The sequence below is a fragment of the Rhizobium sp. BK196 genome (assembly GCF_014193255.1).
Lineage (GTDB): Bacteria > Pseudomonadota > Alphaproteobacteria > Rhizobiales > Rhizobiaceae > Rhizobium.
The window spans coordinates 1-461,373 of the sequence record NZ_JACHZB010000002.1 but is presented as its reverse complement, the minus strand read 5'-3'; the positions used below and the strand labels follow the sequence as shown (position 1 = coordinate 461,373).

410 protein-coding genes, 11 pseudogenes and 2 riboswitches (1 of these 423 only partly in view) are annotated in these 461,373 nt (G+C 60.2%); of the genes and pseudogenes, 207 read left to right on the top strand and 214 right to left on the bottom strand.

The annotated features are described in order from the left end of the window. The 4 genes in view from cyoB to FHT78_RS08690 are tightly spaced (at most 46 nt apart) and all read left to right on the top strand, a layout consistent with a single transcriptional unit that may run on beyond the window. Positions 1–1,896: the 3' portion of a cytochrome o ubiquinol oxidase subunit I gene (cyoB, locus tag FHT78_RS08705; protein ID WP_183742594.1), read on the top strand. It extends 108 nt beyond the left edge of the window; only the last 1,896 of its 2,004 coding nucleotides appear in the window; the start codon falls outside the window, past its left edge; the stop codon is at positions 1,894–1,896. 6 nt (positions 1,897–1,902) lie between these two features. Beyond that, on the top strand, positions 1,903–2,523 hold the full coding sequence (cyoC, locus tag FHT78_RS08700) for a cytochrome o ubiquinol oxidase subunit III (protein ID WP_183742592.1): 621 nt from the start codon (positions 1,903–1,905) through the stop codon (positions 2,521–2,523). Then, the gene (gene cyoD / locus FHT78_RS08695; RefSeq protein ID WP_183742590.1) at positions 2,520–2,921 is read left to right on the top strand and encodes a cytochrome o ubiquinol oxidase subunit IV; all 402 of its coding nucleotides are present in this window, start codon (positions 2,520–2,522) and stop codon (positions 2,919–2,921) included. The genes cyoC and cyoD overlap by 4 nt, the downstream gene beginning before the upstream one ends. Positions 2,922–2,967: 46 nt before the next feature. Beyond that, entirely contained in the window at positions 2,968–3,729 is a 762-nt protein-coding gene (locus FHT78_RS08690; RefSeq protein WP_183742588.1) for an SURF1 family protein, read from the top strand. A gap of 5 nt (positions 3,730–3,734) precedes the next feature. On the opposite strand, the gene FHT78_RS08685 is transcribed toward FHT78_RS08690, so the two are convergent. The 3 genes from FHT78_RS08685 to FHT78_RS08675 form a co-directional block, all read right to left on the bottom strand. Beyond that, positions 3,735–5,660, bottom strand: a complete 1,926-nt coding sequence (locus tag FHT78_RS08685; protein ID WP_183742586.1) for a PAS domain-containing sensor histidine kinase — start codon at positions 5,658–5,660, stop codon at positions 3,735–3,737. A 78-nt stretch (positions 5,661–5,738) separates the two neighbouring features. Then, entirely contained in the window at positions 5,739–7,142 is a 1,404-nt protein-coding gene (locus FHT78_RS08680) for an FAD/NAD(P)-binding protein (RefSeq protein ID WP_183742584.1), read from the bottom strand. Between the two features lie 253 nt (positions 7,143–7,395). Then, positions 7,396–8,265, bottom strand: coding sequence for an aldose 1-epimerase family protein (locus FHT78_RS08675; protein ID WP_183742582.1), 870 nt, complete (start codon positions 8,263–8,265; stop codon positions 7,396–7,398). Positions 8,266–8,575: 310 nt separating this feature from the next. Between FHT78_RS08675 and FHT78_RS08670 the strand changes: the two genes are divergently transcribed. The 3 genes from FHT78_RS08670 (at position 8,576) to FHT78_RS08660 (ending at position 12,846) form a co-directional block, all read left to right on the top strand. After that, positions 8,576–10,429 (top strand): ABC transporter ATP-binding protein, encoded by a 1,854-nt coding sequence (locus FHT78_RS08670; RefSeq protein ID WP_183742580.1) that lies wholly within the window; start codon positions 8,576–8,578, stop codon positions 10,427–10,429. Positions 10,430–10,453: 24 nt separating this feature from the next. Next, on the top strand, positions 10,454–12,349 hold the full coding sequence (locus FHT78_RS08665; RefSeq protein WP_183742579.1) for an ABC transporter ATP-binding protein: 1,896 nt from the start codon (positions 10,454–10,456) through the stop codon (positions 12,347–12,349). A 191-nt stretch (positions 12,350–12,540) separates the two neighbouring features. Continuing rightward, complete coding sequence (locus FHT78_RS08660; RefSeq protein ID WP_183742577.1) at positions 12,541–12,846, top strand: hypothetical protein; 306 nt, start codon at positions 12,541–12,543, stop codon at positions 12,844–12,846. A 202-nt stretch (positions 12,847–13,048) separates the two neighbouring features. On the opposite strand, the gene FHT78_RS08655 is transcribed toward FHT78_RS08660, so the two are convergent. Continuing rightward, positions 13,049–14,341, bottom strand: a complete 1,293-nt coding sequence (locus FHT78_RS08655; RefSeq protein WP_183742576.1) for an MFS transporter — start codon at positions 14,339–14,341, stop codon at positions 13,049–13,051. Between the two features lie 173 nt (positions 14,342–14,514). Between FHT78_RS08655 and FHT78_RS08650 the strand changes: the two genes are divergently transcribed. Further along, the gene (locus FHT78_RS08650; RefSeq protein ID WP_183742574.1) at positions 14,515–15,780 is read left to right on the top strand and encodes a glycerate kinase; all 1,266 of its coding nucleotides are present in this window, start codon (positions 14,515–14,517) and stop codon (positions 15,778–15,780) included. A 36-nt stretch (positions 15,781–15,816) separates the two neighbouring features. On the opposite strand, the gene FHT78_RS08645 is transcribed toward FHT78_RS08650, so the two are convergent. Further along, positions 15,817–16,674, bottom strand: coding sequence for a DUF1989 domain-containing protein (locus tag FHT78_RS08645; RefSeq protein ID WP_183742572.1), 858 nt, complete (start codon positions 16,672–16,674; stop codon positions 15,817–15,819). Between the two features lie 145 nt (positions 16,675–16,819). Here FHT78_RS08645 and FHT78_RS08640 point away from each other — a divergent pair, with 145 nt between their 5' ends. After that, positions 16,820–17,689, top strand: coding sequence for a LysR substrate-binding domain-containing protein (locus FHT78_RS08640; protein ID WP_183742570.1), 870 nt, complete (start codon positions 16,820–16,822; stop codon positions 17,687–17,689). A 7-nt stretch (positions 17,690–17,696) separates the two neighbouring features. Here FHT78_RS08640 and FHT78_RS08635 read toward each other — a convergent pair whose 3' ends face one another. Continuing rightward, positions 17,697–19,265: a diguanylate cyclase gene (locus FHT78_RS08635; protein WP_246715198.1), complete on the bottom strand. Its 1,569-nt coding sequence runs from the start codon at positions 19,263–19,265 to the stop codon at positions 17,697–17,699. A 423-nt stretch (positions 19,266–19,688) separates the two neighbouring features. Here FHT78_RS08635 and FHT78_RS08630 point away from each other — a divergent pair, with 423 nt between their 5' ends. The 5 genes and pseudogenes from FHT78_RS08630 to FHT78_RS08610 all read left to right on the top strand — a co-directional run. After that, positions 19,689–20,714 carry an ABC transporter substrate-binding protein gene (locus FHT78_RS08630; RefSeq protein ID WP_183742568.1) on the top strand — a complete coding sequence of 342 codons (1,026 nt, stop codon included), beginning with the start codon at positions 19,689–19,691 and terminating at the stop codon, positions 20,712–20,714. A 39-nt stretch (positions 20,715–20,753) separates the two neighbouring features. Beyond that, a complete protein-coding gene (locus FHT78_RS08625) occupies positions 20,754–21,632 on the top strand; it encodes an ABC transporter permease (protein ID WP_183742566.1) in 879 nt (292 codons plus the stop codon). Next, a complete protein-coding gene (locus FHT78_RS08620; RefSeq protein ID WP_183742565.1) occupies positions 21,608–22,348 on the top strand; it encodes an ABC transporter ATP-binding protein in 741 nt (246 codons plus the stop codon). Before FHT78_RS08625 ends, FHT78_RS08620 begins: the two co-directional genes overlap by 25 nt. A 20-nt stretch (positions 22,349–22,368) precedes the next feature. Beyond that, entirely contained in the window at positions 22,369–23,745 is a 1,377-nt protein-coding gene (locus tag FHT78_RS08615) for an LLM class flavin-dependent oxidoreductase (RefSeq protein WP_183742563.1), read from the top strand. Between the two features lie 98 nt (positions 23,746–23,843). Beyond that, a pseudogene (locus FHT78_RS08610) lies at positions 23,844–24,908 on the top strand (LLM class flavin-dependent oxidoreductase); the annotation flags it as partial. Between the two features lie 136 nt (positions 24,909–25,044). Here FHT78_RS08610 and FHT78_RS08605 read toward each other — a convergent pair. Then, entirely contained in the window at positions 25,045–26,640 is a 1,596-nt protein-coding gene (locus FHT78_RS08605) for a DHA2 family efflux MFS transporter permease subunit (RefSeq protein WP_183742560.1), read from the bottom strand. A 23-nt stretch (positions 26,641–26,663) separates the two neighbouring features. Then, positions 26,664–27,875, bottom strand: coding sequence for an HlyD family secretion protein (locus FHT78_RS08600; protein WP_183742558.1), 1,212 nt, complete (start codon positions 27,873–27,875; stop codon positions 26,664–26,666). 137 nt (positions 27,876–28,012) lie between these two features. On the opposite strand from FHT78_RS08600, the gene FHT78_RS08595 reads away from it, so the two are divergent. Continuing rightward, positions 28,013–28,660, top strand: a complete 648-nt coding sequence (locus tag FHT78_RS08595) for a TetR/AcrR family transcriptional regulator (protein ID WP_183742556.1) — start codon at positions 28,013–28,015, stop codon at positions 28,658–28,660. Positions 28,661–28,829: 169 nt separating this feature from the next. On the opposite strand, the gene gfa is transcribed toward FHT78_RS08595, so the two are convergent. After that, entirely contained in the window at positions 28,830–29,402 is a 573-nt protein-coding gene (gene gfa / locus FHT78_RS08590; protein WP_183742554.1) for an S-(hydroxymethyl)glutathione synthase, read from the bottom strand. Positions 29,403–29,734: 332 nt separating this feature from the next. Between gfa and FHT78_RS08585 the strand changes: the two genes are divergently transcribed. Next, positions 29,735–32,755 (top strand): CHAT domain-containing protein, encoded by a 3,021-nt coding sequence (locus FHT78_RS08585; RefSeq protein WP_183742551.1) that lies wholly within the window; start codon positions 29,735–29,737, stop codon positions 32,753–32,755. 78 nt (positions 32,756–32,833) lie between these two features. Here the strand turns inward: FHT78_RS08585 and maiA are convergent, their stop codons facing one another. The 4 genes from maiA to hppD all read right to left on the bottom strand — a co-directional run bounded on the left by maiA (position 32,834) and on the right by hppD (position 37,081). Further along, positions 32,834–33,466: a maleylacetoacetate isomerase gene (gene maiA, locus FHT78_RS08580; protein WP_183742549.1), complete on the bottom strand. Its 633-nt coding sequence runs from the start codon at positions 33,464–33,466 to the stop codon at positions 32,834–32,836. Beyond that, positions 33,463–34,488, bottom strand: coding sequence for a fumarylacetoacetate hydrolase family protein (locus FHT78_RS08575; RefSeq protein ID WP_183742547.1), 1,026 nt, complete (start codon positions 34,486–34,488; stop codon positions 33,463–33,465). The genes maiA and FHT78_RS08575 overlap by 4 nt, the downstream gene beginning before the upstream one ends. Positions 34,489–34,537: 49 nt before the next feature. Continuing rightward, the gene (hmgA, locus tag FHT78_RS08570; RefSeq protein ID WP_183742545.1) at positions 34,538–35,899 is read right to left on the bottom strand and encodes a homogentisate 1,2-dioxygenase; all 1,362 of its coding nucleotides are present in this window, start codon (positions 35,897–35,899) and stop codon (positions 34,538–34,540) included. A 72-nt stretch (positions 35,900–35,971) separates the two neighbouring features. Continuing rightward, on the bottom strand, positions 35,972–37,081 hold the full coding sequence (hppD, locus tag FHT78_RS08565; protein WP_183742543.1) for a 4-hydroxyphenylpyruvate dioxygenase: 1,110 nt from the start codon (positions 37,079–37,081) through the stop codon (positions 35,972–35,974). 127 nt (positions 37,082–37,208) lie between these two features. Here hppD and FHT78_RS08560 point away from each other — a divergent pair, with 127 nt between their 5' ends. Further along, positions 37,209–37,709: an Lrp/AsnC family transcriptional regulator gene (locus tag FHT78_RS08560; RefSeq protein ID WP_183733751.1), complete on the top strand. Its 501-nt coding sequence runs from the start codon at positions 37,209–37,211 to the stop codon at positions 37,707–37,709. Positions 37,710–37,723: 14 nt separating this feature from the next. On the opposite strand, the gene FHT78_RS08555 is transcribed toward FHT78_RS08560, so the two are convergent. Further along, the gene (locus FHT78_RS08555) at positions 37,724–38,185 is read right to left on the bottom strand and encodes an Lrp/AsnC family transcriptional regulator (RefSeq protein WP_183742541.1); all 462 of its coding nucleotides are present in this window, start codon (positions 38,183–38,185) and stop codon (positions 37,724–37,726) included. A 119-nt stretch (positions 38,186–38,304) separates the two neighbouring features. Here FHT78_RS08555 and FHT78_RS08550 point away from each other — a divergent pair, with 119 nt between their 5' ends. Further along, positions 38,305–39,096, top strand: coding sequence for a phenylalanine 4-monooxygenase (locus tag FHT78_RS08550; RefSeq protein WP_183742539.1), 792 nt, complete (start codon positions 38,305–38,307; stop codon positions 39,094–39,096). A 104-nt stretch (positions 39,097–39,200) separates the two neighbouring features. Here the strand turns inward: FHT78_RS08550 and FHT78_RS08545 are convergent, their stop codons facing one another. Then, the gene (locus tag FHT78_RS08545; protein ID WP_183742536.1) at positions 39,201–40,226 is read right to left on the bottom strand and encodes a substrate-binding domain-containing protein; all 1,026 of its coding nucleotides are present in this window, start codon (positions 40,224–40,226) and stop codon (positions 39,201–39,203) included. 300 nt (positions 40,227–40,526) lie between these two features. Here FHT78_RS08545 and FHT78_RS08540 point away from each other — a divergent pair, with 300 nt between their 5' ends. From FHT78_RS08540 to FHT78_RS08515, 6 genes are all read left to right on the top strand, one after another. Beyond that, on the top strand, positions 40,527–41,792 hold the full coding sequence (locus FHT78_RS08540) for an ABC transporter substrate-binding protein (RefSeq protein ID WP_183742534.1): 1,266 nt from the start codon (positions 40,527–40,529) through the stop codon (positions 41,790–41,792). An 84-nt stretch (positions 41,793–41,876) separates the two neighbouring features. Then, a complete protein-coding gene (locus FHT78_RS08535) occupies positions 41,877–42,863 on the top strand; it encodes a sugar ABC transporter permease (RefSeq protein WP_183742533.1) in 987 nt (328 codons plus the stop codon). Continuing rightward, positions 42,863–43,693 carry a carbohydrate ABC transporter permease gene (locus tag FHT78_RS08530; protein ID WP_183742531.1) on the top strand — a complete coding sequence of 277 codons (831 nt, stop codon included), beginning with the start codon at positions 42,863–42,865 and terminating at the stop codon, positions 43,691–43,693. Before FHT78_RS08535 ends, FHT78_RS08530 begins: the two co-directional genes overlap by 1 nt. Before the next feature lie 12 nt (positions 43,694–43,705). Continuing rightward, positions 43,706–44,734: an ABC transporter ATP-binding protein gene (locus tag FHT78_RS08525; protein ID WP_183742530.1), complete on the top strand. Its 1,029-nt coding sequence runs from the start codon at positions 43,706–43,708 to the stop codon at positions 44,732–44,734. Positions 44,735–44,809: 75 nt separating this feature from the next. Next, positions 44,810–45,595: a ThuA domain-containing protein gene (locus tag FHT78_RS08520; RefSeq protein ID WP_183742528.1), complete on the top strand. Its 786-nt coding sequence runs from the start codon at positions 44,810–44,812 to the stop codon at positions 45,593–45,595. Between the two features lie 11 nt (positions 45,596–45,606). Further along, complete coding sequence (locus FHT78_RS08515; RefSeq protein ID WP_183742526.1) at positions 45,607–46,737, top strand: Gfo/Idh/MocA family oxidoreductase; 1,131 nt, start codon at positions 45,607–45,609, stop codon at positions 46,735–46,737. A 117-nt stretch (positions 46,738–46,854) separates the two neighbouring features. On the opposite strand, the gene ribB is transcribed toward FHT78_RS08515, so the two are convergent. The 7 genes from ribB to FHT78_RS08480 all read right to left on the bottom strand — a co-directional run bounded on the left by ribB (position 46,855) and on the right by FHT78_RS08480 (position 53,794). Next, on the bottom strand, positions 46,855–47,481 hold the full coding sequence (gene ribB, locus FHT78_RS08510; protein WP_183742524.1) for a 3,4-dihydroxy-2-butanone-4-phosphate synthase: 627 nt from the start codon (positions 47,479–47,481) through the stop codon (positions 46,855–46,857). Between the two features lie 117 nt (positions 47,482–47,598). Further along, positions 47,599–47,743, bottom strand: a riboswitch (FMN riboswitch). 106 nt (positions 47,744–47,849) lie between these two features. After that, positions 47,850–48,632, bottom strand: coding sequence for a glucose 1-dehydrogenase (locus FHT78_RS08505; protein WP_183742523.1), 783 nt, complete (start codon positions 48,630–48,632; stop codon positions 47,850–47,852). 75 nt (positions 48,633–48,707) lie between these two features. Then, the gene (gene tpiA / locus FHT78_RS08500) at positions 48,708–49,445 is read right to left on the bottom strand and encodes a triose-phosphate isomerase (protein WP_183742521.1); all 738 of its coding nucleotides are present in this window, start codon (positions 49,443–49,445) and stop codon (positions 48,708–48,710) included. Between the two features lie 4 nt (positions 49,446–49,449). Then, positions 49,450–50,238, bottom strand: a complete 789-nt coding sequence (locus FHT78_RS08495) for an SDR family oxidoreductase (protein ID WP_183742519.1) — start codon at positions 50,236–50,238, stop codon at positions 49,450–49,452. A gap of 22 nt (positions 50,239–50,260) precedes the next feature. Then, entirely contained in the window at positions 50,261–51,739 is a 1,479-nt protein-coding gene (locus FHT78_RS08490) for a sugar ABC transporter ATP-binding protein (RefSeq protein WP_183742517.1), read from the bottom strand. A gap of 27 nt (positions 51,740–51,766) precedes the next feature. Continuing rightward, the gene (locus tag FHT78_RS08485; protein WP_183742515.1) at positions 51,767–52,696 is read right to left on the bottom strand and encodes a sugar ABC transporter substrate-binding protein; all 930 of its coding nucleotides are present in this window, start codon (positions 52,694–52,696) and stop codon (positions 51,767–51,769) included. A 114-nt stretch (positions 52,697–52,810) separates the two neighbouring features. Then, positions 52,811–53,794 (bottom strand): ABC transporter permease, encoded by a 984-nt coding sequence (locus FHT78_RS08480; protein ID WP_183742513.1) that lies wholly within the window; start codon positions 53,792–53,794, stop codon positions 52,811–52,813. Between the two features lie 212 nt (positions 53,795–54,006). Here FHT78_RS08480 and FHT78_RS08475 point away from each other — a divergent pair, with 212 nt between their 5' ends. The 4 genes from FHT78_RS08475 (at position 54,007) to FHT78_RS08460 (ending at position 58,284) form a co-directional block, all read left to right on the top strand. Then, positions 54,007–54,816, top strand: a complete 810-nt coding sequence (locus FHT78_RS08475; protein WP_183742511.1) for a transketolase — start codon at positions 54,007–54,009, stop codon at positions 54,814–54,816. Continuing rightward, on the top strand, positions 54,816–55,772 hold the full coding sequence (locus FHT78_RS08470; protein ID WP_183742509.1) for a transketolase family protein: 957 nt from the start codon (positions 54,816–54,818) through the stop codon (positions 55,770–55,772). Before FHT78_RS08475 ends, FHT78_RS08470 begins: the two co-directional genes overlap by 1 nt. Positions 55,773–55,836: 64 nt before the next feature. Further along, positions 55,837–57,303, top strand: coding sequence for an FGGY-family carbohydrate kinase (locus FHT78_RS08465; protein ID WP_183743454.1), 1,467 nt, complete (start codon positions 55,837–55,839; stop codon positions 57,301–57,303). A gap of 21 nt (positions 57,304–57,324) precedes the next feature. After that, on the top strand, positions 57,325–58,284 hold the full coding sequence (locus FHT78_RS08460; RefSeq protein ID WP_183742507.1) for a sugar-binding transcriptional regulator: 960 nt from the start codon (positions 57,325–57,327) through the stop codon (positions 58,282–58,284). Positions 58,285–58,433: 149 nt separating this feature from the next. Here the strand turns inward: FHT78_RS08460 and FHT78_RS08455 are convergent, their stop codons facing one another. From FHT78_RS08455 to FHT78_RS29125, 7 genes are all read right to left on the bottom strand, one after another. Then, positions 58,434–59,315, bottom strand: a complete 882-nt coding sequence (locus FHT78_RS08455) for a DUF3313 domain-containing protein (RefSeq protein ID WP_183742505.1) — start codon at positions 59,313–59,315, stop codon at positions 58,434–58,436. Between the two features lie 42 nt (positions 59,316–59,357). Next, positions 59,358–60,518, bottom strand: a complete 1,161-nt coding sequence (locus FHT78_RS08450; protein ID WP_348644725.1) for a patatin-like phospholipase family protein — start codon at positions 60,516–60,518, stop codon at positions 59,358–59,360. Next, a complete protein-coding gene (locus tag FHT78_RS08445) occupies positions 60,515–60,769 on the bottom strand; it encodes a hypothetical protein (RefSeq protein ID WP_183742503.1) in 255 nt (84 codons plus the stop codon). Before FHT78_RS08445 ends, FHT78_RS08450 begins: the two co-directional genes overlap by 4 nt. Before the next feature lie 197 nt (positions 60,770–60,966). Continuing rightward, complete coding sequence (locus tag FHT78_RS08440; protein ID WP_183742501.1) at positions 60,967–63,186, bottom strand: EAL domain-containing protein; 2,220 nt, start codon at positions 63,184–63,186, stop codon at positions 60,967–60,969. A 175-nt stretch (positions 63,187–63,361) separates the two neighbouring features. Beyond that, a complete protein-coding gene (locus tag FHT78_RS08435; protein WP_183742499.1) occupies positions 63,362–65,149 on the bottom strand; it encodes a PAS domain-containing methyl-accepting chemotaxis protein in 1,788 nt (595 codons plus the stop codon). A 472-nt stretch (positions 65,150–65,621) separates the two neighbouring features. After that, the gene (locus tag FHT78_RS08430; RefSeq protein WP_183742497.1) at positions 65,622–66,368 is read right to left on the bottom strand and encodes a response regulator; all 747 of its coding nucleotides are present in this window, start codon (positions 66,366–66,368) and stop codon (positions 65,622–65,624) included. A 283-nt stretch (positions 66,369–66,651) separates the two neighbouring features. Beyond that, the gene (locus tag FHT78_RS29125; RefSeq protein ID WP_210289798.1) at positions 66,652–66,798 is read right to left on the bottom strand and encodes a hypothetical protein; all 147 of its coding nucleotides are present in this window, start codon (positions 66,796–66,798) and stop codon (positions 66,652–66,654) included. A gap of 450 nt (positions 66,799–67,248) precedes the next feature. Here FHT78_RS29125 and FHT78_RS08425 point away from each other — a divergent pair, with 450 nt between their 5' ends. The 4 genes from FHT78_RS08425 (at position 67,249) to FHT78_RS08410 (ending at position 71,802) form a co-directional block, all read left to right on the top strand. Then, positions 67,249–67,632, top strand: a complete 384-nt coding sequence (locus FHT78_RS08425; protein ID WP_183742495.1) for a hypothetical protein — start codon at positions 67,249–67,251, stop codon at positions 67,630–67,632. A 217-nt stretch (positions 67,633–67,849) separates the two neighbouring features. Next, positions 67,850–69,235, top strand: a complete 1,386-nt coding sequence (locus FHT78_RS08420) for an ATP-binding protein (protein WP_183742493.1) — start codon at positions 67,850–67,852, stop codon at positions 69,233–69,235. A gap of 742 nt (positions 69,236–69,977) precedes the next feature. Continuing rightward, complete coding sequence (locus FHT78_RS08415; RefSeq protein ID WP_246715195.1) at positions 69,978–71,117, top strand: glycosyltransferase; 1,140 nt, start codon at positions 69,978–69,980, stop codon at positions 71,115–71,117. A 226-nt stretch (positions 71,118–71,343) separates the two neighbouring features. Beyond that, a complete protein-coding gene (locus FHT78_RS08410; RefSeq protein ID WP_183742491.1) occupies positions 71,344–71,802 on the top strand; it encodes a helix-turn-helix domain-containing protein in 459 nt (152 codons plus the stop codon). Between the two features lie 26 nt (positions 71,803–71,828). Here the strand turns inward: FHT78_RS08410 and lpdA are convergent, their stop codons facing one another. From lpdA to FHT78_RS08375, 7 genes are read right to left on the bottom strand one after another with little or no spacing between them, the layout of a single operon-like run. Further along, positions 71,829–73,226: a dihydrolipoyl dehydrogenase gene (gene lpdA, locus FHT78_RS08405; RefSeq protein WP_183742489.1), complete on the bottom strand. Its 1,398-nt coding sequence runs from the start codon at positions 73,224–73,226 to the stop codon at positions 71,829–71,831. Between the two features lie 3 nt (positions 73,227–73,229). Then, the gene (locus FHT78_RS08400) at positions 73,230–74,459 is read right to left on the bottom strand and encodes a dihydrolipoamide acetyltransferase family protein (RefSeq protein WP_183742487.1); all 1,230 of its coding nucleotides are present in this window, start codon (positions 74,457–74,459) and stop codon (positions 73,230–73,232) included. 3 nt (positions 74,460–74,462) lie between these two features. After that, positions 74,463–75,476 (bottom strand): alpha-ketoacid dehydrogenase subunit beta, encoded by a 1,014-nt coding sequence (locus tag FHT78_RS08395; protein ID WP_183742485.1) that lies wholly within the window; start codon positions 75,474–75,476, stop codon positions 74,463–74,465. A 1-nt stretch (position 75,477) separates the two neighbouring features. Continuing rightward, entirely contained in the window at positions 75,478–76,710 is a 1,233-nt protein-coding gene (locus tag FHT78_RS08390) for a thiamine pyrophosphate-dependent enzyme (protein ID WP_183742483.1), read from the bottom strand. Positions 76,711–76,770: 60 nt separating this feature from the next. After that, entirely contained in the window at positions 76,771–77,898 is a 1,128-nt protein-coding gene (locus FHT78_RS08385; protein ID WP_183742481.1) for an acyl-CoA dehydrogenase family protein, read from the bottom strand. A gap of 13 nt (positions 77,899–77,911) precedes the next feature. Then, positions 77,912–79,099, bottom strand: coding sequence for an acetyl-CoA C-acyltransferase (locus FHT78_RS08380; protein WP_183742479.1), 1,188 nt, complete (start codon positions 79,097–79,099; stop codon positions 77,912–77,914). 23 nt (positions 79,100–79,122) lie between these two features. Further along, positions 79,123–79,890 (bottom strand): 3-hydroxyacyl-CoA dehydrogenase, encoded by a 768-nt coding sequence (locus tag FHT78_RS08375; protein ID WP_183742477.1) that lies wholly within the window; start codon positions 79,888–79,890, stop codon positions 79,123–79,125. An 82-nt stretch (positions 79,891–79,972) separates the two neighbouring features. Between FHT78_RS08375 and FHT78_RS08370 the strand changes: the two genes are divergently transcribed. The 13 genes from FHT78_RS08370 to FHT78_RS08310 all read left to right on the top strand — a co-directional run bounded on the left by FHT78_RS08370 (position 79,973) and on the right by FHT78_RS08310 (position 94,626). Then, the gene (locus FHT78_RS08370; protein WP_183742475.1) at positions 79,973–81,049 is read left to right on the top strand and encodes an AraC family transcriptional regulator; all 1,077 of its coding nucleotides are present in this window, start codon (positions 79,973–79,975) and stop codon (positions 81,047–81,049) included. Positions 81,050–81,115: 66 nt separating this feature from the next. After that, positions 81,116–82,261 carry an isovaleryl-CoA dehydrogenase gene (locus FHT78_RS08365; RefSeq protein WP_183742473.1) on the top strand — a complete coding sequence of 382 codons (1,146 nt, stop codon included), beginning with the start codon at positions 81,116–81,118 and terminating at the stop codon, positions 82,259–82,261. After that, positions 82,258–83,868, top strand: a complete 1,611-nt coding sequence (locus FHT78_RS08360; RefSeq protein WP_183742471.1) for a carboxyl transferase domain-containing protein — start codon at positions 82,258–82,260, stop codon at positions 83,866–83,868. The genes FHT78_RS08365 and FHT78_RS08360 overlap by 4 nt, the downstream gene beginning before the upstream one ends. 9 nt (positions 83,869–83,877) lie before the next feature. Then, a complete protein-coding gene (locus FHT78_RS08355; protein WP_183742470.1) occupies positions 83,878–85,743 on the top strand; it encodes an acetyl/propionyl/methylcrotonyl-CoA carboxylase subunit alpha in 1,866 nt (621 codons plus the stop codon). After that, on the top strand, positions 85,743–86,195 hold the full coding sequence (locus tag FHT78_RS08350; protein ID WP_183742468.1) for a MaoC family dehydratase: 453 nt from the start codon (positions 85,743–85,745) through the stop codon (positions 86,193–86,195). Before FHT78_RS08355 ends, FHT78_RS08350 begins: the two co-directional genes overlap by 1 nt. Next, positions 86,192–87,040: a CoA ester lyase gene (locus FHT78_RS08345; protein WP_183742467.1), complete on the top strand. Its 849-nt coding sequence runs from the start codon at positions 86,192–86,194 to the stop codon at positions 87,038–87,040. Before FHT78_RS08350 ends, FHT78_RS08345 begins: the two co-directional genes overlap by 4 nt. Before the next feature lie 523 nt (positions 87,041–87,563). Continuing rightward, entirely contained in the window at positions 87,564–88,922 is a 1,359-nt protein-coding gene (locus FHT78_RS08340) for an extracellular solute-binding protein (RefSeq protein WP_183742465.1), read from the top strand. Between the two features lie 127 nt (positions 88,923–89,049). Beyond that, complete coding sequence (locus tag FHT78_RS08335) at positions 89,050–89,934, top strand: sugar ABC transporter permease (RefSeq protein WP_183742462.1); 885 nt, start codon at positions 89,050–89,052, stop codon at positions 89,932–89,934. A gap of 10 nt (positions 89,935–89,944) precedes the next feature. Beyond that, positions 89,945–90,859 carry an ABC transporter permease subunit gene (locus tag FHT78_RS08330; protein WP_183742460.1) on the top strand — a complete coding sequence of 305 codons (915 nt, stop codon included), beginning with the start codon at positions 89,945–89,947 and terminating at the stop codon, positions 90,857–90,859. Between the two features lie 13 nt (positions 90,860–90,872). Further along, complete coding sequence (ugpC, locus tag FHT78_RS08325; RefSeq protein ID WP_183742458.1) at positions 90,873–91,982, top strand: sn-glycerol-3-phosphate ABC transporter ATP-binding protein UgpC; 1,110 nt, start codon at positions 90,873–90,875, stop codon at positions 91,980–91,982. A gap of 11 nt (positions 91,983–91,993) precedes the next feature. After that, a complete protein-coding gene (locus FHT78_RS08320) occupies positions 91,994–93,031 on the top strand; it encodes an endonuclease/exonuclease/phosphatase family protein (protein ID WP_183742457.1) in 1,038 nt (345 codons plus the stop codon). Positions 93,032–93,481: 450 nt separating this feature from the next. After that, a complete protein-coding gene (locus FHT78_RS08315) occupies positions 93,482–93,934 on the top strand; it encodes a hypothetical protein (RefSeq protein WP_246715193.1) in 453 nt (150 codons plus the stop codon). A gap of 257 nt (positions 93,935–94,191) precedes the next feature. After that, positions 94,192–94,626, top strand: a complete 435-nt coding sequence (locus FHT78_RS08310) for a pyridoxamine 5'-phosphate oxidase family protein (RefSeq protein ID WP_183743448.1) — start codon at positions 94,192–94,194, stop codon at positions 94,624–94,626. A gap of 81 nt (positions 94,627–94,707) precedes the next feature. Here the strand turns inward: FHT78_RS08310 and FHT78_RS08305 are convergent, their stop codons facing one another. Beyond that, positions 94,708–96,585 carry a DUF4139 domain-containing protein gene (locus FHT78_RS08305; RefSeq protein WP_183742453.1) on the bottom strand — a complete coding sequence of 626 codons (1,878 nt, stop codon included), beginning with the start codon at positions 96,583–96,585 and terminating at the stop codon, positions 94,708–94,710. A 225-nt stretch (positions 96,586–96,810) separates the two neighbouring features. On the opposite strand from FHT78_RS08305, the gene FHT78_RS08300 reads away from it, so the two are divergent. The 8 genes from FHT78_RS08300 to FHT78_RS08265 all read left to right on the top strand — a co-directional run bounded on the left by FHT78_RS08300 (position 96,811) and on the right by FHT78_RS08265 (position 104,188). Continuing rightward, positions 96,811–98,334: an aldehyde dehydrogenase (NADP(+)) gene (locus FHT78_RS08300; RefSeq protein WP_183742450.1), complete on the top strand. Its 1,524-nt coding sequence runs from the start codon at positions 96,811–96,813 to the stop codon at positions 98,332–98,334. Between the two features lie 155 nt (positions 98,335–98,489). Next, positions 98,490–98,588: riboswitch (TPP riboswitch) on the top strand. 51 nt (positions 98,589–98,639) lie between these two features. After that, complete coding sequence (thiM, locus tag FHT78_RS08295; protein WP_183742448.1) at positions 98,640–99,440, top strand: hydroxyethylthiazole kinase; 801 nt, start codon at positions 98,640–98,642, stop codon at positions 99,438–99,440. Continuing rightward, positions 99,437–100,072, top strand: coding sequence for a thiamine phosphate synthase (thiE, locus tag FHT78_RS08290; protein ID WP_183742446.1), 636 nt, complete (start codon positions 99,437–99,439; stop codon positions 100,070–100,072). The genes thiM and thiE overlap by 4 nt, the downstream gene beginning before the upstream one ends. Next, positions 100,069–100,881: a bifunctional hydroxymethylpyrimidine kinase/phosphomethylpyrimidine kinase gene (gene thiD, locus FHT78_RS08285; protein ID WP_183742444.1), complete on the top strand. Its 813-nt coding sequence runs from the start codon at positions 100,069–100,071 to the stop codon at positions 100,879–100,881. The genes thiE and thiD overlap by 4 nt, the downstream gene beginning before the upstream one ends. Positions 100,882–101,135: 254 nt before the next feature. Next, positions 101,136–101,816, top strand: a complete 681-nt coding sequence (locus tag FHT78_RS08280; protein ID WP_183742442.1) for a hypothetical protein — start codon at positions 101,136–101,138, stop codon at positions 101,814–101,816. 210 nt (positions 101,817–102,026) lie between these two features. Then, positions 102,027–103,178, top strand: a complete 1,152-nt coding sequence (locus tag FHT78_RS08275; RefSeq protein WP_183742440.1) for an alpha-hydroxy acid oxidase — start codon at positions 102,027–102,029, stop codon at positions 103,176–103,178. Between the two features lie 156 nt (positions 103,179–103,334). Beyond that, positions 103,335–103,685: an MbcA/ParS/Xre antitoxin family protein gene (locus tag FHT78_RS08270; protein ID WP_183742438.1), complete on the top strand. Its 351-nt coding sequence runs from the start codon at positions 103,335–103,337 to the stop codon at positions 103,683–103,685. 8 nt (positions 103,686–103,693) lie between these two features. After that, entirely contained in the window at positions 103,694–104,188 is a 495-nt protein-coding gene (locus FHT78_RS08265; protein ID WP_183742436.1) for an RES domain-containing protein, read from the top strand. 54 nt (positions 104,189–104,242) lie between these two features. Here the strand turns inward: FHT78_RS08265 and FHT78_RS08260 are convergent, their stop codons facing one another. From FHT78_RS08260 to FHT78_RS08235, 6 genes are all read right to left on the bottom strand, one after another. After that, entirely contained in the window at positions 104,243–105,607 is a 1,365-nt protein-coding gene (locus FHT78_RS08260) for an alpha-glucosidase/alpha-galactosidase (RefSeq protein ID WP_183742434.1), read from the bottom strand. A gap of 22 nt (positions 105,608–105,629) precedes the next feature. Continuing rightward, positions 105,630–107,297 (bottom strand): ABC transporter ATP-binding protein, encoded by a 1,668-nt coding sequence (locus FHT78_RS08255; RefSeq protein WP_183742432.1) that lies wholly within the window; start codon positions 107,295–107,297, stop codon positions 105,630–105,632. A 10-nt stretch (positions 107,298–107,307) separates the two neighbouring features. Continuing rightward, positions 107,308–108,441: an ABC transporter permease gene (locus FHT78_RS08250; RefSeq protein WP_183742430.1), complete on the bottom strand. Its 1,134-nt coding sequence runs from the start codon at positions 108,439–108,441 to the stop codon at positions 107,308–107,310. A gap of 1 nt (position 108,442) precedes the next feature. Then, the gene (locus tag FHT78_RS08245) at positions 108,443–109,450 is read right to left on the bottom strand and encodes an ABC transporter permease (protein WP_183742428.1); all 1,008 of its coding nucleotides are present in this window, start codon (positions 109,448–109,450) and stop codon (positions 108,443–108,445) included. Between the two features lie 118 nt (positions 109,451–109,568). Continuing rightward, positions 109,569–111,656 (bottom strand): ABC transporter substrate-binding protein, encoded by a 2,088-nt coding sequence (locus FHT78_RS08240; protein ID WP_183742426.1) that lies wholly within the window; start codon positions 111,654–111,656, stop codon positions 109,569–109,571. A gap of 125 nt (positions 111,657–111,781) precedes the next feature. Next, on the bottom strand, positions 111,782–113,248 hold the full coding sequence (locus tag FHT78_RS08235) for an alpha-glucosidase/alpha-galactosidase (RefSeq protein ID WP_183742424.1): 1,467 nt from the start codon (positions 113,246–113,248) through the stop codon (positions 111,782–111,784). A gap of 214 nt (positions 113,249–113,462) precedes the next feature. Here FHT78_RS08235 and FHT78_RS08230 point away from each other — a divergent pair, with 214 nt between their 5' ends. The 9 genes from FHT78_RS08230 (at position 113,463) to FHT78_RS08185 (ending at position 124,029) form a co-directional block, all read left to right on the top strand. Beyond that, positions 113,463–114,338, top strand: coding sequence for an AraC family transcriptional regulator (locus FHT78_RS08230; protein WP_183742422.1), 876 nt, complete (start codon positions 113,463–113,465; stop codon positions 114,336–114,338). A gap of 162 nt (positions 114,339–114,500) precedes the next feature. After that, positions 114,501–116,153 carry a bifunctional diguanylate cyclase/phosphodiesterase gene (locus FHT78_RS08225; protein ID WP_183743446.1) on the top strand — a complete coding sequence of 551 codons (1,653 nt, stop codon included), beginning with the start codon at positions 114,501–114,503 and terminating at the stop codon, positions 116,151–116,153. Between the two features lie 79 nt (positions 116,154–116,232). Continuing rightward, a complete protein-coding gene (locus FHT78_RS08220) occupies positions 116,233–116,733 on the top strand; it encodes a hypothetical protein (protein WP_183743444.1) in 501 nt (166 codons plus the stop codon). Further along, positions 116,730–117,902: a class I SAM-dependent methyltransferase gene (locus tag FHT78_RS08215; RefSeq protein ID WP_183742420.1), complete on the top strand. Its 1,173-nt coding sequence runs from the start codon at positions 116,730–116,732 to the stop codon at positions 117,900–117,902. The genes FHT78_RS08220 and FHT78_RS08215 overlap by 4 nt, the downstream gene beginning before the upstream one ends. Beyond that, positions 117,902–120,259, top strand: coding sequence for a SpoIIE family protein phosphatase (locus FHT78_RS08210; RefSeq protein WP_183742419.1), 2,358 nt, complete (start codon positions 117,902–117,904; stop codon positions 120,257–120,259). The genes FHT78_RS08215 and FHT78_RS08210 overlap by 1 nt, the downstream gene beginning before the upstream one ends. A 3-nt stretch (positions 120,260–120,262) precedes the next feature. Then, a complete protein-coding gene (locus FHT78_RS08205; protein ID WP_183742416.1) occupies positions 120,263–120,823 on the top strand; it encodes a hypothetical protein in 561 nt (186 codons plus the stop codon). 7 nt (positions 120,824–120,830) lie between these two features. Beyond that, a complete protein-coding gene (locus FHT78_RS08200) occupies positions 120,831–121,169 on the top strand; it encodes a hypothetical protein (protein ID WP_183742414.1) in 339 nt (112 codons plus the stop codon). 1,040 nt (positions 121,170–122,209) lie between these two features. Then, positions 122,210–122,557 (top strand): YciI family protein, encoded by a 348-nt coding sequence (locus tag FHT78_RS08190; protein ID WP_183743442.1) that lies wholly within the window; start codon positions 122,210–122,212, stop codon positions 122,555–122,557. A 578-nt stretch (positions 122,558–123,135) separates the two neighbouring features. Further along, a complete protein-coding gene (locus FHT78_RS08185; protein WP_183742410.1) occupies positions 123,136–124,029 on the top strand; it encodes a Hint domain-containing protein in 894 nt (297 codons plus the stop codon). Between the two features lie 94 nt (positions 124,030–124,123). Here FHT78_RS08185 and FHT78_RS08180 read toward each other — a convergent pair whose 3' ends face one another. From FHT78_RS08180 to FHT78_RS08140, 9 genes are all read right to left on the bottom strand, one after another. Beyond that, positions 124,124–125,038, bottom strand: a complete 915-nt coding sequence (locus FHT78_RS08180) for an esterase (RefSeq protein WP_183742408.1) — start codon at positions 125,036–125,038, stop codon at positions 124,124–124,126. Between the two features lie 79 nt (positions 125,039–125,117). Beyond that, on the bottom strand, positions 125,118–125,585 hold the full coding sequence (locus FHT78_RS08175) for an MEKHLA domain-containing protein (RefSeq protein ID WP_183742406.1): 468 nt from the start codon (positions 125,583–125,585) through the stop codon (positions 125,118–125,120). Positions 125,586–125,679: 94 nt separating this feature from the next. Continuing rightward, positions 125,680–126,444 carry a GNAT family N-acetyltransferase gene (locus FHT78_RS08170; RefSeq protein ID WP_348644724.1) on the bottom strand — a complete coding sequence of 255 codons (765 nt, stop codon included), beginning with the start codon at positions 126,442–126,444 and terminating at the stop codon, positions 125,680–125,682. Between the two features lie 263 nt (positions 126,445–126,707). Beyond that, on the bottom strand, positions 126,708–127,631 hold the full coding sequence (locus FHT78_RS08165; protein WP_183742402.1) for an ArsR family transcriptional regulator: 924 nt from the start codon (positions 127,629–127,631) through the stop codon (positions 126,708–126,710). Positions 127,632–127,796: 165 nt separating this feature from the next. Continuing rightward, positions 127,797–128,621, bottom strand: coding sequence for a carbohydrate ABC transporter permease (locus tag FHT78_RS08160; protein ID WP_183742400.1), 825 nt, complete (start codon positions 128,619–128,621; stop codon positions 127,797–127,799). A gap of 1 nt (position 128,622) precedes the next feature. Further along, positions 128,623–129,456 (bottom strand): sugar ABC transporter permease, encoded by an 834-nt coding sequence (locus tag FHT78_RS08155; protein WP_183743440.1) that lies wholly within the window; start codon positions 129,454–129,456, stop codon positions 128,623–128,625. Between the two features lie 100 nt (positions 129,457–129,556). After that, on the bottom strand, positions 129,557–130,825 hold the full coding sequence (locus tag FHT78_RS08150) for an ABC transporter substrate-binding protein (RefSeq protein WP_183742398.1): 1,269 nt from the start codon (positions 130,823–130,825) through the stop codon (positions 129,557–129,559). 131 nt (positions 130,826–130,956) lie between these two features. After that, positions 130,957–132,042 carry a sn-glycerol-3-phosphate ABC transporter ATP-binding protein UgpC gene (gene ugpC / locus FHT78_RS08145; RefSeq protein ID WP_183742396.1) on the bottom strand — a complete coding sequence of 362 codons (1,086 nt, stop codon included), beginning with the start codon at positions 132,040–132,042 and terminating at the stop codon, positions 130,957–130,959. Positions 132,043–132,104: 62 nt separating this feature from the next. After that, on the bottom strand, positions 132,105–133,625 hold the full coding sequence (locus FHT78_RS08140; protein ID WP_183742394.1) for an alpha-N-arabinofuranosidase: 1,521 nt from the start codon (positions 133,623–133,625) through the stop codon (positions 132,105–132,107). A 257-nt stretch (positions 133,626–133,882) separates the two neighbouring features. Here FHT78_RS08140 and FHT78_RS08135 point away from each other — a divergent pair, with 257 nt between their 5' ends. The 3 genes and pseudogenes from FHT78_RS08135 to FHT78_RS08125 all read left to right on the top strand — a co-directional run. Then, on the top strand, positions 133,883–134,125 hold the full coding sequence (locus FHT78_RS08135; RefSeq protein WP_183742392.1) for a DUF982 domain-containing protein: 243 nt from the start codon (positions 133,883–133,885) through the stop codon (positions 134,123–134,125). Positions 134,126–134,189: 64 nt separating this feature from the next. Further along, positions 134,190–134,426: a hypothetical protein gene (locus tag FHT78_RS08130; protein WP_183742390.1), complete on the top strand. Its 237-nt coding sequence runs from the start codon at positions 134,190–134,192 to the stop codon at positions 134,424–134,426. Between the two features lie 94 nt (positions 134,427–134,520). Next, positions 134,521–134,721, top strand: a pseudogene (locus FHT78_RS08125) (helix-turn-helix domain-containing protein); the annotation flags it as partial. Between the two features lie 90 nt (positions 134,722–134,811). Here FHT78_RS08125 and FHT78_RS08120 read toward each other — a convergent pair. The 5 genes from FHT78_RS08120 to FHT78_RS08100 form a co-directional block, all read right to left on the bottom strand. Continuing rightward, complete coding sequence (locus FHT78_RS08120; RefSeq protein ID WP_183742389.1) at positions 134,812–136,446, bottom strand: FGGY-family carbohydrate kinase; 1,635 nt, start codon at positions 136,444–136,446, stop codon at positions 134,812–134,814. Between the two features lie 63 nt (positions 136,447–136,509). Beyond that, positions 136,510–137,238, bottom strand: a complete 729-nt coding sequence (locus FHT78_RS08115) for an SDR family oxidoreductase (RefSeq protein WP_183742387.1) — start codon at positions 137,236–137,238, stop codon at positions 136,510–136,512. Positions 137,239–137,262: 24 nt separating this feature from the next. Beyond that, positions 137,263–138,522: a sugar ABC transporter permease gene (locus FHT78_RS08110; RefSeq protein WP_183742385.1), complete on the bottom strand. Its 1,260-nt coding sequence runs from the start codon at positions 138,520–138,522 to the stop codon at positions 137,263–137,265. After that, on the bottom strand, positions 138,519–139,340 hold the full coding sequence (locus tag FHT78_RS08105; protein ID WP_210278494.1) for an ATP-binding cassette domain-containing protein: 822 nt from the start codon (positions 139,338–139,340) through the stop codon (positions 138,519–138,521). Before FHT78_RS08105 ends, FHT78_RS08110 begins: the two co-directional genes overlap by 4 nt. Before the next feature lie 68 nt (positions 139,341–139,408). Further along, the gene (locus FHT78_RS08100) at positions 139,409–140,455 is read right to left on the bottom strand and encodes a sugar ABC transporter substrate-binding protein (RefSeq protein WP_183742383.1); all 1,047 of its coding nucleotides are present in this window, start codon (positions 140,453–140,455) and stop codon (positions 139,409–139,411) included. A gap of 269 nt (positions 140,456–140,724) precedes the next feature. Between FHT78_RS08100 and FHT78_RS08095 the strand changes: the two genes are divergently transcribed. Beyond that, positions 140,725–141,750: a LacI family DNA-binding transcriptional regulator gene (locus tag FHT78_RS08095; RefSeq protein WP_183742381.1), complete on the top strand. Its 1,026-nt coding sequence runs from the start codon at positions 140,725–140,727 to the stop codon at positions 141,748–141,750. A gap of 288 nt (positions 141,751–142,038) precedes the next feature. Here the strand turns inward: FHT78_RS08095 and hutC (FHT78_RS08090) are convergent, their stop codons facing one another. Beyond that, positions 142,039–142,764, bottom strand: coding sequence for a histidine utilization repressor (gene hutC, locus FHT78_RS08090; protein WP_183743436.1), 726 nt, complete (start codon positions 142,762–142,764; stop codon positions 142,039–142,041). A 57-nt stretch (positions 142,765–142,821) separates the two neighbouring features. After that, positions 142,822–144,168 carry a formimidoylglutamate deiminase gene (locus FHT78_RS08085; RefSeq protein ID WP_183742379.1) on the bottom strand — a complete coding sequence of 449 codons (1,347 nt, stop codon included), beginning with the start codon at positions 144,166–144,168 and terminating at the stop codon, positions 142,822–142,824. Positions 144,169–144,292: 124 nt separating this feature from the next. Here FHT78_RS08085 and hutI point away from each other — a divergent pair, with 124 nt between their 5' ends. From hutI to FHT78_RS08045, 8 genes are all read left to right on the top strand, one after another. Beyond that, positions 144,293–145,552, top strand: coding sequence for an imidazolonepropionase (gene hutI / locus FHT78_RS08080; protein ID WP_183742377.1), 1,260 nt, complete (start codon positions 144,293–144,295; stop codon positions 145,550–145,552). Then, a complete protein-coding gene (hutH, locus tag FHT78_RS08075) occupies positions 145,549–147,084 on the top strand; it encodes a histidine ammonia-lyase (protein ID WP_183742375.1) in 1,536 nt (511 codons plus the stop codon). The genes hutI and hutH (FHT78_RS08075) overlap by 4 nt, the downstream gene beginning before the upstream one ends. Position 147,085: 1 nt before the next feature. Continuing rightward, complete coding sequence (hutG, locus tag FHT78_RS08070) at positions 147,086–147,886, top strand: N-formylglutamate deformylase (protein ID WP_183742373.1); 801 nt, start codon at positions 147,086–147,088, stop codon at positions 147,884–147,886. A 15-nt stretch (positions 147,887–147,901) separates the two neighbouring features. After that, positions 147,902–149,590, top strand: a complete 1,689-nt coding sequence (hutU, locus tag FHT78_RS08065) for a urocanate hydratase (RefSeq protein ID WP_183742371.1) — start codon at positions 147,902–147,904, stop codon at positions 149,588–149,590. A gap of 3 nt (positions 149,591–149,593) precedes the next feature. After that, complete coding sequence (locus tag FHT78_RS08060; RefSeq protein ID WP_183742368.1) at positions 149,594–150,169, top strand: HutD family protein; 576 nt, start codon at positions 149,594–149,596, stop codon at positions 150,167–150,169. 122 nt (positions 150,170–150,291) lie between these two features. Further along, a complete protein-coding gene (locus FHT78_RS08055) occupies positions 150,292–151,239 on the top strand; it encodes an ABC transporter substrate-binding protein (RefSeq protein WP_183742366.1) in 948 nt (315 codons plus the stop codon). A 60-nt stretch (positions 151,240–151,299) separates the two neighbouring features. Then, positions 151,300–152,073 (top strand): ABC transporter permease, encoded by a 774-nt coding sequence (locus FHT78_RS08050; protein ID WP_183742364.1) that lies wholly within the window; start codon positions 151,300–151,302, stop codon positions 152,071–152,073. Then, a complete protein-coding gene (locus FHT78_RS08045) occupies positions 152,070–152,855 on the top strand; it encodes an ABC transporter ATP-binding protein (protein WP_183742362.1) in 786 nt (261 codons plus the stop codon). The genes FHT78_RS08050 and FHT78_RS08045 overlap by 4 nt, the downstream gene beginning before the upstream one ends. Positions 152,856–152,881: 26 nt before the next feature. On the opposite strand, the gene hutC (FHT78_RS08040) is transcribed toward FHT78_RS08045, so the two are convergent. Next, complete coding sequence (gene hutC, locus FHT78_RS08040) at positions 152,882–153,637, bottom strand: histidine utilization repressor (protein WP_183742361.1); 756 nt, start codon at positions 153,635–153,637, stop codon at positions 152,882–152,884. A 190-nt stretch (positions 153,638–153,827) separates the two neighbouring features. Between hutC (FHT78_RS08040) and FHT78_RS08035 the strand changes: the two genes are divergently transcribed. The 6 genes from FHT78_RS08035 (at position 153,828) to solA (ending at position 159,648) form a co-directional block, all read left to right on the top strand. Then, complete coding sequence (locus FHT78_RS08035) at positions 153,828–154,670, top strand: transporter substrate-binding domain-containing protein (protein WP_183742359.1); 843 nt, start codon at positions 153,828–153,830, stop codon at positions 154,668–154,670. A 103-nt stretch (positions 154,671–154,773) separates the two neighbouring features. Then, positions 154,774–155,499: an ABC transporter permease subunit gene (locus tag FHT78_RS08030; RefSeq protein WP_183742357.1), complete on the top strand. Its 726-nt coding sequence runs from the start codon at positions 154,774–154,776 to the stop codon at positions 155,497–155,499. Positions 155,500–155,508: 9 nt separating this feature from the next. After that, positions 155,509–156,213 (top strand): ABC transporter permease subunit, encoded by a 705-nt coding sequence (locus tag FHT78_RS08025; protein WP_183742355.1) that lies wholly within the window; start codon positions 155,509–155,511, stop codon positions 156,211–156,213. A 27-nt stretch (positions 156,214–156,240) separates the two neighbouring features. Next, positions 156,241–157,017: an ATP-binding cassette domain-containing protein gene (locus FHT78_RS08020; protein WP_183742353.1), complete on the top strand. Its 777-nt coding sequence runs from the start codon at positions 156,241–156,243 to the stop codon at positions 157,015–157,017. Then, complete coding sequence (hutH, locus tag FHT78_RS08015) at positions 157,014–158,507, top strand: histidine ammonia-lyase (RefSeq protein ID WP_183742351.1); 1,494 nt, start codon at positions 157,014–157,016, stop codon at positions 158,505–158,507. The genes FHT78_RS08020 and hutH (FHT78_RS08015) overlap by 4 nt, the downstream gene beginning before the upstream one ends. A gap of 10 nt (positions 158,508–158,517) precedes the next feature. Beyond that, positions 158,518–159,648 carry an N-methyl-L-tryptophan oxidase gene (gene solA / locus FHT78_RS08010; RefSeq protein WP_183742349.1) on the top strand — a complete coding sequence of 377 codons (1,131 nt, stop codon included), beginning with the start codon at positions 158,518–158,520 and terminating at the stop codon, positions 159,646–159,648. A gap of 34 nt (positions 159,649–159,682) precedes the next feature. Here the strand turns inward: solA and FHT78_RS08005 are convergent, their stop codons facing one another. Next, positions 159,683–159,934: a hypothetical protein gene (locus FHT78_RS08005; protein WP_183742347.1), complete on the bottom strand. Its 252-nt coding sequence runs from the start codon at positions 159,932–159,934 to the stop codon at positions 159,683–159,685. A gap of 374 nt (positions 159,935–160,308) precedes the next feature. On the opposite strand from FHT78_RS08005, the gene FHT78_RS08000 reads away from it, so the two are divergent. Continuing rightward, positions 160,309–161,364, top strand: coding sequence for a LysR family transcriptional regulator (locus FHT78_RS08000; RefSeq protein WP_183742345.1), 1,056 nt, complete (start codon positions 160,309–160,311; stop codon positions 161,362–161,364). Here the strand turns inward: FHT78_RS08000 and FHT78_RS07995 are convergent. Continuing rightward, positions 161,333–161,524 (bottom strand): hypothetical protein, encoded by a 192-nt coding sequence (locus FHT78_RS07995; RefSeq protein ID WP_246715191.1) that lies wholly within the window; start codon positions 161,522–161,524, stop codon positions 161,333–161,335. The two genes, FHT78_RS08000 and FHT78_RS07995, sit on opposite strands and share 32 nt — an antisense overlap. A 29-nt stretch (positions 161,525–161,553) precedes the next feature. Further along, positions 161,554–162,105, bottom strand: coding sequence for a hypothetical protein (locus FHT78_RS07990; protein ID WP_183742341.1), 552 nt, complete (start codon positions 162,103–162,105; stop codon positions 161,554–161,556). Positions 162,106–162,212: 107 nt separating this feature from the next. Here FHT78_RS07990 and FHT78_RS07985 point away from each other — a divergent pair, with 107 nt between their 5' ends. Together FHT78_RS07985 and FHT78_RS07980 are read left to right on the top strand one after the other, a co-directional pair. Beyond that, positions 162,213–162,392, top strand: coding sequence for a hypothetical protein (locus FHT78_RS07985; protein WP_246715189.1), 180 nt, complete (start codon positions 162,213–162,215; stop codon positions 162,390–162,392). A 47-nt stretch (positions 162,393–162,439) separates the two neighbouring features. Further along, complete coding sequence (locus tag FHT78_RS07980; protein WP_183742337.1) at positions 162,440–162,802, top strand: helix-turn-helix transcriptional regulator; 363 nt, start codon at positions 162,440–162,442, stop codon at positions 162,800–162,802. Between the two features lie 309 nt (positions 162,803–163,111). Here the strand turns inward: FHT78_RS07980 and FHT78_RS07975 are convergent, their stop codons facing one another. The 16 genes from FHT78_RS07975 to FHT78_RS07900 all read right to left on the bottom strand — a co-directional run bounded on the left by FHT78_RS07975 (position 163,112) and on the right by FHT78_RS07900 (position 180,222). Beyond that, positions 163,112–163,852, bottom strand: coding sequence for an MOSC N-terminal beta barrel domain-containing protein (locus FHT78_RS07975; protein WP_183742335.1), 741 nt, complete (start codon positions 163,850–163,852; stop codon positions 163,112–163,114). Positions 163,853–163,854: 2 nt separating this feature from the next. Next, positions 163,855–164,865, bottom strand: coding sequence for a GlxA family transcriptional regulator (locus tag FHT78_RS07970; RefSeq protein ID WP_183742333.1), 1,011 nt, complete (start codon positions 164,863–164,865; stop codon positions 163,855–163,857). Positions 164,866–164,973: 108 nt separating this feature from the next. Next, on the bottom strand, positions 164,974–165,825 hold the full coding sequence (locus tag FHT78_RS07965; RefSeq protein WP_183742331.1) for an ABC transporter permease subunit: 852 nt from the start codon (positions 165,823–165,825) through the stop codon (positions 164,974–164,976). Continuing rightward, complete coding sequence (locus tag FHT78_RS07960) at positions 165,822–166,670, bottom strand: ABC transporter permease subunit (protein WP_183742329.1); 849 nt, start codon at positions 166,668–166,670, stop codon at positions 165,822–165,824. Before FHT78_RS07960 ends, FHT78_RS07965 begins: the two co-directional genes overlap by 4 nt. Before the next feature lie 22 nt (positions 166,671–166,692). Continuing rightward, on the bottom strand, positions 166,693–167,784 hold the full coding sequence (locus tag FHT78_RS07955; RefSeq protein ID WP_183742327.1) for a glycine betaine/L-proline ABC transporter ATP-binding protein: 1,092 nt from the start codon (positions 167,782–167,784) through the stop codon (positions 166,693–166,695). An 85-nt stretch (positions 167,785–167,869) separates the two neighbouring features. Beyond that, a complete protein-coding gene (locus FHT78_RS07950) occupies positions 167,870–168,721 on the bottom strand; it encodes a glycine betaine ABC transporter substrate-binding protein (RefSeq protein WP_183742325.1) in 852 nt (283 codons plus the stop codon). Positions 168,722–168,799: 78 nt separating this feature from the next. Continuing rightward, positions 168,800–170,146, bottom strand: coding sequence for an FAD-binding oxidoreductase (locus FHT78_RS07945; RefSeq protein WP_183742323.1), 1,347 nt, complete (start codon positions 170,144–170,146; stop codon positions 168,800–168,802). Beyond that, positions 170,143–171,660, bottom strand: coding sequence for an aldehyde dehydrogenase (locus tag FHT78_RS07940; RefSeq protein WP_183742321.1), 1,518 nt, complete (start codon positions 171,658–171,660; stop codon positions 170,143–170,145). The genes FHT78_RS07945 and FHT78_RS07940 overlap by 4 nt, the downstream gene beginning before the upstream one ends. Further along, the gene (locus tag FHT78_RS07935) at positions 171,653–172,567 is read right to left on the bottom strand and encodes a dihydrodipicolinate synthase family protein (protein ID WP_183742319.1); all 915 of its coding nucleotides are present in this window, start codon (positions 172,565–172,567) and stop codon (positions 171,653–171,655) included. Before FHT78_RS07935 ends, FHT78_RS07940 begins: the two co-directional genes overlap by 8 nt. Continuing rightward, positions 172,564–173,280, bottom strand: coding sequence for a GntR family transcriptional regulator (locus tag FHT78_RS07930; protein ID WP_183742317.1), 717 nt, complete (start codon positions 173,278–173,280; stop codon positions 172,564–172,566). The genes FHT78_RS07935 and FHT78_RS07930 overlap by 4 nt, the downstream gene beginning before the upstream one ends. Positions 173,281–173,877: 597 nt before the next feature. Further along, complete coding sequence (locus FHT78_RS07925; RefSeq protein ID WP_183742315.1) at positions 173,878–174,819, bottom strand: dihydrodipicolinate synthase family protein; 942 nt, start codon at positions 174,817–174,819, stop codon at positions 173,878–173,880. Positions 174,820–174,974: 155 nt separating this feature from the next. Then, a complete protein-coding gene (locus FHT78_RS07920; protein WP_246715187.1) occupies positions 174,975–175,712 on the bottom strand; it encodes a GntR family transcriptional regulator in 738 nt (245 codons plus the stop codon). A 99-nt stretch (positions 175,713–175,811) separates the two neighbouring features. After that, complete coding sequence (locus tag FHT78_RS07915) at positions 175,812–176,585, bottom strand: FadR/GntR family transcriptional regulator (protein WP_183742313.1); 774 nt, start codon at positions 176,583–176,585, stop codon at positions 175,812–175,814. A gap of 105 nt (positions 176,586–176,690) precedes the next feature. Then, a complete protein-coding gene (gene araH, locus FHT78_RS07910) occupies positions 176,691–177,647 on the bottom strand; it encodes an L-arabinose ABC transporter permease AraH (RefSeq protein ID WP_183742311.1) in 957 nt (318 codons plus the stop codon). Positions 177,648–177,664: 17 nt separating this feature from the next. Beyond that, positions 177,665–179,170, bottom strand: coding sequence for an L-arabinose ABC transporter ATP-binding protein AraG (gene araG / locus FHT78_RS07905; RefSeq protein WP_183742309.1), 1,506 nt, complete (start codon positions 179,168–179,170; stop codon positions 177,665–177,667). Positions 179,171–179,238: 68 nt separating this feature from the next. Continuing rightward, the gene (locus FHT78_RS07900) at positions 179,239–180,222 is read right to left on the bottom strand and encodes an arabinose ABC transporter substrate-binding protein (RefSeq protein WP_183742307.1); all 984 of its coding nucleotides are present in this window, start codon (positions 180,220–180,222) and stop codon (positions 179,239–179,241) included. A 292-nt stretch (positions 180,223–180,514) separates the two neighbouring features. Between FHT78_RS07900 and FHT78_RS07895 the strand changes: the two genes are divergently transcribed. The 9 genes from FHT78_RS07895 to FHT78_RS07855 all read left to right on the top strand — a co-directional run bounded on the left by FHT78_RS07895 (position 180,515) and on the right by FHT78_RS07855 (position 191,668). Continuing rightward, a complete protein-coding gene (locus FHT78_RS07895) occupies positions 180,515–181,405 on the top strand; it encodes an aldose 1-epimerase (protein ID WP_183742305.1) in 891 nt (296 codons plus the stop codon). A 29-nt stretch (positions 181,406–181,434) separates the two neighbouring features. Beyond that, on the top strand, positions 181,435–182,211 hold the full coding sequence (locus FHT78_RS07890) for an SDR family oxidoreductase (protein ID WP_183742303.1): 777 nt from the start codon (positions 181,435–181,437) through the stop codon (positions 182,209–182,211). 140 nt (positions 182,212–182,351) lie between these two features. Then, a complete protein-coding gene (locus FHT78_RS07885) occupies positions 182,352–183,338 on the top strand; it encodes a BMP family protein (protein ID WP_183742301.1) in 987 nt (328 codons plus the stop codon). Positions 183,339–183,350: 12 nt separating this feature from the next. After that, positions 183,351–184,799 (top strand): amidase, encoded by a 1,449-nt coding sequence (locus FHT78_RS07880; RefSeq protein WP_183742299.1) that lies wholly within the window; start codon positions 183,351–183,353, stop codon positions 184,797–184,799. Continuing rightward, positions 184,799–186,325: an ABC transporter ATP-binding protein gene (locus FHT78_RS07875; protein ID WP_183743432.1), complete on the top strand. Its 1,527-nt coding sequence runs from the start codon at positions 184,799–184,801 to the stop codon at positions 186,323–186,325. The genes FHT78_RS07880 and FHT78_RS07875 overlap by 1 nt, the downstream gene beginning before the upstream one ends. Continuing rightward, positions 186,315–187,364, top strand: coding sequence for an ABC transporter permease (locus FHT78_RS07870; protein ID WP_183742297.1), 1,050 nt, complete (start codon positions 186,315–186,317; stop codon positions 187,362–187,364). The genes FHT78_RS07875 and FHT78_RS07870 overlap by 11 nt, the downstream gene beginning before the upstream one ends. After that, positions 187,361–188,305 carry an ABC transporter permease gene (locus FHT78_RS07865; protein WP_183742295.1) on the top strand — a complete coding sequence of 315 codons (945 nt, stop codon included), beginning with the start codon at positions 187,361–187,363 and terminating at the stop codon, positions 188,303–188,305. The genes FHT78_RS07870 and FHT78_RS07865 overlap by 4 nt, the downstream gene beginning before the upstream one ends. 36 nt (positions 188,306–188,341) lie before the next feature. Further along, positions 188,342–189,637, top strand: coding sequence for an amidohydrolase family protein (locus tag FHT78_RS07860; protein ID WP_183742293.1), 1,296 nt, complete (start codon positions 188,342–188,344; stop codon positions 189,635–189,637). Between the two features lie 258 nt (positions 189,638–189,895). Then, on the top strand, positions 189,896–191,668 hold the full coding sequence (locus FHT78_RS07855; RefSeq protein WP_183742291.1) for an SLC13 family permease: 1,773 nt from the start codon (positions 189,896–189,898) through the stop codon (positions 191,666–191,668). Between the two features lie 421 nt (positions 191,669–192,089). Here the strand turns inward: FHT78_RS07855 and FHT78_RS07850 are convergent, their stop codons facing one another. Continuing rightward, positions 192,090–193,007 carry a LysR family transcriptional regulator gene (locus tag FHT78_RS07850; RefSeq protein WP_183742289.1) on the bottom strand — a complete coding sequence of 306 codons (918 nt, stop codon included), beginning with the start codon at positions 193,005–193,007 and terminating at the stop codon, positions 192,090–192,092. A 123-nt stretch (positions 193,008–193,130) separates the two neighbouring features. Between FHT78_RS07850 and FHT78_RS07845 the strand changes: the two genes are divergently transcribed. Together FHT78_RS07845 and FHT78_RS07840 are read left to right on the top strand one after the other, a co-directional pair. After that, positions 193,131–193,676, top strand: a complete 546-nt coding sequence (locus tag FHT78_RS07845) for a peroxidase-related enzyme (RefSeq protein ID WP_183742287.1) — start codon at positions 193,131–193,133, stop codon at positions 193,674–193,676. 58 nt (positions 193,677–193,734) lie between these two features. Beyond that, a complete protein-coding gene (locus FHT78_RS07840; RefSeq protein ID WP_183742285.1) occupies positions 193,735–194,370 on the top strand; it encodes a pyridoxamine 5'-phosphate oxidase family protein in 636 nt (211 codons plus the stop codon). A gap of 67 nt (positions 194,371–194,437) precedes the next feature. Here FHT78_RS07840 and FHT78_RS07835 read toward each other — a convergent pair whose 3' ends face one another. Further along, positions 194,438–194,848 (bottom strand): hypothetical protein, encoded by a 411-nt coding sequence (locus FHT78_RS07835; RefSeq protein WP_183742283.1) that lies wholly within the window; start codon positions 194,846–194,848, stop codon positions 194,438–194,440. 542 nt (positions 194,849–195,390) lie between these two features. On the opposite strand from FHT78_RS07835, the gene FHT78_RS07830 reads away from it, so the two are divergent. Continuing rightward, positions 195,391–195,849 carry a DUF305 domain-containing protein gene (locus FHT78_RS07830; RefSeq protein ID WP_183742281.1) on the top strand — a complete coding sequence of 153 codons (459 nt, stop codon included), beginning with the start codon at positions 195,391–195,393 and terminating at the stop codon, positions 195,847–195,849. 168 nt (positions 195,850–196,017) lie between these two features. Here the strand turns inward: FHT78_RS07830 and FHT78_RS07825 are convergent, their stop codons facing one another. The 4 genes from FHT78_RS07825 to FHT78_RS07810 are packed head-to-tail and all read right to left on the bottom strand — an operon-like array spanning position 196,018 to position 200,581. Beyond that, on the bottom strand, positions 196,018–197,217 hold the full coding sequence (locus FHT78_RS07825) for a mandelate racemase/muconate lactonizing enzyme family protein (RefSeq protein WP_183742279.1): 1,200 nt from the start codon (positions 197,215–197,217) through the stop codon (positions 196,018–196,020). Between the two features lie 17 nt (positions 197,218–197,234). Next, positions 197,235–198,596, bottom strand: a complete 1,362-nt coding sequence (locus FHT78_RS07820; protein WP_183742277.1) for a mandelate racemase/muconate lactonizing enzyme family protein — start codon at positions 198,594–198,596, stop codon at positions 197,235–197,237. Between the two features lie 53 nt (positions 198,597–198,649). Further along, a complete protein-coding gene (locus FHT78_RS07815) occupies positions 198,650–199,816 on the bottom strand; it encodes a mandelate racemase/muconate lactonizing enzyme family protein (RefSeq protein ID WP_183742275.1) in 1,167 nt (388 codons plus the stop codon). 54 nt (positions 199,817–199,870) lie between these two features. Next, entirely contained in the window at positions 199,871–200,581 is a 711-nt protein-coding gene (locus tag FHT78_RS07810; protein ID WP_183742273.1) for a GntR family transcriptional regulator, read from the bottom strand. Between the two features lie 201 nt (positions 200,582–200,782). Here FHT78_RS07810 and FHT78_RS07805 point away from each other — a divergent pair, with 201 nt between their 5' ends. The 9 genes from FHT78_RS07805 to FHT78_RS07765 all read left to right on the top strand — a co-directional run bounded on the left by FHT78_RS07805 (position 200,783) and on the right by FHT78_RS07765 (position 209,207). Next, a complete protein-coding gene (locus tag FHT78_RS07805) occupies positions 200,783–202,261 on the top strand; it encodes a sugar ABC transporter substrate-binding protein (RefSeq protein ID WP_183742271.1) in 1,479 nt (492 codons plus the stop codon). A 75-nt stretch (positions 202,262–202,336) separates the two neighbouring features. Further along, positions 202,337–203,296 carry a sugar ABC transporter permease gene (locus FHT78_RS07800; protein ID WP_183742269.1) on the top strand — a complete coding sequence of 320 codons (960 nt, stop codon included), beginning with the start codon at positions 202,337–202,339 and terminating at the stop codon, positions 203,294–203,296. After that, the gene (locus tag FHT78_RS07795; protein WP_183742266.1) at positions 203,293–204,183 is read left to right on the top strand and encodes a carbohydrate ABC transporter permease; all 891 of its coding nucleotides are present in this window, start codon (positions 203,293–203,295) and stop codon (positions 204,181–204,183) included. Before FHT78_RS07800 ends, FHT78_RS07795 begins: the two co-directional genes overlap by 4 nt. Positions 204,184–204,193: 10 nt before the next feature. Further along, positions 204,194–205,291 carry an ABC transporter ATP-binding protein gene (locus FHT78_RS07790; protein WP_183742264.1) on the top strand — a complete coding sequence of 366 codons (1,098 nt, stop codon included), beginning with the start codon at positions 204,194–204,196 and terminating at the stop codon, positions 205,289–205,291. Positions 205,292–205,324: 33 nt separating this feature from the next. Next, positions 205,325–206,488 carry a mandelate racemase/muconate lactonizing enzyme family protein gene (locus tag FHT78_RS07785; protein WP_183742262.1) on the top strand — a complete coding sequence of 388 codons (1,164 nt, stop codon included), beginning with the start codon at positions 205,325–205,327 and terminating at the stop codon, positions 206,486–206,488. 21 nt (positions 206,489–206,509) lie between these two features. Further along, positions 206,510–207,256: a ribonuclease activity regulator RraA gene (locus tag FHT78_RS07780; RefSeq protein WP_183742260.1), complete on the top strand. Its 747-nt coding sequence runs from the start codon at positions 206,510–206,512 to the stop codon at positions 207,254–207,256. 470 nt (positions 207,257–207,726) lie between these two features. Next, on the top strand, positions 207,727–208,164 hold the full coding sequence (locus tag FHT78_RS07775; RefSeq protein ID WP_183742258.1) for a curlin: 438 nt from the start codon (positions 207,727–207,729) through the stop codon (positions 208,162–208,164). A gap of 63 nt (positions 208,165–208,227) precedes the next feature. Further along, positions 208,228–208,626: a curli-like amyloid fiber formation chaperone CsgH gene (csgH, locus tag FHT78_RS07770; RefSeq protein ID WP_183742256.1), complete on the top strand. Its 399-nt coding sequence runs from the start codon at positions 208,228–208,230 to the stop codon at positions 208,624–208,626. Between the two features lie 167 nt (positions 208,627–208,793). Next, positions 208,794–209,207, top strand: coding sequence for a curlin (locus FHT78_RS07765; protein WP_183742254.1), 414 nt, complete (start codon positions 208,794–208,796; stop codon positions 209,205–209,207). A 298-nt stretch (positions 209,208–209,505) separates the two neighbouring features. Here FHT78_RS07765 and FHT78_RS29300 read toward each other — a convergent pair whose 3' ends face one another. Further along, positions 209,506–209,853, bottom strand: a complete 348-nt coding sequence (locus tag FHT78_RS29300; RefSeq protein WP_348644723.1) for a hypothetical protein — start codon at positions 209,851–209,853, stop codon at positions 209,506–209,508. A gap of 414 nt (positions 209,854–210,267) precedes the next feature. Then, on the bottom strand, positions 210,268–210,690 hold the full coding sequence (locus FHT78_RS07755; RefSeq protein WP_183742250.1) for a metal-dependent phosphohydrolase: 423 nt from the start codon (positions 210,688–210,690) through the stop codon (positions 210,268–210,270). A 563-nt stretch (positions 210,691–211,253) separates the two neighbouring features. Here FHT78_RS07755 and FHT78_RS07750 point away from each other — a divergent pair. The 7 genes from FHT78_RS07750 to FHT78_RS07720 all read left to right on the top strand — a co-directional run bounded on the left by FHT78_RS07750 (position 211,254) and on the right by FHT78_RS07720 (position 220,076). After that, a complete protein-coding gene (locus tag FHT78_RS07750) occupies positions 211,254–212,264 on the top strand; it encodes a substrate-binding domain-containing protein (RefSeq protein ID WP_183742248.1) in 1,011 nt (336 codons plus the stop codon). Positions 212,265–212,306: 42 nt separating this feature from the next. Then, on the top strand, positions 212,307–213,581 hold the full coding sequence (locus FHT78_RS07745; RefSeq protein WP_183742246.1) for an ABC transporter substrate-binding protein: 1,275 nt from the start codon (positions 212,307–212,309) through the stop codon (positions 213,579–213,581). A gap of 68 nt (positions 213,582–213,649) precedes the next feature. Then, positions 213,650–214,501, top strand: a complete 852-nt coding sequence (locus FHT78_RS07740) for a sugar ABC transporter permease (protein WP_183742244.1) — start codon at positions 213,650–213,652, stop codon at positions 214,499–214,501. Continuing rightward, the gene (locus tag FHT78_RS07735) at positions 214,498–215,355 is read left to right on the top strand and encodes a carbohydrate ABC transporter permease (protein WP_183742242.1); all 858 of its coding nucleotides are present in this window, start codon (positions 214,498–214,500) and stop codon (positions 215,353–215,355) included. The genes FHT78_RS07740 and FHT78_RS07735 overlap by 4 nt, the downstream gene beginning before the upstream one ends. A 13-nt stretch (positions 215,356–215,368) precedes the next feature. Continuing rightward, positions 215,369–216,427, top strand: coding sequence for an ABC transporter ATP-binding protein (locus FHT78_RS07730; RefSeq protein ID WP_183742240.1), 1,059 nt, complete (start codon positions 215,369–215,371; stop codon positions 216,425–216,427). Between the two features lie 19 nt (positions 216,428–216,446). Continuing rightward, positions 216,447–217,727, top strand: coding sequence for a trehalase family glycosidase (locus tag FHT78_RS07725; RefSeq protein WP_183742238.1), 1,281 nt, complete (start codon positions 216,447–216,449; stop codon positions 217,725–217,727). A 204-nt stretch (positions 217,728–217,931) separates the two neighbouring features. Beyond that, on the top strand, positions 217,932–220,076 hold the full coding sequence (locus FHT78_RS07720; protein WP_183742236.1) for a TonB-dependent siderophore receptor: 2,145 nt from the start codon (positions 217,932–217,934) through the stop codon (positions 220,074–220,076). 27 nt (positions 220,077–220,103) lie between these two features. Here FHT78_RS07720 and FHT78_RS07715 read toward each other — a convergent pair whose 3' ends face one another. From FHT78_RS07715 to FHT78_RS07640, 16 genes are all read right to left on the bottom strand, one after another. Continuing rightward, positions 220,104–220,856 (bottom strand): ABC transporter ATP-binding protein, encoded by a 753-nt coding sequence (locus FHT78_RS07715; protein ID WP_183742235.1) that lies wholly within the window; start codon positions 220,854–220,856, stop codon positions 220,104–220,106. Continuing rightward, positions 220,850–221,905 (bottom strand): iron ABC transporter permease, encoded by a 1,056-nt coding sequence (locus FHT78_RS07710; protein ID WP_183742233.1) that lies wholly within the window; start codon positions 221,903–221,905, stop codon positions 220,850–220,852. The genes FHT78_RS07715 and FHT78_RS07710 overlap by 7 nt, the downstream gene beginning before the upstream one ends. An 8-nt stretch (positions 221,906–221,913) precedes the next feature. Then, complete coding sequence (locus FHT78_RS07705) at positions 221,914–223,032, bottom strand: ABC transporter substrate-binding protein (RefSeq protein ID WP_246715233.1); 1,119 nt, start codon at positions 223,030–223,032, stop codon at positions 221,914–221,916. A gap of 38 nt (positions 223,033–223,070) precedes the next feature. After that, positions 223,071–224,303: an MFS transporter gene (locus FHT78_RS07700; RefSeq protein ID WP_183742229.1), complete on the bottom strand. Its 1,233-nt coding sequence runs from the start codon at positions 224,301–224,303 to the stop codon at positions 223,071–223,073. After that, entirely contained in the window at positions 224,300–226,180 is a 1,881-nt protein-coding gene (locus FHT78_RS07695; protein ID WP_183742227.1) for an IucA/IucC family protein, read from the bottom strand. The genes FHT78_RS07700 and FHT78_RS07695 overlap by 4 nt, the downstream gene beginning before the upstream one ends. Continuing rightward, positions 226,177–227,319 (bottom strand): NAD/NADP octopine/nopaline dehydrogenase family protein, encoded by a 1,143-nt coding sequence (locus tag FHT78_RS07690; RefSeq protein WP_183743430.1) that lies wholly within the window; start codon positions 227,317–227,319, stop codon positions 226,177–226,179. Before FHT78_RS07690 ends, FHT78_RS07695 begins: the two co-directional genes overlap by 4 nt. After that, on the bottom strand, positions 227,316–228,326 hold the full coding sequence (locus FHT78_RS07685) for a cysteine synthase family protein (RefSeq protein WP_183742225.1): 1,011 nt from the start codon (positions 228,324–228,326) through the stop codon (positions 227,316–227,318). Before FHT78_RS07685 ends, FHT78_RS07690 begins: the two co-directional genes overlap by 4 nt. A gap of 11 nt (positions 228,327–228,337) precedes the next feature. After that, entirely contained in the window at positions 228,338–229,699 is a 1,362-nt protein-coding gene (locus FHT78_RS07680) for a Y4yA family PLP-dependent enzyme (RefSeq protein WP_183742223.1), read from the bottom strand. Then, a complete protein-coding gene (locus FHT78_RS07675; RefSeq protein ID WP_183742221.1) occupies positions 229,696–230,118 on the bottom strand; it encodes a ParB N-terminal domain-containing protein in 423 nt (140 codons plus the stop codon). Before FHT78_RS07675 ends, FHT78_RS07680 begins: the two co-directional genes overlap by 4 nt. Positions 230,119–230,723: 605 nt before the next feature. Then, complete coding sequence (locus tag FHT78_RS07670; protein ID WP_183742220.1) at positions 230,724–231,467, bottom strand: glycerophosphodiester phosphodiesterase family protein; 744 nt, start codon at positions 231,465–231,467, stop codon at positions 230,724–230,726. A 30-nt stretch (positions 231,468–231,497) separates the two neighbouring features. Next, positions 231,498–232,376 (bottom strand): ABC transporter permease, encoded by an 879-nt coding sequence (locus FHT78_RS07665; protein ID WP_183742217.1) that lies wholly within the window; start codon positions 232,374–232,376, stop codon positions 231,498–231,500. A gap of 11 nt (positions 232,377–232,387) precedes the next feature. Continuing rightward, positions 232,388–233,317: an ABC transporter permease gene (locus tag FHT78_RS07660; protein WP_183742214.1), complete on the bottom strand. Its 930-nt coding sequence runs from the start codon at positions 233,315–233,317 to the stop codon at positions 232,388–232,390. A 9-nt stretch (positions 233,318–233,326) separates the two neighbouring features. Next, a complete protein-coding gene (locus FHT78_RS07655; protein WP_183742212.1) occupies positions 233,327–234,310 on the bottom strand; it encodes an oligopeptide/dipeptide ABC transporter ATP-binding protein in 984 nt (327 codons plus the stop codon). Continuing rightward, the gene (locus FHT78_RS07650; RefSeq protein WP_183742210.1) at positions 234,307–235,323 is read right to left on the bottom strand and encodes an ABC transporter ATP-binding protein; all 1,017 of its coding nucleotides are present in this window, start codon (positions 235,321–235,323) and stop codon (positions 234,307–234,309) included. The genes FHT78_RS07655 and FHT78_RS07650 overlap by 4 nt, the downstream gene beginning before the upstream one ends. An 80-nt stretch (positions 235,324–235,403) precedes the next feature. Next, the gene (locus FHT78_RS07645) at positions 235,404–237,038 is read right to left on the bottom strand and encodes an ABC transporter substrate-binding protein (RefSeq protein ID WP_183742209.1); all 1,635 of its coding nucleotides are present in this window, start codon (positions 237,036–237,038) and stop codon (positions 235,404–235,406) included. A 169-nt stretch (positions 237,039–237,207) separates the two neighbouring features. After that, positions 237,208–237,906 carry an HAD-IA family hydrolase gene (locus FHT78_RS07640; RefSeq protein WP_183742207.1) on the bottom strand — a complete coding sequence of 233 codons (699 nt, stop codon included), beginning with the start codon at positions 237,904–237,906 and terminating at the stop codon, positions 237,208–237,210. A 72-nt stretch (positions 237,907–237,978) separates the two neighbouring features. Between FHT78_RS07640 and FHT78_RS07635 the strand changes: the two genes are divergently transcribed. Next, on the top strand, positions 237,979–238,917 hold the full coding sequence (locus tag FHT78_RS07635; protein WP_183742205.1) for a sugar-binding transcriptional regulator: 939 nt from the start codon (positions 237,979–237,981) through the stop codon (positions 238,915–238,917). Positions 238,918–239,156: 239 nt separating this feature from the next. On the opposite strand, the gene FHT78_RS07630 is transcribed toward FHT78_RS07635, so the two are convergent. Next, entirely contained in the window at positions 239,157–241,118 is a 1,962-nt protein-coding gene (locus FHT78_RS07630) for an elongation factor G (RefSeq protein ID WP_183742203.1), read from the bottom strand. A gap of 501 nt (positions 241,119–241,619) precedes the next feature. Between FHT78_RS07630 and FHT78_RS07625 the strand changes: the two genes are divergently transcribed. Beyond that, positions 241,620–242,189: a nucleoside 2-deoxyribosyltransferase gene (locus FHT78_RS07625; protein WP_183742202.1), complete on the top strand. Its 570-nt coding sequence runs from the start codon at positions 241,620–241,622 to the stop codon at positions 242,187–242,189. Here the strand turns inward: FHT78_RS07625 and FHT78_RS29295 are convergent. Next, a pseudogene (locus tag FHT78_RS29295) lies at positions 242,186–242,384 on the bottom strand (transcriptional regulator); the annotation flags it as partial. The gene FHT78_RS07625 and the pseudogene FHT78_RS29295 sit on opposite strands and share 4 nt — an antisense overlap. Before the next feature lie 98 nt (positions 242,385–242,482). Between FHT78_RS29295 and FHT78_RS07620 the strand changes: the two are divergent. The 4 genes and pseudogenes from FHT78_RS07620 to FHT78_RS29290 all read left to right on the top strand — a co-directional run. Next, on the top strand, positions 242,483–243,550 hold the full coding sequence (locus tag FHT78_RS07620; RefSeq protein WP_183743428.1) for a cyclic nucleotide-binding domain-containing protein: 1,068 nt from the start codon (positions 242,483–242,485) through the stop codon (positions 243,548–243,550). 400 nt (positions 243,551–243,950) lie between these two features. After that, entirely contained in the window at positions 243,951–244,709 is a 759-nt protein-coding gene (locus FHT78_RS07615; RefSeq protein WP_210289794.1) for an SUMF1/EgtB/PvdO family nonheme iron enzyme, read from the top strand. Next, a complete protein-coding gene (locus FHT78_RS07610; protein ID WP_183742198.1) occupies positions 244,706–245,965 on the top strand; it encodes a hypothetical protein in 1,260 nt (419 codons plus the stop codon). Before FHT78_RS07615 ends, FHT78_RS07610 begins: the two co-directional genes overlap by 4 nt. 204 nt (positions 245,966–246,169) lie before the next feature. Next, positions 246,170–246,341 (top strand): annotated as a pseudogene (locus FHT78_RS29290) (IS256 family transposase); the annotation flags it as partial. 100 nt (positions 246,342–246,441) lie between these two features. On the opposite strand, the gene FHT78_RS07605 reads toward FHT78_RS29290, so the two are convergent. After that, positions 246,442–248,586, bottom strand: coding sequence for a right-handed parallel beta-helix repeat-containing protein (locus tag FHT78_RS07605; RefSeq protein ID WP_183742196.1), 2,145 nt, complete (start codon positions 248,584–248,586; stop codon positions 246,442–246,444). Between the two features lie 435 nt (positions 248,587–249,021). Here FHT78_RS07605 and FHT78_RS07600 point away from each other — a divergent pair, with 435 nt between their 5' ends. The 4 genes from FHT78_RS07600 to FHT78_RS07585 all read left to right on the top strand — a co-directional run bounded on the left by FHT78_RS07600 (position 249,022) and on the right by FHT78_RS07585 (position 253,130). Beyond that, a complete protein-coding gene (locus FHT78_RS07600; RefSeq protein ID WP_183742194.1) occupies positions 249,022–250,446 on the top strand; it encodes a UbiA family prenyltransferase in 1,425 nt (474 codons plus the stop codon). A gap of 192 nt (positions 250,447–250,638) precedes the next feature. After that, entirely contained in the window at positions 250,639–251,049 is a 411-nt protein-coding gene (locus tag FHT78_RS07595) for a GtrA family protein (RefSeq protein WP_183742192.1), read from the top strand. A gap of 3 nt (positions 251,050–251,052) precedes the next feature. Further along, on the top strand, positions 251,053–252,375 hold the full coding sequence (locus FHT78_RS07590; protein WP_183742190.1) for an FAD-binding oxidoreductase: 1,323 nt from the start codon (positions 251,053–251,055) through the stop codon (positions 252,373–252,375). Continuing rightward, positions 252,372–253,130, top strand: coding sequence for an SDR family oxidoreductase (locus FHT78_RS07585; RefSeq protein WP_246715185.1), 759 nt, complete (start codon positions 252,372–252,374; stop codon positions 253,128–253,130). The genes FHT78_RS07590 and FHT78_RS07585 overlap by 4 nt, the downstream gene beginning before the upstream one ends. 140 nt (positions 253,131–253,270) lie before the next feature. Here FHT78_RS07585 and FHT78_RS07580 read toward each other — a convergent pair whose 3' ends face one another. From FHT78_RS07580 to FHT78_RS07560, 5 genes are all read right to left on the bottom strand, one after another. Beyond that, on the bottom strand, positions 253,271–254,293 hold the full coding sequence (locus tag FHT78_RS07580; protein WP_183742188.1) for a class I SAM-dependent methyltransferase: 1,023 nt from the start codon (positions 254,291–254,293) through the stop codon (positions 253,271–253,273). A gap of 631 nt (positions 254,294–254,924) precedes the next feature. Beyond that, the gene (locus tag FHT78_RS07575; RefSeq protein ID WP_183742187.1) at positions 254,925–256,055 is read right to left on the bottom strand and encodes an FAD-binding oxidoreductase; all 1,131 of its coding nucleotides are present in this window, start codon (positions 256,053–256,055) and stop codon (positions 254,925–254,927) included. A 44-nt stretch (positions 256,056–256,099) separates the two neighbouring features. Continuing rightward, positions 256,100–257,107, bottom strand: coding sequence for a Gfo/Idh/MocA family oxidoreductase (locus tag FHT78_RS07570; RefSeq protein ID WP_183742185.1), 1,008 nt, complete (start codon positions 257,105–257,107; stop codon positions 256,100–256,102). Between the two features lie 21 nt (positions 257,108–257,128). Then, the gene (locus tag FHT78_RS29615) at positions 257,129–258,637 is read right to left on the bottom strand and encodes an amino acid ABC transporter permease/ATP-binding protein (protein ID WP_183742183.1); all 1,509 of its coding nucleotides are present in this window, start codon (positions 258,635–258,637) and stop codon (positions 257,129–257,131) included. 57 nt (positions 258,638–258,694) lie between these two features. Next, positions 258,695–259,531: an ABC transporter substrate-binding protein gene (locus FHT78_RS07560; protein ID WP_183742181.1), complete on the bottom strand. Its 837-nt coding sequence runs from the start codon at positions 259,529–259,531 to the stop codon at positions 258,695–258,697. A 228-nt stretch (positions 259,532–259,759) separates the two neighbouring features. On the opposite strand from FHT78_RS07560, the gene FHT78_RS07555 reads away from it, so the two are divergent. Then, positions 259,760–260,827, top strand: a complete 1,068-nt coding sequence (locus FHT78_RS07555; protein WP_183742180.1) for a LacI family DNA-binding transcriptional regulator — start codon at positions 259,760–259,762, stop codon at positions 260,825–260,827. A 629-nt stretch (positions 260,828–261,456) separates the two neighbouring features. Here the strand turns inward: FHT78_RS07555 and FHT78_RS07550 are convergent. Beyond that, the gene (locus FHT78_RS07550) at positions 261,457–261,861 is read right to left on the bottom strand and encodes a hypothetical protein (protein ID WP_183742178.1); all 405 of its coding nucleotides are present in this window, start codon (positions 261,859–261,861) and stop codon (positions 261,457–261,459) included. Between the two features lie 251 nt (positions 261,862–262,112). On the opposite strand from FHT78_RS07550, the pseudogene FHT78_RS07545 reads away from it, so the two are divergent. Continuing rightward, positions 262,113–263,020 (top strand): annotated as a pseudogene (locus FHT78_RS07545) (alpha/beta hydrolase). Positions 263,021–263,171: 151 nt separating this feature from the next. Here the strand turns inward: FHT78_RS07545 and FHT78_RS07540 are convergent. From FHT78_RS07540 to FHT78_RS07515, 6 genes are all read right to left on the bottom strand, one after another. Further along, entirely contained in the window at positions 263,172–264,098 is a 927-nt protein-coding gene (locus tag FHT78_RS07540; protein ID WP_183742176.1) for a ribokinase, read from the bottom strand. Beyond that, positions 264,095–264,556, bottom strand: a complete 462-nt coding sequence (locus tag FHT78_RS07535; RefSeq protein ID WP_183742174.1) for an RbsD/FucU domain-containing protein — start codon at positions 264,554–264,556, stop codon at positions 264,095–264,097. The genes FHT78_RS07540 and FHT78_RS07535 overlap by 4 nt, the downstream gene beginning before the upstream one ends. A gap of 122 nt (positions 264,557–264,678) precedes the next feature. Then, positions 264,679–265,728 carry a LacI family DNA-binding transcriptional regulator gene (locus FHT78_RS07530; protein ID WP_183742172.1) on the bottom strand — a complete coding sequence of 350 codons (1,050 nt, stop codon included), beginning with the start codon at positions 265,726–265,728 and terminating at the stop codon, positions 264,679–264,681. 17 nt (positions 265,729–265,745) lie between these two features. Beyond that, positions 265,746–266,657 carry a carbohydrate ABC transporter permease gene (locus FHT78_RS07525; protein ID WP_183742170.1) on the bottom strand — a complete coding sequence of 304 codons (912 nt, stop codon included), beginning with the start codon at positions 266,655–266,657 and terminating at the stop codon, positions 265,746–265,748. Further along, positions 266,657–267,775, bottom strand: coding sequence for a sugar ABC transporter permease (locus tag FHT78_RS07520; RefSeq protein WP_183742168.1), 1,119 nt, complete (start codon positions 267,773–267,775; stop codon positions 266,657–266,659). The genes FHT78_RS07525 and FHT78_RS07520 overlap by 1 nt, the downstream gene beginning before the upstream one ends. A gap of 71 nt (positions 267,776–267,846) precedes the next feature. Continuing rightward, complete coding sequence (locus FHT78_RS07515) at positions 267,847–269,487, bottom strand: extracellular solute-binding protein (protein WP_183742166.1); 1,641 nt, start codon at positions 269,485–269,487, stop codon at positions 267,847–267,849. A 335-nt stretch (positions 269,488–269,822) separates the two neighbouring features. On the opposite strand from FHT78_RS07515, the gene ugpC (FHT78_RS07510) reads away from it, so the two are divergent. Then, positions 269,823–270,890, top strand: a complete 1,068-nt coding sequence (gene ugpC, locus FHT78_RS07510; RefSeq protein WP_183742164.1) for a sn-glycerol-3-phosphate ABC transporter ATP-binding protein UgpC — start codon at positions 269,823–269,825, stop codon at positions 270,888–270,890. Between the two features lie 260 nt (positions 270,891–271,150). Here ugpC (FHT78_RS07510) and FHT78_RS07505 read toward each other — a convergent pair whose 3' ends face one another. The 7 genes from FHT78_RS07505 to FHT78_RS07475 form a co-directional block, all read right to left on the bottom strand. Beyond that, the gene (locus tag FHT78_RS07505) at positions 271,151–272,905 is read right to left on the bottom strand and encodes a ShlB/FhaC/HecB family hemolysin secretion/activation protein (RefSeq protein ID WP_210289793.1); all 1,755 of its coding nucleotides are present in this window, start codon (positions 272,903–272,905) and stop codon (positions 271,151–271,153) included. Continuing rightward, on the bottom strand, positions 272,902–277,500 hold the full coding sequence (locus tag FHT78_RS07500) for an MBG domain-containing protein (RefSeq protein ID WP_183742162.1): 4,599 nt from the start codon (positions 277,498–277,500) through the stop codon (positions 272,902–272,904). The genes FHT78_RS07505 and FHT78_RS07500 overlap by 4 nt, the downstream gene beginning before the upstream one ends. Positions 277,501–277,706: 206 nt before the next feature. Then, positions 277,707–278,639 (bottom strand): MarR family transcriptional regulator, encoded by a 933-nt coding sequence (locus tag FHT78_RS07495; protein ID WP_183742160.1) that lies wholly within the window; start codon positions 278,637–278,639, stop codon positions 277,707–277,709. Between the two features lie 640 nt (positions 278,640–279,279). Continuing rightward, entirely contained in the window at positions 279,280–279,543 is a 264-nt protein-coding gene (locus tag FHT78_RS07490) for a DUF982 domain-containing protein (protein WP_183742159.1), read from the bottom strand. A gap of 429 nt (positions 279,544–279,972) precedes the next feature. Continuing rightward, entirely contained in the window at positions 279,973–280,197 is a 225-nt protein-coding gene (locus FHT78_RS07485; RefSeq protein ID WP_183742157.1) for a hypothetical protein, read from the bottom strand. 67 nt (positions 280,198–280,264) lie between these two features. Continuing rightward, a complete protein-coding gene (locus tag FHT78_RS07480) occupies positions 280,265–280,672 on the bottom strand; it encodes a hypothetical protein (RefSeq protein ID WP_348644722.1) in 408 nt (135 codons plus the stop codon). A gap of 187 nt (positions 280,673–280,859) precedes the next feature. Further along, entirely contained in the window at positions 280,860–281,720 is an 861-nt protein-coding gene (locus FHT78_RS07475) for a helix-turn-helix domain-containing protein (protein ID WP_246715183.1), read from the bottom strand. 136 nt (positions 281,721–281,856) lie between these two features. Between FHT78_RS07475 and FHT78_RS07470 the strand changes: the two genes are divergently transcribed. The 6 genes from FHT78_RS07470 to ugpC (FHT78_RS07445) all read left to right on the top strand — a co-directional run bounded on the left by FHT78_RS07470 (position 281,857) and on the right by ugpC (FHT78_RS07445) (position 288,716). Then, complete coding sequence (locus tag FHT78_RS07470; RefSeq protein WP_183742153.1) at positions 281,857–282,705, top strand: N-acyl homoserine lactonase family protein; 849 nt, start codon at positions 281,857–281,859, stop codon at positions 282,703–282,705. Positions 282,706–283,305: 600 nt separating this feature from the next. Beyond that, the gene (locus FHT78_RS07465) at positions 283,306–284,463 is read left to right on the top strand and encodes a Gfo/Idh/MocA family oxidoreductase (RefSeq protein WP_183742151.1); all 1,158 of its coding nucleotides are present in this window, start codon (positions 283,306–283,308) and stop codon (positions 284,461–284,463) included. A gap of 13 nt (positions 284,464–284,476) precedes the next feature. After that, positions 284,477–285,361, top strand: a complete 885-nt coding sequence (locus FHT78_RS07460) for a sugar ABC transporter permease (protein WP_183742150.1) — start codon at positions 284,477–284,479, stop codon at positions 285,359–285,361. After that, the gene (locus tag FHT78_RS07455) at positions 285,358–286,215 is read left to right on the top strand and encodes a carbohydrate ABC transporter permease (protein WP_132654659.1); all 858 of its coding nucleotides are present in this window, start codon (positions 285,358–285,360) and stop codon (positions 286,213–286,215) included. The genes FHT78_RS07460 and FHT78_RS07455 overlap by 4 nt, the downstream gene beginning before the upstream one ends. A gap of 76 nt (positions 286,216–286,291) precedes the next feature. Further along, complete coding sequence (locus tag FHT78_RS07450; RefSeq protein WP_183743420.1) at positions 286,292–287,497, top strand: extracellular solute-binding protein; 1,206 nt, start codon at positions 286,292–286,294, stop codon at positions 287,495–287,497. An 85-nt stretch (positions 287,498–287,582) separates the two neighbouring features. Further along, a complete protein-coding gene (ugpC, locus tag FHT78_RS07445) occupies positions 287,583–288,716 on the top strand; it encodes a sn-glycerol-3-phosphate ABC transporter ATP-binding protein UgpC (RefSeq protein ID WP_183742148.1) in 1,134 nt (377 codons plus the stop codon). 21 nt (positions 288,717–288,737) lie between these two features. Here the strand turns inward: ugpC (FHT78_RS07445) and FHT78_RS07440 are convergent, their stop codons facing one another. From FHT78_RS07440 to FHT78_RS07430, 3 genes are read right to left on the bottom strand one after another with little or no spacing between them, the layout of a single operon-like run. Next, positions 288,738–289,838 carry a D-TA family PLP-dependent enzyme gene (locus FHT78_RS07440; RefSeq protein WP_183743418.1) on the bottom strand — a complete coding sequence of 367 codons (1,101 nt, stop codon included), beginning with the start codon at positions 289,836–289,838 and terminating at the stop codon, positions 288,738–288,740. Between the two features lies 1 nt (position 289,839). Then, positions 289,840–291,315 (bottom strand): M81 family metallopeptidase, encoded by a 1,476-nt coding sequence (locus FHT78_RS07435; RefSeq protein ID WP_183742146.1) that lies wholly within the window; start codon positions 291,313–291,315, stop codon positions 289,840–289,842. A gap of 29 nt (positions 291,316–291,344) precedes the next feature. Beyond that, complete coding sequence (locus FHT78_RS07430; RefSeq protein WP_183742144.1) at positions 291,345–291,830, bottom strand: hypothetical protein; 486 nt, start codon at positions 291,828–291,830, stop codon at positions 291,345–291,347. 112 nt (positions 291,831–291,942) lie between these two features. Between FHT78_RS07430 and FHT78_RS07425 the strand changes: the two genes are divergently transcribed. The 5 genes from FHT78_RS07425 (at position 291,943) to FHT78_RS07405 (ending at position 297,390) form a co-directional block, all read left to right on the top strand. Beyond that, complete coding sequence (locus FHT78_RS07425) at positions 291,943–292,329, top strand: RidA family protein (protein ID WP_183742142.1); 387 nt, start codon at positions 291,943–291,945, stop codon at positions 292,327–292,329. 24 nt (positions 292,330–292,353) lie between these two features. Continuing rightward, positions 292,354–293,220 carry a MurR/RpiR family transcriptional regulator gene (locus tag FHT78_RS07420; protein WP_183742139.1) on the top strand — a complete coding sequence of 289 codons (867 nt, stop codon included), beginning with the start codon at positions 292,354–292,356 and terminating at the stop codon, positions 293,218–293,220. A gap of 19 nt (positions 293,221–293,239) precedes the next feature. Beyond that, a complete protein-coding gene (locus FHT78_RS07415; RefSeq protein ID WP_183742138.1) occupies positions 293,240–294,016 on the top strand; it encodes an SDR family oxidoreductase in 777 nt (258 codons plus the stop codon). Between the two features lie 31 nt (positions 294,017–294,047). Continuing rightward, positions 294,048–295,964: a beta-N-acetylhexosaminidase gene (locus tag FHT78_RS07410; protein ID WP_183742136.1), complete on the top strand. Its 1,917-nt coding sequence runs from the start codon at positions 294,048–294,050 to the stop codon at positions 295,962–295,964. 229 nt (positions 295,965–296,193) lie between these two features. Then, positions 296,194–297,390, top strand: coding sequence for an MFS transporter (locus FHT78_RS07405; RefSeq protein WP_183742134.1), 1,197 nt, complete (start codon positions 296,194–296,196; stop codon positions 297,388–297,390). A 115-nt stretch (positions 297,391–297,505) separates the two neighbouring features. Here FHT78_RS07405 and FHT78_RS29275 read toward each other — a convergent pair. The 7 genes and pseudogenes from FHT78_RS29275 to FHT78_RS07375 all read right to left on the bottom strand — a co-directional run. Beyond that, a pseudogene (locus FHT78_RS29275) lies at positions 297,506–297,652 on the bottom strand (VapC toxin family PIN domain ribonuclease); the annotation flags it as partial. Positions 297,653–297,902: 250 nt separating this feature from the next. Continuing rightward, positions 297,903–298,214 carry a MurR/RpiR family transcriptional regulator gene (locus FHT78_RS07400; protein WP_183742132.1) on the bottom strand — a complete coding sequence of 104 codons (312 nt, stop codon included), beginning with the start codon at positions 298,212–298,214 and terminating at the stop codon, positions 297,903–297,905. Between the two features lie 121 nt (positions 298,215–298,335). Further along, complete coding sequence (gene iolG / locus FHT78_RS07395; RefSeq protein WP_183742130.1) at positions 298,336–299,328, bottom strand: inositol 2-dehydrogenase; 993 nt, start codon at positions 299,326–299,328, stop codon at positions 298,336–298,338. 38 nt (positions 299,329–299,366) lie between these two features. Next, positions 299,367–300,170 carry a TIM barrel protein gene (locus FHT78_RS07390; RefSeq protein ID WP_183742128.1) on the bottom strand — a complete coding sequence of 268 codons (804 nt, stop codon included), beginning with the start codon at positions 300,168–300,170 and terminating at the stop codon, positions 299,367–299,369. A gap of 75 nt (positions 300,171–300,245) precedes the next feature. Beyond that, a complete protein-coding gene (locus FHT78_RS07385) occupies positions 300,246–301,040 on the bottom strand; it encodes an ATP-binding cassette domain-containing protein (RefSeq protein ID WP_183742126.1) in 795 nt (264 codons plus the stop codon). Between the two features lie 2 nt (positions 301,041–301,042). Continuing rightward, positions 301,043–302,164, bottom strand: a complete 1,122-nt coding sequence (locus FHT78_RS07380; protein WP_183742125.1) for an ABC transporter permease — start codon at positions 302,162–302,164, stop codon at positions 301,043–301,045. Positions 302,165–302,289: 125 nt separating this feature from the next. After that, positions 302,290–303,237, bottom strand: coding sequence for a sugar ABC transporter substrate-binding protein (locus FHT78_RS07375; RefSeq protein WP_183742124.1), 948 nt, complete (start codon positions 303,235–303,237; stop codon positions 302,290–302,292). A 172-nt stretch (positions 303,238–303,409) separates the two neighbouring features. Here FHT78_RS07375 and FHT78_RS07370 point away from each other — a divergent pair, with 172 nt between their 5' ends. Continuing rightward, complete coding sequence (locus FHT78_RS07370; protein WP_183743416.1) at positions 303,410–304,405, top strand: LacI family DNA-binding transcriptional regulator; 996 nt, start codon at positions 303,410–303,412, stop codon at positions 304,403–304,405. A gap of 280 nt (positions 304,406–304,685) precedes the next feature. Here the strand turns inward: FHT78_RS07370 and FHT78_RS07365 are convergent, their stop codons facing one another. Next, entirely contained in the window at positions 304,686–305,417 is a 732-nt protein-coding gene (locus tag FHT78_RS07365) for a GntR family transcriptional regulator (RefSeq protein WP_183742123.1), read from the bottom strand. Between the two features lie 132 nt (positions 305,418–305,549). Between FHT78_RS07365 and FHT78_RS07360 the strand changes: the two are divergent. The 5 genes and pseudogenes from FHT78_RS07360 (at position 305,550) to FHT78_RS07340 (ending at position 310,870) form a co-directional block, all read left to right on the top strand. Further along, positions 305,550–306,552, top strand: a pseudogene (locus tag FHT78_RS07360) (ABC transporter substrate-binding protein). A 63-nt stretch (positions 306,553–306,615) separates the two neighbouring features. Next, positions 306,616–307,431 carry an ABC transporter ATP-binding protein gene (locus FHT78_RS07355; protein ID WP_183743414.1) on the top strand — a complete coding sequence of 272 codons (816 nt, stop codon included), beginning with the start codon at positions 306,616–306,618 and terminating at the stop codon, positions 307,429–307,431. A 4-nt stretch (positions 307,432–307,435) separates the two neighbouring features. Continuing rightward, positions 307,436–308,308 (top strand): ABC transporter permease, encoded by an 873-nt coding sequence (locus FHT78_RS07350; protein ID WP_183742122.1) that lies wholly within the window; start codon positions 307,436–307,438, stop codon positions 308,306–308,308. A gap of 95 nt (positions 308,309–308,403) precedes the next feature. Further along, on the top strand, positions 308,404–310,137 hold the full coding sequence (araD, locus tag FHT78_RS07345; RefSeq protein WP_183742120.1) for an L-arabinonate dehydratase: 1,734 nt from the start codon (positions 308,404–308,406) through the stop codon (positions 310,135–310,137). Positions 310,138–310,144: 7 nt separating this feature from the next. Beyond that, a complete protein-coding gene (locus FHT78_RS07340; protein WP_183742118.1) occupies positions 310,145–310,870 on the top strand; it encodes a ribonuclease activity regulator RraA in 726 nt (241 codons plus the stop codon). A gap of 1,049 nt (positions 310,871–311,919) precedes the next feature. Here the strand turns inward: FHT78_RS07340 and FHT78_RS07335 are convergent. Then, complete coding sequence (locus FHT78_RS07335) at positions 311,920–312,624, bottom strand: transcriptional regulator NanR (RefSeq protein ID WP_183742116.1); 705 nt, start codon at positions 312,622–312,624, stop codon at positions 311,920–311,922. Between the two features lie 177 nt (positions 312,625–312,801). Between FHT78_RS07335 and oiaX the strand changes: the two genes are divergently transcribed. From oiaX to ugpC (FHT78_RS07245), 18 genes are all read left to right on the top strand, one after another. Beyond that, a complete protein-coding gene (gene oiaX / locus FHT78_RS07330) occupies positions 312,802–314,058 on the top strand; it encodes a 3-oxo-isoapionate-4-phosphate decarboxylase OiaX (RefSeq protein WP_183742114.1) in 1,257 nt (418 codons plus the stop codon). 5 nt (positions 314,059–314,063) lie between these two features. Continuing rightward, on the top strand, positions 314,064–315,398 hold the full coding sequence (locus tag FHT78_RS07325; RefSeq protein WP_183742112.1) for a four-carbon acid sugar kinase family protein: 1,335 nt from the start codon (positions 314,064–314,066) through the stop codon (positions 315,396–315,398). Position 315,399: 1 nt separating this feature from the next. Further along, complete coding sequence (locus FHT78_RS07320; RefSeq protein ID WP_183742110.1) at positions 315,400–316,203, top strand: triose-phosphate isomerase; 804 nt, start codon at positions 315,400–315,402, stop codon at positions 316,201–316,203. Further along, on the top strand, positions 316,200–316,646 hold the full coding sequence (locus FHT78_RS07315; protein WP_009997599.1) for an RpiB/LacA/LacB family sugar-phosphate isomerase: 447 nt from the start codon (positions 316,200–316,202) through the stop codon (positions 316,644–316,646). Before FHT78_RS07320 ends, FHT78_RS07315 begins: the two co-directional genes overlap by 4 nt. Before the next feature lie 78 nt (positions 316,647–316,724). Then, positions 316,725–317,552, top strand: coding sequence for a phosphogluconate dehydrogenase C-terminal domain-containing protein (locus FHT78_RS07310; protein ID WP_183742108.1), 828 nt, complete (start codon positions 316,725–316,727; stop codon positions 317,550–317,552). A 97-nt stretch (positions 317,553–317,649) separates the two neighbouring features. Then, complete coding sequence (locus tag FHT78_RS07305) at positions 317,650–318,591, top strand: D-ribose ABC transporter substrate-binding protein (protein ID WP_004678737.1); 942 nt, start codon at positions 317,650–317,652, stop codon at positions 318,589–318,591. Positions 318,592–318,663: 72 nt separating this feature from the next. After that, the gene (locus tag FHT78_RS07300) at positions 318,664–319,308 is read left to right on the top strand and encodes a DUF2291 domain-containing protein (RefSeq protein WP_183742106.1); all 645 of its coding nucleotides are present in this window, start codon (positions 318,664–318,666) and stop codon (positions 319,306–319,308) included. After that, positions 319,305–320,855 carry a sugar ABC transporter ATP-binding protein gene (locus tag FHT78_RS07295; RefSeq protein ID WP_183742104.1) on the top strand — a complete coding sequence of 517 codons (1,551 nt, stop codon included), beginning with the start codon at positions 319,305–319,307 and terminating at the stop codon, positions 320,853–320,855. Before FHT78_RS07300 ends, FHT78_RS07295 begins: the two co-directional genes overlap by 4 nt. Then, positions 320,852–321,913, top strand: a complete 1,062-nt coding sequence (locus tag FHT78_RS07290) for an ABC transporter permease (RefSeq protein ID WP_085861797.1) — start codon at positions 320,852–320,854, stop codon at positions 321,911–321,913. Before FHT78_RS07295 ends, FHT78_RS07290 begins: the two co-directional genes overlap by 4 nt. 1 nt (position 321,914) lies before the next feature. Continuing rightward, positions 321,915–322,949 carry a Gfo/Idh/MocA family oxidoreductase gene (locus FHT78_RS07285; RefSeq protein ID WP_183742102.1) on the top strand — a complete coding sequence of 345 codons (1,035 nt, stop codon included), beginning with the start codon at positions 321,915–321,917 and terminating at the stop codon, positions 322,947–322,949. After that, positions 322,946–324,820: a hypothetical protein gene (locus tag FHT78_RS07280; protein WP_183742100.1), complete on the top strand. Its 1,875-nt coding sequence runs from the start codon at positions 322,946–322,948 to the stop codon at positions 324,818–324,820. Before FHT78_RS07285 ends, FHT78_RS07280 begins: the two co-directional genes overlap by 4 nt. A gap of 138 nt (positions 324,821–324,958) precedes the next feature. After that, complete coding sequence (locus tag FHT78_RS07275) at positions 324,959–325,963, top strand: dihydroxyacetone kinase subunit DhaK (protein WP_183742098.1); 1,005 nt, start codon at positions 324,959–324,961, stop codon at positions 325,961–325,963. Positions 325,964–325,966: 3 nt separating this feature from the next. Further along, a complete protein-coding gene (gene dhaL, locus FHT78_RS07270) occupies positions 325,967–326,614 on the top strand; it encodes a dihydroxyacetone kinase subunit DhaL (protein WP_183742096.1) in 648 nt (215 codons plus the stop codon). Positions 326,615–326,683: 69 nt separating this feature from the next. Beyond that, positions 326,684–327,937 (top strand): extracellular solute-binding protein, encoded by a 1,254-nt coding sequence (locus tag FHT78_RS07265; protein ID WP_183742094.1) that lies wholly within the window; start codon positions 326,684–326,686, stop codon positions 327,935–327,937. Between the two features lie 92 nt (positions 327,938–328,029). Next, positions 328,030–328,929 carry a sugar ABC transporter permease gene (locus tag FHT78_RS07260; RefSeq protein WP_183742092.1) on the top strand — a complete coding sequence of 300 codons (900 nt, stop codon included), beginning with the start codon at positions 328,030–328,032 and terminating at the stop codon, positions 328,927–328,929. Beyond that, positions 328,926–329,810, top strand: a complete 885-nt coding sequence (locus FHT78_RS07255; RefSeq protein WP_183742091.1) for a carbohydrate ABC transporter permease — start codon at positions 328,926–328,928, stop codon at positions 329,808–329,810. The genes FHT78_RS07260 and FHT78_RS07255 overlap by 4 nt, the downstream gene beginning before the upstream one ends. Before the next feature lie 30 nt (positions 329,811–329,840). Further along, positions 329,841–331,361: a DUF5060 domain-containing protein gene (locus tag FHT78_RS07250; protein WP_183742090.1), complete on the top strand. Its 1,521-nt coding sequence runs from the start codon at positions 329,841–329,843 to the stop codon at positions 331,359–331,361. Between the two features lie 20 nt (positions 331,362–331,381). After that, a complete protein-coding gene (gene ugpC / locus FHT78_RS07245) occupies positions 331,382–332,452 on the top strand; it encodes a sn-glycerol-3-phosphate ABC transporter ATP-binding protein UgpC (RefSeq protein ID WP_183742089.1) in 1,071 nt (356 codons plus the stop codon). Positions 332,453–333,096: 644 nt separating this feature from the next. Here ugpC (FHT78_RS07245) and FHT78_RS07240 read toward each other — a convergent pair. From FHT78_RS07240 to FHT78_RS07220, 5 genes are read right to left on the bottom strand one after another with little or no spacing between them, the layout of a single operon-like run. Beyond that, on the bottom strand, positions 333,097–333,867 hold the full coding sequence (locus tag FHT78_RS07240) for an ABC transporter ATP-binding protein (protein ID WP_183742088.1): 771 nt from the start codon (positions 333,865–333,867) through the stop codon (positions 333,097–333,099). A 1-nt stretch (position 333,868) separates the two neighbouring features. Then, complete coding sequence (locus FHT78_RS07235) at positions 333,869–334,717, bottom strand: ABC transporter ATP-binding protein (RefSeq protein ID WP_183742087.1); 849 nt, start codon at positions 334,715–334,717, stop codon at positions 333,869–333,871. Next, the gene (locus FHT78_RS07230) at positions 334,710–335,621 is read right to left on the bottom strand and encodes an ABC transporter permease (RefSeq protein ID WP_183742086.1); all 912 of its coding nucleotides are present in this window, start codon (positions 335,619–335,621) and stop codon (positions 334,710–334,712) included. Before FHT78_RS07230 ends, FHT78_RS07235 begins: the two co-directional genes overlap by 8 nt. Before the next feature lie 4 nt (positions 335,622–335,625). Further along, complete coding sequence (locus FHT78_RS07225) at positions 335,626–336,687, bottom strand: ABC transporter permease (RefSeq protein WP_183742085.1); 1,062 nt, start codon at positions 336,685–336,687, stop codon at positions 335,626–335,628. 24 nt (positions 336,688–336,711) lie between these two features. Continuing rightward, positions 336,712–338,307, bottom strand: a complete 1,596-nt coding sequence (locus FHT78_RS07220; RefSeq protein WP_183742083.1) for an ABC transporter substrate-binding protein — start codon at positions 338,305–338,307, stop codon at positions 336,712–336,714. Between the two features lie 129 nt (positions 338,308–338,436). Here FHT78_RS07220 and FHT78_RS07215 point away from each other — a divergent pair, with 129 nt between their 5' ends. From FHT78_RS07215 to FHT78_RS07200, 4 genes and pseudogenes are all read left to right on the top strand, one after another. Further along, entirely contained in the window at positions 338,437–339,147 is a 711-nt protein-coding gene (locus FHT78_RS07215; protein ID WP_183742081.1) for a GntR family transcriptional regulator, read from the top strand. A gap of 13 nt (positions 339,148–339,160) precedes the next feature. Further along, positions 339,161–340,069: a dihydrodipicolinate synthase family protein gene (locus tag FHT78_RS07210; protein ID WP_183743412.1), complete on the top strand. Its 909-nt coding sequence runs from the start codon at positions 339,161–339,163 to the stop codon at positions 340,067–340,069. Between the two features lie 10 nt (positions 340,070–340,079). Next, on the top strand, positions 340,080–341,219 hold the full coding sequence (locus FHT78_RS07205; protein ID WP_183742080.1) for a mandelate racemase/muconate lactonizing enzyme family protein: 1,140 nt from the start codon (positions 340,080–340,082) through the stop codon (positions 341,217–341,219). Between the two features lie 583 nt (positions 341,220–341,802). Continuing rightward, positions 341,803–341,943 (top strand): annotated as a pseudogene (locus tag FHT78_RS07200) (IS110 family transposase); the annotation flags it as partial. A 227-nt stretch (positions 341,944–342,170) separates the two neighbouring features. Here FHT78_RS07200 and FHT78_RS07195 read toward each other — a convergent pair. From FHT78_RS07195 to FHT78_RS07170, 6 genes are all read right to left on the bottom strand, one after another. Next, positions 342,171–343,769: an MFS transporter gene (locus FHT78_RS07195; protein ID WP_183742078.1), complete on the bottom strand. Its 1,599-nt coding sequence runs from the start codon at positions 343,767–343,769 to the stop codon at positions 342,171–342,173. Next, a complete protein-coding gene (locus tag FHT78_RS07190) occupies positions 343,766–344,203 on the bottom strand; it encodes a DoxX family protein (RefSeq protein ID WP_183742076.1) in 438 nt (145 codons plus the stop codon). The genes FHT78_RS07195 and FHT78_RS07190 overlap by 4 nt, the downstream gene beginning before the upstream one ends. A gap of 204 nt (positions 344,204–344,407) precedes the next feature. Beyond that, positions 344,408–346,390, bottom strand: a complete 1,983-nt coding sequence (locus tag FHT78_RS07185) for an amidohydrolase (protein ID WP_183742074.1) — start codon at positions 346,388–346,390, stop codon at positions 344,408–344,410. Further along, the gene (locus tag FHT78_RS07180) at positions 346,390–346,677 is read right to left on the bottom strand and encodes a XapX domain-containing protein (protein ID WP_183742072.1); all 288 of its coding nucleotides are present in this window, start codon (positions 346,675–346,677) and stop codon (positions 346,390–346,392) included. The genes FHT78_RS07185 and FHT78_RS07180 overlap by 1 nt, the downstream gene beginning before the upstream one ends. Before the next feature lie 56 nt (positions 346,678–346,733). Continuing rightward, positions 346,734–347,423 (bottom strand): hydrolase, encoded by a 690-nt coding sequence (locus FHT78_RS07175; RefSeq protein WP_183742070.1) that lies wholly within the window; start codon positions 347,421–347,423, stop codon positions 346,734–346,736. 276 nt (positions 347,424–347,699) lie between these two features. Next, positions 347,700–348,635 (bottom strand): VOC family protein, encoded by a 936-nt coding sequence (locus FHT78_RS07170; protein ID WP_183742068.1) that lies wholly within the window; start codon positions 348,633–348,635, stop codon positions 347,700–347,702. A gap of 117 nt (positions 348,636–348,752) precedes the next feature. Here FHT78_RS07170 and FHT78_RS07165 point away from each other — a divergent pair, with 117 nt between their 5' ends. Next, on the top strand, positions 348,753–349,652 hold the full coding sequence (locus FHT78_RS07165) for a LysR family transcriptional regulator (RefSeq protein ID WP_183742066.1): 900 nt from the start codon (positions 348,753–348,755) through the stop codon (positions 349,650–349,652). On the opposite strand, the gene FHT78_RS07160 is transcribed toward FHT78_RS07165, so the two are convergent. The 12 genes from FHT78_RS07160 to FHT78_RS07105 all read right to left on the bottom strand — a co-directional run bounded on the left by FHT78_RS07160 (position 349,639) and on the right by FHT78_RS07105 (position 362,744). Continuing rightward, positions 349,639–350,370, bottom strand: coding sequence for a gamma-glutamylcyclotransferase (locus tag FHT78_RS07160; protein ID WP_183742064.1), 732 nt, complete (start codon positions 350,368–350,370; stop codon positions 349,639–349,641). The genes FHT78_RS07165 and FHT78_RS07160 overlap by 14 nt on opposite strands. Positions 350,371–350,441: 71 nt before the next feature. Beyond that, positions 350,442–350,900 (bottom strand): Rid family hydrolase, encoded by a 459-nt coding sequence (locus FHT78_RS07155; RefSeq protein WP_183742062.1) that lies wholly within the window; start codon positions 350,898–350,900, stop codon positions 350,442–350,444. Between the two features lie 97 nt (positions 350,901–350,997). Beyond that, positions 350,998–351,834 carry an alpha/beta hydrolase gene (locus FHT78_RS07150; RefSeq protein WP_183742059.1) on the bottom strand — a complete coding sequence of 279 codons (837 nt, stop codon included), beginning with the start codon at positions 351,832–351,834 and terminating at the stop codon, positions 350,998–351,000. 861 nt (positions 351,835–352,695) lie between these two features. Further along, on the bottom strand, positions 352,696–354,192 hold the full coding sequence (glpK, locus tag FHT78_RS07145) for a glycerol kinase GlpK (RefSeq protein WP_183742057.1): 1,497 nt from the start codon (positions 354,190–354,192) through the stop codon (positions 352,696–352,698). Positions 354,193–354,306: 114 nt separating this feature from the next. Further along, positions 354,307–356,037, bottom strand: coding sequence for an ABC transporter substrate-binding protein (locus FHT78_RS07140; protein ID WP_183742054.1), 1,731 nt, complete (start codon positions 356,035–356,037; stop codon positions 354,307–354,309). Positions 356,038–356,117: 80 nt separating this feature from the next. Continuing rightward, the gene (locus FHT78_RS07135) at positions 356,118–356,399 is read right to left on the bottom strand and encodes a DUF2160 domain-containing protein (protein WP_183742052.1); all 282 of its coding nucleotides are present in this window, start codon (positions 356,397–356,399) and stop codon (positions 356,118–356,120) included. A gap of 12 nt (positions 356,400–356,411) precedes the next feature. After that, a complete protein-coding gene (locus FHT78_RS07130) occupies positions 356,412–357,239 on the bottom strand; it encodes a carbohydrate ABC transporter permease (protein WP_183742050.1) in 828 nt (275 codons plus the stop codon). Positions 357,240–357,253: 14 nt separating this feature from the next. Beyond that, entirely contained in the window at positions 357,254–358,120 is an 867-nt protein-coding gene (locus FHT78_RS07125; protein WP_183742048.1) for a sugar ABC transporter permease, read from the bottom strand. A 5-nt stretch (positions 358,121–358,125) separates the two neighbouring features. After that, positions 358,126–359,196 carry an ABC transporter ATP-binding protein gene (locus FHT78_RS07120; RefSeq protein WP_183742046.1) on the bottom strand — a complete coding sequence of 357 codons (1,071 nt, stop codon included), beginning with the start codon at positions 359,194–359,196 and terminating at the stop codon, positions 358,126–358,128. A gap of 9 nt (positions 359,197–359,205) precedes the next feature. After that, positions 359,206–360,285, bottom strand: a complete 1,080-nt coding sequence (locus tag FHT78_RS07115) for an ABC transporter ATP-binding protein (protein WP_183742044.1) — start codon at positions 360,283–360,285, stop codon at positions 359,206–359,208. 41 nt (positions 360,286–360,326) lie between these two features. Further along, positions 360,327–361,856 carry a glycerol-3-phosphate dehydrogenase gene (gene glpD, locus FHT78_RS07110; RefSeq protein ID WP_183742042.1) on the bottom strand — a complete coding sequence of 510 codons (1,530 nt, stop codon included), beginning with the start codon at positions 361,854–361,856 and terminating at the stop codon, positions 360,327–360,329. Between the two features lie 114 nt (positions 361,857–361,970). Next, the gene (locus tag FHT78_RS07105; RefSeq protein ID WP_183742040.1) at positions 361,971–362,744 is read right to left on the bottom strand and encodes a DeoR/GlpR family DNA-binding transcription regulator; all 774 of its coding nucleotides are present in this window, start codon (positions 362,742–362,744) and stop codon (positions 361,971–361,973) included. Positions 362,745–362,957: 213 nt separating this feature from the next. On the opposite strand from FHT78_RS07105, the gene ftsZ reads away from it, so the two are divergent. Further along, a complete protein-coding gene (gene ftsZ, locus FHT78_RS07100; protein ID WP_183742038.1) occupies positions 362,958–363,983 on the top strand; it encodes a cell division protein FtsZ in 1,026 nt (341 codons plus the stop codon). Positions 363,984–364,033: 50 nt separating this feature from the next. Here ftsZ and FHT78_RS07095 read toward each other — a convergent pair whose 3' ends face one another. Continuing rightward, a complete protein-coding gene (locus FHT78_RS07095) occupies positions 364,034–365,257 on the bottom strand; it encodes an NAD(P)/FAD-dependent oxidoreductase (RefSeq protein WP_183743410.1) in 1,224 nt (407 codons plus the stop codon). Between the two features lie 104 nt (positions 365,258–365,361). On the opposite strand from FHT78_RS07095, the gene FHT78_RS07090 reads away from it, so the two are divergent. Then, positions 365,362–366,903: a cation:proton antiporter gene (locus FHT78_RS07090; protein ID WP_183743408.1), complete on the top strand. Its 1,542-nt coding sequence runs from the start codon at positions 365,362–365,364 to the stop codon at positions 366,901–366,903. Positions 366,904–367,314: 411 nt separating this feature from the next. On the opposite strand, the gene FHT78_RS07085 is transcribed toward FHT78_RS07090, so the two are convergent. Then, on the bottom strand, positions 367,315–368,121 hold the full coding sequence (locus FHT78_RS07085) for a transporter substrate-binding domain-containing protein (RefSeq protein WP_183742036.1): 807 nt from the start codon (positions 368,119–368,121) through the stop codon (positions 367,315–367,317). A gap of 249 nt (positions 368,122–368,370) precedes the next feature. Between FHT78_RS07085 and FHT78_RS07080 the strand changes: the two genes are divergently transcribed. Then, the gene (locus FHT78_RS07080) at positions 368,371–370,608 is read left to right on the top strand and encodes an EAL domain-containing protein (RefSeq protein ID WP_348644721.1); all 2,238 of its coding nucleotides are present in this window, start codon (positions 368,371–368,373) and stop codon (positions 370,606–370,608) included. 10 nt (positions 370,609–370,618) lie between these two features. On the opposite strand, the gene fhuB is transcribed toward FHT78_RS07080, so the two are convergent. From fhuB to FHT78_RS07065, 3 genes are read right to left on the bottom strand one after another with little or no spacing between them, the layout of a single operon-like run. Continuing rightward, a complete protein-coding gene (fhuB, locus tag FHT78_RS07075; RefSeq protein WP_183743406.1) occupies positions 370,619–372,580 on the bottom strand; it encodes a Fe(3+)-hydroxamate ABC transporter permease FhuB in 1,962 nt (653 codons plus the stop codon). Beyond that, a complete protein-coding gene (locus FHT78_RS07070; RefSeq protein WP_183742029.1) occupies positions 372,580–373,506 on the bottom strand; it encodes an iron-siderophore ABC transporter substrate-binding protein in 927 nt (308 codons plus the stop codon). The genes fhuB and FHT78_RS07070 overlap by 1 nt, the downstream gene beginning before the upstream one ends. Continuing rightward, positions 373,500–375,629: a TonB-dependent siderophore receptor gene (locus FHT78_RS07065; protein ID WP_183742027.1), complete on the bottom strand. Its 2,130-nt coding sequence runs from the start codon at positions 375,627–375,629 to the stop codon at positions 373,500–373,502. Before FHT78_RS07065 ends, FHT78_RS07070 begins: the two co-directional genes overlap by 7 nt. 145 nt (positions 375,630–375,774) lie before the next feature. Here FHT78_RS07065 and FHT78_RS07060 point away from each other — a divergent pair, with 145 nt between their 5' ends. The 9 genes and pseudogenes from FHT78_RS07060 to FHT78_RS07020 all read left to right on the top strand — a co-directional run bounded on the left by FHT78_RS07060 (position 375,775) and on the right by FHT78_RS07020 (position 383,400). Further along, the gene (locus tag FHT78_RS07060) at positions 375,775–376,704 is read left to right on the top strand and encodes a LysR family transcriptional regulator (RefSeq protein WP_183742025.1); all 930 of its coding nucleotides are present in this window, start codon (positions 375,775–375,777) and stop codon (positions 376,702–376,704) included. Between the two features lie 74 nt (positions 376,705–376,778). Further along, the gene (locus FHT78_RS07055; protein WP_183742024.1) at positions 376,779–377,081 is read left to right on the top strand and encodes a hypothetical protein; all 303 of its coding nucleotides are present in this window, start codon (positions 376,779–376,781) and stop codon (positions 377,079–377,081) included. Continuing rightward, a complete protein-coding gene (locus tag FHT78_RS07050) occupies positions 377,078–377,506 on the top strand; it encodes a PIN domain-containing protein (protein ID WP_183742023.1) in 429 nt (142 codons plus the stop codon). Before FHT78_RS07055 ends, FHT78_RS07050 begins: the two co-directional genes overlap by 4 nt. Next, complete coding sequence (locus FHT78_RS07045) at positions 377,466–377,837, top strand: type II toxin-antitoxin system VapB family antitoxin (protein ID WP_246715179.1); 372 nt, start codon at positions 377,466–377,468, stop codon at positions 377,835–377,837. Before FHT78_RS07050 ends, FHT78_RS07045 begins: the two co-directional genes overlap by 41 nt. Before the next feature lie 521 nt (positions 377,838–378,358). Then, on the top strand, positions 378,359–379,195 hold the full coding sequence (locus FHT78_RS07040; RefSeq protein WP_183742021.1) for a metallophosphoesterase: 837 nt from the start codon (positions 378,359–378,361) through the stop codon (positions 379,193–379,195). Beyond that, a pseudogene (locus tag FHT78_RS07035) lies at positions 379,192–380,354 on the top strand (ABC transporter ATP-binding protein). Before FHT78_RS07040 ends, FHT78_RS07035 begins: the two are co-directional and overlap by 4 nt. After that, positions 380,347–381,273 carry a sugar ABC transporter permease gene (locus FHT78_RS07030; RefSeq protein ID WP_183742020.1) on the top strand — a complete coding sequence of 309 codons (927 nt, stop codon included), beginning with the start codon at positions 380,347–380,349 and terminating at the stop codon, positions 381,271–381,273. Before FHT78_RS07035 ends, FHT78_RS07030 begins: the two are co-directional and overlap by 8 nt. Then, on the top strand, positions 381,270–382,109 hold the full coding sequence (locus FHT78_RS07025; protein WP_183742019.1) for a carbohydrate ABC transporter permease: 840 nt from the start codon (positions 381,270–381,272) through the stop codon (positions 382,107–382,109). The genes FHT78_RS07030 and FHT78_RS07025 overlap by 4 nt, the downstream gene beginning before the upstream one ends. 25 nt (positions 382,110–382,134) lie before the next feature. Then, positions 382,135–383,400: an ABC transporter substrate-binding protein gene (locus FHT78_RS07020; protein ID WP_183742018.1), complete on the top strand. Its 1,266-nt coding sequence runs from the start codon at positions 382,135–382,137 to the stop codon at positions 383,398–383,400. On the opposite strand, the gene FHT78_RS07015 is transcribed toward FHT78_RS07020, so the two are convergent. Further along, on the bottom strand, positions 383,397–384,461 hold the full coding sequence (locus tag FHT78_RS07015) for a substrate-binding domain-containing protein (RefSeq protein ID WP_183742016.1): 1,065 nt from the start codon (positions 384,459–384,461) through the stop codon (positions 383,397–383,399). The two genes, FHT78_RS07020 and FHT78_RS07015, sit on opposite strands and share 4 nt — an antisense overlap. Positions 384,462–384,537: 76 nt before the next feature. Beyond that, on the bottom strand, positions 384,538–385,455 hold the full coding sequence (locus FHT78_RS07010) for a sterol desaturase family protein (RefSeq protein ID WP_183743404.1): 918 nt from the start codon (positions 385,453–385,455) through the stop codon (positions 384,538–384,540). Positions 385,456–385,800: 345 nt separating this feature from the next. Here FHT78_RS07010 and FHT78_RS07005 point away from each other — a divergent pair, with 345 nt between their 5' ends. Next, the gene (locus tag FHT78_RS07005) at positions 385,801–386,106 is read left to right on the top strand and encodes a hypothetical protein (RefSeq protein WP_183742015.1); all 306 of its coding nucleotides are present in this window, start codon (positions 385,801–385,803) and stop codon (positions 386,104–386,106) included. Between the two features lie 144 nt (positions 386,107–386,250). Here FHT78_RS07005 and FHT78_RS07000 read toward each other — a convergent pair whose 3' ends face one another. The 9 genes from FHT78_RS07000 to ehuB form a co-directional block, all read right to left on the bottom strand. Continuing rightward, positions 386,251–387,621 (bottom strand): aspartate aminotransferase family protein, encoded by a 1,371-nt coding sequence (locus FHT78_RS07000; RefSeq protein ID WP_183742013.1) that lies wholly within the window; start codon positions 387,619–387,621, stop codon positions 386,251–386,253. Positions 387,622–387,639: 18 nt separating this feature from the next. Next, positions 387,640–389,124, bottom strand: coding sequence for an NAD-dependent succinate-semialdehyde dehydrogenase (locus FHT78_RS06995; RefSeq protein ID WP_183742011.1), 1,485 nt, complete (start codon positions 389,122–389,124; stop codon positions 387,640–387,642). A 95-nt stretch (positions 389,125–389,219) separates the two neighbouring features. Then, positions 389,220–389,732 carry an Lrp/AsnC family transcriptional regulator gene (locus FHT78_RS06990; RefSeq protein WP_183742010.1) on the bottom strand — a complete coding sequence of 171 codons (513 nt, stop codon included), beginning with the start codon at positions 389,730–389,732 and terminating at the stop codon, positions 389,220–389,222. A gap of 39 nt (positions 389,733–389,771) precedes the next feature. Continuing rightward, entirely contained in the window at positions 389,772–390,764 is a 993-nt protein-coding gene (locus FHT78_RS06985) for a cyclodeaminase (RefSeq protein WP_183742008.1), read from the bottom strand. Next, positions 390,754–391,773, bottom strand: coding sequence for a hydroxyectoine utilization dehydratase EutB (gene eutB / locus FHT78_RS06980; protein WP_183742006.1), 1,020 nt, complete (start codon positions 391,771–391,773; stop codon positions 390,754–390,756). Before eutB ends, FHT78_RS06985 begins: the two co-directional genes overlap by 11 nt. Continuing rightward, positions 391,770–392,546, bottom strand: coding sequence for an ectoine/hydroxyectoine ABC transporter ATP-binding protein EhuA (gene ehuA, locus FHT78_RS06975; protein ID WP_183742004.1), 777 nt, complete (start codon positions 392,544–392,546; stop codon positions 391,770–391,772). Before ehuA ends, eutB begins: the two co-directional genes overlap by 4 nt. Then, complete coding sequence (gene ehuD / locus FHT78_RS06970; RefSeq protein ID WP_183742003.1) at positions 392,543–393,238, bottom strand: ectoine/hydroxyectoine ABC transporter permease subunit EhuD; 696 nt, start codon at positions 393,236–393,238, stop codon at positions 392,543–392,545. Before ehuD ends, ehuA begins: the two co-directional genes overlap by 4 nt. Positions 393,239–393,242: 4 nt before the next feature. Further along, entirely contained in the window at positions 393,243–393,914 is a 672-nt protein-coding gene (gene ehuC / locus FHT78_RS06965; RefSeq protein ID WP_183742001.1) for an ectoine/hydroxyectoine ABC transporter permease subunit EhuC, read from the bottom strand. 109 nt (positions 393,915–394,023) lie between these two features. Beyond that, entirely contained in the window at positions 394,024–394,884 is an 861-nt protein-coding gene (ehuB, locus tag FHT78_RS06960; protein WP_183741999.1) for an ectoine/hydroxyectoine ABC transporter substrate-binding protein EhuB, read from the bottom strand. Positions 394,885–395,066: 182 nt separating this feature from the next. Between ehuB and FHT78_RS06955 the strand changes: the two genes are divergently transcribed. The 4 genes from FHT78_RS06955 to FHT78_RS06940 all read left to right on the top strand — a co-directional run bounded on the left by FHT78_RS06955 (position 395,067) and on the right by FHT78_RS06940 (position 399,307). After that, positions 395,067–396,251, top strand: a complete 1,185-nt coding sequence (locus FHT78_RS06955) for a M24 family metallopeptidase (protein WP_183741997.1) — start codon at positions 395,067–395,069, stop codon at positions 396,249–396,251. 3 nt (positions 396,252–396,254) lie between these two features. Continuing rightward, on the top strand, positions 396,255–397,409 hold the full coding sequence (gene argE / locus FHT78_RS06950; RefSeq protein WP_183741995.1) for an acetylornithine deacetylase: 1,155 nt from the start codon (positions 396,255–396,257) through the stop codon (positions 397,407–397,409). A 39-nt stretch (positions 397,410–397,448) separates the two neighbouring features. Continuing rightward, a complete protein-coding gene (locus FHT78_RS06945; RefSeq protein ID WP_246715176.1) occupies positions 397,449–398,180 on the top strand; it encodes a GntR family transcriptional regulator in 732 nt (243 codons plus the stop codon). Positions 398,181–398,329: 149 nt separating this feature from the next. Further along, positions 398,330–399,307 (top strand): L,D-transpeptidase, encoded by a 978-nt coding sequence (locus tag FHT78_RS06940; protein WP_183741993.1) that lies wholly within the window; start codon positions 398,330–398,332, stop codon positions 399,305–399,307. A gap of 68 nt (positions 399,308–399,375) precedes the next feature. Here the strand turns inward: FHT78_RS06940 and FHT78_RS06935 are convergent, their stop codons facing one another. The 7 genes from FHT78_RS06935 to FHT78_RS06905 form a co-directional block, all read right to left on the bottom strand. Continuing rightward, complete coding sequence (locus FHT78_RS06935; protein WP_183743399.1) at positions 399,376–401,322, bottom strand: nucleoside-diphosphate sugar epimerase/dehydratase; 1,947 nt, start codon at positions 401,320–401,322, stop codon at positions 399,376–399,378. A 166-nt stretch (positions 401,323–401,488) separates the two neighbouring features. Beyond that, entirely contained in the window at positions 401,489–402,049 is a 561-nt protein-coding gene (locus tag FHT78_RS06930) for a sugar transferase (RefSeq protein ID WP_183741992.1), read from the bottom strand. Positions 402,050–402,406: 357 nt separating this feature from the next. Continuing rightward, positions 402,407–403,618 (bottom strand): plasmid replication protein RepC, encoded by a 1,212-nt coding sequence (gene repC / locus FHT78_RS06925; protein WP_183741990.1) that lies wholly within the window; start codon positions 403,616–403,618, stop codon positions 402,407–402,409. Positions 403,619–403,827: 209 nt separating this feature from the next. Beyond that, positions 403,828–404,820: a plasmid partitioning protein RepB gene (repB, locus tag FHT78_RS06920; RefSeq protein ID WP_183741988.1), complete on the bottom strand. Its 993-nt coding sequence runs from the start codon at positions 404,818–404,820 to the stop codon at positions 403,828–403,830. 193 nt (positions 404,821–405,013) lie between these two features. Beyond that, positions 405,014–406,234 (bottom strand): plasmid partitioning protein RepA, encoded by a 1,221-nt coding sequence (repA, locus tag FHT78_RS06915; protein WP_183741986.1) that lies wholly within the window; start codon positions 406,232–406,234, stop codon positions 405,014–405,016. 729 nt (positions 406,235–406,963) lie between these two features. Continuing rightward, entirely contained in the window at positions 406,964–408,241 is a 1,278-nt protein-coding gene (locus tag FHT78_RS06910) for an L-fuconate dehydratase (protein ID WP_183741984.1), read from the bottom strand. Positions 408,242–408,301: 60 nt separating this feature from the next. After that, positions 408,302–409,036: an SDR family oxidoreductase gene (locus tag FHT78_RS06905; RefSeq protein ID WP_183741982.1), complete on the bottom strand. Its 735-nt coding sequence runs from the start codon at positions 409,034–409,036 to the stop codon at positions 408,302–408,304. A gap of 371 nt (positions 409,037–409,407) precedes the next feature. Between FHT78_RS06905 and FHT78_RS06900 the strand changes: the two genes are divergently transcribed. The 3 genes from FHT78_RS06900 (at position 409,408) to FHT78_RS06890 (ending at position 411,720) form a co-directional block, all read left to right on the top strand. Continuing rightward, positions 409,408–410,193: an IclR family transcriptional regulator gene (locus tag FHT78_RS06900; protein WP_183741980.1), complete on the top strand. Its 786-nt coding sequence runs from the start codon at positions 409,408–409,410 to the stop codon at positions 410,191–410,193. Between the two features lie 77 nt (positions 410,194–410,270). Continuing rightward, entirely contained in the window at positions 410,271–411,095 is an 825-nt protein-coding gene (locus FHT78_RS06895) for an amidohydrolase (protein ID WP_183741978.1), read from the top strand. Between the two features lie 217 nt (positions 411,096–411,312). After that, positions 411,313–411,720, top strand: coding sequence for a helix-turn-helix transcriptional regulator (locus FHT78_RS06890; protein ID WP_183741976.1), 408 nt, complete (start codon positions 411,313–411,315; stop codon positions 411,718–411,720). Positions 411,721–411,766: 46 nt separating this feature from the next. On the opposite strand, the gene FHT78_RS06885 is transcribed toward FHT78_RS06890, so the two are convergent. From FHT78_RS06885 to FHT78_RS06845, 9 genes are all read right to left on the bottom strand, one after another. Then, positions 411,767–412,033 carry a hypothetical protein gene (locus FHT78_RS06885; protein ID WP_183741974.1) on the bottom strand — a complete coding sequence of 89 codons (267 nt, stop codon included), beginning with the start codon at positions 412,031–412,033 and terminating at the stop codon, positions 411,767–411,769. A gap of 58 nt (positions 412,034–412,091) precedes the next feature. Further along, on the bottom strand, positions 412,092–412,838 hold the full coding sequence (locus FHT78_RS06880; RefSeq protein ID WP_183741972.1) for a TfuA-like protein: 747 nt from the start codon (positions 412,836–412,838) through the stop codon (positions 412,092–412,094). Next, a complete protein-coding gene (locus FHT78_RS06875; RefSeq protein ID WP_183741970.1) occupies positions 412,835–414,097 on the bottom strand; it encodes a YcaO-like family protein in 1,263 nt (420 codons plus the stop codon). The genes FHT78_RS06880 and FHT78_RS06875 overlap by 4 nt, the downstream gene beginning before the upstream one ends. Positions 414,098–414,110: 13 nt before the next feature. After that, a complete protein-coding gene (locus FHT78_RS06870; RefSeq protein ID WP_183741968.1) occupies positions 414,111–414,254 on the bottom strand; it encodes a hypothetical protein in 144 nt (47 codons plus the stop codon). 102 nt (positions 414,255–414,356) lie between these two features. Beyond that, positions 414,357–416,312, bottom strand: coding sequence for a tetratricopeptide repeat protein (locus FHT78_RS06865; RefSeq protein ID WP_183741966.1), 1,956 nt, complete (start codon positions 416,310–416,312; stop codon positions 414,357–414,359). A 342-nt stretch (positions 416,313–416,654) separates the two neighbouring features. Next, a complete protein-coding gene (locus FHT78_RS06860) occupies positions 416,655–417,413 on the bottom strand; it encodes a sugar phosphate isomerase/epimerase (protein ID WP_183741964.1) in 759 nt (252 codons plus the stop codon). 40 nt (positions 417,414–417,453) lie between these two features. Beyond that, the gene (locus tag FHT78_RS06855; protein WP_183741962.1) at positions 417,454–418,473 is read right to left on the bottom strand and encodes a LacI family DNA-binding transcriptional regulator; all 1,020 of its coding nucleotides are present in this window, start codon (positions 418,471–418,473) and stop codon (positions 417,454–417,456) included. A gap of 101 nt (positions 418,474–418,574) precedes the next feature. Next, the gene (locus FHT78_RS06850) at positions 418,575–419,015 is read right to left on the bottom strand and encodes a VOC family protein (protein WP_183741960.1); all 441 of its coding nucleotides are present in this window, start codon (positions 419,013–419,015) and stop codon (positions 418,575–418,577) included. Between the two features lie 130 nt (positions 419,016–419,145). Then, a complete protein-coding gene (locus tag FHT78_RS06845; RefSeq protein WP_183741958.1) occupies positions 419,146–419,958 on the bottom strand; it encodes an aldo/keto reductase in 813 nt (270 codons plus the stop codon). A 181-nt stretch (positions 419,959–420,139) separates the two neighbouring features. On the opposite strand from FHT78_RS06845, the gene FHT78_RS06840 reads away from it, so the two are divergent. The 5 genes from FHT78_RS06840 to FHT78_RS06820 all read left to right on the top strand — a co-directional run bounded on the left by FHT78_RS06840 (position 420,140) and on the right by FHT78_RS06820 (position 424,928). Next, positions 420,140–421,036 (top strand): ABC transporter permease subunit, encoded by an 897-nt coding sequence (locus tag FHT78_RS06840; RefSeq protein ID WP_183741956.1) that lies wholly within the window; start codon positions 420,140–420,142, stop codon positions 421,034–421,036. Further along, positions 421,033–421,971 carry a carbohydrate ABC transporter permease gene (locus FHT78_RS06835; RefSeq protein ID WP_183741954.1) on the top strand — a complete coding sequence of 313 codons (939 nt, stop codon included), beginning with the start codon at positions 421,033–421,035 and terminating at the stop codon, positions 421,969–421,971. The genes FHT78_RS06840 and FHT78_RS06835 overlap by 4 nt, the downstream gene beginning before the upstream one ends. Positions 421,972–421,974: 3 nt before the next feature. Further along, positions 421,975–423,075, top strand: a complete 1,101-nt coding sequence (locus FHT78_RS06830; RefSeq protein ID WP_183741952.1) for an ABC transporter ATP-binding protein — start codon at positions 421,975–421,977, stop codon at positions 423,073–423,075. A gap of 26 nt (positions 423,076–423,101) precedes the next feature. Continuing rightward, positions 423,102–424,361 carry an ABC transporter substrate-binding protein gene (locus tag FHT78_RS06825; RefSeq protein WP_183741950.1) on the top strand — a complete coding sequence of 420 codons (1,260 nt, stop codon included), beginning with the start codon at positions 423,102–423,104 and terminating at the stop codon, positions 424,359–424,361. Between the two features lie 72 nt (positions 424,362–424,433). After that, the gene (locus FHT78_RS06820) at positions 424,434–424,928 is read left to right on the top strand and encodes a VOC family protein (protein ID WP_183741948.1); all 495 of its coding nucleotides are present in this window, start codon (positions 424,434–424,436) and stop codon (positions 424,926–424,928) included. Positions 424,929–424,947: 19 nt separating this feature from the next. Here the strand turns inward: FHT78_RS06820 and nadC are convergent, their stop codons facing one another. The 8 genes from nadC to FHT78_RS06780 all read right to left on the bottom strand — a co-directional run bounded on the left by nadC (position 424,948) and on the right by FHT78_RS06780 (position 432,935). After that, positions 424,948–425,847: a carboxylating nicotinate-nucleotide diphosphorylase gene (nadC, locus tag FHT78_RS06815; protein WP_183741945.1), complete on the bottom strand. Its 900-nt coding sequence runs from the start codon at positions 425,845–425,847 to the stop codon at positions 424,948–424,950. A 1-nt stretch (position 425,848) separates the two neighbouring features. Beyond that, positions 425,849–427,393, bottom strand: coding sequence for an L-aspartate oxidase (locus tag FHT78_RS06810; RefSeq protein ID WP_183741943.1), 1,545 nt, complete (start codon positions 427,391–427,393; stop codon positions 425,849–425,851). Beyond that, positions 427,390–428,361 carry a quinolinate synthase NadA gene (gene nadA / locus FHT78_RS06805; RefSeq protein ID WP_183741941.1) on the bottom strand — a complete coding sequence of 324 codons (972 nt, stop codon included), beginning with the start codon at positions 428,359–428,361 and terminating at the stop codon, positions 427,390–427,392. Before nadA ends, FHT78_RS06810 begins: the two co-directional genes overlap by 4 nt. 71 nt (positions 428,362–428,432) lie before the next feature. Then, positions 428,433–429,329 (bottom strand): hypothetical protein, encoded by an 897-nt coding sequence (locus FHT78_RS06800; protein WP_183741939.1) that lies wholly within the window; start codon positions 429,327–429,329, stop codon positions 428,433–428,435. Between the two features lie 109 nt (positions 429,330–429,438). Continuing rightward, positions 429,439–430,242, bottom strand: coding sequence for a 3-methyl-2-oxobutanoate hydroxymethyltransferase (locus tag FHT78_RS06795; protein ID WP_183741937.1), 804 nt, complete (start codon positions 430,240–430,242; stop codon positions 429,439–429,441). A 21-nt stretch (positions 430,243–430,263) separates the two neighbouring features. After that, positions 430,264–431,490, bottom strand: a complete 1,227-nt coding sequence (locus FHT78_RS06790; RefSeq protein ID WP_183741935.1) for an FAD-dependent oxidoreductase — start codon at positions 431,488–431,490, stop codon at positions 430,264–430,266. Between the two features lie 8 nt (positions 431,491–431,498). Then, complete coding sequence (locus FHT78_RS06785; protein WP_183741933.1) at positions 431,499–431,813, bottom strand: MocE family 2Fe-2S type ferredoxin; 315 nt, start codon at positions 431,811–431,813, stop codon at positions 431,499–431,501. A 33-nt stretch (positions 431,814–431,846) separates the two neighbouring features. Then, positions 431,847–432,935, bottom strand: a complete 1,089-nt coding sequence (locus FHT78_RS06780; protein WP_183741931.1) for a fatty acid desaturase family protein — start codon at positions 432,933–432,935, stop codon at positions 431,847–431,849. A 133-nt stretch (positions 432,936–433,068) separates the two neighbouring features. On the opposite strand from FHT78_RS06780, the gene FHT78_RS06775 reads away from it, so the two are divergent. Further along, positions 433,069–434,097, top strand: coding sequence for a LacI family DNA-binding transcriptional regulator (locus FHT78_RS06775; RefSeq protein WP_183741929.1), 1,029 nt, complete (start codon positions 433,069–433,071; stop codon positions 434,095–434,097). A 152-nt stretch (positions 434,098–434,249) separates the two neighbouring features. Beyond that, complete coding sequence (locus tag FHT78_RS06770) at positions 434,250–435,062, top strand: TIM barrel protein (RefSeq protein WP_183741927.1); 813 nt, start codon at positions 434,250–434,252, stop codon at positions 435,060–435,062. A 1-nt stretch (position 435,063) separates the two neighbouring features. Here the strand turns inward: FHT78_RS06770 and cobM are convergent, their stop codons facing one another. Together cobM and cbiE are read right to left on the bottom strand one after the other, a co-directional pair. After that, complete coding sequence (gene cobM, locus FHT78_RS06765; RefSeq protein WP_183741925.1) at positions 435,064–435,822, bottom strand: precorrin-4 C(11)-methyltransferase; 759 nt, start codon at positions 435,820–435,822, stop codon at positions 435,064–435,066. A 4-nt stretch (positions 435,823–435,826) separates the two neighbouring features. Continuing rightward, positions 435,827–437,056 carry a precorrin-6y C5,15-methyltransferase (decarboxylating) subunit CbiE gene (cbiE, locus tag FHT78_RS06760; protein WP_183741923.1) on the bottom strand — a complete coding sequence of 410 codons (1,230 nt, stop codon included), beginning with the start codon at positions 437,054–437,056 and terminating at the stop codon, positions 435,827–435,829. Here cbiE and FHT78_RS06755 point away from each other — a divergent pair. Next, positions 437,055–437,825, top strand: a complete 771-nt coding sequence (locus tag FHT78_RS06755; protein WP_183743397.1) for a cobalt-precorrin-6A reductase — start codon at positions 437,055–437,057, stop codon at positions 437,823–437,825. The genes cbiE and FHT78_RS06755 overlap by 2 nt on opposite strands. On the opposite strand, the gene FHT78_RS06750 is transcribed toward FHT78_RS06755, so the two are convergent. The 5 genes from FHT78_RS06750 to cobF form a co-directional block, all read right to left on the bottom strand. Beyond that, on the bottom strand, positions 437,789–438,553 hold the full coding sequence (locus tag FHT78_RS06750) for a precorrin-3B C(17)-methyltransferase (protein WP_183741921.1): 765 nt from the start codon (positions 438,551–438,553) through the stop codon (positions 437,789–437,791). The genes FHT78_RS06755 and FHT78_RS06750 overlap by 37 nt on opposite strands. Further along, positions 438,550–439,275 (bottom strand): precorrin-2 C(20)-methyltransferase, encoded by a 726-nt coding sequence (locus FHT78_RS06745; protein ID WP_183741919.1) that lies wholly within the window; start codon positions 439,273–439,275, stop codon positions 438,550–438,552. The genes FHT78_RS06750 and FHT78_RS06745 overlap by 4 nt, the downstream gene beginning before the upstream one ends. Then, positions 439,272–439,904 carry a precorrin-8X methylmutase gene (locus FHT78_RS06740; RefSeq protein ID WP_183741917.1) on the bottom strand — a complete coding sequence of 211 codons (633 nt, stop codon included), beginning with the start codon at positions 439,902–439,904 and terminating at the stop codon, positions 439,272–439,274. The genes FHT78_RS06745 and FHT78_RS06740 overlap by 4 nt, the downstream gene beginning before the upstream one ends. Before the next feature lie 2 nt (positions 439,905–439,906). Continuing rightward, positions 439,907–441,268 (bottom strand): precorrin-3B synthase, encoded by a 1,362-nt coding sequence (gene cobG / locus FHT78_RS06735; RefSeq protein WP_183741916.1) that lies wholly within the window; start codon positions 441,266–441,268, stop codon positions 439,907–439,909. Positions 441,269–441,346: 78 nt separating this feature from the next. Further along, entirely contained in the window at positions 441,347–442,111 is a 765-nt protein-coding gene (gene cobF / locus FHT78_RS06730; RefSeq protein ID WP_183741915.1) for a precorrin-6A synthase (deacetylating), read from the bottom strand. A gap of 200 nt (positions 442,112–442,311) precedes the next feature. Between cobF and repA (FHT78_RS06725) the strand changes: the two genes are divergently transcribed. The 4 genes from repA (FHT78_RS06725) (at position 442,312) to FHT78_RS06710 (ending at position 446,661) form a co-directional block, all read left to right on the top strand. Next, positions 442,312–443,508 (top strand): plasmid partitioning protein RepA, encoded by a 1,197-nt coding sequence (gene repA / locus FHT78_RS06725; protein WP_183741914.1) that lies wholly within the window; start codon positions 442,312–442,314, stop codon positions 443,506–443,508. Continuing rightward, entirely contained in the window at positions 443,505–444,509 is a 1,005-nt protein-coding gene (repB, locus tag FHT78_RS06720) for a plasmid partitioning protein RepB (protein WP_183741913.1), read from the top strand. Before repA (FHT78_RS06725) ends, repB (FHT78_RS06720) begins: the two co-directional genes overlap by 4 nt. A 243-nt stretch (positions 444,510–444,752) precedes the next feature. Then, complete coding sequence (locus tag FHT78_RS06715) at positions 444,753–445,880, top strand: RHE_PE00001 family protein (RefSeq protein WP_183741912.1); 1,128 nt, start codon at positions 444,753–444,755, stop codon at positions 445,878–445,880. 283 nt (positions 445,881–446,163) lie between these two features. Next, entirely contained in the window at positions 446,164–446,661 is a 498-nt protein-coding gene (locus tag FHT78_RS06710; protein WP_183741911.1) for a GrpB family protein, read from the top strand. A 131-nt stretch (positions 446,662–446,792) separates the two neighbouring features. Here the strand turns inward: FHT78_RS06710 and FHT78_RS29270 are convergent. Beyond that, positions 446,793–446,942, bottom strand: a pseudogene (locus FHT78_RS29270) (acyl-CoA thioesterase); the annotation flags it as partial. Positions 446,943–447,634: 692 nt separating this feature from the next. Next, positions 447,635–447,838, bottom strand: a complete 204-nt coding sequence (locus tag FHT78_RS06705; protein WP_183741909.1) for a cold-shock protein — start codon at positions 447,836–447,838, stop codon at positions 447,635–447,637. Positions 447,839–448,153: 315 nt separating this feature from the next. Between FHT78_RS06705 and FHT78_RS06700 the strand changes: the two genes are divergently transcribed. From FHT78_RS06700 to FHT78_RS06675, 6 genes and pseudogenes are all read left to right on the top strand, one after another. Then, positions 448,154–449,206, top strand: a complete 1,053-nt coding sequence (locus FHT78_RS06700; RefSeq protein WP_183741907.1) for a LacI family DNA-binding transcriptional regulator — start codon at positions 448,154–448,156, stop codon at positions 449,204–449,206. Positions 449,207–449,210: 4 nt separating this feature from the next. After that, positions 449,211–450,161: a substrate-binding domain-containing protein gene (locus FHT78_RS06695; protein WP_183741905.1), complete on the top strand. Its 951-nt coding sequence runs from the start codon at positions 449,211–449,213 to the stop codon at positions 450,159–450,161. Next, positions 450,161–450,967, top strand: a complete 807-nt coding sequence (locus tag FHT78_RS06690; protein WP_246715230.1) for an ATP-binding cassette domain-containing protein — start codon at positions 450,161–450,163, stop codon at positions 450,965–450,967. Before FHT78_RS06695 ends, FHT78_RS06690 begins: the two co-directional genes overlap by 1 nt. Continuing rightward, a complete protein-coding gene (locus tag FHT78_RS06685) occupies positions 450,964–451,968 on the top strand; it encodes an ABC transporter permease (RefSeq protein WP_183741901.1) in 1,005 nt (334 codons plus the stop codon). The genes FHT78_RS06690 and FHT78_RS06685 overlap by 4 nt, the downstream gene beginning before the upstream one ends. Positions 451,969–451,973: 5 nt before the next feature. Beyond that, positions 451,974–453,029: pseudogene (locus FHT78_RS06680) on the top strand (phosphotriesterase-related protein); the annotation flags it as partial. A gap of 39 nt (positions 453,030–453,068) precedes the next feature. Continuing rightward, positions 453,069–453,839, top strand: coding sequence for a glutamine amidotransferase (locus FHT78_RS06675; RefSeq protein ID WP_183743395.1), 771 nt, complete (start codon positions 453,069–453,071; stop codon positions 453,837–453,839). 3 nt (positions 453,840–453,842) lie between these two features. Here the strand turns inward: FHT78_RS06675 and FHT78_RS06670 are convergent, their stop codons facing one another. Then, the gene (locus FHT78_RS06670; RefSeq protein ID WP_183741899.1) at positions 453,843–454,745 is read right to left on the bottom strand and encodes a PfkB family carbohydrate kinase; all 903 of its coding nucleotides are present in this window, start codon (positions 454,743–454,745) and stop codon (positions 453,843–453,845) included. A gap of 26 nt (positions 454,746–454,771) precedes the next feature. On the opposite strand from FHT78_RS06670, the gene FHT78_RS06665 reads away from it, so the two are divergent. From FHT78_RS06665 to FHT78_RS06655, 3 genes are read left to right on the top strand one after another with little or no spacing between them, the layout of a single operon-like run. After that, positions 454,772–455,614, top strand: coding sequence for a BtpA/SgcQ family protein (locus tag FHT78_RS06665; RefSeq protein WP_183741897.1), 843 nt, complete (start codon positions 454,772–454,774; stop codon positions 455,612–455,614). A 2-nt stretch (positions 455,615–455,616) separates the two neighbouring features. Continuing rightward, entirely contained in the window at positions 455,617–456,264 is a 648-nt protein-coding gene (locus FHT78_RS06660) for a TenA family protein (RefSeq protein ID WP_183743393.1), read from the top strand. Between the two features lie 11 nt (positions 456,265–456,275). Continuing rightward, positions 456,276–457,520, top strand: a complete 1,245-nt coding sequence (locus FHT78_RS06655) for a Zn-dependent hydrolase (RefSeq protein ID WP_183741895.1) — start codon at positions 456,276–456,278, stop codon at positions 457,518–457,520. A gap of 134 nt (positions 457,521–457,654) precedes the next feature. Here FHT78_RS06655 and FHT78_RS06650 read toward each other — a convergent pair whose 3' ends face one another. From FHT78_RS06650 to FHT78_RS06635, 4 genes are read right to left on the bottom strand one after another with little or no spacing between them, the layout of a single operon-like run. Beyond that, positions 457,655–458,296 carry a CDP-alcohol phosphatidyltransferase family protein gene (locus tag FHT78_RS06650; RefSeq protein ID WP_183741893.1) on the bottom strand — a complete coding sequence of 214 codons (642 nt, stop codon included), beginning with the start codon at positions 458,294–458,296 and terminating at the stop codon, positions 457,655–457,657. Beyond that, the gene (locus tag FHT78_RS06645) at positions 458,293–458,688 is read right to left on the bottom strand and encodes a hypothetical protein (protein ID WP_183741890.1); all 396 of its coding nucleotides are present in this window, start codon (positions 458,686–458,688) and stop codon (positions 458,293–458,295) included. Before FHT78_RS06645 ends, FHT78_RS06650 begins: the two co-directional genes overlap by 4 nt. Continuing rightward, positions 458,688–459,635, bottom strand: a complete 948-nt coding sequence (locus tag FHT78_RS06640; RefSeq protein WP_183741888.1) for a phosphatidate cytidylyltransferase — start codon at positions 459,633–459,635, stop codon at positions 458,688–458,690. Before FHT78_RS06640 ends, FHT78_RS06645 begins: the two co-directional genes overlap by 1 nt. After that, positions 459,632–460,276: a lysophospholipid acyltransferase family protein gene (locus FHT78_RS06635; protein ID WP_183741886.1), complete on the bottom strand. Its 645-nt coding sequence runs from the start codon at positions 460,274–460,276 to the stop codon at positions 459,632–459,634. The genes FHT78_RS06640 and FHT78_RS06635 overlap by 4 nt, the downstream gene beginning before the upstream one ends. 408 nt (positions 460,277–460,684) lie before the next feature. On the opposite strand from FHT78_RS06635, the gene FHT78_RS06630 reads away from it, so the two are divergent. Together FHT78_RS06630 and FHT78_RS06625 are read left to right on the top strand one after the other, a co-directional pair. Then, a complete protein-coding gene (locus tag FHT78_RS06630) occupies positions 460,685–460,915 on the top strand; it encodes a hypothetical protein (RefSeq protein WP_183741885.1) in 231 nt (76 codons plus the stop codon). Positions 460,916–461,017: 102 nt separating this feature from the next. After that, positions 461,018–461,179, top strand: coding sequence for a hypothetical protein (locus FHT78_RS06625; protein ID WP_183741883.1), 162 nt, complete (start codon positions 461,018–461,020; stop codon positions 461,177–461,179). The last annotated feature ends 194 nt before the right edge of the window (positions 461,180–461,373 follow it).

Genomic DNA, 461,373 nt, shown 5'->3' with positions numbered 1-461,373 from the left:
GGCGCCATCGCAGTGCTTGGCATCATCACCTATTTCAAGTTCTGGGATCCGCTCTGGCGCGACTGGATCTGCAGCGTCGATCACAAGAAGATCGGCATAATGTATGTGATCCTGGCCGTCATCATGCTTTTGCGCGGCTTCTCCGACGCGCTTCTGATGCGTGGCCAGCAGGCAATCGCCTTCAACGGCAATGAAGGCTACCTGCCGCCGCACCATTACGACCAGATCTTCACCGCCCACGGCGTCATCATGATCTTCTTCGTGGCGATGCCCTTCGTCACCGGTCTCATGAACTTCGTCGTGCCGCTGCAGATCGGCGCGCGCGACGTCTCATTCCCCTTCCTCAACAACTTCTCGTTCTGGATGACAACGGCGGGCGCAATCATCATCATGCTCTCGCTCTTCATTGGCGAGTTCGCCCAGACCGGCTGGCTCGCTTATCCGCCGCTGTCGGGTGCCGCCTATAGTCCAGGTGTCGGCGTCGATTATTATATCTGGGGCCTGCAGGTCGCCGGTGTCGGCACGACGCTATCAGGCATCAATCTGATCGCGACCATCGTGAAGATGCGCGCGCCGGGCATGACCTTCATGAAGATGCCGGTCTTTACCTGGACCGCGCTCTGCACCAACATCCTGATCGTCGCTTCCTTCCCGATCCTGACTGCAACGCTCGCTCTCCTGTCGCTCGACCGCTATGCCGGCACGAACTTCTTCACGAACGATCTCGGCGGCAATCCGATGATGTACATCAACCTCATCTGGATCTGGGGCCATCCCGAAGTCTACATCCTCGTGCTGCCGGCATTCGGCATCTTCTCGGAAGTGGTCGCGACCTTCTCCGGCAAACGCCTCTTCGGCTACGCCTCGATGGTCTACGCCACCTGCGTGATTATGATCCTCTCCTACCTCGTCTGGCTGCATCACTTCTTCACGATGGGTTCGGGTGCTTCCGTCAACTCCTTCTTCGGGATCACCACAATGATCATCTCGATCCCGACGGGGGCGAAGATGTTCAACTGGCTCTTCACCATGTACCGCGGCCGTATCCGCTACGAGGTGCCGATGCTGTGGACGGTCGGCTTCATGGTGACCTTCGTTATCGGCGGCATGACGGGCGTCATGCTTGCCGTACCGCCGGCCGACTTCGTGCTGCACAACTCACTCTTCCTGATCGCCCACTTTCATAACGTGATCATTGGCGGCGTTCTCTTCGGCATGTTCGCCGGTGTGAACTACTGGTTCCCGAAAGCCTTCGGCTTCAAGCTCGATCCTTTCTGGGGCAAGATGAGCTTCTGGTTCTGGCAGATAGGCTTCTGGTTCGCCTTCATGCCGCTCTACGTGCTCGGCCTGATGGGCATCACCCGGCGGATGAGCCAGTTCGAAGATCCGTCGCTGCAGATCTGGTTCATCATTGCCGCCTTCGGCGTCGGTCTGATCGCGCTTGGCATCGCGTCTTTCCTGATCCAGATCGTCGTATCCTTCATGAAGCGTGAGGAACTGCGTGACGATAGCGGCGATCCGTGGGATGGCCGCACGCTGGAATGGTCGACCTCATCGCCGCCGCCGGAGTACAATTTCGCCTTCACACCGGTCGTACACGATCACGACAGCTGGTACGACATGAAGAACCGCGGCTACGAGCGTCCGCTCGGCGGCTTCAAGCCGATCCACATGCCGAAGAATACCGGTACCGGCGCGATTCTGTCCGCCATCAGCGTCGCGCTTGCCTTCGGCCTGATCTGGTACATGTGGTGGCTCGTCGTCGTCTCCGCCGTCGCCCTGCTCGTCGTCGCGATCGGCCATACGTTCAACTACAAGCGTGACTTCTACATTCCTGCGGACGAAGTCACCGAAACGGAAGGCAAGCGCACAAAGTTGCTTGCCGAACAGGTGTAAGAGACCATGAGCGATCAAACTGTCGACACGGCCCAAAAGCCTGAATTCTACCTTACGGAAGACCATCATCCGGAGAACAGCACCAATCTCGGCTTCTGGCTCTATCTGATGAGCGACAGCCTGATTTTCTCGGTGCTGTTTGCCACCCATGCCGTGCTCGGCCGCAGTTATGCCGCCGGCCCGTCGCCGGCCGATCTCTTCGATCTGCCCCTGGTCGCCATCAACACCTCGATGCTGTTGCTCTCCTCCATCACTTATGGGTTTGCGATGCTGCAGATGGAGCGAAACGCAAAGGCGGAAACGCTGTTCTGGCTGGCAGTGACCGGCCTTTTCGGCGCGGCGTTCGTCGGCCTTGAGCTTTACGAGTTCGTACACCTCATCCACGAGGGCGCCGGTCCACAGCGCAGCGCTTTCCTGTCGTCTTTCTTTACGCTGGTCGGTACGCACGGTCTGCACGTTACCTCCGGCATCATCTGGCTGATCACGCTGATGGTGCAGGTCTCCATGCATGGCCTGCATGAAGCCAATCGTCGCCGCCTGATGTGCCTTTCCATGTTCTGGCACTTCCTCGACGTCGTCTGGATCGGCGTCTTTTCCTTCGTTTACCTGATGGGAGTTCTCGGATGAGTTCGCAAGCACCCGCACATGAGGATGCCCACGAGGCTCACCACGGCCACAGCCATGGACACCAAGCCGGCCACGGCAGTTTCAAGAGCTACGTGACGGGCTTCATTCTATCCGTCATCCTGACTGCCATCCCTTTCTGGCTCGTCATGGGAGAGGTCTTCGAAAATCATATCGTAACCGCCATCTTGGTGATGGCGCTCGGCGCCGTGCAGATCGTCGTTCACATGATCTTCTTCCTGCACATGAATACGAAATCGGAAGGCGGCTGGACGATCATGGCACTGATCTTCACGATCATCATCATCGCGATTGCTCTCTCGGGCTCTCTCTGGGTCATGTATCACCTGAACACGAACATGATGCCGATGAGCCCTGAAATGATGAAGAACATGCCATAAAGGCAAAGGAACGGGCGGCGACAACGCCGCCCGTTGCGGTTTATCTATGACCGATATCTCTTCCGACCGACAGGACAGGCCACGTTCGGCCGTCACACTTGCGATCCTTGGCATCGGCCTTCTTGCCCTCGTCGCCACCCTGATCGCGCTCGGCACCTGGCAGGTCTATCGACTCGCCTGGAAGCTCGATCTAATCGCCCGCGTCGATGCGCGCGTTCATGCCGAGCCCGTCGCCCCGCCGACTCGCGCCGACTGGGCCAAGGTTAATGCCGCCGATGACGAATACCGGCGGGTAACGGCAACAGGCACCTTCGAAAACGGCAAGGAAACGCTGGTCGCAGCATCAACAGCGCTCGGCGCCGGCTATTGGGTGCTGACGCCACTAAGGCTTGCGGACGGCAGCGCGATATTGATTAATCGCGGCTTTGTGCCGACAGACCGCCGCGACCCCGCCTCGCGACCGGAAAGCGAGATCGATGGGCCGGCCGGTATCACCGGGCTGATGCGCATGACGGAGCCAAGGGGCATGGTGCTGCGCTCCAACGATCCGGCTGCCGACCGCTGGTATTCGCGCGATGTCTCAGCCATCGCCGAAAAGCGTGGTATTGCGGACATTGGCCCCTTTTTCATCGACGCGGAGGCGACATCCAATGCCGGCGGCTTGCCCGTCGGAGGGCTGACGGTCCTCGATTTCCCGAACAACCACCTTGTCTATGCGGTCACCTGGTATGTGCTGGCGCTCATGGTGGCGGGGCTGCTGGTCTATATCGCACAGAGCGAGTTCAGGGTCCGCAGAGCTTTTCCTTGAGTGATCTATTGCGCAATGCGGCTGATCGCCTCGGCAAGCTGCGCCTGTGAAAAGGGTTTACCGAGGCGCGGTATATCGGTGATGCCTGCACCCTCGGGAATCTCGGCAAAACCGGTCGCGAGAATGATTGGCATGTCCGGCCACTCGCTTCGTATTGCGAGCGCAAGCTGCGAGCCTGTCATCCGCGGCATGGCGTGATCAGAGATAACGAGATCGACGCTTTCGTGGCGAAGAATGTCGAGCGCGTCGGCGCCGGCCGTCGCCTCGATCACGGTGTGGCCGAGATCCTCCAGCATCAGCGCCGTGTTCATCAGAACCAGCCCGTCATCGTCGACTGCAAGGATGCGCAACGGTCGTGAGCTATTTGCTGCTTCGGGCACGGATTGTTCGGGCTCTTCAACGGCGCTTTTGGCTTCCGTGACCGGAAACCATAGCTCGGCGGCGGTGCCTTCACCCAGCCGGCTGTTCAGTATGAGCCTGCCGCCGGACTGACCGGCGAGTCCTTGCACCATGGAGAGGCCGAGGCCCGTTCCCTTGCCGACGCCCTTGGTCGTGAAGAACGGAGTTACCGCCCGTTTCAGCGTCTCCTCGTCCATGCCTTCGCCCTCATCGGTAACGGCGACGCGTACATAATGACCGGCCGCCATAGTACCACCGTCAGGCACGATCTCTTCAGTGGCTTTGATCCTGATAATTCCGCCGCCGGGCATGGCGTCACGGGCATTGACGACGAGATTGAGCACCGCCGTCTCCAGTTGAGTCGGATCGGTAGCGATCGTCGGGAGGCTTTCGGGGAATTCGGTTTCAAGCGAGGCGATCGGGCCGATGGAGCGAGAGACCATGTCCATCATGCCACGCAGGAGCTCAGACACATCGATCCTCTCCACTTGCAGCTCCTGGCGGCGGGAAAAGGCGAGCATCCGTTGGGTCAGCGCCGCGCCGCGCTGTGCGCCTTGTATGGCATTGTCGACAAGGGGCGACAAAACAGGATCCTGCGGCATGCGCTTCTTGAGGATTTCGAGGCTGCCCAGCACCGCCATCAGCAGGTTGTTGAAGTCGTGAGCGATCCCGCCGGTCAATTGGCCGATCGCCTCCATCTTCTGCGCCTGGAAAAGTTCTTCACGGGTCCGCTCCAGCGCATGCTGCGTCTCCAGCTTCTCGGTAATGTCGCGGGTGATCTTGGCAAAGCCGATCAGCCCGCCGTAATCGTCCCTAATCGCATCGATCACGACACTTGCCCAAAAGCGTGACCCGTCCTTGCGTACGCGCCAGCCTTCTCGTTCGAACCGTCCGTCGCGGCTAGCGGTGGCCAATGCCAGCTGAGGCAATCCGTTGAGGCGATCCTCATCCGTGTAGAATGTGGAAAAGTGCCGGCCGATGATCTCTTCCGAGCGATAACCCTTGATGCGTTCGGCCCCGGAATTCCAGCTCGTCACGTTGCCCTCCGGGTCGAGCATGTAGATCGCGTAATCAGACACACCTTGAACAAGAAGTCGAAACTGCTCTTCGCTGCGCTTTAACGCGTTCTCGGCCGCCCTGCGCTCCGTCAGGTCGCGGATGATCTTGGCAAAACCAATCAGCTCGCCGGAGGCATGACGGATCGGATCGATGATGACGTGCGCCCAAAAACGCGTGCCATCCTTGCGTTGGCACCAGCCCTCTCCCTCGAAGCGTCCTTCCGTCGCCGCGATTTTGAGCGCCCGGGCGGGCAGACCAGCCTCCCTGTCGGCATCGAGATAGAATCGGGAGAAATGCTGGCCGAGGATTTCGGAAGCGCGATAACCCTTGAAGCGCTGAGCGCCGGAATTCCAGCTCGCCACGTAACCTTCAGGGCTCAACATATAGATTGCATAGTCGGTGATCGCATCGACGAGCACCCGGAAACGCCCCTCATCCTCAAGAGAGGTATCATATCTATCCACAGCTTCCATCTGCCCCTCTAAACGAATTACCAGCGCATTATAACGCTAGTTCGTGGGGATGGTTCCAGAGAAGCGCTGCGAATTACCTCAGACGGCTTGGCTCTGCGGATAGAAGCGTTCCGCAATGCGTTCTGACGCCGAATAAGCCTGAGTGACGATCTCAGGCACGAGATCGATGTCCGGCAGGCTGCCGAGGCCGAGAGGACCGACCGCAAAAACCCCGTCGACCGACGAGCCGTCGTCCAGGAACGTTTCGCCGCATGCATTGACCGCCAGGCCAAGCGCGAGCTCGTCAGGCATGGCGAGCCGCGCCGCGAACAAGCTTTGAATCAGAGGAGCAGAAAGATCCGGCGCATGGCAGCGGCAATCGATGATGCGTTCGGCATGGATGACTTCTTCGCTCGATGAACCGGACGGCGTGAAGAACAGGCCGCTGAGACCTCGACGCCCGGCGCGGCCGCGCCTGAGCACCGTACTGCCCTCGGCAAGCTCCTGCTTGAGGCGCAGATGCATCGCCTCCGGCAGGCGGTTGCGGTGACTGTCATAGATTGCCCGCAGATGCCGGTTGAACTGACGCTTCTGACGCGCTGGCAGCGATCGCCAGAGCGAACGGGCGTGCCTGCGAAGGCCGTTCATGATCGACTGCCAGCTTCGCCCCTCCTCTTCCGCTTCGCGGCAGGCGTGGCGGATGAAACTGACGATATCGGGCAGGCTATGCGGTAGCGCCTCGGCCGGGAAGACTGGATCGGCGGAGTTCGGCGTATGGCTCTGCGGCAGGAAACCGTGCCGTGAAATGATCGTTATCTGGCCGGTGTAACCGCCATCGCGAAGCTGCAGCAGTTGGTCCACGACGCGAATGCCGCTGCCGAGCAGAACCGTATGCGGCCGGGCGACAAGGCGCTGCGCCCTGACCGGTGAAACCTCCGGCTCTTCGTGAGGTCGAGGCAGGCCGTAACCTGTCGCGAGAATCACGATATCGAAAAGCGGATTGGACGGATTGGCACTTTCAAGCAGGAACCGGCTGCCATGGCTCCTGCGGATTGCCACAACCGGATCATGGCAGACCTGGACGGTGATGTCCCGACGGGCGGCGAGCGCTTCGGAAAAGCGCTGGTAGACGTAGTCGCTGAAGATTTCCCTGGGTACGAAGATTTGCCGGAAGCCGGGGATGGCGGCTGGTACGGCGGCGCGGAATTCAGCGTTGCTACAGAGCCAGTCATTGAAATCATCAGGATCGCCGAGCGAAACGGAGAGATCACGCACACGCGTATTGAGGATGGTCGAGGATCTTGTCGACGCCAATGCCTGGCCGCCATTGACCGTGGAGTTCGGATCGAAGAGCTGGAGGTGGAAAGGCGTGCGCACGGTGCGCATCAGTGCCACTGCCATCATCATACCGGAAAAACCGCGGCCGACGATCGCAATGCGCGGTACGGCTGAAATCTGGGCGGCCGCATTCGCCTTGCCGGAAAAAAGTCCCTGAACCGTCATCTCAACTCCCTTGCGGCTCATCCGCACGTGTCTCGATCGAGGTTTCAACGCAGGATATCTGAAGTCATGCGTTGGGCAGGTTCATGCGGCCATTCAAAACGTTCGCCGCCAAATCTGGGTCGGAAAAGGCATCCTCGCCCGACCTATAGTCTATCAAACTAGTCGTGTATGAAAGCGCGAAAAGCACAAGGTGGCAAGAAGTTTATTTTACCACCTGCCTAACACCTTGATCCAAAAAGGAAACGCGACCGGCCTATGCGAGGATTTCGACAGTGAAGGAAAAGCGTGCGGTTTCGCCCGATGCAAGCACGTTAGTGTAGGGACGGCCCTCCAGATCGTCGGGACCGCCGTTTTCGGCGGCTGTCCCGTGCCAGGGCTCGACGCAGAGGAAGGGAGCGCCGGGCTTGGTCCAGAGCGCCAGATTGGGAAGTTTCTCAAAGCTGAAATGTATGGACGGACCGCCTTCAGCCTCATAACGCAGCCCGGGGCCAGCGCCTTCCGGGAAGATCATCGCGTCCTCCTCGAACATAGAATGGTCGAGCACGAGGCTGCCGGACTTGAAGGGTGAAGCAAGTTTCTTCGGCGATATCAGACCGCCTTCGAGCCGGACGAGTGCCGGCTCGGCGCCATTGTCCAGAGAGACTTTATGCGGCTTGTTCGCAGCATCCGGCAGCGGCCAGACGAAAGCCGTATGAAAGCCGAGACCGAAAGGCATCGGCCTAATGTCGCGGTTGGTGACTTCGGCGGCAACGGTCAGCGCCTGACCTTCGACGCTATGGATAACGGCCAGCCGGAAATCGAAGGGATAAACCGCCTTCGTGGCCTCTGAAGCGACGAGCTCGTAACGGCAGCTCGTTTCGGACGAGGATGCCAGCGCAAATTCGCTGCGGCGGGCAAAGCCGTGCTGGGCCATCGACGCCCTGTGACCGCCAACCTTCAGGATGTCATTCGGCGCCTTGCCCACCATCGGGAACAGGATCGGCGAACGGCCGCTCCAGAAGGCGGCGTCACCGTTCCAGATCCAGGAGCGGCCGTCGCTCGATGTCAGCGCCTGCATTTCGGCGCCCAGCGAGGAAACGTCGACGGTGAGAAACTGATTAGCAATCCGGACCGTGGATGACATCGAACGCCTCTTCGTGCTGGTTGGCGAGCGGACCATACATGCCTGGCACGCGGATTTCCACCGGCGTTGCGCCGCTTCCAAATTTTCGTCTTCCGGCGGAAAACTACGCCCGCTGCGTGTATGCGAGGCGCGTCAACGCAGCGTCATCGGCCAATGCGAAGGAGGCTCACGTAAAAATAACCAACTGGTGAATTCTTTACTTGAACCCCCTGTTGGAATCGGCAAAAGTGGATGCGCTATCAATCCCTTCATGGATTTGCCGTCTTTCCGGGCCACCTGTGTCCGAGCACACATCTATTGGAAAAATACCGTGAGCAGCGATGCGTCCATACGCGCGATGAAGCCTTCGGCTTCGATGGCGCTTGCAACCGCGGCAGGGTGGGGCAAAGGCCTCTACACGCTGTTCCGCATCACCGTAATGGCCTTCCGTCATCCCTGGCAAGCAGGCCTCGCCATCTGCGCGACCCTGATCGCCTCCACCTTCCAGCTTCTGATCCCTCGCCTGCTCGGCCAAGCGGTCGACCATACGCAGGTGGCGCTCCATGGCGGCACAATCGGGCAGCAGGCGCAGGATGCGCTTCTGACGACGGCGCTGCTGCTGCTCGGCGCCAGCGTCCTGCGCGGCATCTTCACGATGATCCAGAACTACTACAGCGAAGCGGTCGGCCACCACATGGGCTACGAACTGCGCCTCGCCTGCTACGAAAAGATCCAACGTCTCTCCTTCTCTTTTCATGACAGCGTGCATTCGGGCGACCTGATAACGGTCGGCCTGCTCGATCTGGAAGGCGTGCGCATGTATTTCTCGACGGCGCTTGTGCGCGTCTTCCTGCTGACCATGCTGATCGGCATCGGCGCATACATGCTGCTCTCGACCGACGTCCTGCTCGGCCTGCTGGCGCTCTCGTTCGTGCCGTTCGTCGGTTGGCGCTCTTCTGTGACCCAGCTTCGCTTGCGCGCCACCTGGCTTGACCTGCAGCAGCGGTTGTCGGTGCTGACGCGCATCATGGAAGAAAATCTCGGCGGCATCCGCGTCGTGCGCGCTTTTGCGGCCCAGGACCACGAACTATCGAAGTTCGACGAGGCATCGAAGAACGCGTTGGAGCTTGCACATCAGCGTGTCGGCATCCGCGTCGTCAACACCAGCGCCATGACTTTTTCCTTCTTCGTGGCCATGGGACTGGTGCTGTGGGTCGGCGGCAGCAAAGTGCATTCCGGCCAGATCACCGTCGGTACGCTGGCCTCCTTCCTGACCTTCATGACCATTCTGCAAATGCCGGTGCGGCAGCTCGGCCTGATGGTCAACGCCTTCGCCCGTGCTTCGACCTGCGGCACGCGCCTCTTTGACCTTCTGGATCTCGAAATTGCCGTGCGCGACGCCCCCGATGCTAGGGAGTTAAAGGAGACGGAGGGCACGCTGCGCTTCGAGAATGTCAGCTTCGCCTATCCAAGTTCGCCGATGCACGAGGTTCTGCATGACGTGAGCTTCGAGGCGAAGCGCGGCGAAACGGTCGGCATCGTCGGGCCGCCCGGCAGCGGTAAGTCGACACTCGCGCACCTGATCCCACGCTTCTACGATGCGACCGGCGGTAGGATAACCATCGACGGGCAGGATATCCGTAAGGCGACGCTGCAGTCGCTGCGCCGCTCCGTCGCCGTCGTGCAGCAGGATTCCTTCCTGTTCACCACGACGATCGAAAACAATATCGCCTATGGCGACCCTTGGGCCAAGGAAGGCCGCATCGAGCGGGCCAGCGAAAGCGCGCAGCTGCACAACTACGTGCTCGGCCTGCCGACCGGCTACGGCACGGTTGTCGGCGAACGCGGCGTATCGCTCTCCGGCGGCCAGCGTCAAAGGCTTTCCATCGCCCGCGCGCTGATGCTCAAACCTGCCGTGATGGTGTTCGACGATTCGACCGCAGCAATCGATGCGGCAACCGAGCAGCGCATCCGCAGCGCCATGCGCCGCTACGCCGCCGATCGCGTGACGATCATCGTCGCCCATCGCCTGAGCTCGCTGATGCATGCCAACAAGATCTTCTTCATCGAGGACGGACGTATCGTCGAGCAGGGCACGCATGACGAGCTCCTGGCGCTCGGCGGCCGCTACAAGGCACTTTACGATTTGCAGGTGCGACCGGGCGACGACGCTTTGAGCGCGTAAGAAACCGGCGCAGGAGGAAACAAGATGGCCGAGGAACTGGAAACCGAACGCTCCGACGTTCGCGAGGATGGCAGACGCCCGCCAAGAGCAGTCGTCGGCTCGCAGCGTGTAGAAGAGGAAATCTTCGGCAAGGTCTTCGATTCCAACATCGTCAAGCGCATCTGGGCCTTCGTCCATCCCTACCGGCGCGATGTCATCCTGTCGGTGATTTCCGTGCTGGTCTTTACCGGCATGCAGCTTCTCATTCCGCTGATTATCCGCTACGCCATCGACCATGGCATGCAGCCGGACGACAATGGCTCAGCACTGACCTTAGCGATCGTCGCCTTCCTGATCGCCATCCTCATCAACTACGGGGCCAGCTATTTTCAGGAAACGTTAGTCGGCGGCGTAGCGGAAAACGTGCTCTTCGATATCCGCAAGGCGATGTTCTCCCATCTTCAGCGCGTGTCGCTCTCCTTCATGGATAAGACTGAGATCGGCCGGCTGATGTCGCGCCTGCAGGGCGACGTCAATTCGATGCAGGAATTTCTGGAAACCTGCGTGCTGTCCGTCGGTGATATCTTCCTGCTCTTCGGCATCGTCTTCGTGATGCTCTATCTCGACTTCAAGCTCGGCCTCCTGACGCTGTCCGTGCTGCCGGTACTCTTTGTCGTGCGCCTGTTCTGGCTGCCGCTCGCCCGCAAGTCTTTCATGGCAGCGCATGAGACGAATTCGGTCGCGAATGGCGCGCTTGCCGAAGCGATCCATGGCGTGCGTGCCGTCCAGAGCATGGATCGGCAGGAGGTCAACTTCACGCTTTACGACGACAAGGCGCATGCCAACCTGCTGACACATCTGACGGCGGCCCGATACGCGCAGATCATGGTGCCGATCGTCGATACGCTGACAGGTATCGCCATGGCGCTCGTCATCGTCGTCGGCGGTGCGCGCGTATTGAACCAGGCGCTCGACGTCGGTGTACTCGTCGCCTTCCTCTTCTACATCCAGCGCTTCTTCGACCCTATCCGCTCGCTGACGTTGCAATATTCGGTCATGCAGCGCGCCATGGCCTCGGGGCAGCGGCTGACCGACGTGCTCGACGTGCCGATCGAAATCAAGGATGCTCCGGATGCCAAGGTGCTCTCGCCCGACATGGACGGCTCCGTCGAATTCCGCGATGTCGTGTTCGGGTACAACCCCAAGCAGCCGGTGCTCAAGCATGTGAGCTTCAGGGTCAATCCCGGAGAGACGGTCGCCCTTGTCGGCCCGACGGGTTCGGGCAAATCGAGTTGCATGTCGCTGATCCACCGTTTCTACGAGGTGCAGCAGGGACAGGTGATGGTCGGCGGCCATGACGTGCGCGAACTCACTCAGGATTCGCTCGGCCAGCAGATAGCCATGGTGTTGCAGGAACCCTTCCTCTTCACCGGCACCGTTTTCGAAAATATCCGGTATCATAAGACGGAAGCCACACGTGAGCAGGTGATCGAGGCCGCCAAGGCCGTTGGTGCACATGACTTCATCATGCGTCTGCCCCAGGGCTATGACAGTATGCTCGGCGAGCGCGGCGGCAATCTTTCGCTCGGCCAGCGCCAGCTTCTTTCCTTTGCCCGCGCACTAGTGGCCGACGCCAAGATCCTCGTGCTCGACGAGGCGACGGCCAATATCGACAGCTATACCGAAATGCTGATCCAGAAGGCGCTTGTGAAGCTGCTCGAAAACCGCACCGGTCTCGTCATCGCCCACCGTCTGGCAACGATCCGCGAAGCGGACCGCATCATCGTGCTGCAGAACGGCGAGATCGTCGAAAGCGGTAATCACCACCAGCTCATGAAAAACGGCAAGCTTTACTCAAAGCTCTATAACCTCAACTACGCATCCTTCGACGATATTCCCGAGGACGTGCTGGAAGAAACGGTGACAGAATCGGCGACCTGATGCCGGCAGTTGCGATTGTGCGTTTGATCCACCGAATTCGCGCTGAGGATTTCAGTGCAAAATATAAATTGAGGGCCTACCTACCGTTTTCTTGGCCTGCTTGCCTCAAAAGGTGCAAGATTTGAACGAACAAACGCCGCCGTGGAGCATTTTATGTTCGATAGGGGCGATCTGCGACTAAGGAGAATGTCATGAAGAGAATTGTTAGCAGTCTGTTGATCGCGACGGCCCTTGTGGGCTCGGCTATTCAGCCTGCTGCCGCACGCGATCATCACCATCACAACAATACCGGCCGCATCATTGCCGGCGGCGTTGCTGCCGGTGTCGTTGGCGGCTTGATCGGTGGTGCGCTTGCCAATAGCGGCCCTCGTTATGTCGAGGGTCCTCGCTATTACGATGCAGGCCCGCCGCCGCCGAGATGCTGGTATGAAGATCGTGATGTTCGCAACCGTTACGACGGCGGCTATCATACCGAAACCGTTCGGGTCTGCGACTAACGCCCGAGATACCCGCTAGCGCAAATCATTGATGCGGCGTTGATGTGTTCAACGCCGCTGCTTTTTCGCTTTCTCGGCCGAGGCTACATCACTGTTCCGGCTATGCTCCTCAAATATCGGCGAAAACTGCCGATAATTTTGCTCGTGGCTCATTCGGCCATGAGAAAAATCCTGCACCTGTCATTCGCCTGCACAGAGTCCCTCAGGCGCCGCGCGGCACGGTATCGTGCTGCTTGCGCGTCATCACCGTGGCGACGACGAAGACGAGCAACGCACCGGCAGCGAGACAGGCAGCCAGGAAGAACATCGGCGCAATCGTGCTTCCTGTCTCGTCCCTGATCCAGGGCACGACGTTCTGGGCGACGAAGCCGCCGAGATTGCCGACGGAATTGATGGCGGCAAGGCCGGCGGCAGCACCTGCGCCCTTCAGGAAGCGGGACGGCAGGCTCCAGAAGACCGGCTGCGGCGCGAAGATGCCGGCCGCGGCAATGCAGAGGAAGATGAACTGCAGCGTGTTGTTGGGAACGAGCGCCGAGAGCAGCAGGCAGGCCGCGCCGATGAAGGCGGGAATGACGATATAGGGCGTCTTCGCCTTCACCTTGTCGGCGGCAGCCGGGACCGCCCATAGCGCGATCGCCACCAGCATCCACGGGATTATGTTGAGGAAACCGTTCACGGTATTGCTGACGCCGAAAGCCTTTACGATAGTCGGCAACCAATAGCTAAGACCATAGGCGGCCAGTGGAAAGGCGATGTAGCAAAGCGCCATCAACAGGACGCGCGGATCGGTCAGCGCCTTGAAGCCGTTTTCCGCATTGTGATCCATGCCGGAATTTTCGGATGCTAGCCGATTTGCGAGCCAGCTCTTCTCCTCGTCGCTGAGGAAATCTGCGTCTTCAGGCCGGCCATTGAGATAGAAGAAGGTGACGATCCCGGCGACGACGGCCGGAATACCGGTTGCCAGGAAAACCCATTGCCAGCCGGCATGGCCGAGAAAACCGTCGAGATCAAGCAACATGCCGCCAACCGGCGCGCCAACGGCATTGGCAAGCGCACTGAAGATCATGAACAGCCCCACCATGCGGCCGCGATAATCCGCCGGGAACCAGAGCGTCAAAAGATAAAGGACGCCTGGAAAAAAGCCTGCTTCGCAGACGCCGAGGAGGAAGCGCAGGATGTAGAACATCGTCGCGTTCTGAGTATAGGAGAGCAGGATCGTGACAATGCCCCAGGAAACCAGGATGCGCGCGAACCAGACACGCGCACCGAATTTGTCGAGGAACAGGTTGCTCGGCACTTCAAAGAGGAAATAGCCGATAAAGAAGAGCGAGGCGCCAAGCCCATAGGCATATTCGCTCATGCCGAGCGCGTCGACCATTTGCAGCTTGGCATAACTGACGTTTTGACGATCAATATAGGCAATAAGATAAAGGATTCCGAGGAATGGCATGAGCCGCCAGGTGATCTTCGAGATCAACTGCTGTTCGTTGACCATTGCAATTTCTCCAAATGATTGTTGCTTTTCTCTTTGATAGATAGCCGCGTCGGGGCAATTATCAATCATAGCGAACGGATAGGGACCGCTATTAGATTGACAAGCGATAGCTCGCCAGTCATGCCTAAAAGAGCGGAAGTCATCCTTCCTGCCGTATCTCCAGAGAGATCATAATGACCCTGCTCTCCCCCCGCGATTTCTTGGCCAGCCTGTTTTCCGCAGCCGTGCGCGCCGCCGATCCGCTGACCGGCATCACCGCGCATCTGCCGAAAAAACCAAAGGGCAAGACAGTCGTGGTTGGCGCCGGCAAGGGTGCAGCGCAGATGGCACGCGCCCTGGAAAGCGTATGGAAGGGGCCGCTCGAAGGCGTGGTCGTCACCCGCTACGGCTATGGCTGCGAAACGCGGCACGTCGAGATCATCGAAGCCGCCCACCCGGTTCCGGATGCAGCCGGCCTTATCGGCTCCAGGCGGCTGATGGAAGCAGTCGCAGGATTGGGCGAGGACGATCTCGTCATAGCCCTGATCTGCGGCGGCGGCTCGGCACTGCTGCCTTCCCCGCCCGAAGGCCTGACACTGCAGGATGAGATCCTGCTCAACGAACTGCTGCTCGCCTCGGGCGCGCCGATCTCGGACATGAACGTCGTACGCAAGCATCTCTCCACCATCAAGGGCGGGCGATTGGCCGCCGCGACCAAAGCCCGTGTCGTCAGCCTGATCGTCTCCGATATTCCCGGCGACAACCCCGCCCATGTCGCCTCGGGTCCGACCGTTCCCGACAACTCAACCCGGCATGACGCGATCCAGATCATCCAGCAATACAGCCTCAAGCTGCCGCAGGCGGCCATGGATCATTTGAGCTCTCCAAAGGCCGATGCACCGCGGCCGGACGACCCGGTCTTTGCCCGTCACGAACATCACATCATCGCCTCGGCCAGCGTGTCGCTCGAAGCCGCTGCCGAGTCCGCCCGCGCGCAAGGCATTGCGCCGGCGATCCTCTCGGATTCCATCGAGGGGGAATCGCGCGATGTGGCACTGATGCATGCGGCAATCGCCCGGGAAGTCGCTGGACGCGACCGGCCGTTCAAAAGGCCGGTCGTCATCCTCTCCGGCGGCGAAACGACAGTGACGTTGCGCACCAGGGGGGGCAAAGGCGGGCGCAACAGCGAATTCGCATTGGCCATGGCGCTGGCGATCGACGGTTATGACAGCGTTCACGTGCTTGCCGCCGACACCGATGGTATCGACGGCTCGGAAAGCAATGCCGGCGCCTTTGCCGACGGCAGCACGGTCAAGCGGCTGCGCGCCGCAGGCTTTGGCCCGCGCCATGTGCTGGATACCAATGACAGCTATTCCGGCTTCAAGGCCATCGGCGACCTCTTCGAAACCGGCCCGACGGGCACCAATGTCAACGATTTCAGAGCCATCCTGATCGTCTGACCGCTCCTCCATAGGAGAATTGTGCTGCCCGCCGATTTACCGATGCGTTCTCGGATAGGGATTCGGTTCCGGTGGCGTCCAGCTGGCGAGTGCAGCAGGATCGGGCTTCCATATTTCGACCTTCAAAGGATAGCAGGCGGCCTCGTCGCTTGAATGGCCTGTGCCGCAATCGCCGCCCGGGCAGGCCGACAGGGCACCAAGAAGATCGATCTCAGCAAAGAACTCGATGAAATCTCCCGGCCTGACGGGACTCGCCTTCATGAAATATTGGTGCGTGTCCCTGGTGAAGCCGGTGCACATGAAGACGTTGAGGACGTCATGCACATGTATCTCGGCTTGCTCGACCGACATGCCGCTCTCGGCGGCTAGCGCCCGCGTCAGGTTCGAATGGCAGCAATGATGATAGTCGCTATCCTTCAGCAATCGGTTGGTATAGGGATCGCAACGCGTGCCGATGACATCGTGAATGCCGGCGCCATCGTCGTCCCATCCGTACCAGCCAAGGCTGTCATAGGTGATGGTCGCCATAGGGCGCAGGTGCGGCAGCGTGCTCCAGAGACGATCGCCGACCCCGACATGGGTTGCGTGTAGAGCCCGTGTCTTGCCGCTGAAAAACCGTTCGGTGAGATCGGCAGCGTTCCAAAGATTGAGGTCACCAACCTGCGGACCGTCGATACTGACGATGCGAAAGAAATGCCCCTGCGGAACGTGGAAGCTGCCCGCCTTGCGCGGTGGCACAATCACCTCGCTGATCTTCGTCAGCGTTTGGCGGGCGGCCTCGAGCAGACGGAGATCGGCGGAAGGCAACGTTTCGACGGGATAGACGACGACGGGCGGTGCTGACCGCCGCTCGGCCGCGTCAGATGGAATTGGCACTATCGACTGCTCCGACATCCGGTTGGTTCCGCTCCGCTTGCGGTCGTCGGGTGCTGCGCCCGGTGACACGCGATAAGTCGCCGAGCACTCTTAGCAGGGCTGCGCCATTGGGCAACCGAGATGTTTCTTGCCCTATGGGAAAGTTTTGCTTAGTCATCCTGAAATGAGAAACCTTCCCCTCGCATCACTGCGGGCATTCGAAGCTGCCGCACGCCACGAAAGCTTCGTCAGGGCGGCTGCCGAACTGAACCTGAAACCGGCCGGCATCAGCCAGCACGTTAGGGCGATGGAGAATTGGCTCCGCATGCCCTTATTTTTGCGTCATAGCCGGGGCGTGACGCTGACGGCCGCAGGCAGGGAATTCGGCGCAGCCGTTACACATGCGTTGGCGCATATCGAAGTCGCCGCCCGGCAGTTGAGGCTGGAAGCAAACAGCCGGCCGGTCAGCGTTGCATGCATTCCCTCCATGGCGGTGCGATGGCTCATTCCGCAGCTGCCTAGGCTGAGAATTACTTTCCCTCATATCAGGATCAACATCGTCTATGCGCTGGATGCCAGGACGCCCGAAGCGGCAGGTGCCGATCTCCTCGTCTGCCACGGCGTGCGGCCGGAATCCGGTGCCATCAAGCTCCTGGATGCCGAAACCAGACCAACCTGTTCGGCAGAATTCCTCGCCCGGCATGGCCCCTTTCACACGCCAGCTGACCTGCTTGGCTGCGAAATTCTGCACGACGAGACGACCGATGCCTGGGCGCGCTGGATGTCGGGCGCCGGCATCCATTCCGCGCCGAAGGCCGGACCTGTTTTTGCCGACTTCAATCTCATGATCGGCTCGTTGATCAGCGGCCAGGGTATCGGCCTTTGCCCGACAGCGCTGATTGCAGAAGAGATCGCGGCGGGTTCGCTCGTCTCCCTCTTCGAGAGGGCTTCCGATTTGGACAAGGCCTACTGGCTCATCGAAGCAAGAGGCCTCTCGCGCGAGGCGAGAATGCTTCGCGATTGGCTGCTTGCAGCAAGGCAGGACGAGAGCTGACGGCCGATCAGGCCTTGGCGCGCTTCCGAACAGGCAAATCCGGAGGTGTCACTCGCCAGATGTTGCGACCGTCCGCCTTGGCGCGATAGAGCGCCCGGTCCGCCTCCTGCATGAGCGTTTCGCGGTCCACTCCCGCAGCAATGCCGATGCTGATGCCGAGCCGTATGGCAAGACCATTGATAATAAAAGGCTGCTCGAAGGCGCCGATGCAGCGCTCGGCGAGATCAATCGCTTCGCCTCTTTCTCCCGTCATCAGGATTGCAAATTCATCACCCCCGAGGCGGGCGAGCAGATGACCTCGCGCATGCATCTGCAGCCGATGGGCGACATCTTTCAGCACGTCATCTCCGGCAGCATGGCCAAACGTGTCATTGACGGGCTTGAATCCATCCAGATCCAGACAGCAGATGATGACCTTTTCCCGGTCCTCCGATGCAAGGGCTTTTTCGAGCGCCTTGTAGAATTGCATCCTATTTGGCAGGCCAGTGAGAATGTCGTGATGGGCCAAACGATTGGCTTCGGTCTCGGCAAGAACTCTGTCGCTGACATCGGCCACGGTGAGCAGCAGCCGATGCTCGGCTCCCTCCTGGAGCTGACGGATATAGATCAGCACGTGGCGCTCCGATCCGTCCCGCGTCGTCTGTCGCCAGATCGTGCGGGCATCACAGACACGGTCGAGATGGAGAAGGATTTTCTCGAATGCTTCGAGGTCGCCGTCGACATGCATGTCGCAAGCTCGCTTCGACAGTAGCGTTGCTGGTAGGAAACCATAAAAATCAACGGCTGCCTGGTTGGCCTGAAGAATGGCGAGACTATCGCCATCGCACAAAAGCATGGGCATGGGATTGGCGTTGAACAATTGGCGAAGCCAGTCTTCCCGCTGCTTGAGGCCGGTAATATCGATGCGCATGCCGATCGCGCCGCCGTCGGGCGTGCGCCGGTCATCGTGGCGCAGCCACCGGCCATCCCGCAACTGCTGCTCTTCTTGCGAAACCGGCTGACGAAATTTCTGCATGCGGGCGCTGAACCATGCCTCCTTGTCCTCGACGAGCTCGCGCATCCCGTCGCCGGCGAGGCTGGTCCTCAATATATCCTCAAAGGCGACCCCGGGCCTAAGATGTTCGGCTATATCAGCGTAAAGCTCAGCATATTTCTGGTTCCAGAGAACATAGCGGTCGTTGGCATCGAACACGCAGACCGCCTCCGGCAGCATCTCGATGACATAGCGCAAACGCAGATTGGCCTCCCGCGCCGCGTAACCTGCAGCGCGCTCGTCATCCACCGGCTCGAAGAAAGCAACCGTGACCGTCTCCATACCTGTCGGCCAGTTCATGACCTGTACGCTGTATAGTCGACGCTGACCGGAATGATCGCTGATGAAGACAGTGGAGACACCTGAGAGCAACGGCCATTCCGGAATGAGGTCGGCAATATCGACGGCGGCGAGCCTGTCTTCGAGATGGAGGAGATGCCCGGCTCCGGTATTGGCAAAGATAACGCGACCGGTGGTGTCGAGCACAAGCACCGCCATCGGACAGGCTTCCAGGAATGCGAGGATTTCAGCGCCAAGCACCATTGGTCCAACCGTAAAGTCGCATCAGCAGATCTTTCGGATGTGACTTTAACAGCGGAACGTAAAGGAATGTAACCAAGTCTCACAGCGCAATAATTCCACACATACTCTGAAGCAAGACAAGGTTTATGCAAAGTTAACAGAAGATCCTGATGTCATTTTCCACGACGAAATGGCTTGGACATTTCATTGGCTTCACTGCTCTGACCTCGATCTCATCACATCGCAGGGCTGTGTCTTCTCGCATAAGCAGGAAATCGCTGGCGCTCGCCGGCAACGCGCGCATCTGTCACGCCTGCATAATTGGTAGGATTTTTCATGAACCGGTGAACGAACGAAATAAATAGTCTATAGATTTTATAGACAATTCGACACCCTGTCCGTCATCGCTCCTGATATTGCAACCTCGAACGGGAAACATCGACGATGACATTGGCAAAAACATTGGGAACGGCTGTCGTGGGCCTCATCTTCCTCGGCATCTTCGGCAGCGCGGCATTGGCCGAGACGAGCGCGCCGCTCCTCGACAAGGTGCCACAAGGAACGGTTCTGACGATCGGCGATCCCGTGACACAGAAGGCTCTCGAGGTTTCCGGCCTCGTCAAGGAACTTACCTTCGAGGTCAAATGGGCAAATCTCAGCGGTGGCCCCCAGACATCCGAAGCCTTCCGCGCGCATGCACTTGATGTCGGCTCCGTAGCCGAAATCCCGTCGATCTTTGCAACCTGGAACAATCTGCCGGTCCGCAACATCGCCTATCGCGAACGGAAGGATCCGATTGTCAATCCAATCTACCGTTTCGGCATCGCGCCTGGCGTCGACGTCAAGTCGCTCGCGGATTTCCGCGGCAAGCGCATCGCCTTCAGCCCGGGCCAAGCCCAGGGTACACTCGTGCTTCGCGCGCTACACGCCGCAGGCCTGACGAAGAAAGACGCGACACTGGTCGAGCTGCCGAGCACCGGCGACGTCTATCCGAAGGCGCTCGCCAGCAAACAGGTCGATATTGCGCCGCTCGGCGGCGTCAATATCCGCCGCTACGTCAGCCAGTATGGCTCCGATGGTGCGAGCCTGATCGAGCACGGACTTCGTGACGACCCCGCCCATCTCTATGCACCGCAATGGGTGCTGGACGATCCCGCAAAGGCAGCCGCCCTTGCCGAATATGTCCGTCTCTGGGCACGGGCAACCGAATGGGTCGATCAGAATCCCGAAATCTGGATCAAGGAATATTACATCGGCCAACAGGGTCTCAGCCGCGAGGACGCCGAGTTTCTCGTCAAGCTCTCGGGCACCCAGGTCATCCCGGATAGCTGGGCAGACGTGAAGAAGCGCCATCAGGAAACCATCAACCTCCTGGCTGACGAACTTGGCTACAAGCCCTTCGACGTCGAACAGATCTTCGACAACCGCTTCGAAAAAATCGCTGCTGACGCCCTGCCAAGAAGCCAGTGACCGCGTGCCGTTTCATAGCGAAGAGAGGAGATCGCAAGCATGGCAACCACCTGGGATGCAGATAACATCAAGACATCACGGAGATCGCCGCGCGAAAGCGCCGGCATAACAGCTACAGCAAAACACGCAGCTCCCCGCACCCGCCGCAGGCTCGGTCCCGGACGCGAGATACCGTTCGGACTTCAGATCGGCCCGGCATTGCTGGTGCTTGCCTGGATTACCGGATCGACATTCGGATGGATTGATCCGCGCATTCTCTCTGCCCCCTGGACGGTCATCGAGGCCTTTGGACGGTTGATCGCCGAGGGTCGCCTGCAGGATAATTTCGTGACGTCTGCGACGCGCGCACTGCTAGGCCTCAGCATCGGCCTCGTCATCGGCACGGCTCTCGCGGTCATCGCCGGCCTATCCCGCATCGGCGAGGCGCTGATTGACGGGCCAATCCAGATCAAGCGCGCGATCCCGACGCTGGCGCTGATCCCGCTTTTCATTCTGTGGTTCGGGATTGGCGAAAGCATGAAGGTCACGACCATCGTGCTTGCCGTCATCATCCCCATCTACATCCACACCCATAACGCACTGCGCAGCATCGACAGCCGCTATGTCGAGCTCGCCGAAACGCTGCGCATGAGCCAGACGGACTTCATCTTCCAGGTCGTGCTGCCCGGCGCCCTGCCCGGCTTCCTCCTCGGCCTGCGCTTTGCCGTCACGCTCTGCTGGGTGTCGCTCGTGGTGGTCGAACAGATCAACTCCACCAGCGGCCTCGGATACATGATCGATCTTGCCCGCACTTATGGGCAGACCGACGTTATTCTCGTCGGCCTCGTGGTCTATGTGCTGCTCGGCCTCGTCTCGGACGGTCTCGTCCGCCTGCTCGAACGGAGGGTCCTGTCATGGCGCCGTACTCTGGCCAACTGAAGGCAGCCGTCCGCGTTGAAAATCTCGTCCGACGTTTTGCGGCGAAGACGATCCTCGACGGTGTGGATCTCGATATTGGTGAGGGCGAGTTCGTGGCCCTGCTCGGGAAAAGCGGATCAGGCAAGAGCACTTTTCTCAGAGCTCTTGCCGGCCTCGATCATGAGGTCAAGGGAACGGGTACGCTTGAGACCCCGGAAAGGCTTTCCGTGATCTTTCAGGACGCCCGCCTGCTGCCCTGGCGCACGGTCATTCAGAACGTCACCCTCGGCCTGCCCGGTGAAACAGGACAGGAGGCCGGACGCAAGGCGCTCGCCGAAGTCGATCTCGAAGGACGCGAAACTGCCTGGCCGAACCAGCTGTCGGGCGGCGAACAGCAGAGGGTGGCACTTGCCCGCTCGCTGGTGCGCGAGCCGGCACTGCTGCTGGCTGACGAACCCTTCGGCGCGCTCGATGCGCTGACCCGGCTGAAGATGCATGACCTCCTGCGGGAGCTTTGTGCAAAACACCGCCCTGCCGTCCTGCTCGTCACCCATGATGTCGATGAGGCGATCTCGCTCGCCGACCGGATCCTGGTGCTCGACGAGGGCCGTTTCGTGGAGGATCTGCGTATCGACCTGGCCATGCCGCGCGACCACGGCGATCCGCGCTTCGCACAGATCCGAACCCGGCTTCTGAGCCGGCTCGGGGTCGATGCCCCCGGCCGCCGCGCCGCCTGAAACCAACGGAGATCCTCATCATGGCTAGTCAGAAAAGACAGATACGGCTTGGCGCATTCATCATGGCAACGGGCCATCATGTCGCCGCCTGGCGCCACCCGGACGCGCAGGCCGACGCTGGCTTGAATATCGATCACTATCGCGATCTGGTTCAGACGGCGGAACGCGGCAAGTTCGATCTCGTTTTCGTTGCCGACAGCCCCGCCGGCTGGGAGCGCGCCAAGGATCCGGAAGCGCTGCGCCGTACAGCGCAAGGCGCCCATTTCGAGCCGGTCACCCTGTGGGCGGCGCTCTCGCAGGCCACAAGCCATATCGGTTTCGTCGCCACGGCCTCCACCACCTATGAAGACCCCTATCTGCTCGCCCGCAAATTCGCCTCGCTCGACTATATTTCCAAAGGGCGGGCAGCCTGGAACGTCGTGACCACAGGCGCCGATGTCTCCAGGAATTTCTCCATTCCCGGCCACCCTGCTCATGCCGACAGATATGCCCGGGCCGAAGAATTCATCGATCTGGTGAAGGGCCTATGGGATTCCTATGAGGACGATGCCTTCATCCGCGACAAGGAAAGCGGCGTCTACCTTGATCCGGACAAGGTGCATCAGCTTGATCATCAGGGCCAGTTCTTTAGTGTCAGCGGACCATTGAATGTCGGCCGCCCCGTCCAGGGCTATCCCGTGATCGTGCAAGCCGGCGCATCCGAGCCCGGACGCGAACTCGCCGCGCGAACCGCGGAGATGATCTTTACCGCCAACCAGACGCTGGAAGATGCTCAGGAATTCTACTCGGACGTCAAAGGACGTCTTGCCCGCTATGGGCGCAGCCCCGACGAATTGCTTATCAGCCCCGGCATCTTCCCGGTCCTCGGCGGTACGGAGGCTGAGGCAAAGGCGAATTACGACTATATCCAGTCGCTCGTCCACCCCTCGGTCGCCTGGAATATCCTGTCACGCCACTACAAGGGCGTCGATCTCTCGGGTTATTCGCTAGACGATCCCGCTCCGCCGCTTCCCGACAGCACCGAGCTCAATAAGAGCCGCCTCAAGCTGGTCACCGATCTGGTTTCCCGCAACAATATGACACTCCGCGAGTTCTATCTGGCGGTCGCCACTGCTCGCGGTCACCGCACGGTGGTCGGCACGCCGGAACAGGTTGCAGATGCGATGCAGGAATGGTTCGACAATGCTGCGGCCGACGCCTTCAACATCATGCCGCCTATCCTGCCAACGGGACTGACTGACTTTGTCGATCAGGTTGTGCCGATCCTGCGCAAGCGCGGTCTTTTCCGGGAAGAGTACGAGGGCACGACACTGCGCGAGAACCTCGGCCTTCGCCGCCCGCCGAATGGCCTGGCTCTCAGGGTAAAGCAGGGCGAAGAAAGCCGGGCGGCGGGGTAGTTCATCACCGCAGAGACACGGGATGGCCGGGCTCGGAGAGGATCCGGCTATCTATCCTATCCTTGATAATCCATCATAGAAAACGGCAGGCGTATCGTATGAGTAACAATCCGGAATTCCTCTGGTATATCCCCAATGCCGTCAAACCTGGCCACCGTGGCGATTTGGCAGCCGAAAACCACAACAGCCTCGAAACGCTGACGAGCCATGCCAAGGCACTTGAAGAGCATGGCTGGAAGGGCGCGCTCATCGGCACCGGCTGGGGCCGGCCGGACACCTTCACCGTTGCAACTGCGCTTGCGGCGCGGACGACGACCTTCGAGCCGCTGATCGCGATCCGTCCTGGCTACTGGAGGCCGGCGAATTTCGCTTCGGCCGCCGCCTCGCTCGATCATCTCACCGGCGGGCGCGTGCGTGTCAACGTCGTCTCCGGCAAGGACGATCTTGCCGCCTATGGCGATAGTGAGGGCGACCAGGCGCACCGCTACGCGCGCACCAAGGAATTCATGCGGCTGGTGCGAAAACTTTGGACGGAGGAAAACGTCACCTTTGCCGGCGAACACTTCGGGGTCGCCGAATCCACTGTGGTGCCGCGCATCCAGGCGAAAGGCGAGCGTCGCCATCCGAAGCTTTATTTCGGCGGCGCATCGGAAGCTGCCGAGCGCGTCTCGGCCACCGAAGCCGACGTCCAGCTCTTCTGGGGCGAACCGCTCGATGGCGTGCGCGAACGGATCGACCGTTTAACGCGGCTGAGCCGCGATCTCGACCGCGACCTGCCGCCGCTTCAATTCGGTCTCAGGATTACGACGCTGGTACGCGACACGACGGAAGAAGCCTGGGCCGACGCAGAAGCGAAGGTCGCCGAAATGGCGGAGAATAGCGGTGCCGGCTGGCACGACCATCAGCGGGTCGTCGCCGTCGGCCAGCAGCGCCTGCTCGACCTTTATCAGCGCTGTGAAGTGCTCGACGACAATCTTTACACTGCCCCCGGCAAATTCGGCGGCGGCGGCGCGGGCACGACCTGGCTGGTGGGTTCCGCCGAGGATGTGGCACGCTCGCTGCGAAAGTACCAGGCACTCGGCATCAGTCATTTCGTGCTCTCCGACACGCCTTATCTCTCGGAGATCAAGCGACAAGGGAACCAATTGCTGCCTTTGCTAAAAGGCTCCGTGCCGTCTGCTGCTGATATGGGGGAAAGGCGCCAAGCTGATGCCGAGGCGCTCAGCTGAAAGCACCCGGTCGTCGCCGACCCGGTGCAGATGCGGCAGTGGCTAGGCTGGCAGGCTTGAGACCGGCGCCTCAATGGGCGCCCGCGCCTCCGCCGGCCTGCGGCTTTTTCGTGAGAAGCAGAGCAACTGCTGCCAGCGCGAGCACCACACCGATGACGGCGAATGTATCGCTGAAACCCATGATCAGTGCCTGACGTTTGACGATCTGGCCAAGGGCGACGATCGCCTTCTGCGATGCGACGGCCGGATCGGTGACACCGTGCTGGGTGAAGTAACCTGACAGCTGGGTCAGGCGGTCGCGCACCTCGTCACGGGTCAAGGTGATCGACTGACCGATGATGTTCGAGTGGAACTGCTCGCGCTTCGTCAGGATGGTGCCGAGCGAAGCCGTGCCGACGGCACCGCCGAGATTGCGCAGCATATTGGTCAGCCCCGAAGCGGCGGCGGCATCGGCGGGTGCGATGCCGGCGGTGGTGATTGCCGTGATCGGCGTCAGCACCAGGGCCTGGCCGATGGCGCGCACGATATTCGGAATCCAGAACTGGTCGCCGCCATTGTTGGCCGAGAGCGTGATGTTCATGAAGCAGCTGATCGCGAAGATCGAGATTCCGAGAAAGCCGATATAGCGGGCATCGAACCGCTTCATCAGCACAGGCACCAGCGGGATGAGCAGCAGCTGAGGCAGGCCGGTCCAGGCGAGCACATTGCCGATCTGTTCGGCATTGTAGCGCTGAACCTGGCCAAGATATTGCGGCAGGATGTAGACGGTGCCGAAGAGTGCGACGCCAACCAGCACATTGACCAGCACACCGATGCCGAAATTGCGCTGAGTGAGTAGGCGCAGCTTCACCAGCGGCTTCTTGACGGTGAGCTCGATCCAGATGAAGGCGGCCAGGAAGACGAAGGCCACGATGCCGAGCTTGACGATGAAGGGCGAGGAGAACCAGTCGTCCTTGTTGCCTTCTTCGAGCACGGTCTGCAGAGCCGAAAGGCCGATTGCCATGGTGATGATGCCGGCCCAATCGCCCTCCTTCAGGAGATGAAGCTGCATCGGCTGCTTCTCCAGCGTCAGAGCGAGAGCGGCCGCCATGATGAGGCTCGGGATGGTGTTGATGAAGAAGATCGTCTGCCAGCCGTAATTCTCCGTCAGGTAACCACCGATCGTCGGACCGATGGCTGGGGCAAACGTGACCGACAGGGCAAAGACGGCAAGGCCGAGCGGCTGCTGGCTCTTCGGCAGCTTGGTCAGCACCATGGTGAAGGCCATGGGGATCAACACGCCTCCGGCAAAGCCCTGCAGGCCGCGCAGCAGGATCATCGTGCCGAGGTCATGCGCGAAGGCACAGGCCATAGAGAAGAGCGGAAAGAGGATGGAATTGACGAGGATATAGCGGCGAAACGAGAAAACGTTGCTGAAGTAGGCCGTCAGCGGAATGACGACGATCTCGCCGATCAGGTAGGAGGTAGAGATCCAGGCGCCGTTGTCGACACCCGTACCGATGCCGCCCTCGATATCAAGAAGCGAGGCATTGGTGATCTGAATATTGAGGATCGCCATGAAGGCGCCGATCATGCCGGCGAGAACGGCGATCCACTCCCTTGCGCTGGCCTTTGTGCTGGCGCGCGGCTGCGGGATAGCGCCTGATGTTGTTGCGATACTGGACATGACACGATCTCCTGTCCCTTCGCTTAGTTGCCGGCAGCATCGACCTTGGTGTCGATGCTTGGCTGGACGGACATGCCGGGGCGGAGATCGCCCTTTTCTGCGGCATCGCCATCAAGCACGATCTTGACCGGAATGCGCTGGACAACCTTGGTGAAGTTGCCGGTGGCGTTATCGGGCGGCAGCAGGGCAAACTCCTGGCCGCTTGCCGGCGACAGGCTGTCCACATGGCCGTGATAGGTGCGGCCGGGGAACATATCGACCTCGATATCGACCGGCTGACCGGCATGGACATCGGTCAGCTGCGTCTCCTTGTAGTTGGCGACGATATAGGCAGCCGTCGTCGGCACCACAGCCATCAGCTGAGTGCCGGCCTGGACATATTGGCCGACACGCAGGGTGCGGTTGCCGACCGCGCCGTCTACCGGCGCGACGATCGTTGCGTAGGAGAGATTGAGCTCAGCCTGGTGCGCGACTGCCTGATCACGGGCAAGCGTCGCCTTGGCCTGGGCAAGTTCGGCATTCAGAAGATCGACCTGCTTGGTTGCGGCGTCGAGAGCCGCCGTGTCCCGAACGATCGTTGCCTGGGCGGCCGCAATTGCGGAAGCTGCCTGCTGGGCCGTCTGGACCGGCGCATAACCGCTGGTGGCAAGGTTGGTATAGCGTTTATTGTTCTGCTCGGCGAAGGTCTCATTGGCCTTGTCGACATCGAGTGTGGCCCGGGCGGCGGCAATCGTCGACTGCTGGATATCGAGCGAAGCCTGCTTGGCATTGACGGTCGCTTCGGCGGCTGCGACATCGGCTTTCGCCTGATCGAGCGCCGTGCGGAAATCGCGGTCATCGATGCGGGCTAGCGGCTGGCCGGCCTTTACCGTTTCATTGTCGCTGACAAGAACCTCGGCAAGATAGCCGGAAACCTTCGGCGCGACCGCCGTGCTATCTGCTTTGACATAGGCATCGTCGGTCGCGACCTCGAAACGGCCGACCGTCCAGTAATTGTGGCCGTAATAGGTGGCAGCGGCGATGATGGCGATGGTTGCCACACCAATTAGCAGCGAGCGGCGGCCGCGTCTGCGGGCCGGTGCTTCCGAAGCCGGAGCGGAGGCGGCGGGATTGTTGACAAGCGGCGTCTTGCCTGCGTCAAGCGTTGCAGGCGTGGCGGCGGCTGCCGCTTCTGTTACCGATATATCGGCCGGGGCGGCATTATTATTCAGGGCATGCAGCGTCTTGGCGGACATCGTTTCTCTCCTTGGGGGAAGGTCGCTGTCGTCTCGGCCGCGGCCTTGAAATTTGGCTCAAGCTTCATTTAGGAAACTTGATGTTTTCCAAAATATGAGTTAGAAAAGAGAAGTCAACGGGAATTTGGAAAATAACAATGGTCCAAAATCACAATATCGAGAAGAAGCCGCGTGGCCGGCCGCAGGTGCGTTGTGACGAGGATACGCGTAGCGTGCTCATCGAGGCCGCCAATAAACAGTTTCACGAGAACGGTTATGCCGCGGCCTGCATCGCCGCGATCGCCCAGGAAGCCGGCGTTTCGACCAAGACGCTCTATCGCCTGTTTCCAACGAAGGCGGATCTGTTTTCCGAAATGGTCTCGGATCGCACCGGACGCTTCCTGCTGGCGCTCGACCCCGGCACACTGGGGACGGCCGGGCTTCACCAGGGTCTGGAGCGCATGCTGATGGCCTATGGTATGCTGACGCTTTCGCAGGACACGATCACGATTACCCGACTCGTCATCGGCGAATCCGATCGCTTTCCCGAACTCGCCACCTCCTTTTACGAAAAGGCAATCAATCGCACCAACGCGTCGATGGAAAACTGGCTGCGCCGCCAGGTGGAGCACGGGTTGATCAAGCTCGAAGACCCGCACGCTGCCTGCGGCATGCTGCGCGGTATGATGATCATGGAACCCCAGCGCGCCGCCATGCTACGCCAGCTTCCGCCGCCGAATATCGAAGAGATCGCTGCGAGGGCGAAAATGTGTGCGGATATTTTCCTCAAGGGATGCACAGCCTAGGGCAATAGGGAGCATCCACGCGAAAGACGTGGCCGCTGAAATGCCGAGGAACTTCAGCTAGTGGTAGAGATACCAATCGCCGGATTGTCCGGCGCAATATCATGAAATCTATGTCGCGCCGGAACACCGTCGCGGGGATCGCGACGGCATCCGGCGAATCTGCGCTACATCAGGCCGCGAGAACTCCCATCTTTTTCGCCGTCCAGGTGGCGATCAAGTCCATCAGCCCGGGCGACAGGCAATCGTAAGGCTCAAGCCCAACTTCCTTGAGACGCGAGCGTACGGCGCCCATTTTGCCAGGGTCATATCCGCTTTCGATAATCGACGATACGAAAGCGGCAAAGCCGGGTGCCGCCCAGCCCTTCTCCTCGAACCGTTCGGGATGAACAAAGGAAAGGCCCTGAAAGGCATGGTCGCGCTCGACAGGTCCGTACATGTGGACCCCGCAATCCTTGCAGGCATGGCGCTGGATCAGCGCAGACGGATCGACGACCGCCAGCTTGTTTCCGTTCTCCAGAACCTCGACATTAGCGGTCGGCGCCACGGCAACCACGGAAAAGACTGCACCCTTCGGCTTCCAGCATTTCGTGCAGCCACAGGCATGGTTATGGGCAATATCGCCCGTGACGCGGACTTTCACCGGATTGCTCGCGCAATTGCACACGAGCGTGCCGCCGACAAAGGACGCATCGGTCGCCCGGTATCCTGAATCCACGATTGGGTGGATCGCTACATTGTTCATGCGTTGTCTCCTTCCCTTCCTGGGCCGAGGCGGAATGCCATGGCCAAGCCCTGTGTCACCGCGCAAACCCCTCGACTGCCGGCGCGAGACCTCCTCCTAGACCGAGTATATCACCACGCGGTCGATATCGTCCGCCCTTCTTCTGTTCATGCCACGGGATCAGGCACGGTATCCGTCCCCGACTTTAGGGACGCTCAGCCAGCGGTGACCTCGACGACCGCAAGGACAGAGGTCGCGAGCCATCCGAGCATCACGATCCTCCTGCCTCTCGACGAATGGTCGCCCCGCTCTAGCTCTTTTAGCGTTTCTCGTAATTTATGTTGATCCGGATAATGGTAGTAAAAACACATCCCCTGCCGGTTGCCGGCGCCGCGCTGCTTGCGCTTCTCCTCACCGCCCCTCCAGCTGCCACCGGCCAACATCGGTCCGCCGAAGCGCGCGCAGCAGAAATTGGGCAGCAGGTCAACCAACTATCCGATCGCGACCCGAACGCCGGCCGTGCGCTTGCATGGTCGGCAAGTCAGGACTTCCGCAAGGAGGGAGAGCGCATTTTGGCGGGGCGTTTCGGCCTCCAGGCGTTGAAGCTGGATGCAGAGGTGAATGCTTGGCAGCGTCTGGCACGAGACGCACTCGCGGTCCGTGGCGAGCTGACGAACGAGCTGGACAGCGATGGAATCGCCCTGTTCTACAACCTGCTCCTGCACGCTCAGGGCATGCTTGGCGATCGTGATAGCCAGCAGAAATCAGTCAAGGCCTATATCGAAAAAGCCGTCGCCATGTCGGGAGAGGACAGCAAATCCGAGATCATGGCTCGCATCATCGGCGCCTATAGTTTTCTGGAAACCGGGGACACGCAGGAAGGTTTCATCCGCTTGCAGTCGGCCTTGCGCCATGCCGCCGCCGGCATAAACTACGGCCTCACGCTTTCGGAATACACGACGGCTGCACAGTCCTTTGCGGATAGCGGGCAAATAGCGGCAGCCGAGGCCTTTTATACGGAAGGTCTCGGCACCAATGCAGCCAAAATCGAAAGCCGCGAACTCGCCACGCTGTGGTTTGAATATTCGCGATTTCTGCAGAGGTCCGGCGACGACATCGATGCGACACTCCGGACGGCCCAAACAGCTCGCGAGATGCTGCAACGGCAATACGGCGAAACATCCGAAGAAGCGATCTCGGGCGGCGACAATCTGGCTTCGTTCCTCGTCAACAACGGCGCCGTCGCATCCGGCCTCAACATCCAGGAAGAAGTCTATCAGACGGCCCTTTCGTCGCTTGGAGATCAGGTGCCGCTGACCTGGCGGACCGCCAACAATTATGCCGAAGCATTACGCATGGTCGACCATCCTGAAGTCGCCCGTGGTATTGACGAAGACCTCCTCAAACTGCGTATCGCCCATTACGGACATGCAAGTATCCAGGCGCTGGTCAGTGCCTCCAATCTTGGCCTCGATCTGCTCGCCCTCGGGGACAGAGATGGAGCGCTAAAGGCCTTCGAAGAGCAGCGCAAGATCGGTGCGGAAATCGCCGACCCACACTCGGAACATGCCGCGCAGGGCGAAAAGTGGAAGGAATATACAAAGGCTTATTTCCTTCGCCACGCGCGGATGGACGACAAGTCGCTGGAGGAGATGGCGGCAATAAAGGACTGGCGCAGCGCGCCCGACCTGATGCGGATCAAAACAGCGCAGCTCGCAGCCGAGCAGTTCGAAATGCGGGACGACACCGGGCGTGCCCTTACTCTACGCCAGGAAGCCTACGAGATCTCGAAAGGAGCCTTTGGCGAGCTCCATCCCCTGACCTTCGACGCATTGCTCGAGGTCGCGACAACCCACATGCGTCGCAAGGATGCCGAGACGTTGCAAAGTTTCCAACAGCTTGACGAGAAGATGTTCGATTGGATGCTGCGCGAGGTCGGGTCGTCAGGCAACCGCTATGTCGCGGAAACGACGCGTCGCCTTGCCGATGATATGCTGCGCGCATTCGGCGATTTCGCGCAATCCAGTCCGGAAGCCGCAACGCCCTATGCCGGCGCGGTGGCGCGCTGGAAAACCATGGAGAGCGGCGAGCGCACCCGCCTGCGCATGGTGGCAGAAACAACCGATCCCGATGTGCATAGGCTCGTTGAAACCGTTGTAAGGCTTTTGGGTCAACAGCAGGAATTGCTTTCTTCGGGCGATGTGGACACCGAAGTCCGTCAGATTCTGAGCGAACTGAAAGCGGCCCGCGATCGGTTGCCGAAATCACTCGGCCAAAACATCGCCACGCAATCCGTGGAAGACGTCCTCGGTACAAAAGCGGCGATGGTGGACTTCTTCGTCAGTTCACGGCGCGCGCGCAATGGCGATGCCGACAGCGCGGATTCAAAGCTTCAAGCGATCGTGCGTCGCAAGGGTGAGGTACCCGTCATCTTCGATCTCGGCGCCCTTGGCGCGATCATCAAGCAGGCAGCAGCAGAAGAGGATCCGGACAGGCGCTTCGGCAAGCTCTATCAGTCGCTTTTCGGCCCGCTGAAGGATGTGCTCGAAGACAAGACGCAGCTTTATATCGTTCCCGACGGAGCCCTCTACAGCATCCCATTCGCGATGATGAAGACGGACGATGGCAGACATCTCGACGAGGCATTCGAGGTGCACATACTGACGCGGGAGGATGCGATCCTCTTCGCGCCCAGGCGCGACGGGCCGATACCAGGCGAAAAGGCGCTCGTCGTCGGCGATTTGAAATACCAGCATCAACGCGCTCTGCCCTTTACGCGCCGTGAGATCCATGAGGTGGGAAATAAGCTGAAAGCTGCCGGCCTCGACGTGGTTTCGTTGAGTGGAACCACCGGTATGGAAACACCGATCCGCAAGGCTTCAGCCGACGCTTCCATCATCCATCTTGCGACCCACGGCTTCTTTGCAGCTGATGCCGATGAGGAAACCACCGACGCATTATGGCGCAGCGGCCTCATCGTTGCCGGCAAAGTCGGAGCGCAAGAGCCGGATGTCAATGATGATGACGGCATTCTTTATGCACGCGAACTGATGAACTGGGATCTTTCCTCAACCGATCTCGTCGTGTTATCGGCCTGCCAGACGGCACTTGGCGATCCAAGCCGCATAGGCAATGTTCGCGGTCTGCCGACGGCGCTTGCCATTGCAGGGGTCAGGCGCTCACTGCTCACTCTGTGGTCGGTCGATGACGAAGGCACCGCCAATTTCATGGCGCGCTACTATCAGATGTTGACGGAAGACAAGCTCGATTATGCCGCAGCACTCCGAAGGACCCGCATCGAGGCCATAGGCGGCAAAATCGAAAAGGCCAGCGATCCATCGCTCTGGGCAGCGTTTGTTCTCTTTGAGGGATGATCAGCTCAGGCAGTATCTCGGTGGCTCGATCAAACAACCGGCAAGACTCGGGATCATTCCGCCGGAGCTGGTTTTGGGTCAAGGTTTCGCGCGGTCAGGATGGGCCGCCTGGAAGGCCGGCAGTCTGGCGCATCTGCCATCGATATCGACGATGCGCTTGAAATCGGTCATGTCCACTCCCCAGCGGCGGGCATTGTAGACCTGGGGAACAAGACAGAGGTCCGCCATCGTCGGTGTATCTCCGAAGCTGAACTCTCCATCGGCTCCGTTAATCATGGCTTCCAGTTTGCGAAGTCCGTCGGTGATGAAATGCTTCATCCATTCCTCGCGAGCGTCGGCCTTGTCCGTTACGGTCATGAGATGCGCCACGACGTGGGTGTTGCATATGGGATGGATGTCCATGGCGACCGCGTATGCGAAGGCGCGCACTTTCTGGCGATCGGCAATATCCGGCGGCAGTAATCCGCATTCCGGCCGAAGCTCGGCCAGATACTCGATGATTGCCAGCGACTGGATCAGCGTTTTCCCGTCGATTACCAATGTCGGCACAAACCCCTGCGGGTTGAGCGCCAGATATTCCGGCTTCCTGTGCGTTCCCTCCAACAGGTTGATGGGTACCGTTTTGTAGTCGATCGCCAGGAGATTGAGCGCAATACGGACGCGATAGCTCGCCGATGACCTCCAGTAATCGTAAAGAATGACGTTATTCACTGCAGGCCAGCCCCCTGATACTTCTCAACCGTCTGCTCAATCGCTCCGAAGATCGAGTGGCCGGCATGATCCTTCATCTCGATGCGAACATGGTCCCCAAACTTCATGTATGGAGTTTTCGGCGACCCGGACTCGATCGTCTCAATCATCCGTACTTCAGCGATGCATGAGTAACCGTCCCCTCCGTCTTCGACCGCCCTGCCCGCTCCGCCATCCAGCTTGTTGGAAACCGTGCCCGAGCCGATGATCGTTCCGGCCACCAGATTGCGGGTTTTGGCTGCATGGGCGACGAGCTGGCCAAAATCAAACGTCATGTCGATGCCGGCATTCGCCTTGCCGAATGGCTTGCCGTTCAGGCTCACAAGCAGCGGCAGACACACCTTGCCGCCATCCCACGCCTCTCCGAGCTCGTCCGGCGTCACCGCGACCGGGGAAAATGCTGATGCCGGCTTGGACTGGAAGAAACCAAATCCCTTTGCCAGCTCGTCGGGTATGAGACCGCGCAGCGACACGTCGTTGACGAGCATCACCAGAAGGATGGCATCGCGCGCAGTTTCCGGACTGGAGCCCATGGCAACGTCGCCGGTAATGACGGCAACCTCCCCCTCCATATCGATCCCATAAGCTTCGTCAGCCACCACGATCGGATCGCGCGGCCCGAGGAACCCGTCCGAACCACCTTGATACATCAGCGGATCGGTCCAAAAACTCGCCGGCATTTCGGCGCCCCTCGCCTTGCGTACCAATTCGACATGGTTGACGTAGGCCGAACCGTCGGCCCATTGGTAGGCCCGCGGCAAGGGCGATGCGGCGTCATGTTCGTGAAACCGGGTCGTCGGCTGGCCTCCGGTCTCGATGCCTTCGGCAATCAGTTCGAGTCTTGGGGCAACGTGCTCCCAGTCATCGAGAGCCGCCTGCAAAGTGCGGGCAATGTGACCGACTTCGGAATAGCAGGTAAGGTCGCGGGAGACGACAACGAGCCGGCCATCTCTCGTGGAGTCTTTCAACGTCGCAAGCTTCATGTCCCATTCCCGTGCCAGAGGATGCCTGGCCGATCTTCACTTGATGTCATCACTTGATACCGGGGGTCCCGTCGAACTTGCGTTTCAGGCCGTTCCAGCATTCCAGGTAATCATCCTGCAGCGTTTCAAGCTCGGCTGCGTATTTCGTCAATTGCTGCGGATAGCGGGTCTCGAACATGAAGGCCATGGTGTCATCCAGCTTCACAGGCTTGAGCTCGGCATTGGATGCCTTTTCGAAAGCGAGCGCATCCGGCCCGTGGGCAAGCATCATGTTGTGTAGGCTCATGCCGCCGGGGACGAAACCCTCCTCCTTCGCGTCATATTGGCCATGGATCAGGCCCATGAACTCGCTCATGATATTGCGGTGATACCAGGGCGGACGGAAAGTGTGCTCGGCTACCAGCCAGCGCGGTGGAAAGATCACAAAATCCACATTGGCCGTGCCGGCATCTTCGGTCGGGGCGGTCAACACCGAAAAAATCGACGGATCAGGGTGATCAAAGCTGATCGCGCCAACAGGCGAAAATGTCCGCAGATCGTATTTGAAGGGGGCATAATTGCCGTGCCAGGCCACCACGTCGAGCGGTGAATGACCAATATCGGTGACATAGAATTTTCCGCACCACTTCACATGGACGCGGCAAGCCTTTTCCTTGTCTTCGAACGCGGCGACGGGTGTCTTGAAGTCGCGCGGATTCGCCAGGCAGTTGGCGCCGATGGGACCGCGGTCCGGCAGGGTGAATTTCGCGCCGTAATTCTCGCAGATATATCCACGCCAGACGGTCTGCTCACCGCTGCACAGGACCTTGAACATCATGCCGCGAGGGATAAGGCATATTTCCAGGGGCTCTACATCCATGATGCCCATTTCGGTGAACACCCTGATGGCGCCGAGCTGCGGCACGATCAGCAGCTCACCATCGGCGTTGAAGAAGTAATCGTCCACCATGTCCTTATTGAAGACATAGACGTGGGCCGACATGCCAACCTGGGTCGTGACATCGCCCGCCGTCGTCATTGTCCGCACCCCCTGAAGAAACGTCAGTTTCTCGGTTGGCTCGGGAATGGGATTCCAGCGAAGCTGCCCGAGGGGGAGCGAATGCTCGTCCAGGCAAGGCGCGGTTTTCCAGAGCGGGTAGGAAGCGTTCGAGAAGCGGCCTGTGTGACGCACACTCGGGCGAATGCGATAAAGCCAGGACCTTTCGTTCGTCCCGCGCGGCGCAGTAAACGGCGAGCCGGAAAGCTGCTCGGCATAAAGACCGTAATTGCATTTCTGAGGGCTGTTCTGGCCCTGCGGCAAGGCGCCGGGAAGCGACTCCGTTTCGAAGTCGTTGCCGAACCCCGGCATATATTTCAGCTTGTTCGCAATAGCTGCTTCACCCTCGGAAGCCTGGATCGATGTCTGGTCCATTGCTCAACTCCTCCCCCGGAAACTCTTGCAACGCCGCGCGCCCTTTCAGACGCGCGACGTGACCCCGAGAGTTTACTCCGCCGCGGTCCCGATGACACCACGCTTGATCTGATCGGCCTCGATCGACTCGAAGAGAGCGCGGAAATTCCCCTCGCCGAAGCCCTCGTCGCCCTTACGTTGGATGAATTCGAAGAAGATCGGGCCGATGACAGTCTTGGAGAAGATCTGCAGCAGGATTTTCGTCATGCCGCCATTCACCACGCCTTCGCCGTCGATGAGGATGCCATGCTTCTTCATGCGCTCGACAGGTTCACTATGGCCGTTCACACGTTCATAGGACATGTCATAGTAGGTTTCCGGGGGCCCCGGCATGAAGCGCAGACCATTGTCGGCAAGCCTGTCGGTGGCCTCGTAGATATCTTCCGTTCCAACGGCGATATGCTGGATGCCCTCACCTCTGTATTTCTTTAGATATTCCTCGATCTGGCTCGTATCGTCCTTCGATTCATTCAGCGGAATACGGATCTTGCCGCAAGGCGAGGTGATGGCGCGGCTCACCAGACCGGTGATGCGCCCATCGATGTCGAAGAAGTGGATCTGCTTGAAATTGAACAGGTTTCGATAAAAATCCCACCACTTGTCCATGTTGCCGCGGAAGACGTTGTGAGTCAGGTGGTCGAGATAATAAAAACCGATCCCTTCGGGATGCGGGTTAGGCTCGCCAAGCCAGTCGAACTCGGCATCGTATGCCGATCCCTTCGCGCCGTAGGTCTCGACGAAATAGAGCAGCGAGCCGCCAATACCGACGATCGCCGGGACGTCGAGCGCCTTGTCGTCGCCGTCATAGGGCACGGCGCCTTTTGAAACGGCGTGATCGAATGCGTGTCTGGCGTCGACCACGCGCCATGCCATCGACGGAGCGCAGGGACCGTGCTCTGCGACGAAACGCGCAGCATGGCTGCCGACTTCCGCATTCAGGACATAGTTGATGTCACCCTGGCGCCAGACGGTAATGTCCTTCGTCTTGTGCTTTGCGACTGGGATGTAGCCCATGCGCGTGAAGAGTTCGCGCAGCTTCTCGGGTTCGGGATGGGCGAATTCGACGAATTCGAATCCGTCGGTGCCGGCCGGGTTCTCGGCGGTGATTTCGGAGGGCGGCGCATCATGCGGAAAAGGACCCATTTTCTCCTCCTGAGGACTGGATTTGACTATGCAAAGTGTGGCCCAAAACGCATGCAAAGTTCTTGCATTCTTCATGCCTGAGGAAGAGACTATGCACGGTTCGTGAGGATTTTGGAGATTTTACGCAATGGATGAACAGCTCGACAAATTGGATTTACGCCTGCTCCAGGAGCTTCAAAAAGACGGCCGCCTGACGAACAACGAGCTGGGGGAGCGGATCGCGCTTTCCCCCTCGCAATGCTCGCGCCGGCGCACCAGACTGGAGTCTGAGGGATATATTCGCAGCTACCGGGCCTATCTGGATCAACAGAAGCTGGGTCTGGATATGCTGGTGGTCATTTCCGTGACGCTTGCCACCCACAACAGAGACAATGCCCGCAGGTTTTCGCAGCTGATCAACGGATTGCCGGAAGTTCTCGAAGCCTATGCGCTGACCGGCGAAATGGACTATCACCTGAAGGTAGCGACCCGCGGGCTCGCCGACCTTTCCAAATTCGTCAACGACGTTCTGTTACCCCACGAGTCTGTGCAGCATGTGAAGACCTCGATCGTGCTCGACACGCTGAAAACATTCGAGGGCTTTCCGATACATATGCCGGGCAGTTGGCATGGCGACAGCACACGATGATCCGGCAGCGAGCCTCAGAGTGGCAGTTCGGTCGAGAATTTCAGCTCACGCAACACGAAGCTCGATACGACCGTGCGCACATGCGGGTTGCGCATGAGGTAGCGCGTCATGAAGGCTTCGTAGCTTTCCACGTCCCTCGCCCTTATCTTCAGCATGTAGTCGAAGGCGCCTGACAAGGCGTAGCACTCCATGATTTCTGGCCGCTCCAGCACCACCGAAGCGAAGGATGCTACCGCCTCTTCGTGATGATCCTCCAGTGTCACATGCGCGATGACGCAGAGCTTGAGATCGAGCTTTCCGGGATCGAGCAGCGTCACACGCTTGCGGATGACACCATCGGCCTCCAGTTCCTGGATCTTCCGCCAGGCCGAACTCTGAGACATGCCGGCCTTTTCGGCCAGGTCTGCCAGCGAAAGGCTACCGTCGGCTTGGATGAGCTGAAGAAGCTTGCGACGAAAATTCCCAGATTCTTTCATTTTTCACATCCCGCTCGGGAATATTTGCCACCACTATGGCGATAGGCACCAGGAAAGAAAAGAAAATCCTCTAAATCCGGGTGATAATGGCAGAAACGCTATCTTGGGAGGATCAGAATATGACCAAGGAAAGCAGCTACACCGCCAAATTGCCCGGCCCTGATGGTTTATATGCCTATACCCCTGAGGAAGATGCGATCTGGGGTGAGCTCTACCGGCGTCAGATGAAGCTGCTCGCCGATACGGCCTGCCGCGAATATCTTGCTGGCGTCCAAATGCTGGGGCTGAAGCCCGACAAGGTGCCTCAGCTTCTCGATGTGAATAGACGCCTGAACGAGACCACCGGCTTCGGCGTGGAAGGCGTACCCGCGCTCATTCCGCCCTCGCGCTTTTATGAACTTCTGTCACAAGGCAAATTCCCGCTCGCAACGTTCCTACGCCGTCGCGAGCATATCGACTATATCGAGGAGCCGGACCTGTTCCACGAGGTTTTCGGCCACTGCCCAATGCTCACCAATCGGAGTTATGCCAATTTCGTACGGCATTTCGGCGAAACTGCCGTCCGCCTCGGCAAGGGTTATTCATGGCATCTATTCCGTATCTTCTGGTTCACTGTCGAATTCGGCCTGATCAATACACCGGAGGGCCGTCGCTGCTTCGGCGCAGGAATCGTTTCGTCGCCAAGCGAAGCGAAAGCAGCAATGGAAGGCAAGGCTTGCGAATTTCGACCGTTCGATCTCATGAGCGTGCTGAGAACGCCCTATCGGATCGATATCCTCCAGCCGATCTACTACGTCATCGACAGCTTCGCCGATCTGGAAGCGATCGTGGAGGAGGATATCGAAGGCACGATCCTCAAGGCAAAATCGCTGGGTGATTTCGCCCCGACTTTCGAGGCCAAAGCCTCCTGAATCGCCAGGGTCAGGCGGCTGCGAGGACCGAGCGCCAATCTTCCCCGCGCCGATTGTCCGATCTGCCCGTCCGGCTCTCCGCAGGCCTGACAAACAGTAATCGCTCACGTCTGGAGCTCCCGCACCGGGCCGGTGGACTCGCGCAGGATCAGCTCAACCGGCCACAATTCGTGAATCTCCGTGGGCGAACGCCCGGCCAGAAGTTGCAGGACAAGATCGGCGCATCGCGTACCGGCGGCGCGCATCGACGACCGGGTTGCCGACAGCGACGGGACCATATTGTCGGCCGTCAAATAGGGAAAGACGTCATCGTGAGCGATAACCGAGACATCGCTGCCGATCTGGAGCCCCAGCGAACGCGCGGCGCGGTAAATGCCGAGCGCCGTCATCATGGATCCCGCGACAAAAGCGGTCGGCCGCTTCGGCTGTTCGAGAAACGATCGTGCAAAGCGGAAGCCGATTTCGTCGGTGAAATTGCCGTTGGCGATCAGTTGCGGATCGACTTCGATCCCATGGCTCTGCAGGGCACTGCGATAACCGATGTCGCGATGCAGCGCATACGTTGCGCCCTGACGGCCATTGATCATGGCGATCCTCGTATGACCGAGAGCAATCAGATGCGAGGTCGCACGGCGCACCGCTCCCTCATTGTCGATATCGAGCCAGGGATGGGGCACGTCTATGTCTGAACGGCCATGAACGAGAAACGGCATTCCTAACTCGTGCAGCAACGCGATACGCTGATCATTGGGTCGAGGCGAATGTACGATGATCGCGTCCACCCGCTGACTTTCCGCCAGCCGCCTGTAGAGTTGCATCTCGGCATCATATTCGGGATCAGCCATCGGAATGACCAGAATATCGGTGTCTTCGGTGATAAGACGCTCCGCCATGCCGGCCATGAATTCTGCGAAATGAAACTCGCCGGCGCGCCCCATGACAACGCCGATGGCGCCAACCCGACCGGTTTTCAGCCTGACCGCGTTGACGTTCGGTCGGTAGCCCAGCCGCACCGCCTCCTGAACGACGCGGGCACGCGTCACCTCGCTTACCTCGGGATAGCCACTGAGCGCACGACTGACGGTCGTGGGAGACAATCCAAGTTGTTTTGCGAACTCTTTGAGCTTCATTGACCGAAATGACTTTCATCGCTTTGCGCTGCCGGGCATCTATACCATTCGGCCTCGCAAATTCCACATTCTAAGCCGTCGATTATATTTTCTCAAACCGATTTCAATTTACCTATCGCTGGGGTGAATATCGACAGATTTTAAGAAAGCCACCATTCGGAATCCCTGTTGATTTTAAACGATATTTTTCAGTTATAAACAAGCACCAGCCGCAACGAAGAACCTCCCTTGACATGACACTGGCCTTCTGCCAGTTTTTCCCAACCAAATCGATTTCAATTTGGTCTTTGGGAGGAGAAAATGAAGTTTCGTTTCACCGCGGCTGCCATCGCGGCTGCGCTTATTGGCGCGTCAGTTCCGTCCTTTGCCGCCGAGATCAGCATCTCAGCGAGCTCTACCGGCAAGAATCTCGATCTGTTCCGCAAGCAGCTCGATGCCTTCGAGAAGGCCACCGGCAATACGGTCAAGATCGTCACCATGCCGCCTTCGTCCACGGAACAGTTTTCGCAATATCGCCTTTGGCTTGCAGCCGGTAACACGGATGTCGATGTCTACCAGACGGATGTTATCTGGGCTCCGCAGTTGGCAGACCAGTTTGTCGACTTGAAGGATGCCACCAAGGATGTTGTCGGCGACTTTTTCCCGGCGATCGTTGCCTCCCAAACCGTGAACGGCCGCCTGGTCGCAATGCCGCTTTATACGGATGCGCCGGCCCTCTTCTACCGCAAGGATCTGCTTGAGAAATACGGCAAGCAACCGCCGAAGACCTGGGACGAGATGGAGGCAACCGCGAAGGAAATCCAGGAGAAGGAACGCGCCGCCGGTCAGAAGGATCTCTGGGGTTACGTCTTCCAGGGCAATGCCTATGAAGGCCTGACCTGCGATGCCCTGGAATGGGTCAAGTCCTCAGGTGGCGGCCAGATCATCGAGACCGACGGCACGATTTCCATCAACAACGAGAAAGCTGCGGCAGCACTCAATCGCGCCAAGGGCTGGATCGGCACGATTTCGCCGAGCGGCGTACTCGCCTATCAGGAAGAAGAATCCCGCGGCGTCTGGCAGACGGGCAATGCCGTCTTCATGCGTAACTGGCCTTACGCCTATGCGCTGGGCAACGGCGCCGACAGCCCTGTCAAAGGCAAGTTCGACGTGACGACGCTTCCCGTTGCAGCAGAAGGCGACAAGCCCTCCTCGACGCTTGGCGGTTGGAATCTCGCCGTCTCGAAATATTCGAAGAACCCAGATGCGGCGATCGAGCTCGTCAAGTTCCTGACGTCGAAGGAAAGCCAGAAGCAGCGCGCCATCGAGCTCTCCAACCTGCCGACCTTGTCGGCGCTTTATGACGACAAGGACATTGCCGCCGCGCAACCGTTCATGCCGAACTGGAAGCCGATCTTCGAAAACGCTGTGCCGCGTCCGTCGGCTGTTGCCAAGGTCAAGTATAACGAGGTTTCCGCCAAGTTCTGGACCGCCGTGCACAACACGCTCTCCGGCAGTGGGACGGCCGAAGAAAACCTAGAGCTTCTCGAAGCCGATCTGACGACGCTGCAAGGCAGCGGCTGGTAACAAATCGAGGCGGCAGCGTCGGATCTCCCGCCGCTGCCGCTTCCGATAACGCCGTCGTCGATTGTCTCGTGAAGCGGATATTCCATGAGTGAAGTTGCAGTCTCCCAAAATTTGAGCACAGGCGCGCACACGAAGGCAATCTCTTCGGATCTGCGCTCGGAACGTGTGCGATCCGCCTGGATCTTCCTAGCTCCGACCCTGCTGATCCTGGCGATCGTTGCCGGCTGGCCGCTGTTTCGTACCATATATTTCAGCTTCACCAACGCGTCGCTGACGAATCTCGGCGATGCCCGGTTCGTCGGCTTCGACAACTATCTTTCCTGGGTCACCCTGAAGAGCGGCCGCACGATCTATAGAGGACTGCTGGCCGATCCCGCCTGGTGGGGCGCGGTCTGGAACACGGCAAAATTCACGCTGCTGTCGGTAACGATCGAAACCGCGCTCGGCCTCATCGTCGCCCTAGTGTTGAACGCGCAATTCGTTGGCCGCGGCATCGTGCGCGCCGCCATCCTCATTCCCTGGGCGATCCCGACCATCGTCTCCGCCAAGATGTGGGCCTGGATGCTCAACGATCAGTTCGGCATTCTGAACGACATGCTTCTCGGCCTCGGACTGATCAGCCAGAAGATCGCCTGGACCGCTGATCCTCAGACAGCGATGATTGCCGTGTTGATCGTCGACGTCTGGAAGACGACGCCCTTCATGGCCTTGCTGATCCTCGCCGCCCTGCAGATGGTTCCGGCCGACATCTACGAAGCCGCCAAGATCGACGGCATCAATCCCATCAAAGTATTCTGGCGGCTGACCCTGCCACTGATACGCCCGGCGATCATGGTCGCGGTAATCTTCCGCATGCTCGATGCCATGCGCATCTTCGATCTGATCTACGTGCTGACGCCGAACAACGCCCAGACCAAAACCATGTCGGTGATGGCGCGCGAAAACCTTTTCGATTTCGACAAGTTCGCCTATGGCGCGACCGCCTCCACCGTTCTGTTTCTCATCATCGCGTCGGTCACGGTGCTCTACATATGGCTCGGCCGCGTCAGGCTCGGGGGGAGCGAACGCTGATGCTGCTCACAGCCACCAAGAATACCCTGTTCTATCTGCTGGTCGCCGTCATCGTCGTCATCGCGGTCTTCCCGTTCTACTATGCGATCCTGACGAGCTTCAAAGCCGGGACCGCCCTCTTCGAAGTCACCTACTGGCCGACCTCGATCTCACTGGAAAACTATACCGGCGTGTTGACCACAGGCAGCTTTATCCGCAGCCTCGGCAATTCGCTGCTCATTGCCTGCCTCGTGGTCGCCGCCTCGCTGCTGCTCGCCGTGACCGCATCCTACGCGCTTGCCCGCGTGCATTTCCGGGGCCGGGCACTTTTGATGCTCACCATCCTGTCCGTATCGATGTTTCCGCAGATCGCAGTCCTGGCAGGGCTTTTCGAGCTCATCCGCTGGATCGGCATCTTCAATACGCCTTTCGCGCTGATTTTCTCCTATATGATCTTCACCCTGCCTTTCACGGTCTGGGTGCTGACGACCTTCATGCGGGATCTGCCGATCGAGATCGAGGAAGCGGCCATCGTCGACGGCGCCTCCTCCTGGGTTATCATCACGCAGGTGTTCATGCCGCTGATGTGGCCGGCCCTTGTCACCACAGGCCTGCTTGCCTTCATCACCGCCTGGAATGAATTTCTGTTCGCCCTGACTTTCACCTCGTCGGATGCGCAACGGACGGTGCCGGTGGCAATCGCTCTGCTTTCGGGCGGCAGTCAGTTCGAAATCCCCTGGGGCAATATCATGGCGGCATCGGTCATCGTCACCGTGCCCGTCGTCATCCTTGTTCTTATTTTTCAACGCCGGATCATTTCCGGGCTGACGGCCGGCGGCGTCAAAGGCTGAGGAAAGCGAGACATGGCACAAATTAGATTAGACAATATCCGCAAGAGCTTCGGCGCATTCGAAGTCATCAAGGGCGTCAGCATGGACATCCGCAAGGGCGAGTTCATGGTCTTCGTCGGTCCCTCCGGCTGCGGCAAGTCCACCTTGCTGCGCCTGATCTCGGGACTGGAGGACATAACATCAGGCACGCTTTCCTTCGATGGTCAGCCGGTCAATCGTCTTTCGCCGTCGAAGCGCGGCATCGCGATGGTCTTCCAGTCCTACGCGCTCTATCCACATATGACCGTCTACGAAAATATGGCCTTCGGCATGAAACTCTCCGGCCGAACCAGGGAAGAATGCAAGGCGCGCGTCGAACAGGCAGCCGGCATGTTGCAGCTCTCGCCCTATCTGGAGCGCCTGCCTCGCCAGCTTTCGGGCGGTCAGCGCCAGCGCGTCGCCATCGGCCGCGCCATCGTTCGTGACCCCAAGGTCTTCCTGTTCGATGAACCGCTGTCGAACCTTGATGCTGCGTTGCGTGTCGCCACAAGGTTGGAGATCGCCAAGCTTCACCGTGGCATGCATGACACGACCATGATCTATGTCACCCACGATCAGGTTGAGGCCATGACGCTTGCCGATCGTATCTGCGTTCTTCGCGATGGCGTCGTCGAACAGGTGGGAACGCCGATCGAACTCTACGAGACCCCGAATTCGATCTTCGTTGCCGGTTTCATCGGCTCGCCCAAGATGAACTTTCTCTCCGGTCCGTTTGCAGCACCCCATAATGCCCACACGATCGGCGTCAGGGCCGAACATATCGAATTCGCCGATCAGGCCCCAGCTTGGACCGGTACCGTCATCCATTCCGAAATCCTTGGCTCGGACAGTTTCGTCTATCTCGACATCGGCTCCGCAGAGCCGCTCATCGTTCGAGAGACCGGCGTGTCCAGCCATCAGCCCGGCCAACAATTGGGCGTATCGCCGATCAACGGCCGCATTCACCGCTTCGATCAATCCGGACGCGCGCTCGAAAGGGTTCCTTTCAAGGGCGCTGCCTGAACAACCCATCAAATAAACAGGATCTGACCGCTTCCCATCGGTTCCGGTCCGCTACTTGCTGCAAAGGAGCATATCATGGCCATTCGCACCGTCGTATGGGGAGAGAACATCCACGAGACCACCAATGAGATCGTCCGGGGCATCTATCCTGAAGGCATGCACACCACGATCGCCAAAGCGCTGAACACCGATCCGGCGATTTCGGCGACCACCGCGACGCTGCAGGAACCTGAACATGGCCTCACCGAAGCTCGGCTTGCCGAGACCGACGTCCTGACCTGGTGGGGCCACAAGGATCATGGTGCCGTCTCCGATGTTGTCGTCGAGCGCGTCGCCAGGCGGGTCTGGGAAGGCATGGGCCTCTTGGTGCTGCATTCCGGCCATTTCTCCAAGATCTTCAAGCGGCTGATGGGCACGCCCTGCGCGCTGAAATGGCGTGAGGCGGGCGAGCGCGAGCGTCTGTGGACGATCAACCAGCGCCATTCCATCGCCGCCGGCATCGGTGAGCATTTCGAGCTGGAAAACGAGGAAATGTACGGCGAGCAGTTCTCGGTGCCGGAGCCGTTGGAAACGGTGTTCATCTCCTGGTTCCAGGGCGGTGAAGTATTCCGCTCGGGTCTGACCTGGCGTCGTGGTGCGGGCAATATCTTCTATTTCCGTCCCGGCCATGAGACCTATCCGACCTATCATGACGCCAATGTGCAGAAGGTGCTGATCAACGGCGTGAAGTGGGCCTATAACCCCGAGGGTGCATTGAAGAGCATCAGCGATGCTCCAAATGTGCCGGTAGAAAAAGCACTGGAGCCGATCGTCGAACGCGGCCCGAGACTGCATCAGGCCGGCGAAGCCGGTTACCGCTGAGGAGGATAGCAATGCGTCTACTCGTTCTTGGCACAGGCATGATGGCCAAAAGCCAGGCCGCCGGCTTCCTCGCTATCGATGGTGTTGAAGTGGTCGGCGCCGTCGATACGGATCGCACCCGGCTCCATGAATTCGCCGATCATTTCAACATCGAAAAACGCTTCAGCACGCTCGACGAGGCGATCGCCTGGGGTGAATTCGATGCCGCCACAAACGTCACGCCCGACCGTATTCATCACGCAACCAGCCTGGCTCTGATCGCGGCCGGCAAGCATGTCTTCTGCGAAAAGCCGCTGGCGGAAAACTATGCTCACGCGCTCGAGATGACGGAAGCAGCTGAAGCCGCCGGCGTCATCAACATGGTCAACCTCACCTATCGCAACGTCGCACCGCTGCAGCGCGCCCGCGAGATGGTGCTTGCCGGCGAACTCGGGACGATCCGCCATGTCGAGGCCTCTTATCTGCAGAGCTGGCTGGTGTCGCGCGCCTGGGGCGACTGGCGCACGGAATCGCGCTGGTTATGGCGTCTTTCCACTGGTCACGGTTCGAATGGCGTGCTCGGCGATGTCGGTATCCATATCCTCGATTTCGCCGCCTATGGCGCTGCGACCGATATCAATCACGTCTTCGCCCGGCTGAAGACCTTCAACAAGGCACCGGGCGGGCAGATCGGCGAGTACATGCTCGATGCCAATGACAGCTTCACCATGTCGGTCGATTTCGCCAATGGCGCGCTCGGAGTTATCCATGCCAGCCGCTGGGCGACCGGGCATCTCAACGAGCTGAAGCTGCGCATCTATGGCGAGAAGGGCAGTCTCGAGGTCATCCATCGTCCTGATGGCTCGGATCTTCGCGGCTGCCTCGGCGACGACATTGAAAGCGCCACCTGGCGTGATATCGAGGTGCCGGCAGTACCGACCAACTATCAGCGCTTTGCCGAAGCGGTCAGGAGCGGCAAGCAGGACGATCCCACCTTCCGCCATGCCGCCAACCTGCAGAAGGTCATCGACCTCGCGATCGTATCGGAGAAGGAACGTCGGGAGTTCAATCTGCTGGCCGCTGACACCCCGGAGAGCACGGTCGGCCAGGAGCCGGAAAGCAAGGGCGACGATCAGGGACCGGCATTGGCACTTGTCGTCTGACGGCTTGGTGAAACATCGAAGGCCCGAATGATCGGGCCTTCTTTGAATCGACAGAGCTCGCTCTGCTTATTTCATGACAAAGCGCGGACGCCTCGCCGCCGATCACACAATCGGAAGCTAGGCGGCCTTACCAGTCGCACTCACACCCCGATAGGCGATGAGATCCTCGATGGTGATCAGGTGGAAGCCATGCCGCTCGGCAAACCGCTCAAGCTCGGGCAGGCGCGCCATCGTGCCATCATCATTGGCCACTTCGCAGATGACACCCGAAGGCGAAAGACCGGCAAGTCTTGCGAGATCAACAGCAGCCTCCGTATGGCCGGGGCGAGAAAGCACGCCGTTCGGATGCGCACGCAGCGGGAAGATATGACCGGGCCGCGCAAAATCCTCAGGGCGGGAATCCTCGCCGATGAGCGCGCGAACGGTTGCGGCGCGGTCAGCAGCTGAAATACCGGTTGTCGTTTCCGGGATATAGTCAACCGAGACGGTGAACGCCGTCTTCAGGAGTTCGGTATTGTTGGGGACCATCTGCGGGATCTGCAGTTCGTCCAACCGCTCACCTTCCATTGCCACACAGATGAGGCCGCGCGCATAATTCATCATGAAGGCGATCGCCTGGGGAGTGATCGCTTCGGATGCGATGATGAGGTCGCCCTCGTTTTCCCGATCGCGGTCGTCGACGACCACCACGATCTCGCCACGCGCAATCGCGGCGATTGCATCTTCGATTTTGGAAATTGCCATCTTCTCTGCCTTTCAAGGGTTAGCCGCAGTGCGCGGCATTCATGGCCTGTCAAAAGCCACCATTTTCCCTTGGGCGAACAAGCATATGAAACGCCGCGTGCCGAGCGGCGTCCTCTGCGTTGCTCTCTTCCATCCGGACTGTGACCGTCGGCTCCGGCATCTCACCGGATCTGCTGACCCTTCGCTTTCACGAAGGCGCTCGCGGGCTCCGAGTTGCCTCGATACCGCCGGTGGGGAATTGCACCCCGCCCCGAGAACATTGCTTATGTAAATGACGAATGGCTTGTTCTGCAAGAGGCTGGGTGCAGATCGCCGCGCGAGAATTGCCTCCCGGTGATGAAAGCACCGTTTCCTATTGTCGAACAGCGCTAGGACATGATCAGCCCGCCATCGACATTGATGGTCTGGCCGGTGATATAGGCCGCGTCATCGCTTGCAAGAAAAGTGACAAGGCCCGCGACGTCTTCGCCCGATCCGGCGCGCTTCATCGGGATGCCTTCGACCCACTCTTTCATGAGTTCGCCGGGCGCGTAGTTGCCGAGCAGCTTGCCCCATGCCTGGTCATTATAGGCCCACATGTCGGTTTCGATTATGCCCGGGCAGAAGGCGTTGACGGTGATATCATCGGTCGCGACTTCCTTGGCGAGGCTTTGGGTGATGCCGACGACGCCCATCTTCGAGGCGGCATAATGCGGCGTATAGATGAAGCCGTCGCGCGCCTGTCCGGAAGCCGTGTTGATGATACGTCCGCCGCGACCATGTTTGCGCATGCGGGCGATCGCTTCCTGGGCACAGAGGAACACGCCCTTGGTATTGACCGTCATGACCTTGTCCCACTCGCCCTCGGTCATATCCTCGATGCGAGCAATGGTGATGACACCGGCATTCTGGATTGAGACGTCGACGGCGCCGAACGCCTCCTCAGCGGCGTCATAGAGAGCTTTGACGCTTGCCTTGTCGGTGACGTCGCCAACAAAGGAGATCGCTTTGCCGCCATCGGTCTTGATCTGTTCGGCAACGGTATGCACGCTCTCCTCATTGGCGGAGACCACGAGATTGGCGCCCTCGCGTGCAAAGCGTTTGGCAATCGCCGCACCGATACCGCGGCTTGCACCCGTAATGACCACGGTCTTGTTTTCGAAGCGTTGCATTCCATTTATCCTTTCACTGGAGCCCGCGTGAGAGCCGTTTTGCAAACCGGCGACACTTGGCTCCTCACTCAGACTTCAAACGGCTGCAGAAATGATCCCGGCAAATTCAGATGCCTTCAGCGAAGCACCGCCGACCAGCGCTCCATCCACATTGCGAAGCCCGAATATAGCCGCGGCATTGGATGCCTTGACTGAACCGCCATAGAGGATCCTGACCGAATGGCCGTCATCGCCCAGCCGTTCTTCGAGCATCTGCCGGATCGCGGCATGGACCTCCTCAATCTGTTCGTCGGTCGGCACCAGCCCGGTTCCTATCGCCCATACGGGTTCGTAGGCGATGACGAGATTGGCGCTCGTTGCTCCCTCGGGAACAGATTCTCTCAGCTGTCCGCCAACAACTCCGATCGCCCGCCCTTCATCACGCTCGTGCCGCGTTTCACCGACGCAGACGATCGCGATCAAGCCCGCACGATGCGCGGCGACCGCCTTTGCACGGACGATTTCATCATCTTCGCCGTGAGACACACGGCGCTCCGAATGGCCGAGAATGACATAGCGCGCGCCGATATCGGCGAGCATTTCAGCAGAGACATCGCCCGTATGGGCGCCTGACTGCTGCGCATGGCAATCCTGTGCGCCGATGGCCAGGTTCGACCCCTTGACCCGCTCCACTGCGCGATCAATCAGCGTGAGGGGCGGGCAGACAACGATATCGCACGTCGCACTGCCCGTTAGTCCCTTCAGCGCCTCGATCTCAGCTTGGGAGGAGATGAGACCGTTCATTTTCCAGTTGCCTGCGATCAGTTTGCGCATCGTATCACCAGCAGCAGAAGCCGCCGTCGACGAGCAGATCGACGCCCGTCACGAAACTTGCGGCATTCGACAGCAGGAAGACCGCCGGACCGACCATCTCATCGACACCGGCCATGCGCTGCATCGGCGTCTGCTCTTCGAAGAGCTTGGTCTGATGTACCATCTCCGGCCGGGTGTTCATCGGCGTTGCGGTATAGCCCGGCGAAATCGTGTTGACGCGGATGCCGCGCCCGACCCACTCCATGGCGAACGACTTCGACATATGGATCACGCCCGCTTTCGAGGCATTGTAATGGGCCTGGCTCAAACCGCGATTGACGATTACGCCCGACATGGAGGCGATGTTGACGATAGACCCGCGGCCATTCTTCAACATCGCCCGCGCTTCGGCCTGGCAAGACAGGAAGACACCCTTCAGGTTGATGTCCATCAGCGTCTGATACTGGTCCTCTTCCATCTCCTCGGCGGGATTGGCGTTGGCGATTCCGGCCGCATTGACGGCAAGCGAGAGAGCACCGAGATCGGCTTCCGTCCGGGCGACGGCATCCGCCAGAGACCCCTTGCTGGTGACATCAGCAGCAATTTCGACCGAACGGCGGCCGGCGGCCCGGATATGGCTGGCGGTATTGGCAAGGCCGTCATCGGTACGGCGATCGAGCAGTGCCACGTCAGCACCACACTGGGCGAGACCGATGGCGATCCTCTGCCCGATGCCGCTGCCGGCGCCGGTTACGATGGCGACCTGGCCGCTGAGATCGAATAGTTTTGGTGCGTTCAGAGAGATGTCGGACACCGCTCTTCCTTTCTGTCTTTGCCTAGATTGTCGCCAGTTCCATGACCGAGACGTCGTTTGCCTCGTCACGCTTCAGAATGCCTGCCTGTTTGCCCTGCGCCAGCACGAGAATGCGGTTCGACACGCCGAGAACCTCCTCGAGGTCGGAGCTCACGACGATCACCGCAACACCCTGTTTGGCCAGGTTGACGATGATGTCGTAGATACCGGCGCGGGCGCCGACATCGATGCCCCGTGTCGGCTCGTCCAGCACCACGACCTTGGGATCACGCATCAGCCATTTGGCGATGACGACCTTCTGCTGGTTGCCGCCCGAGAGATCGGAAGCGAACTGCTCCGCGCGTCCCTTCACGCCGAATTTCGTCACCGCCTTTTCGGCGAAAACGCGTTTCACGCCCGAGGTGAGCCAGCGCCCGCCAAGCTTGTCGAGATTGGCGTAGATGATGTTCTCGCTGATCTTATGTGCAACCACGAGGCCCTGGTCCTTGCGGTCCTCGGGCACCATCACGATGCCCTTGGCAATCGCATCCGCAGGGCTGCGCAGCTTCAGCGCTTCGCCTTCCAGCCTGATCGAGCCGGCGCTGATTGGATCGGCACCGGAAATCGCCCGCACGAGCTCGGTGCGACCGGCGCCGACGAGGCCGGCGATGCCGAGGATCTCGCCGGCATGAACGTCGAAACTCACATCGCGGAAGGAATCGTCCGGCGACGTCAGGCCGGACACCTCAAGCACGGGTCTGCTTGTGGGCTCGGGAAGGGTCGGAAACATGCGATCGAGCGAGCGACCAACCATGCTTTCGACGATCGTGCGCACCGGCGTCGCGCTGTCGGCAAATTCATGAACGCGCTCTCCATCGCGCAGTACGACGATACGATCGGTGATCTTTTTGATCTCTTCCATGCGGTGGGAGATGTAGATGATGCCCACGCCCTCGGAGCGGAGCTTGCGCACCTGCTCGAACAGGGCTTCCGTCTCCGCCCCGCCAAGGGCTGCCGTCGGCTCATCGAGGATCAGGAGTTTTGCATTGAGCGCCAGCGCCTTGGCGATTTCGATGAGCTGCTGGTTGGCGGTCGAGAGACCGGCAACCTTTCGAGTCGCGGGAATGTGCAGGTTCAGCCGTGCGAGCTGCTCCTGGGCACGGCGGACCATTTGCGTGCGGTCGACTACGCCATTCTTCATCGGCCATCGGCCGATAAAGACATTTTCGGCGATGGAAAGATGCGGCAGAAGCTGCAGTTCCTGGTGAATCAGCACGACGCCGTTGTCGATCGCCTCGCGCGGAGCGGCCGGGGCATAAGGCTGCCCCAGCCATGTCATCGAGCCCTCGGACGGTGTGCGCGATCCGGCAATGATGCCTGACAGCGTCGACTTGCCGGCGCCGTTTTCACCGAGCAGCGCCACCACCTCGCCGGGATAGACGTCCAGGTCCACGTTTTTCAGAACCTGGAGCGGTCCGTAGCGCTTGGATATGCCCCTCAGGGAAAGAACCGGCTCGGTCACAGCACACCTCCTCGAGATTTCGACTGATTACGGATGGTTGGCGATGAAGCCTGCCACGTTTTCCTTGGTCGTCAGCGTGGCGTCCATCAGCTGGACCGGCGGCACCTTTTCCTTGGCAGCGAGCTTGACCGCATTCTCCACCGCATCGCGGCCCATCTTCTGCGTCTGCTGCGTCGCGGTCACGTCGAACACACCCTTGCTGAGGGCCTCGAGTGCGGCGGTGTCGCCATCAAAACCACCGACCACGATCTTTTGGGATGGATTGGCGACCTTGATCGCCTGAGCCGCACCGAGCGCCAGTCCATCTGCCTGGGCAAAGACGATCGAGACATCCGAATTCGACTGAAGCATGTTCTGCATGATCTGGAAGCCTTCGTCCTGGCTCCACATGTTGGAATATTGCTCGGCGACGACGCCCACGTCCGGATAGGCCTTCAGGGATTCCAGGCATCCCTTGGTGCGGTCGAGTTCCGGCGTGGTGCCCTTCTGGCCATGGATGATGACCATCTTGCCCTTGCCACCGGCTTCCTTGAGGATGTAGTCGCAAACCGCCTTGGCGGAGGCAACGGAATCGGTCGCCAGGAAGGTATCGCCCGGAGCGCCTTCGGCATTCCGGTCGACGTTGACGACCGGAATGCCGGCCTGCTTTGCGAGCTTGACCGGCACACTGGCTGCAGCAGCGCCTGCCGGGATGTAGATCAGTGCGTCGATATTCTGGGTCAGCAGGTCCTGGATCTGGTTGACCTGGGTCGGGCCATCGCCCTTGGCGTCTACGGTGACGACCTCGATGCCACGCTTCTTGGCTTCAGCTTCGACAGACTGCTTGATCTGGTTGAAGAAGTTTGCCTGCAAATTGGCGACCGCAAGGCCGAGCTTCTTGACTTCGGCCGCCTGGACGGATCCGAGGCTAAGGCCAAGCAGGGCGGCAGACGCGAGCAGAGTGCGCGAAAATTTCATGTCAGTTCCTCCGTTGTTAATGAACCCTCGGGTATCCTCCCCCTCGGGCAATAGCTCCGCTCCAAACCTTTCGGAGAGGAATTTCTGGACCCGCATCGTCCGCGGGCCGAATGATCAGGCAGCCCGCCGCTTGCGGATCGTTTCAGCACCGACAGCGAGAACGATGACGACACCGATGATGACCTGCTGCAGGAAGGGCGAGACGTTGAGCAGATTGAGGCCGTTACGCAGAACGCCGATGATCAGCACCCCGATGAGCGTCCCGCCAATGCCGCCTGCGCCGCCCGACAGAGACGTTCCGCCGATGACGACGGCCGCGATCGTGTCCAGCTCGTAGCCAAAACCGCTGGACGGCTGAACCGAGTCCAGACGGGCGGCAAGAACGATACCGGCAAGACCTGCGAGCGCGGCACTCGCCACGTACACAAGAATAGTCACAAGCTGGACGTTGATGCCGGCAAGACGGGCAACTTCGGGATTGCCGCCAACCGCGTAGAGCATGCGGCCTTCTGCGCGGAAGTGCAGAAAAACCCAGGCAGCGGCGACGACTGCCAGCATCAGGAAGACGGTTGCGGTCAGGATGCCGAAGTGGCGGTCAATGGCCAGCATCATGAACCAGTCGGGGAAGCCGACGATCTGCTGGCCGTCGGTGATCATGTTCGCCACGCCGCGCGCGGCCGACATCATCGCGAGCGTCGCGATAAACGCGGGCACCCTGAACCAGGTCACCATGATACCGACGATCAGGCCGCTGATCATAGAGGCAACGAGCGCTGCCACGATGCCGAGGCCTAGCGGCAGGCCGGCGACGTTCGCCGTCCAGCCCATCACCATCATCGCGAGAGCGAGGACCGAACCTACCGAAAGGTCGATGCCGCCGATCAGGATCACGAAGGTCATACCGACTGCCATGATGCCGAGCACGGTGATCTGGTCGAGAATATTCAGACCATTGCGGACGGAGAGAAATGCATCAGTGCTGAAGGTCAGGAACAGGCAGAGCAAAAGCAGTCCAATGAGCGGTCCGGTTGCTCCCGTGAGCTTGCTCACCCACGTCCCGGACGGACGGCTCTGTTCATTCACGTCGATCGCCACCATCGTTCCTCCCTGGGATTAAGGCCGGCGGCCAATATTTCTTCAAGCAAGAATATTTATTCATGCCTGCTGGAAAATTCATTAACAACTTGCCTAGATGCTGTCAATCAGCTTTTTGGGTGATGAGCTAAGCGTGATACCCAATAAAGGGCTTGACTAAGGCTGCCTGTGTGCAAAAATATAACTACATGAATATTTATGCACAAGAGGAAACGATGGAGCCTTCCGAACTTGAACGTGTTGCTCGCCAGATACGTCTGCGCGACCTCCAGGCCGTATACGAGGCAGGCGCCGGCCATATTGGTGGCGAGATGTCGGTGATTGATCTCCTCACCGCACTTTACTTTCGTGTGCTGCGTATCTGGCCCGACCAGCCCAAACACCCCGATCGAGACAGGTTCGTGCTGTCGAAGGGCCATACGGCCTGCGCGCTCTATGTCGCGCTCGCCAGGCGAGGGTTTATTCCGGAGGAAGAAATCTCGACCTTCCTGAAGCCGCATTCCCGGCTAAACGGCCACCCGAATTGCAACAAGGTGCCGGGTGTCGAAACCAACACTGGGCCTCTGGGACACGGGCTGCCGGTCGCTGTCGGGATGGCGAAGGCGGCGAAACTCTCGGGCGCGAAATACCACACCTATGTCATCACCGGCGACGGCGAGATGCAGGAAGGCTCCAACTGGGAGGCGATCATGGCGGCATACCAGTTCCGCCTGGACAACCTGACCTTGATCATCGACCACAACAGGTTCCAGCAGGGCGCTTCGCTCTCGGACACCAACGATCTCGCGCCGCTTCGCCCCAAGCTCGAGGCCTTCGGCTGGGAAGTCAGCGAAATTAACGGCAATGACATGCACGCGATCGTGCCCGCTCTCGAGCATCGCTCCGACCGCCCCCATTGCATCGTGGCTCACACCAACAAGGGCCATGGCATCTCTTTCATGCAGGATCGCGTCGACTGGCACCACAAGGTTCCGAGCAAGGAACAGTATGAAACCGCATTGGCAGAACTGTCGGAGGCACTCTAATGAACGCGCCCGTAAACCCACCGAAGCTCTATGACTGCCGCGATGCCTTTGCAGCGACGCTTGAGCGTCTGGCCGGCGAGAATGAAACCATCGTCGCCGTCTGCAACGACTCGGTCGGCTCCTCCAAGCTCGGCGGCTTCAAGTCGAAATTTCCTGATCGCCTCGTCAATGTCGGCATCGCCGAGCAGAACATGGTCGGCGTCGGCGCCGGTCTCGCCAATGGCGGACGCCTGCCCTATGTCTGCGGCGCCTCGCCGTTCCTGACCGGCCGATCGCTTGAGCAAATCAAGGCCGACATTTCCTACTCTAATGCCAACGTCAAGCTCGTCGGCATTTCCTCAGGGATGGCTTACGGCGAACTCGGCCCGACCCATCATTCGATCGAAGACTTCGCTTGGACGCGCGTGCTGCCGAATCTGCCCGTCATCGCCCCCTGCGACCGGATCGAGACCGCCGCCGCCGTCGAATGGGCCGCAAGCTATAATGGCCCCTGCTTCCTGCGCCTGTCGCGCGTCGGCGTTCCGGATCTCCTGCCCGAAGATCACAAATTCGAAGTCGGCAAGGCGAACCTGCTGCGTGAAGGCTCCGATGTCACGCTGATTGCCAACGGCACGCTGACCCACCGCATGATGAAGGCCGCTGAGATCCTCGCCGGGCGCGGCATCAAGGCGCGCGTGCTCAACATGGCGACCGTTCGCCCGATCGACGAGGCCGCCATCATCGCGGCGGCCAAAGAGACTGGCGCGATCGTGACGGCGGAAGAGCATTCGATCTTCGGCGGCCTCGGTTCCGCCGTCGCCGAAGTGGTCGTCGACAACGCGCCCGTGCCGATGAAGCGCCTTGGCGTTCCCGGCATCTACGCGCCGACCGGTTCGGCCGAATTCCTCCTCGACGAATTCGGCATGGCGCCAACAGCGATCGCGGATGCGGCCCAGGCCCTGATAAAGCGCAAATAATCTGATAGCAGTCCTTAAAGCCGGAGCGCGCATCCGCTCCGGCCGTTGGTTTGAGGAGAAGATGATGCGGGCTATTCTGGCGATCGACCAGGGCACCACCAATTCGAAGGCAGTGCTGGTTTCCGAAACCGGAGAGGTGCTTGCCAGAGGCTCGGCCGCCGTCGGCATCTCCTATCCGCAACCGGGCTGGGTCGAGCAGGATCCCCGCCGAATCTTTGCCTCTGTCTGCGAAGCGATCGAGGCTTGCCTGAAGAAAATTTCCGGCGTCACCGTCGAGGCGGTGGCGGTGTCCAACCAGCGCGAATCCGTCTCTGTCTGGGACGCAGAGACCGGCGAAGCGCTGGGTCCGGTGCTGAGCTGGCAGTGCCGCCGTACCGCGCCGGACTGCGAGCGCCTGATCGCCGAAGGTCATTTCGGCCGCGTAGAGGCGCTGACGGGCCTTCCCCTCGACCCGATGTTTCCCGGATCGAAATTCCGCTGGCTGCTCGATCGCGTACCAGCCGGGCGCCGGGTGCGCCTCGGCACGATCGATAGCTGGCTTATCCATTGTCTGACGGGCGGCAGCCGCCACGTCTGCGATGCCTCCAATGCCGCCCGCAGCCAGTTGTTCGACCTGAATGGCCAGGCCTGGAGCGCGGAACTCGGCGAAATCTTCGGCGTCAATATCGGCCTTCTCCCTGAAGTGCTCGACAGCTCCGCCGATTTCGGCACGACACGGGGGCTTCCCGGCATCCCCGATGGCACGCCGATCCGATCCGCCATCGGCGACAGCCATGCTGCGCTCTTCGGCCATGGCGCCTTCAAACCCGGCGACGGCAAGGTGACGTTCGGAACCGGTTCGTCGGTCATGACGACATTGCCGCGCTTCATCGCGCCGCAAAACGGCATCACCACGACGGTCGCCTGGCGGATCGCCGGCGTGCCGACCTTCGCCTTCGAAGGCAATATCCTCGTTTCGGCCGCGAGCCTCCCCTGGATGGCCGGCATTCTGGGCCTTCCCGATGTGGCCGCCCTCGTTGACCTTGCGGCGACGGCTGAGCCGGGCGGACCGGGATTCGTGCCGGCCTTCGTCGGCCTCGGCGCCCCCTACTGGAACTCCGACGCCCGCGCGCTCTTCGCCCAGATCAACTTTTCCACGACCCGCGCCCAGATGGCCCGGTCGGTGACAGATTCGATCGCCTGCCAGGTGCATGACGTGATCGCCGCCATGCGCGCTCAGAGCGGCGGCAAACTCGGCGCTCTCTATGTCGACGGCGGCCCGAGCCAGAACCGCTTCCTGATGCAATGCGTGTCGAACCTGATCGAGCATGACGTCATCCAGTGCGAGGCGCCTGAGGCTTCCGCTCTCGGTGCCGCCTATCTCGCCGGGCTTTCGCTCGGCCTGTGGAAGGACCTCGATGCGATCGAGGCGCTCCCGAGAAGCACCGAAGTGATCCGCCCCGAAGAGATCGATCGCACTAGCCTTCTCAATACATGGAATGATGCGCTGGCCCGCTCGACGTCGCGACCCACACCGGTTAAATGTGAATAAAAATTCAAGCCGGTATTGCCCATGTCCCGCCTCAACGAACTCCGCCTGATCTCCAGGGTCGCCCAGATGTACCACATCGAAGGGCGACGGCAGGCGGAGATCGCGCAGCATCTGCGGCTTTCCCAGGCGACGGTCTCGCGGATGCTGAAGAGGGCCGAAGCCGAGGACATCGTTCGCACCAGCGTCATCCCGCCGGTCGGCACTTACAGTGACCTCGAGGGAGCGCTGCGGCAAAAGTTCGACCTTCCCGAAGCAATCGTCGTCGAGTGCAGCGAGGACCGGGACGGCGCCATCATGGCTAGAATCGGTGAGGCCGCAGCCCATCTTCTGGAGATCACACTCGCACCCGGCGAAATCGTCGGAGTGTCGAGCTGGAGCCAGACCATCTTCAAGATGGTCGAAAACATCCATCCGCAGAAAAGCGCCCAGGTAAAATACGTCGTCCAGACCCTCGGGGGCATGGGTGACCCTTCGGTGCAGACGCATGCCACCCAGCTCACCACCCGCCTTGCCCGCCTCACCGGCGCTGAACCCAAACTGCTTCCCGTCCAGGGCGTGACGACATCGAGGGAAGCCAGGCTCCTGATGCAGTCAGATCCCTTCGTCCGTGAGACCATGGATCTGTTCGGCAGCATCACCCTCGCCATTGTCGGCATCGGCGCGGTGGAGCCGTCCGAATTGCTTGCACGCTCGGGCAACATCTTCTCGTCGCGGGAACTCGCCGATCTCGCCGAAGCCGGCGCCGTCGGCGACATTTCACTGCGCTTCTTCGACAAGGACGGCAAACCGGTGAAGACGCCGCTGGATGACCGGGTCATCGGGCTTCCGCTCGAGGACCTTGCGCGAGTGGATCGGGTCATCGCGCTGGCTGGCGGCGCGAAGAAGACGGCAGCGATCTCAGGTGCCCTCCGCGTTGGCGTCATCGACATGCTGGTAACCGACAAGTTTACCGCCCAGCGATTGATCGAGGCGACGGCTTGACGAGACCGTCGAACGCTGTGGTGCACGGTGGCATTTCTGGCAACGATGGTTAACGAACTCTTGGCTTATGCGACACAAATCTAGTCACCGGTCAAACCACGGCGCGTCGCTCATTAAGCGGCCGATGCATCAGTAGCCGGCCATCTTTGTTACGGCGACCATTGGCCGACGACCGTCGGTCGTTTGTCCGTCCAGGACGGAGGTAGGCCAATTTGCGAGCCCGCGAAGTCCTTCAGGCCGGGCGAACGACCGAACCGCTCGCAAGCCGGATATTTTGGTCTTCCGCCGAGGCCCGACTTGATTTTCTGGGCAGAAGGGATTTTCGGCAGCCCCTTATAAGGTGTCTTCCCAGTGACGAGCATTTTTGAGAAGTCGCTTCCGAAACTCGACGCGAGTGAGTAGGCGTCGCCGATCTGGGAAACACGTGCACTTGTGGTGATAGCGTTGGCACCCTTCGCCCAAACCATGGCGCCCACCTGCCTGCCGCCCCTTGTCGTCGCTTCAGCTTCGACCGCAAGGCCTCCGAGGCCTATTGGCAGTCGCGGGACCGGAACAGGAACGACGAACGATGCACCGAGCGACGTCGCGGTCGACAGGCCGGCAGCCGTGGCGCTGGTCGCCACGATACGGGTGACGGTGGCGTGAACGACGAGATCGGCGTTCTCCCTCCGGTCGACAACCTGGAAACGATCGCTGACGCCAACGCAGAGGGCGCGGCTGATCACATTGGCGACAAGGGCCTGGTCGGAAGGCTTCTTGATCGAAAGCGCAGCGGTCGGCGAAACCGTGGTTGGTTCGATATATATCGTCTTGTTCGCCACGAGATCGCCTGGATCGACTTTGAATTTCGCCTTTGTGAATTTACCGTTGTTCGATGTAAGGCCATCATAGGATGTCAGCGTGTTCGCCTGTTCGAGCGGCACCGCGGCGCAACCCGTGACAGCCGCTGACAACAGGCAGGCAAACAGGGCCGGCGCGATCCGCCCCCATTGGGGTCGAATGCCTGCCAGACCAATTCCGGAATGCGACATTTGGTTCTCCTGTGGTTGATAAGGGAGGGAGGGTTGGCACGGCTATTGCGTCGCTTGGGCGGACTGCGCCGCGGCGAGATCCGTAAAGATCGGCTTGTCCTTCCATAGACTGCCGCTCGCCATTTTCGCGTATCCGAGGTTGTAGACGGCGCGCATGTAGTCGGTATTGAACGGGTCGGTCATCGTGTAGGGAATCTGCGCATCGATAGAGGCGACGCGGAATCGAATGCCATTCTTCCGGGCGTAGACGTAGGTGGCCACCAGCGCACTGCGTGTCTGCGCCTTGATGAGAGCAGTACTCGCCCTCGCCATGACAGCAAGAGTATTGTTCGTCGTCGTCGAGAATTCAGGCATCAACGCGTTGTTGACGATGACATACATGTTGAGCTTGAAATCCTTGGGCCAGGCGTCATTCTGCGGATTGACCATCCACCCCTCCGGGATCGTCAGAACCTGCGACGATGACCCCCCGTCTGAGTGCATTTCCTCAAACGCCTGTCCGCCGGCGGTGGCCTTGATTAGCACGGCCGGGAATATGCCGGGTATGCTGGCCGAGGCGATGATGACGTCCTGGAACAGCTTCAGCGCGTCGGGCCGACTACTGTTGGCGATGGCCCCCATGTTCCAGATGACCGCTCTTTGGGAATCGAGATTGGTGGTCAGGACAAAAAGGCGCCGTCCCCTCCGGTACTCGCTTGCAATTTTTGCAAAAATGTTCGGCGTCAGATGGCGTTCGACCATCCGGCGAAGCGGCGCCTCTTTCAGCAGGCTCGCTCCAAGCAGGCCCTTCGGCAGGAAATCGGCATCGACCAGCGTCTTGGCGACGCCGCTCGTGTAGAGGTCGACGAGGGTATCGTCGTAGGCCCGACCGAGGAAGGCATAGGGCGCAATCAACGCGCCCGTGCTGACGCCGCTGACGACGTCGAATTCCGGTCGTCCCTTGTCCGACCAGGCTTTCAACGCCCCGACGCTGAAAGCGCCTGCAGCGCCGCCACCCGACAACACCAAGTAATTGACGTCCTTGCGCCTCGGGATCGTCAGCCACGCAGAACCGTCAAAGCGTGTCGAATCCGCATAGATGCGGATGTCATCGAATCCTTCGATATTGGCATTTGCCGCAGCCTTCGGTGTGTAGGCAACTCGGTCCGGCGCCATACAGCCGGCCAGAAGAGCCAGCGTGAAGATGGCTATCAGTCGAATCACGTTTTGTAGCCCTGTCCTTCATTCGGCCCCGGCCCAGCGGTGCGGGCAAGATTGCCGCCAGCCGCGTCGACACGTCCTTTCGGATCGCGTCTGTTGGCATTAATCTGATTCGCGATTGCCTTGGGTTTCATGATGTTAAGATACGTTGCATAGTCGGCGGCCGAGCCGAAAGCGAAGGCATCGTCGAGCACTGACATGTCAAGGGCGGCAGATTCTGGATCAATTGAGCCCGCGCTCGCGTATAGGCTCAAGCGCACGGGCCTCACCGGCTGCTCATCGAGAATCGGTCAAAAGAAGTTGCAATCGTAGTATGACGAAGGATGGTGCGGGGCCTTGCGGGATCGCACGGCTGGTGGATTGCGGCGTGTCTTGATCGTCCTGACGCTACACGAGCCCGTTTGACACGGATCGACTTCGGCGTAAGCTTGCGACATCCGTCCTTGAACTTCTATCCGAGAAGGTGAAGACCCTCCTGCCAGGGCTCGGAATTGCCGATGAAAGGCGGTTTCAACGCAGATAGGTATCCACCGATATGTTCGCCGCCCATTGGCTTGCTGAACAAATAACCTTGGAGGGTGGAGCAGCCCATTTCCAGCAAGCACATTGCCTGGCGATGGGTTTTCACACCTTCTGCAGTGACCTTCATGTTAAGTTTCCGCGCCAGATTGAGCACCAGTTCAACGATTGCCAGGCTGGAGTCGTCCTCCAGCATGGTGTCGATAAAACTTTTGTCGATCTTGATGATATCGACAGGCAAACTCCGTAAATGGGTCAGTGACGCATAGCCCGTCCCAAAGTCATCGAGCGCAACAGCCAGACCTTTTTTTCGCAAACGCTGGAGCGTTGTTGCAACGGTATCTTCCAAACCCTGCAGGAATACTGTTTCCGTCACTTCAAGCACCAGCTTGTCGAAGGGGATGCCTCTCGACGTAAACGCGGCAACAATCCGGCTTTCCAGATCACCTCTCATGAAATCGGAGGCACAGACATTCAGTCCGACCCGCCCGAAATCCAGCCCACGGTCCATCCAGGTGCGGATATCGGTCGCGACACGCTCGAGCATGCGGGTCGTGATGTGATGGGACACGCTCGAGTCCGTAAACGCCTCGTGAAATTGCGCAGCCGGCAGGATTGAGCCATCCGGGCGCTGCATTCTCGCAAGCGCCTCAAATGCCCATACTTGACCGTCAGCGCAGCGAACGAGTGGTTGATAGTGCGGCACCATCCGATACTCATTGAGTGCCAGTTCCACCTCTCGAACGACCTGAATGCGATGGGCTATCGTCGAACGCAGGCTGGGCTTATATTGGACGTAGCTGCCGCGCCGTGTTTCCTTGGCGTGGTAAAGGGCAAAGTCGGCGTTTTGCGAAAGCGTCGCCGCATCCATTTCACATTCGGAAATCGCGCCGCCTAAGGTTATCATCGGATTTATCGTCGACCCGCCGACTTCCAGGGGGCGGCCGATATATTCGATCAGATGTCGCGCGAGTGACCGCATGCGCCCCGCGCTTGCGGTTTCCGCTAGAACAACGCAGAACTCATCACCGCCGAGACGAAACACCTTTCCACGCCGTCCGAGACGCTCGTCCAGACGTGACGCCACGCCTTTCAGCAACAGGTCACCTGTTGCATGGCCAAGGATATCGTTGACCTGCTTGAGACGATCGACATCGATTAGCAACAAACCGATGGATTGAACGTCCGCCGCTGCAAGCCTCTCCATATGAGCATTGTAGGCGGCGCGGTTTGCTAGTCCGGTTAACGGATCGGCGTTTGCTGCCTGGAGCAGACGTTGCTCGTAGCGCACTTTTTCGGAAACATCCTGAACAATGCCGAACAGACGTCTTGGCTCGCCTTGCAGATGCTCGATATCACTGACGACGCGAATCCATCGTTCCTGGCCTTCCGGTGTGATGATGCGATACTCTTTGTCAATGCCGGTTCCGGAGCCGTTCAGGATGTCGCGGATCCTGCCCCGGACACTTTCACGTTCTTCGGGAGCGTAACAGGCAATCACCTCTTCCGAGGTCATGTGTTTGCCGATCGGCAGCCCAACCGTGCGGTATATCTGATCCGACCAGATGATCGCACCGGTATTAAGGTCCATCTCAAAGCCTCCGACCTTGGCAGAGCGCTCTGTCTGTTCAAATCGAGCCTGCTTGAGCTCGAGTTCGCGTTGCTGCTCTTTCAGCAAACTTTGCTGACGATGTTCCCGGATAAGCGCTACCACGACGCTCGCCAAACTATGGAGCTGTTCGATGTCGCGATCGCCAAAACGGCGGATCTTCGTGTCGAGGACACAAAAACTGCCGTAACACGTCTTACCTTCCGAAAGTGGAACCCCTGCATAAAACTGGACGGAACAACTTGTGACGAACGTGTTTGCGTAAAAACGGGAGTCTTTGCCGGCATCTTCAACGACGAGCGGCGCCCCTGTTTCCACGACGTGACCGCAAAAGGAATGCTCGCGTGGCGCCTCTTTCAAAGGGAAGCCTTGTCGAGCTTTGAACCATTGCCGATGCTCATCGACAAAAGAAATCAAAGCCATTGGCATATCGAACATGCTGCAGGCCAGGCGTACGATAGCGTCGAACTCCGTCGTCGGCGGCGTATCGAGAATGCTTGCCTCGTAAAGAAGGCTCAACCTCTCGTCTTCGGTAGGTGACATGCGACCTTACTCCTCGCAGTGCCGAGTGAGTGAGACCCTTCATGGATCATAGAAGCGGACGAACTTGCCGCCGACAGTGAAAAACGACAATATCTCATGGCCGAATATCGCACAGCGACATTCGCAAGCGGCATGTCACGAGCTTCTCGTTCCTATCCCAACTTCCTGCGCTGATTTAGAATTCGTCCCAATCAGACTTCAGCGCGACAGCAGCCGACCCGCGTTGGACCGATGCGGCGGGCGAGCTACGAACCACTTTCAAAGAAGTGGATGTGGCAGCGTGGCGATCCCCCTGCGTGAGCATGGACCCGGATTTCGGTCCATCCTCGAAACGGAATTGCTCAAGAAGCGCGAAGAGAGCTGCGGCCTCTCGTGCGAGGCCATGGCTCGCAGCAGTCTGCTCCTCAACCATCGCGGCATTTTGCTGCGTGCCCTGATCGACGGTATTAACGGCCTGGTTGATCTCGCTCAGCGCGGTCGATTGCTCGCGTGCCGCCTCTACGATCGCCGTGACGTTGGTATTGATTTCGTGGACCTGACCGGCGATTTCCTGGAGCGCGGATCCGGCATTCGTCACGAGAGCGACCCCGTTTGCGACATAGGAACCGGACGCTGTAATCAGACTCTTTATCTCCTTCGCAGCCTTTGCCGACCGCTGCGCCAGCTCACGGACCTCCTGGGCAACGACGGCAAACCCCTTGCCGGCCTCCCCAGCCCGTGCCGCCTCGACACCGGCATTGAGCGCTAAAAGGTTCGTCTGGAAGGCAATCTCGTCGATGACGCCGATGATATTGGAAATTTCGCTTGAGGAAGTTTCGATCTGGTCCATGGCAGCTATCGCGTCACGCACGACCTGGCCGGAGTGCTGCGCATGGTCTCTGGTTCGCGCCACGAGTTTGCCGGCTTCCTCGGCACGGCGGCTCGAATCCTTTACCGTCGTCGTGATTTCCTCAAGCGCCGCAGCGGTCTGTTCGACGGATGCGGCCTGCTGTTCCGTGCGCTTTGCGAGATCGTCGGCAGCCGTGCGGATTTCGTTGGAGCCAGCCGAAATCGCCTTGGCATTTTCGGCCACCATTGCCATCGCGCCCTTCAGCTTCTCCGACGCGCTGTTAAAGTCGACACGGAGCCTTTCCAGCGAAGGAATGAAAGGTTTCTGGATCGTCTGCGACAGGTCGCCGTCGGCAAAATTGGTCAGGCAACGGGCAAGTTGTTCGACATTCTCGACGCGCGCCGTGACGTCGGTGGCGAATTTCACGACCTTGAAAACTCTGCCGCTCAGGTCGAAAATCGGATTATAGGAGGCTTGGATGAAAACCTTCCGTCCGCCCTTGCCGACACGCATGAATTCATCAGCGACCAGTTGGCCGCTCGACAGCTTCCGCCAGAATTCCTTGTAAGCGTCCGACCTTGCGTAGTCTGCTTCGCAAAACATCGAATGATGTTTGCCCTGGATCTCCGCGAGCGAATACCCGAGGGCGCCGAGGAAGTTGTCGTTCGCAGTCAGAACTTCGCCGGCAGGCGTGAATTCAATGATCGCCTGGGCGCGGGACAACGCGTCGATCTTACCCGCATCCTCGGCCGACTTCAGCTTCTGCACGGTAATATCGGTTGCAATCTTGACGACTTTGACCGGTTTTCCGCGCCGGAACACGGGATTGTAGGATGCTTCGATCCAGACCTCGCGTCCGCCCTTCCCGATCCGCTTGTATTGCTGCTGATCGAATTTCCCGGCTGACAGCTTCGTCCAGAAAGCTTTGTATTCCGCCGAAGATGCAAAGGATGGATCGACAAACATGCTATGATGTTTTCCAACAATCTCCCCGAGTTCGTAGCCGAGCGCCCTGCAAAAGTTTTCGTTCGCAGTGAGAATCTTGCCCGACAAGTTAAACTCGATCATGGCTTGCGAATTCGATAGGGCGGCAAGAACCGCGACAGCATTTCCACCACGACCAAGAATACTCATCCGAAATCCCCAGATTTTTCCCGCTGCAATCCAGCTATATCACTAATATTCGCCTATGATCATTAACGTAGATTTAATTGTAAGGTTAACGGTCCGCTCGTGGGGCCGGAATTATTTGCAGCAGAATATATAGTCAGAACTGCTCTTCATGAGGTGCTCGATCCCGAACTTTGACGGTGCGATATTTCTTTAGAGCGAAAGGCGCTGTGGTTCAGGTTCCACACGTCAGCGCCACGGCTACGGAGGCAATCCGTCGAGCGATGCACTGTAGTCAAGACAGTCAGAAGTCACTGGCCAGGCGGCACGGTGCTACGCATTGACATGGCGGGACAGATTTGGCGAAGGTCGCAAAGTGCTTCGGACCGATGGACGACCCTCGCGCGCTGTATCGCGAGCGCTTTTTCCTGACGCTTCATCGACTTGCGCGGTCCTAGCCCTGGTGCGGTGACGATACTGGATAGCCGGTTACGGGCTAGTCTTGAACCCTGCTGACTTCGGGCGTGAATATATAGCCGCCCAGGCGTACGGTCTTGATGAAGGTGGGATCCTTGTAATCGGGCTCGATTTTCTGCCGCACGCGACTGACATGCACATCGATGCTGCGTTCGACCGGGCCGGCAGAACCGGCATGAGTGCGGGCCAGGATCTCCTGGCGGTTCATGACCTGCCGCGGATTCTGGCAAAACACCAGCAGGACGTCGAATTCCGCAGTCGTCAGCGACACGTGCACGCCATCGCTATCGGTTAATTCACGCGTGACCGGATCGATCCGCCAGCCGGAGAAGGTCATTGCTTCCAGGATTGGTTTGACCTGCATTGCATAAGAAGATCGGCGCAGAAGTGCTCTTATCCTGGCCAGGAGCTCTCTGGAATTGAAGGGTTTCGTCACGTAGTCGTCAGCGCCCAACTCCAGCCCGATGACTCTGTCCACTTCCTTAGTCAAAGCTGTCAGCATCAGGATCGGCACCGTATTGGACGACCTGATCCGCCGACAAATGCTGAAGCCGTCCTCGCCGGGCAGCATGCCGTCCAGGACGATGAGCTGAAACTCCTTCTTTTTCAGGGCACGATCCATTTCGACCGCCGATCCGACCGCTTCGGCGCCATAACCTGCCTCTTTCATGAGGTCGATCAGCATGCCGGCAATATCACGATCGTCCTCGACGATGAGGATCCGGGTCGTTGCCTGTGAAGGAGCGTTGAATGCGATGTTATTCATGATCAGAGCCTGAACTTAAAGAATTTCCTGCTGAAGATGGATGCTTGTCAGCCAATGCATGTCTCACATCGTTTTTCCAGGCTGCCGTTCCTGGCCGAGCGCAACAGACCGCCGACCCAACGATCACCGGAGCGCTTTCGGATGCCTTGAAGAACGATAGGGCCAATCGAGCATATTGAATAGCACCAGCGGCTTGTCGAATGAGAGTGACCTTGCCTCAGTAAGCGCCTTCGACAATGTTCGTTCTGACCGGCTTTCGTGATCGAGACGGCCCGCTCCGGCGTCATAAACGTTCTCCGGGTGTGACGGCACCCGGATCGCCGTCGTCAAAGCAATTCGCATCTGCGGCTTCTGCCATGCCGCCCATTGAAAGGGGCACAGCCAGCGAAGCGGCGATAACCAGCGCAATATTTCTCACTATGAATGACAATGTTTGCTCCCGCGGCTTCAGTGGCGCGTCACGCTGCCGCCGCGGCGAAAGTGCGGGGAAATCGTTTTGGAATGGATTTTATGTTGTTAAGAAATATTTCCGAGCGCGCTGCATGAGGAGCCGCGCTGCAGATGTTCAGGTGCCTGAACAGGCACTTTCAACGCGATATTCGCGGCGCACTTAATCTGAGCAGACTGCGCGCGCAACAATTCGGCGTATATTTTAACAACACTTAAAGCCGCTCCGTCGGCAGAACAGATAGTCCCAGGCAATTGCGTCGTCGTCACCCGGAGAGGGCGCCGTCCATGCCGGAACGCTCAGCCGGTGCGGTTGACACGAAGGTTGCTGAGTGAACGCGAAAGACCGCGGCACACAGGACTTAACATAACGTAACCCACTTTTGAAACGCGGTCTGTTAGCTTCGAGGCCGATGTCCAATAGGAAACGTCGATGAGCGGCACAAGCCAAGCGTCCAACCTGCAATCGGTTCTCGTCTATATTCCGGGCCAACGAGGATCATATTTCGCTAGCGAAGTCTTGCGAAGCGGTGGCTTCGACGTCAGCAATGTCTCAAACAGGACGGAGCTGGAGCTCGCGCTGGAACGTCTCCCGTGCAAGATCGTCGTGACGGTTACGTCGGCGATCGGGGAGGTTCGAACTCTCTGCAATCTTCCTGTTGTAAACATCCAGGCCTTTGTGCTGCCCAACCACGCCCCCGCGACAGCAGACCAATCGGCTCTCTTCGACAGGGAGGCGTTCCTCAAAAGGGTTCGCAGGAATCTCGGCTCTCCTGACGCGGCATTTCCGCCCTCCTCGACGACGCGCTTCAACTAGACGCGGGCAGGACTTGCATCCCGCCTCTTTGCTCAGCAACTGGCACCCACGCCTTAACAAATAAAAACATCTCTCCGAGTGACATCGCTGGGCCTTGCCGCGCATAGTTGACGTGATTGAGCTGTATGCAAGCAGTTCAGCGACATTTGTGACGTTATAAGGCAGAAAGTCGCGACGGCTCAGCGGATAACTGATTGTGACAACAGGAAAGCGCGGAATGATACTGGCGCGATTTTTTGCGGGGTCGATCCGCAGGCAGATTGCATTGCTTGCGATCGGGCCAGTGGTGCTTTTTGCGATCCTCGGCACTGTCAGTGAGCATCTGACGATCAAGGAACCGGAAAGTGTCTCCCAGGCGCGGGCCGTTGCAATGCGCATAGAACTCGTGGTCGACATGTTACGCGCAGCGGAAACGACGGGACAGACGTCGACTATCCTCGACACGGTCACGAAGACGGGGTTGCAGGTCGAAGAAGTGCCAGCCGTCGAACTGCACGGCTCTGAACAGCCGGTAGAAGAGGATGACTTCCGCCAGGAGATAAAAAACAATCTCTCGCCGACAACAGACGTCATACTTCGTTCGGGGACGACGACGGGTCATCTGACGCAGGTGCTCGTGGTTGCGGTTGATCACGATCGTGCCCTGGCTTTCTCACCGCCGCCTGCCGTGCATGACTCGCGCATCACCGATCGCGAAATCAGCGATCTTCTGGCAACGATGGCACTCATCGTGCCGGTCATTCTGCTGTCGCTCTACGGAAGTCGGATGATCGCCTCGCCGCTTCTTCGATTTTCTCGCGCCGCGCAGGATCTCGATCCGGACAAAGGCTCGGAGCGTCCGTTCGAGGAGATTGGCTCACTCGAAGTCAGGGCGCTTGCGAAGTCGTTGAACGATATGCGAAGCCGCATACGTGCCATGATCGATGCGCGCACGCGCATGCTGCATGCAATTAGCCACGATCTCAGGACTCCGCTAACGCGTCTGCGCCTGAGGGCCGAGCGCTCCAGCGAACCGTTGCTGCGAGACTCGCTGCTGGCCGACGTTGACGCTCTGACACTCATGGTCGAAGAGACGCTGGTCTATCTGCGAAAAGACATATCCAAAGAGAACCAGCTCAGGGCGGATCTCCCGAGCATGATCGTGACGGCTTGCAATGACTTTGGCGATATGGGGTACTCGGTGGCATATCGTGGACCCGAGCGCTTCGCCTATCCGTGCAAACCTCACGCGCTGAAGCGCGCGATCGCCAATCTTATCGACAACGGCACGAAATTCGCCGGACATGTCGATGTCGAGCTTCTCGTCAAACCAGATCGTACAGTCAGCATCTGCGTCACCGACGACGGACCCGGCATTCCTGCCGAGTTTCAGGCCAACGTCCTGGAGCCATTCTATAAATTGGATTCGGCACGGAACGACCGGGGTGGATTTGGCCTGGGATTGTCTATCGTCCAGGATATTGTTCAAGCTCATTCGGGCACGCTCACGCTGGCTAACGCCGTGCCCCATGGCCTGATCGTGGAGATCGGGCTGCCGCCTGTTGAACCGATCGTCGCCACTTCCCGAGAAGAGACGCGCTCGCCGAGGCCTGTGAACGTTTGAGCGATCGCAAGCGCCGAAACAAGCAAGCTAGATCAACCGTGCCTGGCTGGCGACCGAGATCGTGGCATCATGCGGTCTTTTGAAGACCGGCGATCCGCTTCAAGGACAGAGCCTCGCATCGAACAAGCCCATGCTCGAAACGCCTCTTAACATCACTTCATCCACCTTCGCGGAGATCTGTGGCGTAGTTGGTTTCGTCCACCTGGAACCACCGATGATGACCAGAAAGCCGGCCTCGGATAGGTCGTCGATACGTCTCGCTAAGAACTGGCTTCGCACCCGGTTTTCTTTTTCGATCGCCAGTCGAGAGACGATCAACTTCGCAATATGCGCTCTCGTGCTTTTCCTGGTCGGGGCAAGCTGTGTCCAGTTCGTGTTTCTTGCAACACTTTGCACAGGCTCGTGTCTTGCGTCGCTCGGCAGCTGGGCTCGTCAGGGAACCGGCCGAAAACAGCGGGCGGCTGCCAACTATTGTCTCTCGTCCTGTTTGGCCACGGCACTCTTCCTTGCCCCATGGTGTTACGTTGTGATCGTGGCCCTGGGGAGTTTTTTCGGTTCGCATACCGTGATCTTGCGAAGTATTGGCTCTTCGTAAACGCCGCGTCCACCGCAACATCTTGTATCGAGCGTCCAACGCCTGACGCGGTTCTGACGAGAGATCGCCCACATCTCTTAACAAGACTTTATCCACTTTCACCTGGCTGCGTGCCGTAGTCGCGTCCTGTCATTGGGAACAGCGATTATGGCCAATAAAGACCCGAACGTGAAAGTGAAGCAGATTCAGCAATTTCAGGCGGGCGGCGATTATTCAGCCGATTGCATGCCACCCGCAACAAAACGTATCCTGCATGTGCTGTTTGCGTCCGAACTTGCAGGATCGGAGCGATACTGCATCGATCTCGCAAACGGGCAAGCCGCCCTCGGGCACGAGGTCCATCTTGTCGTGCCACGCGGCCTCCCGGTCGCCGAGCTTGTCAACCGGCAGGTCATCCTTCACCGGTTTACGACACCGTTTCTGCGGCGCATGCGGCTGCGACGGCTGATCGCCATGGCAGGCATCGACATCGCGCATGGTCATCTAAGCTCCGGCTGCAAGGCGCTTGCGACTGTTCCTGATACCGTCACCAGAGTTGCCACTTTGCATGTCGGGTTCAAAGCCAAGCAGCACGCGCGGCTCGACGGGGTGATTTGTGTGAACCGGGCACAGTTGCCGCGCCTCGGCGCCTATACCGGACATGCGGGTCTGGTTTGGAACTGGTTGCCGGAGGTCAAGCATGGCAAGGCTCTCAACCTGCGCTCCGAGTTGGACATTCCGCCTGGAACCAGGCTCGTCGGTGCGGTCGGTCGCCTTCATCCCAGCAAAGGAAACGACGTTCTGATATCGGCCTTTGTGCGGGCCGCACCTGCAGACGCTGCCCTGGTGATCGCAGGTGAAGGACCGCAACGCCCAGCACTGGAAAAGCTTGCCAAGGGCGACAGCCGCGTCCATCTGCTCGGCCATTGCGACAATGTGCCGGGGTTCCTGCGCAATCTGGATCTCTTCGTCTCGCCGTCACGCGAGGAATCGGCGGGGCTTGCCATTCTCGAGGCGATGCATGAGGGGCTGCCGATCATCGCCTCGGCGACAGAGGGGCCGTCGGAATATCTGCGTGAACATCCGGTGCGCTTCGTCGAGCCGGGCTCCGTCGAAAATCTGTCGGAAGCTCTGGCGGATGCGCTTGGGTCCGACGCCGATAGCCGTTTGGCGCGCATGGACTACGACATGGAGCCTTTCTCCCGAGCGGCAGGCGTTGCCAAGGTGCTGCAATTTTACATCGAAGTTGCGGCATCGCGACGCGTCACACATCGCCGCGATGCCGAACAATCGCACCACATCGCGTGAAGCTCAGGTTGATGGCGATGATGACGCTGGTGCGTGGGTAGTGATCGAGGAATGGCCGGCCGCCTGCGTCCTGCTCCTAACGCGCGTTGTATTCTGCGTCAAGCTCATCGAAAGCAGAGCCGGCCAACATCCGCCATCATGCGGTATTAAAAACAAATCGTGGAAAAGCGATCCGATGCCGTCTACAAGTCTGTGGAATGAATGCGAAAGAGACAGAAGGTAAGCCATGAACGTCAAGACACCGAACGCGATTGATACCTATGTCGGCATGCGCATGCGCAGGCGCAGACAACTTCTCGGCATGAGCCAGGAGCGGCTCGCCGAACAGATCGGCGTTACCTTCCAGCAGGTTCAGAAATACGAAAAGGGCATCAATCGCATCGGCGCAAGCCGCCTGCAGAAGATCGCCGATGTACTGCGCACCTCGCCGGCTTTCTTTTTCGAGCAGGATGATTGGGAAGCGCCGAGCCTTGCGGGCCTTGATTTGTCTGCCCCTGTCGACCCGGTCGCAGAATTTCTGCGGTCGAAGGAAGGCCTCGTCCTCAACAGGGCCTTCATGAAGATCGAGGACCGGCGTATTCGCGAGACGGTCATCTCACTCGTCAAGGCGATGGCGCAGGCCGAAAGCGGCGACGTTCCGCGGAACGCGTTGAGAATGGACGAACAGGAATCCCGCACAGAGTGAATGCGGGCGATACTGTCCGATGATCCTCACATGTGAAGAGCGTTCCCGAGGGCTTTCAGCGCCGCTTCCATGACCGCCTCGCTGCGCGTCGGATGCGCATGGATCGTGCCGGCGATATCCTCCAGCCGCGCGCCCATTTCGATCGCAAGCGCGAAGGCGGCCGAAAGTTCGGAGACCCCAGCGCCCACCGCCTGCAGGCCGAGGATCAGATTGGTGTCGGCCCGCGCCACCACCCGCACGAATCCCTCCTCGGCGAGCATGGTCATCGCCCGTCCATTGGCGCTGAAGGGAAACTGGCCGGTCCTGATATCATAGCCCTGGGCGCGTGCTTCTGACGGGGACAGGCCGGCGCTGACGATCTCCGGATCGGTAAAGCAGATCGCCGGAATGCAGCGCTTGTCCCAGGCGCGCTTCTTTCCGGCAACGATCTCCGCCACCATTTCCCCCTGCGCCATGGCCCGATGCGCCAGCATAGGCTCGCCGGTAACGTCACCGATGGCATAGATGCCGCGCATGGATGTGCGGCAGCGATCGTCGATCCTGAGAAAAGGGCCGGCGCGGTCGAGATCGAGTTCTTCGAGGCCTGAGCCTGCCGTTCTCGGACGGCGGCCGACGGTCACCAGAATACGGTCTGCAGCAAGCACCTGTTGCCGGCCGTCAGGCGTTTCGACGAGAAGTCCGTCGCCAGCATCGGAAAGGCTGACAGCCTTCGCCCCGGTCAAGACGCGGATGCCGCGCTCGGTCATCTTGCGAATGACGGGCCGCACGAGATCGGCATCATATTGCGGCAGCACCTGCTGCGTCGCCTCGACCACCGTCACCTGTGACCCCATCTTCGCAAAAGCTGTCCCAAGTTCCAGCCCGATATAACCGCCGCCGACCACGACGAGATTCTTCGGCAATTCGCCCAAAGACAGCGCCTCGGTCGAAGAAATAACGCGGGCGCCGAAAGGCAGGTTCGGGAGCTCCACGGGATCGGAGCCGGTAGCAATGACGACGGTCTCGGCACGAATGATCTGCTGGCCGATTTCTGTCTCTACCTCGACGGTCTTGCCGTCGCGGAAATGGGCGCGGCCGTGGACGATCTTCACGCGCGCCTTCTGCAACAGGCCGGAGACGCCACTCGTCAGCCGGCCGACGATACCGTCCTTCCAGCTGATCGTTTTTCCCAGATCGATCGAGACGCCTTCGACGCGGATGCCCATCGGACTCTTGCCCGTCAGCATTTTCTGCGTGGCGTCGAATTCCTCTGCGGCATGGATCACCGCCTTGGAGGGGATGCAGCCGACGGTCAGGCAGGTGCCGCCGGGCTTACCGGCCTCGACGATAACGGTATCGATACCGAGCTGGCCGGCGCGGATGGCGCAGACATAACCACCGGGGCCGGCACCGATGACGAGGAGCTTGCAGACAATCTCTTTCATGGCTCAGCCTTCGATGAAAATAAGCGCCGGCGTTTCGAGCAGCGTGCGGATGCGCTGTACGAAGGTCGCCGCGTCCCAGCCGTCGATGATGCGGTGATCGAAGCTGGAGGAGAGGTTCATCATCTTGCGCGGCACGAATTGCGCACCGTCCCAGACCGGCCGCGTGGCAATCTTGTTGACGCCGATGATCGCCACTTCCGGGTGATTGATGACGGGCGTGGAAACGATGCCGCCGAGCGCGCCGAGCGAGCTGATGGTGATGGTGGAGCCTGACAGTTCGTCGCGGGTGGCCGTACCGGAGCGCGCCGCTTCCGCCAGCCGGTTCATTTCAGCTGCACAATCGAAAATGCCGCGCGCTTCGGCGTGGCGCACCACGGGCACGGTGAGCCCCGCCGGCGTCTGCGTGGCAATGCCGATATGCACAGCGCTATGGCGCGTGATGACGCCGGCGTCGTCGTCGAAGGTGGCGTTGACGTCGGGCTGATCTGAAATCGCCTTGACGAGCGCCCGCATCAGGAAGGGCAGCACCGTCAGCTTGGGATGCTCGGCCTTGCGGTCGGCATTCATGGTGGCGCGCAGTTCCTCAAGTGCCGTCATATCCACCTCCTCCACATAGGTGATGTGGGGAATGCGTGAGGTCGAAAGCACCATCTTTTCGGCAATGCGGCGCCGAAGACCCGTCAGCTTGATCTCCTCGGTCGTCGTCTTCTTTGCCAGGCCGGTACGCGCCGGAGCGGGCGACAAACCCTGGTTCAGGAACTGTTCGATATCTTCGCGCAGGATGCGTCCGGCCGGACCTGTACCCTGCACCTGCCTCAGATCTACACCGCTCTCGCGGGCAAACAGCCGTACCGACGGCGCAGCGAGCGGCTTTTCAGCCGGCGGAGCTGCCGGCGCCGGCGCCTTTGCAACAGGTTTCGGAGCTTGTGCCTTCACAGTCTCGGCCGGCTGCGGCTGAGGGGCGGTCTCAGGCTCCACCTCTCCGGCCCCGCTTGCCGTCTCGATGCGCACCAGCGGCGCCTTGACGGCTATCCGATCGCCGATCTCACCGGCAAGCCAGGTGACCGTGCCGCTGACTGGCGAGGGAATTTCGACGGTCGCCTTGTCGGTCATGACGGCGGCGATCACCATGTCCTCGCGTACTGGATCGCCGGTCTTCACATGCCATTCGACAAGCTCTGCCTCGGCGACGCCTTCGCCGACGTCGGGCATCTTGATGATGAACTCGCCCATGATTCAGGCCTCCATCACTTCGGCAAGCGCTCGTCCGACGCGGCCGGGTCCCGGGAAATAATCCCACTCCTGCGCATGCGGATAGGGCGTATCCCAGCCGGCGACGCGTACGACCGGGGCTTCCAGATGATAAAAGCAATGTTCCTGAATCAGCGACACGACCTCCGCGCCGAAACCCGATGTCAGAGTTGCTTCATGCACGACGACGCAGCGCCCGGTCTTGGTGACGGATTTGACGATCGTATCGAGGTCGAGCGGCAAAAGGCTCCGGAGATCGATTACTTCCGCATCGATGCCGGCATCTTCGGCGGCGGCGAGCGCCACATGCACCATCGTGCCATAGGCAACGACCGTGACGGCCGAGCCCGTGCGCCGCACTTCTGCCTTGCCGATCGGGATCGTAAAATGCCCCTCCGGCACCTCGCCGAGATCATGCTTCGACCAGGGCGTCACCGGCCGTTCGTGATGGCCATCGAAAGGTCCGTTATAGAGCCGCTTCGGCTCCAGGAACATGACGGGATCGGGATCCTCGATCGCTGATATCAGCAGGCCCTTTGCGTCATAGGGGTTGGACGGCACCACCACTTTCAGGCCGCAGACATGGGTAAACAGCGCTTCCGGGCTCTGGCTATGCGTCTGGCCGCCGAAAATGCCGCCGCCGGTCGGCATGCGTACGACGATCGGGCAGGTGAAATCGCCATTGGAACGGTAGCGGATACGCGCCGCCTCCTGCGTCAGCTGGTCGTAAGCCGGGTACATATAATCGGCGAACTGGATTTCGACGCAGGGCTTGAGCCCATAGGCCGCCATGCCGATCGCTGTGCCGACAATGCCGGATTCGCTGATCGGCGTGTCGAAGCAGCGCGTCTTTCCGTATTTTGCCTGCAGACCTTGCGTGCAGCGGAAGACGCCGCCGAAGTAGCCGACGTCTTCACCGAAGATCACGACATTGTCGTCGCGCGCCATCGAGACGTCCATGGCGCTGCGCACGGCCTCGATCATCGTCATCCGGGCCATATCAATACCCCGCCTTCTGCCGCTGGCGACGGATATGCGGCGGCATCTCGGCATAGACGCCCTCGAAGATGTCTCGCACCGAGGGCTTGCCGCCATCGTGCAACGTGCCGTGCTGTTCGGCCTGCCGCTGCGCCTCGATCACCTCGTCCATGATCTCAGCCTCAGCCTGTGTGTGGCGCTCCTCCGACCAGACGCCCCTGACGATCAGATGTTTCTTCAGCCGCAAGACGGGATCGCCGAGCGGCCAGGCTTCCGATTCCGTCTTCGGGCGATAGGCGCTCGGATCGTCGGAGGTCGAATGGGCGCCGACGCGATAGGTGACATATTCGATCAGTGTGGGGCCGAGATTGAGTCGTGCCCGCTCCGCCGCCCAGCGGGCGACGGCATGAACGGCGAGATAGTCATTGCCGTCGACCCGCAGCGCCGGAATGCCGAAGCCGAGGCCACGGGCGGCGAACGTGCCGGATCCGCCGCGGGCGATGCCCTGGAAGGTGGAAATCGCCCACTGATTGTTGACGATATTGAGGATGACGGGCGCCTTGTAAGTGGAGGCGAAAACCAGAGCCGAATGAAAATCCGATTCCGCCGTCGAGCCGTCACCGATCCAGGCAGCCGCAATGCGGCTGTCGTTTTTGATCGCCGAGGCCATGGCCCAGCCGACCGCCTGCACATATTGCGTGGCGAGATTGCCCGAAATCGTGAAGAAGCCGTGCTCCTTGGAGGAATACATGATGGGCAGCTGGCGCCCATGCAGCGGATCGCTTTCGTTCGAGTAGATCTGGTTCATCATCTCGACCATCGGATAGTCGTCGGCGATCAGGAGGCCGGCCTGGCGATAGGTGGGGAAATTCATGTCTCCCTTCTGCAGCGCTTTACGGAAGGCGCAGCTGACCGCCTCTTCGCCGAGATGCTGCATATAAAAGGAAGTCTTACCCTGCCGCTGCGCCATCAGCATGCGAGCATCGAAAGCCCGCAACTTCATCATGTTGCGAAGCCCGGTCAGCAATTCCTCATCACTCGATGAGCCAGCCCACGGACCGACGGCCTCGCCGTCGCGGTTCAATACGCGGATGATCGAATACGCGAGCTCGCGGATCTCTTCAGACGCGACATCAACCGCCGGCCGTGGCACGGATCCGGCCTTGGCGATCTTGACGTTGGAAAAATCGGGGCGGCCGCCCGGGCGGACGGCGGGCTCGGGGACGTGCAGGCTCAAACGCGCAGATTCCACCATATGGTCTTTTTTCCTCCCTTTTATCGGCCCCTCCTCTCCTCCAGAAGCCAGGCCTCATTGTTATAGGTTGCGGGCAATTACCATGCGCTGCACGTCGCTTGTTCCCTCATAGATCTGGCAGATGCGCACATCGCGGTAGATGCGTTCGACCGGATAATCGGCCATGTAGCCATAGCCGCCGTGGATCTGGATCGCGTCGGAACAGACGCGTTCAGCCATTTCCGAAGCGAAGAGCTTGGCCATCGACGCTTCCGACAGACAAGGTTGCCCGTCCTCCCTCAGCGAGGCCGCATGGAAAACGAGCTGGCGCGCCGCCTCGATCCTGGTCGCCATGTCGGCGAGCCGGAAGGCGACGGCTTGATGTTCGGCAATCGGCTTGCCGAAGGCGCTGCGTTCGCGGGCGTAGTCGCGCGCCGCCTCGAAGGCCGCCTTCGCCATGCCGACGGCCTGGGCCGCAATGCCGATCCGTCCTCCTTCGAGATTGGCAAGCGCGATCCGGTAGCCCTCACCCTCCTCGCCTAGCCTGAGTTCGGCCGGAATGCGCATGCCGGTGAAGGCGATCTGGCAGGTGTCGGAGGAATGCAGTCCGAGTTTTTCCTCAACGCGGATAACCTCATAACCAGGCGTATCCGTCGGCACGATGAAGGCGGTGATGCCCTTTTTGCCGGCATCCGGATCGGTGACGGCAAAGACGATGATGACCTGCCCGTTCTTGCCCGAGGTGATGAACTGCTTGGCCCCATCAAGCACATAGTCATCGCCGTCGCGCCGCGCTCGTGTCTTCAGGTTCGAGGCATCGGAACCGGCTTGCGGCTCGGTCAGCGCAAAACCGCCGATCCATTCGCCGCTGGCAAGCTTCGGCAGGAAGCGCTGGCGCTGCCCCTCATCGCCGAATTTCAGGATCGGCACACATCCGACCGAACTGTGCACGCTCATGATCGTCGAGCACGGTCCGTCGCCGGCGGCGATCTCCTCAAGTGCTGCGGCATAAGCGATGACGCCCGTATCCGATCCGCCATAGGCCTCCGGCACCAGCATGCCGAGCAGCCCAAGCTCGCCCATTTCTTTCAATTCTTCGCGGGGAAAGAGAGATTCCCGGTCGCGTTTCGCCGCCCCTGGCGCCAGCCTTTCCTGAGCGAAGTCGCGGGCAAGATCGCGGATCTGCTGCTGAAGTTCGGAAAGGATCATCGGCTCCCCTTCCCTAGTGCCGCTCGATGGCGACGGCGGTTGCTTCGCCGCCACCGATGCAAAGTGCAGCCATGCCGCGCTTCAGGTCATAGCGTTCCAGCGCCGACAGCAGGGTCACCAGAATACGCGCACCGGACGCACCGATCGGGTGCCCGAGCGCGCAAGCGCCGCCATGTACATTGACCCTATCGTGCTGCAGGTCGAGGTCGCGCATCGCAGCCATGGCCACGACGGCGAAGGCCTCGTTGATTTCGAAGAGATCGACCTCGGAGAGCGGCAGGCCGGTGCGATCGGAGAGCTTTTGCAAGGCGCCGATTGGCGCGGTGGCGAAGAGATTTGGGGCCTGCGAATGCGTGGCATGACCGAGAATGCTGGCTAGCGGCTTCAGCCCACGCCGCTCTGCCTCCGAGCGGCGCATCAGAACGAGCGCAGCGGCACCATCGGAAATAGAGCTGGAATTGGCAGCCGTCACCGTGCCGCCGTCGCGGAAAGCGGGCTTCAGGGTCGGGATCTTGTCGGGCTTTGCCTTGCCAGGTTGTTCGTCACGGCTCGCCACCTGCTCGGCCTTGCCGGACTTCACCGTCACGGGCATGATTTCTCTGTCAAAATAGCCTTCAGCAATCGCCCTTTGCGCCCGTGTCAGCGAGGTCATCGCATAGGCGTCCTGCGCCTCGCGCGTGAACTGATAGGCTTCGGCGCAATCCTCCGCGAAGCTGCCCATCAAGCGCCCCTTGTCATAAGCATCCTCCAGCCCGTCGAGGAACATGTGATCCACAACCCGCCCATGCCCGAGCCTGTAACCCGCACGGGCACGATCAAGGAGATAGGGCGCGTTCGTCATGCTTTCCATGCCACCTGCGACCGCCACCGAAGCGCTTTCCGCCGCAATGAGGTCATGGACCATCATAACCGCCTTCATGCCGGAGCCGCACATCTTGTTGACCGTGGTCGCGCCTGTCGCAAAGGGCAGCCCGGCATGGATCGCCGCCTGACGGGCCGGCGCCTGACCTTGTCCTGCCGGCAATACACAGCCGAAAATGACCTCCTCGATTGCGTCAGCGGCGACACCGCTACGCTCAAGTGCTGCGCGGATTGCGGTTGCGCCAAGCTCAGGGGCCGCGGCGTCCTTGAGTTCACCCTGAAAACTGCCGATCGGCGTACGGGCTGCACCGACGATGACGATAGGGTCCTGCAGGGCCATGTTTCCTCCTTCGGGCCAGGCGCTCAGCGCGCACCCATGCGCAGTGCGCCGTCGAGGCGGATGACCTCGCCGTTCAGCATGCTGTTTTCCAGGATATGACGCACCAGTGCGGCAAACTCCGCCGGATGCCCGAGACGCGGTGGGAAAGGCACGCTCTTACCGAGCGCCTCCCTGACCTCCGTCGGCATGCCGGCCATCATCGGCGTTTCGAATATGCCGGGGGCGATCGACACAGCGCGGATGCCGTGACGCGCAAGCTCGCGGGCGATCGGCAGCGTCATCGCGGCGACACCGCCCTTGGAGGCGGCGTAGGCTGCCTGACCGATCTGTCCGTCGAAAGCGGCGGCCGAAGCCGTATTAACGATCACGCCCCGCTCGCCCTCCGCATCCGGTTGCGCAGCCTGGATAGCGGCAGCGGCAAGCCGGATCATGTTGAAGGTGCCGATGAGATTGATGCCGATCGTTCGGACAAAGCTCTCCAGCCGGTGCGGGCCGTCACGCCCGATCACCTTTTCGGCCGGCGCCACGCCGGCGCAGTTGATAAGCCCACGAAGCGGCCCGAAGGCATCCGCGGCCGTGGCAATCACCGCCGCACCGTCCTCTTCATCGGTCACGTCGGCCTTGATGAAGCGCGCATCCTGTCCCAGCTCACGGGCGATCGCCTCGCCTGCTTCGAAATTGAGATCGGCGATCGTCACACGTCCCCCGGCTTCGACAAGCATACGTGCAGTCGCCGCCCCGAGCCCTGAGCCGCCGCCAGTAATGATGAAACTTGCGCCGCGGATTTGCACGGATCGCACCTCCCTGCCCGGCAGACATCTCCTCCAGAGTCCGCCCGAACAAGGATTCTATTCTCTCGCTCTATTGCAAGCGATGACAGAATTGCCTCATTATTTCGGCCAGTTTTGCCATATTGGTTACCGGAGTGAAGCAGCGATGGCCGAAATCGAGCGACGCATGATCGCACCGGGATTCGTCGAGGAAGCGCTCGACAGCCTGCGCCGTCTTGGGAAGCCGACGGCGCCTCTTCTGACCAAGCTCGGCCTGCCGCAGCGGATTGATCTACCGGTTTCGGCTGAGGCCTATGGTGCGCTGTGGCTGGCGATCGCCGCTGAACTCGATGACGAATTCTTCGGCATGGGCGCCCGACCAATGCGCAGCGGCAGTTTCACCCTGCTCTGCCATTGCGTGTTGCATGCGCCGACACTCGGCCATGCCCTGCGGCGAGCCTTGCGTTTCCTCGACGTGGTGCTGGACGATCCGCGTGGCACGCTCGTCGCCCGCGACGGGTTGGCTCAGATCGAGCTTCGCGACGCAGGCGAGCCGCGCTCCGCCTTCGCCTATCGTACCTACTGGATCATCCTGCATGGCATCATCTGCTGGCTTGTCGGCCGGCGTATCCCGATTCGTCTTGTCGATTTCCGATGCGAAGAACCGAACCAGGGCGCCGATTACCGGCTCTTTTTCGGTGCGCCGGTGCGCTTCTCGCAGCCGATCAGCCGGCTTGGCTTCGACAGCGTCCTGCTCGATCTGCCGATTTCGCGCAGCGAACAGGCATTGAAGCAGTTCCTCCGGGGGGCGCCCGCCAATATCCTCGTGCGCTATCGCTATGATGCCGGGATCGCTGCCGCCGTGCGCCGTCGTCTCTCGCAGACCTCTCCCACCGCCTGGTCGAGCTTTGAAACGCTCGCCAAGGACATGCGGATGCCGTCTTCGACACTCAGGCATCGCCTGCATGACGAGGGCCAGAGCTACGCCGGCATCAAGGACGATATCCGCCGCGATCTCGCGGTCAACATGCTTTTGAATACGTCGAAGACCATCGGCGAGATCGCCGTGCAGCTCGGCTATTCCGAACCGAGCGCCTTCTTTCGCGCTTTTCGGAAATGGATGGGTAAGAGCCCCGACGCCTTCCGCCGCGAGGAGGCGAAATCGGCACGGTGGGAATAGGCTTCGTGCGAGGGGAGCTTTGAAGCGGCAGCAACCCGCGCTACATATTGTAGCGGGAGGAATGCCATGTTTGATTTTTCGCTGGGCGAAACCGCGGACGCGATCCGCGAGGCGACGGCGCGATTTGCCGCCGATACGATTGCTCCGCTCGCAGCGGAGATCGATGAAAGCAATACGTTTCCACGCCAGCTCTGGCCACAGATGGGCGCGCTTGGTCTGCACGGGATCACCGTGGAAGAAGAATTTGGCGGTGCTGGTCTCGGCTATCTCGATCATGTCGTTGCCATGGAGGAGATCTCGCGTGCCTCGGCTTCCGTGGGCTTGAGCTACGGCGCGCATTCCAATCTCTGCGTCAACCAGCTCCGTCGCTGGGCGACATCAGAGCAGAAGCAACGCTATCTGCCGAAGCTGATTTCCGGCGAGCATGTCGGGTCGCTTGCCATGTCCGAAGCAGGCGCCGGCTCGGATGTCGTTTCCATGCGGCTCAAGGGCGAGCGCAAGGGTGATCGCTACATCCTGAACGGCACGAAGTTTTGGATCACCAATGCGCCGCATGCCGATGTGCTCATCGTTTATGCCAAGACCGATCCGACGGCTGGACCGAAAGGCATTTCGGCCTTCATCATCGAAAAGGGCATGCCTGGCTTCAGTGTTTCGAAGAAGCTTTCCAAGCTCGGCATGCGCGGCAGCGATACGGCGGAACTGGTCTTTCAGGACTGCGAGGTGCCGACAGAAGCACTGATGGGCCGAGAAGGCGACGGCGTGAAAATCCTGATGTCCGGCCTCGACTACGAGCGTGCCGTGCTCGCGGCCGGTCCGCTTGGCATCATGCAGGCCTGCCTCGACGTGGTGCTGCCCTATGTGCGGGAGCGCAAGCAGTTCGGCAAGCCGATCGGCGACTTCCAACTGATGCAGGGCAAGATCGCCGATATGTATGTCGCGCTGAATTCATCGCGCGCCTACGTCTATTCCGTTGCGCGTGCCTGCGATGCCGGTCGCACGACCCGCTCGGATGCGGCGGCCGCGATCCTCTTTGCCAGCGAAAATGCCGTGAAAGTGTCGCTGGAGGCGATCCAGGCGCTCGGCGGCGCCGGCTATACCAAGGAGTGGCCGGTCGAACGCTTCCTGCGCGATGCCAAGCTTTACGATATCGGCGCAGGGACCAACGAGATCCGCCGTTATCTGATCGGCCGGGAGCTCATCGCATCATGACGGTGATTTCCTCGGCAATCGATCGCGACAGCGAGACCTTCAAAGCCAATAGGATCAAGAACAAGGGACTGATCGACGAACTCTACGACCGCTCGGCCAAGACCCGCGAGGGCGGCTCGCAAGCGGCCCGCGAGCGCCACACGAGCAAGGGTAAGCTCTTGCCGCGCGACCGCATCCAGCTGCTGCTCGACGCCAGCAGCCCCTTCCTGGAGATCGGAACGCTGGCGGCGAACGGCATGTACCATGACGAGGCGCCGGGTGCCGGCATCATCACCGGGATCGGCCGCGTTTGCGGCCGCGAAGTGATGATCGTCGCCAATGATGCGACGGTGAAGGGTGGCGCCTATTTTCCTCTCACGGTCAAGAAACATCTGCGGGCACAGGAAATCGCTATGCAGAACCGGCTGCCCTGCATCTACCTTGTCGACAGTGGCGGCGCCAATCTCCCGCATCAGGCCGAGGTCTTTCCCGATCGCGATCATTTCGGAGCGATCTTCTACAATCAGGCACAGATGTCGGCCGAAGGCATTCCGCAGATTGCCTGCGTCATGGGAAGCTGCACGGCGGGCGGCGCCTATGTGCCCGCGATGTCGGACGAGACGATCATCGTGCGCAATCAGGGCACGATCTTTCTCGCAGGCCCGCCTCTGGTGAAGGCCGCGACGGGTGAGATCATTTCGGCCGAAGAGCTCGGAGGCGCCGAAACCCATGGCCGCCGTTCCGGCGTCGTCGATCACGTCGCCGAAAACGACGAGCATGCGCTTCTTCTCGTGCGCGACATCGTCGCCAGCCTCAATAGCGTGAAATCAGTCGATATCGATCTTCAGGCACCACGTCCGCCAAAACTCGATCCGGAGGATCTCAACGGCCTCATTCCCGAGGACGTCCGCTCGCCCTATGACGTTCGTGAGGTCATCGGCCGCATCGTCGATGGTTCGGAGCTGCATGAATTCAAGCCGCTCTATGGCACGACGCTGGTTTGCGGTTTTGCCCGTATCTGGGGCATGCCGGTTGCCATCATCGCCAATAACGGCGTGCTATTTTCCGAAAGCGCGCTGAAGGGTGCGCATTTCATCGAGCTTGCCTGCCAGCGCCGCGTGCCACTGCTGTTTCTGCAGAACATATCGGGCTTCATGGTCGGCGGCCGTTACGAGGCGGGCGGCATCGCGAAGGATGGGGCGAAGCTCGTCACCGCCGTTGCCACGGCCACGGTACCCAAGGTCACCGTCATCATCGGTGGCAGTTTCGGCGCCGGCAATTACGGCATGTGCGGCCGCGCCTATCGTCCACGTTTTCTCTTCACCTGGCCGAACAGCCGCATCAGCGTGATGGGCGGCGAGCAGGCAGCCTCCGTGCTTGCCACCATCCGCCGTGATGCGATGGAGGCACGCGGCGAAAGCTGGTCGGTCGAAGATGAAGAAGCCTTCAAGACGCCGATCCGCGCCGGCTACGAGGCCGAGGGCAATCCCTACTACGCCACCGCGCGTCTCTGGGACGACGGCATCATCGATCCCCGCCAGACGCGCGATGTATTGGGCCTTGCCTTCTCCGCCTGCCTGAATGCGCCGATCCCCAAAGGTCCTCGCTTCGGCATCTTCCGGATGTGAGGTGGCGCGATGATGGAAAGCTTGCTCATAGCCAACAGGGGCGAGATTGCCGGCCGGATCATCCGCACGGCGAAAGCCCTCGGCATCCGCACCATTGCCGTTTATTCGGAGGCCGATGCCAGTCTGCCCTTTGTGGCGGAGGCGGATGAGGCTCTTGCCATCGGCCCAGCGCCTGCTCGCGAGAGTTATCTTTCGCAGGAGCGCATTCTGGAGGCTGTCCGCAGAACAGGCGCGGCCGCAATCCATCCCGGCTATGGCTTCCTTTCAGAAAACGCCGAATTTGCCGAAGCCGTCGAGAATGCCGGCATTATCTGGGTCGGCGCACCCGCTGCCGCCATCCGCGCCATGGGATTGAAGGATGCTGCCAAGCAACTGATGCAGGCCGCCGGCGTGCCGGTTACGCCGGGCTATATGGGCGCGGATCAGAGCGGAGAAAGGCTTGCTGCCGAGGCCGATGCGACGGGCTATCCCGTGCTTATCAAAGCTGTCGCAGGCGGCGGCGGCAAAGGTATGCGCCGCGTCGACCGGCCGAAAGATTTCGCAGAACTGCTTGCCTCCTGCCGGCGCGAAGCGGCCTCGTCTTTCGGCGACGACCGCGTGCTGATCGAGCGCTATATCGCCAATCCGCGCCATATCGAGGTGCAGGTCTTTGCTGACCGCTTCGGCAATTGCGTCCACCTCTTCGAACGCGACTGCTCGCTGCAGCGCCGGCACCAGAAAGTGATCGAGGAGGCACCCGCCCCGGGCCTCGACGCCGCCACCCGCGCCTCAATCTGTGAGGCGGCGGTCAAGGCCGCGAAGGCGGTGAACTATATCGGAGCCGGCACCATCGAATTCATTGCCGATGCTTCGGAGGGCCTGCGCCCGGATCGCATCTGGTTCATGGAGATGAACACCAGGCTGCAGGTGGAGCACCCCGTCACCGAAACCATCACCGGTGAGGATCTCGTCCTCTGGCAGTTGAAGGTCGCCGCCGGCGAGCCGCTGCCGAAGGGGCAAGCTGATATCCACATGAACGGCTGGGCTTTCGAGGCTCGCCTTTACGCCGAGAACCCTGCCGCCGGCTATCTGCCTTCGATCGGCCGCCTGGATCATTTGCGCTTGCCGCAAAATGTCCGGGTCGACAGCGGCGTCGAGGAAGGCAACGAGATCACCGCCTTCTACGATCCGATGATCGCCAAGATCATCGCTCACGGCCCAAATCGTGACGCAGCCCTCACCAGGCTCGCAAGCGCCTGCGAAAGCATCGAAATCTGGCCGGTGAAGTCCAATGCCGGCCTGCTCGCCCGCATTGCCGCCGACGCGGATTTCCGCGCGGCAAAGCTCGATACGGGCTTTCTCGACCGTCACGGCGAAACCCTGCTGCCGAAGGGACCTGACGAGACGACTGTCGACAGAGCGGCGACAGTCTTGGCAGCAAAAGACGGGACCGATCCCTGGTCGTCCCTTGCCGGCCTGCGAATTGCGGGCACAAGCGATAGCCGCGCGCGCGTGCGCATCGGCGAACATCTCTATTGGGGATATGTCCGCCCAGAGCTCCACGCCAATGCCGTCAGGTCCGGCGATATCATTGTCCTCTTCGATAGCGGCAATGCCTGGCCGATCAGCGTTCCCGTTGCCAGCGAAGTCGAAGCGTATCAGGGCGCCGGCGATGGTGCGATCCTTTCGCCAATGCCGGGCCTCGTCATTTCCGTTGATGTCGCGGAGGGTGATCGCGTTGCCAAAGGCGACAGGCTGCTGACGGTTGAGGCGATGAAGATGGAACATACACTGCGCGCACCCTTTGACGGCATTGTCGGCAAATTGCCGATCTCCGTGGGCGCCCGGGTCTCGGAAAACCAGCTCGTCGTCAGCGTCATGAAGGAAGATCGCTGATGGCCGGCCGCTACTTCGATGAATGGACGGTCGGCGACCGAGTTACCCACGAAATCCGCCGCACGGTCACGGAAACCGACAACCTGCTCTTCACGACGCTCTCTCATAATCCGCAACCACTGCATCTCGATGCCGATTATGCGGCGGGTACGGAATTCGGCCGCATCGTCGTCAACGGCACCTTCACCTTCGGGCTCACCATCGGCCTCTCGGTCGGCGACACCACACTCGGCACGCTGATCGCCAATCTCGGCTACGACAAGGTGGTGATGCCGAAGCCGGTGTTCATCGGCGATACGCTTCGTGTAGAAACGGAAGTGACGGATCTCCGGCGTTCCAACTCGCGTCCCGATGCCGGGATCGTCACGTTCAAGCATATCACGCTGAATCAGCGAAACGAGATCGTTTGCCAGTGCCTGCGCACGGCCATGCTGCAGGTGAAGCCGTCATGAGGCTGCGCTCGCTGCTCTTCGTGCCCGGCGACAGGCCGGAACGTTTCGACAAGGCACTCGCCTGCGGCGCCGATGCCGTCATCCTCGATCTGGAAGATTCCGTTTCCGAGAAGAATAAGCCGCTGGCACGTGACGCCGTGCACGACTTCGTCACGCGCCGCGCAACCGATGCGACGCTTGTTATTCGCATCAATCCCCTCACCACGTCAGCCTGCGAAGACGATCTCGTTGCGCTCGGCGATATCAATCTCTTTGCGATCATGTTGCCGAAGGCCGAAGGCGCAGCTTCTGTGCTCCAGCTCGCAGGCCGCCTGTCATCCGCTGTCCTCATCCTGCCGATCGCAACAGAGACGCCCGCGGCCATCTTCGAAATCGGCAGCTACAGGGGTGTTGCCTCCCATCTCCTCGGGCTGACATGGGGTGCGGAAGATCTGCCTGCCGCCATCGGCGCTGCCACCGCCCGCGAGCCAGATGGGCGTTATACCACCCCCTATGAGCTCGCCCGCTCTCTGGTGCTGTTTGGCGCGCACGCCGCCGCGGTTCCTGCCATCGAGACTGTCTACCCGGACTTCCGCGATCTCGACGGTCTCGCAGCCTATGCTGGCCGCGCCCGGCGCGACGGTTTCTCGGGGATGATGGCGATCCATCCGAGCCAGGTCGAACCGATCAACCGAGCTTTTACACCGGACGCGGCGGAGATCGCCTGGGCAGAAAAAGTCGTGGCCGCCTTCGCCACTTCGCCGGATACCGGCGTCATTCAGATCGACGGGCGCATGCTCGATCTGCCGCATCTGAAACTCGCAAAACGCATTCTTGAGGCTGGAAAACTATCGAGTGTAGGGTGACTGGCATTAGGTCCAGTCGGGCGACCTGAGAAACTAGCAAGCGCAAGAACCGGATAGGCGGTTCGCTGACAACAGGAAGCGCCAAAAAAATAGGCAAAGTGATCGAAATGTCGTAAAATGGATGTTATAGGTCGTATCTTTACAATTCAACGCACAGCTGTGCAAAGCTATTTCGGAGATGGAATTCTTCTGACAGCAGGTTGTTTCTGCCTGTGGTTTCGAGAGATTTTTAAAATCGCTCTAATAATAACGGCTATCATTAGAATTTAATAGGCACCTTGGCTTTTCCTGTTTGATCTATATTTCGGATGTAAATGGAATATAGGCAATTGCCTTCAGCAGGCCGCGGAAAGTGAAGGCATCGATGTTCAGTGAAAATTGAAAAAAATTGGACGATGAATATTTTATGACAGAAAATTTCTACTCTGTTCATGTCATAGAAACTTCATTGGTTACCGCAAATTGAACCGGTTAATAGGGCGTGCGCTCAAGAGGGGGCGCGTCCTATTTTTCGAGGGTTCTCATGCAAGCCAAGCTTCTCGGCGCCGTAGGCGCCCTTCTCGCTTCAGCTTTCGTTGCTGCTGGTCCCGCCGCTGCTGCCGAAAAGACCAAGATCGACTTCTGGTTCGGCAACTCGGGCGACATCGCAAAACGCGTTCAGGAACAGTGCGACCGTTTCAACCAGTCCCAGGGCGACTACGAAGTCGTCTGCACCAGCCAGGGCTCCTACGACGCCTCGCTGCAGAACACGATCGCTGCCTTCCGCGCCGGCAAGCAGCCGACCATCGCTCAGGTTTCGGATGCCGGCACGCTCGACATCATGCTTTCGGGCGCCTACTACCCGGCCAATAAGCTCATGAAGGACATGGGCTACAATGTTGACTGGAACGACTACTTCTCCGGTATCGCCGGCTACTACGCAACGTCGAAGGGCGAGATGTACTCGTTCCCCTTCAACTCCTCGACGGCTCTGCTCTACTGGAACAAGGACGCCTTCGCCAAGATCGGCAAGGACCATGCTCCGGCGACCTGGAAGGAAGCAGGCGAAGACTTCAAGGCTCTGAAGGACGCAGGCTATGCTTGCCCGCTCGGCTTCGACATCTCCAACAACGAAGTCTGGCAGTACATCGAGCAATTCGAAGCCGTCAACGGCGAACCGATCGCTACCAAGAAGAACGGCTTTGAAGGCCTCGACGCCGAGCTGGTGTTCAACAAGAACCCGATGCTCGTCAACTTCGTCAAGGACCTGAAGGGCTGGTACGACGCCAAGGAAGCCGTCATCAAGAACAAGGCCGTTGGCCAGACCTTCGTCGAAGCCTTCGCTGCTGGCGACTGCCAAGTCATCCTGACCTCCGTTGGCGACCATGGCAACATCGGCCGTACCGCCAAGCAGGGCATGGACTGGGGCGTTTCCATGCTCCCGACCTATGGCGACGCGACCCGTCACAGCTCCTACGTCGGCGGCGCTTCGCTCTGGGTTCTGAAGGGTCATTCGGACGCGGAATACAAGGCTGCCGCGGCCTTCTTCAACTTCATCGCAAAGCCGGAAGAAGCCCTCACCTGGTCGACCGTTACCGGCTACATCCCGGTTCGCAACTCGGGCTTCGAATACCTGAAGAAGCAGGGCTTCTACGACAAGGCTCCCTATGCCGGTCGCGAACTCGCCATTCAGAGCCTGACCGCTTCCCCGGCTGGCGACACGTCTGCAAAGGGCATCCGTCTCGGTGGCCTGCTCCAGGTCCGCACCGAAATCGCGAACGGCCTGCAGGCAATCTTCGTCAACAATGCCGACGTACAGGCTTCGCTCGACTCTGCTGCTGACCGCGGCAACCAGCTCCTGCGTCGCTTCCAGCAGACCTACAAGGGCGTTCAGCTCCCCTAATCGACTGATACGAGCCGCACCCGGCCCGCTTCTGGCGCGCCGGGTGCGTCTTTGTACATTCCCTACCGGCTGCGGAAGCGATATCGCCGCCCACGCCAGAACCAAACCAGGACGAAAACGACCACTCATGGAAAAGCGCGTCACTTTCTCCTCGACGACGATCGGCCTTCTCTTCGCATTTCCGATGCTGCTGCTGATCTTCGTTTTCTTCTACTGGCCGAGCGCGCAGGCGCTTTACTGGGCGTTCACGCTCGAGCAGCCATGGGGCGGCGGCAACGCCTGGGTCGGTTTCGACAATTTCAAGCAGCTGCTGAGCGATCCTATCTATTGGGACTCCGTTACCCGCAGCATGATTTTCGGCTTCAGTTCGACCATTATCGCCATGGGGCTGGCGCTCATCCTGGCGCTTCTGACGGATCGTGAACTGCGCGGCCACAAAATCTACCGGTCAGTCTTCATCTGGCCTTATGCGATTGCCGCTCCCGCCCTCGGTCTTGCCTTCCGCTTCATCCTGGCGCCGGAGGCCGGTCTCCTATCGGTCATCAACCATGTCTGGCCCGGCCTCTGGAACCCCGCTCTCGACGGTAAGGATGCCATGATCGCGGTGATCGTCGCCTTTTCCTGGAAGTATATCGGCTACAATTTCATCTTCTTCCTTTCAGCGTTGCAGGGCATTCCGCGTTCGCTGATCGAGGCGGCCGCCATGGACGGCTCGGGGCCGCTGCGCCGCATGCGGGATATCCAGCTACCGCTGCTCACACCGACGCTGTTCTTCCTGCTCGTCATCAACATCACCGAGAGTTTCCAGGATTCCTTCGGCATCGTCGACGTGATGACCCAGGGCGGTCCGGCGCGCGCCACGGAACTCATGGTCTACAAGATCTATTTCGACGGCTTCAGAGGCCTCGATTATTCGGGTGCCGCAGCCCAATCCATGATCCTCATGGGGCTCGTCATCCTGCTCACCATTTTCCAGTTCCGCTTCATCGAGCGGCGCGTGCACTACAAGTGAGGTCGCGGACATGATCGAACGCACGCCAATATTCAATTTTGTCTGTTACACCTTGCTCGCACTCGGCCTGGTGATTGCGCTTCTGCCTTTCCTGATCGTCATCATTGCATCGACGCTCGATCTCGAGACCGTCAACCGCGTGCCGCTACCGCTGGTTCCAAGCAGCCATTTCTGGGAGAACGTGCAGACCGCCTGGGTTCGCGCCGATCTCGGCAACAAGTTGTTTCACAGCGTCATTTTCGCTGCCACGGTCGGCGCAGGCAAGGTCATCCTTTCCGCGATGGCAGCTTTCTCGATCGTCTATTTTCGCTTCCGCGGCCGCTATCTGATCTTCTGGATCATCTTCATCACGCTGATGCTGCCGCTCGAAGTGCGCATCGTGCCGACCTATTCGATCGCCGCCAATGCGCTTCAGCCCTTTCAGGCAATTCTCGATGTCACCGGTATTACGTGGCTGATCGCGCAGGTCACAGGCATCCAGATCAAGCTTGAATGGGGTCTCCTGAACTCCTATCCGGGCCTCGTGTTGCCGATGGTCGCCACTGCGACGGGTACCTTCCTCTATCGCCAGTTCTACCTGACGGTTCCGGACGAACTCGCCGAGGCATCGAAGATGGATGGCTCAGGCGCGATCCGCTTCTTCTGGGACGTACTGCTGCCTTTGTCTCGCCCGAACATGATTGCACTTTTCACCATCATGTTCGTCTGGGCCTGGAACCAGTACCTCTGGCCGCTGCTGATCACGACCGACCCGAATTTCGGCATCGCCGTTACCCAGCTCAAGACACTCATTCCCTCCGAATTCGGCCTGCCCGACTGGAACGTCGCCATGGCCGGAACATTGATCATCATGTCGCCGCCGCTGATCCTCGTCATCCTGATGCAGCGTTGGTTCGTGCGCGGCCTTATCTCCACCGAGAAGTGAAAGGAACAGACCCTTGGCACCGATCTCCATCCGTGGCGTGAAAAAGAACTATGGCAAGAACGCCGTCGTTCACGGCGTCGATCTCGAAATCCAGTCGGGCGAATTCATCGTCATCCTCGGTCCGTCCGGCTGCGGCAAGTCTACGCTGCTGCGCATGGTCGCGGGTCTCGAAGAAATTACCGGTGGCGAAATCGCCATCGATGGCCGCGTCGTCAACCAACTCGAGCCGCGTGAACGTGGCTGCGCGATGGTGTTCCAGAACTATGCGCTTTACCCGCATATGAGCGTTGCCGAGAATATCGGCTATGCGCTGAAGGTCGCCGGTGTGCCGAAGGCCGAACGCGATCGTCGCATCGCCGACGTGGCCAAGGCACTCAGCCTCGAGCCCTTCCTCGAGCGCCGGCCGGCCGCCCTTTCCGGCGGCCAGCGCCAGCGCGTCGCCATGGGCCGCGCCATGATCCGAGAGCCGAAGGTCTTCCTCTTCGACGAGCCGCTGTCGAACCTCGATGCCAAGCTGCGTATCGCCATGCGCGCGGAAATCCGCCGCCTGCATCGCCGTCTCGGCGCCACTTCGATCTTCGTGACGCACGACCAGAACGAGGCCATGACACTGGCCGACCGCATCATCGTCATGAATGCCGGCAATGTCGAACAGGTCGGCACACCGGAAGAGGTCTATCACTATCCGGCAAGCCGCTTCGTCGCCGGCTTCGTCGGTACGCCGGCAATGAACCTGCTGGAAGGCCGCGTCAACGAAAACGGCGTCTTCATCTATGACGAAGGCCGCACCGTGACGCTCCCCGCCGAGCGCGGCAAGCAGCTTGCCGGCCAGCGCGTCGTTCTCGGCGTGCGCGCCGAAGCCGCCCGCCTCGTCTCTCCAGATGCACCGGGGGCACTCGTTGCGACCGCCGACTTCATCGAAGAACTCGGCGCCAGCCGCGTCGTGCATGCCGATTTCGATGGCTTGCCCTTTGCCGTCGCCATGACCGGATCGGTCTCGCTGAAGACTGGCGACCGGATCGGCATCGCAATCGACCAGGATAAGATCCATCTCTATTCGGCCGATACTGGCAAAGTTCTCGTCGCGCCGGCACGCAACAACGCCGTGACCATCAACGCCTGAGCCTGATGCAGATGAAGAGCTTTCTTGATCTCGCCAGGGGCGATCGTAACCTGCTTGCGGCCGCCGTACAGGCGCTTGCCGTGCCCTCAGCGACTTTCTTCGATGAGGCGCGTGCTGCCGAACCGACACAGACCGAGCACGACAGGCTTGCGGCGACCCTGCCGGCGCTGTCGACGATCGAAGTCGTAAGGACTGCCAATGACGCCAGCATCGGTGCCGGTCTTGTCATCGCTGCTTGGAACGCCGAACGCCTGAAATATCATGCTCCTTCCGTGGAGCTCATCCGCAAGAGCGACGCCGATATCCTGTTGCTCACGGAGGCTGATCTCGGCACGGCGCGCGCCGGCAACCGGCACACTGTTGCCGACCTCGCCCGCGATCTCGGCATGTCCTATGCTTTTGGCGTGGAATTCGTGGAACTTGGTCTCGGAGATTCTCGTGAGCGTGAATGGCATAAGGGCGAGACGAACGCCGCCGGCTTCCACGGCAATGCGCTGCTCTCCCGCTTGCCGTTGCTGAATGCAGCATTGATCCGTCTCGATGACGGCGGCACATGGTGGACGGATGCGAAGGACGGGCAGGGTCGGATCGGCGGCCGCATGGCAATCGCGGCCAAAATAGAAACCGCATTCGGGCCGATTCTTGCAGTTAGCGTGCATCTGGAAAGTAAGACTGACATCGCGGATCGGGCAAGGCAGACAAAAAGGCTGATCGCCGCAGTCGAAAAGCTCGCCGATGGCTTGCCTGTCGTTTTGGGTGGCGATTTCAACACCAATATTCTTCCCGAGGGATCGCGTGAACCTGAAGCGCACGAACCGCTTTTCGGTCTCCTCGCAGAAGCCGGTTATCACTGGGACGCTGCCAATGACTTCGCGCTCACGCAGCGCACCCGCCCCGACGGGACGCCGCAGCCGCCTTTCGCCCGCCTCGACTGGCTGTTTACCCGCAGCCTTTCGGCAAGCGACGCCATGACTGTTGCTGCCGTCGACGCAGACGGAGCAGCAATCTCCGATCACGAATTGATCAAGGCCCATTTTTCCGCGCTCTGAGCCGCCCGAGGCAAAGGAATCCAGCGGCGGATCAATGGTGACGGTGGTCCGCAGTCACTTCTGTGGAAACCTTTCATGAAGTGTTGTATTCACGCACTAGCGGGGACGCTTTAGGCGTTGCTAACATTTCGAGGACTGGCGGGGGCCGGCTGCAAGCGTTCGACGAGGGGTCGCTTGCTCAAATGGGATGGCTGCGCGTTGCGGACTGCAGCCATCCCATACTCGCTCAGCCGAAAAGCCCATCGCATCGGGCAATGCGGGCCCGATGAGAACCTCCCAAAACAAATCACACTCCTGGCGAAACCTCCAGGCGGCTTTTTTTTGCAAATTGGTTCGCTTGTCGGTCGATCATGATCCGACACGGGAAACTCGTGGCGGCGCGGTTCCTTTTGCCAATCGCGGAACAGTCGGATCGCACCATCGTTATGTTCGCAGCAAATGGAGGACGACATGTCTAACGTGTCACGAACAGGAAACGACAAGATCAACAACGCGACAAATCCGAACACGTTTGGGCGTTCGGTCGAGAGCAAGGCGCAAATAGAAGACGCGGCGATGGAAAGTTCAACGCTCCCGGCAGGCGAGCCCCTGGGTATCTATCGACTTGAACCGATCGCAGCGGCAGACGATCCGAGATGGGAAAACTCGCCGGGCCATGGCGTCGTGGTGGTCGCAGCAAGAACGGCGGGTGATGCCCGGATCGTAGCGGCTGGGCGCGAGCTCGACTTCATGGAGGTCGACGCGGCGCCCGCCGACGATGTGACCACGACGCATGCGAGCGCGTTTCGCGATGACAAGCTTTACACAGTCGTCGAGATCGATCGCAATCGCACGGATGTCGTGCGAGGTGTAATTGAAGGCGATATCTCGGTTGATACGATCAGGCCTGTGCAACCCGATTGAGCAAAGCAACCCCGGTATTTCACGATGCTGGCTCTCAGGCTCGCTTCCGTGAGCAAGCTTGGTTTTCCATGGCTCCCGATGAATCCGCTATTTCATTCGGTGCATCGGCCCGCCAGCGGCTTCACGCAAGCTCAAGGCCTTCGACGTTCATTCGCGGCTGGCGCCATGGGCTGATGGGCAGGGATCGGCGTGCGGGCCGCATATTCCATGGAACTTCGATTATCGCGGGTTGTTTTCACCTGGATCGGAGAACCCCCATGGCATCGATGACAAAAGAAGAGCTGTCGAAGCATCTGAAGAAGCTGGATTTCTGCATGTTTTCGACACGTGGAGCCTCGAACCGGATCAGCACTCGGCCGATGAGCAACAATGGCGATGTGGAATACGACGGGGATTCCTGGTTCTTTTCCTATACGGATACCCGCAAGATATCTGACATTCGGAAAGACAACGCGGTGCAGCTGACCTTCACCGCGCCGCCGCATCTGCTCGGCAAACCGGGCATATTCATCGCGATCGATGGTAACGCGTCGATCATCGAGGACGTCTCGGAATTCGAGCGACATTGGGTCAAGGAACTGGAACGATGGTTTCCCGAGGGCACCCAGACGCCTGGGCTTGCCTTGATCAAGGTTGCGGCACGTTCAATCCAATATTGGGACGGTGAAGAAAACGGTAAAGTCGAGGTCTGAGATCCGCAAGCGATGGCTCACCGACGCTGATAGTGCCGTCGGCGGCAGCAGCAATTGGCGCCCAATTTGTGCCAGGCCAATCTACAGACGAGCTATTGCCTCCCCAAGCTCCTTGCGAAGCTTTTCAAGCCGATCTCGCGCCTCGTTCCTTTGCGCCCGCAACGCCTTGATCGACTTCTCCTGTTCCGTCAGGTCCTGAAGGAACTGCTGCTTGAGCGGCGTGTCGCCCACAGAGGAAAGCAAGCCTGAAATCCGTGAGGATTCCGACGTTGCGTCTTCAATTGCCTGCATAACCGTGGACAGGTCCCTCTCCGCTTCCTTTTGTGCCTTCCTTGCCGTCACAAGACCCTGAAGTTTCGAGGCGATTTCCGGAGACGGCCCTTCATCGAGCCATTGCAGGATCACAGTGTCGTCGATGTCGGCGATCGCCTGCGTCTCGCTCTCGGCCATGCGCCATTCGATGGTCGTCGAAACCTTCTTGCCCGCAGGGACGATCACAGTTGCCCGCGCACCTTGCGGTGTCTCTTCCACGCCTTCGGACTTAACCAGTTCCCATCCTGCCGTGCCCGGGTCTTCCGCGACAAACGTCCTGTCGGCATCAGCGCCCCAGACGGAGAAGGTCTTTCGCAGCCATCGCTCCAGCGTGGCCTCGAGATAGCCGTCTTTTACGATGACAGTTCGAAAGGAACTGGATATGGCGCTTGCCACCTCCTGCTCGATCTTCTGATCGGCGGCAAACGTCGCCTTTTCCACGCCGCCCGGCTTCACATTGCCTATGCGTGCGTCGCCGACATAACGCCCTTTTTCATCATAGACTGCAGCCACCGCCGGCGGCAGCGAGGTCCCCGTGTCGTTGGTGAGCACGAGGGCTGCATCCGGATGTTGCGCTCCATCGCGATAGAGAGCGACGAACTCCGCCTTGATCTCGCGATCCAAGATCGGCACCGAAATCGTCTCGCCGTTCTTCAGGTCGTATGTGCCTGGAAGATCGAAATTTGCCACCACGTCACTCTCGTCGGCAGTCGCAGCGATGGTAGCGGCCGGAGCAGCCATAACGGGAGCAGAGGCCTCGGCCTCCGGCTTGTTCAGCAACGCTCCACCAACCACGGCACGTTTGGCACCTGCTACATCCAGATAGGCGCTCGATACGTCCACGCGCGACGGCCACGTTCTTGCGTACAATCTCTGGCGAAGCGTCACGGGCTTTCCCGATGTCAAGGATATGGAAACCCCGCGCCAGTCTTCGCCGGATGCATTCTCCAGGACGGCCCACGCCTGCAACCGCGCTTTGCCCTTGGCATCGACAATAATCCTGTAGGACGGTTTCCAGAGCGGCGCTGCGACAACGTAGGAGATGTCCACGGCCGACGACGCCTTGCCATCAAGCGCGATGGTGACCGCACGCGTCCCCTGCAACCCATCGCTCGACAGCAATTCCGCCGCCCGGGCAATCATTTCGGCGTCTTTGGGATCGTCGAGTTTGTAGGCCATGGCGCCACCGATCTCGGCAACGTCAAAGGCACCGCTGTCAAGCATCACGATCAACCGCGCACGCTGCTTTTCGGTAGCGGGCTCCACGCCGACGATGCGGCCCTTTACCCCGTTCGCAGAGACAGGTGCGCCTCTGAGAGCCCGCAACACCCCGGCCGCGGAATCCAGATCCTGTGGCTTGATCGGTAATATCTTGAACGTCTCGTCCACCATGCCCGGCCCGGTGGTCGAAAGGCCCTTCACGGGCGCCGGTCCCGATACGACGAGGGTCTTCAGGAAGTCATCCATCTGGTCTGTCGGCACCTCGACGATAGCGTTGCCGTCGTCCCGGACATCAAGGGTACGCACATACTCGGCGACGCCGCCGGAAGACAGCCGGATCGACTTGATCGTTCCGGTTTGCGCGAATGCGGTTGTTGACAGCAGTACGGCGGTAAGTGCCGCGCAGACAGCGGATGTGTATTTCATATGGCCCCCCTCGGCGTTCAATCCTGCACGAGAATGAGCGTAAAAAAGGGGCGGCATTTCGGCATGCAATGCTTTTACGGCCGCTATCGGCTGACCTGTTCGGCGGCGTCACCGGGTCTCCGTCGGAGGTGTCCGTCCTCGATGCGATATCGGGAAAGATGTCGTGAAATTGAGAAGACGAACGCCTATATACGTCACTCGAGTCTGTTTGAAAGGAAATCCGTCATGACTATCAATGGAAGCCTGCTCGTCGCGGGATCGGAAAAGCGCGGCACGCGTGGCGAGCTCTACGGTGTCGAAGCAGCCACGGGGATGGCGCTGCCCGTCTCTTTCGGTGGCGCCTCCGCCGAAGACGTCGAAGAGGCGACGAGGCTTGCATGGGAGGCCTTCGCCTCCTACCGCGAAACCGATCTGGAAACACGGGCTGCCTTTCTTGAAACCATTGCCAGCGAGATCGAGGCTATCGGCGACGAGCTGATCGTGCGGGCAATGGCGGAAACCGGACTTCCCCGCGGGCGTCTTGAGGGCGAACGCGCTCGCACGACAGGACAGCTACGGCTATTTGCGAAAGAGGTTCGCGAAGGCCGGTTCCAGGAGCTTCGTTTCGATGGCGCCGATCCCTCCCGCAAGCCGGTTCCGAAGCCCGATCTTCGCCTGCGCAACGTTCCCCTCGGCCCGGTCGCGGTTTTCGGCGCATCGAACTTTCCGCTCGCCTTCTCGGTCGCCGGCGGTGATACGGCGTCTGCTCTCGCGGCAGGATGCCCCGTCGTCGTCAAGGCGCATTCCGCTCATCCGGGCACGTCGGAACTGGTCGGCCGCGCCGTACAGCGCGCGGTTGCCAAGGCTGGCCTGCATGCCGGCACGTTTGCGCTTCTCTTCGATACCGGCTTCGAGGTCGGACAGAAGCTGGTGGCCGATGCCAGAATCCGCGCCGTCGGCTTCACCGGTTCGCGCCGCGGCGGAACCGCGCTGATGAAGATCTCTTCCGAGCGCAAGCAACCGATCCCGGTCTATGCCGAGATGAGCAGCATCAACCCGGTCATCTTCTTCCCGAACGCGCTGAAAACCCGCGCAGCTGAGATCGCAACGGCATTCGTGAGCTCGCTTGTCCTCGGCGCCGGACAGTTCTGCACCAATCCCGGCCTCATTCTTGCCATCGATAGCGAAGGCCTGGACACTTTCATTGCCAAGGCGCGGGAGCTTCTGCCCGATGTCGGAGCCCAGACGATGCTGACAGGCTCCATCGCCAAGGCATTCTGTGATGGCGTTGCCCGGCTGGAAAAGCATCCCGAAGTCCGGCTCGTCGCCAATGGCAAGCCCGGCAGCGAATTCGAAGGCACGGCCGCTCTCTTCGAAACGACGGCCGCGGCATTCCTTGCACATCATGAGCTGCAGGACGAGGTTTTCGGTGCAGCCGGCCTTATCGTGCGCTGCCGTGATCTCGCCGAACTCGAGCGCGTCCTCGACGGCCTCGAAGGCCAGCTGACCGTTGCCTTGCACATTACGAGCGAAGACGAACAGGACGCAAAGCGCCTCGTTCCCAAGCTGGAAATGCTTGCCGGACGCCTGCTCGTGAACGGCTTCGGAACCGGCGTGGAAGTATCGCCCGCCATGGTGCACGGCGGCCCCTACCCGGCAACGGCCGATGGCAGATCGACCTCCGTCGGAACGCTCGCCATCTACAGGTTCCTGCGTCCGGTCTCGTATCAGGACTTTACGACAAACCTGCTTCCGGCGCCGCTGCGTTGATCGAGTAGAGCAGCCGGACCCTAATCCGAAAAACCGGCATTTGAAATTGCACCACGGGCGCTCGGGCGGCCCGTGGTGCGCATTTGCAAAACCTCAGTCTCAAAATCGTCATTTTGCCGGTGACATCGGCACCATTCTCTGCAAGAAAGAGTGCCGTTGAGAGACAGGGGCGCCTGTTCGCAAGAACTGGCTGAGAAGCACCCTTCGAACCTGAACCGGATAATGCCGGCGGAGGGAGTCGCTCGGGTCGCAGTCTGCTTCGTTGCACGATCGTTCCCGCGCCTGCCCCGCCCGAAAGGGGTACTATGGAGAACAAGACACCCGGAGCTTTGTTGACGGCGATGCGCACCAAGCCGCCGCTCGTGCAGTGCATCACCAATTATGTGGCCATGAACATCGCTGCCAATGTGGTGCTTGCGGCGGGTGCATCGCCTGCCATGGTCCACTCTGCCGAGGAAGCGGGCGAGTTTGCCGCAATCGCCGGCGCTTTGACCGTCAATATCGGCACGCTCTCCACCCAATGGATCGACGGCATGCATGCGGCGGCAAGGGCTGCAAACGCGAGCGGCAAACCTTGGGTCCTCGATCCGGTCGCCCATTATGCGACGTCCTTCCGCCGCAAGGCAGTCGCCGATCTGCTGGCGCTCCGTCCGACGATCATCCGCGGCAATGCTTCAGAGATCATCGCGCTTGCCGGTGGTGAGAGCCGTGGCCAAGGTGTCGACAGCCGTGACCCGGTTGAGCAGGCTGAAGCTTCCGCGCGGCTCCTTTCCGAACGGCATGGCGCGGTCGTCGCAGTCACCGGTGTGGTGGATTTCGTGACGGATGGCGCACAAGCGCTGCGCATCGAGGGCGGATCGGCACTGATGCCACAGGTGACTGCGCTCGGCTGCTCCCTGACCTGCCTGACGGGCGCCTTCGCCGCCACCGTTCCCGCCGACCCCTTCGCGGCTGCTGTCGCCGCACTTGCCACGTTTTCGGTCGCCGGTGAAGAAGCCGCGAAAAATGCGGATGGCCCCGGCTCTTTCTCCTGGCGTTTCCTCGATCAGCTTGCCGCGCTTGATGAAGCAAAGCTCGATGCAAAAATCAGGATCATCGCTGCATGAAACGCTTCGATCTTTCCCTCTATCTGGTTCTCGACCCCGATCTCTGCGCCGGAATCGGCATGATCGAGACGGCGCGGCTCGCCGTCGCCGGCGGTGCAACAATGGTGCAGCTTCGCGACAAGCGTGGCGGAACGGCAAGGATGATCGAGACCGGCCTGGCGCTCAAGGAGATCCTGAAGGATACGGGCGCCCTGCTTGTTATCAACGATGACGTGGAAGCGGCCATTGCAATCAGCGCCGATGGGCTGCATATCGGTCAGGACGATATGGGACCTGCCGCCGCACGTGCGATGATCGGCCCGGACATGATCCTGGGTCTCTCTGTTGAGACTGAGGCGCTGGCTGCGGCAATCGACGCTGGAATTGTCGATTATGCCGGGATCGGGCCGGTATTTGCGACGCCTACAAAGACCGACCATAAGCAGCCGATCGGTTTCGATGGGTTGGCGAGACTTGTAAAGGCTGCGCCCGTTCCAACGGTTGCGATCGGAGGCCTGAAGAGCGAACACGCCGGTTCCGTCTTTGCGGCAGGAGCCGATGGGCTTGCTGTCGTCTCGGCGATCTGCGGCACACCCGACCCGAAGGCCGCGACAGTTCGCATTGCCGAGGAAATCCGAAAGGTCCGCCAATGATCCGTAACGTCCTGTCCATCGCCGGTTCCGATCCCTCCGGAGGGGCCGGCATCCAGGCCGATCTCAAGGCTTTCTCGGCGCGCGGCGTCTATGGCATGGCGGCGCTGACGGCACTGACGGCGCAGAACACGCAGGGTGTGACCGGCGTGCATCTCGTGCCGCCGCACTTCGTCGCCCAGCAGATAAAAGCGGTCTTCGCCGATGTACGCGTCGATGCGGTCAAGATCGGCATGATCGCCAATGCCGGCATTGCCGAAGCGGTTGCCGAGGCGCTGACGCCTCACCGCGGTATTCCCATTGTCGTCGATCCTGTCATGATCGCCAAGGGTGGGGCGACGCTCCTCGACCCGCAGGCCGTCGATGCGCTGACGCGGCAGCTGTTGCCGCTCGCCACGCTGCTGACCCCAAACCTGCCGGAAGCCGCCGCGTTGCTGCACGAAGAGGTTGCCGAAAGCCGCGAGCAGATGGCGTCGCAGGCCGAACGCCTGCGTACCCTCGGACCCGCCGCGGTGCTGGTCAAGGGCGGCCATCTCGGCAGTGTCGAAAGCCCCGACGTGCTGTCGACGGCCTCTGGCCTGCACTGGTTCGAGGCGAAACGCATCCCGACCAAAAATACACACGGCACGGGCTGCACCCTCTCCAGCGCGTTGGCCGCCGAGCTTGCAAAAGGCGCATTGCCGCAAATGGCCGTGGCAACCGCCAAAGCCTATCTTGCGCAGGCAGTCGCTGCCGCAGGCGAACTGACAGTCGGTTCCGGCCATGGACCTGTCCATCATTTTCATAGCCTGTGGAAAGACGCCAGTATTTAAGCCGAATCACATTTCGAGCATTGTGAGACGGCCTGGTCAAACCGGGCCGTTGCAGTGCGGATCCAATGTGTGCTTCAACGATTCGCGAATGCGCCTGCAGCCGCAGTCGAAGATATCCGCCACTGCTCCATCGTGTCGCAGGAGGGTGTCACGAAATACGAGCGCGACCATTTCATGCGCATGATCTAAGCCTTGCTGGCTTCGACCGTAGCCCTATGCTAGGGGACGGTCCCCTTCAGCGAGACGAAACTGCCATGCTTCCCTGGATCCAGCTCGATTCCGCGACCATTCCCGGCGAAGGCGGGCAATTGCGGCTGAAGCAGCGCGGATCCGAATTTTCGATCATGCTCGGCACCAATGAGCTGATGAACAGCCGCCTCAGCGGCTCGGAAGAAGCACTCGCCACCCTGTCCTTCGAGCGGATCAAATCGCACCCGAAGCCGAAGATCCTGATCGGCGGGCTTGGCATGGGTTTCACCCTGCGGGCTGCCCTTGCGGTCTTGCCCGAGGATGCCGGTGTTGTCGTCGCCGAACTGATCCCGCAAGTTGTTGCCTGGGCACGCGGACCGATGACGGAGGTGTTCAAGGGCTGTCTCGACGATCCGCGCGTGTCGATCCATCAGGGTGATGTCGGCGAGGCGATCCGCGCCGGAAAGGCCGCTTACGATGCGATCCTTCTCGACGTTGATAATGGCCCCGACGGCCTGACCCGCAAGTCCAATGACCGGCTCTATGACTATGCCGGGCTGAAATCCGCTCGCGAGGCGCTCCGCCCCGGCGGCGTGCTTGCCGTCTGGTCCTCGGGGCCTCATCCATCCTTCACCCGCCGGCTGAAGGAGAGCGGCTTTGCTGTCGAGGCGATCAACACCCGCGCCAACGGCAAGCGCGGCGGTGCACGGCATGTCATCTGGCTCGCTATGAAGCCCACCCGCTGATCCGACGTCCGGAAGGCACGTCATCTCGCGTGGCCGCTGGGCAATAAATTGCGCCTTTCTCTCACAAGGCGACGGAAGCGCACTCAAGAGAGCTTGAGATTGATGCGATAATAATCGTATCCCATAGGTCATGGATCGCGAAGACGAGGAGGTCTCGCGGCCGCTCATCGGCTGGAGGCATTTCATGCCAGCCCTCGATTGGATACGAGTATGCGCCTTTCAGACTGCCATAATTTCCATGACTTCCGCCGTCTTGCCAAGCAACGCCTTCCCGGGCCGATCTTCAATTATATCGACGGCGCGGCGGACGATGAGGTTACCTACAGGCGCAATACATCTGCTTTCGAGAGTTGCGATCTTCTGCCGAGCGTGCTGCGCGGCGTCAGCGAAGTCGACATGTCGGTCACCGTCATGGGCCAGAAACTCGCCATGCCGGTCTATTGCTCGCCGACGGCCCTGCAACGGCTCTTTCACCACGAGGGAGAACGCGCGGTCGCGCATGCCGCCGGTAAACTCGGCACGATGTTCGGCGTGTCGTCGCTCGGCACGATCAGCCTGGAAGAGGCGCGTAAGATCAGCAGCGGACCGCAGGTCTACCAGTTCTATTTCCACCGGGATCGCGGCCTTAACAACGAAATGATGGCGAGAGCCAAGCAGGCTGGCGTGCAGGTGATGATGCTGACCGTCGACAGCATTACGGGCGGCAACCGCGAGCGCGACAAGCGCACCGGCTTTGCCATTCCCTTCAAGCTCAATCTGTCGGGCATGGCGCAGTTTGCCGTCAAACCCGCCTGGGCCATCAATTATTTCACGCACGAGAAATTCCGCCTGCCGCAGCTCGACAGCCACGTCGACATGGGCAGCGGCACGATGTCGATCAGCCGCTATTTCACTGAAATGCTTGATCCCGCCATGAACTGGGACGACGTTGCCGACATGGTGAAGACCTGGGGCGGGCAGTTCTGCCTAAAGGGCGTCATGACGGTCGAGGATGCCAAGCGCGCCATCGATATCGGCTGTACCGGCATCGTGCTTTCCAACCACGGCGGGCGTCAGCTCGACGGTTCGCGCAGCGGCTTCGACCAGCTTGCGGAAATCGTCGAGGCTGTCGGCGATCGGATCGATGTGATGGTCGATGGCGGCATCCAGCGCGGTACCCATGTGCTGAAGGCCCTATCGCTTGGCGCCAAGGCCGTCGGCGTCGGGCGCTACTATCTGTTCCCGCTTGCGGCAGCTGGCCAGGCAGGCGTCGAACGGGCGCTGCTGCAAATGCGAACCGAAATCGAGCGCGGCATGAAGTTGATGGGCTGCGCCTCGGTCAGCGAGCTTTCGGCCGGCAATCTGCGTTTCCGCGCCTCTTGATCTTCATCGAGAATGACGCGGTGCCGTTCCTTGGCCGCCATGGCGACCGCTCAAGGCGGCCAAGATAATCAGTGGCGACCACCGGTAAACTTCGCCATTGAATGCCGCTCGTTCTGACGCTATATAACGTCAGTATATACGGCATGGAGATGAAAGATGGGCCTCGCACAATATGCAGATGACGGTCTGTTTGCGCCGCGCAAAATTGCCGATGCCTTCCGCACGACCAGCGAAGAGATCGCCCGCACCGCCGGGCTTGGCAAAGACGCGATCCAGCGCAAGGACCGGCTCCGCTCCGACAAGACGCAACGGCGCCTCCGCGAAATGATCGAAGTCGTCAACAAGGTCGAACCTCGCTTCGGCTCGACGCTGATGGCCTATGCTTGGTATCGCTCCGAGCCTCTGTCAGGCTTTTCGGGCCAGACCGCCATGCAGCTGGTTCGCGACGGGCGGGCGGACGACGTTCTTGACTATATCGACGCGATCGATGCCGGCGTTCACGCCTAACCCCGGCCATGCACTACAAAGGAAAGCTCTATCGAGCGCTAAACCCTGTCTACGCGCGCGAGCCGCTCTCTGGGCGCGGTGCCGAACTCTATGGCGGTCGGTTCAATCCCAAGGGAATGCCGGCGCTCTATATGTCCCTGTCCGTTCTGACTGCGCTCCGGGAAGCCAATCAGGTGGGCAGCCTGCAGCCGACAACGCTCGTCGGTTACGAAGCTGATGTCGAGCACATCTTCGACAGCAGGGACGAAATCGCCCTTGAGGAGCAGGAAATAGATGGCGCTGCGATAGCCGCGGCCAGCTGGCGTGATGAAATGAAGGCACGCGGAGAAGCCAAAACACAGGCCTTTGCGCGCAAGCTTGCGTCCGACGGCTATCACGGCCTCCTGGTCAGAAGTTTTGCTCCGGCCGCCAGAAATGATGATCTCAACCTGGTACTCTGGCGATGGAGCGACACAGCTCCTTGCCGCCTGACGCTGATTGATGACGAAGGCAGATTGTCCTGACCACCAGGCACGATCAGCGCCAGCATATCCGCCGGCGCTGATCATAGCGGTGCCTCAGGCGGCGCGCGCCTTGTTCGGCCGCGCCCATTCCGGCAGCCAGTCGCCGTGGCTGGCAAGCAGGTCGTCGACCAGCGACCAGATCTGGTCGAGATCGAGCTCGGCCGCTGTGTGCGGGTCCATCATCGCAGCATGATAGATATGTTCCGGATTTTCCGTCATCAGCGCCTGGACCGTCAGTTCCTGGACATTGATGTTGGTGCGGATCAGTGCGGTCAGCTGCGGCGGCAGGTCGCCAATATAGGTCGGCTGGATGCCGGAGGCATCGACGAGGCAGGGTACCTCCGCAGCACAATTTGCCGGCAGAGAAGTAATGCAGCCATTGTTGCGGACATTGCCGTATATGACCGAGGGCTCTCCGGTCCAGACCGAATTGATGATCGAGGAAGCATATTCCTTCGATTCATTGACCTCGATCGTGTCGGCCGAACGATAGGCTTCCGCCTGGCCCTTCCAACGGGCGATCTGCTCGATGCAGCGCTTCGGATATTCGTCGAGCGGAATGCCGAATTTCTCGATCAGGTCTTCGCGGCCTTCCTTGATGAAGTAAGGCGTGTATTCGGCGAAATGCTCCGAGCTTTCGGTGACGAAATAGCCAAGCCGTGTCAGCATCTCATAACGCACCTTGTTGGGGCAGCGCGGGTTCCAGCCGGGCTTCGGCGCACGCCCTTCGCGATAGGCGCGCACGAGATCGGGATAGAGGTTCTTGTAGGAACCATCCGGCTGGCGATGCTCGAACTTCAGGTAGAAGGCCATGTGGTTGATGCCGGCCGAGCGGTAGCGGATTTCGTCATAGGGAATGTCGAGATCGTGAGCGAGTTCCATCGCCGTGCCCTGCACGGAATGGCAGAGGCCGATCTGCTTGATGTCAGGGTATTTCTCCGCGATCGCCCAGGTGTTGATCGCCATCGGGTTGACATATTGCAGCATGATGGCATTGGGGCAGACGGCGCGCATATCCTCGCAGATCTTCCACAGATGCGGCACGGTTCTGAGGCCACGCATGATGCCGCCGACGCCGAGCGTGTCGGCAATCGTCTGACGCAGGCCATATTTCTTCGGCACTTCGAAATCCGTGACGGTGCAGGGTTCGTAGCCGCCGATCTGGAAGGCGACGACGACGAAATCGGCGCCGGATAGTGCCTTGCGCTGATCGGAATAGGTTTCCGCCTTCGCCTTCACGCCGAGCGTCGAAATCAGCTTGTTGACGACAATGGCGCTTTCTTCCAGCCGCTGCGGGTTGATGTCCATGAGCGCAATCGTGGCCCCCGACAGCGCCGGACGCTGCAGGATATCGCCGACGATATTCTTCATGAAAACGGTGGAGCCAGCTCCGATGAACGTTATTCTGGGATTTGCCATATGAACCTCCGGCATTCTGAAATCAGGCTACCTCGAAAGCGGCTTTGACGAGCCGTTCGGTGTAGGGTGTCTTGGGATTGGAAAGGACTTCGTTGACGGGTCCCTCTTCCATGATCTTGCCATGCTGCATGACGATGACACGGTGGCAGAGGGCGCGCACGACCTTGAGGTCATGCGAAATGAACAGGTAGCTCAGGCCTCGCTCATCCTGCAGCTTGCGCAACAATTCGATGATCTGCGCCTGGACCGACAGGTCGAGAGCCGAGGTCGGCTCGTCAAGCAATATGAATTCCGGCTCCAGCGCTATCGCCCTTGCAATGGCGATGCGCTGGCGCTGGCCGCCGGAGAATTCATGCGGAAAGCGCGACAGGATATTGCCCGGCATGCCGGCGGCAATCAACGCCTCGCGGACCCTGTCCAGACGTTCGCCCTTGGTGGCGCCGAGCTTGTTGACGACTAGCCCCTCCTCGATGATCTGACCGATCGTCATGCGCGGATTGAGGGAGGAGAACGGATCCTGGAAGACGATTTGCATGCGTGAGCGCAAGGGGCGCATCTCTGCCCGTGACTTGCCGTGGATCGGCTGCCGGTCGAAATAAATCTCCCCATTATTGGTGTCGTTGAGCCTGAGAATAGCCTGGCCGAAGGTGGTTTTTCCCGAACCGGATTCACCGACGAGCCCCAGCGTTTCGTGTCGCCGCAGTGTCAGATTGAGACTGTCGACGGCGACCAATTCGCGCAGTTCCGGCCTCAAGAAGCCACCATGGCGCAGCATAAAGGAGACGCGCACGCCACGGGCGTCGAGAATGATATCCGACCCTTCCGGCAGCGGGTTGGCCTGGCCGCGCGGCTCGGAGGCTAGGAGATGCTTGGTATAGGGATGCTGCGGATTGGCGAAAAGCTGCTCGGTCACATTGTGCTCACGCATCTCGCCATGCTGCATCACATAGACATAGTCGGAGAACTTGCGCACGACCGTCAGGTCATGGGTGATCAGGATCACTGCCATCCGCAATTCCGTCTGCAGATTGCGGATGAGATTGAGGATCTGCGCCTGAACGGTCACGTCGAGTGCCGTCGTCGGTTCGTCGGCAATCAGGACATCGGGATCATTGGCAAGCGCCATCGCGATCATCACGCGCTGGCGCTGGCCACCCGAAAGCTGGTGCGGATACTGCAGCAGGCGCGCCTCCGGATCGGGGATCTGTACCTGCTTCAAAAGCTCCAGCGCTTTGGCATTGGCCTGTTTGCGGCTCATTTTGCGGTGGACGCGGATCGCTTCGACGATCTGGCTGCCGATCGTGTAGATCGGGTTCAGCGAACTCATCGGCTCCTGGAAAATCATCGAGATGCGGTCGCCGCGCAGCCTGCGGCGGGCCTTCTCGGAGAATTTCAGGATATTGTTGCCGTCATATTCGACGCTCGAGCGCGGCGAGATGACAGCACGCTTGGACAACAACCCCATGACGGTACGGGCCGTCACTGACTTGCCGGAGCCGGATTCACCGACAATGGCGATCGTTTCGCCGCGATAGAGCTGGAAGGAAATGTCCTTCACCGCTTCGACGGTGCCATGCTCGACCTTGAAATTCACGCCGATATTGCGCGCATCGATAACAGGGCTTTCCTTGCGGCCGTCGTGATCATGACGGACAGGCGGGGCGAAGGAACTGACGAGAGCAAGAGCCATCTTCATCACCTCAATAGGGGTCGACCGCATCGCGCAGACCGTCACCTAGCGCATTGAAGGCGAAGACGGTAATCAGCACGAAGGCGACGGGCGAGAGAATCCAGGGATAGGTTCCGATGACGGAATAATTCGCCGTATCCTGCAGCATCAGCCCCCAGGAGATCAGCGGCGGCTTTACGGCAAAGCCGAGGAAGCCGAGGAAGGATTCGAGCAGCACGACGCTCGGAATGTGGATGGTGACGGCGACAATCACGTGGCTCATCACATTCGGAAAAATATGCTGGAAGATGATGCGACGGTCGGTGGCACCAACGGCCATTGCTGCCCGCACATATTCGATACGCGCCAGCGCCAGCGTCTTGCCGCGCACCTCGCGCGACATTTGCGCCCAGCCAAGCGCCGACATGACGAAGATCACAAAGGCGAGGAAGACATTGGTCGGTGCTGTGATCGGGATCAGTGATGTCAGCGCGAGATAAAGCGGCAGCTGCGGGAAGGCGAGCACCAGCTCGACGAAGCGCTGCACCCAGACATCGAAGGCGCCGCCATAATAACCCGACACCATACCGACGGTGGTGCCAACGACGGTGACGATGAAGACCACCGTCAGCGCAATCATCAGCGAGATGCGAGAGCCGATAATGGCGCGTGACAGCACGTCACGGCCGAATTTGTCGGTACCGAGGAAATGCACCGGCTCGCCATCGACCGTGCCGAAGAAATGACGATTGGCCGGGATGAGACCGAGCAGATTATAGTCCGAACCCTTGACGAAGAAGCCGAGCAGACGCGGATTGTCGTAATCCAAGCCGACCACGGGCTGGAAAGTGACTGGATCAAGCTCTTCGGAATCCGCCAGCGCGTAGACGCGCGGCCAGACGAGGTTGCCTTCCTTGTCGTGAATGCTGATCAGCTGTGGCGGCGCAAAGCCGACATCGGTCGCCTTCGGATCCATCGGCGCGAAGAAATCGGCAAAGATTGCCATGATGATCAGGAGCCCGACGAGGATGAGGCCGATCATGCCGGTCCAGGAGCGTCGCAGCCGGCGCCAGACCAGCGCCATATAGCTCTCATTGCCATGGCCGGTATTCTTGACAGTTTCCTCGTGCGGCGGCGGCGGTGTGGAAGAGTCGAAGGCAAACATATCAGGCTCCTCCATATTGACGGACCCGTGGATCGAGCATGGCAAGCAGCATGTCGGCGATGATATTGCCGACGATGAGCGTGGCCGACAGCACCAGCATGAAAGTCGCGGTGACATAGACGTCACCGATCGCCATCGAGCCGACGATCGCCGGACCGACGGTCGGCAGGGCGAAGATGATCGCCGTCTCGATCTCGCCGGTCAGCATGTAGGGAAGCACGACGCCCTGATACATGACGAGCGGATGCAGCGCGTTTGGAACGGCGTGGCGCATGACAACCGCGCCGCCCGAAAGCCCTTTGGCGCGCGCCGTCTCGACATATTGGGCATTCAGCGTGTCGAGCAAGTTGCCGCGCATGACGCGCATATTGTAGGCGAGCCCGCCGAAAGTGGCGATCGCGACGACCGGCCAGACGTGGCTCACAAGATCCATAAATTTCGCCCAGGACCACGGCGCTCCGCCATATTGCGGCGAGAAGAAGCTGCCGATTTCAGTCACGTTGAACTGGAAGACGAGCAGATAGACGATGATCAGCGCCATAAGAAAGCGCGGCACCGTCATCCCAAGGAAAGAGATGCCGGAGAGCAGGCTGTCGATCCAGCTATATTGGCGGGTCGCCGCCCAAATGCCGAAGCTGATACCGAGGATGGACGCGAAAATGTGGCAGACCAGCGCCAGCGCCAGCGTGCGCGGCAGACGCTCGCCGACCACGTCGGCAACCGGCTTGTTGTAGAACATGCTGTAGCCGAAATCGCCTTTGGTCACGATTCCCGTGATCCAGTTGACGTACTGGATGACCAGCGGCTGATCGAGGCCATGTTCGACGCGATAGGCTTGAGCCTGGGCATCGGCCTGCGCGAAGGAAGCTCCGCCCTGATTGATCAACTGCGAACGGATGTAATCGGCATAATCTCCTGGCGGCGCCTGGATGATGGCGAAGGTCACCACGCTGAGGATGAAGAGGACGGGGATCGCCGAGGCGATACGCATGAGCAGGAATCGTAACATCAGACGGTTCGCTTCTCCTTGCCGCCAGTCGCTCGTCTCAGCGCGGCCGGCTTGTTGATTCTGACCGGCCGCGCGCAGCACGCGCGACCGGAAGCTCTTGTCGTTCGGGAGGGAGCTCTTAGTTTATCGGGCCCTTGTCCCCGGGCTTACCGGGAAGCTGTTGAGGGAAGAGTTCGTATTTGCCCTGCTTGTCGGCGGCCACCCACACACGCTCGCGGATGATGGAATCCTCTGCCCAGTTGAACATCATGATCGGCGTACCCTCGGGAATGTTCGAGAAACGCTTGTTGATGATCAGCGCGCCCGGGTATTCGGTCAGGCCGACAGTATCGACGTGTTCGGTCGCCGTTTTCTGATACTGCTTCATGAGTGCCACGCGTTCGTCATTGTCCTGGCTCGTGCGGAACTTGTTGACGATGTCGGCAAGCTCCTTTTCGTAAGGCAGGAGGTCGAGCTGATTATCCTTGCCGGCGCGGTGGTGCCAGCTGGTACGCGGGCCGACAGCGGCAAGCTGTTCGGTGTTCTGCACCACGGAGGCGAGCTCGGTTGTGTTGCGCTGAATCAGCCAGTCGAACTGGCCGGCATAGTGCGCGTTATCCCGCTTGGGGCCATCAAGAGCATTGATGATGATCTTGATGCCGAGCTTCTCCATCTGGCCGACGACACCTTCGGCAAGGCTCTTGTCGGTGGTGTAGTCATTGTTGACGAGAAGTACGATCTCGACATTCTTGCCGCCAGCTGTTCCGGCCGGGAAGTTCACGAAGCCATCGCCGTCAGTATCCTTCAGGCCGACCTTGGCGAGCAGCGCCTTGGCACCCTTTAGATCGAAGGGATAGTAGACGGTCGAGTTGCGATCATAGAAGCTCGTGCCGGAGGAAAGGCCGCCTGCATAAATTGCCGTGAACGGTCCCTTGACGAGGGAGTCGCCGATCGCCTTGCGGTCGACCGCCATGGTTATCGCCTTGCGGAAGTCCTCGTTGCGGTCGAGTTCGCGGATCGCCTGACTGCGGGCGTCGGGATCACCCCAGCCATTGCCCGACAGGTTCATGCGCAGATTATAGCCGATGAGGCGCGGGCCGAAGGCGAGACGCGCCGGAGCGGTCTTTTCGGCCGCACGCTTTAGCGAGGCCACGAAGTTTTCCGGCTGCTCGAGGTTCGAGAAGTCGGCAGAACCGGCAACGGCCTGCACGTCACGGTCGGCCCAGGTCGAGAGCTTGTAGTGCAGTTCGTTCAGATAAGGCAGCTGATTGCCCTTCTCGTCGACCTTCCAGTAATAGGGGTTGCGGCGCATGACGATGATATCGTCAGGCCGGTATTCGACCGGCACCCAGGCGCCCATGACCGGCATGTTCATGAATTCCGGCGGGAAGGCGTTCTTGAACTGGTCGTAGGTGTTCTTCGAATATTTCGGATGCTGGGGTTTGAGAATATGCGACGGACCCGGGCAGAAGTTCGGATAGGCCATCGTATAGAGGTACTGCTTCGGGAAGGCCTCCTTGAAGGTCCATTCGACCGTGTAGTCGTCGATCTTCGTGAGTGTCGTTCCCTCGCCGAAGGCTTCCGGCGACGCACCGCCGCCGAGCGGCGAAACGTTCGGATCGATGACTTCGTCTTCCCAATAGAACATGAGGTCATCGGCATTGAAGGGCGCGCCGTCGGACCACTTCGCACCCTCGATCAGGTGCATGGTCAGCTTGTGACCATCCTGCGACCACTCCCAGCCCTTGGCAAGGTTCGGCAACGGCTCGGTATCCTTAGCCTCCACCTGGAAGAGCGGTGCCGTGCGCGTCAGGCATTCGGAGAGGCCGATATCGATGCCGCCCCAGCCCTGCGTCTGGCCGGCGCCGTAGTTCCAGCCTTCCGGCCGGCCGCCAATGACATGGCGCATCACGTCGCCATAGACGCCGGGACCGTCAGGCATGTTCTCGGTCTTGAAGACCATTGGTTCCTTGGGCAGGCGATCCTTGACCGCCGGCAGCTTGCCGCTATCGACGAAATTCTTCGTCACCCAGTCCGGCTCGTGATATTCGGGCAGCGCCTTGAACTCCAGGATGGAGTCACGCGACACATATTTGATCTTGCCTTCCGCCGGGAAAGCCGGCGGTGCCGGCGGTACCGTCGGCTCGGACGCGTAGGCATTCAGGGCCGCGACTGAAACGCCAAGCGCCAGTCCGGCCAGGATGCCGATCTTACGGAAATTCCTCATCGTCTCTCCCTCTTTGTTCCGGAGCGCTTGCATGCGTCTCCGCTTCTCCTCAAACGACGATGAAGGAAGCCTGTATACCGGTGGCCTTCCTCCCGAAGAGCCGCCGCAGCCTCCCTCACCCTGATTTAGACGGCCTGCTTCAGCGCCGCCTTTTCGACGCGAAGCTCCTCGATCGAGCGGACATGGCGGCGCGCAGCCCCTTCCCACTCCCGCGTCTTTACCTTGGAATTTGCCAGCCTCTCCTTGGCGGCAGGGACGGCATCAGCATATTGCGGCAGCCAACGGGCCTGGGCAACGACCATTTCGTCGACCATCTGCCAGACCTCTTCCGGCGTCGAGACGGCACCGACCAGCGGATCGTGCAAGACGGCGAGCTTCAGGAGATCGATATCGCCGGTAACAGCCGCATGCACAGACATGCGCTGGACATTGATCGACGAGATGCAAGTCGCAGCACAGGCTTCCGGAATGGTAATGCCGGAGACCATGTTGATGCCGAAGCGATCGACGAAGCCGGGCGACTCGATGATGGCATCGGACGGCAGGTTGGTGATGACGCCGGTGTTCTTGACGTTGAAATGACCGCGATAGACCCGGCCAGTCTCCAGCGCCTCCAGGATATGGCTCGCATGTTCGTTGGAGCGCTTGGCCGGATCGATTGGTTTTTCGGCCGAGGCGAGGAATTGCGGGAATTCCGTCTCGAACCAGTTGCGGGTCTCCGTCGAGTGACGCAGATAACCGCCGGTTTCGCCATGGATCCAGTCCGACATATCGATCCAGCGGGTGATTTCGTCCGGTCGCTTGCGATACCAGGGCAAGTATTCGGAGAGATGACCGTTGCTTTCCGTCGAATAGACGCCGAAGCGCTTCAAGACATCGATGCGCAGTTTCTCCTGCTGCGAATAGACCGGGTGCGCCTCGAAGGCAGCGACCAGCTCATCCTTGCCGATCTTTCGGCCGTTAAGGCGCAGATCGACAAACCAGGTCTGGTGGTTGATGCCGGAGCAGATGTAGTCCAGTTCGCCCGGTGAGTTGGCTCCGAGCACTTCGGCGATCTGTTCGGCGCCGTGCTGGACCCCGTGGCAGAGGCCGACCGTATCGACCTTGCCATATTCGATGGCCGCCCAGGTGTTCATCGCCATCGGGTTGGCATAATTCAGGAACTTCGCGCCCGGTGCCGCAACCTCGCGGATGTCCTTGCAGAAATCGAGAATGACCGGAATATTGCGCTGGCCGTAGAGAATGCCGCCGGCGCAGATCGTATCGCCGACGCACTGGTCGATGCCGTATTTCAGGGGAATTCTGATGTCGTCCGCATAGGCTTCCAGACCACCGACGCGCACGCAGCTGATGACATACCGTGCGCCTTCCAACGCCTTGCGACGATCTGTCGTGGCCGTCACCTTGGTCGGCAGCTTGTTTGCCTCGACGATCTTGTCGAGGATCGCCTTGATCATCTGGAGGTTATGTTCGCTGATGTCGGTCAGAGCGAATTCGATGTCTTTGAATTCCGGCACGCAGAGAATGTCCGTGAACAGCTTCTTGGTGAAGCCGACGCTGCCCGCACCGATAATAGCGATTTTGAAACTCATATCCTTCACCTCGATCCGATCAAATGCTAGGTAAAAAGACGGCATAGGAGGATTAGGCGGCATGCTTTCGCACATCGTCTGAAAATACCGGGAAATAGTGCCTGTATTCCTCCCGGCCGTTCTTTCGACCGCGATCTCTTCCTCTTGTGAGAGGGGATTATGCGCATATTCGCAGGAGCAGCCAGAGAAGGATTATGCTTTCGAGGGTAATTTTGTGCTGCATGATTTGATCGCCAACGGCCAATCGATGAGAACCGTTTCGCTGCCGCGCGGACGCCAGCGTCTGCATGCCATGCCCACAAGCGCTGGTTACGAGGTTCGTGAAAACGAGACCTATGATTGGGACGGCAGAAAGCGCGGTCTGACGCCCTTCACGGTGCTGCAGCATACGATCAGCGGCACCGGCCGCTTGCGCTATCAGAATCGCAATTACAAGCTCCAGAGCGGCGACACGATGATGGTGCTCGTCCCGCACAATCATCGCTACTGGCTGGAAAAAGGCGAGCGCTGGGAATATTTCTGGATTTCCATGAATGGCGAGGAGACGCTGCGCATCCACAAGATGGTGCTGGCGCTCGCCGGTCCGGTCCTCAAACTGCAGCAATCGACCATCGACCATCTGGCCGATTGCAGCCTGCGTCTCGTCAAAGGCGCAAATACGCCGGGCGCGGCCTCGGCGATTGCCTATGAGGCAGCGATGGCGCTTTACGACGATATTTTCGGCTCTTCCGCATTCGCGGCCGAGCAGAGCGCCATGCAGCCGGTGATCGATCATATCAATGCCAATCTGGAAAAATCGCTGCCGGTCAGCGAACTCGCAGCGATCGTCGGCCTTAGCCGCGCACACTTCTCCCGCAGCTTTGCCGAAAGCGAAGGTATCCCGCCGGCCGAATATGTGCTGCAGCAGCGTTTGCAGCGCGCCGCAAAGCTATTGACCAAGGCAGATTTCCTGCCGGTCAAGGAAGTCTCGATCATGTGCGGCTTCGAAGACGCAAACTATTTTGCCAAGGTCTTCCGGCGCGTTTATGGCATCACGCCGACCGAATTTCGCACGACCGGCATGTATGCGAGCATCGGCCGCAGTCGGTAGGTTTGATTGGAACGAAGCGTCTCGCGCGAGCGGTAAAAGCCGATTTCGGCAAAGCATTTGGGGATTGTTAATCAGAGGTGCCTAATATAGGATCCCGGCGCGCCGAAGTTGCACTATAGTTGGGTTCGACCTTTTAGGATTCAACTGGAGAAAGCCTTGGATATGCGAAGGAATCGTGCGGCTCGCTCGCCCCTCGAAGATACAGAGGCAAAAGCTCTGCACCCCGTGGACAGGCTTTTGTTCTTCGATCGCGACTTTAATCCGGTCGAGGATTTGCTGGGCAATGCGCTGCCTGCTTCCGTCAAACCGGCGATGTCCTTTTGGGAGCAGTTCCCAGAGCTAGACAAGTCTGAAATCATGCCTGCCGTTCATTCGATCGGCGACACTGCCCTAACTTTACGAATTTTGCGGGATCCGCACAGGCCCGGGTCGGACGGCATCACGATCTACCGGATTGGAGATTTCTTTGCTGTCGTTCGGTCTGAGGAACGAAGCGAGGATGATCTTGCAACCCTCTTGCATTTGGCCACTCACGATCCGCTGACCGGGCTTCCGAACCGACGCCAGTTCAGTGACGATCTCGCCACCTCACTGCACGAGACGACGACTTCCAACGAAGCTCTCTCTCTGATGCAGCTCGACCTTGACGATTTCAAGCCTGTAAACGACACGCTTGGGCATCCGGCCGGCGACAAGCTTCTTCAGCTTGCCTCCAGCCGCATTCAGGGGTGTCTTACCAGCGACGACAGAGCCTACCGGCTGGCAGGTGACGAATTCATGGTTATTTCCATGGGCTCGGGGCATCCTGCCAAAGGACACCGGCTGGCAGAGGCTTTGGTTGATGCGTTCAAAAAGCCGTTCACGATAGACGGCATCGCGCTATTTGTCGGTGCAAGCATCGGTACATCTGCTGCTCCGCTGGACGGAATAAGTCCAGAGCAGCTCATGAAGGCGTCTGACGTCGCGCTTTACGCGGCGAAGAAAGAAGGACGCGGCCGCGCAAAATCCTTCGATCCCTCAATGCTCGAATCGCTGGAGCAACGTGAACTTCTGCGCCGCAGCCTACGCATGGCCCTCGCCCAACAGCAATTCTTCATCGAGTACCAACCCATCGTCGAAAGTGGTCGCATTTTCGGCTTCGAAGCGTTGCTGAGATGGCGCCATCCTCTGCTTGGAACGATTACTCCGGCGGCCTTCATTCCAATGGCCGAAGCTGATGGATTAATGCCGGAAATAGGGGCCTGGGTTTTGGAGCAGGCATGTCGCGAGGCGATGAAGTGGCCACAGAACTACACCGTCGCTGTCAATTTATCGGCCGCCGAATTCTTGACAAGCGGCCTCACCGACCGTGTATCCCATACGCTCGATTTAGTCGGATTGCCCCCCGACCGTCTGGAACTTGAAATAACGGAAAGCGTACTGCTCGAGCGAACCGTCAACAACATCGACACGCTGAATACTCTAAATGTGCTCGGGATACGGATCTCGCTTGATGACTTCGGAACCGATTATTCCTCCCTCAGCTATCTGAAGACATTCCCCTTCGACACGATCAAGATCGACAGGTATTTTATTACTGATCTCGAAAGCGACCTGAAAAGCCAAGCAATCGTCCGCTGCGTCGTTAATCTCGCACATGACCTCCGGATGCGGGTAACAGCCGAAGGGGTCGAGACCTCTGGTCAGGCGAAATGGTTGCGCAGCATCGGCTGCGACAGGCTTCAGGGCTATTTGATCAGCAGGCCGCTTTCGGTTGAGGCGATTGGCGAGTTCGTCACCCAGGCAGAGACATCCTTAGGCCAGATGCTGCCATAGCGAAGAACCGATTTTTCGTCGTGTTTTATCTATGGCATGCATTAACTTGGCGCCTGAGGCAAAACAAATGGAGGATCTATTGGAGGAGGAAGCATGCAGCTTCGATGACCATGCATTTGCGCCTATGGTATCGCTGGAAATGGACGTCGGGATGTTCAGATCCCAATGGCAGTTTTGCGACAGGATCACTGAATATCTCTCAGACATTCTCGGCCAAGGTCGCAGCGATCCCGCCCGCTACTCCAATTTTCTTTCCGTTGCAACGAACGAGCTCGTTGAACTCGCCTTCCGTTCGACGAGCGCGTCGGGCAAGATAAGTTTCGATCTCTGCCGGAGCCCGACATTCAACCGGCTGAGGATTGCTTTCCCCTGCGAGAAAGCGGACGAGGACACGAGTGCGAGAGCAAGCGAAGACCAGCCGGTTCCTGGTGCCGGGTCTGAATTCTTGCTAAAGTCCGATGGGGCGGTTTTGCTCAACGATTTAGCGGCAATATTCCGCGCCGCCATCCGAATTGAGACAGACGGCGCACTCGGGGTGCGAATCATCGCGGATTTTCCCTTGAACGAGGACTTCCGATGAGCCTGCTCCCCCTACCCTTCGCTGTTCATTTTGACCCGACAAATCAGGAGCTGGTGCTCTCTGGCAAGATGCGGCCCGAAAGCGCCGCTGCGATTGCCGATGCCCTCGAGCTGGTGCGGCAAAGTTTGGAAAAATACAGCGGCGTCGTTTACCTCAACGCCAAACGCCTGACACACATCAACATGACTGCTTTCGCCGCCCTATCCGACGTTCTCAAGGCAAGCTGCCGCAAAAAGCCGGAACGGAAGATCGTCATCATTACGTCGAGTGTCGTGGCATGGTCGACCTCGTTATTCCAAACGCTGGCGGTGGCAGAACCGAACCTGTCTGTCGAAGTCTACGATTCGGCATTCTATCCCGGCCAGACTTTTGTGGAGGACGAGACTTTCATTCCCATTCTGCGCACCCAGACAAAATTGACATGGAGGCATGAACGGGAACTGTTGCCTCGTCACGGTATGCGAAACGGTCTTGTCATTGCGGATATCTGCTGCGGAATTGGTGATTTCGCGGCCTTGGTTCAGCGGGAATTCGCACCGGCGCGCCTCGTCGCGCTGGACCATTCCGTGCGCAGCCTCGAATATGCTCGCCGGGTCGCTGCTGACTTCAACCTGCAGGCAATCGAATACACTTATGGCGATGCCTCGCAAATGCTCCTTCGAGACAATCAATTCGACTTTGTGACCTGCCGACATTCGCTACAGATTTTCGACCGTCCCGAGATGCTCCTGCGGGAGCTGCACCGCATCTGCAAACCCGGTGGCCGCGTCTACATCACCAACGAAAAAAATTCCCATTGTCTGGGCGAGCCGCATGCGGAAACAATAAAATGGACCTACGAGGAAGTCGCCAAACTGTTCAAGCACTTCGACATGGATGTCGAGATGGGGCCAAAAAGCCGGCATCTCCTCGCCGACGCCGGGTTCGATGACATCAAGGTCGATTCCTTTATGGTGACGAACCTTGACGGAGATCCGCAGGACTTCGCAGATATGATAGAAGCATGGGAAAATGTTTACGCGGGTGAGATGGCCGTGCGACGGGGCGATTCATTGGATTTCATTCGCAGGTTCCGGCAAGGATTCAAAGACCACGTCTTTGCCGCTCTTCACCCTAAGGGTTACGCAGGCTGGCCGATCTGGGCCGCTTCCGGCCGAAAGCCACTGTAATGGAAGGAAGATCATCGAAAAGACCTGTTAGGCTAGGCTCGTTTCGGGCAAAGTTCATCCTGGTCGTCGGTGGCGCTGTTCTCTTTGATTTGCTGGTAAGTGGTGGACTGGCACTTTGGAACGTTCAGAGGCTGTCGCGCGACGCGACGCTTGAGGTCGGGCAGGGTCTTGAAGCTGCGAGCCAGGAATACGTCCGCACATATGCTGATTCTACCGCTGCACAAGTAAGTTTACTCCTACGGCAGGTCCATAACGATGTCAGCGCCCTAGCAGGCGTGCTCCAAGCGCAGATCGACGACCCAGAGCGGAATATCGACGTCGGCGCGGCGATTTCCCGCACATCCCCCGACAGCGTCAGCCTCTCTTACGATGAAAAGGGACATTGGTCTCAGAACGCTCCAGGCGCCGTGTCGGTTGTCAGCGTCTGGGGTTACTTGCTCGAACAGGATCACAAACCTAGACCAGACGTCGAGAGCGATATCAAGACAAGCGCGGTTCTCGATCTAGTTGCGCCAAGCTTGCTGCAGCACGGTGCTTCAAAACTGCAGATGTATTACATCGGACCGAAAGAACGACCAATCTTTCGGACGGCGCCATACACCGACCAAGCTCAGACCTTCGATCGCCTCTATCCAGGTCATAACGAGGCGGACTTCTGGGACTTCTTTTTTCCCGGACTTTACGAGTCCTGGCAGGGGTGGGCTCAGGACAGCAAAACGCGACCAGTCGCGGACGATATAACTCAGACAGCGCCATATACGGATGCGATCACCGGTAAGCTGATCGTAAGCTTCTTTCATCCGCTGTGGACAGCCGACAGGAAGGATGTCGCGGGGACCGCAGGCGCGGATATCACGCTCGACCAGCTCGCACAGACCGTCGAAAATGTGAAAGTGGCTCAATCCGGCTTCGGATTTCTCGCAATGTCGGACGGGAACGTGGTGGCGATCAACAGCACCGGCGAGAAAACTCTCGGTCTTCGTTCTGCGAGCGATACCGGCGGAACCGGAGTGACCGGACTGGAGCGCTCGCTGAAGCGAAGCTCTCAACCTGCAATAGCAAGCCTGGCTCTCGACCGCGAACAAGGCATCCAACATTTGACGTTGCAGCAGGACGGTCACGAAGTCCCATATATCGTTATCGTCAAGAAACTCCCCGCGACCAACCTCTGGTCGACTGGGCCCGTTCGGCAAGAGGCGATGTCGCTCGGAGTGGTTGTGCCCGAACGCGAAATTGACGCCTCCCTTTATGCAGCCCAGGCGAAGATTTCCGACGCGACGAACCGGATTGTAATCTACCAAATTCTGGCGATCTTAATGTCGCTGCTTGTGGTGACAATTGCGGTATTTGCGGCATCGAAACGAATAACGAGCGGAATCAGTGCACTTGCCGATGCCGCCAAACGGATACAGGCGAAGGATTATTCGGTCAGGGTGGCCATCGCAAGCAAGGACGAAGTCGGCCAGGCCGGCGAAGCATTCAACCGCATGGCCGAACAGATCAGCTATCACACGGAAAATCTCGAGCAACTCGTCGAGGAGCGAACCGCTCAGATCGAAGATGCAAAGGAGGAGATTTCGACACTCAATGCACAGCTCCAGCGAGAAAACCGACGCCTCGGAACAGAGCTGGCCGTCGCCGAACGAATCCAACTCATGGTCCTTCCGCTGCATCAGGAGCTCGAGGCGTTTCAGACCCTCGAGATAGCGGCCTATATGAGACCTGCCGAAGAAGTCGGTGGCGATTATTACGACGTGCTGACGAGCGGGAGCCGGCTGAAAATCGGCATCGGCGACGTCACCGGACACGGACTCGAGAGCGGCGTGCTGATGTTGATGGTTCAGTCCGTCGCCCGTGCTCTGCATGAAGCAGGCAACACCGATGCCGTCAAATTTCTCACAGACCTGAACAGCGCCCTGTTTAAGAACATCGAGCGAACCAAAATCGACAAGCATCTGACTTTGGCGTTTCTCGACTACGACGGGAAAGAAATGATCCTGTCGGGACAACACGAGGAAGTTGTCGTCGTGCGGGCGAACGGCGAGATCGAGCTTATCGACACGATGGATCTGGGGATACCGATCGGGCTGGAAGCCGATATTTCCTCGTTCGTTAAAACCCATGCAATAGCCTTCGAGAAGGGCGACATCATCCTCTTGCATACGGACGGCGTAACGGAAGCCGAAAACGACGATGGAGAATTGTTCGGCATGGAACGACTTTGCCGGGAAGCGCGTCGTTTGAAGGATCAGAGCGCTGACAAAGTGGTGTCGGAAATTGTGGCAGCATTAATGCTCTTTATCGGGGCCCAGAAGATACACGACGACATCACGCTTCTCGCAGTGCGACATAGGTGAGACATGAGATCGACGGTCTATGGTATCGAATCCCTGGCGGGCATCAGCCTGGATGCTGGTACTCGTCTTACTTTAACAGACGGACCGCTTCAGCTCGGATGGAAGCATTCAGGAATGACCTCTGACTTCATAGCGGAAGTCATGTCTCTTCCATACTCCCGGTCAAGAAAAGACTATGTGCTGGCGCATCACGACATTGGATATCTCAGCAATGAACTCATAGAAAATGCCATCAAGTTTCGACAGGCCGGTGAAATCCTTGTCGAAGCCAGCATATTCGACGAACTTTTTTTCATAAGAGTGAAGAACCTGATCGATGGCGCCGCCTCGATGCGCTTTGAGCAGCTGCTGGATCACATCCAATCGAAAAACCCAGAAGAACTGCTTCTCGAGCAGATCGAAATCAATGCAATGTCGGCAGGAAGCGGTTCGGGTCTGGGTTTGCTTACCCTTCTCAGCGACTATAGTGCAAAAATGGCATGGGCATTCGATGAGGATGATGACCAGCGTATCATACTGACGACGACTGCGGCCGTGGCGATGCCGCCCTCCTCCAATCTGTGAGCGAAGAATGGAAATCAGCGACGAAAACTTCCGCGTGTGGACGGAACAAAACGAGGTGTATTTCGATGGCGTGTTCCGGCTGGCAGGTCCGGACGCCTATGCGCCGATCCACTCATTGATATCAAGCCTCCTCCATGAGGAGCACAAGCAGGTGACGTTCAACCTGACCGGTCTGGAATTTCTCAATTCCTCCGGCATAAATCTCCTGGCAAAGCTGACAATCGAAGCCAGGAAGATGAACGACCTTCTGCTTGTTATCAAAGGCACGCATCAATATCCGTGGCAGGCCAAATCTCTTCCGAATCTAAAAAAGTTACATCCGCTTCTCGATTTGCGATTGGCGTGATCGCCTTTGATCGTTCCAAATGCTTCGGGAGGTCGGCAAGCATCGGCCGCTTCATCCTCAAGAGCTTTATTACTGCTTCCGGCCCTGGTCAGTTGCAGGCGGTACTGCTCACACCTTGACCATGATGCTTTCTACCGTTTTGAGGACTGCCGCAGTGATGGGGACGTCCGCTTCGCGCCAACAGCGGTCATTGGTGGCCAGCATCGCAAACAAATGAATCCGAGAGATAACGGCCGCCGGGCGTCGGTCGACCTCGATGCGCCGTATCGCATTCTCTTTGCGACCTTTGTAACGATTTTTGGGAACGTTGTATTAAAGCACCTGAAGCCGCCGTGTCGATTTCGGCCGATCCCCTTCGACTAAGACGGAGCGCCGTAAGCCAGTCAAAGGAGAGACAAGGATGGCCGCCATTGAGCATTGCGAACACGTCGAACTACAGTCGCAGCACCTTAGTGTCGTACGCAGCTTGCAAGCCGTCTGGAGGCTGCTGAAACTTCAGCGAAGGTACCGCAGAAGCCTGAGCGAACTTTCGCGGCTTGACTCTCGCCTGCTCCGTGACATCGGCCTGGAGCCACCAGAGATCTCCACCGAAGTCGGAGAATGGCTTCCTCTCGGCGCAAACAATCAGAGGGCAGGAGCCGGAAGCCGCCCTCCCATGCGGCAAGTGGCGGCGACGACTGACCCGCCGGCATGAGTTGTATTTGCCTTCAGCTGCGCTGCTTCATCCGCCCCTCTTTCCGTAGTCGGCGCATGACGGCGCCGGCCATACGGAATGCAGTCGTACTGGCGTATCCTCATCGGAACATGCGTCTCAAGGTTTGATAGGTGGGAGGTCACCTCTATCCGCTCGCTCAAGCGCCGCTGGAGATCCAAGAATGACGAACAAGCAAAGCGAAGCGAACAAGAGGCACTCCGAAGGACTGGTCACCCAGCGCAGTTGCAGCTCTCACCAGATAAGCAGAACCGTCAGAATCTTTTTGCTCTTTGTCGAATCGCGATCTTCAAATGCGACTAACATCGACAACACCATGGAGAACCTGATGCGCTACCTTTGTCTCTTCTACATCGATCAAACTCTTGCCGATGCCGCTAGCAAGGAGGAATGGGCCGAGATTGACCGCGAGTCCCTAGCTTCCAATGAAGAGCTCAAACGCTCAGGCCACTATCTCGCCTCCAATGCTCTTGCGGATCCAAAGACCGCAAAGACATTGCGCGTTCGCGCCGGCAAGACAAGTTGGAGCGACGGCCCCTTCGCAGAGACTAAGGAGCATCTGGGTGGCTTCCTGCTCATCGAAGCGAAGGACCTTGCGGAGGCAATGGAGATCGCGGAGCGGGACTCGCTCGCCCGGATGGGGGCGATCGAGATACGGGAGACCGCCGGCTTTTAGATTTGAAGTGCCGGGCCACCTCCGCCGGCCCGGCCATATCGCTCGGCGTGCTGATTAGGTCATGCGAAGAGACGCCGCTGCGGTGTGGCTGGATCGTCGCGGCGGGATACCAGTCCGGCTCCCCCAGGCGCTTCAGCCGGTCAGCTAGAATGTTCAAGATATGCTCTCCCTGGACTGGGTCAGCAGCTTGCGGAAGTGACGATGCCGAACATCGAGCGCGGATGACGATCAGGCTCCAGCGCTTCCCGAGGACGACCTTGAGGCGGTGTGCGCGGACTTACGGTTCGGATCGGTGGGGAGACTGGAGTTTCCGGGCCTGACTCGGCGCGAAGCTGATCGATCTTAGTTTCATTGATGCCTATCGACGCCGCCTCTATCCCATCTGGTGGGCCGCGGCATCTATTCTTCGCCTGATCTGCCACGAGAACAGCCGACGGTCCCCGGTCCCTTCACAAGGGGATTATTGCAAGCAATCGGCCTACCCCTTTTTTGGTAAGTCGAAGCCTATTCTGTGAAGTTGAACGCGATGCAACTTATGGCAACATAAACCCCTGTCACTCGTTTCAAAGGGCACCATCATGCCATCCATGGAAGATCCGAAACTGCCACGCAATACGGCGCGCAGACATTTCCTAGGTGTTGCCGCTGCCGCCAGTGCTCGGCTTGCCGTCGTGGCGGCCTTGGCGACGGCAGTTTCCAAGTCTCCCGCAAGCGCGATGGGGCGGCGCTGGGGGCGGGGCAACTCCGGTGGAGGCAAGAATGGCTCCGGTGGACACGGAGGTCCCGGTGGACACGGCGGCCCTGGTGGTGGAGGAGGTAGCGCGCAGTGCTTCCTGCGCGGAACGGCGATTCTCACGGATTGTGGTGAAAAGCCCGTCGAGGATCTGCGCGCCGGCGATCACGTTGTCCTTCCCGACGGAAGCGCCCGTCCGATCAAGTGGGTCGGCCGCCAAGTCTTCAAGAAGACCGGCGCGCGCTGGCACGAGGGTGTCGTACCGATCCGGATTTCCCGCCACGCGCTGGATAGCCGCACGCCACATTCCGATCTCTACCTGTCGCCCGGCCACGCGCTGTTTCTGAATGGCGTTCTCATCCGTGTGAAGGACCTCGTCAACGGCACGACAATCGCCCCTGTCATTCCAACCAACGACATGTCGATCGAATATTATGCCGTCCTGCTCAATACGCATGAGATCATTCTTGCCGAGGGCGCTGCGGCTGAAACCTTCCATCTCTTGCAGGGCAATCACGAGAACTTCTCCAATTTTGCGGAGTACAAGCGTCTCTATCCCGATGAACCCACAGTGATGACATCCTTTGCGCCGGTGCTGGGCGAGGAAGGGGGATGGAAGCATTTGAAAGCGCTTCTCCTGCTTGGCGCTTCGCCATTGGTGCCGATGCGCGATCCCTTCGGGGATGCCTGTGAAAGGATAGACGCGCAAGCCAAGGAGCTCGCTCTGACAAGACGCTGATCTGCCATAGCAGGTGCGCTGTTCTTATGGGTCATGCGCGACGACGCCGCTTTTGAGGCGTCGTGGCTTGCGAAGCGACATTCGCGCTTTTGCTTCAGCGTGCGAATGCCTCGAAAGGGTTAAATTCTGTGAGTTGTAGGACCAGATTCTCGCCCACGCCTGTGGCTCTGAGCGATGGCAGAAGGCTCTCGACAAGATGCGTGTAAGGTCTCGGGATTCCACCACGGGGTTGTGCCGGATCATACCAGCCAAGGTCATGGCTTATAAGTAATTTCTCGCCCAGCCCGCTTTCGAGGGCGCGCATTACCATTGAGACCAACTCCTCGTCAGGCGCCCTTCCGACATGGTCGTATTCGATCCACGCACCGCGCTCCGCCAGTGCCCGGTGAAGCCCGAAGTCCCTTTCCTCCTGCGTGTGAATGGATATGAACCGCTCTGGTGCGCATCCCTCTGACTGAAGGATGTCCAGCTGCTCCATCACAACCCTTCCCCGGATCGTATGCGAGCCGATCACCGCATTGGTCCGAACGGATGCTCTTGCCGCTGCGCGGAGGATACGAGCTTCAAGCGGCGTAATCCCATCGTCGCCGGCGCTGAGCTTGATCCATCCCGCCAGCACACCGGTATCCTCGATTCCTTCAGTAAGCTCACTTACCATCCATTGTTCAAGATCGCTCTCATCAGCCTCGGCTACCCAAGCGGGTATCCAGGGTTCGCGATAGTTGCCGGTCGGGACGACGATCGGAAAGTCGGCTGCTTTCGACACAGCGAGGTCTATGTCAGCACGTCTTCCAACGCCACCCGTCGTACACTCGACGAGCAGCGTAATGCCTTGTCTTTTGATCGCCTCAATCTGCGGGAGCATCACTGCCACAACTGCGTCTATCTCCGCCTCGGCATAGCCGGGCTGGTCGGGCGTTCTCAGATCAACGAAGACATGTTCGTGCGGGAGAATCATGCCGAGTTCGTCGCGGCCCTTCGGTCCAAGAGTTGTATAGATATACTTCATCGTGAAGGCCTCCTCTCGCAACTGGCAGAACGGCAGGGCTTTAAATGCATCTATCGATCCATCTGATCGCATCGGCTCTTTACGGAGTGGATACGTCAACCCATTTGGAGAATGTCGCCGCCTGACCGAAATCCTGCCCTTCTCCGTTTCGCAACTGCCAGACTATTCCGTCTTCCATCCAAAAGCGGCTCCCTGATTTCGTAACCCGCAAGCCGCGATAGCCGATCATGAAGCCGTTTTGCGCCACCGCATCAAGCAATGCTTGACGTTCTGACCGTTCACCAGGGCCAGCGGACAACCGGGACTGCAGCTTTACGAATTCGCTCCAGCTATAGCCGAACCGCCTTTGTGCTGCGCCATTGGCATAGACAAAGACGGGATGGGGCGCGGTATTGTGTGCAAGGACCACAAACGGGGCATCGCCGTAGAGCCATTCTGGCCCCCGATCCCTTGCGAGAAGGTCTCTGCCGACAAGGCGCCGGAAACTCCCAGTGAGAAGTTCAAAGAATTCGGGGTCGTTCGGGTTCAATTCGCCGTTCAACTGCATCTCGTTTCCTTCTCCAGCGGCCGCTTCACGGGCTTGTTCCGATCTAGTCGCGGGATATGGCATCGGTGCGGCAATCCGCGCCGATGCCAACAGCTTAATCCGGCAGCAGGTAGTTCTTGCGGACATAAGATGGCTTGAAGCCCGCCTTCGTCAGGTTGGCGAAGGAGATATTCGGTTGATCTTCCTGAGGTTGGACCGTTTCCACCGCAAAGAGAGAGACGCCCTGCGCGAGGCCCTCGTTCAACCGAGCATTGATCAGCGCCTTTTGCGCGCCGCGGTTCCGGTACTCAGCAGATGTCGTTCCGCCGCCTAGCCAGGCGCGTCCGTCTTCTATGAACATCGCGCCGGTACCGATCGCCGTCCCTTCCAATTCCGCAATGAAGCAGGCCCAGCCTTTCTTGCCGATCAGGCATGACCACAGGGGCTCAAGCTCCGCCGGGAAACCAAAGCCTGCACATGTCAGCTTGCCGAAAATCGGCGCGTCATCGATACCGGCCAGGCGGGCGCGTACAGGTCCTTCGATTGCAAGCGGAGCGGATGGGGCAGGCCGTGTGAGTTTTACCCAGGCACCGTTTTCGACCAGCCCCTGATCCTGTATCCAGCCACGCAGCTCATTGGCGGCAGAGGTTTCGCGGATCTGGACATGCCGCCTGCCTGTTTTGGTCTTCATCCATTCAAATGCGAGATTGAGTTCGTCTCTTTCATTCAAAGCAAGAATGCGATTGAGCCCGACGGCAGGAGCCGTGGGCAGCGAAATGGCGCAGCCGGTGCCCACCGGCATGCAGGTAAATTCGACGCTGTCTTTAAAGGGCTGCGGAGTAATCCTAGCCATATCAATGAAAGCCTTGGCCTCGATCACTTCCTCCCAGGCAATTCTGTCCTCTGAAATGCTCAATTTATTTCCTCTTTCAAATGACGGGCCACGCCAGCCGCTGCGCAGCCCTGGCGGATTTTCCCGTCCCCTTCAGGAGCGCCATCGCAGGCGTCGAGATAGCCCGCATCGCACCCATCAATATAGTCTGCGGCTGGTTAAAAGAGGTTAAGAGCAACCATGGAGAGTGTAGCCGGCCTGTTCGATTGCGCTGCAGACGGCTGCGGCAATCGTCGCGCGCTCGTCGTCCGTCAGAAATAGATCGACATGACCAGATCCTGGTCGAAATCACCAAAGCCCTTGCCGAAGAGGTTCATACCACCTGGATTGTCGGCCTTTTCGTCGATGCCGATGCGGAAGCGGATCGAGTGATGGTCGGGGATACCGAGCGAGGCGATGGTCTGGGTCGAGACCATCGCGCCGTCGATCCAGGTGCCGGTCTCGTCGATCGTCCAGGTCTTAAGCTTGCCATATTGCGAGCCCGACAGCTTCCACCAAGACGGTGAATACATGCCGCGGCGATCGCCGTAATCACCGGGCGAGGTCCAGTGCCCTGCCTTGATGCCATTAACCCAGATCGAAATGTCGGACGGCCAGTTGGCATTCGTGGCCGGCGTCTCGGAACTCAGCTCGGCCGAGAATTCCACCTTGCGGATTTTCTTGCCGGAAACCTTGGCATTGTTGGGAAACTTGTATTCGACATAACCGCGGGTGAACCAGAGCAATCCCGCCTGCATGCGCTGCGGATCGAGGAAGACCTCCTGCACATCGAGCATGCCGATGACGTTGTTGACCGAACAGAGGCCGCAGGGCGCCCCCACGTCGAATTCGGTAAAGAGGCCGATCGGCATGCTGACGGTGACCACGTCCTCGCTCGCCTTGGTGCCGTTGGTATCGAAGCGGATCAGGATTTCGTCATAGATGCTGGAGCAGACCTTCTGATTGCCCTTCGTCGCCTTCATCGTCTGGGTCTGGATGAGGCCCGCCTGCTCGAGTGATTTCAGATTGGTCGCCGTCGTCGATTGCGGCAAACGCATCTGCGCCGCAATGTCGTTGACATTCAGCGGCCCTTTCTGGCGCAGCAGGTTGAGGATTTCGATGCGCGTCGGGGAACCGAGAGCCTGGACGACGTCAACGTCCCGCATCGGATCGACGGTTAGAAGTTTCGTCTCCATACTTTAATACTGGTTCTCCAGTCTTTCTTGCTCGTTTCAGCTGATATCACGGCGTCATATGCAATGTCGCCGCTCTTTTTCCTAAGCGCCGGTCCGCGCCTCGGGAGAGCTCTCGCGGACCGGCTGGGCCTTCTCACCTCGGCCCGGAAGCAATCCCTCATGCACTCATCCCTTGATGCCCGATGAGAGCATCAGGGCCTGCGTGACGCGCTTTTGGAACAGGAGATAGGCGACTGCGACCGGCATCGCCGCAAGGATGGCGACCGCCATGTCGCGCGCGTATTTGACGCCGAATGCGTCCCTCGTCTGAGTAATGCCGACGGTGATCGTCATCATATCGTCGGAGTTGGTCACGAGGAACGGCCAGAGGAAGGCGTTCCACGCCATGATGTAGGTGATGATGGCAAGTGCGGTGGTAATGCCCCAGTTCAGCGGCAGATAGAGCTTGAACAGGATCTGGAATTCGCCGCAGCCATCGAGCTTGGCCGCCTCGCGCAGTTCCTTCGGCACGGAATCGAAGAACTGCTTGTAGACGATGACGATGACGGGAACGATCAGCTGCGGCAGGATGATGCCGCCCCAGGTATTGATCAGGTTCAGCTTGTGCATCAGCACGAATTGCGAAATGACGAGCGCCTGTGAGGGCACCATGAAGCTCGCCAGGATGATGCCGTAGAGAAGTTTGCGGCCGGGAAAGACGATCTGCGACAGCGCATAGGCGCACATGACGCTGATCAGGATGACGACCACAGTCACCGTCACCGAGGTGACGACGGAATTCAGATACCAGGTCGACAGCTTCGTCTCGAAGAGCGCGTAATAATAGCCAGAAAAATTCAGGACGTCAGGAATGAGGGTCGTCTTGTTGACGACATCCTGTTCCGGCTTAATGGATGTGACGATCGCCCAATAGATCGGGAAGGCCCAGGTGCAGGCGATCACCAACGTGAGGATCAGAAGCAGCGCGTTGCCGATTGTCTTGCCGGGCATCTCAGCGCTCCCTCACACGCAACAGCTGATATTGCAGCACCGAGACGACGACGATGATGACGAACAGGATCACCGCGACTGCGGAGCCGAGACCGCCATGGTTCGATCGGAAGGCCTCGCGATAGACGAGCTGCAAGAGAACATAGGTGGAATTGAACGGCCCACCCTCGGTCAGGAGATAGACCTGATCAAAGATCTTGAGCTGCAGGATGAGCTGTAGTGTCAGCACCAGCGCGGTCACCGGCCAGATCAGCGGCCAAGTGATGCGCTTGAAGCATTGCCAGCGCGTCGCCCCATCAAGCATCGCCGCCTCGTAATAGTCATGGGGAATGTTGCGCAGGCCGGCGATGAAGAGCAGCAGGTTGAAGCCGTTGGTCCACCAGACCGTCACGAGCGCCACCATGGGCATGGCCCAGACCGGATCGCGGAAGACACTGACCCGTGAGCCGGTGAAGGCCTCGATGATGAACTGCGCGATTCCGAACTGCTGGTCGAGAACCCATTTCCAGATCTGGGTGACGACGGAAACCGGAAGAATATAGGGGATGAAAAAGAGCACGAGCACGAGGCTCTGCATCCAGCCTTTCAGGCGCACGACCATCAGCGCCAGCCCGAGGCCGATCAGCGTGTTCGGAATGACCGTCAACACGACGAAATAGCCGGTGTTCCAGACCGAGGTATAGAAGAGCTTCTGGTGGAAGAGCCTCACATAATTGTCGAAGCCCACCCACTGGCCCTCGCCGACGAGGGGGGCATCGGTAAAGCTCAAGGCGAACATCTTGTAGACCGGATAGGCAAAGACGATCGCATAGGCGATCAGGAACGGTGCGATCATGACGATCGCCGTCAGCGTCTTGCGTCGCTTTTCAGTGTTGACCACAGATCATCTCCCTGGACGAAGGGCTGGCCGGAGGCGTGCTCCGGCCAGTGTCTTCTTACTTCTGGCTTTCCAGCTCTTCGCGCATCTGGTCAATCGCATCTTCCGGATCGAGCTGACCGTTGAGTGCGGGAACCACGAAGTTCTGGGTGGCCTCGTAAATCGGGCCGGCGACGCCTGCGAGCTTGGAAACCGGGTCGAAGACGGCCGTATTGGCAAGCTTCGCATAGGTGGCGTTCGGCTGCATTTCCTTAAATTCCTTGCTGTCCGTCACCGGCTTGTAGGCAGGGATGTGGCCAGCACTTGCCCAGGAGATCGAGTGCTCGTTCATCCAGGCGATGATCTGCAGCACGGCCTTCAGCTTTTCCGGCGTGATCGGCTTGCTCTCGCTGTTTGGAACAGCAAAGGAATGCGAATCCGCCCATGTGGCCTGCGTTCCCATCAGGTTGGGGATTTCGATAGCGCCCCATTCGAAGCCAAGCTCGCCCTTCTTGGCGAGATCAGTCATCGTCGGCACTTCCCATACGCCGTTGATGTGCATCGCAGCCTTGCCCGAGGTGAAAAGCGCGATCGAGGCTTCATAGGAGATCAGCTTCGGCGAGTAGCCCGAAGAGACCCAGTTCGCCATGGTCTTCAGCGCCTTTACGCCGGCATCGCCGGGCAGGATCTGGTCACCATCGATGAACTTAGCGCCCTGCTGGGAGAGCAGCGTATAGAAGACGCGCCACATGGAGCCGCCTTCATCCGTGTGCAGCGACAGCGGATATTCGACCTTGCCGGTCGCCTTGATCTTGTCGAGCGCGGCATTGAAATTGTCGAGACCGTCGAGACCCTTCGGCAGACCATCGTCGCCGAGCAGACCGGCTTCCTTCAGGATGGTCTTGTTGTAATAGAGAACGATCGAATGGACATCGAAGGGAATGCCGTAGACCTTGTTGTCGAAGGTCGCCTGCTTCCAGGCCGCATCGACATAGTTTTCCTTCTTGATGCCGGCGGAGGCCAGTTCTTCATCCGTGAAGGGGCGCAGGATGCCGGTTGGAACAGCCAGCGGATAGCGCGACATGTGATAGGTCATGATGTCGGGCTGCTGGCCGACGGCAGCTGAGGTTTGCACCTTGGTGTAAAAGGGCACGCCCCATTCGAGCGTCGTGGCATTGATCTTGATATCGGGATGGGTATCGTTGAATTCCTTGATGAGCGCCTTCATGCGAACGCCGTCGCCGCCGCTCAAAAAATCCCACCAGGTAATGTCAGTCTGTGCGAATGCGGCTGCCGAGGGCAGCAATGCGATGGCCGCCGAAACGGCGAGTTTTACAAGCTTTCTCACGTTTGTTCCTCCTCTAAAGCATGGGTTGGGCCACCCCCGTGGCTTCTGTCGCGGACCTCCTCCAAAGGCACGCGATCACGTCTCCTGCATTCCTTTCCGGTTTCCGGATTTCAGCTCCGGACCCCGTTCAATCAGCTGAGCCTTCTGCCTTCGGCATCGAAAGCCAGCATTTCAGGCACTCTCAGAGAGAGGCTGATCTTCTCCTTCGGCTGAGGCCTGCTTTCGCGGCACTCGACCGTCATCTCCGCATTGGTTGCGGTCAGCACGTGAAGATATCCGGTGCCGCCAAGCTCCTCCGTAAACTCGGCGGTGACAGGCAGCGTCAAGCCTCCGTCGCCAGCGCCAAGCCCAATATGCTCGGGCCGGACGCCGACATTGATGGCTGAGCCTTGAGCAACTGGCGTGCGCGTCGGCAGCTCGAAAGCCTGACCGGGCGCGTCATCGAGCTCGATGCGGGCGGAGCCCTGGCCAGCGGCAACGACCTTGCCCTTCAGAAAGTTCATGCCCGGCGATCCGATGAAGCCGGCGACGAACATGTTTTGCGGATCGCGATAGAGCTCCAGGGGTGCGCCGACCTGCTGGACGATGCCCTCCTTCAAGACGACGATTTTGTCGGCAAGCGTCATCGCCTCGACCTGGTCATGGGTGACGTAGATCATCGTCGCCCCGATCTGGCGGTGCAGGCGGGCGATTTCCATGCGCATTTTCACGCGCAATTCGGCGTCGAGATTGGAGAGCGGTTCGTCGAACAGGAAGACCCGCGGTTCGCGCACGATGGCGCGGCCGATCGCCACGCGCTGACGCTGGCCGCCCGAAAGCTGGCTCGGCTTATGCTGGAGATAATCGCCAAGGCGAAGGATATCGGCGGCAGCCTTTACCTTCTGCTGGATCTCCGCCTTTGGACGCTTGGCGATCGACAGGCTGAAGGCCATGTTTTCGAAGACGGAAAGATGGGGGTAGAGCGCGTAGGATTGGAAAACCATGGCGACGCCGCGCTTCGACGCCTCCCTGTGCGTGACATCTTCATTCTCAATGCTGATCTGTCCGCCGCTCGTTTCCTCGAGCCCCGCAATCATCCTCAACAGCGTCGATTTTCCGCAGCCGGAAGGGCCGACGAAAACGGCAAACTCACCCTGCTTGATCTCGATATCGACGCCGTGAATGACCGAAAAGGACCCAAACGACTTCCTGACGTCAGTCAGTTTTATTCCAGACATATATCCTCCCGATAGGCACTCCAGACGGGGCAGCCTCCTCCGCTGCCCCGGTGGCGATCAGTTCACGCCGAAGCGACGGAAAGCAGGATGAAGTGATAGGATTTTGCCGGCAGCGAGCCGGTGAGCCTGCCTTCGTCGGTGACCTGGAGGCCGGATCCTGCCGTCGGCACGATACGGTTCTGATCCTCGACGGAGTTGCGCGCCTTCAGATCGTCACCCGCCATCGTGTGATGCTGGACGATCTTCGCGCCCTTGAAGCCCTGCAGGGCGACATCGAGATCGATCGCCTCATCGAGGCTGCGGTTGATCGCAAAGAGCGCGATGCTCTTGCCGTCCTCCTGCAGCACCGCCGAGAGATCGAGATAGGGAACGTCCTGCGCTACATCGCAATCATAAGTCGGGCCGGAGGCCGAAACCGTCAGTGCCGTGCCGCGGCCGTATTTCGAAGCGAATTGCAGCGGATAGTAGATCGACTGGCGCCAGGCTGGTCCACCCGCCTTGGTCAGGATCGGAGCGATGACGTTGACGAGCTGCGCCATGCAGGCGATCTTGACGCGGTCGGAGCGGCGGATGAAGACATTGATCAGCGAAGCGACGAAGATCGCATCCTCGAGATTATAGAGCTCTTCGAGCAGCGGCGGCGCTTCCGGCCAGTCCCAGTTCTTATAGCGCTGATCGTCTTCCTTGCGGTCGTGATACCAGACGTTCCATTCGTCGAAGCAGATTTTCACGTCACGCTTCGAGCGCTTCTTCGCCTTGATGTAATCGATTACGCCGCCGATCGTGACGATGTAGCGGTCGAGTTCGATCGCCTTGGCATAGTAATTCAGCGTGTCGTTTTCCTCGTTGCCAAAATATTTGTGCAGCGAGATGTAATCGACGCTGTCATAGCTCGCGTCGAGAACCTGCGCCTCCCATTCGGGATAGGTCTTCATCTTGTCGTTCGACGAGCCGCAGACCACGGTTTCGAGCGTCTTGTCGAAATATTTGAAGGCCTTGCTGACATCATTGGCAAGCAGACCGTATTCCGTCGCGGTCTTGTGACCGACCTGCCAAGGGCCGTCCATCTCGTTGCCGAGGCACCAGATGCGGACATTGTGCGGGTCCTTGTAGCCGTGCTTGGCGCGCAGGTCGCTCCAGTAGGTGCCGCCCGGATGGTTGCAATATTCGAGGAAATTGCGGGCGTCGTTCAGGCCTCGCGAACCGAGGTTCATGGCGAGCATCATCTCGGTCTTGGCGAGTTTCGACCAGTCGGCGAATTCGTTGACACCCATCTGGTTGGTCTCGCGGGTCCGCCAGGCGAGGTCGAGACGCGTCGGCCGCTGGTCGCGTGGGCCGATGCCGTCTTCCCAATGATAGGCCGAAACGAAATTGCCGCCCGGATACCGCACGATCGGCATATCCAGATCGCGCACCATATCAAGAACGTCGGTACGAAAGCCGTCCTTATCAGCTTTTTCGTGACCCGGCTCATAAATACCGGTATAAACGGCGCGACCCATATGCTCCAGGAAGGAGCCGTAGACGCGCTTGTCGACGGTCGAGGTGGTGAATTCCCTGTTCAGGGTTGCTTTAGCCCGCATTGATGTTCCTCGTTTATTGATCTGATTTTCGGGCAAGCTATTATGGGAATTTTTATTAATCAAGCATTTTGTTTTGTATCAGAAAATCAGTTTTATTATGACGCAAGGTGGCCGAAATCCATGCAAACTGGGGATTCGGGCCTAGTCGCCGGTCTCCGCCGGGTCGTGAAAGCGACGATTAACCGACCAATCTCTTGCGTGGGAACAAATTCCGCTTCGTAACGTTTTGGGGCTCGCGACAGGAGGAGGAAAAACAGATGCCAAATGGCCAATGGAGCGAGCCGGTCGAAATCGAGTTCGACAACGCCGGATCCCGGACCGTCAAAGGCCCGTTCGACGCACTCATCTATCTCCACGACATGTGGCCGCGGCGAACGGGAGCGAAATTCGTCAAAGCAAGCAATGCCTGCAAGGGCGCCGTTGAAGGACGCGTTAGTCTGGAAACGGCAAGGGAAGATTTTCTCGCAGCGGCAGCAGAAGCGAGACTGAACACACATTGAGCCCGAGGGGCGGACGTGCACATGCGGCGTCCGCTCATATCATATTTCTGAGAAAGGAGGCGGCATGCGCGCCTTGCTGGTATCGTTGCTGACCCTGGCCGTGGCCGCCGGTTCGACAGGCCCTGCCGTATCTGCGGACATGATCCAGGGTTATGAACGACCCCATGTCGCCAAGCATCGACCGAAGCCGGTCGTTCGGGCACGCTATGTACAGCGCCGACATCTCGATTGCACGGATATGATTGTCGAATACCGATACATTCCGCGCACGGATTTCGTGACGGTATGCCATCATATCTAAGGCCTGCCGGACCGACCAAGGCTAGGCCAGATCGGATGGTGCCCTGGCTGCGATGCCACTGTAATCCACCGCAGGTCGGGGCGTCGCTTATAACCATCTGCATCGGACCTGCATCTCCGGCACCGGACGAAGCCCGATTGGACTGATCCATGTGAGGCTGAGCGCCGAAGCAAAGCTGCGACTTGGACAATTGGAGCAATCCGTCGAGCAGATCGGCTTCGGACTCGGCTTTCGCGATGCCGGCTATTTCAGCCGCTTCTTCAACAGCCACTTCGGCGAACCGCCCGGCGCCTAGCGGCGCAACATCGCAGCACAGTCGCAGAAAGGCCTCGCTTCATCCTTTGCCGCTTGGCCGTGAGGCACTCGCAATTGAGGCGACGGCCATTCAGAACGTCCGCAACTCACGCGTCAGCGTCTGGAGTTGCTTGAAGCCCTCGTAGCGCTTTGCGTGAAGATCAGCGATCGCACCTTGCGCCGGCTCATAGGTCTTTTCAACGGCCGAGAGTTTCGTCATCGCCGCGCGCATATCGCTAAACAGCCCGTCCGCGACGGCGCCGAGGATGGCCGCGCCCAAAAGGACAGGTTCCTCGGCCTTCGTCGCGATCACCGGCTTGCCGCTCGCATCGGCAAGCATCTGACGGACGAAGTCATGCTGGCCGGCGCCGCCGCTGATCACGACGTTCTCGATGGTAACGCCGGCATCGGCTTGCGTGTTGATGATTTGTCTCAGGCCATAACCGATGCCGCAAAGACCGGCGATGTAGAGTGCGACCAGACTGTCGATATCCCTCTCCATGTCGAGACCGGCAATCACTGCGCGGGCGTGCGGATCGGCAAACGGCGCGCGATTGCCGAGGAATTCGGGAACGACATGCAGGCCTGCGACGAGTTTGACGACATCGGAAGAGTGCTGCGCCTTTTGCGCGGCCATGTCAGCCAGAAGGACCGGCAGCGGAATGCCGTTGCGCTTCGACAATTCCCTGGCCTCGGCGGCAGCCGGATGGAAGGAAAGCAGCTGATCGATCGCCGCACCTGCAGCACTCTGGCCGCCCTCATTCAACCACATGCCCGGCACCATGGCTGAATAATAGGGACCCCAGACGCCGGGCACAAAAGCCGGTTTCGATGTCGATGTCATCGTGCAGGACGATGTGCCGAAAACATAACCGAGATTTGCCTGCGGACCGGTGCCGATGCCAACCGTTCCGATGCCACCAGCATGGGCATCGATCAGCCCCGCAGCGACAGCCGTTCCCGGAACGAGGCCGAGTTCACCGGCGGCAGCCGCTGTCAGGCCCTGCCCGAGCGGCGAGCCGGGCTCGGCGATCGACTGGCCGATGCGGGTAAAACCTTCGTCGGCCAATACGCCGAGGCCGATCTCATGAAAGTAGGTCGCATCCCAGCGTTTCTCGTGGGCGAGATAGGTCCATTTGCAGGTGACCGTACAGGTCGAGCGCGACAGGTCGCCGCTTGCCCGCCAGGTCAGGAAATCAGCGAGGTCGAAGAACTGCCAGGCGGCATCGAAAACCTGCGGCCGGTTTTCCTTCAGCCAAAGCAGCTTCGGCGTTTCCATCTCGGGTGAGATACGACCACCGACATAACGTAGCACCTCGTGGCCGAGCGCGTTGATACGCTCTGCCTGCGGGACAGCACGATGATCCATCCAGACAATGATGTCCCGGTTCGGATCCTCCGAGGGACCAACGGGCAGCGACCCGCCGCCCTTGCCGAGCACAACCAGCGAGCAGGTGGCGTCGAAACCCAGGCCGGCAACCGAAGCCGGATCGATACCACTTGTGGCGACGATCTCGCGAACGACGGCGCAGACCGCTGCCCAGATTTCGGTGCTCGACTGCTCGACGATCGAACCGGTCTCGTGAAAGAGCGTGATATCCCGCTTGGCGGATGCGAGCATCCGCCCATTAAGGTCGAAGAGGCCCGCACGGGCGCTGCCTGTGCCGACGTCGACGCCGATAACATGTTTGGCACCCGCTGATGGCGTGCGTGAAGTGTCGCTCATGATCTCTCGTTTCAAATCGGCAGTTTCAAGTTCTAGAACAATCCGGAACCGGACCTGTCAACCTCAGAGGTCGACACTGTTCGGCAGGATCACCAGATCGCGGACGGTGACATTGCGCGGCCGTGACAGCATGAAGAGCACCGCCTCGGCCACTTCCTTCGGCTGCATCAGGCTGCCATTGGCCAGCGCCTCCTCCATCTTGGCCCTCGGCCAGTCATCCAGCAGCGCGGTGACGACTGGTCCCGGCAGCACTGCGCCGACACGCACGCCATGCGGGGCGACCTGCCGGCGGGTCGAGTGGACGAAGGCCTGGACGGCAAATTTCGACGCCGTATAGATCGGCTCCCAGACGACGGGCACGACACCGGCGATCGAACTCGTGAACAGAATATCGCCGGACTTCTGCGCAATCATATGCGGCAGCACCGCATGGACCGAGCGAAAGGCCGCATTGATATTGAGGTTGAGCATCCGATCCCAGGCATCGGGATCGCCCTCGGCAACCGGGCCGCCGATATAGGCGCCGGCATTGGCGTGGAAGATGTCGAGCCGGCCGGCCAATTCCAGAATGCGCGGCAGCATGCCGGAGACCTGCGGGCCGTCGAGAAGATCGACGACGAGCGGCAGAGCGCCCTCACCAATCTCGCTGCAGAGAGACTCGAGCTTGTCCTTGGCACGATCGACGAGGACGACGGTTGCGCCTTCGGCATGCAGCGTGCGGGCGCATTCCAGGCCAATGCCCGATGCTGCACCGGTAATGGCGGCAACCTTGCCTTTCATGAGATTAGTCATGCGAATACTCCTTGAGAATGCGGGTCAGGCGCGGCCGTGGCTGACACGGGACCGGCGGGCAAGCGAATCGACGATGACGGCGATCGCGAGAACGGCACCTGTGATCATGTAGCGAAGCGATGAGCTGAGATTGAGAAGCGTCAACCCGTTGGAGATCGCCTGGATGACGATGATTCCGAGCAGGGCTGAATAAGCGCTGCCGCGGCCGCCGAACAGGCTGGTGCCGCCGATGACCGCCGCCGCAATGGCGTTCAGGTTCACATCGCCGGTGCCGGCCTGCTGGCTGGAAGAGGCAAGTCGCGAGGCCGACAGGATGCCGCCGATCGTGGCAAGCGTCGAGCAAAGCACGAAAGCGCTGAGATAGATGCGACGCACGTTGATGCCGGCGCGGCGTGCCGCTTCGCGATTGCCGCCGACGGCAAACATCGAGCGTCCCCACTTCGTTCGGGTCAGCGCATAGTTCAGGATGACGGCGATGGCGACGAAGAGGCCGAACATCCACGGCACGCCACGGCCGAGATTGAGATAGTAGACGGCAAATTCCAGCGCGGCGGTGAGCACGATAGCCTTGACCGCGAGAGCGCCGACCGGTGGGGAGGAGAGGTTCGAAGCCTGCCGCTGGCGGCGCTTGCGCATCTCGTTGACGACGAGAATTACGCCCGGCAATAGAGCCAGAACGTAGGATAGCCAGTCGGGCATGACGAGGATCTGACCGAAACGGACAAGCGGCGAAGCGTAAGGCAGATTGATGCTGCCAGTTGGTCCGAGGATATAAAGCTGCATGCCGAGGAGCGCGAGCAAGCCGGCCAGTGTGGCGACGAAGCTTGGCATGCCGAGCCTGTTATAGAGAACCGCGTAGAGCGCGCCGACGATAATGCCGGCAACGATCGCGACAAGGATCGCCAGAGGAATCGGCCAGCCCATGTTGACCCAAAGCACGCCGAGGATGGCAGAGGAAAGGCCGCTCATCGAGCCGACGGAAAGGTCGATTTCGCCGAGCATCAGCACGCAGACGATGCCGAGCGAGATGACGCCGACGGTGGCACAGTCAAACAGCAGGTTGACGAGGTTGTTCGGCGCCAGAAACACCGGATTGAGCAGCGAGAAGACCGTCGAGATGACGATCAGGCCGACGAAAACCGGAAGCATGCCGAGATCGCCCGAGCGTACGCGGTCGAAGAAGGCCTTGACCATGCCCATGATGTTATCGTCGTGGCGGACGCGCTCGTCGCTGCGATCGAGAGCTGCCGGCTGACTGACTGTATCGGACATTTTCTGGCTCATGCGGGCCTCCCGCTGGTTTCGTGGGCAGCACCCGTCTTGCGCTCGATGCGCCGGGAGACGGCGTTTTCGGTGGCGCCGGTAATCGCGGCAACGAGCTCCTGGTTCGACGAATCGGGCGTGAAGACGCCATTGTTGCGCCCCAGGCGCAGCACGACGATGCGGTCCGCCACGGCGCGCACGTCCTCCATATTGTGGCTGATGATGATGACTCCGAGGCCGCGCTCACGGACGCGCTCGATCAGGTTCAGCACCTCCGCAGTCTGGGCGACGCCGAGTGCGGCGGTCGGTTCGTCCAGCATGATGATCTTCGGATCGAGCAACAGCGAACGGGCGATGGCAACCGTCTGCCGTTGGCCGCCGGAAAGCGAGGCGATCGGCTCGCGCACCGAGGGGATGCGGGCGGCAAGTTCCCGGAGCAAAGTCCAGGCGCGCACTTCCATGGCAACCTCGTCGAGGCCCCATGGAGAGATTTCATGGCCGAGGAAAAGATTGGCAACGACGTCGAGGTTTTCGCAGAGGGCGAGATCCTGGAAGACGGTGGCTATGCCGAGTTCCAACGCCTTGCCGGGGCTGTCGAGCGTAACGTTCTGGCCGCAGAACTCGATCGTTCCGGAAGAGGGCTGGTGCACGCCCGCCAAGACCTTGATCAGAGTCGACTTGCCGGCGCCGTTATCACCGACCAGCGCCACGACTTCGCCGGCCTTCACGTCCAGCTCGATATCGGTCAGCGCCGACACCGCGCCGAAATTTTTGGAAATATTGTTCAACCGGAGGATCGTTTGACCCTTCTCCGGCATATCCTTCACGACCCTGCTCATGGGTGCTGCCTTTCCTGCCATGGGTCATCCGGCCGCGGCGAGCGCGGCCGGAGCTCACTCAAGCGCGTTTAGTTGGTGATGCCAAGCTTCTTGCAACCTTCGGCATATTCGCCGGTGCAGATCTGCTCGGGCGTCTGGATCTTCTTGTCGAAGATTTCAGCCTTGATGTTCTTGGCGGTCACGACGGCAGGGATGAACAGCTCCGAAGGCGTCTTGTAGAGCGTCGTCTTGGCCTCGGGCTTTTCTCCCTTGATCATTTTTACCGCCACATTGGCAGCGGCGGCGGCGACGATTTCGGACGGCTTGGAAATCGTGTTGTACTGGTCGCCGGAAATGATGAGCTGAAGGGCTGCGATCGTCGCATCATTGCCGGTAACCGGCGGAACCGGCTTCACGCCGGCAGCCTTGAAAGCGGCAATCGCACCACCGGCCGTGCCGTCGTTGGCGGCGACAACGCCCTTGATATCGGCGCCGAAGCGGGTGATCTGGCCGGCAGCCCATTCCTGTGCCTTCGGCGGCGCCCATTCCGGCGTGTCAAATTCGGCAAGCGTCTTGTAAGCGGATTCCTTGAGGCCGCGATGGATACCGTCGCGGATCAGGCCGGCGGCCGCATCGGTCGGCGAGCCGTTGATCTCGAGTACGCCAGCACCATCGGCAACGCCTGAAGCTTTCAGATGCTCGACGAGCGACTTGGCGATCGCGTAGCCGATGCCTTCATTGTCGAAGGAGACGTAATAGTCCGCCGGCTTATCCGGGATCGGGCGGTCATAGGCAATGACCTTGACGTCCTGGGATTGGGCGATTTCGACGAGGCCGGCGGCAGCGGCGGAATCGACAGGGTCGAGAACAACGACCTTGGCGCCCTGGGCGATGACCGAGTTGAACTGCTGCTGCTGCAGCGCGGCATCGGCATTGGCGTTCTGATAGATCACCGTGCACTTCGGGCACAGCTTCTCCATCTCGGCCTTGAAGCCGGGAAAATCGTGCTGCTCATAGCGGGTGGATGCCTGGTCAGGCATCAGAAAGGCGACAGTCGCGGCTTCCTGAGCCGAGGCGGCGCCGGCAAGACCCATGAAAACGGTCACTGATGCCATAAGCAAATTGTGATAATTCATTTTCTCCTCCTTGGTGTGATCGAAGACAGGCCAGGCATTGCTGGAAGTCACTACGGTTCGCCCGCTCGCCGCCGCCTTCGTCGCCACGAAAACGACGAGCAAAGCGCCCCTGCAAAAGCACAGCCTCCCCGCAGCTTCTTAGAATACCTCCCTGTACCGGCTTTTCGAACCGGCTTGTATCATCGATTGCGCAATCTTGCTCAATCGATGAAGCAAGAATTGCCACTTCTGTCGTTTGATGTCAAGTTACCGCAAACGGAGACGCGCATTTGAATCAGGTGAAGCAGACCAAGCGGACGACGATTTACGATCTGGCAGAGCTTGCCGGCACATCGGCGAGCGCTGTCAGCGCCGTGCTCAACGGCAACTGGAAGAAGCGCAGGATCAGTGTCCAGCTTGCCGAAAAGATCATGCGCATCGCCGACGAACAGGGTTATGCACTCAACATGCAGGCGAGCCTTCTGAGGCGCGAAAAGTCCCACATCATCGGCATGATCGTGCCGAAATACGATAACCGCTACTTCGGCTCCATCGTCGAAACCTTCGAAGACATGGCGCGAGCGCGCGGCCTCTTCCCAATCATTACCTGCACGCGCCGTGACCCGCAGCTGGAGGTCGAGGCGGCGCGCACCATGCTTTCCTATCAGGTCGAATGCCTGATCGCGACAGGTGCGACTGATCCTGACCGGATCACTGAAATGTGTGCGGCAGCAGGTGTGCGCAGCCTCAATCTCGATCTGCCCGGCGCCCTTGCCCCCTCGGTCATCTCGGACAATTTTGCCGGTGCGCGTGAACTGACGCGCCGGATCTTGAAAAACAGTGAGCAGAGGCTCGGCAAGATGGAGCCGTTGCTTTTCATTGGCGGGCGCGGCAGCGACCACAACACAGCCGAACGTATAAGGGGTTTTCGCGAGGCCCATGCGGATCTCGGCGTTGCAGTGCATGAGGAAAATATTCTTGCCTGCGGGTATGCACCGGAAAAAGCTGAAAAGGCGTTGGACGAGCGCGCCCTTGTCGGCAAGATCCTACCCAAGGGCATGTTCGTCAACTCGACGATTTCACTCGAGGGCGTCATGCGCTGGATCCGCCGCTCCGGTCACCTCGACGACCGCAGCCTTGTGCTCGGCTGCTTCGACTGGGATCCCTTCGTCACCCTGCTCGGCAACGGAATCGAGATGGTACGCCAGGACGTGCCGGGCATGCTGACGAAGGTATTCGAGCTTATCGAATCCGGAGCAAATAAACCCCTCGTCATCCAAGTGCCGCCGCTTATTCCGGAAGTGCAAGGCCCTTGATTGTCCAGGCCCGGCCGGACAGATGCCACGGTGCATTCGTAGTACCGAGGCAGGCCCCGTCGCAGGGCCAAGAAAGGCGCTAGGCAGGGCCCGCTTTGGAGCATGCCGGCAGGAATCCGGATTAATCCGATGCCTTAAGGTAAGCGTCGACTTTCGCAATACTCCTGTTTCTGGGATATTGACGTTCAGAAAATCGCTTTCTATGGGAAGTCGCCGACCCAGTGCGGCGGCAGCAACAGGCGTCCGGTCATACGAGGTGGCCGGGCGCTTTTCGTTTGGGAGTTGTGCCTATTTCACGGCCTCCGGCGTGAAGCGGGCATAAAGGGCGTGGCGATTGCCGGGATAGACGAAGCGCACATGCGTGACGGGGCCTGACTTGTTCCAGGTACGTCGTTCGACGACAAGGCATGCGGTCGATGCGGGGATGGAAAGCATGGCCCCCTCCTCCTCATCGACGCCGATTGCGAAGATCTTGTGCTCGGCAGCGCTCCAGGGAACCTGGCTTAAGAGCCACGGGCCGGGTGCAGTCTCCTCAAACGCCTCGTGTGCGGCTTCCGGCACGGTTTGAAGATTGATCAACCTCTTTTCAAGGCAAAACGGTTGTGTCCCCGCGTAGTGGGTGCAGATGATTTCGACGAGGCTGGAATTCTGCTGCAGGTCCAGCATCTGGCGGTCCTGCGCCTGCGCCTTCCTGCGGACGCGCTTTGCGACTTTGTAGGAATAGGCGAGATTGAGGGATTGAACTTCCGCCTTGATATCGTGGATTTCGAGCACCGCGGCCTGGGCTTGCGGCTGCATAACGAAGCTGCCGGATTTCTTGCGGCGTTCGATGAGACCGGCCTTCACCAGCTGGGTCAGGGCCTTGTTTACCGTCATGCGGGAGCAATCGTATTGCTTGGTCAGCTCCACTTCGAAGGGAATGCGGTAGCCCGGCGGCCATTCGCCCGAAACGATACGGCCCTCGATATCACTGAGGATACGCTGGTGTAAGGTCGTTTCCTTGGGTTCATTCATCATTGCGCTCCGGCTTCCCTCCCGCTGTAGCGCCTGGGAAGCGCGGAGGAAAGGTCGTCATGCTGCCAACAACTCGGTCATCGTGGCGGTGAAGCGCCGGTCGATCAGGTCGCGGCGCAGATGCCGGCCATTTTCGACCTGCTTGCGTCCGAGCGCCCAGACGCTGTCGATTGCCACATCACCGGCAAAGATCCACTGATCGAGAATCTGGCCTTCGGAAAGATAGGGGACCGCTGTGGTATCAAGCGAGACGATGTCGGCATAATTGCCTGCAGCAAGACCCGCCGGTGCCTTCAATGCCGCACCACCACCGGCTAGCGCGTCTTCAAAGAGGGCCTGGCCGGTGGAGCCGCCAGTGGTGGCGATGACATTGCGGGCGCGCAGCGCCAGACGCTCGGAATATTCGAACTGGCGAAGTTCCCCGGCAACGGAAATCAGAATATTGGAATCGGACCCGATGCCGAAGCGCCCGGCTTCGGACAAGAATAGCGGCGCCGAAAATGTCCCGTCGCCGAGATTGGCTTCGGTAATCGGGCAGAGGCCGGCAATGGCGCCGCTCCTTGCCGCCCCCCGGGTTTCGTCCGCCGTCATGTGGGTTGCGTGGATGAGGCACCAGTGCTGATCAACCGGCGCATTGTCGAGCAGCCATTGGACAGGTCTTGCGCCGGACCAGGCGAGGCAATCCTCAACCTCCCTGACCTGCTCGGCGACATGAATGTGGATGGGGCCCTTATCGGCAAGCGCAATGGCAACAGACAGTTCGTCCGGCGTGACGGCGCGCAGGCTGTGCGGCGCGACACCAATCTCTGAACCAGGAAGCCTGCCAGTGATCTTCCGGCAGCCCTCCATCAGCCGCGCAAAACTTTCGGCGGAATTGATGAAGCGGCGCTGTCCTTCAATGGGTGCCGCACCGCCAAAGCCGGAATGGGCGTAGAGAACCGGCAACAACGTCAATCCGATGCCGGTTTCGGCACTCGCAGCACCAATCCTTTCCGCCATTTCGGCGATATTTGCATAGGGGCTGCCATCCTTGCCGTGATGCAGATAGTGGAACTCGCCGACGCGGCAGAAGCCGGCTTCCAGCATTTCCATATAAAGTTTCGCCGCTACAGCTTCGACATGGTCCGGCGTCATCGAGAGCGCAAATTTGTACATGACTGTGCGCCAGCTCCAGAAACTGTCATTGGCGGGGCCGCGCACTTCCGCAAGCCCTGCCATCGCCCGCTGAAAGGCATGGCTATGGAGGTTCGGCATTGCCGGCAGCAGGACAGAATGACGCTCGTCATCCGCGTCAGGCGCGACATCCGTTTCGATTGCGGCAATGCGTCCGTCCGCAAGCGTCAGGCGCACATTCTTACGCCAGCCTTCGGCCAGCAAGGCGGCCGCCGCATGAAGTTTCGTCATGATCGCTCTCCCGTTTCGCCATTGACCGCTTCGCTTGCCTTTATGCGAAAGGCCATAAATTTCTACTTGTCACCCCTTTTATTATGTATATACATATTCAGCCATAAGGAAAGGCGTAAAGCTGATGAGTGGGAACAAATTTTCCGGATTGGGCCACAAGTCGAGCGCTCGCGCGCTATGGCGCAATGCACGCCTTGCGACCCTGCGGGAGGATCTGCCGGGACTTGGCATTATCGAGAAAGGCGCCGTCGTCTGTGAAGGTGGGCGCATCCTCTATGCCGGGCCGGAAGCCGAACTGCCGTCCTGGCTGATCGAGGCGGCCGACATTACCGACCTTGAAGGCCGCTGGGTCACACCCGGCCTCGTCGACTGCCATACCCACATCGTCTATGGCGGCAACCGCGCGCGGGAATTCGAGATGCGGCTCGAAGGCGCGACCTATGAAGAAATCGCACGCGCCGGCGGCGGCATCGTCTCCTCCGTGAAGGCAACCAACGCGCTGTCCGTCGAAGGCCTCGTCAGGGCCGCGCTGCCGCGGCTCGACACGCTGATCTCGGAAGGTCTGACCACCATCGAGGTCAAGTCCGGTTACGGGCTTAATATCGAGGCAGAACTGAAGATGCTGCGCGCCGCCCGCGCGCTCGCAGACCACCGGCCGGTGCGGGTCATCACCTCCTATCTCGGCGCCCATGCAACTCCCGTCGAATACGAGGGACGGAACCAGGATTACATTTCCGATGTCGTCCTGCCGGGCCTGAAGAGGGCACGTGCCGAAGGCCTCGTCGACGCCGTCGACGGCTTCTGCGAAGGCATCGCCTTCTCGGTCGATGAGATCGCACGGGTCTTCGACAAGGCCCGTTCCCTCGGTATTCCCGTCAAGCTCCATGCCGAACAGCTCTCCAATCTCGGCGGCGCGAAACTTGCAGCCTCCTATGGCGCGCTTTCGGCCGATCATCTGGAATATCTGGATGAAGATGGCACGCAGGCAATGGCGGCGGCCGGCACGGTTGCGGTTCTGCTCCCGGGCGCCTTCTACGCCATCAACGAGAAACAGAAACCGCCGGTTCAGGCCTTGAGGCAGGCCGGCGTGCACATCGCAATTGCCACGGACTGCAATCCCGGTACCTCGCCGCTCACGTCCATGCTGCTCACCATGAACATGTCGGCGACGCTGTTCAGACTGACGGTGGAAGAATGCATCGCCGGCGCAACCCGCGAAGGCGCCCGCGCCCTCGGCCTGCTTAGCGAGACCGGCACGATCGAAGCCGGCAAGTCCGCTGATCTGGCGATCTGGGATATCGAGAGCCCCGCCGAGCTCGTCTATCGCATCGGCTTCAACCCGCTTCACACACATATCTTCAAGGGCCAGAGGATCGACCGATGACCATTACCCTGCATCCAGGCTCCGTTTCACTTCAGGATCTCGCAACCATCTACTGGACGGGCGTTCCGGCAAAACTCGACCCGTCCTTTGATGCGGGGATCCTCAAGGCGGCGAAACGTATTGCCGAGATCGCCGCCGGCAATGCGCCGGTCTACGGCATCAATACCGGCTTCGGTAAACTTGCCTCGATCAAGATCGATAGCGCCGATGTGGCAACGCTGCAGCGCAATCTCATCCTTTCCCATTGCTGCGGCGTCGGCGAGCCGCTGCCGGAAAATGTCGTGCGTCTCATCATGGCGCTGAAGCTCGTTTCGCTCGGCCGCGGCGCCTCCGGCGTGCGGCTCGACATCGTGCGGCTGATCGAAGCGATGATGGCGCGCGGAGTCATTCCGGTCATCCCGGAAAAAGGCTCGGTCGGCGCCTCCGGCGATCTTGCCCCGCTTGCCCATATGACGGCCGTGATGATGGGCCACGGCGAGGCCTTCTTCGGAGGCGAAAGGCTGCATGGTGCAACGGCGCTTGTCAAAGCCGGGCTGCAACCGATGGTGCTTGCCGCCAAGGAAGGCCTGGCGATGATCAACGGCACGCAAACCTCGACGGCCCTTGCGCTCGCCGGTCTCTTCCGTGCGCACCGGGCCGCACAATCGGCGCTGATTACCGGCGCCATGTCGACGGATGCGGCCATGGGCTCATCGGCGCCGTTCCATCCCGATATCCATACGCTCCGCGGCCATCGCGGCCAGATCGATACGGCGGCTGCCCTGCGCGCGCTGCTCGAAAATTCGCCGATCCGCCAGAGCCATATCGAAGGCGACGAGCGCGTACAGGATCCCTATTGCATCCGTTGCCAGCCACAGGTCGACGGCGCCTGCCTTGATCTGTTGCGCTCGGTTGCCCGCACGCTGGAGATCGAAGCCAATGCGGTGACCGACAATCCGCTGGTGCTCTCTGACAATTCGGTCGTCTCCGGCGGCAATTTCCACGCCGAGCCTGTTGCCTTCGCCGCCGATCAGATCGCCCTTGCGATCTGCGAGATCGGCGCGATCGCCCAGCGCCGCATCGCGCTGCTCGTCGATCCCGCCCTTTCCTACGGCCTGCCGGCCTTCCTCGCAAAGAAGCCGGGCCTGAATTCCGGCCTGATGATCGCCGAAGTCACCTCCGCCGCGCTGATGAGCGAGAACAAGCAGATGTCGCACCCGGCCTCCGTCGATTCGACACCGACTTCGGCCAACCAGGAAGACCATGTGTCGATGGCCTGCCATGGCGCGCGCCGGCTTCTGCCAATGACCGAAAATCTCTTTGCGATCGTCGGCATCGAGGCGCTCACCGCCGCGCAAGGGGTGGAGCTTCGCGCCCCGCTTGCGACCAGCCCCGAGCTCAAGAAGGCGATCGCCGCCATTCGCGCCGCCGTGCCGTCGCTGGAGGAAGACCGCTACATGGCGAACGATCTAAGGGCGGCAACGGTGCTCGTTGCCGGCGGTGGTCTCAACGCATCCGTTTCAAGCGGTATCTTGCCCGCTCTGGAGGTTTGACATGCCTGTTTTCGAGGTCAAGCAAGGCACTTCCCCCGTCATTCTCGGCTTTCCCCATACCGGTACCGAAGTCCCTTCCGATATCTGGGAGCGCCTTGATGATAACGGCCGGCTGCTTGCCGATACCGACTGGCACATCCACCGGCTCTATGACGGGTTGCTCGACAATCCGACGACGGTGCGCGCGACTTTCCATCGCTATGTGATCGATGCCAACAGGGACCCTTCCGGCACCAGCCTCTATCCCGGCCAGAACACGACCGGGCTGATCCCGGAGACGGATTTCGACGGCAAGGCGATCTGGAAGGATGGGGCAGCGCCGAACGAGGCCGATATCGCCGTCAGGCTGCGCGATTTTCATGCGCCCTACCATGCCGCCCTTGCAGCCGAGATTGAACGCGTGAAATCCATTCATGGCATCGCCATTCTCTACGACTGCCACTCCATCCGCTCCCACATTCCTTTCCTCTTCGAGGGCAAGTTGCCGGATTTCAACATCGGCACGGATATGGGCAAGACTTGCGATCCGGCGATCGAGCAGGCGGCCATCGCCATTGCATCCGCTGCGGCAGGTTATGACAGCATCCTCAACGGCCGCTTCAAGGGCGGCTGGACGACGCGCCATTACGGCAAGCCGGCAACCGGCGTCCACGCCATCCAGATGGAACTGGCCCAATCCACGCATCTTGCAACCGAAGAGCCTCCCTTCGCCTATGACGGTGAGGAGGCGGACAATCTGCGCATTCATCTCAAATCCATTCTGACGCGGATCGAAGAGATCGCGCTTGGTCTGAAACGCTAAAAAGGGAACATCATCATGACCGTAAACCCGCGCCACAATATCCGCGAAATCCGTGCGCCCCGCGGGCCAGAGCTCAATGCGAAGAGCTGGATGACCGAAGCGCCGTTGCGCATGCTCATGAACAATCTCGACCCTGACGTTGCCGAAAACCCGCATGAGCTCGTCGTCTATGGCGGCATTGGCCGCGCCGCCCGCACCTGGGATGATTTCGACCGCATCGCCGCCACGCTGAAGACGCTGAACGAGGACGAGACGCTGCTGGTGCAGTCCGGCAAGCCGGTCGGCGTCTTCCGCACCCACAAGGATGCGCCGCGCGTGCTCATCGCCAATTCCAACCTCGTACCGCACTGGGCGACCTGGGACCATTTCAACGAGCTCGATAAAAAGGGCCTTGCCATGTACGGCCAGATGACGGCCGGCTCATGGATCTATATCGGCACGCAGGGCATCGTTCAGGGCACTTACGAAACCTTCGTCGAAGCGGGGCGCCAGCACTATAATGGCGACCTCAAGGGCAAGTGGATCCTGACCGGCGGCCTTGGCGGCATGGGCGGCGCCCAGCCGCTCGCAGCCGTCATGGCCGGCGCTTGCTGCCTGGCCGTCGAATGCGATGAGACCCGCATCGATTTCCGCCTGCGCACCCGCTATGTCGACGAAAAGGCCCATACGCTGGACGAGGCGCTGGAAAAGATCGAGCGCTGGACCAGGGCCGGCGAAGCAAAGTCGGTCGGTCTTCTCGGCAATGCCGCCGAAATCTTCCCGGAACTGGTGGCCCGCATGCAGGCCGGCGGTCCACGCCCCGATATCGTCACCGACCAGACCTCGGCCCATGATCCGCGCAACGGCTACCTGCCGGTCGGCTGGAGCGTCGCCGAAGCCAAGGCCAAGCGCGAAACCGATCCGAAGGCCGTGGAAGCAGCTGCCCGCGCCTCGATGAAGGCGCATGTCGAGGCGATGGTCGCCTTCTGGGATGCCGGCGTTCCCACACTCGACTATGGCAACAATATCCGCCAGGTCGCCAAGGACGAGGGTCTGGAAAACGCCTTCGCCTTCCCGGGCTTCGTACCGGCCTATATCCGCCCGCTCTTCTGCCGCGGCATTGGCCCGTTCCGCTGGGCGGCCCTCTCGGGTGATCCAGAAGACATCTACAAGACCGACGCCAAGGTGAAGGAACTCCTGCCCGACAACAAGCACCTCCACAACTGGCTCGACATGGCCAGGGAGCGCATCGCCTTCCAGGGCCTGCCCGCCCGCATCTGCTGGGTCGGTCTCGGCGACCGCCACAAGCTCGGCCTTGCTTTCAACGAGATGGTCAAGAACGGCGAGCTGAAAGCGCCCGTCGTCATCGGCCGCGACCACCTCGATTCCGGTTCCGTCGCTTCGCCGAACCGCGAGACGGAAGCAATGAAGGACGGCTCGGATGCTGTCTCCGACTGGCCGCTCCTGAACGCGCTGCTCAACACCGCGTCGGGCGCCACCTGGGTATCGCTGCATCACGGTGGCGGCGTCGGCATGGGCTTCTCGCAGCATTCCGGCATGGTCATTTGCGCCGACGGTACTGACGATGCGGCCCGCCGTCTTGGAAATGTTCTCTGGAACGATCCGGCGACCGGTGTCATGCGCCATGCCGATGCCGGCTACGACATCGCGATCGATTGCGCCAAGGACAAGGGCCTGCGCCTGCCCGGCATCCTAGGAAACTGAGCCATGAAGATCCTGCGCGCCGCCGATCACAAACGCATGCCGTGGAAGAACGGCGGCGGAGAAACGGTGGAACTCGCCGTTTCGCCGCCGGACGCGGGGCTTGCCGGCTTTGACTGGCGGGTCAGCATGGCAACCGTTGCCGCCGACGGCCCCTTCTCCGTCTTTCCCGGGATCGACCGCACACTGTCGATCCTGGAGGGCGATGGCATGCACCTCTTCATAGAAGGTCGCGCGCCGGTGCTTCTGACGCAGGAAAGCGATCCATTTTTCTTTCCGGCAGATGTTCCCGTTAGCGCCGAATTGACGGATGGCACAATCACCGATCTCAACGTGATGACCCGTCGGGACAGGCTCCGGCATAACGTGCTTCGCCTCGCAGTCGACGGGCGGCAAGAACTGCCCCTGACTGGCGAGCAGTCGCTTCTCTTTTGCCATCGCGGCCATACGGACGTTAATCTTGCGAAAGACAAGATCGCTCTCGTCGCGGGCGATGCGATGCTCCTCGAAGAGGCCGTCGGTGGATCCCTGCAATTCCACGGCAATGCCCTGCTCTACGCGATCACCATCGCGGCAATCTGATGGCGTTTTATCCCGCCGCAGCGCCATCATAATGTCTAGACAAAACAATTCGGGCATGCGTTAAATACATTTAATGGGCACCCAGCAAGGGCGCCTAAAATAAGAGCAGGGAAATTCGGATCATGAAAAAAACTGGGATGTTTGCCGCCGCTTTTGCAGCGGTCCTCGCCGCAACAGCCGCTCACGCCGCAGATACCAAAGTCGCGATCGGCATTTCTGGCTGGACCGGTTTTGCACCGCTCACACTTGCCAAGGAAGCCGGCATCTTCAAGAGGCACGGGCTTGACGTCACCATCACCAAGGTGCCCCAGGCGAGCCGGCATCTGGCGCTCGCTTCCGGCGACATTCAGTGCGCCGCAACCACGGTGGAAACCTGGATCGTCTGGAACGCGGCCGGTGTCGCCACCACGCAGATCTTCCAGCTCGACGTCTCGCATGGCGCAGACGGTATCGCGGCAAAGCCCGGCATCGACAAAGTTTCCGATCTCAAGGGCAAGTCGGTTGCCGCATCGGCACCAGGCACGTCACCCTATTTTCTGCTCGCCTTCATCCTCGCCAAGAATGGCCTCAGCATGAAGGACGTGAAGGTCGTCAACATGGAGCCGGGTCCGGCAGCCCAGGCGCTGCTGGCCGGCCAGAATGATGCGGCTGTCACCTATGAGCCCTATCTCTCCAGCGTTCGAAATGCGCCGGACAAGGGCAAGATCATTGCGACGACCCTCGACTATCCCGCCGTCATGGACACGTTCGGCTGCACCACGGCCTTCCTGAAGGGCAATCCGGAAGCCGCCAAGGCGCTGGCCGCCAGCTATTACGACGCGCTCGAGATGATCAAGACGGACAAGGACAAGTCGTTCGAGATCATGGGCAAGGATGTGAAGCAGTCCGGCAAGGAATTCGGAGAATCGGCCGCCTACCTCGAATGGCAGGACAAGGCCGCGGCTCAGAACTTCTTCAAGACCACCTTCAAGAGCTTTAATGAAGAAGCAGCGGATCTTCTGCTGCAGGCTGGCGTCATCAAGGCAAAACCGGACCTTTCGACGCTCGCCGACCCCTCCTTCATTCAATAACAGGCACGAATGCCTGGGAGCGCCAAAACGAGCGCTCCCTATTTTCCCGCAAGGCACTGCATGCGTCCACTTCAACCTATCGGCTCGGGCACCCGGGTGCTCTTCGGCCTGCTGTTCTTCATCCTGTTCTTCGCTGCCTGGGGCTATGCGACGCTCGGCGGCTATGTGTCGAAAACCTTTCTCGCCGATCCGCTCACCATGGTGCGGGACGGCTATGACCTGCTGGTCAACCAGGGGTTCCTCTTCGATATTGGCATGACAGTTTGGCGCGTCGTTGGCGGCTTCATCCTCTCGGCGCTGGTTGCAGTGCCACTCGGCATCCTGATGGGGGCCTATAAGCCGGTCGAGGCATTGCTCGAACCCTTCATCTCCTTCGCGCGATACCTGCCGGCGTCGGCCTTCGTGCCGCTACTCATCCTGTGGGCCGGCATCGGCGAGACGCAGAAGCTGCTCGTCATCTTCATCGGCGCGGTTTTCCAGATCGTTCTCATGGTTGCGGTCGCCGTTTCCGGCACCCGCCGTGATCTCGTCGAGGCCGCCTATACGCTCGGCGCCGGGGATAGCGGGGTCGTACGCCGCGTGCTCATTCCCGCAAACGCACCCGATATTGCCGAAATCCTGCGCCTGGTACTCGGATGGGCGTGGACCTATGTCATCGTCGCCGAACTGATCGGGGCATCGTCCGGCATCGGCTACATGATCATCAACAGCCAGGCGCTGCTTGCCACCGGCCAGATCATTTTCGGCATCATCGTCATCGGGCTCATTGGCCTCTTTTCCGACTTTGCCTTCAAATGGCTGAACCGCTGCCTGTTTGCCTGGAGGCTCGCATGAGCGAACTCGTCATCAGCGGTGTGAGCCGCACCTTTCCCGGTGTGCGGGGCGGCTCGCCGACGCTCGCCCTGCAGCCGACGGATCTTGAGATCGCCAAGAACGATTTCGTGACGATCCTTGGCCCCTCCGGCTGCGGAAAATCGACGCTGCTGCGCATCATCGCCGGCCTCGACTTTCCCTCCACCGGCACAGTGACGCTGGAAGGGCGCAAGGTGACGGGACCAGGCGCCGACCGCGGCATGGTCTTTCAATCCTACACGCTTTTTCCGTGGCTGACGGTGCGCGACAACATTGCCTTCGGTCTGCGCGAAAAGGGCATGGCGGAGAAGGAAAAGAACGAGATCGTCGCAAGCTATGTCGCCAAGGTCGGCTTGCGAGGCTTCGAAAATCATTGGCCCAAACAGCTGTCCGGCGGCATGCAGCAAAGAACCGCGATTGCCCGCGCGCTTGCCAACAATCCGAAGATCCTGCTGCTCGACGAGCCTTTCGGCGCGCTCGACAACCAGACGCGCGGCCTCATGCAGGAATTGCTGCTCGGCATCTGGGAACGAGAACAGAAGACCGTGATCTTCGTCACGCATGACATCGAAGAAGCCGTCTTCATGGCGTCACGCGTCGTCACCATGACGGCGCGTCCCGGAAAGATCAAATCGATCACACCGGTCAATCTTCCGCATCCGCGCCATTATACGATCAAGGCGAGCCCGGAATTTTCAGAGCTGCGCCTCAAGCTGACGGAAGACATTCGCAGCGAAGCGATTGCGGCTGCCGAGCACGGATAATCGCCAACTTCCATATACAACCGGACCTATTCCTCGAAAACCTTACCGCTGCGCGTTTCCAACCGATAGCGATTTCCGGGATAAACGAGGCGCGCCATGGAGACGACCTGGCGGGCCGACCAGGTGCGGCGACGGATGGCAAGGCACGGCTCGTTCTGCAGGATGGTCAGGAGCTTGCATTCCCAAGCCCGCGGCGTCACCGCCTCGACGATATGTTCCGAGCCACTCAGGGGGGCTGCCGCCGTCAGATAGGCATTCGGCGTCAGCGTCGAAAAGTCCTGCGCCAGATAGTCGGGTGCGGCACCCGGATTGACGAAACGGTCCTCGATCTGGACAGGAACACCATTCTCGCTGTGAACGATCAGCGAGTGGAAAACCGGCGCGCCAATGTCGAGCTCGAGTGCATCTGCAATATCGGGAGAAGCCATTTCCTCGGCCAAAACGATGACATCAGCCTTATGCGTATGGCCGCGCTCGGCGATCTCGTCGGCAATGTTGCGCACCTCGAAAAGCGCCGAATGCCCCTTGCGTTCGGCCACGAAGGATCCGACACCCTGTATGCGCACGAGCTCGCCTTCATTCGCCAGCTCCCGCAGCGCCCGGTTGGCGGTCATCTTGGAGACGCCGAGCTCCACCACCAGCTCGTTTTCAGAGGGCACGCGATGGCGTGGAGGCCATTCGCCGCTGCGGATCCGGTCGAGAATAACCTGCTTGACGCCAGCATAAAGCGGCGCACTATCATTCTCCGCCAGTTCGCGCTTCATCTCGTTGGGACGCTTCATTGCCTATTCCCTTTGCAAGAATGGAATCTGCCTCTTAATCCGACTTTCCTCTTGCATATCACAAAATTTTTCATATGGTACCCTATACAACCTGTCGATCCGAAAATGAACAGCGGATCAAGGCGGGCAAGCCGGCGAAGATCGGCATTCATGCCGCAAGGTCTGTCCAATCTCAGAGGAGATCACATTAATGAAGCTCAGCACGATTCTTCTTTCCTGCGCGATGACGGCAGCCGCCTTTGCTGCTCCGGCCGCCGCCAAGGACTGGACGAAGGCGACCATCACGCTCGAAGGCGCCTACGCTCCCTGGAACCTCACCAATGCCGACGGCACGCTCGGCGGCTTCGAACCGGAACTTGCCAAGGTGCTCTGCGAACGCGCCAAGATCGAGTGCACGCTGGTCGCATCCGACTGGGACGGCATGATCCCTGCGCTCAATGCCGGCAAGTTCGACGTCATCATGGATGCGCTGTCGATCACTGATGAGCGCAAGCAGGTCATCGATTTCACCATCCCCTATGCCGCGACGCCGGCCGCCTTCGCTACCGCCAAGGACAGCCCGCTTGCCAATGCTTCCGGAACGGGCGCGACCATCAAGATGACGCCCGGCCAGACCGGCGTGAAGGAAATCGACGCCCTGAAGGAAGCCTTCAAGGGCAAGACGATCGGCATTCAGGCGGCAACCGTCTATGCCAAGTTCGTCTATGACAATTTCGGCAGCATCGCCGAGATCCGCGAATACAAGACGGGCGCCGACCGCGACCTCGACCTGCAGAACGGCCGTATCGACCTCGGCTTCGATGATGCCGTCTACTTCAACAACGCCTTTGAAGCCGCCAATGGCGCGCTTGCCTTCACTGGCCCGGAAATCGTCGGCTCGATCTGGGGGGAGGGCGAAGGGCTCGGCATCCGCAAAGCCGATACGGACCTGCGCGATAAGTTCAACGAAGCGATCAAGTCGGCACTTGCCGACGGCACCGTCAAGACCCTCTCCATGAAGTGGTTCAAGGTCGACGTCAGCCCGCAGAACTGAGCTTTCGACAGAAAGCCGCGTTCCGTGGTCTCCGCTTCTGATCGGAGGCCACGTGCTATTCTGACCGCCCGTCATCACGACGAAGACAGCGCTGGGAAGGCCCATGGCGACACTCGAACTCATAGGTTTCGGTTCAACCGGATGGGGGGCTTTCCTCCTCCTCGGTGCCCTGCTGACGCTCTGCGTCACCGCCACGGCGCTGGCGATCGGCGCAGTGCTTGGCGCGATCATCGCGGCCGCGAAACTCTCCGGTAACGTCGTGCTCACCACGATCGGCCATGTCTATACCACCGTCTTCCGCGGTGTGCCGGAGCTGCTGATCATCTATCTCATCTATTTCGGCGGCTCTTCGGCGGTGACCGCGATCGGCCAGTCCATGGGCTATGAGGGTTTTCTCGGCCTGCCGTCCTTTGCCGCCGGCGCGCTTGCCGTTGGCATCATCTCGGGCGCCTATCAGGCGGAGGTCTATCGTGGCGCCTACAACGCTATTTCCAAGGGTGAGCTCGAGGCAGCTTCGGCAATTGGCATGCATCGCGGCCTGCGATTTCGCCGCATCATCATTCCTCAGGTCCTGCGCCTTGCCATTCCCGGCCTCGGCAATGTCTGGCAGTTGAGCCTGAAGGATTCTGCGCTGATTTCGGTTACCGGCCTTGCCGAATTGATGCGCTCGAGCCAAGTCGCTGCGGGTTCGACCCGGCAATATTTCCTCTTCTATATCGTCGGCGGCGCGCTATACCTGATCCTCACCAGCCTGTCGGACCGCGTCTTCAATGGCGCCGAGCGCAAGGCCAATCGCAGCATGCCGGCTTCGGCCATGGGCCAGGCATAGGAGGGGCAGATGGATATCGCCTTCCTTTTCAGCACCATGGTCACGCTCTTGAAAGCCGTGCCGACGACGCTGATCCTGTTCTTCCTGTCGATCTCCTTCGGCGGTTTGCTGGCGCTCGTTATTGTCGCCATGCGCGTCAGCGGCAATCCGATCCTCTCCGGCTTCGCCAAGGGCTATATCTTCGTCTTCCGCGGCTCGCCGCTCTTGATCCAGATGTTCCTGGTTTTTTACGGGCTCGGCCAGTTCGGCGTCATCCGCTATTCCTTCCTCTGGCCCTTCCTGCGCGAGCCAATGGTCTGCGCGGTTCTCTCGCTCGCACTCTGTACTGCCGGATACTCGGCCGAGATCTTCCGCGGCGGCATTCGCGCCGTCTCGCCGAAAGAAATCGAGGCAGCTCGCGCGATTGGCATGTCGGGCTTTCTGATGGTGCGCCGCATCCTGGCACCGATTGCCTTTCGGCATGCGCTGCCGGCCTATTCGACCGAGATCGTCCTGATGATGAAATCGACAGCACTCGCCAGCCTCGTAACGGTCTGGGAAGTGACGGGTGTCGCGCAGCGGTTGATCTCGCAGACCTACCGTACGATGGAGGTCTTCCTCTGTGCGGCCATCATCTACCTCGTTCTGAATTTCATCATCCTGCAGGCCATGTCCCTCCTGGAATACTGGCTATCCCGACATCGCCGCGCCATTCCAGCGGCGCTGAAGGCGTGAACCTGCCTGAACATGATTGGAGCTTCCATGCCCGGCGTAACCCGACTTTCGGTCCGCAATATCAGAAAGAGCTTCGGCACCCATGAAGTGCTGCGCGGCATATCGCTCGATGCAGAGGACGGCGATGTGATTTCGCTGCTCGGCGCCTCCGGCTCCGGCAAATCCACCTTCTTGCGCTGCATCAACCTGCTGGAGATCGCATCCGATGGCGAGATCTGGGTCGACGGCGAACATATCGAGATGACCCATAAGAACGGCAAGACGAAGCCGGCGAGCCAGAGGCAGGTCGATCACATCCGCTCTGAGCTCGGCATGGTCTTCCAGTCCTTCAATCTCTGGTCCCATATGACGATCCTGCAGAATGTCATCGAAGGGCCGGTCCATGTCTTGAAGCGTCCGCGGGCCGAATGCATCGCCGAGGCCGAAGCGCTGCTCGAAAAGGTCGGCATCGCGGATAAGCGCCACGCCTATCCCGCCCATCTTTCCGGCGGTCAGCAGCAGCGTGCAGCGATTGCCCGCGCGCTCGCCATGAAGCCGAAGGTCATGCTCTTCGACGAGCCGACCTCAGCGCTCGATCCGGAGCTGGTCGGTGAAGTGCTGCGCGTCATGCGCGCGCTTGCCGAAGAGGGCATGACGATGCTGGTCGTCACCCACGAAATGAGCTTTGCCCGCAACGTCTCCAACCGCGTCGTCTTCATGCGCGAAGGGCTGGTCGAAAGCAGCGGTACGCCGGACGAAATGTTCGGAGGCGGCGCATCGCCGGCCTTCCGCCAGTTCATCGGTCATTTTGGAAGCGGCCAATGACCATCACCATCGACAAGGTTGCTCGATGGCGCGATATCGCACGCGTGGCCGGGGGCGAAACGCTTGGCCTGTCGCCAGCGGCTTGGGACCGCGTTATCTATGCAAGCCGCATCGTCGAGCGGATCGTCGAAACCGGTGTCAGGGCCTATGGCATCAATACCGGCGTCGGCGCGCTCTCAGATACGGTGGTCGACAGAGCGTCTCAAAGCCGGCTGTCGCGCAACATCATCCTCAGTCATGCCGTTGGCGTCGGCGAATTGCTGGCGCCGCGAGAGGTGCGTGCGATCATCGCCGCTCAGATCGCCAATTTTGCCCATGGCCATTCCGGCGTGCGCCCCGAAATCGTCCGCCATCTCGCCACGTTCCTCGAAAGGAATTGCATTCCGGACGTCCCCTCCAAGGGTTCGGCAGGCTACCTCACCCATAATGCCCATAATGCGCTGGTCCTCATCGGCGAAGGCAGCGCCCGCGTCAAGGGCAGCCCTATGAACGGGCGCGATGCGCTTACCGCCATCGGCCTCGAGCCTTTGGTGCTCGGTGCCAAGGAGGGCTTAAGCCTCGTTAACGGTACGGCCTGCGCAACCGGGCTTGCAAGCGTTGCGCTCGCACGTGCCGAGCGGCTGCTCGACTGGGCCGACGCGATCGCAGCACTGACGCTTGAAGCGGCCGGCTGCCAGATGGCGGCCTTCGATGCGGCTGTTCTTTCCCTGCGCCCCTCCAAGGGCATTGCCAGCGTCGGCGTTTCGCTGCGTGCCCGGCTTGCCGGCAGCGGGCTGATTTCGGCTGCGCTCGGTAAACGGACACAGGATGCGCTGAGCCTGCGCGCGATCCCGCATGCCCATGGTGCTGCGCGCGATGTCTTTGATGTCTCGGCCCTCGTCGTCGATCAGGAGCTTGCCTCCGTCACCGACAATCCCGCCGTATCCGGCACGCCCGAGGAGCCGATCGTCTCCTCCGAAGCGCATGCGGTTGCTCCCGCTCTTGCACAGGCGGCCGATAGTCTTGCGACGACTCTCGCTCAGATTTCCGCCATGAGCGAACGGCGCATGGACCGCCTCGTCAATCCGCTCGTGAGCGGCCTGCCGCCGTTCCTGGCAAGCGATGCCGGCAGCAATTCCGGCTTCATGATCGCGCAATATACGGCAGCAGCCCTTGCCAACGAGAACCGGCGGCTTGCCGCACCGGCTTCTATCGATGGTGGTATCACATCCGGTCTGCAGGAGGATTTCCTCGCGCATCCGACGGCGGCCGCCAACAAGCTTCTCGCGGTGATCGATAATGCCGAATACATTCTGGCAATCGAATTGATGGGCGCTGCGCAGGCTCACGAATTCCTTGTCGGTACCGCCAGGAGAGCGGCCGGTACGGATGCCGTCTACAACGCCGTTCGCAAGATCGTGAGTGCCTATGCCGATGATCGGCCGCTTTCGCGCGACATCGAGGCCCTGCGTGGACTGGTCCGAGAGGCCGCGGCACCAGCAATTCCGTGAGGAGGCTTCCATGACCCCCAACTTCGACGTCGCCGTCATCGGTCTCGGTGCCATGGGGAGTGCTGCGCTCGCCTTTCTTGCGGCCCGCGGCGTCAGGGCGATAGGCTTCGACGCCTATTTTCCCGCCCATCCGCTCAGTTCCTCGCATGGCGACAGCCGCCTGATCCGGCTCGGCTATTTCGAGGACCCTTCCTATGTTCCGCTGCTCAAGCGCGCCTATCAGAACTGGCGATCGCTGGAAGCGCGCTTACGCACAGATATCCTGACGATAACCGGCGTGCTGCAGATCGGCGCACCCGACGGCAAAGTCGTCGGCGGTACGCGTGCCTCCTGCGAACTGCATGGGCTTGCCCATGAGGCACTGGACAAGGCCGAGATGGCCCGCCGATTTCCGGCGTTTCAGCTCGACGAGCATGAGATCGGCCTGCTCGATCCGCAAGGCGGCTACCTACGCCCCGAAGCCGCAGTCATGGGTTATCTGAAGCTCGCCGCCGAGGATGGCGCGGTTCTGCATTTCGGTGAGAAGGTCACGGCGATCGAGCCCGACGATGCCGGTGTGACAATCGTCTCCCAAACCGGGCGGTATCGGGCAGGAAAGATCGTAGTGGCGACCGGATCGTGGATTGCCGAACTCGTGCCCCAGCTCAGGAGGGCAGCCGTCCCGATCCGCCAGGTGGTCGCCTGGTATCAGCCGCAGGATGGTTTTGCCACTCAGCCGCAACGCATGCCCTGCTTCCTGCGGGATGAAGGTGCGGAGGGCTCCTATTTCGGTTTCCCGGCCATCGGCGTCGATGGCGTGAAGATCGGCAAACACGCACATTTCCGCGAACCAATCGATCCCGATCAACCGAACCCTCCCGTCAACGATGCCGACCGGGCCTTACTTGACAGCTTCATCAGGAAGCGTGTTCCCGCTGCGGCCGGTCTTCGCATGAAGGAAACGACCTGCCGTTATACGATGCTGCCGAGCGAGGATTTTCTTCTCGACCATATGCCTGGCGAAAAGAACGTTGTCGTTGCCTCGCCCTGCTCCGGCCACGGCTTCAAGTTCACGAGCGTCATCGGCGAAATCCTCGCGGATCTTGCCATCGATGGACAGACCAACTTACCCATCGACGCCTTTTCCTTTGCCAGGATCTGAACCGGCTCCCGCAGCCGTCAGAAGCTGGCGATGATCATCGCCAGTTCGGGACCGCGTGAATATGCAGCCTATCCGCAATTTCCCGCTTCTCGCGGATGAGGTTCAGGAAAGCGCGCTCATCGAGGTTTTCGGCATCAAGCCCTTCCCAGTCGAGCGCTGTCTGCATGAGCGCCATATCCATCAGACGCACGAGATCCATGAGCACCAATGACGAGGCGCTCTCTCTCGCTGCAGAAATAAGACGGAAGAGCCGCAGGAATCCCACCGGCCCATTGCTATCAATCATATCAGAAATTCCATCGGCCATCGCCTTGATTTGCCTCCGAGCCTGGCGAAAGTTTCGCGATCGAGCAGGTCCGCCTGCATCGATCTATAAACGGAATTGAATCGGATCTTGCCCGCCACAAACGCTAACACAGCCTATGGGTTGCGTAAACGATCGAGTAACACGATTTAAGATACGACAAAATCGCGATTTTTTCGGTTCCGAAATATACCAATACATCTTATAGATAGCATTCTATAAGCTGCCGCTAAAAATTGACGGTCGCGATTGTTAAACGGCGACTTCAGTGCATCGATAAACTGCCAATCCTCAACAATTGCTCGTAATCCCAGATTAAGTATATTGTTGCGCCTCCACTAATACGCGAGGCGGTCTTGAACAAACCCTTCCCTCCTCTTCCGTTCGGCAGTGAACGCGCCGATCTGGATAAATCGCCACTTGAAATCAGAGGACTTCTTTCGCGGCCGATCTGGCGCGAGCTCAGGACGTTTCTGGCGGTGGCCAAAAGTCCCTCCTTTGCTCAAGCCGCCGAGCTGCTCGGCACCAGTGCGCCAACTGTCAGTCGCGATGTGAAGCGCCTTCAGGACCAGATCGGTTCGCAACTCGTCATCTCGACCTTTTCCGGCGTCACGCTGACGGAAACCGGCCGCAAGCTCGCCATCCAGGTTGCAGAGCTCGATTTCCAGCTGTTTGCCCTTTCCAACGACCTGAAGGATGAGATGGATGCCGTCACCGGTCGGGTTGCCGTCAGCGTGACCTCCGGCCTTGCCGTTGCCATCGTCGCTCCCGCCGTACCCCGGCTGAACGAAAATTATCCGCGCCTCAATCTCGACATTCGGGAACAGGTGTCGCTCGTCAACTTCGAGAAGAACCAGGCTGATCTGATGATCTCGCTCTCTCCGATTTCCAGAGCAGATGTCGAGTGCGTCGAGATCGGCACTCTTCATCTTATCCCGGTTGCCAGCCGTGATTATCTGAAGAAATCGGGCGTTCCGCAGCTGCAGTTCAGTTCCCAGCATGTCTATGTGCAGTGCAGTTATTATGACTCCGATCGAGAGACCTGGAACGGCTGGCGCGGCCTCGTGGAAGCCGGCCACCAAACCCACAACTGCGAGAATTCGCTCGCTTACTTTGCCCTCGTTCGCAATGGCGCAGGCGTGGGCTTGCTCGGCAATTACGTGCTCGCAGATCCCGAACTCGTGCCGCTTGACCTTGGCGTGCATGTCGCCCTGCCGATCTATCTGACCTCGGTTGCCAATCGCCGGCAATCGAGACCTGTGGCCGCCGTCTATGACTGGATCGTCGATACTTTCAGGACCAACCCGTCTTTCAGCAGCAGATTGACCTTTCCGTCCGGCCGACACGAACAGGAAGAGAGCTTGCGCAAGATGCTCGAAACTATCGCTCCTCCGCCTTCACAATTTCGCTGAGCTCTTCCGAAATCGAAAGATAGATGTTTGCGACGTCCTCGAGGAAACCGGCGAGCTCGACCGGCTGCACTGTTGGATCGTTGATGAGACGCCGCACCATTTCGGTGTGCAGTTTCGTGCGCGTGAGAATTTCCTCCTGCAGCGCAGCCGTTGCGGACATGTTGCCCGCGTTCCTCAAACCTGCCATTGTCATGCTGTCTCAAACGAACTCGGCGCGTCCCACTGACCTTCGACGCGCAACAGCATGGCACTGCTGCTTTCCATGGTAATCGGGTCCGATGATGCGGGGATCGTGCCGACCACGGTCAGGTACGGCTCCGGATGACCGGCGATCTCCACTGGCGGGCTGTCTACGATCTCCAGATCGAACAGGATGGTCCACAATCGCGCAAGGCGCTGCTCGGCCTGGGTCAGAACCTTCGTATAGCCCTTGCGCGCCACGTGATCGAAGGTCATCTGAATGCAACGCTTAACCGTAAAAGGGTGTCGGTACTTTTCGCGGAAGCAGGTTCGTTCATACTTGGCAAAGTCGGCGAACCAGCGAATGCGAAGGGAACCAACCGGCTCTTCGCCATCATAAAAGACGAAATGCGTGGCCTGGTGATCATTACCGTCGAAGATGAAGGAGGGCGAGATACCGTGCTCGTGGACAAAGCAGATACTTCGCAAGATCATCGCATCCCGAACATGATCCGGGGTCGTTGCGACTTGGCATCGAAGATTGGGATATTTGTTCACCATCGGTCGGCCTCTTTGTCTGTACAACCCACTTCAACTCCAGAACGCGTGCTGCGCGAAGGACGAAGATTTCAGGGGGGATTTCAAAAATGACGGACCCTGCCAATCCGATGGCAACCATCATCGCTCTCTGCGCGGAAGGGGCACGCCGGTTTGGCGACGATCCGCGCGCCATTGCGAGCTTCGTCGAAAATGAAATTGCGCGTCTGTCGGAGAGAGAGCAGCGGCAACTCAAAGAACAACTGACGCTTTTGACGGATGTAGGTGGACCTCAAAAGCCGATCATGTAAAGTACCTTTAAGATCTGCAGTCGACGAAAGTATTCTCAAGGATAGGTATGAAAGATCAGGAACTGAATTTGGCAATCGGCCAGAGATTACGCTCCGTGCGCGCCGCTCGCGGCTTCACCCAGAGCGAGCTCGCTACGCACATCGGCGTCGCGTTTCAGCAGATCCAGAAATACGAGAATGGGACAAACCGCCTGTCGGTCGCAGTCATGCTGCGGTTATGCGGCTTCATGAAAGTGGATGCCGGCTGGTTCGTCAACGGCATCGAAACCGAGGCGGGCGCTGGCGTCGAGGACGAGGCAGGCTATCTTGCCAGGGAAATCGAGCGCATATCGGATCTGAAGATCCGACGCAATCTGACGATGCTGATCCACTCCCTGGCTTCATCAACCCAGCAAGTTGAGAACGCCTGAACAGCCTGGTCGAAGGCGCGAGGCCATCTGGGATCGATAGCAGATAGATTGCAGAGTAGTTTCGACCGCGACACCGTGATCGTCTTTTTCGACGCACGCACATCGCCCGCGACGGGAGCCCTAAGCCGACACCCGTGCCAGGTTCGTCCACATGCGCGACTGTCGTATCGTCCGCCTGCGGCGTGTTCAATCCAGTGCGCTTGGCATGTGCTGACCTGAGCCTGAAAGCAAGGATCGATGCGACCGGCCGGTGAGATAGACCGTAGCGATCGCGCGCCTTGCAGCGACCGGCAACTTTGGTTGACTGCCTCAATCGGCAAGTGAGATCACATCTCCAATCTGCACCATCCCGCTATGGTGAGGACGGCAGTAAACGCCCATATGCCGGCCTCCGAACCTCATCACATTGCGAAGAATTTCAGGGTCATTATCAAGCCCCTCCTGAGCAATGATTGCAAAGCCGCATCGCTTCGTCGGTGCGATCACCTTTCCTGCGATCGATCCCATGAGGATTGGACGATCAATCCAATTGAGCTCGGCAAAACCGGTGATGTCAGCTTCTGCCTGCACATAGATGTTGGGTCGGAATCTGCGCCGGTCGGGATTGCCGGCCGGATGAAGCTGTCGGAGATGGTCTACCGATGCTGTTGTCAAGAGATGGACAGGCGACACATCGTACCGATCGACTGCGAATCTCTGCTTGTCATCTTCGCGCACCGAACGCTCGTAGGGCCTGACCTCTACCTCGAATTCGAAAAATTCAGTCAGAGCGACGGACAGCTCCGCCTGCGCGACCCCGAGCCACGAGTGGTCCGGCACCTGCACCTCGACCGCGCCGTTTGCGGCCGTCCGCGAGCGCACATAAACCGCCTTTTGCCACCGCTTGTCGCGTTCGGGATGAGCAACGATGCCAGTCGAGACCTCGACGAGCGCGTAGCGCCGATCGCCGTCCATTCCCTTGTCGGAGATGCTTGCCTTATCGAGCATCTCACCGGTTACAGAGCTGACCGGGTAGCGCCATAATTCTTTGATCACGCCGACAGAGCTCATGTTCAGTGGCTTTCGACCAGGTTCGCGCGGACTTGCGATGGTGTCGCTCCGAAAGTTCGCTTGAAGGCCCGAGTGAAATGCGAGGCGTTCTCGAAACCGACGTCCAGCGCAATTTCGATCATCGAGCGCTTCGAGTGCGCGAGCAGAACCTTGGCCCGCTCCAGACGCACGCGCTTGTAAGCCTGGGCCGGCGACATGCCTGCCTTATCCAGGAAGACGCGTTCGAGCTGGCGGCGCGAGAGCCCGACGGAAGAAGCCAAGGCAGGGATCGATATGCCGAACTCCATGTTCTGCTCCATCATGATCATCGCAGCTCTCACACGGTCATCCTCGTAATTTTCGTAGAGCGGCCTGTGCGGCTGAACATCAGCCGGCGAGCGGGCCTTTTCGATCTGCAGGACTTCCAGCGCGTTACGCTCTGCCTCCGGGCTGATGGCCCGCCGTACCAGAAGCGCGGCCATGTCAGCCGCACTGCTTCCGCCCGCGCACGATCCGCGATTGCGGTCCAGATTGAACAGCCGGTCTGAACGAACCGGCAAGTGCGGAAACCGTTCCTTGAATGCATTGGCATGCAGCCAGCTTACGCAGCTCTGGTGGTTTTCCATCAGGCCTGCTTCGGCAAGAATGAATGTACCGGTGCACAGCCCGATCAACGGCACACGTTGAGCGGAAGCGCGCTTCAGGAATGCGATTGTTTCCTGATCAACCGGCCGATCCACGGTCAACAAGCCGCCGACCACCACGAGATAGTCGAAGCGGCCAGGGTCTACAAAGTCCGATGTCGGCGCAACCTGCACGCCGCAACTCGAGGTGATCAGATGACGCGTGCTGCCGAGCACCTGCCAGTCGGCAAGGACCCTCCCCGAGCGATCGAATTCGTCGCTCGCAAGCCGCAGCGTGTCGACGAAGAGCGCGAAGGCCGATAGCGTGAAGGACCTCGCCAATACGAAGCCGACCTTGAGCTGTTTGGGAACGGAGGCTCCTTCTCCCGAGCGAAAGTCATCTGGTCTCATCGTCATGCCTCCTGTCGCTGCAGCATTTTTTACTGGATCTTGCGAGGCGCACCGGATTCCCGCGGGCAGGGCGTCGATGCAGTAGATGCTGTTTTTCATGGACGCCCCTCAGTGGCTGGCAGGCGCTGGAGTTTTGTCGAGCAGGCCGCGGCTCAACCGGTCGAGCAGGAGCGCAACCGCTACGATTGCAAGTCCCGCCCGCAAGCCCAATCCCATCTCCATGCGCGTCAGGCCACGCGTAACCTCGGCGCCAAGCCCCCCTGCCCCGACAAGACCCGCCAGAACAACCATCGCCAGAGAAAGGAGGATGCACTGATTGAGTCCGACCAGCAGTGTCTGCTTCGCCAACGGGATTTCGATCTTCCACAGCACCGAGCGTGCGTCCGCACCGATCGCGCTGCCGAGTTCACGGAATTCGTTTGGCACCTGGTTAAATGCCAATGTTGTCAGACGCAGCATCGGTGGAATGCCGTAGACAATGGTCGCGATGATCGCCGGCACGCGTCCAAGACTGAAGATCATGACCGCAGGGATCAGATAGACCCAGGGTGGAACGGTCTGCATCACGTCGAGGATAGGTCGGACGACGGCTGCCAGAGTTTTGTATCGAGAGCAGAGGACACCGAGCGGAAAGGCAATCAGCACCGAAATCAGCACGGCGACCGTTACAAGGGCAACTGTTTGCATCGATGCGGTCCAAAATCCGACGATCAGGCAGAAGCCAAGGCAAAGCCCTGCAAGGATGGCTGTTCGGATGCTGACGGCAAAGAAAGCGATGATCACGACGGCGGCTATCAGCGCATAGGGCGGCACGAAGAGAAGTGCCGCCTCGATTCCGGAAAGAACGGATTCGACTATATAGCTGATCGCAAAGAACAACGGATGAAGATTGGTATTGAGCCAATCGACTGCCGGGGCCAAAAATGCGCCTGGCGAAAATTGAAGAAGCGGAGGATTCATGACTGTCTCCCCGTCCCAAGCCGGGCCGCGCTCTGGGTTATACGGTCAAGTACCATGGTCAGGACGACGATTGCGATCGCGCCGTTGATCGAAGTAGCGATATCGAGTGTCCGGATCGCGCCATAGATGGTTTCTCCGAGCCCGCCTGAGCCGACGATCCCCGCAATCACGACCATGCCGAACGCCATCATCAGGCTCTGATTGATACCAGCCATAATGCTCGGAAGTGCAAATGGCAGCCGGATCTTGAAGAACATCTGCAAGGGCGTGATGCCGTTCGCCTCGCCCAGTTCGATGAAGGCCTTCGGCGTCATGCGAATGCCGAGCGAGGTCAGCCGGATTGCCGGCGGCATAGCCACCACGATCGTCGCAATGAGAGCCGTTGCCGGTCCGTAACCCAGCAAAGCGATGGCCGGCAAAAGGTAGATGTAAGGCGGAAGCGTCTGGATCAGATCAAGACCAGGTTCCATGAAGCGATCGAGCGCGGTGAAGAAGCCTGCCGCGATGCCGATCGGGATGCCGAGAGCAAGCGCAAGCACGGTTGCGGTGAGGACGAGCGCCAGGGTGCTCATCGTTTCGGGCCACAATCCCATCGAGAAGCAGAGAGCAAGCGCAACGCCGCTCAAGGCAGCGAACCAGACGTTTACGAGCCGCCAGCCAATGAGGGTAATCGCAATTGCCACTACGTAGAACGGCGGAAACTGGAGCAGCCAAAGTATGCCGTCATAGAGGCTTTCGAGCACCCATCGGATATTGTCGAAAAGTGTCTCGCCATTGTCGCTCACCCATTCGAGCGCGGCGTCCGTCCATTCGTCGAACGTGTCTGTAAAGCTTGAAACGTCCATGTCACTCAGCTCCCGTTGGCCGTCAGGCGGCCGCGCGATCGTTGGTCGATGTTCCCTTGACTCCCATCAGGAGGCTGCGGGGTGTCACGACACCGACCACCTGGCCGTTATCGACGACTGCGATGGCATCGCGGTCCGACTGCATGGTGAGGGTGATCAGTTCATCGATGTCCGCATCGGGAGTGGTGCGCACCAAGGCGGAAATATCGGAATTTGGCGTGCTGCGCTGGAATTCGGTAACGCTGTGCATCACGGAATGCGCCTTGATCAGGTGGAGCCGCGAGATACCCGCCACGAACTCGGCGACGTAATCATCGGCAGGATTGAGAATAATCTCTTCGGCCGTTCCGGTCTGGATGATGACGCCATCCTTCATGATGGCAATGCGGTCGCCGATGCGGATTGCCTCATCGAGATCATGGGTGATGAAGACGGCGGACTTGCCAAGCGACTTGGTGAGTTGCCGAAACTCGTCCTGCAGCTGCCGGCGGATCAGAGGATCGAGAGCACTGAAGGGTTCGTCCATCAGGATGATTTCCGGATCCGAAGCGAGCGCGCGGGCAAGCCCGACGCGTTGCTGCATGCCGCCCGACAGCTCCGTCGGATAGCGATCGACCCAATCTGCAAGACCCACGGTTTCGAGGGCGGCCCTTGCCGTCTTGTGACGCTCGGACCTGGAAATGCCCTGGACCTCCAACCCGAAGGCGGCGTTGTCGAGGACGGTTCGATGCGGCAGAAGCGCTACGCTTTGAAACACCATGCCGATGTTCTTTGCGCGCATATGCCGGAGCTCTGTCGTCGACAGGGCCGCAATGTCCCGGCCCTTCAAGAAAACTTTTCCGGAACTCGGGGTGATGAGCTTGTTGAGCAGGCGGATCAGCGTTGATTTTCCGCTTCCCGAAAGGCCCATGATGCAGAAGATCTCACCGCGCCTCACCTGCAGGCTCGCGTCGGAAACGCCGACGACGCAGTTGAATTCCTTGAGCACCTCTTTCTTGCCCAGCCCGCGATCGGTAATGGATTTCATTGCGGCAGCTGACTTGTCCCCGAAGACCTTCCATAGGGATTGGCAGTCGATCAGGATGTCATTGGCATCGGCATTTGCTGCTTTCATAGCGATCCCCTTCGAGCCAATTCGAGCTGGCTTCTGTCATTGGGTTTAGAAGTGGCCGTCCGGCATACCGAACGGCCATGTCACATCAATCTTTCTTGATGTTTTCCCAGCGCTTGATCAGGTCCGCGTGCGCGCCGACCCAATCCTGAACCGCCTGGTCCATCGTCTTTCCTTCGTTGACGGCACCGTTGATCGCCGTGATGTCGGCCAGCGGTACATAGACGCTTGCCATGACTTCACGGGCATGCGGGTTTTCTTCGGAAAAACCCTTGTGGCCGATCCAGTAATAGCTCTGGGGCGGCGGGAAGATACCCTTGGAATCTTTGAGATATTTGATCGGATATTTCTGCACCATCCATGACGGCTCCCAGATCGTCACGGCCGTCCATTCCTGTCGGTCATAGGCTGACTTGAGCGCGGCGGTCATGGCCGCGGTACTGCCTTCGACGAGCTGCAGCTTCAGGCCGTAATCCTTGACGGCGTTGGAAGCGTCCCGCATCAGGCCCGAGCCCGGCTCGATCCCAATGATCTTGCCGCCGAACTTATCGGCGTTTTCATTAAGCTGCTCGATCGTGTCGATCGGCACGTATTTCGGGACCGCAATACCCTGGTAGAGGCCATGCGAGACCGGCGAGATCTTTTCAAGCCGGTTCTTGTTTTTGTTCCAGTAGTCCTGCGCCACGTAGTCGGTCTGCGAAGCAAGCACCTGGATGTCGCCCTTGGAAAGGGCAGCATAGGCGATCCCCCATTCGGAGAATTCCGTGACCTTGACGGTATAGCCGGCGTCTTCCAGTACTTTCTTGGTGATGCCGGTAATGGGTGTCAGGTCCTCCCAGGACAGCGTGCCCATGTTGATGGTCTTTTCTTCCGCACGGGCGGGAAGCATACTGATCCCGACAATGGCGGCCGCGCAGAGCGCTTTCCACAAAGTCTTCATTGTTATTACTCCTAGTTCCTGTTCCCATTTTTGGTGAAGCCCTGCGAACCGCTGAGCCTCACATTGCGCGGCGATGGATCAACCCTCGCGGCCTGCACGCAATTCCTGAAATCGAATGACCGAATTGACGCCGAGCCATGCGAAAGGCTCGGGCGGCAGCCTGGTCGGCTCCGGCTGGTTTCTGTATTGGTCGAGCTGCGGGCTGCCGACGCCTGCCGCGAGATCGGCGGCCATCATGCCGGCAAGCGTACTCTTGACAGTTCCAAGGCCGTTCTCGCAGCAGGCCGAATAAAGCCCCTCCTCCACTTCGCCGAAGGCCGGAACATGATTCCGGCTGAGACACAACGCACCCGCCCAGCTGAACTCCAGGGGCAGGCCTTCCATCTGCGGAAAGCGCGCATCGAACGACCGCCGCTGCTCGGCAGCGATCCCGGCAACGCGCCGCTCGGAAACCTTAAGGCCCGGGTCATAGGTGAAGCGCGTGCGGATCACGATGCGGGAGCGGCCATTCGATGTGATCTTTCGGACAGTTGCGCCCATCGGGTCGGCAGGCAGCAGCGCCCAGCGATCGATGCCGGTGACCGTGGTGCCGAATTCGTTTTGAGAAAAGGCTGATGTCATCGATGCATAGGTGAAGATGTGCATCAGCCGGCCGCGAAAGTGGCCGAAGCTTTCGATATGGCCGTTTACGCCGAGTATGACCTTGGGTGCTGAGACCGATCCGCGGTTGGAGCGGGCCTTCCAGTGGCGACCTTCCCGCGAGAGTTCCAGGACCGGTGAATGCTCGAAAATGGAGACCCTCTCGTGCAATCCGCGCGCCAGGCCACGGATATAGTCGGCTGGCTGGATCATCACCGCGCCCGGCGTATAAAGGCCGCCACGATAATAGGTCGTCCCGGTCATTCGACGCATGTCGTCGGCGTCGAGAACACGGTGATCCTCGCCGATCCTTTCCAGCGAACGCCGGTAATTGTCGTTCAGCGCCAGCCCCCTGTCCGAAGCGGCGGCGTTGACCTTTCCGGATGGATCGAACGTTTCCTTGGATAGCCCGAATTCGGCTGCGACACCGGCTGCGAAGGCAATCGCCAGCCGGTTCAGTGCGATCTCCGCCTTCGTGGAGGTTTCGTCCGCAACCGAATATTCGCCCGACGACAGATTGTGCGGCACGTCGATCATGAAACCGGAATTGCGACCTGCCGGCCCTTTGGCTAACTCCCGCGCGTCGAGGACGACGATCTTGTCCTCTGGGCGGTGCTGTAAGAGGCGGCGTGCCGCCGACAACCCGGCAAAGCCACCGCCGATAATCAGCCAGTCGGCGGTGATATCACTGTCGAGTGCCTTGGTTGGCAAGCCGCGTTGGCTTATCGCTTCCCAACCTGAAACGCCGGTGTCGACCGGCAGCCGTTTGACGACGTGCCGTGTCATCTGACTGTCTCGTCGACGGACCGATCCGACACGTCGATCCAGATGGTCTTCAGCTCGCAGTAATTGTCGTGGGCGAATGCCGACTTGTCGCGGCCGCCGAAGCCGGATTCCTTATAACCGCCGAACGGCGTGGTCGCGTCGCCCTCGCCGAAGCAGTTTACCGTCACGACGCCCGCCCTGATTTCGCGCGAGAGCTTGATCGCGCTGCGAAGGCTTCCGGTATAGACCGACGCCGCTAGTCCATAATTCGTGTCGTTGGCAAGGGAGACTGCCTCGGCAATCGTGTTGAAGGTCGTGACCGAAAGAACCGGCCCGAAGATTTCTTCCTGGAACAGCCGGCTAGAACGTGTCACGCCGTCAACGACCGTCGGTTCAACAAAGACGCCGTCGCGCGTTTGGCCGCCATGGGCGAGCGAGAGCTTTTCCTTCCTTGCATCGTCGAGGAAGGACGTAACCTTCTCGAAATGGGCCTTGCTCACGAGCGCGCCGATCCGGTTTTCCGGATCGAGCGGATCGCCGGTCCGCCACTCCCGCATATAGGCGCCGATCCGCTGCAGCAATTCGTCCTTCACCTTGGCGTCAACGATCAGACGCGACGTGGCCGAGCAGTTCTCGCCCATATTCCAGAAGGCGCCATTGACGACCTGTTCGGCGACGAGATCGAGATCCTCCACATCGTCGAGGACGACCGCCGGGTTCTTGCCGCCGCATTCGAGCACCACCTTCTTGAGGTTGGAATCCGCGGCATACCGCAGAAACCGCCGGCCCGTCGGCGTCGATCCGGTGAAGGCGATCATGTCGACGTCCATATGCATGCCGAGCGGCTCGCCAACCTCCTTGCCGCTTCCCGTCACCACATTGAAAACGCCCGCAGGCACGCCGGCCTCGTGGGCGAGTTCGGCGATACGCAGCGTGGTCAGCGTCGTGTCTTCGGCAGGCTTGACGATGATGGAACATCCGGCGGCGAGCGCCGGGCCGATCTTCCAGGCAAGCATCAGCAGCGGAAAGTTCCACGGCAGAACGCATCCGACCACGCCGATCGGTTCGCGCACGATCATGGCCAGCGCATTCGCTCCAACCGGCGCCGCGTTGTCGTAGAGCTTGTCGATCAGTTCGGCATGCCAGCGAAGCGTATGGATCGTATCCGGTATATCGACGGTCTGGCACTCCCGGATCGGCTTGCCGCTGTCGAGGCTCTCCATGACGGCAAGCTCATGACGATTGCGCTCGATGAGCTTGGCGAGCTTGAGCAGTATTTCCTTGCGCTCGCCGGGTGAGCGCAGCCGCCAGCGTCCGTCCTCGAAGGATTGACGGGCCTTGAGCACAGCGTGATCGACGTCGGTCGCATCACATGCCGCAATGTCGGCGAGCACTTCGCCGGTCGCGGGGTTCGTGGAGCGGAAAACACGCCCCGACTTCGCCGGGCAGAAAGAGCCGTCGATGAAGGCATTTGCCGGAAATCTGAGGTCGGCGGCGATCGCCTTGTATTCAGCGGCAGTCAACGGTTCATGCATGGCGATTGGCTCCCGACGTTATCTGGCCGACCGTGCGCTTCAAGGTGGAGACGACGGTCTGCAATGTTCGTTTTTCTTCAGAGTTGAGAGGACGGAGCGGAGCGCGCACAGAGCCGGTCCTCAGCCCGATGATCTCGCATCCGTGCTTGATCGATTGGACGAACTTGCCGCATTCGAGGAAATCCATGAGCGGCAGCATCGCGGCCATGATCGCTCTGCCCTTGTCGAAGTTCCTCTCGATGACACAGGCCTCATAGAGAGCGACGTGCTCGCGGGGCAGGAAGTTCGAACCCGCACAGACCCAGCTCCTTGCACCCCATGCGAAGAATTCGAGCGCCTGATCGTCCCAGCCGCAGGAAAGCGAGATGTGCGGAAACTTCCGGGCAAGAAGATGCAGATTGCCCATGTCGCCGGAGCTTTCCTTGATGGCGATGACATTCTTCGATTTGCTGACGCGCGAGAAATATTCCTCACCCATCATGACGCCCATCCGCGCCGGGTAGTTGTAGAGCATGATGGGCAAGTTCGCTGCGCGGTCGACGGTCAGTGCATGAATTGCATTTTCCCGCTCGGTGGGCAGCGCGTAAGGTGGCGATGAAACAAGGATGGCATCTGCACCAATCTGCCTGGCAGCCTTGGCGTACTCGACAGAATCCTCGGTGCGGGTAGCGCCGGTGCCGACGATGAGAGGGGTCCGGCCGCCGAGGACGTCCTTTGCGTAAGACGCGAGGTCAAAACGCTCTTGACTGGTCTGAGCATAGTATTCACCTGTCGACCCGCCGACGATGATGCCATGAACGCCCGCGTCGATGAGAGATTCCAGCACGGCCGCAAAAGCTTTCCGGTCGATCTGTCCGCTGTCGTCGAGCGGCGTCACGGCCGGCGTATATATCCCCTCGAACTTCACGATGACTTCTCCAATGATTGCGTGACGGGACCGCCAACCGGGGAATCCGCCTTCAGCCCCTGCGGAGCAATGAACATCTCCATGTTCTCGCGCGAGAGTTCCCAATGTTCGAAAACAAGATCGACGACAGTGTCCTCGTCGTGTGCGCCCAACGCTTCGATGAAGCCGTCGTGATGATCGACAGCCAGCTGTAAACGCCTCTTCATGTCTTCGTTGCGCGGACGAAAGAAGGTGTGCCCGATCCGGGCGTGATCGATGAGGAGGCGACCTAGGCTCGGCTGCAGATAAGCATTCGCCGACATCTCGCCGAAGATCTCATGAAAGCGATTGTTTTCGAGAACCATTGCCAGCGCGTCCATATTGCTGCTGGCAGTGCGAAAGCGTTCCTGCGTCTGCTTGAGGTCGGCGAGCTGAGCTGGCTTGAAATTCTGCACGGCCAGTCTTCCGATCGCGGCATAGATCATCGGAGCGACGAGGAAGAAGTTGCGCAGCGTCGCATGGTTCATCGGAATGACCCGCGCGCCTCGATTTTCGCGAATGTCTATATAGCCCTCCCCGGCCAGCCGGCGGAAAATATCCCGAACCGGCGTTCGCGACAGGCCGTAGCGCTCACTTAGGCTGACCTCGTCGAGATCGGCGTCGGGATCGAGTTCCATCGTCAGAATCTGTCGTTTCAAATCTTCGTACAGGTTGCTCTTGGTCGCCTTGGCCATTCGGGCTCGCTCCTCGTTCCTTGCGGCAGACGATACACCGGTTGCGTCAGGAGTCAATAAATTGTGTACTTTGCGTACACATTAATTAGATCAACAATTATACAATCTTTGAAGCCGTCGCGGCGGCGGCCAACGCGGCTTTCGAGATCTCGGCAGCAAACAAGCGTTAAGGGAGAAGTAATCGGTGTTCAGGAATTGGCGTTTCGCACGTGCTACCGGCCAGGCTCGCTTCAGAACTAAAACGCTGGTTCCGCGTGAAAATGCCAGGATCTCCTGGCAATGGAGGCGATCGCGTTCGCGAGGAGGTTTCCGAACGGACTGTGGTGATGGTCTGAGGATCATGCCTCCGGTCGGCTCGCTCTCTCCGCGAGAGGCAACCATGGGCGCTTCCGCCATGAGGCATTCAAAGGTAGTTCTTGAGTCTAGCCAGCTCCACCGTCATTGCGCCCTTCATCAGATGCGCAGATCGCTAAAGCCTTCGGTATCTGAAGCTTGGAAGCAATTCGTTTGCTTCGGGCACGGTGAATAGGTGATGGGCGGCGCCTGTCTTGAACGGCCTCGCAACAGGACTGCGAGGCCAGTAGCGCTTTGATAGCCTCAGGCGGCGTTCGGATAACGCGCAGCGTACCAGGTCTTGAACAGGCGATACTGGTTTTCGAGGTGACGGCGCTGCGAATTGCTGAGCTTGTCGGTCTCGTTGAAATGCAGCGTGTATTCCTTCTCGCCGTTCAGCACCATCAGATACTTGTAGTGCAGCACGAGATCTGGACCTTCGTCATAGGTCGACAGAACCATCAGCGCCTCTTCGAGCTCGCGGGCGGCGCTGCGGGCAGCCGCATCGCCCTTGGCTGCCTGTTCGCAGAGCGAAACGAGATGCAGCACTTCCTTCGGCAGCGCGTTGCCGATGCCGGTGATGGCGCCGCCTGCCCCGCAATTGACAAAGCCGTGATAGACGCCGGTATCGACGCCGACCATCAGCGTCAGCGCATCATCGCCCGACGTGATGTTTTCGGCCGCATAGGTCATGTCGCTCTTGCCGCCGAACTCCTTGAAGCCGACGAGGTTAGAGAAGCGGGAGCGCAGATCGAAGAACAGGTCGGCGCGCGTCGCAAAACCGTAATAGGGGCTATTGTAGATGACCGCCGGCAGGCCCTTGGCCGCTCCGAGGATCGCCGAGAAATGGTCCCGCTGGGCCGAAACGGACGAACCGCGCGACAGAACGCGGGGAATGACCATCAACCCCTTGGCACCCACAGCCGCCGCATGAGCGGCATGTGCGACGGCCGACTTGGTGTTGACGGCACCGGTGCCGACGATGACGGGAACACCCGCCTCGACCAGGCGCTTGACGCCTTCCTGGCGCTGTTCGTCGGTCAGGAGCGGCCAGTCGCCCATCGAGCCGCAATAGACGACGGCGGACATGCCGAGGCTGACCAGTTCTTTGCCTTTGCGGGCAAGCGCATCGAAGTCGGGGCTACGATCATCGTGGCAGGGCGTCATGAGCGCCGGAATGCAGCCTTGGAATACGGAACCAGTCATCGCCTATCTCTCGTTCTCTTGAAAACTCCCCGGACAGTGGGGTTGAGGGGGCATTTAGCATCTTGCCGACTTCTTGTCGACAATAAAAATACAGAACGACTTCTCCTCAACGCTGAGCTAAGCACTGCTATAATGGTGCGGGTGTTTTGCGGTGACTAAAGCGCCAGCGTCGCGTTCTGGCGGGAATCGGCGGTGATGTAGGAGCGGATTTGGCCGACGATCTGATCAGCGTGAGCAGATGCCAGGCTGTCGGCCAGCGTCACGTCGCGATTGATGATCGCCTGGATCATCTCCTCGTGCTCGCCGACATATTGGCGCGGCAGCACATCGTTGAAGGAAGAATAGTAGAGCCTCAGAATGCGGCGGCCTTCATCCAGCAGCCGGGTGAAAAGCTCGACGTAATATCTGTTCCGGCCGGCTTGGGCGATCGCGATATGGAAGTCGCGATTGGTCGAAATCATGCCAAGCACATCGCGGCTGATGACCGCCGCCTCGAAAGCCTTCTGCTGCACAAGGATGGCGGCGATATCGCCGTCGGCGTAATTGGCAGCCGCGAGCCGGGTGGTGACCCGGTACATTAGCGTCAGCGCATCGAAAAATTCCGGCAGGCCGAGGAAATCGATGTTCGAAACGATCGTCGCGCGGTTGGTGAGCGTGGTGATCAGACCTTCGGCGGCAAGCCGCACCAGGGCTTCGCGGATCGGCGTGCGCGACAGCGCAAAACGATCGGACAATTGCTGCTCGTCGATCGGGCTGCCCGGCGGCAATTTCAGCTCGATGATCTCGTTTCGAAGCGTCTCATAGACCGTCGATACGCCGGAGCCGCGCCTGTGCGTTTGCAGTTTTTCGGCCTCTTCCACGCGCTCATCGTCCTTTGAAGCAGTAGAGCTCATGACCGTCTACTAGCGGATCCGGAAAGGGAAATGAATATACTTTCTGTCGGCAGATGGAATTTTGAATGTTCCTCCACCTCGGCAGGAGACCAGCGGTGCCTATTGCTGCTTGCCCGGCTTGCCGACACGCAAGGCGTCGCTCAGTTCCATCCGCGCCGTGCCGATCAGCTGCTCCATGGCAAAACGCGCCGCGTCGGGCCGCCGCATGCGGATAGCATCAAGCACGTCCTGATGCCGGGCGATCGCGTAATCATGGCTCTGGCTTGCCCGATTGGTCAGGCGGAAGCTTGCGAGCAGGGCGGCGCGGATGGCGGTGGCAAACTGGCGGAAGACCCAGTTGCCGCTGGCATTGATGATGGCGGAGTGGAATTCGAGGTCGGCCTGGCTCCAGGCCTCGTTGTCGCGGGCGTTGGCAGCCACCATGTCCTCGAAGGCTGCGGCGATCTGGGCGAGCTGCCTGGCTGTGGCGTTGGCAGCGGCCTGTGCGGCGGCGGCCGGCTCCAGCAGCTGGCGGGCGTCGAGAAGCGAATCGTAAAAACTGCGGTCGTCACTGAATTCGAGCGTCGCATCGAGGACCATCGGATCGAGATAGTTCCAGTTCTCGCGTGGCAGCACGCTGGTGCCGGCACGCGTGCGGGAGCGGATCATGCCAAGAGCGGACAGATATTGCATCGCCTCCCGAAGACTGGTGCGGCTGACGCCATAGACCTCTGAGAGCTCGGCTTCATTCGGAAGCAACGAGCCTTCGGCAATGTCACCGGACACGATCTGCCTGATGAGCTTTTTCAACAGCTCCTCGCGCACCGTGCGCCGTCCCTGTTCTGGGTTGGCCACCGCACTTCCCGTTCGCAGAAGTCCCGATCGCGTGCTCATAATGCCCCCCGTGCCGCTGGTCTCGTTGTCACCATGAGCAGCGCCATGCTTTCTCATCAATGCGCAACCGCAGGCTCAGCCGGCTTCTCCCAAGAAATCCGATCATCACGCACGACTGCCGCGCCCGGCGGCCGACGAGCGCATATTGTCGAGCAGGACCGCGATCAGAAGAATAAGACCGCGCACCACATATTGATAGAAGGCCTGAATGTTGAGCAGGTTCATGACGTTTTCGGCAATGCCCATGATCAGCACGCCGACGATCACGCCGGTCATCGCCGCCCGTCCGCCGGCAAGCGACACGCCACCGAGCACGCAAGCCGAGATGACGGAAAGCTCAAGCCCCGTGGCCGCATTCGGCTGGCCGGAGGTGATGCGCGAGGCAAGCAAGATGCCGGCGATGGCGCAGACGAGACCCTGCAGCGCGAAGATCCAGATACGCATATTGACCACATTGACGCCGGCGAGACGCGAGGCCTCCGGATTGCCGCCGATCGCCAGAGTGTTCTTGCCGAAGACGGTGCGGTTCAGCACGAAGCCGAAAACGATGAAAAGCAGGATCATGATCCAGATCGGCGTCGGCACCGTCAGGAAGCGCGACAGCGCCAACTGATAGAAGGCCGGATCGTTGATACCGACGGCGCGGCCATCAGACGCGATCAGCGCCAGGCCGCGGACGATCTGCATAGTGGCGAGCGTGGTGATCAGCGCATTGATTCGGAAACGGGCGATGACCACGCCGTTGACGACGCCGACGATGCTGCCGCAGACGAGCGCTGCCAGCAGGCCAAGCGGAATGGAGCCGGTCGAGTTCGACACCATTACGGCGATCATACCGGAAAAGGCGACAGTGGAGCCGACCGAGAGGTCGAAGTCGCGTGAGGCAAGGCAGAACATCATGGTGCAGGCGACGATGCCGATCGTCACCACGGACTGCAGGAGGCCCAGCATATTGCGTTCGGTCAGGAAGCTCGGCACGGTCAGCGAGACGATCACGAAGGCGATCGCGAAGATCACCACCAGACCCTGTTCGCCGAGAAGGATTTTTTTCAACGCGTTCATGACTGCTCTTCCTGAAATTAGATTGTGCCAGCGGCATTCTTGTCGGGCAGTGCCGCGGTCAGAATGCTGCGTTCGTCGAAATCGGCGCGCGCCACATTGGCGGCGACGCGGCCCTGGCACATGACCATGATGCGATCGGAAATGCCCATGACCTCGGGCAACTCGCTGGAGATGACGACGATCGCCATGCCGCCGGCGGCCAGTTCGTAGAGGATTTCATAGATTTCCGACTTCGCGCCGACATCGATGCCACGCGTCGGCTCGTCGATAACAAGCACCTTGACGCCCTGTTCGGAGAGCCAGCGGCCGAGGATGACCTTCTGCTGGTTGCCGCCGGAGAGATTGATGATGTCCTGCTTGCGCGAGGGTGTGCGCACCCGAAGCTTGGCAATGAACTGCTCGGCGACCGCAGCTTCCTTCTTCGGGTTCAAGACGCCGAAAGGCGAGAAGTGGCGACGCGAGGAGATGGCAATGTTTTCCTCGATCGACCGGCCCTGAATGATGCCGTCGAATTTGCGATCCTCCGGGCAGAGCACCATGCCAGCGCTGATCGCCGCCTTCGGGTTGTTGGGGGAAACGACCACGCCGTCGATTGTGACGCTGCCTTGATGGCGATGGTCGGCACCATAGAGCAGCCGCGCCATCTCGCTTCGACCCGCACCGATCAGGCCGAAGAAGCCGAGAATTTCGCCCTTGCGGACTGAGAAGCTGATGGGTGTGCGAAGCTTGGAGCCCGAGAGGGCCTTGACCTCGAGGCGCACCTCGCCAAGCGGCCGCTCACGCCAGCCCCAGATGTTGCTGATCTCGCGCCCGACCATTTCGGCAATGATCTGCTCGCGCGTCGTCTCGGCAACCTTGGGATGATGGGCGGCGAGCTTGCCGTCGCGCAACACCGTCAGGCTGTCGCAGAGACGGAAGATCTCGTCGAGGCGATGGGAGACGTAAAGGATGACCGTGCCCTTGGCCTTGAGCTTGTCGATCAACGTGAAGAGAATTTCGCTTTCGCGCGAGGAGAGCGACGAGGTCGGCTCGTCGAGTGCGATCACCCGCGCATCGAGCATCACGGCCTTGGCGATCTCGACCATCTGGCGGGCGCCGATAGAAAGAGAAGACACTTTTGCCGAAGGGTCGACATCGATGCCGATCTCGCCCAGCCTGGCGCGCACCGTTTCGATCAGTGTTTTGCCGTTGATGACACCGGCCTTGCCGGGAAAACGGCCGAGCCAGAGGTTCTCGGCAACCGTCAGCTCCGGAACGAGCTGCAGCTCCTGATGGATGACGATGACGCCGGCATGGAAGGCATCGCGGACGGAGCTGTATTTCTGCTCGACGCCATCGATGAGAATGTTGCCTTCATCAGCCGACTGATCGCCGGAGAGCACGCGGATCAAGGTGGACTTGCCGGCACCGTTTTCGCCCATCAGCCCGTGCACGGCGCCCTTTTCGACACCGAAGGAGACGTTGGACAGTGCCTGGACGCCTGGATAGCCCTTGGAAATGGAATTGAATTCGAGGAAAGCCATCATCGCTCCGCCGAGAATATGCCCGGCGGTTGCAACGCCGCCGGGATGAAATCATCATCAGAGGATGATTATTCGATGCCGAGGTCCTTGCGAACCTTTTCGTAGTCACCACGCAGAGCGAGGGAACCCGAGGTCAGCGTGACCTTTTCCGGCTCCTTGCCGTTGGCGATCCAGTCATACATGTTGAGCGCGGTCTCATACCCATGCCGCTTCGGCGAGATGATGACCGTGCCGAAGAAGCCGGTCGCAGACGGCTTCTTGAACTCGTTGATCGCCGATTCCGCGCCACCGATACCGACGCCGATCATGTTGTCGGCGGGAATGCCGACCGATTCCGATGCGCGCACGGCGCCGAGTACCGCTTCGTCATTGAGGCCGAAGGCGATCCAGTACTTCACGTCGGCATGCTTGTTGAGAACGGTCGTCGCAGCATTGAGTGCAGCCTCCGTATCCGTCTTTGCCTGCGGGGCATCATAGATGTTTTCAGCCGGGAAGCCGGCAGCCTTCAGAACCGAGATTGCGCCCTCCACGCGGTCGACGGCGGTCGGCAGTTGATCGTAGGAAACGCGGATCGCGCCGACATTCTTCATGTCCCAACCGCGCTTCTTCATTTCGTCGACGATCGCCTGGCCCACGCCTTCGCCGATCTTGGCAGCGGAAATGCCCATATGCGGCACGTCTTCCAGCGGCTTGCCATCGGCACCGACCAGACGGTCGTCGACAGTCATCAGCTTGAGCTGGTTGGCGGCCGCCTTGGCGACGATACCGGGGCCGAGCTTGACGTCAGGCGTGCAGATGATGAAGCCCTGAGCACCCTGCGCACCGAGGTTGTCGATCGCCGACTGGACCTTCTCGCCATCTTCGGCGCCGATCTTGACGACAGTGAAACCCTTTTCCTTGGCGGCCTGATCGGCGAATTTCCATTCGTCCTGGAACCAGGGCTCTTCCGGCTGCTTCACGATGAAACCGATCTTGACATCCTCCGCCAAGACGGAGCCGGCGGCCAGAATGGCAAAGGCGCCAGCGAGGACGGCTGCTTTGAAGAAGCGCATAATCTCTCTCCCTAAAATCTCGATCTGCCGCTCACTCGGCAGCGACTACTGAATATGAATAAACATCATACCAGTCAATATTTGTGTATGATTATTTCTGCGATTTCGCTGGTGAAAAAGGCAGATGAACTCCTGGTATGGCCGCCATTAATCGATAAATCGGCAGAAAACACGCTCTTGACCATCTCCAAGCTGCAAAATAAATCCTATATATATTGACATTCGGATGACCGATAATAGGGTGCCGCCACAGTCCGGATCAGCCTCGATCTCACGGAGAAGACGTCGCTTCATGGCCATCATCGATTTGCAGGGCGGTGCGCTTTCGGCCCGCATTTCTACGACAGGCGGGCTGCTCCTTCATTATTCCTGGATGCGGGACGGCTTGATAATCCCGCTTCTGCGGCCGGCGACCGATAATGCCGATGCACTTTCCTCTGCCTGCTATCCGCTCGTGCCCTTTGGCAATCGCGTTAGAGGCAACCGCTTCACCTTCAAGGGGCAGGACTACAGCCTGCGGCCAAACAGGGACTGGGATCCGCACTACCTGCATGGCGATGGCTGGCTGGCGGAATGGGACCTTCTTTCCAGGGATAGCAGCAACGCGCGCATCGCTTTTCGTCATCGAGCCGACGGCACGCCGTATAGCTATCAGGCAGAGCAGAGCTTCGCACTGACGGCAGACGGGCTGGAACTCTCAATGCAGGTGGAAAACACCGGTGACGAAGTCTTGCCTTTCGGGTTTGGCTGGCATCCCTTCTTTCCGCTGACCGAGCGCACGACGCTTCTTGCAAAGGCCGATCGCTTCTGGACCGAAGCGGAGGACTGCCTGCCGGGCGAGCCCGCAGAAATCCCTGCTGACCTCGATTTCTCGCGGGCAGCAATGCTGCCGCAGCGCTGGATCAACAACGGCCTCGAGGGCTGGAACGGCACGGCACGCATCACCTGGCCCGAGACGAGCACAGTGCTCGAGCTGACGGCTGACCCGATCTTCCGCCACGCCGTCCTCTTCCTCTCGGACGAGCGTTTCGACCCGGGATTTCGCAGGGACTATTTCTGCTTCGAGCCGATGTCACATCTTGCCAATGGGCACAATCTTCCTGATCTCGGCGACCTCACCGTCCTGCGGCCAGGCGAATGCCTCGCGGGCTCGATCCGTCTGCAGCCACAGGAAATCGGCTGATTATCACGCGCATAAAGAGGAAACAGACGATGCCAAACCGCCTTTCCGGAAAACGGGTCTTCATCACGGGTGCCGCCCAAGGGATCGGACAGGCGATCGCCGAGGCATTCGCGGCCGAGGATGCCCGTCTCTTCCTCGTCGACCGCGATGAAAAGCTGCTCGAGGAGACGGCTGCCGCCCTTGCTGCAAAGGGAACCGTACTCGGCTACCAGGCAGCCGATATCGCTGATGGCGATGCCATCAAGACGGCCGTTGTAAAAGCGGCGGGCGAGATCGGCAGCATCAATGCCCTCGTCAACAATGCCGGCGTCAATGTCTTTGCCGAACCCTTGCGGACGACCGATGAAGAGTGGCAGCGATGCTTCGACATCAATCTCAAGGGCGCCTGGCACTGCTGCCGCTCTGTGATACCGCAGATGATCGCGGAAGGTGGCGGCGTGATCCTCAATATCGCCTCGACCCACGCCTTCACCATCATTCCCCACACCTTCCCTTACCCACTCGCCAAACATGCGCTGCTCGGCATGACCAAGTCCCTCGGCATAGAATATGCGCCCCAGAACGTGCGAGTGAACGCGATCGCGCCCGGCTACGTCTCGACCCAGAAGGTCATCGATTACTGGAACGGCTTTGCCGATCCCGAAAAGGCAAAGGCCGAGACGATGAAACTGCATCCGGGCGGGCGCATTGCCACGCCTGAAGAAATTGCTATGGCGGCGGTTTTCATGATCTCGGACGAATGCACCTTCATGAATGCTACCTGCCTGACGATCGATGGCGGGTTGAGCGTCATGCAGCACCAATAGGAGCGGCCCTTCTCCATCTCTCGTGGTCTCAGAGTGCAGGCGCTCACATCTATTGTCTAGTTTTTGCGCAGCAGCATTGCTTGACACAATTTTGGGCGATCCATAGAGTTTTATCCATCTGGTAAAAAAGAGGGGAACTCATGATAAATCAGATCATTATGTCTCGCCGCACGGTGCTTGCCTCCGGCATGGCACTCGGTGCAACCGCCTTTGCACCCAAGCTCTGGGCGCAGGAAAAACTGAAGGTTGCAGGCATTCACGCCTCGCCTGTAGAAAATGCCTGGAACTCCTGTCTGCACAAGGCGCTTCAGGATGCCGCTTCGGAAGGCGTGATCGAATACGTCTTTTCCGAAGGCGTTTCCGGTACAGACTATCCGCGCGCGATGCGCGAATATGCCGAACAGGGCTGCGCCCTCATCGTCGGCGAAGCCTATGCCGTCGAACGCGAAGCCCGCCAGGTTGCCGCCGATTATCCGAAGACTGCCTTCATGCTGGGTTCGAGCGGGGAAGCATCAGGCGACAATTTCGGCGTCTTCGGCACCTGGAACCATGACGGCGCTTATCTCGCCGGCATGCTGGCCGGCAAGATGACGAAGTCAGGCATTGTCGGCTCGGTCGGCGCGCTGCCGATCCCGGAAGTCAACATGCTGATGAATGCCTTTGCTGCCGGCGTGAAGGAAGTCCGCCCGGATGCCAAGCACCTCGTCGCCTTCATCGGCACCTTCTTCGATCCGCCGAAGGCGCGCGAGGCCGGCCTTGCCCAGATCGATGCCGGCGCCGACATCCTGTTCGGCGAGCGCATCGGTACGGCAGACGCTGCCAAGGAGCGCGGCATCAAATCGGTCGGTTCGCTGATCGACTATACACCGCGCTATCCCGACACCGTCTTTGCCAATGCCATCTGGGGTTTCCGCCCTATCCTGAACGCGGCAATCGCCGATGTGAAGGCAGGCAAGCCGACCGGCAACAACTACACCCGCTTCGGGCTGATGAAGGAAGGCGGCAGCGATATCGTCTACGTCAAGGGTGTCGCACCGGCTGAAGCCGAAGCGGCGATGGAGGCCAAGCGCGCCGCCATCAAGTCCGGCGCCTTTGAGGTTCCGATCATGCCTGAGGAGCCGAAGTAAGCCGGCATCTGCATGAACGGGATTGAGAAAAGCAAGAGCTCGATACCGGGCGGCGACGCGATAGCGCTCGCCGCCCGGATCGGAACCGGTGCATTTGATTGCACCGAAGCAATGAAGGCTGCGATTTCCGCTGCCAGGGCGAAGGATGCGCTGGGCGCGATCTGTCATCTCGACGAAGACCTGGGCCTAGCGAATGCCGCCGCGCTTGATCGCGAATATCGGGACAATCCCGCCATATTCTCCCTCCGGCCGTTTGCCGGCGTGCCGACGCTTGCCAAGGATCTCGGCGGCCCGTTCAAGGGTCTTCCGGTTCGCGCTGGCTCACGGCTCTTCGACGGCATGCTCGATCCGTCTGCCGATTCCGATCTCGCAGATCGTTTTCGTCAGGCCGGTTTCAGCCTCTTCGGTCTCACCACCAGCCCGGAAGTCGGCCTCTCCCTTGCAAGCGAGCCGGTGCGCGGGCCTGTCTGCCGCAATCCGCTCGATCCCTCCCGCACGGCGGGCGGTTCTTCCGGTGGTGCGGCCGCTGCGGTCGCGGCCGGCATCGTGGCGATTGCCCACGCAACGGATGCCGGTGGTTCCATTCGCGTGCCCGCCGCCTGTTGTGGTCTCGTCGGCCTGAAGCCCAGCCGCGGCGCCATTCCAGGCGGCCCGGGCTTCGGCAATCATCTTGGCGGCATCGCCAGCGAGCTGGCAGTCTGCCGCTCGGTCCGCGATGCCGGCGCAATATTCGACACGCTTCATGGAAACCCCGCCGGACCTTACCCGGAGCCGGCGCTCGACGGGAGCGAAAAATCCCGCCTGCGCATCGGCCTGCTAACGGATACCGGCAGCGACTTTCCGACCGAGGCTGCACGGCAGCAAGCCGGAGAGGCCGCGGCCCGCAGCCTCGAGGGGGACGGACATGAGATCGTCATCGTGGAATGGCAGCGGCTTGAAGCAAACGTCATCACGAGTGCCGCCATTTTCGCCGATATCATCGCAATCAATCTGGCATGGCTCGTCGATAGCTTTCATCTTGACCTCTCGAAGGCCGAGCCTCTGACGGCAGCCTTTGCGGTGCGCGGGGCCAGACTTGCCCCAACTGCGCTCTGGCAGAGCCTCAGCACCATGCCGCATGTCAGCCATGACCTCTGGCACCTGTTCGACGATATCAGCTGCCTATTGACGCCGATGCTTGCGACAGCCCCTCTGCCGATCGGCTCCTTCCCGACCGATCATCAGGATACCGACCTGCATCTGAACCGCATGGCGCGCTTTGCGCCACTTGCCTGCCTTGCCAATATTTCCGGCTTTCCGGCGCTGACACTGCCTTTTGGAAGCGATGCGGACGGAATGCCGCTGCCTGTGCAATTGCTGGCGCCAATGGGCCGGGAACCGCTGCTGCTTGCCCTTGCCTCGCGGCTGGAAGCAGAGCAACGTTGGATCCACCCCCATGCCATTGCGGGACTTGCCACATGATATCAGCTCCCGTGCTTCAGCTTGCCGACATCAGCAAGCGCTTTGGCGCAATCCAGGCCAATGAGGATATTTCGCTGAGTCTTGCCAGGGGAGAAGTGCTGGCCTTGCTCGGCGAAAACGGCGCCGGCAAGACGACATTGATGAGCATCCTCTTCGGCCATTATGTACCGGATGCGGGAACGATCCATATCGAGGGCGCCGAATTGCCGGCCGGCCGGCCGCGGGCGGCGATCCGTGCCGGCATCGGAATGGTGCACCAGCATTTTTCCCTGGCGCCGAACCTGACGGTGCTCGAAAATGTCATGACGGGAACGGAAAGGCTCTGGTCCTGGAAGTCGGAGAAAGCCGCCGGCCGCGCCAAGCTTCTCTCCATTGCCGCCCGCTTCGGCCTCGGCGTCAACCCCGATGCCCGGCTCGGCGACCTCTCGGTCGGCGAGCAGCAGCGCGTCGAAATTCTCAAGGCGCTCTATAACGATGCCCGAATTCTCATTCTCGACGAGCCGACGGCGGTGCTGACCAATATCGAGGCGGAACGCCTTTTCCAGACGCTTCGGGAAATGGCCCGGCAGGGCCTGTCGCTGATCTTTATTTCTCACAAGCTTGACGAGGTGATCAGTGCAGCCGACCGCGTCGTCGTGCTGCGCGGCGGAAAGGTGGTCGCCGAGCGGCGGACCGGCGAGACCAGCAAGGCAGAGCTCGCCGAACTCATGGTTGGCCGCCGGGTGACGCGCCCGGTGCGTGAAGCGTCTACGCCGGGCGCAGTCGTTTTCGAGGCTGTCGGTATCACCGTCTCTGACGGCGGCCAGGAGCGGCTGAGAGATATCAGTTTTCAGCTCCATGCCGGCGAGACACTCGGCATCATCGGCGTCTCCGGCAATGGCCAGACGACGCTCAGCCATCTCGTCAGCGGACTGGTGGGCTGGAGCCGCGGCGATATCATTCTCTTCGGGCAGCCGGTCACCGAACTCAGTGTCGAAAGTCTCATCGAAGCCGGTATCGGCCGCATTCCGGAGGATCGCAATAAGGAAGGCGCGATCGGCGAACTCGCCGTCTGGGAAAATGCCGTGCTGGAGCGCATCGCCGCGCCGCGCTTCTCTCGCCGCGGACTGGTCGACCGCAAGGCCGGCATGGCCTTCACTCAGGAGATCATCGCGGAATTTGATATTCGCGGCGGCGGACCGGCGACGCGCACACGGCTGCTGTCTGGCGGCAACATGCAAAAGCTGATCCTCGGCCGCAACCTGCGTGACAGGCCGAAGATCCTGATTGCGGCGCAACCGACCCGCGGTCTCGACGAAGGCGCCGTCGCCGCCGTCCATGCAAGGATATTGCAGGCACGAAAGGAGGGCACGGCCGTGCTTCTGATATCGGAGGATCTGGACGAGGTAATTGGTCTTGCCGACCGCATCCAGGCGATCGTCAAGGGACGCCTGTCGCCGCCCGTGGATGCCGAGACTGCCGATCCAAGAAAACTTGGCCTAATGATGTCAGGCGAATGGACGTCCGAGGCCCAGCATGCGTCTTGAACGCCGCGATCATCGCCCGCTCTATCTAGTCATAGCGGCACCCATCGCCGCCGTCATCGCCGCACTCGCCATTGCCGGCATCCTGATTGCGCTTGCCGGCGCCCCTGTCTTCGAAGCCTATTGGCGCATTCTCACCGGCGCCTTCGGCACGCGGCTTTCGGCGACTGAGACTCTGACACGGGCGACACCGCTGATGCTGACCGGCCTTGCCGCTGCTGTCGCCTTTCGCGCCCGGCTCTGGAATATCGGCGCCGAAGGCCAGTTTTATCTCGGCGCCATCACGGTTGCCGCACTTGGCTCCAAGCTCCTGGCAGACCTGCCCACAGCGTTGCTCATCCCCGCCTTGCTGATTGCGGGCGCCGTCGCCGGCATGGTGCTGATCCTCGTGCCGCTCTGGCTGCGGCTTCGTTTCTCGGTTGATGAAGTGGTGACCAGCCTGCTTTTGAATTTCGTCGCCCTGCTCTTCGTTTCCATGCTGATCGATGGTGTGCTGAAGGATCCGCTCGCCTTCGGCTGGCCCCAATCCATGCCGGTTAGCGATCACGCCCTGCTGCCGAAACTGGTGGCGCGCTCGCGGCTGCATGTCGGCTTCATCATCGCCATCGTCATCGCGCTTGCCGTGCATCTCCTCCAGTCGCGCACCGTCTTTGGTCTGCGCTCGCGCGCAGCCGGTCTCAACCCAGCCGGTGCGGTCTTTGCCGGCGTGCCGCTCGGCATGACGCTGGTCAAGGTCGCCTGCCTTTCCGGCGGTCTGGCGGGTCTCGCCGGTGCGATCGAGGTGATGGGCGTGAAGGGGTATGTGACGACCGATCTGTCGCCTGGCTTCGGCTATTCCGGCATCATCGTCGCCATGCTCGCCAACCTGCATCCGATCGGCGTGATCTTCGCCGCGCTCTTCACCGCCACGATGTTCGTCGGCGCCGACGGCATGAGCCGGGCGCTCGGCATACCGACCTATATTGCCGACGTGACCGTCGCCGTCTCGCTGCTCACCATGCTCATTGCCCTATTCTTCACCCAATACAGGATCCGCAGATGATGGCTCTGATCGACATTGTCTCATCCGCGGGCCTCTGGGCCGCCGTGCTGCGTATCGCGACACCGCTGATCTTCGGCACGCTCGGCGCGCTGCTCTGCGAGCGGGCGGGCGTGCTCAATCTCGGCATCGAAGGCATCATGACCTTCGGGGCGATGATCGGCTGGCTCGCGGTCTTTCATGGCGCCGATCTCTGGACCGGCCTTCTGGTCGCAGCCTTTGCCGGCGTGATCTTTGGCCTGCTGCATGCGCTTCTGACCGTCACGCTCGGCCTGTCGCAGCACGTCACCGGCCTCGGCATCACGCTCTTTGCCTCCAGCCTCAGCTACTTCATCTTTCGCCTGGTCGTGCCGCTTGCCGGTACACCGCCGACGATCGTGCCTTTCCAGCCGCTCGATATTCCCATTCTCTCCGATCTGCCCTTCCTTGGCTCGGCCCTCTTTGCACAGACGGCGCCGACCTATCTGGCGATCTTCCTGGCACTCGCGATGGGCTATCTGATCTTCCGAACGCCACTTGGCCTGACGATCCGCATGACCGGCGAAAACCCGCATGCCGCCGAGGCGCAGGGCATAGACCCGATCCGGATCCGTTATGGTGCGATCATTGCCGGAAGCGCCTTGATGGCCGTCGGCGGCGCTTTCCTGACGCTCTCGGCCTTCAACAGCTTCTTCCCGACCATGGTCCAGGGGCGCGGCTGGATTTCCATCGCGCTCGTCGTCTTCGCCTCGTGGCGGCCCGGTCGGGCGCTCTTCGGCGCCCTGCTCTTTGCCTTCTTCGACGCCTTCCAGCTGCGGCTGCAGACGGTGTTCGGCGGGGTCGTGCCCTATCAGCTTTTCCTGATGACGCCCTATCTCCTATCGATCGCAGCTCTTGCCGTGATGGCGCGACGCGCCCGCGTGCCGCAGGCGTTGATGCAGCCCTATCGCCGCGGCGAGCGGTGATCCCATCCTTCAGAACCACAACAGACCGGTGCCGCCATGTTTGACCTGATCATCAGAAACGCAAATCTTCCCGATGGCCGCATCGGCATCGACATCGCCATAGAGAAGGGCAAAATCGTCGAGGTGGCGGGCAGGATCGAGGCCAATGCCGGCGAGGAAATCGATGCGACCGGCCGACTCGTCAGTCCGCCCTTCGTCGATCCGCATTTCCACATGGACGCAACGCTCTCGCTCGGCCTGCCGCGCATAAACCGCTCCGGCACGCTTCTCGAAGGCATTGCACTCTGGGGGGAACTGCGGCCGATCCTCACCCGCGAAGCCCTGGTGGAGCGGGCGTTGCGCTACTGCGATCTCGCCGTCTCGCAGGGGCTTCTCGCCATCCGCAGCCATGTCGATACCAGCGATCCCAGGCTGGTCACCGCCGAGGCGCTGATCGAGGTACGCGAGAAGGTCGCTCCCTATATCGACCTGCAGCTCGTCGCCTTCCCGCAGGATGGCTACTATCGTTCGCCCGGCGGCGTTGACGCCCTGAACCGTGCGCTCGACATGGGTCTCGATATCGTTGGTGGCATTCCGCATTTCGAGCGCACCATGGCCGATGGCGCAGCCTCGGTCGCAGCCCTCTGCCGCATCGCCGCCGACCGTGGCCTGCCGGTCGACATGCATTGCGACGAGACCGACGATCCGCTGTCACGCCATATCGAGACGCTTGCCGCCGAGACGGTGCGTTTCGGCCTGCAGGGCTGCGTTGCCGGCTCACACCTCACATCCATGCATTCGATGGATAACTATTACGTCTCCAAGCTCATTCCGCTGATGGCGGAGGCGCAAATCAACGTCATTCCCAATCCGCTGATCAACATCATGCTGCAGGGACGCCACGACACCTACCCGAAGCGGCGCGGCATGACCCGGGTGCGCGAACTGATGGACGCCGGCCTCAACGTCTCCTTCGGCCACGATTGCGTGATGGACCCTTGGTATTCCATGGGCTCCGGCGATATGCTGGAGGTCGGCCATATGGCGATCCACGTGGCGCAGATGGCCGGCATCGACGACAAAAAGAAGATCTTCGACGCGCTGACCATCAACTCCGCCAAAACCATGGGACTTGAAGGCTACGGCCTGGAAAAGGGCAGGAATGCCGATCTTGTCATCCTGCAGGCGCGAGATCCGGTGGAGGCGCTCAGGCTGAAAGCAAACCGGCTGACCGTTATCCGCCGCGGCAAGGTCATCGCGCGTTCGGCTCCGCGCATCAGCGAATTGCTTCTCGCCGGACGTCCGGCAACGGTTGACGGCGCCGCCTATGCCCCGATCGTCCCCGGCACCTAAACCTCTCCTTGGGTGCGCCCTCAGTGCTCGCCTTAGACCTTGATGAGATAAGTCGGCGTCAGGAGGGCGCGACGGGCAGGTGCTGGAGGTGTTCCACCTCGATTGACCCGGACGGGGCCGCGATTGCCGGGCACTATCCTGTTTTGAACCATCCGCTCCGAACCCGGTAAGCCTGGAACCCTTCTGCGCCGAAAGACGTTTTCAATCCGTCTGCCTCGTCTCGAAATTCATCAACAATTCGCAGACTCACGGATCCGGATGACAACACAGCAGATCCTCGCCTTCTCCGTCATTGCTGTCATGATGGGTGTCTTCATCTGGGATCGGTTCAGATATGACGTCGTCGCATGCTGCGCTCTCGTTCTGTCCGTTGCTGTCGGTATCGTGCCGAAGGACAAGGCCTTTTCCGGTTTTTCCGATGATATCGTCATCATCGTCGGCAGTGCGTTGATCGTTTCGGCCGGCGTGGCACGATCGGGCGTCGTGGATATGGCGATCAAGCGCTTCTTTCCGAACCTCAATACACTACATAGCCAGCTCGCCACTCTGATGATCGTCGTGGCGCTGCTTTCCGCCTTCATTAAGAATATCGGCGCCTTGGCGATCATGATGCCGGTCGCCTTTCAGTTCGCCAGGAAGTCTGGCGCCTCACCGTCCAAATATCTGATGCCTATGTCGTTCGCCGCCCTGCTCGGTGGCCTGATGACGCAGATCGGAACGTCGCCCAATATCGTCGTCTCGCGGCTGAGAGAAGAGATGACAGGCAGCTCCTTCACCATGTTTGATTTCACCCCGGTTGGAGGAGTGCTGACGATTGCCGGCGTGATCTTCCTCATCTTCTTTCATTGGCTGGTGCCAAGCCGCACGAAACAGGGCCGCTCGATCGAGGAAGCGGTCGAGATCACGAATTATACGTCCGAAGCAATGGTGACGGCCGAATCGCCGATCGTGGGAAAACCGGTCAGCGACCTCGTCAGGCCCGGTGACGGCGAGGCGATTGCCACGTCCGTCTTGCGCGCTGCAACGCGCATGTCCCCCTTCCCCGATCTGACCTTGCGGGAAAGCGATATCGTCCTGCTTGAAGGTCCGTCTGCCGCGATCGACCGCATCGTTTCGGCGGGTAAGCTGCAGCTCTCCGGCAAACCGATAAGGGAGAATGGGCAAACGCAGACGGAGCTCATTTCCATCGAAACGATCATCAGCCAGGAATCGCCATTGAAAGGTCGCTCTGCCAAAGAAATTGCGCTCGCCTATACGCGCGGTGTCAATCTGCTGGCGGTCAGCCGGCATGGTCAACGGCTGCAGGAGCGCCTTGCCAATCTGACGCTTGCTGCCGGCGACGTGCTGGTGCTGCAGGGCAGCCGGGAAAATCTGCCTGTCGTTATTCAGGACCTGGCCCTGCTACCGCTTGCCCAACGCGAGATTCTGCTCGGCACGCGCAGGCGGGCCTTCATTCCGCTGGTCATCCTGGCGCTTGCCATGGTGACGACGGCAATCGGCTTTGCGCCGGTGCCTGTGGCCTTCTTTGCTGCGGCACTCGCCATGGTCGTCTTCCGGGCGATCCCGCTTGCCGATATCTACAAATCGGTAGACGGGCCAATCCTCATCATGCTGGCGGCCCTGATTCCCGTTTCGGATTCATTGCGCACGTCAGGCGGCAGCGATCTCATCGCCCATGGACTGGGCGAGGTTGCAAAGGGCTTGCCGGCTTGGAGTGCGCTCGGATTGATCCTGATCGTCGCGATGGCGGTGACACCCTTCCTCAACAACGCGGCCACGGTCCTCGTCATGGCTCCCATTGCCGCCGGTTTCGCAACCGATCTCGGCTTCAAGCCGGAAGCCTTCCTGATGGCGGTCGCGATCGGCGCCGGCTGCGATTTCCTGACGCCGGTCGGCCACCAATGTAACACACTGGTCTTCGGGCCGGGGGGATACAAGTTCTCCGACTACCCGCGCCTTGGCCTGCCATTGTCGTTTCTGATCATCCTCGTCAGCGTGCCGGTGTTGCTCTATGTCTGGCCAGTCAGCTGATTGCCGGTTTAAGACGGATTGGCTCAAGCGGCAACCGCACCGGCCCGTCACGCCAGAGATCAGCAAACCACAGTTCCTCAAGCCAAAGATAAATTCGCTTCTGTTTCACCGGCCCACCGGTAGGAATCATGGGATCTACGGCCGCGGCCTGTCGGTCTGCGGGAGGGTTTCCGATGCTGATCGTTCCGCTGGATTCGAAGGGCTCCCGAAGCGCGTGTAGACTGCGCCTATGATAATACCGAGCACCAGGAGCGCGAGCACGTAAAAAATCATGCCGCGAATTGCGATGCGTGGAGTCTTTGCCATGGAATGCTCCTCTGTCACCACGATGAACGCCGAGGACTTGGCAGGGTTCCCCGCGAGGCGGTCACCCCAGGGCAAAACGATACAAAGTGATAGTTTTCGGAACGCTCGTTCCGCGTTACGACAAGGATTGCAGAGCGGCGACGCTCGCCCGCAGCCGGGGGGCTGCGAAATCCAGAAAGTGGCGCATCTTGAGCGGCATCTGCCCACGGGCGAGATGGACCAGGTGGATGGGAGCGGGCTCCGGTTCGAAGTCCTCGAGCACGATTTTGAGCACGCCGGCCGCGACCGCCTCTGCGACCTGATAGTAAAGCAGCCTGGTGACGCCGGCGCCGCGGATGGCGGCCTCGACAGCCGCTTCCGTCGTGGTGATGGAAAGCCGCGGTGTAATTGCCACCTCGACTGGTTTGCTGGCGCCAGACTTCCGAAACTGCCAGCCTGCGAACGGGCTCAGCACTTCAACGCTGATGCAGGGCAGATCCCGGAGATCGGCCGGCTCCTTCGGAACTCCGCGACCTGCAAACAGAGCGGGGCTGCCGCAGACCACCCTGCGAACCGAACCGACGCGCGTGGCGACCATGGCGCTGTCGGGCAGATTGCCGATCCGTACCGCCATGTCGACATGCTCCTCGACGAGGTCGATATTCCGGTCCGCCAGCATCAGCCGCACGTTGATTGCCGGAAAAGCAGCCAGAAAGTCGGTTACGACGGGCAGGACATGAAGGCGCCCAAATTGGACCGGGGCCGTTAACACCAGATCGCCCTTCGGCATCGCGAACTCGCCGGATGCCTGGCGTTCGGCCTCCTCAACCTGCTCAAGAATGCGCTTCACCGCTTCTACATAGGTAGAACCCGCATCGGTAAGAGCGATCTTTCGTGTGGTTCGGGTCAGGAGCTTGGTTGCGAGCAGCGCCTCAAGCTCGGTGATCTTGCGGCTCAGTGTCGGCAGCGGAATTTTCAGCGATCGGCTGGCTGCGGACAGGCTTCCCCTGTTCACCACTTCCAGCAGCATTGACATCGCTTCGAACCGGTCCAAATCATTCTTCCGCTTATTGGTAAAATCACTTCCACTAAAAGCATATTCTCTTTGTGGATGGAAATCGCCAAATTCCCATCAACAAGCCAATCGCGACTTGTCCTGTTCGAAAGGAGATCGTCCATGTCCCGCATTTCCATCCCAACCAAAGACGAAGCACCGGAAGCGACAAAGCCCACACTTGACGGCATCCAGAAGTCGCTTGGGTTCGTCCCGAACATGTTTCGCCTGGTTGCCAACAGCCCGGCGGTGCTGAGCGCTTTTACCGGTTTTCAAGTCGCATTGTCGAAGACGCTCGACGTCAAGACGCGTGAACGGATCGCGCTTGCCGTCGCGGAGGTGAACGGGTGCGGCTACTGCCTGTCCGCCCATACCTATCTCGGCCTCAACCTGGCAAAGATCAGCCCTGAGGAGATTGCGCTGAACCGCAAGGGTACGTCCGCTGATGCCAAGGCGAACGCTGCGGTCAGCTTTGCGGCCAGGATCGCCGAGGCACGCGGCCACGTCTCCGATGCCGATCTCGCAACCGTGCGCGCAGCCGGCTTCTCTGATGCGCAGATCGTCGAAATCGTCGCGCTCGTCGCCGAGAATACCTTCACGAATTATCTGAACGAAGTCGCCAGAACAGATATCGACTTCCCTGCGGTATCGGCCGCCAATGCGGCCTGATGGATGAGGAGCAGGGTTGACGCCCTGCTCCCTCCCCGACACTTTGAGGAGACGGATCATGACCTACGGATTTCTCGACATCGCCTCGACCCCCAGCGTGCGCGCCGCACAGGCGGAAATGGGTGTTCAGAACTTCTGGAACGACCTGCCGAGCGAGCGCAGCTTCGACCGCTTCACGGAAAACGAGAGCGCCTTCATTGCATCGCGCGACAGCTTCTACATGGCCTCCGTTTCCGAAACCGGCTGGCCCTATGTCCAGCATCGAGGCGGGCCGCAAGGTTTCCTGAAAGTGCTTGACGATCGCACGCTCGCCTTTGCGGACTATCGCGGCAACCGCCAGTACATCAGCACGGGCAATCTCGCCGCCAATGACAGGGTCTGTCTGTTCCTGATGGACTATCCCCGCCGGGCACGGCTGAAGATCTATGCGCATGCCGAAAAGCTAGCGCTCGATGCCGATCCGGCACTGACGGAGCTGCTTACTACGCCGTCCTATCGTGCCAAACCGGAACGCCTCTTCCGCCTGCGGCTCGAAGCCTTCGACTGGAACTGCCCGCAGCATATCACGCCGCGTTATACCGAGGCGGAGATTGCCGTCGCCGTCCAGCCGCTTCGTCAGCGCCTGGCTGAACTAGAGGCAGAGAATGCAGCCTTGCGGGCGCAGGTCGTAAGCTCTGCCGATACTAGTAGCTGATTGGCAAGAGCCCCATGCCTGGGAAATCGCCGCCATGGCTCATCTGTTTCGGCCGAGCCGCTTGGCGTCAGTCGGAAACAGTCACGTCAATCCAGCGGCCGGTCCCTTGGTTGCCATAGATATCAACATCAACCCAGACATTGCCGTGGACGATCATTGCTGCAGCTTCCCGGGTCATGGAGCCACTACGGAGCATGGCTTCGAGCGATTGCCGATTGGCGGGATCGGCAAAGAACGAGTCCGATTGGTCATCACTGTCGCGAATACCGTACCGGTGGAAGTTGGCTCGATCCTGCCGGATAATCTGCCAAGGCTGCGTGAGCCGCGTTCCGCTTGAATTGAAGAGATCGGCCTCACCGATATAGGCACGGTAGTGCTCCACCAGGCGGTTTGCATGGGTGGCCGTCACGTTCGACTGGGCAAGCGCAGGGTGGCCGGCAAACAGCACACTGACGACGATCGAAACGATTTTTTTCATGGCGCTCCTCTTCAGGACATCAATATTGAGACTTGAAGATGTTTGCCAGGGTCAAGGCCGGGAATGGTTAATGTGGCGAACGTTTTGGGCTCGTCACCCGCCGCAGATGCATGCCCTTGAGCTGATCGGCGCTCTGACCGTCTGTCGCCACTCGTCATCAATCCAAGGCAAAGCTTCGGGGCTGGCGCTGTCAACCACGACTGAGCAGCGCGGCTCTCGCCGCCGACAGATCCTCAACAATCCCGCCAGACTTGTTACTCCCGCTCATAGGCGACTCGGGCACGGCGCCAGACGATCCTGACTTTACCCCAATCCGTGTCGGCGTGGTGCAGCAGCTGGTCTCTCATCGGGTGCGACAAGGGCCGTCAATGCCGCAGCATCCGATGAAAGCCGCGATGTCAGGAACCAAGCAGGTCAAGCAAAGTTAAGGCGAGATGTTCTCCCGACGGCTGGCGCTGCCGACCACGAATTTCACCATCATGCTGCCTGGTGCCCGACGGAAGGCAAATATCCAAGATCACGACCATATGGGACACCAAGAGATGAATAAGCATCCCTACGCCATGTTCGCCCTCAACATGATTCTCAGCCTAATCGTCATGTATTTCGTCATGTTCTCGATGATCGACGTTCGAAGCGATTTCCGAAACAATTTCAATATGTTCTACATGGCGCTGACGATGGTGGCTCCGATGGGCATCATCATGCTCGCAACCATGGCCGGCATGTACGGCAACAAGAGGCTGAACATCGGAATTCATGTCGCCCTTGCGGTTCTGTTCGTGGCCGCCTTTGCTGGCACGCGCACCCAGGCTCTTATAGGTGACCGCCAGTTCATCGCCTCGATGGTCCCGCACCACTCGGGCGCTATCCTCATGTGCAGGGAGGCATCTCTAAATGATCCGGAACTAGTCACGCTCTGTTCCGAAATCTCTCGAGGCCAGCGCCAGGAAATCGAGCAGATGAATGCGATCCAAACTCGTCTTGGCGGTTTCAAATAGGCGGGTTCATCATGTCGGAGGCCGCCGCGCGAACGCCTTGCAGGTGTCGTATTTCGGATCGCCACCGAGCGAGGCCCGCAGTCTTTGCATCGATGGTATCGCCGGCATTCCCTTGAACGGATCCTTGCCCTTGAGCAGATCAGATGCGCGCGGCGGGCGGAGGAGGGTTCAGTCGAAAAAGCCCGCATCCTCTTCGCTGAGATATCTCCTGGCCCCTTCAGCGTCGATATCGAGGCCGAGCCCCGGCGCTTCCAGCAGGTCCACCATGCTGTCCTTCACGATCTGAGGCGGCAAACCGATGACCAGATCCTCCCACCAAGGGTCGGAAGCGCTCGGATATTCGAATGCGACGTAATTTGCAGGCAAGGTGGCGCAGACATTGATCAGCGCGCCGAGGCCTAGCAGGCCGTTGGCCGTGCCGTGCGGTGCCATCAGGATCGAGTGCATGTAGGCGTGCTCGGCGACCCATTTGAGCTCGGCAATACCGCCAATATCGGCTGGATCGGGGCCGATGACGCGTACCGCCTGCGTCTCGATCAGCTCCTTGAAATTGTGCCGCAGGTAGATCTGCTCGCCAGTGTGGATCGGCGTCGAGGTGGAAATCGTCAGTTCCCGATAAGCCTGCGGATTGACCCACGGCACGTAGTCGCCCGTCAGCATGTCCTCGAGCCACATCAAATTGTACTTCTCAACCGCGTGAGCGAACTTGATCGCATCGGGCAGCATCCAGCCCGGACCGCAGTCGAGCGCCAGGCTGACTTTGTCCCCCAGCACCTCCTTCATCGCGATCACGCAGTCGAGCATGTGATTGAACCCACGCTCGCTGATCACGCCCTGATCCATGGCGCCGTGATAGCCGGCCTTCGTCTGCGTCACGCCGTAGTGGAAGTCCTCAACCGTATCCTTCATGTTGGAGTGGAACGAGATTCCTTGCTTGATCATGAAGAAGTTCTGTGGCTGCTCCATCATCCATTTGACGTCTGCGGCGTAATCTTCCGGCCGGTCTCCCGTGCGTTTCTGGCGGATCGAGCCGTTGTAGACGCGCACCTTGTCGCGCACCTTGCCGCCGAGCAGCTTATAGACGGGCACGCCCGCAGCCTTGCCGGCAATATCCCACAGCGCATGCTCGATAGCGCTCACTGCCGCGCCGTACGGCTTGAAAGAGCCGCGTTGGCGGATCTTCAGCATGACTCTTTCGACATCGGTCGGATCCTCGCCGATCAGCGCCTCGCGGAAATGCAGCACGAAGGGCTTGAGGTAGGATTTGGTAAATTCGACTTCGCCCAAGCCATAGAGGCCCTCGTCGGTTACGATGCGTACGATCGGGTGTCTGCCGATGACAGCGCAGCGGAGATCGGTAATCTTCATCTTCGGTCCCTCTTGCCTCAGCTCCAGGTGCGGTCCCAGGAATATTCATCGTCCCAGTGATCGGTAGGCAGCCAAATGCCGCTGACACCGGGCTGCAGATGCTGCGAGATCACCTCGTCGACGACATCGTCGATTCCCAGGCCCGGCTTGTCCGAAACGGTAATGAAGCCATCCTTCACCAGCGGCTTCGGAAGGCCGGTGACGATGTCGTCCCACCAGTCGACATCGGCCGAGTGGTATTCGAGCGCCATGAAATTCTCGGTCGCGGTCGCGACATGTGCCGCGGCCATTGCCGCGATTGGACTTTCTGCCATGTGGATAGCCATGGCGACACCACGGTCCTGCGCCATGTCGCCAATCTTTTTAGTCTCGAGGATGCCGCCGCTGGTGAGCAGATCAGGGTGGATAACGGAGACGCCGCCGCTCCTGAGCAGAGGCTCGAAGCCTTCCTTGAGGTATATATCCTCGCCGGTACAGATCGGCACCGTGGTGGCGTCCTGCAGTTGTCGGTATTGCTCGGTATATTGCCATGGGATCACATCCTCGAGCCAGGCTGGGACATATTTTTCAATGCGCCTGGCAAGGCGAATGCCGTTCTGCATCGAGATATGGCCGATATGGTCAATCGCCAGCGGCACATCCATACCGATGACCTCACGAACCTCGGCGATGTATTGCTCAAGCAGGTCGAGGCCCTTGTCGGAAAAGTGCAGGCCGGTAAACGGGTGCGGAATGTTATGCAAATCGTACTTAGCGTTGCGGGCGCGCCGCTCTTCAATGGTTTTCAGCGGTCCGCGACGGGGGTCGTCGCGGTATCCTTCCAGCGAGCCAGCCGGAAACACGACCGCACCGGGCACATCGGCGATCTGCATCAGCCCCAGATCCATCTTGAGGAAGGTGAAGCCGAGCTCCATGCGCTGCTTGAGACGTCTCCCGGTCTCGATGCCGCTCGGCACCGTCGCGTCGGTATCGCAGTAGACGCGCACTTTCTCCCGAAAACGGCCGCCGAGCATCTGGTAGATGGGAACGCCATAGGCCTTGCCGGCAAGATCCCACAACGCGATTTCGACCGCCGATACGCCGCCGCCTTGCCGGCCGTGCCCGCCGAACTGCTTGATGCGGCGAAACAGGCGGTCGATGTCGCAGGGGTTCTCGCCAAGCAACCGGCTCTTCAGCATCAGCGCGTAGGTGGCGCTCGCGCCGTCGCGCACCTCGCCGAGCCCGACAATGCCTTGGTTGGTGTAAATCTTCAGCAGCGCTGAGGTGAACGGCGCGCCGACAATCTCGGCTACCCGCATGTCGGTGATGCGAAGTTCGGATGGCTTGGAATGCGTACTTACCCGATTGAGCGCCTCGTCGGCTCCATCTGCCTCTAGCATGATTTATCCTCGTTCTGGTCGGGGGCACTTTGGGTGGCGTTCAGCGCTGCTAGCTAGTCGAGCTCGATCTCGTGATCTTGAAGGTAGTCGCGGTTCATCTCGACGCCGAGACCAGGCTTGGAGGTAAGCTTGAGGCTGCCATTCGAGACATCAAGGGGCCCATCGATGAGGTGATCATATTTGCCGAGGTTCCACTCCGACGTTTCGAGCTTGTAGAAATTGGGAACGGTCATCATCACCTGCGCTCCCGCAACCACGTTGATCGGGCCTGCGGCGTCATGGGGCGAAACCGGGATATAGTAGGCTTCGCATAGGGCAGAAATCTTCTTGAGTTCGGTAATGCCACCGGTCCAGGTGACGTCAGGCATGATGTAGTCGGCAAGCTTGTTTTCGAGCACCGGCACGAAATCCCACTTCGTGTGGCCACGCTCGCCCCATGAGATAGCGGCGCTGACCTTTTCACGGACTTGCTTGAGCGCGTTGAGGCTCTCCGGTGGACAGGGCTCCTCAAACCAGTCGATCTGACCGGCCTCCTCGAGGCTCCGGCAAAGGCGGATGGCGGTCGGGACGTCAAAGCGACCATGGGCATCGATGAGGATGTCGATGTCGGGGCCTGCCGTTTCGCGGATCAGGGCGGTAAGTTCGGCGGCTTCGCGCTCATCCTTGCGGGTCATGCTGCCATCGAGATAGCCATCCCGCTGCTCGCGAGGCTGCCCATCAGCGGTGCGGCCCTGGTGGGGGAAAGGATCGAACTTGAGCGCAGTGTGGCCAGACTCGACGATGTCTCTGATTTCCCGGACCACAGCCTCCTTGTTGGTAAACTTACACTGATCGGGATGGGTGTAGAGCGAAACCTCATCGCGTACCGGTCCGCCCAAGAGTTCATAAATCGGCTTGCCAAGAACTTTGCCGCGGATGTCCCAGAGAGCGATGTCGATGGCGCTTATGCATTCGACTGCCGCACCGCGACTGCCCATGTAGGTGAAGTTGCGGAATATCTTGTGCCACAGATACTCGATCCGCGCAGGGTCTTCGCCGGCAATAGCGGCACCGATCTGCCGCAAGATCGTGCAGAGGGCGCGATTGGCGAGCCTTGTCGTGGTGGTGATCTCGCCCCAGCCGCTCACCCCCTCGTCTGTCGTCACTTCGACGAACAGGAACTCTCCCCAATAAGAAGCATCGGATTTGATAAGCCACGGCCGAACGCTGGTGATTTTCATCTCAACTGCCTTTAACTGAACTGGTGGGGATAACGATACTGAGGGTTCCGGATTCTATCCTGCTCGAGCGGCATTACGCGCACGCATGTGTTCGAGGATGTGCCGGCCGGAGCCCTCGACATGGCGTGCAATGAGGTCGGCTGCCTCGTTCGCATGTCCTGCTTTTACATGCGCGATGAGCTCGCGATGCTCGCTCAGGATCGCGGCACGCCGGGCGAGCGTGAAGTCGAAACGCCGGCTCACGGCTCGCAGCACTTCGCGATGCTTCCACCAAAGTTCGGCGGCATGGCGGTTGTAGTGCTTTTGGTACATGACGGTGTGAAAGGCGGTGTCCAGCTCGCTGTGCCTGAACGGATCGGCGAAGTTGTTCTCTTCAATCAGGCCTTGGATGCGTTCGAGTTCAGCAATGTCCTCGACGGTGGCCATATTCACGAACCATTTCGTCAGTGCCGGCTCGATCAAGACCCCGATCTCGTAGATGTCCCGGACGAAATCCTGATCTATGGGCCTCACACGCGCTCCGCGATTGGGAACGAAGGTGACAAAGCCCTCCCCGCGCAGCAGTTGCAGAGCCTCGCGCACAGGATTGGTTGAGGTGCCGTGGCGTCGGGCGAGATCGGTGACAACAAGCCGCTCGTTAGCAGCGAGCCGCCCCTCGATGATGTCTTCCCTGATCAGCTGATAGAGCGAGGCGCCCTCGCTGGAGGCCCCCATAGCGTCGATGCCTTCGGGTGGTTGCGCTTTAAAATCACTTGTTTCGGCCAAGACTGTCCCCAGTAAATACACACAATGTTCGGATATCATGCAAATTTTCCGGAAACAATGTACGATTTCTCTCATTGACAGACAATCTTCGATCTGAAAACGTATGATCAGGTCGAAGGGATACATTAGGGAAAGTCCCACGGCCGGGAGCAAAGACCGCTCGACGCAGAGCGGCATGGGAGAGAACCTGGGAGGTTGCCTATGACGAGGATTTCACTCGGCCGTGCCGTCCTGCGCGGCACCATTTCGACTGCTTTAATGGTATCGTTGATGTCCGCGTCTGCGCTGGGCGCGCCGGTCGATTTAAGCAAATGGTCGCCGGAATACGTTCGCTCCATCGCCGGCACACAGGATTTTGACACGGCCGGCGATTGCGGCAAGGTCACTCCGCTCGACTACAAGGGGCGACTGACTTTCTGGTACCAAGGCGTGTTCGAGGGCGATCCCGACCTCCTGCGGCAGTATTACAAGGACTTCTTCGAGACCTTCCGCAAAACCTATCCAAACATCCAGCTTGAGGAACAAGCCCTCACTTATAATGACCTGCTGGACAAGTTCCGGACCGCGCTCCTTGGCAATGCAGCGCCCATGGCGGTCCGTCTGCAAATCCTGGGTGGCACCGAGTTCGCCTCAAAGGGCTATCTGCAGCCGCTCAAACCCGAGGATGTAGGCTATTCGACCGAGGACTTCTGGCCCGGTGCGATGAAGGCCGTGACCTGGGAGGGGGTAACCTACGGCATTCCGACCAATAATGAAACGATGGCGTTCATCTGGAACGCCGACATCTTCAAGCGTGCGGGCCTCGATCCGGACAAGGCTCCGGCAACCTGGGACGATGTCGTCAAATATTCCAAGCAGATCCACGACAAGCTCGGCGTTGCAGGTTACGGCCTCGTGGCACGCAAGAATGCAGGCAATACGCCGTACCGTTTCATGCCACAGCTGTGGGCCTATGGCGGCGGCGTCTTCGACGAAGCTGCTGCCAACCCGACCTATAAGGAAGTCGAGCTCAATAGCCCGCAAAGCAAGGCGGCATTGCAAGCCTCCTACGACATGTATGTTCGCGACAAGTCGGTTCCGGTTTCGGCGCTCACAAACCAGCAGGCCGATAACCAGCCCCTCTTCCTGGCTGGCCAGCTCGGCATGATGATCTCGCACCCGTCAGACTATAACGTCATGCTCGACCTGCAGAAGAAGACGACAGGAAGCGACAAGGAAAAAGCGCAGACTGTCATCGACAACATGCGCTACGGCCTCATTCCGACAGGCCCGGACGGCAAGCGTGCCGTCGTGTTTGGCGGCTCCAACATTCACATCCTGAAGCCCGAATATGTCGAGGGCGGCAAGGTAGACGAGCCGGCAGCAAAGGCTATCATCTGCATGTGGACGAGCCCGGAATGGTCGCTGAAGATGGCCTATGCCGGCTCGAACCCGGGAAACCTTAACGGCTTCAAGACCAAATGGATGAAGGAACGTCTTGATAGTATCAAGTTCCTTGATGTCACGACCTCGATGCTGCCATACGGCATCCCCTTCCCGGCGCTGCCACAGTCGCCTGAGATCATGAATATCATCGTCCCGGACATGCTGCAGAATGCTCTGACAGGAGCCATGACCGTCGACCAAGCAGCGGACGACGCGGCAAAGAAGGTCAAAGACCTGATGGACGGCGGTCTCTAGTCCAAGCCTGACCACGATCTGACCGGCTGCGCCGACACCGCAGCCGGTTTCTTCCAAAGAACGAGGGCAGGCATAGTGACGATCTTGACTGGCAAGGCCGAGGCGCGCCGAAGACTGCAACCCGACAGGTTCGGTGTGCTGCGAAAGATCTGGGAGCATCGCGCTGACTACGCGTATGTGCTTCCTTCGATCGCAGTGATGCTCATCGTCATCGCCTACCCTATCTACTATACGATCGAGCTGTCATTCTTCAATACTCCGCCTGGCCTGCAGCTTCGAGACAAGATTTTTGTCGGCCTCGACAACTACATCGCCATCCTCACAAGTCCGGTGTTCTGGAAGGTCACCTCGAATACTCTTATCTGGACGCTGGGATCCACTTTCATCTCATTTGTCCTGGGATTTGCCTGTGCCCTGGCGCTCCACCGCGACTTTGTTGGCCGCGGCATCCTGCGCGCCATCCTGATCATTCCCTGGGTCATCAGCGCGGTCGCCGCGTCCTATATCTGGAAGTGGATCTACCATTCGGACTTCGGGATCATCGGCGCGGTGCTCGTCGGCCTCGGATTGGCGGATCGGCCGCCGAATTTCATCGACAGCGTCAGCACGGTGCTGCCCTCGTTGATCGTCGTCAATATCTGGCGAGAGTTTCCGTTTGCCATGATCATGATGATGGCTGGCCTGCAGACAGTTCCCGACCAGTTGCTGCGCGCCGCAAAAGTCGACGGAGCCAATGCTTGGCAGCGGTTCTGGCACGTCACCTTTCCGCACCTGAGAAACGTCTCGACGGTGACGATCCTTCTGCTCGCAGTGGCCAACTTCAATTCCTTCATCATCCCCTGGATCATGACCGGCGGCGGGCCGTCGAACGCATCGCATATCTGGATCACCCACATTTATGAACTCGCCTTCGGCCGCCAGCGCTGGGGGGTGGCATCGGCCTATTCGGTGCTGCTGTTCCTGATCCTGATGTCGCTCGGCTACTTCTACGTCCGTGCGCTGAGCGGTAACGAACGGAAGGACGGAAGCGAATGAGCGCGATTGCCGAGACTGCTCATCGAAGTCAGGCGCGGCGCCTCGCGCGCATCGATGGGTGGCGGTGGGGTGGACGCATCTTCCTGGTGTTCATGCTCCTTTACACCGCGCTGCCGATGATCTGGATGCTGATCACCTCGATCAAATCCGGCTTCGCGGCCATGCAATTCCCGCCGCAATGGTGGCCGGACCAACCGACCCTCGCGAGCTATCAGAAGCTGCTCGATCCCCAAAACAGCGTCGGCCAGGACTTCCTGCGCTTCTTCTGGAACAGCCTTTTCGTCTCCACTGCCACGACCATCCTCTCGGTGATCGTGGCGGTTCCTGCGGCCTACGCGTTTTCGCGCTTCACCTTCCCGGGCCGGAACTTTCTGTTCTTCGCCGTCTTGCTCCGCAACATGTTCCCGGCAGTGATCTTTCTCGTGCCGCTCTTCATCCTGATGCGCGCGATCGGGCTGGTAAACACGCATGGGTCGCTCGTCCTTACCTACCTCACATTCGGCCTGCCGCTGGCAATCTGGCTCCTCAAGGGCTTCTACGACAACATTCCGGTACAGCTCGAGCAGGCCGCACGCATCGACGGGGCAACGCGGTTCCAGGCCTTTGTCCTGATCGTGATGCCGCTATCGGCGCCAGGCATCATCGCCACAGCGATCTACTCCTTCATCGGCGCGTGGAACGAGTACATCTACGCCTACACGTTCCTGTCCAAGAACGAGCAATTGACGCTGCCGGTCGGCATCCAGCGCTTCTTCTCGGAAAACACGACGGACTTTCCGGGCCTGATGGCGGCAAGCTTCATGATGAGCGTGCCCGTCGTGGTCCTGTTCCTCGTTCTTCAACGCTACTTCGTACGCGCCCTCACAGAAGGCGCAGTCAAACACTAGGGAGTTGCCTGTGGCCCACGTGGTCCTCAAAGATCTGGTCAAGACCTATGGCGCATTCAAAGCTGTCAACGATGTTTCGCTGACGGTCAATGACGGCGAATTCGTTGCGCTCGTCGGCCCTTCAGGCTGCGGCAAGACAACCACGCTCAATCTTGTCGCAGGGCTCATCCCGGTCACATCGGGCGACATCGTCATCGGTGACCGAGTGGTCAATGACCTTGACCCCAAGGACCGGGACATCGCAATGGTGTTCCAGAACTACGCGCTCTATCCGCAGAAATCGGTCTACAAAAATCTGGCGTTCCCGCTGCAGATGCGCAAACTGCCGCGGGACGAGATCGACAAGAAGGTCAGGGAAGCAGCGCGCGTGCTCGACATGACGCAGTTGCTCGAGCGCAAGCCACGCGAACTTTCCGGCGGGCAACAGCAGCGCGTAGCGCTCGGCCGTGCCCTCGTTCGCGATCCGGCAGTATTCCTGATGGATGAACCACTTTCCAACCTCGACGCAAAGCTGCGCGTGCAGATGCGCTCGGAGATCAAGCGTTTTCACCAGGACCTCAAGGCGACGATCATCTATGTGACGCATGACCAGCTCGAAGCCGTGACCATGGCCGACAGGATGGCGGTGATGAACGGCGGCTATCTGCAGCAATACGATACTCCGGCGCAGGTCTTTGCCCATCCGGTGAACATGTTCGTCGCCAGCTTCGTCGGCAGCCCGGCGATGAGCCTTGTCCCACTGGAGGCATCAACGGCAGGCGGCGAGACGGTGTTGACCAGCGCGGAGGGCTGGCGCCTCGAGCTTTCGCAAAAAAACGCCCAGAAAGTCACGAGGGCAACCAGCAGGAAAGTCGTGCTCGGCGCACGCCACTCGACGATCAGGCTGCACAAGAGTGCGATGCCTGGGACCGTCCCTGCCAAGGCCTACACGGTGGAGCCGACCGGAGACGTGACTTTCGTACAGGCGTTTCTCTCCGGCGCCATCGTCAATGTCAGCGTCCCGCCGACCATTGCCGTCGCGCCCGACGAACAGATCTGGCTCGAGTTCGATCAGGAGCGGATGCATCTGTTCGACGGCGAAACGGAAATGGCCCTCAAGGCCAACTAAGACCAGGCGGATGCGCGTGAAACGAGGGCGTCTATGACTGCGAAGCTTAAAATCACGGCGATCAAGCCCTATCCGGTATGGGTGGGAACGCGCAACCAGATGCTGGTCAAGGTGGAGACCGACAACGGCATCTTCGGCTGGGGCGAGAGTGGCTTGAGCGGTCGCGAGAAGGCCGTGACCGGCGCGATCGAGCACTATCGCGAGTTCCTTATCGGCCGCGACCCCATGCAGATCGGACGGATCTGGCAGGAAGTTTATCGCAGCCAATATTTCGAAGGCGGCCGCGTTCTGCAGGCGGCGATTTCCGCCATCGACATTGCGCTCCACGACATCAAGGGCAAGGCGCTGGGCGTGCCGGTCTACGAACTGCTTGGCGGCAAGCAGCGCGACCGCATTCCGACCTTTGCCTCCACCGGCGACGAGGCCGAGGGCGATGTTGCCATCGAACGAGCTCGCGAACTCCGTGCAGAAGGGTGGCAGGCCATCCGCTTCTTCCCCATCGGGCAAAGCAGCAGCGACATCTTTGAGCCGCGGGAGTCGATCGGCGCTACCGCACGGATGCTGAACAAGGCGCGCGAGGCGTTGGGCGACGACGTCGTCCTCGGCATCGACTATCATCATCGGCTGTCGGTGGCAGAGGCGGCGAGCTTCTCCAACAAGCTCGGCCGTGGCGTGCTTGATTTTCTTGAGGAACCGATAAGAGACGAAACGCCGGAGGCCTATGAATCCCTGCGCAGGATGACGGACATCCCGTTCGCCATCGGCGAGGAATTTGCCAGCAAGTGGCAGTTCCTGCCCTATATCGAGCGTGGCATCCATCAGTTCAATCGGCTCGATGTCTGCAACGTTGGCGGGCTCACTGAGGCGATGAAGGTCGCTGGCTGGAGCGAGGCGCACTATGTGGACCTGATGCCGCACAATCCCCTTGGTCCAGTCTGCACGGCTGCGACTATCCATCTCGCCGCCGCGGTGCCGAATTTCGCTTGGCTCGAGACCAGGGCGCCCGAGGCGAAGCTCGGCTTCGATAATTCCGACTTCTTCCCCGTGCAACCACGGCTCGACGGCCCCGATTATCCGGTGAGCGACCTGCCAGGGCTCGGCGTCGAGGTCAACGAAGAAGCGGTCAAGGCGCAGAGCTTTCGCTTCTGGGAAGCGCCTCACCTGAAGCGCCGCGACGGTTCTGTCACAAACTGGTAGTTTCATCCACCGGAGCCTAAAATGACGCATACGCCCGATATCACGCGACCGCCCAAAGAGCTGATCGATGCGCTGAAGGAGATCGGCGCCGCGACCATTGCCGGTACGCTCGGCCACATGGGTTTCCGCAATCCGCACATGGTCGGTCCGGTGGCCCAGAGCCGTGGGAAGTCGATCGTCGGCCCGGCGCTCACCCTTCAATTCCTGCCGCAGCGGCCGGACCTTTTCAATGAGGGAGAATACGCCGATCCGGAGACGCAGTTGCACCGGCACGTGCTCTATCACGCGCAGGAGGGCGATGTTGTCGTGGTCGACGCGCGCGGCGACATGAGCTCTGGCGTCTTCGGCGATATGATGTCGACCTATTTCAAAGGCAGAGGCGGCGCCGGTATCGTGATCGATGGCTGCATGCGCGATCGGCCCAATGTCGAAAAGCTCGATCTCGCCCTCTGGCTGCGCGGCTGGACACCCAACTACCATGTGCAGACCAGCATTTATCCCAATGCCGTCAACGTTCCAATTGCCTGCGGCGGTGTCACGGTGATCCCCGGAGACATCATCGTTGCCGACGATGACGGGGTGGTGGTGCTTCCAGTCGCTATGGCCGCAAAAGTTATCGAAGAATCGCAAAAGCATCACGATTGGGAGGAGTTCTCTCGGCTGAAGCTTATGGAAGGCGGGTCGTTGCAGCGCTACTATCCGCTACACGACGATGCCCGCGCAGAATACGAAGAGTGGCGCAAAACAAAACGCCCGGGAATAACTTAGCCGATGGATTACCCAGGGCTGGCGGCGAACTTTCTGATGTATCGCCGGCGTCTACATAAAAAACACGGAGTCGAATTTCGCCGCCGGCTATTGCATTGACTGATTGAAAATCGATGTGTGCCGATTTGAAATTTACATGGCGTCCACTTGAAACCAGATCGGTGGCGTGCTCGCAGCGGGCGGAAGATCTCGCGGTTCCTCAGTCAGGGCCTGTGGCTGTCGGGTCGTTTCGCACTCGCGACGCAGCGGGTTGCAATCGCCGGCCGGCGCATTTGCTGCGGCATGTGAAAATGGCCAACCGAAAACGACGATGGGCATTGAATTTGAACGGGGCCGATCTGGCCGCAAGATGGGACGCCGACCTCCGCGAATGAACCCCGACTGAATGATGCTTTCAGCTTCCGTTCCGAAGGGAGCGACTAGAAGAAAGCCGTTCAACCGCGGTCTTATCCGCCTGAGGAGACATAGTCATGATCCGTACATCTATGATGGCAACCACCCTCGTCGCACTTGTGGGCATCACCGCCGTAGCCCCCGCCATGGCCAATGATGTTCGTATCGAACAATATGGCTGGTCGAACTCTGCCGGTGGGGCGCAAGAAGGATACGGAAACCGGATCAGAACCTACCAGAACGGTGACTACAATCGCGTTCCTGGCCATCAATATGGTCGTCACAATCTTTCAGCTATCGGTCAGGAAGGCAGCGACAACTATGGCGCCACCTATCAGAACGGCAACCGCAACGTAGCGGGCATCGGCCAATTTGGCTCCAGCCATACGACCATCCTTACCCAGGACGGCAACGGCAACATCGCCGCTGGCGTCCAAGTCGGCCATGGCTGCAACGCCAATGTCAGCCAGGGCGGCAACGGCAATGTCGCGGCCTTCGTCCAGGCCTGCCCGTAAGCGACTGCGCGATGACGTGAACGAGGTCAGTATCGCAACAGCAGACCATTAAGGAAAACGACCATGCCAAATAGCATCAAACATCCGCGCTGCGCGATGACGATCCTCGCGCTGGTCCTGCTTCCCGTCGGTGCGGTTGCCGCCACGACGACTGCCAACCAATCTGACGGGGCGCAGCTTTGCGAAATCAAAGCAACGCCTGGCGCAGGTATGGTGAGACTGGATGCGCTCATCCACGCCGACAAGCGTGTCGGGGGAGCGTATACTTTCTATGTCGAAAAATTGGGAGACGGCGGAAGCTCCACGATCAACCAGAGCGGCGATTTTGATGCCATCAAGGGACATACGGCAATCCTTGGTTCAGTCTCGCTCGACTCGAAAGGAGCCAAATACAAAGCCACACTGGACGTTGTCATCCAGGATAGAAGTTTCGGTTGCACGAAGCAGATCGGCGGCGACTAATCGGCCTCCACACGCTGTAATTTTCCTAAAGGGGCGCCGGTTTCCGGCGTCCTTTTGCTTTCGGGTCGAAACGACTGAACGACAACTGAACGGGAAATTCCGACTGGGTTCAGCTGCAAGATGCCAAGGTTGATCATCGGCTCAGGCAGCCGAAAATGGAGATCAGGATGACCAGCAACGTATTTAAGATCCTTACCGTCACTCTTCTTGCCGGGAGCCTCGGCCAAGTAGCCTTGCCTGCGCCAGCCCATGCCGGCGGCCGGATCTCGTTCAACCTCGCGCCTGATAATGCCGAGGATGCGGATTTTTTTTCAACAGGGCTGCGCGTCTATTCGCTCTATCGCGGCCTGAAAGACGCCGACATCCACCAGCTGGGCAGAGGTAACGCGGCTGGTATCGCTCAGGCTGGCCATCGCAACCTCGGCTTCATCCAGCAGCGGGGCAGTGGTCATTCCGCGACCTTGCGGCAGAACGGCAACAACAGTGCCTACGGGATTTTCCAGTATGGGCGAAATGCCGAAACCGACGTGGTGCAGGATGGGGATAATGGCAGCGGTGCCACCTTCAGCTACGGCTGGTAAAGCAGATCACAACAGTCTAAAGACGACGTTACATTGTTTCAGCAACAACTATTCGCCGCTTTTTTCGCAGACAAACGCAATGCCCATCACCTAGAGAATCGCTCCGATCAGCCGGGCATCTTGTTGGCTGCTGGCTCACGCAGACCAGACGCAGAAAGGACCACTGTCCCGACGAGGACTCCGGGCGCGGCCTGTTGAATGCGGCTTTCCTTCAAAACGTGTTGTCTGTGCCTCGGTTCGGTCGTCGACAGCTTTGGGTAATCGGACGTCATGGTCGGTCAAGAACCTTTGCCCCTCGTCACGGTTTGGTTGGGCAGCCCTTTGCCAGGCGAGATATTTGGTCTCGCGCCCCCGTGAGTTCAAAGCCAGTGCTGTATTCCACATCGGCCTCGACGGCGTACATGGTCGCGAAATCAATGCCAGATGTGAGGGCGGCAAGCAGCTTCGGATGCTTCGAGAGAACAGTCGTTCGTCGATCGGGACCGTGCCCATCAAGGCGGATCGTCTCTTTGTACTTCCCAATCTCGAAGCGCGCCGATCGCAGGCCCATGTCGCCAACAGTGGCATCGCCAATCTCGAAAATGAGACCGTTCTTGGCGTCGCAACGCACCATGTAACAAGCCTCGTTGTCGGTCGCATCAACCACAGAGCATGTTCCAACCGCTCCAGCATGCGAACCGCTAAGCCGGACCCATGGAGCGGGGGGTTCGACTTCCTGTGCAAGCGCAGGCGATGCCGCAAGGCACACGCCAAACACACAGGCTGCCACGCCAACCATGCCTGCAACTACTGGTCCGTGAAACCTCATCCGATCCTCGTTTTTCTGTGACGTGCGAGCCCAAGAGCGTCTCTACCTGGACACGCTTGTCAAGATCGATTGACGGGAAACGCAGATCAACAGGCGGGTGGCGCTTATGATCACGCCTCGCTCGTTTCGACAGGCCGGTCGGCCCATCCAACGGGATCGACTGGGCTTAGTTATATTGCAGCGACGTGGATGTGAGCCGCCGCCGCTCGGATGAACCGACGGAAAGATCACGCGACCGCCCTTCGACAATCGTCAACCACCTAACGCGGTTAGGGCGGCGAGCCCCTTCTCGAACTTTTCAGGATCAAGACCGGCTCGCTCGGCCTGAAAGCGATTGTCCTCCAGATCGGCCCGTTTGACGGCCCTGGCCAGCGCGTTGGATGCGGCTCTTCGGATAAAAGATTCATCATTCTCGCCGGACCTGCGGGTCAGGGCATCGACCGCAGCAATGACGCTAGCAGAAAATCCTTCCTCTCGAAGGCGATCGATGGTCCAGCCCGGGGCTTTCTCCGGAATATCGTGGAGATAGGCGACGACTTTTTCAGACTCGCTCGTCACCTTCCCGGCGACGCGCTCGCAATGCTGAAAATAAGGGTTTCCAATCTTGTCCTGCTGTCCTTCGTGCGCATCCATGGCGACTTGTCTTGCATGATCCAGATGTCGTGCTGTCTGCATGGTCCAGCCTGCCTTTCTCGATTACGATGTATAACACGCTATCTGGCCCAGAGGTTTCCGGTATGCGCGAGCGACCACCATTCTCTTCACTTCTGAAACTCGGAAAATCGGAACTCTGTGTACCTCGCGCGGCGCGGCGACTTCTCTGACGACCTGCAGAATAGGTGCTACGCCCATAGCCAGTGCACTGCTCAACGTACCCGCCGTCTCATCTGCTCGACTGATATATCTTCTTATACGGCAATCTGGTCAGCAGTTCTCAGGCGTCGCGCCGCTTGAAAGAAGGCTTTGCCAGTGGCGGGGGCTTTCCAGGACAGATGCCAATCGCAAGCGCCGTGTTGACTCCGCCATCTGAACAATCCGGGGATCACTCCGACTTTTCAACGTAATAGGCCGGAAGCGGTCCTACGCGTTCAGCTCGTCGAGAGATCGGAACGAACGGACCGCCGTCTGTTTCAACATCCGCAATGGCCGTCGGCGCTCATGGCAGCGAGAATCCAAAACGTTTTGGCTTGACTCCCAAAACGTTTTGGAAAATTCTCTTGACGATTTGGAGAAAGATCTTGGCCAACCTCAAACAGCTCGCGCACTCGCTTGGACTGTCGATCACGACCGTGTCCCGCGCGCTCGATGGTTATGCAGATGTGTCCGCCGCCACGCGCGAGCGTGTTTGCGAGGCTGCGGAGAAGGTAGGCTATCGGCCGAATGCTTCCGCCCGTCGCCTCCGCAGGCAGCGCGCCGAACTCGTTGCCGTCACGCTGCCGAGCGATCCTGGCCATATCGGCCCTCCGCATTTCCTCGATATGTTGTCCGGCTGCGCCGAACACCTTGCTGCTGCCGGCCTTAATCTGGTGATTGCACCGGTGCCGCGCGGCGAGAGCGAACTCGACATCTGTCGCCGCTTCGTCGATGGCCGCCGAGTCGACGCCATGCTCCTCGTCCGAACCAAGCGCAGGGACGAACGCGTCGAATTCCTGCAGTCGCGCGGCATTCCCTTCGTCACCAACGGCCGCACCGAAAGCCTGCTGCCCCATCCCTATGTCGACGGCGACGGCTTTGCCGGCTTTCGGGCCGCGACGCTACGCTTCCATGCTGCCGGCCACCGCCGCATCGGCCATATCGCCGGCCCGCAGGAATATTACTTCGCACATGACCGCTGTCGTGGCTGGCGGACGGCGATGGAGGAATGCGGCCTTGCCACCGACCTCTGCGCCGAAGGCGCGCCGTTGGAACAGGGCGGGTATCTCGCGGCACTGGATCTTTTGCGCCAACCATCCCGTCCGACAGCACTCGTCTGTGCCACGGACGAAATGGCGATCGGGGCGCTGAGAGCGCTGCGCGAGGCCGGTGGCGACAACCAGATCAGCATCGTCGGCCATGATGACCTGCCGATGGGCGCCTTCACCAGTCCGCCACTCTCGACCATGCGCATGACTGGCGAAAACCTCGGCGCGAGCTTCGCCTCGCTGCTGCTCCGCGCCATTGCCGGGGAGCCCGCCACAGAACTCCAGGAGCTTCACCCGATCGAGTTCGTCGATCGCGACAGCCATCGCCGTCCCGCCCAGGCGGCATAGACAGAAGTGCATCTCAAACAAAGAACAATGAAGGAGGAGAAGATGAAACATATCATGTCATTGGGAATTCTGGCTTCCACCGTGCTGGCCTTCGCTTCGCCTACGCTTGCCCAGACGGTTTTCGTGTCCACCCAGCTTCGTCCGATCGAAGAGGCGACCGTCGTCCGCGAGGAGCTGTTAAAGGATGTCGGCTCGGTTGATTACGTGGTCGAAGAGCCACCGCAGTTTGCTGTTCGCATGGAGGCCGAACGTCAAGCCGGTAACCGCACCGTCAGTCTCGTCGGTGCGCTGCATGGGGAGCTCTCGCCGCTAGCCGACAAGGATACGTTGGAACCGCTCGACGATCTCGCCAAGAAGCTGGCGGCGAGCGGCATGCCGCAGTCGTTGCTCGACCTTGGCAAGCTCGGCAAACCGACCCAGCAGTACATCCCGTGGATGGAGGCGACCTATGTGATGGCTGCCAAGAAGGAAGCGCTGCAATACCTGCCGCCTGGCGCCGACGTGAACGCCCTGAACTACGATCAGTTGATCGAGTGGGGCAAGAATATGCAGGAGGCGACGGGCCAGCCGCAGATCGGTTTCCCGGCCGGCCCGAAGGGGCTGATGGCTCGTTATTTCCAGGGTTATTTCTATCCGTCCTTCACGGGCGGTGTCGTGCGCACCTTCAAGAGTGCCGATGCGACGGCCGGCTGGGAGAAGCTGAAGACGCTGTGGGCCTATGTGACACCGAACTCCACCAGCTACGATTTCATGCAGGAGCCGCTCGCTGCCGGCGAAGTCATGGTCGCCTGGGACCACATCGCCCGGCTGAAGAATGCCATTTCAGCTGCACCGGATGATTATGTGGTCTTTCCCGCTCCTGCCGGTCCCAAAGGTCGTGGCTACATGCCAGTCGTTGCTGGTCTCGCCATTCCGAAGGGCGCGCCCGACAAGGCCGGCGCAGAAAAAATCATCGAGCACCTTTCCATGCCGGATACCCAGCTCCTGACCGCCTCCAAGGTCGGCTTCTTCCCGACCCTGAATGTCAAGCTGCCGCCGGATCTTGACGCCGGCGTCGCCCTTCTCGCTGGTGCGGTCACAGCCACCCAGGCTTCCAAGGACGCTGTCATCTCGCTGCTTCCGGTCGGTCTCGGCGACAAGGGCGGTGAGTTCAATAAGGTCTACATGGATAGTTTCCAGCGCATCGTGCTGCAGAACGAGCCCGTTGCAGACGTGCTGAAGATCCAGGCCGCCACGGTGGCCAAGCTGATGACCGACACGAAAGCTGCCTGCTGGGCGCCTGATGCCAAGAGCGACGGCCCCTGCCCTGTCGAATAAATCCACCCGAGACACGTCCGGGCTAAATGCCCGGGCGCTCAACCCTCTGCTCGTCGAGGCGCATGCCGATGACCAATAGCCGACCCTGGATTCCCTATCTGCTGATCCTGCCATCCGTCGCCTTTCTGGCGCTGCTGTTCGTCGTGCCGCTGGTGCAGACAATCTGGCTGGCGATTTCGGACAACGGCGCGCCGTCGCTAGCGAATGCCGAGCGTATGGTAACCGACATCAATTTCACTCGCTCGGTGAAAAACACCTTCCTGCTGACGATCGCGGTCGTGCCGGTGCAGATCGCCATTGCGCTTGCCATGGGCACAATGGTCGCCAAAGTCGGCCGCGGGCGCGAGACGATCCTGTGGATCTGGACAATCCCGCTCGGCATCTCCGATCTTGCCGCCGGTCTCGTCTGGCTATCGATCCTGCAGAATACCGGCTATTTGAATTCGCTGCTCTTCGGCCTCGGCATCATCGGCAGGCAAACAAGCTGGCTCTCCTACCAGACGCCGGTCACGCTCTTCATCGCGATTGCAGTTGCCGAAATCTGGCGCGGCACGGCCATCGTCATGGTCATCATCGTCGCCGGTCTCAACCAGGTTCCGAAGGAATTCAGAGAAGCTGCCGAAATCTTCGGTGCCGGTCCATGGACACGCTTCTGGCGCATCACCCTGCCGCTGATCCGTCCGGCTCTGCAATCGGCTCTGATCCTGCGCACCGTGCTCGCCTTCGAGGTCTTCGCGGTAGTCTATGCGCTTGGCGGACGCAATTTCCCGGTCCTCGTTGGTGAGGCCTACAACTGGCAGAACCAGAACCAGAACTACAGCGTCGCTGCCGCCTACGCGGTGCTGATCATGATCATCTCGCTTGCCGCCACGCTCATTTATCTGAAGGCCTTGAAGGTCGATCCGGAGCGCCTGCCATGACCACGGATATCGTCAGTAGGACCAAGGACATCCCCAGCGCTGCCGGCTTCGTTTCCTCACGGCGCTGGCTTCTCTGGAGTGGCATCGTGGCGCTCTGCGCCTGGGTTCTGGTGCCGATTTATCTGGTCGCGCTCGGCGCACTCGGCGGTCGCCAAGGCGTCTATATCTGGCCGAAGACCGGCCTGCCCACGGGCATTTCGCTCGAGCCCTTCCTTCTCTTCTTGAAGAGCGAAGGCGTCGTCCAGTCCTTTCTCAATTCGCTGGGTGCAGCAGGTATCACAGTCGCCTTGTCCATCCTGCTCGGCGCGCCTGCCGGTTATGCACTCGCCCGCTACGAGTTTCGCGGCAAGGACAGCTACCGGCTTCTGGTGCTGCTGACCCGCGCCTTTCCGCTGGCGATCCTGGCATTGCCGCTGACAGTCTCCTTCATTCGGCTCGGTCTCTACGATACGATCCTCGGCGTCGGCCTCATCCATACGGTCCTGGCGCTGCCTTTTGCGGCACTCGTCACGCAGGGCATTTTCCTCGGCGTGCCGAAGGAGTTGGAGGAAGCCGCCTGGGTGTTCGGCTGCACCCGCATCCAGGCCTTCTTCAAGGTGGTGGCACCCTTGGCGCTTCCCGGCATCGTCGCAACCGCAGTCTTTGCCTTTGTCATCTCGTGGAACGAGGTCTTTGCCGCCTCGGTGCTGACGGTGCGCAACCGCACGCTGACCGCCTACCTGCTAACGGTGCTGTCGGAGAGCCCGATGCACTATCGCTTTGCCGGGGGACTGATGCTCATCCTTCCCTCGGTTATCTTCATCTTCGCGGTCAGACGCTACCTCTTCGCGATCTGGGGCATTTCCTCCAAATAACGGGACCAGAGATATGGCCAATATTGTCATCGACCGCATCCGCAAGAGCTTCGGAGCTTTCCAGGCGCTGAAAGAGGTCTCGCTGACGATCAACGACGGCGAATTCGTGTCGCTGCTCGGTCCGTCCGGCTGCGGCAAGACCACGCTGCTGCGCATCATCGCCGGCCTTGAGACCGCAACATCGGGAGATGTCCGTATCGGCGATAGGTCGGTGATCGGCTTGCCACCCAAGGATCGCGGCCTTGCGATGGTCTTCCAGAACTATGCGGTCTTTCCGCATATGACGGTCTATGAGAATGTCGCCTTCGGGCTGCGGATGCAGAAGGCCGACGACGCACGCGTGAAGGCGCAAGTCGAGAAGGCCGCAGGCCTGTTGCATATCGAGCAATATCTCGACCGCTACCCCAACAAGCTTTCAGGCGGCCAGCGCCAGCGCGTCGCGGTCGCCCGTGCCCTTGCCGTTGAACCAAAGGTTCTGTTGATGGACGAGCCGCTTTCGAACCTCGACGCGCTGCTCCGCCTCGAAATGCGCACCGAACTCAAGACCGTACTGCACGCGGCGGGGACCACAACGATCTATGTCACCCACGACCAGACGGAAGCCATGGGCCTTTCGGACCGCATCGCCGTCATGCATGGTGGCGTCGTCGAGCAGGTCGGCCATCCGGTCGATATCTACAATCACCCGGCAACACGTTTTGTCGGCGGCTTCATAGGCAACCCGCCGATGAACTTCATCGAGGTCCCGGTTTCGAACGGTCAGGTTGCGGCAGGCGCCGAACAGCTTGCCGCGCCACAGGAAGCCAGCGATCAAATCATCCTTGGCCTTCGCGGCGAGGCCGTCGAACTCGCGCCGCTGCCACAGGGCCTGGAAATGAGGGTGCGCGTTGCCGAGCCGATGGGATCGCACCTGCTCTTGACCGGCTCGATCCACGACCAGCCGGTGCGCGTCATTCTGCCGGCGTCTGAAACCGTAAAGAGCGGCGACACGATCGGTCTGAAGCTCGACCAAAAGCGCATTACCTGGCTTTCGCCCGAAAGCGGCAAGTCCTTCCCCGCCGTTTTGACATGAGAATACCGGAGTATCAGAAATGAACGTGCATATCGACCAGGCGAAGCGTATCCTCGCCGCGAACGATCGCGGCGGCTATACCGTGCCGACCGACCGGCTCTACCCCTTCCAGTGGAACTGGGATTCGGCCTTCGTCGCCATGGGGTTCGCGCTCTACGATGTGGACCGCGCCTATCTTGAGCTCGAGCGGCTGGTCGAAGGCCAGTGGGCGGACGGGATGATTCCGCATATCGTCTTCCACGCGCCAAGCGATACCTATTTCCCGGGGCCGAATATCTGGCGCACGAAGCACCGGATCCCGACCTCCGGCATAACCCAGCCCCCGGTCTTCGCGATCGCACTGCGCAGGCTGCATGAAGCCGCAGGCAAGGATGCCGATTCACGCACCCTTCGCCTCTACGATGCGGCGCTGAAATGGCATCGCTGGTGGTATTCCGCCCGCGATCCCGAGGGCACCGGTCTCGTCGCGCTGCTGCATCCGTGGGAAAGCGGCAGCGACAATTCTCCCGCCTGGGACATCGCACTCGCCCGGGTACCGACCACTACCGATACGCCTGTCGAGCGTAAGGATACCAGCCATGTGGATGCTGACATGCGCCCGCGCGACGAGGATTATCGCCGTTTCATCCATCTCGTCGATACCTATGCCGCCTGCGGCTGGGATCCGGCAAGGCAATGGGAAAAAGCGCCATTCAAGGTCGCCGAAATCCAGACGAGCGCGATCCTCCTCAAGGCCGGCGAAGACTTGGAAGTCCTTGCCCGCGCGTTTGGCCGGATGGATGACGTGGCCGAGATCGCAGCGTTGAATATGTTGACCCGGAACGGGATTCTCGCCCAGTGGCGTCCTGCCCTGTCACAGTTTGTTTCGCGCGATCTCCTTTCTGGCCAAGATATCGAGGCAGCAACTCAGGCCGGCTTCATACCGCTCCTCTCGGTCGACCTCGAAAAACCAGTCGCGGATGCATTGGTCGATGAGATGAAGGCATGGTCCAAAAACCTCAAGGTCGCCTTCCCGACCACCAAGCCGGGGATCCCGAGCTGGGAGCCGAAACGCTACTGGCGCGGTCCCGCCTGGGCGATCATCAACTGGCTGCTGATCGACGGACTGGAGCGCAATGGCTACGCGGATACTGCCGAAGTGCTGCGGAAATCGACGATTGCGGCGATCGAAGCGGAAGGTTTCGCCGAATATTTCGACCCCGTCACCGGCGAAGGCTGCGGCGGCCTCGGATTTTCCTGGACGGCGGCCGCGTATCTGTGGCTCGAGCGACCGGCGGCGATGCGCCGAATGCTTTCTTGAACATGGCGATAAACGCAGAAACAGATTCATATCGAAGTGCATGCGCCTGCCAGCGACCTGCTGGATCTCTGGAGCGATTGCCTTGTCGCTTCAAACACATATACGCCTTATAAATCTTGACTTATATTATCATGTTATTTAGCGGTTTTATACTGACGGTCTCGGCTCGCGAGGTCAGGCGACGATTAGTTAGGGGATTTTTGCATGAAATTCATATTGGGGTGCACAGTAGTTATGACCGCTGTGGCAAGCGGTTCCGCGTACGGGCAAAGTGTCAGCGAGTTGGCACCGATAGTGATCAGCACGAAGAAAGACGCCACTTCGATAATCGGAACCTTGCCGGAAGACTATGCAGGCGGACAGGTCGCCAAGGGCGCACGCCTGGGAGCTTTGGGGAATCGGGGTTTTATGGAAACCCCCTTTAATGTGACCGGGTATACATCCCAGACAATCGAAAACCAGGGTGCGCAGACCGTAGGTGAGGTGATGGACAACGATCCTTCGGTCAGAAACACCCACTCGTCCGGGGGTATGTTGGATTCCTTCTACATCAGAGGCTTTCCGGTCGGCGAAGGGAACGCCGGCGAAATCGCCTTCGATGGGATTTATGGGATCGCTCCCACCTACCGGGTCTTCACCGACTATGCCGAGCGGGTCGAGGTGCTAAAGGGTCCGACAGCTTTCCTGTACGGCATCTCTCCGAACAGCGCCGTCGGCGGCACGATCAACATCGTTCCGAAGCGAGCACTCGAGGAGGATATGACGCGGCTAACGACAGATTACGCTTCCGACTTCCAGGGCGGGGTGCACGTCGACATGTCGCGCCGGTTTGGTGATGAACGGCAATTTGGCATTCGCTTGAACGGCAGTGTCCACGGTGGTGACACACCGATAGACGATCAGACGCGCGACTTTTACGTCGGAGCCCTGGCTCTTGATTATCAGGGGGAAAATCTCCGGGCCACACTCGACGTGATCGGACAGCGCGAAACGTTCGACGCGCCTCAGCGTCCTTTCCTTCAAACCTCCGGCCTGATCGTGCCGGATGCACCTGACGGATCGCTCAATGTTCAGGAGCCGTGGGAGTGGTCGAAGAGCGCGGACCGCTCGGTCCTGGGCAGAGTCGAATACGATCTGACCGACGATATCACCTGGTTTGGCGCCGTGGGTGGCGGCAATTCTCACGTGCATCGCCTTTTTGGCCTGCCCACCATCCTGAATTCGGCCGGCGACGTCACCATCACGCCACAGAATGCGGTGTTCGACGTCGACAGACTGACGGCAGAAACGGGTATCCGTGCCAAGTTTGACACCGGGCCGATCTCCCACACAATGACCCTCCAGGCGAGTTATCTCCACCAGAGCCTCGATCGTGCGATTATTTCAGGCACTGCCCAACTCAGCAATATGTATGAGCCTGTCCGTCGTATCGAGCAGTTCGTCGCTGATCCCAGCTCAGTGCCGAAGGTTTCGGAAGCCAGCCTGTCCGGCATCGGCCTTTCGGACACTTTGTCGATGCTGGACGAGCGCGTGCAATTGACGCTTGGCGGGCGCTTCCAGCAGATCGACTCGAAGAACTTCAACGCAGCAACAGGTGCTATCTCGTCGTCTTCGGACGAAGACGCCGTCACGCCGCTCGTTGGCCTTGTTGTCCGCCCCTGGGACGAGGTTTCCTTCTATGCCAATTACGCGCAGGGGCTAAGCATAGGCGATACGGCTCCCACCACTGCCATCAATGCGGGCGAAACGCTCGCTCCGTACAAGACGACCCAATACGAGATCGGTACGAAGATCGACCTCGGGCAGATTGCCATGACCGTCAGTGCCTTCCAGATCGAGAAGCCCTTCGGCCAATTGGAGCCAAGCGGCAGCGGCCAGATCTTCACCGCTGGCGGGGAGCAGCGCAACCGCGGCGTTGAATTCAACGTGTTTGGCGAAGTCACGGATGATCTGCGCCTGCTTGGCGGCTTGGTGCTGATGGATGGCGAACTGACGAATACGTCGAGCGCTTCGACCCGTGGCAAGCGCCCGATCGGCGTACCCAAGATCCAGGCCAATATCGGGGCCGAATGGGACGCGTCTTTCCTGGAAGGCCTGACGCTGACGGCCAATGTCATTCACACAGGGGAACAATATATCAACACGACGAACACGCTGAAGATCCCTTCCTGGACACGGTTTGACCTGGGCGCGCGTTACAAGACGGAGATCGAAAAAAGGCCCGTCACCTTCCGGGCCTCCGTCGAAAACGTCTTCGATAAGGATTACTGGTCTGGGGTCGCAAGCTTCAGCACCATCGCCCAAGGCGCGCCGCGGACCTTCAAGGTGTCGATGACCACAGACTTCTGAGGCGGTTGAAAGTAGTCAAGGCAAGCCTCACACTGCGTCATCGACGATCAGGTGAAGCTTGCCTTGAGAACATGTCTCGAGACGGCTTTTCACCCGAAATGCCGTCTCGAGATTTCCGGGTGTCAGCACTTCGGCAACCGAGCCGAACGCATGCAGCGTTCCATGCGCAAGAATAGCGATCTTGTCGGCGAATTTCATCGCCAGATTCAGGTCATGGACCGCGATGACGACGAGCAGTCCTTTCTCCTTTGCCAGCGACCTGACATGCCTCATGACGTCGAACTGACGATGGAGATCAAGGGCACTCGTCGGCTCGTCGAGAAGCAGGACGGTCGGAGCGCGGACGACGCATTGTGCAAGCGCAACGAGTTGGCGCTGACCACCGCTCAGTTCCGAAACATATTCGGAGCCAAGATCGGCGATTTGCAGGGCGCCCAATGCCTGCTCAACCTCCTGGAGATCGGCGTCGACAAGCTTCCAGCCGCTGGTCTGCTTGCGCGCTAAAAGCACGGCTTCGAAGACGGTCAGCGCCGCTCCGCTCACCTGATCCTGCGGCATATAGGCGATCGCAGTTTCGCGATCGTCAACACCCGCCAGGCGACACTCTCCAGCACCCGGAAGGATGCCGGCTATACGGCGCAAAAGCGTTGACTTGCCAGCTGCATTGGCTCCGATCAGCGCGATGATTTCCCCTCCATGGCACGGAGGCAATGATACGTCGCTGAGGACGGGTCGCGCGCCGTAGACCGCTCCAAGCGCTTTGGTGCTGAGGACTACCACGTTTCCCGTCCTCCCCTAAGGATAAGATAAAAGAAGACCGGCAGGCCGATGACGGCGGTGATAACGCCGATCGGTAAAACCGCGCCAGGCACGAGAACTTTCGCCACTGTGGAACTGGATGACATGATCAGGGCTCCGATCATGGCACTGGCAGGAAGCAAGTGCCGCTGATCCTCACCGACAAGCATCCGCGCGATGTGTGGCGCGACAAGCCCGACAAAGCCGATCGTTCCGACAAATGCTACCGGGATAGACGACAGGAGCGATATCAGCACGAGCGTTTCAAGCCGAAGACGACGAACCGGTATTCCGAAGGATGCTGCGCGAGCTTCTCCGAGCCGAAGTGCTGTCAACTGCCAGCGTCGATAGACGAAAATGGGGATGGTGAGGACCAGGACAGCGACTGTCACGGCAAGCTTCGGCCAGGTTGCCTTGGTCAAGCTGCCCATCGTCCAGAACACGATGGCGGCAACTGCCTGATCGTTTGCAAAATACTGGACGATCGCCAACGCTGTATTGAAGCTGAACACCAGAGCAATCCCGAGCAAGACGATCGTTTGGACCGAGCTTCCCCGCCGCAATCCCACGGAATGGATGATGAGGGCGGATCCAAGCGCCATGATAAAAGCATTGACCGCAACGATATAGTCGCCAGCGACCGGAATGAAGGACAGGCCGAAGGCGAGAGCCAGGGCTGCACCGAAGCTTGCTGCCGACGAAATCCCAAGAGTGAACGGGCTCGCGAGCGGATTGTTGAGCACCGTCTGCATCTGAACGCCGGCGGTTGCCAACGCCATTCCGACGACGATAGCCATGAGGGCTGACGGCATCCGGATGGACCAGATCACGACGCGCATCTGGGGCTGCGCATCCGCAGGCATCAGCACGGTTTTCAGCACATCGTCCAGTCCATACCAGGCGGGCCCAGTCGCGATATCGGCGAGAAACACAAGAACGACGGCTGCAAGCAGCAGACAAAGTACAACGTGTTTTCTGAGATTTGCGAGGCGATAGCGGCCGACCGCATTACCGTGGCCGATGGTTGTCATGGTTTCGGTCATGGTGCTTGAGTATTGATGCTGACGGCGTAGCCGGGTTGATAGGCGATCGGCAGAAAGCGCTTGTGATATTCAGCAAACGTCTTATCCGGGTCGAGATCGGCGAAGAGATCCGGGTGGAGCCACTTTGCAATCCATTGGACCGCAATAAATTCGTAGGGGCTGTTGTAGAACTGGTGCCAGATGGCGTGGAAATTACGCTTCGTCTGCGCCGTGGTCCCGGCATAGGCATCCCGCATCGTGAACCATTCCAATTTCTTCCTCGAGGCATCCAGATCTGCATTCGGGCCGACCGGAATCCAGCGGCCGCCGGGCACGTAGGCCTGCCAGTCGGCGCTGGTAACAATGACATGATCGGGATTGGAGACAACCACCTGTTCGGGGCTCAGCTGTCCGAATGTCGAGGGCAGAAAATCGCTGCCGATATTGTGTCCGCCGGCCAGATCGACATATTTGCCGAAATTCTCGGCGCCGAATGACAGGCAGCAGTCCTCGGTATATCCGCCAATGCGCTCGATAAAAACCTTCGGGCGCTCCGGCTTCGTCTTGGCAAGCACATCCTCGACCCGAGCCATCGCCTGTTTGCGGAACGCAATCACGTCTTCTGCCCGCGCCTCGCGTCCCATGATCTTGCCGAGCAGCCGGATTGTCGGGTCGGTATTCTGAAGCGGATAGTGCCTGAAATCGATATAGAGGACCGGTATGTCGAGCGATGCGAGCTTCTCGATATACTGAGCGTCTTCGTTTGCCTGTTTGGCTTCGAGGTTGAGGAGAACCACGTCGGGTTTCTTCACGATCGCCGATTCGATATCGATCAGACTTCCTTCATTTCCCTTGAAGGTCGGCAATTTCGCAAGCTTGGGGAATTTGTCGAGATATTGCCTGTAGGTCGCAGGATCGGCTTCGATCAGATCGTTACGCCACGCGACGATGCGCTCCAGCGGATTCTCTCGGTCGAGCGATGCGACCAGATAGAGTTGTCTGCCTTCCCCAAGGAGCATCCGAGAGACTGGCACCTTAACCTGCACGTCCCGCCCGGCGATATCCTTGACGGTAACAGTGGTTTGCGGGACCGCGTCAGTTTCGGCGCGGGCAGATAGAGCAGCAAGCGACGTCAAAAACAGGATGATCGTAAACGCGTAGAGGCGAAGGCGGGTCACTGGGGATCTCCAACAGGTAGGCGCGGGCGGGCGGAAAACCAAAGGCCGAGGGCAGTAAAGAGGGATGCCGCGTAAAGCAGCGACACGAGAGGGTAAACGCTTAAAAGCCCGAATATCTGGGTGGCGCCGGCGCCGATGGCTATCCCCGCCACGGATGCGATCTGCTGCCAGGACTGGGCGGTGCCGAGCACCGAGCCCTGACGACCGTCGGCCGTAGCTGCGGATATGAGGGCCACGAGGATGGGCGTCGTTCCGCCCAGCAGGCCGCCCCATAACAGATAGATCACGGCAAAATATTCAACAGAGCGGGTCAGGCCGGCAAGACTGGTAAGCAAAGCACATCCACCGGCAATCAGGACCATCCAACCGAGGATGAAGCTTATCGAACGGTCGTTGAAAAACTGCGCCCAGAGCGGCGCTGCCACGACAAAGCCGAGCGCCAGAAGGCCGTAGCTGAAGCCGGTGACCCAGTGGGGCGCGTGAAACACCTCATCCATGTACAGCGCGAAAGGCACCTGCAAGACCATTCGACTGGCAAGCATCATCCCGGTCAGTACCAACAGGCCCCAGACTGGCGCTGTGGATTGGGCTTTGGAAGCTTGATCTAGCCCGATGCGATCGCGGGCGGCCCAGTTGGTCTCTCCAACGGGCTGAGGCAGGATCGCAAAGGCGCTCACGGCACAGGCAGCACAGATGAAGCCGGCCGTCAGGTTGATCGCCGTAAAGGAGGATGCATCCAGGATGAGGCCACCCAGAAACGCACCGCAGAGCGAACCGACATTGGTCGCCACCTGAAGCCAGGTCAAAAGCACGCCGCGATTGCGGCCGCCGGTAATCTGGATGCCATAGGCCTGGGCCGGCGCGATATAGCCGGCGCAGCATCCCTGCAGAAACCGCAGGAGCAGGATCAGCCAGACGTCCTCAGCAAAGGAAACGAGGATCTGGGTGATCGCAAGCCCCGCAAGCGCTCTGACCATCATCAGGCGGTTGCCGTACCGGTCACCCATCCTTCCCCAGAGGGCGCTGGTCAGAGAGACACCGACCATGGGGCACACATAGACGCCGATTCCAGCCAATGCGAACAATCCGCCTGACGACGACAATTCCTCGATGCGCAGCGGCCAGAACGGACCGCTCATCTCCATTGCGCCCATGGAGACGAACTGCAGACCAAAGAGAATGGCAAAGACCGGCCCGAAGCCTCGGATAACCGCAACCGTCCCCGTCATAGCGTCTCTGTCAGCGGGTTTGGCAGTTGATGTTCCAGACGATAGTCGCGATATCGCTCGAGATGCATACGCAAGACGGAACGGGTCGGCCAAGGGTGATTGAGAAACGCATCCCGCTCCTCCAGCCAAAATTCGTCGGACAGCATGCGCGGTCGTACCCGGTCAAACGCTTCTTGCGTCTTCTGCCTCAGGATCGACCATGCTTCGCTGAGCCCGAAGTGTTCGTTCAGGCAAAGCGCCACTTCGTGAAGATGGCAGACGAAGCAGGCATCGATGACGAACGAGCGAACAAGGGAGATATCGTCGTTGAAGGTGGTCGGCAGGATGCCGGGGCGGCTGAATGGCTTCAGCTGATATCCCCTCGCCTCGAACAGCGGGGCGAAGCTGCGGCCGTCACCGAAGTCGCGAATGAGCAGCCGTTGCGGGCGCCCAGACGGATCGAAGAGTACGGTACTATTCTGCTGGTGAGCTTCAAAGGCGATACCATACAAAAGGTACATGGCGATCGTTGGCCTGAGAACGATCTCGGCATAATTGCGAAAGAACTTTGCGGCCGATGGCCGATCATTGCCTATGCGCGCGATCAATTCGCAGATCAGCGGCCGACCATCGACGGGACTTGCGGCGAGCAGCGCGGCCACGGTGACGGGCATCAGACCGTCTTTTCGTTCGATCCCGCCAGCCTCGCGATAGACAACGGAGAGGAAGCGGCCCGGATGTTCGTCGCCCGTTTCGGGATGATGAAGGATCGCGCCCAGCTCTTCGCGGAAGAATTCCAGTTCGCCTCCAATGGCTTCATCGGCAGCGAGAATGTCGGACATCAAGGTGCTGAGCCTCGGGCCCATATGGATGGACTTCGCCTGCAGGGTCCGCATCTCGCTCGTCATCCAGATCGCGACCGGCAATTTGACAAACGGCCTTGCTTCTTCCAGGTCGGGCAGCATCGTGCGAAAGGACATGGAGGGGATTGTCGCAATGTCCGGTCCGTCGACCACAAGCGCGCCGGAAGCGATCTCATCAGCAAATTCCCGGCGGACAAAGTGATCAAGATGCCAGGCATGGATTGGCAGAGGCAGCCAGTCCGAAGGCGTGCGCCCCTTTTCCGTCAAAGCCTTCACCCAGGCGTCCCACAGCTCCGGATAGTTTTGGCGGAACCAGCCGTTATAGCTGCCGACATGGGGCATCATTTCCACATAGGCCCAATCCTGCCGCAACGCAGCGATCCGCAGATTGACGCGCGCACCGAACTCCGGCGACAGGGCCTCGACCTCCTGCGCCGAGAGACCGGGCTTCGACTTCCAGGTCGGATAGAAGGGATGTCCCTCGAGGGAACCCCACTGGTCGAGCATCATGGCTGCCTGATGCACCGGACGCGTATGGCGAAGATGGGCAATGAGGCCAGTGTCGCCATCGGCCGCTATTTCCCGGCTCAGCGATGCTATCCAGTCGCGGCGGTGACGACGGATCAGCGCGTCGTTCTCGATGCTGTTGTCGATATCGGCGAGCAGGCGCGCAATCCCGTCTGCAGCCGGTTCAATCGCCCAATCCGATGAGATTTCGGCGACGAGATCGGCTGGTCCCTCCAGTCGCCGTCGCCTGCCCCCGTCATCGATGATTTCGATCGCGCCCCGGTTGAGCATCGTATTCGCCGGCAGCCGTCGTAGGTCTTCGAAATGGAGAACCTTTCTCGCAGCCCATAGTGGAAGCCATGCCTGTGTCCCGTCTTCGGACCACAGCAGCGCGTCGGGATTGAGGATGCGTTCGGCGAGCAGGCATCGCACAAGGCGCGTCAAGGCGTTGTGCGATGCCTGCTGGTAGAATTGCGGGTCGATCGCACCTCTCGCCCCCGCATGGGATGTGACGATAGTTTCATTCATCCGATTGCCTCCGCCCATCTCACGGGAACAAAATTAAGAGGCGGCTGCGGCAGATTGCCGTGATAGGCCCGCGCCCAACGGTAGGTCGTTTCGATAGCGGGTACCGGCACATAGAGGCGCTTGGCCATTTCCAGGAGGAGCGCCTGACCGAAAGCAATATCTTCATGAAAGGCGCGGCTTTCCCGATCGATGACAAATCCCGGTCCGTCCGGGTTGGAAACGAGCGGTGCACGGATTCCGGCATAGGCGCTGTTGGTTCTCAGCAGCGAATACATGGTGCTGTCATCGCCGATCTGATCGCCATAGGCCTCGATCAACTCTTGCCGAAGCGGCTTTACGCTTGCCAGATCGACTTTGAGCCGCTTTTCGGCGGCATGTTTGAGCGCCTGATTTTCGGCATCGCAGGCTTCCAGCATTTCCGCGCCGGCGCGCGGGCAGTCGCTCCACCAGCAGATCGGCTCATCGAAGGGCTGTTCCTCCCAGGGGGCACCAGGGCCGACCAGCGCATAGAGGACAGCCGGATGCATCAATGCATTGCCTGGCGTCAGCGTAATCTCGAGATAATCGTCGAGGATGGCGACCGGCGCTTCGTAGAGCCGGCCGAGCAGATCCGACAACTCCTTCTTCGCAGCTGCAGCCTCGCGACGATGAAGCGCGGCATAGAGCTGAGCCTTTGCGCCACCCATGCGCACCTCGCTGCCCGCAACGAGATTGTAGGCGGTATGGGGAACGTCCTTCATCCCCCAGATCACGATATTCTCGCGATCGCCGCATGCAGTCTCGGCGAGCCAGTCGAATCCGCAAAATCCCGGAATGGCTCCGACGAAGACCCTTTTGTTGTCAGGCAGACGGGGCGCAATCTGCTTCAGGAGCGCGGGGCGCGCCTGGGCAGGTTGCGTCACGACGACCAGATCCGCATCGGCAAGTGCCGTCTGCGGATCCGTACCAACATGGTCGATCCGTCCCTCCAGAACACCGCCTTCGGGCAAATTCACCCGCCAGACCTGTTCTCCGCTGGACCATTTGTCGGCAAGCTCGGCCGACGATGTCAGAACAGATACGTCCACGCCGTCGCGTTGTTTGAACAGGACGGCGTTCAGATGGCCGGTTCGCCCGGCCCCGCAGATCGTGACCTTCATGCCGCGCGTGCCTGTCCGGAAAGCCACGCATCGAGCTCAGCGGCGATCGACGGGTCGAACAGGCCGCGCTTTGCCATCCATTCGTCGTCGAAGACCGAACCGAGATATTTCTCCCCTCCATCGGCGACGGTCGTCACGACAGTCCCCTGCAGTTTGCCGGAAGCGATGAATTCGAGGGCCTTATAGATCGCCCCACCTGTCGATCCGCCAACGAGCAATGCCTTGCGACGCGCAATATAGCGTGCCGTTTCGAATGCCTGCTGATCAGTAACCTGTACGCCTTCGTCAATGCAGCCATAGTCCAGGACCTTCCCGACTTCGTCGCCGGCCGGCGTGCCGGTTCCAGACTGATAATAGGGACGTCCCGGTTGTCCGAACACGATGGAGCCCGCGGGTTCCACGGCGATGGTGCGGATCGCCGGCAAGCGCTGCTTGAGCCGCTGCGAAATGCCCGTCATCGATCCGCCGGTACCGACGCATCCCACGAATGCATCGATGCCATCGGGAAGCTGCTCCATCAGTTCGTCAACATAGTCAGCATAACCTTCCGGATTGGCAGGATTGTCGGACTGGTTCATGAACATGGCGCCTGGCAGTTGCGCGCCGAGCTGCGCTGCCAGTCTCTGCCGGGCGACGACGGCGACTTCATCTTCCCTGAAGTCCCCTTCGACGTAGCGGATTTCAGCGCCGATCGCGCGCATCATGCGGATCTTGTCGGGCGCGGCATGATGGTCGACGACGGCAATGAAATTCAACCCGAACTCAACCGCCGCCAATGCCAGGCCGATACCGGTGTTTCCCGAGGACGATTCGACAATCGTGCCTCCCGGGGCAAGCCGGCCGTCCTGCAAGGCGGCCACGACCATGCTGCGCGCCATGCGATCCTTCATGGAACCGCCCGGATTATTCTTTTCTATTTTCAACACCAGCATGGAATCCCGGCTCGGGATCTCGATGGACATGACGGGGGTGCGCCCAATCAACTGGGTCACATTCGTAGGAAGCATGATGTCCTCTCCTAGTTATCGGGATAGATCGACAGGTCACCGGCTGCGCTCTTTGTTACGCACAACCGCTTGGGCATCGGGTGGCGATGAAACTCGTTTTCGAGGAGATCCATCTGATAGCCGCCGGTATTGGCCCAGACGAGAAGGTCTCCGGCCTCGGGAACCTGGGGAAAGCCAAGCCAGCGATTGCTCAGGACGTCTTCATCGAGGCAGCTATGTCCCGCTATGTAGGCCCGGAAGGGCTCGCCCGCGCGCGCCCGGTCGTTCTGGCGCAGCAGGATCGGATCCACCATGAATTCGGAAGCAAACCAGGTCTCGCAGGCGCTGAAACTGCTGCCTTCGACGAAAATCACACCATTTCCGTTGCCGAGATCCTTCACGCGCGTGATACGGAAAGCTGAAATCGCCGCCTGGTCGACGAGGGACCGTCCCGGCTCCATCGCGAGCGTCAGTTCGTGCCGCCTGAGATAGTCATCGATCGTCTGGCCCGACGACAGCGGCGCGCCCAAAAAGCAGGCAAGCCACGCCGCCGCAGATTGCGGACCGCCGTAGGGATAGAAGGAAGCCGGAACATTGCCCGTCCGGAAATCATCGGCGCTTTGTCGCTGCAGATGTTCTTCCCATGCCGCCTCAGCCACATATTGAACCGGCAGGCCGCCGCCGATATCGATCATTTTGGGAGAAAGTCCGATCGCGCGTGCTTCCTCCACCAGCTTGACAGCCTCCTCAAACGCAACCGCCCGATCTTGCCAGCGGTATCCGCTCAAATGGAAATGTATGCCGTCGAATCGAAAACGATCATCGGCGGCGACGCGCGACAGGCACGCTCGCACCTTGTCGGCTGCCATGCCAAAACGGCTTTTCTCATGCCCTTTCGGCTGCAGTCGCAAAAGGACAGGCTGCTTGACCCGATCGTTTGGTAGGCGCATCGATATGTCGGTCAGTTCCTCCGGACTGTCCACGCAGATCAGAGCCCCGATGCGGACGAGTTCGTCGTGAAACTGCGCCGTCTTCGCGGGACCGGTCGCCACAATGTCGCTGCCCTGAGCCCCGAGTTTTACGGCATCACGAAGCTCGTAAACACTCGAGACGTCGATGCCTGCGCCTGCCCCGAGTGCGGCCTGCATCAGGCCTGAGGATTTGTTGACTTTCGAACCATAGTAGATCGCGTGTGCAACTTCCCGATCGTCGAGAACGCGGCGCAGAGCTTCGACATTTGCGTTGAGCTCCGGCGGAAGCACGAGGTGAAGCGGAGACCCGTATTCTTCGACCCATCGGAGCAGAGACACGCTCGCGGTCAGAATGTCGGCAGCAAGAGGAGAGAGAATTGGAGACAGTTCCGTCCCCGTGACCGGGATGATGTGGGAGGTCATCCAGCGAGCCTCTCCGGATTATCGAGTGGCTCGTACCACTGTCGAAGATCGTCAAGCTTCACATCGCACGCCGGGAGATCATCCAGAAAAATGTGGCGGGTGGTTTTGATCGGAAATTTTTGTCGGTTGCGGGCCATGTCGTAAATGTCGGCTGGCGTGATCGTCTCACCGGCCCTCCAGGCTTCGACGCGTACGCTCCTATAGTCGAGGAGAACGGTTGGAACAGCACGCAGTCCAAGCCGGAACGCCACTTCCAAACGGTGATGGCCGTCCATCACGAAAAGCGCGTCCTTCTCCACCATAATCGGCACTGTCCAGCAACCGGCCGTGGAAATGAGGCCATGAAGTTCATCGACCCTCCGTGCATCTGTCTCTTCGGTTGGAATCAACTTATGCGGGGATAGCAAACGGAATTTCATGCTTTCAGCCACCTTTCGTTGTCTTATTTGACCAAAATTGTGTCGAAAACTTGATCTTTGTACTCATGTTATATCGCACCCTTAACGTGATCGTGACAAACCTGTCAACGAGGGGTTTTTATTTTGCCTGCCAATTTCTTCTGAGAGCGGAGCCCTACGAGGCATCAACGCGCGGACTGCGGCTTTTTCGGTTGCCTTACGATGGAAGCCGGTGCGGGACACCGCGCCATGTCACGACCTTAGGTCGTCATCCTGGAACAGCGCCTGAGCCGATTGGCTTGATCCCACGGTGTCCGGAGAGCGCTCATTAGGCCGCCTTCGCCAGGAACGCTGCTCGCGCAACAAGCAGACCGCTCGAGGATCCATGGCAGGACGGAGTATGGCGTGGGACTCGTCCCTCGTCCCTTTGCAGTTGAAGGGATACGAACCGCCGCCCCTGTTATTTACTTTGCCAACGCAGTCGATGTCGCTGCAGCTCGTTCTCGGTGGCGAGCAGCCTCGCGGAAAATTCGCGATATCACTTCCCGCTGGCGCAGCGGATCGGAGACTTCACTGCGCTGATCGTCGATCTGGATGATCCTGCCGACGCTTGGCAAGGCGACAGCTCAGGCGCCGATGGCGGCGCGCAGTTTCAGGGCCAGATCCGGGCTGTCCGAGGTCAGGCTGCCGATACCGCGCTCCAGCCAGTGGCGGATGCCGGGCTCGTCGTTGAGGGTCCAGACACAGAGGCGGTCGAGCGGCAACCGGCTACGGATCAGGTCCCATTCGGCTTCCATCAGTTCGTGATGGATGGCGACGATCTCCACCAGTCCATCCACGCGGTCGAGGAAGGCGGCAAGCCCGCCCTGTTTCTCGGCCCAGGCGGCATTGACGGAGACGAGGCGCGAAACCTCGGGCACATGACGGCGGCACTCCTCCAGCACCGATGTATTGAAGGAGGTCAGATAGGAGCGTTCCCCGACACCAAAGCGGGAAAGCTCTGCTGCGACGCGCGCGGCGATGTCGGGATAGGGCTTGCCGGTCTCGTCGATCTTGATCTCGACATGCAGCTCGATGCCCTTGTTCGCGGCAAGCACGTCGAGTACCTCGCCGAGCGTCGGAATGGCCTCGTCCGTGCCTTTCAGCAGCGTCGCCTTTCGGTCCTCGACCGAAAGGTCCTGCACCGGGCCCGAGCCTTCGGCTGTGCGCTCCAGCGTCGCGTCGTGGATGACGACGAGTTCGCCCGAGCGCGTCAGGTGGACGTCGAATTCGATGGCGTCGACGCCGAGGGTGATGGCGTTGCGGAAGCCGGTGAGCGAGTTTTCGGGCCAAAGGTTGCGGGCGCCGCGATGGCCGGTGATCAGCGTCATGGAATATCCTTCAACGATTGCTTCACGGTATTAGCGGATCGTCGGGTCGAGCTTGTCGCGCAGCCAATCGCCGACAAGCGAGATCGAAAGCGTGGTCAGCATGATGACGGCGGCGGGCGCCAGCATGATCCAGGGGGCGCGCGTCAGATATTCGCGCCCGAAGCCCACCATGTTGCCAAGGCTGGTTTCCGGCGGCTGCACGCCAAGGCCGAGGAAGGAGAGACTGCTTTCCATCAGGATGATTTCGGGGAACGTCAGCGTCATGGACACGATCAGCGTCGAGGCGACGTTCGGCAGGATATGATGCAGGTAGACGCGCGAAGGCGTCGCACCGAGCTGCACCACCGCGGCCGCATAGCCCTGAGCGCCTGCGGCAATCGCAAGGCCGCGGGCGATGCGCGCATAGCGCTCCCAGCCGTAGAAACCCATGAGGCAGACGAGCAGCAGCATGGAGGAGCCGAAGAAGGCCAGCACCGCCAGCGACATGATGAGGAACGGAAGTGCGGCCTGGAAATCGGCGAGCATCAGCACCAGATGCTCCACGAAACCGCGGAACTGCGCCGCGAGGAACCCCAGCAGCGTGCCGAAGACGGCCGAGAGGATCGTCGCGCCGAAGGCGATGACGAGCGACACGCGGATCGACTGGATGAGGCGCGAAAGCACGTCGCGGCCGAGTTCGTCCGTGCCGAGCAGATGCTTGAGCCCGCCCGGCGCCGAAAGCCGGCTGCCGAGATCCATGGCCGTGATGTTGAACGGACGGATCGTGTCGGCGAAAACGGCAATCAGGACCATGGCCGCAAGCCATAACAGGCCGAACGCCACCGACAGCGGCAGGTTGCAGCGCAGGAAGGAGACGAGGCGGTTGGGCTTTGCGGAAGCCGGTGTTGCCACGAGATCGACAGGTGCCATCGGTTTTCTCCTCAGTGGCCGGCCGCATGCGAGCGAAGACGCGGATCGAGCCAGCCGTAGAGCAGGTCGACGACGAGGTTCGATACGACCATGGCGGCGGCGATGATCAGCAGGATGCATTGCACGACAGCAAGGTCGCGATTGGTGACCGAGACCACCAGCAGGCGGCCGATGCCCGGCCAGGAAAAGATCGATTCCACCACGACGGCGCCGGCGATCAGCGAGCCGACCATGAAGCCGACAATCGTGACGATCGGCACTGCCGCGTTGGGCAATGCGTGGTTCCAGACCACGTCGTGCCAGGCCAGCCCCTTGGCCGAGGCGGTGCGGATATAGGGCTGGCCGATCACCTCGATCATGGCGCTGCGTGAAAAGCGAGCGAGAATGCCGATGCCACCGATGCTCAGCGTCAGCGTCGGCAGGATGCCGTGCACCCAGGTATCCTGCCCGCCCGAGGGCAGCCAGCCGAGGATGACCGAGAAGCCCAGCACCAGCAGCAGCCCCATGACGAAGGAGGGAATCGTGAAGCCGAGAACGGCGAGCAGGATGACGCCGCGGTCGGAGAAACTCTGCCGGTGCAGCGCCGCATAGACGCCGGAGGGAATGCCGAAGACGAGCTTGAGAATGAGGGCCGGCAGCGTCAGTTGCAGCGTCGCCGGCACGCGTTCCAGCACCAGATTGAGCGCGGACGCCTTGTCGCGCATCGAGACGCCGAAATCGCCTGACAAGATCGACTTGATATAGGCGAGATATTGAATCCAGAGCGGCTGGTCGAGGCCCCATGCCTTGCGGAAGGCATCGACCGCCTCCTGCGGCACATCGGGCCCGAGCATCACCATCGCAGGATCGCCCGACATGCGCAGCACGACGAAGGCGAAGGTGACCACCGCCATGATGGTCAGGACAGCACGGAACAGGCGCACGAGTACGAAACGGATCATGGAAGCCTCCTATGCCGCGACCGGCGTGGTTTCGCCCGCCACGACATGGCAGGCGGCGGTACGGCCCTCGCCGATATCGAGGAGCTCCGGCACGGTGAAACGGCAGATGTCCCGCGCCAACGGACAGCGCGGGTGGAAGGCGCAGCCGGAGGGGCGGCTCGCCGGGTTCGGGGGCTCGCCCTGCAGGATGACGCGGCCTTGGAGCGGCTTGCCGGGAACCGGCACGCTGGACACCAGCGCTTTCGTGTAGGGATGCTGCGGCGCGCGGAAGATGGCGTCCGACGACGCCTCCTCGACGACGCGGCCGAGATACATGACCGCGACGCGGTCGGCGATGTTGCGCACCACCTTCAGGTCGTGGCTGATGAAGACCATGGCGATGCCGTTGCTCTCCTGCAGGTCGCGCATCATGTTGATCACCTGCGCCTGGATGGAGACATCGAGCGCCGAAACCGGCTCGTCGCAGACGATGAGCTTCGGCCGGGACGCGAGTGCGCGGGCGATCACCACACGCTGGCGCTGGCCGCCCGAAAGCTCGTGAGGATAACGATCGGCCTGGTCGGGGCGCAGGCCGACGGCCCGTATCAGTTCCGTCACGCGCGCGCCCTGGTGCTCTCTCGGGATGAGCCTATGGATTTCGAGCGGTTCGCCGATCTGGTTTCCGATCGTCACGCGGCGGTCGAGCGCTGCAAGCGGATCCTGGAAGACGAGCTGCATCCTGGCGCGCAATGCTCGCCATTGTGCGGTATGGCGGGCCGGCATCGGCTGTCCCTGGAAACGGATGCTGCCTTCCTGCGGGTCGTCGATGCCGAGCAGCATGCGCCCGAGCGTCGATTTGCCGGAACCGGATTCGCCGACGATGCCAAGCGTTTCGCCCGGCATGACCTGGAGCGAAACGCCGTCGACGGCGCGCACCGGTGTCGGGCGGCCGAAGAGGCCGCGACGGATCTGATAGATGCGGACGAGATCACGGGCTTCGATGAGCGGCGTCATTGCAGCAGGCCTTCGGCAATACGGGACGTCAGGCTCTCGGCGGCGGCAGCGACAGGCACCGGCCGCGTGCAGGCGAGCTTGCGGCCGCCATCGAGGGAAACGAGCGGCGGGCGCTCGCTGCGGCAGGCCTCTACGGCGCGCGAACAGCGCGGCGAAAACGAACAGCCCGCCGGCAGATCCTTCGGATTGGGAACGGTGCCGGGAATGGGGATCAGCCGTTCGCGGCCGCCGTCAAGCCGCGGAATGGCATCGAACAGGCCGCGCGTATAGGGGTGGCGCGGCTCGGAGAAGAGCTGTTCCACACCGCCCTCCTCCACGATTCGCCCGGCATACATGACGCAGACGCGCTCGCAGACCTGGCTGACGGCGCCGAGGTCGTGGCTGATGAACACGGTCGCCATGCCGGTTTCGGCGCGCAGGCGGATCAAGAGATCGAGGATCTGCGCCTGGATCGTCGCATCGAGCGCGGTGGTCGGTTCGTCGGCAATCAGCAGATCGGGCTGGCCGGCAAGCGCCATGGCGATCATCAGGCGCTGGCACTGGCCGCCGGAAAACTCATGCGGGTAGAGATCGAAGCGGCGGCGCGCATCGGGAATGCCGACCATGTCGATCAGCCGTAGCGCCTCGGCCTTTGCCGCCTCGCCGCGCAGGCCGCGATGGACCGACAGCGCCTCGGATATCTGCCGGCCGATGCGCAGCACCGGATTGAGCGAGCTGGACGGATCCTGGAAGATCATGGCAATGCGGCTTCCGCGCACGCTTTCGAGCGATGTGCGCGATCCGCCGACGAGCTCGTTGCCTTCCAGCCGCACCGAGCCGCTGACATTTGCCTTGCCCGGCAGCAGGCCGAGCGCCGCCAGCCAGGTGACCGACTTGCCGCAGCCGGATTCGCCGACGAGGCCGAGCGCCTCGCCCCTGGCGACGTCGAGATCGATGCCGTGGAGAACCTGCACGCCGTCGAAGGCGACCTTGAGGTTACGCAGTTCCACGAGATTGGAGCCGGTCGCGCCCATCTTTCATCCCCGTTCTTTGCTTGCACCAAAAGAGGATCTCCGGCAGCCCTTCAGCCGCCGGAGACCGGAGTGAGGGCCGATCAGATCGACCAGTTGGTGGCGCGGAAGTCCATGGCGAAGGCCGGAGCGGCCTTCCATTTCAGCGACGACTTCATGCCGGTGAAGACGGCGTTCTGGTGCAGGACCTGATAGACCGGGTCTTCGCGCTCGGCGATTTCCAGCATGCGGGCGATCGCCTTCTTGCGCTGCGCCCGGTCGGTCGAGGTTTCCATGACGACGGCGAGCTTGTTCATCTCCGCGTTCGTCCAGTCCTTCTTCTGCTGCACCTCGCCGTTCGGGCCGAATTGCACGACCATCGGCGTGATCGGATCGTTGATCGAGTTGCCGGCAGACCAGTCGCGCACGCCCTTGATGCCCTGGGGATCGTGGATCTGCGCCCAGTTCTCCTTCATCTCGATCTCGACGTTGAGGCCGACCTGTTTCCACATCTCGACCATGATCTGGCCGTTGGCCGTCTGGTTCGTGTAGTAGTTGTTGAGCAGGCGGTAGGGGATCGCATCGCCCTTGTAATTGGCCTGCTTCAGAAGATCCTTGGCGAGCTTCTGGTCGAAGGCCGGGGGCGCCCAGCCCTCGATGAACATATCGCTGTTGCGGAAGGATTCGAACTGCAGGCCGGCCGGGATGACCGTCTTGCCGGCCCATAGCGCATCGACGATCGCCTGGCGGTCGATGGCGTGCGTCATGGCGCGGCGCACCAGCGGGTTGGCAAGGATCGGGTTCTGCGTGTTGAAGACCGAGACGCGGTGGTTCCAGATCGTCGAGTTCTGGACCTCATAGCCGGGAGCGGCCTGGACGGCAGCGATCTGATCCGGCGGCAGGTCGCAGGCGAAGTCGTATTCGCTGGACAGGAGGCCGTTGACGCGCGAGGCGACTTCCGGAACTTCCACGAAGCGGATCTGCTCGAGCGGCGGGCGGCCGCCCCAATATTCGTCGAAGGCGACGAGCGTGAGCGAAACGTCCGGCTTGTATTCGCCGACCATGTAGGGGCCGGTCGTGATCGGCTTGCGCGACCATTCGGTGAAGCTCGCAGCCTCATCCCAGGCGCGGCGGTTGGTGATCTGGCTGCCGCCGGAATAGAGGCGGCCTTCGAGCGTCACGTCAGGCGTCGTGTTGTGCAGGCGCACGGTGTATTTGTCGACGATTTCGATACCGGCGAGCGCCGGCCACAGGCGACGGCCGACGCCGGGCACGGTTGCCGGCAGCTCCTTGGCGGTGGCAGGCTTGTGATCGGATTCGAAGATGGTCTTGCCGCCGGCAGGCTCCGTGTTGCCGAATACGCGCTCCTTGGAGAAGGAGAAGGCAACGTCTTCGGCGGTCATTTCATCGCCATTGTGGAACTTGACGCCCTGGCGCAGCTTCAGTTCGAGCGTCTTGTCGTCGATGCGCTTCCACTCGGTGGCAAGACCCGGAACCGGACCCTGGTTGCCCATCCAGTCGCGCAGGATCAGACCTTCCCAGAGGTTGGGATAGAAGATGCGCTCGCCGACGTTGGACTGCTCGTGATAGACATCAAGCGAGTTGTTGTTGGTGATCTTCTGCACCGCGATGGTGATGGACGGACGCTTGGCCTGGCTGAAGGCCATGCGCGGCAGAATGAGCGTACCGGCGGTGGCGCCGAGAAGGCCGAGCGCGCCGCGTCGATTGATCGAAATCATCGGAAACTCCTTGTGTCTTGGCCAACGGCCCCCCCGGCACGCGGCCCTGGTTCTTAGGATCATCTCCATGTCGCCCGATTGACGGCTTCATGAAGTTTCGGTGAAAGCCGGCCGTCGCGGATGCCGCGAAGAGCCATTCCAGCGCGTGAGGCTCTGGCCCCGCGCGAGATCAGTCAGCGATTGCCACCGCCGGATTCCTTGCAGGCGTCAGTAGCGCTTCGAGCGCGATCGCCAGTTCCCCTGCTCCTTCGACCGTCTGCAGGGCGCCGGCCGCCTTCAGCGCCTCGTGCCGCCCGGCGCGCGGATCGGCCGGATCGACGAAGCCGATCGCCGCCATGCCGGCCGCAACCGCACCCGCGATCCCGAGCGCGCTGTCATCGATCACCAGGCAACGGTGCGGCGCCACGCCTAGATTTTCGGCGCAGAGCAGGAAGAGATCCGGCGCGGGCTTCGGCCTCGCCACCATGTCGGCGCTGTAGATATGCGGGGAAAATTCCGCCCAGAGGTCGAAAAGGCCGAGGCTGCGACGCAGCCTCTCCATGTCGCTGTTGGAGGCGACGCATTTGCGCTGCTTGAGATCCCGTACCAGCTTTTCCATGCCGGCCATCGGCTGCAGCGAACGGGAAAACTCCTCGTAGAGCGCACTTTTGGCATCGGCAAAGATCGGCTCCGGATCGGCAAGGCCGAGTTCCTCCCTGCAGAGGCGACGGCCCGCCTCCCCCGAAAGACCGGTGAAGCGGCGGTGAACCTCGGCATGGCTCAAGGGAATACCGGCGCGCTGCAGGGCCTGCGCCAGCGTGCCGCTGGCGGCCGGCTCGCTGTCGATCAATACGCCATCGCAATCGAAGATCAGAAGTTCTATCGTCATGCCAAGCGCATTACGTTACATATGTTACACCAATGTGAAATTTGTAACGACAACATATTTTGATGGGGATTTATGGAATCGCATGAACTGAAAATCCGGGCGGCCTGGCTCTACCACGTGGAGGGATTGACCCAGGCGCAGATCGCCGAGCGCATGCACCTGACCCGTCGCAGGGTGAACGAATTTCTGGCCGCCGCCCTGGAGGAAGGCATCGTCAGGGTGAGCTTCGCCTCGCCGCTTGCCGGCGGCATGGAACTCGAATCGCGCCTGCAGGAGCGTTTCCGCCTGGAAGCGGCGATCGTCGTTCCGACCCCTGCCGATCCGCACCTGCTGCACCAGGCGCTCGGCCGTGGTGCGGCCGGCTATCTGGATCGGCTGATCCAGGCCCGCCGGCCCCGCTCGATCGGCGTCGGCTGGGGCGCGACGCTGAAGGAAACCGTCACCCACATGACGCCGGCGAGCGAGCCTGACATCGAGGTGCGCTCGATGATGGGCGGGCTGACGCGCGGTTCGGAGATCAACACGTTCGAGATCGTGCGCGCCTTCGCGCAGGTCCTGAAGGCGCAATGCCATTACTTCGCGGCACCGATCTATGCCGAGAGCCCGCATTCGCGCGAGGCGATCATCTCGCAATCGGTTTTCGAGCGGATCTTCCGGCAGACCTGCGAGGTGGATATTTCCTTTCTGAGCGTGGGCGACGTGACACGGCAATCCCTGCAGGTGCGCTACGGCCTGCCGGCCGGAACCAATGTCAGCGATCTCATCGCCGTCGGCGCCGTCGGCGACCTGCTCGGCCGCTATATCGACGCCGAGGGCCGCCCCGTCGCCCATCCGCTGAACGCCCAGGTACTCGCCCCCGATCTTACCGACTACCGCAAAATCCCCTGCCGCATCGTCGCCTCCGGCGGCCCCCATAAACACGCCATCCTCAGCGCGACGATGCGGGCCGGCCTAGCGACCGCGCTGGTGACGGATGAGGAGAGCGCCAGGGTGTTGCTGGCGGGCGGATGACGCGAGGTGCGCCCGCAGGAGGATAGCAACTGGCTTGGGGGTGGCAGACAAATAGAGGCTCGATAGGCCGAAGGCCAGATCACCCGCCTCAAGACCCTCAAGCGCGCAATATATGGTCGGGATGCGGGACTGCTGAGGCCACGAATGTTACCACCGCCCACAAAGTTAGGAAGAACTCGGTCAACTGCCAAACGACATGAGCCCCATTCTGCGAACCAGCATGACGTGGCGCGAACGTTTCAGTGTGCGACGCCTGGTTCCCCGTGTGCCCTCACGACGGCGTCCGCTTCCTTGCCGTACAGCTCTTCGAAGTGATCGAAGGTCTTGGAGAAGTAGCCAATGCCTTGCGTCGCCGAGCGTAGCGCGCGCGCCAGATCGTCAAGTGCGCCGCCCGGAATAAGTGCCCGGAAGATGTCCCATCCCTTAGCGGTCTCGTCCCGGTCGAAGCCGAGAACCTGACCCTTGAGCGCCGAGACGATTTGGACGAGGCTGCCGGAATATATCGACGGAATGTGAATTTCGCTGCGGAAGACCGGCTGCATCAAAACGGCCGACCCTTCGGAAAGCGCCTGTCGCACTCCCATTTTCGACGCAGTCCTGAAGGCGTGTTCCGAACTGTCGACGGCATGGTGCTGACCATCGAACAGAGTTACGCCGACATCGATGACCTGGAAGCCGAGCGGCCCTTTCTCCATCGCTTCGCGCGCGCCTGCTTCGACGGCAGGGATGTAGTTGCGCGGGACGACGCCACCCTTGACGGTTTCGTTGAAGGTAAAGCCCCGGCCGCGCTCGTTGGGGCGAATGCTCAGCTTCACATCCGCGAATTGTCCGGCACCGCCGGTCTGTTTGCGATGCCGATAGTGAACCTCGGAAGGCTTCGCGATTGTCTCGCGGTAGATCGGGCTGGGCGTTCGATCGGTTACGTCGATGTGGAAGACGTCGGACAGGGTTCGGCAGAGATCGCGCAGATGTACCGGACCCTGGGCGCGGACGAGCTGGGCGCCAGTGCCTTCCTCCTGCGAGACGACAAGACCGCGATCCGTCTCGGCAAGTTTTGCCAGCGTTTCGGAGAGCTTGTTTTCATCGCGTTCGCTGCCCGGGACCAGGATCCTTTCAAGCATCGGCGTAGGTGGCTCGGTCCATTCGGGCGGGGCGACCGTCGCGTTTGATGTCAATGGCGCCGGGACGGGTAAGTGGTCGGACTTGACCGTTGCGAAGACATCCCCCGGTGCAGGCACGATCGCCGAGTTCGACCGTCCGTTTGCGGGATCCTGCACGGCGCCGAGGCTGGAGCCGCCCAGTAATGCGCCTTGCCGCAGTCCCTCACCAAACGCACGCACCAACACCGTCTTGCCGATATTCTGACGATGATAGGCATGGAAGCTCACGGCGGTCAGCTTGTTTTCATCGACGCTGCCCGCACGAGCCAGGCGCTGTCGAAGAAAGCCTACCGCGGGCGCCTCGTGGCGCAGCGCCTTCATCAGCCTCATCATGCCGTTGCCGTGACTTGCGGCACCGATCAGAACCGGAATAATCCTGTTTTCTCTGAGAACCCGCGATGAAATGGCATAGAGCGCGTCGCTGGGGGGCTCGCGATCTTCGATCAGTTCCTCGAGAAGCCAATCATCGAATTCGGACAGGTGTTCCAGGAGTTCGTTGCGCGCTTCGTGCTCGCGCTCGGCGGTGCTTTCGGGGATTGCGATCAGCGCCGAAGTCTGGCCCTCCCGGTAGCGCCACGCCCGTTCCGAAATCAGATCGCAACTGCCTATGATCCTGTCTCCCTCGCGGATCGGGATCTGGCGAAGCAAAAGCGTATGGTTCGCGTAGTCTTGAAGTGCGGCGATCACGTCCCTCAGCCGCCCTCCCGGTTCGTCCATTCGATTGACGAAGAGGATGCACGGCGTCCCGGAGGCTTCGACTATCCGCAGATAGGGCGCGGCGAGCACAGCCTCGTCGGGTGCCGATGAAACGCACAGGATACAGGCGTCGCTGGCAAGAAGCGCGTGCTGTGCATGCGCCAATGCTTCGTTGGGTCCTGGCGCATCCAGCGCACACCACGCCTCGTTTCCAAAGGTGAATTCTGTGAGAGTCAATCCATAAGGGGACATGGATTTTCTCGGCGCCCCCTCCAGGGAGCCGAGCTTTTCGACGACTGTTGATTTTCCGGTCTGCGAGGGTCCAAGCACGGTAAAGCAGCGCATCGGCATTCCTCCAACTGCCATAAACACAATTTTCAGCCATCATAGGATGCCCTGAACCGCTGCAAGGCGCCAGAGGTGTTTGGTTTCACAACGCAGACAGGAGCTTTTCTCGAACTGCCAGCAGGGCTGCAGACGCATCCAAAACGATCCATCCAGAGACTCTGAAGCTACTCCCACAGGTAATTAGGCGTGAACTTGCGCGCTGCCGCGCCAGCTTGGCAGCAAGCGCATTGCGTTCATCGATACCACGCAAGAGACGGCTGATAACAACGAACCTCCCGGTCGCCGCTAAGCAGGAGGAGAAGGATCGGCATCCGGAAGCAGCGCAAGCTTAACGTCACGACTGCGCTGCCTACGCCACATGATGGCCAGCCGCGCGGCGTTGCGCTAATAGGTGGCCGCGCTGGATGGGCGGCTTTCGCCCACTGGATTGTAATCCCTCTTCGCTGTACAGCGAGGAAGATATTTTGGTTGTCGAACCCATTCGTTTCAGGTGCATTTATGACAAAAAAAGTTTATCTGGCGGGTCCCGAGGTCTTCCTTCCGAACGCCCGTGAGATCCTCGACCAGAAAGCAGCGCTTGCCCGTGAGGCGGGACTTTTCCCGCTTTCGCCCGGCGATCTGGAAATCCCGCATACGAACTCGAAGCGCGAGCGGGCCGCGGCGATAAACGCAGTGGACGAGAAGATGATGATCGAGGCTGATGCGATCATCGCCAATCTGACGCCGTTTCGCGGCATTGCCGCCGATACGGGGACGGCCTTCGAACTCGGTTTTATGTGCGCAAGCGGTAAGCCTGTATTCGCCTACACGAATGTGGCCCGCGATCACAGCGGGCGAGTGAGCGATCTCTATGGCGGGGCCGTCGCGTATGATGCTGAAGGTCGACTGCGAGACCCGAACGGAATTGCGGTCGAGGATTTTGGCCTTGCTGACAATCTCATGCTGCACGCCGGGATTGAGCGGCGCGGTGGCGTCCTCATCATCGGAGACGCGCCGCGGGATGCGCTCTATACGGACCTTGCCGCGTTCAAGACGTGTCTTGCCGTCGCCGTTGAGAAGCTGCGCTAGGGAGGTACCGCGTCCCTCACCCTCCCGATCATGCGAGGGATAAGGCAAATGTCGACGACGTCATCACGCGGGGCGATCGGGTCTTTCTTTTTCCAGGCAACGCCCAAGCCCGATCCGGAAATCGATGCCCCGCACCGCCTTTAGCTCGAGGGCCGGTTCGGCGGACCCCTCGACCCATTTTGGCGCAAAGCCCAAATCTTTGACGCGAAGACACATTGCGTCAGTTCCCGTTCCCTTGCGTGTGGCCCGAAGGTATCTATTGTCGACGAATGCCAGGCGGTTGGGAGTCTGTAATGTCGGCAGTGCCTTTCTCAAAGATTTCGACGCCGCTCAACGCGCTATTGGTTACAATTGGTCTCTTGGTCGTTGCCGCGCTGACGACCGAGGGCCTTACTGGACAGGAGAGGCTTGTCTTTGAGCTGCTCCTTGCGGCAATTTGGCTGGCCTATGTCCTCCAATTGAGCGGCACATTGCTTTCACGGCGACATGGCTTGTCGGGCGGGATGCCGGCCCTCGTGATTGATTTGCTGGCGGTTCTGGTTCCGGCTGCTGCGTTCTTGTTCGTTGGCTCCCGTGATCGAAACCTCTATTGCGCCATTTGGCTTCTCAAGCCGTTGCGCGACTCGACCTTTTTCAGGCTGCTGGCAAGGGTGGTCGCGAATGAATCGCGCAATCTGCTTGGCGTGACATCGGTGTTCGGCATCGTTCTTTTTGGCGCTGCGTTGGCCGGTTATATCCTCGAGCGAGACGTCCAGCCCGATAAGTTCGGCAGCATTCCGCAGGCGATGTGGTGGGCGGTCGTGACGCTGTCGACGACCGGCTACGGTGACGAGATTCCGCAGAGCCTTGCAGGCCGAGTTCTAGCCGGATTGGTGATGATGAGCGGGATCGGTATTTTTGCACTTTGGGCCGGCATCCTCGCCACCGGCTTCTACGAAGAGGTTCGCCGCCGAGACTTCGTTCGCAACTGGCAATTGGTCGCTGCAGTACCTCTGTTCCAGAAGCTTGAATCCGCAGCACTGATCGAGATCGTACGGGCGTTGCGACCGCGCATTGTTCCCGCAGGTGGCGTGATCTGCCGCAAGGGTGATGCTGGCGATCAGATGTTCTTCATCGTCGAGGGACGGGTCACCGTGGCGACACCCGATCATCCAGTGGAACTCGGTGCCGGAAACTTCTTCGGCGAGATGGCGCTGATCAGCGGCGAACCGCGCTCAGCGACGGTCAGCGCAGCAACCGAGGTATCGCTGCTGTCGCTCTACGCCGTGGATTTCCAGATGTTGTCGAGCAGTAGTCCGCAGATCGCCGAGACCATCCGCAAGACGGCGCTGGAGCGGCGGGGCGGGCCACCGAAGGAATAATCCAAGCCGGCGAGGGTACTCCTTGACCGGCTCATAGCGCAGGATAACTGCGCCCGCCGCGGTCGTCGTGCTGGGAGATAGTCGCGGTCGGCCGAGCCTTGCCGGGTCAGCTTTGAATGGCTGCACATCTTCGCATCCATCGGCGGTCCTGGCCTTCCAATCAGGCTCGACGCTTTACCCAGCCCTCGGAAAAGCACGCGCCTTCAAAACGTCGCTCAATTCGCTTGTGTCAAACCGTCCTTTAGAATTAGCCCCTCGTCATAAGAGGCGAACCCGGATCCCAACATATGGCCCTCGCCTAACAAAAGCGGAATGTTCTACAATTTTGCAGCGTAACGTTGGTTTGGCTGGCGGTGGTATAGTTTTGCGCTCAGTGGGTTGGCTTGTTTTAGCGCTTTCGATGCTTGCATCCGGCAGTTCGTCGGCTGGTTCGTTCGAGCCGGCACCGGATATGGTGCTCGTGCCGGCCGGCAAATTCGAGATGGGCGGCGATCACGATAATTGGTCGGCCCCCGACGAGCACGGCAACCGCGTCGTTGACATCAGAGCCTTCTCGGCCTCGCAAAGCGAGATCACGTCCCGACAGTATGACGCATGTGTTCGCGCCGGGGTCTGTCGGGCACCGCTTTTCAAAGCGCAAGGCGACGACTATCCGGTAACTGGTGTGTCCTGGCGCGATGCGCAGTCCTATACCGCGTGGTTGAGCGCGCAGACCGGCGACCGCTATCGTCTCATGTCCGAAGCAGAGTGGGAACTGATCGCCCGCGCAGGTACACAATCACGTTTCTGGTGGGGCGATGATGCCGATCCGGCTTTTGGCAACTTCGGCGACGAGTCCTGCTGCCGCCCGGCGGTCGGGGGCGCAGATACTTTCGAATCCGCCGCGCCAGTGAGCAGGTTCAAACCCACACCGGAAGGATTTTACGACCTCTACGGCAATGTATGGGAGTGGGTGCAGGATTGCTATGGCGCCTATGATCGCGCGCCGCGGGACGGCTCGGCGCAAGACCCGGCGGATTGCAGGGTGCGCGTGGTGCGAGGTGGCTCTTATTTGCTTCCTTCAGGTTTTGCCCGAGCGAGCGCACGTTACAAGCTGACCCCCGGCGCCCGCAGGCCTGACGTCGGCTTCCGTGTGGCTCTAGATCCGGGTACGCCATGAGAACCCTCGGCCTGAACCGTGACAGATATGTCGTTCCAATTCTTCTCTTCGCCTATGCGATAGCTGTCGCCGCGTTTTCTTCAGATCTCGATCCGACACATTGGGGTGCCCTCGATGCCGAACTATATCATTTACCGCAGATCAATTGGTTCATAGAATGGGGCATCAAGTGGACTTACCCCGCGTGGTCGGCGACCGGTCCTGGATTTCATTGGCTCATGGCTATCCTTGCATGGCTAACCGGGGCAGAAGCACTTGATCAGACCAGCTGGCAGTCCACATTCGGGCCCGCCATCTTGACGACAATCTCACTTCTCTTCTTCTATGCGGCATTGCGATCCAGTGGTGCTTCTCCGCTTCGGGCCTTAGTGATCGGCTTCCCGCTCGTTTCGTCGAGCTATTTCTGGACGCCCGCCCTGCATCCCGTAAGTGAAAGCCTTTCGATGGCTGGTTTCTTCGCAATGGCTTATTCGCTCGCCCTTTACCCGCGCCGGCCAATTGCGTTCGGCATCGCGGGCGCAATATCCACAATCGCACGGCAAAACTTCCTCAGTGCAGCCGGTGCCTTCGGACTCATGGCTGTCGCCGAACAATGGCCTCGCATCGTCACATGGCGGATGGTTGGTTTAGCTATACTGACGCTGGCGCCGTCCTTGCTGGTTGCCGCGAGCCTTGTGATACATTGGGGTGGACCGACGCCTCCGGAGTGGCGAGAGATGCACACCGGATTCTCGTTTGGACCGCTCTTGCATGGGTTGGCGCTTCTCGGCGTCTTCGGCTGGCTTTTTCTGCGCAAAGAGGACCTCGCCGGCGACGTGCCCGCCCGGACACGTGAGATCATTGCCATCGCAGTGATTTCTCTCGCGCTGTGGCTCCTTATCCCGGAAGATGGTGGCTCCAGGCCGTATTCGGTCGTGTGGACCGTGGCAGCGCACCTGCCGACGATCTATGGTCGCCCCCTTTTGACCCTTCCGCTCCTGACCTTGGGTATGGTCGTTGCATTTGCCTATTGGCGGCGTGGACGGAGAGATGGATTCCGGCTCAGCCCGGAACTATCCTTGTTTGCCTGCTATTTTGCAGGTCAAGCGGCGCAAAGGTTCAGTTGGCAACGTTACTCGGAGGTTGCCGTTTTGCTTTTCTTGTGCCTCGGAATGGCGCGAACGCAGCAAAAAAGCCTCCGTCACGATGCTCTTATGCTCATAGTCTTCATGGGCTATTTCGCGCTGACCGTCAGGCATATGACGGAGTTTGTGTAGGGGGCATTCAAAAGCCAGGCGGCGAAACACTTGCGGCAACCGCCAACCAGTTGCCCGCGCTTCTGACCCTGGGCATGTTTCCTATTGGCTGCGTAGACGGGGAGATAGATTCCGGCTTAGCTCGAAACTCTGCTTATTTGTCTGATACTTTGCGGCTCAAGCGGCGCTTCGATGCTCACGAAGGCATCAAGGCCGCGGTATCGCGAAATCAAGCGCCGCACCGAGGTTGTCGGCATCCTGCGAACGACGAAGCGATCGGTCGTCTCGTTGGCGCACTGCTGCTCGGCCAGTTCAACGCGCAAGGCACATGACGCTTGAGACCATGGCGCGAATGGAAGATGATCCTCAAATCAGCCTGCCCGCTCTGGCACGCTGATATCCCCTCCGGCCGATGCCAATCGGCGGCCAGTTACACCACGGGAGCTTGTTCAGAACTGGCGCTCAAAACCATCGCGGCGACACGCCAGCCGAAGGCGTCACTCGTCCTCTTTCTTGTCGGCGGGAATGACGACGCTGTCTGTGTCGACCCCAGCGTTCTGGAAATCACTCAGGTTGCCAGAATTCCCCCACAGCGTCATTCGCCAATTCAATCGGAAACTCTTGTCGTTCAAATTGCCGCTGTAACGATTGCGTGCGAAGTGCACAAACCCAAGCCCATGATCGGGAGCGTTGACGCTTGCTACGATGCCGCTGTCACTGTCAACCGATACAACATTCTCCTCGATGCGGTTAGGGCGCGCCCATTGCGGGTGCCACCCTCGGCCCGTCGCATCATCAACACGAAAAACTACGCCTGATCCATGTGAGATGACATTTCCTGTCACCAGATTGCTCCAGCCGCCATTGATCCCGATCGCTGATACGTTGCCTGAAAGAGTATTTCCTTCGATGCGCACCCCACTGGCCTTACCGTCGGTATAGATCGCCCAGCTTATAGGAGTAGGCCATTCATCGATATTGTCGTATCCGGCCGGCCAAAACGTTCCGTCGGCCCGGTTCATCAGATGCCCTGTTCCGGTCACAAGATTCTCGCGGATGATGCTATTCAGTGGGTCGCCCTGCTCGCCCATCAGCTTGATGGCACCACCATCTGACGTACGCTGATTGGCATTGCGGACGACGTTATGTTCGATGACCGCGTCATGAACGGCATCTTGTGGACCCCAGGTAGAGCCACCGCCGATCCCGAACTGCGCAACGTTTTCGATCAGATTGTTAGCGATCCGGATGTTGTCTGTGGCTTGGAAAGATACCCCGGCTGTATCATAATATACCTGCCCGACATCATGAATATGGTTCGACAGGATTCTGGCACCGTTTGATTTGCCGAAACTCCCATAGGTCGTGCCAACGTAAATTCCATTGCCGGCCACATTGCCGATCGCATTGCCGGCAATCAAAACATCCTGACTTTCTGACACGTGAATACCAACGCCGATATTTTCGATGACGTTGCCTAGCAGCCTGACACGGTTAGCTCCCTCGAGCCGGATGGCACCAAAGCCTCTGGTGTCTGTGCCCAGTTTGCCGCTTCCCTGCGGAGCTCCATCACGAAACTCCAGCCCCGAGATAGTCATCCCGTCGGCTCCCGCAAGCCGGAAGAAAGTCGGCAAGATACCTGCAACGACGACCGCGCCAGGAAAAGATCGATCCACTGTGATATAGCGGAGCTGACCCATAGTGGGATCGTACAACCATTCCCCGGGAGCATCGAGCAAGGCTTCCGTGCCGCTCAAGAAATAGCGGCTGCCTTCTGCGGTAAAGAAATAACTGGTGCCCTTGGTATCAATGGTCCTCTTCTCGGCGTCGATTGAAACCACCGGAAGCGTATCGTTCCCCCATTGGCTTCCGGGCTGAAATCCTCCGACAATATCGACGGTCAGCGATGTCACATCTCCCAAAGCCGGAAGATCCCCCGGATGGAAGCAAAAGCGTGTGTTGCCTGCCCAGGGGCCGATAGGCGGATCGCATTCGGCGGCGAACAACCATCCCTTGCGCGGATCTCCGTCAACGGGAACGTTGGGAAAGCGGGCACTCGTCTGGCGGGCGCCGTCGACGAAAAGGTCTCCAACTCCATCCCCTGAAGGCAACTTCAGAGGTGCCGTCCAGCGCCCGTTGGCTTGTAACGCCCAGTTCTGCACAAGCGGACCGCCATGTAAAACCGGAGTCCCGTTGCATCTCGCCGTTATGATCAAGCCCGCATCGCGAGCGTCGAAGACGATTGGTTGAGCGAGATAATAGTCGCCACTGCTCATTGCAATTACGCTTGGGCCACCCTTCTCACGCGCTGCATCACGAGCGTGCTCAATGCTGGCGAAAGGACCGTCGTTGCGCTGTGTGTTAGCTGCGGGAAGGAGGCCGCTCCAATTGTCGTTGCCATCCGGAGATACGTGGAATGTTGTTCGAGTTGCGGATGGGCTGGTCAAGAGGCCGCTCAAGGAGGTCCCGTCCAGTTTGGCCGACATGGTCGCCGCAGAAGCTTCCGCGCAAGTCGCCTCTCTGATCGTCTGTTGCAACCGGTCAGGCGCATCGGCGTCCGGCCATACGGAGCCCGTATTGCCCGATTGCGGAAAGAAGGTAACAATAAAAATACTTGAGATCAGCGCAACGCCCAGCTTCATGAGATTAGCAGCTCCGTCCTCGTGCTCAGCATTCGTTGGCTCGCCAACTGTTGGTCAACCCACTCGCTGTTCTTTGAATAATTCCGTCGACGTTCTTGACCGAAAAACAAAAGGCAGGGTAGTCGCGGGGAAAGCCTATCTTTGGTTGTGCTTGACGGTTCAATGAGATTCATCTGGGGACATCCGGATTGCAAGTAATCCAAATGGAGCATTGCGAACGTGCCGTACGCGTCGGCAGCGTAAATTCGTGTCGTCTTGCTCAACCCTTTCCGTTCGCCCTTCGCCGAAGGGATTAGGGCCACCAACCATAAACGATCTACCCTTAAATCTGCGGCTCCCTAAGCTGAACACAAAGACACTGGCCTCGGAGGCTCTTCGGAATGCCCGAAGATACTAGAGTATTCGGGACCAGCGCCGCAGGGGAGAGGCGCAACAATGGATGATCTACCTGTACTTGCCGTAGATCTCGACAAGACCCTGATAAGAAGCGATGTTCTCTATGAATCCTTCTGGGATTGCGCATCAAAGGATCTTTGGAAGCTCTTACATGTGCTCGGATCTCTCGCAGCCGGCAAAGCGCAATTCAAAGAGAGCTTGGCGCGAAACAACGCGATTGATCCGGCTGCGCTCGCCTATAACGACAACGTTGTCGACTATATAAGAAACTGGCGTCAGCAAGGTGGAAAGGCAGTCCTTGTGACTGCCACGGATCAGTCCATCGCCAATGCAACGGCCGATCATCTGGGACTTTTCGATGAAGTCTATGGCTCAGACGGCATGCGCAATCTGAAAGGCAGCACGAAGGCGGGCTTTCTCGTGGAGCGCTATGGTGCCGGCAACTACGATTATATCGGCGATGCGCATGCCGACATACCGGTATGGAATTCGGCGCGACGAGCTATCACTGTAGGGCTCTCACAGAAGGAAAGAGGCCGGGTCCATTCGCTTAGCGGCGAGGTCATGCATCTTTGTGATCAGGAGCACAGCAGCCGAGCCTACCTCAAGGCCATTCGACCGCATCAATGGTCGAAGAACATACTGGTCTTTCTGCCGCTGATTGCAGCCCATGAGGCATCAATCGATAGTTGGCTGGATGCGTTTTTTGCATTTATCTGCTTCAGCCTAGTTGCGTCCAGCGTCTATGTGCTGAACGATCTGCTGGATCTTGCCTCTGACCGGCTTCATCCGCGAAAGCGGAACCGGCCCTTCGCCTCAGGCATGATCCCATTGCAGCACGGGACATTCATGGTGCCCGGTTTGCTGTTGTCTGGGTTGCTGTTCGGCCTACTGGTTCAGAGGGCGGAATTCTTGTTGGTCATGGCGCTATATTACGCCACCACCATGCTCTACTCGATCTACCTCAAGCGCAAACTGATCGTGGATATCTGCGCGTTGGCTGGCCTCTATTCGCTGCGCATTTTCGCTGGCAGTGCTGCCACGGGATTGCCGATTTCGGAATGGCTGCTGGCATTCTCGATCTTCCTCTTTTTTTCGCTCGCTGCGGTCAAACGTCAGGGCGAACTGGTCGATGTCGTCAATTCCGGGCGAGGCAAGGCCAACGGCCGAGGCTACCAAGGCGATGACCAGCTCATCGTGTCGATGATGGCTCTCAGTTCCGGATATATCGCCGCATTGGTTATGGCGCTTTACTTGGACTCCCCCGAGGTCCGAGAGCTTTACACTCATCCGATCCGTCTTTGGGGCATCTGCCTCATCCTGCTTTATTGGGTCAGCCGCATGGTCATGATGGCCCATCGCGGTATTATGGACGACGATCCAATCGTTTTTGCGGTCAGGGATCGCGTCAGTCGCTATTGCGGCGTACTCATCCTGATCGTGATTATTGCTGGCATTATGTAGATCGATGCTTGAAACCTCTGCCCAGTTTTTCCCTGTTGTCCTGGAGAATGTCCCTCAAAAAGAAGGCGTGCTGAAAGGTTCGAGGGTGTTGCGATTGATTGTTGACCGAAACTCTGGCCAAAACACCATGCGCGGGACCGAGCTATTCGCCGTCGGCGAAAATACGATCTCTTTTCTGGATGACCTAGGCTGATGTTCCAACTGATCGTCCGCTACGTTTTGTTTGCCGTTACCGCCACGCTGGCTAATCTATTGATGCAGCGCGCGGTCCTTGCCGTTTTGAGCGATGGCTTGGGTTTCGCACTGGCAATATTTGCCGGTACGGCAACGGGCCTGATCATCAAGTACATTTTGGACAAGAGATGGATCTTCTTCGACAACACGGCGGGTGTCGCGAACGGAAGCCGTAAATTCGGCCTCTACACACTTACAGGTGTCGCCACTACGCTAATCTTTTGGGCAACCGAAACCACGTTCTGGCTCACATGGAGCACCGCCGAGACGCGTGAACTTGGCGCCGTCCTCGGCCTCGTAATAGGTTATTGCATCAAGTACAATCTCGATCGCAAGTTTGTGTTCGCCTCGCGCAGTATGGAGGCGTGATCGATGGAAATCTCTGGCTGGGGACGTTTTCCAAAGGCTGATTGCCGTATCAGCTTTCCGCGCGATGAGGCGTCGTTGCGAAATCTCGTTCTTTCCGGGCCGAGTATCGCTCGCGGCAATGGGCGCGCATATGGCGACAGCGCTCTCAATCAGGCGCACACAATCGACCTGACCGGCTTCAACCGCATGATCGCGTTCGACCCTGCAACCGGGGTACTGACAGTTGAGGCCGGCGTTGTTCTCGGCGATATCATCCTGGCCTTCCTGCCGCGCGGATGGTTTCCATCGGTGACACCTGGCACGAAGTTTGTAACGATAGGGGGCATGATTGCCGCCGACGTTCACGGCAAGAACCACCACAAGCACGGCTCGTTCGGGACTTTCGTTGAGTGGATAGACCTCATGGTTGCTGACGGCAGCGTCCTGCGTTGCTCGCGAACTGAAAATCCCGATCTCTTTGCCTTCACGATCGGCGGTATGGGTCTGACAGGCGTCATACTGCGCGCGGCCATCCGGCTGACCTCGGTGGAAAGCGGCTGGATAAGACAGCGCACAATCCCCGCCCGTTGCCTTGACGAAGCGATCGATATATTCGAGCGGTCTGCCGATTGGACTTATTCCGTGGCCTGGATCGACTGCTTCGCACCAAAGAATATGCTTGGCCGCTCGTGCATTGTCCTGGGCGAACATGCCAGGCGCGACGAGCTCAGCGATCGGCAGAGGCTTAATCCTTATCAGGTGAAGATCAAGCGCCAACGACATATATCATTCGACGCTCCCCAGTTGACCCTTAACCGCTTTTCGGTGCGCGCCTTCAATGCGGTCTATTACGCAAAAGGCCGGCGCAGCGCCGGCGACAGCGTGACCGACTGGGACAGTTATTTCTACCCGCTGGATGCCATTCTCGGATGGAACCGGATTTACGGACGGCGCGGCTTTGCACAATTTCAATGCGTGCTGCCGCTTTCGGCCGCCAGCGAAGGGACCGCAGAACTGCTGAGAGCGATTTCCGCCGCCGGCCAGGGATCATTTCTCGCAGTGCTGAAGCGCATGGGCGCGCAGGAGAGCCGCTTTTCATTCCCGATGGAAGGATACACGCTGGCGCTCGACTTCCCCGTCAGTGCGGCAAGTCTTGCACTGATGGAACAGCTTGACGCGATCACTGTCGCTTATGGCGGCCGTTTTTATCTCGCGAAGGACGCACGCATGAGCAGTGCAACGCTGGAGGCGGCCGACCCGCGTCTTGCCGCCTTTCGGGAAATGCGCCGCAGCTCGGGTGCCGCAACCAGCTTCTCTTCGCTTCAATCCCAAAGGCTATCACTTTGAACCTTGCGCTGCCGCCTGAAAAAAAGTCCCTGCTGGTCGTCGGCGGCACGTCCGACATTGCTAAAGCGACGGCGCTTACTTTCGCTGAAAAGGGTTGGAACGTTACGATCAGCGGAAGAGAGTTGCCTGTTGCCCGAGCGGAAGCAGCCAATCTCGAGTTACGCGTGCCGGGTAGCGTTATCACCGCCGTCGCGCTGGACATTCTCGACACCGCAAGCTTTGCGCCTTTTCTCGATAGTTTGCCCGTGCTGCCAGACGCCGTCCTGTTAGCCGTCGGTTTGCTGGGCGACCAAGCATTGGCGGAGCGTCACATCGATCATGCCACGCTCGTTATGCGCTCGAACTTCGAAGGACCTTGTCTTCTGCTGGGATTGATGGCGTCGCGATTTCAGGATCGCGGTTCGGGCACGATCATCGGTATTTCGTCGGTGGCGGGCGATCGCGGGCGCGCCTCCAACTATGTCTATGGCGCTGCCAAAGCTGGTTTGAGCGCCTTTCTTTCCGGGCTGCGCAACCGGTTGGCCGCAAGGGGCGTTCATGTTTTGACGGTCAAACCGGGCTTCGTGAGGACTAAAATGACGGCGGGCATGGCGCTTCCCGCTGCTCTGACCGCCGAGCCGCGAGAACTCGCCGTAGCAATCTACAGCGCCGTGGAAAAGCGCAGAAATGTCATCTACGTGCGGCCGGCTTGGTGGCTGGTTATGATGATCATCAGGTCGATCCCGGAAGGCTTGTTCAAAAAGCTTCGTCTGTAGCGCTTCTGTCCCGAGGCAGTCGTGGGGGAATCGGCCAGCGACAGATTGCGGAGCCATTTTGGTTGCGCATCAACGATCATGGCATGGATTGGAGCGACTAAGCATTTGTCGGCCAAGCGACACGGGCGACGGTCAAGCGGCTATTCAAAGAGAATAAGGCTTGCTGGCGTTGGCGGCATTGGTTTGACCTTGACGCTCTTAAGACCTGCAAGTCTTGCCATCTCAGACAACTCACTTTGCGTATAAGCTTGGCCTGCCGGCGTACCGGCGAGCATCTCCCAGGAGAAGGCCGCCGGAAAAGGCGGCGAGATGCCGTCTTCGTTCGGCACGAAATCGACGGCGACGATGCGACCATCGTTCGCAAGGCTCGCAATGATCTTTCGTAACAATTGGGCACATGTCCGCAAATCGAAATGGTGCAGAAAATTCGGGAGCAGGACGAGATCATAACCTGTGTCCCAGTTCACATCGAAGGCGCTGCCCGCAATCGTCCGGTACCGATCAGCCACGCCGGCCTTTTCCGCATTCCGACGTGACAACTCCAACACGGCAGCCCAGTCGACAGCGACGATCTCTGCCGATGGAAGGGCCTTGGCAATTTCGATCCCGAAAAGGCCTGGACCCGCAGCAATGTCCAGAACCTTTCGAGCAGGCACCGGCCAGCCGGAGATTTCGCCGGCCAGGATTTTGGCGCTGAGCCCGGTAAAGGAGCCCATGCCGCGCGCAAACTTCAACCAGACGGGATTGTCTGGCGACATGTTCGCAAGCCCGATCGAACCGCCGTTTCGCACGGCGGCGGCCGGATCGCGCAGAAAATTGTCCAGAATTTCAGGTGCGGCGACGAACTCGACGGCAGAGCCCATATAGGCTGGCGAATTACGATCGAGGAACATTCTGGTCGGGGGCGTCATTCGGTACTGCTCGCTGTCCTTTGTCAGGAAACCGTGTACCACGAGGTAGTTGCACAGGATGCGCACGCCGCGCTCCGACGCGCCTGTTGCCGACGCCAGCAATGCTGCCGTTTTGCCGTCGCCGATGTGAGTGAAGAGATCAAGCTCGATGGCCGCCCTGATCGCTGCGGTCTTTCGGCATGCAAACAGCGCGTCGACCACGAGTTCGGGCGACACTACGCCAGCATGGGCGTCCTCGGCGATTGTTTCCATGGGATCCCCCAGAGCCGCGATTACCTTTGTCTGGCAGCGACAACCGCAGGGATTATCTGTATATTTTCATATTCTACAATACCCACTGCTCTAACCTTATTGGGTGCCCTCGCCTCAACATCCCAGCGCGTCCTGCCGGCCGAAGGCACAGATACGGCTTCTCATTCTTGGCCAGCCGATCAGCGCCTTCGCGCTTATATCGCGGCGCTAGCTCTGCCGACGTAGTGGCGCTGTTGATTTGTTCAATTGGGATCCTTCGACGGCCACGCAGCGCGAAAGCAGTCGCGCGAACATGCGATGGGTAGTGGCTCCAACCAGTTCGTCACCATTGGCTGCGTTTTAAGCGCAGCGGCATCGTCGACGGTCATTATCCTGGTCAGGTCCCTGCTTCAATGATGGGAGCCGAGCGGGATTCCGCGGAGCTTAGTTTGCGGCAACTCCGCTGAAATCCGAACTCGTCCGGATTACGCAGCCACCAATAAAGGCCCGAAAAGCCCTCGGGCTCGTCAGCCGTTGCGAAGGAACGGTCCCGCCTTAAAGGGATTCTGAACCGACGTTCCCATCGCCGTGGTAGAAAAAGGCCCGCCGCCGAAGCGGCAGGCTCATCTTTTTGGGCGTGCGGGAGGTTAGCTCAACTCAAGGCGAAACGCTCAGGCCGGAAGGTCGCGAGCATGGGATGTTCGGCGCCCCTCATGACTTCGAACGCGAGCAATTCGCCCAGGATGAGTCCGAGTGTTGCGCCGCTGTGGCTAAAGGCGACGTAATAACCTGGTATCGCCTTGAGGGCACCGACAACCGGTTCGCCATCGCCAGGTATCGGTTTGCCGCCGACGCCGATCGTGGCAACCTCAAGCTTCGGATTACCTTCCATTACATTTGCAGCTTCGGCCAAAAGAGCCGCAACGACGCTGTCGTCGATTTCGAATCCGCCGTCCGGGCGCAGCGTCACCCCTTCGTCGGCGGCCCAGTCGGCGTCGAGCGAGAAAGCGCCGCCCGGCGCGGGGCGAACGGCCACACGGGGCGTGTTGAGAACCGCGCGCAAGGGATGGGCAAACGGTTTGGTCTGTACGAGGAGGGCGATCGGCGTCCCGTCGCCGATGATCTGCCCGCTCTCGGCGGCCATCCTCGGCACGGCGGGACCGGTCGCCAGCACGACGGCATCAGCCAGGAAATGTCCGCCCGTCGCCGTCTCGGCACCGACCGCCCGGCCGCCCTCAATCAAGGCCCGTGCGGCTCCCTGGTCCGTCACCAGTACGCCCCCGAGCTCAGAATATTCCTTCAGAAGCAGGCCGATCAGCGCGGGCAGATCGACCCAACCCTCACCTGGATTGAAGATAGCGCCCTGGGGGGTGATCGCGTTCGCGTTTACGCCGGGCGTGACACCGGCGATATCGGCGCCCGACAGCCATTGTGCATCATAGCCGAGCGACACCTCGTACCGATAGGCCGTATCGATCTCGTTGCGCCCGTCATCGGCGTCCCAGGTCAGGCCCCCGTCGAAGCGAAGCCAATCGGCATCCGGAAACCGCGCTGAAAGCGTACGATAACGATCGATGCCGGCCATGCGCAGCCGATGATAGGGTTCAGAGCGCATGCGTGCCGAGTTCAACCAGGAGAGGGAGCGGCCGGAAGCGCCGTTGGCCGGCGGACCGTCATTCAGGATGGTCACGCGGACACCGCGCCGCGCTAGCTGGACGGCCGTGGAGACGCCGAAGATGCCGGCGCCGATGACGACGGCCGAAGAGATCATGTTGTCGGTCATGGGAGTGTCTTTCGATTGGTTGGTCATGCGGGTGGATGGGGCGGTCAGGGCTCTTCCCAGCGGCCGCTGACGGCGGAGCGGAAGAGCGCGTCGATCGCCCTCATGTTGACGATCGCATCCTCCAGCCCCGTATCGAGCGGGGTGCCGGAGAGCACGGATTCTGCGAAGGTATCGGCCTGCTCGCGGTATTGGTCGGCAGGTTCTATGGCGATCTCCTCGCGCCCTCCGCCAGCAAGATCGCGACCGTCATCGAGCACAAGCACCGTCGGCTTGTCGGCCGGCGCGTTGAAGGGGATCGGGATTTCCAGGCGCCCACGTGTTCCGAGCACCGTGACCTTCTGCGTGAGCGCAAGCTGGGTGGAACAGGTAAAAGCGAGCTGCCTCCCCTCTGGAAACTCGAGCAGTCCGCTTGTCAGCCGATCCGTTCCAAAGAGCGGATCCCGCTCCATCAAGGCGATTGCCCGCGCTGGGTCGGCACAGAACAGGAAGCGGGCCGTGCTGACGGCGTAGCAGCCGACGTCGAACAGACCGCCACCACCGATATCGGCTTGGTTGCGCACATTGGCGGGATCGACGAGGTAGTAGGAGAAGATCGTTTGGATAGCCTTCACCTCGCCGATCCGCCCCTCGGCGACCAATGCGCGCGCTTTCTTCCATTGCGGATGATGGCGGACCATGAACGCTTCGGCGACCGGCAGTCCGGCGGCCCTTTGCGCCGCCGCAAGTTCCCCCGCCTGCGCAGCGTTAAGGGCGATCGGTTTTTCGCAGAGTACAGGCTTGCCATGCTGCAACGCCTTAATCGTCAGCGGCACATGCAGATGGTTGGGCAACGGGTTGTAGATCGCATCGATATCGGGATCGGCGAGCAACATCTCGTAACTTCCGTAGGCCCTGTCGATGCCGAAACGGGCGGCCACCTGCGTTGCCTTGCCCGGATCTCGCGAGGCGATGGCGGTCACACGGCCGAGCCGGCTGGATTGGATGGCCGGGATCACGGCCTTGACGGCAATGCCCGCGCAGCCGAGCACGCCCCATCGTATCTTTCGTGTCATTAATTTTCTCCCGTCCCGCGCTTAGAGCACTTCCGCAAGGAAGCGTTGGAGGCGCGGGCTCTGCGGGTTGTCGAAGATCGCCTCGGGCGTGCCTGCTTCCACCACACGCCCCTCGTCCATGAAGACGACCTGATCGGCGACGCGGCGGGCGAAACCCATTTCATGCGTGACGACGACCATGGTCATGCCGCGCTTGCCGAGATCGGCCATCAGATTGAGCACTCCCTTCACCAATTCAGGATCGAGCGCGCTCGTAACCTCGTCGAAGAGAATGACCTCCGGCTCCATGGCAAGCGCCCGGGCAATGGCCACTCGCTGCTGCTGGCCGCCCGAGAGGCCGCCGGGGCGGTGATGCTGCCGACCGGCAAGGCCGACATCGGCAAGCCGCGCCTTGGAAATGCGCTCGGCCTCGGCCTTTGGCAGGCCCTTGATCTTCGTCAGCGAGAGCATGACGTTTTCAAGCGCCGTGTGGTCGGGGAAGAGGTTGAAGTGCTGGAATACCATTCCGACGCGGCGACGCAACGTTTCGGGCTTCATGGCAAGAGTGCTTTTGCCGTCGATGAGGACGTCACCGCTCTTAGGCTCGACGAGACGGTTCAGCCCGCGCAACAATGTCGACTTGCCGGAGCCGGACGGGCCGATGACACAGGTGACGCTGCCCGGCTTCACCGAGAGGTCGACACCCTTCAGCACGTCGAGTTCGCCATACGCGATGCCGAGATCGCGCACCTCGAGGCTGCCGCCCTTAAAGGCAGTCCCGGAGGCGCGGCCGGCGCCATCGAGTTCGCTCACCTCCTCCAGTCCGCTGGTGACGACTGCGGGGCGCTGCTTGCCTAGCCGCAGGCGACTGTCAATGGCGTTGACGACATGGGTGAGCGGCACGGTGACGATGAGATAGAAAATGCCGGCCAGGAGAAGCGGTGAGAGATTACCGGTTACGACAGCCTGGTCCTGTCCGACGCGGAAGATCTCGCGCTCGGAGGCTAGCAGGCCGAGGAAGTAGACGAGGCTTGAATCCTTGACGTTGCCGATGAACTGGTTGACGAGGGCCGGCAGCACGCGGCGCACACCCTGCGGCACGACTATGAGGCGCATGGCTTGGCCGTAGCTCATCGACAGCGCCCGGCATGCTTCCATCTGACCTCGGTCGACGCTCTGGATGCCCGAGCGGAAAATCTCGCCGATATAGGCGCCGGCGATCAGGCTGAGCGCAAGAATGCCGAGCGGATAGGGCGACGGACCGAACAGCTCGCGACCCATGCGGGCAAATCCCTGGCCGATCAGGAGAATGGTTACGATGGCCGGCAGGCCGCGAAAGATATCGGTATAGAGACGGGCCGGGATTCGCAGCCAGCGCGATCTGGAGATGCCCATAATGGCGAGCGCCATGCCGATAACAATGCCGAGCACCGTCGAGGCCGCTGCGAGGATCAGCGTGTTCTTCAGGCCGACCGTGATCATGGTCGGCAGGACTTCACCCATGGCGTTCCAGTCGAGGAAGCTGCGGCGCAGGTTTTCAAGCCAGTTCATCAGGAGATCCCTTGGAAGAAGGACCGGTCCGACAATAAGCCGGGCCGGTCGGCGGCATCATGGCTTGGGCAGATAGGCGTCTGGCATCGGCGTGCCCGGAAACCACTTTTCGTGCAGTTTTTTCCAGGTACCGTCCTGCATGGCCTCGCGCAGACCCTTGTTCAGCGCTTCGCGCAGGGCATCATTGCCCTTGCGGACCACGAAACCGGCCGGCGCGTCGAAGCTCGGGATGTTGACGGCAACCTTCAGCTCGGGATAGCGCGTCGAATAATCCTTAGCCGCTTCGTAGTCGAGAAAGTGGGCGTCGACCGTGCCATTATTGAGCGCGGAGACTGCGGAATTGTTATCTGGAAATTTGACGAGATCAGCGCCGGTAAAATTTTTCTCGGCATAGATTTCCTGCAAGGTTCCCTGCACCACACCAAGGCGTTTTCCCTTGAGAGCGGCCGCATCGGTGATACCGGCATCCGGCGTCAACACGGTGAGGAAACCGGCGAGATAGCCATCAGAAAAATCCACCGTCTCCTTGCGCTTGTCAGTTGTCCCGATGGCGGCGGCGGCGACATCGAAGCGGCTGTTGGCGACCGAAGGCATCAAGGCGGAGAATTCCTGACCGGTAAAGACGACCTGCTCCCTCTTGAAGCCCAGGCGCTCCGCAACATTGAGGAACAGTTCGATGTCGAAGCCGGTGAAACTGCCGTCCGCCGTGGTGAAGGCATAGGGCTTGGCATCGCCCATCGTGCCGACGCTGATGACGGCAGGGTCGATAAGACCGAGCGGATTGTCCTGCGCATGGATCGGCATTGCGGCACCTGCCAGCGCGGCCAGCGCAACCGCGACGGTAGCGACGCGCGCTCGGGCAAGGCGGAGTTTAAAGGTTTCTATCAATCGCATTGGTTTCGTCTCCTCTGGTGGTGGTGATCTCTGCCTTTTTTCAAGGCACACGCGTCCCCTCCGGACCACGGCACCCGCCGGGCGTCCAGTCGATGACATCAGCATGCCCCGAAACTGCGTTTCTTCTTGAGACCGGTCTCACAATAGAAGAGACCGGTCTCTTTGATATTTGTCAAGTGATCTTTGCGCATTTGCCACTCGTCAATATCTCTTGTAAGGCTAACCTCCATGGACCAGAGCCCGCCCAGAAGCACCTCCGTTACAGTCGCCGACGTCGCGCGCAGGGCAGGCGTCTCGAAGGCGACGGCTGCGCGGGTTTTGGGCGGATACGGAACCGTTAGCGAGCGAGTGCGTGAGGCTGTCACCGCCGCAGCACGCGCACTTGATTATCGGCCAAACGAGCTTGCGCGCAGCATGACGACCGGTCGCTCCGGCACGATCGGCGTCGTTGTCGGCGATATAGAAAACCCGTTCTTCAGTCTCGCCGTGCGCGGCATCACCGATGTCGCCCGGCAGGCGGACTTCACCGTCATCCTCATCAATTCAGGCGAGGACGTTGTCGCGGAAAGGGCGGCCATTCGTACCCTACTTGCCAAACGTGTCGACGGCCTCATCGTCTCGCCTGCCAAGGAAAACGACGTCGAGCACTTGCATGAGGCTGTTCGCTCCGGGGTTCCGCTCGCGTTGCTCGATCGCGGAAGCGACACGCTGGACGTCGACACCGTCATTGCCGATGACCGGTACGCCGCCGAGAACATCACGCGCCGGCTGATTGCGCTAGGCCATCGCCATATCGCCTATCTTACCGCTTGCGACACGCCGGACCATCGCTTCCACACGGCAAAGGACATCGGTACCGGCTCCGTGCGACGGCGCATCGAAGGGTTTCTTAGCGTCTGCCGCGAGGCTGGCCTGACCGGCATGGAGGATTGGGTGCGTGTCGGCGCCTTCACGCCAGAACATACGCATCGCATCGTCACAGAAATGCTCCAATCGGCGCGGCGTCCGACGGCAATCATTGCATCCGACAGTATAATCGGCCTGGAGGTGTTCAAGATTCACCGTCAGCTGGGGCTTAGCATTCCAGATGACCTCTCGCTTGTGTCATTCCACGATGCCGACTGGACATCTGTAACGACGCCTCCCGTGACCGTCGTGCGCCAACCCGTCTACGATCTCGGGGCGACGGCCGCCAAATTGCTCGTCGAGCGGTTAAATGGCGAAGGGCAGACGGCCCGCGTGGTAGTTCTGAAAACTGAAATCGTTGAACGCGCCTCCACGCGGGAAAGATATTGATTCTGCGGGTGCAGTTGATGATTCGCTTCAAAGGTTCGCTGGACTGCTCCTGAGGTCGAATCAGCAATCCTGAAAAAAGTCGCGGTTTCCACGAAATCAACGAATTGAGGCGACGGTTCATCTCCGGCGTCAGTAGGGCCGACGGACCTTTTCAGTCTGACCTTCATGCGCCTCGATAGCGATCTGGATGGCTTGATCGGGATGCTGCGTGGGCGTCAAGGCACTCCTGTCTTCGATCCTCCCTTGCGTCGCGACTAATCGATCAGGGAGCTGAAAGTTCCAGCGCGGATAAGATATTGCGAGCCGGCATCGGCAGAGCAACGGGTCGAGGTTTGGCGGGAAGTATGGCGAAGTGCCACCGGCGCTAGGTTGCTGCGACCACCACCGTTCCGCTGCTGATTGCCAATGTCAGTTCGTCATCGACAGAGCCCGAAAGGAGCCGGGTGGACCTCCTGCCTCGCGACGTTCGCAGCCGTTATCGGAATGGCGCTGACCGCCCTTTAAATCATTGTCGGGCCGCAATATGGTCCAAGCATCTTCCGCGTAAGAGGCGATGGTCCTCGAGGCGACGGGATTTAGACGCGCCCTCGCCTTTGCTCAAGAAGGCGCCGATGTGCCGATTGGTTGGGTCAGCTCGCCCGCGAGACGCCGGCCGGGCTCGGAGCCTCGCTGCTGGAGAAGATGATGACGGCGAACATCAGCACGCCTGCGAAGGCGATGAGCGAGGAAATGGCGACAATCGGTTCCATCGCCGTGTTTCCGGAAAGCAGCAGATAAAGGGACGGGATCAGCAACGCGACGCCGACCGTATAGACGACGTATTGGATCATCGCCAGGCGCTTTTCTGCCTTGTGCGGATTGAGCGCGTGGTAAACGCCGAAGATCGCCATGGTGACCCAGCCGAGCAGGTTGGCATGCGCATGGGCCCCCGTCGGTGCGTGATTACCTGAAATAGACATGTGAAGGCCGACCGAGATGCCCGCGATCAGAAAAATGATGGCAGTTTTGAAGTAAAGATTTGCGATGCGTGGCATTGGTTTCCCCCCTCTGTAGCCGATGAAACTTAGCATGTTCTCAAGCCTCTGAGAACGAGCTCATTGGAGGATCTTTGGAACGCCAGTCTTGTTACCGATGTTACGATGGAAATATTGCTGGGAGCGAGGCGACACTAGGCAGCTCCCATCGTCTCCGTCGACGTGAGCGTGCCGGGCGGGCGGGCGTTCAATTGAGCTCCCGCATTCGCGCATTTGAGCGCTTGAGTGACAAACCCGCGAGGAGAAGTGAAGTGTCGAACCACGACCGTGCACAAACAGTTTTCGTATCAGGTGGGTCAATATTCATTACCATCGCGGGTAACGGTCCGCCGGTCCTGTTGCTGCACGGCTTCCCTGAAACCCATCTCATGTGGCGCGACGTCGCCCCGCTGCTTGCCTCCGAGTTCACCGTCATCTGTGCCGACCTACGCGGATACGGCGCGAGCGGTTGTCCTCCGTCCGCCCGCGATCACCTGGCCTATTCAAAACGAGCCATGGCTGCTGAGATGGTCGAGGTTATGGCAAAGCTCGGCTTTAGCGAGTTTATGGTCGCCGGTCATGACCGCGGGGCTCGCGTGGGGTACCGTATGGCGCTCGATCACGCCACGGCGATCAGAAAGGTTGCCGTTCTCGACATCGTTCCTACGGTGACCGTATGGGATCGAGCTGATGACCGGTTTGCCCTGGCGTTCTGGCCGTGGCTCCTGTTTGCGCAAGCAGAACCCCTGCCAGAAAAGTTGATCGCCGGCGCGCCAGAGGCTGTCGTCGACGAAGCGCTTACTGGCTGGGGATCTTCCGCCACGGTATTCCCGCCGGAGATTAGGGAAGCCTATATTGACACGCTCAGAAGCCCGGAACATGTGCACGCGATCTGCGAGGAATATCGTGCTGCGGCAGGCGCCGATCGCCAACATGACATGGACGATCAAATCTCCGGACACCGGATTGTTTGCCCACTGATGGCTCTTTGGAGTGGACCCGGCGCAGTCGCTACGTGGTATGCCGAGGAAGGGGACCGCTGGCGTTATGGCGACAATTGGCGGACGAAGTCGTTGGTCATGCCATGCCAGGAGGCCACTTCTTTCCTGAGGAGCATCCCGCCGAGACGGCCGAGGAGTTAGCCGAATTCTTTAGCGATGCAGCGCCTCATTCCGGTTAATCCTTGAGCGTCAGCGCTGCGAGGAATGCGGCGAAAGAGCAATTGATCGCGTCGGCGTGGCGTCGGCTCCGTCTTTATAAGATTGAATCGACGGCTTCCGGAGATGACGAGGCTGGCGCGCCTCGTCCAACTCCTCTGCGGTATTCAATCATCAGGAGCCTAGCAAGGCAGTGATCTCGGCGCGAGAAGGCATGGCGGGAGCCGTGCCCGGCCGTGTTACGGCGATTGCGGCGGTTGCGCAGCCGAAACGAACGGCCTCGATTGGCGCCCGGCCTTCGGAGATCGCCGTCGCGAACCCGCCGAGAAAGGCGTCGCCGGCTCCGGTCGTGTCGATGACACTTCCCGCCGAAAAAGCGGGAATGAACTCGCTTTCCCCGGCGGTGTGATAGAGCGCACCGCGGGCACCCAGCGTGATGACCGCTGCTTTCGCGCCTCGACCGATGAGGGTGCGCGCCGCTGCGCGTGCCTGCTCGTCGGTTTCGATCGCATGGCCCACTAGCTCCGCTGCTTCGACTTCGTTGGGAACAATGAAATCGCACAAGCCATAGATGCCGTCCGGGATGGCGCTGGCCGGCGCCGGGTTGAAGATTGTCGTTGCCCCTGCCCTCTTGGCTATAGACAGGCCATGCAGAGCCGCCTCCAGCGGTTGTTCGAGCTGTGTCATGAAAATGGCGGCGCTTTCGATGACCGCCCGGTTCGCTTCGACATCTTCGATGCCGATCAGCCCTGCCGCGCCCGGCACCACGATGATGGCATTGTCGCCGCTCATCTCGTCGACGAAGATGAAGGCCGCCCCCGTGGAAACGCGTTCCATCTTCATAACATTGGCTTTGACGCCCGCCTCCGCATAGGCCGCAAGCGCCATCGCGCCGAACGCATCGTTACCGACCCGTGAAATGAAAGTCACGTCTCCGCCTGCCTTTGCCGCTGCTATCGCCTGATTGGAGCCCTTGCCTCCCGGCCCGAGCGTGAAAGCCGAGCCCATCAGCGTCTCGGCAATATGGGGCAGGCGCTTTGCCTTATAGGCGGTGTCGGCGGCAAAAATGCCTAAAATGACGATCCCGCTTCTCTCGCTCATCTCACGGCCTCTTCCGCTGGAATGACGCCCTTGGTCAGAAGGAAGCATCCGTAGAACCGCAATTCCCCCGTCGCGATCACGCAATAAGCCCTTTTGGCGATGTCGTAGAACGCCATTCGTTCGATGGGATACATTGGCGACGGCTTACCTTCGGCGCGATCGACGATCGCCTGCACTTCCTGCTGAATCGGCGGTATCTCATTCGGCTTGCCAATCACTTCCATGCGACCGACCGAAGGCTGGATCGGCGTATCCAGAGGCAGGACGGAAAGGACCGCGTCGATTGCCTGCGGTGCCGGAATGTTTTCCATGGTCAGCAGTCTGCCCACACGCGTCTGGCGGGCTATCGAATCCGACGGAAAGTTCATGTCGGAAATGACGAGATAATCGCCATGTCCCATGTTGCAAAGTGCCTGAAGAATGTCGCCGTTGAGCTCGGCCCGAATTCCCTTGAGCATCGATCTTCAATCCTTTCTGTAGCCGGAGTGCCGGCCGTGCTTCAATTTCTGTGTGCGGGAACATCCGCCTTGGAGTGCCGCGCGCGCTGCCGGATGCACAAGGACACTCTCACCCTTTTGATCTACGCATCGGACTTTCCGTGAACCGGTTTCGATTTTCTGGCAGCTGCGTCCGGTTGCGGGCACGGTCCGCTCGAACCGCGCACGATCAGCGATCCGTCAACCATTTCGTCTCCCATGCCCCGCGGCTCCTCCAGAAGAAGGCGGACCGCGCGCCGCGCCAGCATGTCGGCCGGCTGGCGGACGGTCGTCAGCCGTGGCACCACCAGATTGGCAAGCGAAATGTCGTCAAAGCCTGTGATGGACAGTTTTCGCGGCACGTCGATCTTAAGGTCGCGGGCGGCGCGTAATGCACCAATCGCCTGCTGGTCGCTGGCGGCAGCGATCGCCGTCGGCCGGCTTTGCGGCGGGCGCGAAAGGAGCTCTCGGGCAATTCTTTCGCCGGATTCGTAGTCGAATCTGCCGTGGGCGATTTCTAATTCTACAGGCCCGTAGGCCTTGCCGAAGCCGTCGATGCGGCGGACGAAGGCCTCTTTGCGCATGCGCCCTGCTTCCGTGTCGGCCGGCCCGGCAATATAGGCGATGTGCCGGTGCCCAAGCCCATAGAGATGATCGGCAATGAGGGTGGCGGCCTGCGCGTGGTTGGTCGACACCAGGGGAAAGGCGCCGAAGCGCCGGTCCAGCGATATGACCGGCACCGAGGTCGAGAGATCGAGACCTGAACCGTCGCTCGAAGCTACCACGATGATGCCGCGCACCGACCGGTCGAGAAAAGCCGAAACATGGCTCTGCTCCGCCTCGCTGTCGTTATGCGAGCTTGCCAGCATCAGGCTGTGAGCGCATTCGAGCGCCGCACGCTCGACGCTTGCCGCAAGCTGCGCAAAAAAGGGATTTGTAATGTCCGGAACGACGAGACCGATGATGTCGGTTCTACTGGTGCGCAAGGCTCGCGCCGTCACGTTCGGTCGGTAGCCGAGCGCCGAAATGGCCTCGTTGACCCTTTCGCGCAGCAAGGGTTTGACGGCGGCTTCACCAGACAGAACACGCGAAACGGTGCCCACGGAAACGCCCGCATATTCGGCGACATCCTTGACTGTGGGCATCTTTGACATGTTCCAACGTCCCGCGGCTATTTTACCGCTCCTGCGGTCATCCCGGCGATGATGTGTTTTTCAAGCACGACGCCGACAATGACCAGCGGAAGGATGCCGGCGGTGGAGAGCGCGGCCATCGACCACCAGTTGATGCCCTGGCTGCCTGTCTGGCTGGCAATCATCACCGGTAGCGTGTTCGTATTGGTCGAGGTCAGCAGTGCGGCGAAGAAATATTCATTCCAGCACAGGATCAGCGCCAAAAGGAAAGCGGCAACCATGCCCGGCAGAACGAGCGGCACAATGATGCGGGCAAAAGCACCCCAGATCGACAGGCCGTCGACCAAGGCGGCCTCCTCGAGCTCAACCGGTATGGTGGCGAACTGGTCGCGCATGATCCATACGACGATCGGCAGAACCATCAGCGTATAGACGGCGATCATGCCGGCATAGGTGTCGAGGAGCGCCAGTTCCCTGTAGAGAACCAGGAACGGCAGGGCGAGGACAACGGGCGGCATAATCAGCTGCGACAGGAAGAAGAAGGAAATGTCGGAATTGCGCATATGGCCGAATTTATAGGAAAAGCGGCTGAGGCCGTAGGCGGCGAGCGATCCGAGCACGACGGCCAGAGCGGATGCGGTGACGGAGATGATGACGCTGTTCCAGAGCCTGCGCATGAATTCATCACGCACCGTCGAAATCTGAGAAATCGTGTCAGGAGAAAGGCCGAGCGAGCGCCAGCCGAGCCAGTTGGGCGCGAAGTTGAACCAGGGGATCAGATTGCCGCGCATGACATCTGCGGCTGTCTTGAACGAGGTCGATACCGTCCAGAACAGCGGAAAGATGCAGACACACGCCCAGATGACGAGCATGCCGTAAATGGCCAGACGCATGGCCCACCAGCGAATGCGTTGACCGCGCCCGTATTTTTCGAAATCGATGCGAACCATCAGAGCCTTCCTGTCATCCGCTTGACGATGCGGTCGGAGATTTTCATCAGCCCCGTCATGCCGACGATGATGATCACCAGATAGACGAGCGCGAGCAGGGTCCCGTATCCGACATTCGAACGGTCGCGATATTCGCGATAGATGAAACTAGTGACGGAATCGGTCGCCCCGCCGGGTCCCCCCGATGTCACCGTGATGATGATGTCGGCGAGCTTGAGCTTGAAGATGATGCGGATCATTACCGCCGTGACCGACACAGGCAGCATGAGCGGGAAAATGACCTTCCAGAACCGCTGCCATTTCGTAGCGCCGTCGACCTCGGCCGCCTCCAGCACCTCTCGCGATAAGGCCTGTAATCCGGCGAGCAGCATGATCATCATAAAGGGAATGAAGGTCCAGGCGTCCATGATCATGATCGAAAGGCGCGCCGTCAGCGGATCGCCGAAAAAAGAAGGGTTTTCCCAGCCGAGCCAGCGGGCCAGCCGTGCGATCGGGCCGAAACGGGTCTCCAGCATCGATTTGCCGACCATCCAGCTCACCGCTACCGGCGACAGCATCAAGGGCACGAGAAAAGTGACGCGCCAGAACTTGCGAGCGATGATTTCCTGGTTGAGGAGCAGCGCCAGGCCGAAGGCGATCGCATATTCGACAGCAATCGCAAGGCAATAAAGGATCATGTTGAGCAAGGCGTTGGCATAGAACGGATCGGCGATCATCCGCCGCACATTGTCGAGCCCGTTGAAGCGCCGCCCAGCGGAAGAGGCGAGATTCCAATCCGAAAAGCCGATCCAGAGCGCAAAGAGGAGCGGGAAGACCACCATCGATACGACGAAAAGCGCCGCGGGCAGAATGAAGAGCGCCTTCTTGCCGGCCTCGCCATAGATGACGACGCGGGTGACGCAGAGAACCGCGGCCCAGATGAAATAGGCGTAAAGAACCGGCCGCCAGTTGGCAAAGCCCCAATCGGTCCAGCCAAGCTCATGGACAGCCTGCAATACAAAGGATGCAATGAACCATGCTGCGCTCAGCCACAGAGCCGCGCGGCCCCAGAAACGGCGGCTCACGGAAATGGGGCCGGCTTCGACCGTGTGCAGCAGGTCGCCTTCGACTGTCGACATTGATATTCCTCGCCAGGACAAGATGGGCGCTGGCGGAGCTTTCAGTCCGCCAGCCCGTTTGTGTCAATCGATCAGAGCCCGAGGCTCGTGCGATAGAGTTTCAGCTGGCTCTCGCGACCGATCTGGTCAGTGATCTTTTCCCAGGCGGCGGCAATCGCATCCGCGGTTTCCTGCGCCGACTTGTATTGTCCGGCAAAGCCCTTCGCCAATTCGTCCTCCGCAACAGAGTAGTATTGGAAGATACCGGGGATGCGCGGTTCGATCGCGGCGTTTGGATGATTGTAGCTGTCGGCGTTCGAGCCCAGATAATCCTCGATATAGGCGCGGTCGTAACCTGCCTTTTCCCATTCGTCATAGTTGAAGTGGGACTGACGATAGGGCTGGAAGCCGGACGGATAGGCCGACGTCCACAGCGAAAGATCCTTGCCGCCGAGATGGGCTGCAGCAGACCAGGCTGCCTTGCGCTTTTTCTCGTCGCTGGAGACCCGCTTGGTGACGTAGATGCCCCAGCCGAGATAGGCCATGTTGGGCGCTTCATTATACTTGTCTTCCCATTGGCCGGACTTGCGGTTGTAGACGCGGTTGGAGCCGCGGTTGATGCCGAAGCCGACCACATCGCCGACGACCGAAGTATCCGAGGTGCGTGCGCTGGAGCCGACGTCGCCCCACCACATCAGCATGGCGCCAGTGCCTGCGAGGAACTGCGAGAAGGCCGTGGTGCCGGGGTCTGCATTGATCTGATCGGCCGGGTAGGCCTTTGCCGCGATCAGATCCAGCACATCCTGGATCGCCTGGACCCAGGCGGGGTTGTTGACCAGGGGCTTCATGTTTTCGGGGTCGAAAAGCCATACCGGATCGCCGGGATATTTTGCATAGGCAGTCGCACGGTTTTCGATGAAATAGAAGCCGAAGCCGCCCCAGCCCTTAAGCGGGTCGAGGTAGCCGTAGGCCGGCTGGCTGGTCAGCGGATCGGTCTTGCCGATCAGCGCCTTGGACGCTGCATTAACCTCCTGCCAGGTCTTCGGCGGCTCGGCCATGCCGCTGATCGAGCCTTCGCCGAAGTAGTCCTTGCGATAGGCGAAGGTGTGGCAGTCGCCATCGATCGTGACGCGATAGGTCTTGCCGTCCCAGGTGCCAACCGGGGGCTTCAGGTAGCTGACCAGGTCGTCGGCTTCGACCTGCTTTGCAGCCCAATCAGGCATCTCGTCGAGGAGCCCGCGTCCGGCGGTGTCGCCTTCGAAAGGCGCGCCCATTTCAAGGATGTCGAAATCGACAGTGCCGGTTGCGATCGACTGCTGAAGGCGGGCGTTGTAATCGGCCTGGGCAAGGTCGATCCAGTTGATCTTGGCTCCGGTATAGGCCTCCCAAGGCTTGAGGAAGCCGCGGAACAGGAAGTTGTGGAGGTTCTGGTTGTTGAGCCCCATGAAGGTCAGCTCGACACCGGAAAACTCGCCTTGCTTGACATTGGCCTTGGTCGGGCCGAGGCAGAGCTCGCCGACTTTCTGCCAGTCCGCGTCCGTCGGCGAGCCTTTGCCGACGCCAGGGATCTGCAGGATCTGGGCGCGCAGATCATCGGCGGCGAATGCGGTGCCGGCAATTCCGCCCATCGCGCCGGACAGGCCGAGCAGAGCCGCCGCACTTGCCGTTCCGCGCAAAACGTCGCGTCGACTTGCCTGACGGCGCATCAATGCATCGTAAATTTCTACTTTCATGACTTCCTCCTCCACGTTTGGTGCGCTGCCGCTGCCAGTGTTCCGGGATAGCTCCGGCCCGAATTTGGGACTGGTCTCGTGCAGAACTATCTGGTAAACAAGAAAATGAAACGTTTCATAATTCTTGTTCGAAACCGCTCCTCTCGGTCTCATCAATGAGCATTAGACGGGAAGCGGAAAAAGTCAACAAAAAATGAAACGTTTCATGAGGAGGTTTAGAAGGTATTTCGGATCGGGGCAGGCGCGCTTTCGCTGGGCCTCATACTCTGGATGCTGTCGAGTGGTTCATCCCCTGGAACATGTGCCGGGGTGACCGGAAAGCGAGTGGGAGGCATATGGCTGAGGTCAATATTTCAGAGGCGCGGAAGGCATACGGCGCCTTAAATATCCTGCATGGGGTTGATATAGAGATTCGCGATGGCGAGTTCGTGGTGCTCGTCGGCCCGTCGGGTTGCGGCAAGTCGACTCTGCTGCGCATGGTGGCAGGCCTGGAGAGCATTACCGGGGGCACCATCTCGATCGGCGGAAAGATCGTCAACAATCTGCCGCCGAAGGACCGCGACATTGCGATGGTTTTCCAGAGCTATGCGCTCTATCCGCACAAGACGGTTGCCGAGAACATGGTCTTCGCGCTGCGCCTGCAGAAGCAGCCAGCCGATGTCATCAAGCAGCGCCTGCAGGCGGCGGCCGAAACACTCGACCTCGTGCCCTATCTTGATCGCTATCCGCGCCAGCTTTCGGGTGGCCAGCGGCAGCGTGTGGCAATGGGACGAGCCATTGTCAGGTCGCCGCAAGTCTTCCTCTTCGACGAGCCCCTGTCGAACCTCGACGCCAAGCTGCGCGTGCAGATGCGGAAGGAGATCAAGGAACTACACCAAAGACTGAGAACCACGACGATCTACGTTACCCATGATCAGGTCGAGGCAATGACCATGGCCGACAAGATCGTCGTCATGCAGGGCGGCAGGATCGAACAGACCGGCACACCCCTGGAGCTTTACGATCGGCCCGCCAACACATTCGTGGCCACCTTCATCGGTTCGCCGTCGATGAACCTGATGAAAGGCCGCTATAGGGCCGACGGTGCGGTCTTCGTCACCGAGACAGGCGATGAGATTGCGCTCGGTTTCACGCCGGAGGCGTCCGATGGCCAGGCTGTGCGCCTTGGCGTGCGGCCGGAACATCTGTCACTTGCCCCAAGCGGTTTGAAGACGACTGTCAACGTCACCGAACCCACTGGCCACGAAACAATGGTATTCCTGCGCTATGGATCCGGCGAGCTTGTCGCGGTGCTGTCCGAACGTCACGATTTCGAGCCGGGACAGGTCGTTACGATCGCTGCCCGGCCGGGCAAGCTTCATCTGTTCGATGCGGAGACCGGTAAGACGCTGCGACCGGATTGAGTAGCCGCTTGTTGCCGTCCGACATGCCGTGGCGGGTGAGGCCGCGGCCTTCTTGGCAAACGTGTTCGAGAACCTTGCTTCGAAGCCGGTTCTTGATCGGACGCGGTCTGTCAATGCCTATCAATGCGGCCTTCCTCGACGGCTGTACGGTGATCAGCGTCGCTCAATGAGCGGTCACCGGCGGCATCGCTGCGTCAACGGCGTCAACATCCGGACGCGGCACCTTGTCGCGCGTTTGCGATCGGCTCCGCGGCCCCTGTTCAGAAGCCTCCCACAAAGCGCAGGTTGATACGATTTTCGCGCCCCTGATCGCTATCGCTGCCATGCGCATACTCAACCGAGAAGCTTGCAGCGCCCGGACCTGTCGTCTGTCCCAGGGCAGCCCGGAACCCCACTCCGAAAGCCGAAGCGCGAACAGTCTCCGACTCCACTGCGGTCGGTTTGTTCAAAACGGTCGCGCCACCGGACGCAAACATATAGGGTGTGAAGCCCGCTGCCAGCGTGGTCTTGCCAGCAAGCGACGTGAAGACCGATGGAAAAGCCAATTCGGCTCGCGAAACAACGCCGCTGTCGCCGTCGAGTGTGCCGGAATCGTAGGCGGAAAGACCATCCGGCCCGCCGAGACCGATCTGTTCGGACGCCGCTAGCGCCTGTCCGAAAGAGGTTTGCGCGCGGCCGTTAACGGTCAGAAGCAGTCGGTCATCCAGCATGGACTGACTGTAGCTCCATCGAGCCTCCAGCTTGCGGAAATTAGGCTCTGCGCCATACCGGGTCATCGGAAGGTCCAGTGTTGCCCGGCGCGCACCCAACGCATCCAAACCGAGGGATGCGGTGACTACGCCCCCTAAGGAGGCGCCCCATGGCGTTTCAGCATCGATCGACTGGCTGAGGCGCAAAACGCGCAAGCGATCTTCGGTGAAAGGAGATTCACTTGATCCGAGAACAATCGTCTGGCGTTCGTTTGCTACATCGAGCGCCAAAGCACTCGAAAGGTTGAAATCGCGCGAGCGTAACCAGTCATAATTCAAGCGAGTCGATAGGCGTTGGTAATGGTCGCGAAGGCGATAGCTCAGCTCGGTGTCCGGTTCGGTTCTCGCATCCGTCGCCTCGACGTTCACCGACAATCCGTCAATCCCGAGCGGAAGGATGAAGCCCGCCGAAATCTGGCGGTTGCGCGGATCACTGCCGAGAAGATCATCATCCGGAAAACCCCCGAGGCGGAAGTACACCTGCTCCCCAAGACCGAACACACTGTTGAACTGTGTTCCGATACCGAGCGTATAGCGCCCCAGATCCCGCGACAGGCCATTGTCCAGCGAGAAGTCAGCCGTTATCGGGTCGTAGCGGCCGGCTATGACCAATAATGTGGAGCCCGGCTTTTCACCCGGCTTCAGGGTTGAATTCAAGACCACGCCTGGCGTGTCATCCGCCAGAAGGAGCCGCTTTTCCACCTCTTGCCTTTTAACGTGGCGCGCGCCGACAAGGGGAGCAAGGAGGCTTTGAACGCGGGTGCGCACCGCGGGAGGCAAAGCCGAAACATCGATTGCCTCGACGTAGCCGTCGGTGACAACCATTCTCAAGCGTCCTCCATTTCGGATCGTTTGAGGGGGAAGGCTCACGCGTACGAGCAGATAGCCGGCCCGCGCGTACGCCGTCTCCAGATCGCGCGCGGCGGCAAAGAGATCCGACCCGGACACTTTCCGCCGCGCTAGGTTGGACTCGATTTCCTTGCCGACGGCGGCCAATTCGGGAAAGCCGCCTTCAATATCAACACCCTGTAAGGTGACAAACAGCTGTTCGGCGCCTGCAGGCGCGTCTTGACCGGTTGTCGCCGGCAACGAGATAGCGCCGGACTGCCGCGTCTGCGGCGGCACATAGGAAGGCTGTGTGATTTGGCTAGCGGTCTGTCCGAAAGCCGGGCTGCAAGCTAATGCCATCGACAGCGCCGCCATGCCTGCATAGACGGTTGGAAAAGCTCGATCCGGCCCGGTCAGGAGCCTTTCAGTGAAGATCATTCAGTTCTGTCTCCACCACGCCGCTGCCGTTGCGTGTCGTGATCGCGAATGCCGGATGATAGTATGTTTGATTTACGAGCCGGCTTCTTCCTCTCCTCGGCATTCGCGCCGTTGAGGCCGGAAAGAACCTGCTGTTGCTGGATGAAACGCTCGACGATTCCTGCAGGACTTTGAATGGCCGGCCCGCTTATAACCGGGGGAAGCCTGACCGGTCCCTGATCGATGACAGTCAAGGTTCCCGGCGCGAAAGTCATCGTGTAGTTGGCAGAACTGTTGAGACTTCCTTGGCTAATGTCGTAACGTCCAGCGGCCGACCCAATACCGGCTGGCGTTGCCAGGCTGCCGGTCAAAACGTCCCCATTTGCCAGACCACGTCCGCCGATGGAGTAGGTGAGAACCGGATTGGCGCTGCCGCCCCTTCTGACAATATTGTCAGCCGTGACCGTGATATCCCGCGGAAGCACCCTCAGGACATTCGCCTGATAGCTGATCGCATAGTTGTCGTTGTTCAGCGTGCCTTGTGTAACAAGATAGCTGCCGACATTGGATTGTGCGGTTGCCGTCGTGGCAAGCGCACCATCGAGCCTGTCGCCGTTCACCAGCCCCGCACCTCCGATGCTATAGGTAAATGCGGAATTCTCATTGCCATAGGTCCGGATCGCTTCGTTTGCGGCCACCGTAATAGCCCGTGGCGTCACCGTCAGAACGCCGCCCTGATACGTGACCTCGTAATTGGAGGATGCGGCGAGGCTGCCCCGGCCGATCGCATAGGAACCAACGCCGGAGGAAGCGGTAGCCGCAGTTGTGAGAGCGCCCGAAAGCGCGTCGCCCTCGACGAGACCTGCGCCGCCCACGCTATAGCCCAATGTAGGATTGGCATCGCCATACGTTCGGCTCACGTCTCCGGCAATGACGGTAATGGCGCGTGGTGTGATCGTGAGCGTCCCGGCGGCATAGCTGATATCGCTGCCTTGCTGGCTGGAATAAAGGCCGGATACGGTCAGTTCGTGACTGCCGACATTCCTGCCCGATCCGGCGTAAGATGCGGTTCCGAGAACCTCCGCTCCGGCGACTGAAACGGTGTAGCCCGGCTCCCCACCCTGGTCCGTCCCGTCATAAACCTTGCTGCCGTCGTTCGCCTTGACGGTAACCGGCGTCAAGAAGCTGCGCAGCAAGGGCGAGGTATATCCGTCGTAGATGCGCCAGACAGAGCCGGTGCCGGCTGCGTCGTCTATGTCCCAGCCGGCCGTCTCAAAGCTCGCCAGATGCATCATCTGCGAGTTGTCAAGACCGGTCGCTCCGGCGACGGTGCCACTGCCGAAACCATTGGCGAGGCCCGAGGAAGTGACGTTCCAGAAGCTGCCGAGGATGGTTCCGAGATTGCGTCCAATAAGCCCTCCGACAGTACTGATTTCTGCACTCACGGCACCGGTCGAATAGGAGCCATTGACCGTTCCATCCTGATTCAACCCGACGAGCCCGCCGATCATGCTCAAGCCGGAAACATTACCGGTTGCGTAGGAGTTGCTGACGAACGCACCGGTACCGTTGACACCAATCAGTCCCCCCGTACCAAATCCGCCATTCACATTGCCCGTTGCATATGCATTGGAAACCGTCGCCTCGCCATTGCTCGCCGATCGAATGTTCAGGCCAACGAGTCCCCCTGTCCCGTATGCATTAGACCCGCCGTCCGCACCACCTGTGCTGGTATCCACATCACCAGTCGCAAAAACATTGCTGACCCTACCGCCGTTTTCACCGATCAATCCGCCGACAAACTGGTAGATCACGCCTTGAAATCCGGTCACGGTGCCGGTGACATCGCCGGTGGCATATGCATCGATGAGCTCACCGCTGTTGAAGCCAATCAGGCCGCCGACCCTCTGTATGCCTCGCAGGTCCGTAGTTTGCGGGTAGGACCCACCTCCCCCCCCTGAAACGAGCGGGATGAGCACGTCGGGGATCGGATCATTGACGATCTCGCCACCGAGATTCTGCGTCACGTGGACGTTGCCTGTTGCGTAGACATCATGTAGCAGGCCGGAATTGGATCCGATGAGGCCTCCCACGGCGGCATACCCTACGCTGCCGGAAACTCCGACACCGCCGGTCGCATATGCACTGGAGATCGAACCGTCATTTTCGCCGACCAGGCCGCCGACATTGTTGACGCCATTGACCGCCCCTGTGGCGTAGGAGTTGGTTATCGTCCCATGGTTTTTACCCGCAAGCCCACCGACTGAAGTTATGCCGGTGACGCCTGATCCTGAATGAGATGAGGTTATTGCGCCATTGTTTTCCCCGACCAAGCCTCCGATCGATGTCCAGCCGGAAACAGTGATGTTGGCATAACTCTCATCAATCGCGCCGTCATTGCGCCCGACCAGGCCACCATTGCCAGCTCCCTGCGTGTTGAGTGCCATGCCGTCAGTATGTGAGCCGTAAATCGTCCCGGTGTTGAGACCGACAAGCCCTCCGGCGTAGAGATTACCCCCTAAAATGCCATTCCCGGAGGCGTACTTGACGATGCCGTGATTGACACCCACGAGAGAGCCGACATACTTCGATCCAGTGACGATGCCATTGACTTCGACGTCACGGACCGTACCGGATGAGACGCCGAACAAACCGGCGGCCTCCCGATCGGTCTTCATCAAAAAGAGCGATTCGACGGCATTGCCCATTCCCGTAAACGTGCCAGTGAAGGGATCTGTATAATCGCCGATCGGGATCATGCCGGTGTTGTTGTTCCAGCTAAATGTCGGTTGAAGATCGAGCATTCCGGCCAAGGCATAATTGCCGCCAAGGTTCGCATTCATGGCTTGCAACTGATCGGCGCTGTGGATGAGCGTATAAGCCTGTCCATTAATGGTCAGGCCGGCATTGGCCCCCGAAAGAGTGACAGGCCGATGAACGAAATAGTCACTGCCGCTCGAGGCGGTGCCGCTGGTGGCGAAGTCGCCATAATTCAGGACCAGGCCTGCGTTGGCGCCGGTGGCAACGATAGGCGTATCGAGATAAATGTTGCCGTAGGCTGAAAGCGTAAGGGTCGAATCGCTCGACCAGAAAAGATCCCCTGCGAAAGCAACGGTGATATTTCCGGCCTGGTCGCCCGGCGATCCCGATCCGCCGGTTGCGATTGTGACGTTCGAGGTTGCCAATGCGTTCTGCAGCGTGATGGCGTCTATCACACTGTCGTTGCCTGTGGGACTCATGCCGTTCGAGTGGGCGGCCGGTTCGAGAGCGATGGTGACGTTGTAGGGATCGAGGAGCAAATTGCCAAACCGGCCGTTCTCAGCCGTCAAATCGACCGCGCCGGAAAAGTCGAGCTTCGCCTTGCCCGAGACCTCAACTTCTCCTCCCGATCCGACCCCTTTGCCCTTCGCCGTAACCAGTCCGTCAAAGGTGGTGGACTGGTCAGACCAAACAACAATGTTCCCGCCCGCACCGTCGTCGGTCGCATCCGCACGGATTACGCTTTGTCGATCCACCCCCGTTGTTTCGGCACGCGGCAAAGGTCCTTTGCCCTGACGATTGCCGCCGATTTCTATCGTGCCGCCTCCGGCCGCGCCGGAGGCATCGACTAAGGCACCGTTCAGCGTCACCGATTTGCCGGTGACCTTGACCTTGCCGCCCTTGCCGGCGTTCTTGGCAGTGGCATTCAAGCGGCCGGATATCGAGACGCTCCCTCCTGCTCCACCGCCAATGACGATCTCGCCTTGCCTGCCGCCGATCGTTCTCGCCTCGATCGATCCGGGGATGTTGATGGCCTTTCGCGCAGTCTCTCGAGCCGTTGCGGCCGAAATGACAATACGGCCGCCATCGGCGGAAATGCGGCCACCGTTCTTGATAAGCGCATCCGCACCGCCCGCTTTAGTCGGCACTGCAACTTGCAGAAATCCGTCTCCCGACAGGTCGAGCGTCGCGTCTTCGCCTGATCCCAGTCCGACCTTGCCCATCGGCACGCTGATGAGCCCGTCATTACTCACCTGACCACCGATCAAGGCGGCATAACCGCCGTGGCCGATGTCGATCACACCGCTGTTTTCCACCGACGCGGAAGCACCCTCGCCGGCAAACGCCCTCTTCCCCTTGAGAAACTCCTCGTCGCTGGTATCCAGTGTGGACGCCACGAAGCCCGCGCCGACCTTGACATTGCCGGTCCTGGTAATTGCGATGCCGTTGGGGTTGATGAGATAGACCTGACCGTTTCCGGTGAGAGATCCGGCGATCGTCGATGTGGTCGATCCAGTGACGCGGTTGAGGATGGAGGAGGAGCTTCCCGGCTGAACGAAGTCGACCGCATGGTCCTGGCTGATCGAAAAGCTGTTCCAGTTGACGATGGCATCCTGCGAGCCTTGCGTAATCGTCATCGACTTTCCTGCCGAGCCGATCGATACCTGTCCCGCGGCAACACTTGCATCGGTCGGAAGCGGATCAGCGACGGCCGATCGCGTAAAGCCAGCCGCGCCCGCGGCAAGCGCAAACGCAAGTGCTGTGGTCGACAACAGCTTCGCCTTCAGGTCTGCAAACGCGAACGGAATCATTGGTCCCTGCCCTTTGTCCCCGGTGACGAACACGAAGAACTTCATCGTGCTCCTTCGGCGCGAGTGTCCAGACTCCGACGCAAAACGTGGTGCCTTGGCCGTCGGTCATTCCGCGCACTTCATGACTTTGATGTTTTGCCCCAGCGCCTTATAGGAGACGAGCACGCTCGCAAACAGTCCAAAGTTTGCATCGATCCGTTACGCGACGGAGACAATCTTCTTGAAAGGCGATGTCGAGGAACGGCTTTCGCTCAGGCTTCGGAAGTTGCCCCGGCCGCAGCCAAATTGGCTATCTCTTCCGCAAGCAGTCGATAGTGAGCCATCTGTCCAACGGACCATGTTTCAAACTCACTGACGAACGCCGCATTGATATCGGAAAGCTGGCCACGATTGACCGCGAACACACCACTTTCTCGCGCTTCCGAAAAGAGGTTGCGGACATGCTGGCGCGAAACCCCGAAGCGTCGGGCAAGGTTCTCCGGTGCCAGGCCCGTCTTCCACGGTTCCTCATGATATATATTGCTATAGTAGGATCCAATCACAGCCGTGAGGATGAGGTAGCCCGCATCGCGCGTGCTAAACTGCACAATATTTGCAAAAGGCTGGAAGACGGTATCGAGCTTCTTGAACTCCTCATCGGACCGGCCGATCCACAAAGCAAGGAAATCCGGGTTCTTCACAAGAACATTGGCGAGTGATCGATCGGCAGGTTTGATATCTTCCGATATTTTCAGGAAGGACAGGGGGGAACGCGCCACTTCGAGAAGGAGCTTCGGCGACGGGATGAGATAAATCAAACGACGGTCCGTTGTCTGCCGCTGTGCGATGACGTGGTTACTGTCGCGCAGAAGCGCAATCAGGTCCGCGACATGCCGGGGGCTGGCGAAACCGGTTTCCTGAAGCATCTTCAAGGTTGGGGGCTCCCCATCGCCCCGCTGCCAGCTCATATAATTGCTGATCAGGTTGAAGCAAATCATATAGCGGAATTGCTGACCGAAGATCTTGTTCGAAGTCTTGCGTGGCGACCGCTCCCGGTTCATCTCGACGCAATATCGAAGAATATGACGCCCCAGCTCTTCACGCTGCAAGAATTCAGTCGCAAGGCGCCAGAGAGGACGCTGTCCGTACTGTCGGACGGTGTGATAGAGCTCTTTGCATGCCAAGGGAGCGGGCGATGAATTCATCGTCAAATGTTTCTACACATAGTGATTCTCATTGAGGATTGATGTTTATCATTTCGTTCTTGAGAAATTCTCAATTGATCGCTGGAAACCTTCCGCCGCGCGTAGCGGCCTGAAATCAAGATTCAGCTTTGTCAGGACCTTTCCAAGACGAATCTCAGGCCGTCAAAATACGATGTTCATTGCCGTACGAGGTCTGCGATCTCGGTGTGCGATTCCTTGCGTCGGTTCGGATGCCCGTTTCGTCGAGCTCGGGGCAAGGCCGGCTCGGCCTTGGCTACAAGGTGCATATGCGCATGGCAAGGTTCCGGCCCGATCCGCGTTGTCATCTGCATCTATTTAAATCATTGTAATTGCTAAAGAAAATGAGGTAAGCGCTTAAAGGCAGTGGTGCTGCTGTCGGGCTCGATGCTCCCCCGGTGCGCAGCCAAATATTGTCAGGTCCCTTTGGCCGATGCCGCCGCGCCGCCGTCCGACCAATAGCGGTCGCCGCGGCCTGCCGCAGCGTCGACAGTCCGTTGAGGCTGAGCAGTTGTTGCGGACAGGCTTCGTAAAGCGGAATGCTGGGCTGATAGAGCGGCGCTGCCAGTGCCCCCTCAGGGTAGGCAAGGTGTCTTAATGGTCTTCACGGTAATCACCAATCTCAATGGAGGGCGGCGACTGCAGCCACACCGGCTTCATTGGCTGCTCTAAGAATCGCATTTCTCAATTCGTTGCTGCTGGCTTTTCCGGTCATTACGTCGAGACACGCTTTGACTGCGGACAAAAATTCCTCGCCATCGTCCGATGGCCAGTCTTTGATCAAAGCTTTGGCGGCCTGCTGGGCAGTGCGAACGATCAGCCGCCGGCCGGGGTCCTTGAATATCAGGATGACTTGATCAAATTCCGTCGAGGTGTCGAATTTCATTACACAGTCCCCACAGCAATACGGCTCACCAACCCATTCCGGCTGAGGAAGCTAAGCATGAGGACGCAGAGTGTCGCGTGAAAAACGCGTGACATGTGACGCGTGTCACTTACCGTCGCGCTCTTGGATCGCAGTTGCCCGGTCTGGACGAAGAGGCGTGAACCATGGCTGCAGCCGTTCCGCGAGGCACCCCAGCATATGGAAGACACGCCTCTTGAGTAGAGCGATCCGACAAGATCGTCCTCCATTCGACGCAACTTGGTAACCGGAGAATTGCGGACAAGTCAGCACCGCCACGGAAACCCCTGCCCATTGTCGCTATTATTAAATGGAGCGTCATCCGCTACCGGCACTCGGCCAACCTCCACCTCGGCGTTAAGGAATTTATCCAAGTTGCTCGTGCTCGCCGATGCCGAGACGTTACGCCGTTCATTGGAGGGTGGCGTGGACCATCCCTCGTGCGATATCGGGCCGCGTCTCAAAGGTTCGACGCAACAGGTTTGCAGCGTCCTCCAGCAGGAACACGGCGTCTGCAAGGCGGTCGAGCTCATGCTGGACGTCGTCCAGGCTGCCGCATTGAAGGCGGACATTCTCTATCAGACGCTCCGTCTTCGCGACGATAGCAAGGCTTGTTTGAATGATGATGTCGAGCATGGTTCCCCCGCTTCGCGCAGGAACGAAGCTGAAGAGATTCCCGCTCTTCGGCAATACCGAAATCTAACTAGAAGCGGTCGCGTGCCCGTTCGTACAAATCGCGAAGATCGGCGAGCCTCCGGTCGTAGCGCGACCGGGGCGGCGTCGAGCGTGATGCGGTGATCGCAATGGCGAAAGCACCCACAACCGCAGCCACCGCCATGAGGCTGGAAATCGGATGGAGCTTCACGGTTGCCTGCGTCTGCTTCACAGCCCGACGAGCGCCACCCTTCACCGTGCCCGTAGCGACGGCAAGCTGCTGTTTAATATTTTCCAACTGGTTTCGCAGGAAACTGAGCTCTTCCTGTACGTTGAACTCCGGCTGCGGTTGAACGCCGACCGACGCCGTGTTGATGTCGACGATCGCTCGCGGCACAGGCTCCCCAAGTTTGGCACCTTCGGAGATGAGTGATGTGGTTTCTTTCTTGCGGGCCACGATTTCCTCCATGAATGACACGACAAATCAGGATTACGATCAAATCGGATGGATACGCCGCGTCGGAAGGAAATGTTCCATCCCTCGTCACCATGACGGGGTGCCGCTCGTGACGAGCGTACAGCCAAGGGGCGGCCATCCCACCTCATCAAGGGCCTGTGCTCCAAGGCCCGAGGAGGTCGATAAGCTATGTCCGCCCCGTTGGGCTTGTCCCAAAACTTTCGCGAAACCGGCGAGCAAAGTGCGAGCGCGAAACGTAGCCCGCAGCCTCGGCGGCAGCAATTGCCGTGGCCCCGGACGTGATTGCATGTTGGGCAGCCTTCAGACGCTCGCGCCGTACGATTGCCCGGAAGGAGGTGCCGTCCATAGCCAATCGGCGTCGCAGCGTTGACGCACCCATCCCGAGCTTTTCCGCGACATCAGACACGTTCCATGCCTGCGAAGGGGCTGTCGCGATCAGCCAGGCGATATCGTCAGACAGGCTTTGTCTGAAAAGCGGTCGTGCCTCGGCAAGTGGGCGCAATAGCGCCAGGACCTCCGTCAGCCTGAGCCTTTTTATCGTTTCGCCGACGCTGAGATCGGCGATCGTGGATGCTGCGTGGCCAATCGTCTCGACGAGATCGGCGCTGAGCGGCACGGAGTCGAGATCGACGGCACTGCCGGCTCGCTCTGCAATCGACAGCGGTGGGATGCCTTCTGGCAGGCAGGGCACGTCAAGCCGCAAAGCCGCGTAGACGCCCGTTTTATCGTCCGGAATGTTGACCACGTCCATCGGCACGCCACCAGGCAATATGAAGAGCGAGCCGGCCGTAAAGGAGCGGGTGCGATCGCCAAGCCACACGTCCTTTTGACCGTAGAGCACGACGCAGATCATTGGACAATCAAGTCGAAGAGCCGCCATCCGCTCTCGGTCGAAGCAGCAATAGGCGAAAAGCTGCCCGCCATAAGGATGCATCCCGACATCGAGCTTTCCCGCCACCATCGGGCGGAGTCGATCGAGCAGGCGGTGGGAAAGCTCGGGACGTCGGTCGCGGATCATCATGTTCATGAGCGCAAATCTATATGAAGGCTTGGCAAGAAAAAATATCTTGGGTGAGCGTTTCGGGCTCAAGCGATCACAAATCTGGCGCACAGCATGCCAGGAAGGGCGCCATAACAAGGATCTTCAAGACAAGGAGACCTTCATGAAGACCTTCAATTTTCCCCTTGCGATCGCGGTAACGGTCGTGTCGCTGTCCTTCGCCTCCACGCCGACACGTGCTGCCCCAGACGTTGAACTCTGGCGCCTGGATTGCGGCGACATCGTCGTCAAGGATCTGTCGATGTTTTCGGACACCTTCGCTTCTGCCGGTAAGAAGGGGGTGCTGACCGATAGTTGCTACGTGATCCGCCATGGCGGTGACTACCTTCTGTGGGACACCGGGCTTCCAGCCAACCTCATCGGCAAGGCACCGGCTGAGGATCAGCCGATCGGCGCTTCGCTCAAAACCGACATCCCGATGCAATTGAAACAGATCGGCATCAAACCGGAGCAGATCGCAACCGTCGGCATCAGCCACAACCATTTCGACCATGTCGGGCAGGCCGCGACTTTTCCGAAAGCCACGCTTATGATCGGCGCCGCTGATTGGCAGGCTTTTCACGACAATCCCCCGCCGTTTGCGGTCGTACCGGATCTCGTCAAACCCTGGCTAGACGGCAAGGCGAAACTCGACCTCGTGACCGGCGATCGTGACATCTTCGGCGATGGTTCGGTGATGATGCTGTCGATGCCTGGTCATACCAAAGGGGAAGCCGCGCTCCTGGTAAAGCTTGCAAAGACGGGGCCGGTCCTGCTTTCCGGCGATGTTGTGCATTTCGAAGATAATCTGGTAGCTAACGGCGTGCCGGGCTTTAATGAAAACCGCGCCGACACGATTGCATCGATGGAACGCCTCCGGGCGATTACCGCCGGATTGAACGCAACGCTCGTCATCCAACATGATCCCACCCATGTTTCACGGCTGCCCGCGTTCCCCGAAAGCGCAAGATAAGCGACACAGCTATTGACATATGATCGCGATCGCCATCGGCTCTAACAGGCCGGTGGCAGCAATCCGGGGGAGCTCGTCGAGCGGGTGGATGATCTTGCGAGGGGTGCAATTCCTTAGCGCCGCTCGATCTCAGCAACCCGAGCTGAAAATCGGTACCGCGCGACAGTTATCCCGCGACATTATCGCCCGAAGCGGCGCCATCGGTTTGTGCGATCCGTGTTTTCCCGATGAAACCGATTTGACGGAAGGTGTGCTGCTGGAGCTCGACCAGCCCGGGACCTGGACCGCCGTCATAACTCCAGCGGCGGCGCCAAGAATTCCGTTTCCTCCGACTGGATTTCCTCGCCAACGACATCCCAAGATGAGATGCCGATACAAGGGGTCAACTCTGCCCTCCTCTGCGCCCCCGAGGCGTCGAGCGGACAAACAGCGTCACGCCGCGTGCATGATCTTTGCGATCCCCTTGCAAAACCGCACAAATATCGCGTCTGATGAAAATCAATTTCATCAACGCGCATCCAGCCGCGTTTTCGGTTGACGCCCTCTGATTTTTGTCCCAACTTGAAGAAAATAAATTACGAAACCGGGAACATCGTTGGCATGAAAGTGGGAATGATAGGGCTGGGATTCCGGCTTGGCTATCTGGGCTATGTCTTCAAGGCGATCGACAGCAGCTTCGAGATCGTCGGTTACGTCGATCCGGATCCTGCGGGACTTCCCGGACTGACGGAAAAGGGCGTCTCTGCCGGCAAGGCCTATGGCTCGCCGCAGGAGCTTCTGGGCTCCGAAAAGCTCGATCTCCTGATGATCGGCTCTCCCAACCACATGCATCTCGATCATATCCGCCTCGGTCTCGAGGCTGGCCTCAAGGTCTTCTGCGAAAAGCCGATCGTGACGACGATTGCCGAAAGCATCGAACTTGCCCATCTGATGGCGAAGTTCGGCCATGAGCGGCTGATGGTCGGTCTCGTGCTGCGCTACTCGCCGCTTTATAAGGACCTGCGCGCCATACAGGCCGAAGGCAAGCTCGGCCACATCGTCTCCATCGAAGCTTCCGAGCATATAGAGCCCTATCACGGCGCTTTCTTCATGCGCGACTGGCGCCGCTATGAGCGCTATTCCGGCAGCTTCATGCTGGAAAAATGCTGCCACGACCTCGACCTTTATAATGGCGTTGTCGGCGCCCGCCCTGAACGCGTCGCAAGCTTCGGCGGCCGCAAGAGCTTCATTCCCGCAAACGACCCGGCGCGCGAAGGCATAAACGATCTGGAACTCTTCCACCGCAAACCGAGCGGCTGGATGGGGTCCGACAAGGTGTTCGACAGCGACGCCGACATCATCGACTACCAGGTGGCGATCGTCGAATACGCCAATGGCGTCGGCATGAATTTCCATACCAATCTTAACGTTCCCGACCAGTTCCGCCGTTTCGCCATCATGGGCTCGCGCGGCATGGCAGAGGGCGACTTCGTGCGCGGCTATCTTGATGTCCACGAGCAGCTGACCGGCAACAAGATCGTCGAAAACAAATATGCCGCGACTGAACTGTCGCAGCACTACGGCGCCGACGAGCAGATGGCAGCCGATATTCTCCAAAGCGTTCGAACCGGTCTGGAACTCCCGGTCTCGACCTTGAACGCATTGGAGGCCGGAATTCTGGCGCTCGCCATGGACGAGGCGAGGATGAAAAAGACGGTCGTCGATCTCCGTCCCATCTGGGATCGCTTCGACGAGGCGCTCCACACAAGGGCGGCTTGAGGAGACCGGCAAGATGAGTGCTCAGAAAAGTGCCGTCATCTTCGCCTGGATTCTTCTCCTCCCAGCTGTCCTTTATGTGCTTGCGATCGTCGCCTATCCGTTGGTCGATACATTCATCCTGTCGTTTACGGATGCATCGCTGCGCAAGGTGACGAACTGGGTCGGCTGGGTCAATTACGAGAAGATCTTCAACGCCACCTTCGTGCAAGTCATTGTTCGAACCTTTATCTGGACCTTCTTTTCGGTCGCCCTGAAGATGATTATCGGCACATTCGGCGCCGCAATGCTGAACGCCGCCGTGCCGGGTCGATCGCTGTTTCGGCTGCTGACCATGCCGCCATGGATCGTGCCGATGGCCATCGGCATCTTCATGTGGGGCTGGATGTATAATGGCCAGTTCGGAATGATTTCCGGATTGCTGCAGCGCTTCGGCCTCGTCGATGGTCCGGTCGCCTTCCTCGCCTATGGCAGCACCGCCTTCTGGGCGACGATCGTCACAGACGTCTGGATCGGCGTGCCGCTGGTGACGATCTACTTCCTCGCCGCGATCCAGTCGATCCCGAAGGACCTCTACGAAGCAGCATGGACCGACGGCGCCGGCCGCTGGTACCGTTTCCGCCGCATCACGCTGCCGCTGATGGTTCCGGCGATCATCACCATGTCGATGCTGTCGCTGATTGCAACCTTCAATTCCTTCGACATCATCTGGATCCTGACGCAAGGCGGTCCAAGCGGCGAAACGACGACGATGATCATCGACACCTATCAGACGGCGATCGGTTCGAAGAAATATGGCGAAGGCGCAGCGCGCGCGGTGCTGATCTGCATCTTCCTGTCGCTCTTCTGCTTTGCCTACTTCCGTGTCACCCGCCGCTTGAACCCGGAGAAGCGCGCATGAGCAGCCGTCCCATGATCGATCGCTACAGCTGGTGGGAAATCATCCTCATCTATTGCGGCATAGCGCTCTTCCTCTTCTTCGTGCTGTCGCCCTTCGTCGAAGGCTTCCTGGTGTCGCTGAAGCCGCTCGCCCAGCTCTTCTCCTCGCCCTACCGCTTCTGGCCCGAAAACGGCTCGTTCGAGGCCTACCGGACCATGTGGATCAGCGTGCCGGGCTTCGGGCGCTACATCTTCAACTCCTTCTTCATCTCGATCATCGTCACGGTGATCGTGCTCTGCCTCGTCATCCCGGCGGCCTACGCTTTCGCGAAGTTCGAGTTCAAGGGCATGGGCATCCTGCTCGGCGCGTTCCTGACGGTGAACATGTTCTCCGGCGCCGTCCTGCTCATCCCGCTCTTCCGGCTGATGCGCAGCATGGGTGTGCTGAATACCTATCTCGCGATGATCGTGCCGGGCGTCGCCTTCCTGATCCCCTCGGCGATCTGGTTGTTGCGAACTTATATGATCCGCATTCCGCAGGAACTCAACGAAGCGGCTTATATGGATGGCGCCAGCCATTTTTATACGCTGCGTCGCGTCATTCTGCCCATTGCGATGCCGGGAATTATCGTCGTCGCGATCACCACCTTCATCGGCGCCTACGCGCAGCAGTTCATCTTCGCGCTGACCTTCAACTCGAAGACCGAATACATGCCCCTGCCGGTGGGACTCTTCGCTTACTTCGGCAAGCAGGAGGTCATTTGGAACGAACTGATGGCGGCCTCCTTCGTCGGCATCGCGCCGGCGATGATCGTCATCTTCTTCCTTCAGCGCTATCTCGTCGGCGGCCTGACCGCCGGTGCGGTGAAACAATAAGACCAACAATAAAGAGTGAACAGCTAACACAGAAAGTGGGAGTAACGACGTGAGCATTACCATCAAGACAGGCCTTATGGCGCTCGCCCTGCTTGGATCCACGGCATTGACCGCGGTCACGGCCCAGGCAGCCGACAAAGAAATCAGCTGGATCTATTGCGGCGACACGATCGATCCGGTCCACACCAAATACATCAAGGAATGGGAATCCAAGAACGCCGGCTGGAAGATCGCACCGGAAGTCGTCGGCTGGGCACAATGCCAGGACAAGGCAACGACGCTGGCTGCTGCCGGCACGCCTGTTGCCATGGCCTATGTCGGCTCGCGCACGCTGAAGGAATTCGCGCAGAACGACCTCATCGTCCCCGTTCCGATGACGGACGACGAAAAGAAGGGCTACTATCCGCACATCGTTGACACGGTCACCTTCGAGGACAATCAGTGGGGCGTGCCGATCGCCTTCTCCACCAAGGCGCTTTATTGGAACAAGGACCTCTTCAAACAGGCCGGCCTCGATCCCGAGAAGCCGCCGAAGACCTGGGCTGAAGAAATCGAGATGGCCAAGACCATCAAGGAAAAGACCGGTATTCCGGGCTTTGGTCTGTCCGCCAAGACCTTCGACAACACGATGCATCAGTTCATGCACTGGGTTTACACCAACAACGGTGCCGTGACCGATGCCGAAGGCAAGATCACGCTCGACAGCCCGCAGATCCTTGCCGCCCTGAAAGCCTATAAGGATATTTCGGCTTACGCCGAAGAGGGCCCGACCGCCTATGAGCAGAACGAAGTCCGCGCCATCTTCCTCGACGGCAAGGTCGCCATGATCCAGGCAGGATCGGGCGCCGCCACCCGCCTGAAGGAGACGAAGATCAACTGGGGTATCACGACGCTGCCGCTCGGTCCCGACGCCAAGGGGCCCGGCACGCTGCTGATCACCGACAGCCTTGCGATCTTCAAGGGATCGGGCGTCGAGGACAAGGCGATCGAATTCGCCAAGTTCATCACCTCGCCCGATGTTCAGTCGGAATACGAACTGCAGGGCGGCGCCGGCCTCACCCCGCTGCGACCCTCAAAGAAGGTCGACGAGTTCGTCGCCAAGGACCCCTACTGGAAGCCGCTTATCGAGGGCATCAGCTATGGCGGTCCGGAGCCGCTCTTTACCGATTATAAGGGCTTCCAGAACTCGATAATCGAGATGATCCAGTCCGTCGTCACCGGTAAGGCTGAGCCTGAAGCCGCCCTCAAGAAAGCTGCCAGCGAGATCGAAGCTTTCAAGTAAACCGATCTCGAGGATCGCAGGTTGACGATCTGCGATCCTCACCGACCAATTCATGCGCGTTCAGGCCGGGACCGGAGACAGATTTTTGGGACAGCTTCAGCTCAACAAGGTTCAAAAATTCTATGGCGACTACGAAGTTCTCAAAGGCGTCGAGCTTGACGTCGGGAACGGCGAATTCGTCGTCTTCGTCGGGCCTTCGGGATGCGGCAAGTCTACGCTCCTGCGCATGATCGCAGGCCTTGACGCGACGAGCAAAGGCGACGTCATCATCGACGGCGTCAGGGTCAACGACCTGCCACCGGTCAAGCGCGGCATCGCCATGGTCTTCCAGTCCTACGCGCTCTATCCGCATATGACGGTTTTCGAAAACATCGCCTTTCCGCTGCGCGTCGAGAAGATGGAGGAGGAAAAGCTCAAGGCAAAGGTCGAGAATGCCGCACGTATCCTGCATCTCGGCACGCGCCTGCAGCAGAAGCCCGGCATGCTCTCGGGCGGACAGCGCCAACGCGTCGCGATCGGCCGCGCCATCGTTCGCGAGCCTAAGATCTTCCTGTTTGATGAGCCGCTGTCCAACCTCGATGCCGCCCTTCGCGCCGACATGCGCATCGAACTTGCCAAATTGCACCGGCAGCTGAAGGCGACGATGATTTATGTGACCCATGACCAAGTGGAAGCCATGACGATGGCCGACCGCATCGTCGTGCTGGATGCCGGCAATATTTCCCAGACCGGCGCTCCGCTCGAGCTCTACCACAAGCCCGCCAACCAGTTTGTCGCCGGTTTCATCGGCAATCCGAAAATGAATTTCCTACCCGTGACCTGCATATCCGCAAGTGAGGCAAGCGCGACCATCGACTATCGCGGCCAGACGGCAATCCTGCCGGTGAAGCCCCGCGATGGCATGGTCGGCAAGGTGATGACGCTCGGTATCAGGCCGGAGCATATCCAGCTCGCCGCTGGCGACATTTCGCTGACGGTTACGCCGAGTGTCATTGAACGGCTTGGCGCAAACACCGTGGCCTATGCGGCACTCGGCAGTGAAACGGAGAATTTCTGCGCTATGCTACCCGGTAGTGTCGGCATCCGTGCGGACGCGCCGGTCGCCGTCGGAATCAACGCTGCCGATTGCCATCTCTTCGACGAGGAAGGTGTGGCCTTCGAACGCCGCGTCGAGCTCACCGATATCGACATGAATCTCTTGGCTCCGGCAACAGCCTGAAGAGGTCTCAACGAGGCGATATTACCAGACGAGCCCGCGCGCGGCGACGTCCTCGACGCGCGTGACGACGCCGTTGCGATGGAAGACCATCGTGTCGAACAGGTTCGAAACCACGCAGGTGTGGTTCGGAATGATGAAGAGCTTTTCGCCGATCTGCGGCCGTTGACCGCTACAGGCCGAAAGGTCAACGACGCCGTGCTCTTCCGAGAGGCTGGTAATCTTCGTCTCGGGATATCCGACGATCAGGCCGAAATCGGCAAAGCCCTGAAGATCGGAAGTCAGCGCCTTCGAGCCTGCGTCAATGACCGCGCGGTCGGCATTCGGCCGCGATACGACGGTCGCCACGACATGCATTGCGCAATCGTCCTGCGTGCAATGTCCCATCCGGATCATCTGGCGGTCATTGTAGATATAGGTGCCGGCCCGGTGCTCCGTCGCCGATTTGACCAGATGCGCGTTAAAAAGACTGGGGGTGCCGCCATTGCTGACGATCGGGCAGGCGATGCCCTCGGCCGTCAATTGTTTCAGTGTTGCCTGGATGAAAGCTTCGACGGCATCGGCTGATTGCGGCTTCGGATAGGTGAGAATACCGCCGAATGTCAGCCCATCAGCGGCAGCGATGCGCTTGCCGAGCGAGGCCGCCTGCTCTGGCGTCTGGACGCCACAGCGCGCGCCGCCGGTGTCGCATTCAATAAGGACGGTCAGCGGTTTGCGGCCGGAAAAATGGGCGGACAGGCCATCGACCGCAACTTCGCTGTCGGCAACGACCTTGAGAGCGGAAATGCGATCGTTCAGGGCAGCGAGCCGTTCGAGCTTCGGGGCTCCGATGATATTGAAGGTGATCAGGATGTCTTCGAAACCGGCTTCGGCAAAGACCTCGGCTTCCGTCACTTTCTGACAGTTGATGCCCTTGGCGCCGGCCGCCACCTGGGCCGTGGCAAGCGACGGTATCTTATGGGTCTTGATATGCGGGCGGAAATTCAGCCCGTGCTGGTCCATGTAGGACTGGACCCGGGAAATGTTGGCGGCCAGCTTGTCCTCGTCGATGATCGGGCGGGGCGTGGAGAGATCTGCGACCCTGTCTCCAGCCTTGGCGACGACGGCAAACCGGTTGTCATGCATCTCAGGCAGCTCCGCGTTCGATTCCATGGGGGTCGGCCACGATCGGCCAGATGGTCTTCGGCGCCCGGCGATAGCGGGTCGTCGCCGGGTTGTTGGGATAGGGGGTTCCTGCCGAACAGTACAGGATTTCAGCGGCGATCTTCGAGAAGGATGCGAAGAAATGGTTGGTCGATTTGATCACTAGGATCTTCTGCTTGGTCGGATCGATGCCCATTACCGAAAACAGGCTCGGATCGAAGCTCTGCGCCCGCGTCGAATTGAGAATGATGTCTATGCCGTTCAAAACGATATGAGCCGCATCACCGAAAGGGGCGAGGCTCTCGCCGAACTGCATCTCGGCATTCTTCACCAGTTTGACGACCTTCACCATCCCGTCGACGGGACTACCGGTTCCCGGTGCCGATTTTGCGCCGAAGCGCAGCGGAATTTCAGCACCCTCGCCCGCAGCAAAACAGATCTGAACGGCGATTGGATCCCAGATGGTGCCGATCGCAGCACTCTTCACGCCGCGAGCGAGGAGCTCTTCGAGGATGACGGTGGCATCGCCGGCGGTTCCGCCACCCGGATTGTCCCAGACATCGGCAATGACGACCGGCCAGCTTTTGGCGGCCATCGCCCGCGATACGGCTTCCTTTTCGTCGATCTGCGGCACCATGAAGGTGCCGCGCTTGGAAAACAGCTCCATGCCGAGTTCGCGCGCCAGAGCCGCACCCTTTTGCGGATTGTCGTCGGTGACGACAAGCAGCTTGGTGCCCATCTCCGGCACATCGCCGACCATGAAGCCGTGAACCACGGAGATCGACAGGATATCAGGAACTTCCTTTTCGATCCGCATGATCTTGTCGACGAAGGAGCGCATCGGATCGCGTGAGGTCGGGAAGACATCGATCATGCGGCAGTCGAACACCGAATTGACCGGCTTGATCCTGCCCTCAAGCGTGTCGACGGCGATGCGCCAGAGATCCTCAGCGCGATCGACGAAATCCGTATGCGGAAATTCCTTGAAATAAACCGCGAAATTCAGTGCTTCGAGGCGCTTCCTGGTCAGGTGGCTATGCGGGTCGAGTTCAGCGCAGATCAGCACATCAGGCCCAACGATGTCGCGCATGAGGGTCAAAAGGTCGCCTTCCGTATCTTCGTATCCCGCTGCCACCATTGCCCCATGCAGGCCCATCACCACGGCATCGACAGGCATTGCCGCGCGAAGCTGGTCGAGGATTTCGTCTCGCAGCCCTTCATAAGCCTGGCGGTTGACGAGGCCGGCCGGGTCGGCCCACGCTGCCGTGCCTTCGATCAGCTCCCAGCCTTTTTCAGCGGTGACGCGGCGGCCGACGGTAATCGGCGCAGTGCAAAGGGTCGGAGTTTCCGGATGCTGGCCGGGCGGCGCATAGAGAGATGCTTCGAAAGCGCGGCGATCCACGCAGATCGGGGAAAACGTATTGGTTTCGGTCGCCAGTGCCGCCGTGAAAATGCGCAAGTGGGTTAGCCTTGTTTTACGCCGCCGCCTCAACCCATCGGGTTCGGCAGGTAGCCGGTAAATCCGCAGATCTTCCACCGTCCCTCGTGGAGCCTGCAATAATAGAGCGTCTGCCACTGCATGAGGTCGCGGGTGCCATCGCTCTTCGTCAGGCTGCCGTCGAATTTCTTGCGGACAAGCGCCGTGTTGCCCTCGATCTCGATGTCCTCGAGCCTCGTGGTCGTGAAGATGGCGCTGCGCGTATCCTCGGCGAAGCTCTGTGCCGCAAATTCCTTTGCCTGCCTCAGCCACTCGTCCCGATAGGCGACAAGCGTCGGAAATGCCAGACGCCACTTGTCGGGGCTGACCTGTTTGCCACCATCGATGCCGATAAAGCCTTCCTCGATGAAATCATCTTCGACCATTGACCAGTCGGCAGCCAGAAAGGCATCGATGTCGCGGGGCACCAGCATCTCCCAGATGGCGTGCCGTGCGGCGTCGGAGGGCTGGAAAGGATTCTTGAAAGGATCACGCATATTCCGCCCCTCGATTTAAATTCTTTTCATAAATGGCGTTTTTCACTGGTCAAAATCCGCTTTCTATGGTCCCTTGTCAACTTATCAAGAAAATAATTTGCAGGGATCAGGAATGTCCATCAAGCGATATGGCACTGTTCAGACCGGCGCCGGCGGCAAGCCCTTGCCCTTCGCGCGCGCCGTCGAAGCCGATGGCTGGCTCTATGTTTCCGGTCAGGTGGCGATGGAAAACGGCGAGATCATCGACGGCAATATCGTTACCCAGACGCACAAGACCATCGCCAATGTGCTCGCCATTCTCGACGAAGCCGGATACGGCGTCGAGGATGTGGTGCGCGTCGGCGTATGGCTGGACGATCCGCGCGATTTCTGGACCTTCAACAAGATCTACCAGGACTATTTCGGCGCACATCCGCCGGCCCGCGCCTGCGTCCAATCGTCGATGATGGTTGATTGCAAGATCGAGATCGACTGCGTTGCCTACAAGAAGAAGAGTTGACTGACGATCGGCGGGAGGATCGGCTTGGACATCTTTTCCACATTGCAGGAAGACAGGGGCCGGCTCTCCGCCTCCGAGAGTCGCATCGCCGACATTGTCGTCAATGATTTCGAATTCGCCGTGAATGCCTCGATCATCGAGCTCGCCGAACGCGCAGAAGTCTCGCCGCCGACGGTCACGCGGTTCTGCCGCCGCCTCGGCTGCGACAGCTTTTCCGATTTCAAGGTGCAGCTTGCCCGCACCGCCCATGTCGGCGTGCGTTACCTGAAGCCGGAATCAAAGAGCAGCGATCCGGCCGATGTCGCTCAGGATATTATCACCAAGGCGCAGAACGCCCTTTTTCTGGTGCACCGCTCGCTGGATCTGGCCGCAATCGAAGCGGCTGTCGCGCAGATCGCCAAGGCGGAGATGATCTACGCCTTCGGTTCGGGCGGCAATTCCTCGATGATCGCCAATGAACTGCAAAACAGGCTCTTTCGGCTTGGCCTGCGCATCACGGCCAGCTCCGACCACGGCATGCAGCTGATGATGGCAGCAGCGGCGAAGTCCGGCGATGTGATCATCGGCTCGTCTTTTTCCGGTCGTAATGCCGAGCTGGTTCGGGCCTTTGCGCTGGCACGCGAAGCCAAGGTAAAGACGATTGCGCTGACACAGACGGGCAGCGCGGTCGCCAAGGCCGCCGATATCGTCGTGCCGATCGATATTCCTGAAGGCACGAACATCTTCCGCCCGACATCGACGCGCATCGCCTACATCGCGACCGTCGATATCCTGGCGAGCCTTGTCGCTTACGCCGTCCGACCGAAGGCGACGGTCACGCTGAGGCGCATCAAGCAACAGCTGGTGACTTATCGCGACGGCGACGACGACAAGCAACTGCTCGGTGATTGATCAACAGAAGGAAGCAGCAATGACACGATCAGTGGCCATCGTGACCGGAGCAGCAGGCGATATCGGAGTAGCAATCGCTGGTCGGCTCGCCGACGATCATGACACTATCGTGCTCGCGGACATCGATCCCGACGCTGCGGCAGCCGTTGCCGGCGCATTGGGGCCAGCCGACCGCTTCGTCGTCGTCGAATGCGACGTGACCAGCGAGGAAAGTGTAGCGGCTCTTGCCGCGCGCACGGCCGGGCTCGGCAGTCTGCGCACCCTCGTCAACAATGCTGGTGCTGCCCGCGCCGTCAGCCTGCATGATACGACGCCGGAAATCTGGCGTGCCGACAATGCGCTCAACCTCGAAGCGGCATTTCTCTGTTTCCGCGCCGTCGAAGACCAGCTGAAGGCGTCTCGGGGCTCGATGGTCAACATTGCCTCGGTCAACGGCATGAACGTGTTCGGCCATCCGGCCTATAGCGCGGCCAAAGCCGGACTTCTGCATTTCACCCGGCTGGTTGCCGTCGAATACGGAAAATTTGGTATCCGCGCCAACGCCGTTGCCCCCGGGACGGTGAAGACGCGGGCTTGGGAGGTTCGCGCGGCCGCCAATCCCAATGTCTTCGAGGATGCCCGTCGCTGGTATCCGCTGCAGCGCGTGGTCGATCCGACGGACGTCGCCAATGCCGTCGCCTTCCTGGCGGGGCCGCAGGCTGCGGCGATCACCGGTGTCTGCCTGCCGGTCGACTGCGGCCTGACAGCCGGCCAGGCCGAGCTTGCCCGGACGTTCTCCCAGTCCGAGCACTACTGAAAATCATAAAAGATACCGAGAGGAACGAGATATGAAACCGGCCGACTATCGCCTGGAAAGCAGCTGGAATCCCAATGGTGGGACGAATGGCGCTTTCACCTTCACGCTTTTCAATCTTTCCAGTGAGGCGCTTTCCGGTTTCACGCTTGTCTACACTTCGCTCACACGGGTCATCGATGCCGCGGCATGCGGCAATGCTACATTTCTGAGACGCAACGCCAATTTTCATGAATTCGAACCACCGGCCGGACTGACCCTGGCTGCGGGCGACCGCTGGACCTTCACGGTCGCCGGCCTGCACCGCCCGGCGCGGCATTGCACTGACGGCGCCAAGTCGGCCTATCTGACGTTGTCATCCGGAAAGCATGTGCCGGTCGCCGTTTCCGATCTGCTGCTCGAAGGTCGTGTGAGTGAACCTCCGCCCGTGCTCCTGCCCGAGGGCCGCCTCGACCTGCCTTTTGCGTTGCAGCCCTGGCCGGCCGAGATCGATGCGAAGCCGGGCGACAGTTTTCCGGTCGTTCTCTATCCGGAGGGTGCCAGCGCAGACGAATTGTCGGCAATATCTGCCTGCATTTCACTAACCCGTCGCCTTTTCGAAAGCGACCATTCGGTTTTCAATCTGGTCGCCTCGCCGCAGGGGCGCGCCCTTGCCTTCAGCAAGAATGCCTCGCTCGACGCCGAAGCCTACCGGCTGGCCTTCTCGGCGGATCGCGTGACACTTTCCTATGCCGGCACTGCGGGGCGCCAGTATGGATTGACCTCGCTCGCACAGATGCTCCATGGGGCGCGGGCGAGCAATGGCAAATTCCGCTTCCCGGTTTCCGGAACGATCTCCGATCGGCCCCGCTACAGCTGGCGCGGCTGCCATCTCGACGTTTCCAGGCAATTTTACCCCGTTGACGACGTCAAGCGGCTGATCGACATCCTTGCCTGGTTCAAGCTCAACATCTTCCACTGGCATCTGACCGACGACGAGGCCTGGCGCCTGGAGATCAAGGCCTATCCGCAGTTGACGACTGCGGGCGTGTTGCGAGGTCCAGACGAGCCGCTCTTGCCGCAACTTGGCAATGGTGCCGAGCCTGCCGGCGGCTTTTACACACAGGCCGATGTCCGGGACATCGTCACACATGCAAGCTCCCTTCATGTCGAGGTCCTGCCGGAGATCGATATTCCCGGCCACAATGCAGCGACGCTGATCGCTCTTCCCGATCTGACGGACGGCCAGGAAGCACCCGAAAGCTACCATTCGGTCCAGGGCTATCCAAACAATGCGTTGAACCCGGCCGTGCCGCTGACCTATGCATTCCTGGAGACGGTCTTCGACGAAATGGTCGAGCTCTTTCCCTCTTCCTATATCCATATCGGTGGGGACGAAGTGGCGAACGGCTCCTGGCTCGCCTCGCCGCTTGCCATCAAGCTGATGGCCGAGGAAGGCATTTCCGGCACTTTCGGATTGCAGTCCTACTTCCTGAAACGGATCAAGGCGATGCTCGACAAGCGTGGCCGCAAGCTTGCGGGGTGGAACGAGGTCGCCCATGGCGGCGGGGTCGCGGCGAAGGACAGCCTGCTGATGGCCTGGGAAAATCCCCAGGTCGGCATTGAACTTGCCAAACAAGGCTATGACGTCGTCATGACGCCGGGCCAGGCCTACTATCTCGACATGGTGCAGGCCGAGGCCTTCCAGGAACCCGGCGCAAGCTGGGCCGGCACCGTTCCACCAGCCCACACCTATGCCTATGAGGCGGCCGGCGAATTTCCTGAAGAGCTGAAGCACAAGCTCAAGGGTGTCCAGGCCTGCATCTGGTCGGAACATTTCCTGTCACGCGGTTATTTCAACCGTCTCGTCTTCCCGCGTCTTCCAGCAATTGCCGAAGCTGCCTGGACGCCGAGGGCAGCCAAGAATTGGGACCGGTTCGCGGCGATCGCGCCGCTGAGCCCAACGCTTTAACATGGTAATCGAGAGGCAGTCGGCGCCACGATCTTGATCCGAAAGTGGGCGCCCCTGGCAAGGGTCGGGCGCGACCAGCTTGACCTTTCCATTCAAAAGGAAATTCGGCTAAACGGCCAGTGCTCCCCTCCCCGCTGGCGCGACTGACATTGATCCACGGCGATCCTTGCAAAGACGGTAATTTTGCTCGTCCTCGCTGATGCGCTCCAAACCATTGCTGATGATGACGATGAACCGCCTGATCCCCGATGTCTTCCGCAATCCTGCAATCCGGGTGAGCATGATTGCCATCTTCACGTTCGGTTTTGCCGGCGCGACTACAAACCCTTATCGATCCGTGGTCGGTATCGTCGAACTCGGCCTGTCGAACGGGGTTTACTCCGCGCTGATCTTCGCAGCCGCAGCCGTCAACGTCGTCGTCAGCATTCTTTTCGGCAATCTTGCCGACCGGCTCGGTGAATATCGCACGATGATGCTCGTTTCCGCGACATTCGGCATTCTCGGCTATGGCGCGGTCTATTTTTTCGCAACCCGGGAAATCTTTGTTCTCAGCGCTCTCCTGCTGCTGCCGATCTATGGATCGCTGAACTCGTTGCTCTTTGCCAATGTGCGCGCGGCGGCCAGAGGAATGGCGTCCGGCGAGATTGCGACCGTCAATTCCGGGACACGGGCAATGATTTCGCTTTCCTGGGTGCTCGTTCCCGGGTTTACGGGCGTTCTGCTCTCCTCCTCGCCGTCCATGTTGCCGGCCTATTTGTTTGCCTGCATGTCCTGTCTGGTCTGTGTCGGCCTTATCGGCATCCTGCTGCCGCGGCAAAGCGGCACCGACCGAGCTGCCACGCACCATCTCTCCTATCTGGCCGCTCTCGGCGAGGTGATCTCTCCAAGGATCATCAGCCGGGTCATGGCGGTCGCGCTGATCAGCAGCACGCTGCATGTAAACGACGCGATATTTCCCCTCGTCATCACCGGCGCCGCTCACGGCACGGTCGCCGATATCGGAATTCTGGTGGGGATCGTCGCGCTCTTGGAAGTGGTCTTCATTATCGTATGGTCGCGCATGCTGCGCATCGTCAGCCAGCTTGCAGCCCTTACCCTCGGGGCATTGATCTATGCGCTCTATCTGACGCTTCTAGCCTTTGCCGATCAACCCTGGCATGTCTACGCCCTCACCATCATCAGCGGCATTGGCGCAGCGTCGCTGATCTCCATCCCGATCACCTACCTTCAGGATCTGATCGCCGAGCGGCCGGGTCTCGGCAGCGCGTTGATCTCCGTCAACATCTTCCTCAGCGCCGGGTTGAGTGCGCTCCTTTTTGCGGCGGGAACCGCCGTCACCAGCTATTCCGGCACCGCGGTGGTCGGTGCTTTTTCGGGGCTTGCCGGGACCGCATGGCTGCTGTTTCTCGACCGGCGCCGGCGCTGACCCTAAATGTTTTCCCGGCATTTGATGGTGCATTATTTCTTGGAATCGAGGGAGAACGCTTTCGAAGCGATACGGGATAGACCAGAAGACCGTAGCGCCGGCATACGTTCGTCGTTTATCGGGACCAGAGATTAATCGCTTTCAACCCAGCGGCTTCGAACGGGCTTGTGTCGCGTGTTGCGACTGCGAGGCCATGCGCAACTGCTTTGGCGGCAATATCGCCATCAGCCGTGCCGATCGCTTTCCCAAATCTTCGAGCGCGTACGCGCGAGGTCCGGATTAGGGATCCGGTCGCTTGTCGCGATGATGCCGAAGCTCTGCCGAGGTTCCAGTCCCACGTCTGGACGCCGAAGGGCTGCGCAATCTGTTCCCCTCACACCGGTCGGTACATGGGCAAGCGTCGCGCATTCGCCCGGAAAGCCATTGCTGCTAGCAACCTCGGTAACGATAGACCAAGTGGACTCCGGTGATATGGCGATATAGCCTAGATTTGTCGCGTCGAGCGCAGACCCCTAGCCACCGCTATGTCCCTGATATAAAGACTGTTTTGCCGCAGTCTCGCGAATGTGATCTTTGATCATCGCGCGAAAGTCGCGCAACGTGCGAAAACCAATGTGCTGCGCAAGTCTGTGAACCGTCGTTTGAGACACCCCGCAATGGCGCGCGATCGCGGCGGCGCTTTCGAAAGCCATCAGTTCTGGGCGATCCATGATCTCTCGTGCGACGCGCTCGAGACTGTCGGGAAAGACGATGCGTCTTTTAGCGATCAGGTACTTCAGTTCCTGCAATGTCTCGGGAGGGAAGAGGTCTGTATCCTTCGTCATTACGCTTGCCTTCCCAAACGTCGTCTTCCGGCAATCTCGGTGCGATGTACATTCGCGGGCGGCGCGTCAGCTGAATGGCGATACGGCAATGTGAGGACATGGCCGCATCGCATCGAGCTTGTTAACCGACCGTCACGGGTTTGCCTGTCTGCCAGCTTACTGTTGCGGCTTCCGCCAGTTTCTGCGCCTGAAGTCCATCATAGCCACCGGGCCTCAGTGACCGAGTGCCTGTGTCGATCGCATCAATGAAAGCATCGATCTCGTTGGCGTACGCCTGGGCGTAGCGCTCGAGAAAGAAGTGTTGAACGGGATCCCCGCTGACGCCGTTCGCGTTGGAAAATTCGACGCTCGTGGCGGCGATATTCTTTGCCGCAAGCATACCGAAAGCCCCATGCACTTCGATGCGCTGGTCGTATCCATAAGTCGCACGGCGTGAATTGGTGATGACGGCAATGCGGCCCGAAGCCGTCTGCATCTGCACGGCGGCGGTATCCACATCCCCCGCGGCGCCGATTGCCTGGTCGACGAGAGACGCCCCAAGCGCGTTCACGACGACGAATTCCTCACCCATGAGAAAGCGAGCCATATCGAAGTCATGGATCATCATGTCGCGGAACAGACCGCCGGAAGACTTGACGTAGTCGGCGGGCGGGGGCGCGGGATCCCGGCTCGTGATCGTCACGATCTCAATCGCGCCGACATCGCCACGGCGCAGGCGCGCCTCCAGACTGGCAAAGTTGGGGTCAAAGCGGCGATTGAAGGCGATCATCAAGGTCGACCTGTTTTTCTCAACGACCTCGAGGCAGCTGTTGATGCGTTCGACCGACAGGGAGACCGGCTTTTCGCAAAGAATTGCCTTGCCGGCTCTCGCGGCCGCCTCGATGAGGTCTGCGTGGCTCGGGGTCGGCGTCGCGATAAGGATTGCATCGACGTTCGGGGACCTGACGACGTCCTCCGCGTCGGCAACCTCGGCGCCGGTCTGCGCTGCGAGAGTCTCTGCCGATGCTCTGAAAGCATCCGCCACATAGGCAAGCTTCGCCTTCGGGTTCGCCGCGATGGTTGCGGCATGCACTTTGCCTATCCGGCCGGCGCCGATCACTCCAAACCTGATCATTGATGTCTCTCCATTGCAAATTTTGACGATCGAAATATTTAAACGGTGAACGCGTCGCGAAAGCGGGCAAGCGCCATCTCGTCGTCACCGGAGGCCCACGCCTCCATGCCGATCATGCCGCGATAACCCATGTCCTTAAGCGCGCGGGCGATGGCCTTGTAGTTGATCTCCCCGGTGCCGGGTTCCATGCGCCCAGGAACATCCGCCACCTGGATCTCGCCGATATATGGCAGGGCGCGCCGACACAGCTCGATCAGGTTCCCCTCGCCGATCTGGGCGTGGTAGAGGTCCAGGTTTAGCTTCAGCGCCGGCCGGTTAACAGACGAAACGAGGGCGAGCGTATCCTCGGCCTTGGCAAACGGAGTCTTGGGGTGATCGACTGCCTGATTGAGGTTTTCGAGCACGAAGGTAACGCCCTCCTGATCCCCGAGCTCGGCGATGCGGTTCAGCGTATCGCGTGCCTTGAGCCACATGGCACCAGTCACCTGGTCAGCCTTCACGACCGGCAGCCCGTCGCCGTCGAGACCGGTGCCATGCAAGTTGAGACGCGGGCAATTCAGCTGTCGCGCAACGGGGATCGATAACTTCGCGGTTCGCAATAATTCGTCCGCGCCTTCGTCATCAGCAAGCGTGCCGGACACATAGCCCGTCATTGACGAAAAGACTGCTCCCGATCGCGCAAGCGCGGCGATGTCGTGTTTCGTCCAATCCCAGATTTCGGCGTGAAAGCCGAGTTCGGTGATACGCTTCAGCCTGTCGACAATAGGAAGCGACTTGAAGACCATCTCAGCGCAGACAGCGAGCGTGAAGGGGGATGATGTATTCGACGGATCGTCGGTCATTTACCATTTCCATGTTTGATGATTGAGAATGCGGCAGCCCGCCAAAGCCAATCGGGCACCGCAGGACAAGCCGGTCTAGATCGTGCCGCCGAGCTCTTCGGACAGTTGCTGCAGTTCCTTGCCGCCCGCCATCAGGTTCTGAAGCTCATCCATCGCGATATCGGTCTTGGCAAAAGTGCCGAGCGTCTGGCCGCGATTGAGGATGGTGAAGCGGTTCGCGACCGCGTAGGCGTGCCGAACATTGTGGGTAATGAAGATCACCCCCAGTCCGTTCTGCCGGACCTGGTGGATGTATTTCAGTACCATCGAGGTTTGCGCCACGCCGAGCGCCGAAGTAGGCTCGTCGAGGATAAGGATCTTGGCGCCGAAATAGACCGCGCGCGCAATTGCAACGCATTGGCGTTCGCCACCGGACAGAGTGCCCACGGCCTGATTGGGATCGCGGATATCGATGCCGATTTTACGCATCTCTTCACGGGTGACATCATTGCAGTGCGCCAGATCGAAGTGACGGAATGGGAAGATGCCTTTGCGTGGCTCCCGACCCATGAAGAAATTGCGCGTGATGGACATCAGTGGAATCATGGCGAGATCTTGGTAGACCGTCGCAATCCCCGCATCGAGCGCGTCGCGCGGGCTGCGGAAGCTGACGGGCCTTCCTTCGACCAGGAAAGTCCCTCCGCTTGGCCGGACGACACCGGACAGCGTCTTGATCAAGGTGGATTTGCCCGCGCCATTGTCGCCGAGGAGACAAAGCACTTCTCCGGCCGAAACTTGTATCGACACGCCGTTGAGAGCGATCACGGAGCCGTAATGCTTGACAATGTCGGTCACTTCGATGATCGGCGTTCGGTTATTGACGTCTGGCATGATCAGCGCTCCCCAGTAACCTTGCGGCGGATGAAATTGTTGAAGAGGACAGCCAGCAGCAGCATTGAGCCGAGGAAGACCTGAAACCAGTCGGAGTCGAACTGGGTATAGGTCAAGCCGATCGAAACCGAGCCGAAGATGATCGCTCCGAAGAAGGCGCCGATCGCTGAGCCGTACCCGCCTGTGAGGAGGCACCCGCCAATGACGGCGGCGATGATCGCTTCGAACTCTTTTTGAAAACCGCGCCGGGCATCGGTCGAACCGGCGTCAAGCACGGTGATGATGGCGACTAGCGCCGCAGCACACGCCGTCAGGGCGAACAAGCCCGTCTTCACCCGATGTACTGGGACGCCGGAGTTTCTTGCTGCATTGGGATCGCCGCCGGCCGCGAAGATCCAGTTGCCCATGCGAGTACGCAGCAGAACCCATGTTGCAGCCACGGCAAGCACGACGAACCACAGGACTGATACGGGGATGCCGGTGACCTTCGGCAAACCATTTGGGAACTTGTCGATCAGATCGTGATCTGCAAGCCAGACGAACAGGCCCTTCAGCGCATCGCCGGAAAAGAGCCCGAGCAGCGGACTGTCCTTCACATGGTCGCCGATGCCGCGAAGCTGCGTCGAGCCGCCTGTCGCCGATTTCAGACCGACGAGCGTCAAGCCGCGTAGTATGAAGAGGAATGCCAGGGTCACAATGAACGACGGAAGGCGCGTGTGAATGACGATCTGCCCGTTGATCGCGCCCATGAAGGCCGCAAACAGCATCGTCATGACGATGGCAACCGAAAGCGGTTGACCGAAATTCGTCAGGATGACGCCGAAGATCAATCCTGCGAAAGCCACCATCGAGCCGATCGACAGATCGAATTCTCCGCCGATCATGAGCAGTGCCGCGGCAATGGCGAGGATTCCCAATTGCGATGCCGGCGCCATGATGGTCATCATGCCTGAAAGGGAAAACATCGTTGAATCGGCGGTGAGAAAGAAAAAGACGATGACGAGTACAAGGCCAGCCACGGCGCCAAGCTCGGGCCGCCGCATCATATGCGTTAGAAAACTCACCTGTTTGACGCGCTCATCGGCCTTCGGCGCAGCCGCCGCCTTTTGCTCAAGCGAAGCCATAATTCCTCCCACGGAATCGTAATTTAGGGTAACGGCGGCGCTGCTCGGCACCGCGCTCTGTCAGCCAAACCCCCTCCCCCGTTCAGGGGAGGAGATTCGGGGAGAATGCCTTTCGGCAATTCTTTTCAGCGAATGCCCTTGGCGGAAAGATCCACGACCTGGGCGGCCTTCTCCTTGGTGATCAGGTTCGGGCCGGATGGGACATTGCCCCCTGGGATAAGCCCGTATTTGGCGTAGTTGGCCAGGAATACCACGGGCAGATAGCCCTGCAGGAACTGCTGTTGATCGATCGCGAAGGCTGCTTTACCATCGGCCACGGCCTTCAGGAAATCTGCTGAAAGGTCGAAAGTCGCCACCTTGATTTTGCCGGTCATTCCGACGTCCTCGACAGCCGCCAGAGACGGCTCGCCGGCAGTTCCGGCGCCGAGCGCCATGACCGTATCAACCGCCGAATTGGAACTCAGTGCCGCCTTGACCTTCGCGCGGACATCGGCCGGATCGTTGCTGACGGGCAGAACCGTGACCTTGCCACCGAAACCGTCGGCAAAGCCCTTGCAGCGCAGATCGAGCGCGACATTGCCGACCTCCTGATTGACGCACAAGCCTTCCTTGCCGCCCAGCTCATGCAGCTTGGCACCGGCGGCCTTGCCCGCGGTGTATTCGTCCTGGCCGACATGCAGAAGCGCTCCCAGCTCTTTCGAAACATCCGATCCCGAGTTGATCGAGATAACCGGAATGCCGGCGGCCACGGCCTTCTTGATCGACGGGCCGAGCGCCGAGGCGTCCGGAATGGAGACGATAAGCCCGTCAGGCTTCTGATTGATGGCCGCATCGATGAGCTGCCCCATCGAAACCATGTCGAATGTTTCCGGCGCCCGATAGTCGACGTTGACGCCGATATCCTTAGCAGCCGCGTTGACGCCATTCTTAACGACGGACCAAAAAGGATCATTGGCCTGGCCGTGAGTGACGGCAACGATGCGAATGTCCGCAGCGCTGACAACTGCTGCAGAGCACATGAGCGCAACAGCGACGGCAGCGCCCGCGAGAAGCGATTTCAAACCTAGTTTCATCTTACCCTCCCCAAAACAGTCCGCCCTCGCGGACCCAAGATGCTACCGGTTGCATTCCCGTTTGCACCCGGTAGCAAGCTTGGCAAAATTACTTTATTGTCGACAAAAATCAAGCATCCATTCCATTTTTATTTTTTTTGTGGAATATTTGTTCCATCGCGAGGAGACGAGTATGCGCAAGCGGGCAACGGCGAGAGAGGTGGCAGAAGTCGCCGGCGTATCGAAATGGACTGTGATCCGTGCATTCACACCTGGTGCTTCCATTACCGACGTCAGCCGGCAAAAGGTCCTCCAGGCAGCAGAGGCGCTGAACTATTCGCCCAACCTGCTCGCTCGCAGCCTTGCAACCAACACCACTCATCAAGTCGCCGTCTTCGTCGACGACTTTGCCAATCCGCACAAGCTCCCGGTTTTGGAGACGTTGACCGAGCGCCTGCAGGCGGAGGGGCTGTTGACCGTATTGATCAACATCAATCGCCATTTCGATCACGTTCACGCGCTGATCAACGCCGATCAACGACAATTCGACGCCGTGATCCTGTTCGGTACCGCCTTTCGTGAGGAAACGCTGGGTGACCGACGGCTTGGCCCAGGTTTACCGCCAATGTTTGTCCTTGCAAGAGACAGTCAGATCCCCGGCGTGCCCGCAATCGCATGTGACACCGAGCTCGCTCTCAGCGAGATCGTCGGCTATTTGTTCGACAAAGGGTACCGCCGCCCGGGCTTCATGATGGGAGCAAGAACCCTGTCGACCGCTCTGGGCAGGCGCCGTCACTTTGGGAATCATTGGCGGCAGAAGGGCATTGAGGGCGTCGTGGAACTGACTGCGGAAAAATATAGCGTTCAGGCCGGCGCTGAAGCAGCGCGGATTTATTTGGGCGATTGCCCACCGGGCTCGCGCATCGATGTCCTGATGTGTGAGAACGACATTTTGGCGCTTGGAGCAATGGACGTCGCCAGAAGCGAATTTGGACTTCGAGTTCCACAGGATCTTGCTGTCGTCGGTTTTGACAATATCGAACTGGGCGGCGTTCCCGCATACGGGCTGACCAGTTACAAGCAGCCCACCGAAGAGATGATCAACGTGATGGTTGCCATGGTAACCGGCAAGCGTAACGCCGAAATGGTTCTTCTGCCAGGTAGCCTTGTGCCAAGAGCATCGGCTTGACGCGCCTCTTACAAAACGCATACGGGCTCAAATTCGCATAGGTTTATAGAGCGCCTCGATGGATTAGAACTGGCATGGCGACCGTGATCAAACGCCGATAATCGCCTGATAGAATGAGCTTTTTTGCGTAACCTGAACTTATGGAACTGAGGAGGGCGTCTCACAGATATGTTGAGACGCTTAGGTCGCGAGCCGTCGAGTTGTTGGCATCAAGAATTGGTGTCAGCGCTTTCACACTTAAAGGCTTAAACGCTCGGCCTTCTCTCGCGGCTGATGGCCTTCACCCCGCGCTCACGTTCGAAGCATTTGACGACGACGCTGGATCGTACATGAAAGTTGGAAACTTGGCGCGAATGACATCGATGATAGAAAGCGTTCCGGACAAATGCTTCCGAAGAGCAGAAACCGCCGCCCGCTCGTCTCCGGACCTGATCGCATCAACGATCGCATGGTGCTCCTGCAACAAGGATTGAATCTTTCCCTCCATGGGGAGATTCAACCGTCGCAGCCGATCGAGGTGCACGCTTTGCTGCCTGATCACCTTCCACAGAAGCGCGTTTCCACTGTGCTCATAGAGAACACGGTGGAACTCTCGATCAAGCGCGTCGAACTTGTCGTAGGTGGACGGGTCTGCAACGGCCTCCTGCTGTCGCAGTACTCGGTCCAGAGCTTCTGCAGTGTCCTTGGATGAGATGCTCGACAGCCGTCTTACCGCTTCGAGTTCCACCGATAGCCGAAGGAACTGTGCCTGCCTTGCGTGGTCGACGTCAATGCGGGAGACACGAGTGGCATATTGCGGAAAAATGTCCACCAGCCCATCTTCCTGTAATCTCAACAAAGCGTCACGCACGGGCGTCTGGCTCACCCCAAATTCTTCCATCAATGTCGCCCGCGAAAGAACCGTTCCTGGTTCTAGTGCCACGGTAAGTATTCTTTCCTTAAGGATTTCATGCACTTGCACTGCAACCTGCCTGGAGCGGTCAAGCAGCAGAAAGCCGGTTTTCGTCGCCATCGATAGTCTCCAAATCAGTCATTGATCCTTCATAGCGCATAAATCGGGTTGATGCACTGATGTTTTAGTGTACTAATAGCGTACGGTCGCGCTAGGGAGTGGCGGCCCAAAACCGATCATTGGGAGGATAAGATGATCAATTTTACACGCGGGCTCGCCGCGCTAGCTGCCGTCGTAGGAATGGCGTTGCCTGCGGCTGCGCAGGAAAAGACATCCATTTCGATCACGCGTCAGCCGGGCATCCTTTACCTCGCCAGTCACGTGATGGAGACGCAGAAGCTCATCGAGAAAGAGGCCGACGCTCTCGGCGTCAAGGGTGTCACTGTCGAATGGCGGACCTTTAGCGGCGGCGGCGCTCAGACAGACGCGCTGCTTGCTGGCAACGTCGACATCGTCAACACGGGGACGGGTAACCTGCTTCTGCTTTGGGACCGGACGAAAGGCAAGGTGAAGGGCATCATCACCAGCTCAGCTCAGCCTGTGATCATGGTTTCCAACGATCCACGCATCAAGTCGCTGGACGATATCACCGCCCAAGACAAGATCGCAGTGCCGACCGTTGGTGTTTCAACGCAAGCTATCCTCCTCCAGATCGCAGCAGCCGCGAAATATGGCGACGATCAGGTCAAGAAGTTCGACGCGAACACTGTACAACTCGGCCATCCTGACGCCGTGGCGGCGATCGCAAATCCGAACCATGAAGTGAAAAACCATTTCTCGGCTCCGCCGTTTCAATATATTGAACTGAAGCAGAAGGGCGTTCACCGCGTTACGGATTCGCGCGAGATCATTGGCGGCGCTCTGACCCAAGCCACGTTCTTCACGACCACGAAGTTCGCCGACTCCGACGCTGGTCAAGGCTGTTCGTGAGGCGACGAAGAAGGCAATCGCCTCCATCAAAGCGGATCCAAAAGCCGCGCTGGAATCTTACAAGAAGGTTTCCGGCGACAAGACCTCGATCGACGATCTGATGTCGATCCTCAACGAGCCAGGCTTCATCAACGACTACCGAACTGACCCGCAGGGCACGATGAAGTTCGCGACCCATCTGCATAAGATCGGCACTCTGAAGACGATGCCCGCCGCATGGACGGACTACTACCTTCCAGAGTCGGCTGATCTGAACGGCAACTAAGGCGCCCTCTGTGCATCGGCGTGGACGCGCCGATGCATGCGCAATCACACAAGGAATTTCCCAATGCTACAAGCGACCGTCTCGGCCGGGCCAAGCCTCGTCCAACAACCAGCGCGGCAGCCGCTTCTCAGCGTCGACAAGGTCACCTTGCGATACAAGACGCCGAGCCTTCTGGTCACTGCCACCGAAGGCGTGAGCTTTAATGTCTGTCAGTCTGACCGCTTCGTCCTCCTTGGTCCGTCGGGATGTGGCAAGTCGACACTTTTGAAAGCGGTCGGCGGCTATATGAAACCATCTGCCGGGACCATCACCATCAACGGACGGCAGGTCACAAAGCCTGGTCCGGACCGAATGATGGTCTTCCAGGAGTTCGATCAGTTGATGCCCTGGAAGACGGTTCTCCAGAATGTGATGTTCCCTCTCCTTGTAGCGCGCAAGCTTCCGGAGAAGGAAGCTGAAGAGATCGCAAGAACGTACATCGACAAGGTCAAACTGACGCGCGCGGTAGACAGCTTCCCACACACGCTCTCGGGCGGCATGAAGCAGCGTGTTGCAATTGCACGTGGAATGGCGATGCAGCCGGACATTCTTTTGATGGACGAACCCTTCGCAGCGCTGGACGCGCTCACACGTCGCCAGATGCAGGACGAGTTGCTTCAGCTATGGGAAGATACGAAGTTCACGGTAATCTTTGTCACCCACTCGATTGCAGAAGCGATCAAGATTTCGAACAGAATTCTTCTTCTTTCGCCGCACCCGGGGCGAGTGAAAGCAGAAGTGATCAACGCCGATTTTGCTGCCCACGAGGACGGCAGCGCCGCGGCCCTTGAGAAAGATATCCACGATCTGCTCTTCTCAGAGCCTGGACACCGGGAGTAGAGACATGAACAAGCCGCAGATCCTGCTTGCCGATAACAATTCCGGCGCAACCGCCACTCACGGAAACATCGCAGCGGTGGAACAAAAGCTCTCTCCGTTCGAGCTCGTTTGGGGCATTGGAGCCTTGCGTAAGGCCCTGATCATTGTCGGGTTGGGTGTGCTCTGGCAGCTCTACGCAACGCATCTCGACAACCCGCTTCTGTTTCCCACGCTAACCGATACGTTCCACACCCTCGTCGATCGCTTCGCAGACGGCACCTTGCCTGCGCGCATCTGGACGACCTTAAAGATCCTTCTCATGGGTTATGCGGCAGGCACGGCGTTAGCGGCAGTTCTCACGGTCTTGGCCATCAATACACGCATCGGCACCGACTTTCTCGAGACGATGACGGCGATGTTCAATCCCCTGCCCGCCATCTCTCTGTTGCCGCTCGCGCTGATCTGGTTCGGCCTCGGCGCCTCCAGTCTCGTGTTCGTCCTCATCCATTCCGTGCTGTGGGCGGTTGCACTCAACACCCATTCCGGTTTCCTCGGCGTATCGAGAACGTTGCGAATGGTCGGCGCGAACTATGGTCTCACGGGCTTCTCGTATGTTACGCGCATCCTGATCCCTGCCGCCTTCCCTTCAATCCTGACCGGCCTGAAGATCGGATGGGCCTTTGCCTGGCGAACACTCATCGCCGCCGAACTTGTCTTTGGCGTCTCTTCCGGCCAGGGCGGCCTTGGCTGGTTCATCTTCGAAAACCGGAACCTGCTCGACATCCCCGCCGTATTCGCTGGACTGCTGACGGTCATCGTCATTGGCCTCATCGTCGAGAACCTCGTGTTCCAGACACTGGAGCGCCACACCATCCAGAAGTGGGGAATGAAGGAATAGTCGGCGCCCGTCGCCGGCGGGGCCCGACACCTCCTAACATGCACGCTGTCTCATGCGCCGCATGCGTCAGCAAGCAAGACACGTGGAATGAACTCATGACGAAGAAGACACCTGATACCTTGCGATCCGCGCGCTGGTTCTCTCCGGACGACCTGCGCAGCTTTGGTCACCGATCGCGCCTGATGCAGCTCGGCTATGCGGAAGAAGATTTCCGCGACAAACCCATTATCGGGATCATGAACACCTGGTCGGAACTCAATTCCTGCCACTCGCACTTCAAGGAGAGGGTACAAGACGTGAAGCGCGGCGTCGCCCAGGCGGGCGGCTTTGCGGTCGAAATGCCGTCTCTCTCCGTAGACGAGAGCTTCACCAAGCCGACCTCGATGCTCTATCGTAACATGCTGGCGATGGAAGCAGAGGAAATGGTCCGCTCCCACCCCCTCGACGGGGTGGTGCTCATGGGTGGTTGCGACAAGACCACTCCCGGTCTTGTCATGGGCGCACTCTCCGCAGGCGTCCCGATGATCTACCTGCCCGCCGGACCCATGCTCCGTGGCAACTATGCAGGCAAGATCCTCGGCTCGGGATCGGATGCGTGGAAATACTGGGATGAGCGTCGCGCCGGAAACATCTCCGACGACGAATGGCTGGGCATCCAAGGCGGTATCGCACGCTCGGCCGGAACATGCATGACGATGGGGACAGCGAGCACAATGACGGCGATCGCGGACGCGATGGGCCTTACCCTCCCCGGCGCCTCTTCGATTCCTGCTGTCGACGCTAACCACCAGCGTATGTCGGCCTCGTGCGGCCGCCGCATAGTCGAGATGGTATGGGAAGATCTCACGCCTGATAAGATCGTCACCAACGCCTCATGCCGAAACGCGGCGATCGTCGCAATGGCGACCGGATGCTCCACCAACGCCGTGGTCCATCTTATCGCAATGGCGAGACGAGCGGGCGTCGAACTAACACTTGATCATCTTGATGACCTCGGCCGCGTCACGCCGCTTATCGCCAACGTACGTCCCTCCGGCAAGGACTACCTGATGGAAGACTTCTTTTATGCAGGGGGCCTCCGCGCACTTATGAAGCAGTTGGACGATCGTCTCGACCTCACCGCGCTGACCGTCACGGGAAAGACGATGGGTGAAAACCTCGAAGGGGCGCAGGTCTTCAATGACGATGTGATCAGGCCCCTAAACAACCCCGTCTATCACGAGGGCTCGCTTGCCGTCCTGCGCGGCAATCTTTGCCCTGACGGTGCGGTCATCAAGCCCGCGGCGTGCGATCCCAAATACCATGTCCACCAGGGCCCGGCGCTGGTATTCGACAGCTATCGGGAAATGAAAAAGGCGATTGACGACGAAAACCTGGACGTGACGCCCGATCACGTCCTGGTGCTTCGCAACGCTGGTCCGCAGGGCGGTCCGGGCTTTCCTGAATGGGGAATGCTCCCGATCCCGAAAGCGCTTATCAAAAAGGGCCATCGAGACATGCTCCGTATTTCCGATGCTCGCATGTCGGGCACCTCCTACGGAGCCTGTGTTCTGCACGTCTCCCCCGAAAGCTTCGTAGGAGGCCCGCTCGCTCTCCTGAAGACAGGCGATATCGTCCAGCTCAATCTTCCTAACCGCACGCTCGACATGCTTGTCGACGAAGAGGAGCTTGCGCGTCGCAAAGCGGCCTGGCAGGCACCAGAACCGCGCTTCCAGCGCGGTTGGGGCTGGATGTTCTCCCGTCACGTTACGCAGGCAGACAAGGGCTGCGACTTCGACTTCCTTCAAACCGACTTCGGCCGCGCTGCGGGCGAACCAGATATCTTTTGAGGTGACCATGACCGACTACGTACTCTCAGACGCAACGCGCGCGAAGTTCAAGAAGATCTCAACTGCGTCGATCGCCACCGCGCTCTACAAGCGCGGCCTTCGCAACCAGTTCATCCAGGGCGTCGTCCCTGTCTCTCCGAAGGCCGAAACAATGGTCGGCCAAGCTTTCACGCTCAGGTACATTCCAGCCCGCGAAGACCGAAATCCCATCACGGTATTTCGCAACGCCAATCATCCGCAGCGCGTCGCCGTGGAGACCTGCCCGGCCGGCCACGTCCTCGTAATGGATGCACGCAAGGATGCCCGCGCAGCGACGGCTGGCTCCATTCTCATCACTCGGCTTGCTCTCCGAGGTGCCGCGGGCGTCGTATCTGACGGCGGCTTCCGTGACGCGGAGGGAATCGGCGCACTCGACATGCCAGCCTACTATTCCAAGCCGTCGGCTCCCACCAATCTCACTCTGCACGAGGCGCTGGATATCAACGTCCCGATTTCATGCGGCGATGTTGCGGTGTTTCCGGGAGACGTCCTCGTGGGCGACCGCGACGGAGTGATGGTCATTCCAGCTCACCTCGCCGATGAACTGGCCGACGAATGCGCAGAGATGGAGAGCTACGAAGACTTTGTCCTTGAACAGGTCAAGGGTGGCGAGCAGATCATTGGTCTTTATCCGAGGACCAAGGAAGAGTACGAGCAGCGCTATGCGGACTGGCGCGTTCAAAACAACCGCTAGCAAAAAGCCAACCGGGGATGGGTGATGCAGCCGCTTGAGACCGCACTTGGCAAAGCGTCGGCGAGCCGCACCCGGGGCACATTCCACGGGTACCGGTCGTCGCTTCCCCGTTGGATTTTCCTTTTACGAGGCGAATTTCATTGTCATCTCAACCGGCCATGAGCGCGTGACGCAAGCTCGGTTCCTAGCAGGGAAGTGGCGGGCGGCTTGGTCGCCGCTTGGAGGTTCTTCGGGCAGTTTCGGCTGCCTCATGTTCTTATTCGCCTGCTCCGCCTGACGAATAAACTAGGGCTATTGTCCCATACGTCAGAAATCAACTGTATCGACCGTGTTATACACTGCTCAATATCGGTAATGCCGCCGTTCGCATGTATCGAGGCTGAATTGTATATTGGCGTTATCCGAAAGCCAGGGGCTATAGGGCAGGAAGCTTATAAACATCTTCGCAGCAGAATATCCGATCAGGAACAACCGTCAGCCCCGGGAGTTAATGCTTTAGTCGGGCGTAAGCGTAATCGGAGCGTGGCGCTCTCCTCGATCCTCGGATATTCCGAGGTTGCTTCCAGCTTTCGAGCTGTGACGCCGGGTTCGAATCCCTGCCCCGACAACCATACCCATACATCGAATCATGCCGGGCTATTTTACGTCGGGCTACCTCAGCCTGGCGTCGGCGCGGCATCCTTCTCAGACGGATGCCTCTTCACGTTGCCATCGAACTGCGCCGCCATCAGCTGATGAGTTTCGATCCGTTTGCATCGCCAAGGTCGGGCGGCACACAGCCCCGTTGCCTGCCACCGTGAGGAGGAGGTCCGCTCCTTCCGAGGCCAGCGTGATCTCCACGCTCCCACATCGTCGTTCGGGAAGCCTTCGGTCAAGTTCGATTTCGTGCCGAGCGCAGCAAGCAAGACGATGCAGCATCTTCGTGGATGTGTGAAACTGTTGTAACCGACGTTTATGGCCGTTGCCCTCAATCGGAAGAATGCGTTGTTCGCCGGTTGCGATGGAGGCGCGGAGCATTGGCAACTGTCGCCAGTCAGTCGACAACAGATTTACTTTGCGTACAGCGCGCGGGAGCGTTCGAGATGTTTGAGGAGCGCCGTTTCCGAGCCGTCGACGTCGTTGGCTTCGAGGCGGTCGACGATTTCGTCGTGTTCGGCGAGCGTGAACTTTTCCTTGCCGGTCCAGATCAGCATCTCGGTATGATATTCCTTCAGCCAGGCGAGCATCGCCTCGCTGACGGCGACATAGATCGGGTTGCCGGAGATCTGGGCGATGCGGGTGTGGAATTCCATATCGGCGTCGATGAATTCTTCGGCCCGTCCGAGGGAGGCGCGCTGACGTTCTATGATGTCTCGGAGATCGCCGATATCGATTGCCGAGGCGCGCTGTGCGGCCTCGCGGGCCATGCCGCGCTCGAAGAAGATGCGGGCGCTCTTCAGATGTTCGAGCGAGTCGGCCGACTGCGATAGCATGATCTTGGCGGTGAGATCGACCTGGCGGAAGATCGATTTTGCCGTGAGCCGCAGCACCTTCGCGCGTTCCCCGTGCGAGATGCTGACGAGACCCTTGTTGGCGAGCGATTGCATGGCTTCGCGGATCGCCGGCCGGCCGACGCCGAAGCGCTCCATCAGCACCCGCTCGGACGGCATTTCGTCGCCGGGCTGAAGCTCGCCTGAGGTGATCATCCGCTCAAGTCGATCAAACACTTCGTCGGAGAGTTTTCGGCGGACGATTTGTTCGATGGGCTGGGTCATGAGATCTCGCTGGCTCAAAATGCTTCCTCCTAACAGTTTTCCGCGCCGAGAACAAAGCTCGCGGCTGAAAATTTGCGTCGCCGAAGATTCCGCTTTTCATTAGTTGGAATACTCATTATACCAGGTCACGAGTTGACGCCATGATTTTCCATGGCGAGAGGAGCAACCGTCCGTCTCATGATGATAATCCTGACCTACCGCATCGAAACGCCCGGCAGCGTCGAGGCGATGGCGGAGAAGATCGCCAGCGACCAGTCGACCGGAACCTTCGTGCCGGTTCCCGGCGAGACGGAAGAGCTGAAATCGCGCGTCGCCGCCCGGGTGCTGGCGATCCGCCCGCTCGAGGATGCGCGCCATCCGACCTGGCCCGAGGCATCGCCCGGCACGCTACTCCACCGCGCCGATGTCGACATCGCCTTTCCGCTGGAGGCGATCGGCACCGATCTCTCCGCCCTGATGACCATCGCGATCGGCGGCGTCTATTCGATCAAGGGCATGACCGGCATCCGCATCGTCGACATGAAGCTGCCGGAGGTCTTCCGGAGCGCCCATCCTGGGCCGCAGTTCGGCATTCCGGGCAGCCGCCGCCTCACCGGCGTCGAGGGTCGGCCGATCATCGGCACGATCGTCAAGCCGGCGCTGGGGCTGAGGCCGCACGAGACGGCGGAACTCGTCGGCGAACTGATCGAGTCGGGCGTCGACTTCATCAAAGACGACGAGAAGCTGATGAGCCCGGCCTATTCGCCGCTCAAGGAGCGCGTCGCCGCGATCATGCCGCGCATTCTCGATCACGAGCAGAAGACCGGCAAGAAGGTCATGTACGCCTTCGGCATCTCGCATGCCGATCCCGACGAGATGATGCGCAACCACGATATCGTCGCGGCGGCCGGCGGCAATTGCGCCGTCGTCAACATCAATTCGATCGGCTTCGGCGGCATGAGCTTCCTGCGCAAGCGCTCGAGCCTGGTGCTGCACGCGCATCGCAACGGCTGGGACGTGCTGACCCGCGATCCGGGCGCAGGCATGGATTTCAAGGTCTATCAGCAGTTCTGGCGGCTGCTCGGCGTCGACCAATTCCAGATCAACGGCATCCGGGTCAAATATTGGGAGCCGGACGACAGCTTCGTCTCCTCGTTCGAGGCCGTGAGCACGCCGCTCTTCGATGCCGCCGATTGCCCGCTTCCGGTCGCGGGCTCCGGCCAGTGGGGCGGACAGGCGCCGGAAACCTATCAGCGCACCGGCCGCACCGTCGATCTTCTCTATCTCTGCGGCGGCGGCATCGTCAGCCATCCCGGCGGACCTGCGGCCGGCGTGCGCGCCGTGCAGCAGGCCTGGCAGGCGGCGGTCGCCGGCATACCGCTGGAGGTCTGCGCCAAGGATCATCCGGAGCTTGCTGCCTCGATTGCGAAATTCAGCGACGGCAAGGGCACGTGACGGCGATGGATGGACTTCTCGTCAGCTATTACGGGGATGATTTCACCGGTTCCACCGACGTCATGGAGGCGCTCGCCTCGAACGGCGTCGAGACCGTGCTCTTCCTCGGCATCCCAAAGCCGGAGCTGCTTTCGCGTTTCGGCCATTGCCGCGCGATCGGCATTGCCGGAACGAGCCGCAGCGAGACGCCGGCATGGATGGACGAGCATCTTGCACCGGCCTTCCAATGGCTGAAATCGCTCGGCGCTGCCATCTGCCATTACAAGGTCTGCTCTACCTTCGATTCCAGCCCCGGCATCGGCAATATCGGCAAGGCGATCGAGATCGGCCGCACGGGTTTCGGGCAATCCATTGTGCCCGTCATCGTCGGCGCGCCGCAATTGAAGCGCTATACCGCCTTCGGCAATCTTTTCGCCGCCTATCAGGGCCGCGTCTTCCGCATCGACCGCCACCCCGTGATGAGCCGCCATCCCGTCACGCCGATGGATGAGGCGGATCTTGCGCTGCACCTGTCGAAGCAGACCTCGCTTCCCGTGCTGCTTGCCGATCTCGTCGTAATCACCGCGGCCGATGCCGACCGGCAGATCGACGAGCTGGCGTCGCATCCGGACGGCATTCTGCTTCTCGATGTCGACTCCGAGGCAACACAGGCGGCAGCCGGGCGACAGATGCTGCGTGTCGCCGCCCGCTCGGGAGGCTTCGTCGCCGGCTCCTCGGGGGTCGAATACGCCCTGCTCGGCGCCTGGCGGCAGGCCGGCGCGATTGCCGGGGGTAGCGCCGAATTTCCCGATATCAGCCCGGTCGAGCGGCTTGCCGTCGTCTCCGGCAGCGTCTCGCCGACGACCGAGCGCCAGATCCGCGCGGCCGTCGAAAACGGTTTCGAGAGCATCGCGCTCGATCCGCTCGCGCTGGTCTCGAATGGCGAAGCTGCGGTGGACGCGGCCGTGCAGGCCGGTATCCGGACGCTGAAGGAAGGCCGGAGCGTCATTCTTTACACGGCGCTCGGCCCATCCGCCGACCGCGGCGCCGATATCGACCGGCTTCCGGGCGCTCGCCACCAGCTCGGCAGCGCGCTCGGCACGATCCTGCGCAGGCTGATCGAGCAGGAAGCACTGCCGCGCGCGGTCGTCGCCGGCGGCGACACGTCGAGCCACGCGCTGCGGCAATTGAAGATCGACGCGCTGACGACGCTGCTGCCGCTGCCCCAGACGCCGGGCTCGCCGCTCTGCCTGGCGCATGGCGATTATGTGCCGACCAACGGCCTGCAAATCGCGCTGAAGGGCGGGCAGGTCGGCACTGACGGCTATTTCGCGCAGATCCGCGACGGGAGGAAGAACTGAGATGGTCGTCTGGGTCGGCACCAGCTTCAAGATGAACAAGACGCTTGAGGAAGCGCTCGCCTTCGCGCGCCGCCTCGCCGATGCGGATCTTGAACGCGATCCCCGCGTGCAGCGCTTCATCATCCCCTCCTTCACGGCGGTGCGCGAGGTCAAGCGCGTGCTTTCCGAGACCTCGGTGAAGGTCGGGGCGCAGAACATGCATTGGGAGGATGCCGGCGCCTGGACCGGCGAGGTTTCTCCGCTGATGCTGAAGGATTGCCGGCTCGATCTCGTCGAGCTCGGCCATTCCGAACGGCGCGAACATTTCGGCGAGACCGACGAAACCGTCGGCCTCAAGGTTGCCGCCGCGATCCGCCACGGCCTGACGCCGCTGATCTGCATCGGCGAGACCCTGCAGGAGCGCAACGAGGGCCGGGCCGACGCCGTGCTGCGGCGGCAGGTCGAGGCCGCCCTGCGGGGCGTCGACACCGAGGCTGGCAAGGCTCCGATCCTGCTTGCCTACGAGCCGGTCTGGGCGATCGGCGTCAACGGCATTCCGGCGACGGCCGATTATGCCTCGCAGCGGCACGGCAAGATCGCCGAGGTGGCGAAATCCATTCTCGGCCGCCCGGTGCCGGTCCTCTACGGCGGCAGCGTCAATCCCGGCAATTGCGAGGAACTGATCGGCGAGCCCGATATCGACGGCCTGTTCATCGGCCGCTCCGCCTGGTCCGTCGAAGGCTATCTCGACATTCTCGGCCGCGTCAGCGCGGCGATCGACCGCTCATCTCCACGCCAGACGGCGAGTGAAAGGAAACTGCCATGAAGATCGCAATTGGCGCCGACAGCGCCGGCAAACCGCTCCTGGATGTCATTGCCGCCCATCTTGCCGGCAAGGCGGATCTCGAAGTGCACGATCTCAGCCAATCCGGCTTCTATGCCGATCTCTCCCAGCGCCTCGCGCAGACGATCGTCGATGGCGAGCATGAGCGCGGCATCCTGTTCTGCGGCACCGGCATCGGCGTGTGCATCTCCGCCAACAAGGTGCCGGGCATCCGCGCCGCGCTCACCCACGACACCTATTCGGCGGAACGCGCGGCGAAATCCAACAACGCCCAGATCATCACCATGGGCGCGCGCGTCATCGGGCCGGAACTGGCGAAATCGATCGTCGACGTCTGGCTCGCCTCCGAATTCGACCCCGATGGCCCGTCGGCCGGCAACGTGCAGGCGATCGACCGGCTCGATGCGGAAAAACATGGGGCCTAAGCGCCTAAGTAATGATATGGTGATTGACTCATCATACCAGTATATGATCCTATCCAGAACTGAAAAGGTGAGGAAAACATGACCAAGATTGCTCTCTTCGGCGCCGGCGGCAAAATGGGATACCGGCTTGCCAAAAATCTCAAGGGCTCGCGCTTCGAAGTGCGCCATGTCGAGGTGAGCGATGCCGGCAAGGCCCGCCTGAAGAACGATCTGGGCCTCGATTGCGTGCCTGTCGACGCCGCGCTCGACGGCGCCGACGTCGTCATCCTCGCCGTGCCGGATACGGTGATCGGCAGGGTCGCGGCCGGCATCGTCGACAAGCTCGCGCCCGGCACCATGGTGGTGGCGCTCGATGCCGCCGCTCCCTTCGCCGGCCATCTGCCGAAGCGCGACGATCTCACCTATTTCGTCACCCATCCCTGCCATCCGCCGATCTTCAACGACGAGACGGATATGCAGGCCAAGAAGGATCATTTCGGCGGCCTCTTCGCCAAGCAGCACATCGTCTCGGCGCTGATGCAGGGTCCGGAAAGCGCCTATGCGCTCGGCGAGGAAATCGCCAAGGTCATCTGGGCGCCGGTCATGCGTTCGCACCGGGTGACGGTCGATCAGCTCGCCATGCTCGAACCCGGCCTTTCCGAGACCGTCTGCGCCTCGCTGCTCGTCATCATGCGCCAGGCGATGGACGAATGCGTGGCCCGCGGCGTACCGGCCGAAGCCGCCCGCGATTTCCTGCTCGGCCATATGAACGTGCTCGGCGCGGTCATCTTCAAGGAGGTCGACGGCGTCTTCTCGGATGCCTGCAACAAGGCGATCGAGTTCGGCATCCCGGCCCTGATGCGCGACGACTGGAAGAAAGTTTTCGAACCGCAGGAGATCGCCGAAAGCATCCGGCGCATCACCTGAACCGGCCCGGGGGAGGCAAATCCTCCCCCTGCTACCGCTCCGGAGACGGGGCACCGCTCCGGGGAGACGGAGCGTCATTCACAACAGGGAGGAAAGAATGAAACTGACACGCAGACTGACACTCGCAGCCTTCGCCAGCGCGCTGGCGCTCGGAACGGCCATGCCGGCCTTCGCGGCCGATCTCATCGCCATCATCACCCCGGCGCACGACAACCCGTTCTTCAAGGCCGAAGCCGTCGGCGCCGAAGCCAAGGCGAAGGAGCTCGGCTACGAGACCCTCGTCATGACCCATGACGACGACGCCAACAAGCAGTCTGAGATGATCGATACGGCGATCGGGCGCGGCGCCAAGGCGATCATTCTCGACAATGCGGGCGCGGACGCTTCCGTCGCCGCCGTCAAGAAGGCCAAGGATGCCGGTATCCCCTCCTTCCTGATCGACCGCGAGATCAACGCGACCGGCGTCGCCGTCGCCCAGATCGTCTCGAACAACTATCAGGGCGCGCAGCTCGGCGCGCAGGAATTCGTCAAGCTGATGGGCGAGAAGGGCAATTATGTCGAGCTGGTCGGCAAGGAGTCCGACACCAATGCCGGCATCCGCTCGCAGGGCTATCACGACGTCATCGACGATTATCCCGAGCTGAAGTCGGTCGCCAAGCAGTCGGCCAACTGGAGCCAGACGGAAGCCTATTCGAAGATGGAGACCATCCTTCAGGCCAATCCGGATATTAAGGGCGTCATTTCAGGCAATGACACCATGGCGATGGGCGCGATCGCAGCGCTGCAGGCCGCCGGCCGCAAGGACGTGATCGTCGTCGGTTTCGATGGGTCCAACGATGTGCGCGACTCCATCAAGTCGGGCGGCATCAAGGCGACCGTGCTGCAGCCCGCCTATGCGCAGGCGCAGCTCGCGGTGGAGCAGGCCGACGCCTACATCAAGAACAAGACGACGCCGAAGGAAGAGAAGCAGCTGATGGACTGCGTTCTCATCAATGCCGACAATGCCGGCAAGCTCGAAACCTTCGCACTGACGAACTGATCAGCCCAATTGCGGAGGGTGCAATGTTGCGCCCTCCGCAATGCATTTTGCGAGACGCCGAGGTTCACCTGCATGTTGAGAATGAAGGGCGCATTGCTGGCTGCCGTCGTGGCGGCGGCCCTGCCCGGTTGCAAGATCATCAAGACGCCGACCGCGGAGGAGAAGGCGGCGGCCGCGGCCAAGACCGCTTTCGATCCGAATGCCAAGGTCGAGGCGATCTGGCAGCCTCAGGTCGTGCCCTATTTCGAAAAGCGCGCCGGCGAGCTGAAGGACGTCATGCAGCTCGTTTCCGCGAGTCCCGATGCCGCGGGCGAAAAATACGGGAATCCGCGCAAGCAGAGCAGCTCGCCCTGGACTTATGCGGTGAAGATCACCGGCACGGTCGTCGCGGCCGACACCGCTTCGCGCGCGGCGACGCTCGACGTCGACGCCGATGGCGACGGAAAGGCCGATGCGAAGGTGCAGATCGGCCCGGCGCTGCGCGGCACAGCACTGCGCGACACGCTCGATTTCGTCAATTTCAATGAGTTCAAGAACCAGATCGAATGGGCGCAGTTCGGCAAGGCGTTCAACGAGAAGGCCAATACCGCCTTCCTCTCCGCCGTCCCGCGCGACGGTCTTACCGGCAAGGTGGTAACGGTGATCGGCGCCTTCCCGCTGCCGAGAAGCGGCGAGCTGCCGCTCGTCACACCTTCGGAATTGAAGGTGGGATCATGACGGCCGCGGACGCACATCAGGATGACATCATCCTCCGTCTCGACGACGTGTCGAAGGTTTATTCCGGCATCGTCGCCGTCAAGCGCGCCAATCTGGAGCTGCGCCGCGGCGCGGTGAATGTTCTGGTCGGCGAAAACGGCGCCGGCAAATCAACGCTGATGAAGATCATCGCCGGCGTCGAGCGCCCGACGCTAGGCCGCATCATTCTGGACGGCAAGCCCGTCTCCTTCGACAGCCCGGCCGACGCGCAGGCGAACGGCATCGGCATGATCTTCCAGGAGCTCAATCTTTTCGCCAACATGTCGGTCGCCGAAAACATCTTCGCCAGGCGCGAAATCACCCGCGGCCTGCTCGGCATCGATCACAAAGCGCAGGTCGAAAAGGCCAACGAATTCCTGCGGCGTCTCGATGCCGGCATCGAGGCCGACACGATGGTCGAGGACCTGCCGATCGGCCAGCAGCAGCTGGTCGAGATCGCCAAGGCGATGTCGCTTAATGCCCGCATCCTGATCATGGACGAGCCGACCTCGGCGCTGTCGGCGGCCGAAGTCGAGATCCTGTTCAAGGTGATCGCCGAGCTGAAGGCGCAGGGCGTGGCGATCGTCTATATCTCGCACCGGCTGGAAGAGCTGATGCGGATCGGCGATTACATCACCGTGCTGCGCGACGGCCAGATCACCGGCCATGCCATGGTGCGCGACATCGACACGCGCTGGATCGTCCGCTCAATGATCGGCTCGGACGCCAAGGATTTCGCGAAATCCGTCACCCATTCCGTCGGCGAGGAAGTTTTCCGCGCCGAAAACATCAGCCTTCCCCGGCCGACCGGCGGGCTTGCGGTCAACGACGTTTCCCTGTCGGTCAAGGCAGGTGAGATCCTCGGCATCTATGGCCTGATGGGCGCCGGGCGCAGCGAATTCTTCGAATGCGTGATCGGGCGCCACACCCATTCGACCGGCAAGATCTTCATCGACGGCAGGCAAGTGCGCGCCCGCGACACCACGCGGCGCATCCGCCGCGGCATTGCGCTGATCCCGGAGGACCGGCAGCGCGAGGGGCTGGTGCAGGTGCTCTCCATCGCTTCCAACCTGACGCTCGCAAGCCTGTCGCGCTTCACTCGGCTTTTCCATATCGACAGCCGCGCGGAGAAGAATGCTATTCAGGAGGCGATCCGCGATCTCTCCATCAAGGCGCCCAACCCGGATTTCGAGGTCACCTCCATGTCCGGCGGCAACCAGCAGAAGGTCGTCATCGGTAAGGCGCTGATGACCAATCCGAAGGTGCTGCTGATGGACGAGCCGAGCCGCGGCATCGATGTCGGCGCCAAGGCCGACGTCTTCCGCACCATGCGCCGGCTGGCGGCAAACGGGCTCGCCATCCTGTTTTCGACCTCCGACCTCGAAGAGGTCATGGCACTATCCGACCGCATCGCGGTCTTGAGCAATGGCCAACTGGTCGCCGTCTTCGACAGGGACGAAGCGACGGAAGACGCCATTATCTCGGCTTCGGCCAAGGGACACGGACATCAAGGGAAACTCGCGTCATGATGGCGGCTACCTCAACTCTTGCGCCGAAGGGCGCCAACGGCTCTGCGCTTCTGACGCTGATGAAGCTCAGGACCTTCATCGCGCTCTTCGCCGTCATCATCTTCTTTGCGATCTTCGCGCCGAACTTCACCTCGACGGCGAACATGATCCTGATGTCGAAGCACGTGGCGCTGAACGCCTTCCTCGCCATGGGCATGACCTTCGTCATCATCACTGGCGGGATCGACCTCTCGGTCGGCTCGATCGTCGGGCTCTGCGGCATGGTCGCCGGCGGGCTGATCCTCTACGGCATCGAGCTGCCGATCGGCTACACGATCTATTTCAACCTCTTCGAGATCGTGCTGATCACGCTGTCGATCGGCCTCGTCATCGGCCTGATCAACGGTCTGCTGATCACCAAGCTCAACGTCGCGCCCTTCATCGCCACGCTCGGCACGCTCTACATCGCCCGCGGCCTGGCGCTGCTGTCGTCTGATGGCCAGACTTTTCCGAACCTCGTCGGTCGGCCGGAATATGCCACCACCGGCTTCGACTTCTTCGGCGCCGGCCGTATTCTCGGCCTGCCGGTGTCGATCTGGATCCTGATCGTGCTGGCGCTTGCGGCCGCCTATGTCGCGCGTTCGACGCCAATCGGCCGCCACATCTTCGCCGTCGGCGGCAATGAACGGGCGGCGCGCATGTCCGGCATCCGCGTCGATGTCGTGAAGATCTTCGTCTACATGTTCTCCGGCCTTTGCGCGGCGATCGTCGGCGTCGTCATCTCCTCGGAGCTGATGGCCGCCCATCCGGCGACCGGCGAAAGCTTCGAACTCAATGCGATCGCCGCAGCCGTGCTCGGTGGCACCTCGATGTCGGGCGGGCGCGGCACGATCGGCGGCACGATCATCGGCGCCTTCGTCATCGGCATCCTCTCCGACGGTCTTGTCATGATGGGCGTTTCCTCCTTCTGGCAGATGGTCATCAAGGGCCTCGTCATCATCATCGCGGTGGTCGTCGACCAGGCGCAGCGTCGCCTGCAGCAGCGCGTCACCCTCATGCAGATGGCAAAGGCAGGTTGACATGACCGAATTGAAAGGCGCGTTGATCGGCTGCGGCTTCTTTGCGATCAACCAGATGCATGCCTGGAACGATGTCGACGGTGCCGGCATCGTCGCGATCTGCGACCGCGATCCCGAGCGGCTGAAGCTCGTCGGCGACCAGTTCGGCATCGAGCGGCGCTATAGGGATGCCGAGGCGATGTTTGCCGATGGCGGCTTCGATTTCGTCGATATCGCCACGACAGTCCAAAGCCACCGCGCGCTGGTGGAAATGGCCGCGAGGAATAAGGTGCCGGCCATCTGCCAGAAGCCTTTCGCCAGGACGCTGGCGGATGCCAAGGCGATGGTCGAAGCCTGCCGCGCTGCCGGCGTGGCGCTGATGGTGCACGAGAACTTCCGCTGGCAGACGCCGATCCAGGCGGTGCGCAAGGCGCTCGATGCCGGCGCCATCGGCACACCCTTCTGGGGCCGCTTCTCCTTCCGCTCGGGCTACGACGTCTTTTCCGGCCAGCCCTATCTCGCCGAAGGCGAGCGTTTCATCATCGAAGATCTCGGCATCCATACGCTAGATATCGCCCGCTATATCCTCGGCGACGTCAGCGCGCTGACCGCCCGCACCAAGCGAGTCAACCCCAGGATCAAGGGCGAGGATGTCGCGACCATCCTGCTCGATCACGAAAACGGCGCGACCTCCGTCGTCGACGTCAGCTACGCCACCAGGCTCTCAAAGGAGCCCTTCCCCGAGACGCTGATCGAACTCGACGGCTCCGAAGGCACGATCCGCCTCAGCCAGGGCTACGGCCTCGAGATCACCAACGGCAAGGGCACGACCGTCACGGATGTCTCGCCGAAGCTGCTGTCCTGGGCCTCGCGGCCCTGGCACAACATCCAGGAAAGCGTCTATGCGATTGAGCAGCATTGGGTCGATCAGCTCAGGCGCGGCGCGGAACATTCGACCTCGGGCGCCGACAATCTGAAGACCTTCGCCCTCGTTGAGGCCGCCTATGACAGCGCCGCGCGCGGCCAGACGATCGATATCGGGGCTCTGCTGCGATGACCGCCGATGCGTTCCAGCTCTACGGCACCCGCACTGCGGAAAGGCCGCCGGTCCGCCTGACGGCGGGAAAGCTGACGGCCAATCTCGCCGACGGCAATCTCCGCACGATCCGTTACGACGGTGTCGAGGTGCTGCGGGCGATTTCCTACCTCGTCCGCGACCGGGACTGGGGCACCTACAGCCCTGAGATCACAGACCTCAGGATCGAGCAAGGCGAGGATCGTTTCGAGGTCGCCTATCTCGCCCGCTGCCAGGGACCTGATACGACGACGCTCGTGATCGACGTCCGCATCTCAGGCCATCAGAACCGGCTCGATTTCGAGGCCGAAGCCCGAAGCGGAACCGGCTTCGAGACCAACCGCTGCGGCTTCTGCATCCTGCATCCGATCGTCGGCGTCGCCGGTTCGCCGGCGGCGGTCGAGTATGTCGACGGCCAGATCGCGGCGACGCGTTTTCCCAATGTCATCGAGCCGTGGCAGCCCTTCAAGAACATGCGCGCCATCACCCATCAGATCATGCCTGCTGTGAGCGCGGAATGCCGGATGGAGGGCGACACTTTCGAGATGGAGGACCAGCGCAACTGGTCGGACGCCTCCTACAAGACCTATGTCCGGCCGCTCGCTTTGCCCTGGCCTTACCAGATCTCGGCGAACCAGCCTGTCCGGCAGAAGACGTCGCTGATCATCAGCGATATCAGCCGCTCCGTTGCGCCGTCAGCCGCAACGCAGAGCAGCGTCATAAGGCTCGAGCTCGGTACGCGAACCGGCACTATGCCCGATATCGGCGTGATCGTGACCCCCGAGGAGGCCGAGGCGACACTGGCGGCCGGATCCCTCCTGTCAGAGATCGCGCCTCGCGAGCTGCTCTTCCATTTCGATCCCAACGCCGGGCATGGCCCCGACGCATTGAAAAACTTCGCCGCGATCGCGGCTCTCCATCACGGCCGCTCAACGCTGGAAATCGCGCTTCCCTGCAAATCGTCGCCGGCAGTCGAGGCCGCCGAGATCGCGCGGCAGATGCAGCAGGCGGGATTCAAGCCGGATGCGATCCTGATCTCGCCTTCCGTCGACCGGCAATCGACGCCGCCCGGCAGCAAATGGCCGGACTGCCCTCCCCTCGAAGAGGTCTATGCCGCGGCCCGCGCCGCCTTTCCCGGCATTCGCATCGGCGGCGGCATGCTGAGCTATTTCACCGAGCTCAACCGCAAGCGCGTGCCGGCGGACGAGATCGATTTCGTCAGCCATTGCACCAACCCGATCGTGCATGCGGCCGACGATCTCAGCGTCATGCAGACATTGGAGGCGCTGCCCTTCATCACGCGCTCCGTCCGCGCGATCTACGGCGACAAGCCCTATCGCATCGGCCCGTCGACGATCGCGATGCGGCAAAATCCCTATGGCAGCCGCACGATGGACAATCCGTCCGGTGGGCGCATTCCGATGGCCAACCGCGACCCCCGCCACAACGGCCGTTTCGCCGAGGCCTTCGCGTTCGGCTATGCGATCCGGGTGCTGGAGGCCGGTCTCGAATGCCTGACGCTTTCGGCGCTGACCGGTCCTTTCGGCCTGATCGCCGGTCCCGATGAACCGGTCGAGCAAGGCGGGCGGCGGCCGCTCTTCAACACGGTGCGGACCTTGTCGGCCTTGGCGGGAGCATCCTGGCAGGAATGCCTCTCGTCTTCGCCCTCAGAAGTTCTGTCGTTCGTGGCGGGGGATGCCGCAGGCGCCAGGCTCTACGTGGTCAATCTCACGGGAGAAGAACAAAGGGGCGGCGGCAGCGCATTGGCCGAAGAGGTGCGGCTCGGGCCTTTCGCGACGGTCGCCTTGCCGCTAGAACAGGATGATTTTAGGCCCGGTTGGCCTAAAATCTGAATCCCGTTCTAAATTAAAGAGTTAGAGCATGATGTCGTCGGAAAGCCGCTCACACTTTTCGGCATCGCGCTCTAGCGGATTGACCTCCGGCCCGCCCGCCGCATCTATTCAGTCGGAGCTCGTTCTGGGAGGATCGGCGTGAAGACGAAGAAGCTTATCAATGCAGGCGCGGATGCCGTCGATGAGATGCTGCAAGGCGTTCTCGCCGCGCATCCCGAGCACCTCTATGCCGTGGATGGCGTGCCGCGCGCCATCGTTGCCAGGAACGGGCCGCGCAAGGGCAAGGTCGGGCTGGTGATCGGCGGCGGCTCCGGGCACGAACCGACATTCCTCGGCTATGTCGGCAAGGGGCTCGCCGATGCCGCCGCGATCGGCAACGTCTTCGCCTCGCCGCCGCCCGATCCGATTGCGGCCTGCGCCATGGCCGTCGACGGCGGCGTCGGCGTGTTGTTCATGTACGGCAATTATGCCGGCGACGTCATGAACTTCGACATGGCCGCGGAAATGCTGGCGCTCGACAACATCGCGGTGCGCACCGTTCTGACCACTGACGATGTCGCGTCCGCGCCAGCCGATCAGAAGGACAGGCGGCGCGGGGTCGCGGGCAATGTCTTTATCTTCAAGGCCGCCGGTGCTGCCTGCGATCTTCTCTATTCCTTCGACGAAGTCGAGCGCGCCGCCCGCCACGCCAATGCGCGAACCTATACGATGGGTGTTGCGCTCTCGCCCTGCTCGCTGCCCCAGACCTTGAAGGCGAACTTCCAGATCGGCGAGGAGGAGATGGAGATCGGCATGGGCATTCATGGCGAGCCGGGCGTGGCGCGCGGGCCGCTGAAGACGGCCGACGCGGTGACCGACGAACTGATGGACAATCTTCTCCAGGAGATGAAGGCCGAGCGCGGCGACCGCGTCGCCGTCCTCGTCAATTCGCTCGGCTCCACGCCGATGATGGAACTCTACATCATGATGCGGCGCGTCAAGGCGCGGCTCGACGAGGCCGGGCTCGTCATCCATACCTCGCTCGTCGGCAATTACTGCACCTCGCTCGAAATGGCCGGAGCGTCCATCACGCTCATGCATCTCGACGACGAGCTTCAGCGGCTGATCGACCATCCCTGCGACTGCGCCATGTTCAGGAGGTGATCGATGGCGATCGCGACCAAAGACCTGCAGCGCCTCTTTGCCCTGATCGCCGCCGATATCGCGGCGCATCGCGACCATCTCTGCGAGCTGGACGGCGCGATCGGCGACGGCGATCACGGCCTTGCCATGGATGCCGGCTGTGAGGCCGCGGCCAAGGCGGTCGCAGCACTCGACCCCGCGCAGGCCGCGCCGACGGCTGCCTTCAACGCGGCGGCAAAGGCGTTCCTGAACGCGGTCGGCGCATCCTCCGGCCCGCTCTATGCGACCGCTTTCATGCGCGCCGGCGCCGCCGTCAAGGACAGGCCGGACCTCGCGGATGAGGAGTTTGTGCGCGCTTTCGCGGCGATGGCTGCGGGCATTCAAGAGCGCGGCAAGGCCGAGCCCGGCGAAAAGACCATGGTCGATGCCTGGAAGCCCGCGGCCGATGCGGCGCTTGAGGCCTGGGCATCGGGAGCCTCCCTCCTCGAATGTCTCGATCTGGCCGAGCGGGCGGCGCGCCAGGGCTGCGAAGCGACGAGGGATATGACGGCCGCCAAGGGGCGGGCGTCGCGGCTGGGCGAACGGGTGATCGGTCATATCGATCCCGGCGCGGCGTCGGCCGCGATCCTCATTGCCGCCATCGCGAAATTCACACAGCATCGTGATGGTTAGCTCATCATACCAGTTGACATGTAAATGATCATCTGCGACAAGGGGCCGCTTATCAAGAGGAGGACGGTAATGCTGACCCTATCCGCGAAATTGAAGACGGCGAGCATCATCGCGATCGCCATGGCGTCTTTCGCCGCGACGCCTGTTCTTGCCGAAGACATCACGCTCTGGACCCTCAACTTCGACAATAATGCCGCCAACGGCGCGCTGAAGAAGGTGGCGACGGATTTCGAAGCGGCGAACCCGGGCACGCATATCGAGATCGTCCAGCGCGCCGTTGACGAGCACAAGACTGCGCTGCGCGTCGCGGCCGGCTCCGACAAGGGCCCCGACATTTATTTCAGCTGGGCGGGCCTCGGTCTGGGCGGCGAATATGTGAAGGCCGGTCTCTCCCTGCCCCTCGACAAGTACTACACCGAATATAAGTGGACCGACGAACTGCTGCCGTCCGCAGCCGCCTTCGCCGATCTCTATCCGGGCGGCAAGCACGGCGTTCCCTTCACCTTCAAGGGCGAAGCCGTCTATTACAACAAGAAGCTGTTCGAGCAGGCCGGCATCACAGAAGAGCCGAAGACCTATGAGGAGCTTCTCGCCGCCGCCGAGAAGCTGAAGGCCGCGGGCATTCCCGCCTTCACCTTCGGCGGCACGGTCAACTGGCACGTCATGCGCCTGATGGACGTGATCCTCGAAACCAGGTGCGGCGCCGAAAAGCACGACGCGCTGAAGGCGATGACGCTGGACTGGACCAAGGAGCCCTGCGCGACGGACGCCTTCGCCGAATTCGCCAAGTGGACCAAGGACTATACGCTGCAGCCATTCATGGGCATCGACAACAAGCAGTCCTACAGCCTCTTCACGGCAGGCCGGGCGGCGATGATGCTGGAAGGCGACTGGCTGGTCAGCCAGCTCAACGGCTCCGGCGCCAATCTCGACGATTACGGCATCTTCCCCTTCCCGACCAATACCGAACGTCTCTATGGCTTCGCCGAGTACAATTACATCAGCACCAAGAGCAAGAATCCCGACATTGCCGCCAAGTTCCTCGACTATTTCCTGTCGACCAAGGTGCAGCAGGATCTGCTCGGCCAGCTGAGCTCGACCTCCGTCAACAAGAACGTCCAATATGCCAACCAGAAGCCGCTCGAGGCGGAATGGCTGGGCATCTTCCAGAAATACGGCAAGGTCTACATGAACGGCGACCAGGCCTTCCCGCTCGATGTCACGACGGAATATTTCCGCGTCATCAACGACGTCGCCTCCGGCAACACCGAACCGGCCGAGGCGGCTAAGCAGCTGCAGAGCTTCATCGCCAGCAGAACCTGATTCCTCCCAAGCGCCGGCCGATCGACGCACGCGTTGATCGGCCGGCACCTTCTTTCGCGAGCTGGCTGCAAAGGCCCTGCCAGGAGGAAAGCATGTCACTTCGACAATCGACACATGATCCGCGCATGCAGGCTGCGATCCTGCTGGTGCCGGCGCTGGCGATCTACGCGGTCTTCGCGCTCTACCCGATGCTCAACGTCGTCATCCTGAGCTTCCAGAAGTGGAACGGGCTCGATGCCAACCGACAGTTCGTGGGTATGGCCAATTATTCGGCGATCTTCACCCGCGATCCTGTCTTCTGGGTCGCCTTCCGCAACACGGTGATCTGGACGCTGATGAGCCTGATCTTCCCGCCGCTGGTCGGCCTGTTGCTGGCGCTCAGCCTCAACCAGAAGATCTTCGGCCGCAACGGGTTGCGGGCGATCTTCTATCTCCCCGTCATCATCGCGCCGATCGCCGTCGCCACCATGTGGAAGTGGATGTACGATCCCTTCTTTGGACTGTTCGCCCAGCTGCTGACCTCCTGGGGTATGCAGGGCTGGATCAAGGACTGGCTCGGCAACAAGGATATCGCGCTCTACTCCGTCTTCGTCGCCTATCTCTGGCAGACGGTCGGCTTCTCCATGGTGCTCTTCCTGGCCGGCCTGCAGAACGTCTCGCAGACGCTGGTCGAGGCCGCGCGCATCGATGGCGCCGGCCGCTGGGCCGTCTTCAAGCATGTGACGCTGCCGGCGCTGCGCCCGACGATCACCATCGTTCTCGTTCTTTCCATCATCTCGTCGCTGAAGGCCTTCGACATCGTCTATGGCCTGACCGGCGGCGGCCCGGCCCAATCCACCCAGATGCTGGCGCTCTGGGCCTTCACCCAGGCCATGCAGATCTTCGATTTCGGCCGGGGTGCGGCGATCTCTGTCGTCCTGCTGATGATCACCATGGCCGTCGTCATTCCCTATTTGAGATGGACCCAGAGGCATGAGGAGGTCGAATCGTGACAGCAGTGCCGAGCGATACCGCCGCCGTGGATCTCGACGTCCAGCCGTCGTCGATGAAGCGCGATCCTGTCCTGATCGGTCTTTGGATCACGCTCGTCATCGTGGCCCTCGTCTGGGTGGCGCCCTTTGTCTTCATCGTCTTCACTTCGCTGAAGACGCCGGCGGCGGTGACGAGCACCGGCGCCTTCATGCCGCCGACCGAGCTTGCCTATGACAATTACAGCGCTGCCTGGAGCCGCGGCAATTTCGCCAACTCCTTCCTCAACAGCGTCATCATCACCGTCATCAAGGTGCCGCTCGGCCTGTTCCTCTCAGCCATGGCCGCCTATGCGCTCGCCAAGATCAGGCTGAAGATCAGCAAGGCCCTGCTGCTTCTCGTCGTCTTCGGCACGATGATCCCCTTTCAGGTGATGCTGGCGCCGCTCTTCACCCTCGTCAATTCCTTCGGCCTGATCGACACCTATCCCGGCGTCATCCTGCCCTATATCGCCTTCGGCGTGCCCTATCAGGTCTTCATCCTGCACGGCTTCTTCAAGAGCATTCCGAAGGAGCTTTCGGAGGCGGCGCTCATCGACGGCGCAAGCCATTTCACCATCTTCCGCAGGATCTTCCTGCCGGTCTGCCTGCCGGTGCTCGCCGCGCTGCTCATCCTCGATTTCGTCTCCACCTGGAACGAATTCGCCATGGCGCTGGTGCTGCTGCAGGACCAGCACATGTGGACGCTGCCGCTCGGCCTGATGTCGTTCCAGGGGCAGTTCTCCAGCAATTACGGCCAGCTCAACGCCGCGATCGTCATGACCGTGCTTCCGGCGACGACCGTCTATCTCATGTTCCAGCGCTACTTCGTCTCCGGCCTCACCTCCGGCGCCGTCAAGGGCTGATCGCGAAATCATTTTACGAGGAGAGACAGAATGCCCGATGCAGCAGTCGAAAAATGGGGCGTGTTCGAGGCCGTCTTCGAAGGGCCGGCCGGCGGCAACCCCTATCTCGACGTGGCATTCGATGCCGTCTTCACCCATAAGAGCCGCGAAGTGCGGGTGCCGGGCTTCTATGATGGCAACGGCACCTACCGCATCCGCTTCATGCCAGACAGCGAGGGCGAGTGGTCGTTCAGGACGCGCTCGAAGACCGCAGCGCTCGACGGCAAGACCGGCACTTTAGCCGCGACCGCCCCTTCATCTGGCAATCACGGCCCGGTGCGGGTGCGCAACAAATTCCATTTCGCCTATGCCGACGGAACGCCGTTCCTTTCCTTCGGAACGACCTGCTATGCGTGGACGCACCAGCCGCTCGAAATGCAGAAGCAGACGCTGGAGACGCTGAAGAAAGCCCGCTTCAACAAGATGCGCATGGGCGTCTTTCCGAAGGATTATCCCTATAACGTCAACGAGCCGCTGCACGCATGCTTCGAGCGCGGCGCGGACGGCAAGGAAGACTTCGATCGCCCGAATCCCGCGGCCTTCCGGCATTTCGAACAGCAGGTGGCGGCGCTGTGCGATCTCGGCATCGAAGCAGATATCATCATCTTCCATCCCTATGACCGCTGGGGCTATGCCGACATGTCGGTCCCGCAAGACTTCCGCTATGTCGAATATCTCGCCGCGCGGCTTGCCGCCTACCGGAACGTCTGGTGGTCGCTCGCCAACGAATATGATTTCCTGATCGACACCAAGCCGATGGAGCAATGGGACCGCTACTTCCACATTCTGGAGGAAAACGATCCCTACCAGCATCTGCGCTCCATCCATAATGGCGACGTGACGGCCAATTTCGATCACCGCAAGCCGTGGGTCACCCATACCTGCATTCAGAACCCCGACGTCAAGCGCACCCAGGAATGGCGCAATGCCTACGGCAAGCCCGTCATCAACGACGAGCCCGAATATGAGGGCGACATCCTGCAGTCCTGGGGCAATCTCCATGCCGGGGAACTGGTGCACCGCTTCTGGATCACGATGGCGCGCGGCGGCTATGCCGGCCACGGCGAGACCTATTCCCATCCCGAGGATCTGATCTGGTGGGCCAAGGGCGGGGAACTCCGCGGCGAAGCCTGGAAGCGGATCGGCTTCCTGCGCGATCTGCTGGAGGCGGACGTCAAGCACGGCCTCGAGCCGCTCAGCGTCATCGGCGAATGGCCCTGGTCGCGCGTTTCAGGCGCGCGTGACGGCGACGGCGATTTCCGCCTGATTTATTTCGGCGAACATCAGCCGGTGATCTGGTCCACCGGCCTGCCCGTCGATGGCGACGATTACGATGTCGACATCATCGACACCTGGGAAATGACGATCACCCCGGCCGAGAAGGTGGCCGCACCCGTTCCGTATCCGACGCGCCACGGCTCGGTCGTGCGCGGCGGCAAGCCGGACGCCGCCTTCGGCGTGAAAATCCCGCGCAAGCCGTATCAGGCGCTGCGCGTGCGCAGGAAGCGCTAAAACAGTCGAAGGGATCGCAAATGTCTGGCTTGAGCATCAGAAACGTCAAGAAGTCCTTCGGCGCCGTCGATATCATCCACGGCGTCGACGTCGAGATCGCCGATGGCGAATTCACCATCCTCGTCGGTCCCTCCGGCTGCGGCAAATCCACATTGCTGCGCATGATCGCCGGGCTCGAGGACATTACCGGCGGGGAGATCAGCATCGACGGGCGGGTGGTGAACAATCTGCAGCCCAAGGATCGCGACATTGCGATGGTCTTCCAGAACTACGCCCTCTATCCGCAGATGACGGTCTCCCAGAACATGGGCTTCGCGCTGGAACTCGCCGGCGCCAAGCGGCCGGAGATCGAGAAGAAGGTCGGCGAGGCCGCGGCTATCCTCGGCCTGCAGCCGCTGCTCGACCGCAAGCCGGCGCAGCTTTCCGGCGGCCAGCGCCAGCGCGTCGCCATGGGCCGAGCCATCGTCCGTGATCCGAAAGTCTTCCTGTTTGACGAGCCGCTTTCCAACCTTGATGCCAAGTTGCGCGTGAAGATGCGTGCCGAGATCAAGGCGCTGCACCAGCGCCTGAAGACCACGATCGTCTATGTCACCCACGATCAGATAGAGGCCATGACCATGGCCGATAAGATCGTCGTGCTGCATGGCGGCCGCGTCGAGCAGATCGGCAGCCCGCTCGAACTCTACGACAAGCCGCGCAACATCTTCGTCGCCGGCTTCCTCGGCTCCCCCGCCATGAACTTCCTCGAAGGCACCATCGCCGATGTCGGCAGCCCGGCGCTGGCGCTGAACGGCGGTTCGCGCGTGAAACTCTCACGCGCGCCGGCCAGTTCCGCCAACCGGCCGGTCACGCTCGGCATCCGTCCCGAAGACATTGCCTTTGGCGGCGAGACCGGCGTCGATGCCGTGGTCAAGGTGGTCGAGCCAACGGGTTCGGAAACTCATGTCGCCGTGGAAGTCGACGGCAGGGAACTGACCTGGGTGGTGCGCGAGCGGGTCGACATCGCTCCTGAACAGCCGGTGAAACTGTCCTTCGAAACCTCGAAGGTACATTTCTTCGACCAGCAGACGCAGCAGCGTCTCAGCACCTGATTCTCGCCGTGAACACCCATTGGAAGCGATATCCGTCGCGATCAAACCGATGGTGAATGTCGTCAACGCTGTATCGTCTCGTCGGAGCAGACCAAGCTGCTGCGGCTGACGGGCAATGGTATCTGTAGAATATACTCGGCTGCGATGCGGCCTTCATTAGGGCGCTGAACCTCTACAGCGTATAGGCGCTCCGGCACCTGCACTTGGCGGCGTCTGATAGGTGGGAGGGATGCCAGCACGCGATACCGGATGCTGCAGGGCGATGCGATATGGCGCGTGCTGCAGACCATACGATCTGAAATTGCCGTTTCTCTCAATTAAGCAGATGTTCGAAAAACCTAACGGGTCCATAACATCCTTGATCGCGCTGCCCCACAGCGGTCGTCGCTTTGGCCGCTGGCGCGGCCTCAGGCTTCTTGGAAACCAGCAACGCAGCGTCATTGCGACTGCATCAAAATGAGTCAAAACCAAATTTGCACACCGAAACACAGCCAAGTGCATGGCGCCGCTCACATAAAGGGGTGATCGCGCACACCGCCAAGCGATCTGCCAGACAATAGTGGATGGAGCGCACTCGGCCATCTAGTTTCACCTCGCATCCGACGTCCCCTTCGCCTTGCGGACGAGAGGGTGCCAACCGGTCGTTAAGCCGGCATCTTCGTTTTCGGAATGTATCCCCTGCTCCCGTCCAGCAGCGTCTTCGTGTAGAAGTGCTGAACGCTCCCATTCAGAAGCTGCTCCCGCGTCGTAACCTCAACGAAGATGCCGTCCTGCATGACCGCAACGCGATTGCAGAGATGCGCGATGACCGCCATGTCGTGGCTGACCAAGACATAGGTCAGATTCGACCGTTCACGCAGATCCCTTAGGAGGTTGAGTATCTCGGCCTGGATCGAGACGTCGAGCGCGGACGTCGGCTCATCGAGCAACAGGATCTTCGGCTCGAGGATAAGGGCGCGCGCAATCGCCACGCGCTGCCGCTGCCCTCCTGAGAGCTGGTGAGGGAAGCGATGCCGGAAGCTGGGCGGCAGGCCCACGTCGCGCAGCACTTGCTCGACACGCTCTTCTCTCCGGTTCAACCCATGGATTTCGAGCGGCTCCAGCAGCGTACGCCCGATCGTATGACGCGGATGAAGGGAGCCGAACGGGTCCTGGAACACCATCTGCTGCTTTGCGAGTTGCGCGCGGGATCGCTTCGGGCCAACCTCGTCGTCGTCGATCGACACCGAACCGTTCCATCTCTTGATGCGTCCCGCCAGCGCGCCGAGCACCGTCGACTTGCCGCAACCGCTTTCGCCAACCAGACCGAAGGTTTCGCCAGGCGCGACCTCGAAGGTCACGTTTTTGACGACCTTCTTGAAATCATTGCCACTGCCGAAGGATACGGCGAGATCGTTTACCGATATGATGGACATCTCACGCCTCCGCCCAGCTTGCCTGGCGCTTCAGCACTTCCAGACGGTCTCGAGGATGATCGAGACTTGGCAGCGCCTCAAGAAGGCCGCGTGTATAGGGATGGGTTGCGTCATCGAGCCTGGAAGCTTCGATGATTTCCACGATCCGGCCTGCATACATGATGATGACGCGGTCGCAGAAACTCTTCACGAGGTTGAGGTCGTGGGAGATGAAGATCAGGCCGATGTTACGCTCGGTGATCAGGTCATCAAGGATAGACAGCACCTGCTGGCGCACGGTCACGTCGAGTGCGGAGGTCGGCTCGTCGGCGATGATCAGCGAGGGCGAGGAGATCAGCATCATAGAGATCATGATGCGCTGGCCCATGCCACCCGAGACTTCATGCGGGTAGAGATTGAAGACGCGCTGCGCGTCGCGGATGTTTACCCGTTCCAGCATGGCGAGCGTGCGCTCGCGCGCCGCCTTCTTTCCAAGACGCTCGTGCAGGATGACGGTTTCGGCGATCTGCTCGCCGACGGTCATGACAGGATTGAGCGAGTATTTCGGGTCCTGCAGGATCATCGAAATCCGGCTGCCGCGGATCGCGCGCATATCGGCTTCGGTGGCGGCCAACAGGTCTACGTCCTCGAAGCGCATCTTGTCAGCAACCACGCGCGCGGTATCCGGTTGAAGCCGCATGATGGCGCGTCCAGTCGTGCTCTTGCCGGAACCGGATTCGCCAATGATGCCCACTTTCTCGCGGCCAACATCGAAGCTCACATTCTTAACGGCGTTGACCACGCCGGACAGCGTCGGAAACTGCACCGACATGTTCTTGACCGAGAGGATCGGTTTTAACTGTTCAGGCATTGCGTGGATCCATGATGTCGCGCAGTCCGTCGCCGAGCAGATTGAAGGCGAGACTGACCAGAAGAATGGCGATGCCAGGAATGGTCGTCAGCCACCAGGCGTCGAGAAGATATTGCCGCCCGGAGGCCGCCATAGCGCCCCATTCGGGCATCGGCGGCTGGGCGCCGAGCCCGAGGAAACCAAGACCGGCGGCCGTGAGGATGACGCTCGACATGTTGAGCGTCAGGCGGATGATGATCGACGGCGCGCAAAGCGGCACGATATGGCGAAACAGAATGCGTCCCATACCGGCACCCTGCAACTCGGCTGCTACGACGAAATCGGCGGCGCGGAACGTCAGCGTTTCGGCGCGCGCCAGGCGGGCGATCGGCGGCCAGACGGTGAGCGCGATGGCGATCACGGCGTTCTCGATGCCAGGACCAAGCGCTGCGGAAAAGGCGAGCGCCAGCACGAGGCTTGGAAACGACAGGAAGATATCGGTGATGCGCATCAAGACGACATCGACCCAGCCGCCGAGATAGCCGGCGGTCGCGCCGATCGCAAAGCCGATCGGCGCCACGATCACCGTGACCAGGATGCTGATGTAAAGTGTCGTACGAGCACCGTAGACCAGACGTGAGTAGACGTCGCGGCCGAACTCGTCGGTGCCAAACCAGTTAACCGAGGATGGCGGCTTCAGCGCCATCGTCAAATCCTGGACGATCGGATCATGGCTGGCTAGCAGAGACGCGAAGATGGCGATCAATATCAGCATCAGCACGACCAGGAAGCCGGCGAAAGCCAGTGGGTTTGCGATCAGGTTCAGCCACAGTACATAGGCCTTGTGGAGGCGCGCCTGACGCGTCGAGGAGAACTCCTCGTTGATCAGCCAGTTGTGCAGATCGTTGAAGTAGCGTGTCGCCATGATGTCACCGGGTACGCGGATCGAGGAACCGATAGGTCAGGTCCGACAGGAGATTGATGGCAATCGAGATGATGCCGATGAGGAGCACGCTGCCGAGGACCGCATTCATGTCGGCGAAAAACAGCGCCGAGGTCAGGTATTGGCCAAGGCCGGGCCAGGCGAAGACCGTCTCGATCAGAACCGTGCCGTCGAGGAGGCCGCAGTAGGCCAACGCGATGATCGTGAGCAACTGCACCCTTATGTTCCGGAAGGCATGGCGCCAGATGATCGCCCGCTGTCCAAGTCCTTTGGCCTTCGCGGTCAATATGTATTCCTGTCGCAACTGCTCGAGCATGAAGCTGCGGCTCATGCGGCTGAGATAGGCCATTGCGGCGTAGCCGAGGATCAGGGCGGGAGCCGCGACATGTAGCAGGGCGTCGCGGAAGACCTCCCATTCGCCTGCAAGGACTGCGTCCACGAGGATGGAGTTAGTCGGCCCTTCGACCAGGCCCTCGTTGTAGACGTCGAGGCGGCCACTTCCGGGGATGAGACCGAACTTTGCGTAGAAGACCAGGATGACGATCGTGCCCAGCCAAAAGATCGGCGTCGAGTGGCCGAGCAGACCGACGACACGCGCCATGTGATCGACCCAGGTGCCCTTGCGGACGGCAGAGATGATACCGAGCGGGATGCCGAAGCCCGCGCCGATGATCGTTGCCAGCGTGGCGAGTTCCAGCGTCGCGGGGAAGACACGGCCGAGATCGCTGGCAACGGGGTTTTTCGTCACATGCGATTGGCCAAAATCCAGATGCGCGACATTGCCGAGATAGGTGGCAAATTGCACATAGAGCGGTTGATCCAGCCCCATCTCCTTGTAGACCCGCTCATAGGTCTCGTGATCGGCCTGGTCCCCGATAACGGCAATAACCGGATCGGCGGGAACCATGCGGCCAACGACAAAGGTGATCACGAGCAAACCGAGCAGCGTCGTCAGGATGACAGCAAAGGATGCCGTCACCTTGCGCAGCGCACCAAGAGCAGCACGTCCGCCTGCCGGCGCGTTTCCAGATGTCTGTGAGATACTCACGTCATTCTCCTCGACAAGAAGGGCCTATTCACCCTTCGAGACGGTGTCCCAACGGGTGAGCCAGGTCGAATGACCGACATAACCCTTGACTTCCTTTCTGACCGCCTTCGCGTCCGTGCGCTGGAAAGAGGTGATCAAAGCCGGCGAAGCGTCCAAATAGGCTTTGTTGATCTTGGCGTAGAGATCGGCGCGCTTCTGCTGGTCGGTTTCGTGCGCGGCGGCCGTGACCATGTCCTGGATATCCTTCGGGACCTCCCAGGCGGAGCGCCAGGCGATCAGGCCGGAGAGTTTCGCATCGTCGGCGTTGTTCGGGTTCGTCGCATATGACGCCAGAACCGCATGTGGATCGGGCAGGCGTTCGCCGGTCCGCGCCGAAAAGATCTCGAACTCACGGTTGCGGAACTTACCTATATGGTCTCCACCCTGCAGGTCGAGCTTGATGCCGGCCTTGGCCGCATTGGCCTGCAGCGCTTGGGCAACTTCGTACTCCGGCGTGACGGGTGTCGCATAATACACCTTGGAGAAGCCGTTTGGATAACCGGCCTCGGCCAGCAATTGCTTGGCCTTGTCGATATCGAGCTTGTAGGGATTATCCGTGCTGGCGCCAGGCAGACCGCCGGGAATGATCGTCTGCTGCTTGATACCGTAATATTTCATGACGGTGTTGGCGAGACCGTCGTAATCGATGAGATAGCGGAATGCCTCGCGAACCTTTGGCTTGGCAAGGATTTCGTCCTTCTGGTTGAGCGCCAGATAGTAGAAGCCGAAGCCCGGCGTCTTCTGGATGTCGGCCTTGCCGCCGGCTTCAATGGCCGCCAGATCGGTCGAGGAAAGACGCGTCGCGACATCGACGTCGCCGGCTTCCAACTGGAGACGCTGACCGGATGATTCCGGCATATGGCGAAGGATGACCCGGCGCATTTTCGGCGCGCCCTGCCAGTAGTCCTTGAAGGCGTCGGAGATCAGGAGGTCGTTGACGCGCCAGGTTCTGAGCGAATAGGGGCCGGATCCGGCATCGTTGGTCTGTAGGAATTCGCGGCCCATGTCGCCGTTCTTCTCGTTTTTGGCGAGAAGCTTACTGTCCAGGATCGAGGTCGAGAAGCTGGCGAGCGAGAAGAGGATCAGGTTCGGGTTCCAAACCTCACGCGTCTGCAGCACTACCGTCGCATCATCGGTCGCCTTGATCAGCTCATCGGCATTCTTGTCGGTAATCCCCCACTGGCGAAGATCGACCGAAGGTGCCAGGCCGAGCTTCACCAGGCGACGCAGCGACCACTCGACATCCTTGGCGGTCAGTGCATTGCCCGAGTGGAACGTGACGCCGGAGCGGATCTTGAAAGTGAAGGTCTTGCCGTCATCGGACACTGTCCAGCTTTCGGCGATACCCGGCTGCGGCGTGGTGATGTCGTCGGCGGAGAGCACGATCAGTCGCTCATAGAGGTTGGCGACGATCTCCGCCGATTCCAGCTGGTTTAGCTCGTTCGGATCCAGACCGCGCATGGAGGACATGTTGGTGGCGATCACCAGCTGGTCCTTGGGCGTCGCCGCCTCAGCGCCGAGCGGTATGGCAAGCGTCGATGCCATCATCGCCGACGCCATCAGAAAACTGCGTCTTTTCATCGTCCTATCTCCTCCCTGATGCGCCGGACCTCGCCCCGAGCGCAAATTTTCCATATCGACATCGATCTGAAATCTGGTATATCAGATCTCACAAAACGATTTTGTCGTCAACGGGAGAATTTTCGGGACATGCAAAAAGAGGCATCGGCAGAGCCTGGCGCAGATCGCATCGAGAAGATCGACCCGCGTTTTTTGACGACGTTGCGCGACCATGTGCACAAGACGCTACGGACAGCGATTCTCTCCGGCCGCTTCGCGCCGGACGAGCGCGTCAACGAACGCCAGCTCGCCGAGCAGCTTGGCGTCAGCACCACGCCGATCAAGGAAGCCCTGCGTCAACTTGAGACCGAGGGACTGGTCGAGACGCTACCACGCCGTGGCGTGCTGATCCGTTTCAATGCGGGCTGGGCCGAGGAGATGATCCTGGCGCGCGCTGCCTTGGAATCGATGATCGCCCACCTTGCCGCCAAGCGCATCGATAGGTCTGAAGCCGGCAAGCTGGAAGATATCGTCGCCCTGATGCGCAAGGCGACCGAAGACGGCATCGCCGACGACCTGATTTCGCTCAACGAGACGTTTCACGAGCATATCCATATCGCCTCTCGGTGCCAGTATCTCTCGCGCATGATTGAACGGCAGCAGTTCTACGACGCCAGCATACGCCGCGTCATCCATTCCGATCCACTCGAGCGCGGCAAGGCGTTGGCCGAACATGCCGCGATCGCCGCCGCCATCATATCCAACGACAGCGACAAGGCCGAACGCGTGATGCGGGACCACGTCGTGCGTTCCGGCGAAACCTACCTCAACATCGTGTTCAAGAAGAAGGAGGACATCTGACGTGACCGAGGCAATGGAAAAGATCCGCAGGGCACTGACGGGCATATCGGGCGTGCCCGTAACCCCCTACAAAGCGGATGGCAGCGTCGACATCGTCAAGCTCTCGGCGCTGATTACCCGCCTCGCCGATGCACGTGTCCACAATCTGATGGCGGCCGGCAACACCGGCGAATTCTTCACCCTGACGATGGATGAAGTGCGCGCGGTCCACGCCGCGACAATCAAGGCCGCCGCCGGCCAGTCGCTGGTCAGCGCCGCCGTTGGTCGTTCGCTGACCGAAGCCAAGGCGCTCGCCCGCGATGCCATCGCCGAAGGTGCCGATGCGATCATGGGACATCACCCGATGGATCCCTTTGCCGGCCCAAGCTACCAGGCCCGCTACTTCCTCGAACTTGCTGACTCCAGCACCGTTCCCGTCATCGCCTATGTGCGCAGCGATACTTTCTCCATCGCCGACTTCCGCAAGCTGGCGCTGCATCCGAATATCGCCGGCATCAAGTTTGCGTCCGGAAATCTGATGCTGCTCGCCGAAGTGATCCGCGCGACTACGGATGCGCCGGCAATCTGGGTCTGCGGTCTCGCCGAAGGTTGGGCCCCGGCTTTCTACGCCATGGGCGCCCGCGGCTTCACCTCCGGCCTCGTCAACGTCTTCCCGGAACGCTCGCATGCAATCCACCAGGCGCTGGAAAAGGGCGACTACGCCGCCGCACGCGCGCTCATCGACGACATTGCTGGCTTCGAGGCATTGCGCACAAAGTATCTCAACGGTGCTAACGTCACCGTCGTAAAGGAAGCGCTCGGTATGCTTGGAACCGATGTCGGGCCCGTGCGCGTCCCCGGCGTCGAGAGCCTGACCGAAGCCGAACGCGCAGATCTACGCGTCATCATTGACAATGTCGTCAAAAAAGGCCGCACGGCCTAAGGAAAATCCCATGCACATCACAGGCTTCAAGACCTACATGCAGCGCGTGGACGATCGCCCTCGCCTGCTTCTTAAAATCGAAACCAGCGAAGGCATTTCCGGCTGGGGCGAGTGCTACAACCACGGCCCGGACTGGGCGCTCCCACCGCTTCTCGACTACCTCTTTCATCAGGTTGAGGGAGAGGATCCGCGACGTGTAGAGTTCCTCGTACTAAAACTCAATCAGCAATGCCGCTTTCCTCCGGGCGCGCTCGGCCTCGCGGCGATTTCGGCAATCGATCACGCCCTCTGGGATATCGCCGGCAAGGCCGCCGGGCTTCCTGTTTACATGCTGCTCGGCGGCAATGTGCGCGATCGCGTCAAGGTCTATTGCGGCGTATACACCGCGCCGGACCCGGAAGCCGCGCGCGACCAGTCCCTCGAGCTGAACGAGAAGTACGGCTATACCGCCTTCAAGCTCAGCCCCTATCGCCGCGATCTGCATGCCGGCCGCTGGGGCGAACTTGTCAAGGAGACCGGTGACTGGTTCGGCAAGATCCGCGAGATCACGCCATCGCATTTTGACTATGCGTTTGACGCGCATGCGAAGATCTTCGAACCCTATCAAGCCGTGCAGCTTGCCGCGGCCATCGCGGCCAACGATCCGCTGTTCTACGAGGAGCCGATCCGGCCGGAACACATCCCGGCATGGGCGGAGTTGAAGTTGAAGGTCACGGTTCCCCTGGCAACCGGTGAATCGCTTTATTCGCGTTTCGAATTCCTGTCGCTGCTGTCTGCCCGCGGCGCCGACATTATCCAGCCCGATATATGCGTGGTCGGCGGCGTCAGCGAAATGCGACGCATCGCAGCCATCGCCGAGGCGCACTATGTGACGGTCGCGCCGCATAACCCGATGGGTCCGCTTGCAACGGCGGTGAACATCCACTTTTGCGCGGCCCAGCCAAACTTCAAGGTGCTGGAGTTCAAGCCGCACGTCCACGCTCCCTGGGCAGCTGATCCCTACATGCCCGTCGATGGTCATATGGAGCTACGCCCGGACCGCCCCGGTTGGGGTCTGGAGATCGATGAGAAGGCGCTGCAGACCGAGGACTACATCCACTGGGAGCGGAAGATCACCCGCAAACCCGATGGTGCGACTGCATATCCTTGATAGACCTTGCGGCCATCGTAAACTTAACGCTCACAGGACAATCTTAGCCTGATTGCGCCTCGACGGTTCATGCCCGAGGTATTTGCGCCCACAGGTTCATCGCCGCAGCGCGCGGTTCTCGATAATGGCGAGAGGAGACATCGTGTCTGGGGGTTGCGCCGCGCACTGGACTGGGATGATAGATGCCCATGTCTCTTCGCAGATTTTTGGGAACTTTGGAAGATCGTCCGGTTGGCACGCCCCTGGGGATGGGTGCAATGTGCTTCGGATCTGTAGCCTGGCGCGGCGGTAAACGACCATGCCGACCTCTCGAAACCGAGGTGCCGTCGACCGACAAGGCTAATATCTCGAACACCAATCTAGCGAATTGGGCTTTGTGCATGTCTATAACCGCAGCAATTTCATTTCATGACGGAGTTGCAGCCGAGCAGACCATGGCCAGCAAGTTAGCTACCTGATCTGGTCGGTTTGGCGACTGACAATGGTCGTCGCCTTCGCCTTGAGATCCCATCAGGGGTGAGTAGCGGCCTGCACGGTGGCAGAGTGAGGTCGCTAGAAAACTCTCTGGAGGCCAACCATGCCGATGACAGCAGATCAATCTCGAGCGCAGACCACTACTCTCGTCGATCTTGGCGCAATTTTCGTCTCGTTGGAATTAAGCAAGTCAACATGGCTGGTGACGGCTCTTTCACCTGGCAGCAAGAAAATGTCCCGCCACACCATCAGCGGAGGCCATATCGCCGGTTTGTTTGCATGCTTTGCAGCACCTCGCCAGAAGGTCAAACGGCGAAAGAACACATAGCCGGCGGGATTGATCATTCTCTTTGTTAATGCTGCTAACGCGATGTCGCCTCTGCGTAGATGAGCCTTAGATCCCGCAATGCATTATCGTTTCAGGCCCGTCGCTCAAGCGACAGGCGGCCGAAGCCGCCCTGCGCCTTTATGAATTCGTTAGGCCGCACCTGGACGATCGATCGTCAGGAAGTGGCGGACGACAGGCTTGTCCGCTCCGGCATGATAGGCGAGAACCCTGCCTTGGAGATCGGCGTCGGCGTTTGACACCCGCTTGTGCTGGCGGAGATGCTCGGCCCAGGATTCCACCATGAACCACTCGACGATCTTCTCCGGGTCGGCCGAGTCCTCGGTGACGCCCCAGCCATAGGCGCCGTCGCGACGACGCTCCTGAGAGAGCTGGTCGAGGGCGTGCAGGAATGCGCTGCGGTGATGCTTCTCGACCTTGTATTCGATCAGGATCAGAACCGGGCCGCGGTCATGGGCGACGGGTTCGGCCACTAGAGGCTCCGGCCAGTGGTTCGAAGGCACCAGATCGGCTTCGCCTGCCGGTAGTTTCACGCGGGACATGACGAAGCCCGCGACAAGTAGACCTGCCGCGCCAATGAGCAGTGTGGACTGGATGCCGACGGTCTCGCCGACGGCGCCCCAGCCGAGGCTGCCGGCCGTCATGGCGCCGTTGAAGACCGTCAGGTAGACGGCGAGACCGCGACCCCGTACCCAGTTGGGCAGAACGGACTGGGCAGTGCCGTTCAGAGTAGTGAGGGCAGTGATCCACGCGGCGCCGAGAAATAGGAGCACGACGACCGCGACGATCTTTGGCGGCGCAAGCGCAAGAATTCCCATGACCCAAGCGGTTACGACAGCGGCGCCGAGAAGCAGGCCGTCGGAGTTCAGGCGTTCGCGCAGCTTCGGCATCACCAAGGCCCCGCCGATCGCGCCAACGCCGACTGCGCCAAGCAGGATGCCGTAGAAGCTGGCGTCACCACCCAGCAGTTGCCGCGCTACGAGCGGCAAGAGCGCCCAGACTGCGCTGGCAAAGGCGAAGAAGATCGTGGCGCGCAGAAGGACGACGTGTAGCGGTCTGCTGGAGCGGGTGTATCGAAGGCCTGCACGGAATGCGCCAAAGAAGTTTTCCTGAAGCGCGTCACTGGGGTTCTTGACGCGCGGCCACCAGAGAAGAGCGGCGATGACCACGATGTAGCTGGCGACGTCCGCACCATAGGTTAGACCGGCGCCGAAGGCAGCAAGAAGCAGCCCTCCGGCCGCAGGGCCGATGGAGCGGGCAATGTTGATGCCGAGCGAGTTGAGCGCGACTGCGCTTTTGACGTCCTCGCGCTTCACCAGCTCCGGCACAATAGCCTGCCAGGTCGGCCCCATCAGCGCGGCCCCGATGCCGCCGAGGAAGGTCAGGCCGACCAGTGCGCTGACCGAGAGCATACCGGTCTGGGACAGAACCATCAGCGAGATGCTCACCGATGCCAGCAGAACCTGGACGGCGATCAGGAACTTACGGCGGTCGAGGATATCGGTGAGGACGCCTGCGGGAATGGCGAGTAGGAAGATCGGCAAAGTCCCCGCCGCCTGAACCATCGCTACCGCGGCCGGCGACGCGGAGAGATCCGTCATCAGCCAAGAGCTAGCGACGTCGCGCATGAAGCTTCCGGTATTACCCAGAACGGTTGCGGCCCATAGAACCGCAAAGACGGGCTGTGCAAGAGGCGCGAAGGTGCCCCCGGACGACTTGGCGGTGCTCATTTGCCTGCTCCCTTCGTGAGGTCGTATGCGGCGACGAAAACGAACGCGCCTGCGAGACCGAGATGTTCGAAGAAGGCGTTAGTCGCCATCATGCGCTCCATGCCAGGCGCCATCTCCCAGAAGCGCAGCGCGATGAAGGTGGCGAGGACGGTAAAGCCCGCAAGCGCAAGAGCCCCCGCCCAGCGCAGGAAGCCCGAGACGACCGTCAGGGAGGCCGTCAGTTCGAAGACGATGACGGCCACCGCAAAGAAGGCTGCGGGGTGCAGACCAAAATGATCCATCTCCGCGAGCGCACCTTCGAAGTCGGCGATCTTAGTGAGAGGCCCCTGGATATAGGCGGCGCAGAGCGCGAGGAGGGCCGCCCTCCGCATGGCAGGTGCCGATGCGATGTCGGCGAGAAGCCCGCGTGTTTTCGGATGTGAGTTGATGGTCATCGTTGCTCCTGCAGTCTTAGCCGTCGGTTCGAGCGGCATTGGTGTTCGTCTGATGGAGCGATATTGTCAGAACCACCCGCTCTAACAATTGCATCAATAGTTTCCATTTAATTGCAGCAATCGCAATTATCTGCAGATGGCGGAAACGGAAACGGGCAGCCGTTGCAGCGGCTGCCCGTTCGGTTTACTCATTATGAGATCGCGTCAGACTGCCCAGCAGGAGCATCCAAGAGCGCCGAAGAAGCCCTTGAGGTCCGCGATAGGAAGCTTCGACGTCCAGGCACCGGCATGGTCGTGACCATGCACGCCGCAGTCGCTGGCGCAGCCACATGTGGAGATCGCCGTACGTCGCAACGATCGCGCTCCGGCACCTTCCGGCTCGCCCCAGGCGGCGTATCCCCCGAACTTGCGCACCGGCGACCAGTCGGGCATCGCTGGCGGGATATCGTTTTCGTCGAGGGCCTTGAACTCGCCCGCGCCGTAGACGATCTTGCCGCCCACCATGGTCAGTTCGGAGACGAGGAAGGAGATCTCGTCCTCGGCGCAGGAGAAGAAGTCCTTGTCCGGCACGACGAGGTCGGCAAACTGGCCCTTCTCGATGCGGCCCTTCTTGCCCTCCTCGTTGGAGAACCATGTGACCTTTTCCGTCCACATGCGAAGCGCCGTCTCGCGATCAAGGCAGTTGACGCGGGGATAGAGCTGCATGCCGCCGACCGTCTTTCCGGTCACCATCCAGGAGAGCGATACCCATGGATTGTAGGAGGCGACGCGGGTGGCGTCGGTGCCCGCCGAGACATGCACGCCCTTATCAAGCATCTTTCTGATCGGTGGCGTCGCCTCTGCCACGCCATGGCCGTAACGCTCGACGAAGTATTCGCCCTGATAGGCCATGCGATGCTGGGTCGCGATCCCGCCTCCAAGGGCTGCTATCCGGTCGATGGACCGGTCGGAGATCGTCTCCGCATGGTCGAAGAACCAGTTCAAACCTTCGAGCGGGATGTCCTTGTTGACCTTCTCGAAGACGTCGAGCGAGCGTGAGATGGTTTCGTCGTACGTGGCGTGCATGCGCCAGGGCCAGCGGTTTTCCGCAAGGACTCGAACAACCTCCTCAAGTTCGCCTTCCATCTCCGGCGCCATCTCCGGACGCGGCTGCCGGAAATCCTCGAAATCAGCCGCCGAGAAGACCAGCATTTCGCCAGCGCCGTTGTGGCGGAAATAGTCGTTACCCTGTTTGTATTTCACAGACTGCGTCCAGTTTAGGAAGTCCTGCTTCTCTTCTTTGGGCTTCTGGGTGAAGAGGTTGTAGGCCAGACGCACCGTCATCTGGTTCTCATCGGACAGCTTTTGGATGACCTCGTAGTCGTCCGGGTAGTTCTGGTAACCACCGCCCGCGTCGATCACGCCCGTCACGCCGAGGCGGTTGAGTTCGCGCATGAAGTGGCGTGTCGAGTTGACCTGATAGTCAAGGGGCAGCTTCGGCCCCTTTGCGAGCGTCGAGTACAAGATGCCCGCGTTGGGCTTGGCGAGCAGCAAGCCGGTTGGATTGCCGTTGGCGTCACGTGTGATCTCGCCGCCGGGCGGGTTGGGCGTATCGCGCGTGTAGCCGACCGCCCGCAGCGCCGCCCCATTGAGGAGCGCGCGGTCGTAGAGGTGCAGGAGGAAGACGGGCGTGTCGGGTGCGACCGCATTGATCTCCTCGATCGTCGGCAGGCGCTTCTCGACGAACTGGTGTTCGGTGAAGCCGCCAACGACACGGACCCATTGCGGTGCCGGGGTGATCGCCACCTGGCGCTTGAGCATGTCCATCGCGTCGGCCAGCGAGCGGACACCATCCCAGCGCAGTTCCATGTTGTAGTTCAGCCCGCCGCGCACGACGTGGGTGTGGTTGTCGATCAAGCCCGGCAGAACGCGCTTGCCCTTAAGGTCGACGGTCTTCGTATTCGATCCGGCGAGCGCCATGATCTCGGCATCGGTGCCGACTTCCAGAAACAAGCCGTCCTTGATGGCGATCGCGGTAGCGTTCGGATTGGTGCGGTCGAGCGTGGTGACGCGCCCGTTGTGGAGGATCAGGTCGGGATGCATGGTGTCTACTCCGGTCTGCTTGGGATCGGCGGCTTTTGCCGGGGAGAAGAGGTTTGAGAACGCCAGACTAGACGCTCCGCCCAGAAAGGATCGGCGCGTCGTCATCAGCTCCGCTCCTGTACATTCGTCGCTGCCCGTTGGGCAACGTCGACCTGCTCGTTGCCCTTGGGGAGGTGACCGAACATATGCGGCTTGATCTGGTTGATCCAAGAGACCGCCGCGGGTTCCTGCGCCAGCAGCGTCTTGGCGAAGGGGATGAGCTGCTCGCCGACCAGAATGCCGAGCAGGCCGACGAGCGCGATGACGGGTGGCGCAGGCGAGCGGACGTTCAGAAGGCTGTAGACGATTCCAACGAGCAGACCCGCGCCGAGCGACATGAGATACATTTTCATGGGACACCTTTCCGATTCGAAGCCGCTCCGGCGGGTTGCCGGAGCGGCGGGGAGTATTACTTCGCCGGGTTCGGGCCGATGCGCTTGCCGTGCTTGACACGTTCGTCCGCGCCATGAACCATCGTATAGGCATAGTCGATGCCCATGCCGTAGGCGCCGGAATGCTCCTTCACCAGCGTGGTGACCGCGTCGTAGGTCTCCTTGCGTGCCCAGTCGCGCTGCCATTCGAGCAGGACCTGCTGCCACGTAACCGGGATCACGCCTGCCTGCACCATGCGGTCCATGGCGCGGTTATGGGCTTCCAGAGAAGTGCCGCCAGAGGCGTCGGCAACCATGTAGATCTCGTAGTCCGGGACGTCGTTGAGAGCGGAAAGCGCAAACGTGGTGTTGCAGACTTCCGTCCAGAGACCGGAGACGACGATCTTCCTGCGGCCGGCGGCGGCGTTCTTAGCCAGCGCGTCGCGGACGTTCTGATCGTCCCAGGAATTCATCGACGTCCGTTCGAGGATCTCGTTCTCAGGGTAGACCGCAAGGAGTTCGGGATAAGTGTTGCCGGAGAAGGACAGCGTCTCGACCGTGGTGATAGTGGTCGGGATATCGAAGATCTTTGCTGCCTTGGCGAGGCCGACGACGTTGTTCTTCAGCGTCTGCCGGTCGATCGACTGGACGCCGAACGCCATCTGCGGCTGCTGGTCGATGAAGATGAGCTGGCTGTTTGCCGGGGTCAGGACTTCGAGCTTGGACATGGTTCTCTTCCTCTTGGTTGCGGCCCGCGAACGGTGCCAAAATGGATAGCGGCGGTCGGGAGCTTCCGGGCCCGCTTGCCCGTTTCGCTCGCCGTCTTGGCTGCTGAAATCGAACCTATCGCCACATGCGCCGACGATGAATTGCAATAAATATGTCGAATGAATTACGGAAAACGAAATAGTCCGACTGCCGGGCGCGGCCTCCCCGCATGGCAAGAAGGGCCGCAACCCTTTCGGATCGCGGCCCTTCTTCTGCGGCTAGGTCTGGAGGTGCGGCTACGCAGCCAGCGGGACAAGATTGGACTCGATCTCAGCGCGGAATTCCTCATACCGGCTCGGCAGCTTGAGTGCCTCTCCGAGATGGGCGGTGTCCTCGTCGCGATCGAAGCCCGGCTCGTTGGTGGCGATCTCAAACAGCACACCCCCCGGCGTGCGGAAGTAGATGGCCCAGAAGTAGTCCCGGTCGATCACGGGCGTGACCTGGTAGCCAGTATCCATCAACGCCTTACGGACTTCGAGCTGCTTCTCGCGGTTGTCGACCGCAAAGGCAATATGGTGGACCGAACCCGCACCCTGCCGGGCGAAGGGCGTCTTCGGCAGGAGCTGGAGATCGATCGTGTCGGCGCCGTTTCCGTTCGGAATGACGAAGCGCGTCACGTCGCCCTCCTTCTCCGCGCGCTGATAGCCCATGAAGCCGAGCAGTTCCTCGGTCGCGGCCGTATCATGCAGACTGAAGCGGGCTCCTGCAAAACCGCGGATCGCCGCGTCGTCCGGGATGCCGCCGCCCAGCCAGGGAGAGGAGCGGTGATCGGCGGTCGACTCGATAAGCGCGAGGCTGTCGCCGTCGGGCCCCATGAACCGAAGCCGGCCGGCCCCGAAGACTGCGTCCTTTTCAAGTCCATCGACGCCTTGCACAGAAAGGCGGTCGTGCCAGAACTTGAGCGATCCCTTCGGCACGGAAAACTGCGTCTCGCCCACTTCGCCGACGCCTGGACGGCCGAGCATCATGTTCTGAAAGGGGAAGTACGTCATCACCGTCCCCGCTGATCCTGTCTCGTCGCCGTAGTAGAGATGATAAACGCTCGGATCATCGAAGTTTACCGTCTGCTTGACGCGGCGCAGGCCGAGCGTCTCGGTAAAGAAGCGATTATTCTGCCGCGCGTCCGACGCCATCGACGTCACGTGGTGCAGTCCCTTGATGTCCTTGATCATGTCGATGCCTTTCAGTCAGCACGGATGTTTGTTGTGTGAATCGAATGTAGGTCCGTTGATCGCCCGGCATAATTGCAATACTTATTTCGACAGAATTGCTGAAAGTGAAACAATCGCATGAACGACTACAAGGCGCTTCGAACATTCCTGCTCGCTGCCGAGAAGCGGAACTTCGCCCAGGTTGCCCGCGAACTCGACATGACGCCTGCGGCCGTCACCCGAGCCATTGCCGCTCTTGAGGCGGAGCTCGGCGTCCAGCTCTTCGTGCGCACCACGCGGCAGGTGTCCCTGACGACGGACGGTGCGATCTTCGCGGCCCAGATTCAGCCCGCGGTGAAAACACTGGAGGATGCCCGGCGCGAGGTAATGAATGCTCATAAAGCGGAAGAAGGGCGCCTCAGGATTAGCGCGCCGACCTGGTTCGGCAAAGTCGTTCTGCCGCCTATCCTCTCCGGCTTCAAGGAGAAGTATCCGAAGATGTGCTTCGAGATTTCGCTCTCGGACGGTCTGGTGAATATCGTCGACGACGACTACGACCTGGCTATCCGTATCTCGTCACAGCCTTCCGACAAGTTCACCATCTGGAGAAAAATCCGTGTCGTTCCACGCATCCTCGTCGCGGCGCCCGGCAGCCGCTTCGTCGATATGTCGCACCCTCATGAGCTGACGCCTGACGACTGCCTGGCCTATAGCGGAGAAAGCAGGCGCGAGAACTGGGTATTGTCGGACGGCGGGTCGAGCATTGCGATCTCGGCCGGACGTGCCTTCAGCGCCAACAGCGGCGAGGTTCTCGCGGACATGGCTGCCGACGGGGCCGGCGTCGCCCTCCTTCCGGGCTTCAATATCGCTGACCACATCCGTAGCGGACGCCTTGTTCACGTCTTGCGTGGATGGGCGCCGCCGGATCTATGGCTGACCCTCTACTATCCGCCTTACCAGGCTCTTCCGCCGCGTATCGCCTCCTTCTCCAAATTCTTCGAGGAACAGGTGGCGGTGCACATGGTCATGCTGGATTGATGGCTGGCGGTAGAGCTTCAAGCCTAGCCGCGACGAGCTTTTGCAACTGCCAAAGGCTCCGGTCGAAGATCTGGCGTTCCGCCAAATCAACAACCGTGCGATGCAGATATTCCGCGCAGGACCCAGCCGGTCCGCATGCCTGCGCAATCAGTGCGGCGGCCTCATTGAGGGGCACCTTGTCGGTCAGTGGCGACTGCTTCGGGCTTGCCCAGAACGTCAATGCGCGACGGGTTCCTGTCCGTGTCTTGACCGTGACCCAACGCACCATATCGCAGACTTCGACATACCGGATTTCGCGCGCCAGAAGCTTTCGAAGATCCTCCTTCTTCGTCGCGCACGGTAGCTTGAGAATCAAACCGGAGCAGCTTCCTCCTGGCTGAAGCGCCAGCATCAGACCCGGCGCATCCGAGGTGGCGCGGAGCCGCTCAATCCTGAGCGAGAAAGCACGATGCCATCCAAAAGCGACGGCATTTTCTATGCCCGCCACTTCAAATCCAGGGTTCCACATCAGTGAGCCATAGGCGAATACCCATATTTCCTCTTCGCCAGCTTCCTTCTCTACTCGGCCGACAAGTTGGTCGAGTTGCTCGGGCGAGATGGGCGTCCAGTTTGGCTCCGGGCCTTCTTCTTCGACAACTCGAAGGGTCCTGGAAACCAGGTCAGAAGTGAGATGCAAGTTAGCTGGCGATCTCATTGTCGTGGAGGATGTTCTCGGCATTGGGAAAACCATTCTGATAGCAACGCCGCCGAAACGTTTTCGCACCGGCGGCTTTTTGAGTGGCTGCTGTCTTATGGGGCGGCCGGCACGTCGACGACGGCGCGGAACGTGATCTCGACGATCTGTTCGGGAAAGGCTAGCGCGCTAACCCCGATCAGATTGCTTGCGACCGGCGGCGTGTCTGTGCCGTACATCTCCTTGCGAATTTTGGATCCGGCTGCGAATGCGCTCGGAACATCGAGGACGAAAAGCGTCTCTTCGACAACGTCATCGAGAGTGGCGCCGAATTCGGCGAGTAGCTTCTTGGCGTTGACGTATGTCTGACGGATCTGCCCTTCCATCTGCGTGAAGTCAACGGGCCGGCCTCCAGCATCGAGAACGGCTGGTGCGACGAGCTTGCCGTCTGCGTCGTGGCTCAACTGTCCGGATACGTAGATCGTGTCCTTGACCCGGACAGCCTGAGCGTAGCCAAAAGCCTGCTCCCAGGCGACGCCGTGGTTTGCGATTTTCTTTATAGGGGTGGTGGTCATGATTAGTCTCCAATCGTAAGGGAGCGCGATCTGCGCGCGTGAGATTAGATTTTGAAAGAGGGTGGATACGGGAGAACCGCACCCTTCGACACGCCGATTAGGACTGGACGAATGCCAGGAGATCTGCGTTCAGCACATCTGCATTGACGGTCAGCATGCCGTGCGAAAAGCCCGGATAGGTCTTCAGCGTGCCCTTCTTCAGCAACTTGATGGACTTTCGAGCCGAGTCCGCGATCGGAACGATCTGGTCGTCCTCACCGTGCAACACGAGGGTCGGCACGCCGATCGCCTTCAAGTCGTCGGTCTGATCGGTCTCCGAGAAGGCCTTGATGCCATCGTAATGCGCCTTTGCACCGCCCATCATGCCCTGACGCCACCAATTCTGGATCACGCCTTTATGCACAGTCGCGCCATCGCGGTTGAAGCCGTAGAAGGGTCCTGCCGGAACATCGCGGAAGAACTGCGCGCGGTTGGCCGCAAGTGAGGAGCGGAAGCCATCGAAAACTTCCATCGGCAGACCTTCCGGGTTTGCTTCGGTCTTGACCATGATCGGCGGAACGGCGGAAACGAGTACTGCCTTGGCGACGCGACCGGAAGGTTCGCCATACTTGGCGACGTAGCGGGCAACTTCGCCGCCGCCGGTGGAGTGGCCGATATGGACGGCATTCTTCAGGTCCAGCGCTTCGACGACCGCGAAGGCGTCGGAAGCATAATGATCCATATCGTGACCTTCCGAGACCTGAGCCGAGCGACCGTGACCGCGACGGTCATGTGCTACGACGCGGTAGCCCTTGGAGAGGAAGAACAGCATCTGCGCATCCCAGTCGTCGGACGAGAGCGGCCAGCCGTGGTGGAAAACGATTGGCTGGGCATCCTTCGGGCCCCAATCCTTGTAGAAGATTTCGACGTCGTCCTTGGTGGTAACGGTTGCCATTGTCTTGTTTCCTTCGATTCGGTTGTTGGCGGGCGCAGCATTGGCAGCGAAGCTGAATGCGGGTGACATAGTCATCGCGGCGGCTGCGCCTGCGGTCAGCAAAGCGTCCCACGTGTCATGGAAAAAGTGGTTTCGGTCATTTCGCGTCCTGCGATGTTGTGAGTGACAACTTCAGGCGACGCTGTGTGCGTCTGACAGGCTGATATTGCCGTCAGATGCGGCCACTCACAATTGCGGGAATAATCTCGAATTTATTGCACCATTTGAAATAATCGGAGCAGTGAAACCCGACACTTCAAGGCGTCAGCGGCCAAGTATCCGTCTTTCGCCTTGAAAGAATGCGAACCGTCGGCGTCCTCGTTTCTGAATTGACGCTCGTGCCTTGGCTTTAGAACGAGCTCTGTCGGCAGATCGACGCATCGTTGAGCTCCCGCAGTCTGACCATCAGGATCACGGAATCGAATGAGGAAGGCAGGAAACCAACCGCTTCATAGAAGGCCCTGCGTCATTGAAAATCGCATGCACCAGACCGCCACGAGTTCCAAGTATCTCGGCGGCACCGATCAAGCGCAGACTAGTGTCGCGCGCTAATGCCCCGCGTATATCACGCCCCTGATAGGATTGGTCAACGGCACAACGCGTCCAAGCGCGGCGGCTGATATCGGATCAGGCACGTTGCGCCGGAGCAGCGGTGTTTTCGGCAGCTATACCGCGCCAAAAGCGAGCGCGAAGGCATAGATGCATTCTCCGACCGGCAGACGCAGAACCGGCTCGACGCTTGAGACGGACATATCGATAGCGCCATGAGCCGGACGGCCTGACACCGCCCAGCTCTTTCTCTGCGGTGGTGGTCCGCCCCGGTCAGGTCACCGTACTGAGGGTTCGCGCAATCGCATTGCGCCAGCCGACGATCCTCGCCTGCCTGTCGATATCAGTCATATCAGGCTCAAAGCTACGGTCGCTCGCCCAGGCGCGGGCAAAATCATCCTGGCCCGGCCAGACACCGGCCTTCGATCCGGCAAGCCAGGCAGCACCCAGCGCCGTCGTCTCTAGTGTCGCTGCCCGGTCGACGGGGCTGGAGAGGATGTTGGCGAGGTGCTGCATGGTCCATTCGGAAGCCGACATGCCGCCATCGACGCGCAGCACGGTTTCGATTGGATGATCGCCCCAATCGCTGCGCATCGCCACCAGCAGATCAAGGGTCTGATAGGCGACCGATTCCAGGACGGCACGCGCCAGTTCCGCCGGGCCGCTGTTGCGTGTCAGACCGAAGATCGCGCCCCGTGCCTCCGGATCCCAATAGGGAGCGCCGAGCCCGGTAAAGGCGGGAACGACATAGACCCTTTGCTGCGGATCGGCTCTATCAGCCAGCGCGCCGGTTTCCGATGCTTTGTCGATGATGCCGAGCCCGTCGCGCAGCCACTGCACAGCAGCACCGGCAATGAAGATCGATCCTTCCAGAGCGTAGGTGGTCTTACCGTTCAAACGGTAGGCGATGGTGGAAAGCAGCCGATTCTTTGAGTGCACGCGGTCTTCACCGGTATTCAGAAGGGCAAAACAGCCTGTGCCGTAGGTCGATTTCACCATGCCCGGTTCGAAACACGCATTGCCGATCGTCGCGGCCTGCTGGTCGCCCGCAACCCCGAGGATCGGGATATCAATGCCGAAGATGTCAGGATCGACCGTGCCAAAATCGTCGGCACTGTCCTTGACCTCGGGCAGTAGCACCTGCGGGATGCGCAGGATCTCAAGCAGCTCGTCGTCCCATCGGTTCTCGGCGATATTATAGAGCAGAGTTCGCGAGGCATTGGTCGCATCGGTGACGTGCATGCGCCCGCCGGTCAGCTTATAGATGATCCAGCTGTCGATCGTACCGAAACAAACCTCCCCGGCTTCGGCACGGCCACGGAGTCCCTCGACATTATCAAGCAGCCAGCGCAGCTTCGTGCCGGAAAAATAGGGGTCGAGCAGCAGGCCGGTCTTGGCGGTGAAGAGCTTTTCGTAGCCGTCGACTTTCAGACGGTCGCACATCTCGGCCGTGCGCCTGTCCTGCCAGACGATCGCCTTGTGAAGCGGGCGGCCGGTGGCCCTTTCCCAGACGACCGTCGTCTCACGCTGGTTCGTGATGCCGATGGCGGCAATCGCAGATGGTGCCAAACCGCTCTTTGACACAGCGTCCCGCGCCGTTGAAAGCACCGTGTCCCAGATTTCGTTCGCATCGTGCTCCACCCAGCCGGTCTGCGGGAAATGCTGGGTGATCTCGGTCTGGGCCGACGACGCGATCCGCATCCGAGGGTCGAAAATGATGGCTCGTGACGATGTCGTGCCCTGGTCGATGGCAAGGATATGGCCGCTCATGACATCTGTTTCCTGCGCAGCAGCCATCGTTCCGCCGGAACGGCAGCTCTGTCCCCGTTTATGAACATGGAAATGGAAGACGGCCGGGCGGCAGGCGCCCGGCCGATTTGACGCTTATTTCTTGGCGTCGGCCCAGCTCTTGACGAGCTCGTCATAGTTGACGGTGATGGCCTTTTCCTTCTCGTTCTCGATCTTCAGCTGCGGCGCGAGGTTACCCTTCTTCACTGCATCTGCGTTCCAATAAGCGAGGTCATGCTCTTCGGCGAGTTTCGGCCCGATATCGCCCTGGACCTTGGCGCGTTCCAGGCGCTGGAGCACCTTCTCCTGTTCGCCGCAAAGCGAATCCATGGCTTCCTGCGCAGTCTTCGCGCCGGAAGACGCATCACCGATTGCCTGCCACCAGAGCTGTGCAAGCTTCGGATAGTCCGGAACGTTCGTACCGGTTGGCGTCCATTGGACGCGAGCCGGAGAGCGGTAGAACTCAATCAGACCGCCGAGCTTGGGAGCGCGCTCCGTGAAGCTCTTGTCGCGAATGGTGGATTCGCGGATGAACGTCAAACCAACGTGGCTCTTCTTCACATCTACCGTCTTCGACGTGACGAACTGCGCATAGAGCCACGCCGCTTTGGCGCGATCGACCGGCGTCGACTTCATCAGCGTCCAGGAACCGGCGTCCTGATAGCCGAGCTTCATGCCGTCCTTCCAGTAGACGCCATGCGGGGATGGCGCAAACCGCCATTTCGGCGTGCCATCCTCGTTGACCACCGGCAGACCTTTTTTGACGAAGTCGGCGGTGAAGGCCGTGTAAGTGAAGATCTGCTGTGCGACCTCACCCTGGGATGGAACGGGGCCGGCCTCGGAGAAGGTCATGCCCTGTGCCGCCGCCGGCGCGTAAGCCTTCAGCCAATCCAGGTACTTCTGGATCGAATAAACCGCTGCCGGACCGTTGGTATCGCCGCCCCGCGCGACGCACGAGCCGACCGGCCGCGAGTTCTCGTCGACCTTGATGCCCCATTCGTCGACCGGCTTGCCGTTCGGAATGCCCTTGTCGCCATTGCCTGCCATGGAGAGCCAGGCGTCGGTGAAGCGCCATCCGAGCGATGGGTCCTTCTTGCCGTAGTCCATGTGGCCATAGACCTTCTTGCCATCGACCTCGCGGCCGGTGAAGAATTCGGCAATATCCTCATAGGCCGACCAGTTGACCGGCACGCCGAGATCGTAGCCGTATTTCGCCTTGAAGTCCGCCTTGTTCTTCTCGTCGTTGAACCAGTCGTAGCGGAACCAGTAGAGGTTCGCGAACTGCTGGTCGGGCAGCTGATAGAGCTTGCCGTCAGGCGCCGTGGTGAAGGACTTGCCGATGAAGTCGTCGACGTCGAGGCCTGGATTGGTGACATCCTTGCCTTCATTGGCCATCCAGTCGGTCAGGCTACGTGCCTGCTGGTAACGCCAATGCGTACCAATCAGATCCGAGTCGTTGATGTAAGCGTCGTAGATGTTTTCTCCCGACTGCATCTGCGTCTGCAGCTTTTCAACGACGTCGCCCTCGCCGATGAGGTCGTGGGTGACCTTGATGCCGGTGATCGCGGTGAAGGCAGGAGCCAGTACCTTCGATTCATATTCATGCGTCGTCAAGGTTTCGGAAACGACCTTGATGTCCATGCCGGCGAATGGCTTCGCGGCATCGACGAACCACTGCATTTCCTTTTCCTGGTCGGCGCGGGAAAGCGTCGAGAGATCGCCGACTTCCTTGTCGAGAAACGTCTTGGCCTCGTCCATGCCGGCATAGGCCGATGCTGTCATCGCCAGCAGCAAGCCTGCTGTCGTCGTCAATAAGTGCCGTCGCATAATATCCTCCCAGGGTTTGCGATTGCAGTTTTCACGTCTCAGGCGGCCAGTAACCCCCGGCCATCTGTATCACCTTGGCATCACACGTAGCGGAACACACCGATGGCGTAGATCACGGAAATGCCAAGAGCCCACCAGAGGCCGGGTCCCACGAGACCCAGCCACGCAAGATGAATGAATGCTGCGCCGAGCAGCGAAATGAAGAGCCGGTCGCCGCGCGTCGTCTCGAAACGCAGCAGCCCGATGCGCGGCGAACCGCCCGGCGAAAAATACTCCCAGACGCTCATGGCAATGAGCAGTGCCAGGATCGTCAGAAAGAACAGCGCCGTCGGCAGCGTCCAGGCCATCCACGAAAAGGTCATCTCCGGTCCTCCTCAGACGCGGCCCAGGGCAAAGCCCTTGGCGATGTAGTTGCGCACGAAATAGATGACGAGCGCGCCGGGAATGATGGTCAGCACCCCGGCCGCAGCCAGCACGCCCCAGTCCATGCCGGCCGCAGATACCGTGCGCGTCATGATCGCAGAGATCGGCTTTGCGGCTGTCGTCGTCAGCGTGCGGGCAAGCAGGAGCTCCACCCAGGAAAACATGAAGCAGAAGAAGGCGGCCACACCAACGCCACTGGCAATCAGCGGCATGAAGATCTTCACGAAAAAGCGCGGGAAGGAATAGCCGTCGATATAGGCCGTCTCGTCGATCTCCTTCGGCACGCCGGACATGAAGCCTTCGAGAATCCAGACGGCCAGCGGCACGTTGAACAGGCAATGCGCCAGGGCAACGGCGATATGCGTGTCGATCAGACCGAAGGCGGAATAGAGCTGGAAGAAGGGCAGCGCGAAGACGGCCGGCGGCGCCATGCGGTTGGTGAGCAGCCAGAAGAACAGGTGCTTGTCCCCAAGGAAGCGGTAGCGCGAGAAGGCGTAGGCCGCCGGCAGCGCAGCCAGCACGGAAATAACCGTGTTCATCGCCACGTAAATGATGGAATTGATATAGCCGTTATACCAGGACGGATCAGTGAAGATGATCGCATAATTCCTGAGCGTCGGGCTCTGCGGCCAGAGCGAGAAGGCGCCGGTAATCTCGGCATTCTCCTTGAAGCTCATGTTGACCAGCCAGTAGATCGGCAGCAGCAGAAAGAGAATGTAGATCGAAGTGACGACCCAGGAGAGGTTTCCGGCGGGCTTGAATTTCATTGTCGAAACCATGGATCTCTCCTTTCTCAAGCGTTGGCATCGCTGCTGGTCATGACCGTGTAGAAGATCCATGACAGCAAGAGGATGATCAGGAAGTAGATGATCGACATCGCCGCAGCAGGACCGAGATCGAACTGGCCGACGGCCATCTTGACGAGGTCGATCGACAGGAAGGTTGTCGAATTGCCAGGACCGCCGCCGGTAACGACGAAGGGCTCGGTGTAGATCATGAAACTGTCCATGAAGCGCAGCAGCACGGCGATCAAAAGCACGCGCTTCATCTTCGGCAGCTGGATGTAACGGAAGACGGACCAGCGCGAGGCGCCGTCAATCTTGGCGGCCTGATAATAGGCATCGGGGATCGAGACGAGGCCGGCATAGCAGAGCAGCACGACGAGGCTCGTCCAGTGCCAGACGTCCATGACGATGATGGTGATCCAGGCGTCGAGCGGGTCGCGCACGTAGTTATAGTCGAGCCCGATCGCTTCCAGCGTATGGCCGAGCAGACCGATATCGACGCGGCCGAAGACCTGCCAGATGGTACCGACGACATTCCACGGGATGAGCAGTGGCAGCGCCATCAGCACCAGGCAGACCGGAACGCCAATACCCTTCTTCGGCATGTTCAGCGCAATGAAGATGCCAAGCGGAATTTCGAGCGCCAGGATGATGACGGAGAAGGCCAGGTTACGCTGCAAGGCGTCCCAAAAGCGGTCGGAGGTCAGGGTCTGCACGAACCAGTCCGTACCGGCCCAAAAGAATTCGTTGTTGCCGAACGTATCCTGAACTGAATAGTTGACGACCGTCATCAGCGGGATTGCCGCGGAGAAGGCGACGAGCACCAGGACCGGCAGAACCAGAAACCAGGCCTTGTTGTTCCAGGTCTTTTCCATGGGCCTTAAGCCTCCCTGCCGACACGCCAGGAATCGGCGTAGATGCTGATGGCCGCGGGATCGAAACTGACCCGCGCGTCCTGCGGGATTTCCGCGTCCTCGGTCATGACGATCGCCAGCGGCTGGCCGGCGAAACGGGCGCGGACGATCTTCTGCCTCCCGATATCCTCGACCTTGAGGATCGACACGGGCATGCCATCGCGACCCAACCGGATGAATTCAGGACGGATGCCGAGTTCCACCTTGGCTGCCCGTGACGTGTCGGGCGCGTAGTCGAGATCGATCGTTTCCTCGCCGACCCGGACGCTGGAGCCAGCGACCTTGGCGGGCATGACATTCATGCCGGGCGAGCCGATGAAATAGCCGACGAACGTATGGCTCGGCCGCTCGAAAAGCTCCGCAGGCGTCCCGATCTGGACTATCTCGCCATCGTACATGACGACCACCTTGTCGGCGAAGGTCAGCGCCTCGGTCTGGTCATGCGTGACATAGACCATGGTGAAGCCGAACTGCTTGTGCAATCGCTTCAATTGCGAGCGTAGCACCCATTTCATATGCGGATCGATGACCGTCAGCGGCTCATCGAACAGGATGGCATTGACATCGTTGCGCACGAGGCCGCGGCCGAGCGAAATCTTCTGCTTCTGGTCGGCCGTCAACCGCTGCGCCTTGCGCTTGGCCCAACCGGTGAGATCGATCATCTCGAGGATCTCGCGTACCCGCCGGTCGACTTCCGGCTCGGCGACGCCGCGGTTGCGCAGCGGAAAGGCGAGATTGTCGTAGACCGTCATCGTGTCGTAGATGACCGGAAACTGGAAGACCTGAGCGATATTACGCGCCTGCGTCGAAAGATCGGTGACATCCCTGCCATCGAAGAGGATGCGCCCGTGCGAGGGCTGCAGCAGCCCGGAAATGATGTTGAGCAACGTGGTCTTGCCGCAACCGGAGGGACCGAGCAGCGCATAGGCGCCGCCGTCATTCCACTCGTGGTCGACTTCCTTCAGGGAATAATCTTTTGCAGTCCTCGGATTCGGTCCGTAGGCGTGGCGGATATGGTCGAGCGTGATACGTGCCATTGAGACCTCCTATGCCGCCTGATTGCCGGTTGCGATTGCCCGCCCCTGCGGCCCGAAGGCCATGAGATGGCGGGTGTCCAGGAAGACGGCGATCTCCGTATCCGGGTCGATATCGTGGATGCCGTGCGCCAGCATCACCCAGCGCACACCGTTGAAATCGACATGCACGAAGCTTTCGGAACCGGTGATTTCCGAAATCTGCGTGCGGGCGACAAGCTTTGGCGAAGCCGCGGTCTGGGCTTCAAGCGACAGGTGATGCGGATGAAAGGCGATCGTCACCGCACCGTCGGGTGTGCCGGCCAGATGCGGCGGCACGACGATCTCGGCGCCACCGGCATGATGGAAACTGCCGCCGGCTTTCGTTACGTCGATGAAGTTCAGCGGCGGATCGGCGAAGGTTTTGGCGGTGATGAGGTCGACAGGCCGGCGATAGACGGCGATCGTGTTGCCGAACTGCGTGACGCGGCCTTCGCTGAGCGTCGCCGTATTGCCGCCGAGCAGCAGAGCTTCTGACGGTTCCGTCGTTGCATAGACGAAGATGGCGCCGGATTGGGCGAAAATGCGCGGCAGCTCTTCGCGCAGCTCCTCGCGCAGCTTGTAGTCCAGGTTGGCGAGCGGCTCATCGAGCAGCACGAGGCTGGCATTCTTGACGAGCGCGCGGGCAAGCGCGGTGCGCTGCTGCTGACCGCCGGACAGATTGAGCGGCGTCCGGTCGAGATAGGGTGTCAACTTCAAAAGCTCGGCCGCCTTGCGCACCTCGGTGTCGATCGTCTTGGCATCGCGCCCGGCAATGCGCATCGGCGAGGCGATGTTTTCGTAGACGCTGAGGGCGGGATAATTGATGAACTGCTGGTAGACCATCGCGACATTGCGCTTCTGCACCGGCATACCAGTGACGTCGGCGCCGTCAAAATGGACCGAACCGCTGGTCGGCCGATCGAGACCGGCCATCAGCCGCATCAATGATGTCTTGCCGGAGAGCGTCGGTCCGAGCAGGACATTCAGCGATCCCCGTTCAAATGTCAGATCCGTCGGGTGAATGTGATATTCACCGCCGACCATCTTTGCGGCATTGCGCAATTCAAGCATTCCGGCTCCCGTGCCTCCTCAAGACGGGACCACATGCCATCCTACCCGGCAAGCTGAGCGGGCAAGGCGGCGATGTACTCCTCCAATATGTGCATTTGTTGCGTCGTCATGTGCAGTCCGGCCTTCGTTCTCCGCCACAGCACATCCTCCGCGGAAACGGCCCATTCATTGTCGATCAGATAGCGAACTTCAGCCTCGTAGAGATCGGATCCGAACAGTCTGCCGAGGTCTTCGATCTTCTGGGCCTTGCCGAGAAGTGTGGTTGCCTTCGTGCCATAGCGACGGACAAGCCGGCGGGCATGGGCTTCGCTCAGGAACGGATAGCGAGCCTTGAGCTTGCTGACTTCGCCCTCATAGCCCTGCGCCGGAAAGTCGCCGCCCGGCAGATGGCTGCCCGCCGTCCACGGCTTTCCCTTGATGCCGATCGCCTCGCCAATCTTCTCCATCGCATGTTCCGACAGACGCCGGTAGGTGGTGAGCTTTCCGCCGAACACGTTGAGCAACGGCGCCTCGCCCTCCTTGCCCTCGACCTTCAAGACATAGTCGCGGGTGGCTTCCTGCGCTTTCGACGCTCCATCGTCGAAGAGTGGGCGAACCGCCGAATAGGTCCAGACGATATCTTCGGGTCTGACCGGCTCCTTGAAATATTCGGACGCCGCATTGCAGAGATAGAGCGTCTCCTCCTGCGAAATCTTCACGTCCTTCGGATCGGCGGTGTAGTCGCGGTCGGTGGTGCCGATCAGTGTGAAGTCATTCTCGTAGGGAATGGCGAAGATGATGCGATTGTCGGGGTTCTGGAAGAAATAGGCGCGCGGGTCCTCAAATTTCTTCTTGACGATGATGTGACTGCCCTGGACGAGGCGTACATGGCGGGCTCCGTTCTGGCCGAAGGCGGAACGGATGACATGGTCGACCCAGGGACCGGCGGCGTTGACGAGCAGGCGGGCTTGATGGCGCGCCCCTTCGCCGGTTACCGTATTGATCGTCTCGATGTTCCAGATGCCCTTGCCCTGCGCATCCTTTTCCTGCCGGGCCGAAACCACTTTGGTGCGCGGCATGATCAAAGCACCCTTGTCGGCGGCATCGCGGGCATTGAGCACCACCATGCGGGCATCATCGACCCATCCATCAGAATATTCGAAGGCCTTCGCAAAGATCGCCTTCAGCGGTTTTCCCGCGGGATCGGTGCGCATGTTCAAGACCGACGTCGGCGGCAACAGCTTGCGGCCGCCCAGATGGTCATAAAGGAACAGGCCAAGCCGGATCATCCAGGCCGGCCTTATCCCGCCCTTGTGATAAGGCAGCACGAAGCGCAGCGGCCAGATGATATGCGGGGCCATGGCCCACAGGATCTCGCGCTCCATCAGCGATTCCCGCACCAGGCGGAACTCGTAATGTTCGAGATAGCGCAAGCCGCCATGGATGAGCTTGGTGGCACCCGACGAGGTGCCGGAGGCGAAATCATTCATCTCGGCAAGCGCAACCGTATAACCACGACCGACCGCATCGCGGGCGATGCCGCAGCCGTTTATCCCGCCTCCTATGACGAAAATATCGTGGACTCGGCCCATGTTCCCCCTCTGCGAGCCAGGAAAAGCACAACGGTTCTCCCGACCATTGCGAAAGTAAATATGATTAAACCGAAAATTTTCCGAATGTCAAACGAATGTTATTCGCCGCCAAAATCAGCGATTGGCTTTCGCGGTTTCGACGAGCACGACGCCGCTCTGCTGACAGATATTGCGGATGGAAGGCGAGTCGCATTGGTCGGTGATGAAGGTGTGAACCTGCGAAATCTGCCCGATACGGACGGGGGCCGTCCGTTCGAACTTGGTCGAATCCGCAACCAGGATGACGTGTCTGGCATTGGCGATGATGGCTTGCGCCACCTTCACCTCTCGGAAATCATAGTCGAGCAAAGCGCCGTCCGGATCGATCGCAGAGGCCCCGATCACGGCATAATCGACCTTGAACTGGCGGATGAAATCGACCGCAGCCTCGCCGACAATACCGCCATCGGACTGGCGCACGACGCCGCCGGCAATGACGACCTCGATATTGTCCATCAACCGCAACCTGTTGGCTACATTGATGTTATTGGTGATCACCATCAATTCATGATGATCGGAAAGCGCCTCTCCGACAGCTTCCGTCGTCGTGCCGATATTGATGAAGAGCGAGCTGTTGTTGGGGATGATATCGGCTGCCGCAACACCGATCGCCTGCTTTTCCGTCGCGGCAATCTGACGGCGTGCATCATAGCGGACATTCTCCGTCCCGCGCGGGAAGGTTGCGCCGCCGTGAATGCGCGTCAAAAGTTGCGCATCGCAAAGATCATTGAGATCCTTGCGGATCGTCTGCGGCGTCACGGCAAACTGTGTTGCCAGATCGTCGACGAGGACGCGGCCCGATGACTTTGCAAGCGCGATGATCTTCTCCTGGCGATCCGACAGAAACATGCGCCCCTCCTTCGTTTGATTTTCATCTTTAGCGAAACTTCGGTTCGAGGCAAACCAATCGCAGCGGATGCATGCGTCTCTTTGCAATATTATCGGGTGCTGAAATCCCTTTGGATATTGCAAATCTCGCCCCGTCTCTGCCTTGTTGCTTGCTTAACGTGACGTGCGATTCGCGACGGGCGGAGTACGCATGAGGGACAAAAGGAGAGTTCGATGACAGACGCCAAGAGCGGCATTACAGGATTGCGGCCGCAGATTACGGTGATTGGCGTCGGCGGTGGCGGCGGAAACGCGATCAACAACATGATCGCCGAGAAACTGGCGGGCGTTGATTTCATCGCCGCAAATACCGATGCCCAGGTTCTCGCAACCTCCAAGGCATCGCGCCGCATCCAGCTCGGTGCGCACGTGACGGAAGGCCTCGGCGCCGGTTCCCTGCCGGAAGTCGGCCAGGCCGCCGCCGAGGAGTCGCTCGACGAGATCATGGATCATCTGAACGGCTCGCACATGTGTTTCGTCACCGCCGGCATGGGCGGCGGCACCGGCACGGGTGCTGCACCCGTCATCGCCCAAGCGGCCCGCGCGGCCGGCATCCTGACGGTCGGAGTCGTCACCAAGCCCTTCACCTTCGAAGGCAACCGGCGCATGAAGATGGCCGAAGCCGGCATCGAGGCGCTGCGCCGGGCCGCCGATACCGTCATCGTCATTCCCAATCAGAACCTCTTCCGCATTGCCGACGCGAAAACCACCTTCGCCGATGCCTTCATGACGGCTGACCGCGTGCTTTATTCCGGTGTCGGCTGCATTACCGATCTCATCGTCAAGGAAGGCTTGATCAATCTCGATTTCGCCGATGTGAAATCCGTCATGCGCGGCATGGGCCGGGCAATGATGGGGACGGGGGAGGCCAGCGGCGAGGCGCGCGCGATGAAGGCAGCGGAAGCCGCCATCGCCAACCCACTGCTCGACGATATCTCGATGAGGGGCGCCAAGGGCGTGCTGATTTCGATTTCCGGCGGCTCGGATATGACGCTGTTCGAAGTCGACGAGGCGGCAAGCCGCATCCGTGACGAAGTGCAGGACGACGCCGAAATCGTCGTCGGCGCGATTTTCGACCGGGGCCTAGACGGCACGTTCCGGGTCTCCGTCGTCGCGACCGGCCTTGACGGCGTCGGCCAGACCGCCTCCGCCGTGGCAGAGTTTGCGCCTGGACAAGGCCAGACCCGCACGCTGCAGTAAGGCGCGGGCTCGCATGACGGCGGGAGGCCGATGGCCTTCCGCAAATGTCCTTAGCCTGCCATCGCGATCACCTCTCCAGCAGCCCTTCGTCCGCTCTCCCATGCGCCATGCGCGGTCGAGAAGTCGGATTGATGCGTCGCCTCGCCGGCAAAGAACAGCCGCTCGCCAACCGGGCGCGCCAGCACCGATCTCGCGCCGGCATGGCCTGGAAGCGCGTGGCTGTAGGAGCCGCGTACCCAATCCGCGTGGCACCAGGAGGAGGCCGCCAAGGGCCGCAGGTGGCGGCGGATGTCGTTTCCGAGCAGCGACGACAGCTGGTCGAGCGCAAAGGTGAAGGCCTCAAGCAGACCCGCGCTTTCGATGACGAAGGCGCCCTTGCCGCCGAAGAAGCCTTCGATGACCGGGCGGCCGAGCGGGCGAATGTAATAGCTGCCGGTCTCGTCATTTCTAGCATCGCCGAGCAAGTGGGTTTCGGCTTCGAGGCCATGATTGCCGTGAAGCCCGATGAACAATTTGTCGGCGAGGCCGAGCGGCAATTGAGCCGCGGCATGCAGGTGATCGTCAACCTTGGGGTCGAAGGCAATGGTGCCACGGGCAAGAACATTGGTCGAAACCGTCACGATCGCCGTACCTGCCATGACGGGGCCGCGATCGGTTTCGAGCCTGACGCCCTGACCCATCAGCGCGACGCGGCGCACCGGCGTCGACAGGCGAAGGGTTACGTCGGGAACGGCTGCACCGATCAGACTTCCGTAGCCTTCGAGAACGCGCCAGTTGGCAGCGGTTGCGGCATTGTCGTAGGCAAGGAAATCGGCGGCCGACAGCCTCTCCAGCGGGGCACCGTTCAGATAGCCGCTCAGCGATTGACAATAGGCGTTCCATTCGCCATTGGGCTCCAGCGCGTCCGATGCCCTGTCGCTTGCCGGCGGATTGGCCCGCAGCCGTTCTTCAAGGGCCTCCCAGGCGGAGACAGCTGCTGCACGCTCATCAGGCGAAAAACCAAGATCGCGCCACTGGTTCTGCCATGCCGTCGGCCCGCGTTCGATCGTGAAACCGGCCTCGCGGCCGATCGCGACAAGGGGATTGCGTTCGGCCGAATGCAACCAGCCGCAGCCCATGTCGAGCGACATGCCGGAAAGGTCGACCGTCCAGGCCCGACCGCCGACGCGGTTGCTGGCTTCGAGGATGATGACCGAGCGTCCGGCATCGGTGAGGCTTCGTGCCGCAGCAATGCCTGCTGCGCCGGCACCAATAACAGCCGCATCGTAGTTGATCGTCACCGCTTCGCCCCGCGCTTCGTCATCACCTTGATAGGCTTAAGCTTTACATGGGAGCCGCACCCGCTTCAATGCGCCAGAAAGCCTGCTACTATGCCGACATGACCTTCTTCGAAACCCTTGTTGCCCTTTTGGCCGTCGCCATCCTGCTCCTGCAGATCACCCGCCGCATGCACCTGCCCTATCCCGGCATCCTGGCCGCCGCCGGCGTCGGCGTGGCGATGCTGCCGGGTGCGCCGACCATTCCAATCGATCCGCCAACAGCGCTTGCTCTGTTCATAGCCCCCGTCCTCGTCGATTCCGCCTACGACTTCCCGATCGGTGCTGCGCGGCGCATGCTGCTGCCGCTGATCTTCTACGCCGTCATTGCCGTTCTGGTGACGACAGGCGTGGTGGTGTCGATCAGCATAGCGACGGTCGGCCTGCCGATCGCAGTGGCCGTTACGCTCGGCGCCATCGTTGCACCACCCGATGCGGCGGCAGCCACCGCCGTGCTTTCGAACCTGCCGGTGGATCGGCGTGTGGATGCTCTGCTCAAGGGTGAAAGCCTGTTTAATGACGCAACAGCGCTGTTGCTATTTGGGGCCGCGCTCACCGTGCAGGCACGCGGCGGGCTGGATGGCGCGACCGCACTTCAGATCGGGTTCGCCGCACCCGGCGGTATTCTCTTCGGCATCGCCTTCGGCTTCTTCGTCTCGCGGCTTCGGCCCTTTACGGAAAACACTGTCGGCGGCACGCTGCTGCAATTCGTCTATGCCTTCTCGACCTGGCTGATCGCCGAGCATCTGCATCTCTCGGCCGTGCTGGCAACGGTTGCGAGCGCCATGACGATCGCGATGCTGTCGACGGTCGACGATTCCCCACGCATGCGGGTGCATTCCTTCGCGGTGTGGACGACCGTCGTTTTCCTGCTGAACGTCGTGGCCTTCCTGCTCATGGGCCTGCAGGCCCGCAGCATCCTGGAATCCATGTCCGCAGGCGAGCTCGAGCGAGCGCTCGGCTTTGCAGCCATCGTTGTGGTCGGTGTGATCCTTACCCGTCTGGCGATGGCCTTCCTGCTGCACGCATACGTCATCTCACGCCACCGGCCCGGCAAGCTGCTGTCGCCTTTCAGGCATGGGGAGACTTTTCTCGTCGGCTGGTCCGGCATGCGCGGTCTCGTGACACTCGCCACCGCCTTTGCCCTGCCTGCCGATTTTCCGGAACGGAACCTGGTCGTTCTGACTGCCTTTTCAGTGGTGCTCGCAACTCTCGTTATCCAAGGGGCAACGCTTGCCCCGATGATCCATTTCCTGAAGCTCGGACGGCAGGCTGAGGTCCGGGAGGAACTGGAGGCCGCAAGGCGTTCGCTTGCGGAAGCGGCGTTCCAGCGACTGGAAAAGGAAGATGGCGCCGAGGCCGAGGCGATCCGGACGATCTGCCGGGATCACTGGACTGGGCCGGCAGAAGCTGGCGAGACGTCGCCGCTCACGCGACGCCGCAAGCTGACGATCGCCGCCGTGATCGCTCAGCGACAACGGCTCGAGGAATTGCGCGACAAGGATAAGATCGGCGCGACGCAATATCTCGAACTGCAGGAAGATCTCGACTGGAAGCAGCTCTCGGTCGGCTCCGACGAGGATCGGCGCATCACCGAGAGCTAGGGGCAGACTGCAGGGTGAGAGGCAACCCTTGCAGTCGCCCCAATATTGCATGCCGGTCCGATTTCACCGTCGCCTCGACGATCTCGAATTCGCAAAGCATGACCGGCGGCTGCCCGTAAGGCGCGCTGATTCAAGCGGCAGCCTGTTATGCTCTACGACAGTTTTTTTCGACAGGTCGACGATCGATTCGTGGACTTTGCCGGAGCTCGAATTCAGTGACAGGACAAATGCTTGCCCGGGAAGCCGCTTTCCTTCGCGGTATATGGCCACATCGGATTTGGCCGACTCCTTCAGACGAATGATCGGAAAGCGGATCGATTGCGGCAGTTGCTTTTCGTCCTTCAGAATAGCGACTGCTTGCGAGATTCATAAGGCCAACCGCAGCGATCGAGACAATTCTACCCGGCGATCTCAACGGATACTGAACGGGAAATATTTCGCGTTGATCGTATCGTAGGTGTCGTTAGCCTGGATCTCCTCGAGCGCGGCATTGAGCTTGTTCAGCAACGGCTTATCGGTCGGGCGCACGGCGATCCCGGCTCCGTCGCCGAAATATTCGGTGTTCTTGATATCCTCGCCCTTGAATTCGCAACAGCTGCCCGCCTTGGTGTTTGCGAGCCAGTCGTAGACCGCCAGCTTGTCTTCCAGGATGATATCAACCTTGCCGTCGGCAAGGCCCTTGTAAAGATCCGGAGAGGCTTGAAACACGGTCGTCGCTACACCGCTGTAGAATTTCTTGGCGTAGGACTCCTGGGAGGTCGCTGCCGTCACGCCAAGGCGCAGTTTCTTCAGATCATTGGGTGATGTGCCGGCAATCTCGTCGTTCTTGCGCGCGATGAAGACTGTCGGGCTGTCATAATATTTCTGGGTGAAGGCAACCTTTTGCCGCCGCTCGGCGCTCATCGACATCGACGAGATGATTGCGTCATACTTGTTGTCCAGCAGGTTCGGAATCATCGCCGTCCATTCCTGGATGACGAATTCGCACTTCAATTTCGCCGCCTCGCAAAGGGCGTTGGCGATATCCACGTCGAACCCCTGAAGCTGATTATTGGAATCGACATAGTTGAACGGAGGAAATGCGCCCTCGACGGCTATGCGGATGCTGTCGTTTTCGCCAGCCCGGACAACAGCAGGCTCGACAATTCCGGCTGCAACAACGGCCGCGCAAGCAAATGCGAAGAACTTCGAACGAAAAACAGATCCAAATCGCAACATATCAATCACCTTGAGGTAGAGTTCGACTGCCAACCTTGCATCGGCAAGCGTTGCGCGATGAACAGCAAATCACAAAACGATTAAAAAGCTCATCATTTTGGGGCATTAAATTTGATGCTGCTTGAAAAGCTTTTTGTAAACAATCCAGGTCAGTATCAGGGCGCTCGGGGAGAAGACTGCGTGCCTGCTGTTCCGTCTTTAAGAATAGTGCATCATAGATCGGCCAGGACGTCGTCCGGGTCGATATTGGTGCTGCTTGCGATCAGCGGCCTGGCAATTCTTGGGCTGGTGTTTCTGGCAGCTATCTGGGCCGGCAAGGAAAGCGACGCAGCCGCCCTCGATCGACAGCGGCAGCTGGTCAACAGCCGCCTCCTCGATCAGGTACGGCGCGTGTCACAGGACATCCAGCTAATGGGGGCAGGTTATGCCTCGCTGCTGCTTGCGGATTCGGCAGCGGCGAGCGGCAAGAGCGAACGCATGGGCGCGACGTCGGCTGCGACCTTCGGGAAGATTGCGACAACGGTATTCGGCTACAACGCGGCATTCCTCGTCACCCCGGCAGGCGAGCTTGCGCTGCAGTCCGATCCGGAAACAAAACGCCGCTTCAAATGGGTGCGGCCACTGCTGCAGCCGATGATCCAGGATCTGGAAGCAAAGCAGCACGGTGCGCCGCAGGGGCCGAGTTCGGACCCGGAACCCAGCCGGGTGGAGCTGATGCGACTTGAGGGCCGCCCTTCGGTGGCCGGCGTCGTCTCGGTCACGGGTTCTTCGAAAGTCGATCCGCAGGACGGCAATGGCGGCAACAGGCTATACCTCGTGGCGTTCCGCTTCTTGGACGGCGTCACACTCGATACGCTGAGCCGCGAACAGGGTTTGGCCGGCGCTCGCTATGCCCGAACCGCGGATCAGGAGCAGAATGAAGTTGCCTTCCAAATCGAGGCGACGGCGACAGGCGAACCGATCGGCTTCATTATCTGGAGGCCGGATCTGCCCGGCTCACGTGTCATCGGCCGGCTTGTTCCCGTGCTCTCCGTGGCTGGCCTTGTCATCGCAGGCCTCTTCTTCGCCCTGATGGGCCGTTTGCGCGGCAGCCTCAGAGAACTCAGCGCCAGCGAGCATCATGCACGGCATCTCTCTCTGCATGATGTTTTGACGGGCCTGCCGAACCGGGCGCTGTTTGCAGCCCGTTTCGAGCAATGCCTCGCGGCCATGAAATCCCCCGGCAAGCGTTCCGTCCTTGCGCTCGTCGACCTCGACAAATTCAAGGACGTGAACGACATCCATGGGCATGCCGCCGGTGACGAGCTGCTGCGCTGCGCCGTCGACAGGATGAATGCCCTGATCGAATCAAGGGACACGCTTGCAAGGCTTGGCGGCGATGAATTCGCCCTGCTTCTTCCCGATGCCAGGGAAGGCAACGATAGCCACATCCTCCTCTGCAACGCCATTATCGAGGCCCTGAGCAAGCCGTTCCAGCTTCGCGGCGGTGACGTCGTCGTCCGCATCGGATGCTCGATCGGAATTGCTCCCATTGACGACGCGGCTGAGGCAACCAGCGAGATTCTGCGGCGTGCAGACGTCGCCCTTTATGAAGCCAAGACCAACGGGCGCGGCCGCCTGATCGAATATGACCCCTTGCTCGATCACCGGGTCGAGGCACGGGAAAATCTCAAAAACGATCTTCGCCTGGTGCTGGAGGGTCCTACGCATCTCCCCGGCCGCGAGAAGAGTGCATCTTCAGGTGATCCGGGCCATCTGGAGGTCTTCTTTCAGGGCGTGCATCGCGGCGACGCGCATGGCAGGCTCTCGGGTGCGGAAGCTCTCTTGCGGTGGCGCCATCCCACCCACGGCTTGTTGTCGCCTGACAAGTTCATTCCGATCGCTGAGGAGGCTGGCATGATCGACCAGCTCGGCCAGTGGGTGCTTCGAAATGCGGCAAAGGCTGCCGCAACCTGGCCGGCCGATATGTCGGTTGCCGTCAACGTCTCGCCCTCGCAAATCCGCCATCGCGACTTCGACCGGCACGTGCTGTCGATCCTGGCGCAAACCGGCCTGCCGCCATCGCGCCTCGAACTGGAACTGACCGAAGCCGCGCTCTTCAATATCGACGAGACCGCGCAAGACACGCTCGGCAGGCTTCGAGCCCGAGGGATCCGGATCGCGCTCGACGATTTCGGCACCGGCTTTTCCTCACTCAGTCACCTCATTCAGTTCAACATCGACCGGATCAAGATCGACCGGTCCTTCGTACGGCTGCTCGGAACACAGGCCGAAGGCGCCGCCATCGTTTCGGCGATCCTAGGCTTGAGCCGTACGCTCGGGAAAGCGACGACGGCGGAAGGCGTCGAGACAGAGGGGCAAAGAGACTTTCTCGTCGCGGCCGGCTGCAACGATTTGCAGGGTTTCCTGTTCTCCCGTCCGATGCCCCTCTCCGACTTCCTGTCGTCGATGCACGCGACGGAAGCGGCAAGCCAGACCATCCGCTGACGGCCTGGTGCTACTGCCGCCTGCCGATCGTCCAGACGAGATAGGGCGCGCCAGCGAAGGCGGCGAAGAGCCCAAGCGGCAACTCATAAGGGAAGGTCGCGGTACGCGCGCCGAGATCGGCGATCACCATCAGCACCGAGCCGATGACAGCCGAGGCGAGAAGCCGGCTGCCTGGCTTTTCGAAGCCGGCACGGTGCGCAATATGCGGCGCCATCAGACCGATAAAGCTCAAGGGACCGACGAGGAGCGAGGCAGCCGCCGTGGCGATGCCCGCCATCAGCACCATCATTGTGCGAGCGCCAACCAGGGGCAGGCCAAGTGCCATCGCAGTCGGCGCACCGAGCGGCAGAATCACCAGCCAGCGCGTGAAGATCAGGCTGATTGCGAGGATGACGATGGTGAGGCCGGCAAGGAACGCGGCCGTTCCAGGGGTTGCCGCAGCCGCCGAGCCACCGAGCCAGGCAAGGATCTGCCAGGCGCGCTGGTCGCCGACGGCAAGAAGCGCGCTCAGGATCGCCGAGCTGAAAGCGCTGACGGAAATGCCTGCTAGCAACAGGCGTTCGGGCGGCAAATGCCGGCGGGCAGCAAACAGGGCGACGATGATCAGCACAAAAACGGCACCGCCGCCGGCGCCGAGGAAGAGCGCGGGCGCGCCGGCATCCGCAGAGACGCTGAGGGCAACGGCATAACCGACGCCGGCACCGCCGCTGACGCCCAGCACCTCGGGACTTGCCATCGGATTGCCGGTCAGGCGCTGCAGCATGGCGCCTGCCATTGCGAGCAGCCCGCCGGCAGCAGCCGATGCCACCAGCCGCGGCCAGCGGGCGGGAAAGAGTTCCCAGAAGAGATCGCCGCTCAGCAGCGCCCATCCGTCAGGCAGGCGGGCAACGCAGAGGGCCGCCCAGGCAAGCGGCGGTAGCAGGCAGAGAATGAGGACAAGCCGCGACAGCGGCGCGCGGGAAACGAAAACGCTATCGGGCGGCTGCGGCGGCTCGACGGCGCGCACCTGCGGCAACAGCCAGAGCAAGAGCGGGCCACCAATCAGCGCCGTCACCGACCCTGTCGGAAAGGTTTCGCCGGCCGAAGAGGCGACGAGCTGGACGACGCCATCGCACAGCCAGAGCAAAATCCCGCCGGCGACAGGCGACAATAGCAGGATGCTGCGCGCCGTGCGGATGCCGAGCAGGCGGATCATCGCCGGAGCGGCAAGACCGACGAAGCTGACGAGGCCGACGGCAGCCGCTACACCGGCACTGAGCGCCACGGCAAGGCTTGCAACGGCGATGCGCGTGCCGGCGAGTGCCACGCCGAGCGAGCGTGCGCTGCTGTCGCCGAGCCCGAGCAGGGTCAGCGGGCGCAAGAGCAGGAGGGTGACGGCAAGGCCGAGCAGCAGCTCCAGGCCGAGCGTTACCGTTGTCGACCAGTCCTGCTGGCTGAGCGAGCCGCCATTCCAGGTCACCAGCGACATCAGATATTCGCCCTGCGAGAGCGTCATCGCCGCCGACAGCGCGCTGCAGGTAATGCCGACCAGCAGGCCGGAAACGGCCATGGTGATGGGCTCGAAGGCACGCCGCCAACCGAGCAGGAAGACGAGAGCCATCGCCACGGCGGCTCCGGCCAGCGCGACGAAGGCGCGGTAGCCATCTAGCACCTCGGGAAAGAACAACGTGGCTGCGACGATCGCAAGCTGCGCGCCGGAGGAGACCCCGAGCGTGGAGGGATCGGCAATCGGGTTGCGAAGCAGCCTCTGCAACAGGGCGCCGGCAAGCCCGAGAGCTGCGCCCGCCAGAATCGCGACCGCCCCGCGCGGCAGGATGGCATAGGCGAAAATGATTTGCTGCGTCGTCATCTGTGCAGCGTCGAAGGGCAAGGACGGCCAGTCTGCAAAAGGCAGATGAATGAGAGCCGCCCACAGAAAGAGGGTGACGGCGGCGGCAAAGGCAAGAAATGCGGCGGCGCGTGCGGCTCTCATCACGGCCTTTCTCCTGACGACAGCATCGCCGCCTTGAAAAGCCGCGTGAAACGGGCGGCAGCCGCGATGCCACCATAGGGATTGATATTGCCAAGCATCAGCACACGCCCGTCCCGCACCGGCCGCAGCGATTGCCAGATCATGCTGTTCTTCAAGCCGCTGCGGGCTTCAACAGGGATATCGGAAATGATAACGATGCGCGCCTCAGGCTCGGCGGCGAGGTTTTCGACCGGCACCGGCGCGGCGAAGGTGTAGCGGGAGCGGTCCGTCCAGGCATTCGGCAGGCCAAGCCGGGACAGGATATCGCCGAACATGCTGTCGGTGCCGAAGACGCGGACATGCCGCGCATCGCCGATATTGACGAGATAGGTCGGGCGCGCGGCAAATCTCTGCAGGCTGAGGCGCGCCTCCTCGACAAGGGCTGCCTGCCCAGCCACGACTTCGCGTCCGCGCGCTTCGAGGTCAAGCGCCTTTGCGAGCGCCGAGACGGCATCGATCGCCTTCTGATAGGGCGGCTCGCCCCTGTTGTAGAAAGGCAGCGACAGGGTGGGGGCGATCGCCCGAAAGCTCGCTTCGAACCTGACGTAGAAGGGCGAAATCAGGATGAGGTCCGGGCGCAAGAGACGCAGGAGTTCGAGGTTCGGCGATCCGCGCAGGCCGAGATCGGCGACGCTCTCGTCCAGCACCGGCTCGACCGCATCCTTGCGGAACTGCACGAGCTCGGTCGCAGCCACTGGCATGACACCGAGAGCCACCAGCGTTTCCAGCATGGCCCAGTCGATTGCCGCGATGCGCTTTGGCAGCAATTGAGGCGTTTGCGCAAAGGCTTTGCCGGGAATAGCGAAAGCCGCCAGCAGGGCCAGCGCCTGCCGACGGCCGATCGGATGGTGGTCCCATCGGTTTCCTGTTTGAATGTCTTTCACCATTGAAAGGTCAGCCTGCCCATCACCGTTCTGCCATCGCCATAGGTGCAGCCGAAGGCGCTGCAGCTTGCAACATAATCCCTGTCGGCAAGGTTCTTGACGTTCAGCGAGGCGGTCATATTGTCCTTCTTGTAATGCACTGCTGCATCGAAGAGGGTCACGGCGTCAAGATCGAGCGTGTTCTTGGTATCGCCGTAGCGCTGGCCGACATAGCGTATTCCGCCGCCGAGACCGAAGCCTTCGAGCGCCGTATCCTCGGGGAAGGTGTAATCGAGCCAGAGGCTGGCCGCATGCTCAGGCACATTGTCGGGGCGCTTGCCATCATCAACACCACCGACGATTTCGGCCTGCATGTAGGTGTAGGCGGCACGCAGGTCGAGCCCGTCGGTGAGGCTCGTGACACCTTCCAGTTCGGTGCCCTTTACGTCGACTTCGCCGATCTGTACGGGCACCCCGCCTATCGTCGTCAGTACATTCTTCTGTTTCAGGTCGTAAGCAGCGACGGTGAAATAGCCGTTCCAGCCCTGCGGCTGGTATTTGATGCCGACTTCCACCTGCTCGCCCGTCGTCGGCTGCAGAGGACCACCGGTCGCAGGCACCGGTACCGGCTCGAAGGAGGTGGCATAGCTGATGTAAGGCGCGATGCCATTGTCGAAGACATAGCTGAGGCCGGCGCGGCCCGTCAGCTTCTGGTCATCCTTGTCGAGTGAGCGCGACAGACCCGTCAGCCGGTTCGTCGAGGTTCCCGCGGTGCTTGCCCAGTCCTGGCGAAGGGCTGCCGTTGCGCGCCAATTCTCATAGGCGAGTTCGTCCTGCACATAGAGACCAACCTGCGTCATGGTGGAATCGACATAGGTGCTGAGCGTCGGCGCAATCAGATTGACGGAGCCATAGACCGGGTTGAAGGCGTCGAGGGGGGTGGCGCGCCAGAACTGCGTGCCGACATTGTTGTCGTAATAGCGGTAGTCCAAGCCGAACAGCATCTTGTGCCTGATATCGCCGGTGTCGAATTCCGCAAGCAGGTTGTTGTCGACGTTGAAGGTGTTGAGCAACTCGTCCTGGAAGGTGGCATTGCGGTTGATCGTCCGACCTCCGGTAAGCCCCTGCGTCGACATGCCAAGCGCCTGATAGTTCCAGTCGAAATTCTGGTAGCGGAAGTTCTGGCGGAAGGTCCAGGTATCGTTCAGGCGATGTTCCAGCTCATAACCGAGATTGGTCAACGTCCGGTCCGATTTGTCGAAGCTCTTGTCGCCGACGAAGAAGTCCCGTGACAGGCGATTGGCGTGCGATGCGTTGAGCGTGAGTTGCGGCGGCAAGCTGGACGGCGTGCTCGGATTATCGTGCTGAATGCTCGTCAGGATCGTCAGCTTGGTGTCTTCATCAGGCTGCCAGGTCAGCGCCGGGGCGATGAAATAGCGGTCGTTGTCGAGTTCATCGACCTGTGCAGATGCCGTCCTTGCCAGTCCCGTCAGTCGATAGGCGAAATCGGAATTGCCGGGAATGATATCGCCAAAATCGAAATAGGTGCCATAGGTGTCGTAGCTGCCGGCCTGTACCCCGATTTCGCCGAAACGTTCGAAAATCGGCCGTTTGCTGATGAGATTGATCATGCCGCCGGGATTGCCCTGGCCATACATGACAGAAGCCGGACCACGCAGCACTTCGATACGTTCGAGCTGGTAGGGGTCGACGGCTGGGGCACCGGCCGTGCGCATCATGCGCAATCCGTTCAGGAACTGCGCCTGGCGGCTGTCGAAACCGCGGATGCGCGGCGAATCGAAGCGCGGGTCGGCGCCATAGGGCTCGCCGACGACGCCGGGTACGTAATCAAGCGCCTGGCCGACGGTCTCGGCATTCTGCGACGTCAGCTGATCGGCCGTTAAGACAGAGACCGATTGCTGGGTTTCGATGAGCGGCGTACCGGTCTTGGTGGCGGTCGCACTCGTGCTGGCGACAAATCCCTTTACCGGCTCCGTCGGGTCCTCGTCCTTGGAACCGCTGATGACGATCGGGGCGAGCGTCGTCGGACTGGCCTCCTGTGCGAGCGCCGGCAAGAGCGGCGTCAGAAGCGCGCATGCGAGCGCCGTGGTCGAAGCGCATTTTCGAGCGCGAAGAAAAACAGTCATCGGGATTCGTCATATGGCTTAAAACTGGATTGATGTAATCAAGTTATTTTCGAACGTCCAATAAGCGGGGCTCGAATTCTCCATAAGCGTGGATTATGAAACTCATCTGATGTCATAGATTTGAATTCTTCCAAGGAGAGAAAGATTGGCGCAGACCAATCCCGGCTTCGAGCTCCGGCACCTGCGATACTTCGTGACCCTGGTCGAGGAGCGGAATTTCGAACGTGCCGCCGTCAGGCTCGGCATCGCCCAGCCGGGTCTCAGCCAGCAGATCAGAAGCCTCGAAAAGATTGTCGGCTCACTGCTGCTCGACCGAAGCCGCCGCGGTGTGCAGCTCACACATTCGGGCGAGACCCTGTTTCAAGAAGCCCGGAAAGTCCTGGCCCAGACCGAGGCGACGGTCGCTGCCATGAACCGCTCGGCACGCGGCGAAAGCGGGCGCATTTCGATCGGTTATGTGGCGTCGGCCGCCTATTCCGGTGCCGTCGTCGGTTCTATCAGGGATTTCAAGCGCGATTATCCCTATGTCGAGGTCGAATTGCAGGAGATGGAACTGCGCCAGCAGCTGCAGCGCATCGCCGAGGGCCTGCTCGATTTTGGCTATATCCGTGCACCGGCGCCGATACCGCCGGGTGTTTCGGTGGAGGTCGTGCTGCGCGAGCCGCTGGTCGCCATGGTTCCTGCCGAGCATGAGTTCGCGGATCGACCCATCGATACGCTTGCACGGCTCGCGGCCGACATATTCATCACACCGCGCCAACCACCGGACGTCGGCTTTCACCGTAACACGCTGCAGGCCTGTCGGGAGGCAGGTTTCGAACCTTCCGTCAGCGCTATCGCACACGACTTCACCGAGATCGCCGCCCTCGTCGGCATCGGCACCGGCATCGCGCTGGTACCGCAATCGATGAGCCGCGTGGAACTGCCCGATATCCATTACCGGCCACTCGGCGACGTAGCGGTGACATCTGACGTGGCGATCGCCTATCGCAAGGGCGAAGGTTCGCCTGCCACCAAGGCTTTCATTGCCCAGCACCGGCAGAAGATCAGCCGGCCGGTATTGGGGAATGCTTAAGGCAAGTCGCCTTAATACCTTGTCCGAAGAGAGATCATTGGCTATATATCCAGATATAGCTTATGGAGACCACCATGGCCAATGCAGCACAGAAGAAAGCCATCGACAAATATCGTAAGCGCCTTACCCAGCGCGGCTTCAAGCGATTTGAAATCGTTGCCCTGGAATCGGACCGAGAACTGATCCGCTCGCTGGCGCGTCACTTAGCTGAAGACGGGCCAGATGCGGAAGAGGCACGCGTGGCTGTCAAGGCGCTGGTTGGCGGCGAGCCGCCCAAATCCGGCGGGATTCTGTCTGCCTTGCGGCGTTCGCCGCTTGTCGGGGCCGACCTCGATCTGTCACGACCGCGTGAGGAAGGGCGCAAGGTCGATCTGTGACCCGATACGTTCTCGACACCAACATCATCAGCAACGTCATCAAACCGCAACCCTCGGAATCGCTGCTGGCATGGTGGGCGCAGCAGCGTGAGGAGGATATGTTCATCGCCGCGCTAACGGTTGCGGAAATCCGCCGCGGCATTCTTGAAAGCCCTCGCGGCAAGAAGCGCGATGCCCTCGATACCTGGTTCTCAGGGACGGAAGGACCGCAAGCCCTTTTTGCCGGGCGCATTCTCCCCTTTGACGACAGGGCCGCGTTAATCTGGGCGCGCCTGATGGCCGAGGGCAAGGCCGCCGGCAGGCCACGTAGTGGCCTCGACATGATTATCGCCGCGGTTGCCGGAACAAATGATTGCATCGTCGTGACTGACAACGAGCGGGATTTTGCCGGCATCGATTTCATCAACCCGATGCGCGCGCCATAGGGCAACCGGCGGCATCATTCCGACATTTGGAATAGAGATCAATGCGATCTACATTCCTGAGAAATCCATCTATATGGAACGGATCATGATCATCCATGTCAACAACGCTGAGGGAGATGCCGGGACGCGCGAATTCGCTGTTTTGGCGGGTGACAGCATGACCGATGCGATCGTGATCGCCATGAAAGAGGCTACTGAGCGCCGAAGCCGGAGCGAGAGCCCGGCCGAGACCGCGGCCCAGCTGAGGAAAAAGCAGGGTATTTCCTTGATGCCTTTTTCCCGGACGCCACTTTCGCGCGACGTCTTCGATGGCCTGTGGGATGAAGGATGATGTTCATCGATTGGTTCTGGCCCGTCCGATGGTTCTCACGCCCGCCTGTGGAAAGCCAGTTCCTCATCTCGCCTTCACGCGGGCTTCGAATTCGACGACACTGATCGTCTGTAACCGCCTATGAGGGCAATCCAGAGCACGGTGAACACACCGCTATATATCGCGAACTGTTTGCGGGTCACGGCCCTCTCCATCGTCAGGAGAAGCTTGCCAGACGGCTCTTAAGGACGGGAGAAGCCGATCGATAAAATGTGGCGGGCGGGCACTTTTCGATTTGCGAAATCAGGTGCTGGGTTGCCGGTAAACATGGCAACGGAATTGGCCGCGGCCAACTTTCCTTCCTGATGCCCATCAAGCGGTTCTCTGAACCGGCCGATGAGCTTCCATGACAATTGCACGACACAATTGGAACAAGGGTGGAAACGCTTGTAACCCGCCTGACATTGGGGGGCTCTAAAGAGACGGCATAAGCATTGCCTGCCGCCGGAAACCTGCCGCGGGCCTTATTGGAGAGCGCCGGCATGAAAATCGTCCAGATCACCGACACGCATTTCAGCCCGTCGATACCGCATTTCAACGGTAACTGGCAGCCGCTTGCGGACTGGATCAACGCCAGCGGCGCCGATCTCGTCATCCATACCGGCGACCTCGCCGTCGATGGCGCCGACAAGGACGGGGACCTCACCTTCTGCATGGATCTGATGCGGCAGGTGAGGATCCCGATGCTGATCGTTCCCGGCAATCACGATGTCGGCCATCTGCCGGGTTCGCTCCAGCCCGTCGATGCGACAAGGCTTGCCCGCTGGCGCAGCCTTGTAGGTCCCGATTACTGGCTCGAGGATGCCGGCGACTGGCGTCTGATCGGCCTCGACAGCCTGCTGATGGGCATGGAAAACGACGAGCAGGAAACGCAGTTCGCCTGGCTGGAAAGAGCGCTTGCCACACGCGCCGGACGGCGCGTTGCCATGTTTGCCCACAAGCCGCTCTTCGTCGACACACCTGATGAAGGCGACACCGGCTACTGGAGCATCCGCCCGGCACAGCGTCATAGGCTCTATGACCTGATCGGCGCCCACGACGTCGCGCTTTATGCCAGCGGCCACCTGCACTGGGCCTGGAAAGGCCGCTTCAACAACACCTCACTCGTCTGGGGTCCAGCGGCCTCCTTCATCATCGGCACGATGGAGCGCGAGATGCCGGGCGAGAAGGTCATCGGCGCCGTGCTTCACGATCTCGGCGATGATGTCACGAGCGAGATCGTCGCCGTATCAGGCATGAAGGCGCATGTGCTCGATGACGTGGTCGCGGAAGTCTATCCGCACGAGGCTCACAAGGTGCAGAGGGAGCCGGCGCAATGAGCGCGCTCTCGCTTTCGTCCATCAGGAAATCCTATGGCGACAATGCCATCCTGAAAAACATCAGCCTCGACGTCGAGCCCGGCGAATTCATCGCCCTCGTCGGTCCCTCGGGCTGCGGCAAGAGCACGCTTCTGCGTATCCTTGCCGGTCTCGACCATGCCGATAGCGGCGAGATCGTCATCGGCGGGCGGGAAATGTCCGACGTGGCGGCGGCCGACCGCAACATCGCCATGGTCTTCCAATCCTACGCCCTCTATCCGCACCTGACGGCCGGCCAGAACATCGCCGTGCCGCTTGCCATGCACCGCTTGAGCCGCGCTCAGCGCCTGCCGTTCCTCGGCCCGGTCATGCCCGGCTACCGCGCCATTCGCTCCGGCATTTCCAAGGACGTGCAGGAGACAGCCAAGGCTCTCAAGATCGATCATCTTCTGGAACGCAAGCCTGGCCAGATGTCGGGCGGCCAGCGGCAGCGCGTGGCGCTCGCCCGCGCCATGGTGCGCCATCCGAGCGTCTTCCTCATGGACGAGCCGCTGTCCAACCTTGACGCCAATCTGCGCGTCCACGCACGCGGCGAGATCGTGGAACTGCATCGCCGCGCCGGCGTGCCGACCGTCTATGTCACCCACGACCAGGCCGAGGCGCTTTCCATGGCCGACCGGGTCGCCGTGATGATCGGCGGCGAGCTGCTGCAACTCGCAGCGCCCCAGGTCATCTATGACGATCCCGCCCATATCGAAGTCGCCCGCTTCGTCGGCCAACCGCGCATCAATCTCCTGCCGGCCCGCGCCGAGCACGGAACAGTCGCCTTCGGCGATATCCGACTGGCGCTGGAAGAGACCAATCCTGCCGGTTCCGACGTGACGCTCGGCATCCGCCCGGAATTCGTCCGCCTTGCCGGCGAGGGCGAGACCTCGCTTTCCGCCCGCATCGAGCGTCTGGAATTCCTGGCTCCGAAGTCATCCTGTTCTGCCGGCTGAATGCGATCGGCGAGACCGTTCTTTCCAAGCTCGCGCCTGATGATGCCGCAGGTCTTGTCGCCGGGATGGCGATTGCCCTCTCTTTCCAAGCCGACAAGGCGATGGTCTTTGCCGCCGATGGCCTCCGGCTACGCACATCAGCCCTTCCCGCCGATGCCGCCAGGGAGAAGGCTCATGGCTAGTATCGCTGCCGGCAACATCCGCCCGGTCGCATCGGCTGCAAAGCACGAACGGCGCGAGGCGCAGATCGCATGGTTGCTGGCTGCGCCTGCAATCGTCCTCATCGTACTCTTCGTGCTCCTGCCGATCGTCGCAGTGCTCGTCCTCGGATTTACCGATTTCGAGCTGGGCGCCGGCAAGTTCCGCTTCGTCGGCTTCGAGAACTATGCCGAGCTGTTCACCGACCGCACCTTTCGCAAGTCGCTATGGAACACGACGGTCTATACGGCGGTCGTAGCACCGGTCTCGATCCTGCTCGGCCTCGGTGTCGCCATGCTGGTCGAGAGCGAAGGCTGGGGAAAGAGCTTTTTCCGCACCGCCTATTTCCTGCCCGTCGTCTCGCTGATCGTCGCCATGGCGACCGTCTGGCAATATCTCTTCCACCCCACCATCGGCCCGCTCAATGCACTGCTCGACATAGTCGGCCTGCCGAAGCCGAACTGGCTCGGCTCCTCGGCAACCGCGCTCTACAGTCTCTCGATCATCGGCGTCTGGCAGACGGTCGGCTTCAACATGGTGCTGTTCCTCGCCGGCCTGACGGCGATCCCGCGCGAGCTTTACGCCGCTGCCGAGATCGACGGTGCCAAATCCTCGCTCGACCGCTTCTTCCTAGTCACCTGGCCGATGCTCGGACCGACAGCGCTTTTCGTCACCACGATCAGTGCCATCAATGCGGTCAAGGTCTTCGAGACGGTGAAGACGCTGACGGATGGCGGCCCCAACCACGCCTCCGAAGTGCTGCTCTTCACCATCTACCAGGAGGGCTTCGTCTACATGAAGGTCGGCTATGCCTCGGCCATGACCGTGGTCTTCCTCGCCATCCTCGTTGTCATGATGTTCCTGCAATACCGCTTCCTCGACCGGCGGGTGCACTATTCATGAAGACGCGCTCCCCACTCACCCTCGGCCGATTGATCCGCATTGCCTTGCTTCTTCTCGGCGCGATCGTCTTCCTCGCGCCCTACATCTTCATGATCTCGGCGGCCGGCAAATCGCAGGACGATATATTCACGGCAGCACTCTCGCTGATCCCGACACATTTCTTCTACGTGCAGAACTTTTCCAAGGCGCTCGACAAGGTGGCGATGGGCACGCTGCTGTGGAACGGCTTCGTGGTTTGCGCGCTGATCTTCGTCTTCCAGATACTGGTCGCCATCCCCTGCGCCTATGCCATGGCGAAGCTGAAATTCCGCGCCGCCCGGCTGATGATGGTGCTGGTGCTGCTCGGCCTCTTGGTGCCGATCCATGCGACGGCCCTGCCGCTTTATGTCGCCTTCGACAGCCTCTCGCTGCTCAACGGTTATACGGCGCTGGTCGCCCCCTTCACCATCTCGGTCTTTGCGATCTTCCTGTTCCTGCAATTCTTCCGCGCCATGCCCGACGACCTGATCCATGCCGCCCGTCTCGACGGCATGTCCGAACTCGGCATCGTCTCGCGCGTCATCGTGCCGAATGCCTGGCCGGCAGTCACGGCCTTTGCGATCTTTTCGGTCGTCGCCCATTGGAACGACCTCTACTGGCCGCTGATCGTCATCTCGAAGCCCGGCTACGCCACGCCGCCGCTCGGCCTGATGAATTTCCGCGCCGCGGAAGCCGGCGACGATTACGGCGCGCTGATGGCGGCCACCATCATCATCACCATTCCCCTCGTTGCGGCTTTCCTGTTTGCACAGAAGCGCTTCGTCGAGGGCATCACCATGACCGGTCTCAAAGGCTGACCGGCTGAACCCAGGAGAACGAGCGATGAAGCATTTCACCCAGTTCCTCGCAGCAGCGGCTCTGTCCGTGGCGGCAGCCCTGCCGGCCCACGCCGAAACCACGCTGACGATCCATTACCCGATGCCGGGCTTCTTCAAGGACGTGATGGACACGATCTCGAAGAAGTTTATGGAAGAAAACCCCGATATCAAGATCCAGTTCGCCGCTCCCTCGGCAACCTATGAAGACGGCATCCAACTGATCCTGCGCCAGGCCGGCACTTCTGAAATGCCCGACGTCACCTTCATCGGCCTCAACCGCCTGCGCATGCTGAACGAGCGCGATGTCGCCGTCGACATGACGCCGCTGGTCCAGAAGGAAGGCAACATGGCCGAGCAGGGCTTCTCGGACACGATCCTGAAGCTTGCCCAGGTCAAGGGCAAGCAGGTTGGCCTCGCTTTCGCCACCTCCAATCCGATCATGTATTACAATGCCGATCTCGTGAAGGCGGCCGGCGGCAATCCCGACACCCCGCCGAAAACCTGGGACGAAGTGATCGCGCTCGCCGGCAAGATCAAGGCGCTCGGCAACGGCGTCGATGGCATGGACTTCCGCTGGCAGGGCGACGACTGGATGTTTTCGGCCCTCCTCTTCGGCGCCGGCGGCAAGATGCTGAGCGACGACGAGCAGAAGGTTGCCTTCAACGGTCCCGAGGGCCAGAAGGTTGTCGAACTGATCAGCCGCTTCGTCAAGGAAGGCGGCATGCCTGTTTTCACCAAGGCAGCGGGCGAACAGGCCTTTGCAGCCGGCAAGGTCGGCTTCGAGTTCCAGACAACAGGCGCGCTCGTCAACACGATCAAGAATGTCGGCGCCAAGTTCGACCTGCGCACCGCCCAGATCCCGCTCATCGATCCTGAAAAGGGTCACCTGCCGACCGGCGGCAACGCCGTCGTCATCCTCGCCAAGGATCCGGCCAAGCAGGACGCTGCCTGGAAGTTCGCCAAGTTCGCCGCCGGCCCCTATGGCGCTTCCGTCGTCGTTCCCGGCACCGGCTACGTGCCGAACAACGAACTTGCCGCAAAGTCCGCTGAATATCTCGGCGACTTCTACAAGAAGAACCCGCTCTTCCAGGCCGGTCTCAGCCAGATGCCGCGCATGATCCCATGGTATGCCTTCCCCGGCACCAACGGCGTCAAAGTCACCCAGACGATCGTCGACAACCTGTCGCGCATCGTCGATGGCTCGGCCGAGCCGAAGGAAGCGCTCGACGACGCAGCCGCCGACGTCGAGAGCATGCTGCCGCGCAGCTAATTCCTGGAATGATACGCGGGCTCAAGCGGCCCGCGGTTTCGATCGGAACCGCCGCGTCCAATAGGTGTGGCGGTTTCCTCATTCAGGAGGTTGCGCACCGTGCCACCGAGGCGCAGGGTATGCGACAGTTCCAGATGCCGCAGCGGCGCATCGTTTTCGACGATATCGAGCAGCAGCGATGCCGCCGTCGCGCCCATGCTGAGATCGGGCATTTCGATCGAGGTTAGCGTCGGGTTGATGAGCTTGCCGATCGCGATACCGTCAAAGCCGGCAACGGAGATATCGTCCGACACACGCAAGCCTTCACGATTGATCGCACCGATGACGCCGAGCGCAATCAGGTCATTGGAGCCGATAATGGCGGTCGGGGAAAATGTCCGCAAGGCCTGGCCGAGATCCATCTGGTCATAGCCGTTGACGAACGGGACCTCTACGGCCTCGAACGGGGGTACGCCCGCTGCCTCCATCGTCTGCAGATAGCCGCGGTAACGCAAAAGCGCGCGGTCCGAAGCCCTGAAGCTACCCGAGACATAGAGGATGCGCCGGTGCCCCATGGACAAGAGATGCTCGGTCAGCCGGCAACCGGCCGCATAATTGTTGACGGTCACGGCTGCCGGATATCGGGCCGTCGGAGAGCTGCCGAGCAGCACGGTCGGCGGCAGGTCCTGCGCCAGTGCCGGGCTTGTCTCACCATTGCAGACCGTCAGGATCAGCCCGGTCGGCCGCTCACCGAGAAGCCCTGCCACCGCATTGGCCTCCTGGTCAGGATCGTAGTTCGACTGCGCGATGAGAACGCTGTGGCCGGCGACCAGCATGCGGTTCTGGATGCCTGAGAGGGACGAAGCGAACACCGGATTGGTCACACTCGGCACCAGCACGCCGATCACAGGCCGGCGGCCATTGCGGGCAGAGGGGGCGGCTGCGCGATAGCCGACTTCGGCTGCAGCGCGGCGCACGCGAAGCGCTGCCGCCTGACTGACCGGGCCGCTGAGGTTCAGCACGCGGCTTGCCGTCGCCATCGAACATCCTGCCCTAAGCGCAACCTGTTTCAACGTCGTCATCGTCGTCCTGTCCGTTCCCGTCGAGGTTTGCAGGCTCTTACGGGCGGATTGTCATGAAATGATGACGGGCCGGGTCTCAACCCCGGTTGGGTTTAAGACCAAGGATCTGGCGCACACCATCCTTGGTGAACGGCTGCGTCAATTGGCGGACGAAGCCGGGAGCGATCTGGCCCTTGATGCCGATATCGGTCGAGGAGGGGCGGTCGGGATTGAAATAGGTGCCGAACAGCTGGTCGAACAGCACGACATTCTCGCCGTAATTGGTATTGCCCTCGCGCAGATCCTTCGAATGGTGCCATCGGTGAAGCCGGGGCGTCGAGAAGACGAGGTCGAAAAGGCCCGTCCGCATGTCGACGTTGCAGTGCGTCAGGATGCCGATGAAGGCGGTGACCGCACCAAGCCACCAGAAGACCTGCAGCGGAGCACCGAGCAGGTAGAGCGGGATCTGGCTCAACGCGATCTTGAACAGGGAATCGATGACGTGGAAACGGCCGGTATTGATGACCCAGAGGCGGGTGACGCTGTGATGCAGGGCATGGAAGCGCCAGAAGAACAGCCGTTCATGGGCGATGCGGTGCGCCCAGTAGAGGCCGAACTCGGCGATGATGACGGCAAGCGTTGCCTGGAGGATCATCGGCCAGGATGACGGCCAGAGACTGAACTGCATGGCGGCAAGGGGCTGCAGCAGTCCGGCGGCAAGCATCGGAAAGATCGCTGCCGAAAGTGCCGCCAACTGTACCAGCCCCTTGGTCAGGACCGTGTGGGCGATATCGTTGGCCGTCTCGCCATCCGCCTCGAGCCAGCGCTGCTCGTAGGGAATGATGCGCTCGAGGAGGAAGAGCAGGATAACTGCGGCCGCATAGACGGCCGAAAAAGCGACCAATGGCTGTTCATTGGCGAAAGCGAAATAAGCGCCCGTCAGGCCGGAGAAAAACACCAGAGGCCAGGACAGGTAGGTAAGAGCACCTTTTACGGCTGCGGCGGCTTTCGACATCGATGTCATGTTCCCTCAAGAGCTCCGGTTTCGAGCCAATCGCCCAATTCCTGCCCGGATCGTCCGCGGCTGTCGCTGCATGGATCGATCCGGAAACGCCGTCGGCCCGGCATTTGCGCCAGTCATGCCATCGATCAGGACGATCGGCAATCGCTTGCGTCACCTGCCTCGCGGAACGATGTGGTCAAGCTGTGGACGGAGGTTTGCCAGCGGCATTGCGTGGCGCTGTCGATTTCTGCACGTGGGCGCGACAACCCCGACAGAGGACGGTTCTGCAAAGTTTGAGTTGACCGCTTTCGATGGTGAGGCGACAGTTGCAACCTGACGGCAAGGCAGGAGGACACGATGGACGAGCAAGACGGCTGGCGCCACATGGCGAGCGCGCCGAAAGACGGTAGTCGGATTCTGGTCACGATCCGCGCGTCCGAACAAGGGCCGGCAGAAGTCGATCTCGCGTACTGGTCGAATGGCGACCAGTACGCTGGAGAAGGCTGGCGCGCCTCTGATTCCTCGCCCGGACACATCATCGAATATGCCGAACCGGAATTGAAGTGCTGGATGCCGATGCCGTCAGCCAATCTCACTCGCACTTCGATGCCCTCTCCCTGGGAAGGCGACGACGCCCAACAGCTCGACGGGTCAGGGATCTGAGAACTCGTGGCCCCTGCTGCGGCGATTCGATACGCAGCAGAGGGCAAATACAGTCGAGGAGGTGTTCCTTGCGCGCGAGGACCTTGATCAGTGAGGAGCTCGCGACGATGGCTTATTCACTGCCGGCCGCCGCATGGGCTCTTTCTAGCCCACGACCGCGCTGACCGCTTTCACGGTGGCCGCGACGATCGCATCCGCCTCCTTATCGCTCAGGCAAAGCGGCGGCGCGAAGCCGAGGATATCGCCCTGCGGCATGGCACGGCCGATGACGCCCTGCTTGAGGAGGGCGGCAGCGATCTGCGGACCGATCTTTTTCGAAGGGTCGAAGAAACGGCGATTGTCGCGCTCCTCGACGAATTCGATGGCGCAGAGCATGCCCTCGCCGCGGACCTCGCCGACATGGGCGTGGTCGCCGACGGCCTCTGCCATGGCCTTGCGGAAATAGCCGCCGACCTTGCCGGCATTGGTGACGAGATCGAGCTTGTCGATGAGTTCAAGATTGGCAACGCCCGCTGCCGCGCAGATCGGATGGGCGGAATAGGTCCATCCGTGGCCGATCGGACCGTTCTCGTCCGTCCCTCTTTCGAGCACTTTCCAGACCTTATCCGAGACGATCGAACCTGAAAGCGGGGCATAGGCCGAGGTCAGGCCTTTGGCGATGGTGATGATGTCGGCTTCGAGCCCGTAGTGATGAGAACCGAACATGCTGCCAAGCCGTCCAAACGCGGTGACGACCTCGTCTGCGATCAAAAGGATGTCGTGCTTGCGGAGCACCTTCTGTATCGCCTCCCAGTAACCGGCCGGCGGCGGAACGATGCCGCCGGTGCCGAGCACGGGTTCGCCGATGAAGGCCGCAATGGTGTCGGCCCCTTCGCGCTCGATCAACGCCTCCAGCTCCGCCGCGCAATGGGCCGAAAACTGTGCCTCGCTCATGGCCATATCAGGCCTGCGATAGTAATAGGGTGCCTCGGTGTGAATGACCTGCGACAGCGGCAGGTCGAACTTCTTGTGAAAGAGTTCAAGACCGGTGAGAGAGCCAGTCATCAGTCCGGAGCCGTGATAGCCGCGCCAGCGCGAGATGATCTTTTTCTTTTCCGGTCGGCCAAGGATATTGTTGTAATACCAGACCAGCTTGATGTTGGTTTCGTTGGCGTCGGAACCGCCGAGCCCGAAATAGACCTTCGACATGTTCTTCGGCGCGCGCTCGACGATCATTCTTGCGAGCGTGATCGAGGCCTCCGTGCCGTGACCGACATAGGCGTGATAATAGGCGAGTTCCTTTGCCTGGGCGGCGATGGCATCCGCGATCTCGCTGCGTCCGTAGCCGACATTGACGCAATAGAGCCCGGCAAAGGCATCGAGCAGCCGATTGCCGTCGCGATCTTCGATGTAAACGCCCGAACCGCCGGTCACGATACGGTTGGGACTCTCGCCGCGGGCATGTTGGGCAAGATGGGTCGAGGGATGGAAAAAGTTCTCGCGGTCCCACTTGTCGAGCTGGTCATTGGTGAGCATCAATTCGTTCCTTTGCTGTTATGCCCAGTCGCGGCAGACATATTTCATGTCCATGAAAGCGTGCATTCCATGCAGAGCGCCTTCGCGGCCGATTCCAGACTGTTTCATTCCGCCGAAGGGGATAGGGGCGCCCGTGACTTTCGTCCGGTTCACGGCGACCATCCCATATTGCAGCGCCCGGCTTGCCCTGTAGATCCGTCGCGGATCGCTGGTGTGCAGGTAGGCGACCAGGCCATATTCGGTATCGTTGGCGCGCTGCAGCGCCTCTTCCTCGGTGTCGAAGGGCGCAACGGCTGCCACCGGGCCAAATGTCTCCTCCCGCATGATCGATGCTCCGTCCGGCACGTCGGCAAGCACCGTTGGCTCAAAGAAGAGCGGTCCCTTGTCATGCCGTCTGCCACCCGTCAGCAGGCGTGCGCCGGCCTGCAGCGCATCGGCCACCTGCTCCTCCAGCTTGGCGATTGCGCGGGCATTCATCAGCGGGCCGATGTCGGGGTCGTCGAGGCCCGCTCCGACCGTCAAGGCGCCGACGCGCTCGGTGAACCGGCGGCAGAATTCACCATAGACGGGGCGTTCCACCAGGAAGCGATTGGCGGCCAGACAGTCCTGACCTGACGTTGCGAACTTCGCCTTGACCGCCTCGTCGACCGCCTTGTCCATATCGGCATCGGCAAAGACGAGGAAAGGGGCGTGACCGCCGAGTTCCAGCACCAGGCGTTTGACCGTGCCAGCCGAGCGGGCGTAGAGCAGCCGTCCGATTTCCGTCGAGCCGGTGAAGGAGAGAGCTCGCACGCGCGGATCGACGAGCCAGGGTTCGACCACAGTTGCGGCATCCCCTGTGACGACATTGAAGACACCTGCCGGCAAGCCCGCCCGTTCGGCGAGTTCCGCCAAGGCCAGTGCCGAATAGGGTGTCTCGTGGCTCGGATGAGCGACGACGGCGCAGCCCGCCGCAAGCGCTGCCGCTGCCTTTCGGGTCAGCATCGCGGACGGAAAGTTCCAGGGCGTGACAAGCGCTGCAACACCGACCGGCTCCAGCCAGACCTCCATCTCCGCATCGGGCAGATGAGACGTCACGCCAGTAATATCGGGCCGTTTGGCCTGTTCGGCATAATACTCCACGAAAGAGGCCGCGTAGTCGATCTCGCCCTTTGCCTCGGAGATCGGCTTGCCCTGTTCGACAACCATCAGGCGGGCGAGATCCCGTCGATGCGCCAGGATGAGCTCGAACCAGCGCCGCAGAAGACGCGAGCGCTCCTGGGGCAGCGCGCGGGCCCAGGCCGGAAAGGCGCGTGCGGCCGCATCGACCGCCGCAGCGCTTTCCTGCGCCGACAGGCTGGCCACGTCACCAAGCCATGCGCCGGTCGCAGGATCGGTCACCGCGAAGGTCCTGTTGCCGGCAGAAGCCATCCAGCGTCCGCCGATATAGGAAAACTGCCGGATCAGTCGGTTATCGTCGAAGCCCGTGAGAGGCGATTTCGCAACGTCGGCGGAATGGGTCATGATCTGTCTCTTGCTGCGTTTTCTGCGGCTCCAATGTCGCGCATGAGCCGCAGACGAAGTCTCTTCTGGCGGCCTCGCCGGCAGAGAGAGCATCTCTATTCGCCACCCGCGCCGGCGTTTTCGTCTGTCCATTCCGCAAGCAACAGATCGAAGGGCAATGGTGCCTGCTCCTTGACCGGCTTGGTGACGATGTAGCTGTAATAGCGCGCAAGCCCCAGCGGCTCGTCCAGGAGCGTATCCATCAGCCGCTGATAGCTGTCGACATCGCGGCTAACGATCTGCAGCAGATAATCGAACCCACCGCCGATCGCCCAGCAACCGACGATCTCCTCCCTTGTCTTGACGGTGCGCTCGAACATTTGGAAAGCCTGCGATCGATGTCGTTCCAGTTCGACGGTCACGAAGACGGTAACGCTTGCGGCTATCGGCTTCAGGCTGATGTCAGCCCGATAGCTACGAATGATGCCCGCCTTTTCCAGCCGGTTCAGCCGCTCCCAACAGGGGCTCGGTGAGAGGTTGATACGGCTTGCAAGCTCCGCCTTGGAGATGCGCGCTTCCCGCGAGAGCACCTTGAGAATCTCGATGTCGCGGCTGTCGAGCTTCAGCATGGCGATGTGCCGCAACAGGAAGGCGTGATCAAGACCACCTCAGACCTCCATCACCGTTCCGGCGGCGGCTGCAGCACACAGCCGGCGGGCAAAGGTTGCGATCGCGGTGTCCTGCGCGCCGGTGCCGGTGAGATCGCAGATGGTGATATCCGCCTGGCTGAGGCGGCCGGCAGCGAGCCCGCTCGCCACGGCGCCGAGTTCGGCAGGTGCTGCTTTCTGCCAGAGGCCGGCGGCGACGGCGCTTCTGAGCTCGCCCAAGATCTCGCACTGGCTGACGCGGTCGCAGATATAGGCGTGCGCCGCAACGAGCGCCTTCGGATCGATCTCGTTCTTCTCCGACTGATCGGAGCCCATCGCCGTGATATGAAGGCCGGGATGCAACCATTCAGCCTTCAGGATCGGCTGGAACGACGGCGTGGTCGTGACGACCAGCTGGCTTTCGGCAACCAGCCGCGCCGGATCTGCCTCGACCATGGCCTCGATACCGAGCGTGCGGGCGATATCGCTGGCGCAGATTTCTGCCTTGGCCAGGTCACGGCCCCAAACGAGAACCCTGCCGAATGGGCGCACGAGATGAGCCGCTTGAATTTGCAGGCGGGCCTGGACGCCGGTTCCCATCACTCCGGCCGTCTCGACCTGCGCGGGCGCCAGATGGCGGGCGGCCACGGCTCCGGCGGCCGCCGTGCGGATGTCCGTCAGGTAGCCATTGTCCAATAGCAGCGCTTCGACGAGACCTGTGGTGGCGGAGAAGAGGATCATCAGACCGTTGAGGCTCGGCAGGCCGATCTTCGGATTGTCGAAGAAACCCGGGCTCACCTTGATGGCGAAACCATCGAAACCCGGAATATACGCCGTCTTCACGTCGACCTCGCCGTTGACCGCAGGGATCGCCATCGACAGGATCGGCGGCATGATAACGTCACCCGTCGCCAATGCCTTGAAGGCGTCCTCGACGACATCGACTGCGTTAAGATCGAGACGAACCGCCTTGCGCAGTTCCGTCTCCGTCAGGATCATGATGTCATGCGCCATAGCGCCGTCCTTCCAGAAGAGTGCCGCCGAGCGTCACCGGTTCGCCCGAGACGATCCGGGTAAAGGTCGGCATGTCGAGATTGCGGCCGGTGAGGATGGTCGCAGCCGGTCCTTCGGGCAGCGCGACCTTGCCCGAGAGAACTGCGGCAAGGCCGACCACGCCGGCACCCTCGGCCACGATGCGCTCCTCGTGGTAGACCACCTGCATGGCGTTGTAGATGTCCGCCTCGCCGATCAGCACCGTCTCGTCGAGAAGATCCCTGCAAAGATCGAAGGTGAGGCGGTTGTGGAGGCCGATGCCGCCGCCGAGCGAATCTGCAAGACTTGCCACCTCTTCCACCTCCACCGGCCTGCCGGCGGAAATCGAGGCAACCATCGCAGCTCCCCGGTCCATGGAAATTCCGATCGTGCGGATCTTCGGATTGATGGCCTTGGCCGCCAGCGCCACACCGGCTGCAAGCCCCCCGCCGGACAAAGGGATCAGCAGCGAGGCGATATCGGAACGGTCCTCCAGCATCTCCAGCCCGATCGTCCCCTGCCCGGTAATCACGTCGGCATGATCGAAGGGCGGTATCTCGACGAAGCCCTCTTCCGCACAGAGACGGCTGCTTTCGGCCTGCGCGTCGTCCTGGCTCCGGCCGACGATGCGTATGTCTGCGCCGAGCGCCCGGATGCCGTCGACTTTGGCCTGCGGCACCAGCGACGACATGCACACGACGGCCCTAATGCCTCTGGCGCGGGCGGCGTAAGCAACGCCGCGCCCGTGATTGCCGGTCGAGCAGCAGACGACGCCTTGCGTTTCGGCCGGCAGGCGGGCGATCGCATTGGCCGCCCCGCGGATCTTGAAGGCGCCAACCGGCTGGGCGATCTCCAGCTTCAGCAGAAAATCGCGTCCCGACTTCTGCGTCATGAAGATGGATGGAACGAGCGGGGTGCGGACCGCATCTTTGGCGATCCGGGCGCGCGCCGCCAGCACGTCGGCAAGCGTGATCGGGTCGCCTCCGCTCATTGGCCCTCCGTGACCGCCCTTAAGAACTGCTGCGTGCGCTCCTTCTGCGGATTGCCGAAGATTTCGGCAGGCGTTCCCTCCTCGTGAATCTTGCCCTTGTCGAAAAAGCAGACACGGTCCGAGATCTCACGCGCAAAGCGCATTTCATGCGTCACCATCAGCATGGTCAGATCGTGCTCGGAGGCAAGCCGGCGAATGACAGTCAGCACCTCGCCGACGAGTTCCGGGTCAAGCGCCGAGGTCGGTTCGTCGAAGAGCATGATGCGCGGGCGCATGGCAAGGGCACGCGCGATCCCGACGCGTTGCTGCTGGCCGCCGGAAAGCTGGCCGGGAAACTTGTGGGCGTGGTCCGTCAGACCGACGAGTTGAAGCAGCTCCTCCGCCCGCTCCTTCGCCTCGGTTTTCGACAGACCAAGCACCACGCGCGGCGCTTCCATAAGGTTGCGCAACACTGTCATATGCGGAAACAGATTGAACTGCTGGAAGACCATGCCGAGCTGCTTGCGCATGCCGCGAAGGTGGTTTTCGCCGGCTGCCACAAGGGCACCGTTCTTCCGCTCGTGCCACAGCGGATCGCCGCCGACATAGACCGCGCCGCCATTGATCTTTTCGAGTGTCATCAGGATGCGCAGCACGGTCGACTTGCCCGAGCCCGAGGGGCCGATGATGGTGACTTTCTCGCCCGGGGAGACGCTGAAATCCAGGTCGTTGATGACGACGAAATCGCCATAGGACTTCTTGACCTTGTCGAAGACAATGACCGGCTCGCTCATCTTAGCGGAATTCCTCTCTTCGGGAGGTTGATGTCGACATACCGCACGAGCGCGGAGGCGAGGATCGTCAGGAGCAGATAGATCCCGCCGACCATCGATAGCGGCACCAGATAGTCGAACGTCTGATCGCCGATGATCTTGGCGACGTTCAGCATCTCGAGCACGGTGACGACCGACAGCACCGGCACGTCCTTCATGATCGACACGAGATAGTTGCCGAGTGCCGGGATGATGCGCGGAATGGCTTGTGGCAGGATGATATGGGTAAAGGACCGGTGCGGCGGCAGATCGAGCGCCTTGGATGCCTCGTGTTGGCCGTGCGGCACCGCATCGATGCCGGCGCGATAGACCTCCGACGTATAGGCGCTGTACTGTATACCGAGCGCCAGCGCCCCGGTCATGAAAGCCGGCAGGACGATGCCGTAGTCGGGCAGCACGTAATAGAGGAAGAACAGCTGCACGAGCAGCGGGGTATCGCGGATGAATTCCGTGACGAAGGTGGCAGGCCAGGAAACGACGCGCGACGGCGCGCCCTTGAGGACGGCGAGGACCAGCCCGATCACCATGGCGACGAAAAAGCCGAGGATCGAGGCCTCGATGGTGACGACGAGCCCGCGCAGCAATATCGGCAGGATCGAGAGCGCGAAGGCCAGCTCGCCGTGGGTCGTATCCCATTCATATCCGAACAGCATCCGGCTACCTCCTCACGCCGCGCCAGCGGCCAAGGGCGTTTTCGAGCATGCGCATGGCAAGTGACAGGACAAGCGCCATGCCGAAATACATGAACAGGATGATCGTGTAGATCGTTGTGGAATCCTGATAGAAGTTGCGCAGCTGCTCGGCCTTGAAGGCAAGATCGGCGAGGCTGACGAGCGAGACGAGCGCCGTGTCCTTGAGGTTCTGGACCGCCAGATTGGAAAAACTGGGCATCATTTCCGGAACAGCCTGCGGCAGAGCCACCCGGAAAAGCGCCTGACGCGAGGTGAAGTTCAGCGCGGTTGCCGCCTCGTACTGATTGCGGCTGACAGCCTCAATTGCGCCGCGAACCACCTCGGCACCATAAGCGCCGATGTTGAGCGCAAGCGCCAGAACCCCGGCTGCGACCGGTGGCAGCCGAAGGTCGAGACCGACCATATCGCCGGCGATCGGCAGGGCGAAATAGAGCCAGAACAGCTGGACCAGAAGTGACGTGCCGCGAAAGACCTCGATATAGACGATCGAGAAGCCCCTGATGAACCAGTTGCCGGACAGCTTCCCGATGCCGAACAGGAACGAGAAGAGTCCGCCGAGTATCGTCGAATAGACGGTGAGCTCGATGGTGATCCAGGCACCCTCCATGAGAGGGCCGAGATAGTCCGTCCAGTGCATCCGCAGCGTTCCCCATCGGTTTTAAGGTGGCTCACGTCGAAACGGCAGCGACCGGAGCTTTGCGAAATCCGCCTCGGCCAGCCGTATCGACCGATGCAATCCGTGCGGATTACATAGCGCAGAGCTCCTTGGTCGTCTTGGCCGACGAACCTTCGATGTCTGCCGGGGTAAAGCCGTAGCCGGAGAGGATCTTCTTCCACTCATCGGTCTTCTTGAAGGCTTCGAGTTCCTTGTTGAAGGCATCGCGCAGATCGGTGGAACTGGAATTGAAGTTGAAACCACCCCAGCTTCGCACTTCCTTGCCATCGACGACCGGGTCTTTGAACTTATCGACGATCTGGACCTTGTCGCTCTTGCCGGCAAGTTCGCTTGCGGTCAGGCCGGTTGCCGCATAGGCATCGGCGCGACCGGTCGAGACGGTCGAGATCGCATCGGAGTTAGCCGCGATCGTGACGATGTTGGCTTCCGGCACGCCAAGCGCCTGCATCATGTGAAGCTGGTCGGCACCGGCCATGATCGCGACCTTCATGCCGCCCTTGGAAAAATCGGAATAGCCGCTCAGACCCTTCGGATTGCCCTTGGCGACCAGCAGGCCCTCACCGTAGGACGTATTGGGCTCGGAATAGATGACCTTCTGGCAGCGTTCCGGCCGGATCGCCATCTCGCTCGCCGTCATGTCGAAGCGATTGGCCTGCAGGCCGGGGATCAGCGAGGAGAAATTAGTAACCACCCACTGGATGTTATCGGCCGAAATGCCGAGCTTGCCGAGCACGGCTGTGGCAACGTCCGGGCCTGCTCCCTTTGCCGCCCCGCTGGGGTCCATAAAGCCATAAGGAATTTCGTTGGCGACCGCGACGCGGATAAAGCCGCGATCCTGCACTTCCTTCAGCGTGACTGCACCCGCCACCGAGGCGCCGACGGAGACGAGGATTGCCGTCGCCAACGCCGTTTTGAACATGCTCCGTTTCATTCGCTTGCTCCCGTTTTTTTCTCTGCTGGTTCCACACGTGTTTTCTTATGTTGTACACAACAGCATCGAATTTATGGGTGTGTCAATATTTTTCTTGCATTTTTTTACCGAATATAGCCTCATTCTCGTGCACTTGTACACAAATCCAGCATTTGCCTAATTCGTTGACTTTCGGAGGACCGATGATCGCCAAGCGCCTTCCCTTCTCGCGGGACGAGTTTTCCCGCCGGCTGACAAAAACCCGTGCCGCCATGGCAGCAAAGGGGATCGACGTTCTCTTCGTCGAGGATCCCTCGAACATGGCCTGGCTGACGGGCTATGACGGCTGGTCCTTCTACGTGCATCAGGGCGTCATCGTTTTTCACGACGAGGACCCGATCTGGTGGGGTCGCAGGCAGGATGCCAACGGTGCCTACCGCACCGTCTGGATGGACGACGGCCAGGTGACTTTCTACGCAGACAACTACGTGCAGTCGACCGAGCGCCACCCGATGCAGACCTTGGCGGCGATCCTGCGCGAAAAAGGATATGGGACCAAACGGGTCGGCCTCGAATTCGATAACTACTATTTCTCCGCCAAGGCCTATCTGACGCTGAAGGACGAGCTGCCGGCGGCCGATCTCATCGATGCGACCGCCCTCGTCAACTGGCAGCGCACCGTCAAGAGCGGCGAAGAGATCGCCTTCATGCGCAAGGCCGCCCGCATTTCCGAAAAGATTGTCGACGGCATCGTCGAACGCATGCGGCCCGGACTGAAAAAGAACGAACTCGTCGCCGACATTCTCGGCGACGCCGTGCGCGGGACGGACGACGCCTGGGGCGATTACGCGGCGATCGTCCCCCTTTTGCCGAGCGGATCCGATGCTGCCGCCCCGCACCTCACCTGGGACGGTCGCGAGACGGAAGGCGGAACGGCCACCTTCTTCGAGATCGCCGGCTGCTACCGCCGCTATCACGTGCCCTTCTGCCGGACAGTCTTCCTCGGCACACCGCCGGCCTTCCTGCTGGAGGCCGAAAAAGCTCTCGTCGAGGGGCTGGAAGCCGGGTTGGAAGCGGCACGTGCCGGCAACCGCGCCTGCGATATCGCCAATGCCCTTGCTGCGCCGCTCGAACGCGCCGGTATCGAGCGCGGCGCACGCTGCGGCTATCCGGTCGGGCTTTCCTATCCGCCGGACTGGGGCGAACGCACGATCTCGTTGCGCGAAGAGGATCAGACCGTGCTGCAGCCGGGCATGACCTTCCACTTCATGCCGGGGCTTTGGATGCAGGATTGGGGCATGGAGATCACCGAGACGATCCTCATCCGCGAAAACGGCGCGGCCGAATGCCTGTGCGACCGGCCGCGCAAGCTTTTCGTCAAGGATTGATGCATGTCGCTTGAAGCAACCCGATCGATTTTATCCGATCTCATCGCCTTTCCGACCGTCTCGTCAGACAGCAACCTGACGCTGATCGACTATGCCGCCGAACGGCTGAGCCAATCCGGCGCGCGTGTTTTTCTGACGAAGGACGCAACCGGCCTCAAGGCAAATCTCTTTGCCTCGATCGGCCCGGACTGCGATGGCGGTATCGTTCTGTCCGGCCATACAGATGTCGTGCCTGCCGATGAGAGCGAGTGGCAGTCCGACCCGTTTTCGGCGCGCGAGGCCGACGGCCTGATCTATGGACGCGGCGCCTGCGACATGAAGGGCTTCATCGCCGCCGCGCTTGCCATGGCGCCCGACTATGCGAGCCTGAATCTCAAAAGGCCCATTCACTTCGCTTTCACTTACGATGAGGAAGTGGGTTGTCTCGGCGGCCAGCAGCTCGTTACCGAGCTGGCGCGCCGGGGGATCAAGCCTTCTGTCGCCATCATCGGCGAGCCCACCGACATGCGGATCATCGAGGGACACAAGGGCTGCTACGAATATACGACCGAATTTACAGGGCTGGAGGGTCACGCATCCAATCCTGATCTCGGGGTCAACGCGATCGAATATGCCGTGCGCTATATCGGTCGGCTCCTCGAGATCGGTGGCGAGCTTCGCCAAACCGTGCCGTCGAGCCCCTTCACACCTCCCTGGACGACGATACAGGCCGGACGGATCGAAGGTGGAAAGGCGCGAAACGTGATTGCCGGTCATTGCGCCGTCGAATGGGAAATGCGCCCGGTGCGAGGGGCCGATGTCGACTACGTGAAACGTCGCATCGCCGCCTATTGCGAAGAAGTGCTTCTGCCCTCGATGCGCGCCGTTTCGCCGTCAGCCTGCATCCATACGCATGTCGTCGGCGAGATCGACGGGCTGGAACCCGTGACCGACAACGAGGCGCGCGCCATCGTTTCGGCTCTGACGGGCGCAACGACGGCCGATGTCGTCTCTTTCGGAACGGAAGCCGGCCTTTTCCAGAAACTTGGCATTTCCACTGTCGTTTGCGGACCGGGCTCGATCGATCAGGCCCACAAGCCGGACGAATTCATCAGTTGCGCGCAGTTGAAGGCGTGTCTGGATATGCTAAGCGGATTGAAGCAGAGGCTCACCGCCTGAGGAAGGCGACGGTGCAGCCGTTGGAGGGGTCACCGCACCATGCAGGATCACGAGACGAAAGTCGACGAGGCAATGGCGAGATCGGCAAAGCCGACCGGAACCGATGAAACGCAGGTCAACGCGGCCCGCGAGCGCTTCCAGCGGATTTATTCGATCCTCAGAGGCCGGATCTGCATGCTCGATTATCCACCGGGCACCCGGCTGAGCGAGGAAGCGCTCGCCGCCGAATTCGGCATCAGCCGCACGCCGGTGCGCCGTGTTCTGGGCTGGCTGGAATCGCAAGGGCTTCTGCGCTCGGTCCAAGGCGTCGGCACGATCGTCACCGATGTCGAGATCGGTGCTTTCGCCCAGGTTTACCAGCTGAGAATGGAATTGGCCGAACTCGTCGGCAAGCTCTCGCCTGTCCCGCCGAGCCAGGAGACGATCCGCCTTTTTCACGAACTCGAAGCACGCGGCGTCGAGCTGGTTGCCCGTCCCGATCCGCGAAATTTCGCCCAGCTCAACATCGATCTTTTCCACGCGCTTATGCGCCTCACCGAAAACGAACCGCTGCGGGAGATTTCAGAACGCCTGTATTATCAGACTGCCCGCATCTGGCTGAAGTCCATTTCGCATATGGATCTTGCCGAAGAAGTCGCAGTCTTTGCTCGTGAGATCGCGGAAATCCGCACCGCTGTCGAAATCGGCGACGTCAGCGCTGCCGCCTATATCCGCCGCTCCCATATTTCCATGAGCTTCGTGCGCCTAAGCAACACCTCGGCCCTGCGATGAAAGCGGGAATGCCGCAGGCCTGTTGCACCGGCCAGCAGAAAGCTCGAGTGAGCTGATTGTTGCAGTCTGATCTGATTGTTCCAAAGAACCGAATTTGGTATCGCCAGAGGCCCTGAAGGAACCTTTTCATCCGATATCGCTTAAACAGCATGATCAAATTCATGCTCGTCAGCGGCTTCATATCGCTTGCAATCTACGGCGTCGGCAACGCCCAGCAACTTGCGGCCGGGACCATCAATGACGCGTCGATCAACGACATCTCCCCAGACCCTCCGAAAGAACGATCGACGACGCCGGATCCGGCAATCATCCATCTTCAGGTTCTGCTGGACCGCGCCGGCGCCTCCCCCGGCGTGATCGATGGCTTTTACGGTGAAAACGTCGTCAAGGCGATTGCCGGTTTCGAGATCATGCAGCGTCTTCCGGTCGACGGAAAGCCCGATCCGCAGATGCTCTCCCGGCTGCAGGACGATCAACAGGTGATCGGTTCCTATGTCATTGCGCAGGATGATGCCGCCGATCTCGTCGAGACCATTCCGAAGGACTACGCCAAACAAGCAAAGATGAAACATCTCGGCTACACGAGCGTCGCCGAGCGGCTGGCCGAGCGCTTTCACATGGACATCGATCTTTTGAAGGCATTAAACCACGGCGCTCGATTCGATCCGGGCGAAACAATTTCGGTCACGGTCATCGGCGCGCCAAGAACGGGGAAGGTCAAGCGTATCGAGGCTCGCCGCAAAAGCGGCGAGGTTCTGGCCTTTGCCGACGACGGATCTGTTCTTGCAGTCTACCCGGCGACGATCGGCAGCGAAGATAACCCCTCACCGACTGGTCACCACAAGGTAAACGGCGTCGCCCGAAACCCCAAATACACCTACAATCCCAAGATCAATTTTCAGCAGGGTCATAACAAGGAGCTCCTGAAGTTGCCGAGCGGACCCAACAACCCGGTCGGGACGGTCTGGATCGACCTCTCCGAGCCGACCTACGGCATCCATGGAACGCCGGAGCCTTCGCTGATCGACAAGGCCGGTTCGCACGGCTGCGTGCGGCTGACAAACTGGGATGTCGAGGAGCTTGCCGGCATGGTGAAGCCCGGCGTCGTCGTCGACTTCGTAGACTGAGCGACTTTCCGACCGAACGGGAAGCGGACGAACATTTCGAAGAAGCCCGGCACAAAGCCAGGCTCCGACTACGCGGCCGTATTGGCCTCAGCAGCACTCAGCGCCAGATCGGTCACCTCGCCGGTCGAGGCATAGCCGGAGACGAGTTCGGCAAGCATCAGGCGGGCGGCCGGTATGTCGTTGCGATCCAGCGCTGCATCGAGTGCCCTAAGGCGTTTGGAAAGTTCCGGCCAGGAGAGGAAATCCTCGCGCGCCTTCATGATGCGGGGATGCTGCGTCGTCTCGGGATTGTCGCCGATCAGCAGTTCTTCGTAGAGCTTTTCGCCGGGCCTGAGACCGGTGACCGAAAGCTCGATATCGCCTTCAGGATTATCCTCACTGCGCACCGTCAGGCCGGAAAGATCGATCATCCGGCGCGCTAGATCGGCAATGCGCACCGGTTCGCCCATATCGAGCAGGAAGACATCGCCGCCATCGGCCATGGCCCCGGCCTGGATGACGAGCTGAGAAGCCTCCGAGATCGTCATGAAGTAGCGGGTAATATCGGGATGCGTCAGGGTCACCGGCCCGCCATCCCGGATCTGTTGGCGAAACAGAGGCACGACGGAACCGGAGGAACCCAGCACATTGCCGAAGCGGACCATGGAGAAATTAGTGTGGGTGCGGTTGGCCGCCCGTTCGGCAGAAAGCGCCTGCAGCACCATTTCGGCAAGGCGCTTGCTGGCGCCCATTACGTTGGTCGGCCTCACCGCCTTGTCGGTGCTGATCAGCACGAAGTTCGACACACCGTATTTTTCGGCAGCCTGTGCTGTGATCAGCGTGCCCATGACATTGTTCTTGATGCCTTCTACCGCATTCTGCTCGACGAGCGGCACATGTTTGTAGGCAGCTGCATGATAGAGCGCCTGCGGGCGCCAGCTCATGATGATGTGTTCCATGCGGTCGCGGTCACGCACCGAACAGAGGATCGGCACGATCTGCACCTTCTGCTGCTCGTACACTTCCGAAAGCTTCTGCAGCTCGCCGTGGATCGCATAAAGGGCGTATTCGTTCTGCTCGACGAGGATGAGATGAGTCGGGCTGCTGCGTAGGATCTGGCGGCAGAGCTCACTGCCGATCGAGCCGCCGGCCCCTGTCACCATCACGACCTTGCCGAGTGTGGCCTTGTCGAGCAATTCCTGGCGCGGCGCCACGGCCTCGCGGCCGAGCAGGTCTTCGATTTCGAGTTCGCGGATATCCGAAACGGCAATACGGCCCTGCGCAAGTGCCGTCATATCCGGCAGCGTGCGGACGTTCACCCGCGCCTTGCGGATTTGCTCGAGGATCTCGTTGCGGCGCTGGCGCGATGCCGATGGCAAAGCCAGAAGCACGTTATGGACATTCAGCGTCTGGACCAGTTCGGTCAGGTCGGAGGGATCATAGATCGGCAGGCCGCCCATGATGCCGCCTTTGAGCTTCGGATCATCATCGAGATAACCGACGACATTGAGCTCTGCACTGTTTGTCAGTGCAGCGGCCAGTTGCCGGCCGGAACTGCCCGCGCCATAGATCAGCACCTTTGCCATCGCGCCCTTGTGCAGGATGCGCTGATAGGTGTCGCCAAGCCAGTAGCGGATGCCGAGGCGCGAAAGGCCGATTGCGATCAGCAACAGGAAAGGCTGCAGGATGCCGACGGTACGCGGAATGCCGGGAACGCTAAGCGCGGTGAAAATGGTGGCAAAGGCAACGCCATAGATCGCAATCGCCTTCAGCACTGCCAGGAAAGCGGCAATGCCGGCATAGCGGAAGATCGCCCGGTACATGCCCATGACGACGAAGATCGGCAGGGCCAGACACAGCGATACGAGAACCGCGAGCCACTGCACCCCGGTCAGCACCGTCCATTCGTTCAGGCGGAAACAATAGGCAAGCCAGATGGTCAGAACACAAAGGCTGGAATCGACGATCAGCGCAAGAATACGCTTGGCCGGACGTGGCATCGCCAAGAGCGGCCCGACCAGTGCCTGCATCGACATCCAGGACTGGCTGGTCTTTGATCCGTCATGTGAAGGATCATCATGCATGTTTATACTGCCCATCCATCATTCCAGCCTGATTTCTTCTTGTCCTTTTCGACCTTAAGTGCAACCGAAATAATCGGTGGTCGCGCACGCAACCTGTTCATAACCTTAGCTTGTAGCCTCAATGGGTTATGCCCTTGCTGCCCAATACCTTGCCGACGGTCATTGCCAGGATGCGCATATCCATGAGGAACGAGCGGCGCTGCAGGTAATCGACGTCGAACTTCACCTTTTCGGGGATCGGCAGTTCGTCGCGTCCATTGACCTGCGCCCACCCTGTCAGTCCCGGCAGCAAAGCATCGACACCTTCTGCCGTCCGAAGTGCGATAAGATCGTCCTGATTGTAGAGCGCCGGGCGCGGGCCGACGAAGCTCATCTCACCCTTCAGGATACACCAGAGCTGCGGCAGTTCATCGAGGCTCGACTTGCGCAAGAAGCCGCCGATCGGCGTCAAATAGCGGGAAGGGTCGTCGAGCAGATGCGTGGCGACCGTCGGCGTGTCGATCCGCATGCTGCGGAATTTCGGCATCCGGAATATCTCGTTGCGGCGCCCCACTCGGTTCGACCAGTAAAGCACCGGCCCCGGTGAGGTCAGGCGTACGCAAAGTGCCACGATCCCGATCGGAACGATCAGGATCAGGGATGCTGCCAGAGCCAGGAAAAGATCCGCTGCCCGCTTCAAGTCCGTCCTCGTCTTTCGCACATTCTTTTGGCCTTCGACGGCCTGCCTTGCCCTACCGTCTCGGGCCAATTCACGTCAACGACCCTTTCCGGCCGGGAAGCGCTTTATGCGTTGTTTCTCAGGCAGTTGCGGCAATTCGGCCACCGGTTCTCGGAACAGCGCTTCACGCAACCAATTGAAACAACACGAATATCATACGGTCATGGAAGTTAAAGCCGAGTTCGTTTCCGCCACCTGTCCTTTCCCGCCATGCGGATACGTCTTCCAACCCTCCTGTTGAGGGCACCAAAATCACTCCCTGTGGCTATCCCCCGTGCAAATGACAGTGGCGACAGGCAGATATCATGCTCAGGCGCTTCAGGCCCTCTGCGAAACCGGCTTGTTATGGCGTACGAGAGCCATCAGCATCGGACCAAGAGAGAACTCTCCTCGCGCTCCCTTGCGTGCCAGGTCACGCAGATAGCCGCCAGGCGAGTTGATATGGGTTGCCCGTTCGAGCATGCAGGCGATGACGATAGCGGCGTTTTCGCGGCCGAGGGTACCGCAAGCTGTCTCATAGGTCTCCGGGGTTATCCCGAGCATGGAGCGGACGGTAACGGCTGCGGTAACGAGATCTCGCCAGCCGGTGATCGATCCTCCTTGAGCGTAATCATTGATCTGGGGGCAGGCCTGCAGAACGAGGGCGAGAGGGAAGATTTTCTGGGGTCCGGTTGAGTGAGCCTTTTCCGTTGCTGGTGGCAGCGTGTCCTCTTGCACCGTCGGTGAAGATTCTAATTCAAGAGAGTCTTTATCTGAATTCTGTATGTGCGGTTCATTTTGGACCACACTGGCGCTCATTTTTTTGGAATTATCGAAGCGCGTCAACAGATTGACCAAGTCGGCGCGAAGGTCTTCGAGCTTCAGGCGCACGCCGTCCAGAGCAGAAGCGTCAGGATTGCGGGGCAGACATGCGAGGTGGCGGGTATAGGCAGCCTCGATGTCGTTCCAGTTGCCGGGAACGCCTTCGTCGAGTGCAGCATCGATAAGTTTGCGAACATCACGACGGCAGATCGTCAGACGCTCACGCGCACGTCGGAGTGTCATCCGGTCAGTCTCGATCTTTTGAGCCATGGCGGCGAGTTCCTCGCTGCGGGCAAGAAGCGGCACTAGGCTGAAGCCATAGGCATCTTCTACCTCACCAGAGGTCTTGCGGCGCGCAAAACGTTTTCCATTGGCGCTGTCCTTGCGGATAACAAGCCCGGCATCGACCAGGGCGGCTAGGTGTCGGCGCAGCGTGGTGACGGCGATGCCGTGCGCCCGCACCATCAATTGCCGGTTAGACGGAAAGACGATCATGCTCGCCTCACCGGAGAGATGGCTCTCGGGATAAAAAGAGAGAAGGGCATTCAGCACGGCGAGCGTACGGTCTGAAATGCCGAGCAGCGGACGCGCTTCGCAGATGTTGCGGAAGACTTTCCACTTGTCGACAGACCTACTTGCTTTAACCGATTCGGCCTGAAGCTGACCTTTCATCAAGGCAAGCGACATCGGCCGCCGCCCGAATGGCGTCGTAACAAATCCCGTATCCATTGTGGTTCACCTTATACAAAGGCAAATCATCAGCGCCCGCCAAAACGGCGTTCAAAAACCTTGACAGTGATTCCGGGAAGTGCGATTCTCTGGGTGCTAAACGAGAGAAGAGGGCTTCCGGATGTTTTGTTCGGGGGCCTTTTTCTTTGCCTATTGGCTCCTTTTCCTAACAGTCAAATCTTCATCAGCAGGCCTCAGCCTGCCAGCAGTTATCGTTGTGACCTGACGGCGCCGAACTCCTCGAAGAGTTCATCCAGCCGGGTCGTGAGATACTCGGCAAATTCAGGCACCATGCGTTCGTCAAAGGTAATGCGTGTCTTGTTGCCGGAGCGCTCGATTTGCGCTGCCCTCTGTCCTTGCCGTGTTTTCCAGATCTCGCCTGTCGCCTTCTTGGCATCGCGCACCGCCATCTTCGACAGCAGGTGTTGCAAGCGCTGATCGCTGTCGAGATTGGCAAAGGCTTCGCCCTCGATGATCGCTTCGACCTTCTTGGGCGCGGAAGAAACGGCATCGACGAGAGCCAACCAACGTGCGCGACCTGCCTTCGGCGCCGGGCCGATCGCCAGGATCAGGGTCTGTGGTATGCCTCGGGCGACAGAGATGTAACGGCTGAGATCGGCCTTGTCGGTCGACAGTGCCGCCATAATGACATCACGTGGGTAACCGGCTTCTTCCAGACGAAGGGCAAACAGCGCCTTCTCGATGAAGGAGAGATCCTGCCGGTCGAGATTTTCCTTGCCCTGGGCAATCACCAGTTCGTTGTCGCTCAAGTTCTGAACGATTGCCTTGACCTTCAGCCCAAGCTTTGCGGCCGCACGCAGGCGGCGACGGCCGTAAGCGATCTGGTAGTGCCCCTCCTTTTCAGGGTCGGGACGGACCAGGATCGGCACCTTCTGGCCGTGCTCGGAAATGCTTTTTGCCAGCGCATCGAAATCAGCATCGCGCTCCACCGGGATGCGGTCGCTGATCGAGGAGTTGGAAATATCCGACGGTTCGATGTCCAGAACGTGGAAGCCAGAGGAAATCTGCGCCTGCAGCCGGCCGGCAGAGCGCGCCGCTTCGGTCATTTCCTGCAGTGATGCACCCATGGCCGAGACGGCGCCGGTGCGCACGCGGTCCGGATTCTTCTCGACACCGGCAGATGGCGTCGGCGTATCGGCCTTGCGCATGAAGATCGAATTGACGGTATCGCGTCGGCTCATCAACTCTCTCCTTTCCAGTCGGATGCCGGCAAGCCGAAAGAGCGCAGTTGGGAGCTCCCAACGCGCTTATGGGCTGCCGATGGACGGAGGGATGTCAGGAAAGTGCACAAACGGCGGTAACCCCTGTTGGGAGCTCCCAACAGGGCGGTCGTCTCGAAGAAACCGGAAAAATCGCCGTCGACGAGGCAGAACGTCATATGCGCCCCCATGCTTGCCGGATCAGCGTCTCGACCTCTCCGTTGACGGCATCGAGGGCTTCCATCGCGCGGTCGTAGGTCGAGCGCGTCAGGTTCTCGCGGCCGATCTCATAAAGCGTCTGCTTGGTGAGGCCGGCATCGGACACCGCTGCCGATTTCACCATCGCATTGATCATGACGTGATCATCAAACAGATTGCGTAGGAGAGCCGCCACCTTCGTCTGCGGCGCATCCTGAGGTTCGTATCGAGTGAGCAGATATCGAATGAAATCGTAGTTGAGCTCGCCGCCGGCTTCGCGCACGACGGAAAGAAGGTCATGCGTCATCAGCAGGAACTGGCTCATGGAGGCCACATCCAGCATCTGCGGATGTACCGTGACGATCATCGAGGTCGCGGCACAAAGACCGCTCAGCGTCAAATATCCGAGCTGCGGCGGGCAATCGAGGACCACGACATCATAGTTCTCGGCGACATCGTCGAGCGCCTTGGCCACGCGCATGAAGAACACGCCCTCGCCATCCCGGGAGCCGCGCATCAGCGCGCGCGGCGTCGTGTGCTCGAATTCCATGAGTTCGAGATTGCCGGGGATGAGATCAAGGCCATCGAAATAGGTCTTGCGCACGACTTCTGAGAGGGGACGTCGCTCCTCGTCGTAGCGGATCGCTGCGTAGAGTGTCTCGTTCGAACGGACATCCGTTTCCGGCATGACGCCGAGCATCGCTGACATGCTGGCCTGCGGATCGAGATCGAGAGCGAGCACGCGGTAACCCTGCAGCGCAAGATATTGCGCCAGATGTACGGATGTCGTGGTCTTGCCCGATCCGCCCTTGAAGTTGGTGACGGCGATGACCTGAAGATGTTCGTTCTCTTTGCGGCGCGGCAGGAAATCATGCGCCTCGCGGCCGCGGGCGGACGCGGCAAGCAGGGCGCGCAGTTCGTTGAGCTGACGCAGGGAATAGAGGCGCCGGCCGTTGCTGCCGACATCGGGCTGCGGGCCTTCGCCGGCAAGCGTCATCTTGCGCAAGGTCGAATCCGAGACGCCGATCAGCTTGGCCGCCTCGCCGGAGGTAAAGCGGCGCAGCGTCTTGCTCGCGGTCGGCGGAAACAGGGCTTCGCTGATCGCCTGCAACTGCGAACTGATCGTCGACGCATGAGCGCCGATCGTCTCGTCGACGCTACGTTGAAGGGTCCGAGAAGTCCTTTGTGGCTTGCTCACGCTCTAATCTTTCATCACGGAAAAACACCAGAAACGGCTGTTTATCCGTGACGATTACCGATCGGAGCGATTCTGGCAAGCTACTCCAGCAGATCAAGGCTTTGGCGGCAGCGGTCGCGATCATGAGTTTACGACAGAAGGATTACAATTTCCGCTGATATCTCCGATAGTTAACAGAAATTCAATTCGCCTTGCCATGCTGTGCCATCCTCATATCATTTTTGCGATCGCTGCGGCAAAGCCGATGTTTTGATCCGGCAGACGGTCCCTGGCGCATCCCATTGAGAAGAATCAGCTATTACCGATTCCTAATCTTTGCCGGCAAAGGATGTGATGACCAAAGGGACGAGGGCCTTATTGCCTCAATCCTCTGAGGCGTCGTCGAAGACAAAGAGCGCCTGTTTCGAAATCCGGAAGACGAGATCACGTCTGTCTGGAACGCCGATCTGATAAAAAGTCTCTCTGACATCTTTTGTCGGTGGTTGGGCGTACCGGAAATTGGACAGGTCTGTGGCGGAATCAATCTGTCTATTTGATTCCGTTTCGATGAAAGATGTATGAAAAACCAGCGCGTTAGGAACACGCGAAATACGCTGCCGAAGCACGCGAAGTGGGCTCTTTCAAGCCCGTCTTCGTAGATCAAACTTATAAAGGATCCGGGATGTTTCCGCAATAACCGGCATTGCCCTATCCCCAGCGGACAGCCGAGAAGACGTGATGCCGCCCGCCCTAGCCGCTGAATGTGTAACCGGCAATCGAGGCCGGCTTCATCTCGATTGAGAACCCGGGTCGGGTCGGCGGCATATAGGCCGCGTCCTTGATGATGCAGGGATCGAGGAAATGTTCATGCAGGTGGTCGACATATTCGATGACGCGGCCATCCTTGGTGCCTGATACCGCCACGTAATCGATCATCGACAGGTGTTGCACATATTCGCAGAGCCCGACACCGCCGGCGTGCGGCCAGACCGGCAGGCCGAATTTGGCCGCCACCAGCAGCACCGCCAGCACTTCGTTCAGCCCGCCCATGCGGCAGGAATCGATCTGCACGATGTCGATCGCGCCCTCGGCGATGAACTGCTTGAACATGATACGGTTCTGGCACATCTCGCCGGTCGCGACCTTCACCGGGGAAATGCCCTGGCGGATCTTGCGGTGGCCGGCGACATCGTCGGGGCTCGTCGGCTCTTCGATGAAGAAAGGCTTTGCGAAGGAAAGCTGCTTGACCCAGTCGATCGCCTGGCCGACCTCCCAGACCTGGTTGGCGTCGATCATCAGGTAACGATCTGGACCGATCACCTCGCGGGCAATCCTCAAGCGGCGGATATCGTCTTCCAGATCGCGGCCGACCTTCATCTTGATGTGGTTGAAGCCAGCATCGATCGCCTCCTGGCAGAGCCGGCGCAGCTTCTCGTCCTCGTAGCCGAGCCAGCCGGCCGAGGTCGTGTAGCAAGCATACCCTTCCTTTTCGAGCGTGGCGATGCGCGCCGCCTTGCCGGGCTCGGCTTGTCTGAGGATGGCGATCGCCTCATCGCGCGTCAGCACGTCGGTGAGGTAGCGGTAATCGACGATATCGGCGATCTCCTCGGCCGGCATGTCTGCAACGATGCGCCAGACTGGTTTGCCCGCCTCCTTGGCAAGCAGATCCCAAACGGCGTTGACGATCGCGCCGGTCGCCAGATGGATCGCGCCCTTTTCAGGGCCGATCCACCGAAGCTGGCTGTCGCTGGTCAGATGCCGCCAATATTTGCCGGGGTGAGCGATCACGTTTGAAAGTTCGGTGCCGACGACGAGATGCCGCATCGCTTCGATCGCCGCACAGCAAATGTCGTTGCCGCGGCCGATGGTAAAGGTCAGGCCGTGGCCGGCAAGCCCGGGCTTGTCGGTTTCCAGGATCACATAGGCGGCGGAATAATCCGGATCCGGGTTCATCGCATCTGAACCATCGAGACTTTGCGAGGTGGGAAAGCGAAGGTCGACAACGCGGAGGTCGGTGATGCGGGTCATGATGTTTCTTCCCGTTGAGGGGCCGGTATCTTCCTTCGAAGAAGCCGGCGATGCGAAGGTTCAGATCGTCCAACCGCCGTCGATAGCGTAGGCCTGGCCGGATGTGTAGGTCGCACCGGCGAGGTAGACGGCGAGATCGGCGATCTCCTCCGGCGTGCCGAGGCGGCCCATCGGCTGGCGGGCGATGAAGGCTGCGCGCGCCGTATCGTAATCACCCTGTGCGCGCATGCGGTCCTGCAGCGAGGGGCTTTCCACCGTGCCGGGGCAGATGCAGTTGCAGCGCACGCCCTGCGTCACGTAATCGGCAGCGACCGATTTTGTAAGCCCGATCACAGCGGCCTTGGTCACGCCGTAGGCGAAGCGGTTTGGCACGCCCTTGATGCTAGAGGCGACCGAGGACATGTTGATGATTGCGCCATCCTTGCGTTCCAGCATGCCCGGCAGCACGGCACGGATGGTGCGGATCATCGCCTTGACGTTGAGATCGAAAGCAAATTCCAGATCGGTATCCTTCATATCGAGCACAGAGCCGTTATGGACGGTGCCGGCGCAGTTGAAGAGCACATCGACGGCGCCGATTTCGGCCACCAGCGCCTTGACCGCATCGTCATCGAGGACGTTCAGCTTGTGTGTCGAAACCTTGCTCTCCGCCGCAAGGGTCGCCAGCGCGTCGGTATTGATGTCGGTGGCATGCACCTTGGCGCCGGTTGCGGCGAAGGCAAGCGCGGTGGCGCGGCCGATGCCCTGACCGGCTGCGGTGATGAGGACGGTCTTGGCGGAAAGATTGCTTGTCATGTCATGGCCTCTGTGGATTTTTCGCGTTCAGGCGGTGGCAGTGAAATTCTATCTCAAAAGGATCGGTCGGGATGGAGGCCGCGCCCGATCGGGCGCCCTTTCAGGCGGCGACGCCCCGCCAGGCGGACGATCACGATATCCATGCGCTGCATGGTCTTCCTCCCTCTCCCGTTATCTTATTTTTGTCTCGCCTTGGCGAGCCTTTCCGGGAACTGCGACCGTCCGGCACAAGTCCCACGCCGAACGACATCCTCACTCTTAATTTGTCTGTTTATAGACAAACAGACGATTGTCTTGTGGTCAAGCGCGAACTTTTTCTTTTCCGTCTGCCCGCCTGCGTATATGCAGAATGATATTCACAGGAGGGAAGAATGGAGACCGAAGAGGCAGATCGCTACCGCGCTCCGGCGCTCGACAAGGGCCTCGATATTCTCGAACTTCTGGCAAGCGTCGATAGCGGTCTGACGCAGGCGGAAATCGCCAAGCGGCTGGAGCGCAGCCCGAATGAATTCTATCGAATGCTCGACCGTCTGGTGAAGCGCGGTTACGTGACGAGGCTCGATGGCGACCGTTATTCTCTCACCCTGAAGCTCTTCGGCTTGGCGCAGCTGCATGCGCCAGTGCGCCGGCTTGCCTCCTATGCGACGCCGCTGATGCGCGATCTCGCCCAACGCTTGCGCCAGGCAAACCATCTTGCCGTCTTCGACCGCGGTGCCGCCGTCGTGATCGCCCAGCAGGAGGCGCCGGACTATTGGGGCCTGTCGATCCGCGTCGGTTCCCATATCAGCCTGTTCGATACCGGCTCGGGCCACGTCCTGCTCGCCTTTCGCAGCGACGAAGAGCGCGAGATGATGATCTCGGAACATGTGCGCAGCCGCAAAGACGCCGATCTCGGCCAGGAATTTTATAAGCGGTTGAACCAAATCCGCGAGCGCGGCTACGAAATGATGGCAAGCGCCCAGACAGCCGGCGTTTACAATCTCTCGGCACCGATTCTCGGGCCGGACGGGCGCAGTATTGCAGCGCTGACTTGCCCCTACATCGCGCTGGTCAATGCGCCGGCAGCGCCCGATATTACGCAGGCGATCGGCATGGTGCAGAATACGGCGGCCGAGCTTTCGAAGCTCGCCGGCGCGACGATGACTATGCCCGCTTAAAATTCACCAGAATTTCTATTTGAATAATCCATTCACCACCGATAGTTTCCGCCAACCACTCTTTGGAGGAGAAGAGCGTGTTCATAGACACCCATCTGCATGTCATCGACCGGTCGGCGCTGAATTATCCCTGGCTTGCCGACGTGCAAGCCCTCGACCGCGATTTTCTCTACGAGACCTATGCGACCGAAGCCAAACGCTGCGGCATCACCAAGGTGCTGCATATGGAGGTGGATGTCGATCCGGTCGACATGCAGGCCGAGACCGATTATATCCGCCGCCTCGGCGATCTGGTGGCTGGCGCGATCGTCTCCTGCCGGCCGGAAGAAGATGGCTTTGCCAGCTATCTGGAACGCCAAGAGGCTGATCCCTTCGTCAAGGGCTTCCGGCGCGTGCTCCATGTGGTGCCTGATGATGTCTCCGAAGGCGCGCTTTTCCGCGAGAATATCAGAAGGCTCTCCGGAACCGGCCTGACCTTCGACCTCTGCACGCTGCCGCATCAGGTCGGCAAGGTCGTGGGGCTCGCTGACGCCGCACCCGACGTGCAGTTCGTGCTCGATCATTGCGGCAACCCGGATATCAAGTCGAACGCCTTCGAGCCCTGGAGCCGCGGTATTGCCGAAATCGCGCGCCGGCCCAATGTGGTCGCCAAGATTTCCGGTATCGTCACCAATGCCGATCCGGAAAGCTGGACGGCGGAAAATCTGCGGCCCTATATCGAGCACGTCGTATCAAGCTTCGGCTGGGACCGCGTGGTCTGGGGCAGCGACTGGCCCGTCTGCACGCTGGCGGACGGCCTTTCGACCTGGGTCGCAGCCACCCAGGCGGTGCTGTCGGGGACTGCGGAAACAGAGCGTTCGAGGCTCCTTCACGGCAACGCACAGCGTCTGTGGAAGCTCTGACTTTAGCCCAGGCTCGCGCTTTTAAGGTTCAATTCTGCCGGATTCTCGCTTGAAGCGATCTGTCACCACGTGCAATCGGCACGGGCTCTCGGATGCCGCGATGTTTTGACCACCTAAACTACATCCAAACAATTGCTAGGTTGAACTAACTCGGCTAAAAGTTGTTGTTGCCGGGCGTGTAAGTTGTTGGTCCGGTTTTCGCAGGAGGGAATATCAAATGAAAGAAGAACCGCATTCCGTGGACGTTCACGTCGGCAAGACGATCCGTATACAGCGACTGCTGAGAAAGGTTTCTCAGACGGAACTGGGCGATCGTGTTGGCGTGACCTTCCAGCAGATCCAGAAATACGAAAAGGGCTCTAATCGCGTCTCTGCCAGCATGCTCGTCGAAATCGCCGGCGCGCTGAACGTCGATGTCAGAACCTTCTTCGACGATCTGACTGCGCCTGCCGCCAACGCAAACGATAATCCCGCTCCGAGCGAAGAATTCGTCATTTCGCGTGAAGGCGTCCAGCTCAACGCTGCCTTTTTCTCAATCAAGAACGAGCAGCTTCGTAAGAAAATCCTCAAGCTCGTCCAGGCGATTGCCAGTACAGAGCAGAGTGAAGTCGACGCTGCGGAATAACGCGTCGGCCTGATTTTCTAGCGCTCAGTCGCACCCTGCAGCAGGGCTAATGGCGATCGATCACGATCAGATTTTCGCCAGCGTCCTTCATTGCGATCTTGGCTTTACTGCCGACGAGTTTTTCGAGGTTCGCATCGAGCTCCCTATCCGGATCGATGCCGTCCCAATCGATGACGACCTGCAGCAGCGCCATGTTTGTCAGGTGCATGAGGTTGCGCAGCTGAAGTTTTTCAGCCTCGTCCTTGGCTGCCGACAGCAGCCGGAAGAGTCTTGCGTATTCTCTGCCTGTACCCTGGTCCTTTTTTTCGAACATTGTTCCCGCCCTCGACAACAGTCATATCCCCATGCAGGATACCTTGGGCTTGGAACCGTTATTCGAGCGTTACAGGCTGCATCTGCTGCGTGACTTCGGCCTGCAGTAGCTCGAAATGCGAGGTTGCGGCAAAGCTCCAGTCACGCTTTGCTGACGTAAACTCTCCCTTTTGCAGCCATTCCAGCACGAGCCTCGCGTCGGCGCGTTTGCGTTCGACGCGATTGGCGCGGATCGCAGTCAAAATCTGGTCGCGTCGCGGTTTACGAGCAAAGTTGGATGCTTCGACCACCTTGGCATAAGTTCGTTCGGAGAAATGCAGGAAGCGCCCAGCAAGCAGCAGCTTCTTACGCTCGCTGACGGTAATGTCACCCTTGGCATAGAGGCTTTCGATCGTCGGCTCGAAATCGACCCAGGGAACCGAAAGCGGCAGCCAGCCGAGCTCCTGCGGCGCATGGACGAGCGCCACTGCCTCGTCATCGATGAGATTGCCGGATTCGTAGTCGTCGAAGATCGAGCCGATGCCAACCATGCCGAAGGCGGAGCATTCGGCGGCGCGCAGCGCCCCCATGCTGGAGCCACCGGCAACGGCAACGCCCCTTTCCAGCGCAAAGAGGATTTCCTTGTGCCAGACGGATGGCAGATCGCCGAAATAGCCGTCGATCAGACCGATTGCGGTCGCTCCTTCCTGCACAGCGGTCAGAATATCGCCGCAGGCGGCAGGCGGGCGGAAAGCGATATCGGGATGCTGCTTACGCGCTTCCGCGATCTCGCTTGCGAGGCTCGGACCGACGAAGAGGATCTTCATGCCGCGGCCTCCCTGATGACGTTGACGGCGCGCAGGCCGAGCTGGATGTATTGGCCGCTGATATCGACCTCAAGGCCCGGCACGATAACGCGCACGACGGAAACCGGAAGGGTGGGATGTGATAATGGCACGGCGATGATCTGGGTAATGCCTGCAACCCTCAGACGGCCCGCAATGTGGCGGATCGTATCCTGGATCGTTGTGGGACGCTGCCGGCGCATGGGGAAAGGTTTCAGCACCGCATCATTGTTGCAGAGATCGACGACCTGGCGCATGCCGGCGCTGCGATCGATCCGCTGATAGATCTTCGGCGAGAAATCGTCGCGGCTGCCGGCAATCGCCGTCAACCGGCTCTGGGCGGCTTCGGTGATGGCGCGAAGAGCTGCGCGCACCGGATCAGGATGGCAGCCGCAGCCGCCACAGACCTGCGCCCAGCGCGCATCGACGCGGTCCGAGAGATTGCCGGGAATGATGACGGCAAGAAAAGCCGGGACACCGATATCTGTGGTCATGTCGATCAGTAGCAGGCGCATGCCGGCCTGGCGGATGCGATCGACCAAGACATCGATTACGGCATCGCCGAAGGCGCGCGGATCGATGCGTTTCTGCTTGAGCTGTTCGGGGGATTTGAGCTGGGTCAGCGCCCACGCGTCGCGCTCGACGAGTTCGCAGAGCCCGTGCAACACGGCTTCGGCAGGCGTATTACCAGACGCTAGCCCGTCGCTCGACTGCTCGAAGCCAGGGGGACGCTCGCCGCGATGGTCGAGGCCGACTAGCCACCAAGGCACGAAGGCTGTGCTGCCCGAAAGAAGATCGAAGCCAGAGCACCAGGGGATTTGGCCATCGCCGATCTCGTCCGGCGCACAACGCGCCACGCTGTCGAGGTCGATCATGGCGGTCCGTTCCGCCTTCATGTTGTCGAGGCTGGCAAGCCTCAGATCTGCGGGCGCAATTTCAGCGATACGAGTCTCGATCGCCTCCATGGCCGCAGAGGTCATCGCAGCTTCCTTGTCGATGCCTTTGCCCTGGAAAACCGACAGCGTGTGGCTGTTCGGCCTTGTGGCGAAGGCAACCGGGATGTTCAGCACGTCGAGGCCGGTCAACAGGCCGACGCGAGTGATGCCGATTTCGCGCAGATGCGGTTTGATCGCCGCAAAAGTCTGCCCCGGGGTCATCGATCGGTCGTGATAGCTGTTGACGCCTGCCGACGATCTTTTGAGGTCAGCGGCAAGCGTTTTAAGGGCGGCCAAGGCAGACATGCTGATCGATTCCTTAGCGGAACCTTAGTGCATGCGTCAGGCTTTCAAGGCCATTTGCCGAAACGGCCAGTTCGTCCTGCTTGACGGCAGCCTTGGCGGCAGCGGAGAAACGGAGCGCGGGGGCCTGGATTGCAGCGTTGGTTTCAACGGTTTTCATGATCTCTCTCCAAATGGTAGGGCGGCTGACCGCCGTTAACCATTCGAAAAGAACATTGCCTGCGTCATTTAAGCGTTACAGGCTTCGTTAAAAGGCCGTGTATCAGGGAAGACCGGCGAGTTGCAGGCCTTTTATCAACGGATCGGTGAAGGCCGGATCGCGATCAGGGACGAAGTGACGGATCTCTTCGCTGCGGAAATCCGGGAAATTTTCCAGAACGACCCGAGCGTAGTTCCTGGCTTTCGTGGCATCACCCGCCATGGCATGGGCGGCTGCGAGCAGGCGCGCTGTCGCCTGTTTTGACTTTACCGGCTCCAGCGCATCGATCGCCTTTTCATATTCTTCGCGCATGAAATGGATGCCGCCGAGGTTCCAGTAATAATAGTCCGGCGGCAGCGGATTGAGCTTGAAGGCAGCGCGGCTGAGCTCGAGGGCCCGGTCAAAATCGCCGTCATGGGAAAGCGCGTCGGAAAAATCTGCCAGGATGTCGGCATCGTTGGGATTGAGATCCTGAGCCTGCTGGAAGGCATCGAGACTTTCTTCGAACCGGCGGCGGTAGAGCGCGACGAAGCCGAGCTCGCGATAGGCCCGGCCACTGTTGGGATCGGTCTCTCGTGCCATTCTTGCAGCACTATAGGCTTCGTCCAGCAGGTCGCGCTCATGCATGCCTCGGATCAGCCATTCCATGCCGAGTGCGCGAGACATGCCGGCATGGGCGGGAGAAAAATGTTCATAGCGGCTGAGCGACGACTTGAACCATTTGCGCGCCTGGCGCAGGTGCTGGAGGTCGGTATGGGAAATCAGCCGCTTGCCTTCGAGATAGAGCCGATAGGCGGAGGCCGGCACCTCGCCGAGCGGCGTCGCCAGTTCAGTGCGTTCGATCGTATCGGCGAGCGTCATGACGATGCGCCGGGTCAACTGGCTGAAGGCTTCGCTGATCTTCTGCATCGCGAAGGGAATTTCGACCGCCCAGAGCACTTCGGAAGTCGCTGTGCGCGTCAGTCGGCAGGTTGCATAGACGTCCTCGTCGCGGCCCTGGATCGTCACATAGACGGCATAGTCGAAGCAGAGGTCGAGCGGGCCGACGGTCGCAAGGGTCGGGTCGAGCGCGCGGCTTATCATTTCCAGGCTCGTATGAGCGGCAATCACCTTAAAGCCGCGCTGCTGGCTGAGGCCGATCGTGACATCTTCGAGCAGCGCGCGCCCGACGCGCTCCATCAGCGGATCGGTGAAGATGCTTTCGGGCGGCAGGATGACGATGCGCGGCTGTCCGGCCGGATCGATCAGCAGTTCCGACACCGCAGGCCGACGTTCCGGCGCAGCCGGCTGTGCGGCAGCCAGGATGCCGAGTTCGCGGGCAAGGGCCGTCGTTACCTCGTCCGGTTCGATATCGAAATCTTCCCTGAGCTGGCTGCGGCATTTCAGATAGGCTTGACGCGCCGACGGCAGGTCGTTCATGCGCGTATGGGCGCGCATCAGCGCCCGGCAGGCGATCTCATTGGCGGGGTCGAGCTCGATCAGGCGCCTGGCAAAGGCGATTTGTTCCTCATCCGGGCGCTCGTCGTCACGTTCCAACAGGCGGACAAGATGGGCCGAGCGCGCTTCGTCAATCCGCTGGCGCTCGAAGGTCAGCCAGTCTTCGGCGCCCTGGGTTGGAGATTTGACGCTTTCGAGCAATTCTCCGAGCAGGACGTTGCTTTCATCCGGCCCCAGCACATCCTTCTGCTTGAGGATCGTGAGGTCGACCTCCCAGCCGGGCGCAAGGCCGAGATGGGTGCGCGTGGCAACGAGCAAGGGCGGCAGGCTTGCGGGAATGCTCTGTTCGATGCGCGACAGAAGCTGGCGAAGGCTGCCGGCCCGTTTTTCGGGAAGTTCGGATTGCCAGAGCTGGCATCGAATGGTTTCGCGATCAACCAGCGGTTCCTGCGACAGCGCTAACATCGCCAGCAGGAAATAGGACTTTTCGGGCAATGGAAGCTCGCTCCCGGCGGCCATCAATCGCGGCCTGCCGAGCAGACATAATCTGTTCGCTTTCACTTCCCCGGCTGACCCGTCCATCAGGGTTCTCACCTTCAAAAGCCGACACGCTCAAGGGCGCCTCGACCGATTGCCGGATGTTAGAGGGAATGACGCGCAACGGGAAGCGCTTTTGCTACCCTGGATTAAGATTTTCATCAAATATTACGGTCTCGACCGGTGTTTGCTGCTATCATGATTTATGAAAGCTGCATTTCAGGCCGACTATTGTGGTATTTCGGAACATCGTCGCACCATGCAGACCGGCGCGCCGCGACCTATTTCTCCAGTGCGGCGGCTTCCTCGACCGATCCTAAAGCCCCTTCTTGGTTCTCCGCCAGAGCACATCCTCTGTGCGATTGAGCGGTGACGTAAAGATCGAAATCAGAGAGCGAGGCCCTTGATATAGTCGATCGATCGCTTGGCAAACCGGCGCCAGTCGGAGGGGTTGTCGTGCTCCGTGACGATGTGCTCGGCCTTCGTCCGGCGAAACAGCGGCACGAGCTTTGCCCAGTCGATGATGCCGTCACCGGTCGCAGCCCAGCCGTCATCCTCCTTTGTGCCTTTGGGCGCCATGTCCTTCATCTGGATGGCGATGATGCGGTCGGCGAATGTCTGGAGCTCTGCTGCGGGGTCGCCACCGGCCCTGATGATCCAGCCGCAATCGATTTCGAACCGGACATTCTTTTCTGCGCTCTCGAAGATCAGATCGATGGGGCGCGAGCCATCGGCAAGAGGGCGGAATTCGAAATCATGATTGTGCCACGCGACCTTTAGACCATGCGACGCAACGCGATCGGCGCCCTCCGAGAGCGTCTTCCCGAGATCTCTCCAGTAATCGGCTGTCGTGCCCCGATCTTCCGGCGCCACATAGGGCGGGATCAGGATCGTCGCTCCCATGGCAAGCGCGATATCGATGAAGCGCTGCGGCTCCTCGGTCAACCCTTTCAACGGCATGTGGAAGCAATGGCATTTTAAGCCGGCATCGTCGAGCGCTCGGCGGAAAGCTTTCGCGTCTGCCTCATAGGCCGGCAGCCAGGGTTCGATCGCGTCATAACCGAAGGCCTTCAGCTCCGGAAACTGGGTAAAGAGCGGCGGGAAATTGCGTGACGAATAGAGCTGATAGGAAATCGGATAGGTCATTCTTCCTCCCCGTTGCTTAGCTATTGTCCCGGTCTGCGCCTCAGCTCCGGCCAATTGTGCTTTCCCGGATCACCAGATCCGGTTCGATCTGCGTAATGCGCGGCTCCGGCAGACCGTCTTTGGCGACGACCAATTTCATCAGCCGCTCGACGGCAAGTTCAGTGACGACGTCGACGGCATAATTGACGCTGGAGATCGGTGTCGCCGCATGTTCGGCGAATTCGATATTGTCGAAACCGATGATGGCGACATCCTTCGGCACCTGCACGCCGTTCTTCTGGCACCAGCGCAGCGCGCCGATGGCAAGCGAGTCATTGGCAGTGAAAATCCCCGTCGGCCGGTTTGGCGCATTCATCAACGTATCCATCGCCCAATATCCCTTTATGACCGAATGGCCGAGGGGGTCGGCCGTCAGTTTGGGGTCGAAGGCGATGCCGGCTTCCGTGAGAGCCTGACGGTAGCCGTCGCTCTTTTCGACATTGCCGAGCGGATTGGCGCTGTCGATGATGCCGATGCGCTTGTGGCCGGTATCGATCAGATGGCGTGTCGCCTTATATGCGCCGCGGCGTTCGTCGACGCAGACGGCATCGATGCCGGCATCGGGATCACCGACAAGCAGCACGATCGGATAGTTCGATTGCCGGATTTTTCGAATGTGATCGAGACGCCGATGGCTGCGCGGGTAGATCAGCATGCCGTCGACCTGGCGCGAGCGGAACATTTCGAGCGCCTTGATTTCCTCCTCGGGATCATTGTTGGAGGTAGCAAACAGCGTGCCGTAGCCGCGCTCGGCAAGCGCCAGCTCGATTGCCTGCGCCGTGCGTGTCAATGTCGGGTTGGTGATGTCGGTCAGGATGAGGCCGATGGTCTTCGTCTCGCGGCTGACCAGCGACTTGGCAATATGGTTCGGCAGATAGTTCAGCGCATCGGCGGTCTTGCGTATCAGCTGGCGCGTCTCGTCGGGAATGCGTGGGCTGTCTCGCAGCGCGAGCGACACGGTGTTCACCGAAAATCCGGTCTTGTCGGCGATATCTTTGAGGCGAACGCTCGATCTGCTCATGGTCTTTGTAATATTCCGAGATGCTTAACCTCGTTTTCATAGCCCCCGGTCGTGGAAAGCGAAAGGGCGGCCGCATGTTTCACACGGCTGCCCTCCCCTTATCACTTTCCTTCGGCATGCAGCCGCTTGATGCCCTGATACTGCAGGCAGTCCGGATGCATTTCCATCAGCTCGATACGGTTGCCGTCAGGATCCTCGATCCAGGCCTGACGATTGCCGTCGAGCCCCTCCTTGATCTCTGCCGTCAACTTGATGCCGGCCGCCTTGATGCGCTCAGCGGTCGCATCGAGGTCGTCGATCGTGAAGCACATGTGGTTGACGCCATTGGCGTTCCAGCCGGGCGCGCGATCGTTTTCGGCACCGGGAAAAATTTCGAGATAATGATCGTCAGTGATGCGCAGATAGACGAGCCAGGTGGAGCCGTCGTCATTCTTCAGGCGCAGCATCTCCGGAAAGCCAAGGCGTTCGCGGTAAAAATCGAGCGATGCGTCAAGATCTTTCACCTTGATCGCGACATGGCCGTAGCCGGTAATTCCAAGCATGCTTCCTCCTCTCGTCGGCTCCAGGGAGCCGCCGCTTAAAAATCGATGCCGGCAAGCCGGATTTAGTTTAACGATAATACAAGATCACAATTGATCTGAACGCGGCAGATTGTCAACTGCCCCGGATTACTCAGTCCCACTTCGGCCCCCAGTCCGGATCGACGACGCGGTGATTACGGTCGATGGTCTCGATCCTGGCAATTTCGCCAGGTGAAAGCGTGATCGAACTTGCCTTGAAGTTCGAGCGGATGCGTTCCTGCCGGCCGGATGTCGGAATGGTGCAATAGCCCTTCGCAAGTTCGAAGGCGATTGCCACCTGCTCCGGCGTCGCATCATGTCTTTCGCCGATCGAGCGCAGTACCGGTTCGTCGGAGAGTACGCCACGGGCGATCGGCAGATAGCAAGTGACGAGAATGTCCTTTTGTTTACAATAGTTTGCGAGCTTCTTGTTCTGCAGGATTGGGTTCAGCTCGAACTGGTTGTTGGCGATCTTGCCCTTCCCGAGCAGCGCTTCAGTCTGTTCCAGGAGGGCAATCGTGAAGTTCGAAACGCCGATCAGCCTGGTCAAGCCGCGGGCCTGCGCCTCGGCGATCTGGGTGATATAGACCTCCAGCGGAATGCGACCGTAAGGCGCCGGCCAATGGATCAGCGTCAGGTCGACCTGGTCCACCTTGAGCGCTTCCAGGCTCTTTTCCAGCGATGGAACGAGTTGACCGGAACCGAAATTATCCGTCGAGATCTTAGTCGTCAGGAAGACGTCGTCGCGTTTCAGGCCGGAGCGCCGAAGTGCCTCCCCGACCTCGAATTCGGTGTCATAGGTTTGCGCGGTATCGAGATGCCGGTAGCCGGTTTCCAGCGCGCAGAGGATCGCATCGATACCCTCCTTGCCGTTGCGTCCGAACGTCCCAAATCCCATGAGCGGAATAACCTCATGCTTTTCCAAGCCTTTTTCCTCCCTTTCGCCTCGCTCCACCAGGCATTTCCAGAGCTTTGCAACAGCTTGAGGCCGTGTCCAGCGAAAAACCCCTGTTGACCTCAGGTAAATTTTGATCATAGTTTAACGATAATACAAGCTCGATTTCGGGCGTTGGCCGGTGTGGGAGCGCCGGTCTCGGGAGGAAGTGATGCAGTTACGCTGGAGCCGGATGGCGCCCCAGCTGGCTCTCGCGCCGGCTGTCGCCGTCACCCTTGTCGCATTTGTCGGTGCCATATGCTGGACCGCGTGGCTGTCGCTGACGCGAAGCCGGCGACTTCCGGAATATGAGATCGACTGGAGCGAATGGGCCCGCCAATACGAGCGGCTCTTCAACGACGCCGGCTGGACGATTTCGCTGCAGAACCTCGTCATCCTTGGACTCGGTAGCGCGCTTGCGATCGTCTTCGGCTTTGTTCTGGCGGCGATGATCGACCGCGAATGGCGCGGCGAGAGCTTCTTCCGCACCGTCTTCCTGTATCCCCTGGCCGTTTCACTGATCGTAACGGGGGCTGCCTGGCGCTGGATTTTCAATCCGCAGCTCGGACTTGAAAACTTCCTGCATGGGCTCGGCTTCACCTCTGTCAGTTTCAACTGGCTGGCAAGCCCAGAAACGGCAATGTATGCCATCATTCTTGCCACGATCTGGCAGAGTTCCGGTTTCTACATGGCCCTGATGCTATCGGGCCTGAAATCGATCAATACGGAGATTTGGAGTGCGGCGCGCCTCGATGGCGTCAGCTTCTGGCGGCTCTATCTGGAAATCATCATTCCGATGATGAAGTTCACCTTCATCACCTGCGCGATCCTGCTCTCGCTCGGCGTCATCAAGGCCTATGACGTTGTTGTCGCCATGACCAACGGGGGGCCCGGCAATTCCACCTGGGTGCCGGCCTATTTCACCATCAATGCGCTCTCGGCCAAGAGTAATATCGGTTACGCCTCGGCAGCGGCCATCACCATGCTCGTCATCACCGCGGCGATCTTCCTGCCCCTCGTATTGATCACCGCCTGGCAGCAGCGTCGGGCAAATGGAGGTGCAAGATGAACATGCTGACCCAGGCCGCGACACTCGAAGATGCCGTGAATGCCTCGCCGCGCCCGGCAGGCCCTTTCTTTCCACGTAAAAAGAAACGCATTCCGGGCCGCTCCATCGCCATTCTTGTGTTTCTGACGATCTGCGCGCTGTTCTTCTGCGTGCCGCTCTATGTGGTCGTCGTCACCTCATTCAAGACGATGGACCAGATCCGCGAGGGGGCAATCTTCTCGCTGCCGCATGTCTGGACGCTGGAGGCCTGGGACCATGCCTGGGACAAGGCCTGCTCGGGCATCAACTGCAACGGGCTGAAGGTCGGCTTCTGGAATTCGGTGCTGATCCTCTTTCCCTCGCTTATCTTCTCGATCGCGCTGTCGATCGCAACCGGCTACGCGCTGGCGCTTTGGAATGTCCGCTGGGCCAATGCCTTCCTGTTCCTGCTCTTCATCTGCGCCTTCGTGCCCTTCCAGGTTATCATGTATCCCCTGATCCGCATCACCGCGACGGTCGGCATCTATGGCACGCTCTGGGGGATCGCTGCGGTCCATGCCGTGCTTGCCATGCCGGTGTTGACGCTGATCTTCCGCAATTACTACAAGGATATTCCCCAGGAGATCATGCGCGCGGCGATCATCGATTCCGGCTCCTTCTGGCGGATCTTCTTCGAGATCATCCTGCCGATGTCCGGCAATATCCTGATCGTCGTGCTTATCCTGCAGATCACCTCGATCTGGAACGACTATCTGATTGGCGTCACCTTCGGGGGTCTTGGAACACAGCCGATGACGGTCATCCTCGCTAACCTTATCACGGTCTCGACTGGCGTCGTCGCCTATAACGACAATATGGCGGCGGCGCTGCTGACCGCCATTCCACCCCTCGTCATCTATTTCCTCGTCGGCAAATTCTTCGTTCAGGGAATTACCGCCGGCGCGATCAAGGGTTGATCCATGCCGCGTGTCTCCTTCGAACATATCGTCAAGTCCTTCGGCGCCGTGACAATCCTGAACGACCTCAATCTTTCGGTCGATGACGGCGATTTCCTCGTGCTGCTCGGGCCGTCCGGCTGCGGCAAGACCACGCTTCTCAACCTGCTCGCCGGACTTCTGGAAGTCAGTGACGGCCGCATCATGATCGGCGAACGCGACGTGACCGACCTCGATCCGCGAGATCGCGGCCTTGCCATGGTCTTCCAGTCCTACGCGCTCTATCCGACCAAGACCGTCTACGGGAACCTGAAATTCGGGCTCGCAGCAAGCAAGCTCGACCGGGCCGAAATTGAGCGCCGGATCACTGTGACCGCCAAACTCCTGCAGATCGAGCCGCTGCTCAACCGCAAGCCGGGTCAGCTGTCTGGTGGCCAGCGTCAGCGCGTCGCGATTGGCCGGGCGCTGGTCAAGCAGGCGGGCGTTGTTCTCTTCGACGAGCCACTGTCGAACCTCGACGCGAAGCTGCGCACTGAAATGCGCCTCGAAATCAAGAAACTGCACGACACGCTGAAGCCGACCGTCGTCTATGTGACGCACGACCAGATCGAAGCGATGACGATGGCAACCCGGATCGCCGTCATGGATGGCGGCGTCATCCAGCAGTTCGGCACGCCCGACGAGATCTATGGCCGGCCGGCCAATCTCTTCGTCGCAGGCTTTATCGGCGCACCGGCCATGAACCTTCGCAAGGCGCGGCTGACGGTGAACGGCAGTGGCATCAAGGCTGCATTCGATACCGGCGATGCCATCGATCTCGGCGACTACGCCTTTTCGAAGAGGCCGGAAAGCGGCGCTGAAGTCGTCGTGGGCTTGCGGCCCGAACATTTTGTCGTCGCCGAACAGCCGATTGCCAATCCGGCGGCACGTTTCGAACTGCCTCTGCGCCAGGCCGAACGCACCGGCTCTGACGCGACCGCCTATCTCGGCTTCGGCGAACAGCTTCTGGCACTGCGCGTCGATCCCGATCGCGCCGCCGGCTTTAGACCGGGACAGCCGGTGCGAGCAGAATTTCCGCGCGGCAAGGCGAATGTCTTTAACGCTGAGACCGGACTGCGAGTGTGAATGAAGAACCGATGGGAGGAATGGAAATGATGAACAGGATTATTGCCGGCATCACAGCCGCATTGCTTGCAGGCGCCGCCCCCATGGCCGCGCCCGGTACCGCAAATGCAACCGAGTTGGTGATCTACCACACCTGGTCCGCGCCTCCGGAAGTGGCAGCGCTGAACGTCTTGAAGAAGAACCTGGAGGCCAAGGGTCACACCTGGACCGACATCGCCATTCCCCATGACACCGGCTCCAATGTCAACCTGATGAACCTGGTTGCCGGCGGCAATCCACCGAACCTCTTCATGGAGTCCAACCCCGGCGTCTATCGGGACCTCACCAAACAGGGCTTCGGCCGGCCGCTGACAGATTTCTTCAAGGAGCGTGGCTATCCGGACAAATACCCTGACGCGGTTGCCCGTTCCATGGTCGTCGATGATCAGGTGATCAAGGTGCCGACGGCGCTGCATATCGACGGCATGGTCTATTACAACATGGACGTGGCCAAGAAGATCGGCGTCGATCCGGCCGCCTGGACGTCGCTCGATCAGATGTTTGCCGATTTCGACAAGATCAAGGCGGCAGGTATTATTCCGCTCGCGGTCGGCGGTCAGCAATGGCAGGTAGGCTACCTCACCCACGCACTGGCGGCAACGATCGGCGGACCGGATTTCTTCAACAGGATCTATGGCGAAAAGCCCGATCCGGCCGTCTTCGACACGCCGGAATTCAAGCAGATCTTCGAATACTTGCGCAAGTTCCAGCAGGCAGCCGACAAGGGCTCGGCCAACCGCGAATGGAACCTGACGACCAATCTCGTCATCACCGGCAAGGCGCTGATGCAGATCCATGGCGATTGGATGAAGGGCGAGTGGCTGGCGGCCGGCAAGACGGCAGGCAAGGATTTCGGCTGCATCCAGATCCCTGGCGCCAAGGCCGTCGTTGCGACCGTCGACAGCTGGGGTCTGCTCGGTGGCCAGCCCGCGGACAAAGACAAGGCCGAGCTCGACTTTGCCTCGATCGTCGTCGACCCGAACGTGCAGGCGGAATTTGCCAAGGCGAAGGGCTCCACACCTGTGCGCCTCGATGCGCCGCAGGACAGTCTCGATGCCTGCTCCAAGGAGGTGTTGAAGATCGTCGCCGATCCCAAGCATCAAGTGCAGAACCCACATGCGATCAGCGATGCTGATTGGGAAAATTCGATCTGGGACGTCGTCTTCAATTTCTGGAGCGATCCGAACATGAGCGTCGATGATGCGATCTCCAAGATCAAGGAAAATTACCAAACCATCCTTGGTTGATCCTTTCCTCCGGAGGCGGTCCGTTTCAGGTGGTCGGACCGTCCCTCCTGCTGCCCTAAAATGGAGAGTTTGATGGACAAGCGTTTGCTTGACGAAGATGCCGTGATGCAGATCTGCTTCGTTACCGACGATGTGGAAAAGTCGGCCCGTTGGTTTTCCGACCTGACCGGCAAGCCCGTTCCGCCCGAGGGCAAGGCTGCCGACGCCGAAGAAGCCAAGGCGATCTATAATGGCAAGCCTGCCGAAGTCGGCTGCCGCATCATCATGTTCAAGTTCGGCAATATCGACGTCGAATTCCTTGAGCCTGGCCCGGAAAAGAGCGCCTGGCGCGATCTTCTGGAAGAGAAGGGCCCCGGCTGTCACCACATCGCCTTCAAGACGAAGAACCTGACGAACCGCCATCGCTACCTCGAAGGCAAGGGGCACCGCCTGTTACAGCGGGGCGAATTCGATGGCGGCCACGGGCGCTACGCCTATTACGACACCGTGAAGGATCTCGGCGTCATGATCGAGCTTCTCGAATTCAACTCGGACATGGAGCACCAACCCCGGCGCGAGCCGGCTTGAGGCCTTGTCGGCTCGTGGGTCAGAAGGCCTGAGCAAGCCGACGCATTGGTGTCGCACTTTCGGCGGCGGCTTCGACGAAATCGAGACCGATATCGAGCACCGGTGCGCTGTGTGTCAGCCAGCCGACGGAGATCAAATCGACACCCGAGGCGGCAATGGCCGGTGCTGTTGCCGGCGTTACGCGGCCGGAGGCTTCGGTAATGGCGCGGCCGGCGACGATGCCGACGGCCTCGCGAAGCTGATTGGGCGTCATGTTGTCGAGGAGGACTGCATCGACCCCCTCATCCATCGCCTCGTGCAACTGCTCGAGCGTGTCGACCTCCACTTCGATCTTGACCATATGGCCGACGCCGGCCTTGGCACGGCGGATGGCTTCCGAAACGCTGCCGGCAATGGCGACGTGATTGTCCTTGATCAGCACGGCATCGTAGAGCGCGAAGCGGTGGTTCATCCCGCCGCCGGCCCGCACAGCATATTTTTCCAGCGCCCTCAGACCCGGTGTCGTCTTGCGGGTGCAGACGACGCAGGCTTTGGTGTTGCGGATCGCCGCGACGATGCCCGCCGTCACAGAGGCGATGCCGGAGAGATGACCGAGAAAGTTCAGGGCCGTGCGCTCGGCCGTCAGCAGCCCGCGCGACGGGCCTTCGATGGTGGCGATCACGCTGCCCGGTTCCACGGCCGCACCATCGGGCAGGTGTCGGCGGAGCGTAATGGCGGGATCGACGAGCTGGAAGGCAAGATCTGCGATGTCGAGACCAGCAACCACGCCCGGCTGGCGGGCGGCCATGACGACCGTCGAGCGATGCTCTTCCGGGATGACCGCTGCCGAGGTGATATCGCCGGCAAGGCCGAGATCCTCGGCAAGGGCGGCACGCACCAGCGGCTCGACAATGACGCGGGGAAGGGAAGCGAGGTTCATCTCAGGCACTCCTTGCAAGAGGATGGGAGGCTGTCGCCCGGGCAATTTCCAAGGCATCAGTCAGCGTCATTTTCCGTCGCGCAGCTTCGGCCCGCTTCAGCGGAAAATCGGTGCGGGCATGGGCGCCGCGCGATTCCCCCCGTAGGCTGGCGAAGACGGCAATCAGCAGCGCAACGATCGCCGGATCCGAAGCTGGCCCGTCGTTTTCTGCAAGCGGCAGCAGGCTTGCAACGGCGCCATGGATGGCGCCCCCATTGCGCAGTACGCCGAGATGGCGTGAGACGATTGGCCTGATAAGCGAGGGTTCGGCTGCTGCAGGCAGCATTCCTGCAATTTCGGCTGTCGAGGATATTGCAACCGGGGTCGCAAGGATGTCGCGCGCCGCCCGCATGCCCATGACGGCTGCTTCCAGCAGGGAATTGCTGGCGAGCCGGTTTGCCCCGTGGAGCCCTGTGGAGGCGGCTTCGCCCACAACCCAGAGCCCGGCGACGGAGCTGCGGCCGACGGCGTCGGTTGCCACTCCGCCCATGTGATAATGTACGGCGGGCCGCACCGGGATCGGCTGGGACGCGGCATCGATGCCAGCCTCCCGGCAAAGTGCGTCGATAACCGGAAAACGCGTTGCGAAACGATTACCAAGGGCTGCACGCGCGTCGAGGAAAACCTTGCCACCACGCGCGAGTTCGGCGCTAATGGAGCGGGCCACCACATCGCGCGGTGCGAGTTCCGCACCGGCGATGCCGGCCATGAAGCGTTCGCTGCGCTCATTGACGAGAACTGCGCCCTCGCCACGAACCGCTTCGCTGACGAGCGCCAGTGGCCGGCGGCGGGAATCGAGCGCCGTCGGGTGGAACTGCACGAATTCCATGTCGGCAAGTTCAGCACCGGCGCGTGCCGCAAGCATGATGCCCTGCCCGAAATTGCCCATCGGATTGGTGGTTGCCTCATAGAGCCCGCCAATGCCGCCGGTCGCGAGCACGATCCGCCGCGTCGGCAGGATGACGGCGCCGTTTTCACCGGAGCAGACGAGGCCGGTGACACCAGCTTCGTCCGTTTGGATACGCCGGGCCTCAAGCCCTTCGAGGACGGTGATGGAAGGAGTTGCTGCAACGGCATCGACCAGTGCGCGGACGATCGCCGCACCCGAGCCGTCGCCTTCGGCATGCACGATACGGCGGCGACTATGGGCCGCTTCCAGCCCTAGCGAAAAACTGCCATCCGCCGTCCTGTCGAAGCTGACCCCTGCCCGCTCCAGCGCGGCAATAGCCGCCGGCGCATCTGCGACGATGCCGGCAGCGACGATGGGATCGCAAAGTCCGTCACCGGCAGCGAGTGTGTCGGTCAGATGCAGCTCGGCGCAGTCATCGGCGCCGAGACTGGCGGCAATGCCGCCCTGCGCCCAGGCGCTCGACGTTTCAGCGCCGAGAGCCGCACGGGTGACGATGACAACAGGTTCGGGCGCCAAGGTCAGCGCCGTCGTCAGTCCCGCAAGGCCACTGCCGACGATGACGGGGCGGCCGGTGAGTTGGTCAGCAATCTCGCTCATATTGCCAGCATCCTCTCGACAGCCCTACGGGCAGCGACAGCGACCGCGGGATCGACGGTCACTTCGTGGCGGTTTTCGTCCAGTGCCGCACGAATGTTGGAAAGCGTGATGCGCTTCATGTGTGGGCAGAGATTGCAGGGGCGGATGAATTCGACATCAGGGTGATGCACGGCGACATTGTCGCTCATCGAGCATTCGGTCAGCAGCACGACGCGGGCGGGCTTCTTCTGGCCGACATAATCGGACATGACGGCGGTTGAGCCGGCGAAGTCAGCCTCGGCAACGACATCAGGCGGGCATTCGGGATGGGCAAGCACAGTCACGCCGGGATGGTTTTCGCGAAGCTGGCGTACATCGTCGGCGGTGAAGAGCTCATGCACCTCGCAATGCCCATGCCAGGCGATGATCTCGACATCGGTCTCCCTGGCGACATTGCGGGCAAGATATTCATCCGGGATCATCAGCACGCGCGGCACGCCAAGGGATTCGACCACCTTCCTGGCATTGCCCGAGGTGCAGCAGATATCCGAGGCGGCTTTGACTGCGGCCGATGTGTTGACATAGGTAATCACGGGCACGCCCGGATGGGCCTGGCGCAACAGCGCGATGTCCTCCGGCGTAATCGAGTCCGCAAGCGAACAGCCGGCGCCGAGATCGGGGATCAGCACCGTCTTTTCCGGGTTTAGAAGCTTTGCCGTCTCGGCCATGAAATGCACGCCGGCAAGCACGATCACGTCGGCTTCCACTTCGATCGCCTTGCGCGCCAGAGCCAGGCTGTCGCCGACAATATCGGCCACGCCGTGGAAGATTTCCGGCGTCTGGTAGTTATGCGCGAGGATAACGGCATTGCGTTTGCGCTTCAGTTCCAGGATCGCATCGACATCGTCCTGAAACATCATCCATTCGGCTTTGGGAATGACGCGACTGACGCGATCATAGAGGGAAGACGCGGATACAGGATGGTTCATGGCCGGCTCCATTAATTATGCTCGATTTGAGCATATCATGCGCAAAGAGATATTCTCACCGTGAGCATATGTCAATTGCGGGAGAGCGGTAATTTCGTTCCGGCGAGCGCGCGTTCTTCGAGAATGGTCTGGCGGAAGCGGAAAAGCTTGGCCGGCCGGCCGCCGGTCTCGCTCGTCGCCCCGCCGGTTTCCTCCACCAGTTCCTGCTGTTCGATCAGGCGGCGGAAATTCTGCTTGTGCAGCGTCAGGCCGGCGAGCGCCTCGACGGCCCGCTGCAACTGCAGAAGCGTGAAGCTCTCGGGCATGAGTTCGAAGACGACGGGGCGGTATTTGATCTTGGCGCGAAGCCGCGCGATGCCCGTCGCAAGGATGCGCCGGTGATCTGCAAACATTGCCCGGCCGAGATTATCGTCCTTGCTGGCGCCGGCTTCGCAGACGAGACCCGCCTCATAGAGCAGTTCATACCGCTGCAGCGTCAGATCCTCGTTCCAGCCGCCGCCATCGAGCCCGAAGGTGAAATCGGCGCGCCGATGGCGGTATTCGCGCCTGACAGGATCGGCATCGGCCCACAAGCGCAGGCGCGCGATCAGGTCATCGAGGATTTCTGGACGCCCGTCGCGATGGTCCTCCCAGGGGAAATATTCATACCAGCCGTGCCAGCCCGGTCGTCCGGCGCCTGACTGTTCGTTGACGAGACCGAGATAACTGATCGAGATGGTGCGACCGCCCTGGATATCGTTGTTCCGGTCTCGGTCGGCAAAGGTGTAAAGCTGCTCGAGGAAGCCGACGGGATGGGCAGTCTGTTCCTGGATCCATTCGCGCAGGCCCGATTGCAGCGTGCGATGGCCCATTTCGAAGGGGCCTGACGGCAGCGCATCGCCACCCTGGATCGTCATGACGCGCGGCTCGTCCTCGGTCACCGCGACGAGGACCGCGATCAGTTCCGCATGTGCAAAGCCTATCGTCACCAGCGCCTGAGAATCTGTTTCTGATGGCTCTATTCTCTGACATAGGACGGCGCTTATGCCAATGGACGCTTCCCCTTCTCCCCAGCAGGGAGATGGAAGATACTGCAGCCTATCCTTCCGCTTCCAGCCGATGCAGGAAATTGTACAACTCGGCCTCGTCGATGCCGACGAGATGACGCCTTTCCGGATAGGCGCCGGATCGGACATCCTCGGCAAATTCGTTGAAGGCGGCGATGCGTTCGCGTTGCAACCGGTCATATTGGGCCGCGAAGTTGCGATAAACTTTCGCGTGGCGCGGCGTGTGGTCTCTGGTCGTGCCGAGCACATCGTCGGCAAAGAGATATTGCGCGTCGCAGCCGCGTCCGGCGCCCATAGAGATCATCAGCATCGAGGTGCGGTTGGAAATCGCCGCCGCGACATCGCCGGGGACGACCTCGATCTCGGCTGCGAAGGCGCCGGCATCCTGAAGCGCCTTCGTCTCGCGCCACACGTCGAACGCGCTGGCAGCCGTCTTGCCGACGGCGCGAAAACCGCCGGTCCAGGTTGCCTTTGAAGGGATGAGGCCGACATGGCCGCAGACGGGAATGCCTTCATCGCGCATACGGCGGATGGTCTTCAGGCTGGCGGCGCAATAGACGGCATCGCCGCCAGCCTTTAGTGCCTTGAAGGCCTCGCGCATATATTCTTCAGCCGAGACATGATCGCCATATTCGAGCCCAGGAATGGCAAAGGGCGTTGGTGCCGCTTCGCGAAAGGCTGGCCCAAGCAGGGCTGGCGGCACCGAGACCATGTCGATGCAGGCCTTTTCTGCTGCTTCCGCCTCCTCAAGCGTGGTGACGCGCAGCATGGTGAGCTGGCGTTTTCCCTTGAGCGCCAGGAGATCGGCGACAGTGGCGCGATTATGTTTCTTCATCGCATTATCCTTTGAAAACTATCAGGCGGCGAGCAGCGACTTTAGCTTGACATTGGTGGCGGTCAGTGCGGCCGGGTCGGGATGCGCACGTGCGGCAATCAGCATTTCCGCCAGCCGGATGTCGCGGGCGACCGCATTGCCAGGCCCGATGCCGCTTGCGGCAAGGAGCCGACCTTCGGCATCGAGATGGAAGAGGATAAAGGCCCCCTCGCCGAGATCGCGGCGCAAAAGCGTGGCCGCGCCATCGGCAAGCCCCGTTATCTGCAGCGTCATCTCATACTGATCCGACCAGAACCACGGCACGGTGGAAACCGGTTCATCGGCGCCGAGCATATTGGCGGCGGCAAGCGTGCCCTGCTCCTGCGCATTGCGCCAGGATTCCAGTCGCACGCGCCGCCCACCATAGATGGCGAGCGGAAAGGAGCAGCAGTCGCCGGCCGCGAAAATATCGGGGGCGGAGGTATGCAACCGGTCATCGACTGCGATGCCGTTGTCGATCGCAAGTCCGGCTGCCTCGGCAAGCTCGACATTTGGCCGGGCGCCGATGCCGACTAGGGCCAAATCGGCTTCGATCGCCTCATCGTTGGAAAGCCGGATGACGGCCTTGCCGCCCTGCTCGGTCAGGGATTCGATGGAGACACCGCAGCGCAGATCGACACCCTCGGTGCGGTGGCGTTCGGCGACGAGCTCGGCAATCTCCTCGGGAACGCCGCGTTTCAGCACCCGTTCCAGCCCTTCGACGAGGATGACGTCGGCGCCAAGCTGGCGAGCGGTTGCCGCAACCTCCAGGCCGATGAAGCCGCCGCCGATGACGGCAAGCCGTTTGCCGGATTGCAGCACGGCGCGCAGGCTCACCGCATCATGATGCGCGCGGAGCGACCGAATATGGCGGCTTTCAGCCGACGCATTGGGAAAGGCGCGGGCGCTGGCGCCCGTTGCAAGCAGCAGCCGGTCGTAGCTGAGCTCGCTGCCGTCGGACATGGTGACGCTATGGGCCGCGGCATCGAGGCGGGTTGCCGTAACGCCGGTCAGCAGGCGGATATTGCCGGTCTGATAACTCTCGGGTGCGGCGATGAATTTGGGATCGGCATTACCGGCAAGGCCGGCCTTGGAGAGCGGCGGGCGCTCATAGGGCGCATGCGGCTCGGAGCCGACAAGCGTGATGTCGCCGTCAAACCCCTTTTCCCGGAGCGCAAAGGCGGCGCGCCCCCCGCATTCCCCTGCCCCGATGATGACGAAATGGGCCATGGCGCACCTCAGATCGCGATGAAGACGGCGCCGTCTTCGATCTTGACGGGGTAGGTCTTCAGGTTGACGCAGACGGGTGCGCCCTTGGCTTCACCGGTCTTGTAGTTGAACCGGCCATTGTGCTTGGGACATTCGATGATTTCCTCCATGACGAGGCCGTCGGCGAGATGGACCTGCTCATGCGTGCAGAGCCCGTCGGTGGCAAAGAATTCGTCATCCGGGCTGCGATAGACTGCAAACGTGCGCCCGCCATGATCGAAACGGATGACATCCTCCTCGTCGATCTCGTCCTTGCCGCAAACCTCGATCCACTTTCCGCTCATCTTTTTCCTCCCTCGATCCTGTTATTAGGCTGCCTACTGGGCTGCAGGCGCCAGTTCGGCGTGGAATTCCTCGCGATAGGGCCGTGCCGTTGCCGGTAATTCCCGCTTCAGGAAATAGTCTTCGTTGCGAAGTTGGCGCAGGAAGGCCGGGATCATCTCCTTGTAGCCAGACCAGATCGACGGGTTGGCTGCTGGCAGATCGTGCTTGATCATCGCATGCAGCTTCGGTAGCGCGTGATAAGGCACCATCGGGAACATGTGATGCTCGACGTGATAGTTCATGTTCCAGTAGATGAAGCGGCTGATCGGGTTCATGTAGACCGTGCGGCTGTTCAGCCGGTGGTCGATGACATTGTCGGCAAGCCCGCCATGCTGCAGCAGGCCGGTCAGCACGTGATGCCAGGCACCGTAGAGGCGTGGCAGGCCGATCAGCATCAGCGGCAGGATCGAGCCCGAATCGATGGCAAGCGCGATGGTGGCGATGTAGATCGTAAACCAGATACGAGCGATGCGGATCGCCTTCGGCTGCTCCATCTCGGGAATGAAGGTCTTTTCCGCCGCGCTGATGATACCGGCCGAATTTCCGATCATGTCGATCACGGCATGCCAGACATCGAGAATGCCGAAGAAATTGAGCACAAGGCGGAAGAGGTCCGGCGGGCGCATCACGGCGATCTCGGGGTCGCGGCCGACAATGACGGTGTCGGTGTGGTGGCGGGCATGGCTCCAGCGCCAGGTCACCGGATTGCGCATGATCATGAAGCAGGCGATCTGGTAGACGAGATCGTTCATCCAGCGCGTCTTGAAGGCGGTGCCATGGCCGCATTCGTGCCAGCGGCTGTCCGATGCCGAGCCGTAGAGCACACCATAGGCGAGGAAGAAGGGCACTGCGATCCAGGAGCCCCAGAAATAGATGCCAAGGGCGGCAAGGATCACCATGCTGCCGAGCCAGAGCGCCGTGTCGCGGATCGCCTGATTGTCGGAACGCTGCATCAGCGCCTTCATCTCCTTTCGGGGAATATCGGTATGATACCATTCCGCAGCCGCAAGACCGGTTTCAACCGCTGTCCTGCCGCTCTCTCCCAAAAGGCTGTAATCGCGCTTCGTTGCCTCGCCAGCCATGCTTTCCTCCTCACCAGTTCTTGGTCCGGAGAATAGGTTGACTTCGCAAAGCCCTCAATGCAGGCTTGATATATTCTATCAAAAGCCATCAGAGACGGCTTTCATTCATGATTGAAAACTATCAGGACCAACCATGCGCCGCCCGACCATATCAGATCTTGCCCAAGCCTCTGGCGTCAGCGTTGCGACCGTCGATCGCGTTCTGAATGGCCGTCATCGGGTGCGTGAGGAAACGGCGCGGCGCGTCTATGATGCGGCCCAGTCGATCGGCTATCACGCCGTCGGCCTGATCCGGCAGCGCGTTTTCGAGGATCTGCCGCAATATCGGCTGGCCTTCCTGCTGCAAAAGCCGACACAGCCCTTCTACCAGGCCTTTGCCCGCGAGATCGAAACGGCCGCCCGTAACGTCACGACCGCCCGCGTACAGACGCAGGTGGAATATCCGTCCGCCGCAACACCCGCTGCGATCATAGAAAAGATCAAGCTACTCGGCGCGAGAAACCAGGCGGTCGCGCTTGTCGGCCCCGATTATCCCGCTGTCACAGCTGCCGTCGAGGAGCTGAAGGAACGCGGTATTCCGGTCTTCTCGCTGCTTTCGGATCTCGCGACCGGTGTCAGGGATGCGTATGTCGGCGTCAACAATCGCAAGGTCGGCCGCACCGCTGCCTGGATGATTGCCAAGGCTGCCCGCCGGCCCGGCAAGGTGGCCTGTTTTGTCGGCAGCCATCGTTTTCATGGTCATGAGCTGCGTGAGATGGGTTTCCGCTCCTATTTCCGCGAGGAAGCGCCTGACTTCGAGGTGGTCGAAACCCTTATCAATCTCGAAACCCCCGAGATCACCCATGAGGCGACACTGACCCTTTTGCAGAAACATCCCGATCTCGTCGGCCTCTATGTCTGCGGTGGCGGCATGGAGGGGGCGATTTCGGCATTTCGCGAAGAGGGGATCGGCGGCCGGACCGTGCTTGTCGTCAACGAGCTGACGGCAGACAGCAAGGCCGGCCTTGCCGACGGCATCGTCACCATGGCAATCGGCACGCCGCTGCCAGCACTCTGCAAGGAAGTAGTGTCACTGATGACGGGTGCGCTCGAACAGGGCGAGATCGCCGTTCCCGGTCAATCATTTCTGCCCTTCGAGATCTTCCTGCCGGAGAATATCTAAATGATGGAATTCTATCAGGAGCCGGGAAAATCTATCAGCGATGATAGAGCCTCTGGCCGCGCGGCCTATGGCTTGAACGCGAAATTCCAGTAGAGATTCGATCACACAGTCATAATGCTTCTCACGCATGAGGAGCGAGGAGGAGATTTCGCATGGCATCCATCCGTTTCGCGCTGAACCATATGGCGGCGCCCGCGCTTTCGATCGAAGATTTCTTTGCGCTTGCCGCTTCGCTCGGCATCGATGCGGTGGAGATCCGCAATGATCTCGCAGGCAACGCCATCCTCGACGGGACCAAGCCTGACCTTATCAAGGAGGCGGCCGCCCGCCACGGCGTCGCAATCATCTCCATCAATGCGCTGCAGCGCTTCAACGAGTGGAACGCGGCACGCGAGCAGGAAGCCCGCGAGCTGATCGATTATGCAAGGGCGGTCGGCTCGCAGGCGCTGGTGCTGGTTCCGAAGAACGACGGCACGGGAACAGCCGATGGCGAGCGCCAGGCCAATCTGCGTGAGGCCCTGACGGCACTCCGACCGATGCTCGATGCGGCCGACATTGTCGGTCTCGTCGAGCCGCTCGGTTTTGAAATCTGCTCGCTGCGCTCCAAAGCGGAAGCAGTCGATGCGATCGAGACGCTGAACGCGCAACCAACCTTCCGGCTGGTGCACGACACGTTCCATCATCATCTTGCCGGTGAAACGCCCTTCTTCCCACATCTGACCGGGCTCGTGCATATTTCCGGCGTCAGCGATCCTTCTGTTTCCGTCTCTGACATGCGCGACCCACATCGTGTCCTCGTGGCCGCCGATGACCGGCTCGGCAATGCCATGCAGATCCGCGCGCTGCTGCAGGCAAGCTACAAGGGCCCCTTCTCCTTCGAGCCGTTCGCATCCGAAGTGCATGCGCTGAAGGATCCCGCCGCCGCATTGAAGGCAAGCATGGACTATCTCGCCGCGAAGGTCTGAGCTATCGTCTTTCTCGGAAGCGGCGCTGGTAAGCGGGGTCGTAGAGCGAGCTCTCGCGGAAATCCTCTGACGCCAGCGAGCGGCCGACGAAGATGATGGCCGTGCGCTCGATCGGTTCGGCTGCCACCTTCGCTTCGATATCGGCGAGCGTGCCACGCAGGATACGCTCGTCCGGCCAGGTAGCCTTGGCCACGATGGCGACGGGACAATCTGCACCGTACAATGGCGTCAGCTCCGAGACGATCTGATCCAGTGCATGGATGGCGAGATGGATCGCGAGCGTCGCGCCTGTCGCCGCGAATTTTGAGAGCGTCTCTTCATTCGGCATCGGCGATGCACGGCCGGACACACGCGTCAGCACGAGGCTTTGCGCAACAGCCGGAATCGTCAGTTCGCGGCCGAGCACGGAAGCAGCCGCCGCAAAGGCCGGAACGCCCGGCGTCATCGTATAGGGAATGCCATGCTTCTCCAGCCGGCGGATCTGCTCGGCGACTGCGCTCCAGACGGAAAGATCGCCGGAATGCAGTCGGGCGACATCCTGGCCGGCATTGGCGGCGCGGAGATATTCGGCCTCGATCTCGTCAAGCGACATCGGCGCGGTATCGATGATGCGTGCACCCCGCGGGCAATATTGCAGCAGGTCCGGTGAGACGATGGAGCCGGCGTAGAGGCAGACAGGGCATTTGCCGATCAGGTCGCGTCCGCGCACCGTGATGAGATCCGCTGCACCCGGTCCGGCGCCGATGAAATGAACCGTCATTCTTTTATTCCTTGATCCAACGCCACTGCGTGACTGGCATGGCCGGTCGCCAGCCGCTCATGCCGCCGATGGGTGCGGCGCGGGCAATTTCGATCTTCGTCAATGCGCCGCCGCGCGCTCGGTATTCGGCCAAAAGCAGCGCCTCCATTTCCAGGGTGACGGCATTGGCAACGAGCCGCCCTCCCTGCTTCAGTGCTGTGATTGCCGCGTCCATGACGCCGGCCTCGCTGCCGCCGCCGCCGATAAAGATCGCATCCGGTGCCGGCAAGCCGGCGAGTGCTGCGGGTGCGGTGCCTTCGACAAGGGCAAGCTGCGGCACGCCGAAACTCGCGGCATTGCGGGCAATGAGAGCGGCCCGTTCCGGCGCCTCTTCGATTGCGATTGTTTTCAGGGACGAGTCGGCCAGCATCCATTCGATACCGACGGATCCGGATCCCGCGCCGATATCCCAGAGGAGCTCGCCATGGCGCGGCGACAGCGCCGAGAGCGTGACGGCCCGGATCTCCTGCTTGGTAATCTGACCGTCATGTTCGAAGAGCGCATCGTCGAGGCCCGAAGCATAGGGCAGGATTCGTGCCCCCGGCCCCGCCGCAATTTCGAGAGCGCACACATTCAGCGGGTCGATACCATTGAGATCGAAGCCTGATGCCGTCGTGCTGCGGATGCGCTCCCGCCCGCCGCCGAGCGCTTCCAGCACCGTCAGCCGCGTCTGGGGAAAGCCATTTGCGACAAGCAGTTCGGCCAGTGCCTGTGGGCCCTTCTCGTCCGAGGTCAGCGCCAGAATATGCCTGTCGGCATGCAGATGCGGGCAGATGAGGTCGAGCGGGCGTCCATGCAGTGACACACAGGCCGTCTCTTGCAGCGGCCAGCCGAGACGCGCCGCAGCAAGGCTGAACGCGGAGGGTGCGGGGATGGTGCGCATTTCGTGCGCCGCGATGCGGCGCGATAGCGTCGCACCGACGCCGTAGAGGAAGGGATCGCCTGAAGCCAGCACGACGACGGGCGTGCCGCGCCGAGCCGCGATAGCTTCGACCGACTGTTCGAAGGGGCTCTGCCAAGCAAAGCGTTCGCCGGTGATCAGTGTACCGGCAATTTCAATATGGCGCGCGCCGCCGAAGACGGCCGGTGCGGCAGCAATGAGGCGCTTTGCCTCCTCGCTGAGCCCGTCTGGACCATCCTCGCCGATGCCGATAAGAGTGAGCCAGCGCGGGTCGGAGAGGGACGTGTCAGACATGGAGAAGACCCGTATCCTGATCCTCGGCGGCACCAGCGAGGCGCGCAAACTGGCCGCCGCGCTTGCCGCGCGAGAGGACCTCGATATCCTGCTGTCGCTGGCGGGCCGCACGCAGGCTCCGGCCAACCAGCCTGTTCCCGTCCGCATCGGCGGCTTCGGTGGTGCAGAGGGGCTTGCAAACTTCCTGACGACAGGAGGCTATCACCTGCTGGTCGATGCCACTCATCCCTTCGCTGAACGCATTTCGGCCAATGCCGCCATTGCTGCTGGACGCACCGGTATCGATGCGCTCGCCCTCGTTCGCCCTGAATGGGTGCCCGAAGCTGGCGATCACTGGCATGTCGTGGCCGATATTCCGGCGGCCATCGTTGCCCTTGGCCCCGCCCCGCGCCGCGTTTTTCTGGCGACCGGCCGGCAGGGCGCTCATCATGCCGAAGTCGCCCCGCAGCATTTCTATCTGGTCCGCAGCGTCGATCCGGTCGATCCGCCGCTTGCCCTTGCCGATGTCGAATATCTCCTCGACCGTGGCCCCTTTACGCTCGAAGGCGAAATCGAGCTGATGCGGCAGTATCGTATCGATTCTGTCGTCACCAAGAACAGCGGCGGCGCGGCGGCCTATGCGAAGATCGAGGCGGCACGCCTGCTTGGGCTCAAGGTCGTCGTGATCGCGCGCGCGCCCGCTGCCAGCATGGCGTCGGTTGAAACGGTGGAAGCGGCGCTTGAGGCAATCGATCATCTCGTCTCCACGGCCATGAAGCGCGGCGTATAGATCAGGTCCGGCCGTCCCTCGCGGGCAATCACCCGCGTCTCCTGCGAACCGACGATGACGCAGGTCGCCATGTCGGCAACGGAAGCGTCGGCCTCTTGGAGCTGTTGCATCGTAATCCGCTCGTCGGGCCGGCCAGCCGCACGGCCGAAGATGACGGGTGTCATGGCTGGCAGATGACGGCGCAACAGCTCGAAGGCGGTGCCAAGCTGCCAGGGGCGCGCCTTGCTGATCGGGTTATAGAGGGCGATGACGAAACCGGCTTGTGCCGCAAGAGCCAGGCGGTTTTCGATGACGGCCCAGGGCTTCAGATTGTCCGAGAGCGACAGCGCACAGAAATCATGCCCGAGTGGTGCACCGACGCGGGCCGCAACTGCCAGCATGGCGGTAATGCCGGGAAGAATGGTGAGATCGACGCCGCGCCACTGCGCCGGTCCCTTGTCGATCGCCTCGCAGACAGCAGCGGCCATGGCAAAGACGCCGGGATCGCCGCCCGAGACGACGCAGACATTGGCGCCGCCAGTGGCGAGTGTCAGCGCCGCTCCTGCCCTGTCGAGCTCCTCGCGATTGTCGGAGGCATGGCGGGTCTGATCAGCGCGCAGCGTCAGCCGGTCGAGATATGGCCCGTAGCCGAAGAAATCGCTTGATGCTTCGACGGCGGCTATCGCCTCCGGCGTCATCTGCTCCGGATTGCCGGGACCGGTGCCGATTACGAATAGCCGGCCGCTCATCGGCTGGCCTCCCAGCCGGGCACCAGCACCAATGAGAAATAAGGCGCGTTGCCCTCGTCCCGCTCAGTGAGCTTTACCATTGCGGCATTCGCCATGGTGCCGCGTTCGACATAGAGCGCGTCGCCGAGACGGCCGGCAGCCTGCAGCGCCCGGCGGATCTTCGGCAGGTTGCGGCCGACCTTCATAATGACGGCGGCCTCGGTATCGGCGAGGCGGCGGGTCAACTCCTGCTCGCCCATCGTGCCTGGCAAGACGGAGAGCACGTCGTCACCTTGAACAATTGGCATCCCCGCCAGCGACCAGCAGCCCGACATGGCGCTGATGCCGGGAATGACCTCGGTCGGGTAGCGCCGCGACAGCCGCACATGCAGATGCATATAGGAGCCATAGAACAGCGGGTCGCCTTCGCTGAGGACGGCGACCGTGCGGTCTGCGTCAAGATGAAGGGCAACGGCATCGGCGGACACGTTGTAGAAATCCGTGATGTGGCTCTGGTAGAGCGGATCGTTTTTGTCGAGCTCGGTCGTCACTGGGTAGTAGAGCGGCAGCAGCGCGGTGTCGGGTTTCAGCAGGTGCTCGACAATCGCCTTGCCATTGCCGCCCCTGCCCTGCTTGGCGAAATAGGCAATCACGTCGGCGCCCTCGATGGCGCGGACGGCCTTGACGGTGAGGAGCTCGGGATCGCCGGGTCCGGTGCCGACGCCGATCAGACGGCCGCTCATAGGCCGGGCCTCGACAGCGCGTTGATGGCGGCTGCCGTCATGGCGCTGCCGCCGAGCCGGCCGCGCACGATGGCATAGGGAACGCCATAGGAATTTTCCGCAAGCGCATCCTTTGATTCGGCAGCGCCGACAAAGCCGACCGGCATGCCGATGATTGCCGCCGGCTTCGGCGCACCGTCTCGCAAAAGTTCGAGAAGATGGAAAAGGGCCGTTGGCGCATTGCCGATGGCAACGACACTGCCGGCGAGCCGGTCGAGCCAGAGATGGATTGCGGCGGCCGAGCGGGTATTGCCGGTCTGACGGGCAAGCTCGTGCGTGCGCGGATCATGCAGGGTGCAGATCACCTCGTTCCCGGCCGGCAGGCGGGCACGCGTCACGCCATGCGACACCATCTCCGCATCGCAGAAGATCGGAGCGCCGTCTTGCAGAGCGATGCGCGCAGCATGAACGAAATCGGGTGAAAAGACGAAGTTCTGCGCCGCCTCGACCAGGCCGCAGGCATGGATCATGCGTACGGCGACGTCGGCTTCTTCAGGCGAAAAACGCGAGAGATCGGCTTCGCTGCGAATGATCGCGAAGGAACGCTCGTAGATCGCGTCTCCGCTGCGGATATAATCGTAGTCTGGCATTGCTATTCCTGTTGCAGCGCCTCGGCGAGACCGGTGGGGCCAAGCCTCTTCAGGCAATCGGCACTCGACTCGCCCGCGCCTCTCTCTTCTTCGATCAGCCGGGCGAGCCTCTCTATAGCGAAATCGATCCCGCCGCCAGCAATCCTTGCAGCCGGTTCGTCCGCAGCGATCCCGTCGACGACAAAGTCGTAACCGCCGGCCGCCCCGACGATCGCGAGATCGGCGCGCCGATGCGCGCAACCTTTCGCACAGCCGGAGAGGTGAAGCTTCAGCGAGCCGTCGAAGAGCGCCGGAATTCGATCGATCAACTGGCTGGCAAGAGCCTTGGTATCGTAGAAAGCCGAGCCACAGGCCCCTGCTCCTGCGCAGGCAGCGATCTGCTCGGTTGGCTCGTTCGCCGTCACGCTGAAGCCGCAACAGATGGCCGCTTCCAGAAGAGCCGGCATTGCCGTCTCGGCCAGATCAATCACGAAGAAACCACGATCCGGAGCCAGCCGGATTTCCCTTGCGCCGGCGTTTTCGGCTGAGGTGAGGAAGGAAATCAGATCAGTGGCCCTTGCCTGACCGAACTTCAGGCGCACGCCGAGTATTGTCCTGCCATTCCTCAGCTTCGTGACGCCGACGAAGGACGCTTTCGTCGGCGCAGGACCGATAGATCGGATGCTATCGAACTCACGAAGATGGGCGCGCAGTTTCGCTTTGTCGATGTCGCGGGCGCGTGTGCGTCTGCCATGCGCAATCAGCGTCTGCAGCAGGTCGCGGACCGCACCGACAGCCGCATCCGCAGTGCCGAGGGCCAGTGGCGTGGCACCCTCTTCATCGCCGGCTATTGAAACCAGCCATTGTCCTGCCGGCTGGGCGACGACGCGGATATCGGCGATGAGAGCGGAAAGGGAGAATCGACCACCCCCGTCGATCAGTATGGAGAGTTTCGGTGCAAGATGGCGAGAGCTGAGAAGGTCGCCGAGCTTGCTGCGCAGCATCGCCTCCATATCGGCCGCATCAGCAAACTCGTCGGCGTCGATGCCGTGCAGCGGCGAAATCTCAACTGCCACGCCATCAGGTATAATGATCCCGGCGGCATCGAGCTCCCCCGCCAGCGGACTGACGGATTCGGTTTGCAGACCCCGAATCTGTAGATTGCCGCGAGCGGTGATTTCAACAACACCGTTTCCATGCCGTGCCGCTGCCGAAGCCAGGTGCCGGAACTGGGAGATCGAGAGGGTGCCGCCAGCAGGCCGCAGGCGCACGAGCAGGCCGTCGCCGGTTTGCATGGGTGCGGCAAGCGCCGGGCAGGCGCCGCGTTGCATGCCCACGATATCAGGTTTCTCTGCTTTCAAGATACTGCCGGCAATGCTGCGCATTCATCCATCCTCTGGCCCCATGTCTTACAGGATCGCGCCGGATGCAGCAAAGCGAGATCGGTTCGTCGACCGGAACAATCAGTCGTCGAAATCACGCCCTTTGCGCAGGAGATAGATATCCATGATCCAGCCATGTCGCGCCCGTTCCTCGGCTCGGAGCCGGAGGATGTCGGCGGCTATATTGCCGAGCCGGCCCGAGCGGATCACTTCATCCTTGGTGCCGAGATAGGCGCCCCAGAAAATCTCGGCATCGGAATCGTCAATCTTCGAGAAAGCCTGCTCGCCATCGAGCATAACGACCGTCGTTTCATGCGTCAGCCCCGTCGCGGTCAGCCGCCGGCCGGTGGTGATCTCGACCGGCTTGCCGACGAGATTGACAGGAATGCGGTGGCTTGCCGCCAGCGCCTGGATGCTGGTGATGCCGGGAACGACGCTATAGTCAAAGGCGCAGGTACCGGCGCTACGCACGCGTTCAATGATGCGGATCGTGCTGTCATAGAGGCTCGGATCGCCCCAGACGAGGAAGGCGCCCGCACCAGTTTCCGGCAGATTGGCAATCAGATCTTCATAGATGCGGGCGATCGCGGCGTGCCAGTCGTCTACGCTCCCGGCATAACTTTGGTCGGAGATTGCGCGCTGTGGTACCTCGAATTCAACGATGCGCACACCTTCGCGGGTCAGATATCGATCGCAGATCTCCCTGCGAACCTCGGCAAGATCCGCCTTCTTGGCACCTTTGGTCGGGATGAACACGACGTCTGCCATGTTCATGGCGTTGATTGCCTGGATGGTCAGATGTTCGGGGTTGCCCGTGCCGATGCCGATGATATGGATGTGCCGCACGCTCTCTGCCTCGTGATTTCACCGGGTTGTGCCGCTAAAGAAAGTCTTTGGCAAGGGCGGATCCGACAGTTGGCCGCGGCCAACTTTCTCTCTGTTCGGTTAGCGAACGGTTTATTGTCGCTGGCTCCGAATCATGTCATCTTCGATACGCTTTTTGACGCTATGTTGATGGAAAAGCGCTTTAAGAAGGGGCAGGTGTTTTGGACAACATTAGCGTATCAACGACAGACGTTCGCATCGAACGGCACGCCACGCAGCTCTCACGCCAGCTGAAGCTGCTGCGAGAAAGGCTCTTTCCGCCGCTTTCGCAAAAGACGCTCCGGACATTTACCTCCGGCGAAGCAGCGCAGATGGTCGGTGTTTCCGACGGCTACCTTCGCCAGCTTTCACTCGATGGCAAGGGGCCGCAGCCGGACGTTTCGCTGAACGGCCGCCGCTCCTACACCCTTGGTCAGATCAACGAGCTGCGCCAGCATATGGCCAAGATCAAGCCGAAGGATGCGCTCTCCTACCTGCCCTGCCGTCGCGAGGGCGAGAAACTGCAGACGATCGCCATCACCAATTTCAAGGGCGGTTCGGCCAAGACCACGACGACGCTTTATCTTGCGCAGTATCTGGCGCTGGAAGGGTACCGGGTCCTGGCGATCGATCTGGATCCACAGGCTTCGCTCTCCTCTCTACTCGGCGTCCAGCCCGAGTTCGACCTCGGCGATGGCGACACGCTCTATGGCGCGATCCGCTATGATGCGCAGCGGCGCCCGTTGAAGGATATTATCCGCAAGACCTATTTTGACGGCCTTGATCTCGTCCCCGGCAATCTCGAGCTCATGGAGTTCGAGCATGAAACGCCGCGGGCTTTGAATGATCGCCAGAGGCCGGAAGAGCTGTTCTTCCGCCGCGTCGGCAATGCGATAGCCGAAGTCGAAGGCAATTACGATATCGTCGTTATCGACTGCCCGCCACAGCTCGGCTATCTCACGCTCGGTGCCGTTTGTGCCGCCACGTCGCTTCTCATCACCGTTCATCCGCAGATGGTCGATGTCGCCTCTATGTCGCAATTTCTGTTGATGACCTCGGATCTTCTCTCCGTGGTGCGCAAGGCCGGTGGCGACCTGCAGCATGATTTCATCAAATATGTCGTCACCCGTCACGAGCCTTTCGACGGGCCGCAATCACAGATCGTGGCACTCTTGCGCAATCTCTTCGGTGACGATGTGCTGACGGCAACGATCCTGAAATCGACGGCGATTGCCGATGCGGGCCTGACCAAGCAGACCCTATATGAAATTGAAAAGGGGCAGGTTCGCCGCTCCACCTATGACCGGGCACTGGAATCGGTTAACGCCGCCAATGGCGAGATTCTTGCCAGCATCCATAAAGCATGGGGCCGCACATGAGCAGACGAGATCGACTGAAGGGCTTGTTCACCGACACGGCGCAGGAGTTGGCCGCGGCCAACTTCGAAGAGACGTCTGTGCGTGGAGCGGCCGGTCCGGTACGCACCATGGCGCTGACACTCGGCCGCATGGAGGAAGAGAGCAGGGCGATGGAGGAAGCCCTGTTGTCTGGCGAACACATCGTTGAACTCGATCCGGAGCTGATCGATTCCTCCTTCATTCGAGATCGCCTCGGCGATGAGCCGCTCGATCTGGAGGACGAGCTCGTGCAGTCGATCGCCGAGAATGGCCAAGAAGTCCCGATCCTCGTGCGGCGTAATCCGCACCATGACGGGCGCTATCAGATTGCCTATGGCCATCGCCGCCTTCAGGCCGTCAAACTGCTCGGCCGTAAGGTGCAGGCGGTCATCCGCAAGCTCGACGATACAGATCTCGTGATCGCGCAAGGCATAGAAAACTCGGCGCGACGCAATCTCTCATACATCGAGCGGGCCGTTTTCGCGCTCAACCTCGAACTGAAGAAGTTCGATCGTCCCGTCATCATGAAGGCACTTTCAACCGACAAGACGGAAATGTCGAAGCTCATCTCCGTCGCGAAGGCCATTCCTGGCGATATCATCCAGGCCATAGGCGCCGCGCCCGGCATCGGCCGCAGACGGTGGCTGGCGCTTGCCCAGGATTGGACCGACACCACCGCCGGCCGTCTGACGAAGCTGATTGCATCCTCCACCTTCAATGCGGTCGAGAGCGATCGCCGCTTTGAGCTGGTCATCGCCGAGCTTTCAAAGAAGGAGGAGGCCAAGCCGCAAACCACGGAATATGACTGGAAGCCTGCGAGCGGTGGCAAGATCGCCGGACGCATCAAGAGTTCCGGCACGTCCTATACAATTGTTCTGAAGACAGGTGACGCACCGGATTTTGGCACCTATCTTTCAAGCCGCCTCGACGAGCTTTATGAAGCCTACAAGGCCGAGAAGCAAAAGACAGGGGATACGCTGTAGCGCGGCGCGGCGAACCAGAGCGGGAAGCGGCTAAGCGCAAGGTCGATGGCCGGCTCCAGCTGATAGGCGGAGCGATTGTTCCGCCCGTACTGTCGTCGATACAGCAAATGATCCCTAGAAAATACCGGCTTAAAAGGTTGAGCTTTCGGGAAACTGCGTTGCCCGCATGTTTTCACCATGCGATAACCGACGGAAGCGAATGCGGGTTTCGCTTCCTTTAACAAGAATCCATTAAGCCGAACAATGCGCTACGATATTGACGCCACCACGCTCCAGACGCTGCTTCCGACCATTGCTGGGGCCGAGGATGCTTTGGCGCGGCTTGACGAGCGGGTGGCGCGCTCGCCGGTAGGGCAGGGCTTTGCGGCGCGCAGCCATTTCTTCGATGCAGTCGGCGCGCTGTGGGTGGCGGGGGAACTTGTGCATGTGGAGGATCTCGTCCTGCACGATGCGCATATGGACAGCCGCGCGCCGAGCCATGAGCTGACGATTGCCCATTCCGTCCTGCGGACACGACGGCGTATCGAAACCGCCGATCCTGGTTGGGCGCTCTCCCCGGCAGGCCTCGGCGCGCTGACCGCCAGTATGCTGGAAGGGGAGGAGAGGGCGCCGGGGGCGGAAACGAACGCACCCAGCCGAGAGGCCGACGACGAGGATGACCAGGCGCCGCTTGCCGCCGAAATCGCCGAGCTTGACGCCCTGCTCGCCCGCTCGCAAAGACTTCTCGACCGGCATGTGGGGAAGGCCATCACCGAACCGCCGACGGAGGCCGTGCCCTCGCAGCGCAATGACGACCCGTTCGGCCTGTTTGGCGACGACGAATGGAACGAGGAAGAACGGATTCAAGAATGGCGTGGTCTGATCCCGCTCGTAGAGGAACTGCCGCCTACCCTGGCGACCGCCATCCTCTTCGACGCCTGGGAACGGATCGAGCCGCTGCGCCGCCAGCATTGGCTGGGCGGCCTGCTGATTGCCAGCAGCCTGCGAGCGCGAGGCAAGGTCGCCTCGCATCTCTTTTCTTTTCATACTGGGCTGAAGCAGATTCGTCATGAGCGCCGGCGGGCGCGTAATCGCGTCACGCGCCTGCAGGCCTTTCTCGATGCCATGCGGGAGAGTGCCGTCATCGGCCTCAAGGAGATCGACCGCCTGTCGTTGGCGCGCACGCAGATGGAGCTGCGCTTTCGCGGTCGCCGCTCGAATAGCAGTCTGCCGCAGCTTGCCGATTTCATCCTCTCGCGGCCGATGGTATCTGCCGCCATGGTCGCGCGTGAACTTGGCGTCACGCAACGCGGCGCGCTCAATCTGATCAATGAGGTAGGCATCCGCGAAATCACCGGCCGCGGCCGCTATCGGGCCTGGGGTATAATCTGATTCTGCGGAATTAGGATGCATCGACCACCACTCCGCCACCTCCCTCTGTCGAAACGCTGCAGGGACGGCGAGACATTGACACAAGCAGTAAAGTTCGGTGTCCTGCGGAGACCGATCTCATGGCCGCGTCGATAATCCTGCCGGCAGTCGACATCATCGTAAGCGTGCCGTGCTCACCGTGGAGCTAGATGCTGATCTCCACGACGGCAATCCTCCGCCAGGAGGAGACATGGATTAGGTGAATCGGTTAACGTCAGCTATTTCCTCTGTTGAGGGTACGCCCATGCCGACCTTAGTCGAACTTTCCGCGTTCGATCCAAGTTGGAAGAATGATTTCACAGCCGCTGAAGTTCTGTTGAGAGCGACACTTGGGAAATTTGTTGTGTCTGTTGACCACATCGGCAGCACTGCCGTGCCAGGCTTGGCCGCCAAGCCGATCATCGACATCAACATCACTACATCGAGTTTGAATGACGTCCCCGACGCAAGTGTGGAGCTGATCAAGCTTGGATTTGAACCGCGTGGAAATCGGTATGACGACGATGTTTTGGCCTTTCTTTGGAAATGCCGTATGCCCCAGATCAGGGTCTATCTCTGCCCGCCATCAAACCAGACTCATGAGCGTCGGATGCTGTTCCGGGACTATCTTCGTCAACATGACGAGGTGGCGACCGCATATGCGGTGTTGAAACGGCGGCTCGCAAATCAATTCCCATACGATGGAGATCGGTACACGTCAGAAAAGAGCGCGTTCGTCTCTGATATCGTGGAAGGGCCCTGAAGGGAAGCTAGGGGGATATCGAGCAGAAGGTCAACCGATGGGTCAAAATATGGCCAAAGCTCCGTGTAGTGCCTTGGGTTGAGGAAGAAAAATGAAGCGGGACTTTGGTGCAGCGCGCTTATTGCCTGAACGAAAGGTTCGAGAGGAATCTCACAGATGCCGGGAACCTGGCCCTCACCGCCAAACCATTGCAATGCCAACGACCTCGCACCAAGGTCGGCGAATAGGGATGCTCGCTGAATGTCGACCCTTCCACTCGAACCGCTAAGCACGTGCTGCAACTACTACATGAGGGAAAGCTGGCTGCATTCTCGTAAACCGCGATGTTAGGTGCGGCCGAAAGCAATTCCCTCCGTCCCGAAGAGCATTCCCTGCGTAGGGAAAGAGAAGCTCGCCTTTGGTCACCCATTGGCGAGCTTTTTGCATTCCCCTAGACCTGAAGAAGGTCACCGATTTCGGCCGCGTATTTCGATCATCTTCGCAGCGACGATAACCAGCAGCGTTGCAAGCAGTCCAGTGGCAAATGGCCCCTGAGCGGAGATGGATAAATCGTGGAATGAAACTGTAAGCATGATAGCCTCCAACTGGTTTAACCACACCTTTATGCCCGCTGATGGTTGTCGGCAGTTACAGGTCTAATGAACAATCACGCAGTCCAGAAGAGAAGGCGTGCTTCACCCATCTTCTTCCTTATCTCGCCCCTATAGGTGAGGTTAAAGCTCCGACCCCACGAGCGCTTTACCACATCAATGCCAATCAACCCGATCACCTCCGCCCAGAAGACTAACCTCTGGCCGTACCCTCACGCCAATCCTTCTAACCGCCCCCAATTTGCCATAGCTGCCCCTGTACGCAGTGCGTCAAAATCGGCAACTCATTGATGTTTAAGCGGTATTGAGCGTGAGCCAACGTCGTCAAAAACGGGGTAGTGGGGTGGTTGGGAGTCAGTCGTTTGGTCGCCCCCCCCCCCCGCTCAAAGTGGTCTGACGTTTTCCGCCTTTGACTTTCCAGTTTTGCGATCCTGCCCGAGATCGTAGGAGACGCTCTGGCCTTCCTTTAATGTATCGCCATATTGGAGCGCGGAAACGTGTACGAAAACATCAGGTCCGCCAGCTTCCGGCGTGATGAAGCCGAAACCCTTATCGGTGTTGAAAAACTTGACCTTGCCAGTTGGCATGAAATTCCTCGCTTGTTTGGCTTTGTCTCATTGCAATTTAGCGGTCAGCCATTGCCTGAGCAAGCCTGAGCAACGGAAGACGAGACTTGCGTCCTTATGCGCCGAGACGAACGGACCTCGCAAGGTGCTCGATCCCCCGCCTTAGGCGCCAGAATGCGCCGATATCACCGGCACCACGTTCTTCTTCACTGGCGATATCGTCGGCCTCCCGTAAGCCGAACGGGAACCTGCGAGACCATGTCATAGGAGACTTGACAGCGCACTCCTCGTGATGGAATGTCAGTAAAGCGGTTTACTAAAGCGGTTTACAAATCGATGGCGCAGCGAACCTCAGGCCTAAAGGATGTCGCGAAAGCTGCGGGAGTGTCGGTGACGACGGTCTCGCGCATGCTCAACGGCTCGCTGGATCTGCCCGCCCTCACCAGGCAGCGTATAGAAAATGCTATTGCTTCCCTCAAATATCAGCCGAACCCGCACGCGCGGCGATTGAGCCGTGGTCGCTCCGATACCATAGGCCTTGTCGTCCCCGATATCTCCAACCCATTCTTCGCAACCATGGTGGCGGCGGTTGAGGAGGAGGCCAACGATCGCGGGCTTGCCGTTTCGCTTTACGCGACGCTGAACCGGACAGGCCGTGAAGTCGCCTATCTCCGGCTGCTCGAGTACAATCACGTCGACGGCCTGGTTTTCGTCACCAACCATCCCGACAATGGAGATCTCGCAGCCCTCATCAATCGAACAGGCAAGGTCATCGTCGTCGACGAAGACGTTCCGCTTGCCACTGTCCCGAAGCTTTTCTGTGACAACTTCCAGGGAGGCCATCTAGCGGGACGCCACCTGGCGGAATTTGGTCATCGCGACGTGCTCTATGTCGGCGGCCCCGATGCGATGATCAGCACGCAAAGGCGCTTCGACGGATTGCGAAAGGGCCTGCAGGAGCGTTTCGGCGAAGATACCTCGATCAGTCGCTACAGCGGCGAATATACGATCGCCTGCGGGCGGGACATGGCGCGCCGCTTCCTGGAAGAAGGAATGCAGGCAACCGCAGTCTTTGCGAGTTCCGACGAAATCGCTATCGGCATGATCGAAGTCCTGAGGGAGAAGGGGATATCGATACCCGAGGACTTATCAATCGTCGGCTTTGACGATGTCAGTCCGCTGCACCTCTTTGCTCCTCCCTTAACGGCGATCCGTCAGCCGGTGCGCGCCATCGGCCGGCGTGCCTTGTCCCTTCTTCTCGAAACAAACTGGCAGGAGAGCAAATCGCTCGCCACCGAGGAACTCGTGCCAGTCGAAATCGTCGTGCGGAACTCCGTTGCGCCGCCGTCGACCCATAATAAGCAACGAGAACACAAAACCAGAGGATGAGAACATGAACCAGATCAAACGTCGGGCGTTTACCGCCGCTCTTGCGTTCACCGCGCTTGCCAGTGCCACACTAGGGGCCTCACTCGCCCAAGCTGCAGGCAAGACCTATGCACTGGTGCAGATCAATCAGCAGGCGCTTTTCTTCAACCAGATCAATGAAGGCGCGCAAAAAGCGGCGGATGCTGCCGGCGACAAGCTCGTCATCTTCAACGCCAACAATGAAGCGGCCGCCCAGAACAGCGCCATCGAAAACTACATCCAGCAGAAGGTCGATGGCCTGATCGTCGTTGCAATCGACGTCAACGGCATCATGCCGGCCGTCAAACAGGCCTCGGATGCCGGCATCCCGGTCGTTGCCATCGATGCGATTCTGCCGGATGGCCCTCAGAAGTCGCAGATCGGCGTCGACAACGGCAAGGCCGGCGCCGACATGGGTGCCTATTTCCTCGACTATGTGAAGAAGAACATGGGCGGCAAGGCCAAGGTCGGCATTGTCGGCGCGTTGAACTCCTACATTCAAAACCTTCGCCAGAAAGGCTTTGAGGATGCCATCAAGAGCGATGGTATCGAGATGTCAGGGGTCGTCGACGGCCAGAATATCCAGGACAACGCACTTGCCGCCGCCGAAAACCTCATCACCGGCAATCCGGACATGACGGCGATCTACGCAACCGGCGAGCCGGCTCTGCTCGGCGCCATCGCCGCTGTCCAGAGCCAGGGCAAGCAAGACAGCATCAAGGTCTTCGGCTGGGATCTGACCGCGCAAGCGATTTCGGGTCTCGACGACGGCTATGTCGTTGCCGTCGTCCAGCAGGATCCGGCCGGTGAAGGCAAGGCGGCAGTCGAGGCTCTTGCCAAGCTGAGTGCAGGTCAGAGCGTCGAAAAAAGCATTTCCGTTCCGATCACCATCGTGACGAAGGAAAATGTCGAGCCATACCGGGCCGTCTTCAAATGATGAGTGACAAATGGCCTGTTCATGCCGGGGCCGGGGAGGTGCAAGCCTCCCCGCATTCCTCAGGCTCGTCCGCCCGGACACCTGCTGTTTCCCTGCGCGGTATCCGCAAGACTTTCGGCTCGCATCAGGCGCTGCGCGGCGTCGATCTCGACCTCTTTCCCGGCGAGTGCCTTGGTCTTGTCGGCGACAATGCCGCCGGTAAGTCAACACTTACCAAAATCATCTCCGGAACCTATCTGCCGGATGAAGGGACGATTTCGCTGAACGGCGAGGAGGTCCATCTCTCCGGACCTGCCGACGCACGCGGCCGCCATATCGAAATGGTCTTCCAGGATCTGAGCCTGTGCGACCACATCGATGTCGTCGGCAATCTGTTTCTTGGGCGCGAACTCACCAGAGGTCCGTTCCTCGACCGTCAGAAGATGATGAGTGAGGCGCGCAAGATGCTGGATGCGCTTGAAATCCGCATTCCGCGTCTCTCAGCTAAGGTGGAGAAGCTGTCGGGTGGCCAGCGCCAGGCAATTGCGATCGCCCGAGCGGCATCATTCAATCCCAAGGTCCTGATCATGGACGAGCCGACCTCGGCTCTTGCGGTGGCCGAAGTCGAAGCCGTGCTCTCTCTGATCAATAGGGTTAAGGCAAAGGGCGTGTCCGTCGTCCTCATCACCCACCGCCTTCAGGACCTGTTCCGCGTCTGCGACCGAATCGCCGTTATGTACGAGGGCACAAAGGTCGCCGAGCGTGATATCGCCAAGACCAATCTCGAGGATCTCGTCAAGCTCATCGTCGGGGGAGAAAGACATTGACCGTCTACACCGAACGCGCCAAGGGCTCGCCGATGGCAGACTTCCTGAGCGAAAACGCCCAGGTCCTGTCGATTGCCTTCTTCTTTCTGGCATGCCTCGTCTTCTTTTCGCTGACGACCACCACGTTCTTGACGACGGGTAACATCCTGAACATCGTGCGCCAGGCTGCACCGATCCTTGCCGTGGCGATCGCCATGACGCTCGTCATCGTCACCGGCGGCATCGATCTGTCGGTCGGCTCGATGTTGGCTCTGATCAACGCCGTCGCGGCCATTGCGCTCGCCACCGGCATTCCCTGGCCGGTCGTCTGCCTCGGCATGCTGGCCCTCGGCGGCATTATCGGCCTTCTTCAGGGCTGGTTCATTGCCTATCAGAATATTCCCGCCTTCATCGTTACCCTTGCCGGGCTTTCCATCCTGCGCGGCGTGGCGCTCTATCTCACACAGGGCTATTCCATTCCGATCAACAACGAGCCCGGCTTTTTCTATCTGGGACGGGGGGAACTCGCCGGCTTTCCCGTCCCGGCGCTGATCGCAATCCTGGTCGCGATCGTCGGATATGTCGTCATGGCTGTTACCAAATATGGTCGGCAGATCGTGGCGGTCGGATCCAACATGGAGGCCGCGCGCCGGGTCGGCATGCCCGCCAAATGGATCGTCGCCTCGGTCTATCTCGTCGCGGGCGTCGCCTCGGCATTGGCGGGTCTATTGATTGCAGCCCGCCTCGGCTCCGGCTCGTCGAATGCGGCCGTCGGTTTCGAACTGCAGGTCATCGCGGCCGTCGTGCTTGGCGGCACCTCGCTGATGGGCGGGCGCGGAACCATGATCGGGACCGTCCTCGGCACCATGACCATTGCGGTTATCGGGAACGGCCTGATCCTGATGCACATATCGCCCTTCTTCACCCAGATCGTCACCGGCGCGATCATCCTTGTCGCGATCTGGCTGAATACCCGCATCTTCACTGCCAATTTCCGCTTGGCAGGCAGGAGGAAGAGCTGATGGCGATGAATGAGCTTTCGCCGGGTCACGTGCGCTCCGGCAATGTGATGACGGTCCAGGGGCCGGTTCCGGTGTCGGATATTGGCGTAACGCTGATGCACGAGCATATCCTCAACGATTGCCGCTGCTGGTGGCATGCGCCGAAGGAACCCGAGCGGCAATATCTTGCCGAAGGTTTCGTCTGCATGGAAATCCTCGGTGAACTCCGGCAGGATCCTTTCGTCAACAAGCACAACATCACGCTCGACGATGAGAAGCTTGCGGTGACAGAGCTCAAGGATTTCGCCGGTCTCGGCGGTCAGACGGTCGTCGAGCCGACATGCCAGGGCATCGGCCGCGATCCGCTGGCCCTGCGACGAATCTCAAAGGCAACGGGACTGAACATCGTCATGGGGGCCGGCTTCTATCTCGGCTCCTCACACCCGAAAAAGGTTGCCAGCATGTCGGTTGGCCAGATCGCCGACGAGATCGTGTCCGAGGCGGTGATCGGCGCTGACGGCACCGATGTCAGGATCGGGCTCATCGGGGAGATCGGCGTGTCCTCGGATTTCACGGCCGAAGAGGAAAAATCGCTGCGAGGTGCTGCCCAGGCACAGGTGCGCACCGGTCTGCCCCTGATGGTCCACCTTCCCGGCTGGTTTCGCCTGGGCCACAGGGTTCTGGATGTCGTCGCGTCCGAGGGCGGCGATCTCAGGCACACGGTGCTCTGCCATATGAACCCGTCATACGACGATCTCACCTATCAGTCGGAGATCGCCGCCCGCGGCGCGTTCCTGGAATACGACATGATCGGCATGGATTTCTTCTATGCCGATCAGCAGGTGCAATGCCCGAGTGACGAGGAGGCGGCGCGCGCGCTCGTCAAACTCGTCGAGATGGGACATACAGACCGTCTTCTCCTGTCCCACGACGTGTTCCTGAAGATGATGCTCAAGCACTACGGGGGCAACGGCTACGCGTATATTCTGCGCCACTTCTTGCCGCGCCTGAAGCGCCACGGTCTCGATGACGCGACGCTCGACATTTTCATGCGCGCCAACCCGCGGTCGGTCTTTCAGGCGAACGTCTGGGTGCAAACCAGAAAAAGAAATGGAAACATCATGACAAAGAAGGTTCTTCTCGTCGGCGAAAGCTGGGTAAGTTCCGCCACGCATTACAAGGGTTTCGACCAGTTCGGGAGCGTCACGTTTCATCTCGGCGCCGAACCGCTCGTCAAGGCGCTCAAGGGCAGCGCATTCGAGCTCACTTACATGCCGGCCCATGAAGCGGTCGAACAATTCCCCTTCGAGATGGCGGGGCTCGATGGCTATGACGCGATCATCCTGTCCGATATCGGGGCCAATTCGCTGCTTCTCCCGCCTGCGGTCTGGCTGCATTCCAAGACCGTTCCAAACCGCCTGAAACTCATCAAGGCCTGGGTCGAAAACGGTGGCGGCCTGTTGATGGTCGGCGGCTACTTTTCCTTTCAGGGCATCGATGGAAAGGCGCGCTGGCGTCGCACGCCGGTCGAGGAAGTTCTGCCCGTCACCTGCCTGCCCTATGACGACCGAGTGGAAATCCCCGAGGGGACGACACCTGTCCTCGTCAAGCCCGCTCACGAGACCGTCGCCGGTCTGTCAGGCAAATGGCCATTGCTGCTCGGCGTCAACGAAGTCGAGGTGCGGGAGCGCGACGACGTCGAGGTCATCGCTCGCTTGCCGGACACGGAGGGCGGTCATCCGCTTCTGGTGACCGGCCGCTTCGGTAAAGGCAGGACGGCCGCCTGGACGTCCGATATCGGTCCGCACTGGCTTTCACCTGCCTTCTGCGAATGGGAAGGATACGGGCGTCTGTGGAAGAACATCCTCGGCTGGCTAACCGAGGCGAAATAGCCGTTACTCGCCCGCGAGGATGCCGGCGAGTTCTGCCTTGGTCGGGAAGGCCGAGCGCGTGCCCCGGCGGCTGACGGTGATGGCGGCGGCCGCGGTTGCGTGATGGATGGCTTTCGCGTCGAGTGCGGTGGAGCGAAGCGCGGCCGAGGCAAGCGCCACGGCCATGAACGTGTCGCCGGCGCCGGTCGTATCGACGACCTCGGTGGCGAGTGCGGGAACGGTTGCCAGCACCTGACTTCCGCTGGCAAGGATTGCCCCATCGCCGCCGAGCGTCAGCACGGTCTGTGACACCCCGGCTTCGGCGAGGCGCTGGATCGCGGCCTCGCCTGAGGACCCGGTCAGGCTTTCAGCCTCGCTCCTGTTGAGAAAGGCGATGTCGATAAGCGGCCAGAGTTCGGCGAAGTAAGGCCGAAGCGGCGAGGGATTGAAGGCGGTCTTCAGGCCACGGGATCTGGCCTCGGCGAGAATGCCGCGGGTGACGTCTTGGCTGAGATTGCCCTGCAGCACGACGAGGTCGCCGCTGATCGCATTGCCAAGCGGGGCAAGCGCCTCCGACAGGGTCAAGGCTTCGGCCGATTCCGTCGTGGTGACGATGGCGTTTTCGCCGTCCGGCGTGGTGAAGATGATGGAGAAATCGCTGGTGCGGTTCGGGCTGCCCAATAGACGGGCATCCAGCGCCTCGCCGGCAAGCTGGTCGCGGATCGTCTGGGCGCGGAAATCTTCGCCGACAGCCGTCACGAGCGTCGTCGGAAGGTCGGTGCGGCCCATGACGATGGCCTGATTGGCGCCCTTGCCGCCAAGGTCGCGGGTTTCCTCCCGACCAAGGATCGAGGCGCCCGCTTCGGGCATGGACATTACGGAAATGGTTTCGTCGATGGCGACGTTACCGATGACATAGGCACGCATGGCTGGCTTTCGGAAAGGAAAGAAAAATGCAGCAGATATCGGATAAGGCCACAAGCGCCATACGGGAAATATTCGGCACTGACAAGGCATTGATCGGGATGATCCATTGCCCGCCTTTTCCGGGTGCTCCGCGCTATCGGAGTGCTGCGATGGACACGATCTACGACGCTTGCATGCGCGACGCGGATGCGCTCGTCAAAGGGGGCATCCACGGATTGATTGTCGAAAATCACGGCGATATTCCCTTCTCCAAGCCAGAGGATATCGGCCACGAGACCGCTGCCTTCATGTCGGTCGTGACCGACCGCATCGCGCGTGCCGCCGGCGTGCCGCTTGGCATCAATGTGCTTGCCAATGCGCCGATCCCGGCCTTCGCGATCGCGGCGGCAGGCGGTGCGCGCTTCATCCGCGTCAATCAATGGGCGAACGCCTATGTCGCCAACGAAGGCTTCATGGAGGGCCGGGCGGCAGAGGCCATGCGCTACCGCTCCGCTCTGCGTGCCGAGCATATCAAGGTGTTTGCCGACAGCCATGTGAAGCACGGCGCGCATGCCATTACCGCTGACCGCACGATCGACGAATTGACCCGCGATCTCGCATTCTTCGATGCTGATGTGGTGATCGCGACCGGCCAGAGAACGGGCAACAGCGCAACGATGGAAGAAATCGAGGAAATCGGTGCCGCCACCCATCTGCCGCTGCTCGTCGGCTCGGGCGTGACCAAGGACAATATCGTCGAGATCCTGAAGCGCACCAACGGCGTCATCGTCGCCTCGTCGCTCAAGGAGGGGGGCGTCTGGTGGAACCCCGTGGAGCCGGCCCGGGTGGCAGCCTTCGTCGAAGCCGCAAAACCCGGCCTGGAGGCCTAATGATCATGGGCGGCACCCTCTCGCAACAGATGCTCGACGAGAACCGTGACGTTTTCGAAGCCATGGTGCACCATCGCTTCGTCGAGGATATCAAGGCTGACCGCCTTTCGAACGAGGCATTCGAGCGATACCTCGTCTTCGAAGGCGCCTTCGTCGATACGGCGATCGCGATCTTCTCCTACGCCACTGCCAAAGCTGAAACCATCGCCCAAAAGCGCTGGCTGATCGGTGTTCTGGATGCGCTCGCGAACCAGCAGATCGCTTATTTCGAAAGGACATTTGCGGCGCGCGGCATCGACCCATCGCGTTATGATATCGGCCGGACCGATGTCGCGGCATTCCGCGATGGCATGCTGGCAATTGCCCGTGACGGCGGTTTTCTCGACACGATTGCTGCCATGTTCGCCGCCGAATGGATGTACTGGACCTGGTCGACGGCAGCGGACGCGACGGCGATCGGCGATCCCCTGCTCAAGGAATGGGTCAAGCTTCACGCGGAGCCCGAGTTCGAGGCGCAGGCGCGCTGGCTGAAGGCTGTTCTGGACGAGGCGGGTGAGACCATGGATCCTGCCGAACGGAAGCGGTTGAGCGCCATATTCGGGCATGCGCAACGTCTTGAGATCGACTTTCACGAAGCAGCCTATTCCTGAGAGGTCGTGCGATGATTGCGGATATAGATATCGATGGCGCGCGCCTGCTGGGTCGCCTCGACCAGTTTGCCGAGATCGGCGCGACCCCGCGCGGTGGTGTCAATCGTCAGGCCCTGACCGGACTGGATCGAGAAGCCCGCTCCCTGCTGGCCGGGTTGGCCGCCGCGCGTGGTTTCGGTGTCTTCCAGGATCCCGTCGCCAATCTCTTCATCCGCCGTTCCGGCGGGGATGACAGCGCGGCACCATTGTTGATCGGCAGTCATCTCGATAGCCAGCCAGCCGGCGGTCGTTTTGATGGCGCGCTCGGAACGCTCTCGGCCTTCGAGGTTCTCGAAAGCCTCGAGGATGCGGGTATCGAAACGGAAAGGCCGGTCGAGGTCGTCGCCTGGACCAATGAAGAGGGATGCCGCTTCGCACCCGGCTGTATGGGCTCGTCCGCCTTTTCGGCGAGGGCGATCCCAGCCGCGTGGTTCGAGCTTGTTTCGGCCGACGGCGCAATGTTCGGCGCCGAACTGAAGGCAACGCTTGAGGCTCTTCCAGAGGCCACGATGCGCGATTTCGGCATGCCGGTCCATGCCTATCTCGAAGTGCACATAGAACAAGGCCCCTCGCTGGAGAAGGAGGATATCCCTATCGGCATCGTGACGGGTATCCAGGGGACGCGATGGCTGCAGGTGGAGGTGTCGGGTCAGACGGCTCATGCCGGCACGACGGCTCTTTCCTACCGCCGGGACCCTCTGCGCGCCATGATCTCGGCGCTGGACACGCTCTATTCCACTGTCATGCCGCAGGACGAAAGCGCCCGATTTACCGTCGGTCGGATTGAGGTGGAGCCGGGAGCGATCAACGCCATTCCGGAGTTGGCACGCTGCACAATTGATATCCGCCATCCCGATTCATTGGAGATCGATCGGCTAAACGCGACGATCGAGCAATGCTTTCACGAGCGCGCCAAGGTTCAGTGCTGCGAGGTTCTGTTCAAGCGCAGTTTTGACATGTCGCCGGCAAACTTCCCCGAAAAGCTTCTGGTGGTACTGGAGCGCGCCGCCGATGTCGCCGGGCTGGCGACGAAAAGGATGGTGTCGGGCGCTTTTCACGATGCTCTCTTCATCAATCGGATCGCACCTTCAGCGATGATCTTCGTGCCCTGTCGTGATGGCCTCAGTCATAACGAAGCCGAATATACGGCGCCCGAGCATGTCGTTTCAGGAGCGAGAGTGTTGCTGCAGTCGACAGTCGAGCTTGCCAAAGGCTGAGAAGAGCAGGATCTCAGGCGCCACTGCTGTAGGCGCCTGACGACTGATGAGGCCAGCGTCGCCACACATAAGAAAGTGGGTCTCGTTCACTTCCTCCCTGTAGAGAACTTGGCGTCGACCCCAAGACCGCCTCGTCAACGGCGCTTGAGGCGTGAGACCAATGTCATCGAGCGACGGATGGCCGTGAGTGCTGCTCCCACCGCAATTACGCCGAGACCGATCGTCAGAATCTGATTCTGCCCGCCCCATAGTGGCTCGAGAAGGGATGCCAATCCCGCCGCCGTGATCGTCGCCATCCGGTGCTGCTTGGCCATCGGGCCGGAGAAGTCGCTGGGATTGCCGGTGGCGCGGCCGAGTTCCCGGACATAGGCTGTCAATACGGCGAAGGCTCCGGCCGCCCAGCCAAGTCCCGGCATGCCGATGCCATATCCGACGCCGGCGAATATCATCAGGTCGGCGATGCGATCCGGAAACTCGTTCCAGAAAGGACCGTCAGCCTCTCCCTTTCCGCCTTCGACGGCGACCATGCCGTCGAATAGATTACAAAGAAGGCGTGCCTGGCAGAATAGAACCGCCAGCAGCAGACAGCCGGCACGCGGCAAGCCTATCGCCTGTCCGGCCAGATAGAAAGCAACGCCGGCGATGGCTGCCGCTAGCATGCTGGCTTGCGAGATCTGGTTCGGCGTGATGGCCCGTGCGGCCATCCATCGGGCAATTGCGCCCGCCCAGCGCGTATTGCGGCTCGCCAGTGGCCTCCTGTCCCTTGTCTCCATCATGTGTCGAAACCTCGTCGTGCGGAGATCGAATAATTGTAGATCGCTGCATAAGTCGTCGATACCAGCAGCGGGAGGGCGATGGTCCGGAGTATCTCCGGTGTGCCGCTTACCGCATGGATTGTTACGAGAATGCTTGCCGAGCCGAGGCAGGCGGTCAGCGGCGGCGCCCAAAATCGTGTCGAACCGCTGAAGCGGCTGGAAAGCCAGTCGATCACCGATTTCAGAAAAAGCGTCAGGCAGGCGGATATCGCCCCCTGCACGAGACCGGCGAGGAGCGGCGCTGGCATGACATGAGCGCGATTGGCGAAAATGGCCCAGCCGCCCATCGCCAGAAAGGCGAACAGGACGTGGACCACTCCGCTGCGCAAAAGACGTTGCAGCACGACAGGCATCAGAGCGACCACCAGTACCGGGTAAGATGGAAGAAGATGGGTGCCGAAAAGACGACAGAATCCAGCCTGTCGATCAATCCGCCATGGCCCTCGATAAGATTGCCCCAGTCCTTGACCCCGCGGTCGCGTTTGATCGCCGACATGACAAGACCCCCGAAGAAGCCCATCAGCGTGATGACAAAGGCGAGAATCCCCGCCTGAAGCGGTGTGAAAGGTGTAATCCACCAGAGGCCAGCTCCGATCAGGGTGGCGCTGATGATGCCGCCGGCAAAGCCCTCGACTGTTTTCGATGGCGACAGTCTGGGTGCAATCTTCGTGCGTCCGAACAGTTTGCCCCAGACATATTGCAGGACATCGCTAAGCTGGACGACGATCACCAGAAAGGCGATCAGCAGGACATTGCGGCCCTCATATCCCAGTATCTTCAAGGTCAGCAGAGCCGGGACATGAGACGCGCAGAAGACGCAGATCATCAAGGCCCACTGGACTTCCGCGATGCGAACGAGAAAGCGCTCGGTGTCGCCTCGGAGGACCGAAATGATCGGCATAAGCAGGAAGGCATAGACCGGGATGAAGATCGAAAAGATGCCGTATTGTTCAGCCCAAAGCAGAAAATACTGGATCGGAACGACGACGAAGAAGGCTGCCGCGAGCGCCCAGTGATCCGCCCTTCTTGTATTGATGAGGGTGATGAATTCGCGAAGTGCTGCGAATGAACAAAAGCCAAACAGGATCAAAACGCCGATACGGCCCGCTATGAAAGCAAGGCCGATCAGGATGACCATGACCCACCACGCCTTGATCCGGGCGTTGAGATTTTCGACGGCCGCATTCGAACCGTTCGGCGAGAAGCGTTGCTGCAATATGTAACCGATGACTGACGCAACGATCAGAACACCGAAGACCCCAGCAACAAGCGTCATGAGATCGGAATTCGCGCCACTCATTCACCACCGCCCACAGAGTTCGGAGCCAGCGCCAGGAGAGCGGCCTGCATCCGTCCGAGAAAAATATCCTTGCTTTCACCCGACGCGATCTGCAAAGCGCTGCCGAAGGTAACTGTGCATATCAGCGGGATCGGAACGATCTCGCCCTTTGGCATGACGCGGTTCAGATTGCTGATCCAGACCGGCACAAGATCGACGTCGGGGCGCGCCGCAGCCAGATGGTAAATGCCGCTTTTGAACGGGAGGAGTTTTGCATCCGACTGGTTTCTGGTTCCCTCCGGAAAGAGAATGAGAGACGAACCGGCATCGATGGCCGAGACCATCTGCGTGACGGGATCTTCCGTCCGCTTGTCCCGCTCCCTCGCGATCAGCACCGCATTGAAGACATCGCTGCCGATGAAGCGATTGAGCCAGGACTTCAGCCAGTATTCGGCCCCTGCGACCGGACGGGTCCGATGACGCAGTCTTGGCGGCAATACCGTCCAGACCAGCACGAAATCGCCGTGGCTGGAGTGGTTGGCGTAGTAAACGCAGGGGCGGGAAGGCAGCCCCGCCTCGGGCCATACGGCGCGGACCGCCGTGACTGCGCGGGCGAACAGGACAATTACCGTCGCCACGGCCGTTGTAAGCAAAGCCTTCATTCACCGCTCTGTCGATGTTAGCCGGATCATTAATCCAAACTGTAGCATTGTCATCGCCCGAAGAAAGGGGCTTTGCACGTTGTCAGTCAAAAGGCGTAGACGAGTTGGAGGGCTCCGGCCGAAGTGAATGGACATAAAGGTCGGCGATCCGTCGCATGAGGTGAATTCCCGCGGTTCAGTGCAAGGGCGCGTCGCAATGCAGCAACGCGCGACGCCTCCGCTCTCGGAGGCACCGGCTAGAATTGCAGCGAAGCGCTGACGAAAAACAGGTCCCACATGTCGCTTTCGGCCGTGCTTTTAAAGATGTGAGAATAGCCCAGGTCTGCATTCAGCGACCCGCCCGCAAACCGGCTTCCGACCGATGCACTGGGACGGGGTCTGAGTGGAGCACTTACCCCCAGTGGCTTTGTGGACAAATACATTCTCGGACGCGAACTCACGACTGAGGAACAAGCCCAGGTCAAGGCAGGCATTCAGGCACTTGCTAATGGTGGAGAATTCGTTGGCTGCGGCCAACAGCAGGGCTTCAATCTCCTCGACTGGATCATAACACCCGCATATGCCTATGAGACGAGCTGCAGCATCCGCCAGCATGACGGAAGCTTGATAGAACTCGGCATTAAAACCTATCAGGAGTGAAAGGATGCGATCTGCGCATATCTCAATAGTCTAAGCCCTGCACAACGTGTTGCGGTCCTGCGTTCCGCCGGTTTCGCCATAGGAAGCAGCAATGCTCCGAACATGGAACTTGCCCAAATGGACCAATGGCTTTCCGCGGCAATCAAAGAGTTGGATGGGCAACCGCGCGGCGAAAACTTCCGACAATTTCTGGAAGGCAACGCAGAGGGCTACGCGTTCGCCGAGAAGATGGGGGCTGAACGCCCACTGGTTCATGAGCCTTGACGACGCGCGCTCGAAGATGGAGGATTGGCGTAGAGACTTGTATGAGGCGGGTTTTGTCAATCCATGGCAGTGCCTTCCGAAGAGTTCGAGTCAATTCCTTTTTGAAGTTTGCAATCGTCTGGCTGCTCTGGCACCGCTGGTGCCTCCACTTGTATCCGGTCGAAGCTTTGCCCCGGACCATAATCCCGATTCAT

What these genes read in the sequence shown, in the direction of transcription:
- FHT78_RS08440 (WP_183742501.1), bottom strand. Translation starts at nt 63,186, where the DNA reads ATGTCACCTACCGAAGACGAGAGGTTGAGCCTTCTTTACGAGGCAAGC.
- repB (WP_183741913.1), top strand. Translation starts at nt 443,505, where the DNA reads ATGAGCAGACGAGATCGACTGAAGGGCTTGTTCACCGACACGGCGCAG.
- cobG (WP_183741916.1), bottom strand. Translation starts at nt 441,268, where the DNA reads ATGCGCAGCATTGCCGGCAGTATCTTGAAAGCAGAGAAACCTGATATC.
- FHT78_RS06945 (WP_246715176.1), top strand. Translation starts at nt 397,449, where the DNA reads ATGCAGGATCACGAGACGAAAGTCGACGAGGCAATGGCGAGATCGGCA.
- FHT78_RS07525 (WP_183742170.1), bottom strand. Translation starts at nt 266,657, where the DNA reads ATGGTTCGCATCGATTTCGAAAAATACGGGCGCGGTCAACGCATTCGC.
- FHT78_RS07930 (WP_183742317.1), bottom strand. Translation starts at nt 173,280, where the DNA reads ATGGCCAAGGCGACCAAGAGCAACCTGTACGAAGATTTGAAACGACAG.
- FHT78_RS06625 (WP_183741883.1), top strand. Translation starts at nt 461,018, where the DNA reads ATGGAACTTGCCCAAATGGACCAATGGCTTTCCGCGGCAATCAAAGAG.
- FHT78_RS08385 (WP_183742481.1), bottom strand. Translation starts at nt 77,898, where the DNA reads ATGATCCTTTCCGAACTTCAGCAGCAGATCCGCGATCTTGCCCGCGAC.
- FHT78_RS08310 (WP_183743448.1), top strand. Translation starts at nt 94,192, where the DNA reads ATGGCATCGATGACAAAAGAAGAGCTGTCGAAGCATCTGAAGAAGCTG.
- FHT78_RS07630 (WP_183742203.1), bottom strand. Translation starts at nt 241,118, where the DNA reads ATGCGCTGCTTTACCGTGCTTGGACCCTCGCAGACCGGAAAATCAACA.
- FHT78_RS08365 (WP_183742473.1), top strand. Translation starts at nt 81,116, where the DNA reads ATGTTTGATTTTTCGCTGGGCGAAACCGCGGACGCGATCCGCGAGGCG.
- FHT78_RS07710 (WP_183742233.1), bottom strand. Translation starts at nt 221,905, where the DNA reads ATGACAACCATCGGCCACGGTAATGCGGTCGGCCGCTATCGCCTCGCA.
- FHT78_RS07475 (WP_246715183.1), bottom strand. Translation starts at nt 281,720, where the DNA reads ATGAACATGATGATCCGCGACCGACGTCCCGAGCTTTCCCACCGCCTG.
- FHT78_RS08210 (WP_183742419.1), top strand. Translation starts at nt 117,902, where the DNA reads ATGGAAGGAAGATCATCGAAAAGACCTGTTAGGCTAGGCTCGTTTCGG.
- FHT78_RS07865 (WP_183742295.1), top strand. Translation starts at nt 187,361, where the DNA reads ATGATGGCTCTGATCGACATTGTCTCATCCGCGGGCCTCTGGGCCGCC.
- FHT78_RS07365 (WP_183742123.1), bottom strand. Translation starts at nt 305,417, where the DNA reads ATGGCGACGAAAACCGGCTTTCTGCTGCTTGACCGCTCCAGGCAGGTT.
- FHT78_RS08620 (WP_183742565.1), top strand. Translation starts at nt 21,608, where the DNA reads ATGGCGCCGTACTCTGGCCAACTGAAGGCAGCCGTCCGCGTTGAAAAT.
- FHT78_RS07940 (WP_183742321.1), bottom strand. Translation starts at nt 171,660, where the DNA reads ATGCATGAACCGTTGACTGCCGCTGAATACAAGGCGATCGCCGCCGAC.
- glpD (WP_183742042.1), bottom strand. Translation starts at nt 361,856, where the DNA reads ATGGGCCGAGTCCACGATATTTTCGTCATAGGAGGCGGGATAAACGGC.
- FHT78_RS07180 (WP_183742072.1), bottom strand. Translation starts at nt 346,677, where the DNA reads ATGAAAATGTATCTCATGTCGCTCGGCGCGGGTCTGCTCGTTGGAATC.
- FHT78_RS08595 (WP_183742556.1), top strand. Translation starts at nt 28,013, where the DNA reads ATGGTCCAAAATCACAATATCGAGAAGAAGCCGCGTGGCCGGCCGCAG.
- FHT78_RS08455 (WP_183742505.1), bottom strand. Translation starts at nt 59,315, where the DNA reads ATGTCGCATTCCGGAATTGGTCTGGCAGGCATTCGACCCCAATGGGGG.
- FHT78_RS07125 (WP_183742048.1), bottom strand. Translation starts at nt 358,120, where the DNA reads ATGGAAAAGACCTGGAACAACAAGGCCTGGTTTCTGGTTCTGCCGGTC.
- FHT78_RS06705 (WP_183741909.1), bottom strand. Translation starts at nt 447,838, where the DNA reads ATGCCAACTGGCAAGGTCAAGTTTTTCAACACCGATAAGGGTTTCGGC.
- FHT78_RS07090 (WP_183743408.1), top strand. Translation starts at nt 365,362, where the DNA reads ATGACCTTCTTCGAAACCCTTGTTGCCCTTTTGGCCGTCGCCATCCTG.
- fhuB (WP_183743406.1), bottom strand. Translation starts at nt 372,580, where the DNA reads ATGAGAGCCGCACGCGCCGCCGCATTTCTTGCCTTTGCCGCCGCCGTC.
- FHT78_RS07580 (WP_183742188.1), bottom strand. Translation starts at nt 254,293, where the DNA reads ATGGAAACAATCGCCGAGGACGCCCATGCTGGCGTAGTGTCGCCCGAA.
- FHT78_RS07880 (WP_183742299.1), top strand. Translation starts at nt 183,351, where the DNA reads ATGAACGGGATTGAGAAAAGCAAGAGCTCGATACCGGGCGGCGACGCG.
- FHT78_RS06640 (WP_183741888.1), bottom strand. Translation starts at nt 459,635, where the DNA reads ATGAGTGGCGCGAATTCCGATCTCATGACGCTTGTTGCTGGGGTCTTC.
- ugpC (WP_183742164.1), top strand. Translation starts at nt 269,823, where the DNA reads ATGGCTGAGGTCAATATTTCAGAGGCGCGGAAGGCATACGGCGCCTTA.
- FHT78_RS07640 (WP_183742207.1), bottom strand. Translation starts at nt 237,906, where the DNA reads ATGACGATAGAACTTCTGATCTTCGATTGCGATGGCGTATTGATCGAC.
- FHT78_RS07115 (WP_183742044.1), bottom strand. Translation starts at nt 360,285, where the DNA reads ATGCTTGAATTGCGCAATGCCGCAAAGATGGTCGGCGGTGAATATCAC.
- ugpC (WP_183742089.1), top strand. Translation starts at nt 331,382, where the DNA reads ATGTCTGGCTTGAGCATCAGAAACGTCAAGAAGTCCTTCGGCGCCGTC.
- FHT78_RS08480 (WP_183742513.1), bottom strand. Translation starts at nt 53,794, where the DNA reads ATGGTGGCGATCGACGTGAATGAACAGAGCCGTCCGTCCGGGACGTGG.
- argE (WP_183741995.1), top strand. Translation starts at nt 396,255, where the DNA reads ATGTCGCTTGAAGCAACCCGATCGATTTTATCCGATCTCATCGCCTTT.
- FHT78_RS08575 (WP_183742547.1), bottom strand. Translation starts at nt 34,488, where the DNA reads ATGAAGCTTGCGACGTTGAAAGACTCCACGAGAGATGGCCGGCTCGTT.
- FHT78_RS06885 (WP_183741974.1), bottom strand. Translation starts at nt 412,033, where the DNA reads ATGTTCGAAAAAAAGGACCAGGGTACAGGCAGAGAATACGCAAGACTC.
- FHT78_RS07860 (WP_183742293.1), top strand. Translation starts at nt 188,342, where the DNA reads ATGTTTGACCTGATCATCAGAAACGCAAATCTTCCCGATGGCCGCATC.
- glpK (WP_183742057.1), bottom strand. Translation starts at nt 354,192, where the DNA reads ATGAGCGGCCATATCCTTGCCATCGACCAGGGCACGACATCGTCACGA.
- FHT78_RS07205 (WP_183742080.1), top strand. Translation starts at nt 340,080, where the DNA reads ATGCACATCACAGGCTTCAAGACCTACATGCAGCGCGTGGACGATCGC.
- FHT78_RS08175 (WP_183742406.1), bottom strand. Translation starts at nt 125,585, where the DNA reads ATGCAGTTGAACGGCGAATTGAACCCGAACGACCCCGAATTCTTTGAA.
- FHT78_RS07415 (WP_183742138.1), top strand. Translation starts at nt 293,240, where the DNA reads ATGACACGATCAGTGGCCATCGTGACCGGAGCAGCAGGCGATATCGGA.
- FHT78_RS08190 (WP_183743442.1), top strand. Translation starts at nt 122,210, where the DNA reads ATGCGCTACCTTTGTCTCTTCTACATCGATCAAACTCTTGCCGATGCC.
- FHT78_RS08160 (WP_183742400.1), bottom strand. Translation starts at nt 128,621, where the DNA reads ATGCCCGGCAAGACAATCGGCAACGCGCTGCTTCTGATCCTCACGTTG.
- FHT78_RS08270 (WP_183742438.1), top strand. Translation starts at nt 103,335, where the DNA reads ATGGGCCTCGCACAATATGCAGATGACGGTCTGTTTGCGCCGCGCAAA.
- FHT78_RS07665 (WP_183742217.1), bottom strand. Translation starts at nt 232,376, where the DNA reads ATGGCACCTGTCGATCTCGTGGCAACACCGGCTTCCGCAAAGCCCAAC.
- FHT78_RS06810 (WP_183741943.1), bottom strand. Translation starts at nt 427,393, where the DNA reads ATGAGCGAGATTGCTGACCAACTCACCGGCCGCCCCGTCATCGTCGGC.
- FHT78_RS07515 (WP_183742166.1), bottom strand. Translation starts at nt 269,487, where the DNA reads ATGAAAGTAGAAATTTACGATGCATTGATGCGCCGTCAGGCAAGTCGA.
- FHT78_RS06990 (WP_183742010.1), bottom strand. Translation starts at nt 389,732, where the DNA reads ATGCTGAAGCTCGACAGCCGCGACATCGAGATTCTCAAGGTGCTCTCG.
- FHT78_RS06745 (WP_183741919.1), bottom strand. Translation starts at nt 439,275, where the DNA reads ATGAGCGGCCGTCTGATCGGCGTCGGCACCGGACCCGGCGATCCCGAG.
- FHT78_RS08245 (WP_183742428.1), bottom strand. Translation starts at nt 109,450, where the DNA reads ATGTTACGATTCCTGCTCATGCGTATCGCCTCGGCGATCCCCGTCCTC.
- FHT78_RS07105 (WP_183742040.1), bottom strand. Translation starts at nt 362,744, where the DNA reads ATGTTTCTGTCGGATCGCCAGGAGAAGATCATCGCGCTTGCAAAGTCA.
- FHT78_RS07165 (WP_183742066.1), top strand. Translation starts at nt 348,753, where the DNA reads ATGAACGACTACAAGGCGCTTCGAACATTCCTGCTCGCTGCCGAGAAG.
- cyoC (WP_183742592.1), top strand. Translation starts at nt 1,903, where the DNA reads ATGAGCGATCAAACTGTCGACACGGCCCAAAAGCCTGAATTCTACCTT.
- FHT78_RS06695 (WP_183741905.1), top strand. Translation starts at nt 449,211, where the DNA reads ATGAACCAGATCAAACGTCGGGCGTTTACCGCCGCTCTTGCGTTCACC.
- FHT78_RS06905 (WP_183741982.1), bottom strand. Translation starts at nt 409,036, where the DNA reads ATGACAAGCAATCTTTCCGCCAAGACCGTCCTCATCACCGCAGCCGGT.
- FHT78_RS07650 (WP_183742210.1), bottom strand. Translation starts at nt 235,323, where the DNA reads ATGGGCGCGACCGGCTCCAATCTCGTGGAACTGCGTAACCTCAAGGTC.
- FHT78_RS07325 (WP_183742112.1), top strand. Translation starts at nt 314,064, where the DNA reads ATGGATGGACTTCTCGTCAGCTATTACGGGGATGATTTCACCGGTTCC.
- FHT78_RS07020 (WP_183742018.1), top strand. Translation starts at nt 382,135, where the DNA reads ATGAAGCATTTCACCCAGTTCCTCGCAGCAGCGGCTCTGTCCGTGGCG.
- FHT78_RS06880 (WP_183741972.1), bottom strand. Translation starts at nt 412,838, where the DNA reads ATGAAGATCCTCTTCGTCGGTCCGAGCCTCGCAAGCGAGATCGCGGAA.
- ftsZ (WP_183742038.1), top strand. Translation starts at nt 362,958, where the DNA reads ATGACAGACGCCAAGAGCGGCATTACAGGATTGCGGCCGCAGATTACG.
- FHT78_RS07825 (WP_183742279.1), bottom strand. Translation starts at nt 197,217, where the DNA reads ATGAAGATTACCGATCTCCGCTGCGCTGTCATCGGCAGACACCCGATC.
- FHT78_RS08390 (WP_183742483.1), bottom strand. Translation starts at nt 76,710, where the DNA reads ATGGTGGAATCTGCGCGTTTGAGCCTGCACGTCCCCGAGCCCGCCGTC.
- FHT78_RS08430 (WP_183742497.1), bottom strand. Translation starts at nt 66,368, where the DNA reads ATGAATAACATCGCATTCAACGCTCCTTCACAGGCAACGACCCGGATC.
- ehuC (WP_183742001.1), bottom strand. Translation starts at nt 393,914, where the DNA reads ATGCACTGGACGGACTATCTCGGCCCTCTCATGGAGGGTGCCTGGATC.
- FHT78_RS07540 (WP_183742176.1), bottom strand. Translation starts at nt 264,098, where the DNA reads ATGAGCGAGAGAAGCGGGATCGTCATTTTAGGCATTTTTGCCGCCGAC.
- FHT78_RS06840 (WP_183741956.1), top strand. Translation starts at nt 420,140, where the DNA reads ATGCAGTTACGCTGGAGCCGGATGGCGCCCCAGCTGGCTCTCGCGCCG.
- nadC (WP_183741945.1), bottom strand. Translation starts at nt 425,847, where the DNA reads ATGAACCTCGCTTCCCTTCCCCGCGTCATTGTCGAGCCGCTGGTGCGT.
- FHT78_RS06645 (WP_183741890.1), bottom strand. Translation starts at nt 458,688, where the DNA reads ATGCCTGTCGTGCTGCAACGTCTTTTGCGCAGCGGAGTGGTCCACGTC.
- FHT78_RS07675 (WP_183742221.1), bottom strand. Translation starts at nt 230,118, where the DNA reads ATGAAATTCCGTTTGCTATCCCCGCATAAGTTGATTCCAACCGAAGAG.
- FHT78_RS07130 (WP_183742050.1), bottom strand. Translation starts at nt 357,239, where the DNA reads ATGGTTTCGACAATGAAATTCAAGCCCGCCGGAAACCTCTCCTGGGTC.
- FHT78_RS07500 (WP_183742162.1), bottom strand. Translation starts at nt 277,500, where the DNA reads ATGAAGTTCTTCGTGTTCGTCACCGGGGACAAAGGGCAGGGACCAATG.
- FHT78_RS07670 (WP_183742220.1), bottom strand. Translation starts at nt 231,467, where the DNA reads ATGACGCTGATCACCGGCCATCGCGGCGCCCGCAACCTTTGGCCCGAA.
- FHT78_RS07160 (WP_183742064.1), bottom strand. Translation starts at nt 350,370, where the DNA reads ATGCCGAGAACATCCTCCACGACAATGAGATCGCCAGCTAACTTGCAT.
- FHT78_RS06825 (WP_183741950.1), top strand. Translation starts at nt 423,102, where the DNA reads ATGATGAACAGGATTATTGCCGGCATCACAGCCGCATTGCTTGCAGGC.
- FHT78_RS06820 (WP_183741948.1), top strand. Translation starts at nt 424,434, where the DNA reads ATGGACAAGCGTTTGCTTGACGAAGATGCCGTGATGCAGATCTGCTTC.
- FHT78_RS07815 (WP_183742275.1), bottom strand. Translation starts at nt 199,816, where the DNA reads ATGAAAATCACCAGCGTTCGGCCGTGGCTTATCAAATCCGATGCTTCT.
- FHT78_RS08460 (WP_183742507.1), top strand. Translation starts at nt 57,325, where the DNA reads ATGTCCCGCCTCAACGAACTCCGCCTGATCTCCAGGGTCGCCCAGATG.
- FHT78_RS08410 (WP_183742491.1), top strand. Translation starts at nt 71,344, where the DNA reads ATGAACGTCAAGACACCGAACGCGATTGATACCTATGTCGGCATGCGC.
- FHT78_RS07785 (WP_183742262.1), top strand. Translation starts at nt 205,325, where the DNA reads ATGACTGCGAAGCTTAAAATCACGGCGATCAAGCCCTATCCGGTATGG.
- FHT78_RS08605 (WP_183742560.1), bottom strand. Translation starts at nt 26,640, where the DNA reads ATGTCCAGTATCGCAACAACATCAGGCGCTATCCCGCAGCCGCGCGCC.
- FHT78_RS07915 (WP_183742313.1), bottom strand. Translation starts at nt 176,585, where the DNA reads ATGAGCACGCGATCGGGACTTCTGCGAACGGGAAGTGCGGTGGCCAAC.
- FHT78_RS07335 (WP_183742116.1), bottom strand. Translation starts at nt 312,624, where the DNA reads ATGACCCAGCCCATCGAACAAATCGTCCGCCGAAAACTCTCCGACGAA.
- FHT78_RS07070 (WP_183742029.1), bottom strand. Translation starts at nt 373,506, where the DNA reads ATGGTGAAAGACATTCAAACAGGAAACCGATGGGACCACCATCCGATC.
- nadA (WP_183741941.1), bottom strand. Translation starts at nt 428,361, where the DNA reads ATGAACCATCCTGTATCCGCGTCTTCCCTCTATGATCGCGTCAGTCGC.
- FHT78_RS06665 (WP_183741897.1), top strand. Translation starts at nt 454,772, where the DNA reads ATGCAGCAGATATCGGATAAGGCCACAAGCGCCATACGGGAAATATTC.
- FHT78_RS06900 (WP_183741980.1), top strand. Translation starts at nt 409,408, where the DNA reads ATGGAGACCGAAGAGGCAGATCGCTACCGCGCTCCGGCGCTCGACAAG.
- FHT78_RS06670 (WP_183741899.1), bottom strand. Translation starts at nt 454,745, where the DNA reads ATGCGTGCCTATGTCATCGGTAACGTCGCCATCGACGAAACCATTTCC.
- FHT78_RS08240 (WP_183742426.1), bottom strand. Translation starts at nt 111,656, where the DNA reads ATGAGGAATTTCCGTAAGATCGGCATCCTGGCCGGACTGGCGCTTGGC.
- FHT78_RS07530 (WP_183742172.1), bottom strand. Translation starts at nt 265,728, where the DNA reads ATGTCAAAGATGCCCACAGTCAAGGATGTCGCCGAATATGCGGGCGTT.
- FHT78_RS07965 (WP_183742331.1), bottom strand. Translation starts at nt 165,825, where the DNA reads ATGAATCCTCCGCTTCTTCAATTTTCGCCAGGCGCATTTTTGGCCCCG.
- hutG (WP_183742373.1), top strand. Translation starts at nt 147,086, where the DNA reads ATGCCTGTTTTCGAGGTCAAGCAAGGCACTTCCCCCGTCATTCTCGGC.
- FHT78_RS08420 (WP_183742493.1), top strand. Translation starts at nt 67,850, where the DNA reads ATGATACTGGCGCGATTTTTTGCGGGGTCGATCCGCAGGCAGATTGCA.
- FHT78_RS07695 (WP_183742227.1), bottom strand. Translation starts at nt 226,180, where the DNA reads ATGAATGAAACTATCGTCACATCCCATGCGGGGGCGAGAGGTGCGATC.
- FHT78_RS07745 (WP_183742246.1), top strand. Translation starts at nt 212,307, where the DNA reads ATGAAACATATCATGTCATTGGGAATTCTGGCTTCCACCGTGCTGGCC.
- FHT78_RS07005 (WP_183742015.1), top strand. Translation starts at nt 385,801, where the DNA reads ATGGACGAGCAAGACGGCTGGCGCCACATGGCGAGCGCGCCGAAAGAC.
- FHT78_RS08215 (WP_183742420.1), top strand. Translation starts at nt 116,730, where the DNA reads ATGAGCCTGCTCCCCCTACCCTTCGCTGTTCATTTTGACCCGACAAAT.
- FHT78_RS08135 (WP_183742392.1), top strand. Translation starts at nt 133,883, where the DNA reads ATGCCAAATGGCCAATGGAGCGAGCCGGTCGAAATCGAGTTCGACAAC.
- FHT78_RS07025 (WP_183742019.1), top strand. Translation starts at nt 381,270, where the DNA reads ATGAAGACGCGCTCCCCACTCACCCTCGGCCGATTGATCCGCATTGCC.
- FHT78_RS07340 (WP_183742118.1), top strand. Translation starts at nt 310,145, where the DNA reads ATGACCGACTACGTACTCTCAGACGCAACGCGCGCGAAGTTCAAGAAG.
- FHT78_RS07295 (WP_183742104.1), top strand. Translation starts at nt 319,305, where the DNA reads ATGACGGCCGCGGACGCACATCAGGATGACATCATCCTCCGTCTCGAC.
- oiaX (WP_183742114.1), top strand. Translation starts at nt 312,802, where the DNA reads ATGATGATAATCCTGACCTACCGCATCGAAACGCCCGGCAGCGTCGAG.
- FHT78_RS06700 (WP_183741907.1), top strand. Translation starts at nt 448,154, where the DNA reads ATGGCGCAGCGAACCTCAGGCCTAAAGGATGTCGCGAAAGCTGCGGGA.
- hutC (WP_183742361.1), bottom strand. Translation starts at nt 153,637, where the DNA reads ATGAAGCGTCCCAACGAGATGAAGCGCGAACTGGCGGAGAATGATAGT.
- FHT78_RS07890 (WP_183742303.1), top strand. Translation starts at nt 181,435, where the DNA reads ATGCCAAACCGCCTTTCCGGAAAACGGGTCTTCATCACGGGTGCCGCC.
- ugpC (WP_183742396.1), bottom strand. Translation starts at nt 132,042, where the DNA reads ATGTCTGGAATAAAACTGACTGACGTCAGGAAGTCGTTTGGGTCCTTT.
- FHT78_RS06910 (WP_183741984.1), bottom strand. Translation starts at nt 408,241, where the DNA reads ATGACCCGCATCACCGACCTCCGCGTTGTCGACCTTCGCTTTCCCACC.
- FHT78_RS08335 (WP_183742462.1), top strand. Translation starts at nt 89,050, where the DNA reads ATGGAAAAGCGCGTCACTTTCTCCTCGACGACGATCGGCCTTCTCTTC.
- FHT78_RS07845 (WP_183742287.1), top strand. Translation starts at nt 193,131, where the DNA reads ATGTCCCGCATTTCCATCCCAACCAAAGACGAAGCACCGGAAGCGACA.
- thiD (WP_183742444.1), top strand. Translation starts at nt 100,069, where the DNA reads ATGATCCGTAACGTCCTGTCCATCGCCGGTTCCGATCCCTCCGGAGGG.
- FHT78_RS07895 (WP_183742305.1), top strand. Translation starts at nt 180,515, where the DNA reads ATGGCCATCATCGATTTGCAGGGCGGTGCGCTTTCGGCCCGCATTTCT.
- FHT78_RS07305 (WP_004678737.1), top strand. Translation starts at nt 317,650, where the DNA reads ATGAAACTGACACGCAGACTGACACTCGCAGCCTTCGCCAGCGCGCTG.
- dhaL (WP_183742096.1), top strand. Translation starts at nt 325,967, where the DNA reads ATGGCGATCGCGACCAAAGACCTGCAGCGCCTCTTTGCCCTGATCGCC.
- FHT78_RS07350 (WP_183742122.1), top strand. Translation starts at nt 307,436, where the DNA reads ATGAACAAGCCGCAGATCCTGCTTGCCGATAACAATTCCGGCGCAACC.
- hppD (WP_183742543.1), bottom strand. Translation starts at nt 37,081, where the DNA reads ATGGGTCCTTTTCCGCATGATGCGCCGCCCTCCGAAATCACCGCCGAG.
- FHT78_RS07535 (WP_183742174.1), bottom strand. Translation starts at nt 264,556, where the DNA reads ATGCTCAAGGGAATTCGGGCCGAGCTCAACGGCGACATTCTTCAGGCA.
- FHT78_RS07680 (WP_183742223.1), bottom strand. Translation starts at nt 229,699, where the DNA reads ATGACCTCCCACATCATCCCGGTCACGGGGACGGAACTGTCTCCAATT.
- FHT78_RS06870 (WP_183741968.1), bottom strand. Translation starts at nt 414,254, where the DNA reads ATGAAAACCGTTGAAACCAACGCTGCAATCCAGGCCCCCGCGCTCCGT.
- FHT78_RS08515 (WP_183742526.1), top strand. Translation starts at nt 45,607, where the DNA reads ATGCGTCTACTCGTTCTTGGCACAGGCATGATGGCCAAAAGCCAGGCC.
- FHT78_RS07960 (WP_183742329.1), bottom strand. Translation starts at nt 166,670, where the DNA reads ATGGACGTTTCAAGCTTTACAGACACGTTCGACGAATGGACGGACGCC.
- FHT78_RS07805 (WP_183742271.1), top strand. Translation starts at nt 200,783, where the DNA reads ATGACGAGGATTTCACTCGGCCGTGCCGTCCTGCGCGGCACCATTTCG.
- FHT78_RS07645 (WP_183742209.1), bottom strand. Translation starts at nt 237,038, where the DNA reads ATGATTTCGATCAATCGACGCGGCGCGCTCGGCCTTCTCGGCGCCACC.
- FHT78_RS07135 (WP_183742052.1), bottom strand. Translation starts at nt 356,399, where the DNA reads ATGACCTTTTCGTGGATGGCCTGGACGCTGCCGACGGCGCTGTTCTTT.
- FHT78_RS08275 (WP_183742440.1), top strand. Translation starts at nt 102,027, where the DNA reads ATGCGCCTTTCAGACTGCCATAATTTCCATGACTTCCGCCGTCTTGCC.
- FHT78_RS07085 (WP_183742036.1), bottom strand. Translation starts at nt 368,121, where the DNA reads ATGTTGCGATTTGGATCTGTTTTTCGTTCGAAGTTCTTCGCATTTGCT.
- cyoD (WP_183742590.1), top strand. Translation starts at nt 2,520, where the DNA reads ATGAGTTCGCAAGCACCCGCACATGAGGATGCCCACGAGGCTCACCAC.
- FHT78_RS06835 (WP_183741954.1), top strand. Translation starts at nt 421,033, where the DNA reads ATGAACATGCTGACCCAGGCCGCGACACTCGAAGATGCCGTGAATGCC.
- FHT78_RS06790 (WP_183741935.1), bottom strand. Translation starts at nt 431,490, where the DNA reads ATGGCCCATTTCGTCATCATCGGGGCAGGGGAATGCGGGGGGCGCGCC.
- FHT78_RS08435 (WP_183742499.1), bottom strand. Translation starts at nt 65,149, where the DNA reads ATGAGTATTCTTGGTCGTGGTGGAAATGCTGTCGCGGTTCTTGCCGCC.
- gfa (WP_183742554.1), bottom strand. Translation starts at nt 29,402, where the DNA reads ATGAACAATGTAGCGATCCACCCAATCGTGGATTCAGGATACCGGGCG.
- FHT78_RS07780 (WP_183742260.1), top strand. Translation starts at nt 206,510, where the DNA reads ATGACGCATACGCCCGATATCACGCGACCGCCCAAAGAGCTGATCGAT.
- FHT78_RS08520 (WP_183742528.1), top strand. Translation starts at nt 44,810, where the DNA reads ATGGCCATTCGCACCGTCGTATGGGGAGAGAACATCCACGAGACCACC.
- FHT78_RS06740 (WP_183741917.1), bottom strand. Translation starts at nt 439,904, where the DNA reads ATGCCAGACTACGATTATATCCGCAGCGGAGACGCGATCTACGAGCGT.
- FHT78_RS07220 (WP_183742083.1), bottom strand. Translation starts at nt 338,307, where the DNA reads ATGAAAAGACGCAGTTTTCTGATGGCGTCGGCGATGATGGCATCGACG.
- FHT78_RS07635 (WP_183742205.1), top strand. Translation starts at nt 237,979, where the DNA reads ATGGAATCGCATGAACTGAAAATCCGGGCGGCCTGGCTCTACCACGTG.
- FHT78_RS08225 (WP_183743446.1), top strand. Translation starts at nt 114,501, where the DNA reads ATGCGAAGGAATCGTGCGGCTCGCTCGCCCCTCGAAGATACAGAGGCA.
- FHT78_RS06785 (WP_183741933.1), bottom strand. Translation starts at nt 431,813, where the DNA reads ATGAGCGGAAAGTGGATCGAGGTTTGCGGCAAGGACGAGATCGACGAG.
- FHT78_RS06935 (WP_183743399.1), bottom strand. Translation starts at nt 401,322, where the DNA reads ATGTCGATGCAGGCACTGGTCGGGCCGCTCTTGGCGATGCCACGTCCG.
- FHT78_RS07690 (WP_183743430.1), bottom strand. Translation starts at nt 227,319, where the DNA reads ATGAAGGTCACGATCTGCGGGGCCGGGCGAACCGGCCATCTGAACGCC.
- FHT78_RS07795 (WP_183742266.1), top strand. Translation starts at nt 203,293, where the DNA reads ATGAGCGCGATTGCCGAGACTGCTCATCGAAGTCAGGCGCGGCGCCTC.
- FHT78_RS07185 (WP_183742074.1), bottom strand. Translation starts at nt 346,390, where the DNA reads ATGACGACGCGCCGATCCTTTCTGGGCGGAGCGTCTAGTCTGGCGTTC.
- FHT78_RS08645 (WP_183742572.1), bottom strand. Translation starts at nt 16,674, where the DNA reads ATGTCGGAGCAGTCGATAGTGCCAATTCCATCTGACGCGGCCGAGCGG.
- FHT78_RS07560 (WP_183742181.1), bottom strand. Translation starts at nt 259,531, where the DNA reads ATGCGATTGATAGAAACCTTTAAACTCCGCCTTGCCCGAGCGCGCGTC.
- FHT78_RS08625 (WP_183742566.1), top strand. Translation starts at nt 20,754, where the DNA reads ATGGCAACCACCTGGGATGCAGATAACATCAAGACATCACGGAGATCG.
- FHT78_RS07725 (WP_183742238.1), top strand. Translation starts at nt 216,447, where the DNA reads ATGAACGTGCATATCGACCAGGCGAAGCGTATCCTCGCCGCGAACGAT.
- FHT78_RS07720 (WP_183742236.1), top strand. Translation starts at nt 217,932, where the DNA reads ATGAAATTCATATTGGGGTGCACAGTAGTTATGACCGCTGTGGCAAGC.
- FHT78_RS08035 (WP_183742359.1), top strand. Translation starts at nt 153,828, where the DNA reads ATGAAGCTCAGCACGATTCTTCTTTCCTGCGCGATGACGGCAGCCGCC.
- FHT78_RS06655 (WP_183741895.1), top strand. Translation starts at nt 456,276, where the DNA reads ATGATTGCGGATATAGATATCGATGGCGCGCGCCTGCTGGGTCGCCTC.
- FHT78_RS06985 (WP_183742008.1), bottom strand. Translation starts at nt 390,764, where the DNA reads ATGGCGCATGACATCATGATCCTGACGGAGACGGAACTGCGCAAGGCG.
- FHT78_RS07755 (WP_183742250.1), bottom strand. Translation starts at nt 210,690, where the DNA reads ATGCAGACAGCACGACATCTGGATCATGCAAGACAAGTCGCCATGGAT.
- FHT78_RS08380 (WP_183742479.1), bottom strand. Translation starts at nt 79,099, where the DNA reads ATGGCCCTGCAGGACCCTATCGTCATCGTCGGTGCAGCCCGTACGCCG.
- FHT78_RS08120 (WP_183742389.1), bottom strand. Translation starts at nt 136,446, where the DNA reads ATGAGCGACACTTCACGCACGCCATCAGCGGGTGCCAAACATGTTATC.
- FHT78_RS08550 (WP_183742539.1), top strand. Translation starts at nt 38,305, where the DNA reads ATGACCAAGGAAAGCAGCTACACCGCCAAATTGCCCGGCCCTGATGGT.
- FHT78_RS08300 (WP_183742450.1), top strand. Translation starts at nt 96,811, where the DNA reads ATGACTATCAATGGAAGCCTGCTCGTCGCGGGATCGGAAAAGCGCGGC.
- FHT78_RS08395 (WP_183742485.1), bottom strand. Translation starts at nt 75,476, where the DNA reads ATGGCCCGGATGACGATGATCGAGGCCGTGCGCAGCGCCATGGACGTC.
- FHT78_RS07970 (WP_183742333.1), bottom strand. Translation starts at nt 164,865, where the DNA reads ATGAGACCAGATGACTTTCGCTCGGGAGAAGGAGCCTCCGTTCCCAAA.
- FHT78_RS07260 (WP_183742092.1), top strand. Translation starts at nt 328,030, where the DNA reads ATGTCACTTCGACAATCGACACATGATCCGCGCATGCAGGCTGCGATC.
- FHT78_RS06795 (WP_183741937.1), bottom strand. Translation starts at nt 430,242, where the DNA reads ATGAAGAAACATAATCGCGCCACTGTCGCCGATCTCCTGGCGCTCAAG.
- cbiE (WP_183741923.1), bottom strand. Translation starts at nt 437,056, where the DNA reads ATGTCTGACACGTCCCTCTCCGACCCGCGCTGGCTCACTCTTATCGGC.
- FHT78_RS08600 (WP_183742558.1), bottom strand. Translation starts at nt 27,875, where the DNA reads ATGTCCGCCAAGACGCTGCATGCCCTGAATAATAATGCCGCCCCGGCC.
- FHT78_RS07490 (WP_183742159.1), bottom strand. Translation starts at nt 279,543, where the DNA reads ATGAAATTCGACACCTCGACGGAATTTGATCAAGTCATCCTGATATTC.
- FHT78_RS07765 (WP_183742254.1), top strand. Translation starts at nt 208,794, where the DNA reads ATGACCAGCAACGTATTTAAGATCCTTACCGTCACTCTTCTTGCCGGG.
- FHT78_RS08465 (WP_183743454.1), top strand. Translation starts at nt 55,837, where the DNA reads ATGCGGGCTATTCTGGCGATCGACCAGGGCACCACCAATTCGAAGGCA.
- FHT78_RS07735 (WP_183742242.1), top strand. Translation starts at nt 214,498, where the DNA reads ATGACCACGGATATCGTCAGTAGGACCAAGGACATCCCCAGCGCTGCC.
- FHT78_RS07920 (WP_246715187.1), bottom strand. Translation starts at nt 175,712, where the DNA reads ATGAGCTCTACTGCTTCAAAGGACGATGAGCGCGTGGAAGAGGCCGAA.
- FHT78_RS07900 (WP_183742307.1), bottom strand. Translation starts at nt 180,222, where the DNA reads ATGCGCTTCTTCAAAGCAGCCGTCCTCGCTGGCGCCTTTGCCATTCTG.
- thiM (WP_183742448.1), top strand. Translation starts at nt 98,640, where the DNA reads ATGGAGAACAAGACACCCGGAGCTTTGTTGACGGCGATGCGCACCAAG.
- thiE (WP_183742446.1), top strand. Translation starts at nt 99,437, where the DNA reads ATGAAACGCTTCGATCTTTCCCTCTATCTGGTTCTCGACCCCGATCTC.
- FHT78_RS07015 (WP_183742016.1), bottom strand. Translation starts at nt 384,461, where the DNA reads ATGACGACGTTGAAACAGGTTGCGCTTAGGGCAGGATGTTCGATGGCG.
- FHT78_RS08330 (WP_183742460.1), top strand. Translation starts at nt 89,945, where the DNA reads ATGATCGAACGCACGCCAATATTCAATTTTGTCTGTTACACCTTGCTC.
- FHT78_RS08105 (WP_210278494.1), bottom strand. Translation starts at nt 139,340, where the DNA reads ATGAGCAGGGTCGTGAAGGATATGCCGGAGAAGGGTCAAACGATCCTC.
- FHT78_RS08680 (WP_183742584.1), bottom strand. Translation starts at nt 7,142, where the DNA reads ATGACGGTTCAGGGACTTTTTTCCGGCAAGGCGAATGCGGCCGCCCAG.
- FHT78_RS06635 (WP_183741886.1), bottom strand. Translation starts at nt 460,276, where the DNA reads ATGAAGGCTTTGCTTACAACGGCCGTGGCGACGGTAATTGTCCTGTTC.
- FHT78_RS07470 (WP_183742153.1), top strand. Translation starts at nt 281,857, where the DNA reads ATGAAGACCTTCAATTTTCCCCTTGCGATCGCGGTAACGGTCGTGTCG.
- FHT78_RS07315 (WP_009997599.1), top strand. Translation starts at nt 316,200, where the DNA reads ATGAAGATCGCAATTGGCGCCGACAGCGCCGGCAAACCGCTCCTGGAT.
- FHT78_RS07575 (WP_183742187.1), bottom strand. Translation starts at nt 256,055, where the DNA reads ATGACCGACAACATGATCTCTTCGGCCGTCGTCATCGGCGCCGGCATC.
- ehuD (WP_183742003.1), bottom strand. Translation starts at nt 393,238, where the DNA reads ATGCTGTTCGGATATGAATGGGATACGACCCACGGCGAGCTGGCCTTC.
- FHT78_RS06750 (WP_183741921.1), bottom strand. Translation starts at nt 438,553, where the DNA reads ATGAGCGGCCGGCTATTCGTAATCGGCACCGGTCCCGGCAATCCGGAG.
- FHT78_RS07285 (WP_183742102.1), top strand. Translation starts at nt 321,915, where the DNA reads ATGACCGAATTGAAAGGCGCGTTGATCGGCTGCGGCTTCTTTGCGATC.
- FHT78_RS07150 (WP_183742059.1), bottom strand. Translation starts at nt 351,834, where the DNA reads ATGGCAACCGTTACCACCAAGGACGACGTCGAAATCTTCTACAAGGAT.
- FHT78_RS07230 (WP_183742086.1), bottom strand. Translation starts at nt 335,621, where the DNA reads ATGGCGACACGCTACTTCAACGATCTGCACAACTGGCTGATCAACGAG.
- FHT78_RS08255 (WP_183742432.1), bottom strand. Translation starts at nt 107,297, where the DNA reads ATGGCTCTTGCTCTCGTCAGTTCCTTCGCCCCGCCTGTCCGTCATGAT.
- FHT78_RS08485 (WP_183742515.1), bottom strand. Translation starts at nt 52,696, where the DNA reads ATGAAATTTTCGCGCACTCTGCTCGCGTCTGCCGCCCTGCTTGGCCTT.
- FHT78_RS07120 (WP_183742046.1), bottom strand. Translation starts at nt 359,196, where the DNA reads ATGGCACGTATCACGCTCGACCATATCCGCCACGCCTACGGACCGAAT.
- FHT78_RS07570 (WP_183742185.1), bottom strand. Translation starts at nt 257,107, where the DNA reads ATGACACGAAAGATACGATGGGGCGTGCTCGGCTGCGCGGGCATTGCC.
- FHT78_RS06865 (WP_183741966.1), bottom strand. Translation starts at nt 416,312, where the DNA reads ATGGACGGGTCAGCCGGGGAAGTGAAAGCGAACAGATTATGTCTGCTC.
- FHT78_RS08655 (WP_183742576.1), bottom strand. Translation starts at nt 14,341, where the DNA reads ATGGTCAACGAACAGCAGTTGATCTCGAAGATCACCTGGCGGCTCATG.
- FHT78_RS07265 (WP_183742094.1), top strand. Translation starts at nt 326,684, where the DNA reads ATGCTGACCCTATCCGCGAAATTGAAGACGGCGAGCATCATCGCGATC.
- FHT78_RS08630 (WP_183742568.1), top strand. Translation starts at nt 19,689, where the DNA reads ATGACATTGGCAAAAACATTGGGAACGGCTGTCGTGGGCCTCATCTTC.
- FHT78_RS07425 (WP_183742142.1), top strand. Translation starts at nt 291,943, where the DNA reads ATGTCCATCAAGCGATATGGCACTGTTCAGACCGGCGCCGGCGGCAAG.
- FHT78_RS07450 (WP_183743420.1), top strand. Translation starts at nt 286,292, where the DNA reads ATGGCGCTCGCCCTGCTTGGATCCACGGCATTGACCGCGGTCACGGCC.
- FHT78_RS07175 (WP_183742070.1), bottom strand. Translation starts at nt 347,423, where the DNA reads ATGTCCAAGCTCGAAGTCCTGACCCCGGCAAACAGCCAGCTCATCTTC.
- FHT78_RS07685 (WP_183742225.1), bottom strand. Translation starts at nt 228,326, where the DNA reads ATGCTTCCTACGAATGTGACCCAGTTGATTGGGCGCACCCCCGTCATG.
- FHT78_RS07520 (WP_183742168.1), bottom strand. Translation starts at nt 267,775, where the DNA reads ATGTCGACAGTCGAAGGCGACCTGCTGCACACGGTCGAAGCCGGCCCC.
- FHT78_RS08115 (WP_183742387.1), bottom strand. Translation starts at nt 137,238, where the DNA reads ATGACTAATCTCATGAAAGGCAAGGTTGCCGCCATTACCGGTGCAGCA.
- FHT78_RS08155 (WP_183743440.1), bottom strand. Translation starts at nt 129,456, where the DNA reads ATGATCGCACCGTTCCTGATCGCCTATGCGATCGTCTTTGCCTATCCG.
- FHT78_RS07250 (WP_183742090.1), top strand. Translation starts at nt 329,841, where the DNA reads ATGCCCGATGCAGCAGTCGAAAAATGGGGCGTGTTCGAGGCCGTCTTC.
- hutI (WP_183742377.1), top strand. Translation starts at nt 144,293, where the DNA reads ATGAGTGGGAACAAATTTTCCGGATTGGGCCACAAGTCGAGCGCTCGC.
- FHT78_RS08260 (WP_183742434.1), bottom strand. Translation starts at nt 105,607, where the DNA reads ATGGCAAATCCCAGAATAACGTTCATCGGAGCTGGCTCCACCGTTTTC.
- FHT78_RS08235 (WP_183742424.1), bottom strand. Translation starts at nt 113,248, where the DNA reads ATGAGTTTCAAAATCGCTATTATCGGTGCGGGCAGCGTCGGCTTCACC.
- FHT78_RS07240 (WP_183742088.1), bottom strand. Translation starts at nt 333,867, where the DNA reads ATGTCCATCATATCGGTAAACGATCTCGCCGTATCCTTCGGCAGTGGC.
- FHT78_RS08205 (WP_183742416.1), top strand. Translation starts at nt 120,263, where the DNA reads ATGAGATCGACGGTCTATGGTATCGAATCCCTGGCGGGCATCAGCCTG.
- FHT78_RS07300 (WP_183742106.1), top strand. Translation starts at nt 318,664, where the DNA reads ATGTTGAGAATGAAGGGCGCATTGCTGGCTGCCGTCGTGGCGGCGGCC.
- FHT78_RS08055 (WP_183742366.1), top strand. Translation starts at nt 150,292, where the DNA reads ATGAAAAAAACTGGGATGTTTGCCGCCGCTTTTGCAGCGGTCCTCGCC.
- FHT78_RS08320 (WP_183742457.1), top strand. Translation starts at nt 91,994, where the DNA reads ATGAAGAGCTTTCTTGATCTCGCCAGGGGCGATCGTAACCTGCTTGCG.
- FHT78_RS08045 (WP_183742362.1), top strand. Translation starts at nt 152,070, where the DNA reads ATGAGCGAACTCGTCATCAGCGGTGTGAGCCGCACCTTTCCCGGTGTG.
- FHT78_RS07195 (WP_183742078.1), bottom strand. Translation starts at nt 343,769, where the DNA reads ATGAGCACCGCCAAGTCGTCCGGGGGCACCTTCGCGCCTCTTGCACAG.
- repB (WP_183741988.1), bottom strand. Translation starts at nt 404,820, where the DNA reads ATGAGCCGACGCGATACCGTCAATTCGATCTTCATGCGCAAGGCCGAT.
- FHT78_RS08050 (WP_183742364.1), top strand. Translation starts at nt 151,300, where the DNA reads ATGCGTCCACTTCAACCTATCGGCTCGGGCACCCGGGTGCTCTTCGGC.
- FHT78_RS07885 (WP_183742301.1), top strand. Translation starts at nt 182,352, where the DNA reads ATGATAAATCAGATCATTATGTCTCGCCGCACGGTGCTTGCCTCCGGC.
- FHT78_RS08535 (WP_183742533.1), top strand. Translation starts at nt 41,877, where the DNA reads ATGAGTGAAGTTGCAGTCTCCCAAAATTTGAGCACAGGCGCGCACACG.
- FHT78_RS07830 (WP_183742281.1), top strand. Translation starts at nt 195,391, where the DNA reads ATGAATAAGCATCCCTACGCCATGTTCGCCCTCAACATGATTCTCAGC.
- FHT78_RS08030 (WP_183742357.1), top strand. Translation starts at nt 154,774, where the DNA reads ATGGCGACACTCGAACTCATAGGTTTCGGTTCAACCGGATGGGGGGCT.
- FHT78_RS07730 (WP_183742240.1), top strand. Translation starts at nt 215,369, where the DNA reads ATGGCCAATATTGTCATCGACCGCATCCGCAAGAGCTTCGGAGCTTTC.
- FHT78_RS06860 (WP_183741964.1), bottom strand. Translation starts at nt 417,413, where the DNA reads ATGACCTATCCGATTTCCTATCAGCTCTATTCGTCACGCAATTTCCCG.
- FHT78_RS06890 (WP_183741976.1), top strand. Translation starts at nt 411,313, where the DNA reads ATGAAAGAAGAACCGCATTCCGTGGACGTTCACGTCGGCAAGACGATC.
- FHT78_RS08185 (WP_183742410.1), top strand. Translation starts at nt 123,136, where the DNA reads ATGCCATCCATGGAAGATCCGAAACTGCCACGCAATACGGCGCGCAGA.
- FHT78_RS08540 (WP_183742534.1), top strand. Translation starts at nt 40,527, where the DNA reads ATGAAGTTTCGTTTCACCGCGGCTGCCATCGCGGCTGCGCTTATTGGC.
- FHT78_RS07660 (WP_183742214.1), bottom strand. Translation starts at nt 233,317, where the DNA reads ATGATCCGTTTCGTACTCGTGCGCCTGTTCCGTGCTGTCCTGACCATC.
- FHT78_RS06830 (WP_183741952.1), top strand. Translation starts at nt 421,975, where the DNA reads ATGCCGCGTGTCTCCTTCGAACATATCGTCAAGTCCTTCGGCGCCGTG.
- repC (WP_183741990.1), bottom strand. Translation starts at nt 403,618, where the DNA reads ATGGATACGGGATTTGTTACGACGCCATTCGGGCGGCGGCCGATGTCG.
- FHT78_RS08110 (WP_183742385.1), bottom strand. Translation starts at nt 138,522, where the DNA reads ATGAGCCAGAAAATGTCCGATACAGTCAGTCAGCCGGCAGCTCTCGAT.
- FHT78_RS08085 (WP_183742379.1), bottom strand. Translation starts at nt 144,168, where the DNA reads ATGACGAAACTTCATGCGGCGGCCGCCTTGCTGGCCGAAGGCTGGCGT.
- FHT78_RS06780 (WP_183741931.1), bottom strand. Translation starts at nt 432,935, where the DNA reads ATGGCTGGCGAGGCAACGAAGCGCGATTACAGCCTTTTGGGAGAGAGC.
- FHT78_RS08355 (WP_183742470.1), top strand. Translation starts at nt 83,878, where the DNA reads ATGATGGAAAGCTTGCTCATAGCCAACAGGGGCGAGATTGCCGGCCGG.
- hutC (WP_183743436.1), bottom strand. Translation starts at nt 142,764, where the DNA reads ATGAATGAACCCAAGGAAACGACCTTACACCAGCGTATCCTCAGTGAT.
- FHT78_RS07625 (WP_183742202.1), top strand. Translation starts at nt 241,620, where the DNA reads ATGACAAAAAAAGTTTATCTGGCGGGTCCCGAGGTCTTCCTTCCGAAC.
- FHT78_RS06675 (WP_183743395.1), top strand. Translation starts at nt 453,069, where the DNA reads ATGACAAAGAAGGTTCTTCTCGTCGGCGAAAGCTGGGTAAGTTCCGCC.
- FHT78_RS06995 (WP_183742011.1), bottom strand. Translation starts at nt 389,124, where the DNA reads ATGACCCATTCCGCCGACGTTGCGAAATCGCCTCTCACGGGCTTCGAC.
- FHT78_RS08470 (WP_183742509.1), top strand. Translation starts at nt 54,816, where the DNA reads ATGAACGCGCCCGTAAACCCACCGAAGCTCTATGACTGCCGCGATGCC.
- FHT78_RS08560 (WP_183733751.1), top strand. Translation starts at nt 37,209, where the DNA reads ATGGATGAACAGCTCGACAAATTGGATTTACGCCTGCTCCAGGAGCTT.
- FHT78_RS08675 (WP_183742582.1), bottom strand. Translation starts at nt 8,265, where the DNA reads ATGTCATCCACGGTCCGGATTGCTAATCAGTTTCTCACCGTCGACGTT.
- FHT78_RS06850 (WP_183741960.1), bottom strand. Translation starts at nt 419,015, where the DNA reads ATGCTTGGAATTACCGGCTACGGCCATGTCGCGATCAAGGTGAAAGAT.
- tpiA (WP_183742521.1), bottom strand. Translation starts at nt 49,445, where the DNA reads ATGCGCAAACTGATCGCAGGCAACTGGAAAATGAACGGTCTCATCTCC.
- FHT78_RS06875 (WP_183741970.1), bottom strand. Translation starts at nt 414,097, where the DNA reads ATGTCTGCCTTGGCCGCCCTTAAAACGCTTGCCGCTGACCTCAAAAGA.
- FHT78_RS08665 (WP_183742579.1), top strand. Translation starts at nt 10,454, where the DNA reads ATGGCCGAGGAACTGGAAACCGAACGCTCCGACGTTCGCGAGGATGGC.
- FHT78_RS06955 (WP_183741997.1), top strand. Translation starts at nt 395,067, where the DNA reads ATGATCGCCAAGCGCCTTCCCTTCTCGCGGGACGAGTTTTCCCGCCGG.
- FHT78_RS08200 (WP_183742414.1), top strand. Translation starts at nt 120,831, where the DNA reads ATGGAAATCAGCGACGAAAACTTCCGCGTGTGGACGGAACAAAACGAG.
- FHT78_RS07590 (WP_183742190.1), top strand. Translation starts at nt 251,053, where the DNA reads ATGGAAATCTCTGGCTGGGGACGTTTTCCAAAGGCTGATTGCCGTATC.
- eutB (WP_183742006.1), bottom strand. Translation starts at nt 391,773, where the DNA reads ATGAGCGGAGGCGACCCGATCACGCTTGCCGACGTGCTGGCGGCGCGC.
- FHT78_RS07190 (WP_183742076.1), bottom strand. Translation starts at nt 344,203, where the DNA reads ATGACCATCAACTCACATCCGAAAACACGCGGGCTTCTCGCCGACATC.
- FHT78_RS07700 (WP_183742229.1), bottom strand. Translation starts at nt 224,303, where the DNA reads ATGACGGGGACGGTTGCGGTTATCCGAGGCTTCGGGCCGGTCTTTGCC.
- FHT78_RS07460 (WP_183742150.1), top strand. Translation starts at nt 284,477, where the DNA reads ATGAGTGCTCAGAAAAGTGCCGTCATCTTCGCCTGGATTCTTCTCCTC.
- FHT78_RS07855 (WP_183742291.1), top strand. Translation starts at nt 189,896, where the DNA reads ATGACAACACAGCAGATCCTCGCCTTCTCCGTCATTGCTGTCATGATG.
- FHT78_RS07995 (WP_246715191.1), bottom strand. Translation starts at nt 161,524, where the DNA reads ATGTCCGCAACGGCTGCGCTGCAGGAGGAAATTCTCACGCGCACGAAA.
- FHT78_RS07380 (WP_183742125.1), bottom strand. Translation starts at nt 302,164, where the DNA reads ATGGCTTCGCTTGAGCAAAAGGCGGCGGCTGCGCCGAAGGCCGATGAG.
- FHT78_RS07985 (WP_246715189.1), top strand. Translation starts at nt 162,213, where the DNA reads ATGGCAACCATCATCGCTCTCTGCGCGGAAGGGGCACGCCGGTTTGGC.
- FHT78_RS07870 (WP_183742297.1), top strand. Translation starts at nt 186,315, where the DNA reads ATGCGTCTTGAACGCCGCGATCATCGCCCGCTCTATCTAGTCATAGCG.
- csgH (WP_183742256.1), top strand. Translation starts at nt 208,228, where the DNA reads ATGCCAAATAGCATCAAACATCCGCGCTGCGCGATGACGATCCTCGCG.
- FHT78_RS07430 (WP_183742144.1), bottom strand. Translation starts at nt 291,830, where the DNA reads ATGCGTGATCCTTTCAAGAATCCTTTCCAGCCCTCCGACGCCGCACGG.
- FHT78_RS07950 (WP_183742325.1), bottom strand. Translation starts at nt 168,721, where the DNA reads ATGAAGACTTTGTGGAAAGCGCTCTGCGCGGCCGCCATTGTCGGGATC.
- FHT78_RS08005 (WP_183742347.1), bottom strand. Translation starts at nt 159,934, where the DNA reads ATGATTGATAGCAATGGGCCGGTGGGATTCCTGCGGCTCTTCCGTCTT.
- ehuB (WP_183741999.1), bottom strand. Translation starts at nt 394,884, where the DNA reads ATGAAACGGAGCATGTTCAAAACGGCGTTGGCGACGGCAATCCTCGTC.
- FHT78_RS07945 (WP_183742323.1), bottom strand. Translation starts at nt 170,146, where the DNA reads ATGACACGGCACGTCGTCAAACGGCTGCCGGTCGACACCGGCGTTTCA.
- FHT78_RS07370 (WP_183743416.1), top strand. Translation starts at nt 303,410, where the DNA reads ATGCGCAAGCGGGCAACGGCGAGAGAGGTGGCAGAAGTCGCCGGCGTA.
- FHT78_RS06710 (WP_183741911.1), top strand. Translation starts at nt 446,164, where the DNA reads ATGCCGACCTTAGTCGAACTTTCCGCGTTCGATCCAAGTTGGAAGAAT.
- FHT78_RS07290 (WP_085861797.1), top strand. Translation starts at nt 320,852, where the DNA reads ATGATGGCGGCTACCTCAACTCTTGCGCCGAAGGGCGCCAACGGCTCT.
- lpdA (WP_183742489.1), bottom strand. Translation starts at nt 73,226, where the DNA reads ATGAAAGAGATTGTCTGCAAGCTCCTCGTCATCGGTGCCGGCCCCGGT.
- FHT78_RS07010 (WP_183743404.1), bottom strand. Translation starts at nt 385,455, where the DNA reads ATGTCGAAAGCCGCCGCAGCCGTAAAAGGTGCTCTTACCTACCTGTCC.
- FHT78_RS07310 (WP_183742108.1), top strand. Translation starts at nt 316,725, where the DNA reads ATGACCAAGATTGCTCTCTTCGGCGCCGGCGGCAAAATGGGATACCGG.
- FHT78_RS07155 (WP_183742062.1), bottom strand. Translation starts at nt 350,900, where the DNA reads ATGACCACCACCCCTATAAAGAAAATCGCAAACCACGGCGTCGCCTGG.
- FHT78_RS06690 (WP_246715230.1), top strand. Translation starts at nt 450,161, where the DNA reads ATGAGTGACAAATGGCCTGTTCATGCCGGGGCCGGGGAGGTGCAAGCC.
- FHT78_RS07170 (WP_183742068.1), bottom strand. Translation starts at nt 348,635, where the DNA reads ATGATCAAGGACATCAAGGGACTGCACCACGTGACGTCGATGGCGTCG.
- iolG (WP_183742130.1), bottom strand. Translation starts at nt 299,328, where the DNA reads ATGATCAGGTTTGGAGTGATCGGCGCCGGCCGGATAGGCAAAGTGCAT.
- FHT78_RS08340 (WP_183742465.1), top strand. Translation starts at nt 87,564, where the DNA reads ATGCAAGCCAAGCTTCTCGGCGCCGTAGGCGCCCTTCTCGCTTCAGCT.
- solA (WP_183742349.1), top strand. Translation starts at nt 158,518, where the DNA reads ATGACCCCCAACTTCGACGTCGCCGTCATCGGTCTCGGTGCCATGGGG.
- FHT78_RS07555 (WP_183742180.1), top strand. Translation starts at nt 259,760, where the DNA reads ATGGACCAGAGCCCGCCCAGAAGCACCTCCGTTACAGTCGCCGACGTC.
- FHT78_RS07505 (WP_210289793.1), bottom strand. Translation starts at nt 272,905, where the DNA reads ATGATCTTCACTGAAAGGCTCCTGACCGGGCCGGATCGAGCTTTTCCA.
- FHT78_RS07655 (WP_183742212.1), bottom strand. Translation starts at nt 234,310, where the DNA reads ATGACGCCGCTCATCGAAGCCCGTGATCTCGTCCGCATCTATCAGATC.
- FHT78_RS07595 (WP_183742192.1), top strand. Translation starts at nt 250,639, where the DNA reads ATGTTCCAACTGATCGTCCGCTACGTTTTGTTTGCCGTTACCGCCACG.
- FHT78_RS07235 (WP_183742087.1), bottom strand. Translation starts at nt 334,717, where the DNA reads ATGCCTGAACAGTTAAAACCGATCCTCTCGGTCAAGAACATGTCGGTG.
- FHT78_RS06775 (WP_183741929.1), top strand. Translation starts at nt 433,069, where the DNA reads ATGCGCCGCCCGACCATATCAGATCTTGCCCAAGCCTCTGGCGTCAGC.
- FHT78_RS07955 (WP_183742327.1), bottom strand. Translation starts at nt 167,784, where the DNA reads ATGAAAGCAGCAAATGCCGATGCCAATGACATCCTGATCGACTGCCAA.
- FHT78_RS06755 (WP_183743397.1), top strand. Translation starts at nt 437,055, where the DNA reads ATGGAGAAGACCCGTATCCTGATCCTCGGCGGCACCAGCGAGGCGCGC.
- FHT78_RS08265 (WP_183742436.1), top strand. Translation starts at nt 103,694, where the DNA reads ATGCACTACAAAGGAAAGCTCTATCGAGCGCTAAACCCTGTCTACGCG.
- hmgA (WP_183742545.1), bottom strand. Translation starts at nt 35,899, where the DNA reads ATGGACCAGACATCGATCCAGGCTTCCGAGGGTGAAGCAGCTATTGCG.
- FHT78_RS07390 (WP_183742128.1), bottom strand. Translation starts at nt 300,170, where the DNA reads ATGACCGACGATCCGTCGAATACATCATCCCCCTTCACGCTCGCTGTC.
- FHT78_RS07605 (WP_183742196.1), bottom strand. Translation starts at nt 248,586, where the DNA reads ATGAAGCTGGGCGTTGCGCTGATCTCAAGTATTTTTATTGTTACCTTC.
- FHT78_RS07040 (WP_183742021.1), top strand. Translation starts at nt 378,359, where the DNA reads ATGAAAATCGTCCAGATCACCGACACGCATTTCAGCCCGTCGATACCG.
- FHT78_RS08545 (WP_183742536.1), bottom strand. Translation starts at nt 40,226, where the DNA reads ATGAAGCTCAAAGAGTTCGCAAAACAACTTGGATTGTCTCCCACGACC.
- FHT78_RS06650 (WP_183741893.1), bottom strand. Translation starts at nt 458,296, where the DNA reads ATGATGGAGACAAGGGACAGGAGGCCACTGGCGAGCCGCAATACGCGC.
- FHT78_RS07385 (WP_183742126.1), bottom strand. Translation starts at nt 301,040, where the DNA reads ATGCCAGACGTCAATAACCGAACGCCGATCATCGAAGTGACCGACATT.
- FHT78_RS07000 (WP_183742013.1), bottom strand. Translation starts at nt 387,621, where the DNA reads ATGCTCACCAATGACCAGCTCGACAAGTGGGACCGCGAGAACTTTTTC.
- FHT78_RS07925 (WP_183742315.1), bottom strand. Translation starts at nt 174,819, where the DNA reads ATGACTGGTTCCGTATTCCAAGGCTGCATTCCGGCGCTCATGACGCCC.
- FHT78_RS08475 (WP_183742511.1), top strand. Translation starts at nt 54,007, where the DNA reads ATGGAGCCTTCCGAACTTGAACGTGTTGCTCGCCAGATACGTCTGCGC.
- FHT78_RS08100 (WP_183742383.1), bottom strand. Translation starts at nt 140,455, where the DNA reads ATGAATTATCACAATTTGCTTATGGCATCAGTGACCGTTTTCATGGGT.
- FHT78_RS07495 (WP_183742160.1), bottom strand. Translation starts at nt 278,639, where the DNA reads ATGAATTCATCGCCCGCTCCCTTGGCATGCAAAGAGCTCTATCACACC.
- FHT78_RS08180 (WP_183742408.1), bottom strand. Translation starts at nt 125,038, where the DNA reads ATGAAGTATATCTATACAACTCTTGGACCGAAGGGCCGCGACGAACTC.
- FHT78_RS07550 (WP_183742178.1), bottom strand. Translation starts at nt 261,861, where the DNA reads ATGCCACGCATCGCAAATCTTTACTTCAAAACTGCCATCATTTTTCTG.
- FHT78_RS07820 (WP_183742277.1), bottom strand. Translation starts at nt 198,596, where the DNA reads ATGCTAGAGGCAGATGGAGCCGACGAGGCGCTCAATCGGGTAAGTACG.
- ribB (WP_183742524.1), bottom strand. Translation starts at nt 47,481, where the DNA reads ATGGCAATTTCCAAAATCGAAGATGCAATCGCCGCGATTGCGCGTGGC.
- FHT78_RS08280 (WP_183742442.1), top strand. Translation starts at nt 101,136, where the DNA reads ATGCTTCCCTGGATCCAGCTCGATTCCGCGACCATTCCCGGCGAAGGC.
- FHT78_RS07615 (WP_210289794.1), top strand. Translation starts at nt 243,951, where the DNA reads ATGCTTGCATCCGGCAGTTCGTCGGCTGGTTCGTTCGAGCCGGCACCG.
- FHT78_RS08615 (WP_183742563.1), top strand. Translation starts at nt 22,369, where the DNA reads ATGGCTAGTCAGAAAAGACAGATACGGCTTGGCGCATTCATCATGGCA.
- FHT78_RS08585 (WP_183742551.1), top strand. Translation starts at nt 29,735, where the DNA reads ATGGTAGTAAAAACACATCCCCTGCCGGTTGCCGGCGCCGCGCTGCTT.
- FHT78_RS07835 (WP_183742283.1), bottom strand. Translation starts at nt 194,848, where the DNA reads ATGAAAAAAATCGTTTCGATCGTCGTCAGTGTGCTGTTTGCCGGCCAC.
- FHT78_RS08505 (WP_183742523.1), bottom strand. Translation starts at nt 48,632, where the DNA reads ATGCAACGCTTCGAAAACAAGACCGTGGTCATTACGGGTGCAAGCCGC.
- FHT78_RS07400 (WP_183742132.1), bottom strand. Translation starts at nt 298,214, where the DNA reads ATGACGAAGGATACAGACCTCTTCCCTCCCGAGACATTGCAGGAACTG.
- FHT78_RS07030 (WP_183742020.1), top strand. Translation starts at nt 380,347, where the DNA reads ATGGCTAGTATCGCTGCCGGCAACATCCGCCCGGTCGCATCGGCTGCA.
- FHT78_RS07775 (WP_183742258.1), top strand. Translation starts at nt 207,727, where the DNA reads ATGATCCGTACATCTATGATGGCAACCACCCTCGTCGCACTTGTGGGC.
- FHT78_RS06715 (WP_183741912.1), top strand. Translation starts at nt 444,753, where the DNA reads ATGCGCTACGATATTGACGCCACCACGCTCCAGACGCTGCTTCCGACC.
- FHT78_RS08685 (WP_183742586.1), bottom strand. Translation starts at nt 5,660, where the DNA reads ATGGAAGCTGTGGATAGATATGATACCTCTCTTGAGGATGAGGGGCGT.
- FHT78_RS08555 (WP_183742541.1), bottom strand. Translation starts at nt 38,185, where the DNA reads ATGAAAGAATCTGGGAATTTTCGTCGCAAGCTTCTTCAGCTCATCCAA.
- FHT78_RS07210 (WP_183743412.1), top strand. Translation starts at nt 339,161, where the DNA reads ATGGAAAAGATCCGCAGGGCACTGACGGGCATATCGGGCGTGCCCGTA.
- FHT78_RS08025 (WP_183742355.1), top strand. Translation starts at nt 155,509, where the DNA reads ATGGATATCGCCTTCCTTTTCAGCACCATGGTCACGCTCTTGAAAGCC.
- cobM (WP_183741925.1), bottom strand. Translation starts at nt 435,822, where the DNA reads ATGACGGTTCATTTCATCGGCGCCGGACCGGGTGCAGCGGATCTCATC.
- FHT78_RS08165 (WP_183742402.1), bottom strand. Translation starts at nt 127,631, where the DNA reads ATGGAGACGAAACTTCTAACCGTCGATCCGATGCGGGACGTTGACGTC.
- FHT78_RS08360 (WP_183742471.1), top strand. Translation starts at nt 82,258, where the DNA reads ATGACGGTGATTTCCTCGGCAATCGATCGCGACAGCGAGACCTTCAAA.
- hutH (WP_183742351.1), top strand. Translation starts at nt 157,014, where the DNA reads ATGACCATCACCATCGACAAGGTTGCTCGATGGCGCGATATCGCACGC.
- FHT78_RS08315 (WP_246715193.1), top strand. Translation starts at nt 93,482, where the DNA reads ATGTCTAACGTGTCACGAACAGGAAACGACAAGATCAACAACGCGACA.
- ehuA (WP_183742004.1), bottom strand. Translation starts at nt 392,546, where the DNA reads ATGAGCGAGCCGGTCATTGTCTTCGACAAGGTCAAGAAGTCCTATGGC.
- FHT78_RS08660 (WP_183742577.1), top strand. Translation starts at nt 12,541, where the DNA reads ATGAAGAGAATTGTTAGCAGTCTGTTGATCGCGACGGCCCTTGTGGGC.
- FHT78_RS08425 (WP_183742495.1), top strand. Translation starts at nt 67,249, where the DNA reads ATGAGCGGCACAAGCCAAGCGTCCAACCTGCAATCGGTTCTCGTCTAT.
- FHT78_RS07840 (WP_183742285.1), top strand. Translation starts at nt 193,735, where the DNA reads ATGACCTACGGATTTCTCGACATCGCCTCGACCCCCAGCGTGCGCGCC.
- FHT78_RS07465 (WP_183742151.1), top strand. Translation starts at nt 283,306, where the DNA reads ATGAAAGTGGGAATGATAGGGCTGGGATTCCGGCTTGGCTATCTGGGC.
- FHT78_RS08305 (WP_183742453.1), bottom strand. Translation starts at nt 96,585, where the DNA reads ATGAAATACACATCCGCTGTCTGCGCGGCACTTACCGCCGTACTGCTG.
- FHT78_RS08350 (WP_183742468.1), top strand. Translation starts at nt 85,743, where the DNA reads ATGGCCGGCCGCTACTTCGATGAATGGACGGTCGGCGACCGAGTTACC.
- FHT78_RS08530 (WP_183742531.1), top strand. Translation starts at nt 42,863, where the DNA reads ATGCTGCTCACAGCCACCAAGAATACCCTGTTCTATCTGCTGGTCGCC.
- araD (WP_183742120.1), top strand. Translation starts at nt 308,404, where the DNA reads ATGACGAAGAAGACACCTGATACCTTGCGATCCGCGCGCTGGTTCTCT.
- FHT78_RS07320 (WP_183742110.1), top strand. Translation starts at nt 315,400, where the DNA reads ATGGTCGTCTGGGTCGGCACCAGCTTCAAGATGAACAAGACGCTTGAG.
- FHT78_RS07620 (WP_183743428.1), top strand. Translation starts at nt 242,483, where the DNA reads ATGTCGGCAGTGCCTTTCTCAAAGATTTCGACGCCGCTCAACGCGCTA.
- FHT78_RS07215 (WP_183742081.1), top strand. Translation starts at nt 338,437, where the DNA reads ATGCAAAAAGAGGCATCGGCAGAGCCTGGCGCAGATCGCATCGAGAAG.
- hutH (WP_183742375.1), top strand. Translation starts at nt 145,549, where the DNA reads ATGACCATTACCCTGCATCCAGGCTCCGTTTCACTTCAGGATCTCGCA.
- FHT78_RS07455 (WP_132654659.1), top strand. Translation starts at nt 285,358, where the DNA reads ATGAGCAGCCGTCCCATGATCGATCGCTACAGCTGGTGGGAAATCATC.
- FHT78_RS08250 (WP_183742430.1), bottom strand. Translation starts at nt 108,441, where the DNA reads ATGTTTGCCTTCGACTCTTCCACACCGCCGCCGCCGCACGAGGAAACT.
- FHT78_RS07740 (WP_183742244.1), top strand. Translation starts at nt 213,650, where the DNA reads ATGACCAATAGCCGACCCTGGATTCCCTATCTGCTGATCCTGCCATCC.
- FHT78_RS08690 (WP_183742588.1), top strand. Translation starts at nt 2,968, where the DNA reads ATGACCGATATCTCTTCCGACCGACAGGACAGGCCACGTTCGGCCGTC.
- FHT78_RS08525 (WP_183742530.1), top strand. Translation starts at nt 43,706, where the DNA reads ATGGCACAAATTAGATTAGACAATATCCGCAAGAGCTTCGGCGCATTC.
- FHT78_RS08400 (WP_183742487.1), bottom strand. Translation starts at nt 74,459, where the DNA reads ATGGGCGAGTTCATCATCAAGATGCCCGACGTCGGCGAAGGCGTCGCC.
- FHT78_RS08635 (WP_246715198.1), bottom strand. Translation starts at nt 19,265, where the DNA reads ATGGTGCTTGGCGCTGAAATCCTCGCATTCCTGGAAGCCTGTCCGATG.
- FHT78_RS08140 (WP_183742394.1), bottom strand. Translation starts at nt 133,625, where the DNA reads ATGCGGGCTAAAGCAACCCTGAACAGGGAATTCACCACCTCGACCGTC.
- FHT78_RS08370 (WP_183742475.1), top strand. Translation starts at nt 79,973, where the DNA reads ATGACAGAATTGCCTCATTATTTCGGCCAGTTTTGCCATATTGGTTAC.
- FHT78_RS07980 (WP_183742337.1), top strand. Translation starts at nt 162,440, where the DNA reads ATGAAAGATCAGGAACTGAATTTGGCAATCGGCCAGAGATTACGCTCC.
- FHT78_RS06770 (WP_183741927.1), top strand. Translation starts at nt 434,250, where the DNA reads ATGGCATCCATCCGTTTCGCGCTGAACCATATGGCGGCGCCCGCGCTT.
- FHT78_RS08345 (WP_183742467.1), top strand. Translation starts at nt 86,192, where the DNA reads ATGAGGCTGCGCTCGCTGCTCTTCGTGCCCGGCGACAGGCCGGAACGT.
- FHT78_RS07405 (WP_183742134.1), top strand. Translation starts at nt 296,194, where the DNA reads ATGAACCGCCTGATCCCCGATGTCTTCCGCAATCCTGCAATCCGGGTG.
- FHT78_RS08020 (WP_183742353.1), top strand. Translation starts at nt 156,241, where the DNA reads ATGCCCGGCGTAACCCGACTTTCGGTCCGCAATATCAGAAAGAGCTTC.
- FHT78_RS07485 (WP_183742157.1), bottom strand. Translation starts at nt 280,197, where the DNA reads ATGCTCGACATCATCATTCAAACAAGCCTTGCTATCGTCGCGAAGACG.
- FHT78_RS07440 (WP_183743418.1), bottom strand. Translation starts at nt 289,838, where the DNA reads ATGCATGACAACCGGTTTGCCGTCGTCGCCAAGGCTGGAGACAGGGTC.
- FHT78_RS06855 (WP_183741962.1), bottom strand. Translation starts at nt 418,473, where the DNA reads ATGAGCAGATCGAGCGTTCGCCTCAAAGATATCGCCGACAAGACCGGA.
- FHT78_RS07055 (WP_183742024.1), top strand. Translation starts at nt 376,779, where the DNA reads ATGGCCAATGCAGCACAGAAGAAAGCCATCGACAAATATCGTAAGCGC.
- FHT78_RS08060 (WP_183742368.1), top strand. Translation starts at nt 149,594, where the DNA reads ATGAAGATCCTGCGCGCCGCCGATCACAAACGCATGCCGTGGAAGAAC.
- hutU (WP_183742371.1), top strand. Translation starts at nt 147,902, where the DNA reads ATGACCGTAAACCCGCGCCACAATATCCGCGAAATCCGTGCGCCCCGC.
- araG (WP_183742309.1), bottom strand. Translation starts at nt 179,170, where the DNA reads ATGGCTTTCCTCGAATTCAATTCCATTTCCAAGGGCTATCCAGGCGTC.
- FHT78_RS07375 (WP_183742124.1), bottom strand. Translation starts at nt 303,237, where the DNA reads ATGAAACTAGGTTTGAAATCGCTTCTCGCGGGCGCTGCCGTCGCTGTT.
- FHT78_RS07975 (WP_183742335.1), bottom strand. Translation starts at nt 163,852, where the DNA reads ATGAGCTCTGTCGGCGTGATCAAAGAATTATGGCGCTACCCGGTCAGC.
- FHT78_RS08130 (WP_183742390.1), top strand. Translation starts at nt 134,190, where the DNA reads ATGCGCGCCTTGCTGGTATCGTTGCTGACCCTGGCCGTGGCCGCCGGT.
- FHT78_RS29615 (WP_183742183.1), bottom strand. Translation starts at nt 258,637, where the DNA reads ATGAACTGGCTTGAAAACCTGCGCCGCAGCTTCCTCGACTGGAACGCC.
- FHT78_RS08640 (WP_183742570.1), top strand. Translation starts at nt 16,820, where the DNA reads ATGAGAAACCTTCCCCTCGCATCACTGCGGGCATTCGAAGCTGCCGCA.
- FHT78_RS08415 (WP_246715195.1), top strand. Translation starts at nt 69,978, where the DNA reads ATGGCCAATAAAGACCCGAACGTGAAAGTGAAGCAGATTCAGCAATTT.
- FHT78_RS07990 (WP_183742341.1), bottom strand. Translation starts at nt 162,105, where the DNA reads ATGGTGAACAAATATCCCAATCTTCGATGCCAAGTCGCAACGACCCCG.
- FHT78_RS08650 (WP_183742574.1), top strand. Translation starts at nt 14,515, where the DNA reads ATGACCCTGCTCTCCCCCCGCGATTTCTTGGCCAGCCTGTTTTCCGCA.
- FHT78_RS07600 (WP_183742194.1), top strand. Translation starts at nt 249,022, where the DNA reads ATGGATGATCTACCTGTACTTGCCGTAGATCTCGACAAGACCCTGATA.
- FHT78_RS07280 (WP_183742100.1), top strand. Translation starts at nt 322,946, where the DNA reads ATGACCGCCGATGCGTTCCAGCTCTACGGCACCCGCACTGCGGAAAGG.
- FHT78_RS07140 (WP_183742054.1), bottom strand. Translation starts at nt 356,037, where the DNA reads ATGCGACGGCACTTATTGACGACGACAGCAGGCTTGCTGCTGGCGATG.
- araH (WP_183742311.1), bottom strand. Translation starts at nt 177,647, where the DNA reads ATGAACGCGTTGAAAAAAATCCTTCTCGGCGAACAGGGTCTGGTGGTG.
- FHT78_RS07410 (WP_183742136.1), top strand. Translation starts at nt 294,048, where the DNA reads ATGAAACCGGCCGACTATCGCCTGGAAAGCAGCTGGAATCCCAATGGT.
- FHT78_RS06940 (WP_183741993.1), top strand. Translation starts at nt 398,330, where the DNA reads ATGATCAAATTCATGCTCGTCAGCGGCTTCATATCGCTTGCAATCTAC.
- FHT78_RS07355 (WP_183743414.1), top strand. Translation starts at nt 306,616, where the DNA reads ATGCTACAAGCGACCGTCTCGGCCGGGCCAAGCCTCGTCCAACAACCA.
- FHT78_RS07065 (WP_183742027.1), bottom strand. Translation starts at nt 375,629, where the DNA reads ATGACTGTTTTTCTTCGCGCTCGAAAATGCGCTTCGACCACGGCGCTC.
- FHT78_RS07610 (WP_183742198.1), top strand. Translation starts at nt 244,706, where the DNA reads ATGAGAACCCTCGGCCTGAACCGTGACAGATATGTCGTTCCAATTCTT.